The sequence below is a fragment of the Prosthecobacter sp. GW821-HT29F12 genome (assembly GCF_058803405.1).
Genome location: NZ_CM179517.1, coordinates 3955923 through 4417295, shown reverse-complemented (window position 1 = coordinate 4417295; position 461373 = coordinate 3955923). Strand labels below are relative to the sequence as shown.

At 59.6% G+C, this 461373-nt stretch carries 358 protein-coding genes, 4 tRNA genes and 2 pseudogenes (2 of these 364 running past the window's edge); 189 read left to right on the top strand and 175 right to left on the bottom strand.

All coding sequences use genetic code 11. The features are described from left to right. On the bottom strand, positions 1-2372 hold the 5' portion of the coding sequence (locus tag AC3RLQ_RS18095; protein WP_493030058.1) for a hypothetical protein. 238 nt of this gene lie to the left of the window's left edge; only the first 2372 of its 2610 coding nucleotides appear in the window; the start codon lies at positions 2370-2372; the stop codon falls past the left edge of the window. Between the two features lie 263 nt (positions 2373-2635). Here AC3RLQ_RS18095 and AC3RLQ_RS18090 point away from each other — a divergent pair, with 263 nt between their 5' ends. Continuing rightward, on the top strand, positions 2636-2995 hold the full coding sequence (locus AC3RLQ_RS18090) for a cupin domain-containing protein (RefSeq protein WP_493030057.1): 360 nt from the start codon (positions 2636-2638) through the stop codon (positions 2993-2995). 227 nt (positions 2996-3222) lie between these two features. Here the strand turns inward: AC3RLQ_RS18090 and AC3RLQ_RS18085 are convergent, their stop codons facing one another. From AC3RLQ_RS18085 to AC3RLQ_RS18065, 5 genes are all read right to left on the bottom strand, one after another. Further along, on the bottom strand, positions 3223-4080 hold the full coding sequence (locus AC3RLQ_RS18085) for an IS3 family transposase (RefSeq protein WP_493038741.1): 858 nt from the start codon (positions 4078-4080) through the stop codon (positions 3223-3225). 8 nt (positions 4081-4088) lie between these two features. After that, complete coding sequence (locus AC3RLQ_RS18080) at positions 4089-4457, bottom strand: transposase (RefSeq protein WP_493030056.1); 369 nt, start codon at positions 4455-4457, stop codon at positions 4089-4091. A 167-nt stretch (positions 4458-4624) separates the two neighbouring features. After that, a complete protein-coding gene (locus tag AC3RLQ_RS18075) occupies positions 4625-4813 on the bottom strand; it encodes a DUF5397 family protein (RefSeq protein WP_493030055.1) in 189 nt (62 codons plus the stop codon). A gap of 23 nt (positions 4814-4836) precedes the next feature. Continuing rightward, positions 4837-7908, bottom strand: a complete 3072-nt coding sequence (locus tag AC3RLQ_RS18070; protein WP_493030054.1) for a PSD1 and planctomycete cytochrome C domain-containing protein — start codon at positions 7906-7908, stop codon at positions 4837-4839. 41 nt (positions 7909-7949) lie between these two features. Further along, positions 7950-8900 carry a phosphatidate cytidylyltransferase gene (locus AC3RLQ_RS18065; protein WP_493030053.1) on the bottom strand — a complete coding sequence of 317 codons (951 nt, stop codon included), beginning with the start codon at positions 8898-8900 and terminating at the stop codon, positions 7950-7952. Between the two features lie 73 nt (positions 8901-8973). On the opposite strand from AC3RLQ_RS18065, the gene AC3RLQ_RS18060 reads away from it, so the two are divergent. The 4 genes from AC3RLQ_RS18060 to AC3RLQ_RS18045 all read left to right on the top strand — a co-directional run bounded on the left by AC3RLQ_RS18060 (position 8974) and on the right by AC3RLQ_RS18045 (position 12345). After that, complete coding sequence (locus tag AC3RLQ_RS18060) at positions 8974-10236, top strand: YggN family protein (RefSeq protein WP_493030052.1); 1263 nt, start codon at positions 8974-8976, stop codon at positions 10234-10236. 36 nt (positions 10237-10272) lie between these two features. Continuing rightward, the gene (locus tag AC3RLQ_RS18055; protein ID WP_493030051.1) at positions 10273-11133 is read left to right on the top strand and encodes an alpha/beta hydrolase; all 861 of its coding nucleotides are present in this window, start codon (positions 10273-10275) and stop codon (positions 11131-11133) included. 128 nt (positions 11134-11261) lie between these two features. Beyond that, on the top strand, positions 11262-11861 hold the full coding sequence (pgsA, locus tag AC3RLQ_RS18050) for a CDP-diacylglycerol--glycerol-3-phosphate 3-phosphatidyltransferase (RefSeq protein ID WP_493030050.1): 600 nt from the start codon (positions 11262-11264) through the stop codon (positions 11859-11861). A 22-nt stretch (positions 11862-11883) separates the two neighbouring features. Next, positions 11884-12345, top strand: a complete 462-nt coding sequence (locus tag AC3RLQ_RS18045) for a RidA family protein (protein ID WP_461527517.1) — start codon at positions 11884-11886, stop codon at positions 12343-12345. Between the two features lie 67 nt (positions 12346-12412). On the opposite strand, the gene AC3RLQ_RS18040 is transcribed toward AC3RLQ_RS18045, so the two are convergent. Beyond that, complete coding sequence (locus AC3RLQ_RS18040) at positions 12413-12874, bottom strand: hypothetical protein (RefSeq protein WP_493030049.1); 462 nt, start codon at positions 12872-12874, stop codon at positions 12413-12415. 144 nt (positions 12875-13018) lie between these two features. Beyond that, positions 13019-13792: a DUF3313 family protein gene (locus AC3RLQ_RS18035; RefSeq protein WP_493030048.1), complete on the bottom strand. Its 774-nt coding sequence runs from the start codon at positions 13790-13792 to the stop codon at positions 13019-13021. A 177-nt stretch (positions 13793-13969) separates the two neighbouring features. Between AC3RLQ_RS18035 and rseP the strand changes: the two genes are divergently transcribed. The 4 genes from rseP (at position 13970) to AC3RLQ_RS18015 (ending at position 19798) form a co-directional block, all read left to right on the top strand. Then, on the top strand, positions 13970-15484 hold the full coding sequence (rseP, locus tag AC3RLQ_RS18030) for an RIP metalloprotease RseP (RefSeq protein WP_493030047.1): 1515 nt from the start codon (positions 13970-13972) through the stop codon (positions 15482-15484). 12 nt (positions 15485-15496) lie between these two features. Next, positions 15497-16666, top strand: a complete 1170-nt coding sequence (locus AC3RLQ_RS18025; RefSeq protein WP_493030046.1) for a glycosyltransferase family 4 protein — start codon at positions 15497-15499, stop codon at positions 16664-16666. Between the two features lie 77 nt (positions 16667-16743). Then, positions 16744-18342, top strand: a complete 1599-nt coding sequence (locus AC3RLQ_RS18020; protein WP_493030045.1) for a serine/threonine-protein kinase — start codon at positions 16744-16746, stop codon at positions 18340-18342. Between the two features lie 19 nt (positions 18343-18361). Beyond that, positions 18362-19798, top strand: a complete 1437-nt coding sequence (locus tag AC3RLQ_RS18015) for a glycosyltransferase family 4 protein (protein WP_493030044.1) — start codon at positions 18362-18364, stop codon at positions 19796-19798. Here AC3RLQ_RS18015 and AC3RLQ_RS18010 read toward each other — a convergent pair. From AC3RLQ_RS18010 to AC3RLQ_RS18000, 3 genes are read right to left on the bottom strand one after another with little or no spacing between them, the layout of a single operon-like run. Further along, entirely contained in the window at positions 19782-20264 is a 483-nt protein-coding gene (locus AC3RLQ_RS18010) for an SRPBCC family protein (protein ID WP_493030043.1), read from the bottom strand. The genes AC3RLQ_RS18015 and AC3RLQ_RS18010 overlap by 17 nt on opposite strands. Next, positions 20261-20635 (bottom strand): ArsR/SmtB family transcription factor, encoded by a 375-nt coding sequence (locus AC3RLQ_RS18005; protein ID WP_493030042.1) that lies wholly within the window; start codon positions 20633-20635, stop codon positions 20261-20263. Before AC3RLQ_RS18005 ends, AC3RLQ_RS18010 begins: the two co-directional genes overlap by 4 nt. A gap of 42 nt (positions 20636-20677) precedes the next feature. After that, the gene (locus AC3RLQ_RS18000; RefSeq protein WP_493030041.1) at positions 20678-21196 is read right to left on the bottom strand and encodes a hypothetical protein; all 519 of its coding nucleotides are present in this window, start codon (positions 21194-21196) and stop codon (positions 20678-20680) included. Between the two features lie 144 nt (positions 21197-21340). Here AC3RLQ_RS18000 and AC3RLQ_RS17995 point away from each other — a divergent pair, with 144 nt between their 5' ends. Next, positions 21341-22234, top strand: coding sequence for a polysaccharide pyruvyl transferase family protein (locus AC3RLQ_RS17995; RefSeq protein WP_493030040.1), 894 nt, complete (start codon positions 21341-21343; stop codon positions 22232-22234). Here the strand turns inward: AC3RLQ_RS17995 and AC3RLQ_RS17990 are convergent, their stop codons facing one another. Beyond that, positions 22235-23038 (bottom strand): hypothetical protein, encoded by an 804-nt coding sequence (locus AC3RLQ_RS17990; RefSeq protein ID WP_493030039.1) that lies wholly within the window; start codon positions 23036-23038, stop codon positions 22235-22237. Between the two features lie 58 nt (positions 23039-23096). Between AC3RLQ_RS17990 and AC3RLQ_RS17985 the strand changes: the two genes are divergently transcribed. Next, the gene (locus tag AC3RLQ_RS17985; RefSeq protein WP_493030038.1) at positions 23097-24575 is read left to right on the top strand and encodes a sialate O-acetylesterase; all 1479 of its coding nucleotides are present in this window, start codon (positions 23097-23099) and stop codon (positions 24573-24575) included. Positions 24576-24654: 79 nt separating this feature from the next. Here AC3RLQ_RS17985 and AC3RLQ_RS17980 read toward each other — a convergent pair whose 3' ends face one another. The 6 genes from AC3RLQ_RS17980 to AC3RLQ_RS17955 form a co-directional block, all read right to left on the bottom strand. Then, positions 24655-26703, bottom strand: a complete 2049-nt coding sequence (locus tag AC3RLQ_RS17980) for a TonB-dependent receptor family protein (RefSeq protein WP_493030037.1) — start codon at positions 26701-26703, stop codon at positions 24655-24657. Positions 26704-27010: 307 nt separating this feature from the next. Next, complete coding sequence (locus AC3RLQ_RS17975; RefSeq protein ID WP_493030036.1) at positions 27011-28186, bottom strand: PepSY-associated TM helix domain-containing protein; 1176 nt, start codon at positions 28184-28186, stop codon at positions 27011-27013. Positions 28187-28188: 2 nt separating this feature from the next. Then, the gene (locus AC3RLQ_RS17970) at positions 28189-28881 is read right to left on the bottom strand and encodes a Fe2+-dependent dioxygenase (protein WP_493030035.1); all 693 of its coding nucleotides are present in this window, start codon (positions 28879-28881) and stop codon (positions 28189-28191) included. A 20-nt stretch (positions 28882-28901) separates the two neighbouring features. Further along, the gene (locus tag AC3RLQ_RS17965) at positions 28902-31169 is read right to left on the bottom strand and encodes a TonB-dependent receptor (protein ID WP_493030034.1); all 2268 of its coding nucleotides are present in this window, start codon (positions 31167-31169) and stop codon (positions 28902-28904) included. Between the two features lie 218 nt (positions 31170-31387). Then, positions 31388-33718 carry a TonB-dependent receptor gene (locus AC3RLQ_RS17960; protein WP_493030033.1) on the bottom strand — a complete coding sequence of 777 codons (2331 nt, stop codon included), beginning with the start codon at positions 33716-33718 and terminating at the stop codon, positions 31388-31390. A gap of 120 nt (positions 33719-33838) precedes the next feature. After that, positions 33839-34936: a hypothetical protein gene (locus tag AC3RLQ_RS17955; RefSeq protein ID WP_493030032.1), complete on the bottom strand. Its 1098-nt coding sequence runs from the start codon at positions 34934-34936 to the stop codon at positions 33839-33841. Between the two features lie 163 nt (positions 34937-35099). Here AC3RLQ_RS17955 and AC3RLQ_RS17950 point away from each other — a divergent pair, with 163 nt between their 5' ends. The 5 genes from AC3RLQ_RS17950 to AC3RLQ_RS17930 are packed head-to-tail and all read left to right on the top strand — an operon-like array spanning position 35100 to position 38903. Continuing rightward, a complete protein-coding gene (locus tag AC3RLQ_RS17950; RefSeq protein ID WP_493030031.1) occupies positions 35100-35900 on the top strand; it encodes a TonB family protein in 801 nt (266 codons plus the stop codon). A 50-nt stretch (positions 35901-35950) separates the two neighbouring features. Then, the gene (locus AC3RLQ_RS17945; protein ID WP_493030030.1) at positions 35951-36592 is read left to right on the top strand and encodes a MotA/TolQ/ExbB proton channel family protein; all 642 of its coding nucleotides are present in this window, start codon (positions 35951-35953) and stop codon (positions 36590-36592) included. A 7-nt stretch (positions 36593-36599) separates the two neighbouring features. Continuing rightward, positions 36600-37028, top strand: coding sequence for an ExbD/TolR family protein (locus AC3RLQ_RS17940; protein WP_493030029.1), 429 nt, complete (start codon positions 36600-36602; stop codon positions 37026-37028). A gap of 3 nt (positions 37029-37031) precedes the next feature. Next, the gene (locus tag AC3RLQ_RS17935) at positions 37032-37577 is read left to right on the top strand and encodes a hypothetical protein (protein WP_493030028.1); all 546 of its coding nucleotides are present in this window, start codon (positions 37032-37034) and stop codon (positions 37575-37577) included. 45 nt (positions 37578-37622) lie between these two features. Beyond that, positions 37623-38903: an MFS transporter gene (locus AC3RLQ_RS17930; protein WP_493030027.1), complete on the top strand. Its 1281-nt coding sequence runs from the start codon at positions 37623-37625 to the stop codon at positions 38901-38903. A 22-nt stretch (positions 38904-38925) separates the two neighbouring features. Here AC3RLQ_RS17930 and AC3RLQ_RS17925 read toward each other — a convergent pair whose 3' ends face one another. Continuing rightward, a complete protein-coding gene (locus tag AC3RLQ_RS17925; RefSeq protein WP_493030026.1) occupies positions 38926-39795 on the bottom strand; it encodes an FHA domain-containing protein in 870 nt (289 codons plus the stop codon). Between the two features lie 114 nt (positions 39796-39909). Here AC3RLQ_RS17925 and AC3RLQ_RS17920 point away from each other — a divergent pair, with 114 nt between their 5' ends. Genes AC3RLQ_RS17920 through AC3RLQ_RS17905 form a run of 4 tightly spaced genes read left to right on the top strand, consistent with a single transcriptional unit; the run spans position 39910 to position 41236 of the window. Further along, complete coding sequence (locus tag AC3RLQ_RS17920) at positions 39910-40194, top strand: hypothetical protein (RefSeq protein ID WP_397382292.1); 285 nt, start codon at positions 39910-39912, stop codon at positions 40192-40194. Next, positions 40187-40720 carry an NUDIX hydrolase gene (locus AC3RLQ_RS17915; protein ID WP_493030025.1) on the top strand — a complete coding sequence of 178 codons (534 nt, stop codon included), beginning with the start codon at positions 40187-40189 and terminating at the stop codon, positions 40718-40720. The genes AC3RLQ_RS17920 and AC3RLQ_RS17915 overlap by 8 nt, the downstream gene beginning before the upstream one ends. Before the next feature lie 37 nt (positions 40721-40757). Next, positions 40758-40970, top strand: coding sequence for a hypothetical protein (locus AC3RLQ_RS17910; RefSeq protein ID WP_493030024.1), 213 nt, complete (start codon positions 40758-40760; stop codon positions 40968-40970). After that, the gene (locus tag AC3RLQ_RS17905; protein ID WP_493030023.1) at positions 40967-41236 is read left to right on the top strand and encodes a ParE family toxin-like protein; all 270 of its coding nucleotides are present in this window, start codon (positions 40967-40969) and stop codon (positions 41234-41236) included. The genes AC3RLQ_RS17910 and AC3RLQ_RS17905 overlap by 4 nt, the downstream gene beginning before the upstream one ends. A gap of 32 nt (positions 41237-41268) precedes the next feature. Here the strand turns inward: AC3RLQ_RS17905 and ispG are convergent, their stop codons facing one another. Further along, on the bottom strand, positions 41269-43047 hold the full coding sequence (gene ispG, locus AC3RLQ_RS17900) for a (E)-4-hydroxy-3-methylbut-2-enyl-diphosphate synthase (protein WP_493030022.1): 1779 nt from the start codon (positions 43045-43047) through the stop codon (positions 41269-41271). Positions 43048-43174: 127 nt separating this feature from the next. On the opposite strand from ispG, the gene AC3RLQ_RS17895 reads away from it, so the two are divergent. Then, a complete protein-coding gene (locus tag AC3RLQ_RS17895) occupies positions 43175-43597 on the top strand; it encodes a response regulator (protein ID WP_493030021.1) in 423 nt (140 codons plus the stop codon). A gap of 70 nt (positions 43598-43667) precedes the next feature. After that, entirely contained in the window at positions 43668-44876 is a 1209-nt protein-coding gene (locus tag AC3RLQ_RS17890; RefSeq protein ID WP_493030020.1) for a S1C family serine protease, read from the top strand. Between the two features lie 22 nt (positions 44877-44898). Here the strand turns inward: AC3RLQ_RS17890 and AC3RLQ_RS17885 are convergent, their stop codons facing one another. From AC3RLQ_RS17885 to AC3RLQ_RS17860, 6 genes are all read right to left on the bottom strand, one after another. Continuing rightward, positions 44899-47247 (bottom strand): ComEC/Rec2 family competence protein, encoded by a 2349-nt coding sequence (locus tag AC3RLQ_RS17885; RefSeq protein ID WP_493030019.1) that lies wholly within the window; start codon positions 47245-47247, stop codon positions 44899-44901. A gap of 16 nt (positions 47248-47263) precedes the next feature. Then, entirely contained in the window at positions 47264-47914 is a 651-nt protein-coding gene (locus tag AC3RLQ_RS17880; protein ID WP_493030018.1) for a tetratricopeptide repeat protein, read from the bottom strand. 70 nt (positions 47915-47984) lie between these two features. Next, positions 47985-49385, bottom strand: coding sequence for an efflux transporter outer membrane subunit (locus AC3RLQ_RS17875; RefSeq protein ID WP_493030017.1), 1401 nt, complete (start codon positions 49383-49385; stop codon positions 47985-47987). A gap of 10 nt (positions 49386-49395) precedes the next feature. Beyond that, entirely contained in the window at positions 49396-52533 is a 3138-nt protein-coding gene (locus AC3RLQ_RS17870) for an efflux RND transporter permease subunit (RefSeq protein WP_493030016.1), read from the bottom strand. Between the two features lie 106 nt (positions 52534-52639). Further along, positions 52640-53719, bottom strand: a complete 1080-nt coding sequence (locus AC3RLQ_RS17865; protein ID WP_493030015.1) for an efflux RND transporter periplasmic adaptor subunit — start codon at positions 53717-53719, stop codon at positions 52640-52642. A gap of 385 nt (positions 53720-54104) precedes the next feature. Beyond that, entirely contained in the window at positions 54105-55586 is a 1482-nt protein-coding gene (locus AC3RLQ_RS17860) for an outer membrane protein assembly factor BamB family protein (RefSeq protein WP_493030014.1), read from the bottom strand. Positions 55587-55636: 50 nt separating this feature from the next. Between AC3RLQ_RS17860 and AC3RLQ_RS17855 the strand changes: the two genes are divergently transcribed. The 6 genes from AC3RLQ_RS17855 (at position 55637) to AC3RLQ_RS17830 (ending at position 60069) form a co-directional block, all read left to right on the top strand. Then, the gene (locus tag AC3RLQ_RS17855; RefSeq protein ID WP_493030013.1) at positions 55637-56098 is read left to right on the top strand and encodes a hypothetical protein; all 462 of its coding nucleotides are present in this window, start codon (positions 55637-55639) and stop codon (positions 56096-56098) included. Between the two features lie 99 nt (positions 56099-56197). Continuing rightward, positions 56198-57055 (top strand): chlorite dismutase family protein, encoded by an 858-nt coding sequence (locus AC3RLQ_RS17850; RefSeq protein WP_493030012.1) that lies wholly within the window; start codon positions 56198-56200, stop codon positions 57053-57055. Positions 57056-57084: 29 nt separating this feature from the next. Next, positions 57085-57867 carry a thiazole synthase gene (locus tag AC3RLQ_RS17845; RefSeq protein WP_493030011.1) on the top strand — a complete coding sequence of 261 codons (783 nt, stop codon included), beginning with the start codon at positions 57085-57087 and terminating at the stop codon, positions 57865-57867. Between the two features lie 195 nt (positions 57868-58062). After that, entirely contained in the window at positions 58063-58332 is a 270-nt protein-coding gene (gene rpsN, locus AC3RLQ_RS17840) for a 30S ribosomal protein S14 (protein ID WP_395730845.1), read from the top strand. A 67-nt stretch (positions 58333-58399) separates the two neighbouring features. Beyond that, a complete protein-coding gene (locus AC3RLQ_RS17835) occupies positions 58400-58651 on the top strand; it encodes a zinc ribbon domain-containing protein (RefSeq protein WP_461527556.1) in 252 nt (83 codons plus the stop codon). Between the two features lie 20 nt (positions 58652-58671). Then, a complete protein-coding gene (locus AC3RLQ_RS17830; RefSeq protein ID WP_422322180.1) occupies positions 58672-60069 on the top strand; it encodes a hemolysin family protein in 1398 nt (465 codons plus the stop codon). Positions 60070-60075: 6 nt separating this feature from the next. Here the strand turns inward: AC3RLQ_RS17830 and AC3RLQ_RS17825 are convergent, their stop codons facing one another. The 4 genes from AC3RLQ_RS17825 to AC3RLQ_RS17810 are packed head-to-tail and all read right to left on the bottom strand — an operon-like array spanning position 60076 to position 63269. After that, positions 60076-61110 carry a threonine aldolase family protein gene (locus tag AC3RLQ_RS17825; protein ID WP_493030010.1) on the bottom strand — a complete coding sequence of 345 codons (1035 nt, stop codon included), beginning with the start codon at positions 61108-61110 and terminating at the stop codon, positions 60076-60078. Further along, positions 61107-61517, bottom strand: coding sequence for a MauE/DoxX family redox-associated membrane protein (locus tag AC3RLQ_RS17820; protein WP_493030009.1), 411 nt, complete (start codon positions 61515-61517; stop codon positions 61107-61109). The genes AC3RLQ_RS17825 and AC3RLQ_RS17820 overlap by 4 nt, the downstream gene beginning before the upstream one ends. A 13-nt stretch (positions 61518-61530) precedes the next feature. Continuing rightward, a complete protein-coding gene (locus AC3RLQ_RS17815; protein ID WP_493030008.1) occupies positions 61531-62559 on the bottom strand; it encodes an alginate O-acetyltransferase AlgX-related protein in 1029 nt (342 codons plus the stop codon). Beyond that, on the bottom strand, positions 62556-63269 hold the full coding sequence (locus tag AC3RLQ_RS17810; protein ID WP_493030007.1) for a hypothetical protein: 714 nt from the start codon (positions 63267-63269) through the stop codon (positions 62556-62558). The genes AC3RLQ_RS17815 and AC3RLQ_RS17810 overlap by 4 nt, the downstream gene beginning before the upstream one ends. 103 nt (positions 63270-63372) lie before the next feature. On the opposite strand from AC3RLQ_RS17810, the gene AC3RLQ_RS17805 reads away from it, so the two are divergent. The 4 genes from AC3RLQ_RS17805 to AC3RLQ_RS17790 all read left to right on the top strand — a co-directional run bounded on the left by AC3RLQ_RS17805 (position 63373) and on the right by AC3RLQ_RS17790 (position 68822). Beyond that, the gene (locus tag AC3RLQ_RS17805; protein WP_493030006.1) at positions 63373-64827 is read left to right on the top strand and encodes a DUF1501 domain-containing protein; all 1455 of its coding nucleotides are present in this window, start codon (positions 63373-63375) and stop codon (positions 64825-64827) included. Positions 64828-64873: 46 nt separating this feature from the next. Next, positions 64874-65821, top strand: coding sequence for a TlpA family protein disulfide reductase (locus tag AC3RLQ_RS17800; protein WP_493030005.1), 948 nt, complete (start codon positions 64874-64876; stop codon positions 65819-65821). Between the two features lie 195 nt (positions 65822-66016). Further along, positions 66017-66976 carry a TlpA family protein disulfide reductase gene (locus AC3RLQ_RS17795; protein WP_493030004.1) on the top strand — a complete coding sequence of 320 codons (960 nt, stop codon included), beginning with the start codon at positions 66017-66019 and terminating at the stop codon, positions 66974-66976. A gap of 4 nt (positions 66977-66980) precedes the next feature. After that, positions 66981-68822, top strand: a complete 1842-nt coding sequence (locus AC3RLQ_RS17790; protein ID WP_493030003.1) for a CocE/NonD family hydrolase — start codon at positions 66981-66983, stop codon at positions 68820-68822. A 122-nt stretch (positions 68823-68944) separates the two neighbouring features. On the opposite strand, the gene AC3RLQ_RS17785 is transcribed toward AC3RLQ_RS17790, so the two are convergent. After that, complete coding sequence (locus tag AC3RLQ_RS17785; RefSeq protein ID WP_493038739.1) at positions 68945-69898, bottom strand: threonine dehydratase; 954 nt, start codon at positions 69896-69898, stop codon at positions 68945-68947. 71 nt (positions 69899-69969) lie between these two features. Between AC3RLQ_RS17785 and AC3RLQ_RS17780 the strand changes: the two genes are divergently transcribed. Beyond that, positions 69970-71421 (top strand): Gfo/Idh/MocA family protein, encoded by a 1452-nt coding sequence (locus AC3RLQ_RS17780; protein WP_493030002.1) that lies wholly within the window; start codon positions 69970-69972, stop codon positions 71419-71421. Between the two features lie 3 nt (positions 71422-71424). On the opposite strand, the gene AC3RLQ_RS17775 is transcribed toward AC3RLQ_RS17780, so the two are convergent. Next, the gene (locus AC3RLQ_RS17775; RefSeq protein ID WP_493030001.1) at positions 71425-72330 is read right to left on the bottom strand and encodes a helix-turn-helix domain-containing protein; all 906 of its coding nucleotides are present in this window, start codon (positions 72328-72330) and stop codon (positions 71425-71427) included. 102 nt (positions 72331-72432) lie between these two features. Between AC3RLQ_RS17775 and AC3RLQ_RS17770 the strand changes: the two genes are divergently transcribed. The 5 genes from AC3RLQ_RS17770 (at position 72433) to AC3RLQ_RS17750 (ending at position 78949) form a co-directional block, all read left to right on the top strand. Further along, positions 72433-74445, top strand: a complete 2013-nt coding sequence (locus tag AC3RLQ_RS17770; RefSeq protein ID WP_493030000.1) for a DUF1553 domain-containing protein — start codon at positions 72433-72435, stop codon at positions 74443-74445. A 4-nt stretch (positions 74446-74449) separates the two neighbouring features. Then, entirely contained in the window at positions 74450-75844 is a 1395-nt protein-coding gene (locus tag AC3RLQ_RS17765; protein WP_493029999.1) for a DUF1501 domain-containing protein, read from the top strand. A 132-nt stretch (positions 75845-75976) separates the two neighbouring features. Next, entirely contained in the window at positions 75977-76927 is a 951-nt protein-coding gene (locus AC3RLQ_RS17760; RefSeq protein WP_493029998.1) for an alpha/beta hydrolase family protein, read from the top strand. 281 nt (positions 76928-77208) lie between these two features. Beyond that, a complete protein-coding gene (locus tag AC3RLQ_RS17755; RefSeq protein WP_493029997.1) occupies positions 77209-78186 on the top strand; it encodes a carboxylesterase family protein in 978 nt (325 codons plus the stop codon). A 28-nt stretch (positions 78187-78214) separates the two neighbouring features. Continuing rightward, positions 78215-78949 (top strand): 3-keto-disaccharide hydrolase, encoded by a 735-nt coding sequence (locus AC3RLQ_RS17750; protein ID WP_493029996.1) that lies wholly within the window; start codon positions 78215-78217, stop codon positions 78947-78949. A 70-nt stretch (positions 78950-79019) separates the two neighbouring features. Here AC3RLQ_RS17750 and AC3RLQ_RS17745 read toward each other — a convergent pair whose 3' ends face one another. Continuing rightward, positions 79020-79703, bottom strand: coding sequence for a hypothetical protein (locus AC3RLQ_RS17745; protein ID WP_493029995.1), 684 nt, complete (start codon positions 79701-79703; stop codon positions 79020-79022). Between the two features lie 88 nt (positions 79704-79791). On the opposite strand from AC3RLQ_RS17745, the gene glpK reads away from it, so the two are divergent. The 6 genes from glpK to AC3RLQ_RS17715 all read left to right on the top strand — a co-directional run bounded on the left by glpK (position 79792) and on the right by AC3RLQ_RS17715 (position 87070). Next, positions 79792-81285: a glycerol kinase GlpK gene (gene glpK, locus AC3RLQ_RS17740; RefSeq protein ID WP_493029994.1), complete on the top strand. Its 1494-nt coding sequence runs from the start codon at positions 79792-79794 to the stop codon at positions 81283-81285. A 25-nt stretch (positions 81286-81310) separates the two neighbouring features. Next, positions 81311-81853, top strand: a complete 543-nt coding sequence (locus AC3RLQ_RS17735; RefSeq protein ID WP_493029993.1) for a Uma2 family endonuclease — start codon at positions 81311-81313, stop codon at positions 81851-81853. A 2-nt stretch (positions 81854-81855) separates the two neighbouring features. Then, entirely contained in the window at positions 81856-82929 is a 1074-nt protein-coding gene (locus tag AC3RLQ_RS17730; RefSeq protein ID WP_493029992.1) for a GNAT family N-acetyltransferase, read from the top strand. A gap of 48 nt (positions 82930-82977) precedes the next feature. Beyond that, on the top strand, positions 82978-85065 hold the full coding sequence (recG, locus tag AC3RLQ_RS17725; protein WP_493029991.1) for an ATP-dependent DNA helicase RecG: 2088 nt from the start codon (positions 82978-82980) through the stop codon (positions 85063-85065). Positions 85066-85189: 124 nt separating this feature from the next. Continuing rightward, entirely contained in the window at positions 85190-85984 is a 795-nt protein-coding gene (locus AC3RLQ_RS17720; RefSeq protein WP_493029990.1) for a hypothetical protein, read from the top strand. A gap of 63 nt (positions 85985-86047) precedes the next feature. Then, positions 86048-87070 (top strand): PIN/TRAM domain-containing protein, encoded by a 1023-nt coding sequence (locus AC3RLQ_RS17715; RefSeq protein WP_493029989.1) that lies wholly within the window; start codon positions 86048-86050, stop codon positions 87068-87070. On the opposite strand, the gene AC3RLQ_RS17710 is transcribed toward AC3RLQ_RS17715, so the two are convergent. After that, on the bottom strand, positions 87054-88076 hold the full coding sequence (locus AC3RLQ_RS17710) for a hypothetical protein (RefSeq protein WP_493029988.1): 1023 nt from the start codon (positions 88074-88076) through the stop codon (positions 87054-87056). The genes AC3RLQ_RS17715 and AC3RLQ_RS17710 overlap by 17 nt on opposite strands. Before the next feature lie 157 nt (positions 88077-88233). On the opposite strand from AC3RLQ_RS17710, the gene AC3RLQ_RS17705 reads away from it, so the two are divergent. Further along, complete coding sequence (locus AC3RLQ_RS17705; protein ID WP_493029987.1) at positions 88234-89586, top strand: L,D-transpeptidase family protein; 1353 nt, start codon at positions 88234-88236, stop codon at positions 89584-89586. A 71-nt stretch (positions 89587-89657) separates the two neighbouring features. Here the strand turns inward: AC3RLQ_RS17705 and mpl are convergent, their stop codons facing one another. Further along, positions 89658-91055, bottom strand: a complete 1398-nt coding sequence (gene mpl, locus AC3RLQ_RS17700; protein ID WP_493029986.1) for a UDP-N-acetylmuramate:L-alanyl-gamma-D-glutamyl-meso-diaminopimelate ligase — start codon at positions 91053-91055, stop codon at positions 89658-89660. A gap of 171 nt (positions 91056-91226) precedes the next feature. Between mpl and AC3RLQ_RS17695 the strand changes: the two genes are divergently transcribed. The 6 genes from AC3RLQ_RS17695 (at position 91227) to AC3RLQ_RS17670 (ending at position 95099) form a co-directional block, all read left to right on the top strand. Further along, the gene (locus AC3RLQ_RS17695; RefSeq protein WP_395730868.1) at positions 91227-91484 is read left to right on the top strand and encodes a hypothetical protein; all 258 of its coding nucleotides are present in this window, start codon (positions 91227-91229) and stop codon (positions 91482-91484) included. 81 nt (positions 91485-91565) lie between these two features. Further along, complete coding sequence (gene bufB / locus AC3RLQ_RS17690) at positions 91566-92408, top strand: MNIO family bufferin maturase (protein WP_493029985.1); 843 nt, start codon at positions 91566-91568, stop codon at positions 92406-92408. Then, on the top strand, positions 92395-93261 hold the full coding sequence (locus AC3RLQ_RS17685) for an HvfC/BufC family peptide modification chaperone (protein ID WP_493029984.1): 867 nt from the start codon (positions 92395-92397) through the stop codon (positions 93259-93261). The genes bufB and AC3RLQ_RS17685 overlap by 14 nt, the downstream gene beginning before the upstream one ends. Next, complete coding sequence (locus AC3RLQ_RS17680) at positions 93258-93716, top strand: DoxX family protein (RefSeq protein ID WP_493029983.1); 459 nt, start codon at positions 93258-93260, stop codon at positions 93714-93716. Before AC3RLQ_RS17685 ends, AC3RLQ_RS17680 begins: the two co-directional genes overlap by 4 nt. A gap of 58 nt (positions 93717-93774) precedes the next feature. Further along, the gene (locus AC3RLQ_RS17675) at positions 93775-94374 is read left to right on the top strand and encodes an RNA polymerase sigma factor (RefSeq protein WP_487679660.1); all 600 of its coding nucleotides are present in this window, start codon (positions 93775-93777) and stop codon (positions 94372-94374) included. Next, on the top strand, positions 94371-95099 hold the full coding sequence (locus AC3RLQ_RS17670; RefSeq protein WP_493029982.1) for a hypothetical protein: 729 nt from the start codon (positions 94371-94373) through the stop codon (positions 95097-95099). The genes AC3RLQ_RS17675 and AC3RLQ_RS17670 overlap by 4 nt, the downstream gene beginning before the upstream one ends. Before the next feature lie 2 nt (positions 95100-95101). Here the strand turns inward: AC3RLQ_RS17670 and AC3RLQ_RS17665 are convergent, their stop codons facing one another. From AC3RLQ_RS17665 to pgsA (AC3RLQ_RS17650), 4 genes are all read right to left on the bottom strand, one after another. Then, a complete protein-coding gene (locus AC3RLQ_RS17665) occupies positions 95102-95506 on the bottom strand; it encodes a hypothetical protein (protein ID WP_493029981.1) in 405 nt (134 codons plus the stop codon). A 13-nt stretch (positions 95507-95519) separates the two neighbouring features. Then, positions 95520-96518 (bottom strand): cobalamin-independent methionine synthase II family protein, encoded by a 999-nt coding sequence (locus AC3RLQ_RS17660; RefSeq protein WP_493029980.1) that lies wholly within the window; start codon positions 96516-96518, stop codon positions 95520-95522. A gap of 78 nt (positions 96519-96596) precedes the next feature. Beyond that, a complete protein-coding gene (der, locus tag AC3RLQ_RS17655) occupies positions 96597-97973 on the bottom strand; it encodes a ribosome biogenesis GTPase Der (protein ID WP_422322213.1) in 1377 nt (458 codons plus the stop codon). Between the two features lie 29 nt (positions 97974-98002). Beyond that, positions 98003-98596, bottom strand: coding sequence for a CDP-diacylglycerol--glycerol-3-phosphate 3-phosphatidyltransferase (pgsA, locus tag AC3RLQ_RS17650; protein WP_422322214.1), 594 nt, complete (start codon positions 98594-98596; stop codon positions 98003-98005). Between the two features lie 52 nt (positions 98597-98648). On the opposite strand from pgsA (AC3RLQ_RS17650), the gene aat reads away from it, so the two are divergent. Then, the gene (gene aat / locus AC3RLQ_RS17645) at positions 98649-99224 is read left to right on the top strand and encodes a leucyl/phenylalanyl-tRNA--protein transferase (RefSeq protein ID WP_493029979.1); all 576 of its coding nucleotides are present in this window, start codon (positions 98649-98651) and stop codon (positions 99222-99224) included. 6 nt (positions 99225-99230) lie between these two features. Here the strand turns inward: aat and speA are convergent, their stop codons facing one another. Further along, positions 99231-101168: a biosynthetic arginine decarboxylase gene (gene speA / locus AC3RLQ_RS17640; RefSeq protein WP_422322216.1), complete on the bottom strand. Its 1938-nt coding sequence runs from the start codon at positions 101166-101168 to the stop codon at positions 99231-99233. Between the two features lie 120 nt (positions 101169-101288). Then, positions 101289-101966: a YwaF family protein gene (locus tag AC3RLQ_RS17635; RefSeq protein ID WP_493029978.1), complete on the bottom strand. Its 678-nt coding sequence runs from the start codon at positions 101964-101966 to the stop codon at positions 101289-101291. A gap of 57 nt (positions 101967-102023) precedes the next feature. Here AC3RLQ_RS17635 and AC3RLQ_RS17630 point away from each other — a divergent pair, with 57 nt between their 5' ends. Continuing rightward, on the top strand, positions 102024-103838 hold the full coding sequence (locus AC3RLQ_RS17630; RefSeq protein ID WP_493029977.1) for a DUF3592 domain-containing protein: 1815 nt from the start codon (positions 102024-102026) through the stop codon (positions 103836-103838). Here the strand turns inward: AC3RLQ_RS17630 and AC3RLQ_RS17625 are convergent. The 4 genes from AC3RLQ_RS17625 to AC3RLQ_RS17610 are packed head-to-tail and all read right to left on the bottom strand — an operon-like array spanning position 103835 to position 108065. Continuing rightward, positions 103835-105229 carry an FtsX-like permease family protein gene (locus AC3RLQ_RS17625; protein WP_493029976.1) on the bottom strand — a complete coding sequence of 465 codons (1395 nt, stop codon included), beginning with the start codon at positions 105227-105229 and terminating at the stop codon, positions 103835-103837. The two genes, AC3RLQ_RS17630 and AC3RLQ_RS17625, sit on opposite strands and share 4 nt — an antisense overlap. A gap of 40 nt (positions 105230-105269) precedes the next feature. Further along, a complete protein-coding gene (locus tag AC3RLQ_RS17620; protein ID WP_493029975.1) occupies positions 105270-106568 on the bottom strand; it encodes an FtsX-like permease family protein in 1299 nt (432 codons plus the stop codon). 27 nt (positions 106569-106595) lie between these two features. After that, complete coding sequence (locus AC3RLQ_RS17615) at positions 106596-106715, bottom strand: MFS transporter small subunit (RefSeq protein WP_482812993.1); 120 nt, start codon at positions 106713-106715, stop codon at positions 106596-106598. 6 nt (positions 106716-106721) lie between these two features. Next, positions 106722-108065: an L-lactate MFS transporter gene (locus AC3RLQ_RS17610; protein ID WP_493029974.1), complete on the bottom strand. Its 1344-nt coding sequence runs from the start codon at positions 108063-108065 to the stop codon at positions 106722-106724. A 143-nt stretch (positions 108066-108208) separates the two neighbouring features. On the opposite strand from AC3RLQ_RS17610, the gene AC3RLQ_RS17605 reads away from it, so the two are divergent. Next, on the top strand, positions 108209-108388 hold the full coding sequence (locus AC3RLQ_RS17605; protein ID WP_395730891.1) for a hypothetical protein: 180 nt from the start codon (positions 108209-108211) through the stop codon (positions 108386-108388). A 68-nt stretch (positions 108389-108456) separates the two neighbouring features. On the opposite strand, the gene AC3RLQ_RS17600 is transcribed toward AC3RLQ_RS17605, so the two are convergent. The 5 genes and pseudogenes from AC3RLQ_RS17600 to AC3RLQ_RS17580 form a co-directional block, all read right to left on the bottom strand. Beyond that, positions 108457-109551, bottom strand: a complete 1095-nt coding sequence (locus tag AC3RLQ_RS17600; protein WP_493029973.1) for a type IV pilus twitching motility protein PilT — start codon at positions 109549-109551, stop codon at positions 108457-108459. 16 nt (positions 109552-109567) lie between these two features. Then, complete coding sequence (locus AC3RLQ_RS17595; protein ID WP_493029972.1) at positions 109568-110620, bottom strand: type IV pilus twitching motility protein PilT; 1053 nt, start codon at positions 110618-110620, stop codon at positions 109568-109570. Between the two features lie 58 nt (positions 110621-110678). Next, the gene (locus AC3RLQ_RS17590; RefSeq protein ID WP_493029971.1) at positions 110679-111899 is read right to left on the bottom strand and encodes an AGE family epimerase/isomerase; all 1221 of its coding nucleotides are present in this window, start codon (positions 111897-111899) and stop codon (positions 110679-110681) included. Next, positions 111896-112723 (bottom strand): annotated as a pseudogene (locus tag AC3RLQ_RS17585) (RluA family pseudouridine synthase); the annotation flags it as partial. The pseudogene AC3RLQ_RS17585 and the gene AC3RLQ_RS17590, both read right to left, overlap by 4 nt. A 132-nt stretch (positions 112724-112855) precedes the next feature. Further along, positions 112856-113689, bottom strand: a pseudogene (locus tag AC3RLQ_RS17580) (sulfurtransferase); the annotation flags it as partial. A gap of 131 nt (positions 113690-113820) precedes the next feature. On the opposite strand from AC3RLQ_RS17580, the gene AC3RLQ_RS17575 reads away from it, so the two are divergent. From AC3RLQ_RS17575 to AC3RLQ_RS17520, 12 genes are all read left to right on the top strand, one after another. Then, a complete protein-coding gene (locus AC3RLQ_RS17575) occupies positions 113821-114996 on the top strand; it encodes an outer membrane protein assembly factor BamB family protein (protein ID WP_493029970.1) in 1176 nt (391 codons plus the stop codon). Between the two features lie 89 nt (positions 114997-115085). Then, entirely contained in the window at positions 115086-115754 is a 669-nt protein-coding gene (locus AC3RLQ_RS17570) for a hypothetical protein (protein ID WP_493029969.1), read from the top strand. Beyond that, on the top strand, positions 115751-117019 hold the full coding sequence (locus AC3RLQ_RS17565; RefSeq protein ID WP_493029968.1) for an MFS transporter: 1269 nt from the start codon (positions 115751-115753) through the stop codon (positions 117017-117019). The genes AC3RLQ_RS17570 and AC3RLQ_RS17565 overlap by 4 nt, the downstream gene beginning before the upstream one ends. Then, the gene (locus tag AC3RLQ_RS17560; RefSeq protein ID WP_493029967.1) at positions 117012-118256 is read left to right on the top strand and encodes a glycosyltransferase; all 1245 of its coding nucleotides are present in this window, start codon (positions 117012-117014) and stop codon (positions 118254-118256) included. Before AC3RLQ_RS17565 ends, AC3RLQ_RS17560 begins: the two co-directional genes overlap by 8 nt. A gap of 7 nt (positions 118257-118263) precedes the next feature. Next, complete coding sequence (locus AC3RLQ_RS17555) at positions 118264-119514, top strand: glycosyltransferase (RefSeq protein ID WP_493029966.1); 1251 nt, start codon at positions 118264-118266, stop codon at positions 119512-119514. Next, positions 119511-120785, top strand: coding sequence for a glycosyltransferase (locus AC3RLQ_RS17550; RefSeq protein ID WP_493029965.1), 1275 nt, complete (start codon positions 119511-119513; stop codon positions 120783-120785). The genes AC3RLQ_RS17555 and AC3RLQ_RS17550 overlap by 4 nt, the downstream gene beginning before the upstream one ends. Then, on the top strand, positions 120782-122029 hold the full coding sequence (locus AC3RLQ_RS17545; RefSeq protein WP_493029964.1) for a glycosyltransferase: 1248 nt from the start codon (positions 120782-120784) through the stop codon (positions 122027-122029). Before AC3RLQ_RS17550 ends, AC3RLQ_RS17545 begins: the two co-directional genes overlap by 4 nt. Beyond that, complete coding sequence (locus AC3RLQ_RS17540) at positions 122026-123306, top strand: glycosyltransferase (RefSeq protein ID WP_493029963.1); 1281 nt, start codon at positions 122026-122028, stop codon at positions 123304-123306. Before AC3RLQ_RS17545 ends, AC3RLQ_RS17540 begins: the two co-directional genes overlap by 4 nt. A gap of 6 nt (positions 123307-123312) precedes the next feature. Beyond that, complete coding sequence (locus AC3RLQ_RS17535) at positions 123313-124077, top strand: glycosyltransferase family 32 protein (RefSeq protein ID WP_493029962.1); 765 nt, start codon at positions 123313-123315, stop codon at positions 124075-124077. A 39-nt stretch (positions 124078-124116) separates the two neighbouring features. Continuing rightward, entirely contained in the window at positions 124117-124704 is a 588-nt protein-coding gene (locus tag AC3RLQ_RS17530) for a hypothetical protein (RefSeq protein ID WP_493029961.1), read from the top strand. A gap of 351 nt (positions 124705-125055) precedes the next feature. Then, entirely contained in the window at positions 125056-125817 is a 762-nt protein-coding gene (locus AC3RLQ_RS17525; protein WP_493029960.1) for a glycosyltransferase family 32 protein, read from the top strand. Positions 125818-125834: 17 nt separating this feature from the next. Continuing rightward, the gene (locus tag AC3RLQ_RS17520) at positions 125835-126005 is read left to right on the top strand and encodes a hypothetical protein (protein WP_422322237.1); all 171 of its coding nucleotides are present in this window, start codon (positions 125835-125837) and stop codon (positions 126003-126005) included. On the opposite strand, the gene AC3RLQ_RS17515 is transcribed toward AC3RLQ_RS17520, so the two are convergent. Continuing rightward, complete coding sequence (locus tag AC3RLQ_RS17515; RefSeq protein WP_493029959.1) at positions 125995-126732, bottom strand: YqjF family protein; 738 nt, start codon at positions 126730-126732, stop codon at positions 125995-125997. The two genes, AC3RLQ_RS17520 and AC3RLQ_RS17515, sit on opposite strands and share 11 nt — an antisense overlap. A 57-nt stretch (positions 126733-126789) precedes the next feature. On the opposite strand from AC3RLQ_RS17515, the gene AC3RLQ_RS17510 reads away from it, so the two are divergent. After that, positions 126790-127329 (top strand): lipocalin family protein, encoded by a 540-nt coding sequence (locus tag AC3RLQ_RS17510; protein ID WP_493029958.1) that lies wholly within the window; start codon positions 126790-126792, stop codon positions 127327-127329. Positions 127330-127377: 48 nt separating this feature from the next. Here the strand turns inward: AC3RLQ_RS17510 and AC3RLQ_RS17505 are convergent, their stop codons facing one another. Further along, complete coding sequence (locus AC3RLQ_RS17505) at positions 127378-128847, bottom strand: DUF1501 domain-containing protein (RefSeq protein WP_493029957.1); 1470 nt, start codon at positions 128845-128847, stop codon at positions 127378-127380. A gap of 169 nt (positions 128848-129016) precedes the next feature. Then, positions 129017-130147: a hypothetical protein gene (locus AC3RLQ_RS17500; RefSeq protein ID WP_493029956.1), complete on the bottom strand. Its 1131-nt coding sequence runs from the start codon at positions 130145-130147 to the stop codon at positions 129017-129019. Positions 130148-130233: 86 nt separating this feature from the next. Between AC3RLQ_RS17500 and AC3RLQ_RS17495 the strand changes: the two genes are divergently transcribed. From AC3RLQ_RS17495 to AC3RLQ_RS17485, 3 genes are read left to right on the top strand one after another with little or no spacing between them, the layout of a single operon-like run. After that, entirely contained in the window at positions 130234-130914 is a 681-nt protein-coding gene (locus AC3RLQ_RS17495; protein ID WP_493029955.1) for a hypothetical protein, read from the top strand. Next, positions 130911-132836, top strand: a complete 1926-nt coding sequence (locus AC3RLQ_RS17490) for an alkaline phosphatase (protein ID WP_493029954.1) — start codon at positions 130911-130913, stop codon at positions 132834-132836. The genes AC3RLQ_RS17495 and AC3RLQ_RS17490 overlap by 4 nt, the downstream gene beginning before the upstream one ends. A 23-nt stretch (positions 132837-132859) precedes the next feature. Beyond that, positions 132860-133492, top strand: coding sequence for a PEP-CTERM sorting domain-containing protein (locus tag AC3RLQ_RS17485; RefSeq protein ID WP_493029953.1), 633 nt, complete (start codon positions 132860-132862; stop codon positions 133490-133492). Positions 133493-133785: 293 nt separating this feature from the next. Here AC3RLQ_RS17485 and AC3RLQ_RS17480 read toward each other — a convergent pair whose 3' ends face one another. The 16 genes from AC3RLQ_RS17480 to hisS form a co-directional block, all read right to left on the bottom strand. After that, a complete protein-coding gene (locus AC3RLQ_RS17480; RefSeq protein ID WP_493029952.1) occupies positions 133786-134568 on the bottom strand; it encodes a sterol desaturase family protein in 783 nt (260 codons plus the stop codon). Continuing rightward, positions 134565-134798, bottom strand: coding sequence for a hypothetical protein (locus AC3RLQ_RS17475; RefSeq protein ID WP_493029951.1), 234 nt, complete (start codon positions 134796-134798; stop codon positions 134565-134567). The genes AC3RLQ_RS17480 and AC3RLQ_RS17475 overlap by 4 nt, the downstream gene beginning before the upstream one ends. Further along, positions 134782-135393, bottom strand: a complete 612-nt coding sequence (locus tag AC3RLQ_RS17470) for a hypothetical protein (RefSeq protein WP_493029950.1) — start codon at positions 135391-135393, stop codon at positions 134782-134784. The genes AC3RLQ_RS17475 and AC3RLQ_RS17470 overlap by 17 nt, the downstream gene beginning before the upstream one ends. After that, positions 135390-135623, bottom strand: a complete 234-nt coding sequence (locus tag AC3RLQ_RS17465; protein ID WP_493029949.1) for a hypothetical protein — start codon at positions 135621-135623, stop codon at positions 135390-135392. Before AC3RLQ_RS17465 ends, AC3RLQ_RS17470 begins: the two co-directional genes overlap by 4 nt. Before the next feature lie 62 nt (positions 135624-135685). Further along, the gene (locus tag AC3RLQ_RS17460) at positions 135686-138946 is read right to left on the bottom strand and encodes a PSD1 and planctomycete cytochrome C domain-containing protein (protein WP_493029948.1); all 3261 of its coding nucleotides are present in this window, start codon (positions 138944-138946) and stop codon (positions 135686-135688) included. 102 nt (positions 138947-139048) lie between these two features. Beyond that, complete coding sequence (locus AC3RLQ_RS17455; RefSeq protein WP_493029947.1) at positions 139049-140368, bottom strand: dipeptidase; 1320 nt, start codon at positions 140366-140368, stop codon at positions 139049-139051. A 53-nt stretch (positions 140369-140421) separates the two neighbouring features. Further along, a complete protein-coding gene (locus tag AC3RLQ_RS17450; protein ID WP_493029946.1) occupies positions 140422-142140 on the bottom strand; it encodes a cell division protein FtsZ in 1719 nt (572 codons plus the stop codon). Positions 142141-142177: 37 nt separating this feature from the next. After that, positions 142178-143395 carry a cell division protein FtsA gene (gene ftsA / locus AC3RLQ_RS17445; RefSeq protein WP_422322256.1) on the bottom strand — a complete coding sequence of 406 codons (1218 nt, stop codon included), beginning with the start codon at positions 143393-143395 and terminating at the stop codon, positions 142178-142180. A 5-nt stretch (positions 143396-143400) separates the two neighbouring features. Beyond that, positions 143401-144357 (bottom strand): cell division protein FtsQ/DivIB, encoded by a 957-nt coding sequence (locus tag AC3RLQ_RS17440; protein WP_493029945.1) that lies wholly within the window; start codon positions 144355-144357, stop codon positions 143401-143403. Between the two features lie 194 nt (positions 144358-144551). After that, positions 144552-145538 (bottom strand): 3-keto-disaccharide hydrolase, encoded by a 987-nt coding sequence (locus AC3RLQ_RS17435; RefSeq protein WP_493029944.1) that lies wholly within the window; start codon positions 145536-145538, stop codon positions 144552-144554. Between the two features lie 406 nt (positions 145539-145944). Beyond that, on the bottom strand, positions 145945-147336 hold the full coding sequence (locus tag AC3RLQ_RS17430) for an NAD(P)(+) transhydrogenase (Re/Si-specific) subunit beta (RefSeq protein WP_493029943.1): 1392 nt from the start codon (positions 147334-147336) through the stop codon (positions 145945-145947). A gap of 43 nt (positions 147337-147379) precedes the next feature. Beyond that, complete coding sequence (locus AC3RLQ_RS17425; protein ID WP_397381651.1) at positions 147380-147661, bottom strand: NAD(P) transhydrogenase subunit alpha part 2; 282 nt, start codon at positions 147659-147661, stop codon at positions 147380-147382. A gap of 6 nt (positions 147662-147667) precedes the next feature. After that, positions 147668-148798: a Re/Si-specific NAD(P)(+) transhydrogenase subunit alpha gene (locus AC3RLQ_RS17420; protein WP_493029942.1), complete on the bottom strand. Its 1131-nt coding sequence runs from the start codon at positions 148796-148798 to the stop codon at positions 147668-147670. Between the two features lie 118 nt (positions 148799-148916). Further along, positions 148917-150317 (bottom strand): DUF1501 domain-containing protein, encoded by a 1401-nt coding sequence (locus AC3RLQ_RS17415; RefSeq protein ID WP_493029941.1) that lies wholly within the window; start codon positions 150315-150317, stop codon positions 148917-148919. Between the two features lie 61 nt (positions 150318-150378). After that, positions 150379-155751, bottom strand: a complete 5373-nt coding sequence (locus AC3RLQ_RS17410) for a PVC-type heme-binding CxxCH protein (protein ID WP_493029940.1) — start codon at positions 155749-155751, stop codon at positions 150379-150381. 49 nt (positions 155752-155800) lie between these two features. After that, positions 155801-157090: a histidine--tRNA ligase gene (gene hisS, locus AC3RLQ_RS17405; protein ID WP_493029939.1), complete on the bottom strand. Its 1290-nt coding sequence runs from the start codon at positions 157088-157090 to the stop codon at positions 155801-155803. Between the two features lie 77 nt (positions 157091-157167). Between hisS and recF the strand changes: the two genes are divergently transcribed. The 6 genes from recF (at position 157168) to AC3RLQ_RS17375 (ending at position 164932) form a co-directional block, all read left to right on the top strand. Beyond that, positions 157168-158238: a DNA replication/repair protein RecF gene (gene recF / locus AC3RLQ_RS17400; protein WP_493029938.1), complete on the top strand. Its 1071-nt coding sequence runs from the start codon at positions 157168-157170 to the stop codon at positions 158236-158238. A 214-nt stretch (positions 158239-158452) separates the two neighbouring features. Then, positions 158453-159484, top strand: coding sequence for a rod shape-determining protein (locus AC3RLQ_RS17395; RefSeq protein WP_377169129.1), 1032 nt, complete (start codon positions 158453-158455; stop codon positions 159482-159484). 80 nt (positions 159485-159564) lie between these two features. Continuing rightward, positions 159565-160416 (top strand): rod shape-determining protein MreC, encoded by an 852-nt coding sequence (mreC, locus tag AC3RLQ_RS17390; RefSeq protein WP_397382761.1) that lies wholly within the window; start codon positions 159565-159567, stop codon positions 160414-160416. Positions 160417-160422: 6 nt separating this feature from the next. After that, positions 160423-161037: a hypothetical protein gene (locus AC3RLQ_RS17385; protein ID WP_422322277.1), complete on the top strand. Its 615-nt coding sequence runs from the start codon at positions 160423-160425 to the stop codon at positions 161035-161037. Continuing rightward, positions 161027-163312, top strand: coding sequence for a penicillin-binding protein 2 (gene mrdA, locus AC3RLQ_RS17380; RefSeq protein ID WP_493029937.1), 2286 nt, complete (start codon positions 161027-161029; stop codon positions 163310-163312). The genes AC3RLQ_RS17385 and mrdA overlap by 11 nt, the downstream gene beginning before the upstream one ends. Positions 163313-163345: 33 nt before the next feature. Continuing rightward, the gene (locus AC3RLQ_RS17375) at positions 163346-164932 is read left to right on the top strand and encodes an Rne/Rng family ribonuclease (protein ID WP_422322281.1); all 1587 of its coding nucleotides are present in this window, start codon (positions 163346-163348) and stop codon (positions 164930-164932) included. Positions 164933-164934: 2 nt separating this feature from the next. On the opposite strand, the gene AC3RLQ_RS17370 is transcribed toward AC3RLQ_RS17375, so the two are convergent. From AC3RLQ_RS17370 to bamA, 7 genes are all read right to left on the bottom strand, one after another. Beyond that, positions 164935-167433, bottom strand: a complete 2499-nt coding sequence (locus tag AC3RLQ_RS17370; RefSeq protein WP_493029936.1) for a M15 family metallopeptidase — start codon at positions 167431-167433, stop codon at positions 164935-164937. Between the two features lie 38 nt (positions 167434-167471). Next, positions 167472-169643, bottom strand: coding sequence for a tetratricopeptide repeat protein (locus tag AC3RLQ_RS17365; RefSeq protein ID WP_493029935.1), 2172 nt, complete (start codon positions 169641-169643; stop codon positions 167472-167474). A gap of 69 nt (positions 169644-169712) precedes the next feature. Then, on the bottom strand, positions 169713-170273 hold the full coding sequence (locus tag AC3RLQ_RS17360) for a class I SAM-dependent methyltransferase (protein WP_493029934.1): 561 nt from the start codon (positions 170271-170273) through the stop codon (positions 169713-169715). 30 nt (positions 170274-170303) lie between these two features. Beyond that, positions 170304-171530 carry a tryptophan synthase subunit beta gene (gene trpB, locus AC3RLQ_RS17355; RefSeq protein WP_461526529.1) on the bottom strand — a complete coding sequence of 409 codons (1227 nt, stop codon included), beginning with the start codon at positions 171528-171530 and terminating at the stop codon, positions 170304-170306. A gap of 75 nt (positions 171531-171605) precedes the next feature. Then, positions 171606-172667, bottom strand: a complete 1062-nt coding sequence (gene lpxD, locus AC3RLQ_RS17350; RefSeq protein WP_493029933.1) for a UDP-3-O-(3-hydroxymyristoyl)glucosamine N-acyltransferase — start codon at positions 172665-172667, stop codon at positions 171606-171608. Positions 172668-172754: 87 nt separating this feature from the next. Further along, positions 172755-173390: an OmpH/Skp family outer membrane protein gene (locus AC3RLQ_RS17345; protein WP_395730931.1), complete on the bottom strand. Its 636-nt coding sequence runs from the start codon at positions 173388-173390 to the stop codon at positions 172755-172757. A 62-nt stretch (positions 173391-173452) separates the two neighbouring features. Then, positions 173453-175741, bottom strand: coding sequence for an outer membrane protein assembly factor BamA (bamA, locus tag AC3RLQ_RS17340; RefSeq protein ID WP_493029932.1), 2289 nt, complete (start codon positions 175739-175741; stop codon positions 173453-173455). Positions 175742-176047: 306 nt separating this feature from the next. Between bamA and AC3RLQ_RS17335 the strand changes: the two genes are divergently transcribed. From AC3RLQ_RS17335 to AC3RLQ_RS17320, 4 genes are all read left to right on the top strand, one after another. Continuing rightward, positions 176048-176929, top strand: a complete 882-nt coding sequence (locus AC3RLQ_RS17335) for a DMT family transporter (protein ID WP_493029931.1) — start codon at positions 176048-176050, stop codon at positions 176927-176929. 45 nt (positions 176930-176974) lie between these two features. After that, positions 176975-180148, top strand: coding sequence for a UvrD-helicase domain-containing protein (locus AC3RLQ_RS17330; protein WP_493029930.1), 3174 nt, complete (start codon positions 176975-176977; stop codon positions 180146-180148). 100 nt (positions 180149-180248) lie between these two features. Continuing rightward, entirely contained in the window at positions 180249-180830 is a 582-nt protein-coding gene (locus AC3RLQ_RS17325) for an RNA polymerase sigma factor (protein ID WP_493029929.1), read from the top strand. Further along, positions 180827-181747, top strand: a complete 921-nt coding sequence (locus AC3RLQ_RS17320; RefSeq protein WP_493029928.1) for an anti-sigma factor domain-containing protein — start codon at positions 180827-180829, stop codon at positions 181745-181747. Before AC3RLQ_RS17325 ends, AC3RLQ_RS17320 begins: the two co-directional genes overlap by 4 nt. 76 nt (positions 181748-181823) lie before the next feature. Here AC3RLQ_RS17320 and AC3RLQ_RS17315 read toward each other — a convergent pair whose 3' ends face one another. Genes AC3RLQ_RS17315 through AC3RLQ_RS17305 form a run of 3 tightly spaced genes read right to left on the bottom strand, consistent with a single transcriptional unit; the run spans position 181824 to position 187530 of the window. Then, positions 181824-183215: an efflux transporter outer membrane subunit gene (locus AC3RLQ_RS17315; protein WP_493029927.1), complete on the bottom strand. Its 1392-nt coding sequence runs from the start codon at positions 183213-183215 to the stop codon at positions 181824-181826. Then, positions 183202-186381, bottom strand: coding sequence for an efflux RND transporter permease subunit (locus tag AC3RLQ_RS17310; RefSeq protein WP_493029926.1), 3180 nt, complete (start codon positions 186379-186381; stop codon positions 183202-183204). Before AC3RLQ_RS17310 ends, AC3RLQ_RS17315 begins: the two co-directional genes overlap by 14 nt. 6 nt (positions 186382-186387) lie before the next feature. Next, on the bottom strand, positions 186388-187530 hold the full coding sequence (locus AC3RLQ_RS17305) for an efflux RND transporter periplasmic adaptor subunit (RefSeq protein ID WP_493029925.1): 1143 nt from the start codon (positions 187528-187530) through the stop codon (positions 186388-186390). Positions 187531-187653: 123 nt separating this feature from the next. Here AC3RLQ_RS17305 and AC3RLQ_RS17300 point away from each other — a divergent pair, with 123 nt between their 5' ends. From AC3RLQ_RS17300 to AC3RLQ_RS17285, 4 genes are all read left to right on the top strand, one after another. Beyond that, the gene (locus AC3RLQ_RS17300; RefSeq protein WP_493029924.1) at positions 187654-188583 is read left to right on the top strand and encodes a LysR family transcriptional regulator; all 930 of its coding nucleotides are present in this window, start codon (positions 187654-187656) and stop codon (positions 188581-188583) included. Positions 188584-188710: 127 nt separating this feature from the next. Further along, positions 188711-189925, top strand: coding sequence for a phosphoglycerate kinase (locus AC3RLQ_RS17295; RefSeq protein WP_493029923.1), 1215 nt, complete (start codon positions 188711-188713; stop codon positions 189923-189925). A 38-nt stretch (positions 189926-189963) separates the two neighbouring features. Continuing rightward, positions 189964-190764, top strand: a complete 801-nt coding sequence (tpiA, locus tag AC3RLQ_RS17290) for a triose-phosphate isomerase (protein ID WP_493029922.1) — start codon at positions 189964-189966, stop codon at positions 190762-190764. Between the two features lie 64 nt (positions 190765-190828). After that, complete coding sequence (locus AC3RLQ_RS17285; protein ID WP_493029921.1) at positions 190829-192244, top strand: neutral/alkaline non-lysosomal ceramidase N-terminal domain-containing protein; 1416 nt, start codon at positions 190829-190831, stop codon at positions 192242-192244. Here the strand turns inward: AC3RLQ_RS17285 and AC3RLQ_RS17280 are convergent. Genes AC3RLQ_RS17280 through AC3RLQ_RS17270 form a run of 3 tightly spaced genes read right to left on the bottom strand, consistent with a single transcriptional unit; the run spans position 192231 to position 194721 of the window. Beyond that, positions 192231-192812: a methyltransferase domain-containing protein gene (locus AC3RLQ_RS17280; protein ID WP_493029920.1), complete on the bottom strand. Its 582-nt coding sequence runs from the start codon at positions 192810-192812 to the stop codon at positions 192231-192233. The two genes, AC3RLQ_RS17285 and AC3RLQ_RS17280, sit on opposite strands and share 14 nt — an antisense overlap. After that, on the bottom strand, positions 192812-193327 hold the full coding sequence (locus AC3RLQ_RS17275; protein ID WP_493029919.1) for a hypothetical protein: 516 nt from the start codon (positions 193325-193327) through the stop codon (positions 192812-192814). Before AC3RLQ_RS17275 ends, AC3RLQ_RS17280 begins: the two co-directional genes overlap by 1 nt. Further along, entirely contained in the window at positions 193324-194721 is a 1398-nt protein-coding gene (locus tag AC3RLQ_RS17270) for a DUF1501 domain-containing protein (RefSeq protein ID WP_493029918.1), read from the bottom strand. Before AC3RLQ_RS17270 ends, AC3RLQ_RS17275 begins: the two co-directional genes overlap by 4 nt. Positions 194722-194916: 195 nt before the next feature. Here AC3RLQ_RS17270 and AC3RLQ_RS17265 point away from each other — a divergent pair, with 195 nt between their 5' ends. The 6 genes from AC3RLQ_RS17265 (at position 194917) to AC3RLQ_RS17240 (ending at position 201052) form a co-directional block, all read left to right on the top strand. Continuing rightward, a complete protein-coding gene (locus AC3RLQ_RS17265) occupies positions 194917-195507 on the top strand; it encodes a CDP-alcohol phosphatidyltransferase family protein (RefSeq protein ID WP_493029917.1) in 591 nt (196 codons plus the stop codon). 7 nt (positions 195508-195514) lie between these two features. Continuing rightward, positions 195515-197260 (top strand): bifunctional alpha/beta hydrolase/class I SAM-dependent methyltransferase, encoded by a 1746-nt coding sequence (locus tag AC3RLQ_RS17260; RefSeq protein ID WP_493029916.1) that lies wholly within the window; start codon positions 195515-195517, stop codon positions 197258-197260. 49 nt (positions 197261-197309) lie between these two features. Then, positions 197310-198605 (top strand): phosphatase PAP2 family protein, encoded by a 1296-nt coding sequence (locus tag AC3RLQ_RS17255; protein ID WP_493029915.1) that lies wholly within the window; start codon positions 197310-197312, stop codon positions 198603-198605. 92 nt (positions 198606-198697) lie between these two features. Beyond that, positions 198698-199273: a DUF1802 family protein gene (locus AC3RLQ_RS17250; protein ID WP_493029914.1), complete on the top strand. Its 576-nt coding sequence runs from the start codon at positions 198698-198700 to the stop codon at positions 199271-199273. 15 nt (positions 199274-199288) lie between these two features. Further along, complete coding sequence (gene alr, locus AC3RLQ_RS17245) at positions 199289-200398, top strand: alanine racemase (RefSeq protein ID WP_493029913.1); 1110 nt, start codon at positions 199289-199291, stop codon at positions 200396-200398. Positions 200399-200467: 69 nt separating this feature from the next. Further along, complete coding sequence (locus AC3RLQ_RS17240; RefSeq protein ID WP_493029912.1) at positions 200468-201052, top strand: 3'-5' exonuclease; 585 nt, start codon at positions 200468-200470, stop codon at positions 201050-201052. A gap of 19 nt (positions 201053-201071) precedes the next feature. On the opposite strand, the gene sufD is transcribed toward AC3RLQ_RS17240, so the two are convergent. The 4 genes from sufD to AC3RLQ_RS17220 all read right to left on the bottom strand — a co-directional run bounded on the left by sufD (position 201072) and on the right by AC3RLQ_RS17220 (position 205386). Then, a complete protein-coding gene (gene sufD, locus AC3RLQ_RS17235; protein ID WP_493029911.1) occupies positions 201072-202427 on the bottom strand; it encodes a Fe-S cluster assembly protein SufD in 1356 nt (451 codons plus the stop codon). 262 nt (positions 202428-202689) lie between these two features. Beyond that, entirely contained in the window at positions 202690-204108 is a 1419-nt protein-coding gene (gene sufB, locus AC3RLQ_RS17230; RefSeq protein ID WP_395733896.1) for a Fe-S cluster assembly protein SufB, read from the bottom strand. Positions 204109-204138: 30 nt separating this feature from the next. Continuing rightward, the gene (gene sufC, locus AC3RLQ_RS17225; protein ID WP_493029910.1) at positions 204139-204897 is read right to left on the bottom strand and encodes a Fe-S cluster assembly ATPase SufC; all 759 of its coding nucleotides are present in this window, start codon (positions 204895-204897) and stop codon (positions 204139-204141) included. A gap of 30 nt (positions 204898-204927) precedes the next feature. Then, positions 204928-205386 (bottom strand): Fur family transcriptional regulator, encoded by a 459-nt coding sequence (locus tag AC3RLQ_RS17220; RefSeq protein ID WP_461526555.1) that lies wholly within the window; start codon positions 205384-205386, stop codon positions 204928-204930. A 132-nt stretch (positions 205387-205518) separates the two neighbouring features. Here AC3RLQ_RS17220 and AC3RLQ_RS17215 point away from each other — a divergent pair, with 132 nt between their 5' ends. Beyond that, positions 205519-205995 carry a cupin domain-containing protein gene (locus tag AC3RLQ_RS17215; RefSeq protein ID WP_493029909.1) on the top strand — a complete coding sequence of 159 codons (477 nt, stop codon included), beginning with the start codon at positions 205519-205521 and terminating at the stop codon, positions 205993-205995. A 59-nt stretch (positions 205996-206054) separates the two neighbouring features. Next, positions 206055-206483 carry a hypothetical protein gene (locus AC3RLQ_RS17210; protein WP_493029908.1) on the top strand — a complete coding sequence of 143 codons (429 nt, stop codon included), beginning with the start codon at positions 206055-206057 and terminating at the stop codon, positions 206481-206483. 1 nt (position 206484) lies between these two features. Here the strand turns inward: AC3RLQ_RS17210 and AC3RLQ_RS17205 are convergent, their stop codons facing one another. Further along, a complete protein-coding gene (locus tag AC3RLQ_RS17205; RefSeq protein WP_493029907.1) occupies positions 206485-207219 on the bottom strand; it encodes a DUF1003 domain-containing protein in 735 nt (244 codons plus the stop codon). On the opposite strand from AC3RLQ_RS17205, the gene hrpA reads away from it, so the two are divergent. Then, positions 207201-211010, top strand: coding sequence for an ATP-dependent RNA helicase HrpA (hrpA, locus tag AC3RLQ_RS17200; RefSeq protein WP_493029906.1), 3810 nt, complete (start codon positions 207201-207203; stop codon positions 211008-211010). The genes AC3RLQ_RS17205 and hrpA overlap by 19 nt on opposite strands. Positions 211011-211013: 3 nt before the next feature. Here hrpA and AC3RLQ_RS17195 read toward each other — a convergent pair whose 3' ends face one another. Then, positions 211014-211316 (bottom strand): hypothetical protein, encoded by a 303-nt coding sequence (locus tag AC3RLQ_RS17195; RefSeq protein ID WP_493029905.1) that lies wholly within the window; start codon positions 211314-211316, stop codon positions 211014-211016. Positions 211317-211390: 74 nt separating this feature from the next. Here AC3RLQ_RS17195 and AC3RLQ_RS17190 point away from each other — a divergent pair, with 74 nt between their 5' ends. Continuing rightward, complete coding sequence (locus tag AC3RLQ_RS17190) at positions 211391-213106, top strand: amidohydrolase (protein ID WP_493029904.1); 1716 nt, start codon at positions 211391-211393, stop codon at positions 213104-213106. Between the two features lie 209 nt (positions 213107-213315). Here the strand turns inward: AC3RLQ_RS17190 and AC3RLQ_RS17185 are convergent, their stop codons facing one another. The 7 genes from AC3RLQ_RS17185 to trmB form a co-directional block, all read right to left on the bottom strand. After that, entirely contained in the window at positions 213316-216138 is a 2823-nt protein-coding gene (locus AC3RLQ_RS17185) for an AAA family ATPase (protein WP_493029903.1), read from the bottom strand. A gap of 38 nt (positions 216139-216176) precedes the next feature. Beyond that, the gene (locus AC3RLQ_RS17180) at positions 216177-216680 is read right to left on the bottom strand and encodes a hypothetical protein (RefSeq protein WP_493029902.1); all 504 of its coding nucleotides are present in this window, start codon (positions 216678-216680) and stop codon (positions 216177-216179) included. Between the two features lie 15 nt (positions 216681-216695). Beyond that, a complete protein-coding gene (locus AC3RLQ_RS17175) occupies positions 216696-217841 on the bottom strand; it encodes an exonuclease SbcCD subunit D C-terminal domain-containing protein (protein ID WP_493029901.1) in 1146 nt (381 codons plus the stop codon). Between the two features lie 93 nt (positions 217842-217934). Beyond that, entirely contained in the window at positions 217935-218528 is a 594-nt protein-coding gene (locus AC3RLQ_RS17170) for a hypothetical protein (protein WP_493029900.1), read from the bottom strand. Then, positions 218525-224653 (bottom strand): tetratricopeptide repeat protein, encoded by a 6129-nt coding sequence (locus AC3RLQ_RS17165; RefSeq protein ID WP_493029899.1) that lies wholly within the window; start codon positions 224651-224653, stop codon positions 218525-218527. The genes AC3RLQ_RS17170 and AC3RLQ_RS17165 overlap by 4 nt, the downstream gene beginning before the upstream one ends. Before the next feature lie 126 nt (positions 224654-224779). After that, positions 224780-225484, bottom strand: coding sequence for a rhamnogalacturonan acetylesterase (locus AC3RLQ_RS17160; RefSeq protein WP_493029898.1), 705 nt, complete (start codon positions 225482-225484; stop codon positions 224780-224782). Positions 225485-225493: 9 nt separating this feature from the next. Continuing rightward, complete coding sequence (gene trmB / locus AC3RLQ_RS17155; protein ID WP_493029897.1) at positions 225494-226129, bottom strand: tRNA (guanine(46)-N(7))-methyltransferase TrmB; 636 nt, start codon at positions 226127-226129, stop codon at positions 225494-225496. Positions 226130-226238: 109 nt separating this feature from the next. Between trmB and AC3RLQ_RS17150 the strand changes: the two genes are divergently transcribed. After that, positions 226239-226763 carry an FmdB family zinc ribbon protein gene (locus tag AC3RLQ_RS17150; protein ID WP_493029896.1) on the top strand — a complete coding sequence of 175 codons (525 nt, stop codon included), beginning with the start codon at positions 226239-226241 and terminating at the stop codon, positions 226761-226763. A gap of 47 nt (positions 226764-226810) precedes the next feature. On the opposite strand, the gene AC3RLQ_RS17145 is transcribed toward AC3RLQ_RS17150, so the two are convergent. The 4 genes from AC3RLQ_RS17145 to AC3RLQ_RS17130 are packed head-to-tail and all read right to left on the bottom strand — an operon-like array spanning position 226811 to position 234004. Further along, entirely contained in the window at positions 226811-229963 is a 3153-nt protein-coding gene (locus AC3RLQ_RS17145; RefSeq protein ID WP_493029895.1) for a type I restriction endonuclease subunit R, read from the bottom strand. Next, entirely contained in the window at positions 229960-231027 is a 1068-nt protein-coding gene (locus AC3RLQ_RS17140; protein WP_493029894.1) for a virulence RhuM family protein, read from the bottom strand. Before AC3RLQ_RS17140 ends, AC3RLQ_RS17145 begins: the two co-directional genes overlap by 4 nt. A 24-nt stretch (positions 231028-231051) precedes the next feature. Next, the gene (locus AC3RLQ_RS17135; RefSeq protein WP_493029893.1) at positions 231052-232362 is read right to left on the bottom strand and encodes a restriction endonuclease subunit S; all 1311 of its coding nucleotides are present in this window, start codon (positions 232360-232362) and stop codon (positions 231052-231054) included. Further along, positions 232352-234004: a class I SAM-dependent DNA methyltransferase gene (locus AC3RLQ_RS17130; RefSeq protein ID WP_493029892.1), complete on the bottom strand. Its 1653-nt coding sequence runs from the start codon at positions 234002-234004 to the stop codon at positions 232352-232354. Before AC3RLQ_RS17130 ends, AC3RLQ_RS17135 begins: the two co-directional genes overlap by 11 nt. Positions 234005-234627: 623 nt before the next feature. Between AC3RLQ_RS17130 and AC3RLQ_RS17125 the strand changes: the two genes are divergently transcribed. Then, a complete protein-coding gene (locus tag AC3RLQ_RS17125) occupies positions 234628-235848 on the top strand; it encodes an IS4 family transposase (RefSeq protein WP_493029891.1) in 1221 nt (406 codons plus the stop codon). 175 nt (positions 235849-236023) lie between these two features. On the opposite strand, the gene AC3RLQ_RS17120 is transcribed toward AC3RLQ_RS17125, so the two are convergent. Next, positions 236024-237427: a LysM peptidoglycan-binding domain-containing protein gene (locus tag AC3RLQ_RS17120; protein WP_493029890.1), complete on the bottom strand. Its 1404-nt coding sequence runs from the start codon at positions 237425-237427 to the stop codon at positions 236024-236026. A gap of 64 nt (positions 237428-237491) precedes the next feature. Here AC3RLQ_RS17120 and AC3RLQ_RS17115 point away from each other — a divergent pair, with 64 nt between their 5' ends. From AC3RLQ_RS17115 to AC3RLQ_RS17100, 4 genes are all read left to right on the top strand, one after another. Then, positions 237492-238259, top strand: a complete 768-nt coding sequence (locus AC3RLQ_RS17115; RefSeq protein ID WP_493029889.1) for an N-acetylmuramoyl-L-alanine amidase — start codon at positions 237492-237494, stop codon at positions 238257-238259. A 45-nt stretch (positions 238260-238304) separates the two neighbouring features. Beyond that, positions 238305-239072, top strand: a complete 768-nt coding sequence (locus AC3RLQ_RS17110; protein WP_493029888.1) for an amino acid ABC transporter permease — start codon at positions 238305-238307, stop codon at positions 239070-239072. Then, positions 239062-239799, top strand: a complete 738-nt coding sequence (locus tag AC3RLQ_RS17105) for an amino acid ABC transporter ATP-binding protein (RefSeq protein WP_422318592.1) — start codon at positions 239062-239064, stop codon at positions 239797-239799. Before AC3RLQ_RS17110 ends, AC3RLQ_RS17105 begins: the two co-directional genes overlap by 11 nt. A gap of 92 nt (positions 239800-239891) precedes the next feature. Beyond that, the gene (locus AC3RLQ_RS17100; RefSeq protein WP_493029887.1) at positions 239892-240017 is read left to right on the top strand and encodes a hypothetical protein; all 126 of its coding nucleotides are present in this window, start codon (positions 239892-239894) and stop codon (positions 240015-240017) included. 167 nt (positions 240018-240184) lie between these two features. Here AC3RLQ_RS17100 and AC3RLQ_RS17095 read toward each other — a convergent pair whose 3' ends face one another. Both AC3RLQ_RS17095 and AC3RLQ_RS17090 read right to left on the bottom strand, forming a co-directional pair. Further along, positions 240185-242149 carry a hypothetical protein gene (locus AC3RLQ_RS17095; protein ID WP_493029886.1) on the bottom strand — a complete coding sequence of 655 codons (1965 nt, stop codon included), beginning with the start codon at positions 242147-242149 and terminating at the stop codon, positions 240185-240187. Between the two features lie 12 nt (positions 242150-242161). Further along, entirely contained in the window at positions 242162-242569 is a 408-nt protein-coding gene (locus tag AC3RLQ_RS17090) for a hypothetical protein (RefSeq protein ID WP_422318586.1), read from the bottom strand. 177 nt (positions 242570-242746) lie between these two features. On the opposite strand from AC3RLQ_RS17090, the gene AC3RLQ_RS17085 reads away from it, so the two are divergent. After that, the gene (locus AC3RLQ_RS17085; RefSeq protein ID WP_493029885.1) at positions 242747-242890 is read left to right on the top strand and encodes a hypothetical protein; all 144 of its coding nucleotides are present in this window, start codon (positions 242747-242749) and stop codon (positions 242888-242890) included. 28 nt (positions 242891-242918) lie between these two features. Here the strand turns inward: AC3RLQ_RS17085 and AC3RLQ_RS17080 are convergent, their stop codons facing one another. The 4 genes from AC3RLQ_RS17080 to AC3RLQ_RS17065 are packed head-to-tail and all read right to left on the bottom strand — an operon-like array spanning position 242919 to position 247443. Then, positions 242919-243536, bottom strand: coding sequence for a L,D-transpeptidase (locus tag AC3RLQ_RS17080; protein ID WP_493029884.1), 618 nt, complete (start codon positions 243534-243536; stop codon positions 242919-242921). 4 nt (positions 243537-243540) lie between these two features. Further along, positions 243541-243831: a hypothetical protein gene (locus AC3RLQ_RS17075; protein ID WP_493029883.1), complete on the bottom strand. Its 291-nt coding sequence runs from the start codon at positions 243829-243831 to the stop codon at positions 243541-243543. Next, positions 243828-244403 (bottom strand): DUF1318 domain-containing protein, encoded by a 576-nt coding sequence (locus AC3RLQ_RS17070; protein ID WP_493029882.1) that lies wholly within the window; start codon positions 244401-244403, stop codon positions 243828-243830. The genes AC3RLQ_RS17075 and AC3RLQ_RS17070 overlap by 4 nt, the downstream gene beginning before the upstream one ends. Then, complete coding sequence (locus tag AC3RLQ_RS17065) at positions 244387-247443, bottom strand: hypothetical protein (protein ID WP_493029881.1); 3057 nt, start codon at positions 247441-247443, stop codon at positions 244387-244389. The genes AC3RLQ_RS17070 and AC3RLQ_RS17065 overlap by 17 nt, the downstream gene beginning before the upstream one ends. Positions 247444-247574: 131 nt before the next feature. Between AC3RLQ_RS17065 and AC3RLQ_RS17060 the strand changes: the two genes are divergently transcribed. After that, on the top strand, positions 247575-248087 hold the full coding sequence (locus tag AC3RLQ_RS17060; protein WP_493029880.1) for a DUF6702 family protein: 513 nt from the start codon (positions 247575-247577) through the stop codon (positions 248085-248087). Between the two features lie 401 nt (positions 248088-248488). On the opposite strand, the gene AC3RLQ_RS17055 is transcribed toward AC3RLQ_RS17060, so the two are convergent. From AC3RLQ_RS17055 to AC3RLQ_RS17035, 5 genes are all read right to left on the bottom strand, one after another. Continuing rightward, positions 248489-248800: a hypothetical protein gene (locus AC3RLQ_RS17055; protein ID WP_493029879.1), complete on the bottom strand. Its 312-nt coding sequence runs from the start codon at positions 248798-248800 to the stop codon at positions 248489-248491. 23 nt (positions 248801-248823) lie between these two features. Further along, complete coding sequence (locus tag AC3RLQ_RS17050) at positions 248824-249738, bottom strand: sugar phosphate isomerase/epimerase family protein (RefSeq protein ID WP_493029878.1); 915 nt, start codon at positions 249736-249738, stop codon at positions 248824-248826. Positions 249739-250071: 333 nt separating this feature from the next. Next, on the bottom strand, positions 250072-250740 hold the full coding sequence (locus AC3RLQ_RS17045; protein WP_422318568.1) for an ATP-dependent Clp protease proteolytic subunit: 669 nt from the start codon (positions 250738-250740) through the stop codon (positions 250072-250074). An 83-nt stretch (positions 250741-250823) separates the two neighbouring features. After that, positions 250824-251150, bottom strand: a complete 327-nt coding sequence (gene sugE, locus AC3RLQ_RS17040; protein WP_493029877.1) for a quaternary ammonium compound efflux SMR transporter SugE — start codon at positions 251148-251150, stop codon at positions 250824-250826. Between the two features lie 47 nt (positions 251151-251197). Next, the gene (locus AC3RLQ_RS17035) at positions 251198-253153 is read right to left on the bottom strand and encodes a serine/threonine-protein kinase (protein WP_493029876.1); all 1956 of its coding nucleotides are present in this window, start codon (positions 253151-253153) and stop codon (positions 251198-251200) included. A gap of 142 nt (positions 253154-253295) precedes the next feature. Between AC3RLQ_RS17035 and AC3RLQ_RS17030 the strand changes: the two genes are divergently transcribed. The 4 genes from AC3RLQ_RS17030 to AC3RLQ_RS17015 are packed head-to-tail and all read left to right on the top strand — an operon-like array spanning position 253296 to position 255943. Further along, a complete protein-coding gene (locus AC3RLQ_RS17030; RefSeq protein WP_395732660.1) occupies positions 253296-254234 on the top strand; it encodes a ribose-phosphate diphosphokinase in 939 nt (312 codons plus the stop codon). Positions 254235-254294: 60 nt separating this feature from the next. Next, entirely contained in the window at positions 254295-254996 is a 702-nt protein-coding gene (locus AC3RLQ_RS17025; protein ID WP_493029875.1) for a 50S ribosomal protein L25, read from the top strand. A 54-nt stretch (positions 254997-255050) separates the two neighbouring features. Beyond that, a complete protein-coding gene (pth, locus tag AC3RLQ_RS17020) occupies positions 255051-255632 on the top strand; it encodes an aminoacyl-tRNA hydrolase (RefSeq protein ID WP_493029874.1) in 582 nt (193 codons plus the stop codon). Between the two features lie 20 nt (positions 255633-255652). After that, positions 255653-255943: a 30S ribosomal protein S6 gene (locus tag AC3RLQ_RS17015; protein WP_300932826.1), complete on the top strand. Its 291-nt coding sequence runs from the start codon at positions 255653-255655 to the stop codon at positions 255941-255943. 600 nt (positions 255944-256543) lie between these two features. Here the strand turns inward: AC3RLQ_RS17015 and AC3RLQ_RS17010 are convergent. The 12 genes from AC3RLQ_RS17010 to AC3RLQ_RS16955 form a co-directional block, all read right to left on the bottom strand. Beyond that, on the bottom strand, positions 256544-257767 hold the full coding sequence (locus AC3RLQ_RS17010) for an aspartate kinase (protein ID WP_395732656.1): 1224 nt from the start codon (positions 257765-257767) through the stop codon (positions 256544-256546). 221 nt (positions 257768-257988) lie between these two features. Beyond that, positions 257989-258558: a pseudouridine synthase gene (locus AC3RLQ_RS17005; RefSeq protein ID WP_493029873.1), complete on the bottom strand. Its 570-nt coding sequence runs from the start codon at positions 258556-258558 to the stop codon at positions 257989-257991. Next, entirely contained in the window at positions 258559-259101 is a 543-nt protein-coding gene (locus tag AC3RLQ_RS17000) for a hypothetical protein (protein WP_493029872.1), read from the bottom strand. It lies immediately after the preceding gene. Positions 259102-259110: 9 nt separating this feature from the next. Next, positions 259111-259770 carry a lysophospholipid acyltransferase family protein gene (locus AC3RLQ_RS16995; protein ID WP_493029871.1) on the bottom strand — a complete coding sequence of 220 codons (660 nt, stop codon included), beginning with the start codon at positions 259768-259770 and terminating at the stop codon, positions 259111-259113. Positions 259771-259896: 126 nt separating this feature from the next. Then, positions 259897-260337: a DUF3592 domain-containing protein gene (locus AC3RLQ_RS16990; RefSeq protein WP_493029870.1), complete on the bottom strand. Its 441-nt coding sequence runs from the start codon at positions 260335-260337 to the stop codon at positions 259897-259899. A gap of 79 nt (positions 260338-260416) precedes the next feature. After that, positions 260417-262084, bottom strand: coding sequence for a SpoIIE family protein phosphatase (locus AC3RLQ_RS16985; protein ID WP_493029869.1), 1668 nt, complete (start codon positions 262082-262084; stop codon positions 260417-260419). Continuing rightward, positions 262077-263285, bottom strand: a complete 1209-nt coding sequence (locus tag AC3RLQ_RS16980) for an MlaD family protein (protein WP_493029868.1) — start codon at positions 263283-263285, stop codon at positions 262077-262079. Before AC3RLQ_RS16980 ends, AC3RLQ_RS16985 begins: the two co-directional genes overlap by 8 nt. Continuing rightward, on the bottom strand, positions 263282-264166 hold the full coding sequence (locus tag AC3RLQ_RS16975; protein ID WP_493029867.1) for an ABC transporter ATP-binding protein: 885 nt from the start codon (positions 264164-264166) through the stop codon (positions 263282-263284). The genes AC3RLQ_RS16980 and AC3RLQ_RS16975 overlap by 4 nt, the downstream gene beginning before the upstream one ends. A gap of 395 nt (positions 264167-264561) precedes the next feature. Then, positions 264562-265308: an MlaE family ABC transporter permease gene (locus tag AC3RLQ_RS16970; RefSeq protein WP_422323323.1), complete on the bottom strand. Its 747-nt coding sequence runs from the start codon at positions 265306-265308 to the stop codon at positions 264562-264564. A 17-nt stretch (positions 265309-265325) separates the two neighbouring features. Further along, complete coding sequence (locus AC3RLQ_RS16965) at positions 265326-265676, bottom strand: STAS domain-containing protein (protein WP_422323325.1); 351 nt, start codon at positions 265674-265676, stop codon at positions 265326-265328. A gap of 6 nt (positions 265677-265682) precedes the next feature. Further along, the gene (gene xylB, locus AC3RLQ_RS16960) at positions 265683-267185 is read right to left on the bottom strand and encodes a xylulokinase (protein ID WP_493029866.1); all 1503 of its coding nucleotides are present in this window, start codon (positions 267183-267185) and stop codon (positions 265683-265685) included. Between the two features lie 117 nt (positions 267186-267302). Beyond that, positions 267303-268970: an ABC1 kinase family protein gene (locus AC3RLQ_RS16955; RefSeq protein WP_493029865.1), complete on the bottom strand. Its 1668-nt coding sequence runs from the start codon at positions 268968-268970 to the stop codon at positions 267303-267305. 91 nt (positions 268971-269061) lie between these two features. Here AC3RLQ_RS16955 and AC3RLQ_RS16950 point away from each other — a divergent pair, with 91 nt between their 5' ends. Continuing rightward, entirely contained in the window at positions 269062-269643 is a 582-nt protein-coding gene (locus tag AC3RLQ_RS16950; protein ID WP_493029864.1) for an NADPH-dependent FMN reductase, read from the top strand. A gap of 321 nt (positions 269644-269964) precedes the next feature. Here AC3RLQ_RS16950 and AC3RLQ_RS16945 read toward each other — a convergent pair whose 3' ends face one another. The 4 genes from AC3RLQ_RS16945 to AC3RLQ_RS16930 form a co-directional block, all read right to left on the bottom strand. Beyond that, positions 269965-270918: a hypothetical protein gene (locus AC3RLQ_RS16945; protein ID WP_493029863.1), complete on the bottom strand. Its 954-nt coding sequence runs from the start codon at positions 270916-270918 to the stop codon at positions 269965-269967. 50 nt (positions 270919-270968) lie between these two features. Continuing rightward, on the bottom strand, positions 270969-271100 hold the full coding sequence (locus tag AC3RLQ_RS16940) for a hypothetical protein (protein ID WP_493029862.1): 132 nt from the start codon (positions 271098-271100) through the stop codon (positions 270969-270971). A 31-nt stretch (positions 271101-271131) separates the two neighbouring features. Continuing rightward, the gene (locus AC3RLQ_RS16935; protein ID WP_493029861.1) at positions 271132-272811 is read right to left on the bottom strand and encodes an FHA domain-containing protein; all 1680 of its coding nucleotides are present in this window, start codon (positions 272809-272811) and stop codon (positions 271132-271134) included. A gap of 98 nt (positions 272812-272909) precedes the next feature. After that, complete coding sequence (locus AC3RLQ_RS16930; protein WP_493029860.1) at positions 272910-275357, bottom strand: FHA domain-containing protein; 2448 nt, start codon at positions 275355-275357, stop codon at positions 272910-272912. A gap of 101 nt (positions 275358-275458) precedes the next feature. Here AC3RLQ_RS16930 and AC3RLQ_RS16925 point away from each other — a divergent pair, with 101 nt between their 5' ends. Further along, positions 275459-276073, top strand: coding sequence for a DNA-3-methyladenine glycosylase family protein (locus AC3RLQ_RS16925; protein WP_493029859.1), 615 nt, complete (start codon positions 275459-275461; stop codon positions 276071-276073). 67 nt (positions 276074-276140) lie between these two features. After that, entirely contained in the window at positions 276141-277592 is a 1452-nt protein-coding gene (locus AC3RLQ_RS16920) for a DEAD/DEAH box helicase (protein ID WP_493029858.1), read from the top strand. A gap of 133 nt (positions 277593-277725) precedes the next feature. Here the strand turns inward: AC3RLQ_RS16920 and AC3RLQ_RS16915 are convergent, their stop codons facing one another. After that, entirely contained in the window at positions 277726-279165 is a 1440-nt protein-coding gene (locus AC3RLQ_RS16915) for a hypothetical protein (RefSeq protein WP_493029857.1), read from the bottom strand. A 205-nt stretch (positions 279166-279370) separates the two neighbouring features. Here AC3RLQ_RS16915 and AC3RLQ_RS16910 point away from each other — a divergent pair, with 205 nt between their 5' ends. The 3 genes from AC3RLQ_RS16910 (at position 279371) to AC3RLQ_RS16900 (ending at position 283612) form a co-directional block, all read left to right on the top strand. After that, positions 279371-280642, top strand: coding sequence for an MFS transporter (locus AC3RLQ_RS16910; RefSeq protein WP_493029856.1), 1272 nt, complete (start codon positions 279371-279373; stop codon positions 280640-280642). 97 nt (positions 280643-280739) lie between these two features. Continuing rightward, complete coding sequence (gene xylA / locus AC3RLQ_RS16905; RefSeq protein ID WP_493029855.1) at positions 280740-282050, top strand: xylose isomerase; 1311 nt, start codon at positions 280740-280742, stop codon at positions 282048-282050. Positions 282051-282163: 113 nt separating this feature from the next. Continuing rightward, the gene (locus AC3RLQ_RS16900) at positions 282164-283612 is read left to right on the top strand and encodes a maltokinase N-terminal cap-like domain-containing protein (RefSeq protein WP_493029854.1); all 1449 of its coding nucleotides are present in this window, start codon (positions 282164-282166) and stop codon (positions 283610-283612) included. 1 nt (position 283613) lies between these two features. Here the strand turns inward: AC3RLQ_RS16900 and AC3RLQ_RS16895 are convergent, their stop codons facing one another. Continuing rightward, complete coding sequence (locus AC3RLQ_RS16895; RefSeq protein WP_493029853.1) at positions 283614-285962, bottom strand: M1 family metallopeptidase; 2349 nt, start codon at positions 285960-285962, stop codon at positions 283614-283616. Positions 285963-286083: 121 nt separating this feature from the next. Here AC3RLQ_RS16895 and AC3RLQ_RS16890 point away from each other — a divergent pair, with 121 nt between their 5' ends. The 6 genes from AC3RLQ_RS16890 to AC3RLQ_RS16865 all read left to right on the top strand — a co-directional run bounded on the left by AC3RLQ_RS16890 (position 286084) and on the right by AC3RLQ_RS16865 (position 291836). Beyond that, complete coding sequence (locus AC3RLQ_RS16890) at positions 286084-287094, top strand: sugar phosphate isomerase/epimerase family protein (RefSeq protein WP_493029852.1); 1011 nt, start codon at positions 286084-286086, stop codon at positions 287092-287094. Further along, positions 287091-287843, top strand: a complete 753-nt coding sequence (locus AC3RLQ_RS16885; RefSeq protein WP_493029851.1) for a TSUP family transporter — start codon at positions 287091-287093, stop codon at positions 287841-287843. Before AC3RLQ_RS16890 ends, AC3RLQ_RS16885 begins: the two co-directional genes overlap by 4 nt. 81 nt (positions 287844-287924) lie before the next feature. Then, the gene (locus AC3RLQ_RS16880; RefSeq protein ID WP_493029850.1) at positions 287925-289094 is read left to right on the top strand and encodes a M29 family metallopeptidase; all 1170 of its coding nucleotides are present in this window, start codon (positions 287925-287927) and stop codon (positions 289092-289094) included. Positions 289095-289176: 82 nt separating this feature from the next. Then, a complete protein-coding gene (locus AC3RLQ_RS16875; RefSeq protein WP_493029849.1) occupies positions 289177-289920 on the top strand; it encodes a putative 4-mercaptohistidine N1-methyltransferase in 744 nt (247 codons plus the stop codon). Between the two features lie 48 nt (positions 289921-289968). Then, the gene (locus tag AC3RLQ_RS16870) at positions 289969-291153 is read left to right on the top strand and encodes an FG-GAP repeat domain-containing protein (protein WP_493029848.1); all 1185 of its coding nucleotides are present in this window, start codon (positions 289969-289971) and stop codon (positions 291151-291153) included. Between the two features lie 134 nt (positions 291154-291287). After that, on the top strand, positions 291288-291836 hold the full coding sequence (locus tag AC3RLQ_RS16865) for a L,D-transpeptidase (protein WP_493029847.1): 549 nt from the start codon (positions 291288-291290) through the stop codon (positions 291834-291836). 38 nt (positions 291837-291874) lie between these two features. On the opposite strand, the gene AC3RLQ_RS16860 is transcribed toward AC3RLQ_RS16865, so the two are convergent. Beyond that, positions 291875-293068 carry a glycosyltransferase family 4 protein gene (locus tag AC3RLQ_RS16860; protein WP_493029846.1) on the bottom strand — a complete coding sequence of 398 codons (1194 nt, stop codon included), beginning with the start codon at positions 293066-293068 and terminating at the stop codon, positions 291875-291877. Continuing rightward, positions 293065-294969, bottom strand: coding sequence for an asparagine synthase (glutamine-hydrolyzing) (gene asnB / locus AC3RLQ_RS16855; RefSeq protein ID WP_493029845.1), 1905 nt, complete (start codon positions 294967-294969; stop codon positions 293065-293067). Before asnB ends, AC3RLQ_RS16860 begins: the two co-directional genes overlap by 4 nt. Before the next feature lie 124 nt (positions 294970-295093). Here asnB and AC3RLQ_RS16850 point away from each other — a divergent pair, with 124 nt between their 5' ends. The 5 genes from AC3RLQ_RS16850 to AC3RLQ_RS16830 all read left to right on the top strand — a co-directional run bounded on the left by AC3RLQ_RS16850 (position 295094) and on the right by AC3RLQ_RS16830 (position 304966). Beyond that, positions 295094-296419, top strand: a complete 1326-nt coding sequence (locus tag AC3RLQ_RS16850) for a hypothetical protein (RefSeq protein ID WP_493029844.1) — start codon at positions 295094-295096, stop codon at positions 296417-296419. Positions 296420-296667: 248 nt separating this feature from the next. Further along, positions 296668-299946: a carbamoyl-phosphate synthase large subunit gene (carB, locus tag AC3RLQ_RS16845; protein ID WP_493029843.1), complete on the top strand. Its 3279-nt coding sequence runs from the start codon at positions 296668-296670 to the stop codon at positions 299944-299946. A 293-nt stretch (positions 299947-300239) separates the two neighbouring features. Beyond that, entirely contained in the window at positions 300240-301724 is a 1485-nt protein-coding gene (locus AC3RLQ_RS16840; protein ID WP_493029842.1) for a hypothetical protein, read from the top strand. Positions 301725-301825: 101 nt separating this feature from the next. Next, a complete protein-coding gene (locus tag AC3RLQ_RS16835; protein WP_493029841.1) occupies positions 301826-302203 on the top strand; it encodes a hypothetical protein in 378 nt (125 codons plus the stop codon). 246 nt (positions 302204-302449) lie between these two features. Further along, positions 302450-304966, top strand: a complete 2517-nt coding sequence (locus AC3RLQ_RS16830; protein WP_493029840.1) for a DUF7133 domain-containing protein — start codon at positions 302450-302452, stop codon at positions 304964-304966. Positions 304967-305089: 123 nt separating this feature from the next. Here AC3RLQ_RS16830 and AC3RLQ_RS16825 read toward each other — a convergent pair whose 3' ends face one another. After that, positions 305090-306469, bottom strand: a complete 1380-nt coding sequence (locus AC3RLQ_RS16825) for an IS4 family transposase (RefSeq protein ID WP_493029839.1) — start codon at positions 306467-306469, stop codon at positions 305090-305092. Positions 306470-306529: 60 nt separating this feature from the next. After that, entirely contained in the window at positions 306530-307408 is an 879-nt protein-coding gene (locus AC3RLQ_RS16820) for a sugar phosphate isomerase/epimerase family protein (RefSeq protein ID WP_493029838.1), read from the bottom strand. Positions 307409-307751: 343 nt separating this feature from the next. Here AC3RLQ_RS16820 and AC3RLQ_RS16815 point away from each other — a divergent pair, with 343 nt between their 5' ends. The 3 genes from AC3RLQ_RS16815 (at position 307752) to AC3RLQ_RS16805 (ending at position 314132) form a co-directional block, all read left to right on the top strand. Next, positions 307752-311012, top strand: a complete 3261-nt coding sequence (locus tag AC3RLQ_RS16815; RefSeq protein WP_493029837.1) for a beta strand repeat-containing protein — start codon at positions 307752-307754, stop codon at positions 311010-311012. 94 nt (positions 311013-311106) lie between these two features. Further along, positions 311107-312201, top strand: a complete 1095-nt coding sequence (locus tag AC3RLQ_RS16810) for an amidohydrolase family protein (protein ID WP_493029836.1) — start codon at positions 311107-311109, stop codon at positions 312199-312201. A gap of 83 nt (positions 312202-312284) precedes the next feature. Beyond that, the gene (locus AC3RLQ_RS16805) at positions 312285-314132 is read left to right on the top strand and encodes a CocE/NonD family hydrolase (protein WP_493029835.1); all 1848 of its coding nucleotides are present in this window, start codon (positions 312285-312287) and stop codon (positions 314130-314132) included. A gap of 12 nt (positions 314133-314144) precedes the next feature. Here the strand turns inward: AC3RLQ_RS16805 and AC3RLQ_RS16800 are convergent, their stop codons facing one another. The 4 genes from AC3RLQ_RS16800 to AC3RLQ_RS16785 all read right to left on the bottom strand — a co-directional run bounded on the left by AC3RLQ_RS16800 (position 314145) and on the right by AC3RLQ_RS16785 (position 319044). Then, a complete protein-coding gene (locus tag AC3RLQ_RS16800; RefSeq protein WP_493029834.1) occupies positions 314145-315119 on the bottom strand; it encodes a hypothetical protein in 975 nt (324 codons plus the stop codon). A 194-nt stretch (positions 315120-315313) separates the two neighbouring features. Next, a complete protein-coding gene (locus tag AC3RLQ_RS16795; RefSeq protein WP_493029833.1) occupies positions 315314-317089 on the bottom strand; it encodes a DUF1549 and DUF1553 domain-containing protein in 1776 nt (591 codons plus the stop codon). Continuing rightward, entirely contained in the window at positions 317090-318463 is a 1374-nt protein-coding gene (locus AC3RLQ_RS16790) for a DUF1501 domain-containing protein (RefSeq protein ID WP_493029832.1), read from the bottom strand. An 89-nt stretch (positions 318464-318552) separates the two neighbouring features. Further along, a complete protein-coding gene (locus AC3RLQ_RS16785; protein ID WP_493029831.1) occupies positions 318553-319044 on the bottom strand; it encodes a GNAT family N-acetyltransferase in 492 nt (163 codons plus the stop codon). 187 nt (positions 319045-319231) lie between these two features. Here AC3RLQ_RS16785 and AC3RLQ_RS16780 point away from each other — a divergent pair, with 187 nt between their 5' ends. From AC3RLQ_RS16780 to AC3RLQ_RS16770, 3 genes are all read left to right on the top strand, one after another. Next, positions 319232-320314 (top strand): Gfo/Idh/MocA family protein, encoded by a 1083-nt coding sequence (locus AC3RLQ_RS16780; protein ID WP_487679953.1) that lies wholly within the window; start codon positions 319232-319234, stop codon positions 320312-320314. Between the two features lie 79 nt (positions 320315-320393). Then, complete coding sequence (locus AC3RLQ_RS16775) at positions 320394-320786, top strand: KOW domain-containing RNA-binding protein (RefSeq protein WP_493029830.1); 393 nt, start codon at positions 320394-320396, stop codon at positions 320784-320786. An 84-nt stretch (positions 320787-320870) separates the two neighbouring features. Continuing rightward, positions 320871-322163, top strand: a complete 1293-nt coding sequence (locus AC3RLQ_RS16770; protein WP_493029829.1) for an RNA polymerase sigma factor — start codon at positions 320871-320873, stop codon at positions 322161-322163. 64 nt (positions 322164-322227) lie between these two features. Here the strand turns inward: AC3RLQ_RS16770 and AC3RLQ_RS16765 are convergent, their stop codons facing one another. The 4 genes from AC3RLQ_RS16765 to AC3RLQ_RS16750 all read right to left on the bottom strand — a co-directional run bounded on the left by AC3RLQ_RS16765 (position 322228) and on the right by AC3RLQ_RS16750 (position 327297). Continuing rightward, positions 322228-323454 (bottom strand): Gfo/Idh/MocA family protein, encoded by a 1227-nt coding sequence (locus tag AC3RLQ_RS16765; RefSeq protein WP_493029828.1) that lies wholly within the window; start codon positions 323452-323454, stop codon positions 322228-322230. Between the two features lie 326 nt (positions 323455-323780). After that, positions 323781-324404, bottom strand: a complete 624-nt coding sequence (locus AC3RLQ_RS16760; RefSeq protein ID WP_493029827.1) for a class I SAM-dependent methyltransferase — start codon at positions 324402-324404, stop codon at positions 323781-323783. Between the two features lie 285 nt (positions 324405-324689). Then, a complete protein-coding gene (locus AC3RLQ_RS16755) occupies positions 324690-325511 on the bottom strand; it encodes a helix-turn-helix domain-containing protein (protein ID WP_493029826.1) in 822 nt (273 codons plus the stop codon). Positions 325512-325818: 307 nt separating this feature from the next. After that, the gene (locus AC3RLQ_RS16750) at positions 325819-327297 is read right to left on the bottom strand and encodes an AlkA N-terminal domain-containing protein (RefSeq protein ID WP_493038737.1); all 1479 of its coding nucleotides are present in this window, start codon (positions 327295-327297) and stop codon (positions 325819-325821) included. A 145-nt stretch (positions 327298-327442) separates the two neighbouring features. On the opposite strand from AC3RLQ_RS16750, the gene AC3RLQ_RS16745 reads away from it, so the two are divergent. Beyond that, positions 327443-327946 carry a methylated-DNA--[protein]-cysteine S-methyltransferase gene (locus tag AC3RLQ_RS16745; protein WP_493029825.1) on the top strand — a complete coding sequence of 168 codons (504 nt, stop codon included), beginning with the start codon at positions 327443-327445 and terminating at the stop codon, positions 327944-327946. A 9-nt stretch (positions 327947-327955) separates the two neighbouring features. On the opposite strand, the gene pbpC is transcribed toward AC3RLQ_RS16745, so the two are convergent. Then, positions 327956-330274, bottom strand: coding sequence for a penicillin-binding protein 1C (gene pbpC / locus AC3RLQ_RS16740; RefSeq protein ID WP_493029824.1), 2319 nt, complete (start codon positions 330272-330274; stop codon positions 327956-327958). A 5-nt stretch (positions 330275-330279) separates the two neighbouring features. After that, positions 330280-336138: an alpha-2-macroglobulin gene (locus AC3RLQ_RS16735; protein ID WP_493029823.1), complete on the bottom strand. Its 5859-nt coding sequence runs from the start codon at positions 336136-336138 to the stop codon at positions 330280-330282. 287 nt (positions 336139-336425) lie between these two features. Here AC3RLQ_RS16735 and AC3RLQ_RS16730 point away from each other — a divergent pair, with 287 nt between their 5' ends. From AC3RLQ_RS16730 to AC3RLQ_RS16685, 10 genes are all read left to right on the top strand, one after another. Beyond that, positions 336426-337142, top strand: coding sequence for an RNA polymerase sigma factor (locus tag AC3RLQ_RS16730; RefSeq protein WP_493029822.1), 717 nt, complete (start codon positions 336426-336428; stop codon positions 337140-337142). 187 nt (positions 337143-337329) lie between these two features. Next, positions 337330-339498 carry a protein kinase domain-containing protein gene (locus AC3RLQ_RS16725; protein ID WP_493029821.1) on the top strand — a complete coding sequence of 723 codons (2169 nt, stop codon included), beginning with the start codon at positions 337330-337332 and terminating at the stop codon, positions 339496-339498. A gap of 105 nt (positions 339499-339603) precedes the next feature. Then, positions 339604-340386 (top strand): hypothetical protein, encoded by a 783-nt coding sequence (locus AC3RLQ_RS16720; RefSeq protein WP_493029820.1) that lies wholly within the window; start codon positions 339604-339606, stop codon positions 340384-340386. A gap of 78 nt (positions 340387-340464) precedes the next feature. Next, entirely contained in the window at positions 340465-341061 is a 597-nt protein-coding gene (locus AC3RLQ_RS16715) for an RNA polymerase sigma factor (RefSeq protein WP_493029819.1), read from the top strand. Then, on the top strand, positions 341058-341408 hold the full coding sequence (locus AC3RLQ_RS16710; RefSeq protein WP_461523973.1) for a hypothetical protein: 351 nt from the start codon (positions 341058-341060) through the stop codon (positions 341406-341408). Before AC3RLQ_RS16715 ends, AC3RLQ_RS16710 begins: the two co-directional genes overlap by 4 nt. Before the next feature lie 23 nt (positions 341409-341431). Next, positions 341432-341617, top strand: coding sequence for a hypothetical protein (locus tag AC3RLQ_RS16705; RefSeq protein ID WP_493029818.1), 186 nt, complete (start codon positions 341432-341434; stop codon positions 341615-341617). Positions 341618-342039: 422 nt separating this feature from the next. Beyond that, positions 342040-344733: a DUF1592 domain-containing protein gene (locus AC3RLQ_RS16700; RefSeq protein ID WP_493029817.1), complete on the top strand. Its 2694-nt coding sequence runs from the start codon at positions 342040-342042 to the stop codon at positions 344731-344733. Positions 344734-344753: 20 nt separating this feature from the next. Further along, complete coding sequence (locus tag AC3RLQ_RS16695) at positions 344754-346052, top strand: DUF1552 domain-containing protein (protein ID WP_493029816.1); 1299 nt, start codon at positions 344754-344756, stop codon at positions 346050-346052. Positions 346053-346069: 17 nt separating this feature from the next. Next, positions 346070-347173, top strand: a complete 1104-nt coding sequence (locus tag AC3RLQ_RS16690) for a dienelactone hydrolase family protein (RefSeq protein ID WP_493029815.1) — start codon at positions 346070-346072, stop codon at positions 347171-347173. A gap of 59 nt (positions 347174-347232) precedes the next feature. Further along, positions 347233-348123, top strand: coding sequence for a ThuA domain-containing protein (locus tag AC3RLQ_RS16685; RefSeq protein ID WP_493029814.1), 891 nt, complete (start codon positions 347233-347235; stop codon positions 348121-348123). 259 nt (positions 348124-348382) lie between these two features. Here AC3RLQ_RS16685 and AC3RLQ_RS16680 read toward each other — a convergent pair whose 3' ends face one another. From AC3RLQ_RS16680 to AC3RLQ_RS16670, 3 genes are all read right to left on the bottom strand, one after another. Further along, the gene (locus AC3RLQ_RS16680) at positions 348383-350869 is read right to left on the bottom strand and encodes a DUF1592 domain-containing protein (protein WP_493029813.1); all 2487 of its coding nucleotides are present in this window, start codon (positions 350867-350869) and stop codon (positions 348383-348385) included. 5 nt (positions 350870-350874) lie between these two features. After that, positions 350875-352146, bottom strand: a complete 1272-nt coding sequence (locus AC3RLQ_RS16675; protein WP_493029812.1) for a DUF1552 domain-containing protein — start codon at positions 352144-352146, stop codon at positions 350875-350877. Positions 352147-352209: 63 nt separating this feature from the next. Next, positions 352210-353532, bottom strand: a complete 1323-nt coding sequence (locus AC3RLQ_RS16670; protein ID WP_493029811.1) for an alpha/beta hydrolase family protein — start codon at positions 353530-353532, stop codon at positions 352210-352212. Positions 353533-353642: 110 nt separating this feature from the next. Between AC3RLQ_RS16670 and AC3RLQ_RS16665 the strand changes: the two genes are divergently transcribed. From AC3RLQ_RS16665 to AC3RLQ_RS16650, 4 genes are all read left to right on the top strand, one after another. Beyond that, positions 353643-354431: a 3-keto-disaccharide hydrolase gene (locus AC3RLQ_RS16665; protein WP_493029810.1), complete on the top strand. Its 789-nt coding sequence runs from the start codon at positions 353643-353645 to the stop codon at positions 354429-354431. Between the two features lie 12 nt (positions 354432-354443). After that, positions 354444-355943: a sulfatase family protein gene (locus AC3RLQ_RS16660; RefSeq protein ID WP_493029809.1), complete on the top strand. Its 1500-nt coding sequence runs from the start codon at positions 354444-354446 to the stop codon at positions 355941-355943. 89 nt (positions 355944-356032) lie between these two features. Next, positions 356033-360508, top strand: coding sequence for a PVC-type heme-binding CxxCH protein (locus tag AC3RLQ_RS16655; RefSeq protein ID WP_493029808.1), 4476 nt, complete (start codon positions 356033-356035; stop codon positions 360506-360508). Between the two features lie 122 nt (positions 360509-360630). Continuing rightward, a complete protein-coding gene (locus AC3RLQ_RS16650) occupies positions 360631-363819 on the top strand; it encodes a PVC-type heme-binding CxxCH protein (RefSeq protein ID WP_493029807.1) in 3189 nt (1062 codons plus the stop codon). 20 nt (positions 363820-363839) lie between these two features. Here the strand turns inward: AC3RLQ_RS16650 and AC3RLQ_RS16645 are convergent, their stop codons facing one another. Together AC3RLQ_RS16645 and AC3RLQ_RS16640 are read right to left on the bottom strand one after the other, a co-directional pair. Then, complete coding sequence (locus tag AC3RLQ_RS16645; protein ID WP_493029806.1) at positions 363840-364631, bottom strand: SWIM zinc finger family protein; 792 nt, start codon at positions 364629-364631, stop codon at positions 363840-363842. Positions 364632-364639: 8 nt separating this feature from the next. Further along, positions 364640-367282, bottom strand: a complete 2643-nt coding sequence (locus tag AC3RLQ_RS16640; RefSeq protein ID WP_493029805.1) for a DEAD/DEAH box helicase — start codon at positions 367280-367282, stop codon at positions 364640-364642. A 141-nt stretch (positions 367283-367423) separates the two neighbouring features. On the opposite strand from AC3RLQ_RS16640, the gene AC3RLQ_RS16635 reads away from it, so the two are divergent. Beyond that, a complete protein-coding gene (locus tag AC3RLQ_RS16635) occupies positions 367424-370945 on the top strand; it encodes a DEAD/DEAH box helicase (protein WP_493029804.1) in 3522 nt (1173 codons plus the stop codon). 421 nt (positions 370946-371366) lie between these two features. After that, a complete protein-coding gene (locus tag AC3RLQ_RS16630; RefSeq protein ID WP_493029803.1) occupies positions 371367-372620 on the top strand; it encodes a formylglycine-generating enzyme family protein in 1254 nt (417 codons plus the stop codon). An 891-nt stretch (positions 372621-373511) separates the two neighbouring features. On the opposite strand, the gene AC3RLQ_RS16625 is transcribed toward AC3RLQ_RS16630, so the two are convergent. Further along, positions 373512-375863, bottom strand: a complete 2352-nt coding sequence (locus AC3RLQ_RS16625) for a DUF1549 domain-containing protein (protein ID WP_493029802.1) — start codon at positions 375861-375863, stop codon at positions 373512-373514. A 371-nt stretch (positions 375864-376234) separates the two neighbouring features. Here AC3RLQ_RS16625 and AC3RLQ_RS16620 point away from each other — a divergent pair. The 4 genes from AC3RLQ_RS16620 (at position 376235) to AC3RLQ_RS16605 (ending at position 379967) form a co-directional block, all read left to right on the top strand. Then, positions 376235-376307 (top strand) — tRNA-Ile (locus tag AC3RLQ_RS16620). Positions 376308-376446: 139 nt separating this feature from the next. Then, positions 376447-377499 carry an ABC transporter substrate-binding protein gene (locus tag AC3RLQ_RS16615; protein WP_493029801.1) on the top strand — a complete coding sequence of 351 codons (1053 nt, stop codon included), beginning with the start codon at positions 376447-376449 and terminating at the stop codon, positions 377497-377499. Then, complete coding sequence (locus tag AC3RLQ_RS16610; protein WP_493029800.1) at positions 377496-379244, top strand: sensor histidine kinase; 1749 nt, start codon at positions 377496-377498, stop codon at positions 379242-379244. The genes AC3RLQ_RS16615 and AC3RLQ_RS16610 overlap by 4 nt, the downstream gene beginning before the upstream one ends. 21 nt (positions 379245-379265) lie before the next feature. After that, positions 379266-379967, top strand: coding sequence for a response regulator (locus AC3RLQ_RS16605; RefSeq protein WP_493029799.1), 702 nt, complete (start codon positions 379266-379268; stop codon positions 379965-379967). Between the two features lie 7 nt (positions 379968-379974). On the opposite strand, the gene AC3RLQ_RS16600 is transcribed toward AC3RLQ_RS16605, so the two are convergent. Continuing rightward, positions 379975-381231, bottom strand: a complete 1257-nt coding sequence (locus tag AC3RLQ_RS16600; protein WP_493029798.1) for a hypothetical protein — start codon at positions 381229-381231, stop codon at positions 379975-379977. A 429-nt stretch (positions 381232-381660) separates the two neighbouring features. Between AC3RLQ_RS16600 and AC3RLQ_RS16595 the strand changes: the two genes are divergently transcribed. From AC3RLQ_RS16595 to AC3RLQ_RS16570, 6 genes are all read left to right on the top strand, one after another. Next, on the top strand, positions 381661-399294 hold the full coding sequence (locus tag AC3RLQ_RS16595; protein WP_493029797.1) for an autotransporter-associated beta strand repeat-containing protein: 17634 nt from the start codon (positions 381661-381663) through the stop codon (positions 399292-399294). Between the two features lie 478 nt (positions 399295-399772). Then, positions 399773-404338, top strand: a complete 4566-nt coding sequence (vccA, locus tag AC3RLQ_RS16590) for a Verru_Chthon cassette protein A (RefSeq protein ID WP_493029796.1) — start codon at positions 399773-399775, stop codon at positions 404336-404338. Positions 404339-404359: 21 nt separating this feature from the next. Further along, the gene (gene vccB, locus AC3RLQ_RS16585; RefSeq protein WP_493029795.1) at positions 404360-404905 is read left to right on the top strand and encodes a Verru_Chthon cassette protein B; all 546 of its coding nucleotides are present in this window, start codon (positions 404360-404362) and stop codon (positions 404903-404905) included. Positions 404906-404938: 33 nt separating this feature from the next. After that, positions 404939-406006 (top strand): Verru_Chthon cassette protein C, encoded by a 1068-nt coding sequence (gene vccC, locus AC3RLQ_RS16580; protein WP_493029794.1) that lies wholly within the window; start codon positions 404939-404941, stop codon positions 406004-406006. Further along, on the top strand, positions 405988-406656 hold the full coding sequence (gene vccD, locus AC3RLQ_RS16575; RefSeq protein WP_493029793.1) for a Verru_Chthon cassette protein D: 669 nt from the start codon (positions 405988-405990) through the stop codon (positions 406654-406656). The genes vccC and vccD overlap by 19 nt, the downstream gene beginning before the upstream one ends. A 432-nt stretch (positions 406657-407088) precedes the next feature. Then, positions 407089-409620: a serine/threonine-protein kinase gene (locus AC3RLQ_RS16570; protein WP_493029792.1), complete on the top strand. Its 2532-nt coding sequence runs from the start codon at positions 407089-407091 to the stop codon at positions 409618-409620. A gap of 29 nt (positions 409621-409649) precedes the next feature. Here the strand turns inward: AC3RLQ_RS16570 and AC3RLQ_RS16565 are convergent, their stop codons facing one another. From AC3RLQ_RS16565 to AC3RLQ_RS16555, 3 genes are all read right to left on the bottom strand, one after another. Continuing rightward, on the bottom strand, positions 409650-411401 hold the full coding sequence (locus tag AC3RLQ_RS16565) for a serine/threonine-protein kinase (protein WP_493029791.1): 1752 nt from the start codon (positions 411399-411401) through the stop codon (positions 409650-409652). Between the two features lie 121 nt (positions 411402-411522). After that, the gene (locus tag AC3RLQ_RS16560; RefSeq protein ID WP_493029790.1) at positions 411523-412116 is read right to left on the bottom strand and encodes a hypothetical protein; all 594 of its coding nucleotides are present in this window, start codon (positions 412114-412116) and stop codon (positions 411523-411525) included. 157 nt (positions 412117-412273) lie between these two features. After that, entirely contained in the window at positions 412274-414595 is a 2322-nt protein-coding gene (locus AC3RLQ_RS16555) for a hypothetical protein (RefSeq protein ID WP_493029789.1), read from the bottom strand. A gap of 120 nt (positions 414596-414715) precedes the next feature. Here AC3RLQ_RS16555 and AC3RLQ_RS16550 point away from each other — a divergent pair, with 120 nt between their 5' ends. Both AC3RLQ_RS16550 and AC3RLQ_RS16545 read left to right on the top strand, forming a co-directional pair. Then, complete coding sequence (locus tag AC3RLQ_RS16550) at positions 414716-416209, top strand: type IV secretory system conjugative DNA transfer family protein (protein ID WP_493029788.1); 1494 nt, start codon at positions 414716-414718, stop codon at positions 416207-416209. Between the two features lie 60 nt (positions 416210-416269). Beyond that, positions 416270-416704, top strand: a complete 435-nt coding sequence (locus tag AC3RLQ_RS16545; RefSeq protein ID WP_493029787.1) for a cyclic nucleotide-binding domain-containing protein — start codon at positions 416270-416272, stop codon at positions 416702-416704. Between the two features lie 62 nt (positions 416705-416766). Here the strand turns inward: AC3RLQ_RS16545 and AC3RLQ_RS16540 are convergent, their stop codons facing one another. After that, the gene (locus tag AC3RLQ_RS16540) at positions 416767-418728 is read right to left on the bottom strand and encodes a protein kinase domain-containing protein (protein WP_493029786.1); all 1962 of its coding nucleotides are present in this window, start codon (positions 418726-418728) and stop codon (positions 416767-416769) included. Positions 418729-418902: 174 nt separating this feature from the next. Here AC3RLQ_RS16540 and AC3RLQ_RS16535 point away from each other — a divergent pair, with 174 nt between their 5' ends. The 18 genes from AC3RLQ_RS16535 to AC3RLQ_RS16450 all read left to right on the top strand — a co-directional run bounded on the left by AC3RLQ_RS16535 (position 418903) and on the right by AC3RLQ_RS16450 (position 433676). Continuing rightward, a complete protein-coding gene (locus tag AC3RLQ_RS16535) occupies positions 418903-419655 on the top strand; it encodes an RNA polymerase sigma factor (RefSeq protein ID WP_493029785.1) in 753 nt (250 codons plus the stop codon). A 131-nt stretch (positions 419656-419786) separates the two neighbouring features. Further along, the gene (locus AC3RLQ_RS16530; RefSeq protein ID WP_397381395.1) at positions 419787-420095 is read left to right on the top strand and encodes a hypothetical protein; all 309 of its coding nucleotides are present in this window, start codon (positions 419787-419789) and stop codon (positions 420093-420095) included. Between the two features lie 88 nt (positions 420096-420183). Next, positions 420184-420555, top strand: a complete 372-nt coding sequence (locus tag AC3RLQ_RS16525) for a hypothetical protein (protein ID WP_493029784.1) — start codon at positions 420184-420186, stop codon at positions 420553-420555. Between the two features lie 9 nt (positions 420556-420564). Further along, positions 420565-423264: a TraG/VirB4 family ATPase gene (locus tag AC3RLQ_RS16520; protein ID WP_493029783.1), complete on the top strand. Its 2700-nt coding sequence runs from the start codon at positions 420565-420567 to the stop codon at positions 423262-423264. Further along, the gene (locus AC3RLQ_RS16515; RefSeq protein ID WP_493029782.1) at positions 423261-423785 is read left to right on the top strand and encodes a hypothetical protein; all 525 of its coding nucleotides are present in this window, start codon (positions 423261-423263) and stop codon (positions 423783-423785) included. The genes AC3RLQ_RS16520 and AC3RLQ_RS16515 overlap by 4 nt, the downstream gene beginning before the upstream one ends. Positions 423786-423822: 37 nt before the next feature. Beyond that, a complete protein-coding gene (locus AC3RLQ_RS16510) occupies positions 423823-424665 on the top strand; it encodes a hypothetical protein (RefSeq protein ID WP_493029781.1) in 843 nt (280 codons plus the stop codon). A 54-nt stretch (positions 424666-424719) separates the two neighbouring features. Then, positions 424720-425754 carry a hypothetical protein gene (locus AC3RLQ_RS16505; protein ID WP_493029780.1) on the top strand — a complete coding sequence of 345 codons (1035 nt, stop codon included), beginning with the start codon at positions 424720-424722 and terminating at the stop codon, positions 425752-425754. Between the two features lie 10 nt (positions 425755-425764). Next, the gene (locus AC3RLQ_RS16500; protein ID WP_493029779.1) at positions 425765-426370 is read left to right on the top strand and encodes a hypothetical protein; all 606 of its coding nucleotides are present in this window, start codon (positions 425765-425767) and stop codon (positions 426368-426370) included. Between the two features lie 11 nt (positions 426371-426381). Next, complete coding sequence (locus AC3RLQ_RS16495; protein ID WP_493029778.1) at positions 426382-427032, top strand: hypothetical protein; 651 nt, start codon at positions 426382-426384, stop codon at positions 427030-427032. Next, on the top strand, positions 427029-427994 hold the full coding sequence (locus AC3RLQ_RS16490) for a hypothetical protein (RefSeq protein WP_493029777.1): 966 nt from the start codon (positions 427029-427031) through the stop codon (positions 427992-427994). Before AC3RLQ_RS16495 ends, AC3RLQ_RS16490 begins: the two co-directional genes overlap by 4 nt. Before the next feature lie 21 nt (positions 427995-428015). Continuing rightward, positions 428016-429269 carry a TrbI/VirB10 family protein gene (locus AC3RLQ_RS16485; protein ID WP_493029776.1) on the top strand — a complete coding sequence of 418 codons (1254 nt, stop codon included), beginning with the start codon at positions 428016-428018 and terminating at the stop codon, positions 429267-429269. Continuing rightward, on the top strand, positions 429266-429970 hold the full coding sequence (locus AC3RLQ_RS16480) for a hypothetical protein (protein ID WP_493029775.1): 705 nt from the start codon (positions 429266-429268) through the stop codon (positions 429968-429970). Before AC3RLQ_RS16485 ends, AC3RLQ_RS16480 begins: the two co-directional genes overlap by 4 nt. Positions 429971-429974: 4 nt before the next feature. After that, positions 429975-430880, top strand: a complete 906-nt coding sequence (locus AC3RLQ_RS16475; RefSeq protein WP_422323588.1) for an AAA family ATPase — start codon at positions 429975-429977, stop codon at positions 430878-430880. After that, positions 430855-431079: a hypothetical protein gene (locus AC3RLQ_RS16470; RefSeq protein WP_493029774.1), complete on the top strand. Its 225-nt coding sequence runs from the start codon at positions 430855-430857 to the stop codon at positions 431077-431079. The genes AC3RLQ_RS16475 and AC3RLQ_RS16470 overlap by 26 nt, the downstream gene beginning before the upstream one ends. After that, positions 431076-431429 (top strand): hypothetical protein, encoded by a 354-nt coding sequence (locus AC3RLQ_RS16465; protein WP_493029773.1) that lies wholly within the window; start codon positions 431076-431078, stop codon positions 431427-431429. Before AC3RLQ_RS16470 ends, AC3RLQ_RS16465 begins: the two co-directional genes overlap by 4 nt. Before the next feature lie 20 nt (positions 431430-431449). Beyond that, positions 431450-432436, top strand: a complete 987-nt coding sequence (locus AC3RLQ_RS16460; protein ID WP_493029772.1) for a hypothetical protein — start codon at positions 431450-431452, stop codon at positions 432434-432436. Between the two features lie 88 nt (positions 432437-432524). After that, the gene (locus tag AC3RLQ_RS16455) at positions 432525-433391 is read left to right on the top strand and encodes a hypothetical protein (protein ID WP_493029771.1); all 867 of its coding nucleotides are present in this window, start codon (positions 432525-432527) and stop codon (positions 433389-433391) included. A 3-nt stretch (positions 433392-433394) separates the two neighbouring features. Continuing rightward, positions 433395-433676, top strand: coding sequence for a hypothetical protein (locus AC3RLQ_RS16450; RefSeq protein WP_493029770.1), 282 nt, complete (start codon positions 433395-433397; stop codon positions 433674-433676). A 33-nt stretch (positions 433677-433709) separates the two neighbouring features. Here AC3RLQ_RS16450 and AC3RLQ_RS16445 read toward each other — a convergent pair whose 3' ends face one another. The 6 genes from AC3RLQ_RS16445 to AC3RLQ_RS16420 form a co-directional block, all read right to left on the bottom strand. Further along, positions 433710-435176, bottom strand: coding sequence for a glycoside hydrolase family 130 protein (locus AC3RLQ_RS16445; protein WP_493029769.1), 1467 nt, complete (start codon positions 435174-435176; stop codon positions 433710-433712). Beyond that, positions 435173-437452, bottom strand: a complete 2280-nt coding sequence (locus tag AC3RLQ_RS16440; protein WP_493038735.1) for a glycosyltransferase family 4 protein — start codon at positions 437450-437452, stop codon at positions 435173-435175. The genes AC3RLQ_RS16445 and AC3RLQ_RS16440 overlap by 4 nt, the downstream gene beginning before the upstream one ends. 88 nt (positions 437453-437540) lie before the next feature. Then, positions 437541-437696, bottom strand: a complete 156-nt coding sequence (locus AC3RLQ_RS16435) for a hypothetical protein (RefSeq protein WP_493029768.1) — start codon at positions 437694-437696, stop codon at positions 437541-437543. Between the two features lie 13 nt (positions 437697-437709). Continuing rightward, complete coding sequence (locus AC3RLQ_RS16430; protein ID WP_422323231.1) at positions 437710-437928, bottom strand: YidH family protein; 219 nt, start codon at positions 437926-437928, stop codon at positions 437710-437712. Between the two features lie 15 nt (positions 437929-437943). After that, positions 437944-438093 (bottom strand): lmo0937 family membrane protein, encoded by a 150-nt coding sequence (locus tag AC3RLQ_RS16425; RefSeq protein WP_422323229.1) that lies wholly within the window; start codon positions 438091-438093, stop codon positions 437944-437946. Between the two features lie 81 nt (positions 438094-438174). Then, positions 438175-438936, bottom strand: coding sequence for a BON domain-containing protein (locus AC3RLQ_RS16420; protein ID WP_493029767.1), 762 nt, complete (start codon positions 438934-438936; stop codon positions 438175-438177). Positions 438937-439038: 102 nt separating this feature from the next. Between AC3RLQ_RS16420 and AC3RLQ_RS16415 the strand changes: the two genes are divergently transcribed. Beyond that, positions 439039-439836, top strand: coding sequence for a transglutaminase-like domain-containing protein (locus AC3RLQ_RS16415; protein WP_493029766.1), 798 nt, complete (start codon positions 439039-439041; stop codon positions 439834-439836). 65 nt (positions 439837-439901) lie between these two features. Here AC3RLQ_RS16415 and AC3RLQ_RS16410 read toward each other — a convergent pair whose 3' ends face one another. From AC3RLQ_RS16410 to AC3RLQ_RS16395, 4 genes are all read right to left on the bottom strand, one after another. Continuing rightward, entirely contained in the window at positions 439902-440105 is a 204-nt protein-coding gene (locus tag AC3RLQ_RS16410) for a CsbD family protein (RefSeq protein ID WP_422323223.1), read from the bottom strand. 142 nt (positions 440106-440247) lie between these two features. After that, the gene (locus tag AC3RLQ_RS16405) at positions 440248-440817 is read right to left on the bottom strand and encodes a peptidoglycan-binding protein (protein WP_493029765.1); all 570 of its coding nucleotides are present in this window, start codon (positions 440815-440817) and stop codon (positions 440248-440250) included. A 19-nt stretch (positions 440818-440836) separates the two neighbouring features. After that, a complete protein-coding gene (locus tag AC3RLQ_RS16400; protein WP_493029764.1) occupies positions 440837-441178 on the bottom strand; it encodes a hypothetical protein in 342 nt (113 codons plus the stop codon). Further along, positions 441175-441444: a hypothetical protein gene (locus tag AC3RLQ_RS16395; protein WP_493029763.1), complete on the bottom strand. Its 270-nt coding sequence runs from the start codon at positions 441442-441444 to the stop codon at positions 441175-441177. The genes AC3RLQ_RS16400 and AC3RLQ_RS16395 overlap by 4 nt, the downstream gene beginning before the upstream one ends. 171 nt (positions 441445-441615) lie before the next feature. On the opposite strand from AC3RLQ_RS16395, the gene AC3RLQ_RS16390 reads away from it, so the two are divergent. The 4 genes from AC3RLQ_RS16390 (at position 441616) to AC3RLQ_RS16375 (ending at position 443891) form a co-directional block, all read left to right on the top strand. Next, positions 441616-442278, top strand: coding sequence for an OmpA family protein (locus AC3RLQ_RS16390; protein WP_493029762.1), 663 nt, complete (start codon positions 441616-441618; stop codon positions 442276-442278). 129 nt (positions 442279-442407) lie between these two features. Next, positions 442408-442626: a YMGG-like glycine zipper-containing protein gene (locus AC3RLQ_RS16385; protein ID WP_493029761.1), complete on the top strand. Its 219-nt coding sequence runs from the start codon at positions 442408-442410 to the stop codon at positions 442624-442626. A 27-nt stretch (positions 442627-442653) separates the two neighbouring features. After that, a complete protein-coding gene (locus AC3RLQ_RS16380) occupies positions 442654-442878 on the top strand; it encodes a hypothetical protein (protein WP_493029760.1) in 225 nt (74 codons plus the stop codon). 113 nt (positions 442879-442991) lie between these two features. Continuing rightward, on the top strand, positions 442992-443891 hold the full coding sequence (locus AC3RLQ_RS16375) for an alpha/beta hydrolase fold domain-containing protein (protein ID WP_493029759.1): 900 nt from the start codon (positions 442992-442994) through the stop codon (positions 443889-443891). A gap of 71 nt (positions 443892-443962) precedes the next feature. On the opposite strand, the gene AC3RLQ_RS16370 is transcribed toward AC3RLQ_RS16375, so the two are convergent. The 5 genes from AC3RLQ_RS16370 to AC3RLQ_RS16350 all read right to left on the bottom strand — a co-directional run bounded on the left by AC3RLQ_RS16370 (position 443963) and on the right by AC3RLQ_RS16350 (position 448286). Then, positions 443963-445009: a BON domain-containing protein gene (locus AC3RLQ_RS16370; RefSeq protein ID WP_493029758.1), complete on the bottom strand. Its 1047-nt coding sequence runs from the start codon at positions 445007-445009 to the stop codon at positions 443963-443965. 204 nt (positions 445010-445213) lie between these two features. Then, positions 445214-446077 carry a YihY/virulence factor BrkB family protein gene (locus tag AC3RLQ_RS16365; RefSeq protein ID WP_493029757.1) on the bottom strand — a complete coding sequence of 288 codons (864 nt, stop codon included), beginning with the start codon at positions 446075-446077 and terminating at the stop codon, positions 445214-445216. A 7-nt stretch (positions 446078-446084) separates the two neighbouring features. Beyond that, positions 446085-447230, bottom strand: a complete 1146-nt coding sequence (locus AC3RLQ_RS16360; RefSeq protein ID WP_493029756.1) for an AI-2E family transporter — start codon at positions 447228-447230, stop codon at positions 446085-446087. 182 nt (positions 447231-447412) lie between these two features. Next, positions 447413-447488 (bottom strand) — tRNA-Arg (locus tag AC3RLQ_RS16355). Positions 447489-447542: 54 nt separating this feature from the next. Continuing rightward, a complete protein-coding gene (locus AC3RLQ_RS16350; RefSeq protein ID WP_493029755.1) occupies positions 447543-448286 on the bottom strand; it encodes an HAD family hydrolase in 744 nt (247 codons plus the stop codon). A gap of 121 nt (positions 448287-448407) precedes the next feature. Here AC3RLQ_RS16350 and ndk point away from each other — a divergent pair, with 121 nt between their 5' ends. Both ndk and AC3RLQ_RS16340 read left to right on the top strand, forming a co-directional pair. Further along, the gene (gene ndk / locus AC3RLQ_RS16345) at positions 448408-448833 is read left to right on the top strand and encodes a nucleoside-diphosphate kinase (protein WP_397380930.1); all 426 of its coding nucleotides are present in this window, start codon (positions 448408-448410) and stop codon (positions 448831-448833) included. Between the two features lie 47 nt (positions 448834-448880). After that, positions 448881-448965, top strand: a tRNA-Leu gene (locus tag AC3RLQ_RS16340). Between the two features lie 150 nt (positions 448966-449115). Here the strand turns inward: AC3RLQ_RS16340 and AC3RLQ_RS16335 are convergent. After that, positions 449116-449202 (bottom strand) — tRNA-Ser (locus tag AC3RLQ_RS16335). Positions 449203-449321: 119 nt separating this feature from the next. On the opposite strand from AC3RLQ_RS16335, the gene lpxA reads away from it, so the two are divergent. Then, complete coding sequence (lpxA, locus tag AC3RLQ_RS16330; protein ID WP_493029754.1) at positions 449322-450113, top strand: acyl-ACP--UDP-N-acetylglucosamine O-acyltransferase; 792 nt, start codon at positions 449322-449324, stop codon at positions 450111-450113. 119 nt (positions 450114-450232) lie between these two features. Beyond that, positions 450233-452731, top strand: a complete 2499-nt coding sequence (gene lptD, locus AC3RLQ_RS16325; protein WP_493029753.1) for an LPS assembly protein LptD — start codon at positions 450233-450235, stop codon at positions 452729-452731. Positions 452732-453290: 559 nt separating this feature from the next. Here lptD and AC3RLQ_RS16320 read toward each other — a convergent pair. Then, positions 453291-453602, bottom strand: coding sequence for a hypothetical protein (locus AC3RLQ_RS16320; RefSeq protein WP_422323168.1), 312 nt, complete (start codon positions 453600-453602; stop codon positions 453291-453293). Positions 453603-453822: 220 nt separating this feature from the next. Between AC3RLQ_RS16320 and AC3RLQ_RS16315 the strand changes: the two genes are divergently transcribed. From AC3RLQ_RS16315 to AC3RLQ_RS16305, 3 genes are all read left to right on the top strand, one after another. After that, positions 453823-454083 (top strand): hypothetical protein, encoded by a 261-nt coding sequence (locus AC3RLQ_RS16315; RefSeq protein ID WP_487680076.1) that lies wholly within the window; start codon positions 453823-453825, stop codon positions 454081-454083. 9 nt (positions 454084-454092) lie between these two features. Further along, a complete protein-coding gene (locus tag AC3RLQ_RS16310; protein WP_493029752.1) occupies positions 454093-454365 on the top strand; it encodes a hypothetical protein in 273 nt (90 codons plus the stop codon). Positions 454366-454481: 116 nt separating this feature from the next. Continuing rightward, positions 454482-455453, top strand: coding sequence for an SDR family NAD(P)-dependent oxidoreductase (locus tag AC3RLQ_RS16305; RefSeq protein WP_493029751.1), 972 nt, complete (start codon positions 454482-454484; stop codon positions 455451-455453). On the opposite strand, the gene AC3RLQ_RS16300 is transcribed toward AC3RLQ_RS16305, so the two are convergent. From AC3RLQ_RS16300 to AC3RLQ_RS16285, 4 genes are all read right to left on the bottom strand, one after another. Further along, complete coding sequence (locus AC3RLQ_RS16300; RefSeq protein ID WP_487680080.1) at positions 455450-456328, bottom strand: HAD family hydrolase; 879 nt, start codon at positions 456326-456328, stop codon at positions 455450-455452. The two genes, AC3RLQ_RS16305 and AC3RLQ_RS16300, sit on opposite strands and share 4 nt — an antisense overlap. Positions 456329-456422: 94 nt before the next feature. Then, positions 456423-457301 (bottom strand): TIGR01777 family oxidoreductase, encoded by an 879-nt coding sequence (locus tag AC3RLQ_RS16295; RefSeq protein ID WP_493029750.1) that lies wholly within the window; start codon positions 457299-457301, stop codon positions 456423-456425. Between the two features lie 5 nt (positions 457302-457306). Next, positions 457307-457867, bottom strand: coding sequence for an SOUL family heme-binding protein (locus AC3RLQ_RS16290; protein ID WP_493029749.1), 561 nt, complete (start codon positions 457865-457867; stop codon positions 457307-457309). Between the two features lie 23 nt (positions 457868-457890). Further along, positions 457891-458952, bottom strand: coding sequence for a class I SAM-dependent methyltransferase (locus AC3RLQ_RS16285; protein ID WP_493029748.1), 1062 nt, complete (start codon positions 458950-458952; stop codon positions 457891-457893). Positions 458953-459025: 73 nt separating this feature from the next. Between AC3RLQ_RS16285 and AC3RLQ_RS16280 the strand changes: the two genes are divergently transcribed. Next, positions 459026-461373, top strand: the 5' portion of a protein-coding gene (locus AC3RLQ_RS16280; protein ID WP_493029747.1) for a transglycosylase domain-containing protein. Its footprint extends 169 nt past the window's final position; 2348 of the gene's 2517 nt are visible here — the first part of the coding sequence; the start codon lies at positions 459026-459028; the stop codon falls past the right edge of the window.

The window sequence follows — 461373 nt, the reverse complement described above, 5'->3', positions numbered from 1 at the left end:
GTGCTGCATTCCACGAGATGGAGGTGCTGCGCCGGTTTGTTTTTGGTGAGCACCAGTTCGGTGCGCGCGCAGCCCATGGTGTGGATGTAGAGCTGGCCCTGATCCACATTGTAGCCTGAAACTCCCTGGCAGCGGGCCATGTCAGGCAGGTCGGCGGTCACGGGCAGGCGCAGGGTGCGGCAGTCACCGGCATTCAGGATGATCCAGTGATCCGCAGCGGCACGCAGGATGCGGGTGTGCCGGGCATCGCGCACGCTGGCAGCGTAGGCGGCGGTGGTCATGGCATGCAGAGGTTGTTCCGAGCAGGCAGCTAAGGTTTTTTCGAGCGAAGCAAGGCCTGCTGCGGTGCGCACATCTGCGAAGCTGCAGCGGAGGGCGAGGGGCTCCATGCGAAGGGGCGCGCGGGAGCCTGAGGGGCTGGAAATGGGGTCAAAACTGGACGTTGAAGGAAGGCTCTCAACACCCATGGCTTGGCAGTAGCGCACAGCCTCAGCGGAAGGGGCGGCATTGGCAGGCCAGAGCATGAGGCTGACCTCCTTGCCCAGCGGGAGCAGGCGGCGATGGATGTAGCTCATGGAGCCGGCGATCTCGCGCTCCATGTCATGGCGGGTGGTTTTGGCGCGGTCGTTGAGCCTGCTGGTGATGTCGATGCCAGCGGTCCATTGGGATGGACGTGAAAAGGAGTTCGAAGCGGCCTGAACCTGCAGCAATTCAAAAATGCTGCGGGCCACGTGTTCGAGCCGCTCAGCCTGGCCGGACTTTTGGCCGGGCAGCCAGGCACGCATTTCGGCCTCACAAACGGAAACCGTGACGGGCAGAAGATTGCGGCCGAGAATGCGGTCGCGCATGACCTCGGAGCAGAGAGGGAAACCAGGAAGGGTGGAAGGGGTGGAGAAGCCGGTGCTGTCGATGTGGCTGTAAAAGATCCGGCGACCGGTGCGTGTAGTGGTGTCTGGCACGGGGAGGTTGCGGTCGGCGCCGAGCCATTGTGCGAGGAAGGCCGGAAGATCGAGCTGTGAGGAGGCGGCCTGAGCAGCCGGATCAATCCATGCAGCGCCCCAGCTGGTGAGGAAGGCCTGATCAAAACGATGCCCGGTGCCCATAGCATCCTGGCCATAGAGGCCCAGCACGATGCGGGAGTCTGCGGGGGCTGTGAGATCGAGAAAGCCGAGCGAGCGGGAGGTGATCTTCGTGTTCACTCGCAGCAGGGAGGAATCCATGGCGACGACGTTCGTTTTGACGAGGCGTGCTGCAGGCTGGGCGCTGCCTCCGAGGCCGAGATGCTGGAGGGCGAGACGACGTGCGGCGGCGTCCGTCCATGGCATGCCGGTGAGAAGCAGGGGAATTTTCCGGGCACGCAGAGATGGCAGCCAGGCGGCCAGGGTCGTCTGCTGTTCAGCGCTGAGGACCAGAGTGGAGTCGAGGATGACGGCGGCGAAATCGTGGTCTGCTGGCAGGAAGCTGGTGCCAGTGGCAGAACGGAAATCGAGTTCGCAGCCCAGCCATTCCAAGGACTGACGCAGGAGGCGTGAGGTGAGGGTGGCTGCTGCATCGGAGGATTTTTCGCCGACATGCTTTTCATCCCAGCCGTGAAGCACCAGCACGCGGCGGGAGACTTCTTCCAGCGGGCCCAGATTGACGCCGTTCAGCGCCGGAGTGGTGATGAAGGGAACAGCGCCGAGGGAGGTGAGACGCTGCGCGGCTTCGCGGCAGGCGGTGCGGTCATCGGCCGAGGCATACTCCACGGCAAAAACGCGCAGGCCCTGCATCTGAACGGTGCGAATGAGGCGCGTGAGACGCTGGGTTTCCACGATGGGCGTCCAGTCCGCGACGCCGTTTCTGCCTTCGCGGGTGTAAACGCCGAGGGCGAGGAAGCCATTGGCAACGTGCACGGCTTCCACGCCAAGCCCCAGACGAAGATCGAGCAGGAGATGCTTGTCCGGATAACGCTGGCGCAGGGTGGCGGCGAGCGAAAGAACGGCGGTGCGTGCTGCTGGAGTGGTTGCTTCTGCTCCGAAGCTGAGGACGAAGCCGTCGAATCCTTTTTTCGCGGCCGGGTCTGCGAGGGCTTCGATCACCCATGGTACCCATTGAGGATCTGTGGGATCGATGATGCGGGTCTGCTGGTCTGAGGCGGAAGGTTTGGAGGACAACTGGCGGGCTGCGCTCTGCATGGCGGCACGAGTGCCGGTGCGGAAGTGAGCGACGTCGAGCAGCGCGAAGTAGTTGTTTCCCAGGGCATGGCCGGGCTCCATGTCGAGCTGCGCCTGAGGATTCAAAATGGCGAGGTCGAAGGCGGCGAGAGAGCGTGAATCAGGGCGCAGCGATTGATCGACAAACAGGCTGCGATAGGAGGGCAGATCCGACGCCATTACCGGGATTCCCATCAGCCCCAAGAGGGCCACAATGCGGAGTTTCGACAGCAGGCCGGATGAAGAGCGCGTGGACCGGGAGGGGAGTGATGCGGGGTGCATGACAGGGTGCGTTGGGCTTTCAAAACTGCGAACGCTGTCACGGTAGAGTTTCAATAACTGTAAGCAATGCTCTAAACATTGGTTTACAAACAACTTACCTCGCTGACAGAACTCAAAAATCTGTCGCCAAACTCGTCGTCATGGGAATCATGACAGGCATCATGAATGGATCTCCTATTCGCACGTTTGCCGAAGGTATTTTGATCGATCAGCCGTGGGGAAAACTCACCTGGCTGGCCTCGCGGGAGATGGGGAATTCCACCACGATGACCCTGGGGCATGTGATCATCCCGGCGGGACAGACGAACCCGCGTCACAGGCACCCGAATTGCGATGAGATTTTGCACCTTCTTAAGGGCCGATTGGAGCACAGTCTGGGGGTGCAGAAATTCCTACTCAATCCCGGTGACACGATCTCCATTCCTGCCGGTCAGTGGCACAATGCGCGTGCGCTGGATGGCCAGGATGCGGAGATGGTGATCTGCTTTTCTTCGGCGGATCGGGAGACGGAGTTTGAGTGAGGGAGTTCACTTTCATTTCTCGATGCGTAGCGCCTTTGATAATCGGAGTGAATGGCGCAGTGTGCTGATCGTAAGTTTTGAAGATTTTGGGAATGCTGTCTGCTAGCGGCGGATGAGCGGCGGAGCGTTTTGCAGGCGCTGCTGGTGGGCATGGGGTGCGGCGGAATGCTGGATTTGCTTCCCGGTCTGATGATCTTTCTTCGATAATGCAGACACTCAAAATAGGGTTAGTTGAGTTGGATGATTTTTTCGAAGTTGGCAGGTGATTGGAAGCCGAGGGAACTGTGGAGGCGAGTGGTGTTGTAGAAGGTTTCGATGTAGTCGAAAACCATGAGATGGGCCTGGGCACGGGTGGCGGGTATCATTGAACCAAAGCACTCGGCTTTGAGGGTGGCCCAGAACGATTCCATGGCGGCGTTGTCGTAGCAGTTGCCTTTGCGGCTCATGCTCTGGGTGATCTGGCAGAGGTCGAGACGCTGGCGAAAGGCGGCGCTGGTGTACTGGCAGCCGCGGTCGCTGTGGTGGAGCAGATCTGGCAGCGCGGCGGCGGGCCGTGCTTGAAGGGCACGGTCAAGGGCCTGGGTGGTCAGTTCGGTGGCGAGGCTGTCGTGGGTGCTCCAGCCGATGATGCGGCGGCTGCAGAGGTCGAGCTCGGCAGCCAGGTAGAGGAAGCCTTCGCCAGTGGGCAGATAGGTGATGTCAGTGAGCCAGACTTCATTGAGGCGGGTGACTGCGGGGTGCTTGAGCAGATGATTGGGCGACACCGGAGAGGCTTTGTCGGCCACGGTGGTGCGAGGCACGAAGCGGCGTTTTTGCTGCACATAAAGGCCCTGCTGGCGCATGAGCCGGGCGATGCGGTTTTTGCCGTGGCGTGCCCCTGCATGGCGCAGGGCGTGCATGATGCGCGGGCTGCCGTAGGTGCGGCGGCTCGCGTCGAAGGCGGCGCTGATCTGGCCGCCGAGCGTGGCGTCCTGACGGCGACGCTGACGCTGGTTCTTGTGCTGGTGGGCATAGTAACCGGCGGGGCTGATGGCCAGGGTGTGGCAGGCTTCACGAATGTTCATGGCAGGTCGGTGCAGGCGCAGCTGGTCGATCAGTGCGTAGCGTTCGGCGGATCCTGGGCAACGATGGCCAAGGCTTTTTTTAAAATGTCACGCTGACGAATGACGGCGTCGAGTTCACGGCGCATGTCGGCGAGTTGCACGGCGAGCTCCACGGTGCTGGCTGCGCCTGCGCTCGTCCCTGCGGCGCTGCGCGCCTGGGGGCTCGCTACGGCGCAGCCAGCACCGTAAATCTCCTTCCAGTCGCGCAGGTTCCATTGCGAGACGCCCAGCTCGCGGGCGAGCTGGGTGGCAGAGCGCCCCTGCTGCAGCAGCGCGACAGCATCGCGTTTGAACTGCTCTTCATACTGACGTCGCTTCGCTTTGACCTGGGGCGTTTGATGTGTTGCGGATCTGTTCATGCTTTGTGGGAGTTTACCCCTCTTTTCGTGTCTGCATAAACGAAGGAAGGTCACTGATGCATGGCTACCCAGGGTCGCCTCGCCCAGGCTCGGCTGACCCTGGGCTATAATCCGCAGCTCCGTTGGAGCTGGAGTGTGGCGGAATTAAATGCCATCCTTGCCGGTCATCATGACACAGGATCTTGGGCGGCTTGTTCGATGGGGTAATCGAGTTCTTCGCCTGTCTCCATGACGACGACATGCACTTTGTGATCGCTGACCTTGCCGGTGACCTGATAAACCGGGCCATATTCGCCAAAGCTGCGATAGCTGCCCATTAGATCGACGGGCGCTGATGGTGGGGGCCGTGTTCGCATGGGGGACGTCTATTGAATCAAACTCAGCCCTTGGTCACCACTTCGTCGAGGTTCAGGACGAGGTTTGCCACCATGGTCCAGGCGGCGAGTTCGGCGGGATTGAGTTTTTCGTCGGGCTTGGATTCGCCGTAGGTGATGGCTTTTTTGGCTTCCTCGGGCTTGGCGGTGTAGGCGGCGAGCTGCTTCGTGAAGTCCTGGCGGATGATCTCGGCTTCCTGGGCGCTGGGGTAGCGGCCGGTGGCGCTGCGGAAGAGGGCGGTGATGCGCGCGTCGGTGCTGGTATTGGCCTGCATGACGTGCTGGGCGAAATTGCGCGAGGCTTCGAAGAACTGGATGTCGTTCATGAGTGTGAGCGCCTGCAGCGGGGTGTTGCTGCGTTCGCGGCGCAGGCAGTAGCTCTCGCGATTGGGCGCGTCGAACGAGGTCATGTTCGGCGGCGGGGCGGTGCGCTTCCAGAAGGTGTAGAGGCTGCGACGGTAGAGCGATTCGCCGTGGTCCTGGATGTAGTTGCGGGTGTTGCTGCCGCCGAAGCCGACGGGCTCCCAAATGTTTTCGGGCTGATAGGGCTTCACTCCTTTGCCGCCGATCTTGGGGCTGAGCAGGCCGGAGACGAACAGGGCTTGATCACGCACGGCTTCGGCATCCAGACGGAAGCGCGGACCACGTGCGAGCAGGCGGTTTTCGGGGTCTTTTTGCATCGCGAGGTCGGAGCATTGCGCGCTTTGCTGGTAGGTGTGGGAGGTGACGATCATGCGTACAAAGGCCTTCATGTCCCAGCCGCTTTCGCGGAAAGTCACGGCCAGCCAGTCGAGCAGTTCAGGGTGGCTTGGAGGTTCGCCCTGAGAGCCGAAATCGTTGCTGGTTTTCACCAAGCCGGTGCCGAAGAACTGCTGCCACAGGCGGTTCACCTGCACGCGGGCGGTGAGCGGGTGCTGCGGGCTGACGAGCCATTTGGCGAGATCGAGGCGCGTGTAGTCTGGTTGTGCGGGGAGGGGAGGAAAGACAGCGGGGGTGCCACGGGTGACCTTGTCCTTCGGTTTGTCATACTGGCCGCGTTCCATCACAAAGCTGTCACGTTTTTCCGGGAGGTCGGCCATGATGAAGGTGGCGGGGATGATGTCATCCAGCGTCTTTCTTTGGGATTCCAGCGCGAGCTTTTCACCACGGGCACCTTCCACCAGGCTGCGTGCGCCCTGATACTCGTTTTCAAACCACCACTCCTTGAGCCGCGTGGCGTCTTTCTCGGGCCATTCGGCGGGCTTTTTGCCACGCACGAGCGTTTGCAGATCGTTGGGGAGTTCGGCGACACGCTTGCCCTGGTTTTTTTCAATCCACTTGCTCCATGACCACTGCGGATCTTTGGCCGGATCGACACGGGAGGTCATGGCCAGACGGTCCCAGTAAACGGTGCCGCCGAACTGGGTGAAGGCATAGCCGCTGACCTTGAGACCGGGCTTGAGGCCCAGACGTTCTGCGGGCACTTCGAGCTTCACCCATTCACCTGCTTTGGGCAGTTCGCCCATCTGCACTTTCTCAGGTGTACGCACCTGGCCGAAAGGGATCGCGCCTTCCTGACCCCAGACAGCGCGGTGGTTCCAGCCGGCGGTGTGGAACTGGAGCATGATGGCCTTGGGTGGATTGGCGGGGTCGATGTAGCACTGGACGCTGAGCTTGCCGTTTGGCGGGATTTCATACTTGGCGCCGTTGGCAAAAAAGTCCTGCGCCACACCTGTGGCGGTGCGCTTGAGTGCTGCATTACCGCTGAAGACAGGGCCTTTGTCCTTGGTGATGATTTGCGTAGGTTCTCCTGAGAAGTCGGCCTTCACGGGAAATGCATCCTCAAACCACACGAGCTCGCTGTTCTGTATCGGCGGTGGCGGGGTTTGTGTGGCGGGATCGGTGTAGTTCAGTGATTGGATCGTCGTGCGGATCTTCGTCTGTGCGGCGGCAATTTTTTGGTCCAGCTCGGTGATCTGCTTTTTCTGCTCGGCGGTGCTCAGCCGGAGGATGGGCGGGGTGAGGAGGATGTTGCCATCCATGGCGGGATCTGCGGTGCTGTTGAAGAAGGCGTAGAGCGAGTAAAACTCCTTCTGGGAGATGGGGTCGAACTTGTGATCATGGCACACGGCGCAGCCTGCGGTGAGGCCCATCCACACCGCCACCGTGGAGTCTGCGCGATCCACGGCGTAGCGGAAGATGAACTCCTCATTGATGCTGCCGCCTTCACTGGTGGTGACGTTGCAGCGATTGAAGCCGGACGCGATCTGCTGATCGACCGTGGCATTTGGCAGGAGATCGCCCGCAAGCTGCCAGATGGTGAACTGATCGTAGGGCAGGTTGGCATTGAAGGCGCGCACGACCCAGTCGCGGTAAGGCCACATGCTGCGCTCGTTGTCGAGGTGCAGGCCGTGGGTGTCTGCGTAGCGCGCCGCATCGAGCCAGAAGCGGCCCATGTGCTCGCCATAGCGTTCGGATTTCAGCAGGCGGGCGACGACTTTTTCATAGGCATCCGGTGCTGTGTCGGCGATGAAGGCATCGATTTCAGCCAGCGTCGGCGGCAGGCCGGTGAGATCGAGCGTGACGCGGCGGATGAGGGTTTCCTTCGAGGCTGTGGGCGACGGGGACAGGCCTTCTTTGGCCAAGCGGTCTTGAATGAAGGCATCGATGCCGTTTTGAACTTGTCCTTTGACTGCTGGCGGTGGTGCTTTGACGGGGGCTTCGAAGGCCCAGTGCTTTTTGAACTCCGCGCCTTCCTTGATCCAGCGCTGCAGGATCTCCACCTGAGCGGGGGTGATGTGCTTGTTCGACTCAGGGGGTGGCATCACCTCATCCTCGTCTTTGGTCAGGATACGCTGGATGACGGAGCTTGCCTCGGGGCTGCCGGGCTTGATGGGGAACACGCCTTCGATGGCCTTGTAGGCGACTTCCGGGACATCGAGACGCAAATCGGCCTTCCGCTTCTTGGCGTCCAAGCCGTGGCAGGCAAAGCAGTTGTCACTGAGAATGGGCCGGATGTCGCGGTTGAAGTCGAGCTTCGTCGCCGCGGATGCGGTGGCGGTCAGAGCGGCAGAAACGATGAAGGCACGGAAAAGCATGGGGATGGTGTACGAAGCTCGTGCACCCCGGCTTTCCGGCTTCAGCGGCCAAAGAAATAGCCCGTCGCATGGAAAAACACCGGTGCGGCGAAGGCCAGCGAGTCGAGCCGATCCATGAAACCGCCATGGCCCGCGATGGCCCCGCCCCAGTCTTTGACACCGCGATCACGCTTGATCGCTGACATCACGAGTCCGCCGACAAAGCCCATGAGTACGACCAGGGCCGCCATGGCTGCCGCCTGCAAGGGTGAAAACGGCGTGGCCCACCACAGGGCGGCGCCGAGTCCCACAGTCGTCAGTCCGCCGCCGAGAAAACCTTCCCACGTTTTGCTGGGGCTGACGGTGGGGGCGATCTTGTGTTTGCCGCAAATTTTGCCCCACACGTATTGCATCACATCGCTCATTTCGACGACGGTGATGAACCAGAAAAGCAGCTTGGCCCGTTGATGCGGCCAGTCAGGAAGATCCAGCCAGAGGATCGCTGGGGCGTAGCTGATGCAATACACGCAGATCATGAGCCCCCACTGAATTTTGGCGGTGCGTTCGAGGAAGTTCTCGCAGTCGCCCGCCAGTGCGGAGCGCATCGGGACAAACAGGAAGGCATAGACCGGGATCAGGATGAGAAACATGATGTACCACTGGGTCGCCAGAAAGTAGTAGTGCAGCGGGGTGATGATGAAGAAGACCCAGAAGAGCGTCCGGTGATCTGCCGGCTTCGTTGGCGTGAGAGTGATGAACTCGCGCAGCGCCATGAAGGAGCTGAAGAAAAACATCACGGCCGTGCCCACCGGCCCCACGGCCAGTGCTCCGGCAAACACGGCCACCATGCTCCACCAGGCTTTGGTGCGTGCGTTCAGGTTTGCCACCGTCGTCTTGGCAGAGTCCGATACAGCCCGTTTTGCCAGCACCCAGCCGATGACCGAAGCGAGGACGAGTACTCCCAGCGTACCGCCGAGAAGCCAGATGAGAGCCGGATCGGAAAGGAATTTCATACCAAGTGAGAGAGATGGACAGCTGTTTCGTTTGATTTGCAAATCGCTTTAGGCAAGGCACCTCCCAACCCTCATGAAATTGACCCATCCCACCTCCGTTCTAAGCGCAGCCTTCATGCTCAACCTGTGCATGTCCTCCCTGCTTGGCGCGGCCGATCTGGGGCTCAAGAACGGTGACTTCACCACGGGCAAACAGTTCTGGCGTGGGGACGGCACGGTGGTCACGCTGCCGGACGGCAACAAGGTCCTGGAAATGAACTCCACCACGCGGCAGCAGAGCGAGGCGTATCAGGATCTTAAAATTGGCGCGCTGGTCGAAGTGGAGGTGAAATTTCGTGCACGATTCATCGGGGAAAAAGGGCAGATGCGGGCGAGGCTGGTGCGGAAAAGCGGCGGCAGCACCTTGTTCGCTTTTGAACTGCCGTCCGATGGCACTTGGCGCGACATCACCTTCAAACATCAGCGCGACAGCGTGGAAGATGGGCAGACTCTGCTGATCGAAACACTGCCCTACAAAGGGAAGCTGCAGATCGATGATATGTGGGCTGGAGAGCCTGGGACCCATACCTCGGTGCGACCGATTGTCGCCACTCCGACACCAGCACCGAAGCCAGCGCTGATGCCGGTACCTGTCCCGGCAGCCGCTCCGAAACCGGCGGCATCAACGCCGGTCGTGGTGGGCAAGGAGATGAATCCTGAGGTGCCGCTGACGGCCTTGCAGAATTCCATCCCCAAGAATGTGGCGGAAACCGCAGGAGCGCCGGGTTCATTCCAAGAGCAGCATGAGCGGATCGCCAAGGAACTGGTGAAGAACGACTGGATCTGGGCGCCCACGGGGAATTATTCGTCCCTGATCGGTTTCCGGGACAACGGTGAGGTGTTTGACAAAGCCAACAACAACATCAACGGCGACTGGCAGATCGCGAAAGACGGAACGGTTGTATATCGCCGTGGCGGCGGAACGGACCGCTCGCTCATCTGGCTGCTGCGGGTGGCGGCTCCGGGGCGACTGGAGGGCATTGGCGCAGGTGGTGCTGCTGTCGGCAGGTCTGTGACACTGTCACGTGCCATCGATGCCGCTCCCATCATCGCGAAGTTTGCAGGCACGCAATGGACCTGGGGGTCAGGAGGTGTTTTCAAGCTTGAGCCCGACGGCGTGGCCACGCATTCGGCCTGGAACAAAGAGGGGACCTGGGTGGCGATGAATGAGACCACGATTTTCGTGAAGCGTCCCGCCAACGATCCTCCCATGATTGTGGAATTCGATGAGGAGCGCACGCTGGGCAAAGTGACATCCCACATTCCCACCAGCACGACGATTACGCGCATGAAGTAGCCGTCGTTCTGGAGGAACCACTCACACCCATTCATCATGTTTCGTTCTATCCTCTGCCTGCTTGGCCTGTGTGTTTCACTGGGTGCCGCTGAACCGACCACCCACATCTATAAGAAGGCGGGTGAGCGCGAGTTGAAGCTCAGCATCGTCAATCCGCCGGACTGGAAAAGCGGCGATCAACGTCCGGCGATGGTGTTTTTCCATGGCGGCGGCTGGGTGGGTGGCGGGCCGACTCAGTTCACCCAGCACAGCGAGTATCTGGCCACGCGTGGCATGGTGTGCATCCAGGTGGAGTACCGGTTGATTGCGAAGGGCGACAACGGGCCGCCCATCGATTGTGTGCATGATGCGAAGTCAGCGATGCGCTGGGTGCGTGGCCATGCGGGAGAGCTGGGGATTGATCCGAATCGCATCGGTGCCGGAGGTGGCAGCGCGGGCGGGCATCTGGCGGCGTTTGTGGGCATGGTAGCAGGGTTGGATGATCCACAGGACGATGTGAAAATTTCGCCGAGGGCCAATGCGCTGGTGCTGTTCAATCCTGTCTTCGACAACGGCCCGGAGCAGGGCTGGGGCTACGCCCGAGTGAGTGAACGCTTCAAAGAGTTTTCTCCCGCGCACAACATCAGTGCTGATGATCCGCCGACGATCATCTTCCTCGGCACGCAGGACAAGCTGATCCCCGTGGCGGTCGTGGAGCGTTTCAAGGCGAACATGGAAAAGGCGGGGGTGCGCTGTGAAGCGATCTTTTATGAGGGGCAGGGGCACGGCTTCTTCAATCCCGGCAAGGGTGGCAAGATGCAGTTTTACTACGAGACACTGCTGGCCACCGATAAGTTCCTTGCCTCGCTGGGGTGGTTGAAAGGCGAACCCACGCTGAAAAAGCCTGCGGGAACGTGAGTTCGGGCCGCTGTATCAGGCCCCTTGCTCTGGACAGCGCCCAGTGGCATTGAGCAATGTTCTTTCGTTGCAGGACCGCCATTGACAGCGGGGGGATTCCATCGCTAGACAGAGAGACCAACCACCGCATGAACCTGCCGAACAAACTCACTCTCTCACGCCTGATCCTGACGGGTGTGTTTGTGGTGTGTTTTTACATCCCCTGGGCGAACACCATTTCGCTGGCGCTGATCATCTTCGGGATTGCCTCGGCCACTGACTACTTTGACGGGAAGATCGCGCGTGCGCGCGGGATTGTGACGAATTTTGGCAAGCTGTTTGACCCGCTGGCGGACAAGATCCTCATCGCCGCAGCCTTTATCCTGCTGAGCTCAGACAAGAACTTTCCTGAAGCGACGCGGATGCCGGCGTGGATCACCATCGTGATCCTGGCGCGGGAGTTTTTCGTGACCGGAATCCGGCTGGTGGCGGCGGGGCAGGGGGCGGTGCTGTCTGCGGAAAAACTGGGGAAACACAAGATGCTGTGGCAGATCCTGACGGTGATTTATTTCATGATGAGGCAGGCATCGCTCGAACCCATCTTTGGCTTCACGCACCCGGCTTTCACGGCAAGTCCGGATATCGAGCGAATGGTGGCTTTGGCCCTCATCTCTTGGACGAGCCTGCTGACGCTGGTGTCTGGTTTCAGCTACTTTTGGAAGAATCGTCATCTGTTTGACGATGCTTGATGCTTCTTTTGAACTCACAGCCATGAACGCAGAACAACAACTCACCACCCTCGGTCTCACTCTTCCTACCGCACCACCTCGCGGGGGTGTTTACAAACCGGTCGTGATCGTCGGAAACATCGCCTACGTCTCCGGTCACGGGCCGTATCTTGGGGATGGGAAGTATCTCACCGGCCGGGTCGGCGGGGATCTGGATCTTGAAGCGGGCAAGGCTGCGGCGAAGCAGACCGGCCTCGCCTTGCTGGCCACCTTGAAAAGTGAACTGGGCAGCCTGGACCGCGTGAAGCGCGTGGTGAAATTGCTCGGCATGGTGAACTGCACGTCAGACTTCGGAGATCATCCGAAGGTCATCAACGGCTGCAGCGAATTGTTTGGCCAGGTTTGGGGCGAGGAATGCGGCATCGGCGCACGGAGCGCGGTGGGCATGGGTTCGCTGCCGGGGAACATTGCCGTTGAGATCGAGGGCATCTTTGAGCTGCAATAAAAAAACCTGCGCTGGCCAACAGCGCTGGCCAACAGCGCAGGCTGATCAGAGCGGACTGCAGCGGGGCTCAGAACCAGCGTGAGCCGAGGCCCAGTCCGCTGCCCCAGTTGAAGGGCTGGCCAAAGCCATAACCACCACCCCATGGGCGGTTGGTGAAACTGCTGCTGTACGCTGGGCTGCGGTTGTAATACGGGCTGCTGTAGATGCCGTTCGAGTAGTAGGGGTGCAGCTGATATGAGACTGGGTAGGCCGCTGGGCGGCTGTAGATGCCCGTATAGTAGGGACGGGCGGAGTAGCAGCGTGTCCCGGCGTTTGCGCCGCGAATCACATAATAATAGTGGTCCCGGTTGGAGCCAAGGGTGCTGGCTGCGAGATCGCCCAGGGGGCCACATCCTGTGGTTTGGTAGGGCGTGAAGGTGCCGCGATACGGGCCTGAGCCGTTGTAGGCGTAGGGATACTGGCAGGCAGTGAGGGTCAGTGAAAGACCGACGAGCAGAATCACGAGAGAATGAAGGAGCGGCTTTTTCATGGCGAAGTGAGTGCGGGCTTGAATAGCGCACCAATTCCGCCCCGCTGGCAACGAGTAAACGGCCACCCGACGGGGAGTATAATTTCGCCCGTTTTGAGTGGCTCTGAGTTTTATGAATGAACCGCCTGGAAAACTTCAGTGACCTTAGAAGCCAATGATCTGGAAGGGCATGCTGTCGCGGATCTGCTTGTCGGGCGGGGAGCTCATGATCTTTTCAAATTGCTGAGCCCATTCCCGAATGGCGAACTTGGCCTGACCGGTCGGAAACAGCTCCTGAGGAAAGAAGAAGAACAAGGTCTTGGCTTCTTCTTTGTCGGCAAACTCGAAGACGGACTTGCCGGTTTTGGGCTCGGTCAGGACACCTTGAATGGCGATGGTGCCGCGTGAAGGTTTGCCAAGCAAACTGCCGCCGACCATGGGCAGAGTGACGAGATCCACGGCTTCCCGCACCAGCAGTCCTGAGTAGGTGTTGGGTTCCCACTCGATGATGGACAGTTTCAGGGTCATGGCATCCTTGGAAGGGGCATCCACGACGGTGAATCGTGATTTTTTGTTAGCCTTGAAAGCTCTGACAAATTTATCGTGAGCGTAGGTCAGCAGGCCCTTCATTTTTTTGTCGCGCCGTTTCTTGCTGAACTCCACCTGGGTGAACTTTTGCAGCATGGGCCGCAATTCATCGGAGACCACGGGGGCGATGTAGATCGACTTTACCTTTTCCGCAGCGGCCAGAACTTTTTTGTCGGTGGTCCACCAGTTGCCGATGAAAGGCGACCGTTTACGGTTTTCCTTTAGCTCGCTTCCATGTGGGAGCATTTTAGTGGGCTTGACATCGACGGCGGCCACCACGCTTTTGGCGGTACGGCAGGAGATCATCATCCAAGGGATGAGCAGGAAGAGGGAGGCACGGATCAGCATCATGGAACGATACGGGGATACGTTTGAGAAAGGCGGATGGCAAATATTTCATGCTTTAGGCTCAACACAAACTTCCCGCAACATTTGCACCAGTCGTAGGGGGGTGGTAGCTTTCCCGCCCAGTCATGCAGTGCTCCGGCAATTCCGCCGCGCTCTGCCTGATCTCTTCCTTCCAACTTTATGGCATGGCTTTCCTCTCTCGGTTCCTTCGGTGAAATCCTCCGATTCATCATCCTCATTTTGGAGGTGATCCTCGTGTTCAATCTCATGATCGTGGTTCACGAGTGGGGCCATTTCCTGGCGGCACGCTGGCGCGGGCTGAAGGTTGAAAAGTTCTACATCTGGTTTGGCAAGCCGCTCTGGAAAAAGACCATCAATGGCGTGGAGTACGGCCTTGGCAGCATTCCTGCCGGCGGTTTTGTGGCGCTGCCGCAAATGGCCCCGATGGGCGGGCTCGAAGGCGAGGTGAACCAGGAAGGGCTGCCGGCGATCACGCCGCTGGACAAGGCCATCGTGGCTTTTGCCGGTCCGCTGTTCAGTTTCATGCTGGCCTGCTTGTTTGCCGTGGCCGTCTGGGTTGTGGGCAAGCCGGAGAGCGAATCCCACACCACCTCGATCGTCGGGTATGTGGCCAAAGACAGTCCAGCTCAGAAAGCGGGCATTCTTCCCGGGGACAAGATCCTTCAGGTGGATGGTCAGCCGGTGAAGCGCTTTGAAGGACTGGTGGACAGTGTGCGCTGGGGCGTGGTGGCCAGTGAAGGTGACACGATCGCCTTCGAGGTGGAGCGTCCTGGTCAGGGAGTGATGAAGTTCAATGTGGATCCCAAGGCCTGGCCCAGCAGCGAAAAAAAGGCGGAGCCGGCTTCTTGGTGGCGCTCGATCTTCAAACGGCCCGAACTGCGTTCCATCGGCCTGGAAGGCCAGATGACGCCCATGGTCGGGGGTGTTGCTAAAAACAGTCCGGCGGAAGAAGCGGGCATCAAGGCAGATGACCTGGTGCTGCGTGCGGATGGCAGGCAACTGCGCAGCATGGGGGATCTGGGCGATTACATCAAAGCCACGGCGGGCAAGACCATCATGCTGGACATCGAACGTGCGGGCAAGGTCATCCAAATCCCCATCCTGCCGCGCATCCCGGACAAGAACAATCTCAAGGAGGTCACGGATGATCATCAGGAATACCCCATGATCGGCGTGGCCTGGGATGTGGAAGGCAAGCGTACGCCCAGCGTCATCACACCGTGGGAGCAGATCAGCGATGCCGTGCGGCACATGGGCAATCTGGTGTCCAAACTGGTTTCACCGAAGTCCGATCTCAGCCCTGCGCACATGAGCGGCCCGGTGGGAGTGGGCCGTCTGTATTACAAGCTGTTCCAGCATCCGGACGGCTGGCGCCTGGTTCTTTGGTTCAGCGTCGTGTTCAACATCAACCTGGCGATCCTCAACATGATGCCCTTCCCGGTGCTGGATGGCGGGCACATCACCATGGCCGCGGCTGAGGCGATCCGCCGCAAGCCACCGCAGGGCAGGATTCTGGAGTACGTGCAAACCGCGTGTGCGCTGATGCTGTTTGGCTTCATCATTTTTGTCACCCTCAAGGACACAGGGGATTTCTTTGGCGGTGGAGCCAAAGAGGGCAAGGTCTTGAAAATCGAGTGGCTCTCCAAAGAGCAGCGTGGCGCTGCAGGCGCGTAATTTCCGCCGCTTATGCGCGTCCTCATCCTCGTTGAGAACCTTCCCGTTCCCTTCGACAGGCGCGTGTGGCAGGAGGCCTGCGCCCTGCGGGATGCGGGGCACGAGGTCACGGTCATCTGCCCGCAGATGCGCGGCTACACTCAGCCGGAGGAAGTGCTGGAAGGCATCCAAATCTACCGCCATTGGATCAGTGGCGAGGCTGGATCGCTGGGTGGGTTCATCACGGAATACGCCTCCGCTTTGTGGGGGGAGTTTTGGTGTGCCGTCAAAGCCTGGCGGCGCGGTGGTTTTGATGTCATTCACCTGTGCAATCCGCCCGATCTGCTGTTTCTCGTGGCGCTGCCGTTCAAACTGTTTGGTGGCGTGAAAGTCATCTTTGATGTGCATGATCTGTGGCCGGAGATGTTTGAGGCAAAGTTCGGCAGGCGTGGGCTGATGTATTGGGCGGTGCGCATTGCCGAGCGGTGCACGCTTGCGCTGGCGGATGTGGTGATCGCCACGAATCAGAGCGTGCTGAGAGCGGTGAAACAGCGTGGGAAGCTGCGTGAGGATCGCGCCTTCGTGGTGCGTACAGCGCCGAGCCGCATGCACACCGCTGCGCTGCCGGATGAGACATTGCGTGCCGGCAAGCGGCATTTGGTGGGATACATAGGCGTCATGGGCAATGCGGATGGGGTGGACTACCTCGTGCGCGCTGCGGATCACATCGTCAAAACTCGTCGGCGCAGCGATGTGCAATTTCTGCTGATGGGCTCCGGTGCGGAGCATGCGGATCTGGTGGCATTGCGCGACCGGCTTGGCCTGCAGGATTGCCTCAGCATGCCGGGACGGGTCAGTGACGAGTTTTTGTGCCGTGCTTTGCGGACCATGGACCTCGGCGTCGCCTGCGACCCGATCAATGCCTACAACGACCACTGCACCATGAACAAGGTGCTGGAATACATGGCCTTCGCCAAACCGATGGTGATGTTTGGCACCGTGGAAGGCCGCTTCTCAGCGGGTGAGAGCGCGGTGTATGTCATGGAAAACTCGGCTGAAAAGCTGGGCGATGCCATCCTTGCGCTCCTCGACGACGAGCCCCGTCGTCAAATGCTGGGAGCTGCCGGTCATGCACGGCTGACCCAGGAGCTGAACTGGGAGCGGAGCGTGGGGCAGCTGCTGGCGGCCTACCTGGCGGCGTGAGGTGGCTTCTAGTGATTATTTTGCCCTGCGGTGTCTAGGGTCTTGCTAAAACGCCTCTTTGTTCTTAAATCATCGGCATGCACCAGGTGAATGAACATGGGGGGGATGCCGTTCATTTCGAGCCCTTTACTCCGCCATCGACGGAGGAGCTGGATGCATTGATTCCGAGTTACAAGTTTCTTCAGTTCATCGAGCGGGGCGGCATGGGCGCGGTTTACAAGGCGGTGCAGAAGAGCCTCAACCGCACGGTGGCTGTGAAACTGCTGCCGCAGGTGCATCGGAACAAGGAGAGCTTTGCCGAACGCTTCAAACGCGAGGCTCATGCCCTCGCTCAGCTGAATCATCCGCACATCATCGGGGTGCATGACTTTGGTGAAACGCCCGACGGCCAGATGTATTACGTCATGGAGTTCGTTTCCGGCATGGATTTGCAGCATCTGCTCAAGCGCGCGCCACCCGAGCCGAGACAGATACTCACCATCATCACCCAGGTTTGTGAGGCGCTGCAGTTTGCTCACGAGCGCGGCATTGTGCATCGTGACATCAAGCCGGCGAACATTCTCGTCGATGAGCGTGGCAATGTGAAAGTCGCGGATTTTGGCCTGGCCAAGGTCATGGGCCAGCAGGCGGTGGATTATACCGCCACTGGAATGACGATCGGCACGCCGGACTACATCGCGCCTGAGGCCCTTGATCAAAGCAAAAACATCGACCACCGGGCGGACATTTACTCGCTGGGGGTGATGATCTATGAACTCTTCACCGGGCATGTGCCCAAGGGGGTATGGGAGCCGCCCTCGATCCGTTCCGGTGCGGACAAGGGCATCGATGCTGTCGTCAGCAAGGCGATGCAAAACAATCCTGAGAAACGCTACCAGCATGTGCGTGACATGACGCAGGTGCTGGAAAAGCTCTTCAAGAACAGCGACAACTGGAAAAACTTCCGGCGCCCATCCCGGAGCGAACTGGTGAAAGCCATGGGGGAGCCGGTGAGAATCCCCACCGGTGCGGAGACGATCCAGATGCAACCCCGGGTGGCTCCAAGCCGGAGGAGTGCCTGGATGGCAGGGGTGCTGGTGCTGCTGGCCGGAATGGCGGTGGCGTGGCAGGGAGGCTGGCTGACAGCCGGGCAGAGCGGCAGTGCAGCCTCTCCTCAAGCCGCAGAGCCTGCCAAGGCGGGCATTCCGCCGGCTGCACCCGAACAGATGAAACTGGCGGAATGGGTGGTGGCGCATGAGGGTTTCGTGAATGTTAAAACCGACTCAAGTCCTGAAGAGAGGATGGGAGAAGGCTTTGACATTTTGCGCACGACCGACCTGCCTCAGGGGCCGTTCACGATCTGGAGGGTGTCGTTGAGCACGGTTCCCCTCAAGACGGAGGAGGGTTTGAAGGAGCTCGCCCTGCTCGCTCAGGAGGCAGGAACGGTCTCCAACCTCTGCTTGCGAGGGATGGAGGTGCCAGTGGCGGCGCTGGTGCATCTCACGTCCATTCCGAAGCTCAAAAACCTCGATCTATCCTCAACCTCTCTGGTGACGGATGACGCGATGGAACACCTGGTCGCGTGCAAATCTCTTCGTGCCCTGCGGGTCAGCAAAAATCGCATGTCAGATGCGGACGCTATGATGGAAAAACTGGGCCTTATGCTGCCCCAATGCAAAATTTTAAGCACCGATTAACCCACTCCTTCAAACTGACATGAGCAACCATTCCCACATCCGCAATGAAGCTGGTGATGCAAAAACTGGGAACCGGCAGGCCGGGTCCGCGCCAGTGAGCTTGCGGAAAAAAAACATGGCGAAGGTGAAATCCAAGCCTGCGGCGGGCACAGGGATGCCGAGCTGCCTGGCCGTGATGGCAAGTGGTGTGACCGCTGGTGCAGCCCAGCCTCGCGTGAAGGGGCCGGTGGTTCAAGCCGGGGGCAGGATGAAGCTGGCCCGTTCGTCCAAGCCGCTCTTGTTATGGATCGGTGATGTATTGGTTCCCACCGGGTTCGCCACGGTCACGCATGCGGTCTTGAATCATCTGCGTCATGACTGGGAGGTCATCGTGTCAGGGGTCAATTACGATGGTTCACCCCATGAGCTGCCGTATGAAGTCATGCCTGCATGGCAGGGGGGAGACATGTGGGGAATGAACCGCTTCAAGCATCTGTGCACCGAGTTTGATCCCGCCGCGGTCGTCATCAACAACGACTGGTGGAACGTGGCGGAGTTTGCCAAAGCTGCTCCTGAAGGTGTACGAATCATCGGCTATATGCCGGTGGATGGCGGCAACCTCGACACTGCGGCGATGATGGAACTGAACGGGCTCCATGCGGCTGTGTGGTACACGGACTTTGGTCATCGTGCGGCTGTGGCAGGAGGTTTCAAGGGGCGGCGGCATGTGATTCCGCACGGCATCGACACTGACGTGTTCCAACCCTCGGACATGCGTGAAGCACGGCGGCAACTGGGGCTCACGGTTCCGCCAGATGCTTTCATCATTGGCAACGTCAACCGCAACCAGCCGCGCAAACGGCTCGATCTCACGATTCAGATTTTTGCGGCCTGGATCAAGCAGCACAACATCACCGATGCTTTTCTGCTCCTGCACTGCGCTCAGAAAGACACGGGCTGGGATCTTCGCCGCGTGGCCGGTTACTATGGGGTCGCCGACCGACTGATTCTCACGGGGGCGGACGAAATCCGTGATATGCAGGATGTGAGCCGACTGAAGTACATTTACGGCAGTCTGGACGTGCAGATGACCACGACACTGGGCGAAGGCTGGGGGCTCACCACGATGGAAGGCATGGCCTGCGGCGTTCCGCAGATTGTGCCCGACTCTTCCGCTTTGGGCGAATGGGCCACGCCTGCGGTCAAGATTCCGTGTTCGCGCACGCTCTTTCACCCCGAGATCAACACCACGGGAAGCCTCGTGGATGAAACGCCGTTCGTGACTGCTTTGCAGGCGTTGTATCAAAGCAAGGCCGAACGATGCCGTCTTGCCGCTGAAGGACTGGCGCATGTGCGCGGTGAGGCTTTTCGCTGGGAAACCGTGGCAGGACAGTTTCAGGAGCTGCTGCCAGCCGCTCCGCGTCAGGCGAAGCGGCGGCAGACAGCACAGTCCAGGCTGATTAGCAGCAGGACTTGAAAGTCGGAACGGATGCTCCGGCGAGCACCGCATCCAGCTTGTTGAGGCAGCCCGTCCAGCCGTAGGTGTGCTTCTGGCAGCTGTCGTCACTGGGGAATCCGGTCTGGGTGAGATGTAGTTCGGTTTCATCGCCGACGGCCTTGAACTCAAAGGTGACGAGTGACTCGCAGTCTGCCCAATCCTCGTCGTTCTCCCATTTCCAGGTGTAGACGATCTTCGAGGGCGGTGTGATCTCACGGTAAACACCCACGGCAACAACGGCTTTGGAAGTTTCCGGATTGTACGAGCTGGTGCGGTAGCTGCCACCCACGCGGAAGTCGGCGCTGCATTCGATGATGTGGGGAGGACCGCAGCCAAACCATTGCTGGATGGCTTCGGCGCTGGAGAAGGCGGCAAAGACGCGCTCGCGCGGTGCTTTGAAGCGACGGGTGAGATTGAGGGTTTGTTCGGCGACGAGAGTGTTCATGATTTTTTAGGTTTGGTCTGTTCTTTGGCGGGCGGTTCTGGCGGGGCCTGCTCCACGAGGGCGGCGAGTCTGTCGAAGCTGCCTTCCCATATCTGGCGGTGGCGTTCGATCCAGTTCACCGCTTCGCGGAGGGGCTTGGGATTGGCGGAGATGTAATGGGTGCGTCCTTCGATCCGGCGCTTGAGCAGTCCTGCATCCTCCAGCACGCGCAGATGCTTGGAGACGGCCGGGAGGGACATCTTCAAGGGCTCTGCCAGAGTCCCGACCGTGGCCTCGCCCTCGATCAACCGTGACAGCAGTCCGCGCCGGGTGGCGTCAGAGAGTGCGGCGAAAACAAGATCAAGGAGCAGAGGCTGGGGGGCGCGTCTCATGGAGAAACGAGTGGATGCTGCGTGCCGGGCTGGCAAGCGGGCTTACTTCACGCGCTCAAATTGGAAGGGATGATCCTGCTGGGCCCTGCCGTTGTCGAACAGCGTCCAGTTCTGCGTCACATGATCCGCATCCACGAAGGTGATGACGGCGGAGTGCATGTGCTTCTCCGTGTCCACTTTGATCTCGCTGTCCTTGGACAGGTCGAAGGTGAGGGATTTGTCATCGGACTTCACCAGCGTCATGCTGGGCCGGTTGCAGAGCATGCAGTAATGCGTCAGGACCAGTTTGCCGTCCTTCTCATGATAGAGGGTGACCATTTCCTTGGGCGTGTTGGCGAACATGCGTTCCTCGATCGCGCTGCCGCCGGCGATGACACGGTATTGCGTGGTCACCGTCATCGGTCCCTGGCCCATGTCAGCCCTGGCCTGCCAGTCACCGGCGAGCGTTTTCATTTTTTCAAACTCGGGAGAACCTGTGTAAGGTTTGGGAGGTTCGCCGGCGGTGGTGGTGAGTGCGCAGGAGAGCAGGGACAGTGTGATGATAAGCAGATTTGTTTTCATAAGGGTGAGTGGTTTGTAACCGGAATGGTAGTTAACCAAAGGGTTAAATAATGCGAGGGCAATTTTGCGCCGCATCGATTTTTTTTGTGCAGGTCCCGCATGGAAGTGACAATCGGGGCCGGTCCTGTGGTAGGGTGGTGGTGCATGAAAATCGCCTTCGTCGGAGCATCGGGTTATGGAAATGTCGGGGATGACACCTATCCGCTGGTCTTTACGCAGCAGCTGCCCGAGCATGAGCTGGTCATTTACAATTCGGATCTTCCCAAGTCTCTGCCTGAGGATCTTGACATGCTTGTCATGGGAGGCGGCGGGATTGTTTACAACCACGGGAACGAAGGTGGTGCGGCAATGGAGTCCCCGCATTTCCGCTGCATGAAATTCTACATGGATGAGGCGATCCAGCGTCGCATCCCCTGGGGTTTTCTCTCCTGCGGCTTTCAGTTTCAGTTCAACGGCGAAGAGAACGATGTCTCCCGGCTGCGACCTTGGGCCCCTTATCTGCGGCAGGCGCATTTCGTCACTCTCCGTTCACCGCGCTGCGTGTGCATCGCGCAGGAGCTCAGCGGACGTGAGGATGTGGTTTTTGCCCCGGACGCCGCCTGCCTCTACCGGCCTGAAACCGCAGCTTCATGGGATGACATGCGATCCATCACTCTGGTTCCAGCGGGCGCGGTCAATGCGCGCAATGAACTGATCAACCACTACCTGCGACAGTTCGCCGCCAGCGGCGTGTCGGTGACATGGCTGGGGATGGGGGCACCGGCAGATGATCACGAGTTGCTGACGGAGGCGGCGAAGCGTTTTCCGCAGGCGAAGATTATCGCCTCTCCCGGATCACAGTTGGCGTTTGAAACCATTGCACGGTCACGGTTTGTCATCACCGGCCGCTATCATGGCATGGTCTTCGCGCGCACGAGCCGTGTGCCGTTTATCACGCCGGTGGATGCGCCGTACAAAATTCGCATGGAAAACTTGGATGAAAGCATCAGCGCCGCAGCGACTCACTTCGAGGTGCTGCGTCGTTACCTCCCCCGCTGATCACCAGCGTCGCAGAAACTCCGCGAGTTCGGATGCGTCCACTTTTGAGTACTCACGCCCCAGGGTGTTGTCTCGGTTCATGCCAAAGGCGTAATCGGTGGACTGAGTCACATCGTGGTGGTTCTCAGGGTATAGGACTGCCACAGGCTTGTTCTCAAACCAGGCCGCCTGCTGCAGGCTGGACCAGCTGCCCACATAGGCACGGCAGGTTTTGATGAGATTGAGCGTGGCAGGCACGGTGAGGCTGTCGAGCACCGTGATATTGCCCCCCTCGACTGACCGTGCGTCCTCCACGGAATGAATCGTTTTTCCCTTCATGCCAGGGCGGACATAGCTGCGAGTGACCACAAAGACCCTGCAAGGAAGGCGGCGCAGCACCTGCACCGTCTTTTCAATCAACTCCGGCGGCAGGGACCGGTAGGAGGCATTGCCCGCGAAGGGTTGAAAAACAATGTGCCCTTCTGACGCGACATTATCCGGTGCGTCGAATACCGGGACATGGCCGTTGGCAGGACCGCGGATGAGCTGGGCATAATCCACACCGGCAAAGTCGCACAACGCACGGTTGATGTCCGCACCGCGCAGGCCGGCGTTGAAGAACTCCTCATATTTATGCGCGAGATCGTAGAGAATGAAATTCTTCGCATTGCGATGATGGCGGAAAATCTCGATCGAAAACGGATTGTGAGAGGCCATGATCACGGGCACCGGCTGCGTGGTCTCGCTTAGCACGCGGTAGCCAGCGTTCTGATAGCAAACACGAATCACATCGCCGAGACCGGCGGCAAAAAGGGCGGCAGACATTTGTGAAGCAATGGTGCGGGTCCTGACGTTGACAAGGCTCTTCTCATCCCAACCCGTCATGAAGATACTTACGTCACTCCTGCTTTTCTCTTTGTCCGCCAAGGCGGCCGTCACGCTGCCCGCGATTTTCTCCGATCACATGGTGCTGCAAAGCGGCAAGCCGGTGCCTGTCTGGGGCACGGCGGATGCGAACTCGGAAGTCAGCGTGGCCATCTCGGGGCAAAAGAAAACCGCCAAGGCGGACGCGAGCGGCCAGTGGTCGGTCAAGCTCGATGCCTTGACTGCCTCTGCGAAGCCGCAGACGCTGACGATTGGTGACAAGACAATCAATGACGTGCTGGTCGGGGAAGTCTGGCTGGGTTCGGGGCAGTCCAACATGGCGATGACTGTGCAGAGCGCCAAAGAATACCCGGCCAGCCAAGAGGCCGCGAATGTGCCGCTGGTCCGGATGTTTACCGAAGGCAGCGCGGCTGCCGCCACGGCGCAGTCACAGGGCAAAGGCACCTGGGTGATTTGCTCTCCTGAGACGGTGGGGCGTTTTTCCGCCACGGCGTACTTCTTTGGCCGCAATGTCTATGACGTGCTCAAGCAGCCGGTGGGGCTCATCAATTCCTCCGTGGGTGGTACGCCGATCGAGTCCTGGATCAGCCCTGAGGCCCAGCAGGCGAGCGCGGAACTGAAGCCCTTCTTTGAGTCGCTGAAGCAGGACGATGCAGCATTTGATGAAGCCAAGGTGAAGGCTGTTTACGAGCGTCAGGTGACCAAATGGGCCGAAGAGGTGAAGCAGGCGAAGGCGGAGGGAAAACCAGCCCCGCGCAAGCCGCGTGATCCGATCGAAACCCGCAAGCGCAAAGGGAATGTGGGCGGCCTGTTCAACGGCAAGATTTCGCCGCTCATCCCTTATGCGATTCGTGGTGCCATCTGGTATCAGGGGGAGGCCAATACGAACGGGCCCAAGCCGCCGTTTTACCAGGCCCAGCTCACGCTGCTGGCCAAGGACTGGCGCACACGCTGGAACGACGAGTTTCCTTTTGCCTGGGTGCAACTGCCGAATTTCACCCGTGCGGGCGAAGGCTGGCCGATTGTGCGCGAGCAGATGCTCAACGCGCTGAGTACGATTCCGAACAGCGGCATGGCCATCACGCTCGACATTGGTGATCCGAAAAACATTCATCCGGCCAATAAACAGGAGGTGGGCCGCCGTCTCGCGCAGTGGGCGCTGGGTGCGGTGTATCACAAGGATGTGGCTGACACTTCCGGGCCGCTGATTGACCAAGCCACGGTCAAGGGCGGCGCATTTGTGATCACTTTCACGCATGCCAAGGGGTTGAACGCGAAAGGTGACCTGACGGAGTTTGAAATCGCCGGTGCTGACGGCCAGTGGCAGGCAGCTGAGGCGAAGATCGACGGTGAAACGGTGGTCGTCTCATGCAAAGCCGTCGCTGAGCCGAAGCAGGTGCGTTACGCGTGGAAGGACAATCCCGTGGCCACCCTGTTCAACGGCGCGGGCATTCCGGCTTCGCCGTTTCGGAAGTGAGGCTAGGATGAAGGGTCCCTGCCGGGACGCGGAACACCACTTCCGCGCCCCGCAGGGACTTGATCCAACCTAATTCAGATCAAAATTTCAAGGTGCCGCCGATGTAGAAGTTGCGGCCATAGGCGGGGATGATGCCGCTGCTGTTGACGAGGGAGTAGTAGTGCTTGTCGAAGACGTTGTTGAGGCCGGCCATGACGGAGAAGTTTTTACCCACGGGGACTTCGGCGGTGAGATCCCAGGTGGTGTAGGCGGGGATGTCGAAACGGCCGTCGGCGTTGTCGGTGCCATTGTGGCGGGCCATCAAGGTGCCGAGGAAGGCGATCTTCAGGCCGCTCTTGCGTTTGTAGATGGCACCGGTGCGGATGATGTAGGGCGGTGCGTACTGCGGGGTGCCGCCGTTGTTGACGCCGCCGGAGAGACGGGCTTCGAGCACGGAGATGTTGCCGTAGAGATTGAGGGCACCGAGATATTCGCCACGATGAGTGCCGTTGAGGGCATCGAGCCCGCCGATGACATCGAACTGTGCGGCGCCTTCCCAGCCGTAGTTGATGCTGCGGCCGACGCTCTGGATGTTCACGCCGGCGGTGCCGATCTTGTCATCGAGATCAACGAGGAAGAAGGAGGTGTCATAGGTGAACCAGGGTTTGGGATTGCCACGGAGGCCGAGTTCATAGCTCCAGCCCTGGGACGGGGCGACATCACTGGCCGTGCCACCTGCGGCGGGGATGAGCGACTGGCCGAAGGTGGTGGCACGGTAGCTCTGGGAGATGTTGGCATAGACGGCGGTCTGGTTGCCGAGATCATAGGAGAGGCCGAGGCCGAAGAGAGGCTGCTTGTCGAACTTGCTGGCATCGCGCTGGGTGTTCACGGCACCGATGTTTTTGACCGTGATGTTTTGATTGATCATCTCCATGCGGAAGCCGGGGGTGACGGTGAGGCGGCCGAAGGTGAACTTGTTTTCGAGGAAGACGGAGCCGTAGATCACATCACGGGAGGCGACGGTGTTGACGGTGCCGATGTTGTCTGTCGGATAGGCTCCGGTGGCGTCCTTGCGAGGAGAGTGGCACATGTAGAACTGCATGCCTGCGGCGAGTGTGTGGTTTCCGCCCCAGAGTTCGTAGTCGTGGCGGATGCGGGGCTCGACACCCCAGTTGTAGAACTGCTGGTGCTGGATGGCCGTCGTCGGGGCGGTGACGGTGCCAAAGCCGCCCGTCTGACGGTTGCTCCAGCGGTCATAGGCACCGGCCCAGGTTTTCACGCTGAGCTCGGTCTTGCTGGAAAACTTGTGCTGGAGTTCTGCGCTGGCGACGACGCGGCTGAGGTGGAAGCGGTCGGTGGTGCGCACGGTTTGATTGCGGTCGGCGTTGTAGGCTGCGGCCGTCAGGCCACCGGGTTCGCCATGGCGGTCAGAGCCGGCATCGAGGGAAAAAATCCAGCGTGTGTCGGTGGCCTGCTGGTAGATGAGCTTCAGGCGGCCGCCATCGACGTTGAAGTCGCTGTTGGCTTTGCGGAAACCGGTGCCGGAGCGGTGGTTGAACCAGCCGTACCAGCTCCATTTGCCAGCGCTGCCGTCGATGGAGGTGAAGGTGGAGTAGAGGTCGTTGCTGCCAAAAATGTGCTTGGTCTGCATGCCAAACAGGCGGTCCGTGCGTGGCATGGATGAGACGTAGTTGATGGCACCGGCCGGCTGCGGGCCGTAGAGCAGTGAGGCGCCGCCACGTACGAAGTCGATGCGCTGGGTGGATTCCAGCGGCGGGGTCCAGTAGGACTCGGGGTAGCCTTGAGGGTCTGCGGCGATAGGGATGCCATCCTGCAGCATCATGAAATACTGGGCGCGATCTGGCGAGCCTATCCCACGAAAGCCCAGACTTACCAGCGGGGTGCTTTCTTCCGCAGTGATCAGGCCGGGGGTCATCGCAAAAGCCTGGCTATAGTTGTTGGCCTGCACTTCTGGCAGTGCCTGCAAGTTCAAGGAACTCGCTTTCTTGCCCGCATAGATCTTGGTGCCTTCAACCGGGGGCAGGTAGGGTATTTTGACCTGAGGTTCTTCCGGCGCGTCTGCGGTGATAACCATGTTTGGCAGTTCGGTGACGACATCTGAACTCGGTTTGCTTGCTGGATTGCGCACGCTTTGGGATCGAGCATGAGAAGCTATGGCAAGGAAAAGGAGGGCAACGGCAGCTAGCGCGGTTCCAGGGGTGCGGGGGAAATGGGAAGGGGCAATGGGCTTCATCAAAGGTCGGTCTTGAGATTCTGTCGCAGCAGTCTGCGATAGTGAGTTGGATGACTATACGCGCAAGTTTTTTGTGCGACTGAGTCGCAATTGCAAAGTAACAACCATTTCTTGCGCTTCGTGCGAGGGGGGATGTCCCTACAGGGGCGGAACACCACTTCCGCACCCCGCAGGGACTTGATCCAACCTAACAAGGACCAAACTATGAAGCTGTCTCCGATGCGGCGACGTGGCCGCGTTTGGGGAAGAAGCGACGAAAGGCGAGGGCGAAGCCGGTCCAGATGAGGATCATGGTGGCCAAGGTGCACAAGGCGGCGACGGTCTGACCGATGAGGCCGAAGAGCTCGCCGGTGTGGAGGAAACGGGCGTACATGCGCAGGCGGCGCCCGAGGTTTTGCTGCTGCAAATCGTCGGGGCTGGGCAGCACTTTGGCCTGAGCCACATCGAGGTTCAGCATGGTGCGAAGATGCACCTGGCCGCGACCGCCGCGGTCCACCATGAGGGGGAAGGGTGCGCCGGGTTTCAGCGGCATGCGCAGGCTCATGCTTGCCCAGTTTGGGATCTGCTGACGTGCCTGAGCGAGGAGCAGTGCAAGTCCGACGAGGGAAGGGGACGTGGCTGAGGGTCCGCTGCCTTCGCGTTTGCCGCCAGGCCCGCCTGCGGGGCGTTCGCGGGGTGGTGGGGACTCGCTGCCGGTGAGGGTGAAGAGCAGGTTGTTCGCCCAGCCGTAGGACATGATGAGGCCGGTGAGGATGATGCAGAGCTGAGGGAGAGCGCTCCAAAAACCGAAGACGTTGTGCCAGTTCCAGTTGCGCGCGCGGTCTCTGAGCTTGGGATTGAAGAGGATGACAGCGCGTACGCTGGCCCAGCGCCAGTGGCGCGGCCACCAGAGGTAGATGCCGGAGAGAAGCAGCAGGCTGAAGATCAGACAGCCTGCGCCGGTGATGGCCTTGCCCACTTCTTTGGGAAGGCCGGAGCCGGTGAGGAAGCGGTGCCACTCGGTGGCGGCGTGGAAGAAGTCATGCCAGGCGCGGTGGCCCTCGCCGAGAAATTCGCCGGTGTAGGGATTGGCGAAGTAGACGCCCTCTTTTCCGAGGGAAAGTGTGACGGGCATGGCCGGGTCTGCTTTCCAAGTGATGCCGCTGGGATTCAAATCGGGCTTGGTTTCGCGAACCTTGGCCAGCAGCGTTTCGATATCGAGATGTGAGGCACCTGTGGCAGGCGGGGCGACGCGCAGATCACGATTGGCCCAGTCGATGAGCTGCGCCTCGTAGGAAATCATGAGGCCGGTGACGGCCATGGAGAGAATGACCACACCGGTGACGAGGCCTGCGATGAGATGACCCCAGAAAATGAGGCAATGAAAGGTGGGCTTCACGGTTACATTTCCGCCCACTGGCGCAGGAGATTATGATAGACGCCGGTGAGCTGCACGCCGGTCTGTTCAGCCACGGGGTTGTTTTTGAGATCGCGGCCCAGGCGCTGGATGGCGAGATCGAGATCAAAGAGGAGTGATCGCTGGCCGTTGTCACGGACCATGCTTTGCAGCCAGAAGAAGGAGCAGATGCGGGCGCCGCGTGTCACCGGGGTGACGTGGTGCAGGCTGGTGGAAGGGTAGAGGACCATGTGGCCGGGGGGGAGCTTCACACGTTGTACACCGTAGGTGTCCTCGATGCAAAGCTCCCCGCCGTCATACTCCTCCGGACCGGCGAAGAACAGCGTGGCGCTGAGGTCTGTGCGGATGCGGATGGGCATGGTGGGATGCTGGCGGATGGCGTTGTCCACATGTGTGCCGAAGGACTGGCCTCCGGAGTAGCGGTTGAACAACGGCGGGAAAATCCGCTGCGGCAGTGCGGCGGCGTGGAAGAGCGGATTTTTAGCCAGAGCGGTGAGGATCATCTCTCCGAGCTCACGCGCAGCGGGGCTGTCCTCCGGGAGCTGCATGTTGTCCTTGGCCTTGGCAGACTGATAACCAGCGGTGCCTTTGCCATCCACCCAATCAGTGGAGTCCAAGAGCTGGCGCGCATGAGCTACCTGCTCAGCGGTGAGAACATCGGGAATTGCGATGAGCATAATAGGAAGGGGGGAATAGATTAGAACTTGATGCTTGCGGTGAGTGCGGCGGAGCGTCCCGGGCCGGGGACGAACTGACCACCGCCGACGCTGCCGACATAGCGCTCATCCGCGAGATTGTAGATGTTCAGGCGCAGGCTGATCTTCTCGGAGAACTTGTAGCTGACCATGGCATCCAGCGTCCAATAGCTTGGGGCGGTGCGGGCGTTCGCGGAGGAGTCGTTGCTCGTACGCGGTCCCATATACTGGGCGCCGAAGCCGAACTGCGTTTTTTCCAGGAGGGTGTAGGTCGTCCACAGGTTGAAGGTTTGGGGCGGAGCATTCGACAAGGACTGACCGATTGCACCCGCGGCGGTGGAGGCTTTCGTCTCGCTTTCCATGATGGCGTAACCTGCGAAGACCTGCCAATTTTTGGTGATGCTGCCGGTCATGCTGAACTCGATGCCTTGGACCAGCTGATTCCCGCCCAGAGTGGTAATGCCGGACGGGTCCGTGGTGCGGGCATTCGTTTTTTCAGAGCGGAAGAGTGCGGCCGTCAGCGAGAGACGCTCCTTGAGAACGTCCCACTTGGTACCGAGTTCGAAGGTGGAGGTTTGTTCAGGGTCCAGCGAGGAGGTGGCGGCGGTGAGGCCAAGACCCGCGCCGGAAGCACCGTCGATGGTGGGATTGAACGAAGTGCCGTAGCCGAAGTAAATGCTGCCCTGCTTCACAGGCTTGTAGATCAGGGCGGCCTTGTAGCTGAACAGGTCGTCCGCGTTGGCGTATCCGCCGGCAGAGGTGTTGCCGGGTCCGCTTACGGTCGCATACATGTGGTCATAGCGAAGGCCGGCACTGATTTCCCAATGTTTGCCGATCTTCATGGTGTCGAACACATAAGCGGAGACGGTGTAGAGGTATGCTTCGGTCGGAGCCGGGAGGCCGGGGTACATGGTGGTGATGTCCTGGGCGTTTGTGCCGGGAGCGGCGCTGGGAGGAATGTTGATGCCGGTGTTGTACAAGTCGGTGACGGAGGCAATGCCGGCGACGTTGGCATTCTGCTGATGCTCCAGGAAAAACTCCATGCCGGTCACCAGCGCGTGCTTGATCGGGCCGGTGGAGAAGTCGGCCACGAGATTGGTCTGGTTGCCAAACATCTCGGTGAACTGCTGACGACGCTGCAACTGGCGGTTCAGGATCGTGGTGTATTGATTGCCCGGGGCCACGCCAACGTCACGGAGCCGTGGTGCGGTGCTCACGGAGTCGCGGTGAGAGCGCGAGTAGCGTGTGATATTGCGGACGCGCGCGTGGTCGGAGAAATCGTGTTCAAAAATCGCCGTGAAGTGGTCGGTCTGAATCTTTTCATAGTCCACGCCGGGGATGCCGTAGAAGGTGTTGTAGCTGACCCCCGGAGGTGGCTGGTTCTGGTAGCCTGCGAGTGCGGCGCCGGAACCGCTGAAGGTGCCGTTGTTGGGGATCCATGGCAGGCCGTAATCCGGGACGTTGCTTTCCTCCAGCCGCTGGTAATTTAGCATGAAGCGGGTGTCCGTGCCCAGACCAGTGCCCAAGGATGCGGCGATGCCGTAGCGCTCCATCGAGACGTGGTCGCGTCCTGGTGTATCGGCGCTGTGGTACATGGTGTTGAGGCGGAAAGCCGTGTGCTCAGAGAGCTTCTGATTCACATCCACTGTGCCACGGTAGAGATTGCTGGTGCCGCCGCTGACCGTGGTGAGCACGGAGTCTGTCAGATTGGCCATCTTGCTGACGGTGTTGATGGAGCCACCCGTGGAGCCACGACCGACGGTGGAGGAGGACGGGCCTTTGGTGATCTCGACCTGTTCCGTGTTGAAGGGATCGCGGTTGTAGTTGGCGTAGTCGCGCACGCCGTCGAGGTAGATGTCACTGCGGGCGCTGAAGCCGCGGATGGAGAGGTTGTCTCCAGACACTGCGCCGCCTTCACCTGCCTGCATGGAGATGCCGGGGGTGTTTTTCAGCACATCGCGCAGGCTGAAAGCGCCACGGTCTTCAATGACCGCCTTGGGAATGACCGTGATCGTCTGTGGGATGTCGCGCAGCGGCTCCGTGTACTTGGCCGATTGCAGGCGAGTGGGGTTGTAGACCGATCCCGTCGCTTCAATGAGGACTTCGGGCAGCTCGGCGGGAATCTCTTCAATCTGCGGCTTGAGCTTGCTGGGAGCTGCGGTTTGGGCGCTCAGGCTGCCTGCAGCACACAGCAACGAGGTGACGGAGAGAGTTTGGGGGCCTGTCTTGCGAGCAGCGCGGCGGATGCGGGAAGCGAATTTTTTTGGCATGAGAAGGATGATCGGAAAGGGCTAACTAATGCTAATGAGATTCGATTTCATTAGTGAGTTGCGATTAAGTCTCATTTTCAATCCCAGTCAACTATGGAAACTAGCAACTTTTTGCTCAAAACATGCGGTCGTTTGCGATCTGCCAGAGACTGAAAATGGGCCTTGGGATGCTTTGGTGCATCGCCAAGGCCCATTGACCTCCCAGCCCAACCTTTGGCTCAGAATCTGACGGTGGCTGTCAACGCGGCGGAGCGTCCTGCGCCGGGAATGACGTGTCCGGTGCTGCTGCTGGTTTCGATGTAGCGGTTGTCGGCGACGTTGTAGATGTTCAGGCGCAGGCTGAAGCTGTTGCTGAACCGGTAGCTGACCATCAGATCCGTCGTCCAGTAGTCCGGAACGATGCGGGAGGCATTGGCAGCATTGCCGATGACCTTGCCCATGTATTGAGTGCCACCACCTATCTGGAGGTCATCCGTCACATTGTAAGCGGCCCAGAGATTGAAGGTGTAATCCGGCGCATTGGGGAGCGACTGACCGATCTCAGCGGCGATGGAGGAGTTGTTGACCTTGCTGGCCATGTGAGAGGCCCCGGCAAAGACCTGCCATTTTCTGGTCAACTGACCGGCAAGGCCTACTTCCACCCCGTCCACGGTCTGGTTACCCACAGGGGTGGTGATGTTTGCATTGGTGGTGCGGACGTTGCGCTTTTCCGTGCGGAAGAGTGCTGCCGTCAGGGAGAGCCGCTCCTTAAACAGGTCCCACTTGGTGCCCAGTTCATAGGTGGTCGCCTGCTCAGGGTTCAAGCCGGCGAAGGTGTTGTTGCCTGTGCCGCCAGCGGCGCCGTTGGTGGTCAGTCCGAGACCACCGGGGTTGCCGCCGTCGGCCGTGGCATTGAAGGAGGTGCCATAGCCGAAGTAGAAGCTGCCGTAGTCCACCGGCTTGTACACGAGAGCACCCTTCCAGCTGAAGAGATCGTCGTTGTTGGTGGGGCCGGGGTTGCTGCCGCCAAAGATGTCATTGGCACCGGTGTACCAGATGCCATGCTGCACTGCATGCAGATGGTCATAACGAATGCCGCCGCTGACCTGCCAGTGTCTGCCGATCTTGACGGTGTCCATGGCATAAACTGAAATGGTGGACAGGTGGGCTTCCGCCGAGGCTGGAAGATCGGTTGGGCTGATGCCGAACACGGTGGTGTCACGATTCACGTTTGTCGGTCCTACAAGCGGCCCAGTGGCACTGGGATCGAACAAGTCGGTGGTGGTTGTGTTGCCTGCGCGCGAGGCAGTCAACTGCTGTTCATAGGAGAACTCCAGTCCCATCACGAGCCCATGCCTGAGCCGTCCCGTGTCAAATTCAGCATTGAGCAGAGACTGGTTGGTGAGAACGGTGTTGGTCGATCTACGCCGCTGCTCTTCGAGGACCAGGGTGCTGGTGTATTGGTTGCCTGCTGCAGCGCTGGTGTCCCTGAAACGAGGGGCTGTCTGGCGTGCGTCGTAGTGATTGCGTGCCCAGCGCGTTGTATTGCGGAAGCGCAGGGTCTTCGAGAAGTCATGCTCGAAGATGGCCGTGATCATGTCATTCTGAATCTTCTGGAAGTCGTAGTTTCGACGACCGTAAAAAGTGTCGTAGCTGACGGGAACGGGTTGGTTGACATAGGCCCCTAATCCTGCGGCGCTGCCGCCAAAACTACCGCCCGCGCCGGGATTCGGAGTCCAAGGGATGCCGAAATCAGGCATGTTGTTTTCCTCCTGCCGCATGTAGTTCAGCGTGAAGCGGGTGTCGGTGCCAAGGCCAAAGGCGATCGAGGCTCCGATCCCGTAGCGGCCCATGAACACGTTGTCACGTCCGGCGACGTCATTGGAATTGTACATGCCGTTGAGGCGGAGGGCGGTGTGCTCAGAGAGTTTCTGATTCGTATCCACCGTGCCACGGTAAAGGTTGTTGGTGCCGATGGAGGCCGTGGTGATGGTGGTGTCTTGCAGGCCCGCCATTTTGGAGACCATGTTGATGTAACCCCCGGTCGATCCGCGGCCCATGGTGGTGGACGCCGGTCCTTTGGCGATTTCCACCTGCTCCGTGTTCCACGGGTCGCGGTTGTAGGTGCCAAGATCGCGCAGGCCATCCACAAACCAGTCGCTGCGGGAGCTGAAGCCGCGGATGGCGAGGTTGTCGCCACCGCCAGTTCCGCTCACCCCTTCGCCTGCCTGCATGGAGATGCCGGGTGTGTTTTTCAACACATCGCGCAGGGTGAAGGCACCGCGGTCTTCGATGACCTGTTTGGGGATGATCGTGAGGGTCTGGGGAATGTTGCGCGCTGGTTCCGTGTACTTCGGGGATTGCAGGCGCTTGGGGTTGTACAGGCGTCCTTCGATGATCATTTCCTCCAGATCGGTTGGGGTGGCGCCGCTTTGGAGAGAGGGCGGGGCGGGGGATGCGGCGGTTTGTGCGGACAGGCTGCCAGCGGCGCAGAGCATGGTGGTCACAGAAAGCGCTTCTGTACCCGGTTTGCGGGCGCGGCGAATGGATCGGGAGGACGGCTTGGGCATTGGCTGCGAGTGTAATGAATTTCAGATTTTTCTTCGGCGGAGGCCGAGTAAGGCCAGGCCGAAAAAAATCGTCAATCACTGCGGCGGGCGAAGCCTTGCCGTGGACAGAAACCATCCTGCTTAAGCCTGAGAGGAACGTTTTTTGATCCGCTCTGCCGCATGGCTCATCGATTCCAGCACCTCGATCAGCCGGTCCATTTTCTGCAGACCCAGATCCAAGGGCCCGCGCCGCCGCATTTCTGCAGCCGCCAGATCCAAGGCTTCAAGACCCGTTTGGTAGAGGTCATCAGCTTTTGCCAGCAGCGGGGAGCCCTGCTCTGGATCCAGCACATCGAGCAGAAATTCCGCCATGAAATGGGGCTGGTATGCGAGGAGAAGGTTGCAGCCATAGCGAAACAATTCGTGACGCAGGGCATGAAACGGTCCCGCCTCTCCCTGGCTCTCCCATCTGGCGGTGAGTTGCATCGCTTCGTCCACTTTGTCCGTGGCCTGCATGATCCAGTCATCCGCACGAGTGGTGTCCACCGGGGGTGTCTCCAGAAGCAGGGCCACGGCGCGGCAGAAGATGTGGCGTGCTTTCAAGCCGATTTCGGCGGCTTGCAGATTCAGATGTTCCGTGGGCTGGCACAAAGTCAGGGCCTCCTCCGCCACCCGCATGGCCTCCAGCATCCTTGGAGGGGAGATTTCCAGCAGCAGTGCGGCGCGGTTGATCAGCAAGATCGGCAGAAGGGCCATATTCACCGGAAGTCCCTTCGCCACGCTTTCCTCGATCACGGTTTTGCCATGATCCAGCGACAGTAGCGCAGCGTGCAGGCTTTCAGGCGTTGCCTGCGCACGCAGCGCCAGGGATCGGTTCATCCAGGCCAGGGCCAGCCGACCGCGATACTGCGAGTCCTCCTCAAGCGGCAGCTTTTGGAGGTGAAAGATGGCCTCATCAAAGCTCTGCACCGCTGCGGTTAGGTCTGTCGGTTTCCCCAGTCGTGTCAGCACATCTCCGCGGTTCATCCAGCAGGCTGTCAGCAGCCAGCGATACCAGGCGCTTTCCTCAAACGGCAGCTCGCGGCGAATGGCCAGCGCCTGCTCAAAGCAGTTCAGGGCCTCCGGCAGCGCAGCGGCGTCATTGGCCGAAAGCAGTGCAATGCCGCGCTTCATCCAGACTTTGGCGACTGCATTGCGATCGTCAGGAGAGGATTCGTGGGTATCCGGGGGAGGGGGCATTCGGAAGGGCTTCTGGGACAACTTTGGCAGTATCGAAAGCAAGAAAAACATAATGATGCGACTGAGTCGCAATTGCAAGTTGACATGCCATTCTTACGTTTCATCGTCCATTCCTGCCCCGCCTTGTGCAATGACCTCCTCAGTGATAAATCCTCTGCCCGCCATGGGCTTCAACCTTCCAAAGCCAAGAACCGCTGCTGCTGGCTCTGCCGCAAGGGTGGTGCAACGTGGTGGTAACTTGGTGCGTGTGCTCATCACGCTTTCATGGCTTGTGGGCATCACTGGGAGCTTTCTGACCGTGGGCATCATCGGTATGTTTGCCGATGATCTTCCGCCGATTCACCTCAAGACGCTTGAGGATCCCGAAGACACGGAGATGTCCACGGAGGAACTCACCATGACGGAGATGATGGCGATGGGGGAAAAGACCGACGAGACCACTGAAGTCGAACCCGTGGTGCCGGTTGAGATTCCCGAAACCATCGAGACTCCGCCGCAAACCCAGGACCTGCCAGAGATCGCCGAGGCGATGACTATGGAGGACATCTTTGCCGTGCCCACGGCGCCAAAGATCGAGGATGCTCTGCGTCCTGTTGATCCCGTGGTGCGTCAGACTCCCCCCACGCCAGCGCGACCACGCCCGGGTCCGGTGGCCAAAAGCAAAGGCACAGGTGCAAGTTCCACACAGGAAGGGACGGCTGGTGCCACCGGCATGGGCAACAGCAAAGGCACATTGCCGAAGCCGCCCTATCCGGACTTTGCGCAGAGAGCTGGCATGCAGGGCACCGTGCGCTTGGTCGTCGGCTTCGGTCCTTCGGGCTCGGTTGAAAGCGTCAGTGTTGTCAGCACCACCGGTTTTAGCGCACTGGATGAGGCCACCGTGGCCTTCATTCGCCGGAACTGGCGCTGGCAGACGGGCAAATCGCATCGTCACACCGTGCCGCTGACCTTTCGCCTGAACTGAAGGCTCCCCTTCGATTTTGCCCATTTAGATTTCCCATCTCCAATTTTTTCATGCCCATCCTCGCCAACGTCGTCGTCGATCTCTTCCACAAAGGTGGTCCCATCATGTATCCCATTGCGGTCGTCACGGTTGTGGCGGTCTGCATCTTTGTGGAGCGTGTGTTCTGGTGGGTGCGGTTTGCCACCAAGCGCTCCGTCAAGCAGCTGGACGAAGTCTACGAAAAACTGGAGGCGGGAGACCTTGCCCAGGCCATCGCCCTTTCGGCGAAATCCAGCGATCCGGTGGTGCGCATGATTCACCACGGGCTCAATCATCGCCACACCAGCATGCAGGGTGCGCTTGAAGTGGCCGCCGGGCAGGAACTGCGCGATGCGGGCCGCTACCTGAGCGCCATGGACACCATCGTCACCCTGGCACCGCTGCTTGGTCTGCTGGGTACCGTGACGGGTATCATGGGCAGCTTCACCAGCATTGGGGGCAGCGAACTTGCCGTCGAAAAAGTCACCGGTGGCATCGGCGAGGCGCTCATCGCCACCGCAGCTGGTCTCGGCATTGCCATTGGCACGCTGGTGCCGATGAACTACTTCCACTCGCGTCTGGCCGGCTTGAAGTTTGATCTTGAAGCCGCCGCGAACAACGTGCTGATCCTCGCTGTGCAGCACGGTTTTGACAAAGCCACTCCGAAGGCCTGATCCTGCCGTGAAACTTCATTCGCCATTGCCTGAACGAAAGACGCGGCTGGAAATCATTCCGCTCATTGACGTGATGTTCTTCCTGCTGGCCTCCTTCATGATGGTCAGCCTCACGATGTCCAAGCAGCAGACCATCAAGGTCAACCTGCCCGTCGCCTCCTCGGCGCAGTCCGACTTCAAGCCGGACATGATCAATCTCGCGGTGAACGCCACAGGGGATGTGTTTTTCGACAAGGCTGGCATCACGCTGCCTGAGCTGGATCGCAAGCTGGCCGAACGTTTCGGCAAGGACCCCGCCACGCCCGTTTACATCAGCGCCGATGTGAACACACGCTACTCAGACCTCGTGAAAGTGCTCGATGCCGCCAAGCGGGTCGGCTTCACCAAGGTGGCCTTCAACGTCAAACCCGTGAATGCGGCCAAGCCGTCACTCTGAACCATGAAGCGTCTGCTCACCACGCTGCTGGTCGTCATCTCCCTGGGACTCTGCGCCGTTTGCATCGTGCAGTGGCAGCGTGAGGATCGCCTGCGCGGTCACATCCAGGATCTCGTCAAACGGCTCGAAGCCGAAAACGCCCTGCGCATCGAAGCGGAGCGCAAGGTGCGCGAGTATGAAAAAGAAATCGCCCGCCTGACGGAACTACGCGCCGAAGTGGAGGCCCGGCTGGTCGAGGTGTCCCGCGAGTACAAGGATCTTTCCGCCGACTCTGTGGCGCGTGGCATCACCATCGCCATCTATATGCGCGAGCTGAGGCAGCTGCAGCATGGTCTGGAGGCGACGCAGCTCGCGTTTGGCAAGGGTGCGGATGCGATCAAAAGCCACAACAGCGTCGTCACCACGCAGAACAGCGCGATGGAAAAGCAGAACGAGCTGCTCAAGCAGCTGGTGGAAGAGCGCAATGATGCGATTTCCAAGCTCAATGCCCGCACAAGGGAGTTCAACGAGCTGGTGGAGAAGTACAACAAGCTGGCGAAGAGCCGGTGATCCGTGCTTGCCATTCCGGCCCGGCTGCGAAAGACTCGCGCCCGCATGAGCCAACCAGCCACTCCTGACATCACCCGTCTTCGCGATCTGTCGCCGCAGCAACGCCGTTCCGGACTCGCCGCATGGCTGGGCTGGATGTTTGACGGCCTCGACATGCACCTCTACACGCTGGTCGCGACGGCCTTCGTGGCGCAGCTGATGCTGGTGCCGGAGAGCGATCCCACGGTTGGCATGCATGGTTCCATCATCCAGGCCGCGTTCCTGGTCGGCTGGGCGGTTGGCGGCGCGTTCTTTGGCCGCATTGGCGATGTGCTGGGCCGCAGCCGGGCGCTGACACTCACGATCCTGACCTACGCCTGCTTCACGGGTCTGTCGTTCTTTGCGCAGACCTGGTGGCATCTCATGATCTTCCGTTTCCTCGCAGCGCTGGGCATCGGCGGTGAGTGGGCCGTGGGCGCTTCGTTGCTGTCTGAAACGTGGCCTAAAAAATGGCGTCCATGGATTGCCGCCACGCTGCAAAGCGCGGTGAACTGCGGCGTGCTGCTGGCCTGCTTTGCCGGCTACCTGCTGGCGGGCCGGGAGCCGCGCTATATTTTCCTCATTGGCATTCTGCCGGCCTTGATCACGCTATGGATTCGCAAGGCGGTGCCGGAGACCGAGGAGTGGACGCAGGCGCGTGAGGGCCAGGCAGTGCCCAAAATCGGTGATCTGTTCAGCCCTGCCGTGCGCAGTGTGACGTGGCGTGTGATGCTCATCTGCGCCGTGTCATTGACTGCACACTGGACCTTCCTCTTCTGGCAGCAGAAGCACGTGCTGAGCCTCGCTGAAGTCGCTTCGCTCGACAAATCCGGCAAGGATGCCGCTGTCGTCACGGCGCTGATGTGGATCATGTTTGGCTCGTTGATCGGCAACTTCCTCAACGGCGGTCTGGCAAAGATCTTCGGCTACCGCAACACCATCGTCGGCATGATGCTGGCCTACTTCGCCATCATGTATTTCTCCTTCTCTCAGGTATGGAGCTGGGAGGCCACGAAATGGCAGTTTGCCATCATTGGCGCCTGCCAGGGAGTGTTTGGCCTCTTCACCATGTGCCTGCCGCCGCTCTTCCCTGTGCTGCTGCGCACCACCGGCTCCGGCTTCTGCTACAACATTGGGCGAATCGTCGCTGCAGGGGGCACGGTGTTCTTCGGCATTTTCGTGAAGGTCGGCGATTTCCGCACGGCGCTGTTGTATGCCGGCTTCCTTTTCATCCCTTCCGCTGCTGTGGCGATGCTGCTGCCGTCTGAGCCGGAACAGGCTGATGGCACGGCGAGTGCGGTGGATTGATCCGGCAAGCGTGCTGGTCGCTTCACGCGACCAGCGTGTAAAAGGGATAGGTCTTCGAAAAGCCTTCCACGGCGCATTCGCACACAAGTCTGACTTCCTTCTCCGCCTCCATGCGTTTCACGGCGGCGTCGGTGAAGAGGATGTTTTGCTTTTGCGCGGCGGCCACTTTTTCGACGCGGAAGACGAAGTTTACCTCGGGGCCATGGAGATTGAGCTCGTTCATCGTCGGCACGGTGCCGAGCATGGCGGCCCCGAAATGCAGCACGAGACGGAAGGGTGGATTTGCGGCCAGCTGTGCTTCATACAGCTTGGACACGGCCTGGCGCACCTGGATGGCGCTGTCTTCGGTGTCGTCCCAGTAGCAGAAAAATCCGTCACCCAGATACTTCGACATGTGGCCGCCACATTCGTCGATGATCTGGCGGCAGTTCTTGAACCAGCTGCCCGTCATGCGCGGGAACTGCGCACCTTGCAGCGTTTGTGAGAGCTGGGTGGAGCCGATGATGTCTGCCACCATGAGCCAGCACTGTGCCTGGCGGATGTGGATCATCGTCGAAGCCATGACCTGCTGGCTTGCCGGATGCATGGCGCTGAGGATCTCGGTGGAAAATTCCAGTTCGTTGCTGGCGACACGGATGATGTCCCCGTTGTGAAGGCGCACCGACTGCGAGATGCGGCGGCCGTTGACATAGGTGCCGTTCGCACTGCCGAGATCGACCAGCCAGTATTCGTGCTCCCCCTGTGCCTGGATGATGGCGTGGCGACGGGAGACTTCGCTGTCGGCCACCGGGATGGAATTGTCCGGTGCGCGGCCGATGGAGCAGGTGCCATTCAGATCATGGCGCTCCCCATTGGGAAGGCGCAGCCAGGACTGAAGCAGGTTGTTACTCATGGTCAGAATTAACGTGAATTCTGACAAATCATGTCATCCAAGCCAAGAAGCGTTATCAAGAATTATCATCTGGCCAGACCTTGCCCGGGAGAGTTTGGCGGGGAATGTTTATGCATGAACGAAGAGGTCCCGCTTTCACTGCATGCCGTGTTTAACTACGCTGAAGCCGGGCTGTGGTTCACCATCGCTCTCGTGCTGGCCGTTCGGCTGCGGATGAAACGACCCTGGCGCTGGCTGCTGCCTGTGGCCTTTGCGTGCTTTGGCGTCTCCGATCTCATTGAGGTGCAAACCGGTGCGTGGTGGGAGCCCTGGTGGCTGTTTGTACTGAAAGCCGCCTGCGCGCTGGTGTTTCTGCTGGCATGGCGCGCGCATCGGCGGCAGGGAAAGCCCCATGGCTGAATCCCCCTTCAAATTTTGCAGCGACTGCGGCAAGGATGACTGGATCCCAAAGAGTGACCGCGAGTTTGTTTGTGTTGCCTGCGGCTTTCGTCATTTCATCACGCCGATTCCTGCCGCTGTGGCACTGCTTCTCGATGCGCAGGATCGCATTCTCATCATCCGCCGCGCGCATGAGCCTGGCTTCGGCCTGCTCGGTCTGCCCGGCGGTGTCATCGAGCCGGAAGAAAGCGGCGAGATGGCTGCCGCACGTGAAACGCATGAAGAGGTGGGCATTGAACTGCCGGCGAGTGCCTTTACCTATCTTTGCACGCTCAACAATCGCTACCTGTTTCAAGGCTTCACATGGCCCACGCTGGATCTCTGCTACATCGCCCGCGTGCCGGACTTCGACAACGTGGTGATGCAGGCCTCGGAGGTGTCGGAATTCCTGATCTGCCCGCTGGATGAAGTGCCGCTGGATCAGTTCGCGTTTGAGTCAAATGCGGAGGCGGTCAGGCGATGGCGGGCCGGGCGGCCTGCTGCTTGAACTTGCCAGTTCCATCATGGTTGATTATGTTACTGACATGAGTTCCGTGATCGAAATCGAATCCGCAATCAGCAGTCTGCCGAAGAAAGATTTCTGGAAGCTGGCTGAATGGTTTGATCAGGAGAAAGCAAAAAGCTGGGATGAACAGATGCAGGCGGATGCGGAAGCGGGCCGCCTTGATTTTCTCTTCGAAGAAGCCAGCGCTTCAAGGACTGCAGGCCATAACCAACCATGGCCAGCGGATGTATGAAATCGACTGCGTCGCCACGGTTTTGGAAACTTCTCGGGGCGCTTCCAAAGGATGTTCAAGAACTGGCTGAGAAGAATTATCAGCTATGGCGCTCCAATCCGCAGCACCCCTCGCTCAATTTCAAGCGACTGGCAGGAGCAGGTCACCGCTTTTCCGTTCGCGTAGGCGAGCACTATCGGGCCATTGGCTGGAAGCTTGATGATGGTGGCGTTGAGTGGGTGTGGATAGGCACGCATGCGGATTATGACCAGATGCTAAGTCGGTGAGACCTGCCGGGCGGATCAAGTCCCCCAGCTCGTTATAACGCAACAGGCGCATCAAACCAGCGGCCGTGTTCCTTAATGAGGTCGATGAGGCGCTCGACGGCTTCGCCTTCGGGGATGTTGAACTTCACGGCGGTCTTGCCGACGTAGAGATTGATCTTCTCTGGGGCGCCGCCGACGTAGCCGAAGTCGGCGTCGGCCATTTCACCGGGGCCGTTGACGATGCAGCCCATGACTGCGATGCGCACGCCTTTGAGATGACCCGTGGCGGCGCGGATTTTCTGCGTGGTGGTTTGCAGGTTGAAAAGCGTGCGACCGCAGCTGGGGCAGGCGACGTAGTCGGTCTTGAAAATGCGGACGCCGGCGGCCTGCAGGATGTTGTAGCTGATGCGCAGAGCCTGGCCGGGTGCCTCTTCGCCATTCACAATCACCGCGTCGCCAATGCCATCGCACAGCAGCGAGCCGATGTTCGTGGCGGCAACGAGCAGGTTCTCGGTGAAATCATCGCCGCCGGCAGACTGCAGTGTGTCTTTGAGCAGGATCGAATGACGTGGCTGCAATTTGGCGGCGAGCAGGCGATACGCGGCGATGACGGGCAGCTTGAGTCCGTCCTTGATGGTCACGAGCTTTGCCTCGGCACTTTCAAAGAGACTGGCGATGGCGGCATCGTCACGCGGATCGATCTCGACCACGCCGCTGTCTTCGATGACGACCTCGGGTTTGTAATCTCCCAGCTTGTCGATCTTGTGAGCGACGGCGTCCCATTTTTTGCGCGTGGTGAAGACGGGCACGGTTTCGTGGCCACCGGCTTTGACGCCATTGATCGTGAGCACTTCAGTCTCGCGGCGCACGTAGTCGAAGGGATCGTAGCTGACCTGCGGTGCATTGGAGATGTGCTCGAACTGCGCGGGAAGTCCCTCGTTGTAAGGCTTCACCAGCTGCTTCGCCACGGGGATCTCGAAGATGGCGTCTTCGGTCAATGAGACACGCACGGTATCGCCGATGCCGTCAGCCAGCAAAGATCCGATGCCGATGGCGCTCTTGATGCGGCCGTCTTCACCATCGCCTGCTTCGGTGACGCCGAGGTGGATGGGGTAGTTCCAGTCGGAGCCGAGCTGATTGAGGTGCGCGACGAGCAGGCGATAGGCCTCGATCATGACCTTCGGATTGCTGGCCTTCATCGAGAAGAGGAAGTTGTGGTAGCCTTGGGCACGGGCGATGCGTGCGAATTCGAGGGCGCTCTCGACCATGCCGAGCGGCGTGTCCCCATGGCGGTTCATGATGCGGTCGCTCAAGGAGCCGTGATTGGTGCCGATGCGCATGGCGCGTCCGAGGCGGATGCACTCCTTCACCAGCGGCACGAACTGCTCCTCCATGTAGGCTACTTCAGCGACGTACTCGTCATCAGTGTATTCTTTGACGGCGAACTTTTTCTTGTCGGCGTAGTTGCCGGGATTCACGCGGACTTTTTCCACCCACTTCACTGCTTCCATGGCGGCGTCAGGCTTGAAGTGGATGTCGGCCACCAGCGGGACATCACAACCGGCGGCACGGATGCCATCCCGGATGTGCTGCAGGTTTTCGGCGATGATACGCGTCTGTGCCGTGACGCGGACAATCTGGCAGCCGGCTTCGGCAAGGCCGAGTGCCTCTTTCACGCAGGCTGCGGCGTCACGCGTATCACTGGTGAGCATGCTCTGCACCACCACGGGCGCACCGCCACCAATCTGGACATTTCCAACCAAAACAGGGCGTGTTTCGCGGCGTTGGTAATTGTAGAGGTCAGGGCAGTAGCGGAGCAGGGGGGAAGACATGGCGGGTGGTTAGAATGCCGGATTGCAGCCCCGACGCAAACGGGAAGCCGCAGAGGGTGGCATGGCATTACAAGTTTCTTACATGGTTCTTGCCGAGCCAAGGCTGAATGCTACAATTTGATTCAATATGGCAAATATTGTTGTTATCGAAGACCATCCGCCTGTTTTGAAGCTTCTTGCCACCCTTTGTCGGGCTGAAGGACATGAGGTGATGGCTTTCGACAATGGTCGTGCTGGGTTGGAGGCGATCCGAGAGATGGCTCCAGATTTGGCGCTGGTGGACCGCCGGCTTGGCGAGATCGATGGACTCGACATGATCCGTGATGCGCGTGAGGCTTCGCCCAAGACGCGCTATGTCATGGTTTCCGCCTGCTCTGAGACACGCGACATCGTGACTGCCGTGCGGCGCGGCGTCTGTGACTACGTGACCAAACCTTTTGAGCCAGAAGAAATCAAGAGTGCTGTGATTCGTGCACTCAATGAACCTGAAGAGCCCCAGCCGATCTCCCGCCAGAAGCTCGTGATCCTCTGTCCCAAGCAGGCGGCCTGATGGCCCAAGCGGGAAAGAGGCGCATAACATTGAACTTTGAAGTTGGCAGCCGTTGGCGCATTGGTGCCGCATGGAAAACCTCCGTCGTCTGCTTTTTGCCCTTTCCGTGTTCGTGCTGGCCGCGCTGCTGTTTGCGTGGTGGCGTCACGGGAGGGAGGGCTATGGAGTGCTCAATTTGTTGAAGGGGGAAAAGCCGGGACCCACGGCGCTCACGCCACCGAAAAAACCCAAAATCGCGCCAGAGGAGGTGCCGATGCTCAGCCGGTTGAATGACGAGTTTTCCAAAATTTCCGCCACTGTTCTGCCCTCTGTGGTCAGCGTCACCACCAAGACGGTGCGGCCCGGAAAGAGCAGCTGGCATTCCTACTATGGCTTCGTCGGCCCCCGTGATCAGGTGGTGCCCAGCCTCGGCTCCGGGGTGATCATCAGCAAAGAGGGGCATGTGGTCACCAACTACCACGTCATCGAAGGCGTGCAGGCCGCGGACATCCAGATCACCACAAATGCCAATAAAAGTTATCCGACGCTCATTCTGGGGTTCAACAAAGAGCGTGATATCGCCCTGCTAAAAATCGACAGTCCGCGTCTCGATTTTCCTGCGTTGAGTTTTGCCAATTCAGACGACGCCCGGGTGGGGCAGATCGTGCTCGCGGTGGGCAATCCCTTCGGACTCAGCGGCACGGTGACTCAGGGCATCATCAGCGCGCGTGATCGCCATCTCAGCGACAGCCAGTTTGACTACCTGCAAACCGACACGGTGATCAACCCGGGCAACTCAGGTGGTCCGCTGGTGAACATTCGCGGCGAGATCCTTGGCATCAACGTCGCCATTTATCGTGGGGATGCGAGCGTGAGCGCCTGGCAGGGCGTGGGACTCGCCGTTCCATCCAATGAAGCCAAAATGGTGGTGGACGACATTCAGGCCAAGCTCAAGGAAAGTGCGAAGCAGACGAATGGTGTGACCAGTTCCACTGGCAAGGGCTACCTGGGACTCGAGGTCAGCAGCGAACCTGTGGAGATCGATCCCGTGTGGGGTACCTCACGCCGCGGTGCGCTGGTGACAGACATTGGAAACAAATCACCCGCAGCTGAAGCAGGGCTGCGTCAGGGAGATGTGGTGACGAAGTTTCAGGGCATGGCCTTCCGCTCTCCGGCAGATTTGCTGCAGATCATCCGCACCCAGCCCCCTGGCAGCGAGGTGAAGCTCGAAGTCATCCGCAACAACAAGATGGGCGATATCATTGCCCGCCTTGGAGCCAGGCCGGAGGCAGAGCCGTAGCTTCGGAAGACGTACTTTCACCTCATCGCGGTTTCAGCACAAACCGCTGCTTGCTGCGGTTGGTGACGATGCGAAGTTCATTTCGGTGAAACTGCAGGTCGATGCTGCCAGCGCTCCAGGTGTCGAGCAGTGGAATGTTCTGTGCTTTGGCTCGTTGAACCAGTGATTCGGGCAGAGCTGTTTCGACGGCGCGCGCATCACTCCCGCAGAGAATGATCTGCGGCCTCGCCTTGAGCAGGAATTCCGCGCTCGTGGAGAGATCCACCTCATGCTGGCTGCGGATCAGCACATCGCAGTGCAAATCCTCAGAGCTGGAGCAGAGAGCTTTTTCAGCGTGCCAGCCGGTGTCGCTCAGCCAGAGCACGCGCCAGCGGCCGAGCTGTACCATCAGCACCATGGTGCGATCATCAGCGCGGTCGTTTTGCACCTGCTGGGTCGGGTACAACACCCTGGCTTCAATCTGGAAATCCTTGGCATCGGAGACAGTGACACGTTCATCTACATGCAGTTTGCGCAGCGATGGCGGGTGGGGTTCATCAAGCAGGCGTCGCAGTGCGGAGCGTGTGGAGTCACGGCGCCCCGGCTCCTGGGTGCTGCAAAACAGCATCGGCGCGTCAAACGTCGTGATGACCTGCCCTGCGGCACCGATGTGGTCGGCGTCGTTATGACTCAGGAACACGCCCGCGAGAGCATCCACGCCGTTGGAATGCAGATAGGGACGCAGCACGCGGCGGAAGCTGGCTTCACTACCCGTGTCAAACAGCCAGTGGGTCTTGCCGATGCGCAGATGATTCGCCGCGCCGCCATGCGGAACTTCCAGTACGTGCCAGACGGCGGGGGCAGGGGTGAGAGACATGATGGGTTGAAAATGAAAATTCGCGCCAGGCAGGCCGGCGAACCACATGGCACTGGCGATCATTGCCTTCGCCAGCGCCCAATTGACGTTGTTGAAAATGATTTGAGCACCCGTCAAATGCAGCGCGGCTGCGCCGAGGCTCAGACAGGTGGCACCCAGACACAGGGACGACAGCGGAACGAGAACGCAATTGGCAATCACCGCCACCGGAGTGATCGATTGAAAATGCCCGAGGATGAACGGCAGACTGCCGATCCAAGCGGCCAAGGACACGCTCAAAGTGGTCGCGAACCACAGCCGGCATTGGCTCCAGGTGCGCTGCCGCCAACTGGCGAGCGGCGGTGGCAAAAAGGGATCGATCCGGGTAAATGGCAGCAGTCGTTTCAGCAGGGGCGCAGAGCCAATGGTGCTCAGCCACAGCACGCCAAAGGACAGTTGAAACCCCGGCATGAAAAGCTGATGCGAGTCCGTGGCCAGCAGCAGCAGGGCTGCGGCACCGAGGCTGTTTTGCAGGGACGATTCACGATCCATCAGCGTGGCACTCATATAAATGGCCACCATGAACGCCGCCCGTGCCGCCGAAGGCCGCCAGCCGGTGACGAACGCATAGGCAAACACGACGAAAATAACCATCCAAAGCGAGATGCCGCGCGGTGTTCCGATCTGCCGCAACAGCGCCAGCACGATGACTCCGAGGAGGCCCACATGAAGGCCGCTGACTGCAAACACATGCAGCGTGCCGCTGTTGCGAAAAGCATCTTCGATTTCATCATCCGCCTCGGCAGAGACTCCCAGCGCCATGGCCCGGAGCACGGCGACCGTTTGTGGATCTTCTTCGAGGTCCTGGATGAGCTGCCTGCTGATCCAGCGCCTGGAATCTTCCGCACGTTCCAAAAAGGCGCACCACCATTCCTCACCACTGCCGCCGATGCGCTGCATGTGGTCGATGTCAAAACGGGCCACGCGCCCCATGCGCAGGGAGTATACCTGCGCATCGAAGGTGCCTGGATTGGATGCGGTGCGGGGCAGGTAGATGCTGCCGCGGAGTTCATACACGCCAGCACCGGGAAACCGTACGACTTTGGGCAGCCGCACCAGCAGTGTGGCGGTTTGTTCGATCACGATACCTGCGGCTGGAATCTCGATCTTCTGTGTGGTGCACAGCGCATGAGTGCGCTCGTCTGGCGAGGTGTCGAATTCCGGCAGCAGGCTGCAGCGAATCGTTGCTGGCACGGGCTTGTCCTGCTGCAGGAGTGCCAGGCGCAGCGGATGGCGGAATGTTTCGTCTGTGCGTGCTGCATGGATGAAGGCGAAGACCAGCGCTGCACCCGGGATCAGCAGCCATGCGCGACCGCTGAAGAGCGCCACACCTAGTAGCGCCGTGGTGACCGGGAGAAACCACCCGCCATGCGCGGGCAGCCATTCCATTTCAGCGGCGAGGATGCCGCTGACGGCCGCAAGCGCCAGTGTCAGCAGCGGATTGGCCCGGGTCCAAAGCTGGAGCTTCTCGAGCATCGGCAGCTTGAAACGATCAGGCCTTCTCTGCGCCGGCGGTTCCCGCCTTGGCCCGCTGCTCCATCAGCAGCTTGAACTGCATCTGTTCGAGTTCGCTGATGCGGTGGTGCGCATTGGCGCTGTGGCGCGTGTTCGGGAAGTTTCCAATGATTTGCTCCAGCATGTCGCGCGCTGCTTCAAAATCATGCCGGTGCGTCAGATGCACGTCGGCGATGCGAAACATGATGAAGGCGGCATCATCCACCGGCCAGTCCTTGCTCTGCAAATGCTCTTCCAGCACTTTCAGTGCCGTCTGGGGATCACGCAGACGCTCGGCATGGATCTTGGCGATTTCAGCCACAGGGAAGGGATCGTCCGGCTTCTCTTCGAGCATTTTTTCATAGTGCTCGATGGCTCCTTGGTAGTCACCTTGGGCGATGCGGGCCGCAGCTTTGGTCATGTGATCCTGCTCCACCTTCTCGCCGGAAGAGAACACCGCCTCCCCCATCAGATCTCCCAGCCAGGGGATTAAATACTTCACGGCCAGGAGCCCGCCGGACAGCCCCAGCAAAATCACAAACACAAGCTTCATGCCGTCTCCGGCTTCTCTCACGAAACTCCAGATCAAAGCGATGACCAGAAGTACGAGCGTGATGACACAGATGCGGATGACAATGGCAGTGTTCATTTTCGGGATGTAAGACGAGGCTATCAAAACGCCTGTCTGCCGCCAAGCACGAAATTGGCGGCCATCCCGCTCAGCCTCCTCCCAGGGCGCGATACAGATTGGCCTGCACCTGAAACTGCCGCTTGGTCACACCGATCAGCTGCAGCCGCGCCTTCAGGGCGTTCTGCTGCGCATTGAGCACCTCGATGTAGGTGGCCCGGCGCGTACGAAACAGGTCAGCCGCCGTGCCAACGGACTCGATCAGCAGGTGCACCTCCTTGGTCTTCAGCGCCTGGAGATCCTTTAAAATACGGATGAAGGCCAGCTGGTTGTGCACCTCCACATAGCCGTTCACGATGGACTGCTGGTAGGTGTTGAGCGCTTCCAATTGAGCCGCATTGGCATGGTCAAACTCGGCTTGGATCGCCTTGCGGTTGATCAACGGAGCCACCAGCCCGCCCAGCGCCGAATAGGTGGCGGAATGAACGTTGAGCAGGAGGTTGCTCTGGAAAGCCTGAAGTCCCAGCACGCCATTGATGGAGACCGAGGGCAGAAATGCGGCCTTGGCCGCCTTCACGTCCGCTTTTGAAGCCGCCAGTTCAAATTCAGCCCGGCGGATGTCAGGCCGGTTTTTGAGCATGTCAGCCGGCACGCTGGATGACAATTGTGGAAGCGTTGAGCTCATCAGAGATGAACGGTTGCGTGCGATGGGCCGCTGCGGGTCACCCAGCAGGGTGCAGATGATGCCTTCTTGCTCCACGATCCGCTGCTGGGTATCCAGACGCATGCCCTGAAGGTTGAACAACAGCGCCTCAAACTGCTGCACAGCCAGTTCATTGGCGGCTCCGGCCTGTTTTTGGGTCTGCACCGTCTCAAGCGCATCACGCTGAATTTTGATGGTCTCATCGATGTTGATGATCTCAGCATCCAGCGCCAGCAGCTCGTAGTAGGCGGTGGCCAGGTCGGCAATCAAATGCGTCTGAACCAGATTTCTTCCCTCCACGCTGGCGAGCAGGCGTGCGGTGGCGGAGGCTTTTTTGCTCCGCAGTTTTCCCCACAGATCCATTTCCCAACTCGTCTGCAAACCCACCGTGTAGTCCTGGATATCCCGCGGAACGATGCGCCCGTCATAGATGGGTGTGGTACTGTTCCCAGCACCGTCCATGGTGTAGAGGCCAAAACGTTGGATGCCCGCACCTGCCACTCCAGAAACCTTGGGGGCCAGCGCACTGCGTGCGGCGGTGATTTGAGCCTTCGCCATCTCGATGCGCTGGACCGCAATCTTGAGATCGCGGTTGTTGTTCAGCGCCTGCTCAGTGAGGGCCTGCAACCGGGGATCGGTGAAGTGTTTCCGCCACTGGCTGACTCCGGTGAACGAAGCGGTTTTATCCGGTGCCTGCTCCGCTTTTTTACCATGGCGGCGCAGATCTTCGCAGCTGGTGAACATCAGCGTCATGAACGAAACGCAGGTGCTCAGGAATGGCCAGTTCATTTGCAGGGTCTCACGCATGTTCCGGTTCCTTGGATGGTTTTGGGGTTGAAGTGAAGGAGGCAAAAATGACGTAGAGCCCCGGAATGATCAGCATGCCAAACACGGTGCCGAAGATCATGCCGCCGACGGCAGAGGCGCCGATGGTCCGGTTGCCAGCCGCGCCCACACCGGAGGCTGCCATGAGCGGGCTCAAGCCGGCGACAAAGGCGAGAGACGTCATCAAGATGGGCCGCAGGCGCGAGGTCGCGCTCTCCACCGCTGCCTGCAGCGGAGTGAGTCCCTCGCGCTGCCGCTGGATGGCAAACTCGACCACCAGGATCGCATTCTTCCCGAGCAGGCCGATCAGCATGATCATGGACACCTGCGCATAGATGTTGTTTTCAAGACCCATCCACAGCAGAAACACAAACGCTCCGAGCAGACCCGTGGGCAGTGAAAGAATGACCGGCATCGGCAGCAGAAAGCTTTCGTACTGGGCGGCGAGCAGCAGATAAACAAATGCCAGACAGATGATGAAGATGACCACTGCCTGGTTCCCCGCCAGAATCTGATCCCGGGTGATGCCCGCCCAGTCGATGCCGAAGCCTTTCGGCAGTTTTTCCTTCGCCGTTTCCTGGATGGCCTTGATGGCTGCGCCGCTGCTAAATCCGGCGGCTGGTTCGCCATTGATTTCAGCCGAGGTGAACATGTTGTATCGGGTGACCTGATCCACGCCGTAGATTTTTTCCAGCTGCACAAACGTGGAGAGCTGCACCATCTCCCCGAGCTCGTTTTTGACGTGCAGTTTCAGGATGTCTTCCGGTCGTGCGCGGTATTCTGGCAGTGCTTGTACCATGACCCTGTAAAGCTGCCCAAAGCGGATGAAATTGGTGGCGTATTTGCCGCCCAGCATGGTCTGCAGGGCACTCATCACATTGTTGGTGGTCACCCCTTTCTGGGCCGCCATGTCGTTGTCCACATGCAGCATGTACTGGGGAAAGCTGGCGTCGAAACTCGTGAAGGCATTCGCGATCTCCGGCCTGGCGCGCAAGTCGGCGATAAATTTTCCGGCCACGCTTTCCATGTTCTTGAAATCGCCCGTTCCAGTCCGGTCCAGCAGGCGGAGTTCAAAACCGCTCGCATTGCCATAGCCTGGAACGGCAGGGGGCGAGAACAGTTCAATCTTGGCATCTTTGATGTGCCGTGTCCGACGGACAAGTTCGTCCATCACCGCATTGACGGACTCGGTGCGGTCATGCCACCCGGTCAGATTGACCAGACAGGATCCGTAGGTGGAGCCGCTGGCATCGGTGATGATGTTGACGCCTGCCAGTGTGGAGACGGAGGAGATGGCTTTGATCCCCTCGCAGCATTCCTGAATCTCATCCACCACCGCCTTGGTTCGTTCCAGAGTGGAACCCGCCGGTGTGGTGATGCCCACGTAAAACGCTCCCTGATCCTCATTGGGGATGAATCCAGATGGCAGCCTGCCACCTGCGAGGACCATGATGACACAGAAGCCAAGAAGGATACCCCAGCTCAGCAGGCGCCTGCCGGCGATGGCCGAGATCCATCCTGAGTAGGTGCCCGAGACTTTGTCATAGCTCCGGTTGAAGAGACCGAAAAAGCGATTGAGCAGGCTGTTGCTCTTGGGCGCATGATGCATGTTTTTGAGCATCAATGCACACAGCGCTGGGGTCAGCGTCAATGCGACACATCCTGACAGCACGATGGCAATCGCCATGGTGAGGGCGAACTGCTGGTAGAAGATGCCAGAGGGGCCTGACATGAAGGAGGCGGGCACAAAAACTGCAGCCATCACAAGCGTGATGGCAATGATGGCACCGCCGATCTCTCCCATGGCTTCCTCAGTGGCCTGGCGCGGCCCGGCCCCCGTGCTTTCCATCTTCGCATGCACCGCCTCCACCACCACGATGGCACCATCCACCACGATGCCGATCGCCAGCACCAGGGCCAGCAGCGTGATCAAATTCAGCGAGAAGCCCAGCAGTTGCATGAAGAAGAAAGTGCCGACCAAGGACACCGGGACGGCGATGACGGGGATCAAGGTGGAACGCCAGTCCTGCAGGAAAACAAACGTCACCAACGAAACCAGCAGGAATGCTTCAGCCAGCGTCCGCACCACCTCGTGCAACGAAGCATCAAGAAAGCGTGACACATCGTAGCTGATCTCATAGTTCATGCCCTTGAGGAAGGTGGACTCCTTGATCTCGGCCATGCGTTGCTTGATGCTGGCGATGACTTCGTTGGCATTGGAGCCGGGCAGCTGTTTCAGCAGGATGGCCGCCGTGGGCCGGCCGTTGAGCTTGGCCTCCACATCGAAATAGTTGGTGCTGAATTCCACATCAGCGACATCCTTGATGCGCAGCACCTGGCCTTCGTCATTGGAGCGGATGGGGATCTTTTCGTAGTCCTCCTTCGTCTTGTACTTTCCGGAGTAGCGGATCACATACTGAAGATGAGGTTCCGACTTGTCCGAGCTCTCTCCCACCTTACCAGGCGCAGCTTCCACATTCTGCTCCTTCAATGCGGTGAGGACGTCTTCCGCCGAGATGTTATAAGCCAGCATGTTGTCCGGCTTGAGCCACACTCGCATGGCGTATTCCCGGGTTCCCAGAATGTCCACAAACCCCACGCCCTTGATCCGCTTCAGCTCGGTGAAGATGTTGATGTCAGCGAAATTGTACAAGAACATTTCATCGATGTCAGGATTGGTGCTGGTGATGTCGAGATACATCAGCATGGCCTTCTCTTCCTTCGCGATCCTGACGCCCGCCTTGATGATTTCCTCCGGCAGTTCACCCATCACCGTGGCCACGCGGTTTTGCACGTTCACCGCTGCCACATCCGGATCGGTCCCTGCCTCAAAAATGACGGAAATAACGCCGACGCCATCATTGGCGGCCCGCGAAGACATGTACTTCATTTTTGGCACACCATTGATCGATCTCTCCAGCGGAACGATGGCCGCCTTGGTCAGTGTTTCGGCATTGGCCCCGGTGTACTCCACGGTCACATTGACCTCGGGTGGTGCGATGCTCGGAAACTGGGTGATGGGCAGTTGGAACAATGCCAGCAGACCCAGGAAAGTGATGATGATGGATATGACCATCGACAGCACTGGTCTGCGGATAAACTCTTTGATCATTCAGTCGTTCTTTTCCTTGGTTTGGGTGCATGATTTGAGGAAGCGCTGGCCTCAAGGCTTGGCCGCACTGTTCCCTCAACCGTTGATTCACCAGCTCCTGCAAGCATCACCTCGCCGCATAGAACGGCGCTACTTCCTCAAGTGCTTTGAAGTCAGGAGCTATCACCTCGCCTTCTTTCACTACCTGAATGCCTTCAAAGATGATGCGATCCGTGGGCAGCAGACCCGAGTTGATGACATAGTGGTTTGGCAGGCGAAGTTTTGTGTCGATGCTGCGCAACTGGATGCTGTTGTCCGCATTGAGGACGAACACGCAGGTTTTGTGTTGAACTTCAAAGGTGCATTTCTGCGGGATCACCAGCGCATTTTTCAGCTCTGACTGGACCATCACCTTGCCGCTGGAACCATGCTTGAGAAGACGCTCGGGGTTGGGAAAGCTGGCCCGGAAGGCAATGTTGCCGGTGCTTTTGGAAATCACACTCTCCCAAGTTTCGATTCTGCCTTTGTGCGGATGGGTTTCCCCATTGGCCAGTTCCAGCACCACGCTGCCCTGCACGCCCAGATCCTTGCGTCTGGCCAGTTCCAGATACTCACGCTCAGACACATTGAAATAGGCGTAAACGTCGCCGTCATTGGAGATGGAGGTCAGCAGATCGCCCTCAGAAACAAGGCTGCCAGCCTTGGTGCGGATGCGGTTGATGATGCCATCAAACGGCGCTCGCACTTCGGCATAGCTGAGCTTGCGCTCGGCATCGGCCACCGTGGTGCGTGTCTCATCCACTTTGGCCATGGCGGAGTCCAGTCTCGCCTGGGCCATCTCCCATTCCGAGGTGGAGATGATCTTTTTCTCCAGCAGGAGCTGATTGTTTTGCAGGTCGATTTCCGCCATCTTGGCCTCTGCCATGGCGGATTTGAGTCTGGCATTGGACCGCTTAAGTTCCTCTTGATACTCATGGCTGCTGATGGTGAAGAGCAGCTGACCCGCAGTGACCCGCTGGCCCTCATCGACTGGAATTTTTTCCAGATGTCCGTTCACTCGTGCGCGCAGTTCAATGAAGTTGGAGTTCTGAATGCTCGCGACGTACTCTTGGCCATGCGGCACATCCATCACCACGGCAGAGGTGACCGGGTAAGTTTTGCTGGTTTCGTGATTGTCGGCAATGGGTGTCTTGCTGCAGCAAGTCATGAACGAAAGGAGCGACAGGCAGATGACGGCTTTCGATCCGGCACATTTTTCAATAACGTATTCACATGGGATCATGAAATCTATGCATGAGCATTAGCTGTGCCATTTCTCAAAATAGGCCGCTTGCCTATCGAGTGCAGCACGCTTTTTCAGTCCCCTGTGCGGGTTATTTTACACTCCCTCATACCGTACATCGATGCCCGTTGGAATTGTCTAAATTACAGATTTCCAATGAGCTAAATGGAGTGGGCGAAAGCGGGTCCAATTCCTGCAATCAAGAAGGCAGGAAGTATGTAGCGCTCTGCGCCACGGATGGTTGCAACAGCCCGCTACAGTGCAACGTCACGCTCTTCAGCAGACCGGGCATTCGCGCTCGCTCGAAGGGTCACTCGCCTCGCAGGTCCAGGCAAATCACCCGGGGGCCTGACTTCCGCAGCAGATCCTGTGACTGCTGGCGCACATAGAGCAGGCCGTGACTGAGCGCGGGCAGACTCCAGGTGTTGAGCGCATAAAACGGCTGGGCTTGAGCCAGCACTTTGGCCCCGGCCGGACTCAGATCGAGCCAGTGCAGCGAACCGGTTTCTCCGAGGCAAAGGAAGGCGCCATCGGCTTTCAATAAGCTCGAGCGCAGGATGCTGAGACGGGCGGGGGAGCTGCGTCCGGTCAGCTTGCTAAACTCCGCGTCCTCCCACTCGATGTGCTGTTCCCACACCTCCGCGCCGGTCTCCGCATTCACGCAGACAAGGCGCGACTTGGGCTCCGTCTCACCGTCAATCGCATACAGATGACCATCGTGATACACCGGGTTCATCCAGTGGACGCCGAGCTTTTTCGACTGCCAGACTTCCTTCACCTGAAACTCCGCGTCATACTCAACCATCACACCACCGAGCGGCCGGCCCTTCGGGTACGCGGTGGTGATGAAGGCGCGGTTTTTCTCCGGAATGACGACGGGTGAAGTGCCGATGGCCTGGATGTAGTCCTCGCTGCGCCATGGAAACTTGGAATGCAGTTTTCCACTCGCTGGATCAATGCACATGAGGCCGCCCGTGGCCGGGTCGCTCTCGCCGCCTGCATAGATCAGCACCTTCGTCTGTCCATGCAGCTTGGCGGGAATGGGAGACGCATAGCTCGCGCCCCAGGCATCTTCGACGGTCCACACGACCTTGCCGCTTTGCAAATCGAAGGCCGCCACGCTCACGCCTGCTTCCGCAAGCTTCGTTTTACGGTCGCGCATTCCTTCGTTGTCTTCGATCAGGGCTTTTTTGCCGCCGACATTCACGATCACGCGCCCGTCGAGAATCAGCGGCGTGCCGCCCGCGCCGAAGAAATCCTGCGGCACGTTGTATTCTTTGCGCAGATCATGCTGCCACAATGCCTTGCCGGTTTTTAAATCAAACGCGCGCAACTCGGCAGTCACGCCAAACGTCACGACGATGCCATCGGCAATCACCGGGCTGCCACGCGGTCCATTGCCGAAGCCATAGCGATCCTGATACGAGATCGGGTAATCCTGCGACCAGAACCGCTTTCCCGTTTCGCGCTGCAGGCACTCGATGGTTTCCTTGCCTTCCAGAGCATGGAAGATCACACAGTAGTCGCCACTGATGGCGGGAGAGTTGTAGGCCTCGCCCATCTGGACTTCCCACACCATCTTCGGCTCGCCCTGGCCCCAGGTCTTGAGCAAATGAGTTTCAGGCGAGTGAGCATCATTCGTGGGGCCGAGCACCCGCGGCCAGTCGCTCGTCTTTGCCTCTGCCGCCAGCGGCTTCGGTGCCGCATGAAAGGTCAGCCGGTCAAACACCTCCTGCGCAGAGCAGACGTTCAGGGCGAAAAGAAGCAGAAACAGTCTCGACGAATTTTTCATGTCATGCCAAGCTAGCCACAGCTGCGAAGAACGCCACTCTCATGAATCCCATGCGTGAACTTGCCTGGCATGAGCGCCAATTTGTGGCGCTCGTGGTGGGAGGTATTCCCGCCTGCTTCATTGGGTTTATCCTTGGACTCTGGGGAAATGGGATGGGAGGCCGGGAGCTCGATCTCGGCACGGTTTTACTGAGGGGCGGCTATTGCTCTGTGTTTCCGGTCATTTTAGCCTGCCTCATGCCGAGGGTCTGGCTTCCTCCAGTATTGACTTATTTGATTGGGTTCAGCATGGGATTTGGCAGCTCGGATGGGTTTGCGATGTTTTCAAAAATCATCGTGGCACCTGTTCATTGGTTTGAGGGCAGTCACACGATTATTCCACCCCCTGCTTCACATCCCGATCTGCCTTGGATTCTTGGACTGGCGCTCTGGCTGGCTGGACTGGTGTCCATCCTGCGCGGAAGCCCCCGGTTCGCGGCCATGCTCCGAAGGCTGGAGGTTCATCCTGATTAAAGCGGTGGAAGAGCCGATAAAGCACAGCAAAAGCCAATGATCGTCCGTTGAGCCGCCTGAATTCCGGCGTATGTGACGGGTGTAACCCCACCCAACCCCATGCTCATTCCGACCTCTTTCCCCACGTCCAACGGCCCTGCTGAATCCAAACCGCTGATTTCCGAAGAGGGCTGGGTCGTGCAGCACCTGTTTTTTACCATTGATCATGGCTACTGGGCGGCGCTGATGCCGGAAGAGCGCCAGGAGCGGCGTGAGAACTTCACACGTACGATCGAGGCCATCCGCAAGCATCCCGGCACGCAGTTGCTCGCGTTTGCCATGGTGTCGCCCAAGTCGGAGCTGGGCTTCATGCTCATCACACCGGATCTGCACGACTCACAGCGCTTTGAAAAGCAGATCACCCTGGCGCTTGGCCCGGATGTGCTGACGCCTGCCTACAGCTATCTTTCCATGACGGAGTGGACCGAGTACTCGCAGAGCGAAGAAGAGTTCAAGGCGCAGATCGAGAAGGCGGAAAACCTGACTCCCGGCACGGAGGCGTTCGACAAACGTGTGGCGGAATGGAAGGGCCACATGACGAAGTATTTCAACGACCGCCTCTACCCGAACATGCCCGACTGGCAGGTCTTCTGTTTCTACCCGATGAGCAAGCGCCGCAACGTGGGTGCAAACTGGTATGCCAACGACTTTGCGAAGCGCCGTGAACTCATGGGCGGCCACGCCAAAACGGGCCGCAAATACGCCGGCAAGGTGCGCCAGCTCATCTCCGGCTCCACCGGCCTCGACAGCCACGAGTGGGGCGTGACGCTCTTCGCGCACGACATGTTCCAGATCAAAAGCATCGTCTATGAGATGCGCTTTGATGAAGTCACCACCCAGTATGGCGAATTTGGCGACTTCTACATCGGCATCCAGCCACCGACGGGTGAACTGCTGCAGCGGGTGATGCTTGCGTGAGGCGAGATTGGGTGCATCTCTCACTTCCTGTGCCAAATCTGCCCCTCACCATCGCCAATCGTCAGTTTAACTCCCGCCTCATGATGGGTACGGGCAAATTCGCCAGCGGTGAGCTGATGCGGGATGCCATCGTGGCCTCGGAGACGGAAATCGTCACCGTGGCGCTGCGCCGGGCCGATTTGACCGGCAAGGGAGATCCCTTTGCCAACATCCTCGATTTCATCCCCAAGAACGTCCTGCTGCTGCCAAACACCAGCGGGGCGATGAATGCGGAGGAGGCGGTGCGCCTGGCACGCCTGGCCGTGGCGGCGGGGCTGCCCAACTGGGTGAAGCTGGAGATCCATCCCGATCCCCGCTACCTGCTGCCAGACCCGATTGAGACGCTCAAGGCGGCTGAAATTCTCGTGAAGGAAGGGTTCATTGTCCTCCCCTACATCAATGCCGACCCCGTTTTGGCCCGCCGCCTGCAGGATGTGGGCACGGCCACGGTGATGCCGCTGGGCTCGCCCATCGGCTCGCATCAGGGCATCACGACGCGTCGTCAGATCGAAATCATCATCACCCAGGCCACGGTGCCGGTGGTGGTGGATGCCGGAATTGGGGCACCCAGCCATGCCTCCGAGGCCTTTGAGATGGGTGCGGATGCCGTTCTGGTAAATACGGCCATCGCCGTGGCTGCCGACCCCGTCCGGATGGCACAAGCCTTCAAAATGGCGGTGGAAGCCGGGCGCAGCGCCTATGAAATCGGCCTGAGCGAGGGCGCAGCAGAGGCTTCAGCCACCAGCCCGCTGACGACTTTTCTCTACCAGTAAGCAGCTTTGAAAAGGGCTAATTCAGCCTTTCACCAGGTAGGTGAAAGCGATGACGCCGCAGAAAAGCAGACCGGCTGCAAGACACATTCCAGTAAAGATGACCATAATGGTTGGGGATTTAGCGTGAAATAGAGCGTTCGCTAGTAGAAATTTTTTCTTGCGAATGGAGCGCTTTGGGGCAGACTCCGCGCCCCTATGGCAAAAACATGCTGGCTCGAGCGCGACAAGCGCAAACGTAAAACCGTCGAAAAGTACGCTAAACTCCGTGCAGAACTCAAGGAGAAAGGCGACTTCGTCGGTCTCTCCATGCTTCCACGTGATGCAAGCCCGACACGTCTCATCAACCGCTGCCGCGTTTCCGGCCGTCGTCGCGCGTTCATTCGCCGCTTCCAGATGTCCCGTATGACCTTCCGCGAACTCGCCTCCCAAGGGATGATTCCCGGGGTGACGAAGTCCAGCTGGTAGAATTCCGTCCGAACTTGCAGCCGGAAATTTTTCTGGCTGCATGGGGGAGGCGGTGCGTTCTTCTCTGATGCCTACCTACTCCTACATCGCTGACGACCCTGAAAAGGGATGCCCTGCTTGCCGCAGAGGCTTTGACCTGCGCCGTCCGCTCAGCAGGCCTGCGCTAGAGGCATGCCCTCTTTGCAGGCAGCCGGTCAAAAAACTCATTTCCGGTTTTAACACGCCGAAGATCACCAAAACCCTCTCCGTTTCCGACGCTAAGGCCGCCGGCTTCACCATCCTCGAAAAACGATGCGATGGAAATTACGAGAAGCTGTGAACGCCTGATCGCGCCGCTCCATGACTCCTTTGCTCGCCAATGCCTCTGCCGAACTCGTTCGCGAGTGGAGTTTCACCGCTGGTGAAGTCTTCTGGCAGGCTGTGATTGTGCTGATCATCGTACTGCTCAACGCCTTCTTTGTGGCGGCTGAGTTTGCCATCGTCAAAGTCAGGGACAGCCAGCTGACTGCCGCCATCGAAGACGGTATGCGCGGTGCCAAATTTGCGCAGACCGTGACGCGGAACCTGGACGCCTACCTCTCCGCCGGGCAGCTGGGCATCACACTGACCAGCATCGCGCTGGGGATTTTTGGCGAGCCGTTTGTCGCTGTCGTCGTGCAGCCGATGCTGTTTAAAATGGGCATCGTCAACGAGACGGTGATCCGCTGGACGTCCATCGGCATCGCCTATGCCATCGTCACCTTCCTGCACGTCGTGCTTGGCGAACAGACGCCGAAGGTGGTAGCCATCCGCAAATCCATGCAGACCGCGCTGCTGATCGCGCGCCCGCTGCACCTGTTTTACATCCTGCTGAAGCCGGCCATCTGGATTCTCAGCGCCAGCACCAACCTCGTCCTTCGCTTTCTGGGCATCACGGCTGTCTCGGAGCATGAGATCGCCCACTCTGAAGAAGAGCTGCGTCATATCGTGGCTGAAAGCCAGAAGTCCAAGGAAGTGACGGAAACCGAGAAGGACATCCTTCTCAACGCCCTCGCCCTCAATGACCGCTGCGTGCGTGATGTGATGACGCCGCGCAACCAGGTCGTCTCACTCGATGCGGATGAAACCTTTGAGGCCAATCTCAAGATCGCCATCGATTCCAAGCACACGCGCTATCCGCTCGTGGAGGGCCATCTGGACCATGCCATCGGCACCATTCATATCAAAGATCTGCTCAGCCTCATCGGCAAACCGCAGCCGGATCTGCGCAAGATCAAACGCGAGCTGCAGATGGTGCCTGAGATGATGCCCATCGACAAGCTGCTGCGCTTCTTCCTCGACAAACACGTTCACGTGGCCCTTGCCGTTGATGAATTTGGTGGCGCCGTCGGCATTGTGACGCTCGACAACGTGCTCGAGGAAATCGTGGGTGACATTCAGGACGAATTCGACCACGAAGTCAGCGAGTTCCGCCGCATCAACGACAACGAGTTCACCGTCGAAGGCACCTACAACCTCTACGAACTGGCGGATCAGACCGGCATTGATCTCGACAGCGACGAAGTCACCACCATCGGCGGATACGTTACGCATCTCCTGGGCCATCTGCCCAAGGTGGGTGAAAAAGTGGTCATTGAAGAGTATGAGGTGACCACCACCAAGGCGGACCTCAGGCGTGTTTTGCAGCTGCACTTCAAGCGCCTTTCCACCGTGGCGGAAGAAGCTGCGGCGGCTGACGCTGCACCGGAAGGCGTGTAAGACGGCTCACACGAAAGCCGCCGCATGCGCGACGAAGGCATCTACATCCGCCTCCGTGGTACGCCATGAGCACATCAGGCGTGATCCTCCGCCGATGAAGCTGTAGAAAACCCAGCCCCGCTCCTTGAGGCCATCCTTCATCCGGTCCGGCAGCTTGGCAAACACGGCATTGGCATCCACCGGGTAGAGAATCTGCACACCCGGCAGATGGCCGAGTGAATCAGAGAGGCGTCTGGCCAGGGTGTTGCCGTTTTGCGCATGCCTGCGCCAGGTTTCATCACTCAAAATACGCAGCCACTGCGCCGAGATGAAGCGCATCTTGGAGCACAGCTGCCCCGCCTGCTTGCAGCGGTACGCAAACTCCTGGGACAGCTCCTTGTTGAAAAACACCACGGCCTCCGTCACCGCCATGCCGAGCTTCGTGCCGCCGCAGCACAGCACGTCTACTCCTGCACGCCAGGTGATGTCGGCGGGCGCACAGTTCAATCCGGTCAGCGCATTGAAAAACCGCGCACCATCCATGTGAATCGACAGACCATGCTGTTTCGCGACAGCGCCAAGTCCCTTGACTTCGCCCGGGCGGTACACCGTGCCCAGTTCCGTGCTCTGGCTGATGCTTAGTGCCCGTGGCTTCGGAAAATGCACATCGCTGCGGCTTGTCGCCAGACGAATGACATCAGCGGGGTCGAGTTTTCCCAGCGGGCTGCGGGCCAGCAGGATCTTTGAGCCGTGGCTGAAAAACTCTGGCGCACCGCATTCGTCCGTCTCCACATGCGCTTCCTGCGCGGTGATGATGCTGTGGTAGCTCTGGCACAGCGTGGCGAGCGAGAGTGAGTTCGCTGCCGTGCCGTTGAAGACAAAGTACACATCGCAGTCCGTCTCAAAAAAGCGCCGGAACATTTCGCAGGCTTCCGCGGTGGTGGAGTCGGCCCCATAGCTGGGCTGATAGCCTGCGTTGGCCTCTTCCAGCCCCTGCCAGGCTTCCGGACAAATGCCGGACGTGTTGTCCGAGGCGAAATGGTATTTCAGTTCAGCGCTCATGCTTTTGCTTTCGGCTTCCCGTGCCATGCGAGTACGATCCCTGCGAGCAGCAGCAGCACATCGCGCAGGATGAGATCGCGGTAATTGGAGGTGGCGTCCGCATGGCCAAAGCAGCCACAGCGGATGTCGATGCCGCGCCACCATGAGATGCTGATGGCCGCCAGAAAAATCACCAGCGATCCATTCAAGATCAGCAGCCCGCCGGAACGCAGCAGCCCGCTCATGACCGCCAGCCCGGCGAAAATTTCCAGCCACGGCAGCCCCATGGCCAGCCATGCGGCCCAGGGATCTCCCAACAGATCGAAGCTGCGGATGTCATCGAGAAATGAGATCGGATCCGCCACCTTCAGAATCCCCGCGTACACAAAGACGCCGCCGAAAAAGAAATGAAGGAGAAGTCGCAGCATGAGTTCGCCAAACTTACGGCACCAGTTCCGCCATCGGCAACAAAATGATGACCAGCTTCTTGTCTTCGTAGCTTTCTCCCGGCACCGGCATGCCCCGGACGTCCAGTGGGCGCCCCAGCAAGGTGGCAAGCTGAGTGGCAAAACCAGCCTCCGGCGTCTGACCGCCCCCGCCAAAGCTCAGCTGCGCATCATCGTACACACGCATCAGCTCACCGCCGTGCAGCACGATGGGGGATTTGTCGCTCGGTGGGAAGCCTTGGATGGAAACCAGGTTCGCCTCTTCTTCACCCAGCAGCTTGGCGGCATGCAGCGGATCAAGCCGGCGCGCCAGATCACCGGGGTCCATGCGATCAAGAAGTTTGGCATTGATCACGGGCGTCTCCGGGCTGCTCAGACGTGGCAGCTTTTCATGCACATGCTTGTACACCGCCAGGGCCACCGCCTTCATGGCCTCAGGGGTCCAGTGACTGTCATGCGAAAAGTACACCGGCTGCCTGTCACGGAATTCCCAAAGGGCCTCGGTCATGTCCAGCACATTGACGCCCGCCCCTTTCAAATCAGCCAGTCGGCCCGCCTCACCTTTCAAACGCACCACGTCCAGATAGCGGCCGGGGCGGATTTGTTCCGGGTACATCGTGGCACGGTCTGGAATCGTGACCACCAGCAGTGTCGTATCCTGAGCCTTCAGCTGTGCCGCCAGCTTGATCAAGCTGGGCTGCAAGTCGTTGGCTGGGCGTCTGGCATGTGCCAGGCGGTCGAGTTCACTCTGGTCAAAGAGCCAGCCTTCGCGTCCGAGATACACGTTTTTGTTGCCTTCATTCAGGCCATGCATCAGCAGCCATTGCAGTCCGCTGCGCACCGTGGCCGCCGCCAGATTGGTCTTGGAAGCCGTGAACCACGACGCAGCCTCAAACAGCAGCGGCACCGCCAGCAGCAGGGCAAACACACGGATGATGTTCCGCGCCGCCTTGGCGCTCAGTTCCGGCTCGGGCGGCACCACGGTCCGCTTCGCAGGGTCGATTCGGGGCAGCGTCGGTTTCATGACATGGGGGAGGCATGCGTCCAAAGCATTGCCACGGCAAAAGTGAAAATGAGAAGACAGATCGTCGCCTTCCATGGCGCTGGCTCCCGCAGAAAATCGCGCGAATGCGGCAGGCCGATGAGGCAGACCAGCGCGGCAAAAATCGTGAGGACGTGGAAATCCGTCCGCACCCGCGCTTGCTGAATCAGCGTGGGGATTGTCCGCGTCGGAGGTGCGAACAGAGCCTTCAAGTGCAGCCAGGTGTCACCAAATGAAGCCGTTTGCACCAGCGCCCCGATCACGGTGATGACCAGCAGGAGCACAATCAGCCGAATCCAGTTTCCCCGCGTGAAGCGCCGCAGTGTCAGCACCTCCTGCACCGGTTCCGCCACCTTGAAACCAAACATGCCGCCCAGTCCGGCGATCACATCGCCCGCAGAGGTGAAAGCAAAATGCAGGCTGAGCAGCAGCCCCAGAAATCCCATCCACGCCACGCTGGTGCCCAGGCTTTCCGGTCCGCCCCGGAAAGTCATCGTCGCGAGATGCCACAGCGGATCGACCAGCAGCACCCACTTGCCGATTCCGAGGCAAAAGCGCGCAATTCCATTCGCCACGTCATGCGCGGCTGGTCGTGGTTTGACGTACAGTCGCACCGTCAGAGCGACGGGCAGCAGCACAAACAGCAGATGGTGGAGACTGATCAGCACAAGCATGGAGATGGCGGAGGGCAAGACGCCCGTCAATCATGGAATCTTGGGGGGCATTGATCGAAGATGGCAGAGGAAGTGGAAAATTACGTCAGTGAAGCGCTTGTTGCTGCGTTTGAGTACTGTCATGCACGACATCGATCCCACCCTCCCCGAGCACCTCATCCGTCGCGATTTCCTAAAGAAGCTCGCGGCTGCAGGCACGGCTGCGTGGATGACCGGCGCACCGCAGGCCATCTGGGCGAAAACGGGAGAGAAGGTCACTCACCCCCCCGCGAAAGCCGACGCCTGCATCCTGCTCTGGATGGCCGGCGGAATGGCCGCACCCGACACGTTTGATCCCAAAGGCTACCTGCCATTTGAGAAGGGTCTGGAGGTCAAGCGCATGCTCAGCACCTTTCCCGCGATCAACACCAATGTGGATGGCATCAGAATCTGCCAGGGCTTGGAAAACATCGCTCAGGTGATGGACCGCGCCACGCTGATCCGCAGCGCAGTGCAGCCCGACCTCGGCAGCATTCTGCACTCGCGGCACCAGTATCACTGGCACACCGGCTACGTGCCGCCGCAGACAGTGGCATGCCCGCACATCGGCTCCTGGATGGCGAAGGTGCTCGGTCCGCGTAATGCCGTGATGCCTGCTTTCATCAACATCGGGCAGCGGCTCGAAGGGGTGGGCGAAAGCGAAGAACTGAAGGCCTTCACCACCGCCGGATTTTTCGGCAGCGAATTCGGCCCCATGAACCTGCCGTTTCCTGAAGAAGCCGCGCAGTCCGTAAAACCACCGAAGGGCATGGATGCGAATCGTTTCGCCAACCGCGACCGCCTCTTTCGCAAGCTCGTCGATCAAAGCCCGCAGCGTGAGTTTATGAGCGACTACCAGCAGGAGTCCATGCTGCGTAGCATGGACAACGCCTACCGCCTGCTCAGTGTCAAGGAGCGCGAGGCCTTCGACATCACCTTAGAGCCGAAGGAGAGCTACGCCAAGTATGACACCGGCCGCTTTGGCCGTGGCTGCCTGCTTGCCCGCCGTTTGGTCGAGGCAGGAACACGCTTCGTCGAAGTGACCACCGAGTACGTGCCCTTCTTCCAATGGGACACGCACAAAGACGGCCACACCACCGTGGACGCCATGCACAAGGAGATTGACCTGCCAATCTCGCAGCTCGTGCGTGATCTGGAGGCAAAGGGCCTGCTGGACCGCACGCTCATCGTCATTGCCAGCGAGTTCAGCCGCGATGCGCTCATGGAAGGCAAGCCCGGCTCCACCGCGAACGACCAGACCACCTTCAAAGTCGATACGCTCAGCGAGATGAAGCACTACGGCCTGCACCGCCATTTCACCGGCGGCACCAGCGTGGTGATGTTTGGCGGCGGCGTGAAGAAAGGCCACCTCTATGGCGAAACCGCCGATGAACGCCCTCTCATTGCCACCAAAAATCCGGTCAGTGTCATGGACCTGCATGCAACTATCATGACGGCCATGGGCATCAGCCCGAAGACGGAATTCGAAATCGAAGGCCGGCCATTCTACGTGACGGAAGATGGTAAAGGAAAAGCCGTGACGGAAATCTTCGCTTAAAAAGATTGGTGGCGCGGATTTCGTCCGTTTAGGCTCTCCCTTCTTCATGAACGCTCTCCGCCTTTTCTGCCTCGGTGTCACGACTCTCGTCCTGGCCGTTTCCTCATCCATTCGTGCTGCTGATGGCGATGCCGAGTGGAAGAAGGTCAACGACATCATCGAAGGCATTCGCAACCCCAAGGAGAATCCCCAGACGAGTGAAACGGCGCGCATGATGCTGAAGCACAGCCTGACGGATTTTGATGCCACTTATGCAGCCGCCATGAAGTCGGCGCCCACCAATCCTGCCCGCTGGGATGTGGCTCTCTTTGCTGCCATGCTCGGGCATGTGCGCGAGCTCGCCGGTGTCCCGGCGCCTGAGAAGGAAGGCATCAGCCTGGACGACATCGTCAAAGCAGCGGATGCAAAGCCCGAGACGAGATCGCAGGCCAGCCTGACCCAGGTCATGCTCGCGTCTGACTCTGCTGTTGCTCCCGGGGGCGATGCTACTGCCTGGGTCGCCATGGCGGAGAAGCACCTGAAGGCTTTCCCGGAGGAAAAGCTCAACAAGATGGTGGAGGTCAAGCTGCAGGAGGTGAATCTCAAGACCCAGCCGCTGGGGCTGAAGTTCACAGCCGTGGACGGTCGTGCGGTGGATGTGAGCAAGCTGCAGGGCAAGGTTGTCCTCATCGACTTCTGGGCCACCTGGTGCGGGCCCTGCGTCGAGGAACTGCCGACGGTCCTCAAAATTTACAAAGAGCAGCATGCGAAGGGATTTGAGGTCATTGGTGTTTCGCTCGATGCCGACAAAGCAGAACTCGAGGCCTTCCTGAAAGACAAAGGCGTCGAATGGCCGCAGTACTTCGATGGCAAAGGCCCGGAGAACGAGCTGTTCCTCAAGTTCAATCTCGAATCCATCCCCACGATGTGGCTGCTGAACAAGAAGGGCGTGGTCGTGAGCATGACCGCCTTTGAGGGGCTGGAGGAGAAGGTGAAGAAACTGCTGGCTGAATAACATGATGATGGCACGTGCCGCATTCATCGGAGTCATTCGCCTTGCCACCTTCTGAATCTTGCCTTGGAGGCAGTCGTTCAGATTGAGAGAAGTGTTATCCTGGCGATGCGTGACAGGAGTTGAGAGGGGAAGCCGTGATGGAAATCTTCGCGTGAAAAGATTGGTGAGGCGGCGGTCTCCCGTTTAGGTTTAGATATGAACGCGCATCGCCTTCTCTGCATCGGGGTCACGACTTTGGTCCTGGCCGTTTCTTCATTCCTTCATGCTGCCAATGGCGATGCTGAATGGCAAAAGGTGGATGATATTGTCGAAAATCTCAAAAATCCGAAGGACAAACCGCAATCGCGGGATGAAGCGATCGCACTGTTGAAAAAGGGACTGACAGAGTTCGATTCCGCTCATGCGGCGGCCATGAAGGTCGCGCCGGAAAATCCCTCCCGCTGGGATGCCGCCTTGTTTGAGATGATGGTCGGTCGCGCACGTGAAGTCGCAGGGGTTCCGGCTCCTGAAAAGAAAGCCATCAGTCTTGAAGACATTCTCAACGCCGCAGACGCCAAACCTGCAACCAAATCGCAGGCCAGCTTGATGAGCGTCATGGAGGCAGCCGACGCCGCCGAAAGCTCTGAAGGGGACGCCGCCGCATGGCTGGCGAAAGCGGAGAAGCATCTGAAAGATTATCCCGCTGAAAAGATGAACAAGGTGGTGGAAGGCAAGATCAAGAGTGTCAAGGCGGCCGCCGACCTGAAGACCAAGCCGCTTGAATTGAAATTCACCGCCGTGGACGGCCGTGAAGTGGATGTGTCCAAACTGCAGGGCAAGGTGGTGCTCATCGACTTCTGGGCCACCTGGTGCGGACCTTGCGTGGCCGAACTGCCGAACGTGCTCAAGGCCTACAAGGAACTGCACCCGAAGGGCTTTGAAATTGTGGGCATCTCGCTCGACAGCGATAAGGCCGAACTGGAGGCCTTTGTGAAGGAGAAAGGCATGGGATGGCCGCAGTACTTTGACGGCAAAGGCTGGCAGAACGAGATCTCCTCCAAATACGGCATCAATTCGATCCCTGCCATGTGGCTGCTCAATAAGAAGGGCATGGTTGTGAGCACCAATGCACGCGGCGGTCTGGAAGCACAGGTGATCAAACTTCTCGCGGAGTAAGATTATGATTCATCGCGCAGCCGTCATTGCGGTCCTGCTGGCTGCTTCGTTGCTTCATGCCCAGGAATCGGGCGTTAAGGTCGAAAAGAACGTCATGGTGGCGATGCGCGATGGCGTGAAGCTCGCCACGGATGTTTACCTGCCTGCGAGCAGCGCCGAAAAGCTGCCTGTTATCCTCACGCGTCTGCCTTACAACAAGGACGGCGCGAAAAGTTTCGGTGAGTACTTTGCGGCGCACGGCTATGCGTTTGTGGCGCAGGACACCCGTGGGCGCTATGCCAGCGAAGGCGTCTGGCACTGGATGACCGATGATGGCGTGGATGGCACGGATTGCGCCGCATGGATCGCCGCGCAGCCCTGGTCAAACGGCAAGATCGGCATGGTGGGCACCTCGTATGTGGGTGGCACGCAGCATGCGATGGCTTTGGAAAAAGTGCCGCAGCTCACCACCGTCATCCCGGTGGATGCCGTGTCCAACATGGGACGGCAGAGCATGCGCAATGCGGGTGCGTTTGAGATGCGCTTCTGGAACTGGATCATGCTCAATGCCGGCAAAGGCAGCAATGCGGCGCTTGATCCCGCGACTCAGAACGAGCTCAAGGAAATGGCCGATCATCGCTGGGATTATCTCTCGCTGCTTCCATTGCGTCCCGGCTCCACTCCGCTGAAACTCGCTCCAGAATACGAGGACTGGCTCATCCAGGCCATGCGCCACGGCAAGGACGATGCCTTCTGGCGGCAGAACAACATTCTGGCCGATCCCTCACGCTACAAAGACATGCCGGTCTATCTCGTCGGCGGCTGGTATGACTCTTGGGCTGGCAACACCTCTGCCAATTTCCAGGCACTGTCGAAGACGCTCAAGAGCGACGTCTATCTCATCATGGGGCCATGGATTCACGGAGCGCAGAACAAATCGGCGCATGGGCAGGTGGAGTTCGGTGGCGATGCGGCCATTGCGGACCAGCTTGCCTGGCGCAAGGAGTGGTTTGATCACTGGATGAAGGGCATCGACAACAGCGTCGGCAAGGCCGCTCCCTTCGCCAAAAAGGTGCGCATCTTCGTCATGGGCACCGGCGATGGCAGCAAGACCAAGGACGGCCTGCTCAACCATGGCGGGCAATGGCGTGATGAAAACGAATGGCCGCTGGCGCGCATGAAACCCACTCCTTTCTATCTGCATGCCGAAGGCTTGCTGAGCGACGCAAAGCCCAAGGATGAGCGCGCATCAGTGACCTATTCGTTTGACCCCAAGAACCCGGTGCCCACGCTCGGCGGCAACATTTCTTCCGGAGACGGCATCATGCAGCAGGGCGCATGGGATCAGCGTGGCAGTGACAAATTCTGGAACTGGACCAAGCCCATTCCACTCTCAGCCCGCAGTGATGTTCTCGTGTTCCAAACAGCACCGCTGGCCGAAGACACCGAAATCACTGGCGAGATCGAGGTGAAGCTTTGGGCCTCATCCGACGCCCTGGACACGGACTTCACCGCCAAGTTGATCGATGTGTATCCATTCAGCGCTGACTGGCCGCATGGCTTTGATCTCAATCTCGCCGACGGCATCGTGCGTGCGCGTTTTCGTGATTCACTGCGGGAGGAAAAGCTCATGCAGCCCGGCAAGGTCTATCCCTTCACCATCAAGCTCTATCCCACCAGCAACGTCTTCAAAAAAGGCCACCGCATCCGCGTGGACATCAGCAGCAGCAACTTTCCGCGCTTCGATGTGAACCCCAACACGGGCGAATCTCTGCAGCAGCACCGCCGCACGGTCATCGCCACGAACACCATTCACTTCGACCGCGAGCACCCCTCCCACATCGTGCTGCCATTGGTGAAGCCGTAGGTCTGGGTAATCGAGTGCGCGCCAGCCTCCTGGAGTGTTCCAGTCCTCTGGAGCTTTTCGCTGGCCATGGAACGTTCGAAAGCGCCGGAGGACCGGCGCACTCCAAGACGCTCCGCGCTGCATCACACTCCCAGCGCCTCGCGCAGGATGCTCATGCTCGCATTCCCGCCCGTGAGCACACACGCCACACGTTTGCCCTGCCATGTGTCGCGTTGCTTCTTCAGCGCAGCATACGCCAGAGCGCCCGCGCCTTCGGCGATGTTATGCGTTCCCTGAATGATCTCACGCATCGCAGTGACGGTCTCATCATCACTTACTGTGACGATATCATGGGCATAACGCATCACATGCTCCAGCGCATCCCGGTTCGGCGTTTTGCAGGCCACTCCCTCCGCCACTCGCGTCATGCTCGTTTGTTCGACAAACTGCCGCTGCTGAAACGACAAGGCATACGCCGGGGCATGTTCGGATACGACGCCGATGATCTTCGTCTTCAATCCCAGCGCTTCACGCGCTGCGGTCACGCCGCAGAATCCGGAACCCAGACCGATGGGCACAAACACCACATCCAGATCCTTCACCGCGCGAAACAGCTCCAGCCCATACGTTGCCACCCCACGCACCAGCCAGGGGTGGAATGACGGCACCGCATGCAGCCCTTCTTTGGCAGAGAGTTCACGCGAAAACACCAGCGCCTCCTGAAACTCGCGGCCATGCTCGACCAGTTCCGCACCCAGCGAGCGCATGGCGGCGTTCTTCTCCGGGTTGTTGCCATGCGGCACCACAATCACGGCGCGCAGGCCATTCCGTCTGGCTGCAAAAGCAATGGACTGCCCGTGATTGCCGGTCGAGGCAGCGATGACCCCGCGCACCTCCGGCTGCTGACGTTTCAACTCGTCCATATAGACGAGTCCTCCGCGGATTTTGAAGGCCCCAACCGGCGTGTGGTTTTCATGCTTCAACCACAGATCGCAGCCCTGGCCCGCTTCGAGCAGAGGCCAGCGGTACGCCGGTGTTTCGTGGATGTGGGGGCGAATGAGCGCCTTGGCGGCTTCGATTTCGCTGAGGGTCGGCAGTGGCTCCATCTTTCATGGCTAGGCACGAACTCCGAAAAGGCAAGCCCGCAGCCGACGTTATGAGCGGCACCATGAACACGTCCGCCACCTCTCGTCGTCGTTTCCTTCAGACCTCCCTCGCCGGAGCCATTTCCATGCCTGCCTGGGGCGCGCCGCTCGGGGCCAATGGAGATGTGCGTGTCGCGGTGATAGGCTTTCGTGGTCGTGGCGGCGGTCATATCAAGGAACTGCTCAAAGTTCCCGGCGTGCGCTTGGTGGCGCTGTGTGATGTCGATTCCGCCGTCGTGGACAAGAAAGTGGCCGAGCTAGCCAAGCAGAACATCACCGTCAAAACCTACCGTGACTTCCGCGAGTGCTGCGCGGACAAGGACATCGATGCCGTGACCATCGCCACACCGAATCACAGCCACGTGCTCATCGCGCTCACGGCCTTGCAGCATGGCAAGCACGTTTATGTGGAAAAACCCGTCTGCCACAACCTCATTGAGGGCCGCAAGCTCATGGCTGCTGCCACCAAGGCAGCGGCAAAGGGCATCATCGTGCAGCACGGCATGCAGCGGCGCTCCGACCTCGGCTGGGCTGCAGCGATGGCATGGGTGAATGAAGGGCACATTGGCAAGAAGAAGCTCTCCCATGCGCTCGTCCACGGCATGCGCCTCAGCATTGACAAGGTGGACGCCGCCCAGCCACCGCCCGCCACGGTGGATTACAAACTTTGGTCTTCTCCGCGCCCGGAGATGCCCATCATGCGCAAGCAGTTCCACTACGACTGGCACTGGCAGTGGCCCTATGGCAACGGCGACATCGGCAATCAGGGGCCGCATCAGTATGACGTGGCGCGCTGGGCGCTCAACGATCCCGCCACGCTGCCGCAGCGTGTGATGAGCCTCGGCCATCGCTGGGGCTATGTGGATGACGGCCAGACGGCGAACTGCCAGCTCGCCTTCCACCCTTATGAGCCTGTGCCTCTGCTCATGGACATGTTTGGCCTGCCTACAAAGAACATGGACAAAAAAACCGGCGAGCCGCCTTACAAGGGCATCCGCACCGGCAACATCATCCACTGCGAAGGCGGCTACGTGGCCGAGTCCAAGGCCTACGACAACGAGGGCAAGACCATCACGAAGTTTGAGAACTTCCTCACCGGCCCGGATCACATGAAAAACTTCATCGACTCCGTGCGAGCGGGCAAATACACCAAGGACGTGCTGCACATCCGCCACGGTCAGCAGGCCGCTGCTCTCGCGCATCTGGCCAATACATCCTACCGGCTTGGCAAAGCCATGAAGAACGAGGAGATCAAAGAGCGCCTGCAGGGGGATAAGTTTGGTCAGGCTATTTTTTCAGACATGCTCGCCACGCTTGCCGCGAATCAAATCAACACGGAAGTCGAGCAGGTGGTCGTCGGTCCGTGGCTCGATTTCGATCCGGTCAAAGAGGTTTTCACCGGTGAGTTTGCCGCCGAGGCCAACAAACTGGCGCAGGAGGAATACGCCGCCGGATTTGAACTGCCGGAAGTGTGATCCTCACCTCAGCGTGTGCTGCCGCCGGAAATCCTTCGGCGACATCCCCACCACCTGCTTGAAGCGCCGGGAGAAATGGAAAGCGTCATGAAAGCCGAGATCGTCCGCGATCCTGGCCAGGGTGTGGCGGCTCTCCAGCAGCCTGGAACACGCACGCAGCACGATCGCGTCGGCGCGGAATTCGCCAGGACTCTTGCCTGTCATCTGAACAAAGCGTTTTCGAAAGGCGCTGTAGGACATGCCGAGGGATGTCGCGATTTCTTCCAGCGAGGGCGCTCCCAGTTTGCCATCAGCAAGCATGCGCTCCGCAGCCTCCCGCCACTGCAGGGTCTCCGTCGTCTGGTGCTGTGAGGCATCAAATTGGAGAGCATCGGCCAGCCACTGCTGGAAGTGGCAGAGGCGTGACAGAGCCGTCTCATACGGCGCATCCGGTGGCGGTTCGAGGATGCGGCGCAGCCGGTTCGTCCAGTAGGGCAGGGGGCTGAGCTCCAGCACACGGCTGCGATCTCCGGGATATCCGGCAGACTGCCAAGCATCAAAGAGGCTGCCATTGAACCACAGGAAAAGCTCGCTCCAGCACACGCCTTCTTGAGGGCCATAGCTTTGGTCGATGCCGGGTTTTGACCACACCACAGTTCCGGGCTGCATCACGCAGCGCACGCCGGTGTTGTCCGCGTAATCCGCCGTGCCTTCGAGTGTCAAAACCAGCAGGTAGTGCGGTGTGGGTCGCAGGTAGTGCGGCGGTGGTGCATGCGCATAGGTGGCCTGGCTGTTCCACTTCGTGCCGACGAAAACGATCTGCCCGAGATCGCAGTGCATGGGCCGCGTGGCGTTCATGTTCCATGGTCCTGGAATGCTGAAATAGAGATTGGGGTCACGCTCGACGGCCATGACAAAATCTACATGCATGAGGTCAAACATTCAATTTAGAGAAGGTTGGAATGCCCGTATGGGTATGTCAGACAGTCTATGCCCAGCATGCGTCAGCCTGAATTTCATCGCTTCAACCCCTTGCCATCTGCGCTCTTCGCAGTGCTGGGCGCGTATGCATTCGCGCTGCCGGTCATGGCGGTGGATTATGTGAAGGACATCAAGCCCTTGCTCAAGGAGCGCTGCATTTCCTGCCATGGCACCGTGAAGCAAAAAGGCGATCTGCGGCTCGATGCCGGCGCTTTGATTCAAAAAGAGGTTCACCATGATTTGATCGAACGCATCGCTTCCACGGATGAAGACGAACGCATGCCGCCGGAAGGCAAACGTTTGAGCGCGGAGCAGATCGAACTGCTGCGGCAGTGGATCGCGGACGGTGCGCCCTTTCCAAAGGATGAAGTGATTCCCAAGAAGCCTTCCGAGCACTGGTCATTCCAACCCGTGCAGAGCCCACCGCTGCCTGCCTCTGCTTTTGATCATCCGATTGACGCCTTCGTATTCAGCAAACGCGAGGCTGCACCTCAGGCAAATCCGCTGGCGCTGCTGCGTCGTGTACATCTCGACCTCACGGGTCTGCCTCCGACGATTCAAGAGCAGGGGCGTTTCGCAAAATCCGGTGACTTGAATGCCGTGATCGATGACTTGCTCACACGCCCCGAATACGGCGAACGCTGGGCGCGTCATTGGCTGGATGTGGTGCGTTACGCTGACAGCAACGGCTACGAGCGCGATGCGGAGAAGCCTTTCGTCTGGCGCTATCGTGACTACGTCATTGAATCACTCAATCAGAACAAGCCTTTTGACCGCTTCGTTTTGGAGCAGCTCGCGGGTGATGAACTGCCGGATCGCTCCCTCGCATCCGTCATTGCCACCGGCTTCCTGCGCCTCGGGCATTGGGACGACGAGCCGGCGGATCCTGCGGCGGATCGCTATGATCAGCTCGACGACATCGTAAGCACTACCGGACAGGCCTTCCTCGGCCTCACCATTGGCTGCGCCCGCTGCCATGATCACAAGTTCGAGCCTCTGGCCACGCGCGACTACTACAGCCTCGTGGCTGTGTTTAATCCTCTCAAGCGTCCAGCCAAAGGCCGCACGGAACTGACCGTGCCTGTCGATGGCTCCGAGGTCTATGCCTGGAGCGAGAGCACCGCGAAAGCACCGGAGACTCATGTGCTCGTGCGTGGTTCACCCACACGCTTTGGCGACCTCGTTGAGCCTGCTGTCCCTGCCATTCTCGTCAAACAGCAGCCGCAATTTCCATCGGGTGAAAAGACCACGCAGCGCCGCCTCGGCCTAGCGCAATGGATCGCCAGTGAGGAGAATCCGCTTACTGCCCGAGTGATCGTGAACCGCGTGTGGCAGCAGCATTTCGGGCAGGGACTGGTGATGACGGCGAACGACTTCGGGCTCATGGGTGCCGCTCCTTCGCGGCCTGAACTGCTCGACTGGCTCTCGCACTGGTTCATGCACGATGCCGGGTGGTCGTTGAAAAAGCTGCATCGCCTCATCCTCACCAGCCGCGCATGGCAGATGAGCAAATCGTCGGACTCGCTCATGCGCTACCGCCGCCTCGAAGTTGAAGCCATCCGCGACTCCATGCTCGCCGTCAGTGGTCAGCTCAATCCAAAGCGTTTCGGTCCCGCCATGAAACCCGGCATCCCCAAGGCCGCGCTCGAAGCCAACACCGACAAGGAAAAGGTCTGGCAGCCCTCGGACGAGCGCGAAGCTTCGCGCCGCAGCATCTACGCCTTCATCAAGCGCGGCCTCGTCATCCCCATGCTCGAAACCCTTGACCTCGCCGACACCGTTAGCAGTTGTCCACAACGCCAGGTCACCACCGTCGCGCCGCAGGCGCTGAGCCTCTTCAACGGGGAGTTCGTCAACCAGCAGGCACAGCACTTCGCCAAACGACTGAAGCGCGAGGCTGGGAATGATCCCGAAAAGCAGATCACCCTCGCCTGGAAGCTCGCACTCTGTCGCAATCCCTCACCTGATGAACTGGCGAAGATGCGCACCTTTCTGCAAGACCAGCCGCTGGAGCAGGCCTGCCGCGTGATTTTGAATCTGAACGAGTTTGTTTATCCCGAGTAAGACGATGAACCGCCCTCTCACACGACGCGAATACTTGATGCGTGCCACTGGCGGCTTCGCCGGGCTGGCGCTGGCTGATTTGGTGGCGGAGTCCCCCCTCTCAGAAAAGCGCCCGCATTTTCCAGTCAAAGCGAAGCACTGCGTCTTCCTTTTCATGAACGGCGGCCCCAGCCAGGTGGACACGTTTGATCCAAAACCGGCGCTCAAGAAATACCACGGCATGCCTTACCACGGCGATGCCAAGGTCGGCTCCAACGGCCGCGCCGTGGGCCACCTGATGCAGTCGCCGTTTGAGTTCAAGAAACACGGGCAGAGTGGTCTGGAGATCAGCAGCCTCTTTCCACATACCGCCATGCATGCAGATGATCTCTGCGTGATCCGCTCCATGCATGCGGACACGGCGGCGCATGCGTCGGGATGTTTGCAGATGAACACGGGCAGCATCTTCATCGGCAAGCCATGTCTCGGCGCATGGCTTAACTATGGCCTAGGTTCGGCGAATCAAGACCTGCCCGGCTTCGTGGTGATGACCGACCCACGCGGAGGCCCCATCGGCAGCGCCTCCAACTGGACCGCAGGCTACATGCCCGCAGCCTATCAAGGCACCCTCTTTCGCAGCGGCGGCTCCCCCCTCCTCGATCTCGCGACACCGGAAGGCACAAGCGACCGCACCCAGCGCCGCAGTCTCGATCTGCTCAAGTCCTTGAACGAGGAACATCTCAAGCGGCATCCCGAAGAGACGGAACTGATGGCTCGCATTGAATCCTACGAGCTGGCCTATCGCATGCAGACGGAAGCGATGAGCGTGGTCGATCTCGACAGCGAAGACGCTGCCACCCGCGAGATGTACGGCCTCAATGACAAGCGCACCGCAGACTTTGGCCGCAAGTGCCTCATCACGCGCAAGCTCATCGAAAAAGGCGTACGCTTCATCCAGCTCTACTCCGGCGGCGGCCATATCGAGGACACTTGGGACGGTCACAACGACTGCATCACCAACCATACATTGCACGCCGGCGAAACCGACCAGCCCATCGCCGCCTTGATCGCCGATCTCAAACGCTCCGGCTTGTGGGACGAAACACTGCTCGTCTGGGGCGGCGAATTCGGCCGCACCCCGACCAGTGAAGGCGTGGGCAAACCGGGCCGCGATCACGACTGGCATGGCTTCTCCATGTGGCTGGCTGGAGCTGGCGTCAAAGGTGGCCAGGCCATCGGTGCCACCGACGAACTCGGTTTCAAGGCCGTAGAAGACCGCTGTCACGTGAGCGACCTGCACGCGACGATCCTGCACCTCATGGGCATCGACCACTCACGCCTCAGCTACCTGCATCAGGGACTCAATCAACGCCTCACCGGCGTCGAGGACCGCCGGGTGATCACCCGGGCACTGGCGTAAGCAGCCAACTGCGTCGCGATTGCTTTTGTTTGATCAAACGGCCTGCTCGGCACGTTTGGATTGGTCTTGCCGACCTTTCAAAAAGCCGCCGATGCCCGCTTGATGAAACTCCAATTCTTTACCTCTCCATCCATGAAATCGTCCATCATCCTCACCCTGCTTCTTGCTGCGTCTCTGCACGCGCAGACGCCTGCTCCCGCCGTCAAACCTGCTCCGGCTCCAAAGCGTGCGCCCACGGTCGCGAATGTGCCTTATGGTTCGCATGAGCGGCAGGTTCTCGATTTTTACAAAGCGGACTCGCCGAAGCCCACGCCGCTGCTGTTTTTCATCCATGGAGGTGGTTGGGTCGCGGGAGATAAGTCCGGTGTCGGCGAACTCGAAGCCTGCCTGAAGGCTGGCATCTCCGTCGTCTCCATCAACTACCGCTACTCCTGGCAGGCGCAGCTTGCAGGCGTGATGCCGCCGGTGCAGTGGCCGCTGGAGGATGCTGCGCGCGCTTTGCAGTTCGTGCGCAGCCGTGCGCAGGAATGGAACATCGACAAGCAGCGCATCGGCGCCAGTGGCGGCTCTGCGGGCGCCTGCAGCAGCCTTTACCTTGCCTTCCATGATGACATGGCCGATCCCAAGAGCAGAGACCCCATTGCCCGTGAATCCACGCGTCTCTGGTGCGCGGCGGTCAGCGGTGCGCAGACCTCTTTGGATCCCAAGCAGCTCAAGGAATGGACGCCGAACAGCCGCTATGGCGGTCATGCCTTCGGTTTCATGGACCCGAACGAGCGCAAGACGCGCGACACGCGCTTTGCCGAGTTTTTGGAAAAGCGAGAGTCCGTGCTGAAGTGGATCAAGATGTACTCGCCGTATGAGCTCGTCAGCAAGGACGATCCGCCCGTCTATCTCTACTACAGCAGCGCCCCGGCCATCGGGCAGGAGCAGAAAGACCCCACGCACACTTCGAACTACGGCGTCAAACTTCAAGAGCACTGCCGTGAGATCGGTGACGAGTGCGAGCTGGTTTATCCCGGTGCGCCGGATGTGAAGCACAAGAGCATCGCGGAGTTTTTGATTGAGACGCTGAAGAAGTGAAGCCGTATCTTCGAGCAATATCATGGATGATTGTACCAGTCTGCGTGGCTGGTTGCTTGAGTGCGCGGATCGATCCCGAAAGGGTACGGAAAGAAAACCCGATGTTTTATAAACACTGGGTCGAACAGCTGCGGAAAAATGGATTGTCTGATGACGAATTGAAGAAGTTTGGTTTCAAAGAACCAATCCTGCCGACGACTTTGCCCAAGTGAACTATTGGTCTGACTGATTGGTGAATTCAAAAGCGAGAGGATACAATTAGAGCACGTTCTATTTGCTCCATGAAACTCACTCTCTCCCTCCTTTTACTCACCTCCATTGCCTTTGCCGCCGACACACCGGCGAAGAAGACCGAGGCTCCCGCAAAAAAAGCTGCGGCCCCTGTGGCCAAGGCTCCCGCCAAGAAAGTCTATCCGAAGAATCCGCCGCCGACAGTGGCGAATCTGAAGTATGGGCCGGCTGAGCGGAATGTGCTCGATTTCTGGCAGGCGAAGTCGGACAAGCCGACCCCTCTGCTGTTTTTCATCCATGGCGGCGGCTGGATGGGCGGAGACAAGGCGGGCATCGCCGTAGAGCCGTTCTTGAAGGAAGGCATTTCTGTGGTGTCGATCAACTACCGCTACATTTCGCAGGCGCAGGACGTGGTGCCACCAGTGAAGGCACCGCTGACTGATGCGGCGCTGGCTCTTCAAACCGTGCGCAGCAAGGCGGCGGAGTGGAACATCGACAAGACCCGCATCGGCGCCAGTGGCGGCTCGGCAGGAGCGTGCAGCAGCCTGTGGCTGGCTTTCCATGACGACATGGCCGACCCAAAGAGCAGCGATCCCATCGCGCGTGAATCTACCCGGCTTTACACGGCTGCCGTGAACGGACCGCAGACCACGCTGGATCCCAAGCAGATGCGCGAGTGGACGCCGAACAGCAAGTACGGCGGTCACGCTTTCAGCAAGGCGGGAGAGTTCAAGAATTTCGATGACTTCGTTGCGGCACGTGAGCGCATCCTGCCTTGGATCAATGAATACTCGCCCTACGCGCTCGTGACATCGGATGATCCGCCTGTGTATTGCTTGTTCGGCGCTCCTCCGGCCATCGGCCAGGAGCAGAAGGACCCGACGCACACTGCGAACTTCGGCGTGAAACTGCAGGAGCATTGCAAAGAAAAAGGCGTGGCCTGCGAGGTCGTTTATCCGGGTGCCACCGATGTGAAGTATAAGACGATCAACGAATTCCTCATCGCCAAGCTCAAGGAAGCAAAGTGATAGCACCTGACATTCACCACTCACGACTATGAAATTTAATTCACTCACTCTTGGCAGCCTCTTGCTGGCTGTTTGCCTGGTCTCCCGTGCTGAAGATTCCGCCTTCCGGCCGATCTTCAATGGAAAGGATCTCACCGGTTGGTATGGCCTGAACCCTCACTCCGTCGTCAAACTCGAAGGCGAGAAGAAAGCTGAAGCGCTCAAGAAGATGCGCGACGAGTTCGCCAAAGACTGGAAGGTGGAGAACGGCGAGCTGGTCAATGATGGCCATGGCCCCTACGCCACCACTGAAGAGGAGTTTGGCGACATCGAATTCCTCATCGAATACAAAACCGTGGCAGGAGCTGACAGCGGCATCTACCTGCGTGGCGCACCTCAGGTGCAGATCTGGGACAAGTCCCAGGTCTTCGATCCGGCCAAACCGACACGCAGGCCGCACCTCGGCTCCGGCGGTCTGTTCAACAACACCCCGGACACCCCCGGTCGCGATCCGCTGGTAGTGGCGGACAAGCCCATGGGTGAGTGGAATAGCTTCCGCATCCGCCAGATCGGCGCGCGCACCTGGGTGTGGCTGAACGACAAGCTCGTCGTGGACGGCAACGTGATGGAAAACTACTACGACCGCACCAAGCCGCTGCCTGCCAAAGGACCGATCATGCTGCAGACCCACGGCGGCGAGATCCGCTGGCGCAATCTGAAGGTGCGCGAAATTGGCGCGGAGGAGGCCAAGAAGATCCTCGCCGAAGCCGACGCGAAGAAGTGATCTGATCAGTCTAAAATGAAAAAAGCCGCAGAAAAGTCACCTCTGCGGCTTTTTGATTTTTTCGGCTGCGTTACTTGTTCAGCACGAGGCGCAGCGTGCCGTTGTGGACCTCCAGCGACTGGATGCCAGCGAGGAATTTTTGCAGCGCAGGATCAGTCTCCACGTTTTCAGCCACGAGATCCACGCCCTTGAGGTCACCGATCCAGCTGTTTGGCAGCGAGATGCCGCCGAGGCTGAGGTCGTCGAGTTTCAGCGACAGCTTGTGCTCAGCCGAGAGGCTGGTGCCGAAGGTGAAGCGGAGGCGAATCTTTTGGTTTGGCACGATCGGAAAATCTTCCGGGGCGGTGAAAATAACCGCAGCGGAGACCTGGCCTTCGCCAAACTTTACCTGAACAGTCTCGCCGAGCTGCTGCTGGGCGAGATAGGCGTTCACCTCACGCTCGTTGACGACGATGGTGCGGTTTGCCTCATCGGGCGGAATGGCGGCAGGATTGTTCAGGGCCTGCAGCTTGTTGTCGAACTCCGCTTTCTCTGTGGCGGTCAGGCTCACGGGAGTCATGGCGGAGGGGTAGAAGGTTTGCTTGACCCAGTAAGCGCCAGTGGCGGCGGCGATGCCCGCGCAGCCGAGAACGACGGCGAGGGTGATGAGCACGACTTTCTTGGTGGAACGCGCACGCGGTGCGGCGGGCGCAGCGGTTTCAGGGACGGTTTGCATGGTGGTGAGTTTGGATGCTTTCCAGGCAAGAGTATTCATTCTGACTGAAAAATGCCATCTACATGTTCCCCGGCAGTTTGTAAGGCATTGACTCGGCACGTCGGCCTTGGGAACATCTGAAATAACCATGAAATACATACTCGCACTCGACCAGGGCACCACCAGCTCACGCGCGATTCTCTTCAACCACGACGGCGGCATCGTGGCGACGGCCCAGAAAGAATTCCGGCAGATCTTCCCAAAACCGGGCTGGGTGGAGCATGATGCGCAGGAAATCTGGGCCACGCAGGCCGGGGTGGCCTCTGAGGTGCTGCACAAAGCGCGAGCGAAGGCTGCGGACGTGGCCGCCATCGGCATCACGAACCAGCGGGAGACGACCGTGGTGTGGGATCGCAAGACAGGAAAGCCAATCTGCAACGCCATCGTCTGGCAGGACCGCCGCACGGCCTCGATTTGCGACAAGCTGCGCGCGCAGAAGCTCGACAAGCTCATCCAGCGCAAAACCGGCCTCATCGTGGATGCCTATTTCTCTGCTACGAAAGTGCAGTGGATCCTGCAAAACGTCAAAGGGGCCAAAGCCCGCGCCGCCAAAGGTGAGCTCGCCTTTGGCACCATCGACTCCTGGCTGCTGTGGAATCTCACCGGCGGCAAGGTGCATGCCACGGATGTAAGCAATGCCTCGCGCACGATGCTCTATGACATTCGCAAAGGCACCTGGGACGACGAGTTATTGAAGATCTTCGGCGTGCCACGCTCCATGCTGCCGGAGGTGCGGGATTCGAGCGGTGAGTTTGGCACGACATCGCTGCTTGGCGGTTCGATTCCCATTGCGGGCATTGCGGGAGATCAGCAGTCGGCGCTGTTTGGCCAGATTTGCACGAAGCCGGGCATGGTGAAGAACACCTATGGAACGGGCTGTTTCATGCTGATGAACACGGGGGCGAAACCGATCAATTCAAAAAACAAACTGCTCACCACCGTGGCCTGGCGTATCAACGGACGCACCGAATATGCGCTGGAAGGCAGCGTGTTCATCGCCGGCGCGGCGATCCAGTGGCTGCGCGATGGGCTGGGAATCATCCGCCACTCGGCGGATGTTGAAGCGCTGGCCGCGAGTGTGCCTGACACCGGGGGCGTTTACCTTGTGCCTGCGTTTGCCGGTCTCGGTGCACCGCATTGGGATGCCTATGCGCGTGGTACCCTGGTGGGCATGACGCGCGGTACCACGGCGGCGCACATCGCACGTGCCGCTCTTGAAGGCATCGCATTGCAGGTCATGGACATCTTGAAAGCCATGGAGGCCGATGCGGGGATCAAGCTGAAGGAGCTGCGCGTCGATGGCGGTGCCAGCGTGAACAATCTGCTCATGCAATTGCAGTGCGATCTGCTGGGAGTTCCTGTCGTTCGTCCCAAGGTGAATGAAACCACCGCGCTCGGTGCGGCCTGCCTCGCGGGACTTGCCGTGGGCTATTGGAAAAATCTGGCCGACATCGCGAAGCACTGGCAGGTGGATCGTAAATTCAAGCCGGGCATGAAAGCTGCCGCCCGCACCCAGATAACGCAGGGATGGAACCGGGCGCTGGGCCGCGCCAAGGGATGGGAGTTGAAGCAGCCGAATTAATGTGGCAAACTCAAAACCAGAAGCCATGAGCGCCCTGCTTTCCATCCCCACGATCAAAAACCAGACGGTCTTCAACATCGACCGCTGGGAGAAGATCGGGCGTGATCCGCTGGTGCGCAGCTGGCCAGGGAGGGTGGAAACCGACCGGTACGGGAATCCGATTATGATGTGCTACGCCGAATTTTCCCATGGAGGCAAACAAGCTGATATTGCCTTGCTGCTTCAAAAGCACGCGCCTGCTGGCAAAATCACTGTCGAATGTCCCATCTCGACAAGTGAAGGCATCAAGGTCGCGGATGTGGCCTGGATGTCGAAAAAAAGGCTGGTTCAAGTCGGCGGCCGTGTGGCGCTTAAGGGTGCTCCTGAAATTTGCGTGGAAGTTGTGTCTCCTGGCAACAAACGCGGCGAGATCGAGGAGAAACGCCGTTTATATTTTGAAGCAGGCGCGAAGGAGGTGTGGGTGTGCGACCGGCGTGGTCGCTTGATGTTCTTCCTCAAAGATGACCCGGAAACGGCTGCCGCTTCATTGCTCTGCCCGAAAATGCCCCGGTCCGTTAGCGTTGACTGATCATGCGACACACCGCATGGATCAATCCGCCCTGCCCGCTGCTGCCGGAGGAGAACCGGCACTACGATCACACGGACATCGAGGCGCTGAATCATGAGCGTGGGCCGCTGTTTTATGAGACGGCGCTGCACTATGCCCAGAGTCTGTGGCGTGAAGGTTTTCCGGCCAAAAGCATCCTCATCATCAACCGGTCGCTGTCGCTGCCGCTGAGTGCCGATGAGCCCATTCTCGCGAAATGGCCGCTGCCGTATCTGGCGCTGGTGTGGATCATGCAGCACCGGGTTGAGGGCCAGTTCATGGGCAATCCTCGCCGTCACTGGCAGCACCTGGCCACGCGCATGGTAGAGCCGAACAAGGAGCTGCGCACCTGGCGTGCCTGGGCCTGCTGGTATCTTGCGCAGTTGATCCTGCCGGAGGCTGAATTCCCATCGGATCAGAAGCAAATCCGCGAGGAGCAGATCGTGGAGCCCACGCAGGGGCAGATCGCCGAGCATTTGCACCGGCTTTCACCGGCGCGGGATGAGGATGTCTGGCGGCATGCTTTGAGCACGATTCAAACCCACCGCGAGCCGCTCAGCGCCCGCATCCGCCGGATTGGTGCCCACGAGCTGCCCACAGTGCAGCGTCTGGGGCATGAAATCTGGCATGCGTATTATCCCGGCATCATCAGCGTGGAGCAGATCCGCTACATGCTTTCCATCTGGTATCAGCCCGGCTCCATGGCGCATGAGATGCAGGCACGGGACGTGTGGTATGCACTCGTGGAGATCGCCGGGCCGAAGCCGGTCGGTTACATCTCGTTTGAGAAGCTGCTTTTTGAACCGGTGCTCTTCATCAACAAGCTCTACCTGCTGCCTGAAGTGCACGGCCATGGGCTTGGGAGAATCACTCTTCAATGGGCCGAGGACCGCGCCCGCGAGATGCGCTGCAAGGTTGTGCGACTCCGCGTGAACAAACGCAACGCCCCGGCCATCCGCTCTTATCTGCGTGCGGGCTTTCGGTTCACCGAAGACATCGTCAGTGACATCGGCAGCGGGTTTGTGATGGATGATTATGTGATGGAGAAGGCGGTGTGAATGGGAGATCGTCTTTGACACTCATCAACACGCATTCCATCTCACCAAGTGATCCCACTCGACCTCTCTCTCGCTGAAGTTCCCCGCATGCCCGCGAATGCCGCGCGGCTGCTGGGCAAGGAGGGGGTGACGACCGTGGCGGATGTGGTGGCTCTGATGCCATCCCGGCATGAGGACCGGCGGCAGATGCAGGCGCTGGCGTTTCAGGCGGGATTGGTGCCGACGTGTCATCACGTGTTGATCACCAAGACGGGCAACAAGTTCTTTGGCAGGGCGGGCGTGTTTGAGGCGGTGGTGCGGCATGCGACGGGGCTGCTGGGGCAGCAGCTCACGCTGAAGTGGTGGAACATGCCGTTCATGAGCCGGGTGCTGGCGGAGGGACAGGAGCTGATTGTCTACGGCATTATCAAGGACACGAAAGGCCGGCTCAGCATGGCGCATCCGGAGTATGAGATCGTCAAAGGCGGCGCGGATGACGATGCTGGACAGATTCACACCGGGCGCATCACACCGATCTACCGGCTGAAAGGGGCCATGACGCAGAAGGCGCTGCGGGTGGCGGCGTGGCATGTGATGCAGGCGCTGCCAGAGTCGTTTATTGAAGACATGCTGCCAGCGCCGAGCGGGGAAGGGGAGTTCGCGGGCATGTCGCGTTCGAAGGCGCTGCGTGAGGTGCATTTCCCATCCAGCATGGAGAAACTGGAGCAGGCGCGGCGCTACCTGGCGCTGCAGGAGTTCTATGGCTACCAGTTGCGAGTGGCACGAAGGAAGCGGCGGGTGATAGAATCTGGCGGACGCAGGCAGGTGGGCACAGGCGAGCTGCTGCGGGACTTTTTCAACGAACTGCCGTTTCAGCTCACCCCGGCGCAGCAGCGCTGTCTGGACGAGATTCATGCAGACATGGCCTCGGGCAATCCGATGAACCGCCTGCTGCACGGCGATGTGGGAAGCGGCAAAACGGTGGTGGCCTTTGCTGCGATGCTGCGTGCGGTTGAGTCAGGCCGGCAGGCGGTGCTGATGGCACCGACGCAGATTTTGGCTGAGCAGCATGCGCGCAATGCGCGGAAATGGCTGGAGCCACTGGGACTGCGCGTGGCGCTGCGGACGGGATCGAAGCGCGAGGATGGGGATGGTATGGAGCTGATGCGCGGAAAGAGCTCTGCGGGGAAAATGGAGATCGTCATTGGTACGCATGCGCTGCTGCATGACGCGGAGCTGATGCACAACACGGGGATCGTCGTCATTGATGAACAGCACAAGTTTGGCGTGGCGCAGCGGGCGAAGCTGATCCGCAAAGGGGATACGCCGGATGTGCTGGTGATGACCGCCACGCCGATCCCGCGCACACTGACGCTGACGATCTACGGTGATTTGGAGGTGTCCACGATCGACCAGAAGCTACGCGATGGGGTGCAGATCATCACCAAGGTGCGGCCGAAGACCAAGCTGAAGGACGCGGCAAAATTTCTGCGTGAGCAGATCGAGGAGGGTCGGCAGGGCTACATTGTTTACGCGCTGATCGATGAATCGGAAAAGCTCGATGCGGGTGCGGCGACGAAAGGACACGAGGAGTGGTCCAAGCTGCTGGCCCCATGCGAGGTGGGTCTGCTGCATGGCCGGATGAGCGCGGAGGAGAAGGAGGAGGTGATGAAACGTTTTCGCGCGGGCAAGCTGGATGCCCTGGTATCGACAACAGTGATCGAAGTGGGCATCGATGTGCCCAACGCGACGGTGATGTTCATCCACGACGCGGGCCGCTTTGGGCTGGCTCAGCTGCATCAGCTGCGTGGCCGTATCGGCCGCGGGGCGCACACGAGCTACTGCGTGCTGTTTGTGGATGACAAGGACGAGGAAAACCGGCAGCGGCTGGCGATCATGGAGGAGACGAGCGACGGCTTCCAGATCGCCGAGGAAGACCTGCGGCGGCGTGGGCCTGGGGATGTGCTGGGCCATGCGCAGAGCGGGCAGGCACCGCTGCTGTTTGGGGAACTACTGGCAGATACGCGGCTGGTGCGCCTGGCGCGGCAGCTTGCCGAGCGGACACTGGACGAAGATCCGCAATTGCTGCGTCCGGCGCTGGCGGTGTTTCGGGATGAGCCGGTGGTGGCTGAAAAGGCTCAGGCAATGATGCAGTGATTCGGGTTAATTAAATTTGTTTAAAGGAAGGTTTAGTCAAGGTGGCTTGACGATTGATGCTTTTACCCGGTCAGTACCAATAGTCATGCATCCTCTTGCTCCCAGCTGCGCGCCTATGACGCAGATGAACCAAACCGAAACCGTTCGCAAACGGCATCGGCGTGGGAAGCCGAGCATGATCACGATGCTGCGTTTGGCTGTTGTTTCTGCAGCCGCCTTGGGTGTCACGGCGTTTGTGCTGTGGTTAAAAAAGGAGACGCCGCACCCCAGTGCTGCAATTGCTGTTCGTGAATCTCCGTTCGTCCAGGCGCGGAGTTTGAAGTCACCATTGCAGACAGTGCAGTCCTCCGGGCTGGCGGCCTATGGAGTGAAGAAAAATCCCGTGCCGGCACCCGCGCCCGCAGTGGTGCAAGCTCCGTCCCAAGTCCAAGAGCCGGTCGTGAAAAAAGCCCCCCCGGTGTGGCTGCTGGCGGACATCCCCGAGTTTGCGGATGCCAAGAATGCCGGGTTGTCTGCTGCGCAGACGATTGATCAGCTGCGGCAAAGCCTGCGTGAGTCGGGTGCCCGGCAGATGGGCCAGTCGGTGCGTTTTGGGATGCTAAATCTTTCCGAGTTGATGGCCATGGATTCCAGAGCGTGGACGGCGAGCCTGAATACGCCCGTCGCGACTGAGAACCGTGCCTCGGCCATGCTGCTGACCTTCTACCTTACCTACCTTGATCGTGCCGGAAACGGCGCAGGTGTGAAAGCACTGCTGCGAGCCATGGAGCAGGGCATGTCTGAGGAGAGCGCCGTGCGGGAGTTTATCCTGGCGGGGCGCAGTGTGGTAGACCTGGAACGTGAGATGGGGCGGGTGTTTGCGGATGCCGGCGTGGAGCTTCAGTTTACGCGGCGTGGTGGGCTGGCCATGAGGCCGTGACGAATTCCGGGGGAGAATCCTTTTGCCCCGTCTGGTTTTTGCCTTTAATCCGTGGGCATCTCCATGAAAACTTCCTGGCCCATCCGCCTTGTGCGTGCGCTGTTCTTTGCGTTCTCCGTTTTCATTGGCATCGCGATCGCCCTGGGCTTGGACCAGGACGCCTGGGTGGGGGCGCTTAGCGGCGCTGTGTTCATGGGCATGCTGGTGGTGCTGGATGTGCTGCTGGCGCACTTCACCCTGCGGGATTTTTCCCACGCCACGCTGGGGCTTGCGGTGGGGCTTTTCTGTGCGTGGCTGATCACGCGCATCGGCGTGTTCCAGCTCGCCTATTTTCAAAATCACGAGGAGGGCGTGGCGCTGCAAAACGTCGCGGAGATCTGCATCTATGGGACTTTGGCGTTTTTCGGAGTCACGTTTGCGCTGCGCAGTGACCGGGACCAGTTTGCCTTCCTGATCCCCTACATCCGTTTCCGCCGAGACGGCTCTGAAGGTGAACCGCTGCTGCTGGACACAAACGTTGTCATGGATGCCCGGCTGCCAGGTGTGTTTGCCACCGGATTTCTCAGCGGTGCCGTCGTGGTGCCGCGTTGCGTTTTAGACGGGCTCCAGCATCTGGCAGACTCCCCTGACGCTGCGCAGTCTCTGCGGGGCAAGCGAGGGCTGGAGATGATGGAAAAGCTGCGGGCAAGGCCGGAGATGAAGGTTTCCATTCATGAAGACGGCTCTTCAGATGCCTCCGTGGAAGTGCGGCTGGTGACGCTGGCACGTGAGCTGAATGCCCGCCTGCTGACCAATGATGACAACCTCGCCAAAGTGGCTCGACTGCGTGGCATCACAGTGCTCAGCCTGCGCGAACTGGTCGCAGCCTTGAATCCAGAACTCAGCGTGGGCGATGAACTGAGGCTGCCGCTGACCAAACCTGGCAAGGACAAGAACCAGGCGGTGGGCTATCTGCCAGACGGTGCCATGATCGTCGTGAACAACGCCGCTGCGCAGATCGGGCAGACGGTGGATGTGGTGGTTTCGGGCACCCTTCCGACCAGTGCCGGAAGGCTGATTTTTGCTGAGATCAAACCGGCCGCGTGACGCGCCTGCGCTGCAGCAAACCTGCCGAGAGGGCTAGCATCACCAGCAATGCCGACTGCGGCTCTGGAACCATGGTGATGGACATGATGGAGGTCGCGCTGGTGGAGATGCGCGAGGCGTACATGCTGGAGGGATTATCCAAAGGAAGATCGGGAATGTAGGTCCAGCCAAAGGAGTCAGAGCCCTGATATAGGCCGCCTCGATCAAACAGCGCTGCATTGAAATCGCTGCCATCTCCGGTGACGTTGTTGGTGTCGAACATGCCATCAATGCTGTAGTTCACGCCAGCCAGTTTCCAGATGCCGCCGTCATTGACGAACACGCCGCCGCCGGAATCACCGTTGGAAAGGGTGGCCTCTTCGGCGGTGCCACTGGCACTGAATGAGGCGGTGAGCAGATCGCCAATGGCGCTCGAATAAATGCCGCTGACGGTGTTGGTGCCCCAGCGCGCTTTGCCGTCAGGATTGGTGTCCTGCCACCCATGCAGAATCCCACCGACCATCACATCCGTCCCGCGCGGACCGCCTCTGCCGTTGACCTGCATGGTCAGACCTGTTTCAGAGGAACCCGTGTAGAGCGGCGCGTAGGTGGCAAAAGTTTCCTGGATTTTGAAGATGCGCAGGTCGGTGCCAGCGATGTCCCAGTAGCCGACGCCACCATTGGCCGCAGTGTCGATGTTGTAGGTCACATCTGCTCCGCCGCTGAATATGCCGTTTTGTGTGAAGGTGAAGCCCTGAGTGCCGAAATGTTGCGCGGTGATGAAGTACTGGGGTGCAATCATGGTGCCAAGATAGGCGCCGTAAGTGCCTTCATACTGCCAGCCTGAATTGGCAAATGTGCCGGTTGGGGCTGTGGTGTTGTGATTCGGATCGGCGGTGGCTTCAAACACAATCGCACGACATGGTGCTATGCCCAGGCATAACAAGGCAACCACTGCGCACATGATGCGCGAACACATGGAGGCTGAAGCTTTGGAGGCCACGAACATCAAGTAATGTCCCATCATGTTTCTGAATTACCATAAAACTCTGCTGAATTGCCTTAAATTTGTCCCCACAAGCAGCCTCAAAACCTGATTTGTAAATGGTATGACCTTCACTGGGTGAAAACCCGCTCGACACACTGGTCATTTTTGTTATGGATGGCAGGCTTGTGACGCAAAAATGAAAAAAGGTTCATTCATCAACATGCTAGGTGCCTGCATTTTTCCGCCGATCGTCGGCGTGGGAATTTGCTGGGGTATCATCCAGCTTTTGAAGAACCATGAAATGTTTCGTGTGGATGCGGTCACTCCTCCTGTGGCCACGGTCAGCAAGGTGCGCCAAGGCAAGCTGAGTGAGAACAGTGCGGAGATTCGTGCCGCGCTGCCTGTTGATGCGACATTTGACCCGGTACGTCCGCTGCCAGTGCAGCCGAATGCTGAAAAAGCCGCTCTGAGACGTGCGGCTGAGGACGCCAAGGTTAAACCGGCCGTTCCAACGAAGCCGTCGAACGGTGACTCCATGGTAGCCGCTGCCAGAAAATCTGACAAACCCGCTCCTGCCATCGCCTTCAAAATGCCTGTCTGGCGTCCGATCCTTGATCCCATCGAAGATCACTGGACTCGTCTGATGCCGCGCACCGAGGCGCTGCCCCAGGCGTATCAGGCCGTGCTCAACGATGACGCCGCCCACCTTGCCAAAATCATCGCCATGGGCATTTCCCCCAACGAAATGACCTTGGGCGGAGATACGCCGCTGTGTGCCGCCGTGCGCATGGGCCGTGCGGATTGTGTGTATGTGCTGGCGCTAGCGGGGGTGAACCTGAACCAGCCGGCGCATGAAAAGCAGCCACCGATAGCAATAGCCTCCCTGCGCCGGAATGTTCCCGTGTTGCAGGCGCTGCTGGATTTTGGCGTCGATCCCAACACGCGTTTCAATACTCCCATTCAGAAGCAGGTCATTGATCGTTGCACCATCAAGGATCTGCGGAACGCTATGGAAAGCGACCGTGGGATCACCCCCATGATTTGCTGTGCTGCGCGTGGCGATGTGGAAGGCGCGGTCACTCTGATGCGCGCGGGAGGCAAGCCTGGAATGGGCACCACTCGCTATCATCGCTACCCGATCAATTTTGCCGCCACGCAGGGCTATCTGTTCCTCATGCGTGTCCTGCTGGGCCGCGATCCTGAGTCGGAACCGGACACGCTCGTGACCGTCGATCTCTCAAGTCAACGTGCCTGGGTGACCAAGCAGGGGCGCATCATCAACCACACCATGGTTTCCACCGGGCGTGAAGGCTACGGCACACCGGCAGGTCGCTATGTCATCACCGACAAGCACACCTCCCATGTCTCCACCCTCTACCATGTGGCCATGCCCTGGTTCATGCGCTTGAACTGCGGGGCGATCGGCCTGCACAGCGGTTATGTTACAGGTCAGCCAGCGTCTCACGGCTGCATCCGTCTTCCCTACGAGAAGGCGAAGCAATTCTTCAGCCAGGTGCGTGTGGGCGACGAGGTGGAGATTGTTTATTAAGCGGGTCAGTTGTTCCCAAGCCGATGAGCGGCTCCGATATTGCGCTGAAAGCAGCCGTAAACGGCCCGGTCCTACAGTGTTTTCAGCAGCTTGTCGTGGATGCCGTCGAAGCCGCCGTTGCTGAAAACCACGATCACATCGCCTGTGTGGGTTTCCTGTTTCAGGCGATTCACGATGGCGTCGGTGTCTGCTTCAAACCAGCAGGGCTTGCCGCGTGCGGTGACTGACTGCGCCACCTTGGCGGTGTCCAGGCGTTGATCTGCGGCGACCTTTTCGGGATTGGCCACGGCGGCGATCACGGATCCGTCGGCCTCGGTCAGCGCTTCGATCAGTTCATTCTGCAGCACGTTGCGGCGGCTGGTATTTGAGCGTGGTTCGAACAGCGCCCAAAGGCGGCGACCGTCATAGCGCTGGCGCAGGCCGCGCAGTGTCTCGCGAATGGCGGTCGGGTGATGACCAAAGTCGTCAATGATCGTGATGCCGTGGGCGGTGCCACGCTCCTGCTGGCGGCGGCGGATGCCACGGAAACTGCTCAGGCCGGCGCGGATTTCATCATCACTCAATCCGGCAAAACGGGCCGCGCATACGCACATGGCCGCATTGCGCGCATTGAATTCGCCGACCATTGGCACTTCGAACGCGACGCCATTGATTTCAAACTGCGTGGCCTCGGGCGTCACGCCGGTGATCCTGATGCGGAAATCACATTCTGCTCCCAGTCCCACCGTCTTGAGCGGTGCAGGGCACTTGGCGCGCAGGGTGAGGCAGTTGGCGTCGTCACCGTTGATGAGGACGAGGCCGTTGCGAGGCACCGTGTTGAGGAAGCGCTGAAACGAGAGCAGGATCTCGTCGAGGTCGCGGAAGATGTCCGCGTGATCGAACTCGATGTTGTTCACGATCGCGCACTCCGGCAGGTAGTGGAGGAATTTGCTGCGCTTGTCGAAGTAGGCGGTGTCGTATTCGTCGCCTTCGATCACAAACAGGTCCGAGTGCGTGAAGCGTGCGCCTGATTCGAAATTCTCCGGCACGCCGCCGATCATGAAGCCGGGGTTTTTGCCTGCGTGCTCGTAGATCCAAGCCAGCATCGTTGTTGTCGTTGTCTTGCCGTGCGTGCCGCTCACCACAAAGCTGCGTTTGCCCTGGATGACCTCGCGCTTCAGCATCTCCGCCATGGAGACGTAGGGCAGCTTTTTCTCCAGCAGTGCCTCGAGTTCGGGATTGCCGCGTGAGATCGCGTTGCCCACCACATACACATCCGCCTGCAGCGGCAGGTTGTCCGGATTGTAGCCTTCGGTCACAGTGATGCCGGCATCCCGCAGCACATCGCTCATGGGCGGATAAACTTGATTGTCGGATCCGCTGATGGTGTGACCGAGGGCGCGCAGCGCAACTGCGGTGGAGCCCATTGCGGTGCCGCAGATGCCGATGAAATGAATGTGCTTGGGAGATGCCATGGAAAAGAAGCGCACGGTTCAAATCCAGGCGCAGGCTTGAACTAAAGCAGGGCTTTTTGCCCCCTGCTAAAAGAAAGTTCAGTTCGGTGGGAATAATCGCACAGGCGGAGGCTCCAATGTTGCGATGGCTCGAATCCCCGCAGCCAGCCAGAACTAACAAACAAACCAAAATACATCACACCCACCATGAGCACCAAGCACATCATCGCCGCCGCCGCCTTCACCGGTCTCCTTTCCGGCGCCTACGCCGCCCAGACCACCAGCACCCAAAAGGCCGCCAGCCTCGGCGTCTCCATCGAAAAGATGGCGGACAAAGGCCAGCACGCCTGCAAGGGACACAATGCCTGCAAAGGGCAGGGTGGCTGCAAGTCCGGTGACAACGGCTGCAAAGGCAAGAACTCCTGCAAGGGCAAAGGCGGCTGCAACACCATGCCGAAGAAGTAAGCCAAATCGATTCCCGCAGCCATACGCCCACCGCGTGTGGCTGCGGCCAATCTTTAAACATTACACTTGGAATTCCAGAGCATGCCCGCCAACCCTCACAACGGTCACACCGATCTCGGCATCGGTCTCGGCCTCCGTGTGCCGCACTACCGGCATATTCTGGAGAAGAAGCCGGTCTGTGACTGGTTTGAGATCATCTCCGAAAACTTCATGGTCGATGGCGGCCGCCCGCTGGAGGTGCTGGACAGCATTTTGGAGCAATACCGCGTCGTGCAGCACGGGGTGTCGATGTACTTCGGCAATGCCGATCCGCTGAATCGCGACCACCTTAAAAAACTCAAGCGTCTGGTGAAGCGCACCAATACACCCTGGCTATCCGATCACCTCTGCTGGGGCAGTGTGGATGGCCGCTGCTCCCACGACCTCCTGCCCATGCCCTACACCATGAGCGTGGCGAGGCACACCGCAGAGAAAATCAGGCAGGCCCGCGATTTCCTAGAAGTGCCCATCTGCGTGGAAAATGTGAGCAGCTACGCCGAATTCACGCAGAACGAGATGACCGAGTGGGAATTCCTCAACGAAGTCGTTGAGCGCGCTGACTGCGGCATCCTTCTGGATGTTAACAACATCTACGTCTCCTCGCAGAACCACGGCTTCGATCCCTTCGAATACCTCCGTGCAGTGCCGCATCAACGGGTCGGCCAGATTCACATCGCCGGACACACCCGGCTCGATCACGTCATCCTTGATACCCACGATCATCCGGTGCCAGATCCCGTGTGGGAACTCTACGCTGAGGCCATCAAAAATTCAGGCCGCACCGCCACACTCCTCGAATGGGACGACAAAATCCCCAGCTTCGATGATGTGCATGCCGAGGCGCTCAAAGCCAACCGCTACCTTCATGAGCATGCCCACGCCTAGCCGTCTCCGCACCAATGCCGACCTGCGCCAACTGCAACGCACCATGGCTGCGGCGCTGATGCAGCCGCTCACGCGCCAGGATGGCATGCCCGCCTGCACGCGGGTCGATTTCATCACGCCGAACGACCGCATGAGCGGTTTCGAACGCCTTGAAATCTACGCCCGCCAGTACTGGTTCCGCCTGCTCGACTGCCTCTACGACGACTATCCCGCACTGCGCGTTTTCCTGGGCGAGCGCCGCTTTCACCAGCTCTGCCGCGACTACCTCGCGCAGCATCCCAGTGCTTCCTGGACGCTACGTAATCTAGGCTCCGCCCTTCCCACTTTTATTACAGATCTCAACGCGCGTGATGTTGCCCGCGTTGAATGGGCGCAGACGCTTGCCTTTGACGAGGTATGGAAAAAGCCGTTGCGGATCGATGATCTCCTTGGCGCAGACCCCTCCACGCTTCATCTGGGACTTCAGCCCTGCGTCGTGCTTCTGCAGATCGATTACGCGGTCGATCACTTCATCACCGCGATGAAAAAAGCCGACGCCGATGTGCGCGGTTCAGCCAGCCAGGCCATGTCCGAGGCGCCCACACGTGCCAAAGTCGCCAAGGCACCGAAGTTAAAACGCGAGTGTGTGCATCTGGCCGTTCACCGACATGACAACCAGCTGTACTTCAAGCGCCTTGCCCCGGAGTCCTTCGCCATGCTCACGGCATTAAGGGATGGCCTCACGCTCGCGGATGCCATCGAATTCGCTCTCTCCCAAGCCAGTCCCGATACCGACTGGCCTGCGCAGATTCGTGACTGGTTCACCGAATTTTCCCAGCTCGGCTGGTTCACCCAATTTCCCCGCAAATCATGAAGCTCTGGACCCTCGCCAACACACTCCTTGACCGCACCGCCAGTTGCCTGGCAGATCCCTTTTTGTTCGGCATCCGCCTCTATTGGGGCTGGCAGTTTTTTCAGACCGGAAAAGGCAAGCTCAGCGACATCAGCATGCCCACAGCTTTCTTCACCGAACTCGGCATTCCATTTCCAGCGCTGAATGCGTACATGGCGGGCTGCACGGAGTGCTTCGGAGGCTTGCTGCTTCTGGCGGGCCTCTTCTCCCGAGTCACCTGCCTGCCACTGATCTTCACCATGCTCGTCGCCTACGGCACGGCGCATCTGGATGTGGTCAAAACGATCTGGTCAGATGCCGACTCCTTCGTCAGCGCCCCGCCGTTTCTCTTTCTGCTGGCCAGCGTGACCGTCTTCATTTTTGGTCCTGGCAGGTTGTCGGCCGATGAACTTCTGCGTCGGCGAAAAAAAGCGTGAATTGTGGGAATAAACGCTGCGGTCACGTCTCCCACCTGCATACCCGACCCATGAACTCATGGAATCTGCCTTCCAATTCGGCATTGAACTGCCTGCAACCCGCACGATACCTCGACGCGTGACCGACACCGTGCCCAGCTTTGAGCAGATCGTGGACTCCCACTACCAGGGGCTTTACCGCTTTGCCATGAGCATGTGCCGGCGTGAGGCCACTGCGCAGGATCTTGTGCAGCAAACCTTTCTGCAATGGGCAAAGAAAGGGCACACGCTGCGGGATGCCTCGAAGGTGAAGACCTGGCTGTTCACCACGATCTACCGCGAATGGCTCGGCATCGCCCGCCGCGAGAAAAAATATGAAGAGGTCGAATTTGAACCCGAGCAGCATGGCGCCACGCAGCACCATGATGACGGCGAAAATCCGCGCGTGGACAGCGCCACACTGCAAACGGCGCTTGAAGAACTGGAACCCAATTACCGCGCACCGCTGGTGCTTTTTTACCTCAAGGAGCTATCCTACCGGGACATCGCCGAGACGCTGGGCGTTCCCATCGGCACGGTGATGTCACGCCTTTCCCGCGCCAAAGACAGCCTGCGCACCATTTTGCGCCGCCTCGAAGACTCCGCACCCTCCAACATCATCCCCCTATCCGCCTCGTGAACCGCGAAGAAGCCAGACTTGAACTCGATGCCACGACGCTCCGCCCTCAGGATGCATCGCCCGAGGCGCGTGCGACGGCTGAGAGCGATCCCGAACTGGGCGCATGGCTCAAAAAGCGCACTGAGTTTGATGAACAAGTCGCCGGGGCCTTTGCTGCCACCATTCCAACAGGGTTGCGGGCAAGCATTCTGCAAAACGCCAGACGGCCTGCCAAACGCCCCACCCGCTGGGTGCTGCCCACGCTGGTGGCCGCTGCTGCCGCAGTAGTGATCGGCTGGACGATGCTCTGGCCGGTGAGCAACAGCATGCCCGGCTGGCAGGCTGATTCGCTCGCCGCCGTGACGAAAGTCGAGTACGGCCTTTCCAAGGTCGATCACATGTCGCGCGACTTCGAAGCCATCAAAAAAATGCTTGTGGCTGATGAGTCCCCGACGCCGGATCGTCTGCCAGGCAAGGTGGGGACCATGTCTGTGCTGGCCTGCAAGCGCATCCAGATCGGCGGTCGTGCAGCATCCATCATCTGCTTTGAAATTCAGCCTGGCAAAGAGGCGCATCTCGTCGTGATGGACAACACCGGACTCACCGACCTGCCGCCACAGCTTCGGCCCCAGTTTAAGAGCAGCAAGAAATGGAACATGGCCAGTTGGAGCGATGGCAGCCAGACCTTCCTTCTCGCCACCACGGCGGATGAAGCGGTGTTGAAGAAATTGTTTGGGCTGGCGTGAGGTTACGGAACCTCGCTGACCTGCACCTTGGTATTGCCGAGCACCGTGTGGCAGTTCACACACTGCTGGCGCAGCGCGGCAAAGGCAGCCGGGGAGCGCTTTGAATCGTGCTTCTGGAGTGTGGTTTTGAGTTCGGCGAAGGGCCCGTTTTCCCATCCGGCGAGCAGCGGCAGCAGATCGACCATGGTTCCACTGGAAGACTTCTGCCGAGGTGCGCTGGTGATCGACTTGGCAACGCTCGAATGCATGCGCTCTGCCATGGCCAGCGCGGCGTCCCATTCACCGGCCTGCTGCAGCCTGCGCGTTTCCAGCATCTTGCGCTGGGCCGCTTTCATGCGGTGGCTGTTCATGGTGCTGGCACAGGAGGTCAGGGAGAACAGCGTGGCAAAGACAAAGATCCTTTTCATGGGGGCGAGTGAATCACCGTCCTTCGAACCTGTCACGTCCTTTTGCCAGCGCCTCGATCTTGCGGTCGGCGATGCTGCGTTTGAGCATCCAGAAGCCGCAGTCGGGATGGATGAACTTGACCCGGCCTGCGCCGAGCTTTTGCTCTGCAGCTTCGATGCGGCGGGCGATTTCGTCGGCGGTTTCGACGTGGTTCACCTTGATGTCCACAACCCCGAGGCCGACGCCGATTTTGGGATCGAGCTCCTTGAGCGCATCAAGATCAGCGGCGGGCCGATGAGCGAGTTCGAGCACGAGGTGGTCTGCGCGCAGAGAGTTTAAGAAGGTGATGAGCGCGGCCCACTCGCCTTTTTGGATGGTCTGGCCGCCGTAATTACCGAAGCAGAAGTGCACGGCTTTCGTGCCTTTCACCGCATCCAGCACTCGATTGATGCCAGCGGCCGCGATGGGTGCGTCTGCCGGGTTGCCGGGAATGTTGGCTTCATCGACTTGTACGCAATCGCATTGCAAATCGGCTGCCTGTGCAGCCAGGGCGTCGGCGATGGCCATGTGGAGCGCGGCGAAGTCGTTGTAGTGCGTGTCCAGCAGCGTGCGGGCCAGCATATAGGGGCTGGTCAGTGTGAACTTGAACGGGCCACCGGCTACTTTGCCTGCGCGAGTGCAGTCCTCGGCCAGATTGAGGACACCTTCGGTGATGGGCCCGCGCACGACGGCGGCGGGTTTGCTGCGGAAGGCCATCTCATGTTTCGCATGAAATGCGGCGGCATCCGCACGACCCACGCGGCTGTCGATGCCGCCCAGTTTGTGGACGAAGTATTCGATCATGCCGTTGGTGTCGGGATGATTCACATCGAAGCGATACAGCTCTCCATCTGTAGGCAGATCGATGCCTGCCTGGCGCTGCGTGTCGAACACCACGCGTGTGGCATCAATGACGGCGGCTTCGCTGGGCAGCGCGCTGAGCCATTCGGGGACAGGGTAGGAGCCGACGGTGGTGGTCTGGATGGTGGCCATGAGGCAGACTAGTCAGCATCCTCCGGCCTTGGAAGGCGGGAGTGCCAAAATCCAAAGGCAGGCAGGCATCCAACAAGCTTACCGCGCGGACTTCGGACCTTTGCCGCGCACGCTCATTTTGAAGGGCACGCCGGGCGCGGCCCATTCGTCGCGAATGACTTTCTCCAGATAGCGCATGTAGCTGTCGGTGAGTTTTGAGGCACGATTGGCGAAGAGCACGAAGTGCGGCACGGGAATGGCGAAACCTTCAGCTTCATTGACCTGGGTGGCATAGAGCAGCTTGAAGCTGTGCGTGCTGCGGCCCAGGGCGCCGGGGGTGTTCTCGATGGCGTTGGCGAGCAGGCGGTTCAAAGCGCCGGTGCCAATGCGGTTCTGCGAGCCACTGCGCACTTTTTCAATCTGCACGAAGAGCTTGCCGATGTGGTCCTTGTTCTTTGCCGAGATGGCGACGAGCGGGGCGTAGTTCAGGAAGAAGAACTCGCGGCGCATCAGTTCGTCCAGATGTTCGATGCGGTCCTTCTGGTTGCCATCCGGATGAAAGAGATCCCACTTGTTCATGACGAGGATGCAGGGCTTGCGCTCCTCCAAAATGAACTGGGCGATCTTGCGGTCCTGCATCTTCGCTCCGGCGGCACAGTCGATGACGAGCAGGCAAAGGTCAGCACGCTTGATGCTCTGCAGGCTGCGATCCACGCTGGAGATTTCGACGACCGTGTCCAGATTTGCCCGGCGGCGGATGCCGGCGGTGTCGATGAGCTGGTACTGCTTGCCGTTCCAGGTGGCCTTGATGTCGAGGGCATCACGCGTGGTCCCTGGGACATCGCTGACGATGGCACGGTCCGAGCCCAGAATGGCATTCACGAGCGAGGATTTGCCCGCGTTCGGGCGGCCCACGATGGCGAGCTTCAAAGGACGCGTGTTTTGATGCGAGATGGCATCCTCCGTTTCGCTGGATTCCTTTAGGTCGAGGCGCTCGGAGATGAGTGCGACGAGTTCGTCGATGCCAAGGCCATGGGCGGCGCTGACTTCCAGGGTGTCGGGGAAGCCGAATTTGCTGAACTCGCTGGCGTTGAGTTTGCGTTTCGGGGAATCGGCTTTGTTGCAGACGAGAATGACGGGCTTGTTGGTGCGGCGCAGTTCGCGGGCGAGGCTTTGATCGATCGTGGTGATGCCATCGACGACATCGACAACGAACAGCAGCAGATCCGCCACATCCAGGGCGATGGAGGCCTCGATTTGCACCTGATCGGTCAAAACGTCGTCGGTGCTGGCACCGATGCCGCCCGTGTCCATGATCTCAAACCATGCCGGACCCCGGCGGCACTGCGCCGTGATGCGGTCCCGTGTCACACCGGCCTGATCGTGGACGATGGAGATGGTTTTCCCGGCAAGGCGGTTAAAGAGTGCGGATTTCCCCACATTGGGGCGTCCGACGATGGCAACGGTTTTGAGCATTGTTCAGAGAGCACGGTGAGCCCCCCGAGTCAATCATGTCCAGCGGCCTGCAACTGCTTGACACCGTCCGCCAGATTGAGAAAACCCGACAAGGCGGTGAAAGTGGCGGCAAAAATCGTGGGCCAGATGAGCCACTCGGGCTTGAGATCCAGCAGGATCCACAAAATGGCCGCCATCTGGGCAAAAGTGGCGGTTTTGCCAGTCCAGTGGGTGTGGATCTGGAATTTGCCGGCAAAGTGATCAATCAGGAAGGCCCCGCCGATGGAAAGCAGGTCGCGGCCGATGACGAGAATCGGGAACCACAGGGGAAAATGCTGCCGCCAGGAGGTGAAACTCAGCAGGATGATGGCGGCGAGCATGAGTAACTTGTCTGCGAGGGGATCCATGATGGCCCCGAATCGCGTGCGCTGATTGAACCGGCGGGCGATCCAGCCGTCAATCGCGTCGCTGATCGAGGCGATGCCGAAGACTGCAGCCGCCCATTGGCGCAGGGCTTCATTGGGGTGCTCCCCGCGGGCGCTGTCGCCATAGTAGATCACCAGCCCGATGAAAACGGGAATCAGCAGGATGCGGAAAATGGTGATCTGATTGGCGAGGTTCACGCTGCTACGTTCGCGTTTCACGGTTCACGGTTCAAGAGTTGAATCATGAAGTTTGATCGCTTTAGAGTGGGGCATGCCACAAATCGAGCCAGTGGATCTGCTGAATGCCTACTGTGAGGGAGCCTTTCCCATGGGGGAGGATGATGGTTCCATCTCGTGGTACCGGCCCAAGATGCGGGGCATTCTGCCGGTGGCGGAGTTTCATGTGCCGCGCCGGTTTGAGCGCTACCTGAAGCAGCACCCGTTTGAAGTGCGCTGGAACACCTCCTTTGGAGATGTGATCCGGGGCTGCGCCGACCGTGAAAGCACCTGGATCACGGATGCCATCATGGACACCTACGAGGAGCTTCACCGCATTGGTTTTGCGCATTGCGTGGAGGTCTGGCGGGACGGCAAGCTGCGTGGCGGCGTCTATGGCGTGAGCATCGGCGGAGCATTTTTCGGGGAATCGATGTTCAGCCGCGAGCCGCAGGCTTCCAAGGTGGCGCTGACGCACCTGCAATGGCGCCTGCATGAGCGCGGCTACCTGCTGCACGACACGCAGTGGACCACCCCACATCTTGCGATGTTTGGCGGGCACGAAATCCCCTGCGCGCAGTATTTGGAACTGCTGCAGCGGGCGATTTCGCGGAAGGCGACGTTTATGTGAGCTGAATCAGCTCTCGAAATACGTGTAGCCGCGCAGACCTGCCTCGAAGCTTTCCATGATCTCGCGGCGCTCGGTGGCAGTGATGCGCTTGGACACAACGGCGCTTTCAGCGAGGTTACGGAAACGGGTGAGCATGTCCTTGGGATCGTATTCCACATAGGTGAGCACTTCCGCGACGCTGTCGCCTTCGAGTTCGCGGCTGTATTTCACCTTGCCGTTTTCCACGCGGACGCTGACGACATTGGTGTCGCCGAGGAGATTGTGGAGGTCACCGAGGGTTTCCTGATACGCGCCGACGAGGAAGATGCCAAGCATGTACTCGTGGCCCTTCTCGATCTGCGGATCGTGCAGCGGGAGGGTGGAGTTGATGCCGTGAGAGTGGGCAAATTTGTCGATCTTGCCGTCGCTGTCGCAGGTGATGTCGGAGAGCACGGCATTGCGTGTGGGTTTCTCCTTGAGGCGGTGGATTGGCATGACCGGGAAGATCTGGTCGATGGCCCAAAGGTCAGGCAGGCTCTGGAAGACGCTGAAATTGCCGTAGTAGAAATCGGTCATGATCGTGTCGAGACGATCCATCTGGCTGCCATCGTGGTCGCAGCTTTCCTTCATGCTGGCCACCCAGGTGAGGATGTCCCAGTAGAGTTCCTCGCCGTGAGCACGCTCACGCAGGTTGACCTTGCCGTAATTGAACTCGCTGCGCAGCTTGTCGCGGTAGTAGATGGCGTCGTTGTAGATCTCCTGCAGGCGATCACGGGAGGTCTTGGAGGCATGCTTTTCGGCATCCAGGCGCAGCTCATAAAGATTGCGCAGGAGGGGAGGGGCATCCTTGTCGAGATCGAAATCGGCGACGCCCTTGCGCGGCTCAAAACGGTTGATGTCGAGGATGTTGATGATCAACACGGAGTAGTAGGCCACGATGGCACGGCCGGACTCGGTGATGAGATCCGGATGCGGCACGCCGGCTTCGGCGGTGACTTCCGTGATCGCCTCGATGATGTCGGCGCAGTATTCCTTGGTGCCGTAGTTGCTGCTGGCTTCGCTGGCACCCTTGAGGCCGTCGTAGCTGATGGCGAGACCGCCGCCGAGATCGAGAATGCCCATGCGCGCACCTTCTTGAACCAGACCCACGTAAACACGCGCTGCTTCGGTGACCGCCTGGCGGATGGCACGGATGTTTGGAATCTGCGAACCCTGGTGGTAATGCAGCATGCGCAGGCAGTCGAGCATGCCCTTTTCACGGAGGCTGTCCACGACGTGCATGAGCTGGGAGATGTTCAGGCCAAACATGCTGGCATCCCCGCCTGAGCCGCTCCAGTGGCCGGCGCTTTCGGCGCTGAGGCGGAAGCGCACGCCGAGAGTCGGGCGCACGCCCATTTTCTCACAACGATCCAGGATCAAGTCCAGCTCCGTGGGCATTTCCAGCACCAGGATGACCTGCAGGCCCATCTTCTGCGCGTAGAGCGCGAGGTCGATGAACTCCTCGTCCTTGTAGCCGTTGCACACAATGTAGGCTTCAGGGTCGTGCATGTAGCTCAGCGCGGCGATGAGCTCCGGCTTGCTGCCGGCTTCGAGGCCGTAGTGATACTTGCGGCCGTAGCGGGTGATTTCCTCGATGACTTCCTGCTGCTGGTTCACCTTGATGGGGTAAACGCCGCGATAGACGCCCTGGTATTTGCCTTCCTTGATCGCAGAGGCGAAGCCTTCGTTCAGCTCGTCGATGCGCCAGCGCAGCAGATCGCCGAAACGGATCAGCAGTGGCAGCTGGGTGCCGCGCTCGCGCAGACCTCTGACGATGGATGCGAGGGAGACGGACTTGGTTTTCTTGCCGTCCTTGAGTTTGACCACGACCTCGCCGGTTTTCGCGATGTCGAAATACTCATGCCCCCATTCGCGGATGCCATAAAGCTCGGCGCTGTCGTCGGTGGTCCATGTGGGGTTTTTCATTTTCGTGGGCTGGGTTGGAGGGGCTTTCAAGGGCCGCGATTATGGGGGCAAATTTGGAAATGCAAAGCGACATCTCGGAGAGGTGCGGCGCGGCCAAAACGCCCGGGGAGGGCCGGGGCGTCAGTCTCTGGCCCTGCGGAAGGCAAAAGGGATGTAAAGCAGAGAGTAAAAGACGAGGCCAAGACCGATGCTGGTGAGATTGTACCACGGCCACGGTCCGAGTTGGTCAAACAGGCTGGCCTGCACGGGTTTGGAGCACTGGAAAGCGTAGTTGGCGCCGATGGCGTAGTTCACGGCGGCGATCACGGCATACCAGGCCACGGAGAAGGTCATGATGCGCAGCACGGCCCCGGGGCGCGGGCGAACCTTCATGGCGGTGACGACGTAGATCGCTGTGATCGGCACTCCGGCGTGCATGATGAAAAACAAAAAGAAACGCGGGTCTGGAAACTCATAGATCAGGGCGGGGGTCAGCAGTCCCTGAAGGGTGCCTGCGATGCCAAAGAAATACACCACCTCACAAAAAAACGGACGGCGCGTCCATAGGGCGATGCCACCTGCCAGAGTGGCGACATCGCAGTACTGCAGGGGCAGCGCCGTGTACACACTGAGCGAGCCGTAAGTGGCGTGCACTGCCAGTCCCACAGGATACAAGGCCAGCAGCATGGTGCCAAGCACGCGCTGTGAAAGCAAGGACCAGCGGGTGCGGGAAAGCAGCAGCATCACGATGAACAGTACCAGCGTGATGGCGAGCACCGCCTTGTGGGATGGGCCGTAAGGATGAAAGGCGGGAGGCATGGGCTCCATCATACGCGGAAGTTGCGGAAGTCAGTCGGTTTGTGGCATGTTGCGGGCATGTTACGCTCCAATCGTTCTGCGGCCCGCTCTACGAAACAGCTCAGCGGAGGTTGTGCTGTGCTGTTTGGTCTGCCTTTCATCCTGGCTGGTCTGGCCGTCGGTTTGTTTCTCTATTTTCCGGCGATCAGTTCGTGGTGGTCCTCGCGCAGCTGGGTGGAAGTGCCGTGCTGGATTGAGACTGCGGAACTCAAGACCTCGTCTGGTAACAAAGGTGGTACGACTTATCGTGTTGAGGCCAGTTATCGCTATGAGTTCGACCGGCGCAGCTACCATGGCGATGAGGTGAGCTTCTTCGGTGGCTCCGACAACATGGGGGATTTTCAAAAGCAGGCGTTCCAGCAGCTTCAGTCGGCGAAGGGCAAAAAGCGGCCGTTCCGCTGCTTTGTGAATCCATCCAACCCGGAGCAGACCGTGCTGTTTCGGGATCTCCGCTGGGGCTTGCTGCTCTTGATGTCGATTTTTCCGACGCTCTTCCCACTGGCAGGCTGTCTGGTTTCCATCGGTGGCTGGCGGCAGTCGCGCAGGACGACGCAGATTGCGCGGCTCAGAGAACAGCATCCGGGTGCTCCGTGGAGCTGGCGTCCCGAGTGGGTGGGGGAGAACATTTTTCCAGAGCCGAACCCCCTGCCGTTTATTTTGGGAGTCGCCGGCTGGATTCTCCTGGTGCAGCTGCCGCTGGCCCTTGCGGTGATTCTGGGAGGGGAAATCGTCAAATCGGCGCTGGCGCTGCTGACGCTGATTCCCGTCGCGCTTGCTTTGATTCCGCTTCTCTTTGCCTGGAGACGGATCAAGTCACAGATGGCTTTTGGCTGCCCTGTGTTGCTGCTCAAGCAGGTTCCAGTTTCTCCAGGACGTCCGCTGGTGGGCGAGCTGCGGTTTTCCAAGGTGCTTTCTCCTCTCAGCACCCTTTCCGTGCGTGTGCTCTGCCAGAGGCACATCACCCGCAACAGTGGTGACTCCCACGCCACCGCAAAGGAAACCATCTGGGAACATGCCACAACGCTGTCTGCTGCGGAGGCGCGGCGGGATGTGGATGGCGTGGCGCTGCCGCTGCGCATCGACATTCCGCGTGGACTGCCCTGTGCTGCTGTGAACGAGGCTTCCATCGTTTCGACAGAGGGAGAGCAACATGTATGGACGCTGGAAATCAGCTCCAGCCATGGGGGCAGGCCGGTGGTGCTGCCGCTGCCGGTGTTTATTTCGGCGGCTGCGGCCGCTGACGCTGAAAGTGAGGAGGATGCCGCCTCCTCGCAGCCGGAGCCGGCACCTCTGCTTAGCACGGATGATCTTCTCCTGCGCCTGAAGGCCAGAGGCATTGAGATGGAGATGGATGCCGGCGGTGTGCCCTCCTTCATTGACTGTCCTGCTGGGAGGAACCGGTATGTGGGCCTATTTTTGCTGCTTTTTGGCCTGATTTGGTCTGCGGGCTTTCTGTTCATGCAGGCGAAGGGGGCGCCGCTGATCTTCCGGCTGTTCTGGGGCATCACCTCGCCGCTCATTCTCGGCGGCAGCGTATGGACGCTGCTGCACAGCCTCCGCCTGGAGATCAATACACGCGAGCTGCGTATCTTGAACCGTGTGGGGCCCTTTTATTCCTGGCAGGAGATTTTCGAGCCCCGCCACATCACGGGCTTCATCCACGACTCCAACACGCAGGCAGGCAACAAGTTCTACTACCGCGTGCGTGCGGAGACGATCTTCGGCAAAACCAAAACCCTTGTCGATGGCATCACCGAATCCGTTACTGCGGAGACGCTGGCGCGGCGGCTTGATGAATGGCGAAAGCAGAATGATCTTCCGCGCCGAGCCTAGCCCCCATCCCGCAATGCCACGGCAGGATCCACACGTGCAGCAAACCACGACGGCACCAGCGCGGCCATCAGGCAGAGGGCGATGGCGGTGGCACAGATGGCAAAAATCTTCTCTGGATCGATGTGAGCGGGGATGCTGGAGAGGAAATAAATGTCCTGCGGAAAGATGTCGCGGCCGGTGATGTTGGAGATCTGATCGCGCAGCCAGTTGCGAATGCTGAGGAAGAAAAAGCCTCCTGCGAGCCCGGCCACCGCACCGACGAGTGCCACGATGCCCGCCTGGGCGACAAAGATGGCGATGATCTGCCATGCGCGCGTGCCCAGCGCAGTGAGGATGCCGATCTCGCGGCGCTTTTTCACGGTGACGGTGATGGTGGTGTTCATCACGCAAATGGCGGCCACGAGCATGATGAACAGCAGCAAAAACCACATCATCGTCTCCTGGTTTTTCACGGATTCCAGCATCATGCCGTGCTCCTGCTCCCAGGTGTGGTAATCCCAGTTTTCCGGCAGTGCGCCGGACTGGTACATCTTGATCATGACACGATCGGCGTTGTCCGGATCCTTCAGCTCCAGCTCGATGCCGCTAATGTCACTGTCGAGGTTGAAAAACTCCTGCGCGACATGCAGCGGCACGTAGCCACGCTTTCCGGCGGTGTCTTCACGCAGCGTGGCGATGAGTTTGAGGTCCTTTGACAGGATGGTGACGTCGTCGAGAGCTTTGGCGCGCTTTTTCTTGTCTTCATTTTCAGGGATCTCACGGTACTTTTGGATGAACTGGTTCACGCTTTCTGCGGCATGCACGACGAGCGTATCCCCCACCTTCGCACCGATCTCTTTCGCGAATTTGTCACTGAGGACAATGGTGTCGTCCCTGAGATCAAAGTTGCCTTGTCGGTACACGGCCTCACCTTTTTCGTTGATAGTTTTGGTGTCACCCAACGCATCTGTCTTGATGTGCTTCTTGAGCTTCTGCAGCAGCGCATTGTCTTGATCATCGGTCATGCCGATGACGCTGACTCCCTGAAGATTGGCGTCATTTTCAACGACGAGTATGCCGAGGCGGCCCTCTCTTGTTCTATCTGCCACGGGCACGGCGGAAACGACTTCAGGTCGCAGAGCGAGGCTTTTCTGAAGCTCGCGCCAATCAACCGGTTTCGGGCCGCCAGGTTCACCTTCCAGCGCCCCCAAAGGTTCCACCATGGCATGCGGCTCAAAGCCGATAAGCATCTGCCGGTACTCACGCTGCCAGCCACTGAACACGGACATCACAAAGACCAGCACGCCGACGCCGAGCATGACACCGAGCATCGAGATCACGGTGATGACCGAGATGAACGAGCGCGTGGGCCGCAGGTAGCGCAGGGCGAGGAAGAGGGGGGCGCTGGTCATGGAAGGGCTTTTAAATCGTTAGGATAGAGGACGATTCTGATCAGTCCCGCAGCGCCACGGCAGGGTCCACACGTGAAGCCAGCCAGGCAGGGGGCAGAGCGGCCAGCAGGCAAAATGTGATGGAGCCCAGGCAGGTGACCACAATGAACCAGGGTTCGATCTGGGCCGGGATGGTGGCTAGGAACATGCCGGAGTCGGCGTTGGAACTGCCACCACTCAGGACCGCGATGCCCATGCGGATTTCATCTCGGTACTTCAGCACAAGTCCGCTGAGGATGAGGCCCGCCAGCGTGCCGAGGATGCCGACGAAGGCGGCCTGCGAGACAAAAATGCCAATGATCTGGCTCTGCCGCGAACCAAGCGCGGTCAGCACGCCGATCTCGCGCCGCTTCTGGGTCGTGACGGTGATGGTCGTGTTCATGACCGAGAATGCCGCGACGACGGCGATGATCAGGAGGACGATCCACATCATCACACGTTCGTTGCTCATGGCGGCTAGGCGTGCATCGCCCGCATCGGTCCAAAGTGAGGCGCTCCATGTGGCGGGAACGACTCCCGCAGCGGTGAAGCGTTTCATCACCTCCTTGACCTCGCCCGGTTGTTTCAGTTCGATGAGCACCCCGCTGACCTTGTCACCAAAGCCAAAGATCTTCTGCGCCGTTTCCAGAGTGACGTAGCCGTAGGTGCCGGCGGATTCCATCCGCGTGGTGCCCAGCAGCTTGATCTCCATGGGATTCAGCTTGATCTCCTCATAAGCAGCGTGGCGTTTCGTCTCGTCCTGCTCGTCCGAGGCGATGCGGAAACGTTTCACTGCGTTGGTGACATTCTTGGAGGCATAGACGCTGATGGCGTCTCCCGGATGGGCATTGAGTCCGCCCGCCACATAATCGGCACAGACCACACCGCCCGGAGTGAGTTCCAGCACGCCTTCGGCCTTGTGCTTGGCGACCTTGGCCATGTAAAACTTCGCGCCATCCTCCGGCAGGCCGAGAACATCCATTCCTGACTGCTGGCCATCGTGCTCCGCAAACATCGCGCTCCCGATGTAGCTGCTGGCGGCGAGCACGTCTGGCTGCAGACGCACCTTGGCGAGCACGTCGGCTGCTGATTTGGCATCCGTGGGCTTTTTGTCCTGCGGTTGCAGCAGGATGTGCGGCTCTGAACCGATGAGTGTTTTGCGGAACTCACCTTCGAACCCCTTCATGACCGAACTGACCACGATCATCATCAGCACACCGACCGCGACACCGAGGATCGAGATGACCGTGATGACCGAGACAAACGAACGCTTCGCACGCAGATAGCGGCGGGCGAGGAAGAAGGTGACGTTCGAAAGCATGTGGAGCGCAACAAAGCGATGCCCGCGCTACTTCGCAACTGCCGTGATGCCAAACAGAGGCAACGATTTCTGCACGGACTGATACACTCCCCAGCCGAGTGGCACGGTGATCCAGGTCCAGGCAAGGAGGAGGGTGAGAGCTTTCATGGCGAATCAGGTTTGGGCGTTTTCAGCGAGGTGGTGCTTGGGATCGACGGGGCGGACGAGGAGGTTGGAGATCAAACCGACGACGAGCAGGCCGACCATGAGGTGAAAGATCGAGTTGTAGGCCTGTTCTGGCGGCATGATTTTTTTGTTCGCCACTGAAAGGCGGTCCATGAGCTGGGGGCCAAGAATCGCCGCTACTGACCAGGCGGTGATGAGACGGCCATGGATCGCGCCGACCTGATAGCTGCCAAAAAGATCGCGCAGGTAGGCCGGTATCGTGGCAAAACCACCGCCATACATCGTGAGGATCAGCCCGGTGGCCACCACGAAGAGCGTCACGCTGCCCCGGCCCTGAATCCACGGCACGCTGGCATACAAGGCGGCGCCGAGAATGAAGTAGATGCAGTAGATGCCCTTGCGCCCGATCAGATCGGATATGGAGGACCAGAAAAACCGGCCGCCGAGATTGCAGAGCGAGAGCAGGCCAACGTATCCGGCCGCAGCCGCAGGCGTGACCTTGAACATGTCCTGAATCATGGGCGAGGCCTGGCCGAGGATGCCAATGCCAGCGCTCACGTTCATGCAGAGCACCACCCAGAGCATCCAGAACTGCGGTGTCTTCCAGGCAGTGTCCACGGCGACGTTTGCCGTCGTGACCAGTTTTGAAACATGCTCCGTCGGCACCCAGCCAGCAGGCTTCCAGCCTTCAGGCGGCACGCGGACGATCAAAGCTCCGAACAGCATCGAGATGGCATATAGACCCGCCATCACCAGCAGCGCCTCACCGGCGCCGACGGAACTGGCCGTGGCAAAGCTCTTCATCAGTTCCTCCGCCAGCGGCCCCCCGATGAGCGCGCCGCCGCCAAAACCCATGATCGCCATGCCTGTGGCCATGCCCGGGCGGTCAGGGAACCATTTCATCAAGGTGGAAACCGGTGCAATGTAACCCAGCCCCAGCCCGATGCCGCCGACCAAACCATAACCCGCATACAGCAGCCAGAGCTGATGCCAGTGCACAGCGAGCGCCGTGAGCACCAGCCCGCTGCAAAAACAAAGCATGCTGGCGAGCATGGTTTTACGCGGGCCGCTGCGCTCGACCCACTTGCCAAAGAACGCCGCAGACAGGCCGAGCAGGGCGAGGGCGATCGAATAAGCCACGCCGACATCGGCTTCGCTCCAATCACCAGCGCCAGGAGCGGTGATGCCCAGTGCCCTGGCGAGCGGCTTCTTGAACACACTGAATCCGTACACCTGTCCGATGCACATGTGAACAGCGATGGCGGCAGGCGGAACGAGCCAGCGGCTGAAGCCGGGGCTGGCGACGGTGGCTTCACGGGAGAGGAAAGACATGGTTGTAGGTAGTAGGAGGCCGCCGGTGGTTTCCTGGCGGATCGGACAAGGAAAGCTCAAAGATCGACAAGAAACGCCCGGTTTCATACGTTTCGAGCACTGGCCGGTCATTTCACCGGCCACACCCATACCAACATACCTCGATGAAAACACTGCTCACCATCTGCGCCCTCTCCTTCACTTCGGTCGCCATGGCCGCCGACAAATGCCCTATCAGCGGCAAGCCTGCTGACTCCAGCATCACCAGCACCGGCAAAGACGGCAAAACCGTCGCCTTCTGCTGCGAAAAGTGCAAAGCCAAGTTCGACGCCAAGAACAAGTAGTCACTACGGCGCTGAGACGATCAGCGTTTGAAAGCGGAACCGGGAAACTGGTTCCGCTTTTTCATGCTTCAGCGGCGCCGCCCGTCTCGCTCACGCATCTTGCGTTCATAGCCGGCGAGAACGAAATCTTTGTCACGTGCGCGCAGAAGGGCATCATCGAGGGAAATGAAGCCGTGGATGGCAAGATGGGTCACGCTGTCATCAATGGTGTGCATGCCGTCGTTGGCGCCGATTTGAATCAGGCTGGGCAGCTGCTGGAGCCGGCGGGAGCGGATGCAGGAGGCGATGCCCGGATTATTGACCATGATTTCAGAGGCCATCACACGGCCATCTTGATCAAGCCGTGGCATCAGGTTCTGACAGATCACGCCTTGCAGGCAGTTGGCCAGCTGAGATGCCACGAAATCCTGCTGGTCTTCCGGGAAGGCATCCATCACACGCATGACGGTCGAAGGAGCATCCTGGGTGTGCAGGGTGCTGATGACGAGGTGACCGGTCTCGGCGGCGGTCAGCGCTGTGCGGATGGTCTCCAGATCACGCAATTCGCTGACGACGATGACATTTGCGTCCTGCCGCAACGCGCTGCGCAGGGCCTGTGCAAAGGAGTGTGTGTCGCTGCCCAGCTGGCGCTGGCGTATGAGACTGTGCGAGTGTTTGAAAACGTACTCAATGGGGTCTTCGATGCTGACAATGTTGACCCGCCGTGATCTTGAGATGTGCTGCGTCATTGAACTCAGGGTCGTTGTCTTGCCGGCATTGCTGGTGCCGGTGACAAGGATCATGCCGCTGCTCAGGGTGCAGAAGCTCTCCACCGTTGGGCCATGACCCAGATCGCGCAGCTCAGGGATCACCTCGGGAATAAAGCGAAAGGATGCTTCGATACGCCCAAGCACGTAGCAGGCATTGCCACGGAAGCGTCCCAGATTCGCCACCTGAATGGCGAAATCCAGTTCCCAGTCCTGCTCCAGTTTGACACGCTGAGTTTCTTTCAAGACGCCAAAAACCAGGTCGCGAATGTCGCCGACGTCGAGGATTTCATCCGTCAGTGGCTGGAGCTGGCCGCCGATGCGTCCTGTGGGCGCTGCACCCACGCTAAGATGCAAATCCGAGCCGCCTTGGTCCGTGACCATGACAAGATATTCAATGAGATCGTGGGCGCGCATGATGAGAGAAGAGTGCTCAGGAGATGCCGCGCGCGGCGCGGCGGAATTCAGCCTCGTTGCCTATGGAGGCGATGGCTTCAGATTCTGAGATGATGCCCCCTTGGTAGGCTGCAATGATGGACTGGAGGAAGGTACGCGTATTGGGATCGGTGCCGCGGCTCATGTAGTCTGTGATGTCCGCGACGCTTCGTTTCGCGATCCAGTCACGAACGGCTCCACCGTTTTCCAGGTGTTCTGACAGCATGGAGAGCTTGCCTTGGACGTTCGGGACGAGTTTCTGGCACAAGACTCCGATCAGCTGATGTGAAAGCAGGTGCAAACCGATGCCGACTTGATCCGGTGGGAACATGTTTACAAAACGCTCCATCGTGTCAGAGACGGTGGCGGAATGCATAGACGCGAGTACGAGATGACCGGTTTCACAGGCTTGGAGCGCGGTGAAAGCTGTTTCGTGGTCGCGAATTTCTCCCACAAAAATCACATCCGGCGCCTGACGCATGGCGCTGCGCAGGCCACGGGCAAAGGAGGGGGTGTCGCGGCCCACCTCACGCTGGGTGAACAGGCAGCGGTTATTGGCAAAGATGTACTCCACCGGATCCTCGATCGTCACCACGTGACGGGCGATGTTTTCATTCATCCACTGCAGCAGCGCCGCCAGTGTGGTTGATTTGCCCTGACCCGTGGCTCCGGTAACGAGAATCATGCCGTTTTTTTTCTGCGCCCAGCGCTGCAACAGCCATTCCGGCGCGCCCAGGGTTTGCATGGCAGGAATATCTGTGCGGATGCGGCGCAGTACGGCAGCCATGCGGCCCAGCACCTTGTGCAGGTTGACACGGAAGCGTGTGTGCGTGCGGGAGAGCAGTCCAGAGTCACGGTCTGTGTCATTCAGCGTGTCACCGCCACAGGCCTGCCAGAGCCCGGCCATCTGCGGCAGCAGCAGCGGGTCATCGCCAAAAATCATGAGCTGTTCGGCGATCTTCATCCGCGGCACTTCGCCTTCCTGCAGGAAAATATCGCTCGCCTGATGCTCTTCGGCGGCTTGGAGAATGTCGTCGATGGTAATTGCCATGGTTGTAATCAAGCTAGCGGGCACCGCTCAGGTGCTCAACCTCGGTCTCAGGGTTTTGTTACAAGGAATCTGATGGGATGTCCTGTTCTTCGAGCAACTGCCCGCAGTACCAAAGCATGCGCGGCAGATGGAACGGCCCCTTCCACATGCTGCCCTTCAGCTGGGAGGATGGGGAGCCATCCCGGTGCAGGTAGCCAAACCACTCACCGTAGGCCGCGTCGGGAAAGTGAGCAAAACTCCAGTCATGCACCTGCTGGTGCCACTGTGCGTATTTGGCATCCCCGGTGATGTGCCAGGCCAGATGCGTGGCGATAATGGCTTCATTGTGAGGCCACCAGAATTTCATGTCGTGCCAGTATTCCTGCACCGGTTTGCCTTTCACGTCACGGAAATGGAAAATGCCGCCATGCTCCTCGTCCCAGCCGCGCTGCCACATGCAGTCGAGGATCTCCAGACCGAGCTTGATGTAGCTGTTCTCACCACGCTGACGGCCTTCATGCAGAATGAACCACGCACACTCCAGCGCATGGCCCGGGTTCAGCGTGCGCCCGTCGAAATGGTCGATGAGCGATCCATCCGGTGAAACGATCTCCATCAATGCCCCGATGGCCGGTTTGAAGAAGAACTGCTGGATCTCCAAAATGAAGCGGTCCGCCCACTCGGAGCAGCTATGTCCTGAAATTTTCACATCACCCAGGTTGGCGCGAAGTTCCTGAGCTGTGGCAATGCCGATCATCAAGGCACCGATGCTCATCATGGGCCGCGTGTTCGGCTCGATCTTCGGGTGCATCAGCCCCTTCTCGAAGGAGAATTTCAAATAGGTGGCGAAGTCCCTCTTGGCGCGCTCGGCATAGCTTTCATCCCCCGTGGCCTTTGCATAGGCGGCATGGGCGATGGACGCAAACGCTTCACTGAACACATAGCGCCGCATGCGCAGCGGTTTGCCCTCGCGGGTGACGGTGAAGAACAGTTTTCCATCCGTGGAGTAGCCATGCTTCTCCAGAAACGCCAGGCACGATCCCGCCGCCTCGATCCAGTCACTGCGCTTCTCCACATGATTGTAAAGCGTTGAGAGCATCCATGCTGCCCGCCCTTGGAACCAGATGCTCTTGTCCGTGTCCAAGATTGATCCATCGCGGTCCAGGGAAGTGATGATCCCGTCAAATTCACGGTCCATGCCGTGCTTCATCCAGAAGGGCATCACGTCTTTGAGCAACGTGTCGTGGTAGAGCGCCTTCAGGTTCTGGCGATAAAGAGGGTCGGCAACAGTAAGGTTCATTTCGCCCACTCTGGCGGCTCTGCCTCAAACGTCACGCGTTCCTTCGTCAAAGGATGCGTGAAGGTGATGCGCAGGGCATGCAGGCAGAGCGGGGGATCTTCCACCGCCAGGGTCTGGGTCTCCCCGACTTCGCCATCGGCCAGGTAGGCGGCGTCGCCTACGATCGGGAAGCCGAGATGCCACAGATGGATGCGGATTTGATTCGTGCGTCCGGTGAGCGGCCGGGCCTCCAGGAGTGCTGTGCCATCGGCATCGCGCCGCAGCACGCGGAACTCTGTCCTTGCCTCTTGTCCTTCGGCATCGACGGAGCGTCCTCCCAGCTTGCCGGCTTCGCCACTGATGGGCGCATCGCAGGTAAAGGCATCCTGCGGCGGGTGCCCTTTCACGCGGGCGAGATAAAGCTTCTCGACCTCTCCACGCTCAAACTGCGGCTGTACGAAGCTGGCGAAGTGGCGTGTCTTGCACAGCACGGTCACACCGGTCGTGTTGGCATCAAGGCGGTGGACGCTGCGCGGTTTCAACGGATGCCAGACAGTGTTGAGGATGAACTGCAGCGTGTTGCGATTGAACCTGCCGCCCACATGCACCGGCAGCGGCGCGGGTTTATTGAGAATGATAATCGCTTCGTCTTCAAACAGCACACGGATGTCTGCATTCACATCCGGTTCACGCTGGGCAGGCTTCAGGTGCAGGTAGCGCTCTCCGGCACGCACGATTTGATGTGCCGGCACGATCACCTGATCATCCGTCACGATGCGTCCTTCTTCACAGACCGCGAGCCATTGCTCACGCGGGATGTGCGGCATCACATGGCAGAGGCAGTCCAGAATGGTGGCGTGATCACAGGCCTCCGGCACATTCAGCGGCCGTGTTTGGTCATAGGGAACACTGCCCGGCAGCGGCGTCACTGCCTGGCGGATCGCCGCATGGCGCTGCGCCAGATTCTCGCGCTGCTGTTCCTCGGAAGTCTTGAAGCAATACGGGCAGGACACATGCTCCACATAGCGAGGATCTGCCTGCTCTTCGGCGGTGAGCGGAGTCTGGCAGGCGAAGCACTGCGAGGAGGCGGTCTCATGCAGGCCGGGATCGACGCCCACGCGTTGGTCGAAGACAAAGCACTCGCCGTCGTAATGTGCGCTGCCGCATTCTTCGAAGTACTTCAAAATCCCGCCCTCAAGCTGCCACACATGCTCAAAGCCCTCGCGCTCCATGAAAGGGGCAGCTTTCTCACAGCGGATGCCGCCGGTGCAGAAAGACACGATCTCCGCCTTCTTCATTTCTTGCGGCAGGCGGCGCACCGCCTCGGGGAATTCGCGGAAGGAATCGACTCCCGCCACGACAGCGCCTTTGAAAGTGCCAAGCTTCACTTCGTAATCGTTGCGTGTGTCATACAGAATGACCGGGCGGCCTTCATCCAGCCACTGCTTCAGGACCTTGGGCTCCAGGCGTGGTGATGTGTATTTCGCCGGTTCGATGCCCTCGACTCCGAAGGCGATGATCTCCTGCTTGATGCGCACCAGCATGCGGCGGAACGGCTGCCCCGCGCTCTCGCTGTATTTCGGCTTCAAGCCTGCCAGCCCCGGAATGGCGCGCAGCTCATCCACGAGTGCGTCCACATTCTCCCGCAGCCCGGCCACGAACATGTTGATGCCTTCCGTGCTCAGCAAAATCGTGCCCTTCAGCCCCCAGCCTTTGCAGCGTTCCAGCAACTGAGCGCGCAGCTCCTTCAATCCGGAGAGTTCGGCGAATTGATAGCAGGAGATGTTGGTGATCGTGGCGGTGGCTAGCATGGGCAGTTGAAAAAGCACAAGAACAGGCGGACGGCGAGTGCAAACCGCACTTGCCGCGCAGGAATGGAACAGTGGTGCGCAATCGAGATCAAGCTTGCCATTTCAGGCCGTTCCCGCTCCATTCCGGGGGTATGAAATCCACGCTCCTTTTCCTTCTTTCCGCCGCCACCCTGCAAGCCGCCGACTGGCCGATCTGGCGCGGCCCCAATCATGACGGTGTTTCGAGTGAAAAACTGGCTGGCACGGCGGTCAAAAAGGCTTGGGAAGCACAGATCGGCATCGGCTTTGCTTCTTTCACCGTGGCTGCCGGTCGTGTTTACACCACAGGGCATGCGGACGGCAAGGACACGGTCTTCTGCTTCGACGCCACGAGTGGCAAGGAAGTATGGAAGCACTCCTATGCCGCTGATCTTGGCGACAAATATTACGAGGGGGGGACCTCGGCCACGCCGACGATTGAAGACGGCAAGGCGTACCATTTGAGCCGCTGGGGCGATCTGTTTTGTTTCGAGTCCGCCACGGGCAAGGTCGTGTGGCAGAAAAACATCCAAAAGGAAACCGAGGCCGACATCCCGGACTGGGGTTTCGCAGGTTCGCCGTTGGTTGCTGGCAAGCTCCTCATTGTGAACGTTGGCAAAGCCGGTACTGCGGTTGAGAAAGCCACGGGGAAAACCGTATGGACCAGTGACAAGGCCAACTCCGGCTACTGCACGCCGTATCCAATCACAGTGAATGGCAAGGCGCAGGTCGTGCTGAGTTCCGGTCGTGCTTACAAAGGGGTCGATCCCAGCAACGGCAGCGTGTTGTGGGAGCACACCTGGTCCACCAGCTACGGTGTGAACGCGGCGGATCCGATTCTCAGCGGCACGCAGCTCTTCATATCCACCGGCTACAACAAAGGCTGCGCCTTGCTTAATCTCAGCTCCGCCGAACCCAAGGAGATCTGGCGCAGCCGGGTGATGAAAAACCAATTCAACTCCAGCGTGCTGATCGACGGCCATCTGTATGGCAGCGATGGCGATGCAGACAAATCCGCCAGCCTGAAGTGCATCGACTTCGCCACCGGCACGGAGAAATGGAGTGCGGCAGATGTCGGTTTCTGCTCTCTCGTGGCTGCCGATGGCAAGCTCATCGTCCTGACGGCCAAGGGCGAGCTGATCATCGCCAATGCCAGCGCCGCCAAATTTGAGCCCATCTCCCGCACCCCGGTGCTCACCGGCCGCTGCTGGAGCGCGCCAGTGCTTGCCAATGGACATGTCTACGTGCGCAACGCCGCCGGTGACATGGTCTGCCTGAGCGTCCAGTAGGCCGGGTGCCAGGGGCATGCATTTTCTCAATACAAGCTCACAGACGGTCGATTGGTCAGACTGAGCCGATGGTTGGATGCTCCCCTTGCATGAACATCAGCTCTCACCCCACCCAGGCCATCCCGCTCTGGCTCAAGCTCGCCTACACCGCCTTCATGGTGGTTTTGATTCCCGTTTACTGGTACCACTACGGCCCGACGAACTTTCTCTATTTCTGCGACATCGCCCTTCTGTTCGCGCTGGTCGGGATATGGCGGGAAAGTCCGCTGCTCCTGTCACTGCCAGCGGTGGGAATCCTGATGCCACAGGCATTGTGGTGCGTGGATTTTGCCGTGCAGCTCTGCGGCTTCAAGATGACAGGCATGACGGCCTACATGTTTGATGGCACCAAGCCGCTGTTTCTGCGCGGTTTGTCGTTGTTCCATGGCTGGCTGCCCTTCCTGCTGGCCTTTCTCGTGTTCAGGCTGGGCTATGACAGGCGTGCGCTCAAAGGCTGGACGGTATTGGCCTCGGTCTCCTGCCTCGTGGCCTATTTTTGGCTGCCGAAGGCCGGCGCCATGCTTTCGGATCCCAATCTGCCGCGCAATGTGAACTACGTTTTCGGCATGGACGACGCGCACCCTCAGACTTGGATGAGCCCCGAACTTTATCTCGTCACATGGCTTGCGCTGCTCATCTTCGTGGTCTTTGTGCCGACGCATTTTGTGCTGAAGAAAATCTGCCCCACGCCCGAACAAGCCGCCGCCCAACGCGCATGAACGTTTCTTCCCCTCCAACTTCTGAATCCAACTGGCAGCGTGGCTTTTGGAGCCTGATGGGCACGCAGTTTCAGGGAGCGTTTTCTGACAACGTGCTCAAGTGGCTGGTCATCTATCTGGTGATCGCGCAGAAGCTGCCCAAGGAGCAGCTCGACGCGCTGGTGTCGGATTCGGGAATGTATTTCGCCATTCCGTTTCTGCTGCTCTCCATGTTTGGCGGCTGGATGGCCGACCGCTTCAGCAAACGGCATGTGATGATCGGCGTGAAGACGATGGAGATCGGCATCATGATCTTCGCCACCTATGCGCTGGCCTCCGGCAGGATGGGACTGCAGCTCATGAGCATCTGTCTCATGGGGGTGCACAGCGCGTTCTTTGCGGCATCCAAGTATGGCTCGCTGCCGGAAGTGGTGCCTCCTGCCAAGCTCTCATGGGCCAATGGCGTGATCGAGATGCTCACCTTCCTGGCTGCGATCTTCGGCACGTTGGCCGCCGCATGGCTGGCGGAGAGCTTTGCGGGCAAACCGGCGTGGTCGGGCGGCATCCTGCTGGCGCTGGCCATGATTGGCTGGTTCATGAGCCTGGGCATCACGCGCGTGCCTGCCGCGAGCCCTGACAAACCGCTGCGCCTCAACTTCCTCGGCGACCTCTGGCGCGAATTTAAATGGATGCGCACGGACCGTGACCTGTGGCGGGCGAATCTCGGCAACACAGGCTTCTTTTTCATCGCCGTGCTCATCCAGATGAATCTGGTGCTCTATGCGGAACAGGTACTGCACATCAAACCGATGGAAAACAGCGCCTTGCAGGTTGCCCTCGCCGTCGGCATGGCGGCGGGCAGTTTGCTCGCCGGAAAATTGAGCGGGGATCATGTGGAGTATGGCCTCATTCCGCTTGGGGCCTTCCTCATGGCCACCATGGGTTTCGCGCTCGGGCTGGCGGACATCTCCAGATCGGCATTCACGGTCTGCCTCACCCTGCTGGGCATCGGCGGCGGCATGTTCATCGTGCCGCTGGCCGCAGTGCTGCAGCATCGGCCGCCAGCAGATCGCAAGGGCTCGGTGCAGGGCGCGGCCTCGTGGCTGTCGTGGGTGGGCATCAGTGCCGCCGCTTTGCTGCAAAAGGAGCTGAACACCCGTCTGGGCTGGACTCCGGGAGACATCTTCTGGTTCTGCGGAGCCAGTGCGGTGGTCGGCGGCATTTATGTGACGATGTCACGCCCGCAGGCCCTGCCTGCATTGCTCAAACGCTGGACGCATGGCTGAAATCCTTCTGCTTCCATTCGGTAGTGCCGGCGATGTGTTCCCCTTCATCTGGCTGGGGCGGCAGCTCATGGCGCGCGGGCATCGCGTGAGAATGATCACGGCATGCCTGTTTGAAGAGCAGGCGCGCAAAGCAGGTATTGAATTCATTTCGCTGGGGGAAAGGGACGAGTTCGAGGCCATGATCCGTGATCCCCGCATCTGGAAGTCCGGCATCGGCACGAAGGTGGTGTTTGAGTTTGCCGCCAAATCCGTCGAGCCCTATCTCGCCGCCATCGAAAGCTGTGGGAAGGTCGATCTGATGCTGGCTCCCGTCACCGCATTCGCCGGGCGTCTGGCTCGTGAAAAGCATGGCATCCCGCTGATCACCGTGCATCTGCAGCCCGCTGTGTTTTTGAGCGTGCATGAGACACCTCTGCTGCATCCCATGATGCGCCTCTTCAACAAGCTGCCGGTGTGGTGCAAAAAGGTGATTTTTTCACTGCCGAATCCTGTCGATCTCTTCGCGCTGCCCAAGGTGCGCCGCATTTGTGAAGCGAATGGCGTCAAACCACCGCGCAGTCTGTGGCGTGAGTGGTGGGACTCACCGGATGGCGTGCTCGCCTTGTTTCCCGCATGGTTTGCACCGCCACAGCCGGACTGGCCCGCCAATCTGCTGCAGTGGACCTTTCCACTCGAAGATCTGGCGACTGAGCAGACGCTGCAACCGGAGTTGCAGGCGTTTCTGGCGAATGGCGAGCAACCAGTCATCTTCACCCCTGGCAGTGCGAATGTGCAGGCATCACGCTTTTTTGCGGTCGCTGTGGAAGCCGTGAAGCGCCTCGGCTGCCGTGCAGTCTTTGTCACACGTGAGCCTAAGCAGGTGCCGCCGAACTTGCCTGCGAGCATTCTCACGGTCGAATACGCCCCTTTCAGTACGCTGCTGAAGCATGCAGAAGTGTTTGTGCATCACGGCGGCATCGGCACCATGTCACAGGGCTTCGCCGCCGGTGTGCCACAGCTCATCATGGCGATGGCCCATGATCAGCCCGACAACGCCGACCGCCTGGAGCGCCTCGGTGCCGGCATCGGTCTCAGCGTACGTCAGTTCGCAGTGGAGCGCGTGGTCGGCTGTTTGAAACGGTTGCGTGAGGATGTGGCGTTTCGACAGACTTCGCTGGCGTGTGCGACAAAGCTGCGGCAGGACAATGATTCGGCAGCACTGCTGTCCTGGATTGAAACCCGAATTGCCCCCCTCTGATTCCTGCATGAGCCACGTCCTGCTGCTACCCTATGGCACCTCGGGCAGTACCTATCCTTTCATCTGGCTGGGCCGCCAGTTGATGGCGAGGGGACATCGCGTGACGCTGGTCACCGCGCCGAGGTATGAATCAATTGCCAGACAGGCAGGATTGAACTTTGTGGCCACAGGCGGCGATGAACTGGAGCAAATGCTCAAAGCCCCCAGTCTCTGGAAGCTGGGAATCGGACTGGCCACCGCCTACTTGCATGGTGGTCGTGCAGCCAGGGATTACGTGGCCGCTGCGGAGGCGGCCATCGCGCAACACGGTCCCGCCGATCTGTTGATGGCGCCAATGATCTGCTTTGGAGCAAGAGTGCTGCGTGAGAAGCTGAGGATCCCTCTGGTGACGGTGCACCTCTACCCAATGATGATCATCAAGGCGCATCTGCCTCCCATCGTCATTCCGCCGTTCCTTTGGCTGCGCCGGCTTCCTCTTTTCTTGCGCCGGTTCATTCTGTGGTTTCCCAATCCGCTGGACCTTTTTGCCTATCCGGCGGTGAGACGCTGCTGCGCTGAGAATGGCGTCAGGCCACGCAGCTTGTGGAAGGAGTGGTGGGACTCGCCCGATGGCGTGCTGACCTTGTTTCCTGACTGGTTCGCGCCGCCGCAACCAGACTGGCCGAAGAATTTGCTGCAGTGGGATTTCCCACTGGAGGACATGGCGGCCGAACGCCCTCTGGACGATGCGCTGGCCAAGTTTCTGGCCGAAGGTGAGAAGCCGGTGCTCTTCACCGCAGGGACGGGGCACTTTCATGCCAAGGCCTTTTTCGCGACCGCAGCAAAGCTCGTTCGTGAGCTGAGATGTCGCGCCGTTTTCCTCACGCCGAAGACAGACCAAGTGCCCGGAGATCTGCCCGCAGGAGTGTTCGTCTCAGCTTATGCGCCCTTCAGCCAGCTCCTGCCACGAGCACGTGCGTTTGTTCATCACGGAGGCATCGGCACGACTTCGCAGTGCCTCGCGGCCGGACTGCCGCAGCTCGTGGTGCCCATGTCGCTGGACCAGCCGGACAACGCAGATCGCGTGAAGCGTTTCGGCGTGGGTTTGAGCATCAGCCAGGGCCGTTTCACCGTCGAACGTGCACTGCCGCTGCTGCGGCGCTGCCTGGAGGATGAAACCCTGCGTGAAAAAGCCTCTGCCTATGCCATGCGAATGCGCGAGCGGCGTGCCCCGGATGTGCTCATGGAGTGGCTGGAAAAACGCATGCAAGCCCTATGAGCCGCATCGTTCTTATGCCGCACGGCACGACCGGTGATGTGCTGCCTCTGATACGGATCGGGCGGCAAATGCGGGCGCGGGGGCATAGCGTGCTCCTGGTCTGGCTGGAAACGTATCGCGAAGCTGCGTTGCAGGCGGGATTGGAGTTCGTGGCGCTGAAGAATGACGGCTACGAGGAGCTGGTGCGCAATCCTGCCTTCTGGCGGCCGCATCAGAGCCTGAAGCTGACTTATGCCTATGCCGGGCGCTGTGTTCCCAAATATGTGGAGGCCGTCATGGAGGACATCAGCCGCAACGGCAGGCCGGATCTGATGCTGGCGCCGATCATGAACTTCGCCGCGCCACTGCTGCGGGCCAAACTGGGCACGCCGCTGATATCCACGCATCTGAGCACGCTGCAGTTTGTCAGCGCGCATGCCGTGCCGCTGAGCGTGCCGTTCGCGCGACTGCTGCGGCTGCTGCCAGTGCCACTGCGTCGATTCTTCCTCACGAATGTCGCGCCTTACGATCATCACGCCTTTCCTCACGTGCGTCAGTGCTGCGCTGATCAAGGCGTCAAACCGCCACGACGATTGCGCGACTGGTGGCACTCGCCGGATGGTTCCCTGGCCTTGTTTCCCGAATGGTTTGCCCCGCCCCAGCCAGACTGGCCGCCGAACACCTTTCAATGGGACTTCCCACTGGAAGATCTGGCTGATGCCAGGCCGCTGGAGCCGGATCTGTCCACGTTTCTTGCTGCGGGTGCCAAACCCGTCGTCTTCACGCTGGGCAGCCATCATCTGCATTCCCGCCGCTATTTTGAAATGGCGGCTGAAATCACGGCCCGTCTCGGCTGCCGGGCGGTGTTTGCCACGCGGGATGTCCATCAGGCCCCCACCGGCCTGCCCCAGTCTGTCTTCGTGACAAGCTACGCGCCATTCAGCGCCCTGCTGCCCCACGCTGCAGCGTTCGTGCATCACGGCGGGATGGGAACGCTCTCGCAGTGCTTCAAGGCGGGAATCCCACAACTCGTCACGCCGATGGCGTATGATCAGCCAGACAACGCCGCTATCGTGCAGCGGCTCGGCGCCGGGCTGGCGCTGAATCTTGATCAGTTCACCGTCGAACGTGCGCTGCCTTTGCTGCGGCGCTGCCTGGAACAAGACTCCCTGCGCCATCAAGCCGGAGAATGTGCCCGCCGGATGCGTCAAGGGCCGCCTGCCACCACGCTCACTTCCTGGCTGGAGGCCCGATGCGCTGAAGGCTGTCTTCATTCTCCATCCCCGCCATGAAAAAAATTCTAATCATGACTTACGGCAGTTGTGGCGACATCCTGCCTCTAAACTGGCTGGGCAAGCTGCTCCGCGCACGCGGCCACGATGTGACGTTGATCACCACGCCAGACTACGCCTCCTATGCCGCACAAAGCGGACTGAAGTTCGTGGCGACGAAAAATCTTTTGGGAAGGGAGATGGTCGAAAACCCGGACATGTCCAAAAAGCTCGAAGGCACACGGCTGGCTTACCACTACTCCGGACTGGCCGCTGGTGAGTTTGTCGAAGCCGTCGAGACCTGGATGTCCACGCATGGCAGGCCCGATCTCATGCTCGGCCTAAAGTCCTGCTATGGCGCACGATTGCTGCGTGAAAAACTCGGTTTGCCCTTGGTGACGGTGCATCATTATCCTCTGATGATGCAAAGCGCCTATGAGCCCTCCTTGCTCACGCCTGCATTTCGCTGGCTGCGCATGCTTCCTTTGTGGATGAGGAAGTTGATTTTTGCCGCGCCCAACCCTTTTGATCGCCACGCGCTGGCCGCTTTGAGACCCCTGTGCGCCACGCACGGTGTTGCAGTGCCGCGTGACTTGGAGCGCGAGTGGGGGCACTCTCAGGATGGCGTGCTGGCCCTGTTCCCGGACTGGTTTGCCAAACGCCAGCCCGACTGGCCGCAGAACCTGCTGCAATGGCACTTTTCCTTGGAAGACTTGGGCGATGTGCCTCTGGCGCCGGATCTCGTCTCGTTTTTGAAGTCGGGCGAAAAGCCGGTGCTGTTCACTCCCGGGAGCGGGCCGATGCATGCCCATCGCTTTTTCGAGGTCGCGGTCAAGCTGGTTGAGAAGCTGCAGTGCCGCGCGGTCTTCGTCACCCGTCATCTTCAGCAGCTGCCTTCGGTACTGCCTCCCTCCATTCACGCCGTCGAATACGCGCCTTTCAGCACGCTGCTGCCTCATGCCAAGGCCTTTGTGCATCACGGCGGCCAGGGCACGGTGGCCCAGTGCTTCGCCGCAGCCATTCCCCAGCTCATCATGCCGATGGCCCATGATCAGTTCGACAATGCTGACCGGGTGGAGCGTCTGGGCGCGGGGCTGACCATCAGTGTGGACCGTTTTGATGTGCCCCACGCCATGCCCCTGCTGAAGCGCTGTCTCACCGATGAGACCATCCGCCGCCGTGCCGCCCTCTGCGCTGAACGCATGCGCCAGCAGCCGCCTGCCGACCAACTCATCGCATGGCTGGAGGCGCGAATGAGCTCATGAAGAAGATTCTCCTGCTGCCCCACGGCACCTCGGGAGATGTCTTCCCCTTCATCTGGCTGGGCAGGCTCCTCAAGCAGCACAACCACAGAGTGACGCTCATCGCAGCGCGTGCCTTTGAGCGCGCCAGCTTGCGGGCTGGGGTCGATTTCATGCCGCTGGCCCGGGATGACTTTGATGAAATGCTCGCTCATCCAGGCCTGTTCAAAATCATCGAAGGCACCCAAGTAGCACACGGTTATGCAGGACGCGCCACGGGTGACTACGCCGCAGCGATCGAGGCTTGGATGGCCCGCAATGGTAAGCCCGACCTCATGCTCGCGCCCATGACTTGCTTTGGAGCTCGCTTGATCCGCGAAAAACACGGCATTCCACTGGTGACCGTACACGCTTACCCTCTCCTGGTGAACAGCGCGCACGCACCGCCGCTGTTCATCCCCGCGTTTCGCTGGCTGCGCTGGCTGCCTCTGGCCCTGCGCAGGCTGGTGCTTTCAGGACCCAATCCGTTCGACCACTATGCGCATCAGCACGTCCGGAAAGCCTGCGATGATCACGGTGTTCCTGCCCCCCAAAGTTTGCGCTGGGAGTGGTGGGACTCCCCGGATGGCGTGCTGGCGCTTTTCCCCGACTGGTATGGTCCGCCGCAACCGGACTGGCCGCGCAACCTGCTGCAATGGGATTTCCCCCTCGAAGATTTATCTCAGGAAGAGAAGCTGTCTCCAGTATTGAAAACCTTCATGGAGGCCGGTGGCAAGCCCGTGCTCTTCACCGCAGGCACCGGGCACAGACATGCGCGAGACTTCTTCGAAACAGCACTGCAACTCGTCACGCAGATTCAATGCCGCGCCGTTTTTGTGACGCACGATCTCAATCAGCTTCCGGCCTCGCTGCCAGCATCGGTCCACGCCGTGACGTACGCTCCTTTCAGTCTGCTGCTGCCTCACGTGGCTGCGTTTGTGCATCATGGCGGTATGGGAACCGTCGCGCAGTGCCTCGCTGCAGGCGTGCCACAGCTCATCATGCCCATGGCGCATGATCAGTTCGACAATGCTGACCGTGTGAACCGCCTTGGGGTCGGGCTGGCCCTTGGCACACGCGGATTCAAACTTAAGCGCGCCCTGCCGCTGTTAAGGAGATGCCTGGAGGACTCCGGAATACGTCAGCGTGCCGCAGCCTGTGCTGAGCGCATGCGCCAGCGTCCTGATACGGAAAAGCTCGAGCGCTGGCTGGCGCAAAAATGCGAACGCACACAGACTCAAAGCACTTTCACAAGAGGTTAAATTCAGATGATTCCACGCATCATTCACCAAACCTGGGGCAAGCTGGAGATGCCACGCGACCTACGCGAATTTCAGCACTCATGGCGTGCGCATCATCCCGGCTGGGAATACCGGCTGTGGAGTGATGCTGACAACCTTGGCCTGATCCAGCAGCACTACCCGGAGTTCATCGAGTACTTTACCACGCTGACCCCAAACATCCTGAAAGTGGACTTTATCCGGCTGGCTTACATGCACCACCACGGCGGCATCTATTCAGACCTGGATGTTGAGGTGCTCAAGCCTTTTGACCCGCTGTTGGAAGGCTCAAACATCCTGTCTGGTCGGGAGTTTAACGGCATTGGCCAGCGGATGCGTGGCAGCGACTTTATCTGCAATGCGCTGATCGCCTCGCCCGCAGGTCATCCGGTTTGGCTGGAAATCATGCATCTGATGGCATCCCGCTACCGCTTTAAGAGAAGACTGGAGCCTTATTCTGACTATGTGATCGAAATGGCAATGAGGGTGCTCAGTGAAAAACTGGAGGAACGCAGCCAGTCCGTCGGGGACGTCACCATTCATTCTCACGAGTTGTTTTTTCCGGCCCCGCCGACAGAGCGTCTTGTGGAGAACCGCCGCAGGCAGGCTGCGAAGCTGGGTTCCTATGCCATCCATCATTACGAGGGCAGCTGGATTTCTCCCTGGGCCAGGCTGATCTATGCGGTGATCCGTCTGCGTCAGCATTGGGAATCTCGCCGCGCGCTTGGACGTGATCCAACAACGATCAAATAACGGCTTGATTTGAGACCCAGTTGTCGACGTATTCCCAGCATGAGCCGAATCCTCGCCTGCCTGCTGCTGTTCACCGCCTTCCTTCATGCCGATGAGTTTGATCCTAAGGACAACACGATTGTCCTCGGTAAGCGCGTGGGCTTGATCAAGCCCGGCATGTCCGCTACCGACATCGAGCGTGCCTATGGGAAGGACAACCTCAAGCTGCAGAAGATACCCGGTGCAGAGGGTGAGGAAATCGATGGCGCGAAGTTGTTTGCGGACACGGATCGCGAGTTGGAGATCGTCTGGGATCCCGACAACGAGAAGAAGAAGGTCGTGTTCGACATCCGCGTCATGGGCAAGGCCTGGAAATTTGAAAACGGTCTCAAGTCGGGAATGACCGTGGAAGAGGTTGAAAAGATCAACGGCAAGCCTTTCAAGATCGCCGGGTTTGAATGGGACTACGGTGGTTACGCCAACTTTGAAGGCGGCAAGCTGGAGGGGAAGGTGAGCATTCGCTTCAGCCCCACCACAGAAAACATTCCGGAGTATCTCAGCGGCGACAAGCAGCTCTCCTCCGCCGACAAAAAGCTCCGCGCCGCCAAGCCTCTCGTTGACGAAGGCATCTCGGTGTTCATGCGGTGAGCGTGCATATCTCATGCCTCCAGCCTGGCTTCAGCAAGTGAGTAGGGCGTGTGATGCCCTTGACCGCAATAAATTCCGCGTGGTTCTTGGGTGAAAAGCAAGCAACGTTCGGCGGGAAAGAATGCGAGCGAACCGGGCTCTTCGAGCTGGGATTCTGCGGAGATTCGATGACTTAAATGTGACTCGTTCAGTCTCAAGCAGGGCCTGCCGTTGTTAAAACGATGCTGGGATGCGGCAGCGTCCGCTGAGCAAACGCGCCAGCTTTCTAATACAGGAAAACTCGAGATCTGGCTGGCACAAAAATGCAAAAACCCGCAATCTCACGCCGCATCAGCAATATAGTAGATCCTAATGATCCCGCGCATCATTCACCAAACTTGGAACACACCGGAGATACCGCTCCACCTGCTCGATTTTCAGCACTCATGGCGCACGCATCACCCTGGCTGGCAATACCAGTTGTGGACACATGAAGACAATCACCGGCTGGTTCGTGAACAGTATCCCGAATTTGCTGAATTCTACGAACGTCTGCCCGCGCCGCTCAAGATGGACTTCATCCGCGTGGTTTACATGCACAACCAGGGCGGCATTTATGCGGACATGGACTTTGAGGTGCTGCGCCCGCTTGATCCGCTGCTGCAAGGATCATCCATCATGGCCGGAAGGGAAATCAACGGCATCGGCCAGCGGATGCGTGGAGTGGATTTTATTTGCAGCGCTTTGCTGGCCTCGCCCGCCGGACACCCGGTTTGGTTGCAGATCATGCGGCTGATGGCCTCTGAATTTCGCCCCAGGCGGTGGGCTGAAGACTATTCCGCTTATGTGATCAAAAATGGCATGGCGCTGTGTGATCAAGCCCTCGTGGCCCTGCAAATGAGCGGTGGGGACATCACCATTCATTCGCACGAGCTGTTTTTTCCGGCCGCGCCGACGGAGCGTCTCATTGAGAACCGTCGCAGGCTGGCTGCTGAACTCGGCTCCTACGCCATTCATCATTACGATGCCTCCTGGATTTCTCCATGGGCCAAGCTGATCTATGCAGTGATTCGTCTGCATCAGAGCTGGGAACCACGCCGTGCGCTTGGCGGCCCTCCCATGACAATCAAATAACGGCTTGATTTGAGACCATGTTGTCGAAAGGCGGCAAACTGGAGGGGAAGGTGAGCATTCGCTTCAGCCCCACCACGGAAAACATTCCGGAGTATCTCAGCGGCGACAAGCAGCTCTCCTCCGCCGACAAGAAACTGCGCGCCGCCAAGCCTCTCGTTGACGAAGGCATCTCGGTGTTCATGCGGTGAGCGGATAAACTGTGACATCGACGCCCGATGAGCCAATGATGTGATCCGGCGGGCGTTGTGGGTCAGTGAATCCTGCCTGCATAAACGGATTCACATCCCATGCTTCCAGACTTGCTGCTGCAAGCGGGTAAGGCGTGTGATGCACCTGCCCACAGCGGATACCACGTGGTGTTTGGGAAAACAGCAGGTAGCGTTCGGCGAGGAAAAAGGCGAGTGAGCTGGGTTCTGCGAACTGCGATTCTGCTGCGATTCGATAGCGAAAATGTGACTCGGCCAGCGCACCACTTCGCTGACAGTGGTAGTCGATGCAGCCATCGCTCAACTGCGCACTCATGCGGGCGTTTTGATAGGGCAGATGAAAGAAGGTGCCCGCCGTCCAGACTGCGAGCCGCTGGTTGCAATCCAGCGAGTAAAACCACACTCCGGGCCGGCCCTCCTCATCGTGCACGTAGGTGCGCACGTTGAGTTCGAGGAAATCGCTGATGCCGGGCACCGGCGGGCAGAAGCGCGGACGTATGCCCCGCATGTAAAACGGCACAATGGCGAGCCATGTATCGCCTTGAAACGTGTCCACGTACAAACCGGGCGGCAGAGTGCGCTGAATCTCCGCGGCATCCCAGCGCCAGTGTAGGAAAAGCAGGCTCTCCCAGCGCTGATGCATCACATGCGCGCGTGTCGGGCGATCACGGAGGGCGAGACGGGATTCGAGCGTGGGTGTGGCTGGCATGCCGGGATGATACGCTTGAATTCGCACCCAGGCGCCGCTCGGATTCGTTCATCATGCATGCGCTATTGTTCATCGACCCTCGGCTTCCTGCTGCTTTCGCTGCTCGGCCTCATCTCCTGCTCCTCCATGAAACCCGCTCCTCTGCAAACAGTTCCCCACGTCGATCTCAAACGCTATGTGGGTGACTGGTACGTTTTTGCGAACATCCCGTACTCCTTGGAAAAGGGCAAGGTGGGCACGCTGGATCGCTACGCGCTGCGTCCCGATGGCAAAATGGACAACATCTTCCTGTTCCGCTGCGGCAGCCTCGATGCGCCGCTGGAGCAGTGGAAGGGAGTGGCCTGGGTTCACAACAAGACCACGAACGCCGAGTGGCGCGTGCAGTTCATCTGGCCGCTGCGGGTGCCTTATCTCATCATCGACCTCGACCCAGACTACCAGTGGAGCGTGATCGGCTATCCCAACCGCAAACTGGCCTGGGTGCTCAGCCGGAAGCCGGTGCTCGATGAAGCCACTTATCGCGGTATTCTGGAGCGCATGGCGAAGCAGGTCTACAACACACGCTTGCTGGCCAAGGTGCCGCAGAAGTCAGAGTAAACAAAAAAGAGGCAGGACTTTCGCCCTGCGTCTTTGATTGCGATTAGATCAAGCAAACAGCTTCGTCACCGGCTTGGCCTTCACCAGTTCACGCGGCTGGTTGAGATGATTGTAAACAATCGTCTCAGGGTCGATGCCGACGGCGTGGTAAATAGTGGCAAGGAGCTCGGTCGGATGCACGGCGTCTTCGACGGGGGCGGAACCCGTGGCGTCTGATTTGCCGTGAACGTAACCGCGCTTGATGCCGGCACCACCGACGATGGCGGTGTAGCAGTAAGGCCAGTGGTCACGACCGTCGGCGCTGTTGCTGTTGCCGCTGGTCGACACTCCTTTTTCCGGGCTGCGTCCGAATTCGCCGAGGGCGACGACGATGGTTTCATCGAGCAGGCCGCTGGCGTCCAGATCATCAAACAAGGCGCTGAGGCCCTGATCCAGCATGGGGCCGGATTTGTTCTTCATGCGTTCCGTGAGACCTGCGTGATGATCCCAGGAGTGGTTGTCGGAATTCGCAACTTTGGGCCAGATGACTTCGACGACACGCGTGCCAGCTTCGAGCAGACGACGGGCGAGCAGGCAGCTCTGACCGAAGGTATTGCGGCCGTAGCGGTCACGCAGTTTCTCAGGCTCACGGTCAAGCGCGAAGGCATCACGTGCACGGCCGCTGGAGATGAGGTTCAAAGCCTGGCTGTAGTAGCTGTCCAGGCTCATGTCCTTCACCGCTGCTTCGATCTGCGGCATCTGGTCATTGATGGCGTCACGCAGCTTGGCACGGCGCTCAAGGCGCACGCTGAAGAGGTCAGGGCGCAGCTGGAGATCGTCGATCTTGATGCGGTCCATCTTGCCCATGTCGAGGTCATCGCCATCGGGGAAGAGCGTGTAGGGCTCGTAGGCTTTGCCGAGGAAGCCTGCGCCGCCGCCTTTGCCGACGACGTTGGATTCCTGCAACGGACGTGGCAGCTGCACGAAGGGGAGCATCGGCTCCTGCAGCGGCTTGAGGCGCACGATGTTGCTGCCGAAGTTCGGGAAGTCTTTTGCGTTTGGCGGCTCAAGCTGGCCGGAGGGGCTGACCTTGTCCGTCGTGTAGCCGGTCATGATCTGGTAGATCGCCGCCGTGTGATTGAAGAGACCATTCGGCGTGTAGCTCATCGAATTGATCATCGTGAACTTGTCGTTCACCTTCGCGAGGCCCGGAAGGATCTCGGTGAAGTGCTTGCCGGGAACCTTCGTCGGGATCGTTTTGAAGGCGCTGCGCACGTTGTCCGGCACGTTTTCCTTCGGGTCCCACAAGTCGAGGTGTGAAGGGCCGCCTTGCAGGTAGATCATGAGCACGTGCTTGGCCTTGCCCCAGCCCGCACGGCCTGCGTTCGGAGAATTGGCCGCCATGGCCTGGCCACGGAGCACGTTGTTGAGCGTGAGGCCCATCATGGATCCGCCGCCCACGCGCAGGATGTCACGCCGCGAGAAGCCGAGGTTTTTGTCGCAAAGGTCTTTACCGGGAACGCCTGGGATGCGGAACATGGTGAGCTAGGGGTTGAGATGGAAGGTCAATATCGGGGGCATGTACGACAAAGAAGGGTTGATCTTGCCATTTTGGGGGCAGATCGTCGAGGTAGGGCAGGAAAGTCCATGCCGGGGGCGGGGATCATGCTGAACGATGACCGGCGGCTCTCATGGCTTTAAATTCACCTCACTGGGGGTCTGGGTGAGGAATGCTGGGCTCATTTCCTGTCCTGAACGTATATCGCCTTGGCGGGAGAATCCCCGTGCCAAGAATTTGATCTACCAATGAAGATGCGCCTGTGTCACTGCGGCTGCTCGTCGGCAACGGGCGATCGCCGACTGCTTCAGGCTTGCCACCGGATGAGGCATTCGCTAAGCCTGAGTAATGCTGGGCGATTGAACCGGCGGCATAAGCAGGCTGGCTGTTCGGCAAGGACGATGGAGCAAATCCCGCCGCTCCAGGGATTGGGCTGCGGCCAGGAGCAAGCGACTGTTGCTGTGGTGTTGTAGGTGAAGGTGTGGTTGGCTGTCCCGGTTGCTGCTGCATGATTTGCTGCCTGAGTTGCAGGGTGGCACGGTCTGTTCGGGCACCTGCGGAGGCGGCAAGCTGCATCAAGTAACCGTTGTCATAGCGCACCTCGCAAAGTTCTGCACCCATCGCGATACGAATGACCGTATCTTTGCGACCAAGTCCGACGCTTGCTTCTTTGAGCTCGATTCCATGGGCGTTTGGCCGTCCAGCTTTGAGAAGGAACCGCTCATGAGTCTTGACGTTGACGACGGAGACCGTCGGATCACGCCTGTCTCCGTAGATGGAGGCAATAGCCAGATCCTTGGCAAAAGAAGCCTGCGGTACCAAAACAGGAGCTGTCTTGAGGGTGAATGGATTTTTGTTCCACCCTGTCTCATAGCGCTCGACTGCGTAGCCTTTCGGGGGCCGGAATGCTGCGGGCTCCTGTGCCCAGGCCAGGCTGCCTGCAAGAGTAAAAACAAGCGGGAGAAACTTGAAAAAGCAATGAACACCCATGGCACCGGCACGCATGCCGAAGCAATGCGGTTCACGGCTTGATGTCATGACCTGTGGAATCATCCGAGTGATCAGATGCCGCGAAGTTGCTGCTGCTTTGTTGCGCGGATAACTTGTACTCACTGTCAGTAGGTCAATTGAACTGGACCGATTGGCAAGTGACACAAAGTTAACAATAATATATAATGCCTTATAAGAGATGAATCGCCTTAACTTGGAGTGATCTAAGTCGAATAGCATCCGAGTTACACCGGTGTCGAAGACTACATTGAAAAGATTTTGTATCTTCAACGAAAGCGTTGAATTAGCTCGTTTGAGACGACAGCAGATGGATGCTCGATTCGTGACTCATGAACTTGAAGTCACTATCGTTTGTTATGCCAGTGATCCTCCTGACCGGATTGGGGTTGCTCATGCTGGCTGGCAAAGACACTGCGGCGGTGGCGCACAACCGTGATTCGGACACCGCTGCTTCAGCGGATGCGTCTCCTGTCGTGCCGTATGAAGACTCTTCGAGTGCCGCCTTGAAGTTTGAAGAGATTTTTGTGATGCCCGCAGGACCGAAAGGGCTGGAATACACCGCCAAAGCCAGGGCGCTTGCTGGCAAACGAGTGGCTCTCACGGGGTTCATGCTGCGAAACGACAACATCGACCCTGCTATTTTTTTCTTCTGTGAAACACAGCACGCTTATGATGAACGCGAAGAAGGACTCGCGGACAGCCTGCCGCCCAGCTTGGTTCAGGTTATCCTGCCGGTTAAAAAGAACAGCGCACCTGCATGGCGGCAGGAGAAACTGACTCTTTACGGCACGCTGGAACTCGGACCAAGGCAGGAGCAGAGCGGACGCGTCTCCCACGTGCGCCTTCAATGCGATGTGGTCACGGATGCCGCCACTGGGGTCCCGCTAGAGCTTCGAAAACCAGTCGCGCTGCAGCTCGGCAGGGCCATTCCGATCCCGAGCGATCTCGGCGCACTGCCACCCTCGACCACCCCACCCCCTTTCTTCAACCCACGAAGAAACAGAAACAGCACCACCCACCATCCCGACAAACTATGAAGTTACAAAACTCAGGCAAATTAATTGCCGCCATCACCGGGCTTTTCGCCCTTGGCAACGCCTTCGCTGCCCCCACCGTGACACGCCTCAATCCCCCCAGCGCGCTGTTCACCTACGCCGATGCCACCCCTCCCTACATCTCGCGTTTTCTTCCCGCGCAGCGTTTTGACCTCCAGGCCACCATCCAGGCGGATGCAGGCAAGACGATCACCAGTGTCGTTTTCAAGGTCAACGGCACCCCTGTCACAGCGGCCAGCGGTGCGTCCGCCATCACCTCCATCGGTGGTGACAGGTTTAGCGCCACGATTCGTGGATACTCCAACTCAACAGCTGGTGTGAAAACACTCGTAGTCGAGGCTACTCAGAGCGATAGCTTGGTCGCAACCGGCACGGGCAACTTCGAAATCGCCAGCATCACGCTCAATGCCGGTCGCAAGGCGAAGAACATCATCTGGCTCATCGGTGACGGCACCGGCATCGCCCACCGCACGGCAGCCCGCATCGTCTCCAAGGGGGCCTCTCTTGGCAAGTCGAACGACCCTCTCGCCATCGACACGCTGCCGGTCACCGGCATTGTGACCACCCACTCCCTGAACTCCATTGTGACGGACTCCGCACCTGGCGCTCATTGCTATTCCACGGGCAACAAGGCCAACAATGGCCAGGAAGGCGTGTTTCCTGATGACACCACTGACAAGTGGGACAATCCTCGCATCGAGCACATGGGCAGCTATCTTGCCCGCACTCAGGGCAAATGGCTCGGCATCGTGACCACGGCTGACGTGGAAGACGCCACACCAGCCGCCTTCGCAGTGTCCACTCAGGACCGCGGCGCTGGCACCGGCATCTGTGACATGTATCTCGACGAAGCCGCGCTCAATCACAACCTCCACGTCCTGATGGGCGGTGGCCGCAAGTGGTTCCTGCCTCTCAATGGCAGCGCTGGTGCCGGCAGCGGACGTGTCAACAGCTCCACAGCAAGTGGTGGCGACTACGTCGTTCCTTCGGACGTGCAGGCAGGCTGGAGCGTCCCCGCAGGTTCCGTGGATCCTAATCGCAACCTGATCGCCGACTTCCAGACCGCAGGCTTCTATTACGCCCCTGACCTTGCAGGCCTCAACGCCATGACCGGCAGCGAAACCAAGCTCCTCGGCCTCTTCAATTCCGGCCACATGGACGTCAGTTACGACAAAATCGCGCATCGCCGCAATGCCGCCACCATCGCTCCCGGTAGCCTCATCGCCACCTATCCTGATCAGCCCTTGTTGGAAGAAATGACCGACAAGGCCCTCACGGTGCTCAGCAAAAACGCCAACGGTTTCGTCATGATGATCGAAGGTGCCTCCATCGACAAGCAGGCCCACAATATGGACACTGAGCGCTGGGTGCATGACGCCATCGAGTTCGACAAGGCCGTTGCTAAGTGCATCGCCTTCCAGGCGGCCAATCCTGACACGCTCATCATCGTCACCGCTGACCATGAGTGCGCTGGTATTGCCATCAGTGGCGGCAGCACTGTCACCGACGCCGCTCTGCAGAGCACGGCTGTGGGCAGCCTCCAGGGCATCGTCGGCACCTATGACAACGCCAAGTTCCCCGCCTACACGATCGCTGGTGACGGCTACCCGACCACCATGGACGTGGACTATCGCATGATCATCGCTTACGCTGGCAACTCTGACCGCTACGAAACCTGGCGCTCCAGCCCCAGCTACAACGTGTCTCCCCAGGCACGCAACACCACCACCGGCTACTTCGTTACCGGTCAGCAGCCCGGCACCGGCGTGCAAAGCGCCGTCCACACCGCTTCTGACATCCCGCTTTCCGCAGGTGGTCGCGGCGCGGCAGCCTTCACCGGCGTGTTCGACAACACGGAAGCCTTCTTCAAGGCCATGCAGGCCGCGATCGGCGGTTCGAAGTAGTCCATGGATAACCAGTCATTCCCATGAAAAAACTATTTTCTATCGTTGCCCTGGCCGCCATGTGCGCCAGTTCGCAGGCGGCGACCGTGTTGAGCTATTCCTTCACCAGTGACGCCACCCCTTCGGTTTCCGGTGGCTCCTTGGTCGGGACAGTCTCGGCGGCCTACGCCTACATTGAAACGGTCGATGCGAACGGCGACCCGTTGTCGCTGCCCAGCTTCCGTCCAGACTTGACGGCTCCAGCGATCGCAGTTGGAGATCCCTCCACCCGCGGCTACGGCGCTCCAATCTCTGGCAATGCGCTGGACGCGGTGGATCAGGCCGTGCTCTTCAGTTTCACGACTCCGCAGGACATCTCGGCTTTCGCCTTGACTCTGGACAACAGCACCCTTGGCACGCCTTTCGGCACCAATGTGGAGTTCTACGACTCCCAGGACGCGCTATTGTACAGCATTTTGGTGGATCAGACCGTGTCCGGCTTCTCCGTGAACCAGGCGCTTTCACTCACGGGTGTCAGCAAGGTGGTGCTGCCATCGGGCGCGTTCTATGACAACGCCAGCCTGACCGTCGCGGCGTCCGCCGTGCCGGAGCCTTCACGAGTTCTGCTCATGGGGCTGTTCGCTGGCGTGGCGGTGTTCCGCCGCCGCCGGGCTTGATTGATCTGTCACTACGGAATGACCCGGCGGAGCTCGCTCTGCCGGGTCATTTCATGTCCAGGCGGGACTGATGTGACAATAATTTCGCACCTTTCCGCAGGCCGCCCGCCGATCTCATTGCGGCAAGGGTCATGGAGAAGCCGCGTGGAGCCTGGCTCGGAGGGCGAGGAGCGCCTCCGCTGCTTCGGGCCTTGTGCTCCTGCGTCAGTCGCAGCCGCCGCACACGGTGTTGCGGGGTAGGACACTGTCGATGGAGATTTTTCATGTCGGATGGCACATGCTTGGGGCGGGGATCATGCTGCATCCCTCTTCTGGCGGCGAAACGGATGCCAGAGCTGCCCCAAGTAATGTTTCGAAATCGGCTCGTGAATGCCGAAGGCCTCAGGTTCGTGGTCAGGGCAGCGGTAAGTGCCAAAGAGGATGTCCATCAGCGGCGAAATGTTGGCGTAGTTCCCCGCATCGCGTGCCTTGTCGTGGTGCCAGTGGTGCAACGCCGGCGCTCCAAGAATCATGCCCAGCGGACCAATGGGCAGGCGCACGTTCGAATGAATGAAGATGGCCCATAGGCCACGAAAAGCCAGGAACCCGGCCAGCGTCTCCAATGGGAAGCCCAGGACAAACGCAGGCAGATTGATGATGCCCACGGTATAGATTGTATCCAGCGGATGCTCACGATGCGCCGCCAGCCAGTCCAAATGCTCCGCACTGTGATGGATGGAATGAAAGCGCCACAAGAACGGAACGGTGTGCTGCAGCCGATGAGCCCAGTAGATGAGGAAGTCACTCAGCACGATCATCTCAAGGGCCTGCAGCCACCACGACTGTGCCGCGACACCGGCCCGAAAGTGAGCCGGCACGATGCCATCCAGCCATCCACGAAAATGGTTCAGCGCCCAGAATACCAGACCAGTCCAGAGCAGGTATTGCCCGAGCAGGAAACACAGATCTGTCCAGAACGCCGGGCGGAAGAACTTCTGCCCCTCCCGCGCAGGAAACAACTTCTCCAGCGGGCGGAACAGCACCACGAGAAAGAGCAGGCTCAGGCCGGTGGAAAGGATGACGGCGGGAAGGTTCATGGCTTTTGCGCTGGAGGTGCAAAAGGATCGGCTGCCATGGTGTTTGATTCCACCTTGCGAGTTGAAAACACGGGCTGGGTAAGCGCCTTGGAGCTTGGAAGCATGAATTTCTCCTCCGTTTGAGGAAACGCAATTCGACCTTTGGATTGCGAATGGATCACATAGGCCGTCAGCAGCGTGAGAGATGACGCCACCATCATGATGCGGACAAGTTTAGATGGCGTTGTCATGATTGATGGAAAGACTGTCCCAGTAAGAACTGCAGAATCTCCTGGTGGCACTCCAGGACAGTTTGTCATCTTCTTGCAATAACTCTCGTGTGAATGCCATGGAACGTAACGAGCTAGGCACAGGCAGGCTGTTTTCCCAGAAGGCTTCCCACCGTGGTTTGTCATTGAAGCGGTGGCTGTAAATTATGTGGCAACCCGGTATGGGGTCTTTAGGTCGTGCCGTGATATCAATAATCAAACCGTCCGTTGATACCAGTTCCCAGAAAGTCGGATCAAGGACTTCCACTTGATTGGTGAGGTCCATGAGTCGAGCATCAGGATTCACACATTCTTGAAAAGGGTGAAGTTCTGTGCCGGACAGCCATGAGAAATGCAACGAACTCGTTCGGACTATTGAAGGAGGCAGTGAAAAGAGCAACTGCGGAAATGGGGAGGCCAGAGCAACGATCTTATCCGTTCCTGCATCTATCCAGCTCACAATATCGCCGTAGTCCTTGGTGGATGCTGCCATAGCCTGCTCTGGCAAATCACTTGCGAGTAGTGTAAACGCGCATGCCAGCAAGGCGGTGCGAGAGCGTGTGGATGCCCTGATCATGGCTTTACGGGTGGCAGCAGCGGCTTGTCGGCCTGCAAAGCACCTGAGGTGATCGTGGTGCCTCCCGTGAACGATTTGCTGCCAGACATGATCAGAGGACCGCTTTTGGAGCCTGGCATCATGGCCGGATTGGCCTGCTTATGGGCAAACCACGCGCAGCCGATCAATAGCCCCAACGAAGAGCAAACGGCGGCACAACGCAGGCAGAAACGAGCACGCGGCGATTTCATGCCCTGAATGCTACCCGGATGAGTAGATCAGTGTCGAGATCGAATTTCGGGAGCAGCCGCTCTCAATCCTCAAACATGAACTCGTTGCTCATGATGAGCACTTGCGCGAGCTGGCTGAGGGCGCTCTGGGGCCGGGCGCGGCCGATGGGCCAGCGGCTGGCGTCGCAGAAGTCGGCTTTGGAATGGGTGAGCATTTCGCCGGTGTCGGTGCGGCTGATGGTGGGCTGCCAGTCGAAGCTGTCGCTGTCAGTGCCGCCTTCGTTGTGGACGATGAAGCAGAGGGTGTCGCCACGCTTCACATCGGTGGTGAGCTGCACGGGAACTTTTTTGTTCTGCGGGGTGCAAAGCTGCTCGGCCAGGACGCCGGTGCGCGCATTGTAAATCCAAGCGCGGACGCCATCGCCACGGTCGCTGCTGCGGGTCAAAACGCTGTCGATGGAGATCTTCATGTCAGCCGGCACATGCCAGCGGGCGGTGACGATGTATTCGCTGGGGGCGGAGTGGGCGCCGTAGTTGGCCCAGAAGGCATGTCCCCATTTAGGATCTGGGATTTTAGGGCCGGGGCTCCAGACTTTCTGGCCGCCACCGCCACGATCCGTCAGCTGCGTGAAGGCCTGGAACTCGGTGAAGGACGGCTTGCCTTCGGGAGTGCGTGCAAACTTCATCGTGCCGTAGCTCCAGCGGAAGGGCTTCTCGGCATTGAGCGCGGTGGCATCAGCGGCGAAGCGCTGGGCCAGTTCGACTTCATCCGGCTTCGGATCGCGGGCGAGCACGCGGCGGTACATCGCGCGGATGGCTTCAGAGTCGAGCGTGGTTCCTGCCAGTGGCGTGGCTTTGGCGATGGCATCGGCCCGGGCGCGCATGAAGGGGCTGTTCATGAGGAACAGAGCCTGTTGCGGCACGGTGGTGTTGAAACGCTGCGGGCTGTGGCCGTCCGGATTGGCGAAGTCAAACATCGCCGGCACGCTGGCCTGATCATAGCGGTCCACTTTGAGATAAACGGTGCGCAGGGTGTCGGCATCCTTCGCGTTCAGTTCTGTGGCTCGTCCGCCATGCCTGCTGGTGTTGAGTTCGCCAGTGGCGAACAGGATCGCATCACGCATGGTTTCATAGTCCAGGCGCTGGCGGTTGAAGCGGCTGAGCAGGTCATTCTCAGCATCCTTGGTGGTTTTTTCCGGCGTGGCATGGCTGCTTTGCTGGAAGGTGCGGGAGGTGAGGATCAGCGTGTGCAGCTTTTTCAAGCTCCACCCGTTTTCCATGAAGGTGGCGGCAAGGTAGTCCAGCAGATCTGCCTGTACGGGCTTCGCGGTCTGCACGCCGAAGTCACTGGTCTGGGAGACGAGGGGCTTGCCGAAATGCTGCAGCCACACGCGGTTCACAATGACGCGCGCGGTGAGCGGATTGTCCTTGCTGGCGATGTGTTTCGCCAGATCCAGACGTCCGCTGCCGTCGGTGAATTTTTCACCGCCGAACATCGTGAGCCACGCACGCGGTGCTGGATCTCCCTGACGTGCAGGATTGCCGCGGATATAGACGCGCACGTCCTGCGGCTTCGGTTTGTCCACCATCACCATGGCGCGTGGCGGTGCACCGGGATGGGTGCTGTCGAGTTTGGTGCGCTCGTTGTTGAGGCGCACCACGGTCTCGCTGTCCTTGCGGGTGAAGAACGTGTTGGCTCCTTCAACTGGCACTGACATGGGCGAAAGTTTATCCTGCATGAGCTGACGCATCGGCTCCACCTTGCTGTCGAGAATGATGCGGGCGTAGGCCAGTGCGACATCCTTCATGGACTTCGGCGGCGTCTGCGTGAAGGCGGCGGCGATCTCCGGCGTGCAGCCGCTTTCCGGCTTGGCCAGCTCTTGCGCAATGGCGGCTGATTTTGTGGCAAACTCCGCCTCTGGAAGTTTGGCGTAGCGATTCCAGGCAATCATCGTCGCGTGCGGCTTTGCGCTCAGAGCGTAGCGATTCAGGAAGTCGCGCCATTGGCTGGCCACGCGGTCACGCAGCTTGACCTGGCCGGCCTTGCCTTTGAATACGGTGGTGTCTTTGATGTCTACCGAGTCCTGGGCGAATGCGAGGTATTCAGCCAGACGCTCCGGTTTCCTGAACTCGTCATAGACGGTGCGTTTGAAGTCGAGCTCCTTCTTCGCGATCTCAGCCACCTTGGCATCGTAGTCCTGCTGATCTTTTTCATTGGCCGCCTTGCCAATGATGGGCATGGCAGTGTCATCCGGCTCGTCGCTGCTGTTCAGGATGCTGTACATCGCATAGTAGTCGCGGCTCGGGATCGGATCGAATTTGTGATCATGGCAGCGTGCGCAGGCAACTGTGAGTCCGAGGAGGCCACGACCGATGACATCAATGCGGTCATCGGCGATGAGCAGACGGTCATTGATGAAACGCTCACCCACATTGTAGAAGCCCAGCGCCGCGAGATTCGGCGAATTCGGCGTGGCTGCGGTCATGCGATCCGCCGCGAGTTGGTAACTCACGAACTGGTCGTAGGGCATGTCATCGTTCAGGGCATTCACGATCCAGTCGCGATACGTGTAGGCGAAAGGGTAGTAATTGCTGCGGCCAGCCACCTGATAGCCGTTCGTGTCCGCATAGCGCACCACATCGAGCCAGAAGCGCGCCCAGCGCTCGCCATAGGCAGGCTGGCTGAGGAGTTGAGGGATCAGCGTCTGAGGTGAAGGATTCTTCTGCAGCTCCTCAAAAGTCGGCGGCAATCCGGTGAGCGTGAGGTGGATGCGGCGCGTCAGCGTGGCCGGATCGGCAGGCGCGGCGAAATCGAGTCCGGCTGCCTTGAGTTTGGCACCGACGAAAGCATCGATCGGGTTGCCGGTAAAGCCAGCGGGCAGGGCGGGCTTTTGCACCGGCTTGTAGGCCCAGTGCTGCATCGGGTCGGCTTTGGCATGCTCCGCCACAGCAGCCTCTGCAGGCCACGGCAGTCCCATGCTGATCCATTTTTCGATCGCCGCGATCTGTGGCGCAGGCAGCTTGTCGCCCTTCTTGGGCATGGCCTCGACACCTGCCACATGGTTGATAGCCTTGATCAGCTTGCTGGCGCTCGGATTCCCGGGTTCCACAACCTTGCCGTAATCGCTGCCGTGAATGACCGCTGCCCGCGAGTCGAGACGCAGGCCGTTTTGATGCTTGTGCGCGCCGTGGCATTCGTAGCAGCGCTCCGCGAGCACGGGGCGGATGGTTTTCTCGAAAAACTCGATCTGGTCAGGCGGAAAGGACTCGGCAGCCGAGGCAAGGGAACTTGCGACGGCAAGGCCGCCCAAAACGAGAGAGGGAAACTGGAAACGCAGGGTCATGTGGGGGTTCGACTGGGGGATTCTACATCACTTCCCGTCAAAAACCAAACGCGCAGCGAACGTGCCACCTTGCAGGCGGTAAAACGCGGTTTTTGTCACTTGTCAGACCTGATTTGCCTTGAGCACCCGCAGCATGTTGCCGCCGATGACCTGCCGGATGGTTTCATCACTGTGGCCGCGCATGATCATGCCGAGGGTGAAAAGCGGCCAGTTGGACCAGGCGACGCTCTGCTCTGCCTCGATGCTCGTCACGTAGTCGTCCTTCGGCCAGAGATGCTCCCATTTGTCCGCGCTGCCGCCGGGGGCTTTGAGCAGCTTGGCCCGCTCCTCCTTGTCAAAGCGGGAGGTGTAGGCCACGTCGCAGCCGATGGCGGCGTGCTTGGCCCCGAATTTCTTGATGAGATGATCGAGGTGATCGAGCAGGGTGGTGATGTCTCCCTTGCCACCGAGGAAGCGTGGGATGCAGCAGATGCCGACGAGACCGTCGGTGTCGCAGATGGCCTTGATGGTGTCGTCCGGCTTGCCGCGGAAGTGTTCGTAGACGCCGCAGCAGGTCGTGTGGCTGGCCACCATGGGTTTGGTGCTGGCTTTGGCCGCGTCGTAGGCGGTCTTCCAGCCGCTGTGCGCTACATCGGCAATGACGCCGATTTTGTTCATCTCTGCGATGGCTGCGTGGCCGAAATCACTCAGGCCGCCGTCGTGGGGTTCTCCGGCGCCATCGCCCAGCGGATTGCGCCGGTTGTAGGTCACGTGCATCATGCGGGTGCCCAGTTCGTGGAAAATGCGCACAAAGCGCAGCTCATCCCTCACGCTCTCCCAGTCCTGCATCAGCGGCACACCGTTCGTTGTGAAGCAGAGGCCGACGTTTCCGGACTTTTTCAGCGCCACGATTTCATCGGACGTGACCACTTTGGAAAGCGTGGGTTTCAGCAGATCCGTCGCTTTGGTGAAATGCGCGAGGCGTTTGATCAGCCGCAGCGGGTCGCTGCCTTCTTCGCCGGTATTTTGGAAAATGCAGGTCACGCCGGCGGCGTGGAAGGCATCGAGGAATTCCTTGCGCTCGCGTTCATTCGTCGCGTTGCGGTTCATGGACATGGACTCGCGCAGGTCGTTGATCTCGGCGGCGCTCATGCCGGATTTGATTGCCTCGTTCATCGCCTCTGCGTCGATGGCGCAGCGGGGTGCGAAGCCGTAGCTTTCAAAGACGACGGAGCCGAAATGAAGCTCCCATGCGTGGTCAATCTGCGCCTGCGTGGGCTTCAGCAGGCCGAGGGCGATTTCGCGCGGCTTGTCGATGGCCGGATTGCCGGTGATCCACGACTTTTTCGCCTCCTGCGAACGGGCAAGGATGTTGAAACTGCCCGCGCAGGCAGCAAGGGGCAGCGATTGAAGCAGGCGACGGCGTGTGAAAGGAGCGTTCATGCGGGTGAACAAACGCGCCTGGGCTGCTGTTTTAGAGCGGCAAATGCAACGGCTTAGCGACGAAGCTTCTTCTTCAGGCGCATCCAGGTCGGGACGTCGAGGTCCTCACCTTGCACGATCGAAGGTTCGGTGTCCTTGAAGCGTCCGCGGTCTTCTTCACCGAGGCTGAAGGTCTGCTGGCTTTCAGCCGTGGCAGTGGCCTTGCGGGTGAGGACGGCGGTGGCGCTGATGGTCGATTCGGGCTCGGGTTCGTCGAACGAAATGAGGTCGTCCTGCGCAGCAGAGACTTCAGTCTGCAAGGTGACGCTGCGGGCCACGACGGCGGCGAGAGTGGATTCCTTGGTGCTGCGGGCGGCATCGGCGAGTTCCTTCGCGGCAGGGGTGCGCACTGGAATGCGTGCCGTTTCGGGAGTGGAAGCGATCATGGGTGGAGGAGCGAGCTCCTCAAAGGTCTCGAAACCGTCAAAGGCAGGCGGCTCTTCCACATGGGCCCCTGGCAGCTCCACGGGCTGCACTTTGGCGGCTTCAGCCTGGAGGCTGCTCAAAGGAAAGGCTTCACCGACGGCGGGGACGGAGGCGAATTCCTCAGACTTGAAGAGCAAGTCTGGAGGAGACTCCACGGGCGGCGCATACGGGGATGGGGCCTTCTTGGCATGGATCTCGCGTTTGGGAGCCGGGGCAGGGGTTACGACAGGAGCAGGGGCCGGAGCCGGGGCTGCGACAGGGGCGGGCAGCTCAGCACGGGGCTGGAGCATTTCCGAAGGCGGTGCTGCGGTGGCGTGAGCGTTGAGCTGGTTGAGTCCCAGCGAACTGATGAGAGTGACGGCGACGGCGTCTCCCAGCTTCGCATCGACCCCGAGGCCAAAGAGAATGTGGGTTTGGTCCGGCACGTGACGTCCCAGCTGCTTCATGACACCCTCGACTTCGACCAAGGTGAGCGATTCGCCGCCGGCCACGTGGACGAGCAGGTTCTTCGTCTGGTGCAGGAGGCGGCCGGAGTCGATGAGCGGGCTCTTGAGCGCCTTCTTGAGCGCCTCGGCACCGCGGTTCTGGCCGCGGGCTTCGCCGAAGCCAAAGAGGCAGCGACCGTTGGCATTGGCCAGCGCGGAGGTGAGGTCGTCGAGACCGAGTTTCACCAGACCTGGCGTGGTGGTGATGGTGGAGATGGCGCGCAGGCTCTGGGCAATGAGCTGGTCCGCCTGATTGAAGGCTTTCTGAATGCCATCCTTCGGCAAGATGAGCTCTCCCATGCGGTTGTTTTCAAACAGCACGAGGGCATCCGCACGCTTTTGCAGCAGTTCCAGCGCCTCCTCGGCCTGGGCCAGACGACGGCGGCCTTCGAAGCTGAACGGCATGGTGGCGACAACGAGCACCAGAGCGCCGGTGTTCTTAGCGATCTCAGCAATGACAGGGGCCGCGCCGCTGCCGGTGCCGCCGCCAAGTCCAGCGCTGATGAAGATGATGTCGTGATTCTCAATGGCCTGACGAATCTGCTCGCGGGAGAACAGCGCGGCCTCACGTCCGAGATCGGGATCGCCGCCTGCGCCGATGCCCTTCATGAGCTCGGCCCCGAGTTGGATCTTCACCGGCGCCATGGAATGACCGAGCACCCGCACATCCGTGTGCGCGCAGACCAGCGTGGCATCCACGATGCGGTCCAGGGTGATGCGATCGACAACGTTGGAACCCGCGCCGCCGACACCGACGATGCAGATGCGCGGTGCCGCCGTACTGGCACCTTCAGGTGATTGGGAGCGGTCGTATTCTACCATAATCGTGGGTGGTTAAGGTTGGGCTGCTGTTTTTAAATTAAAGTGTGACGGATGAGAGTAGCTCCTGCATTCGTCGGCCAAGGCGCTTCAAGGGGGAGAGAAAAGGCTTCTCGCTGTCAAGAATCTGCGCATAACGAATGAGGCCGATCGGAGCGGAGTATTGGGGATTCTCGAAAGTGGCGGTGATGCCGCTGACGGGAGCCGAACCTGCGCGCGTGACTTTGATCCCAAACACTTCGCGGGCCACCACGTCAACGCCTTTCATCATGCTGACACCGCCCGTGAGGTAAATGCCTGCGCCGAGACGACCGAGGTGATCCTCCACACGCACCTTCACCTGAATAAGTATTTCTTTAGTACGGAGGTTCATGACCTCATTCAAAAACGCACGTTCGATCTCGCCGAGGATCAAGCCAGTGTCGTCCTCGATGCTGAGCATTTCGCCTTCCGGCACCTCGTCATAGAGCACGCTGCCTTCCTCCACCTTGAGGCGTTCGGCGCGTCCGTTCGGGATCTGCAGCGCCATCGAGACATCATTGGTGATGTGGTCACCGCCGAGAGGGACGCAGCCGGAGGCGGTGATCATGCCGTCTTCATACAAGACGTAGTCACAAGTGCCGGCACCGAAGTCGATCATGAGCGCCCCCTGCATTTTCGCCTCACGTGTGAGCACGACCTGTGCCGCAGCGACGGGATTGAAGACGACGTCCTCCACTTCGAGCGGAATTTCACGCACGCAGCGGATGGCATTCTGCACCCGGCCACGGACGCCGTGGATGATGTGGTAATCAGCCTCAAGCACGCGGCCCTCGCGGCCGATGGGCTGGCGCACGGCCTCCTGCCCGTCCACGATGTACTGCCGTGTGACGCTGTGCAGAAAGACATTCGACTGGGGAATGGACACGCTGCGGGCGATTTCCTTCGCTTCCTCCACATCGTCCTCGCTGATTTCCGTCTGATCGTCCGGCAGGCGGTGGCGGCCGCGGTTGTTCAAGCTTTCTATGTGTGCGCCAGTGACGCCGAGGAAGACATTGCGGATCATCACATCGCTGCGGTCTTCCGCACGCACGAGGGCATCGTTCACACAGGTCTGGACCTTTTCGAAATCCACGATCTCGCCTTTGCGCACGCCACGGGAAGGAGCCTGGCCGACGCCGAGAATCTTGATGGCTCCGTCACGCTTGGCTTCACCCACGACGACGCAGATCTTGTGCGTTCCGATTTCAAGACCTGCGTAAATAGTGCTTTTGGCCATGAGTTTCAGCGTGCGGGTGGAGTGGAGGCGGTGTCCGCCAGATTCAGCCCGGTGACATCCGGCGTTTCATGAAAAGTGGCGGGGGTGTTGGTGGTGGCGATCAAATTCAGCGTGGCGAGGCGCCATTTGCGCGCGCGCGCCTCATGCATGACGCGGTCAAAGCGCGCCAGCTGCGGGTCCATGTCATCCACTCCGAAAGTGATTTTGGTGTCACCGTTAAAATGAGCGACGAGTGACCATGGGTTCGGAATTTCGATCATTTCCAGCGTGGGATGGTCATCCTGCTGGCGTTTTTGGAGCTTTTCCATCAGACGAAGCGCCGCGTGAACCTGCATGTCTGGAGATGGCTTGCCGGGGGTGGCTTCGCTGAGGTTCGGGAACTGGATGCGGGGCATCGCGAGATAGTCCCGGGTGATGACGTTGCAGGGCACCAGCGCACCTTCTGCGTCAATCAGGCAGCCTTTGCCGGTCAGAGGGCCCATGAGCTTGTGCTTGGGGCATTCCATCCAGGCCACTGGCAGGCGTTGCACGACATCGAGCGTGAGTTTGCCGTGGTAGTCACGATGGATCACCGCCGACTTCACCTGGGGCAGGCGTTCAATCTTCGCGCGCACTTCGCGCAGGTTCATGGTGAGCAGGTTGGTGGCTTCGGTGAGGCCGGTGGCGGCCACAAGCTGCTGCCGCGTGAGGGTGCCCTCCGTGTTCACCTCCACGGTCTTCAGCATGAACTGTGAATTCTTTTCCAGTGCCTCATGCCACGTCACCCAGCCGATGCCGACCACGATCATCGCAGTGATCAGCCACATGGCCGTGCGGAAGCCGCGGCGGCGGCGCTCCACGGCCTCATGCTCGCGAATGACCGGAGATTCCGGCTGATAGTCGATTACGTGGGTGCCCGTTCCCTTGCGCTTGCGGGAAGGGCGCTTGGCTGATTTTTTCGAGCCATTCTTGGCAGAAGACATGAGCAGGCGTACAAAAAGGCCAGTTCCGAATACATGCGGAATTGGTAGTTAATGGGCCTTAAATAATAGATTCCCAGTCCGATTGCCATAATTATTCGCGAAAAAATGCGACCCCCGTATTCCTAGGGGCTTGGGTTATTCACATTTTTGCGGCGCAATTCGTCCGTTATCCTGCGGCAGATGCGATGTCAGCGTTACTTTCTCACCACCCAGATATTGCGGTAGCGGACCGGATTGCCATGGTTCTGAAGGTAAACCGGACCCGGGCTGGTGGCCTCTTTGTTGGGGGCTGAAGTCGTCGCGCCGGGCAGTTCCTGATTCTCGTGAATCACCACGCCGTTGTGTCTGACGGTGATCTTTGCATTCGCGGACTTCTGGCCGCCGGCATCGTATTTGGCAGCGGTGAAATCAACATCATAGGTCTGCCAGGTCAGCGGCGGCAGGCACATGTTCACCTTCGGAGCGGCGATCTTGTACAACCCGCCGCACTCGTTGTCCTTTCCTTCGAGGGCAAAGCTGTCGAGCATCTGCACCTCGTAGCGGCCTTGCAGGTAGAGCCCGCTGTTTCCCCGGCCCTGACCCCGCGCGTCGGGCATGTAGGGCAGGAGGAACTCCACATGCAGACTGCAGTCGCCAAAGGTGTCCTCGCTGGTGATCCCCTCCATCAAAGCGCCGGTTTTCTCATCCACACGCGAATTGGGGAAACGGTTCACCCCCTTGCCATCAAACAGCACCGTCGCATTCTCCGGCGGCGGGGCACCCAGGGTGGGGGATTCGCGGTTCGTGCGGTTGAGCTCCATGATTTTCAGCCCGTCAGCATTGTTCACCAGGATGCTCGCGCCGTTCACCTCGGCTTTGATGGTGCCGTCTGGCGAAGTAAACGAGGCGGTCTTTTCGTCTGCCGCCCGAGTGCCGCCGACCCGAGTGATCGTGCTCCGGTCTCCATCCCAACCCGCCCCCGGCAGGCCGCCGAGATGGCTCACGGCTTCAAATTTTCCACCGCCCTGCGCCCAGATCTGTACGCCGTAGCTCTTGCCATCGATTTCTCCCACATACTCGCCCTGAATCGCGAAATCCTCGTCCGTCTGTGCCGGATCGGTGAAGGCCTTCGGCTTCGGCGCGGCAGGCTGCTGGGCATGAACGACTGTGGCAAACAGAAGGGCAGTGAGGAGGAGGCGCATGGTCAGGGAATGTGACGAGCGTAACAACTTACGCCAGTTCAAGGAGAGATGCTCCGCAGGTGCTCTGCGAACGCGTCAGCGCTCTGGAGGATAGGGATCGTACCGATCCCCCTCCGGGGCCAAGGGCCACGAGGGCCAAACTGGTGCCATTTGGCTCTCATGGCCCTTCGTGGGTTTGGTGCCAAGGTGCCAATACCTATATATAGGTATTGGCACCTTGGCACCAAACCCTACCAATTCAATGGGATTTTAAACTCACCGTTGGTGTCTTTTCCCTCTGCCCTCAACCGCCGGGCGGAAACTCTTGGAAGGTGCAGGCGAGAAGGAGGGCGGCTGCATGCAAGTGCATTTGGAGGTTTCGCCGTGCTGCTGCGCGGGCATCCATGGTGACTGAGCCATGGGTCGGCTACCCCGCCTTCACCAGCGTCACGAGTTCCTGCAAGGACGCTTTGGCATCACCGAAGAGCATGCGGCAGTTGTCGCGCAGGAAGAGGGCGTTTTCGATGCCGGCGAAGCCCTTGCCCATGCTGCGCTTCATGACGATCACGGTGCCGGCTTTTTCGGCTTCGATGATGGGCATGCCGTAGATGGGGCTGGATTTGTCTTCGTGCGCGGCGGGGTTCACCACGTCGTTGGCGCCGATGACGAGGCACACGTCCACGCGCTCCATCTCGGGGTTGATCGTTTCCATTTCAATCAACTGGTCGTAGGGTACATCGGCCTCGGCCAGCAGGACGTTCATGTGGCCGGGCATGCGTCCGGCCACGGGATGGATGGCAAAGCTGACTTCGACGCCTTTTTTGGCGAGTTCATCCGCCAGCTGCCGCACCTGATGCTGCGCCTGTGCCACGGCGAGTCCGTAGCCGGGCACGATGACCACTCGTCCTGCCATGCCGAGCAGCAGGGCGGCCTCATCCGCCTGCACGGATTTCACACTGCCCGTGGCAGCGGCTGCTGCGCTGGCGGCGGCATCCACTTTGCCAAAGGCGCTGAAGAGCACATTCGTCACGGGGCGGTTCATGGCCTGGCACATCGCCAGGGTCAGGAGAGTGCCGGAGGAGCCGACGAGCGTGCCGGCGATGATCATGGCGACGTTGTCGATGGCAAAACCGTCTGCCGCGACGGCGAGTCCGGTGAAGGAATTCAGCAGGGAAATGACCACTGGCATGTCCGCGCCGCCGATGGGCATGACCATCAGCACGCCGAGTGCGAGCGCGATCACCAGGAACAAGCTCATGAGCACCATGCTGTGCGAGCCTGCTGCCATCATGATCGCGAGCAAGAGGCTGGCCACGAAGAGCAGGCCGTTTAGCAACTGCTGCGCGGGATAGGTCACCGGTTTGTCGAAATGGCCTTCGAGCTTGAAGAAGGCGATGATGCTGCCGGACAGCGATACCGCGCCGATCATCGCTGCGCACAGCATCGACACCACAAACTTCAGGCTCGAATCTGAAGTGAGATGCGCGAACTCGATGGCTGCCACCAAAGCCGCTGCACCACCTCCGGCACCATTGAAGAGCGCCACCATCTGCGGCATGGCGGTCATTTTCACCTTGTAGGCGCCGGCGGCACCCACAGCCAGACCCAGCAGGATGCCGACGAAAATGAGCAGCCACTTCCACAGTGATACGCCTCCACCGTGAGGGCCATGCATCTGCGGCAGCACCGCCAGCAGAGCGAGCACCATGCCCACACCTGCGATGAGATTTCCCCGCCGCGCGGTCTTGGGCGAGGCCAGCAGTTTGATGCCGAGGATGAAAAGAACAGAAGCGAGCAGAAAGGCAAAAGAGGTGATCATGGGGGCGGTTGACTTCGTCTATCTCCACTTTGTTCCGGTTGTCTCACTTCTTGCGTTTAAACATTTGCAGCATGCGGTCGGTGACCATGAAGCCGCCGAACACATTGGCGGAGCCCAGCACGACGGCGGCGAATCCGGCGGCGGATTGCAGGAAGCCGTCGGCCTCGGCAAGCGCCAGCATGCCGCCGAGCAGGATGATGCCGTGGATCGCGTTCGTGCCGGACATCAGCGGCGTGTGCAGCATGGAGGGCACCTTGGAGATGAGCTCGAAGCCGAGAAAGACCGACAGCACGAAGATAACAAAGATGAGCATTTCCACGGTCATGGCAGGTCAGGTGGCGGTGGCGAGTTTGTCGTTCACGATGCGTCCGCCGTGGGTGACGACGCAGCTTTTGAGAATGTCATCGTCCAGGTTCAGCTTCAGCGCCTGCGTCTCCTTGTCCCAGAACTCCGTGAGCAGTGCGGTGACATTGGACGAGTACATCTGGCTGGCATGCACCGGCACGCGGCCCGGCAGGCTGGCGATGCCGACGATCTTCACGCCCTTGCGCTCGATGATCTGGTCCGCCACCACGCCTTCGACGTTACCGCCGCTTTCGACCGCGAGATCCACCACGACGCTGCCTGGTTTCATCGCATCCAGCATCTCGCTGGTGAGCAGTACTGGAGCACGCCTGCCAAACACCTGCGCTGCCGTGATGACGATGTCCGACTCTGCGCACACGCGTGCCATGCCTTCACGCTGGAGCTTGAGCTGGTCATCGGTCAGCGCCTTCGCGTAACCGCCTTCGGTCTGCCCGGTCTCACCCACGTCGATTTTCACAAATTTAGCGCCGAGTGATTTCACCTGCTCCTCAACGACGGGGCGCGTATCAAAGGCCTCCACCTTGGCGCCGAGACGTTTGGCCGTGGCGATTGCCTGCAGCCCTGCGACGCCTGCACCGATGATGAAAACCTTCACCGGCTTGATCGTGCCTGCAGGCGTCATCATCATGGGGAAAATTTTGCCGGACTGCCCTGCGGCCACGATCACGGCGGCATAGCCCGCGAGACTCGCCTGCGAGGAGAGCACGTCCATTTTCTGCGCCCGCGTACTGCGGGGCACAAGCTCCATGCTGATGGCGCTCACTCCGCGCGTCGCCAATGCACGAATCAAGTCTGGTGATTGAAAAGGATCGAGCAACGCGATGAACATTGATCCCTCACGCATGGCGCTCACTTCATCCAGCGTTGGCTTGCGCACCTGAAGGACGACATCTGCTGCGGCCAGCATCGCAGTGCGATCTGTCCGCACTGCGGCGCCTGCTCTCGTATAATCCATATCACTGTGGCCGCAGGAAAGCCCGAGTCCTGCTTCCACTTCGATCTTTGCGCCCAGGGCCACAAGCTTGGCCACGTGCTCAGGCACTAAGGCGGTGCGCGTTTCTCCCGCATGGGTTTCTTTGGGAACAGCGACAGTCATCTGGATGGGAGGACACGAACGATGACAAAGCCTGACACCTGGCCCGCATCATGTAAAGAATGAAAGGAGAGTACGTGGATAGGCTGTGGCCCTAGTGGGCAGAGCTGATCGCTCAGGTTCAGATAAGCTCTCGCAATGGCGCACCCTGATCCACGATGAAGTTGGGCCGGCCCTGATGATCCGTGTAAATCGTATCCAGCGGGACGCCCATGTGGTGGTAGATGGTGGCGGCGAGATCGCCGGGGGTGACGGGGCGTTCATCAATCTGCCCGCCGTCTTTGTCAGAGGCACCGATGACCTGGCCATGACGGAAGCCGCCACCCGCGAGGGACATGGACATGACGTAGGGCCAGTGGTTGCGGCCATCGGTGCTGCCCTGCGTGCCGAGTGTGGGTGTGCGGCCAAACTCGCCCATGGTGATGACCAAGGTGTCTTGAAGCATGCCGCGCTCTGCGAGGTCGCTGACGAGTGTGGTGATGACGTGATCAAACACTGGCAGCAGCGGGCGCAGGCCATTCCAGATGCCGCCGTAGGGCGGGATGTTGTCGCCGTGATTGTCCCAGGTGCCGGAGGCGCCGTGATTGCTGAGATCAATGGTGACGAAGGATGAGCCGCGCTCCACGAGACGGCGTGCGAGCAGCGCCTGCTTGGCCCAATCATGCTCGCCGTAGCGGTCGCGCACTTTTTGCGGTTCCTTGCTCAGATCAAAAGCCTCCTGCGCCCGGCCACCGGCGACGATGTCGAAGGCGGTCTGCGAAAAGCTGTCCATGGCGCTCATCATGCCGCTGGCGTCGATGTCGGCACGCAGGCCGTCCATTTGTTTGCTCAGCGTCTGGCGCGCTTGCAGGCGGTCCATGCTGAGGCCGGAGGGAAGCTGGAAGAGCTTGGTGGCGCTGCTGCCATCGAAGGGATCATACTGCGTGCCGAGATAACCGCCCCACGCGACGTGGGAGCGCGATTTCATGTTTAGCACGACATAAGGCGGCATGGACGGATGATTGGCCCCGCGATGCTTTGCCACGATGCTGCCGAAGGATGGATAATACTTCGCCTTCGGATTCGTGCGCGGCTCGTTGGCGAGGTTCGCGGTCTGCATGACCATGTTGGGCTCGTGATTGCTGAAGCGGCAGTCCACCGAGCGAATGAGCGTGAACTTGTCCAGCATGGCGGCCTGCTTGGGCAGATACTCGCAGATGTGCGTGCCGGGCAGCTTGGTGGGGATCGTTTTGAACGGGCCGCGAATCTCACGCGGGCGGTCAGGCTTCGGGTCCCAGGTGTCGATCTGCGAGGGGCCGCCGGTCATCCAGAGCAGGATCACCGCTTTGCCGCTCTTGGTGGTCTTTCCCTCCGCGCGCAGCTTCGTCAGCGCAGGCAGGGTGAGGCCGCCCAGGCCTGCGAGGCTCGTCTTCAACACCGAGCGCCGGCTGTGGACGACCACGCCATCCCGCACACGCGGGTTCATGAATGTGAATGCATGCGGGGCGCTGTGGCCGGAGCAGGGATGATCGGGGGATGACATCGGAGTTCAATACGCAGGGCCGGGACCAACTCTAACCGCGCACTTCAATTCCTACCCGCATTCACTTAGGCACCTTCAAATACGCGATCAAATCCGCCAGCGACTGCGGCGTGAGAGCGGCTTCGAGGCCTTCCGGCATCAGGGATGTGCCTGTGCTCTGCAAACTTGCGATCTCGCTGCGCAGCACGGACTTCGTCAGATTGCCCGCCATCTTCAGCGTGAGGCTCGCGCTGGTTTCCGTGGCGATCACGCCATAGAGCTGCTCGCCATTTTTGAGCGTGCAATGGTAGGCCATGAATCCCGGCTCTATGATCGCGCTCGGGTCGAGGATGGAGTTCATGAGCTTCTCCGCGTCATGCTGAACCACGCTGCGCAGATCCGGCCCCAGCTCGATGCCCACGCCGTCCAGCTTGTGACAGCTGATGCACACCTGGGCGAACATCGCCTTTCCCTTCGCCGCGTCGCCTGTCAGTTTCAGTGCGGGTTTGAACTTCTCCACCACCGCTGCACGCGTGGCGCTCGTGGCATCCGCAAACACCGCCGCTGCCTGCTTCGCGATTTCCTTTTTCGGGTGTTTCGTCAGCCGCGCGCGAAGTGCTGCATCACATGATTTTGCCTCCGGCCGCTGCAGCAGGGCCAGGGTCCAGGCATCGCTGGAGAGCAACGTCTCGATGATCTGCACCCGCACCGTCGGCGTGCGTTCATTCCAGCCTGCCAGCAGGAATTCGGGTCCGTCCTTCGGCTGAAGCTTTGCCACCAAACGAAGCACTTCGGTGTTTGCTGATTTCTTCCAGAGTTCCGGCAGCAGGGCTTTCACCATCTCGCGATGTTCACGGTCTGATGCCAGCAGCGCCACTGCCGCCATGGGGGGAGCCTCCTTGGCCGCTTTGACATCCTCTGCAGCCGTGTGAAGCAGGTCTGCCATTTTCTTCAATGCCTGCTGAGCTTCCGCCGAAGTCACCTGCTGTGTGAAGGCGGATAGCGAGAGCCCCTTTTCATCAAGGACGGCAAGCAGCTCGGTGGCATGTTTTTGAGCTCCCTGGTGGGACAGCAGCGTGGCGATGGCCCTCTCATTTTTCACTGCCAAAGCGCAGCGAAACAGCATGCCGATGACCTGGTTGTTTTCCGGTGCCGCACTTTCAGGAAAGCGTGTGCAAACACCTTCCAAATGCGGCATCACCGAACTCAGTGCTGCGCCCTGAAGGGACGAACCTGCTGGGACCTCACGCAGCTGTTGCGCCAGCAGATCCGCCGCCCAGTCGCCTTTCAGTTCACCGAGGCTGCAGGCCAGTTGCAGCTGCACTTTCTCGTCCTTGTCGTTCACGAGTTTCGTCAGCGCTTTTTGGAGTGACGATGCTCCCGCACCTTCCCACTCCAACTTCTCTGCCATCTGCAATGCCTGTTCACGCACATGTGGCGATTCATCTGCCAGCAGGTCCAAGCATGCGGTGGTGCTGAGTTTCTTCATGGTCAGCAGTGTCCACGCGGCCTGTGCCCGCGTTTGGGGCTGTTTGGATTTGAGTAGCCCTTCGATGGCTGCCTTCTCATCGCTCCATGCCAGCTGCATCTGCGCCTTGTCACGCTGCCAGCCGTTCGAGGAAGCCAAGTCTTGTTTTGTAGTCCCCCCTTGAGGCGGTTCTGGAGTGCGCGTGATTTTCCAAATCCTGCCCTTGTCATCTCCTTCGCGGTAATGCGGCAGCAGTTCATCCTTGCCGTTTTGCGGCAGCCATTGCGGGTGCTCGATCATGTAGCGGTACATGTCCGCCACCCACAGTGCGCCATCGGGTCCGGTGCGCACCATCACGGGGCGGCACCAGCGGTCTTCGCTGGCGAGGAAGTCCATCTTTGACTCGGCGGGATCGCGAACGGCTTTGAAGGTGACGCCGTCGTCTTCGAGGATGTGATGTTGCACGACGTTGTGGAAGGGCTCGCAGGTGAAGGCGTGGGTTTTGCCATCCTTGAACAGCAAGCGGTCGCGATAGACCTCGATACCGCAGGCGCTGGTGAAGCGGCCCGCCTGGTCGAAGCTGTGAAAGCGCTTCTCCATACTGCTGGCGGGATACACCGATGGATTGCGCGGGAAGAGCTGGTGAATGGGGTCCGGCGGAATGACGTGCGGATTCCGGCGCAGGTAGTGGTCCTGCAGCACGTAGTGCCACAGCGGAAAGCTGTTCTGCACGCCGAACCAGTGGCCCCAGTCATCGCGGGCGCGGCCAAACTGCGAGGGGCCGCTCTGCGGATCAAACTCGCCCGTGTCCGGCTTGAAGCGGAAGTCGCGGCTGCCGAGGTCGATCTTCTCGCCGGTGAGCTTGGATTCAATCTGCGTGCCTTTGTTGTAGCCACCGTGGTGCGCGCCTGCCGCACAGTACACCCAGCCATCCATGCCCCAGCGCAGGCCGTTCACACGGAGTTGCTGATTTCCCGTGCTGAAGCCGGTGAAGAGCACCTGCTTTTCTCCGCTCGGTTTGATGAAGAAAATGTCCGGCGCGGCGGTCACGATGACGCCATCGCGCCAGGTCAGGATGCCGGTGGGATAGCTCAGATCATTCACGATCACCGTGCGCTTGTCGTAACGGTCATCAGCGTTGGTATCTTCGAGCATGACCACGCGTCCGCCTGCCTTGCCGTTGCCATCCATGCCCAGCGGGTAGTCCGCCATCTCGATGACCCACAGCCGCCCTTTGTCATCCCAGTCAAACGCCACCGGATCGAGCACCACAGGCTCTGCCGCGACGAGGTCGATGTGGTATCCTTCACGCACATGCCATTTTTTGGCCGATTCCTCGGGAGAGAGCGGCTGTGAGGCAAGTTCCACCTTCGGCGCAGGCATCGCAGCGGCGGGTTTTTCCAAACCGGTGACTGATATATTTGAGAATTCACCTTCGAGCGGCGCGAGGTCATCACAGCGCTTGCCAAAGAACAACTCGGTCGCGCCGGGTGCGGTGACGGGAAGCTCGGCATCGATCTCCACTTTGCCGTTCAGCATGACCTTCACATGCGTGCCGTGGCGTTCCAGCTTCACCTCATTCCATGAACCCGGGGCGATGAGCGTATGCCCGCGCACGATTTGATTCGCTGCGTTGCCGTTATAGACAAACAGCCTGCCGGGCAGCGAGTCCTTGTAGCTTCCGCCGATGCCCAGATGATCTCCCGGCGCCTGATTGTCGCCCTTGGGTCCGCGGGAAATGAGGTAGGCCGTCACTGCACTGACATCGTTTGCCTTCGAATTGCGGAAACGTAGTGAGGCCGACCAGTCTGCCTGCCCCTGCAACAAGGCCGAGTTCTGCACCTGCGCTTGTTTCGTCCGCTCCTTCCGCGTGACTGCATGCCGCGCGTTGTCCTCAGCCACCTTCGAAATATCCCATAGCTTTGCGATTAGCGAAGTTTCGACCGACCTGTTCCAAATCGTGATTTCATCGAGTCTGCCCTGAAGCCCTCTGCCAAAGAGCAGGGTGTCGTTCACTTTGCCGGCCTTGCCTTCCAGCGAAGGCTTTTCCGCGCCGTCGATGTGCACGCGGACGCGGTCGCCATCACGCGCGAGCACCACCCAATGCCAGTCGTCGGCAAAGAGCTCCTCCTTTGATTCCTCGCCGCCCAGCGTGAGCCGTACGCGGTGACTTGCATCCTGATGCGCTTTCAGGCTGACGCCGAGAGCGTTGATGAGTTCGCCGGTGCGATCAGTCGCGCCGCTTTCATGTCCGAGCCAAAACCAGAGGGCGGCGCTGGCCTGCTTTCCAAGTTTGAGGTTGGAAGTTTCAAGATGCCCGCCCGCGAGGTGTATGGAGCGGTTGATCTTGTCGCGTGGCACCTGGACTTGTTGCGGCCTGAGGGCCGACTCATCACCATATCCCCGCCCTGCGTTAAAGCCTGGAAGCCATAGTGCATGGCCGCCTTTCACGACCGTCCTGGCACCCGTTCGAACTGCACAAAGATCACGAATGCCCGATTGAAAATCGATGAACAAATCGACATGAGAGTCGATGATTGCCGAGGTGTAAGGAGTGATGTCTTCGCTCATGCCCCTGCCGGGAGCCAGATCAAGTTCGCCCACCATCTCGCGCAAGGCGGTGCGAATCTCTTCCTCCGCCCCCACCTCAAGTCCTGCAGTGCGGGCCGGCCATGTGGTATAGCCACCCAGCGCATGCTGCTCACGCGGCGGGATGTAGCCTTCCGCGCCATTCGCCAGCTCGATGTTGAAGTGGTTCTGGAAAGGGGATGTCCATTTGAGCAGCAGACCAGTGAGCGCATAGACTTCATTGGGCAGAGTGGTGATGCCCAGTTCACCCATGCCAGGATTCCCGATGCGGATGGCCTGCAGCTTCACGCTCGTCTTCTGCCTCTCATGCAGGATCAGCGCTTCACGGGCATAGACCTCCTCCTTGTTCTTCGGCACATCGTTTACAATCTTCGCGGCGACGGGGCGTGCCCAGGCGAGGCGCTTTTCGTCGGGGACGCGGTAGTTTAGCTCCAGTGTTTTCTCCACCATGCCGAGGGGAGCGTGATCGAGATACTGGACTGTCTTCAGCGCCTTCATGGCGCTGTCTGCGACAGCGCCGGCGTAGGCGTCGAGGGTGATGTTCTTTTTCTCCGCGCCGTAGTCCATCCACATCTGGTCACCGCTGGTGCCCTGGCTCATCGCACAAACGAAGGCGCCGTTGCCTTCGCCCGGCTGGCCCAGCTTATCGGCCAGGTGTTTGCAGAACAGGCCGTAATAATCCGATGAAATCGGACCACTGCCGAAGTAGTGCTGCGAGTAGTTCGCCAGCACGCCCAGTGGTTTGCCGTCAATCGTTTGCAATGAGATGACGGAGAGCTGCGGATCGACCGGACCGCTGGGGCCGACGACGTCTTTGCTGAGGTAACCGGGGTGCATGTTCGCACGGCCAGTGGGTTCACCAAAGGGATCAACGACCTCCTTGCCGGGCAGTCGAATCCAGCGGCGGTTGTGCGTGTGCTCCCAGTCATCAAAGCTGCCCCAGCCGATGCGTGCGGGCTGCAGCGCCTTGTCCGCCGCCACAATGGCTTCGGCAATTTTTGGCATGAGGAATTTGCCATACTCCGTGTCCTTGCGCGTGCCGAGGCAGCCCATCGCCGCCGGTGCGGAGTGCGTGTGCGTGGCGCTGACCATCATGCGATCCACCGGAATGCCGCACTGCCTGGATGCGAGCGCCTTGGCCTCATCAATGAGCGACTGCTCCATCATGCAGGTGTCCACGATGGTGAAGGCGATCTTCATCTTCCCGTCATCCAGCACAAAGCTGCGCACATGCAGCCGGTCCACGATCTTGTCACCACGTCCTTCGATGAAGCCGCCCGCGATGATCCGTGGGAAAGTCGTGGGCGTGATGTCGATGGCGGAGACGCCTGCGCGGAAGGCCGATTGTGCCTGTGCGGAGATTGCAGCGAGGCCGAGAAGAAACAGGAGGGACTTCATGAGATTGGCTCAAACCAACGCTCATGAAGACCACTTGCTTGCCCGCCTATTAAGCGATCAACGGGCCAATCGCGGGTTCAGCGAGCAGCTTCTGCACTTCTTCGACCAAACCTGCCACCGGCACAGCGCTCTGCGAGCGGGCCAGCAGGTTCTTGATCACAACCTCAGGGTATTCAGCACCGAAGACGATGGCAAATCGGGCCTTGCGATCCTCGGCGGCCTGAAACTGCTTGCCGACTTTTTGAGCGCCAAAGCTGTAATCGATGCGGATTCCTGCGGCACGCAGGGCCTGCACGGCGGCGAGCGCGTGCGGGCGCTGGGCCTCATCAGCGACAACCACGAAGGCATCGATGCTGCTGGCTGCAAGATAGGCGCTGGTGAGCTTCATCTGTGCACCGGGTGTGCGCTTCAGCAGGATGCCGAGCACGACATCTCCCATGGCAAAGCCTGCGGCCGGCATGTCCACGCCGCCGTCGCTCATGAGGGCGCAAAGCTTGTCATAGGTGCCACCGCCTGCGAGAGCGCGGAGGCCGTGCTTGAGATCAAAGACTTCAAACACAACGCCGGTGTAGTAGGCGAGGCCACGGACGATGGTGGCATCAATCTTGATGAACTGCCACAGGCCACGGGCGGTGAGGTTCTCACGCAGCGCAGCAAAGGCCGGGTGGTTCTCATCCGTGGAGGCCATGAAGGCGCGGACTTCGGCGGTCGTGAGGCCGATGAGAGCGAGCTTCTTCTCCGTCTCTTCCGGACGTGCACGTTCGATTTTGTCGATGATGCTCAGGAAGGTTGTGGTGTGCTCCTCGGCGATGTTCTTGTCCGCGAGGAAGGTACTCCAGATTTCGCGGTTGCTCAGGCGGATGATGAAATCATCTGCGCTGACGCCGAACTCACGCACGACATCGATCGCCAGTGCTATCAGCTCAGCGGAAGTCGCGGGCGAAGAGTCGCCGAGGATGTCGGCATTGAACTGGATGAACTCGCGGCCGCGTCCTTCCTGCGGTTCTTCATAGCGGAAGCAGGGGCCGATTTGGAACCACTTGATGGGCTTTTTGAAATCACGCTGACGAGCGGTGGCCATGCGTGCGAGCGAAGGTGTGACCTCCGGGCGCAGGGAGATTTCGCGTTCGGCTTTGTCGAGAAAGCAGTAGAGCTGGTTGGTGATCTCATCGCCGCTTTTCTTGCGATAGAGGTCGGTGCTTTCGACGAGCGGGGCCTCGTACTCCACGAAGCCATAGCGACGTGCGACAGAGCGCCAGGTTTCGGTGATGTAGTTTCGCAGTGCGCATTCTTCAGGGAAGAAGTCGCGAAAGCCTTTGACTGTGCGGAAGGAGGCCATAGAGGGGGCGGGATTCATCTTCATGTGCAACGTGAACGCAACCGGAAATGCGGCGTGGTGCAGAAGTGTCTGATTGCATGCTCTCCGACCTGTTTGTGCGCGATTTCCGCTGCTTCGCCGAGGCGAGGCTGGAATTGCATCCCGATGTGACGCTGCTGGTGGGCAGGAATGCCCAGGGAAAAACATCCCTCATCGAAGCCGCGTGCGTCCTGCTGCGTCTGCAATCACCCAGAACATCCAACCGTGCCGAGATGGTGCGCTTTGGTGCTGCCACGTGCCTGGTGGAAGCGCACTGGCGCGGCAAACGGCTGCGTTATGCACAGTCAGCCACGACACGGCGGTTGGCAGTCGATGGCGCCACCTGTGGCAGATCCGCGGATTATCTGGCTGCCTCGGGTGTGGTGGTGTGGATGGATCACCGCGACATGAATTTGCTGCGTGGTGGTGCGGAGCACCGGCGCCGGTTTCTCGACTTCGCGGCGAGTCAGATGTTTCCCGATTATCTGCACGCGCTGCGTGGTTATGAGCGCGCCTTGCGTGGCCGCAATCATGTGTTGAAGCGGGATGCCAGCATCGCGTGGAAGCAGGCGGACGCCTTTGCACGCGTCATGGACGGCTTTGCCCAAACACTCTGGCAGCGGCGTGCAGAACTGTGCGCCGCCCTGGGCCCTGAGGTGTCACTGGCGCATGCGAAGCTGAGTGATGGTATGGAGAATGTGTACATCACCTATCAGCGCACGAGTGATGCCGCCTTGGGCTTGTTTGAGGCGCTTTTGACGATGCGGGATGAAGAAGCTCGCACGCGTTCGACCGCATTCGGGCCGCACCGTGATGACATTGGGATGCGCTTGAATGATCTGGACGCGACCACCTTTGCCTCGGAAGGTCAGCAGCGGTCGTTTGCGCTGGCGATGAAACTCGCCCAGGCGCAGGTGCTGGAGCACGCCTGCGGTTCGCCCCCCCTGATGCTGATGGATGACGTTTTCGGTGAACTGGATGCCCACCGCCGTCGGGCCCTGCTGTCCTGCCTGCCACCGGGAACGCAGAAGATCATCACGACCACGAATTTGGACTGGGCGGACGCCGACCACCTGGCGGGACGGGTTTTTGGAGTCGAACAGGCCAAATTCAGCCGAATCCGGGGATGAAAAGGGTGGCGTTTGGCCGGAAATGGCCTGAATTTACCAATCCTAAGCTTCTCAGAAACATCCCTTGACGCATTTTCAGGCAGTTTTAGCTTTAAGGTGGGTTAGATTGCCTTGCGCGCGTGGCTTTTCGTGATTCTCAAAACAGTTGGAATTCTCCGTCGCGCATCTGGATTCTGACGCCTGCTCGCTTCAACACTTTTCCCATTTATTCTCAATGTTCGGCAAACTTTTCGGCTTCGTCGCCCAAGACATCGGCATCGATCTCGGCACGGCAAACACTCTCGTCTATGTAAAAGATCACGGCATCGTCCTCAGAGAACCCTCCGTTGTGGCGGTTAAAACCGGCACCAACGAAGTCGTCGCTGTGGGTGACGATGCCAAGCGCATGCTCGGACGAACTCCGGGCGGCATCACGGCCATCCGCCCGTTGAAGGACGGCGTGATCGCCGACTTTCGTGTGACTGAGGCCATGCTGCGCCATTTCATCAAGAAGGTGCAGGGCGGGGGCCGCAAGATGCGCGGACCGCGCGTGGTCATCGCCGTGCCCTCCGGCATCACGGAAGTTGAGAAGCGTGCGGTCAAGGAAAGCGCGGAGCAGGCCGGCGCGCGTGAAGTTTACCTGATCGAAGAACCCATGGCTGCGGCCATCGGTGTGGGTCTGCCGGTGCAGGAAGCCGCGGGCAACATGATCGTCGATATCGGCGGCGGCACCACGGAGGTGGCGATCATCTCGCTCTCCGGCATCGTTTACAGCCGCAGCGTGCGCGTGGCCGGCGATGAACTCGACGAAGCGATCATCAACTACATGAAGCGTGCCTACAATCTCATGATTGGCGAGCGCACTGCGGAAGAAATCAAGCTGCGCATCGGCTCCGCCTTCCCGCTGGGCAAGGAAACGACCATGGAAGTCAAAGGACGCGACATGGTGGCCGGCCTGCCAAAGACCATCACCATCACGAGCCAGGAAGTCCGCGAAGCCATGCTGGAGCCGCTCAATGCGATCATCGACGCTGTGCGCACCACTTTGGAACGCTGCCCGCCGGAACTCTCCGCCGACCTGGTGGACCGTGGCATCATGCTTGCCGGTGGCGGCGCTCTGCTGCGCGGCCTCGACAAATTGCTTCAGGAAGAAACAGCGCTCCCGGTGCATGTGGCGGAAGATCCGCTCAGCGCCGTCGGCGAAGGCACCGGACGGGTGCTCAGTGAGCTGGAATTCCTGCGCAAAGTGAGCACGACCGAAGTCTGATGACCATTTCGTGCTGCACTGTGTCCGCTTGAAAGCATCCGCCGAAAAGCACCGCACCCAGCCCGGAGGAAAGGCCAATCATGAAAAAGCTCAACATCCTCGCGCTTCTGATCTTCGTGGCAGGGCTGGTTGCCGTGTTCACCTTTGACACTGCGACCACCCGGCAGATCCAGTCTCGTGTCATGAGTCTGCTGTCTCCTTTCATCCACAGCAGTGCGGCGATGGAGCAGGCGGCGGAGTCTGCCGTGGCTCCGCAGATCAATCCGGTCGAAATGAAACGGGAAAACGATGAGCAGCGCGTCCAGTTGGAGCGGCTGCGTATCATCCAGCAGAAGTACAACCAGATCATCGAGGAGAACGCCAAGCTGCGTCAGCTCATCGAGTTCAAGCAGTCGGCGCCTTTTAAAATGACGGCTGCCAAGGTGATCCGCCGCAGCTCCAGCACCTGGTGGAACAGCCTGATCATCGACAAAGGTTCACTCGATGGCATCGGCACGGACAGTCCGGTGATCACATCCGTCGGACTTGTGGGTAAGACCTCCACGCTGGCCCCTCACATGGCCAAGGTGATTTTGCTCACGGATGAAATGTGCCGTGTGTCGGCCAAAATCGAAGGAACGCTGGAGCAGGGCATTCTGGGTGGCGAACGTGCCGCGCTGGAGGTTCGCCCTGAGCTGCATCTGCGTTTCCTCCATCGCAACTCGAACATCAACGCTGGTGCGGGGGTTTACTCCTCGGGTGAAGGCGGAGTGTTTCCTGCGGATCTGCTGCTGGGCCGTGTGAAGCGTTTTGAAAACCGTGAAATTTCCGGAGAGGCCGTCATCGAACCCGCCGTTGATTTCTCCACCTTGGATTATGTCTTTGTGATTGAAATGCAGGTTGCCGAGCCCACACCGGAACCTGCAGCGACACCGGCACGCGCCAAGCCCTGAGCCGCCATGTTGTTCCACCCGATCTCCATCATTCTGCTTCTGCTCACCTTCATGGTGCAGGAGTTCATTCCCGGGCTGGAGATCGCCCAGTTTGCCACGCTGTTTCTGCCGGCTGTATTCTTCTTCAGTGCTTCCGTGGCCGCACCGTTTTCGATGATGCTGCTGCTTGCCTTCATCACCGGGTTTGTCTGGGATGCCCGCCATCTGCCCGGAGTCTTGGAGAGCCTCTCAGGTGCGGAGGATGTGTTTGGCACCGGTGCAGACGTTGAACTGGGCGCGGGCAGTCATCCGCTGCCATTTGGCCTCTCCATCGTCCTGTTTGGGATGCTCGGCACCCTCCTGCAGGGCATCCGTCCGTTGTTCAAACGGGGCCGCCTTGAGCTCCCGGTGCTGATGGTTGGCCTGGCGGTCTTTGTGTGGCTGCTGGCGCAGTTTCTCATCATCACTTTCCTGCGGGGTTCCCTGCAGTTTCCGGCAGGCGTATGGACGAAGATGATCACCGACTCCCTGCTTGCCATGCTCGCGGCACCGCTCATCTTTTTGCTGCTTTATTCGCTCGCCCGCCTGTCGAGCTATGAAATCAAATACGAAGGCCTGAGGTACCGTTTCGATGGTCGTTAAATATCGCTTCCGCCTCTATCTGTTCTCGCTCGCCATGATGTGCGGGTTTGGACTGCTTGTGTTCAGGCTGTGGTCGCTGCAGATTGACCGCCGGGAGGAGTTTTCCAAGATGATTCCCGGGGCGAAAAAGGAACGCGCGCGCATTCCCGGTCCGCGCGGAGAGATCAAGGACCGCAACGGCGTCGTCCTTGCCACCAACAAGGCCAGCTTTGAGGTTCGCATCAATCTCGCAGAGGTCGTCACCGAGTACAAGCGCCTCGCCAAGATCAAGAAGGCTGCCGTGCCGGAGATCACCTTTGAAATCTCCGAAAGAGGCATCAAGCGGATGAAGCCCGAACTCGATATTTACAAAATTTTCGAGGACACAATCACCGCCCGCATGATCGAGATGGGGGTCCACAAGGACTACTCGGTGGAATCCCTGCGCGTGCACTACCGCAGCTTTGGTGGCGCGGTGCCGTGGGTGTATCGCGATGATCTGTCCTTCGCTGAATTCAGCCGCATCGCCGAGCACAATCTGGGGCTGCCGGGGGTCACCGTCGCCGAGCGTGCCTCGCGCGTATATCCGCTGAAATCAGTCGCCTGCCACATCCTCGGCTACGTGCGTCTGCCGGATGATCAGCGCGCCTCGGCCGAAGACCGCAAGGGCTGGGACTATTACGTGCCGGATGACTTTGGCGGTGCTGGCGTGGAGAAAAGCTTCGACAACTACCTGCGGGGCAAGCCCGGCGTCCGTGTCATGCAGCGTGACCAGCGCGGCAGACCCGTGGGTGAAGTGGATGAAGAATATGTGGAGCCTCGCAAAGGCAACGATGTCTATCTGACGCTCGATGCACGCATGCAGATCATCGCCGACAAGGCGCTGCGTGATGCCAAGATCGGCCGTGGTGCGGTGGCCGTGATTGATCCAAACTCCGGCGAGGTGCTGGCGATGGTTTCCGTTCCCTCATTCGATCCCAACCAGTTCATCCCCAGCATCCAGCAGTCCGACTGGGATGCGCTGCTGGACAACAAAACCGTGCCGCTGCTCAACCGCGCGGTGAAAGGCCACGTGCCAGGCTCGACCTTCAAAATTCCGATCTCGTTTGCCGGCTGCCTTGCGGGCATCAATTTGAACCACTTCAACTGCAGCGGCAGCGTCACCTATGGCACCAAGGCCATGCAGTGCTGGATTCAGCGCCAGAGCGGCGGCTCTCACGGCACGCTGGGCCTCAGTGACGCCATCAAGTATTCTTGCAACTGCTTCTTCTACCGCTATGGCAATGCGGCGGGGATCGGCAACATCACCAAGGTGGGCAAAATTCTCGGCCTCGGTACACGGACTGGCATTGAACTCGAAGACGAAAGCCCCGGCATTCTTCCCAACCCGGACTGGCTTCGCGCGAACCATCCTGCTGAGCGCTGGAGTGACGGCTTCACCGCCAACACCTCCATCGGGCAGGGCTTTGTGCTCGCCTCCCCCCTGCAAATGGCCTCGGTCAGCGCCACAGTGGCCAATGGTGGCAAGGCCTGGAGTCCGCATCTGCTGAAACGGGTGATGGATCATGACCAGGCGGTGCTGGAAAATCCACCCAGTCTCCGCGGCGATCTTTCTGCCAGCGTGAAGCCAGAGGAGATCGAAGTCATTCGCAGAGGCATGTGGAAGGTCGTCAATGATCCCTCAGGCACGGGCAAAGGAGCCCGCATCACGGGAGTGGAGGTCGCTGGCAAGACCGGCACGGCCCAGAACTGGCGCCTCGACGAGAAGCGCGTGAAGCATGACGACAATCACACCTGGTTCATCTGTTTCGCGCCCTACAAGGATCCCAAATTCGCTGTGGCCGTGCTCGTGCAAAACGGCAAATCCGGCGGTGGTTGTGCCGCGCCCGTGGCGCGCCGGGTGCTCGAACAATGCATGGCTTTGGACAATCCCAACTTTAATGTCCCCATTACGGCGATGGAGCCTGCGGAAGGTCATTTCAATCATATAGCATCCGTCCAATACGCTGACGCTGCGGTGCCAGAGGGCCTCGGCGCGGATGAGGACGGTGACGTGGGCACGGGTGTGTCCGCGCCAGAACCGGCTGATGCTGACGCACCGCGTGGAAATGCGCGGCCCAACATCAAACCGAAGGCTGATTCAGCGGGATCAGCCGGAGCCAGCTCCGGACAGAATGTGCCAAAGGCCGTGCCAGTGCGCAGGGTCGGTATTTTCAACCGGGGAGGTTCCCAGGAAACCAAACCATCCGATTCCGCTCCCAGCGGCGGCGGATTTTTTCGCAAGCTCTTCCGCTGAAGAACTGCACCAATTTCAGGGAGACTTTATATTATGGCATTGACCTTCGTTCAAAGAATCAAAGAACTGCTTACTGGTAAACGCGACATCAAAAGCGGTGTGCGCCTCGTCATCAACTGCGAGAAATTGGAGAACCGCGTGGCCTTGCTCGACAAGGGCGTCGTGGAGGAATACAATATCGAGCGCGTCGGCACCCAGAGCCTCATTGGCAGCGTCTTCAAGGGGCGTATCCGCAACATCGAGCAGGGTCTCAAGGCCATGTTCATCGACATCGGTTTCGACAAAAACGCCTTCTTGCATTTCTGGGACGCCATTCCGGCTGCGCTGGATGCCGGTCTGGAGGAGATCAATCGTGGCGGCAGCAAAAAGAAAAAGCGCATTGAGGCCAAGGACATCCCTACTTTGTACCCGATCGGTTCGGAGATCATGGTGCAGGTCACCAAAGGTCCCGTGGGAAACAAAGGCCCGCGCGTCACCACCAACATTTCTCTAGCCGGACGTTTGCTCGTCTTGATGCCGCTGAACGACACCTGCGGTATCTCGCGCAAGATCGAAGACCCGAAGGAGCGCTCCCGTCTGCGCAAGATCATCGAAAAAATCAGCCTGCCTGAGGGCATGGGCATCATCCTGCGCACCGAAGCCTCCGGTAAGCGTGCGCGTCACATCGTGCGCGATCTGAACATTCTTCTCGACGAGTGGGACCAGATCGTCGCCAAGCGTGACGGACAAAACGCGCCCGTCTGCTGCTTCCAGGAGCCTGATCTCGTCGAGCGTACCGTGCGTGATTTTCTCACCGAGGACATCGATGAAGTCGCCTGTGATGACGCGGCCACCGTCGAGCGCATGCAGCGCATGGCGGCTCACATTTCCGGCCGTGCGAAGCGCCGTATCAACCATTACCAAGGTCAGAGCGCCATCTTTGAGCACTACGGCATTCAGAAGCAGATCGACAACGCCTTCTACCGCCAGGTTTGGATGCCCTGCGGTGGCTACATCGTGATCGATCAAACGGAAGCTCTCGTCTCCATTGACGTCAACACGGGCCGCAACAAAGGGCACAAGGACGTCGACAAGCTCCTGCTTGAAACCAACCTCGAAGCCGCCGCCGAAGTCGCGCGCCAGCTCCGCCTGCGTAACATGGGCGGCCTCATCGTGGTGGACTTCATCGACATGAAACATCGCCGCGATCAGCAGGCTGTGTACAAGCTGATGCTGGACCATCTCAAGCGTGACAAGGCCAAGACCCAGGTCCTGCCCATCTCGCAGTTCGGCCTCATGGAGATGACCCGCCAGCGCCTCAATGAGAGCCTGGGCACCACGCTTTATGAACCCTGCCCGTACTGCAAAGGCCACGGCCAGGTCAAGACGCCGCTCACCATGAGCGTCGAGCTGCAGCGTCGTCTTGTCTCGGTGCTGGGCCGTGCCAAGGAGGACCAAAAGAGCCTCATCGTCATCGTGCATCCCGAGGTGATGACCCGCCTCAAGACCGAGGATGGTGAGCTGCTGGTCGATCTTGAACGCAAGTATCAGGCGCGTCTCACCTTCCGCAGTGATCCTGCACTCCACCGCGAGCAGATCACGCTGACGAATGCAACCACCGGCGAAGAAGTTCGCCCCTGATCTCAGCGGGCAGATCCGCTGACGCTCAACTCATCCAGGTCGAAACTCTCCTGCGCTCCAGCAGCGCCGGGGACGATCACGACCTTGCCGATGTGTTCAATCGTGTCCGTCCAAGAGAAGCTGTTAGCCGCACGTTTCCAGCCTGCGGCCAGCGCTTCGGCATCATCCCAGTCATAGCGCAAGGTGGCTGACGCCTGGCTCCACTCAGGTGAAAACGTGGTCTGCGTCTCGATTTGCCACTGCGCGATGTCATTCGCAAACAGCTCGATCATCACCCGCCCGCCCGCTTTTGATGAACGCACCTGGCAGGTGATCTCGGCTCCTTTGCCGCCGATGATCTGGGTCCAGTCACCCGCCAGGGTTGATTCTTTGGCCGTCACCGGAGAGAGGGCAATGGGCAGCGCCCTGCCGCTGCGCGAAACATGAATGTAACCGCCTTTCACGCCTCCTGTGGCATGATGTTCGAGTTGATCGACGCCCTTCCAGCCTTGGGCACTGGCATCGAAGGAAATCGTCTGTGTCGCGGTGGGATGGATCACCCGCGTGGCAGCCTTCAAGGGGTTTTCTGATCGCGGCAGTTCCTCGTGCACCAAATTGCCCGCGCTGATGGCATACAGCACTGCATGGTCGAGTTCGACTTTGAAGCGCGCAGTCGGGGCCTGCAATGCACCCTTGTTCCATTTCAGCGCCGCATCGGTCACTGACATTGAAACAGGTTCTGCTTCATCCAAGACTTTACCCTGTTCATCTACGGCGAGGACACGCAGGCTGCCACCAGGAGCCACATCGGCAGTGATGCACACCGGTTCCGACGTGAGTCGCAGAGTCCGAGTCAGGACATGAGAGGGCTTATCGGTCTCGACGGGCGTGTAGCCTGCGAATCCATCGGGTCGCAGCGTCGCCAGGCATGGCAGGCAATGACGCTTCCAGCCGGTGTGGGGAAAGTCGTCTCCGCCGTAGAAGATCATGAGTTTTCCTTCTTTCAAAATGGGTGGGCCAGCCATCGCGTAGATGCATTCGCTGTCATAGCTGCCCTTTGATCCGCGTGGAATGAACGGCGTACCTGGGGCCACGCGCTGCCATTGCAGGCCGTCGTGGCTCCAGGCCAGTTCACAATCGACGGAGCGGCCGCTGCCGACGTGGTACATCATGACGTAGCTCAGATAGATGCTGCCGTAACGGAACACCGGCATGCAGTAGGTCTGGCTGGCACGGCCTTCTGCCATGCTGGAGCGCAGGACGAGGCCATCATTTTTCCAATGGATGAAATCATCACTCTCGAAGCGGGAGACGAGCCGTTCTCCGAGATAGAGTTTGGTGAACCACAGGTATTTGCCGCTGCGGTCATCCCAGAACGCATTGTTGTGGGTGTCGCCGTTCTGTGCGCCGAAGCCGTGGGCGGCCAGAGCTTCAGCCCAATGAATGCCATCGGCTGAGAAGCGCACCTGCGGTTTGCCGAGGCCGACATCGCTCACCATTTTGTAGCGTCGTGCGGGATCAGCATCGTGAAGGTCTTTGAACACGCCGACATTGGGGCAGTCACGTGCCACGATGTTGTTGGCGCTGCTGCCGGCAAACTTGTGCAGGCCCAGTTCGGGCTTGTCCCAGTGAACGCCATCTTTGGAGGTGGCGTAGAGCAGATACCAGCCGACATCGTGCACCGTGCTGGGCTGATCCATCTGCGCGATCACTTCCTTGTCGGCCAGAACGCACTTGTACCAGAGTTTGAAGATCTGCTCGTCCTCGTCCCAAATCACATTGGGATAGAGGTTGTTCATTGAATTCTCCCACGGTTTGTCCGCCTGAAACAGCGGATTGGCCGGATGCTTCTGCGGAGTGCCGAGGACAAGTCTGGCATTCACCGCCGCCTCGACCACACGTGAGTCCAGCAGCAGGTGCTTCTGCGCCTGGGGCGCACTCATCGGAACGTCCAGCGCTTCATACCGCTCCCAGTCAGCGTCGTCAAAATGCCACCACTCGCTCTCGAACACCGTGAAGCCGTGCTTCGTCATCACTTGCTGCAGCTTTTCGCGGTTCTTGAAAATTTCGGGCGGCACTAGTTTGAAATGAGCCCCGGCTTTCTCGGAAAAGTCATCGTGCGCTGTCGGCATCGGCAGTTCCACGCCATGGGCATCCACAAGCGTTGCATCCACGGCGGCGCCCCGGTTGTGACGACCGCCCTTGGCGGGATCGGCCACAAAGCGTGCATCGGGCAGCGTTTTCCACATCGCGCGTTGGACGGCGAGCGGACGATAGGCATCCCAGATTTTCAGATTCAGGCCCTGGGATTTTAATTCAGCCTGTACTTTGGCCAGCTTGGCTGCCGTGGCCGGGCGCAGCAAGGCGCGCGCATGCTTGGGATAGAATGCCGTTTTGAAATAATTGTCCGCCGTGGTGTAGCGCAGATCGAGCACCAAGCCATCCGCCTTGGTGCCGATGTCGACCAAGGTTTGCGCTGCAAGGCCGGAGGCCGCGAGTAAGAAAGCGAACAGGGGTTTCATGGCAAAAGAGCGACGGAAACCTTGCGTCCGTCGTCTTCTTAACGCTGGGACACCTTGCCGCCTTCGAGCAGTTTTTCGAGGTTGGGGTCGGGCCGGACGCCCTTTTTGATCGCTTCACCGTATTCAGCACGCGCCTTGTCCCACTGCGGGGGATCCCAAGTGATGTAGAGCACGGCCAGATTGAAATGGGCCTCGCCGTAGGCAGGATCAATGGCCAGAGCCGTCTTGAATTCGCGTTCGGCACGTTCGATCAGATTGAGCTTGGTGGCGATGATGCCGAGGTAATGCCTGCCGCTGGCGTTGTCAGGGCGTTTGGCGAGGCTTTTCTCGAAGTAAGTCATCGCGTCCTTCCAGCGCTCCTGTTTGAAATAGGTGACGCCGAGCGCAAATGAGGCGGGTTCGTTGGTCGGATCGTAGGCCAGCGCCTTCTGCAGGGACACTTCAGCATCGGCATGTTTGTTTTCACGCTGGCGCGTGATGCCCAGACCGATGAGTGCGGTGACGTTTTTGGGTTCAGCCCGCAGCGCGTCCTGGTATTGCTTGGCAGCGCTTTCGAAATCCTTGTTCATGTAGCTTTCGTTGGCCTGGCTGATGAGCTTTTCGACGGAGGTCGGCGCAGGAGGGGCGGCCTTTTTATCACTGTCCGGCGATGCGTTGGCGATGAGGGTGGCCTGCATACCCTTGGGGCCCAGCAGTTCCCGCACGACAGGATCGGAGAAAAGTTTTTCCTCCTCCGGTGTCAGAATCATGCGCGCGTTCTTCATTTCCTCGACCTGCTTGACGAGTTCGTTGGAGGCGCTCTCCATTTTCTGCAGTTCAGCGATCATGAGATCTTTGGCGGCCTGCTGACGATGCTGGGTGCGCAGCTGGCGCATGATGATGCCACGCAGCATTTCATTTTCCTGGGTGAGCTCAGGCGTGGTGGCGATCTTGCCTTCCATGCCGCCCTGCACTTCTTTGAGCTGCTTCGTCAGCTCGGCCACCTGGGTTTGGTAGGTGGCGCTTTCTTTGCGCAGTTCGGCCATCTGACCCTGCAAGCCGGTGAGCTGGCCGCGCAGGGCCACGATTTCCTGGTCCTTGCGGCCGACATCCGCCTTCAGGGTTTCCACCTGCTTCTGAGCGTCGGCGATCTCCTTTTTCAAGCGTTCGTTCTCTGCGATGAGGCGCTTCATTTCAGCGCTGCCGGTTTTCTTTTTCAAACCTTCCATCTCAGTCTTCAATCCCAGGCTGACGGCGCTGGCGGCATCACGTTCCTTGACGGCTGACTCACGCTGTTTCACTGCATCATCTCGCTGAGCGATCGCGTCCTCGCGCTCCTTCACAATCTGGTCGCGTTCCTTGAGCAGCTTGTCACGCTCCTGTTGCGCGGCAGCCATTTGGGTGGTGGCATCGGTCAGTTTTTGTGAGGCCTCCTTGGCAGCAGTTTCCGCGGCTGTCAGTCGCTGGGCATTTTTGCGCATCTCCAGATCCACTGCCATTTTTTCTTCCATCACCTTGGCCAGCTGACCCTGCGCGGCCTGGCCTGCTGCCAGCTCCCTGCCCATGGCGAGGATGCTCTGCTCCAAAGCGCTGGCCTTTTTGCCGAGGGCGTCATTTTGCTGGCGTGCGGTGGTGATCTCGCCGGAGGCCCATTGGTACCAGTTCTGCCATTTGCCGAGATCGATCTGCTGCTGGTTGTTCTGCGCTTCCAGTTCCAGAACGCGCTTCTTGTGCATCTGCTCCCATTGGCTCAGCAGGTCGTTGAGGCTTGGCAGGGAACCAGGGGTGGTAGGAATGGTGACGGCGGGTTGCGCCAGCACGCCGGGAGAGGGAATGGTGGCCGCACTCATGGCGGGGGCCGGAGCCACCGCAGCCGCGGGGGCCGGTGCAGCTGCGGCCGTCTGCGCCTGCGCTTGTGCCTGCAGCGAACGTGACTGCAGGCGCTGGAGAGCATCTTGAATCTTGTGCTGACGTGCAGCTCGCATTTCCGGCTGCCACGTCGGGTAATTCCGGGCGATGCTGTCCATGATCTCGCCAGCCTGTTTGAATTTTGTCTGCGCGAGCGTCAAGTCACCGGAGTTTTCGAGAGCAGCGGCCTCATTGTTGAGGACAAAGCCGCGGAAGTACTGGTCGGCCACTTCGCTGCTGACATCAACGGACTGAGCATGCGACACCGGTGCGGCAAGTACAAGCGCCGCAAAAAGGGTGAGGACGTAAAAAAGGCGATTCATGGAATATTGGGGGAAGGAAAGGAGTTTACCGCTTTGCGGGGTCCTTGTAAATGGTCTTGGCAGCCTGTCTCAGGCCTGCCGCTGGCGCAAAACGGCCACCCAGCGGTCCACGGACTTGCCCGGAGCGTCCTGCAGGGCCCGGCTGTTCTTGTTGCGCTTGTTGCTGACGACTTCCATTCCCAGCGACTCCAGCGCGCGCAGCGCAAGCCGGTGCTCGACATCGAAATAGCTGGTGATGACCAGCATGCCGTCGGGCCGCAGCTTGGCGATGCCCTGGTCGAAAATCTTCTTCCACAGCTCCTGACCGTGCCAGAAATTCTGGTGGCGCATAAAGACCATGTTGAAGTCATCGCTCAACTCCTTGTGCTGATCGATCTTGGTGGCGTCCTCGATCAGAAACTGCGCGGGCAGGTGTCCATGCGTTTCACGAGCCTGCCGGATTTCGCGAATGCGAATGTCCGCACCGATCATTTCGACCTCACCGCCCTGGGTAAGTTCGGAACCGACTTTGATCAAGGTCTCCGCTTCATCGCAGCGCCCGCAGGCCAGATTGAGGATGCGCATGTCCTTCTGCGCCGCAGGCAGATGCGGCGAGAGCGAGTCATGCAGCAGCGATTTCAGCTGCGACATGTCTTCGGCTATCGGAGCGGGCAGCATATCTCAAAACTTCAATTCCTCACCGAAGATCATGCGTGCCGCCTGGGCTACGTCCTTGTCTCCGCGACCGGAAAGATTCACAAGGATGATCTGATCTTTGCGCATGGTCGGGGCCACTTTATGGACTTCGGCGATGGCATGGCTGCTTTCGAGGGCGGGGATGATGCCTTCGACCTGGCTGAGCTCCTGGAACGCGGCGAGCGCCTCGTCATCCGTGGCGTAATTGTAGGTCACGCGGCCCTGCTCATGCAGCCAGGCGTGTTCGGGGCCGATGGCGGCGTAGTCGAGACCCGCGCTGACGCTGTGGGTGAGCTCGATCTGCCCGTCGGCATTGGCCAGCAGCCAGGTCTTGGTGCCTTGAAGAACGCCGAGACGACCGCCTTGGAAACGTGCGGCATGGCGCTCTGGAATGATGCCATCACCGCCGGCTTCGACGCCCGTCATGCGCACATCCTTGTCATTCAGGAAGGGATGGAAGAGGCCGATGCTGTTGCTGCCGCCGCCGACACACGCGACGAGAAGATCCGGCAGGCGCTCCTCGCGCTCCAAAATCTGGCGGCGTGCTTCGACGCCGATGATGCGGTGGAAATCACGCACCATCATGGGGAAGGGGTGTGAACCGAGGGCGGAACCGAGGATGTAATGCGTGGTGCGCACGTTGGTCACCCAGTCGCGCATGGCCTCATTCACCGCTTCCTTGAGGGTGGCCTGACCCGCCGTCACAGCGACGACTTTGGCCCCGAGGAAACGCATGCGTGCGACATTCAGCGCCTGGCGCTCCATGTCCACCTTGCCCATGTAGATGACGCATTCGCAGCCAAAACGTGCGCACACCGTGGCGGTGGCGACACCGTGCTGGCCGGCACCGGTTTCAGCGATGATGCGCTTTTTGCCCAGGCGCTGCGCGAGCAGGATCTGCCCGAGGGCGTTGTTGATCTTGTGGGCGCCGGTGTGCAGCAGGTCTTCGCGTTTGAGGTAAATTTTGGCGCCGCCGAGTTTTTCGGTCCAGCGTTCGGCAAAGTACAGCGGCGTCGGGCGGCCGACGTATTCGTGGAGCAGCCGGTCCAGTTCCTTCTGGAAAGCAGGGTCGGCCTTGGCCTTCTCGTAATGATCCGAAAGTTCAGTCAGCGCCGCCATGAGCGTCTCTGGCACGAACATGCCGCCGTACTGGCCAAAGTGGCCGTGGCTGTCGGGCATCACGGGGAGGGGAAGAATGGAGGCGGCGGTCATGGGGGGATGAAAGTAGATCGAAGACCTGCCCTTGGCAACGTCTGCGCTGGCTTCAGGCAAAGTTACGCTCCCTGCTCAGGAATGGACCGCTCCGCCTTCGAGGGCGGCGAGTTTTTTTTCCAAGGCGCGCACGCGGTCCAGCAAATCAGGGATCTTGGCCGGAAGGCTGAGCATCTTACGGCCTTCCATGAGCGGACGGGCGGGGTAGCCGGTGTAGGCCCCTGCTTCAAGAATGCTTTTGGTGACCCCGGATTTGGCAAAGAACATGACCTTGTCGCCAATCTCAAGGTGACCTGCCACGCCGACCTGCCCGCCCATGGTGACGTAATTGCCCAGGCGGGTGCTGCCTGAGATGCCGGTTTGAGAGACGATGATGCAGTGCTTCCCAAGCGTGCAGTTGTGGCCGATCTGCACCAGATTGTCGATCTTGCAGCCCTCGCCAATCCAGGTGCGGCCGAAGCGGGCGCGGTCAATGGTGGTGCAGGAGCCGATTTCGACATCATCATCGATCTGTACGATGCCGACCTGATCGATCTTCTGATGGCGTCCTTGAACCTGTTCGTAGCCGAAGCCGTCGCTGCCGATCACCGAGCCGCTGTGCAGAATGACGCGCTGCCCCAAGACGCAGTATTCCTTGATGACGGCGTTGGCGTGAATGACGCAGCCAGCGCCGAGTTTGACTCCACGACCAAGATAGACTCCTGCGTGAATGGTGCAGCCATCGCCAAGGCGCACGCCGGTCTCAATGACGGCATTCGGACCGATGCTGACCTTTTGCGGGTCGTAGACCACGTCACTGGCCACCGTGGCGGTGGGATGCACGCCGGGCACAAATTCAATGGCGGGAGGGCCAAAGAAACGAATGACATGAGAGAAGGCGAAAGTGGGGTTTTTCAGGCGAATGAGCGCAAGCCCCTCCCGCGCATCTTCAGCGTCAAGGTCCTCCGGAACGAGAGCGGCGGAGGCACGGGTGGTCTTGAGCGCAGGCAGGTAGCGTGCATTGCCAAGGAAAGTCACTTCACCCGGGTTGGCTTCCAAAATGGAGTTCAGACCGGAGATGATGGATTCCGGGCTGCCCGCAGAGAGTGTTCCTCCGACGAGTTCAGTGAGTTTCTGAAGGGTGATGGAATGGCTCATGGTGCAGACGAATACAGCTACGCTGGAACAAAAAAAGGCACGTCGCAAATGTTTGCGGCGTGCCTTGGAATAACTGACAGCCGCAGGCTATTTTTTGGGTTCCTCAGCCTTGGGTGCCGGAGCGGCGGCGCCTTCTTTCTTGGGCTCGGCGCCTGGAGGTGGCGCATCCTTGTTGAGTTCGACGATGAGCTGATCGGTGAGATCCGTGGCTGCACCTTCCCTGACGTGCAGAATGATCGGCACCGTGGAAAGGCTGACGCCGGTCTTGTCGAAAACGATGTCATAGGCATCCGCCTTGGAGCGGTCACGGACGACAACAAGAATCTCCTCATACAGGCCTTTGCGGATCTGCATGTCTTCCTGCTTGAGTTGCTGCTGACGGCGGTCTGCGAACTCCTGCATTTCCATTTCCAGGGCGCGGATTTCTTTCACTTTTTCGCCCAGTTCAGCGCCGTATTTTGCACGCTGCTCGGGAGTGATGATCGGATCACTGGCGATTTTCTGAAGCTTTTGGGCTTCGGCAGCCAGGTTTTTATACGTGTTCTGACGCTCAGTCATTTCCTGGGCGGCTTTTTCGTAATTGGCCTTGTACTTGTCCGCAGCGGTTTTGGTTTTGTGGAACTCCTGGAAGACTTTGGACATGTCGATCACACCGATTTTGAGGTCGGCGGCCTGAAGAGTGACGGTGGCGAGGATGAGGGCGATGAACGCGCTGCGAATCATAAGTGTGGGATTTTGAATGAGATTGAAGGGGCAGACAAACAAATTTGGCCGAACACGGGCTGTTAGAATTTGTAGCCCATGTTGAACTGGAAGCGGCCCCCGCTGCCTGAGGAAGCGTCTTTGCCGATTGGAACCGCATAGTCAACACGGATAGGACCGACAGGAAGGAAGAGGCGCAGGCCGATACCTGCATCCGAGTAAATCGCACCATTGCCATAGGCGGCCCCGGTGGCCCCCCCAATGGAGCCGACGTCACCGAAGAACACCACGCGCGGTGACTTCTCCGTGTTGGCGGTGATGTGCACCGGAACGGAAAATTCGCTGGAGGCATAGATGGATGTCAGACCGCCGATAGGCTCACCCGTGTTGTCCTTGGGTCCGGCATGACGATAAGTGAAGCCACGCAGATTGTTGGCACCGCCGAGGAACTGGCGCTCAAAAATGGGCACCCGGCTGCTGTTCCAGCTGTTGACGACACGGAACATGCCTTCAAAGCTCAAGATGGTGTCTCCGGGCAGATTGAAATACTGCTGGCCGCCGATGTTTCCGCCATAAACCGGGACGTCTCCACCAAGGCCAGAAATCAGGATCCCAGCTTCGATCTTGTGACCGCTGCGGGTGATAAAGACGCTGTCACGTGTGTCGTGCACAAAGTTCGTGTCGATCTTGCTTTGAATATAGGTGCCGGCCTCCTGGGCGATGAGAGCAGAGGCTCCGCTGGCAATGCTGCCGATTTGGACCTGCTGCAGGGTGTAAGTGCTCTCAATGTAGGAGTGCTCGCCCAGCCGTTTACGCAAACCGGACGAGACTCCGACGTTGGTCTGGTTGAAGAAGTTGGAGAGGTAATAGAGGTTGTGATAGAACGCTTCAACGGTGAGAGCCAGTTCACGCCCAAGGAACCACGGTTCGGTCCAGCTGATGGTGACGTCACGACGGAGGGCACCCGCACGGATGTTGGTGTTGAAACGCTGGCCACCACCGCGGAAATCCTTCCAGTCGCGGATGTCAAAGTTGGTCTGGGTCACCTGGATGAATCCCGTGATGCTGTCGATGGAGCTGAAACCTGCGCCGAAGTTCACCGTGCCGGTGGACTGCTCCTGCACGTTGATGTCCACATCCTTGTAACCGGGGGCGGTGGTGGGCGTGTTGCGCATGTCCACCGAACTGAAGTAGTTCAGGTTTTGCAGGCGGCTCTTGCCGGCCTCGATTTTAACGGTGTTCAGTTCCTCACCCGGGGCGAAGGGAAGTTCACGGCGGATCACTTCATCCTTGGTGACGGAGTTGCCGGAAATGTTGACCTTGCTGATGTAGGACTTGGTGCCTTCGGTGATGTTGTAGGCCACGGCGACTTTGCCGGCACCGGTTTCCAAAATGCTGGTCTCCACACGTGCATCGGCGTAGCCACGGGAGCCGTAGTAATCCTGCACCATCTTTTCATCAGCCTTGATGAAGCTGCCGACGTAAGGGAAACCTGGCTCAGTTTTGATGCCTTGCATCAACACTTCGGTGGTGAAAATGGTGTTGCCGGTGATTTTGACCGCCGAGACGTCATACTTGGCGCCTTCATTGATCACATAAACGAGGTCCATCTGCTTGGATGAAACTGGCTCGCGCCGCACCTCGGTCACCTTGGCATAGACATATCCCTTGTCCTGAAAGGCCTGCTCGATCTTCTTGATGTCTTCCTGCAGGTCCTGATTGCTCAGCTTGCCTTTTTTGCCCCACAAGTTCCAGATGTGGTGCTCCTGAGATTTGATGCTGCCGCGGAGCACTCGGGACTTGATGGCTGTGTTGCCTTCAAAACGGATGTCATGAATGATGCCGCGTGCGCCTTCATCAATCTTGAAAGTCACCGTGGAGAACCCTTCACGGGCGGACGGGGTGATGTCATAGCTTGCGATGACATCGGAGAATCCCTTCTTTTCATACATTTCCACAATCTTCTGCTGTGCAGCGGAAAGCTTGATGTCATCCACCGGGTCGCCCACCTTGACCGCGATGTCCTTGCGCAGCTTGCTGTTGTCGATGGCGGTGTTGCCAATGAAATTGATCTCTGCAATGCCGCCGCGACCGATGATTTCGACGATGACTTTGACGCCGCCGGCCACGTCCACCGCGTGGATGTCGAGGTTTTCCACCGCCCCTGTGCTGTAGAGAGCACGGATGTCACGTTCCACCGATTCATTGCTGAACGGCTGGCCCACACGGGTGGACAGCTGGGTGCGGATACGGTTTTCATCCAGCTTGACCGCGCCTTTGATGACGACTTGCACGTCCTGCACGATTTTTTTTGCCGTAGGTGCCGCCGGGAGGCCCGCTTGTGCTCGTGCCTGCTGCGTTGTGGTGATCAAGAGTGTGACAGCCACTACAGATAAAAGTGTCAGACGAGACAGATGGGAAGTTCCGTGGTTCATAGGCAGGGCAGAGTGAGCAAACGAGATAAAGACTGGGCGGCAAGGCACGCCCAAACTGGAGCATGACAAGCCTGCATTACTGCTTCCGCACCGCTCCACGTCAAGGCGTAAGTTCTAAGGGGCTTCTTGCCATTATTTGAGACCAAAGGATGTATAGGTGGCGGATTGAGGGTTTTCGTCCTTGTATGAGGCCAAAAAATGAAGCTTCCAGCAGCAACTGGAGCAACAGATTCGTCACCAAGCATGTCCCGTTCCAATCTAGGTAATTACATCCAGCTGCATCTGGTCGTGCTGGCATGGGGGCTCACGGCGATTTTGGGCAAGCTCATCCTGCTGCCGCCTGTGGATGTGGTGCTGTGGCGCACAGCGCTGTCGGTGCTCTGCTTTGGGGCGCTGGCCCGCTGCATGGGGTACTCACTTTTGGTGTCCCGACGTAGAATTTTGGCAATGTTGGCTGTGGGAATTATTCTAGGGCTGCACTGGATTTTATTCTTTTGGTCCGCCCGGCTGGCCACCGCTTCTGTCTGTTTGGCAGTGATGCCTACGGCCATGCTGTGGTCCTCGTTGATTGAGCCGGTCATTGATGGCTCGCGGCGCTGGCGGTTTTCAGAACTCCTCGTAGGCGCGGTCATGGTTGGGGCTGTGTGGCTTATCTATCAGGTGGAGTTCCGTTACTGGCTCGGCTTTTCCGTGGCCATCGCCGCCGCCGTGCTGGCCGCTTTCTTTGCCACCATGAGCAAACAGCAGGTCGCCCGGGACACGCACTGGAGCGTCATTGGCTTTTATCAGATGGGCGGTGCGTGCATCGCGGCGTGGATTTCACGGCCTTTCCTGGAAAACGGGCTCCTGCCGGAGCTGCCAGACGCCGCTTCGGCACTTTGGCTCGGTGTTCTTGCCCTGGTGTGCACCGTGGCAGCCTATGCGGGTTTCATGGATGTGCTGCGCCGAGTCAGCGTTTTCACGGTGAATGTCGTCTATAATATGGAGCCGGTGTATGGCATCGTGCTCGCCGCCTGGGTGTTTGGGAAGGCCGAGTACATGAGCGCGGGCTTTTATCTTGGCGCATCCATCATCATCGCTGTCGTACTGGCTTTGCCATGGATTCGGCGCTGGGTGGAAAGGTGAGAGTGCTGGACAGGGTGTGCAGCGTGGGCTTGCATCGGCACACCTGTGAACCGCCTCCGACACATCCTCGTCTCCGCCTCCGCAGGTTCCGGCAAAACCTACCAGCTGGTGCGGAGGCATCTGCATCTGCTCGCGCTCGGGCAGCCGCCGGAGCGCATCGCGGCGATGACCTTCACGCGGAAGGCGGCAGGGGAGTTTTTCCAGCGCATCCTGCAGCGGCTGTCCGTGCTTTCCCAGCACGGGGAGCAGCCGGAGCATTATTTCACGGGCATGGCACCTTTGCCGGAGCATTGGCCGGAGTTTGTGGACCTCCTGCGCAGGGTCACCCAGCAGCTCCATCGCCTGCGCTTGGGGACGATGGACAGTTTTTTCGCCAACATCACCGCCTGCTTTCCACTCGAGCTCGGCCTGCCACTGGGTGCCAGTGTGATGGCCGAAAATGAGGCGGCACAGGCGCGGCGGGAGGCGCTGGACGCCTTGCTGGAACGCATTCATTCCTCGCGTGATGAGCACGCAGGCCGTGCGTTGCTCGAAGGCTTCAAGCAGGCCACCTTTGGCATCGAGGAACGCAGCGCCGCAGGCAGCCTGGAGTCCTGGATCAATGATCACCATGCCACCTGGCTCGACAGCGGAGATGGCTCCCCATGGGGCAGGCTGCCCGGATTGAAGGTGGCAGAGGCCGGAAACCTTACGGCGGCGCTCAATGACCTGCGGGATCGTTTTGTACCGCGCACCGATGAGGGCGCCCGGTTCTTCGACGAATTCCTGGTGGAAGCCTCCGCCTTGGAACCGGGGGCGACACTGCCGCCGAGGGTGAAGTATTTTTTGGATAAAACGACCGCGGTCTGGAAGGATCTCAAGGCTGGCAGGGCGGAAATCGGCTGGGGGCGCGGCAAAAAATCCGAACTCACCGGGGAAACCGCGCGCGCCTGGGGGCGGGTGGCCGGTGCCATTCTTGACAAGGAGCTGGTCTGCCGGGCGCAGCGCACCCAGGGCATGGCGGCTCTCATGGCCTTGTATGAGGCCGAGTATGCCCGGCGAGTGCGTTCACGCGGACGGCTGTCCTTTGCGGATGTCCAGCGCCTGCTGGCAGCGGCGACCACGGACGGCGCGGAATGGGCGGACGGTGAAAGTGGTGACCTGTGGTTCCGGCTCGACGGGCGTTATGACCACTGGTTGTTTGATGAGTTTCAAGACACCAGCCGCGTGCAGTGGAATGTCGTGCGCGGACTCGTGGATGAAGTGATGCAGGATGACACCGGCAGGCGCAGCTTTTACGCCGTGGGGGATCCGAAACAGTCCATCTACCTCTGGCGGCAGGCGGAGCCGGGCCTGTTTGACGATGTTCTACGTGAATGGCCGCATCAGGACCAGGACGGCTTGGAACCGCAGACGCTCAGTCAGTCCTTCCGCAGCGCTCCGGCGGTGCTGGATGCGGTGAATGCGGTGTTTGCAAACCCGGCAGGCATTGAAGCGGTGCTGCCAGGATGTACTGCCGGCTTTGCTTTCAAAGAGCATGTGGCTGCGGAGCGGAATCGGCAGCTCAGCGGTTACGCGGCGCTGCTCAGCGTGTCGAATGAAGAGGGGTTGCGAAATCCCTCCACCACGCCCACGGTGACGGCGCTGCTGAACGAGATCCGCCCTTTGGAGCGCGGGCTGACCTGCGCGGTGCTGGTGCGCGGCAATAAGAACGCCAATGAAGTTGCGGAAGGACTGCGGGCGACAACGGGCATGGAGGTTGTGTGCGAATCGCAGATCCATCCGGCCACGGACAATGCGGTGACGCTTGCCCTGCTCTCGCTGCTGCAGCTGGCGGCGCACCCGGGTGATACCCTGGCTCTGGAGCATCTCAAAATGACGCCGCTCTGGCCCCAGATCGAGCTTCCAGAGCGTGGCTGGCGGCTGACCTGCCATCAGGTGCGTGAATCCGTGTTTGAGCGCGGTTTTGTCGGCTTCACGGAAATCTGGACCCGGCAAGTGCGCGCCCTGCTGCCGGAGATGGATGCCTTTCACGAGCTGCGGCTGCGTCAGTTCGGTGAAATGGCCGCCGAATTTGACGCCGGTGGTTCACGCGACATCGATGCCTTCCTCCAGCATGCGAGGGACATGCCGATGCAGGTGCGCGGCGCGGCGAACGCGGTGCAGGTGATGACCGTGCACAAGGCCAAGGGGCTGGAGTTTGATGTGGTCATCTTGCCGGACCTCAATGGCGATGCGATGGATCACGTGCGGCGGAGATCATTGATTGTGAATCGCGATGCGCAGGGCATTTCCTGGGTTTTGCAGGAGCCGCCGCGCATTTATGCGCCGTTGCATGAGGCTTTGGATGAGGAACTGGAGGTCTCGAAACAGCGCTCGGGTTTTGAGTCGCTCTGCCGTCTGTATGTGGCCATGACCCGGGCCAAACGTGGCCTGTATCTCATTGCTGAACCACCACCGAAGGCAAAAGAGCCATCCATGCGAGAGGCGCAGTTTTTGCGCCGGATGCTGGGTGTTTCGGGTGATTCCGAGGCTGGCGACTCTTATTTGATCGAGTGGCAGACGGGGGACGCGCAGTGGTTTGCCACATCCTCTGTCGTAAAGTCCCGGGCACCGGAAACGGTGGTGGTGTCGCGTCCGCTGGGAGAGCTGCTGCGGGAGTTCCAGCCGTTGGCCAAGCGCGTGACGCCTTCGGGAGAGGAAGATTTCCAGGTGAAGGGCAGCATGCTCTTCAGCGCGGGGCGTGAGCCGGGTCGGAGACTGGGCAATCTGGTGCATGAATTGATGGCTCATGTGGAGTGGTGGGACGCCACTTCGGACATGGCCGAACTCGAATCACGCTGGCAGTCGTCCGGACTGCTGCGAGGAGAGGCGGTTGAAACGACGGCGCTGGCGATGGTGCGCGGTGTGCTGCAATCAGCCGCTGCCCAGTTTGCCTTCGCCAGACCGGCGGCGGACGCACAGGCTTGGCGGGAGCGCCCCTTTGACCTGATCCACCAAGGAAGCTGGATCAGCGGCGTGTTTGACCGGGTTGTGGTCCAGCGTGATTCGGTGCGACTGATTGATTTTAAGACAGATGAGGTGGCGACCGAGGAGTCATTGGCCGAAAAAGTGGCGGGCTATCGCCCGCAAATTCTGCTATACCGCCAGGCTTTGGTGCGGCTGACGGGCTTGAAGTTGGAACAGATCGAATCGGCCCTGCTGTTCACCCGCAATGGCCGTCTGGTGGACATAAAGTAACTTTTTTTGAATCCAGGCCGCGTTTGATAACGCAAAAACTTGTGTGACCGCATTAGCTCTGGCATGGAATCCGCGCATCGTAGCCTTTTCGGAACGATCCGTGCCCAAACCCCTCATGAGCCAGCCAGAACTCAGCGAAGAAGACCTGCTCCAGCGTGCTGGACGTGGGGACTCGCGTGCTTTTGACCAGCTTTATGACCGTATGGCACCGCGCCTCTTTGGTCTTCTACGCCACATGCTGCATGATGAGCGCGAGGCCGAAGACATCCTGCAGGATGGTTTTGTGCTGCTGTGGGAGCGTGCCTCGACTTTTGATCCTGAGCGCAGCAAGGCTTTCACCTGGGCGGTGATGCTCTTCCGTCACAAGGCGATCGACCGCATGCGCATGCTGGGCCGGCGCAACCGTCTGGTGGACAGCGCGGCTTTGGAACACTCCACCTTGGGGGCCTCCTCCACTGACGGCGTCAATGAAGAGGTGGATGCCAATGAGCGCAGCCTGGTAGTGGGCGAAGCGCTGAAGGAACTGCCGAAAGAACAGCGACAGTTGATCGAATTTGCATTTTTGAAGGGCCTTACACACCATGTGATCGCCGAGTCTCTGGGCATGCCGCTCGGTACTGTTAAAACCAACATCCGCCGCGGGCTGCTGCGCCTGCGCGATCTTTTGAAAGGAGGCGCATGATGGACCAGGAACGTTTTGAAGAACTGGCCGCCATGAATGCGCTTGGCATGCTGGAGAACGACGAAAAGCGTGCTCTGGATGGTGCCGTCGCCCGCGACAAAGAGGTGCGCTTGCTCACCTCCGAACTGGAGCAGGTGACCGCGGAGCTGGCTTATCTTGTCCAGCCGGTGGAACCGCCTGCGAACATGAAAAAACGCATCCGTGCCAAGATGCGTGCCAAAGGTCTCAAGGGGGCCGGTGTTTCACGTGGCGTCATCATTGGCGGTACTGGCTGGGCGCTTGCCGCCAGCTTTGCCTTGGCGTCGGTCTGGCTCTGGAAGGAACGTGCCGGCATGACTCAGCAGATCGCCGCCGCCTCACGCGCCATCGCACCCGTGAACAATCCCGCCACTCCAGTGGTGGATGATGGCAAGACGCGCACGCTGGAGGAAGAACTTAAAAAGCGGCGGGATGAATTCGAGGCGCAGAAGCAGGCGCTGGCGAAGGAGATAGAAACGCTGAACAAGCGCGAGACGGAAGCCAAGGCACAAAACGCCAGGCTCACCGCCGAAGTGGCTGCGCTGAAAGAGCAGGAGCAGCAGTCCCAGCTTCAGATCGCCACCCTGCAAAGCAAGGTTTGGGAATACCGCCGGAGCGAGATGCTCGTGGTCTGGGACCAGAAACGCAGCCAGGGCGTGGTGATGCTTGATAAGATGCCGAAGGTGGATCCTGACAAAGATTATCAGCTCTGGGTCGTGGATCCCAGCAAGCCCAACCCGGTGAGTGCCGGAGTGGTGACCGTTGATGCCAAAGGTTCTGTGAAGGCCACCTTTAAACCTGTCGAAGCTGTCTCAGGTGAAGCCAAGTTCGCGCTGAGCATCGAGAAAAAAGGTGGCGTGCCGAAGAGTGAAGGGCAGCTCCTGATGGTTGGGCCGTGAGGCAAGGCGGGTCTTCTGACCAAGCCCAAGCTCCACGACCTGCACCGCCGTCTGCTGTTGCCAGCCGGCGCAAACCTCAGCTCTTCCAGCCACCGCCCATGGCCTTGTAAATGCGCACCCAGGCGGTTGCGACACGGGTGCGGCTCAGAGCGATGTCGTTTTGCGCATTGAGGGCGACGCGTTCTGCATCGAGCACGGTGAGGAAATCAGCGATGCCGTCCTGATAACGTTTGCGCGCCAAAGTGGCGGCTTCGCGGGCAGATGCGGCGGAAGCTTCGAGGTGGTGCAGGCGAATGCGTTCGCGGTCATAAGACGTAAGTGCGTTTTCAGCCTCTTCGAGGGCTAAAAGCACCGTCTGCTCATAGCGAGCGAGCGCGGTATCAGCACGGCGCCCGGCGGCGGCGATCTGCTGACGCACGCGGCCGAGATTGAAGGCGGCCCAGGTAATGCGCGGACCCAGAGTAAAGCCATCCGAATTGCGGCCAGTCAGGGAGCTCAGCGTGGATGCCTCCAGGTCGATGCGGCCGCTGAAGGTGACCCGTGGAAACAAATCCGCGACGGCCACGCCAATCCGGGCGGTTTCAGCCGCCAGAATGTCTTCAGCGACACGAATGTCCGGGCGTCGACGCAGCAGCTCTTCAGGTTTGACGATGCCGATCCGTGCCGGCGCGGAGGGCTGCTTTTTGATGCTTTGCAGCCGGGGGCGGAGCTCAGAGGGGTTTTGTCCGCACAAGACGGCGATGCGATGGATGGACTTGGCGATGTTTTCCTGATGCGTGGGGATTTGCGCCAGCGTGGCGTTCCAGAGAGCGTTGGCCCGGGCGACATCCAGCTGCGTGCCACGGCCCCCTTTGAGGGATGCCTCGGCGATGTTCAGGGCGTCGGACTGATTGCCTGCGTTCTCATTCGCCACCGTGAGCTGGGCCTGGGCCCCGCGCAGTTCCAGGTAGTTGATGGCAATCTCGGACTGCAGAGAAATCAGCAGGTCATGCAGGTTGGCATCCATGGCGCTTGAGTTGGCCTTGGCGGCTTTGACGGAGTTGCGGATGCGCCCAAAAAAATCAAGCTCCCAGTCAGCGTCAAAGCCGGTTCGGTACAACTCGTAATCACGCGTGCGCAGACCCGAGAAGGAGGTGGCTCCATTCCGCACGCTGTCGTAGGTGGAGCCGAAAGTGACAGTGGGGGCGTAGTTGAAGCGCGACTCACGCCACAGGGCACGGGCTTCGAGCAGGCGTGAGCGTGCGGCTGCGATGTCCTTGTTCTGGGCGTCAGCCTGGGCCACCAGCTCATTCAGCGTGCTGTCATTGAGCTTGCGCCACCAGGTGGCATCCACCTCGGCAGCATGCGCCGCATTCGCCCGTGAGGCGAAGTCGGCTGGCATCTTGGGCTGCGGCTTGACGAAACTCGGACCCACATTGCAGCTGGAAACCACGCAAGTGATGAGCAGCAGGGAATTAATGGGCTTCATGAAGCGTAGGGGAGGTTGCGGCTGAGCGGCGTTGTTCACGGCGTTCGACGAAGGCGCGGAGGATGACATAAAACACAGGCGTGAAGAGCAGGCCGAAGATGGTGACACCGATCATGCCAAAGAACACCGCCGTGCCAAGCGCCTGACGCATTTCCGCACCTGCACCCGTGGCGAGCACGAGCGGCAGCACGCCGAGAATGAAGGCAAAGCTGGTCATCAAGATGGGGCGCAGGCGCAGGCGGCAGGCCTCGATTGCGGCATGCACCCGGTCCATGCCCTGGTCCTGCAGCTGCTTGGCGAATTCGACGATGAGGATGGCGTTCTTGGCCGCGAGGCCGACGAGCACCACCAGGCCGATCTGCGTGAAGATGTTGTTGTCCTGCGCCCGCAGCCACACGCCGCCGATGGCGGAGAGCAGACACATGGGCACGATCAGGATGATGGCCATCGGCATGCTCCAGCTCTCATACTGCGCGGAGAGCACCAGGAAGACAAAGATCACGCAGAGCGGGAAGATGTAGATGAGCGTGTCTCCGGCGAGGATCTGCTGATAGGTGAGATCCGTCCACTCGATGGCAAAACCCACCGGCAGATTGTCTTTGGCCAGACGCTCGATCTTTTCGATCATCTGGCCGGAGCTGACGCCCGGCAGCGTGTTGCCGTTGATGTCGGCGGAGTAGTAGAGGTTGTAGCGCTGCACGCGGTCCGCACCACCGGTCTTGATGACTTTGACGAGAGCGGCGAGCGGCACCATTTCACCAGCCTGGTTGCGAATCTTGATGCGGCCAACGTCCGTCGGGTCTTTGCGGTAGGCCGGTTCAGCCTGTGCGGTGACCTGATAGGTGCGGCCAAAAAGATTGAAATCATTTACATAGACTGAGCCAAGGTACACCTGCAGCGCTTCGTTCAGATCAGCCAGGGAGACTCCCATGGTTTTCGCCTGCGCACGGTTGATTTCGAGTTTGAACTGCGGGCTCTTCGCGCGGAAGCCGGTGATGAGAGAAATCAATCCAGGCTCCTGCTGGGCTGCGGCCAGTAGTTTCTGGGTGGCGGCTTCAAGCGCCGGCAGACCGGCGTTATTGAGATCCTGCACCTGGATTTTGAAGCCGCCGGCATTGCCCAGACCCCGCAAAGGTGGCGGGGGCAGCACCAGCACCCGGCCCTCTTGAATGGTGGAGAATTTTTTGCGGATGACGGCCAGCAACCCGTCACCCTTGACTTCGGGATCGTGACGTTTGTCGAATGAATCGAAGACCAGGAAGGCGGCGCCGACGTTGGGCTGGTTGGCCTGCAGCACGGAGGAATAACCGGAGATCGCAAAGGTGTGCGCGATCCCGGGGATCTCACGTGCCATGGCGTCCATGCGGCGCACCACGGCGTCGGTACGCTCGAAGGCTGCGCCGTCCGGCAGCTGCACCAGCACGATGGCATAGCCCATGTCCTGGGAGGGAATGAAGCCGGCCGGCACATCCTGGAACAGCTTGCCAGCGAGTCCGATCAAGGCGGCATAACCGATGAGCACCAGCACGGCCAGACGAATGAGTTTGCCGACCAGCCCGGCATAAAGATCGGAGCCGAATTGGAACACACGGTTGAAACCCCGGAAGAACCAGCCAAACAGGAAGTTCAAGACACGGCTGAACCAATCCGGCGGTGCACCGTGCGGCTGCAGCAGGATGGCGCAGAGCGCGGGACTGAGGGTGAGCGAATTAAAGGCCGAGATGACGGTGGAAACCGCGATGGTAAGCGCAAACTGCCGGTAAAACTGGCCGGTGATGCCGCTGATGAATCCTGTCGGCACAAACACGGCGCAGAGCACCAGTGCCACGGCGATGACGGCACCGCTCACTTCGTTCATCGCACGCACGGCCGCCTCATGAGGGGCGAGTCCCTTGGCAATGTTGCGCTCGACGTTTTCAACCACGACGATGGCGTCATCGACGACAATGCCGATGGCGAGCACCAAGCCGAAGAGGGAGAGATTGTTGAGCGAGAACCCCAGCCACTGCATCACCGCCAGCGTGCCGATGAGTGAAACGGGAACCGCCAGCAGCGGGATCAAGGAGGCGCGCCAGTTTTGCAGGAAGATGATGACGACGAGCACAACGAGAAGGACGGCCTCCATCAGCGTGTGCAGCACCGAGGAGATCGAGGCGCGGACGAACTTCGTGGTGTCGTAGTTGATTTTGTAATCCACGCCCGGAGGAAAGCGCTCCTTGAGCTGTGCGAGCCGTTTGTAAACAGCATCGGCGGTTTCAATGGCGTTGCTGCCAGGAAGCTGGAACACGCGGAGTGAGACGGCATTGTAGCCATCCATGTAGGTGCGGCTGGAATAGTCGCGTGAGCCGAGTTCGATGCGGGCCACATTGGCCAGCCGCACCACATCTCCCTGCTTGCCAGTTTTGAGCACGATGTCACCAAACTCCGCCGCCTTCTTCAGTCGTCCGGGCGCAGTCAGGGTGTATTGAAATTCCGAACCTGTGGCAGCAGGCGGCTGGCCGAGTGATCCGGCGGCGACCTGCACGTTTTGCTCACGAATCGCGCGCACAATGTCACCTGCAGTCAGACCCAGGCCGGCGATCTTTTCAGGATCAAGCCAGACCCGCATCGAGTAATCAAGCCCACCGAGAGAGGACGCCTCCGCCACCCCGGGAATTCGGGCGATTTCGTTTTGAATCTGCAGCGTGACGTAGTTGCTGAGATACGCGACTTCACGTGAGCCGTCCGGACTGAAGAACTGCACGGCCAGTGTGAGGTCAGGCGAGCGCTTGTTGACCATGACTCCCAGACGGCGCACCTCCTCGGGCAGGCGTGAGATGGTGGCGTTCACGCGGTTCTGCACCAGCACCTGCGCCTGGTCGAGATCGGTGCCGAGTCGGAAGGTGACGGTGATCTGCACCTTGCCGTCACTCGTGGAGGAGGATGACAAGTACAGCATGTTTTCGACGCCGTTGATTTCCTGCTCCAGCGGCGTGGAAACGGTCTCGGCCAGCGTGCGGGCATCCGCGCCGGGATAAGCCGCCGAAACCACCACCGTGGGCGGAATGACCTCGGGATATTGAGCGATGGGCAGCGACACGTAGGCGAGGCCACCCAGCATTGTGATGACAATGCTCAAGACGGCCGCGAAGATGGGCCGATCCACGAAAAAGCGGGCGAAATTCATGAGGTGTTACTTGGTGGCCGCCACTGGCAGCATGTCCGTCGGTGTCGCCTTCACTTTGCCGCCATTGCGCACGCTCATGAGGCCGAGCACGACCACGCGATCGTCCGCCTTCAGGCCGCTGCGCACCACACGCAGTCCATCGAGCAGGGGGCCAAGAGTGATGGGGCGATAGACGGCTTTGTCTTCTGCATCGAGCACCCAGACGAAGCTGCTGCCCTGATCATCGCCCACGGCGGAATCACGAATGAGCACGCCGTCATATTCACCGCTGCCGGGAATGCGCACCTTGGCGAAGAAGCCGGGCGCCATCAGACGGTCGGTGTTCGGAAACACGGCACGGGCACGAATGGTGCCGGTGGCGGGATTGAGCTGATTGTCCACGAAATCGACCTGGCCTTTGTGGGGCCAGCCTTCTTCGTTGATGAGTGACATCTCGGCGGGGATCCGTTCGAACATCGCGCTCACACGCTCGCCCTGCTTGTGCATCTGTCGGTATTTCAGCACCGAACGCTCGTCGGCTTCGATCTCACAGTAAATGGGATCAAGCTCTACAATGGTGGTCAGCAGCGTGGTGTTTTGGGTGCCGCCGCTCACAAGATTCCCTTCGGTCACACGCGCATCACTGATGCGTCCGCTGATAGGGGCGCGGATCTGGGTGAACTCGAGATCAAGCTTGGCGGCGCGTAGGGCCGCCTCCGCCGCACGGACACCGGCCAGCTCCCCCGTGGCGCTTTTCAGGCGGCGTTCCGATTCCTCCACGGAGATCGCCTGCCCTTGACGCAATGCCGTGGCGTTTTTGGCTTCGACTCCGGCGAGTTCAGCCGTCGTTTTGGCTTGGGCGAGCATGGCCTCGGCACGTTCGACGATGGCCTCATAAGGGCGTGGATCGATGGTAAACAGCAGGTCTCCCGCCTTGACCTCCGTACCTTCTTTGAAGCTGACCTGGGTGATGTAGCCTGAGACGCGCGAGTGGATCTCCACGCGCTCACGCGCAGTCAGCCTCCCGGTGAATTCGTCCCAGTCCATGAGCCGTTTGGCGATGGGTTTGGCTACGGTGACTTCGGGGGTGGGAGTCTGCTGAGCTCCGCCAGGGCCCTGGGCACCGCGTTTGCAGGAGGTCAGGCAGCTCATCACGAGCAGGCCAGCCATGGCATTCCGCCAGGTGAGAATATGGGGAATCAGGTAAAACGAAGCGCATTGCATGGTCAGACTTACGTACGATGAGGCCTCTAAAATAGTGCATAAGTGACATATCGCTTATACACTAAATGAATGACCAACCTCAATGATCTCCAGCATGTCCGTGAATTTGTGCAGATAGCCGACACGGGAAGCATCTCCCGGGCCGCCAAAGTTCTCGGCATGGCCCAGCCCACGCTCAGCAGGCACCTGGCGGCTTTGGAGGCCCAGATGGGTGCACCGCTCATCCGCCGTGACACCCACACGATGAGCCTCACCACGGCCGGAATGATCGTGCTGTCGGACGCGCGTGAGCTGCTCACTCTGGCGGATCGCATGGGCAGCCGCCTGCGTTCTGAACGTCTTTCCCTGCGCGGCCATCTGCGCATGGTTTCCGTGGTCGATGTGGGCCAGTGGATCGTCTCCCGCGTTCTGTCACGGTTTAAAAAGCTGCATCCTGACGTCACCACGGAACTTCATCTGATCAATCGTCCGACCAAGTTCATCAAAGAGGGCTTTGATTGTGGCATCATGGTCGGTGCGCCCACCGACCGCCGTGTGGCCATCCGAAAGATCGCCCAGCTCAACCGGCGTCTCATTGCGGCACCGTCGTTGTTGAAAAACCACCCTCTGCCCGCCCGTCCGGATGATCTGAACCATCTGCCTTGGCTGGGGATTTTGCAGCCGCACTTTTATTCACGGGACCGGGTCGATCTGGAGCGGGCCAAGCAGGTCAAAAAGCTCAAGCTCGCTCCCGCCATGCTGCTGGACACCGTCACCGCTTTGCGTGAGGCCGCCATTGAAGGGGCCGGATTTACGATTCTGCCGGAGTGGATGGCGGCGCGTGACATCAATGCCGGAAGGCTGGTGCAGCTGCTGCCCGACTGGCATCTGGCCCCCCTCGATCTGCAAATCGCCCATGCCGCGCACGAACACCTGCCGCAGCGGGTGAAAAGCCTCATCGAATTCCTTGAGCAGGAGCTTCCGCTCGAAATCCACCGGCTGGATTTGAATGAGCGGTAGGTTCTGACCCTATTTTTGGAAAACGCCCCCGGCCCTCCAAAAAAATCCATGCGCAACGAGCACGCTCTGTGCTAGGAATCCGGCCCCATGCCGCCTTGCGGCCCGTTTACCCCCATCAAAAAACACCATGCCCAAGCAGACCATTCGTGACCTCGACCTCGCCGGAAAACGCGTTTTTGTGCGCGTCGATTTCAACGTGCCCCTCGATGAGAAAGACGGCCAGATGGTCATTACCGACGCCACCCGCATTCAGGAGACACTTCCAACCATCAAGTTCCTGATCGAAAAAGGCGCCAAAATCATCCTCGCCAGCCACCTGGGCCGTCCGAAAGGCCAGCGTGATCCCAAGCAGAGCCTCGCCCCCGTGGCTCCAGCGCTGAGCGCCCTGATCGGCAAGCCGGTTGCTTTCGCCAGTGACTGCGTCGGTGAAGAGGCGAAGGCCAAGGCGCTCGCCCTCGGCAACGGTGACGTGCTCCTGCTCGAAAACACCCGCTTCCATGCCGGTGAAGAAAAGAATGACGCCACACTGGCCAAAGGCATGGCGGACCTCGCCGAAATCTTCGTGAATGACGCCTTCGGCTCCGCTCACCGTGCGCACAGCTCCACCGCAGGCATCGCTGATTACCTGCCTGCCGTTTCCGGTCTCCTGATGGAGAAGGAACTGACCTGGCTGCACGACGAACTCGAAAACCCTGAGCGCCCCTTCGTGGTGATCCTCGGCGGCGCCAAGGTGAACGACAAGATTGGCGTCATCAACCGCCTGCTTGAAAAGGCTGACACCATCATCATCGGCGGCGGCATGGCCTACACCTTCCGCAAAATCGTCCAGGGCATCACCATTGGCAAAAGCCTCTACAAGCCCGAGTGGGAGCCGATCGCACAGGCCGCCCTCGACAAGGCCAAGGAGCGCGGTGTGAAAATCCTCATCCCTGTGGATGCGATGATCACCGATTCCTTTGACTTCGACACGAAGAAGCTCGGCAACATCAAATTCACAGCTGCAGGTGAAAGCATCCCTGACGGCTGGGAAGGCGTCGATATCGGACCTGAGTCCGTGAAACTCTTCTCCGACGAGATCGCCAAGGCCAAAACCGTCATCTGGAACGGCCCGATGGGCGTGTTTGAGATCAAGGAAAGCTCCAAGGGCACCTTTGACGTCGCTGAGGCAGTCGCGGCCAATTCCAGCGCCAAGACCATCATCGGCGGTGGCGACAGCGTGAAAGCCGTCAAGAAAGCCAAGCTCGGCGACAAAATGACCTTCATTTCCACCGGCGGCGGTGCCTCCCTCGAGCTCCTCGAAGGCAAAGTCCTTCCCGGCGTTGCCTGCTTGAAAGACAAATAATCGCCCCTCAGCTACCAACCCCTTTATTAAACATCCCCATGGCTTTCGTTCCCTTCCGCAAACCCATCATCGCCGCCAACTGGAAAATGCACATGACACCGCAGGAGACGGATGACTTCCTCCGTGCCTTCGCCCGTCTTGTGCCGGACAAAATTCCAGTGCAAATCGTCGTGGCTCCGCCTTTCGTCAGCCTGGCCAAAGCGCAGGACGTGCTCATTAACGCACGTGAGCAGAGCGTTGAACTGGCCGCTCAAAACATGAGCGCCCAGCCAGCAGGTGCTTTCACCGGGGAGATCAGCGCACGCATGATCAAGGAATGCGGCTGCAAGCACGTCATCCTCGGACACAGCGAGCGTCGCAGCCTCTACGGGGAAACCAACGCCATCGTGAACGCCAAGGTGCTTGCGGCCCTCGAAGCCCGCATCCATCCCATTCTTTGCATCGGCGAAACACTCGCTGAGCGTGACAATGGGCAGATCGAACAGGTGCTTGGCAGCCAGCTGCGTGAATCCCTTGCGGACGTGGGACCGCGTCGCATCACCGACTGCGTCATCGCTTACGAACCCGTCTGGGCCATCGGCACCGGTCGCACCGCCAGCCCCGAGCAGGCGCAGGAAGCCCACGCTTACACGCGTCAGGTGCTCGGCGAACTGTTTGGGGACGACGTGGCCGCCAAAATCCGCATTCAATACGGTGGCAGTGTGAAGCCTAGCAACATGGCCGAGCTGATCAGCCAGAAGGATGTGGACGGTGCCCTCGTCGGCGGAGCCAGCATGGAGCCCGGCAGCTTCTGGGAAATCTGTCGTGCTGCTATCGATTATGCGAATGCCAACGCGTAGCATTTTTTGCTATATTTAGGTTTAGTCTTGTAAGCATTCGTCGCATTTGTTCATAATCGAACAAATGCGACGAATCATCCTCCCGATATTCTTGCTCCTCCAGGTGCCGTTGCTGGCACAAACCGCACCGCCTTGGAAGGCGGGTGCCGTGGATGTCGACATCACGCCTGACTATCCGGTTCGTTTGAGTGGTTATGGCAGCCGCACGGCAGAGACTGCCAAGGTGGCGCAGCGGCTCCATGCCAATGCTCTCGCACTGCAGTGGAAGGATGATGCACCTGCGGTCATTGTCAGTGTCGATAACTGCGGTGTGCCCGCGTCTGTCCGTGGCGAGGTGCTCAAACGGCTTGCCACCGGTGGCAGGATCATTGCTGACGAGCGCTTCGCCCTGCATTCAACGCACACTCATTGTGCGCCGATGCTCAAGGGGGTGCTGCCTTTTCTCTTCGGCGAAGATCTGGCTGCAGATCAGGCAAAGCACATTGATCGCTATACCGAGGATCTGACCTCTCACATCGTCAGCATCATAAGTCAGGCCTTGGACAAAATGGTGCCCGCCAAGCTCGAATGGAGTGTGGGCAGGGCCTATTTCGCCTTCAACCGCAGGTTGAAAACAGACGCCGGGTTCCAGAATGCCCAAAATTTCAGCGGGCCGAGCGATCGTGCCCTGCCAGTCCTATGCGTCAGATCTGCCGATGGGAAAAAGCTCATCGCCACACATGCCAGCTACGCCTGTCACTGCACGACGCTCGGTATTGACGAAATTCATGGCGATTGGGCGGGGCTGGCGCATGAAGAGCTTGAATTGCGCTTCCCTGGCTCTGTCTGCCTGATCGCCATTGGCTGTGGTGCAGACCAGAACCCTTACCCACGCAAGGAAAGCCGTTTCGCCATGAATCACGGTGTCAGCATTGCCAAAGAAATCGTGCGTCTTATCAACGGCCCCATGCAGTCTTTGAACGGCCCGCTCAACTGTGCCCAGCGGGAGGTGATGCTGCCGTTCGACAAGCTGCCTACGGTGGAAGAGTGGCGGGCCAAAGCCGCTGACCCCAACAAATGGACGGCCTATCATGCCCGGCAGCATCTCGCCATGCTCGAACGCGGTGAGAAAATTTCCCCTGCTCTCCCTTATACCGTCCAGGTCTGGAATTACGGCAACGACCTGCTCACCATCAATCTGCCCGGCGAGGTGGTTGTGGATTACAGCCTGCGCTTCAAGAACGAATTCGATCCCGCCCGCACCTGGGTCAACAGCTACACCAATGACGTGCCCTGCTACATTCCCTCTCAGCGGGTCTGGGAGGAAGGCGGCTACGAAGGTGCCGGAGCAATGATCTACTATGGCCGTCCGACTCGTTTTGGCTCTGGCATTGAGAACATCATTGCGGGCACTGTGAAACAGCTCGTTCCGCAGGATTTCATCACCCGGCGCCTGCAGCATCCTGCGGCACCCTTGTCTGGCGAGATCAAGCCGAAGTAAGCCGCAGCACGCTTAGATTTTCGCGGCCTTCGCGTCCCGGATAGGCCACCGCAGGCACATGACTTTCCACGACATGAAAGCGCTCAGCAAACAAGGTGGTGAGTTCATCCGGCGAAATGCCGAAGGGAGGCCCAGTTTCCCCAGGATCCATTTCAGGATTGATGAAGAACACCCCCACCAGCAGTCCGCTCGGTTTTAACAAGGAAACCACCGCATCCCGATACTTCGTGCGCCATTCCGGCGGCAGGGCACACAGGCAGGTGTGCTCCACGATGGCGTCATACTGGCCACGGAACTCAAACAGATCCGCGCACACAAAGCGCTCCGCCAGATCAGGGTAGCGCTCCTTGGCGCGTGCTACGGCAGCAGGCGCGATGTCGAGTCCATAGGCGTCGATGCCGCATGACACCAGATGCGCCACATCGTGGCCTACACCGCAGCCAGGCACGAGCACCCTACCTGAGATCTGGTTTTTGGCCACCCATTCCACCAGCGGTGGTGATGGCAGACCTTTGTCCCATGGCGTGAAGTTATCTTGATAGGCCTGATTCCAGTCGGTGATGTTCACTACGGTAGTTTTTCTTTCTGGTGCTTGATCACGCCTTGCAGGGTGGTCTGTCCGGTGTCTCCCGTAAAGGTGACTTTGCTTTCGATGACATCTTTGGCATCGCCTGCGAATGCTTCGTTGATGGTGATGCTGCTTTCGCCGCTGCCTGTGACGGCCTTGAGTTCAAACGTGAGATTGACCTCCGACACATGGCCTTCAAACCGGATAGTCTGCGAACCTTCCGCTCCGAACAGAATGGCCTCGTAGCTGTCCGCACCTTCGTTGTAAGTGATCGTCCATTGGAATGGCTGCGTGTCGCCATTGATCGTGCGCGTCCCTTTGACCACAAAGGAATTGTCGCCTTCCGCAGCGCCGGTCCATTCCTCCTTGATGTCGAGGACATTGTTCTCGCCCTTCAGTTCGCCCGCAGCCTTCCAGGTGCCGATGTAGTTTTTGAAGACTGGATTCGTGCCAAGATCCTTGGCAGACAGGCTGGTGGCAACCAGCAGGCAGAGTGTGGCGAGCAGTGTCTTCATGCGATGATTTCCTGGATGACTTTGCCGTAGCTGATGGGCACGGGGCGGTTGACCACGTCACGAACCTCCGTGTCCGGCTGAATGCCCAGCAGGTGATACATCGTGGCGGCCAGATCATCCGGCTTCACGGGTTTGTCCGCAGGATGCTCTCCATTTTTGTCAGACGCGCCATGCACATAGCCGCGCTTCACGCCACCGCCTGCCAGGAGGGCGGTGTAGCATTGCGGCCAGTGATCGCGGGAGACGTTCTTGTTGATCTTCGGCGTGCGGCCAAACTCACCCACCCATACCACCAGCGTCTCATCCAGCAGGCCGCGCTCATCGAGATCGGTCAAAAACGTCGGAAGTGTCTGCTCCGTGATGGGCATATGGTATTTCTCGATGATTGGGAACATGCGCGTGTCATTGAAGCCATGCGTGTCCCACCCGCCCTCGGTGGTGCTCTGCCCGCCGATACCCTGGGAAAAATTCACCGTCACAAATTTCACCCCTGCCTCCACCAAACGCCGCGCCAGCAGCAAACTCTGGCCATAAGGCGACCGCCCGTAGCCATCGCGCACTTTGTCCGGCTCCTTGGTGAGATCAAAAGCGGCACGCAGCTTCTCGCTGTGCAGCATCGACAAGGCCTTGTCATAGTAGCTTTCGATGCCCCGTGCCTCGGCGGAGTAATCCAGCAGCCGCGTCTGGGAATCGACCAGCTTTTGCAGCTCACGCCGTGCGTTCAATCGCTCAAAGCTCACCCCGCTGGGCAGGCTCAGTTCGGGCAGCGCAAAGCCCGGCGCACTCGGATCACGCAGCACGATGAACGGATCATGCTCCTTGCCTAGAAAGCTCGCCCGTTGCCCAGGCGTCAGGGAGCCATCGCTCACGATGTAAGGGAAAGTGGCCGCGGTCGGGATTTCGCCCTTGAGCGGAGCGATCTTGTCCACCACGGACGAATAGGCCGGAAATAGATCCGGCGAATCTTTCAGACGCTGGTCATCACTCGGCGGCGCATGGCCGCTCAGCGCGTAATAGCCCGCGCTGTTGTGATTCTTCATCGTGTGATGCACGGACCGCACCAGCGTCACCTTGTCCATCACCTTCGCCGTCTTCGGCAGCTTCTCAGAGACCCAGATGCCATCGGCGCTCGATTTGATCGGCTTATGGAAACCCCGGATGCCCTCAGGCGCATCGGGCTTCATGTCAAAAGTCTCCAGATGGCTCGGCCCGCCCCACTGAAAGCAAAAAATCACCGACTTGGCGCGTGCCACGAGTTTCTCGATCCCCTGGTTCTCCGCACCTTGCAGGAATCGCGGCATCGTCAGCCCAAACATCCCCAACCCACCAGCAGAAAGCAGCTGGCGGCGGCTGATGCGGGTGCAGGCACCGGTGGGATTGGTAAGGAAGGACATGTCTGGAGAACTGGCTTGCTACGACTATACGTGCGGGAGTGGTGGGTTTATGCGGCAGACAGTAGGACAACATCAATCGGGCACTTGCGGGGGCTCGTGGCGTGCTGTTGCATGAGTACCATGATCGATGACTCTGCCGCTCGGCGTCCGCTTAAGTCACGCACGACGGCGTGGGCGGGGTTTTTCTCGCGATGGATGCTGAAGGCGGGGCTGACGCCCAATGGGGTCTCGCTGCTGGGCATCGTGTGTGCAGCGGTGGCCGGTGGAGCGGCGTTGATGGTGCCGCAGAGCGCGCATGCGTGGGCATGGTGGCTCGTGGCAGCGGCGGGGATTCAGCTGCGGCTTTTCTGCAACATGATGGACGGGCTGCTGGCGGTGGAGGGCGGCCTGAAGTCCGTGACGGGGGATCTGTTCAATGAGATTCCCGACCGGATTGATGATGCGTTTATCTTGGTGCCACTCGGATATGCGGTGGGCACAGACTGGGGCATCGCGCTGGGCTGGGCGGCGATGGGCGGTGCTATCCTAACAGCTTACATCCGCGCGCTGGGTGCGAGCTTGAGGGGCGGGAGGCATGATTTCTGCGGGCCGATGGCGAAGCCACACCGCATGTTTGCCGTGACGGTAGGCTGCCTATCGATGATGACTATCGATATTATGAATGTGAAAGCACCGCCGCTTATGCTGTGGTGTCTTGTGATTGTGAACGCTGGCATCGTGATCACTTGCTGGCGGCGCACGGCGCATCTCGCAAAGGCCTTGAACCAAAAAAACCCGAAAGGATGAGCGACGCATGAACTCTGAACGACTGCAATTCACGACGGATGACGGGCTGGTGCTGCACTATAAGACGTGGAACGTGGCGGGGGCTTCAAAGGCGCTGGTGCTGCTGCACCGCGGGCATGAGCATGCTGACCGGTGGGACACGGTGGTGCCGCATCTGGTGATGCCGGACACAGCGATCTATGCGTGGGAGGCGCGTGGGCATGGACAGTCACCTGGAAGGCGCGGGCATGCTGCGGGATTCATGGAGTATGTGCGGGATCTGGACTCGTTTTTTCATCACCTGCAGAAGACGCATGGGCTGGTGCTGGAGCGGACGGTGGTGGTGGCGCACAGCGTGGGCGGTGTGGTGGGGGCGGCATGGGTGCATGATTTCGCGCCACGGATTGCTGGCCTGGTTTTGGCGACGCCCGCGCTGGAGGTGAATCTGATTGTGGCCGGTGCATTGACCGGCATCCGGCTGCTGCAGAAGTTGAAGGCGGATGCGACGATCAAAAGCTACGTGCGTGGATCATGGCTGACTCGAGACGCAGGAGCGGCGGCGGTGTATGATGCGGACACTCTCATTTCGAAGGACATCTCGGCAAAGATTCTGGTGGACCTCTTCGACACCGCGAAGCGTGTGATCAGTGATGCGGAGGTGATGGACCGGCCGCTGCTGATGTTCTCCGCCGGAGCTGACAAGGTGGTGAAACGTGAGGCGGCAGACCAGTTGTACGAGAACTATGGCAGCGACCAGAAGACCCACCTGACGTTAAAGGGCGCGCGACATGCGATCTTCCACGATGTGTGCCGGGATGAGGTGTGTGGGGCTATCAAGCGTTTTGCAGAGCGCTGCATTGCGAACTTCACGCCACCCCGGCTGGAGGCCGACTTGTCCCATCCGGTGACGAACGCGGAATTTGCGATGCTGAAGAAACCGCTGCCCTCTCCCTCCCTGCGCGGGCTGTCGTTTTTGATTCAGCGCATCGGCCTGGGCACGCTGGGCAAGCTGAGCGAGGGGATCCGCATCGGCCATGCGACGGGGTTCGATTCAGGGGAATCCCTCGACTATGTGTACAAGAACAAGGCGAACGGTGGACTGGGCATTGGCAAGCTCATTGACCGTGGTTATCTGGATGCGATCGGCTGGCGTGGCATCCGCCAGCGGCGGGCGTGCATGAACCAGGCACTGAAGCATGCGCTCAAACAAGTGCGTGAGTCCGGCATGCCGCTGCAGCTCATGGACATCGCAGGGGGCGCTGGGCGTTATCTGCTGGATGCGCTGGAGGACCAGGAATTTGGCTTTGATCTAAAGGTGCTGTGCCGGGACTGGAGCGAGTCAGCGCTGGATGCAGGCCGTGCGACGGCGCGCGAGAAGGGACTGCAGGAGCGGATCACGCATCTGAAGGGCGATGCCTTTGATGAGAACTCGCTGGCGAGTGTGGAACCGAAGCCATCGGTGGCGGTGGTGTCAGGTCTTTACGAGCTGTTTCCAGAGAACGAAAAGCTGCAGCGCTCTTTGCGCGGCCTCTTCAAGGCGGTGAATGATGGTGGCTGGCTGATCTACACGGGGCAGCCATGGCATCCGCAGGTGGAGATGATCGCGCGGACGCTGACGAATCGGGATGGGCAGTTCTGGGTCATGCGCCGACGTCCGCAGGGGGAGATGGATGCGCTGGTGGAGGCTGCAGGCTTCAAGAAAGAGAAGCAGTGGGTGAATGACTTCGGTATCTTCACGGTGAGTTTGGCGAGGAAACCGAAGAGCGGTGCGTGATGGAGAAGCCAGGACCGGGAAAAAATCTGCGCGCTATGAAATCATATCAATGGCTGCAATCATGCTGATGCAAAACCTGCCGAACCGAACCCCGCGTGAAGCTGGACTTGCATGGCCGGCGATGTGGCGGCTCGCGCTGGCGGGGGCGACGTTTGTGATTGTGTACAGCGGCTGCAACCTGTTCACGCACACGCGGGGGGATGTGCCGACGATGATGTTTGAATGGGAGCGGAGCATCCCGTTCGTCAAGGAACTGGTGGTGCCCTACTGGTCGTTGGACTTCTTTTTCTGCGGGGCGTTTTTTCTATGCGGAAGCAAGACGGAGCTGAATCTGCTGACGAAGCGCCTGATGGCGGTGACGATTCTCAGCGGGGTGTTTTTCCTGCTGTTTCCGCTGAAGCTGGGGCTGCCGAGGCCGGAGCCGAGCGGATGGACGGCGCCGTTTTTCCACGCGCTGTATTTCAATGACCTGCCCTACAATCTGGCTCCATCGCTGCACATCAGTCTGCGGTCGATTGTGTGGGTGTTTTATGGGGCTCGTCTCACAGGACACCTGCGCACGGCGGTGAAGGTGTGGTTCATCCTGATCGGTCTTTCCACGCTGCTGGTGTGGCAGCATCACCTCATTGATGTGGCGGGCGGATTTATCATGGGCTGGGTGGTGGCGGCCCTGATCCCTGACCCGAGGCAGATGGGGACGCGGAATCCCTCGAAGAAATATGCGGTGCGTTATGGAGCGGGCGCGATGGTGTTCGGGGCGCTGGGGTTCGCGTGGATCGGCTTTGTGTGGCCAGCGGTGGCGTGCGGAATCGTGGCGCTGGCGTATGCCACCGGGCTGTCGCGTCTTTTGGGCAAGGAGAACGGCACCCTGTCTCCCTCCGCCGAATGGTGTCTGCTGCCGATCCTGCTGGTGCGGGGCTGGGTGCAGAAGAGGTGGCTGAAGCGGAAGCCGGGCTGGTGTGAGGTGACGCCGGGGGTGTGCTTTGGACGGCGGGTGACGGGCAAGGAGGCGGAGGCGATGGTAAGGGCGGAAGGGCGGGGTGATCTAGCGGTGCTGGATCTGACGGCGGAAACGAATGCACCGACGGCATTTCGAGAGCGGGCGTTTTATGTGAACCTTCCGCTGCTGGATCTGGTTCCACTGAAGCTCGAGCAGATTGAGGCCGCCCTGGGTTTTATCCGTGAGCAGCGGGCGCTGGGGAGGCGCGTGTTTGTGCATTGCCAGCTGGGCTTGCAAAGATCGGCGCTGATCGCTGCCCACTGGGTGGTGGAGAGCGGGGAAGCAGTGGACCTGGCAGTGGCGGTGCAGCGCGTGCGGGAACTGGAGCCAGATGTGGTTATCTGATGACCGAAGTATGACCTCGTCATTTGTCATTCAGACTTCGTTTTTTGCTCCTGCTTGCTCTCGCCGCTGCTCCGCTTACGTAACCCTCTATCATGCCTGATTTCACCACCCCCACCGGATTTAAAGAATGGTCCTTCGTCTGTGATGCCCTCGCGCAGGGCCGGCTCAGCATCATTTTGCGCAAAGGCGGCATCCACGAAGGCCGCGGCGGCTTTGAGTGGAAGCACCGGCAGTTCTTCCTCTTCCCAACCTGGTTCCACAATCAGGCCGAAAAACTCAGCTGGGTGCCCGAAAACACCCAGCGCGACTTCCCGCCCGAAGAGGAACGCACCACCGTCGACATCGACGGCTGCGCCACGCTGGAGCAGGTCTGGAAAGTCACGGACTGGGACAAAGTGGCCGCGCTGGCGCCTCTGCACATCTGGAACGAGGATGTGGTAAAGGATCGCTTCATCTATGACGATGAGACCTGCCTGCATGTCGCTCTCGTCCGTGCCTACAAGCTTCCGCAAAACTGGCACTTCCCCTATGCGAAGAGCTACGGCGGCTGCCGCTCCTGGATCACCCTGCCTGAAGAGGGCCTGCCTCTGGCCGCAGCCGCCACCCCGGCGCTGAGCGACGAAGCCTTTGCCGAAGTGTCAGCGAAGTTGAAAGCGATCATGGGCTAGTCGAGTGTGCCCCACTTGAATCCAACCGACGCCATCCGCCCAGCCCACGTCGAGGTCAGCCTCGGTGCCATTGCGCAGAACTACGACGCCATCCGTGCGCATGTGGGCACGGCGTCCGTCATGCCCGTGGTGAAGGCGAATGCCTACGGCCATGGCATCGTCGAGGTGGCGCGGCACTTGATGAATCATGGCGCGCCCTGCCTGGGCGTGGCGCTGCTGGAAGAAGCCATCGTGCTGCGTCAGGCCGGCATCACGCTGCCCATTCTCGTCTTTGGCGGTGTAGCCACGCGGCAGATCCCCCATTTCATCGCGCATGATTTGATGATGGCAGCGTCCTCCATCGACAAACTGCGCCAGATTGATGAAGCCGCCGCAGCAGTGAAAACGAAGGCGCGCGTGCATCTGAAGATCGACACCGGCATGGAGCGCATCGGCGTGCATTGGTACAACGCGGAGAAGCTTCTGGAGGCCAGTTTAAGCTTCACGAATGTGGAGGTCGCCGGCATTTACTCGCATTTTGCCAATTCAGACGCCGCTGACCTCGCCTCAGCCAAGGAGCAGCTCGCACGCTTTCTTGAAGTGCTGGAGTTTTATCCAAAGCGCGGACTGCAGCCCCCCCAGCGCCACATCGCCAATTCCGGCGGCATCCTGCAGCTTCCAGAGAGCCACCTCGACCTCGTCCGTCCGGGCATCATGCTCTATGGCGTCTATCCTTCAAAGGAGGTGCCGCATACCGTCACGTTGCAGCCGGCGCTGAGCTGGAAGTCTCAGGTGGTGTATTTCAAAGTCGTGCAGCCCGGCAGTTCCGTCAGTTACGGTGGTACCTGGCAGAGCGATCACCCGGTGCGCGTCGTCACCGTGCCCGTCGGCTATGGCGATGGTTATTTTCGGGCGCTGTCCAATCGCGGACAAGTGGTCATTCGCGGTCAGCGCCACCCGATTGCCGGCCGTGTGTGCATGGATCAGTTCATGGTCAATCTGGAGTGGGGCACCGCCTACAATGGCGACGCCGTGACTCTCATTGGTGATGGCATATCCGCTCAGGACGTGGCGGATTGGGCGGGCACCATTCCCTATGAAGTGCTGACCAATATCAACTCCCGCGTGCCTCGGGTGTACGTTTAATGCCTTGCAATCAGCCTGCTATGGCCGCAACGAAGGGCTGGGATGCGACAGCGTGTTCCGCCCGCATTCATGAACCTCATCATCTTCGACCTCGAAACCACCGGCCTGTTACCTTCCCAGCACGAGATCATCCAGATCGCAGCCATGAAGGTGAAGAACGGCAAATGGAACGAGGGGGAATACTTCGATAGCTATGTGCGGCCGGAAAATCGCATTCCGTCCTTCATCACGAAGTTGACCGGAATCACCCAGGCGCAGGTCGCGGACGCTCCCCATCCCGTGGATGTGCTGATGGAGTTCTCCCGCTTCGTCGGTCATGATGCGACGCTCATCGCCCACAATGGCATTCGTTTTGACATGCGTTTCATCGCGGAGAACTGCAAACGCCACGGCATTCCGGTGCGCGAAACGAGCGCCCTCGATTCACGTGATTTCTCCCGCAAAATCTGGGGCGGCAAAGGTGGCCATGGTTTGGACGCGGTTCTGGGCCGCGTAGGCGTGTCCAGCAAAGGCGTGAAGCGCCATGATGCTCGCGTGGACGTGCAACTGCTGGCCCAGGCCGTGCAGTACATGTGGGAGCGTCTCACGACGAGCGTGACCAACTGCCCGGTGGATCTTTCAGTCGGGGTGATCCCTGCGCTGGATCGCGTTTGAGGCAGCGCAGGAACGTGAATCAGACCGCGCGCTCCAGCTTCTCGTCGATGCGGGCCACCAGGGTGTCGAGCAGTTCGCCATTGCCAAAGCGTTCGATGACACCGGCCAGGAAGCCTTCGATGATGAGCTTGCGGCTTTCGCTGTCGCTGATGCCGCGGGCTTTGAGATAAAAGAGCTCCTCGTCGCTGATGGGGCCGCTGGTGGCACCATGGCTGCACTTGACCTGGTCGGCGCTGATTTCGAGTCCGGGCAGGCTCGTCGCCTCGGCTTCGTTGCTGTTCAGCAGGTTGCGGCAGGTCTGGTAGGCGTCGGTGTAATGCGCGCCTTCATCCACGGTGATGAGACCGCTGAAAATGCTGCGCGATTTGCCGTAGAGGGCGTTCTTGTACAGCAGGTCGCTGCTCGCGTGCGGAGCCTTGTGATTCTGCAGTGTGCGCTGATCCACGACCTGCTCGCCGATGGGCAGGGAGACGCTGAGCATGTCGCTGCGGGAGCCTTCGCCGATGAGATCGCTCACGCTTTCGCTGCGGCTGAAACTCGCGCCCAGCTGCACCTGGAAGCTCTTGATGGCGGAATCACGTCCGGCCACGATGCTGGAAAGATGCAGCGCCTGCGCATCATCCGCCAGCTCCTGGCAGGCGGCATAGGTGATCTTGCTGCCACGACCACCGACGAGATCGGCGATGGCGATGCTGAGTCCGCCTTCACCTTCGAGGCTGCGGTAATGATCGACCACGCTGACCTCGGCATTGTCACCGGTGACGATAAGCGTGTGCGGGAAGATGGCGGCATGATCGCCGACCACCCAATGGAAAATTTCGACCGGCTTCTCAATCGCTACATTTTTCGGCACAATGATGACTGCACCTGCTTTCACGTGCGCGAGGTGCAGGGCCGCAAACTTCGCCGACCCCAGCGTCATCTCACGCTGCATGAAGTGCTCCTTCAGCACCTCGCTGTGATCCCGCAGCGCATCCGCAAAGGTCACGCAAACCACACCGGTAGGCAGATTGGCCGTATCAGACTCGACGAGCACGTCGTTCACGAACACAAAGCGTGCGGCACGTTCCTTCAGTCCTTCCGTGGCCGCGAGAGCAGCAGCGGTGTTCGCCGCCGTGGGTGCGTTGGCTGGCGTGTGATCGGCGAGCTCAATTTTCTTCGAGCTGGAGTAGCGCCAGTTCTCGTCCTTGATGCCGGGCATCGGCAGCGTCTGGAATTCAGCCCAGGCTGCTTCGGAGCGTGCAAGGAACCAGCCGGGGGCGGATTTTTCATCGCGCACAGGCACGGTGATTTCGAGGCCGGAAGGAGCGGGCTGATCAGGAGTGGCTTCGGCGGGCATGGAGGGGGATGTGGGAGCGAGGAGCGTGGCAGACATCGAAGGGAAGTGAGAGGTGAAAAGTCAGTGGTTAATGGCGGGCGGCATCTTTGGAACACAACGAAGCCAACCGCGCGGGTGTGATAAAAGCCGCGACAGCGTTTCGGAGTGCGCCGGCCCTCCGGCGCTTTCGGGCGATCACAGGCATGCGGAAAGGTCCGGCAGGATGGAATACTCCAGAGTACCGTGACAAAGTCGGGCATCCCGCAGCTGGGATTCGTTGATGTTCGTTGTTCGTCATTTTTATTTCGTCATGCTGGCGCTAGCCCACGCTGCCTTCCATTTCGAGGTCGATGAGGCGCTTCAATTCCACGCTGTATTCCATCGGGAATTCCTTCACGAGGTCATTGATGAAGCCGTTCACAGACAAGCTCATGGCTTCAGCCTCGGTGAGGCCGCGCTGCATGAGGTAGAAAATCTGATCCGCGCTCACCTGGCTGACGCTCGCCTCATGCTGCGTTGAGTGCTGGTTGCCCCGCACGCTGATGGCGGGGTAGGTGTCCGTGTGGCTGTTGCTGTTGATCAGCAGCGCATCGCACTCCGTGTTGTTCTTGCAGCCCTTGAGGTGCTTTGGGATGTGAACCAGACCGCGATACGTGCTGCGGCCCTGACCGATGGAGATGGACTTGGAGATGACGTTGCTCGTCGTGTCATCGGCGGCGTGGACCATCTTGGCTCCGGTGTCTTGATGCTGGCCGCTGTTTGCCAGAGCGATGCTGATGACTTCGCCACGGGCGCGCTTGCCCTTCATGATGACGCCAGGGTACTTCATGGTGAGGCGACTGCCAATGTTGCAATCGATCCAGCGCACTTCCGCGTCTTCATGCGCGATGCCGCGCTTCGTCACGAGGTTGAAGACATTGCTGCTCCAGTTCTGCACGGTCACGTACTGGATCTTGGCGCCCTTCATGGCGACAAGCTCCACCACCGCGCTGTGCAGTGTGGCGGTTTCAAACTTCGGCGCAGTGCAGCCTTCCATGTACATCACTTCAGCGCCTTCGTCGGCGATGATGAGCGTGCGCTCAAACTGGCCAAACTGCTCGCTGTTGATGCGGAAGTACGCCTGTAGCGGGTGCTTCACCTTCACGCCGGGCGGCACGTAGATGAACGAACCGCCGGAGAACACGGCGCTGTTGAGCGCGGAGAATTTGTTGTCGCCCGTCGGGATCACCTTGCCAAACCACTTCCGGAAGATCTCGGGGTGTTTGTGCAGCCCTTCGGTGCTGTTCACAAAGATGACGCCCTGCTCTTCGACGGCAGCCTTGATGTTCGAATAAGCGGCTTCGGAGTCGTACTGCGCTTCCACACCCGCGAGGAACTTGCGTTCCTGCTCGGGAATGCCCAGGCGATCAAAGGTCTTTTTCACGTCCTCAGGCACATCGTCCCAGGAGCGTTTCGGCTTCTGGCCGTCGCTGAGGTAGTAGCGGAATTCGTCGAACTTGATGTTTTCCAGATCCTTGGTGGCCCAATGCGTCGGCATCGGCTTGTCTTGGAAGACCTTGAGCGCCTTGTGCCGAAACTCCCGAATCCAGTCGGGATCATTCTTCACATCGGCGATGAAATCGACGGTCTTCTCGGTGATGCCGAAGCCGGAGTCGTACTTGTTGCGCTCGGGGAAAGTGAAATCGCCGACGCTGTCGACCTTGATGTCGGAGATGTCGTTGTCTGGGGCGGTGACCATAATGTTAAAGTTTGGCGGGTTTCAGTGCGCTTAAGCTGCAGTAGCCAGTGACTCATCAGTCACCCAGTCATAGCCACGCTCTTCGAGCTCAAGGGAGAGCTCCTTGCCGCCGGTCTTCACGATGCGGCCGTCTTTGAGGACGTGGACGATGTCGGGTTGGATGTAGTTCAGCAGGCGCTGGTAATGAGTGATGACGAGGAAGCCGCGGTTCTCGCTGCGCATGGCGTTCACGCCACGGGAAACGATCTTGAGCGCGTCGATGTCCAGGCCGGAGTCGGTTTCGTCGAGAATGGCGTACTTGGGCTCCAGCATCATGAGCTGGAGGATCTCGTTGCGCTTCTTTTCACCGCCGGAGAAGCCTTCATTGACGCTGCGGCTGGTGAAGCTGCGGTCCATTTCCAGCTGGTCCATGCGGGCGTAGAGCTGCTTGTAGAACCTCACCGCATCGATGTCCTCACCCTTTGGCAGGCGGGCCTTCAGCGCGGCACGGAGGAAATTGGCGTTGCTGACGCCGGGGATTTCGTGCGGATATTGGAATGCAAGGAAAAGACCGGCGCGGCTGCGGGCATCAACGGCCATGTCGAGAATGTTCTCGCCATCCAAAAGGACTTCGCCGCTGGTGACTTCGTAGTCGTCGTGGCCGCAGAGGACCTTGCTCAGGGTGCTCTTTCCAGAGCCGTTCGGGCCCATGATGGCATGGACTTCACCGGGTTTGATCGTGAGGTTCAGGCCTTTGAGGATTTCGCGGCCGGGGATCTGGGCGTGGAGGGCTTTTATTTCGAGGGACATGGAAAGGGTGTTGGGGGCAGGGGTTGGAGTTCAGGACTTCGCCTCAGCGCACTTGGAGCAGGTGCCGTGGATGGCCAGATCCGTGCGGGCGATCTTGGTGCCGGCAGGGAGGTTCCAGAACTTGGCGGGGTCGAAGTCGGTGGTGGGATGCGCGTCAATGACCTTGCCGCAGGTCTCGCAATGGAAATGGATGTGCTCGTGCAGGTTCGCACAGTAGCGGGACTGACCGCGCTCCAGATGGACGAGCTTGATGAGCCCTGCGGTGGTCAGGTGCTCCAGACAGTTGTAAACCGTGGCCAAGGACATGCCGGGGCTGCGGCTTTTCACCCGGTCGAGGATGTCGTAGGCCGTGGGATGGTCCGTGGAGGAGGCCAGGACTTCGAACACCTCACGCCGGTGTGGCGTCAGGCGGACATCCGAACCCAGCACGGCAAGGCGGCAGTCCAGACCGGTAGGTTTGGCAGGAGTGCGTGAGGGGGAGGGGGGCATGACGAATTTAGAATTAGAATGATTCTAACTGTATTGGAAACGCCCGTTTGGCAAGTGGGGATGCCGGTTTTGCTGAAAATTCTTTGCTCCAAAGCACGCCAAAACGCCCGTTGCGTGCTACAACCTGCCCATATGACCCGCACCAATGCCGAAGACCTCCCCTGGACCCAGCAAAACTCCCCTCAAGGCAAGTACGGCCTCGCCCGCAAGTCGCTCTCCATCGCCGCAGGCGGGCAGAAGGACATCGGCACCTGGGCTGGCGGTCATCCTTTCGATCTCGAAATCCAGCGAATTCCAGCGGGAAAGATCAATTTTCCCTTCCATGAGCACACTGCCCAGTGGGAGGCCTACTACATCCTCAGCGGCATCGGTGCGGTGCGCACCCCCAAGGGGCAGGAAGACATCAAGGCAGGCGACTACCTCGTCTTTCCTCCCGGAGAGGCCCATCAGCTCATCAATTACGGCTCCGAAGACCTCACCTTTTTCGTCATTGCCGACCAACCGCAGGCAGATGTAATCCACTACCCCGACTCCGGCAAATGGATGACCAAACCGCACCGGAAAGCCTTCGAAATGCAGGAAGTGGAGTATTTCAAAGGCGAGGAGTAGGCCAATTCCCGCACAAGCATTTGCGGTGTGAAGATCCGGAAATGCTGGCATGCTGAATCATGAAACGACTTCTGCTCTCAGCCTGCCTCGTTCTGATTGCCTCCTGCACACAGCCTGTCTGGGAAGAAAAATCTGCGACCGCGAGCGCCGGGTCTGGAAACTGGGGGCCCGCTCTCACCGTCCTCGAACATCAATGCGTGCACTGCCACGGCGACAACCGCCTCTCCACGATGCCGCCGATCAACGACACGCATGCTTTGTCGAAGCTCATCGGTTCACATTGGATTGTCCCCGGCAAACCGCAGTCCAGCCGCTTCTTCCAGGTTGTCATCTTTCCTGATGAAATCCCCGGGGCCATGCCGCCCAGCGGCCATGCCATTGCCAAGAAGGACGTGCAGATCCTCCGCGACTGGATCAAAGCGGGTGCCAAACTGCCTGCGCAAAACGTGAAACTCATTCCTGTGGGGCCGCTGCCACGCTCGATCTGAATCACACGTGCGGCTTGCCGCGCCCGTGCGCCAGCTCGCGCAGCAGGTCGAGCTGGATCTGCTGCACCTCCATCAGCTTGGTCGCGTGCTGATGCAGCAGGTAGTCCATCTTTTCGTGCAGATGGCGGATTTCGAGCTCGGCCTTCAGATTGATTTTGTAGTCGCCCTCCGCGTGCTGGCGGTCGCGCGCCTCCTGCCGGTTCTGGCTCATCATGATCACCGGTGCCTGCAGCGAGGCCAGAAACGACAGCATGAGGTTCAGCAGGATGAATGGATACGGGTCAAAGGGCTGCTTCAGCAGCACCCCGGCATTGATGACAATCCACAGGGCCAGAAAAAGGCAAAACGAGATGATGAACGTCCAGCTCCCGCCGAAGTCGGCGATCTTGTCCGCCAGCCGCTGGCCAAAGGTGAGTTGCTGCACCTCCTCCGTCTCGGAAAGCGGGCGTTCGCTCAGCACCTCATGTTTGTGCAGGCTTTCCACCACCTCCTCATCCAGTTTCGTCAGATCACCCACCTGGGTTTCCAGCAAATCGCGCATGTATTCCAGCCGCGCCGCGTTCACGGTATCCAGGCTCACCCGGGAGTCGTCGGCCAGTTCTGGGTGACGGACGCGCAGGGTATGCGCAATGTTGGGGCGCAGCTCCCGCAGGACGAAAAGCTTGGTGATTGGCTGTGACTTGCCGGTGACGGCACACACGCCTTGCTGGGCGGTTTTTGGACGGGTGGACTCCATGTCTGACAATACATCTGCGCAGCATTCGTCATTCGGAATTCGTCATCTGCCATTTTCCGCCTACTCTCCTCGCCCGTTTTCGCTCCATGCCGCACATCAGTTATCCTCCAGACCTGCCCATCACGGCCCGCCGTGACGAGATCGTCGCGGCCATTCGCCAAAATCAGGTGGTGATCCTCGCGGGCGAAACAGGCTCAGGCAAAACAACGCAGCTTCCCAAGATGTGCCTCGAAGCCCTGCACGATGTGCGCGGCCAGATCGGCTGTACTCAGCCGCGGCGTGTCGCTGCCATGAGCGTGTCCAAACGCGTCGCCGAAGAACTCAATGTTCCCTGGGGCCGCGAAGTCGGCTGCAAGATGCGCTTCAGCGACGACACCAGCCGCGACACCCGCATCAAGTTCATGACGGACGGCATCCTGCTGGCCGAGATCCAGAGCGATCCCATGCTGCGAAACTACTCCGTGCTCATTCTCGACGAAGCGCACGAACGTTCCCTGAACATCGACTTCCTTCTCGGCTACCTCGTGGGCCTGCTCAAAAAGCGCCCCGACCTCAAGCTGCTCGTCACCTCCGCCACCATCGACACGGAGGCCTTCTCCGCCGCCTTTGGTGGCGCGCCCATCATCGAAGTCTCAGGGCGCATGTTCCCCGTGGATATTCGCTACGCGCCGCTCTCGGGAGGTGAAGACGACTTCGGCTTTATCGACGGTGCCGCCGCTGCCGTCGAAAACGCCCTCATCGAAACCGACGACGGTGACGTCCTCGTCTTCATGCCCACCGAGCGTGACATCCGCGAAACACGCGATCTTCTCGATGGCCGCCTGGGTTCCGGCTTTGAAGTGCTCGCCCTCTTTGGCCGCATGGCCTCGGCCGAGCAGCAGCGCATCTTCCAGCCCGGCCGAAAACGTCGCGTTGTCATCGCCACCAACGTCGCCGAAACATCCATCACCATTCCGCGCATCCGCTACGTGGTGGATACCGGCCTCGCACGCATCAGCCACTACAATCCACGCACACGCACCAAGCGCCTGCCCGTCGAAGCCGTGTCGCAAAGCAGCGCTAATCAGCGTGCGGGCCGTGCGGGCCGTGTGCAGGACGGCATCTGCATCCGCCTCTACTCACAGGAGGATTTCGAGAAGCGTGATCGCTTCACCATGCCGGAGATTCAGCGTGCGAACCTCGCCGAGGTCATCCTGCGCATGAAGGCCTACAAGCTCGGCGAGATCGAAGACTTCCCCTTCATCAATCCGCCCGTCAGCGCTTCCATCCGCGCAGGTTACGATTTGCTGCACGAACTCGGTTCACTCAGTGAAACGCACGAGCTCACGCCCCTCGGCCGTGAACTCGCCCGCCTGCCGCTGGATCCCACCCTGGGCCGCATGCTGTTGCAGGCCCGCACTGAAAAAGCCCTGCCTGAACTTCTCATCATCGCCGCCGGCCTCAGCATTCCCGACCCCCGCGAACGCCCCGAAGAAAAACGCGAACTCGCCAATGCAGCGCACAAAGCCTTCGCCGCACCTGAGTCCGATTTCATCACGCTGCTCAAGATCTGGAACGCCACCCCCGAAGCTTCGGGCGGTTCGCGCAATGCGCTGAGAAAGTTCTGCAAAACAAACTTCCTCTCCTTCACCCGCATGCAGGAATGGCGCGATGTCTGGAAGCAGCTCTGCGATTCCTTCAGCGACGATCTGCGTCAGCAAACGCCACCCGCGACCGACGACGCCATCCATCGCAGCATCCTCGCCGCGCAGCTTGGCCACGTTGCGATGAAGGAGGAGCGCAATCTCTATAAGGCTGCGGGCAATCGCGAAGTCTCCGTCTTCCCCGGCTCCAATCTCTACGAACGCCGTGAGAAAAACGGCAAGGGCAAGCCCGGTCAGGACAAAGGCCGCCAGCCGCCGTGGATCGTCGCCGGTGAGATCGTCCAGACCTCGCAGCTCTTTGCGCGAACCCTCGCCAAGGTAGATCCCAACTGGATCGCCGAACTCGGTGCGCATCTCTGCCAGTTCAAATACAGCGAGCCGCATTGGAATCTCAAAGCCGGGCGCGTGCTCGTCACGCAGCGCGTCCTCATTCACGGACTGGAGGTGAAGCGCCAGCACATCGACTTCCTCAAGGTGGATGCCGTCGCCGCCACGCAGATGTTCATCCGCGCCGCACTCATCGACAGCCAGGAGGTGCCCATCACCCTGCGCTTCTACGCGCACAACAACAAGCTGCGCCAGAAGATCGAAACGATGCTCACCCGCGTGCGCAGCAATCGCGTCTACGCCATCGAGGAGCGCCTATTCAATTTCTATGACGCGCGCATCAAAAACGTCTCGTCCATTCACGACCTCAACCGCTTCGTCAAAGAGCGCATCGACGAGCAGCCAAACTTCCTCTGCGCCACCGAGCAGGAACTCACCGCCGGTGAAGAGTTCGAGGCCGACCTGCAGATGTTCCCGGATCAGGTAGCCCTCGGCAACACCGCGCTCCCTCTCACCTACAACTACCAGCCCGGCGAAGAAAACGACGGCGTCACCGTGCGCGTACCCGCTCAGCTAGCCGGTCATCTCACCAGCGGCCAGATCCAATGGATGGTCCCCGGCATTCGCGAAGAACTCGCCAACGTCATGCTGCGCGCTTTGCCCAAGGTGATTCGCCGCCAGTTGATGCCCATCGATCCCAAGGCCCGCGAAATCGCCGCCGAATTTGATCCCGGCCGCGAAGCCTTCCTGGACGCTCTTGCCGATTTCATCACACGCCGCTATCGCATCCAGGTGCGTGCCGAAGACTGGCCGCCGCAAAGCCTGCCCGCGCATTTGCAGCCGCGCGTCGAAGTGCTCGATCCCAAGAAGAACACCGTCATCGCCGCCAGCCGCGATCTCGACACCATCCGCGGCAGCATGCAGAAGCAGGACCTGCGCTCTGATGCCTGGGACAAGCTGCTGCCACGTGTCGAACGCTTCGCGCTCAAATCCTGGTCCTTCGGCGATCTCCCTGAAACCATCGTCGTCGAAGAACTCAACGGCACTCCCATCCTCGGTTACCTCGGCCTCGTCTTGCGCGAGGGAGAGATCGACGTCCGCCTCTTCCGCACCTCCGCCGAAGCCGCACGCACCACCCCCGCCGCCGTTCGCCAGCTCGCCGAGAACACTTTGAGCAAAGATCTCGCCTGGCTCCCCAAAGAACTCCGCAGCATCGGCGGCGCCACTGCCAAACCGCAGCAGCCCGCCAGCTTTCAGGCCGCCCTCACCCAGCTCAACGCTCCCGCTTCCGCACCCGCATCAAATCTCTCCCAGCAGGCCCACGAGCACATTCTCGCCTACATGCTGCGCTTGCAGCCAACCTTCCCGCTCACCGAAGAGCGCTTCTTCAAACTTTGCGAAACCGTCCGCCGCGATCTCCCCACCGTCACCCATCGCGTCAAAACTCTCTTCACCCAGATCCACGACCTGCGCGCCAAACTCCTCGCACAGCCCAAGCGCTACCCCGGCCTCGAACAGGATCTCGCCCGCCTCATTCCTGCCGATCTCCTCGCCACCACACCGCACGAGCAGCTTCAGCATCTCCCGCGTTATTTAAAAGCCATCCAGATCCGCAACGAGCGCTGCCTCGCCAATCCCGCCAAGGACATCGAGAAATACAACCTCATCGCCGACTTCGACGGCTGGGAGTCCCATGTTCCCAAATCCCAGCACGAAACCTTCCGCTGGATGATGGAAGAATACCGCGTCCAAGTCTTCGCCCAGGAGCTCGGCACCGCCCAGCCTGTAAGCGTAAAGCGTCTGCAGGCCATGTGGGTGTAGCGTTTACGCGCTGCGTTTCTTCACCTCTTTGCAGCGGCGGTCATAAGTCTTCACATCGCCCGCATCAGTAACAGTAAAGTTGCCACCCGATACACTGCGAACCGTGACACCAATGGCGCTCAGGCTGCCCAGTCGTTCACAGTCCTGGTCATAAGTGCGGATCCACCCGCCCTCCACTGTGACAAAGAAGTCGGAGGTATATCCAGCCAGCTCCACCCGGTTGTTGGGCATGCGCCCGACACATTCGCTGTTTTCATCATAAACCCAGATCTGGGATTCTTTGTTCTCGATATTTGAAATGGCCATGGGGTGCCACCAACCAAGCACGGGCCCCCCGTTCAGTGAAGAACAAACTGGCTTTTCATGACGTTGGTATGCCGATGAAATTCGCTGTTCTGTTTACCGCCCTGGCATCCGTCTCCCTCCAAGCCGCCCCCGCCCTGATCCTCCACCACGGCAAGGTCATCACCGTCGATAAAAATTTCCGCATCGCCGAAGCCATCGCCATCGATGCAGATGGGCGCATCACAGCTGTGGGAACGAACGATGAAGTTCTCGCCACAAAAGGAGCAGACAGTCAGGTGATGGATCTCAGCGGCAAAACGATTCTGCCCGGCCTCATGGATTCCCACGTCCACCCAGGCGCGGCGATGACGGAGTTTGATCACGAGATTCCCACCATGGAAACCATCGCCGACGTGCTCGCCTACCTGAGTGATCGCGTCAAAGTCTCCAAACCAGGGGATCTCATCAGCGTCCGTCAGATCTTCATCACACGCCTCGAAGAGAAACGCTACCCCACTCGCGCAGAGCTCGACCGCATCGCTCCCAACAACCCCGTTGTTTTTTCCACCGGCCCGGATTCCATGCTCAACAGCCTCGCTCTCAAGCTCGGCGGTTACAGCCGTGACTACAAAGTGCCGGCAGGCAGCGCCGGCAAAATGGAGGTGGATGCCACCGGTGAACCCACCGGCCTTCTTCGAAGTCTCAGTCACAACGTCAAAGCGCCCACATCGGCCAAATCCGCCACAGCAGAGGACACCTATCGCCGCACCGTCGAATTGTTCCATGACTACAACTCCGTCGGCCTCACCACCGTGGCAGACCGCGATTCCAGCCTCAAGCAGTGTGAGCTGTATCAAAAGATGCTCACCAAGGGCGATCTCACCGTGCGCATGCGCCCCTCTCCCGGCATTCCCAGCATGAGCCTCTGGCCCGCCTGCGAAAAAGCCATCGATGAAGTCATTCAGCATCCGCTGACCAAAGAAGACCCCATGCTGCAAATCATCGGTACCAAAGTCTATCTCGATGGCGGCATGCTCACCGGCAGCGCATGGATGATCGAGCCCTGGGGCATCAGCGAAGCCTACGGCATCAACGATCCTCAATATCGTGGCGTGCAAAAAATCACGCCAGAACGTCTCAAACAGCTCGTCGAAAAAGTCACCGCCTCCGGACTCCAATTCACCGCGCACAGCGTCGGCGATGCCGCCGTGCAGCTCCTCATCGACACCTGCGAAACCGTCGATGCTCAAAGCCCCGGCAGCGTCCGCGCCGCGCGCAGCAGCGTCACCCACTGCAACTTCATGCACCCCGACTCCATCGCCAAGGCCGCCAAACTCGGCGTGTGCATCGACCTCCAGCCCATCTGGCTCCACATGGACGGTCGCACCCTAACCGGCCACTTTGGCGAGTCACGCATGGCGCGCTTCCAACCCCTGCGCGCCTGCTTCGATCAAAAGGTGATTGTCGGCGGCGGCAGCGACCACATGCAGAAGATCGGCTCCTTCCGCAGCATCAATCCCTACAACCCATGGCTCGGCATGTGGACCTCCATCACCCGCAAAGCCCGCAAACTCGACAAGCCTGTGCACATCGAAAACGCACTCACTCGCGAAGAAGCCCTGCGTCTCTACACCAGCAACAACGCCTTCCTCCTCAAGTCCGAGAAAAACACCGGCAGCCTCGAACCCGGCAAGCTCGCCGACATCATCCTCGTAGACCGCGACCCACTGACCTGTCCCATCGACGATCTCGTTCAAACGCAGGTCCTCAAAACCTGGCTCGGCGGCAAAGTCGTCTTCGAGAAAAAGTGAGCGGCCTCTAGAGCCCATCATGCGCTGTAAACGTTCCCAATGTAGAACGAACATCCATGTTCGTTCTCCTTCCGGATCCCGAAGGGATCAAAGAAGTTAGCCAGGGGTAAACTCGCGAAGCGAGTGCCACCCCTGGACCCCATGCAAGCTTAGGCCCTTTTCAAGGTCGCATGCCGAAGGTATGCCAGAAATGTACTTTCTCGCATCATCTATGCCACTACCTCTATCCGGCTCGTCCCACCCGCACCGCGCACCACGCGCACTTGTGTGGTGAGCCGGTCTTTGAGCAGTTCCACATGCGAGATCAAACCGATCGTCTTCCCTCGTGAGCGCAGATTTTCCAGCGCACTCAGCGCTATCTCCAGCGTCTCAGAATCGAGCGTGCCAAAACCTTCATCAATGAAAAGCGAATCAATCGGGTGATGCCGGCTCGCCAGTTCGCTCAACCCAAGAGCCAGGGCGAGACTCGCCAGGAAACTCTCTCCACCCGACAAACTCTCCATCGGCCGGTCCACATTCGCCTGATATAAATCGACGATGCGCAAATCGAGTTCATCACCCTCCGCAGCCATCAGCCGATAGCGCTCCGCCAGCGTTTTCAAATGCTCGTTCGCCAGACCGATCAGCTGCCGCAGCGTGAGAGACTGCGCGAAGCGCGAGAACTTCGCACCATCTGCCGAGCCGATCAGTTCCTTCAGTCGCCCCCACCGCAGCGCCTCGGCCTCCGCCGCCTGCAATTCAGCTCCACCAGCTTCGCGCCGCTTCCGTCCTTCATCATCATTGCGGATCTGTTGCTCCAGCGAGCCGAGTTCCGTGCGCTTGGTCGCAAAGGCATCGTTCAATCGCTGCGCGTTGTTCTCCAACTCGCTCAGGGACTCCACGTCCAGCACGTTCTGCCCTGCAAACGGCTGCCGGCGTATTTCGAGCTGTTCCAGTTTCGCCATCGCCGCTGCGATCTGGGTTTGCAGCGCATTCAGTTTTGTCTCCACCTCACGCCAGATTTTTTCTGCTGTCGCAACGCGCCCTTCATGGTGCTGACGATCTTCACTGAGCGTCTTGCCTCCGAGCAACTCATTCAATTGCGCCTTCAACGCATCCGCCTTGGCACGCAATGTCACACCTTCCGCCTTCAACTCTTCCAGGCGCTTCGTCTTCGCCGCCTGTTCCTGATGGGCAAGCTGGATGTCGCTTTCGATCTTCTGCCGCTCTCCGCGCTTTTGGGTGGCTTCCTGCTGTTTTTTTGAGAAGGCCATTGCGCGTTTCTCAAGCACATCAAGCTCCAGCTCTGCGGCATCTGGCGCAGCAAAGTTGCCCAGCTGCTGTGCAACCGGGCTGCTTTGAATCACGCCGCGCCTCTGCTTCTCTTCATCACTCCACTGCTCCAATATTCCATCCGTTGGCGCCTCCAGCTCACTCACGCGCTTCTGGATCTCCGCGACTCGCTTCCGCTCCGCCACCACCTCCGCTTCGTTCTTCGTCAGCTCACGCTCCAGCGCCACGAGGTTCTGATTTGCCTGCTCATGCTGCTTCTCCAACGTCGTGAGCAGTCTCCGTGCAGCTTGAAGCTGCGATTCAAAATTCGTTTCACCCTGCGCAAATGGATGTTCCAGTGCTCCGCAAAGCGGGCAGGCCTCGCCCGCTTTCAAATCTTGCCGATGCTCATCAAAGCCCGCCACTTGCTCGGCATGTCGCGTCAGCTCCCGCTGGGCTTCCAGAGCTTTGGCGAGTCGTTCCACCTCCGCGCGATCCTTCTTCGCCTTTGCGGTCCTTTCGGCACCTTGTTTGACCAAAGCCACCGCAGCCGACTCCGCTTTGGCTAAGTTCTGCTGGAGCGCCAGCGCCTCCGCATGGCGCTTCCGGCCTTCGGCGAGTTTTTCAAACACACCACGCCATTCGCGCACAGCCACACGCAGTTTTGGTAAAGTTACTCCGAGTTCTGCATCCCCCGCGTTTTTCTTGAGCCACGCTTCAAGAGCCTGCGTCTCATCAGCATGTGCCGCGAGCGCCTTCTCGGCGGCCTCGCGTCGCGCCGCTGCCTCCTTTTGTTCCTTCGCCCACGTTTGATACATCGCACGGCTCTCGCCGAGTTGCCTTTCAAACTGCTCGCTCTGCGCAGCCATGCCTGCCGCCTGCTCCCACACCGGTTCGCGTTTCGCGCGTTGCTGCTTCGCCTCTTCAGCAGCAGCCTTCGTTTTGGAAACTTCAGCACTCAGTCCAGTCTGCGATTGCTGCAGCGCTTGATGCGATGCGGTGATCTTCGCCATTTCTGCCGCGATGCCTGCATGCTCGCGCTGGTCCCGCAGTTGCTGTGCTGCCGCTTGGCTCTCGGTTTGGAGTCGTGCGGCATTGGTTTGGGCCTCAGCAAGACTGCCTTCCAGATGTACGCGGCTTGCATCGTCCAGCACTGTCACCGCGCCGAGGCGCTCCTTCAGCGTGCGTGCGGCTTCATCCTTCGCCTTGTGGGTTTCAAAGGCCAGCATCGACAGATCGCTGTAAATCTCTGTGCCTGTGATCTTCTCCAGCAGTTCCGCACGCTCGTTCGGCTTTGCTTTCAGAAACGCCGCAAACTGCCCTTGAGCCAGCAGCACCGAGCGCAAAAAGCGATGCACATCCAGGCCGGTCTTATCCTCGATGATTCGATCCATCTCCGCTGCCTTCTCGGCCAGAATTTCTCCGGTTGTCGCATTGGCCAGACGTCGCTCCACGGGTTGCAATCTTCCATCCGCCTTGCCACGTGCACGCCGCAGCCGCCAGATTGCCCGCAGCGTTTCACCGCCCGTCTCAAAATCCACTTCGGCCAGGCATTCCGCCGTGTGCCGGCTCATCATCTCATCCGCCCGGTCATTGCCATAGCGCGCCGCACGGCCATACAGCGCCAGCGTCATCGCATCCAGCAGGGTCGATTTCCCCGCACCCGTCGGCCCCGTGATCAAAAACACCCCCGCCGCGCTCAGTGGCACCGCATCAAATCGCACCTCATGCATTCCGCTGAGTGAGTTGAGATTCTGAAGTCGAACGGCTAGGAGGCGCATGAGTGCAAAATATTTTAGCTGGAGAATGGAGCTCAGCTTTATCTCGATAGCAGTTTTTCAAAAAGCCTGCTCCAAATGCTCTTGGGAGGTGCAGGATATGTTTCAGCGGGTATTCCAATCAGCGCTGGGCCGCTGAGCACCGCCCCATTGAGATTTGCTCCAGCATTCAAAGCATTGCTGACAGTGTTGGTCATGGAGCCCCTCGCAGCAATATTCAGGAATAACTCCTGGGGGCCTGCATGATGAATGCGCTGGGCTATCTTTATTGCTTCAACAAAAATGGGTTCTTCGGCAAACTTGAACTCGAACCACTTCCCTTTGGCATTCTTGGCTGAGAAGGTGGTTGGAAGTATGATTTCGGAGGAAATATGCCCAACAAGTACCATTCCGAATGCTTCCGCGATCCAGTCTATCAAGCGGCGGGCCAGCATTTTATCCTGGGCAAGCGACAACACTTCAGATTCAATCTCATCGTTGGTGATGCCCGTTCTTCCGAGAATAGAAACGGCCTGCTCGACTAGTTCGACTGGGATGGCATTCATGACTTTCTGGCTTGTTTAAGCCGATGTGATTGCCTCCCGCATCGCCAGCAGCTCATCAAACACCGCACTCAGCTCCTCACCATCAATCTGCTTTTCCTTCAGCAGTTCGCGGAAAACCTCGCGGGGCTGGAGTTCGCTGAGAGCAGGGCCGGTATGCTCCCAAGTGGAGGCCACACTCTGGGGCAGGTCCGCGAGAACTTTCAAAACTTCAAAGCGCCCGCCCGCAGCTTCGCGGATCTGACGGTCAAGATCGGCCTCCGGGGAATCGAGTTTCACCGTGACCTCTGCCCAGCTTGCCGCAGCAACCTTGTCCAAGTCAGCAGCCAGTGTGGCACGACTGACACTGACACGGGTCAGCAGCCGGGTGGCTGGGATCGAAAGCGTCTCGATTTTCATCCCCTCGGTATCGAGCACAACGACCGATTTTCTGTCCGCAGCTTCAGAGAAGCTAAGCGCCACGGGGGAGCCGCTGTACCTCACATGTTCAAGCCCCGCGACCCGCTGCGGTTTATGCAAGTGACCCAGCGCGGTATAACCAAAGCCCTCAAACACATCCGCGCCCACAGCGCCTAGATTGCCGATGTGGATGTCACGCTCGCTGTCGCTGGTACTCGCGCCGAGCACCGTGAGATGCCCCATCGCGATGATGGGGCGTTTGCCCGCCAGCGCACGGCATGAGCCAAGCTGCGCGGCATAGTGATCACGAATGGCGGCACGCACCTGGCTTTGTACATCCGTCATCGCCTCACCCACGGCGGCCTGCCTCAGATCGCGTTCTCGCAGGAAAGGCACGGCAGCGACGACGGCCTCGCCGAGATCCACGATGTTCTCACCCGCATGGCCAAAGACATGCACCTCGAAGCGCTTCAGCAGTTCACGCGGCGCATTGAGATGCGAGGCGGAGTCATGATTGCCGCCGGTGATGACGGCTTTCACCGTGCGCAAATCGGCAAGGCGTTTGAGGAAGTCGAAATACAAGGCCACAGCATCCTGCGGCGGATTGGCTGCATCAAAGACATCCCCGCTTAGCAGCAGCGTGTCGATCTTCTCGGTGCGCAGTGTCTCGATGAGCCAGTCAAGAAAGGCGGCATGCTCCGGCAGGCGGTCACGCTCGACGAGTCGGGCGCCGAGATGCCAGTCAGCGGTGTGGAGGATGCGCATGCTGTTGAATAGAAAGGGGGCTTGCTCCTGCAAGCACCGTCATCAACAAGAGTCCGTTGGGCGTTCAGCTCACTGATGTGCCCGCAGCAGGGCTCAGTTCCGATTCAGAAGTTTCCGCACTTCATCTTCAGAGTACGCGCTTTTTTTACCTTCGCCCCGGTCGTTGTAGTTTTCGATGATCTTCGGCGCCTTGCCGAGGCTTTTGGAGCGCGTCAGGGCGGACCCGGTTTTGAATTGATTGTCTGCCCCGCTGAACAGGCTGTCGCCTTCGCGGGCCTTCTGGTTGCCAAAGCGGGACTCGCCGGCTTTAAAGCTGTTGTTCTTGCCGAGGGCCTGTTTGTCTCCCAGCGCGTAGGTCATGTCGAACTTTGCCTTTGATTTGCCGTACACGCTCTGGCTTGTCTTGAACACCTTCTGCCCGGAAAACGAATTGTTTCCGGCGAAGTTTTTGGAGTGATGCATCTGCTTTTGAAAATACGAACCTGCGCTCCCTTTGGAAAGCTTCGGGTCAGTCATGTATTTTTCGTACTGGCTGCGCTTGGTCATATCCACTCCCGAAGTGGTGCGCTGCAGCAGCTTTTGTTCGGATGGATCCACCTTTTTCTTTTTCGTAGTGGTCTTGGTGGAGCACTGGCACAGGACAACGCCTGCGCTGAGGCAGATCAGAAGTCGCAGGGTTGAATTCATGGCTGAGTCGTGGTTTTGGCAGTCGTCTGCCGGGTGAGGAACAGGATCTCCTGCTTCACACCTCCCGGCAGGCGGAACTTTGGCAGCTCCGTTTCGATGTTCGTTAGTCTGCCCCAGCTTTGGTAGAGTTCAAAGATCAGTTTTGCCGACTCTACCGGCATCGTCCAGTTCATGCGCATGAGAAAAATCTCCGCCGTTTCAAATTCCTTCCGTCGAATCAGAAAGCGTGCCTGCGCGGCAAACAGTTCAGGCTGCAGCGCGGCGGTGTCTTCCAGTCGCTGCAGAGCCGCCCCCAGCAGCTCATGGGCGAGTTCTGCATGGCCGGTGTCCTCAAAAGCCTGCGCCCACTGGATGGTCTGCGCTCCGCCGGGGAAGGTCAGCCGCAGCGTCTCGCTAAAAAGTTCCTTCACCGCCGTTTCATCATGCAGGGCATGCGCCACGCGCACGGCCAGCGGCAGCTTGCGTCCCTGCTCGCGGAATGTCGGAATGCCGGCCACGATCTCACAGGCGTCCCAGGCCCAGGCCGCACGGCCCGCCTTGAGCATTTCTTCAGCAGCCATCTCGATGCAGGTCCGGTCTTTCTCCTCCACCTTCTGCCAGGCACTGATGAAATCCTCATGCGCTTCCTGCGGCAGTCCCTCCGTGAAGGCGCTCAGCGCCAGCGCGGCCAGCGGTCGGTCCGTGCCCGCCCGCGCCTCGGTGCGCAGCATCGCGGCCCAGCCTGCGGCCTGTTTGCCTTTGGCCAGTCCTTTGAGCCAGCCGTGCATGTCCTTGAGCGTATCTTGATCCCTGGTCGTCGTGCGGAACAGCGCGGCGATCTGCGCCCGCCCGCGTTCGGGCGCCCAGTCAGCCGCTGCCGCCAGCACCTTGAGCTGTTCCAGCCGCAGTGTGAAACGTTCATGGTCACCCTTGATGGTGCGGTCCGCCTGCGTGAGCAGGTTCAGCGCCTCGGCTGCACGGTCATGAGTGCGCAGCCCCGTGGCCAGCGCCACCACGCAGGGCAGGGATTTGCGTTCGACACACAGCGTCATCAGATCCCGCACATCATCCCAGGCACCCGCAGCGGTGGCGATCTGGCAGCGCAGTTTCAGCAGGTCCTGAGCTACAGGGTCCAGTGGCTCGGCGAGAGGCACCTCACGCAGAAGCTTCAGCGCGGCCTGGGGTTGTGCGAGTCGCTGCAGAATCTGACCCCGATGCAAACTGGCCTCGATGTCGAGATCCGTGCCTGCCTGATCATTCGCCACATAGCATGCGTGCAGACGATCCCAGGCGGAGAGCGCCGCCTGATCGTTCTGCATGCGCTCCTGCAGCAGGCCGAGTTCACGCAGGTAGGAAACCTCATGCGGGCGGCGGCGTTCGAGCACCTGGGTAAACTGTTCGCGGAAGCCCTGACGGCGCAGCTCATCCACATTGAAATTACGCGCGAGGAACAGCGCATGCTTCTCGCGCAGCGTGTCATCACCCGGTTGCGGCGGCTTGAGCGGAGGTTCGGCCAGCAGCAGCTTCAATGAAAAGCTCAGCCCCGGCTCGATCTCCATCGACGTTTCACACACGCGCAGCAGCCACAGCGCATAGTCGGGATTCGACGGCGCACGGTCTGGCAGCATGCTGTAAATGTCGATGGCCTCGCGCACAAAGCCCGCGCTCTCCAAACGGCTGCCGAGGTTGCCGAGTGTGTCCACTGAGTGCTCTGTGCGAAGATCGACCGCGGCCAGATGCTCGCGGATCAGCCTCCGTCTTGTGGGATAGTCCACGGCACGCAGCCTGCCCAGCAGGTCATTGATGCGCCATTCGCCAAATTCCGAATCCGAGCGTGGGCCCAGCATCGTGGCCCCGTAGTGCTTGGCCAGGGTGGCGTTCGCGTCTTTAACCACACCGCCGATGCCCTGCTGCACCAGCAGCGCCTCGATCTCCCGCGTTTCCTCCCACAGGCTGCGCAGATGCGGGGGTTCTTCATAGCGTGACGATCCTTGGGGTAGCAGGCTGCCTTTGGCATCCGTCATTTCACGCTGGGAGATGAATGGCCCGGAAAGAAACCGGCCCAGTGATTCGCCACCGGTTTGATCCGCACCCGACAAGCCCGCCACCGCCGCCTTGCGAATGGCCGTCAGCGCTGAAGGCTGGGTGCGTTGCAGCCTGCGCCAGGCATCCTGCAGCGCCTCTCCGCGTTGCTGCTCAGAGCTGGTCATGCGGCTCAGTGAAGACAGGCTCAGCAAAAAGGGATCGTAGGTGGTCCGGTAGTTTTCTGCGGACACCGGGCCGCGCACCGCCACATCGAGGTACTGCCGTGCCAGATCCCAGCGCTCCGCGCTTTCCGCGATGCGTGCGAGAAACAGCGAGTAATCCATTTCCATCTCCGGTGAATTGATCGGCAGGCTCGCTCCGAGTGCCAGTGCCTCCTCATACCGCTGCTTGTCCTGCAGCTTGCGGGTCAGTTCCACGATGGCGGCGTTGCGCAGCACCCGGCAGTTGCCTAACTGAGCGAGGCTGCTGGGTCGGAAGCGGAAACTGTTCACATCCACCAGCATCGAGACACAGGCCTGCAGCAGGCTGGCCCGTGCCTTCAGCACTTCAGGCGACCAGCCTTTTTCACTGGCCCAGCGCACGGCCTCATCCATCCCATGGCTGTGAAGCATCAGCCAGAGCGCCGCAAACTGCGCCTCCAGCGTGGTGGTGTCTGGCAGCACCTTCTTCAGCACCACGCGAAATTCCACGCCTGCGCCCGCATAAAACAGTGCCCAGAGTTTCTCCACTTCATTCGCCTGTTCACTGGTGCTCCATTGATGGATCCACTCGTTAAGTTTCTCCCCACCATGGGAGTTTCGCAGTTTTGCCAGCTCTTCAATCGCCCGCAGTCGAACCAAAGCAGCGTCTTCCGGCAGTTCAGCAAACTCTGCTCTTGGCTGGCCAAGGAACGCTCGCAGTGTGTCCAGTTCCTTGCGCTCCAGACCAGGGGCGAGATCTAGCAGCGAGACAATGTCCCCCGTTGTCACGCCTCCGCCCGTGCGCCGCGTGTCCGTCAGCGGCAGTGGGGCACGCACGCCAGTGGTAGGATAATTGGAGGCCTTCACCGGCGTGGCCAGCACCGCCTGCAGCTGCTTCTCAGCCTCTGTTTCATCGGCAAATCGCAGGCACTTCAGCGCCAGACGCAACCGCGCACGGCCATCCCACGAGCGCACCTGGGTCATCTGCTCATACACTCTGCGTTCCGCCTCATCTTGTCCGGAGCTTTGATAGTACTTCGCCAGTTCCTCCAGCGCTGTCGCATCCTGGGCAAACCGGCTCTCAAGGCGCCGCCTGACGCGGTCTGCCTCAGTGATTTGAAATGTCTGTTCCAGCAGTTCCACCAGCCGTCGCGACTCGGCCGCGATCTCTTTAGGCGGAGCCACTGCTGCGATCTGTTTCTGGAAATAAATGGCCGACTTCAGGTCCGCCACCTTCAGCGCAGCATCACGCAGTTGATCCAGCGAAAACGGCGTATCCGGCGCGGTGTAATACGCCTGCTTCATGCTAGCAAAGGCTTTCACATGATCGCCACCGCGCTCATACACCTGAGCCAGCGCCTCATGATAAAATCCGTCAAATGGATGCCGCTGCACACGCTCCAGAAGTGCGTGCTCCAGCAGCTTCAGGCGGTCGCGCATCACACTCGGTGCCAGTTCGCCGCCGCTTGCGTCAGAAAACGTCAGCCGGTCGATGCAGCGTCTCAGCACTTCACGCCGGCGTTTCACATCGGTCTCACGTTCCAAAATCTGCGCCTGCACCTCCACGTGGTCCGTGATGCGATGCTGCCGCAGCAGAATGTCCGCATAATTTTCCAAAAGCGGTATCGCTGCCGGACCTTCGATCCGCTTCACCGCCTGCTTCCACAGTGCTAGCGCATCATCCGCACGGCGTTGCAGGAAATAAATCTGAGACAGCGCGGAGAGCAACTGCCCTGAGTCTGGAAACTCACGATACGTGCTTTCCAGCAGCTTCGCCGCAGCCATTCCAGGTGGCGGCAGGGGATTGTCGCTCTTCCATCCGGGGCTGCTCGTCTCCGAGTCCACTCGCCGCTCCGACTCCATCAGCAGTTCCGCCAGTCGCAGAGTGTACCGAACGCGTCCCGCAGCATCCAGCTCAGAGAGCCGCCGCAACTGCCGCTCCATCAGCGCATAGTTTTCATCCTCCTGCGCCAGATCCAGTTTTAGCTGCTCCACAACCAGCGAAGCGGGCTGTTTTTTCTCCGTCACAGGATCAAATTCCAAAGCATTCAACAATTGATAAGCATCTTCGAACTGGCTGGTCCGCACCGCCCACCAACAACCGCGAAACCTCGTGGCTTGGGCGTCTTTGGATTTGGGATCAATCTTCCGTGCGCTGGAAATGACTTTTTGTGCGAATTCCAGCACCCGCTCCGGCAGCTTTTCACGCTTCGTGCCTTCGGTGTCATCGCTCGCGAAGCCCGTGCCGGTAAATGCATCGGGCAGCTTGAACTCACCGTTCGTCACCGGCTTGACCGCCGTCTTCGTGTCGCCCATCAGGATCGAGAGCATGCGCTCATCCACATCCACGCGCTCCTCGTCCGTCGTGCTGGCATGCCAGGCCTTTTCGATCCATTCCGCAGCCTCGTCATTCTCGCCCTGTTCGGCGAGCAGTTCCGCCAGATGCAGCCAGGCGCCACGGCTTGCACCAGGTTTCGAAACTGCTTCACGTGCCAGGATGATCGCGCTGTCGAGGTTGTTGCTTGCCGCCAGGAAGGTCGAGGCGTCACTCAGCCGCTTCTGCCGTTCCTCCGGAGTGGGCGCGCTTTCGGTAAATCCGTGCAGCAGCTTGTCTTCCGACACCACATCACGGCGTGCGCGGAAAAATGCCGCCAGATCAAAGACTGCTTCTGCTTTTTGTGGATCGCGCTCCACGCGTGAGCGGAGGATTTTTTCAATGACGGCGTCGAGCGCCCGGGTTTGAGCAAAACTCAAAACCTGCTTTTCCACGTCGGTGGAGCTTTGCATTTCGAGCAGCTTCAACAGGCGCTCTTTTGCACTGTTTGCATCTCCGTTGCGCAAATCGGCCTCGCAACGCAGCAGCACAATGGTAGGAACATCGCTGCCGTCGTTTTTAATGCGCTCATCGAGCAGCTTGGCGGCCTCTGCGGCACCTTCGTGATCCAGCAGGGTTCGAACCAGCTGCCAGCGGTAATCTTCCACCTGGGGCACTGCCTGGACCAGGGCGCGAAGCCAGCGCACCTGCTCATCGGGTTCGACGGTCAGTTCAAAGAAACGGGAGGCATCCAGCAGGGTCTGTTCTGAGGGAGGGGAGGCCTTGGCGGCTTCCACCAAGGTCTTGCGGAGATCCTCCAAGGTTCCAAAGCGTTCATGCAGCCGCACTCGCCTGCGGAAAAAATCAAAATAACGACCGTCTCGGAAGTGCAGGAGGGCCAGCCCGTCGGTGAGCGCTTTGTCAGCTTTGGCGAACTGATCGGCGTGTTCGTAGATGCGGGCCAGGTCGTAGAGCGCATCGAGTTTGCGCTGGGGGTCTTTTTGATCGGCGAGCTTGGAGAAGAAATTCGCTGCACGTTCTGGAAAACCGGCCTGCAAAAGGAGCTGCGCCACCTGGCGGGCGAGGTCGATGTCCTGCGGCTTTTGCAGCGCGGCGCGCTCATATGCGTCGGCTGCCTCTGCATTTCTTCCACTTGCCATGGCCATGCCGCCCAGTTCAATCCACATCTGGGGGGCCTGGGGATCATCGGCTGGGGTGAGTTCAGCGGCTTTTTTGATGAGGGTAAAAGCCGTGGCGGGGTCGGAGAGTTCGCGGGCGACTTCGGCGCGTGATTTGAGAAGGATGAGGTTGTTGGGTGCGGCCTTGAGCAGATTGTCGTAAAGCTGTGCAGCGCGTTTCAGGTCGCCGCTGCGGCGGATGAGGTGGGCTTCGACGATTTTGACGGCTTCAAACTTGGACTTCTCGGCCTGCAGGGAGACGTTTTCGACGAGGAGCTTGGTTGCGTCATGTTTCTCATAAAGGGCCCAAAGGAGGTCCAGGACGCGTCCATATTCCGGTTGTTGCACCAGAAGGGAGAGATATTCATTGGCGAGCTTTGTTTCGCGCTCGGCCCAGGGTTTTGAGGTGGTTTGTGCGTTGATTTTCAACGCCAAAGCGAGGGCCAGCGCCCCTGCAAGGCACCGGAATCTTCGGAACTGACGCGGCATCAACTTCACGGCTTGGACCATAGACGTCTTTGCGGGCTGCGCCAAGCTGCAAGACGTTGCACGGAGTTACTTCAGGAGCTTGGCGAGATCGGGGGCCACTTTGTGGAGTTCTTCGGCGATGATGGCGGCGATGACTTGGGCACCGTGGTCGTTGAGGTGGGTGCGATCGGTGGTTTTGGCTTCGGTGGGGGGGCGGACAACTGGGGGGTTGAATGTGTCGGATTCCGCAATTCCGAGCTTGTTGTGCAGGTTTACGCTGCGCGTGAAGAGGTCGACGAGGGGGACCTGCTGTTCGGTGGCGACTTTGGTGGCGGCGTCGGCCCAGGGTTTGAGTTCGCCGCGGATTTTGTCCTTGTCGAAAACGCGGCGGGTGAGGGAGGTGACGAGGATGGGTTTGGCGCCGATGGCGCGGGCTTCTTCGATGAAGCGGGTGAGGTTCTGAGGGAAGGTGGTGGCGGGGTCGGTTTCGCGTTTGGGGCCTTTGCCGGGCATGTCGTTGTGGCCGAACTGGATGAGGATGTAGGCGGGTTTGGAGTCGAGGACTTTCTTCCAGTTGCCGGTGTCGCGGAAGCTTTTGGAGCTCTGGCCGCCGGCGGCGAAGTTGAGGCACTCGGCGTTGGGGCCGAGGAGTTTGGCGAAGGCGGCTCCCCAGCCGGCTTTGTCGGTGACGGTGGAGTCTCCGGCGAGGGCGATGCGGGTGCGGGTTTCTTCAGCGTGGCTGATGCTCAGGCTGAGGCTGAGGGCGAAGAGGAGGAGTCTGCGGCGGAGCATGGGGGGACTTTAACGTCCGATTTTCTGCCATCTCGCACGGTGAATGGTGCGGCCCATGTGGAGCCAGTCGGTTTCGAAGTCGGTGGTGGGATAGAAGAAGGCGTCGGCGGGCCAGTCGATGCGGGTGAACTGGTGCTCGCGGGTGGCGAAGCTGGCGAGGGCGTCTTCGAAGTAGGGCTGGTCGTCGGTCTTGAGGAGGAATTCGCCGCCGTCGGTGAGGATGCGGTGGAGGCCGTCGAGGAATTCGCTTTGGTTGACGAGGCGGCGGGCGGTGTGGCCTTTCTTGGGCCAGGGATCGGGGCAGAGGAGGTGGAGGCGGGAGACGCCGGAGGTGGGGAGGAGCCAGCCGACGGTGTAGGCGCTTTCGAGGCGCATGATGCGGGCGTTGGGTAGCTGCTGGTTGTCGATCTTGCGCCCGGTTTTGATGACGCGGCCGAGCATGCGCTCGACGCCGAGGAAGTCGCGCTCGGGGTGGTGGGCGGCCATGCCGGTGAGGAAGGTGCCGTCGCCGCAGCCGAGATCGACTTCGAGGGGGCGGGCGGGGTCGGGGAAGATTTCGACGCGCGAGAGTTCGCGGAAGTGATCGGGGGGCGTGAAGAGGGCGGGCACGGTGGATGGTGTGCCGATGAATGCTGGGGCTGGCAAGTGAGGAATTGGGGAGATGGGAGATGGGAGATGGGAGATGTTTGGCGGGGCTTGAGCGGTGGAGTGGGCTGGCTATATTTTGGGGAACCCATTTCCAACCTTTCCTCTCATGCCGATTTACGAGTTCTACTGCCCTGACAACAACAAGCTGTATTCCTTCCTGGCGCGTTCGCTGGCGTATCGGGACAAGCTGCCGGTGTGCCCGGATGGGGAGGGTTTGAGGATGGAGAAGCGGGTGTCGGCGTTTGCGGTGATCGGGAAGGCGAAGGAGGAGTCGGGGGATGATCCGTTTGCGGGGGTGGATGATGCGAAGATGGAGAGCTTCATGGCGGACATGGAGCGGGAGATGGGGAGCATGAACGAGGAGAATCCTGATCCTCGCCAGCTGGGGCACTTCATGCGCAAGATGACGGAGATGATGGGCGACAAGACGCCGCCGGAACTGCGGGAGATGGTGCGCCGGCTTGAGGCGGGGGAGGACCCGGAGAAACTTGAGGAGCAGTTTGGGGGGATGGACGAAGGGGACGCGGGGGATGCGCTGTTTTCACAGATGCTGACGCGTGCGAAGGCTGCGCGGAAACAGCCGATCAAGGACCCGAAGCTGTATGAGATGCGGGATTTTGTGAAGGAGTAGAGGCTGGATGCTGGATGCGCGCTGGCCTCGGACGCCGCATCCAAATCTTAGACCCACTCAGCGCATAGCAGCTCGGCTTGGGCGAGGACGGTTTTGACGGCTTCCTCTTGGAGGTCGGGCGGGTAGCCGTGTTTGTTGAGGATGCGCTTGACCATGACTTTGATTTTGGCGCGGGCGCTTTCGCGGAGGGTCCAGTCGATGGTGACGCTTTTCTTGACCTGAGTGATGAGCTCGGCGGCGATGAGCTTGAGCTTGTCGTCGCCCATGGCCTGTACGGCGCTGTTGTTGGCGGCGAGGGCATCGTAGAAGGCGACTTCGTCGTCGGTCAGGCCGAGGTCTTCGCCGCGCTTGGTGGCGGCATCGAGATCCTTGGCGAGCTTGATCAGCTCTTCGATGATCTGCATCGTTGAGATGGCGCGGTTGTGGTAGGCGTTGAGGGTCTTCTTGAGTTTCTCGCTGAAGATCTGGCTTTGCACGAGGTTGTGCTTGGAGCGGACTTTGAGTTCGTCCTTGAGTAGTTTTTCGAGAAGCTCGGCGGCGACGTTCTTGTGCTTGAGGCCGCGCACTTCGGCGAGGAATTGATCGCTGAGGATGCTGATGTCGGGCTTGGGCAATCCGGCGGCGGTGAAGACGTCGATCACCTGACCTTCGGTGGTGATGGCTTTGCTGACGAGCTGGCGGATGGCGGCGTCGATCTGTTCGGGCGTCTTGCGGTTGGTGCCGCTCTGTTTGTTCAGCGCGGCTTGCAGGGCCTGGAAGAAAGACACGTCATCGCGGATGGCGGTGGCTTCATCGCTGGCGGCGCAGAGGGCAAAGGCGCGGGAGAGTTCTGTGACCACCTGCACCCAGCGCTTCTTGCCGTCGTCCTGCTCCAGAATGTGCTCCTGGCCTGAGGGAATGAGCGCGAGGCGTTCGGTGGGTTTGCCGCTGGTCCATTTGTCCCAGTTGAAGCCGTGCAGCATGTCGCAGGCGATGTTGTGCTTCTCCAGCATCACCGCGATGGCCTGCGCGGTGTCAAAGGTGGGGTTCCCCTGCCCGCCGCTCTCGGTGTAGGTGATGAGAGCCTTCTTGAGCTGATCGGCGAGGCCGAGGTAATCGACCACCAGACCGCCGGGCTTGTCGCGAAAGACGCGATTTACGCGGGCGATGGCCTGCATGAGGCCGTGGCCCTGCATGGGCTTGTCGGCATACATGGTGTGCAGGCAGGGAGCATCAAAGCCGGTGAGCCACATGTCGCGCACGATCACGATCTTAAAGGGGCTCTTCGCGTCCTTGAACTGGTTCGCCAAGTCGCGTCGCTGCTTCTTGTTGCCGATGTGCTTCTGCCATTCGGGGCCGTCTTCGGCACTGCCGGTCATCACCACCTTGAGCGTCTCGGCCTCCCATTCGGGCCGCAGTATGATAAGCGCATCGTAAAGGTCCACGCAGATGCGGCGGCTCATGCAGACGATCATGGCCTTCCCGTCCATGGCCTCCACACGCTTCTCGTAGTGAGCCACCAGATCGGCCGCCACGAGCGCGATGCGTTTGGGGTCTCCCACCAGCGCCTCGAGTGCGGCCCACTTGGTTTTGAGCTTCTCCTTCTTCGTCAGCTCCTCGCCTTCGGTGATCTCCTCAAACTCTTCGTCGATCTTCGGCAACTCAGCGGCGTTCAGACTCAGCTTGGAAATGCGGCTCTCGTAGTAGATGGGCACGGTGGCCTTGTCTGCCACGGCACGCTGGATGTCGTAGATGCTGATGTAGTCGCCAAAGACCGCCCGCGTGTTCGCATCGGTCTTTTCAATCGGCGTGCCGGTGAAGCCGATGAAGGAGGCATTGGGCAGGGCATCGCGCAGATTGCTGGCGAAGCCGTAGGACATCTCGCCGGTCTTTTCATTCACCTTGCCGCCAAAGCCATACTGGCTGCGGTGCGCTTCATCCGCGATGACGATGATATTCTGCCGTGCGCTGAGTTCGGGCATGGGCTCTCCCTTTTCAGCGGCAAACTTATGGATTGTGGTGAACACCACGCCGCCGCTCGCGCGGTTCAGCAGCTCGCGCAGATCCTCGCGGCTGGCGGCCTGCACGGGTGCCTGGCCCAGAATGTCCGCGCAGCGCTGGAACTGGCCGAAGAGCTGGTCGTCGAGATCGTTGCGATCCGTGAGCACCACCAGCGTCGGATTCTGCATGGCCGGATGCCGCACCACGCGGGCGGCATAGAAGAGCATGGAGAAGGACTTGCCGCTGCCCTGCGTGTGCCAGACCACGCCTGCGCGGCGGTCGCCGGGCTTGCCGCCGTGCATGCGGCCGGTCCAATACGCGCCCCCGCTGTCTTTCACACGAGTCTCCTTCAGCATGCCGCTGGCGCGCACGGTTTCCTCCACGGCTGCATTCACCGCGTGGAACTGATGGTAGCCCGCGATGATCTTGTGCAGCGCGCCGTTGTCCGGGTCTTCTTCAAAGACGATGAAATGCTGCAGCAGGTCCAGGAAGCGCTGCCGCTCAAACACGCCGCGCACCAGCACCTCCAGTTCCAGCGCCGTCTTCGGGGCATCGCCCTCGCCATCAATGGTGCGCCATACCTTGAACCATTCTTGATTGGCCGTCAGCGAGCCCATGCGGGCCTGCAGACCATCGCTCACCACCAGCGCTGCATTGTAGTGCAGCAGGCTGGAAATCTCCGACTTGTAGGTTTGCAGTTGCGCGTAGGCGCTCCAGATCGTCGCGTCTTCATCCGCCGCGTTCTTCAGCTCGATCAATCCCAGCGGCAGCCCGTTGACGAAGACCACAATGTCCGGCCTGCGGTTGTGCTGCCCTTCGATCACCGTGAACTGGTTCACCGCCAGCCAGTCGTTCGCCCGCACATCGGAAAAGTCCACCAGCCAGGCCTGGTCGTTCTTCGTGCTGCCATCGGCCCGCTTGTACACCACGTCCACGCCATCACGCAGCATCTTGTGAAAGGCGCGGTTCGTCTGTGTGAGGGAGGACGTCCCCACCCGCAGCACCTTTCTCAGCGCATCCTCACGGGCGTCTTCGGGGATGGCCGGGTTCAGTCGCCGCAGCGTCTCGCGCAGGCGTGCCACCAGCACGACCTCCGCAAACGAATCACGTTCTGCCGAAGTCTCACCGGGCGCAATGTGTGGCCCGTGACCGATGTCATAGCCCAGCTCCCCGAACCATTCGAGTGCCGCGTCTTCGACGATGGATTCGTTGAGGCTCATGGTTCTTCGCCTTTCTCGGGCAAGTTCTTGATCAATTTGTCGAAGTCCGATTCGAACAGCCGGTCCTGCACGATGCGGTATTTCTCAAACTCACTTTCGGCGTGGGCTTGGGCGATTTCGGCGGTCACTTTGCCGGCATCCTGCAAAATTTCCCGGTCGGTCGCGGCGATGAAGCGATTGAGGCGGGTTTCCCAGTCCTGCATGGTCATGGGAATCTGCCGCAGGGCCATGCCTTCGGCCACATCGAGGTAGGCGGAGACGAGGCGTTGCAACTGCGCCATCTCGTTTTCCGTGAGGTAGTTTTTCGCCACGCTGACATCGAACTTCTGAATTTTACCCTGGGGCGCGTCTTTCCAGGAGGTCAGGCCCATGTGGGTTTTGGCCGCATCGGCACGGGAGACAATGACCTCTGCAGCGGTCTGGCCGTGGATGGCCCAGTGCAGCTTGTTCTGCACGGTGGCAAAAAAGCGTTTGGTGGCAGCGGCGGTGACATCGTAGTCGATGGCGGTGGCGTAGATGTCGGTGATTTTCTGGTAGAACTTGCGCTCGCTCAGGCGGATTTCCCGGATGCGCTCAAGCTGTTCCTCGAAGTATTTTTTGCCGAGGATGGAGCCGTCGTTCTTCAGACGCTCGTCATCCATGGCAAAGCCCTTGATGGTGAAGGACTCAATGATGCCGGAGGCCCATTTGCGGAACTGGACGGCGCGCTCCGAGTTCACCTTGTACCCGACGGCGATGATGGCGGCCAGGTTGTAGTGCTGGGTGTCGTAGGTTTTGCCGTCGGCGGCAGTTATCCGAAAATATTGGATAACTGAATCTGCCTCCAGCTCATGGTCAGAAAACACCTTTTTCAGGTGGTAGTTGATCGTCCTGACGTCCACGTCATAGAGCAGTCCCATCATCTTCTGGGTGAGCCAGACATTCTCATCCGCATACACGGCCTCCACTCCGCCCTGGCCGCTTGCAGCCACAAAGGTGAGGTACTCCGCCGCCGAGGAGCGCAGCAGCGAGACTGCGGTGTTCTTTTTGGAAGGACCGCCGGGAGTGGGTTTGCGTTTGCTCATGGTTTCATCTCGGGCCGTTTGGGACTATCCGGCGGCTTCGGAGGGTTGCTTTCCGCCCACCTTCAACTCCCCGCTCAGCAGCTTCGGCAGCAGGGTGTCGCGCAGGGAGGCGAGGGTGCGGGATTGGTGGTGGTTTTGTTGGATGCGCTGAATGAGCGGCTTAGACGTGTGTTCATACGCATCCAATATCTCTTTGCTAGGTTTGAGCACGGAGAAGCCTTTGATGTCCGGTGAACTGAGGCTGGGAAATACCGAACCTGTGGTCTTTTCAAGCAAGCGATTAAGACCAACGTTGATGGTTTGGTAAAGGAAGCTGTGAAACCCGCCCTTGGCTCTAATGGCACAGACACCGCGTCCGATACCGTAATCACCATCGGAAACGACACGCCTGCCAGTCGTTGAGCCGCGCACACAAAAAATCAAGTCACCCTCAGCAGCAAACCTTGTTGCGGCCTCGGTCCATTTTGTTTTCACTGGAAAGTAATCGCCGAACTCTACCGGACCGTTGATTAACGGTATCCCAACGCCATTCGCGTTATAGCTCTCTCCATCAGGAGAAAGCCCCATCATGACAGAGGCGATCTCGTCGAGACGTGCCACTTCCCAGCCAGTCGGAATACGCCCGAGTGGTGAGTCTTGGAAGGAGTCGGGAAAGAGGTGGAGATAAGGGGATTCGAACCCCTTGGCTGCATTCTCTCGGCGAGGGGAGTTGAACCCCTCGCCGTCTAGCTTGGCGCGGACGGGGTCGAAATCCACGAACCAGCTCTGGAACAGCGCCCTCGCCATCGCCTCCAGCGTCGCGTTCATTCGCTGGTTCAACTCGATCTTTTTCTCCATCTCTTCAAGCAGCTCGACGACCTGCTTTCGTGTCTTTGTGATAGGAGGTACAGGGAAGGACAAAAAATCTTCGCGACTTAGCGCGACAACAGCACTGCCGGTTGCTCGTCCCTCACAATAGTCTCGGTATTGAGGCGACCGCAGTATCCAATATAGAAAATCTGATGCCTCGCGACCTGAGTCCTGAAACTCCAATTTGACTGTGTCTTGCGTTAGCCTGCCAGAGGGAACAGAAGAAGGAACTCTTGCTACCGAACCAATCATTTTACCGTCTTTGGTGGCTCCTTTCAGTGAAACAAAGAGGTCGCCGGGAGAGAGCATCAGCTTGGGAGGGCATTCCCCGCCATAGGTTTTGTAGTCTCCTTCACGAAAGCCACCACCCGGATGGATGGAACCGAGCCCAAGCAGTGCCGGACCGGGCTTTCCGACAAGATTTCCTTTGTATGTGGTGCCTCGTTGAAGAGTGACAAAATCTGCAACTGTTGATTTAGCTGCCATAACCCAGCCTCCTCAGGTTTGTTCGGATGGCTTTTTCGAGTTTTGCAGACTCTTTGAACTGCTTCTCTAATTCGACGACAAGTTTGCCCATCTTCTCCTCAAAAGGCTCGCCGTCGTCTTCGACTTCCTCCGCGCCGACATAGCGGCCCGGGGTGAGGACGTAGCCGTGCGCGGCGATCTCGGCGGTGGTGGCGGATTTGCAGAAGCCGGGGATGTCGGCATAAGGCAGTGCAAGTTCGAGGCATATGCCGCGCTTTTCTGCGTCCTTGAGCTGGGCATCGACATCCCTTTTCCAATCGTGGTACGTGCTGACGATCTTCTCGATGTCGTCATCGGTCAGTTCGCGGTGCACGCGGTCGATGAGGGTGCCCATTTTGCGGGCGTCGATGAAGAGGGTTTCGCGTTTGCGGGCGCGGATGAAGTCCCGTTCTTCCTCTGAAGAGGGCATGACGGTCCGCGCTGCCTTTGACCGAGTGAGGAACCAGAGGCACACCGGAATCTGGGTGCTGTAGAAGAGCTGGCCGGGGAGGGCGATCATGCAGTCCACGAGATCGGCCTCGATGATGGCTTTGCGGATGTCGCCTTCGCCGGACTGGTTGGAGGACATGCTGCCATTGGCCAGGACGAAACCGGCCATGCCCTGCGGGGCGAGGTGGTGGATGAAGTGCTGAACCCAGGCGAAGTTGGCATTTCCCTTCGGCGGGGTGCCGAACTGCCAGCGGACGTCGTCGTCTTTGCGGTGCCAGTCGCTGTCGTTGAAGGGGGGATTGGCCATCACAAAATCGGCACGGAGGTCGGGGTGCTGATCGACGCGGAAGGTGTCGGCGTGCTCCTTGCCAAAGTCCGCCTCGATGCCGCGCAGGGCGAGGTTCATGATGGCGAGGCGGCGGGTGGTGGGATTGCTCTCCTGGCCGTAGATGGAGATGTCTCCGAGCTTGCCGCCGTGGGACTCGACGAACTTCTCTGACTGCACGAACATGCCGCCGGAACCGCAGGCGGGATCGTAGATGCGGCCTTTGTAGGGGGCTAGCATCTCAACGAGCAACCGCACGATGCAGGAGGGGGTGTAGAACTGGCCGCCGTTTTTCCCCTCTGCACTGGCGAACTGGGTGAGGAAGTATTCGAAGACGCGGCCGAGGACGTCCTTCGATTTGCTGGCGACATCGGCGAGCTGGATGGAGCCGATGAGGTCGATCAGCTCGCCGAGGCGGTGCTTGTCGAGATCCGGGCGGCCGTAGTTTTTATTGAGCGCGCCTTTGAGCCGGGGATTGTCGCGCTCGAGGGCGTCCATGGCGTCGTCGATGATCTTGCCGATGGTGGGGAGCTTGGCGCTGCCCTGGAGGTAGGCCCAGCGTGCGGCGGGGGGAACCCAGAAGACGTTTTCGGCCTTGTATTCGTCCTGGTCTTCGGGATTGGCCCCGGCGTAGTCGCCTTTGCCATCGACGAGCTTGGCGTGGTGCTCGTCAAAGGTGTCTGAGATGTATTTGAGGAAGATGAGGCCGAGGACGACGTGCTTGTACTCGGCGGCGTCCATGTTGTTGCGCAGCTTGTCGGCGGCGAGCCAGAGCTTGGCCTCGAAGCCGATGGTGGCGGATGATTGGGAGGTGCCGGAGCCGGGCTTGCTGGTTGCTTTTCGTGCCATGTGGGGATTTTCCTATCCAAGCGGGGAATGATTCGGATGGCAAGGGATGAACGGGGGAAAGGGCTTCGCGGGCGATCTCCCGCACCCCTTCAGGTGCGACCTTCGGTGAAAGGGGGCGTGTGATGGGGTGACCCAGGGCTTGCTGCGCGGCGCCCTGGGCTGAGTCCGGCGGCCCTTCAGGCCGCGGGGGAGGGGGGGAGAATTTATGATTTACGATTTATGATTTTTGATTTCGGAGCGGGGCGCGCGGTGTCGGGCGCGAGGCGGAGGATTGAGGCGGCGGTTTCCTTCTTCGCTAATCCATCCTTCGCTAATCCATTCTTCGCTGAAGCTTCGAAGGACTGACGAGCTTCGGAGGACACGAGCTACGAAGGACTAGCCGCCCTAACTGCGATGGGGTGGCAGGGACGTTCGACCGGAGCCGATGTGGACATCGGCGCTCCCAGCCATGAGCTGCGCCGACGCGGCGGTTCCCTACCCGTATGGCGGGAGGGGACTTGTTCCGCAGGAACAAGGCAACTTTGGGGCAATCCTGCCAATAGTGTTCGGCACAGGGTTTGAGGTGGAGTGATGTGACAAAAACGTTGCTGTACGTTTGGGCGAAGGGTGGCATGAAGTTGCTGATGGCTGCAGCCCGAGTCCCAGCCCCCAAGATTGAAGTCGCCCAGCTGCGGCACTGGAAGCTCATCGAGCAGTTCCAGCGTGTGCTCGACGAGGTCAGCCCGCTGCATCAGCCCCACCGCAGCGAGCACGACCCGCGGCGCACCCTCCACCAGCGCGATTACTTCTCGCTGTTTTTGCTCGGCCTGTTCAACCCGGTCATCACCTCCATGCGCGGGCTCTGCCAGGCCAGCAGGCTGCAGCGCACGCAACGCTCCCTGGGCACCCTGCCCGCAAGCCTGGGCAGCTTCTCGGAGGCGCAGAGCCTCTTTGATGCGCGGCTGCTCCAGGCCGTGCTGGAGCGCCTGGTGGCGGACCTTCCCCCGCAGCCCGGTCCCGGCGGCGTGGACCTCGCCGCGCTGCGCGTGGTCGACAGCACCTTGTGGTATGTGCTCCCGCGCATGGACTGGGCCACCTGGCGCAGCCAGTACAAGGACCAGCGCGCCGTGCGCCTGCACATCAAATACCGCCTGGCCGACGGCCTGCCTGCCGGCGGCCTGCCCTCCAACGGGGTTTTGTGCGAGCGCAAAGCCCTGCGCCAGCAGCTCAAGGCCGGGGAGTTCTACATCGGCGACCGCAACTACGGCATGAACTACCGCTACCTCGAGGAGCTCGAGAGCGCCGGGTGCGGCTTTCTCATGCGCCTGCGCCAGAACCATGTCAAGGTGGAGACGCTCCAGGAGCTGCCGCTAAGCCAGCGCGACATTGAGGCCGGCGTCTGCCGGGATGAGCGCGTCATGCTCGGGGAGAGGGCCCTGTGCAGGCGCGGCCCGTTCCGCCTGGTGGTCGTCGACCGGCCGGACATGGAGGAGCCCGTATGGCTGGTGAGCAATCAAACGGCAGAACAGCTCAGCGCCGGGGAGCTCGCCGGACTCTACCGGCAGCGCTGGGAGGTGGAGGGATTTTTCCGCTGGCTCAAATGCCTGCTGCCCTGCCGGCACTGGTTTGCGGAGAGCGAAAACGGCGTGGCCATCCAGATCTATGCCGCGCTGATCTGCGCGGTGCTGCTGACGCGCAGGCTGGGACGGCGGCCGAGCAAACGCATGCTGGAGATGCTGGCCTTTCATCAGATGCAGACGGCCAGCGAGGAGGAGCTTGCCGAGGCGCTGCGGCTTGAGGTGCAGCGCGCCACCCGGGTGCGCAAGCCGCGGCATGGCACGCTGAGCAACTGGAAACCCGCATAGCAAAGGGCAGTGCAGGCGCGCGCGCGCGCCAGGGCTGCGCGTGCCCGGATGCCACGATGTCGCCCACCTCCCACTCCCTGGCCCTTTCACCGCCGCCTCAATTCAAAAATGCTTGGCTCCATTCACCCCTCTATAGCAGACCGCGTGCCGAACAGTACTGGCAGGAATGCCCCTGTTACCGGCTGCTGACGGAGACGGCGCCCATGGCGGGGACCATGATTTCGTCTCCGGGTTTGAGGGTGGAGCCGGAGGGGAGGCGGTTCATTTCGCGGATGTGATCCGGGGTGGTGGTGAACTGGGTGGCGATGGTTTCGATGGTATCGGAGCGATCGACGCGGTAGGCGAGGATGCCGCGGTGGGAGTCGGAGGTGTCGGGGGCTTTTGGAGCGGCTGGGGGTGCGGCGGCGATGGGGGCGGGGGGCGGCGCGGATGGGGGGGCTGAGACTGGGGCGAAGCCGCTGGCGGCTGGGGGCGGGGTGCCGCCGGGGACGCCGAAGCCGGGGAGGGGGACGGTGTCGGGGGATTCGGCGCGTGGGGGGGCGGACCGGGTCTTGGTGGCGACGAGGGTGGTGGTGGTGCGGCCGGGGATTTTGAGGCGCTGGCCGACGATGATTTTATTGACGTCTTTGACTTTGTTGGCGGTGGCGAGGGCGACGGGGGTGATTTTGTGCTTGAGGGCGATGGCTTTGAGGCTGTCGCCTTTTTTGACGGTGTAGTAGAGGGGGGAGCTGACCTTCACCATGGTGGTGGTGACGGGGGCGGAGCCGGTGGCGGGGCTGCCGGTGAGGGTGGGCGGGGTGTAGCTGGCCTGGGTGGTGGAGGAGCTGCCGCTGAGGCGGTGGGGGGAGGGGATGAGGAGGGTCTGGCCGACGTGGACTTCGTCTTCGGTCATGCGATTGAGCTGCTGGATCTCGCCAACGCTGACGCGGTGGGTGGAGGCGATGCGCCAGAGGGTGTCTCCGGGGCGGGAGATGTAGGTGGTGTGGGCGGCGAGATCGGTGCCGCCATCGTAACGGGTGGTGCTGCCTTTGCCGCCGCGCTTGATGCTGCTGACATCGCGCTCGAGGTCGCCGATGCGCATGTTTTGGACGCGGTCGCTGTCGCGGAGGCGGGAGACCTGATTGGTGAGATCGCCGGTGGGGCCGTAGACTTTGGGGGGTGGCGGGGGGCCTGCGGCGGGCTTTTTGGTGGTGGTGGCAGCGGGTTTGGCGGGCGCTTTGCCGGTGGCGGTGGTTTTGCCGTGGGTGGGTGCCTTGGAGAATTTGGTGGAGGTGGGCTTGGGGGGCGGGCCGTAGCCGGGAGGGGCCGTGGGATAGGTGTAGCCGGCGGATGCGGGCGGGTAGGTGTAGCCGGGGGGCTGGGTGTACTGGGGGCGGCCGGCGGGGGCCTGGATGGCGGCGGCGGACTGCCGGGTGGCTCTGGCGGAGGGCTGCTGGAGTCCTGCGCCGGGGGCGGGGTAGCCGGGTGGGGGCGGCTGGGTGAAGGTATTGGTGACTGCCTGGAGCGGGTGAGTGAAAATGACTCCCCCGAAAAGCACGAGAGATCTCAGCACCGAGGATGAAAGGCAGGGTGTCTTCATATGGCTATTGTAGAAAATTCGATTGTTAATTCAATCAAATATTTTATAACTGTGAATATATTTTTTGAAATTTCGCCCGTTCATCGCCCTGAGCCTGCAAACGGTGGTCGCTTTTTTGGCCCTCGGGGGGAGTGTGTATTCGCTGGTGTGGCTGGAGGGGCGGCAGGCGGCGGAGCCTCTGCCGAGGGAGCGATTTTGGAATGAGAGGGCGCCGATTGTGGTGGTGGATGCGGGCCATGGGGGACATGACGGCGGGGCGGTGGCGAACGGGGTGATCGAAAAAAATATGAGCTTGGACATCGCGAACCGGCTGAAGAAGGAGCTGGAGGCGGCGGGGGTGCGGGTGGTGATGACGCGGAGCGGGGACCGGTTTCTGACGCTGGATGAGCGTGCGGCGATGGCGGGGACGCATGAGGCGGCGGCCTTTGTGAGCGTGCACCTGAACACGGACGGTGAGGGGAGCGATGCGGAGGGGATTGAGACGTATTTTGCGGAAGGGAAGGGGCTGATGGCGCGGCTGGTGGTGGCGACTGGCGAGGGGCGAACGGAGGGGGACGGGGCGGAATTTGCGAGCACGGTGCAGCGGCTGGTGTGCGGTGCGACGAAGGCGGAGAACCGGGGGACGAAGGCGCGGGACTACGCGGTGGTGGCGCGGGCGGCGTGCCCGGCGGTGCTGGTGGAGTGCGGATTCATCACGAGCGCGAGTGAGTCGGTGCGGCTGAAGCAGGCGGGGTACAGGGACAAGGTGGCGGATGGGATCGCGCGGGGGGTGGTGCTGTTTTTGCAGAGCCGGGCGGCGAGGGCGGGTGTGATTGCTGCGGTGGCGAAGTAAAATCAGCGGGACAAACGGTGTCTTCCCGGCGTAAATCATGGGGTCTTGCCTGCCTCCCACGACATCGCTGTTTCGAGTACGCGCCGTGCGCTTTATGCGCTGGGGCTGTTTGCGATCGCGTCGGCGGTGTTTTACGGGGTGTTTTCGGCGGTGAAGTATCCGTGGAACTGGAGCGGGGTGTGGCAGTACCGGGAGCAGTTTTTCCAGGGGTGGCTAAGCACGATGGGGCTGTCTCTGGTGGCGATGGTGGTGAGCATTGCGTTTGGGTTTGTGCTGATGCTGGGGCGGCGTGCGCGGTGGCTGCCGGTGCGGATGGGATGCGGGAGCGTGGTGGAGGTGGTGCGGGGATCTCCGCTGCTGGTGCAGCTGCTGATCGGGCATTACATCATCGCGCAGGCGCTGCACATTGATCAGCCGCTGTTTACGGGGATCATTCTGCTGGGGTGCTTTGAGGGGGCGTATCTGGCGGAGATTTTTCGGGGGGCGGTGGAGAGCATCAGTGCTTCGCAGCTTGAGGCGGCGCGTGCGGTGGGCTTTAGCAAGGCGCAGACGTACCGGTTTGTGATCATCCCGCAGGCACTGAGGCGGGCGCTGCCGGGGACGACGGGGCAGCTGGTGTCGCTGATCAAGGATTCGTCGCTGCTCTCGGTGATCGGGATCGAGGAGCTGGTGCAGAAGGTCAAGATCATGAATGCGGCGAACTTTGCGCCGCTGGAGGGCTACCTGCCGCTGGCGCTGGCTTATTTGATCGTGACGCTGCCGCTTTCACATCTGGCGCGTCGATTGGAAGGGAGGTTTGCGTATGAAACTTGAAACGCATGCGGTGACGAAGCGGTATGGCGCGCACGCGGCGCTGGACGGGGCTTCGTTTGCCACGGGGGACGAGGCGCGTGTGATCGCGCTGCTGGGGCCTTCGGGCGGGGGGAAGTCCACGCTGCTGCGTGTGCTGGGGAGTCTGCTGGTGCCGGATGACGGGCATGTGAGCATCGATGCGCGTGCGCTGCCGCATGATGAGGAGGGTGCTTTGAATGAGCGGCGTGGGAATGGTTTTGTGTTTCAGGGGTACAATCTTTTTCCGCATCTCACGGCGCTGCAGAACATCGCGCTGCCGCTGCGAGAGGTGCATGGGATGAGCGAAACGCAGGCCACGCAGCGGGCGCTGGAACTGCTGCACCGACTGGGGCTGGCAGGGCATGAGCATAAAAGGCCGAGCCAGCTTTCCGGAGGGCAGCAGCAGCGTGCGGCCATCGCGCGGGCGCTGGCGCCGAAGCCGCGACTGCTGCTGCTGGATGAACCGACTTCGGCACTCGACCCGGTGATGACGGGGGAGGTGCTGGATGTGATCCGCGAATTGGCGGAGGCGGGTCAGAGCATCATCCTGGCGACGCATGAGATCAGCTTTGCGCGGAAGGTGGCGGACTGGGTGGTCTTCCTCGTGGGTGGGAAGGTGCAGGAGTCATCCACTGCTGCGGAGTTTTTCACGCGGCCGCAGACGGAGCTGGCGCGGCAGTATTTGGAAGGGTTGTCGAAGTACCGGTGATCAATGGCGATGGATACGCGCAGGGTCGGAGGCAGATGCGATGTGATGGTATGAAATCATTCTGCTGCCTCCTTGCCTTGTTCCTTGTATCCGTGAGCGCTCTTCCTAGCTGCAAAAAAGGCCCGGCGGAGAAGATTGGTGACAAGATTGATGATGCCACGGATTCACGCCCTGCTGAAGGAGTGCGTGATGCTGTTGAGAAGGCCACGGGCAAGTAATTGCTAGCTGGCGCGCGTTTCAGCGGATGCGATGGGGATAGCGGAGTTTTGTGTCACCGCTACGCGGTTCCCCGGATTTCGCACAAGCATGAGCGTTGCGATTCCGTGGGTTGGCACCCACGGCTACCTTTGTGCCAGCCCTACGGGCTTTCGGAGACGAAAGTGCTCTAGTTGTTGAGCGCTGCGGCCGAAGTGGGATCGGGGGTGGTGGCGGGGGGCTGGTCGCCGTTTTTGACGACTTCGACGAGGCGCTTGATGCCATCGCGGGCCATCTCGCTGAGGGGGTGCATGCTCTTGGCTTTCAAATACCAGGCGAGCGCGGAGCCGACCTGCTGCTTCTCCTCCTGCTGACGGGCGTTTTCGATGGCGGTGACGAATTCGCTGGCCTTCACACCGAGGTCTGCGCGCAGTTTGCTGAGCACGGGATCGTCAGGGTAGAGCTTGGATTCCTTCTCCACTTTTTCCCATGCGGCGGGAGCGCTGCTGGCGGCCATTTCTTTGGCGCCACCGAGGATGAGTTCGAGGCGGCCCATGTCCTTGAGGACTTTTTCGAGCTGCTGCTTGCGGGTGAGGTCATCGGCGACGGCGGCGATGAAGGGGGCCTGGTTTTCGAAGATCTGGCGGTAGTTGCGCTGGCTGAGGAGGCGGTCGAACTCCATGAGGGCCTGGGACTTCATGTCGGTGGACTGCATCATGTGCTCGCTGAGCTGGGTGACGCGGGGATTGGTGGGCCAGATTTCGGCGGCGGCCTTCATCTCGGCCTCGACGGTCTTGGCGTCCTTGTTGCCCATGGCTGCATTGGCGTTGTTCACGTGCAGATTACTCATGGTCTTGGCGGTTTGAATCGCGGCGAGGGGCTTGGCGTATTCAAAGTCGTCGGAGGAACTGCGGAGTTCCATGACGACGGTTTCGGCGCTGGAATAGTCCTTCATTTCCAGGAAGGAGAGGAGCTTGTTTTTCTTGCGCACGAAGTCGAGCACCTTGGTCTTTTCGGACATGGGGAGGCGGCGGACGCGTGGGAGGTATTCGCCGATGCCGTAGGCTTCGAGGAGGCGGTTGCTGGCGCTGTCGACATCCCGGCGGGCGACGAGGTTTTCGAAGGAGACGAGGGATTCATCGACGCTGCGGATGGCTTCGAGGGAGAGGCCGTCGATCATGCTGACGGTGGGAGGCACGCCGAAGCTGCTGGAGAGGAGCTTTTGGACATCGCTGTTCTTGTCGAGCTGAAGGATGCTTTCGCCGTCGCGGAAGAGATTGGGGTAGAAGCGGCAGGCGATGACGGCGTGCTCAAAACGACGCTGCATGAACATCTGAATGATGAGGGCCTGGAACTGGATCTTGCTGGTGACTTCGGAGAGGCCCATGGCGGTCTCGTTCAGTTTGGTGCGGGCTTCGATTTCAGCGATGCCTTTGATGTAACCGGAGGTGCGGCCGACGGTGGCGCTGTTATTTTGCTGCGTCTGCGCATTGGTTTGCTGCGAGCCGTTTTTGGAGGCGGGGCCGCTTTTGGTGAGCGGGGTGCTGCTCAAGCCCATTTCCGCGTTCCATTCGAGCTGCTTGCGGCGCTCCATCATGGCGGTGTTGGCGAGCTTGCGTTCGTTGACACGTTTCTGGGAGGTCCAGACATCCCAGATGGCATTGGCGACGGCGTTGCAGAGGCCGCCGTCGATTCTGGCGGCACCGGCCTCTGGCAGCATGGCAAAAGCTTTCATGACTTCAGGGCCGCGGATCTGAGCCTTGGTGACGGGGTCGGTGGCCTTGTGCGTGGGGGCGAGGAGTTCCATGATCTGGGCCATGAGATCACGATAAGCCTGGTCTTCAGGGCCGTTGGCCTCAGGCGTGGTGAGATAGGTCTCAAACCGGGAGCGCATGAGGCGGTTGTTGGTCACATTCCAAAGCTTGCCGTTGAAGGAGACGTTCTCCGAGCCGGGATCGGCCATGGGCATGTTGCCGAGAGCGGTCTGCGTATCGGTCTGGCGATCGGCAGCGCTGCCGGGCACCATGTTGTAATTGTTATTGGATGTGGAGGTGGTGTTGGCCGGGGGCGCACCCGCACCGGGGCTGCCTGGGAGAACCTGGGCGGTGGCGGAGAGAAGTCCGGCCAGGGATAGGGCAAAAATAAGGCGCTTCATGACGGTGTGGGATTACGCTTTGATGAGTTCGAGCACTTCGAGCACGCCGGTTTCCATGACGCGCACTTTAAAGATGTAACGCTGGCGGCGCTGAATGTTGGCCCCTTTGTAATCCGGCGGCACCCAGACAGGAAGGTAAGTATTGCCTGCGCCATCGCTGATCTGCAAGCTGAAGAGGCGGCCGTCTGCGCTGCGCCAGTTGTCGAGCCGGTCGTCCACGACGCCCTCGACCTTGTATTCATTGCCACTGAGGGCGGTGGCGTTTTCCATGAACTCACTGGCACTGAGCTCGGTGACGCCTGTCATCGCATCCGTTGAGCGATGCATCAAAGCAAAGCCACCTCCGCCGACGAAAGCGAGAATGGCGATCAATCCCATCCAGTGGGTGGGGCGGACTCCAGATTGGGCACGGCGTGACATGGGTGGATCAGGAAGTTTTGGGTGGAGGGATCAGTAAAAGGCAGGCTAAAAATCGACGACAAACGCTGGCTGTCCAATCCAAGATGAGGCAGGTTGTCATGAATGGGGGGCTCTGGCAGAACTAATATCCGCACTTATCGCGATTCGTTTCAAGGAATCGGATGCGGTACCGGCTGCATGGTGCATTTGGTTTTAATCGGCCTCCTCGGTCTGGCGGTGCTGGTGTGGTGCATCAAAAATCGTGCCTGGGAACTGAGTGTGACGGTGGAAATGCCGACGGCGAAGAAAGCCGAGCCGGAACCGGGCGAAGCGGCCCCCTAACTTTTGTATGCGGGTGACAGGTCTGGGGTCATGGCGCGTCAGGGTGAGCGGCGCTGCTGCCACGGATGTGCACTGGAGTGCCCACCTGGGCATGCTCCCAGATCACTTGCTGGGGCTCGGCAGGAGTGCGGATGCAGCCTTTGCTGGAGAGCTCTCCCGGCTTGAACTCGCCCTGATGAATGCCCACGCCGGGCCAGGTGAGCCGCAACCAGTGTGGCATTTCGTAGCCTTCGTAGCGGGTGCCCGGCGGCTGGGGGCCATGATGCTCCCAGACGCGCCACACGACCACCTCACGCGTGTCCTGCTTGACGAACTTGCCGTAGCGGTTGGAGAACTTCGTCGGCAGCTTTTCGAGCACCTTGAAGTGACCGGTGGGTGTGGGCGAGTTGTTCCGCCCCGAGGAGATTTGGGTGACCACTACGGCCTCCTTGGCTGCATTGAACAAACGCATTTCCTGCCGGGAGAGGTCGATTTCGATGCTGGCCGCCGCCGGTTTCAAGGCTGAGGCCAAGGCCGCGTCGATATGATAAACGGGTTTGGGCAGTGATGGCGTCGATGGTTTGCGCTGCAGCAGTGTGCAAGCGGACAGGAGACTCAGGATCAGCAGAGATAGCAGCCGCATGTAAGAGGGCAGCAGATGAAGCATGGGCTCATTTCCCGCCGCCTTCGTCGATGTCAAAAAATTTTCCGGCCACTGCCCAGGCCAGATCTGTGCGTGGCAGGATGCCGTCTCCGCCGATGTAGTAGCGGCTGCAGATGATATAGTTGTCACGATACACCCCGGTGCTGGTGCCGGCAGAGAAGATGGCGGCGACCTTCAAGCTGAGTGAGCCGGCAATGCCATGCTTCTGCTGCATGTAGGAACGGAACTCGTTCTCGGTGGGATTGGTGAGGGCAAGTACGACGGTCAACGAGATGAGGAGGAAGACGACAAGTCTCATGGCTTGGGCGTGGTGGTTGGGATGGGTGGAGTGGTGGTTGGCTGGCTAGCTGGGGGAGTTGTTTTGGCGTCCACTCGTTTTAGCTCAAACGAGCCGGGGGTGGAGCCTGGAATTTCAATCCATTCGCCGGGTTCGGCCTGCTCGCTGCGCAGGCGCCACTGCTCGCTCTCGATCTCATAGAGAGGGCGGTTGGCCTCCTTCGCTTTCTGTCGCATGAGGAGCATGCGGTCTTCATTTTCGGCGGCCACGGCTTTTTTCACCTGGGTGCCCCAGTCGCCAGCGGGCACTTCACGGATTTGGAGCAGGCCGCGATGATTCTCGCTGACGAGCTGGTTGTTTTTCAAGGTCTGGATTTCCTGCATGCGGTTGCGCATGCGCTCGGTGGCCTCGCTGGCATTTTTGAGAGCCTCCTTGTCCTGGGGTTCGTCACCCCGGTACTGGTAAACATCCAGGCGCATGTTGAGGTTCACTTCGAGAGGCTTTGGTGTGGTGATCGGCACCTCGGGCAGCTTGCAGGCGGCCAGGATGAAAGCAGCAGAGCAAAGGATGAGTCGTTCAGTTGGCCAAAGCATCAGCGGTCTCGGGTTTGCGTGGTTCCTCTTTCCAGCGGTGATCATAGACATTCACATCGAACTTGCGCGAGCCTTTCGGGCCGAAAAATCGCAGGTGACCGCGGCCCTCACGTCCGTAGAAGCGTGCTTTGCCATCGATGTTTTCATACTCGAAATCGCGCAGCGTTTCCAGCCCGATGCGGGTTATTTGATCTCCGATGGTGCCGGTCAGCGCCGTGGGGAGAGATTTGATCAAGTCATTCAGCGCGGCGATGCTGAAGCGGCCATGCGAGCGGTTTTGGAATTCAGCATCGCCCTGATAGAGTTCGTTCTTGTTTCCTGTGGCGACGATCTTGGCCTGAACCTTGCCATCGATCAGGAAGTACTCTGGAAACAGGGTGGTCGTCACGGGCTTGAGATCCACATCGGTGCCGGCCACCCAGCCATCCCAGGTGAAGGTCTCATCCAGGTAGATGTCGAACGCGCCATTGACATAGCCGCCGTAGGCCGAGCTGCCGAAGAGGCCGTAGATGCCGTGCACGTCGTAGGTCACGCTCAGGTGGGCATTTTCAAAGTGGAGCTGCTTCCAGCGCAGCTGGTCGACGGTGAAGGTCTCGGTCAGATTGTTGTTCCGGTCTTTCATGGGCAGATTGAAATGCACCTGCCCTTTCATGCCGCGGAACTCGAGCTTGAGATCCTTGAGTGTGTAATTGTCGGTGGGAATGTTGAATTGGGCATCGAGCTGGCCGCTTTCGAGTTTCGAGGTGAAGCTGAAGGGGAACGGGCGGCTGATGCCTGCGAGCGGTACGCCTTTTGGCGCGATGATGAGCTTGCCATCGCTCACCGCGAGGGTGTCCACCTGCCAGCCCGGGGAGGTGGGTTTTGGCGGTGCGGGCGGGCCAAAGGTGGCATCCGAAATGGGAGCTTCGCCCTTCATTGATTTGCGGTAGTTTTCCACATACCAAAACAGATCTTCGCCCACATAGAGAACGGGGGAGACGATTTCGACGCGGTCAATGCGGCGGTGCAGGAGGCCGTCGAGAGTGTAGTTCACATGGATGACATCCATTTCCGCCACGGTGCGCAATGCTTCGTGAGGGGAGGGGATGCGCAGGCGTGTGAGCTGGATGCTTTGTGGCTCCACGTTTTCCGCGAGGCCGTCCAGATCCAGTGGGGTCTCGTTTGCGGCGAGGTTCACATCAAAACGCACCGGGGGCAGACCGGGGGCGATGCTCATGAGCGTGACGCCGAGTTTCTCCACTTCGATTTTACCTGCTGTCCAGCGCGCTGCGGCGGCATCTGCTTTGGTTTGAACCACTGCTGCATCACCGGTGAACAAAGTCATCAGTGCGTCTCCCGCCGCCACATGACCTTCCGTGATCTTCAATGATTCCAGGCGCTGTGTGCGCCACATGTCCGGCAGCGCCGCCAGCACCTCCACCTCCGCGAAATTCAACACCGGCAAGCTCGAACGTTTGGGGATGCTCATCTGAGCGGATTGAATGCGCAGATGCTGCTTGGATTGCTCTGTCGTGATCGAGAAGTGAATCGAAGATTCCAGGCGTTCCGCCAGCTGCATGGCGATGTCGAGCTCGGCATCCGTCACCGTGAGGGAGCCAAACTGCAGCTGCTTCCACCAGGGCAGGGCGGGTTTTAGAGGTGACTTCACCGGTGGTGTTTCGATCTTGTCAAACCATGGGCCGTTCTCAGGGGTGAAGGCAAAATGGGGGGCGGTGAGCACCAGTGATTCCACCTGCCACAACTCGCGAAAGCTGTCGGGCACGAGTTCCAGTGTGGCGGACTTTGTCTGTGCGAAGGGGTTTGGCTGGATGCCGGCGGCTTTTGGATTCCAACGCAGGGACACTTCTGCCAGTGCCAGTTTTTGCTTCACTGCCGAGCGCAGTCCCTCTGAGGAAACATCCAGCGCTTCCAGGCTGGTGCTCCAGGCCAGATCACCTGTCAGGGGACACAATTCCGTGGGTGTCAGTTTGAGCGTGCCGCCCTGCACTTCCAGTGCATCGATCTTTGCCTGCCAGGCGGTGGACTGTGTGGATTCGCTTTTGGGCAGCAGGGCTGTTTCGAGTTCACGGGTCCATTCGATGGCTGGCTTGTGCAAGAGTCCGCGCTCCACATGCCAGAGGCCGTTTAAATCTTGGGAAGCTTTCAGGTCCATGGCTGCGACATTGATCCCACCGGCTCCGGTCAGGGGCTGAAGGTGCAGATTTTTCAGATGCAGCTCCTGAGTGCCGCCTGAGAGCAAGCCCGCGCTGGAGAGTCTCACATCACGCCCGTCCCAATCAAACTGCAGGCCGCCGCGCAAGGGGGGCAGTTTGGCCCTGAGTGTGGGAGTGAGCTCCTGCAGCCAGGCGAGATCAAAGCTGCCGCCGTGCAGCGAGGCTCTTTTGAGTTCGATCTCTTTTCCGCGCATTTCGGTTTCGAAATGCAGGCTGCTGAACACAGGCTGGCCGCGCCACTGCGCCTGCTGCAGGTCTGTGATCACGGTTTTGAACGAAGGGGATTGGCTGCCGCCGACTTCCAAGGCCTGCACCTTCTGCGTGATGATCACACTGCCAAGGGGCAGCCAGTTATCATCGCGCACGATGAACTTCGTAGGGGCGAGATCCACCAGGTCCAGACGCCAGCGGAAGGAGGAGGAATCCGTGGCTGCCGGGCTGGCGGGTTGAGTTGTTGACGGCAGCAGCCATGCCAGGGGCACGTCCACCACGGCATCCTCCACTTTGAGGCCGCCGAGGTTTCCCTGGTAGAGCTGGCCCCAGCGAGGCCGCCATTCCAAATGGCCCACGCTTGAGATGTGTTTTGAACTGGGCAGGTGAAGGGTGCTCACTTCACGCACGTGCAGGGCTCCGTCCTGCCAGTCCAAGGAGACGACTTCCACCTGCATGTCGCCGAGAAAACGGCGCAGCAATGCATTCGTGAGGGGCACGCGCTGGTGCCATGCCCAGCCGACCAAGATGCACAGAAGGATGATGCCCGTGAGTCCGAGACGCCAAGTCCAGCGCCATAAGCGGCGGAGTTTGGAGAAGGAGGCTGCGGAATTCACTCAGCCAGAGTATCAGGAAGTCGTGGGTTTGCCACGATCTGATTTGCGGTATCGTGCTCGAAATGAGGTGGTTGGCCTGCTGGCGAGGAGGGCTTGCCTGCGAGGATGCCGGGGGCTAAAGTGAAAATTTCATGCGCGTCTTGTGGGTCATTCTTTATTTGCTGGTGGCAACGTGTCTGCTTGCGCATTCGGTGCATACCTCGAATGCGGAGGCGGAGTACAATGCGAAGACGAAGAAGCTGGAGGTGAGTCTCACGGTTTTCGTGAGCGATCTTGAGCTGGCGCTTGTGCGGCAGAGCGAGAAGGAGATGCGAATTGATAAAACGCCTGCGGCGGAGTTTGATGCGCAGATTCAGGCGTATCTGGCCAAGACTTTTGTGGTGACGGATGCGGCGGGGAAGGTGGCAAAGATGGAGTGGGTGGGGAGAGAGATGGAGAAGGAGAGTGAGAAGAGCGGGGATCCGGCGGTGGTGCTGTTTTTTGAGGTGGAGATGCCGGAGGGGGTGCTGGGGGCGATGGTGAGGGATGGGGTGTTTTTGGAGGTGTTTAGGGATCAGGTGAATTTGATGCAACTGATCCATGGCGAGCGGAAAACAGAGATGCGCTTTTGGGGTGACGAGGTGGTGAAGAGGCTTTCGTTTTAATACCATGATCGGTTGAAAACAGGTCTGTCGCTCAGCCGGAGGAGGTCAGTGCAGTCCTGGAGTGTATGCCGCTCTGGCTAGGCGGCGCGCAGTCTGACGCGGAGCCAATGCGCGGCGGAACTGATGGCAGACGCTGCTGGTAATCGTGAGATGTGGCGGAGTGCCCGGTTTGCTTCCCAGCCCTCTACGCCCATACCCAGGGTCGCCTCGCTGAGGCTCGGCTGACCCTGGGCTGAATTCCGCAGCACCTTTGGTGCTGATGGGGAGAGGAACGGGATGGAGAAATGAAGAGCAGCGCGCCGACTGGATCAAACCGGGCTTCAGACTTCATGAAAGTAACCCAAAGATACATTCGATAAGACCCGTTTTAATTGCTCGTGGTATAAAGAGACGGTCTGAAATTAACGAGTGTCTGATTCTTTCTTCCTGGCTTCTGCTTCCGAACGATACATCAATTCATCCCGGGCAAAATCAGCCACAAAACAGGTGTCTTTGATCTCATATCGAATGGTCGCCTTAACTTCGAGGCTGTCAGGTGTGCCGTCTTCTGCTTCGCCATCGGGCTGATAGAGAATTACTTCCATTCCTTCTTCGAGAATCAGTCCGAGAGTATCAAGATCATCCTTTGTTCCCCGGCAAACAAGCGGTGCCGTCCACAGCCCGCCATTTGCTCCGGGGCAGAGCTTGTTAAAATCATGATATATTCTATGCATGGACGGGACAGCCGAAGAAGTGTTTACCCAAAGTACGGCGCGAGGATGTTGCGGGCGACTTTGATGGCTTGCATGCGGCCTTCGAGGGTTTTGCCGAAGGTGTCGTCTTCGACTTCGATGCAGAGGGGGCCGGTGTAGCCGATGCGCATGAGCTCGGCCATGAAGGCGGACCAGTTGATGTCGCCGTAGCCGGGGATGCGGGGTTGGTGCCACTGAAGGGGGAAGTCGAAGCGGCCGACTTCGTTGAGGGCGGCGCGGTTGATTTTGACGTCCTTGGCGTGGACGTGGAAGAGCTTGGATTTGAACTCAGCGAGGGGGCTGAGGGGATCCATGTCCTGGAGGATGAAGTGGGAGGGGTCGTAGTTGAGACCGAAGCTGGGGGAGTCGATGTCGTTGAAGGCGCGGCGCCAGATGGCGGGGGTGGTCATGAGGTTTTTGCCGGCGGGCCATTCGTCGCGGGTGAAGGACATGGGGCAGTTTTCGATGCCGATTTTGATGCCGTGGTCTTCGGCGTACTGGATGATGGGCTGCCAGATTTTGAGGAAGCGGGGCCAGTTTTCATCGACGGTCTTGGTCCAGTCACGACCGACGAAGCCGGTGACGAGGTTCACGCCGAGCTTGGGGGCGGCGGCGATGACTTTTTTGAAATGGGCGACGGCTGCGCGTGAGACGGCGGCATCGGGGTCTAGCATGTTGGGGTAGTAGCCGAGGGCGCTGATGCCGACGCCCTGATCCTGGCAGTGGCCGAGGATTTCCTGGGCCTGGCTTTTGGCCAGGGAGGTGACGTCGATGTGGGTGACGCCGGCGTATTTGCGCTCGGCTTTGCCGACGGGCCAGCACATGACCTCAACGGTGGAGAAGCCTTCGTGGCGGGCGAAGTTGAGGACGTTGTCGAACGAGAGTTCGGGGAGGATGGCGGTGACGAAGCCGAATTTCATGGGGGGAGGATCGAGGATGGGTGGCGAGAAAACGTCCCAGACGGCACTTAATCCAGTGCTATTTCGAGGCGCGGTGCGTTTGCCGCACGCTCAGAGACGGGCGGGCTGACGCCACCCCCATCCCGCGAATGACTTGTGGCCCCTCACCCGACCTCTCTCCGAACGCGCCTTGGGTGTTGCGATATCATCGGCGGGGAGAGGGGATTCGCTTTGGGGCGCGCGACGTTATGAGCCAAGGAGGGGCTGTCGGAAATTTAAAATGCTTCTATTGGGCCTAGTTTTTGGGCACAAAAAAGGGCGGGATGTGAGTCCCGCCCTTTTGGAGTGAATGTGTTACTTGGCTTCGGCAGAGATGTCTTTTTTGCCTTCGAGGACTTTGTCCACGAGGCCGTATTCAGCGGCCTGGGCGGCGGACATGTAGTTGTCGCGGTCGGCGTCGCGCTCGATCTGTTCGACGGACTTGCCGGTGTGGTGGGCGAGGATGCGGTTGAGACGTTTTTTGAGGCCGAACATGTATTCGACGGTGCGCTCGACATCGCTGGCGGTGCCGCGTGCGCCGCCGGAGACCTGGTGGATCATGATGTCGGAGTTTGGCAGGGCGTAGCGCTTGCCCTTGGTGCCTGCGGCGAGGAGGACGGCGCCCATGGAGGCGACGAGGCCGATGCTGTAGGTGCAGACATCGCAGGTGAGGAACTGCATGGTGTCATAGATGGCGAGGCCGGCGGTGACGCTGCCGCCGGGGCTGTTGACGTAGATGTTGATGTCCTTCTTCGGATCCTGCATCTGGAGGAAGAGGAGCTGGGCGATGATGATGGAGGCCATCGTGTCATTGACCTCGCCACCGAGGAAGATGATGCGGTCCTTCAAGAGGCGGGAGTAGATGTCATAGGCGCGCTCGCCACGGCCTTCGGACTCGATGACGGTGGGGACCATGTAACTGGACTTCGGCGCGATGGAGGTGGGGAAATCGGAGGGAAAGTCGGAATATTGGCTGGGGGTCATGGCGGGAATGAAGAGGTGGGGGGGATGATTGTCAACGCGGGACGGAAAAACTGGATGCTGGATGCTGGATGCTGGATGCTGGATCAGGCTTGGGAGGAGGATGCGAGTTTGAGGCCGACGATGCCGGCGACGATGAGCAGAATGCATACGAGGCGCGCGGCGGTGCGGGGTTCATCAAAGATGAAGATGCCGATCAGAGCGGTGCCGACGGCGCCGATACCGGTCCAGATGGCATAGGAGGTGCCGAGGGGCAGGGTGCGCAGGGCGAGGGAGAGAAAGAAGAAGCTGGCGATCATGAGCGCCACTGTGATGAGGCTGGGCCCCAGGCGCGTCCAGCCGGCGGTCTGTTTTAAACCGACGGCCCAGGCAACTTCGAGAAGACCGGCGATGATGAGGTGGAGCCAAGGCATGATGAAAACGAGACTACGCTTCGATGCTTATGTCGAGCGTGCTTTTTTCAGAGCAGCTCCAGGGTGATGTCTTTGAAGGCAATGTTGTGCCAGTCGTGGAGAGGGTCACCGTCGAAGAGAGCGAGTTTGGCTGAACCTGGGGCTGTTTGCGGGGAGATGGAGGCTTTGGAGGACACCTTGGCCGCACGCTGCTTGCGGCGGGTGACGACGTCGTCGCGCTTGGTGCGGACGGCGGCGGCGTCTGAGGTGCGGCCTTGAGCGAGGACTTCCTTTTCCAAAGCATTGAGGACTGCTATGTAGCGATCATAGAGCGGGAGGGAGGAGGCGTCTTTCTGCTGAGCGTAATTCTTTTCCGCGGTGCGGTAGGCGTTGCGCAGAGTGACCACGGACTTGTGCAGACTCGCGGGGTCGATGGAGGGCATGAACTTATGCGTGGTGAAGCGCTGCTTTTCTTCACGCAGGGCGATGGTTTCATCGAGCCGCCCGGCTTTGCTGGCGTCCTGCATCGCGCGATCAAGCGCCGTGACATAACCTGTGCCCAGGGTGTCGAGTTGATCGACATAAGCGGTGTTCACTTCCCGCTCAAAGGCAGTCTGAAACTGGGACTCCAACTGAGCAAGGCGGTAAACGATCGATTCGTTGGCTGTGGCAGGAGGGGGCTGAGTTGGCGTGACTGTGGCAGGGGGAGTGACGGGTGCCATCGCGGGTGGAGTGCTGCTTGTGGGAGCAGGTTTGACCGGCGGCGGAGTGTAGGTGGGTGTGATGGGCTGCGGTTTTGGCGTTGGCTGTGGAGGAGAAGGTGTGGTGGCGATCTTCGGCGTGGGGGCCGGGGGAGGGGGGAGGATGGGCGTCGTTTCGGCAGCCTCGAACGGATTGGGAGGTGTGGCCGGGTGCTGGCGATTGGCGATGAACCAGCCGCCGACGCCGAGCATGAGCAGCGCGGCGAAGACGTAGGGCATCGTCGAGGACGAGGCGGCTTTGGGTGGTGGTGGTTCCTGATAGGGGGCGGGTTTCGGTGCGCTGCGCTGCTGGGTGGAGCCGGGATTGCGTGAGGAGGGGACGATGGTGCGGCCGGGTGTTTGCGGGGGCTGTTTGGGCAGCACTGCGCTGGATTCCTGGCCTGAGATTGCACGAGGCGTGGTCAGAATGATGTCCAGTGCCTGACGGAGTTCGTGGCTGCTTTGATAGCGCTCCTCGCGGTCGTGCTCCAAGGCGCGGCGGATGATGGCGTCGAAGCGGGGATCGATGCTGCGAAATTTCTGCGACGGCATTTTGAACATGCCGCGCGGGATATCTCCGGTGAGCATCTGATACAGCATGACGCCGACGGCGTAGATGTCCGCACGGCCGTCCACATCCGTGCCTAGCATGAGGGCTTCAGGCGCCACGTAGTCGGGCGTGCCCATGGTCATGCCGGTTTGAGTGAGGCCGGAGTTCTGTGCTTTGTCAGAAAGCTTGGCGAGGCCGAAGTCGGCGACTTTGACGCGGCCTTCGATGTCGATGAGGACATTGGAGGGCTTGATGTCACGATGCACGATGCCCTGCTTGTGAGCGTAGCCGAGGGCATCGCACAAATGCGCAGTGATGGCGAGGGCGTGCTCCTGGGGCAGCTTGCCTTCGCGGGCGATCATGCGCTGGACGTCGGTGCCATCGACGTATTCCATGACAAAATAGAGCTGGCCGTCCGAAGTGCGGCCGAAATCATACACGCTGACGATGGCGGGATGATTCATGCGGCCCATGAGGCGGGCTTCGTTTTTGAAGCGCTCGGCAAAGGCAAGATCCTGCCGTTCGATGGCTGGTGGGAGCAGTTTGATGGCGACGGCGCGATCCAGGCTGAGCTGCAGGCCTTTGTAGACGGCACCCATGCCGCCACGGCCGACAAGCATGTGCACCTCATACTGGGGCAGAATTTCCTGCAATTCCGCCGGTGTGGGCGGTTCCCAGCGCCAGCCGCCGCCGGTGGTCTTCGGCGGAGGGATGGGATTGGAGGAATCACTCATGGCAGGGCTAGGGAAGGAGAGGCCGATTTAGCAGCAGATTTACCACCAGAGGTATGAGAAGTTGTCATGAAGCACAAGCATTGAGACGCGGAATGACGCGATGGGTTGATTTCTGTGACAGGCTCGCCTAACTCCGCGCCCCATGAATGAAAGTCTGAAGATCTTAAGCGGCTCCGCCCATCCGACGCTGGCGAAGTCGATTGCCCATAACCTGAACATTGATCTCTGTGCCGCAGAGCTGACGACGTTTCCGGACGGCGAGACTTTCGTGCAAATTCATGAGAACATCCGCGGCGGTGATGTCTTCATTGTGCAGCCCACCTGCCCGCCAACGAACCAGAACCTGATGGAACTGCTCATCATGGTGGATGCCGTGCGTCGTGCGAGCGCCAACCGAATCACCGCTGTGCTGCCGTTTTTTGGCTATGCGCGCCAGGATCGAAAAGACCGCCCGCGGGTGCCGATCACGGCGAAGCTGGTGGCGAACCTGCTGGTGGCCGCCGGGGTGAACCGGGTGCTCACGGTGGATCTGCACGCCGGGCAGATTCAGGGTTTCTTCGATATTCCCGTGGATCATCTGTATGCGGCTCCCGTCTTGATGAAGACCATTCGCGAGCGTGAAATCAGCGATCTCGTGGTGGTCTCCCCTGACGTGGGAGGCATCAAAATGACGCATGCTTTTGCCAAGGCGCTGGGTGCTCCGATGGCGATTGTGGCCAAAAATCGTGTGAGTGCCGAAGAGGTGGAAGCGCATAGCGTCATCGGTGACGTGGCAGGGAAAAATGTTCTTCTGGTGGATGATCTGACTGAAACCGCCGGGACGCTCACTGCGGCCGCCGACCTCCTGCTGAAGCACGGGGCGAAAAAGATTTATGCCGGTGTGTCGCACGCCGTGCTGGGAGAGAAAGGGCGGAATCGCATCGCCAAATCGCCGATTGTCGAGCTGCTGGCCACGAATTCGACCCCGCAGGCGACTGGTGAAAAAGTGACCGCTTTGGACATCGCCCCCCTGCTGGCGCAGGCCATTGCACGCATCCACGGGAACGAGTCTGTCACATCCCTGTTTGACACGCGGGGGTAGGCGTGTATTCTCCGCGCCCTTTTTCCAAAACTTAATCTCCTCCAGTGAGGAACCCCGACCATGGCTAAAATTCTCGATCTCCAGGCAGAAGTCCGCACCCAATCCGGCACCGGCGCCGTCAAACGCATGCGCAAGGCAGGCACCATTCCAGCCGCCCTTTATGGTCGCAAGGTGAAGCCCTCCAGCATCCAGGTGCACGGCAAAACTTTCTCGAAGCTTCTTGAAGGCAGCGCCTCGGACAACATTCTTGTCTCGCTGAAGATCGCCGGAGCCGCCGAAGAGCAGCTCGCGCTGGTGCAGGAAGTGCAGCACGACTACCTCCGCGGTGGCATTCTCCACATTGATTTCCATGCCGTTGCTGCTGATGAAGAAATTCACGCCAACGTGCCTGTGGTCACTGTCGGCGAAGCCAAGGGCGCGAAGCAGGGTGGACTGGTGGAAGCCATCCATCACGAAATCGAAGTCCGCTGCCTGCCGAAGGATCTGCCAGAAAGCATCGAGATCGACGTCACCGGCCTCGAAGTTGGCCAGGGCATTCACGTCCGCGAAATCGCCTTCCCTGCAGGTGTCACCTGCCACCTGGGTGGTGATGTGGTCATCGTCATGTGCGAAGAGCCGAAGGTCGAAGTGGAGCCTGAGCCCACCGCCGCCGCCGCTCCTGCTGCTGGTGCCAAGCCAGCCGCTGGCGCTGCCGCCGCTCCTGCTGCCGGCGCCAAGCCTGCCGCTGGTGCTGCCGCCGCCAAGCCAGCTGCCAAGAAGTAATCTCCGCACCTTTTCCAAGATGTGGCTTCCCGAGCGGAAACAACGAGCAGCGGCGTGAACGCGCCGCGTCTCATTGTGGGTCTCGGCAATCCCGGCGAAACCTACCGAGACACACGCCACAACATCGGATTTATGGTGCTGGACGAAATCGCAAGACGCATGGGAGCCGCTTTCCGCGAGGAAAAGCGGTGGTCAGGTCTTGTGGCGAAATTCACGGGCGGATATCTGCTCAAGCCGCTCACGTTCATGAACGACAGCGGTCGTTCCGTGCAATCGGTGGGGCACTTCTACAAGGCTTCACCCGCGCAAACGCTGGTGGTTTACGACGATGTGGATCTGCCGCTGGGCCGTCTGCGTTTTCGCACCAGCGGCTCTGCTGCAGGCCACAATGGCATCCGTTCCCTCATTTCCTCACTCGGCTCGGACGAATTTCCACGACTGAAAGTCGGCATCGCTCCGGCGGATGGCCGTCCTGCCGGAGAACGCATGGTGGGCCATGTGCTGGGCAAATTCAGCGCCGAAGAGAGGCCTGTGCTGCAAGCTGTCATTCAGCGCGCGGCTGATGCCGTGCTTTCTGCTGTTGATCGCGGCCTGGAAACCGCCATGAATGTCTTCAACCGACAAACCGAATCTTAACCCCCGAAACCACACCACCTATGAACCGCAAATACGAGGCACTCATCGTGCTCGACACCAAAGGCAAAGAAGAAACCGTTGACTCCCTCGTCAGCACCATCAGCAAAGACATGGAAAAGTCCGGTCTGAAGCTTGAGCAGATCGACAACATGGGCAAACGCAAGTTCCCCTTCAACCCACGTCACGTCGAAGGCGGCCACTTCATCAACATCCAGTTCTCCGGTGCTCCTGCCGCTCTGGACAGCCTCCGCGCCAAGCTGAAGCTGAACGAAAACGTGTATCAGCAGTATTACCTGAAGCGCAGCGCGTAGTCCGCCGCGTCGGTGTTTTTTCATCACCCCGGTTTCGCGTTCAGGCGCGAGCCGGGGTTTTGTTTTTTTGGGGGGGGAGCGCAGTGGCGGAGGGCCCCTTTCGCTAGCATGGGATGGCCCCTCACCCTAGCCTTCTCCCCAAAGGACCTCATGGGCCCTGCCATATCTGGAGTGGGGAGAGGGGATCAGCCTTGCGTCCGCGCGATGTTGTTAGGCGGAAGGATGCCAAATCACCTAGAGGCCTTTTGCGAGGGTGGATCCTTGTACGGCTTTTTATATGGAGCGCAGGCGGTGCCGAGAATGGCGCCCGCGAGTGTGCCAAAAATTACAAGGAGCGGCCAGATAAGCGGTCCTCCCGTGTCGCCAGACAACGCAGCCATCACAAACAGCGCCAAGGGAACCAGACATCCGCAACCGAGTGAGCCACGCACGCAGCCAGCGCGACGATTGCGGGGAAGCAGCGAGGGATCAGAGGCTGACTGCGGCGGATGATAAGGATTGAGTTCCTCGCTCATCGCTGGGTGGGACTGCTTCTAAAGCGCCTGCATGGTGGATACCATGGGGCGCTCTGTGGTCGGCAGGTGTGCCTGCGTCATTTCATTACGCGTCCAAGCCAAAGGCGGTGTGGACGACGCGGGCGGCGTTTTCGACTTCGGCTTCGTCAACGATGACGGCGGTCTTGATTTCGCTGGTGGAGATCATCTGGATGTTGATCTTCGCGTCTGCGAGGGCCTTGAACATCTTGGCGGCGACGCCGCTGTGGCTGCGCATGCCGATGCCGACGACGCTGACCTTGGCGATGCTGCTCTGGGTGCGAAGCTGGGCTTTTTCACCGAGGCCGGGGAGTTCGGCCTTGAGCACGGCTTCGGCCTTGGCGAGGTCTGCGCCGCTGAGGGTGAAGGAGATGTCGGTGATGCCGTCGAAGCTGACATTTTGCACGATCATGTCGATCGTGATGTTGGCGGAGGCGATGGCGCCAAAGATGGCGGCGCTGATGCCGGGGCGGTCGGCGACGTCGTCGATGGTGACTTTGGCCTGGTTGCGCTCGAGGCTGACGCCGCGGACGACGACGGACTCCATGCCGGGGGATTCTTCTTTCACGATGGTACCGGGGTTGTTGTTCATGCTGTTGCGCACTTCAAAGCGCACACCAAATTTGTTGGCAAACTCGACGCTGCGGCTCTGCATCACCTTGGAGCCGGAGGAGGCCATTTCGAGCATCTCTTCGTAGCTGATCTCGTTGATCTTCTGGGCGGTCTTCACCACTCGGGGGTCGCAGGTGTAAACGCCGTCCACATCGGTGTAGATCTGGCAGAGGTCGGCCTTGATGGCGGCGGCCATGGCGATGGCGGTCAAGTCGCTGCCGCCACGGCCCAGGGTGGTGATTTCACCGCTGGCGGTTTCGCCCTGGAAACCGGCGAGCATGACGATGTTGCCTTCGTCGAGCATCTTCTTCACGGCATCCGGGGTGATGTTGACGATGCGGGCCTTGGTGTGCACGCCGTCGGTGGAGATGCCTGCCTGCGCGCCGGTGAGGGAGACGGCCTTGCCGCCGAGGGCATTGATGGCCATGGCGGTGAGGGCGATGGTGGTCTGCTCGCCGGTGGCGAGGAGGACGTCCATTTCACGCTCGATGGGTTCGCGCTCTGGGGAGACTTCTTTGGCCAACCGGATCAGGTTGTCTGTGACGCCGGACATGGCGGAGACAACGGCGACGACTTGATTGCCGGCACGCTGGGTTTCCAGAATGCGACGTGCGCAGTTGCGGATACGCTCTGGAGTGCCGACGGAGGTGCCGCCGTATTTCTGGACGATGAGTGCCATGCTTGGGGGTTGGGAAAGGGCGCGGAAAATGGCATGGTGGGGCGGGTGCGCAAGGACGGAGTTTGGGGGAGGGAGGGGAGTTTGCCGTAGTTGGCGGTTGTTTGCGATGGTTGGCGGTTGTTTCCAAAGGGGAGGGGTTTGCGAAGGAGGTGGGTGATGTGGGGGCGCTGATCGACAGACAAGAGTGTCTATCGTACTGCCGGAATGCGCTGCCGAGGGGGCTAGGCGAGGACTTGTTGCTGCTCGCTGGCGCTGAGGGCGCGCCATTTGCCGGGTTCGAGGGCCAGGCGCTCAAGGCTGAGGCTGCCGATGCTGACGCGGATGAGGCGGAGGGTGGGGAAGCCGACGGCGGCGGTCATGCGACGGACCTGGCGATTTTTGCCCTCGGTGAGGGTGAGTTCGAGCCAGGAGGTCGGAATGTTTTTGCGGAAACGGATGGGGGGAGTGCGTGGCGGATGAGCGGGCTCGGTGTCGAGGCGCTGGGCTTTGCAGGGGAGGGAATGGAAGTCTTTGAGGTCGATGCCGGAACGGAGTTTTCTCAACGCTTCGTCGGTGACGGTGCCATCCATCTGGGCGTGGTAGGTGCGGGGATGGGCGTGGCGGGGATTGAGGAGGCGATCATTCCAGCGGGCTTCGTCGCTTAGCAGGAGGAGGCCTTCGGAATCGCGATCCAGCCGGCCGATTGCGTAAACGTCTGGCGGGAAACCGAACTCGGCGAGGGTGCGGTGGGAGGGATGCTCCTGGGTGAACTGGGAGAGGACGTCGAAGGGTTTATAAAAGGCGAGGAGCATTTACTTCGATCTCAGCGTTGCGAGCTGATGCTCAAGTTCGGTGCGGCGCTGTTGGTAGCTGGTCTGTGCCGATTTGTGAGCCTCCCCCTTGAACACGCCCGAGATGCCTGCGAAGAGAGCGAACAGGCCCATGCCAACTGGCACGAAGATGAATATACCCGGCACATCAGGCACTCGCTCCGAACTGGCGAGCGAAGCCATGCTGAAGCACACGGCCGCGAAGAAGATCGTGAACGCGAGGCCAAACCAAGGATTGCCTGGGGGACGTAGTCCCCTGCGGCTGTGTACCATTGAATTCATCTGCTCAATGCCCCATTCACGATCCAATTTCTCGATCTCATTTTGAAGAGCGATGACTTCCAGGCTCTCGGCCATCTTGCCGGTGGTTTCTGCGATCTTGGCGACTTCCTCGGTAAAGATGGAGCTTTCGGTGCGCTTCACCTCCAGGCTGCTCTGGCAGAACTGGCAGGTGACGAAACGGGTGGCGTCGGAGACTTGAAGCGGAGCGCCGCAGTGGTTGCAACGGACGGAGAGCGTTTCCATGCCGCGAGGCTAGCGGGAGGCCTGAAGATTTTCAAGGGTGGTTCCAAAACGCATCACATCTTCTAATGCGAGGCGCTTTTGCTCGAACTCATCCTCTGTCATGCGGCGAGGGATGTGATGGGGTTTGTCGAAGACGAGGGTGACTTTGGAAAAGGGCAGGGGCAGGAGGAATTCATCCCAGGTCTTGAACTGGATGGCGTGGCTGTAGTGCATGTGCACGGGAATGATGGGCACGCCGGTGAGCTGGGCGAGCTTGACGATGCCAGGCTGCACACGGTGCAGGGGGCCGCGCGGGCCATCGGGGGTGATGCCGATCTCGTAGCCTTCACGCGCCTTGGCGGCGAGGGCGATGAGGGCGCTCATGCCTTTCTCGGGCTTGGAGCTGGAGCCGCGCTCGGCCTCGATGCCGAAGCTGGCGCAGACATCGGCGATGATCTGGCCGTCGCCACTTGGGCTGGTGAGAATGGTGCCGGGAACATTGGCGAACCACTCATGGTGCAGCCAGGGGATGAGAAACATGCGGTTGTGCCAGAAGGACCAGATCCAACCTTTGCGGGTGGCATCAAAGACTCCCGCGTCATCCCGCACCTCCCAGCGCAAAGTCGAGCCGATGCAGCGCATGATTCCTGCGATGATCTTGCCTGCGGATTTGATGCGGATTTTAGCCATGAGTGTGAGCGCACTGCATGGCGGTGTTATGATGGATGGTCAAGGTGAGGGATGCCGGATCAGGGCATGAAAAAGGCGGGAGACTTCTCCCGCCGTGGTTGAGTGGCTCAGTCTGGCAGGGCCAGGCTACCACTTGCCCACAAACATGATGCCCATGGTGAGCAAGCCGCCAACGAAGGCACCAATGCCCAGGTTAAAACCCGCCGTGAAGTCCGTGGAACCGCCGACAAGAATGGCGCTGTCCTGAATCGAGGAAGGGAGGTAACGCACCTTGGCCATCGGATCCGTGACAGCGGTATCACTGGCATGGGCGGAGAAATAGTTGGAGGTGACTTTGAAGGTCTGTTTTACAGGGGCGCCGTTTTGCGGGGTGTAGGAAACATCAAACTGGTAGTTGCTGTGCTTTCCTTTGCGCCACTCTCCTCCTTCAATGATGCCGTCCACCGTGACGCCTTCCTTTTCCAGTTTGGCAAGGCGCTCTTTCTCCTGATGGCCATTGTAAGTGAGGAAGGGGCCGGCGATGATTGCAATGGCTGCGAACAGCTTGATTTTGGTGGGCGTTTCCATGTGATTTGGTGGAATTAAGCCGCCGTTTTATCCAAATCACCCGGAAGGTGTCAATACGAATACTCCTAGATTTAAATCCTTAAATGGACTTGACCAACTCAATCACCGACCGGCCTTCTTCGCGGCGGAAATCGACGCGATCGAAAATCTCGCTGATGACATGAAGGCCAAGGCCGCCGATGCGGCATTCGATCGAGGGAGGAGCGACGAGCTTCTGAAAGTCCTCGTTGGTGATGCCTGCGCCGTAATGCTCAATGAGGATGCGAACGGAGTCCGGGCCTGATTCCATGCGGCAGGTGGCGGCACGCTCGGTGCTGGTGGAGCAGTAGGCGTATTTGCAGATGTTGCTCATCACTTCGTCACAGCCGAGAACGAGGAGGCCGGTGAATTCATCATTCAGGCCATGGTAGGCGGACCATGTCTCGATGAACTCACGCACGAGGCGCAGCGTGTCGGGATGGCAGGTGAGAGCGATTTCTTGCGGTGCTGGTGGCGTGTGATCTGTAATCGTCAGGACGGTGGCGTCATCCTGATAGCTGGAGTCGTCGGCGAAAGTGTGCCATTGCTCGACGAGGTGATTTAAGAAGCCCTCGCCGCCATGGGTGTGCTGCATGGCGGCGGCGAAGGCTTTGTCTTCGAAGTATTCGCCGGCGCTGTTCTGTACTTCGAGAATGCCGTCGGTGTAGAGCATCCACTGGCGGCCGGTGCTGAAGGGGAGCGACATCTCCGCATAGCGCGCGGCGCATGAAATGCCGAGCGGCGCATTGCCGGGGGCGGGGACTTCCTTCCAAGCCTTGCCGTCAAACACCTGCGCACCGGGCAGGCCTGCGCAGCAGAGCCAGACACGCCGTGTCTTTGGACAAACGAGCAGGGCATTGATGGCGATGAAGCGGCCTGCTTTCATCACGCCACAAAGGCGTTTGTTCAATGTCGTCATCCATTCGGCGAGATTCATGGAGACGCAGAGATGCGCGGTGGAAGCGATGAGCGTGGTGCCGCGTGCCATGTCGAGAGCTGCGGGCAAGCCCTTGCCGCAGACATCACCGACGCCGAGGAGGATTTTACCATCGTCGATCTGGTGCCAGAAGTAGAAGTCGCCGCCAACTTCGCTGGCGGGCTCGTAGAAGGTCTCGACCGCCACGTCGCCCAGGCGCACCTGGGGCGCGGGAAGGAAGGAGTTTTGGATTTCCGTGGCGAGAGAAAGCTGCTGACGATTTTCGGCTTCCTGAATGGCTTTCTTTTGCGATTCGAGGCGGATGAGTGTGACAGCGATGAGGCTGCCAAAGGTTTCGAATATCTCCACATCCTGCGGGGTGAAGGATGCACCATTGTTTGGATTGATCGCCTGCATCACGCCGAGGGAACGATCCCCATCGAGAAGGGGAATCGTGACCATCGCACGGGTGACGAGGTCGGACTGATCGGAGACTGGGCGAAAGTGACGCGGATCGTTGAGCGCGTCCTCAATGTTGACGACTTTTTGGGTCAAAAAGACATCGCCCGCAATGCCTTTACCTTTGGGGACGCGCACATGCATCGCGTTGATGGGATCAAGCGTGGAGTAGATGCGGAGGTCCTCGCTGGGGCCATCAGGCAGGAGGACGGAACATACCTCGCAGTCCATGACCTCACGCGAGCGCTGCAGGATGTGTCTGGCGAGTTCGACGAGATTTTGAGTGCTGCTCAGGCGGCGTGCGACGTCGAGCAGGACGTTTTGGCGGGAAGTGATGGGCTGTGGATTACTCACGGCGTTTGAAGAGTTCGAGGAGGCCCTTTTTCTTTTCTTCGGGAGTGGCGCTTTCAGGGGGCATGGGAGTGCTGGCGGCAGGTTTGGCTCCAGATTCGAGTTCTTTGATACGCACGGGGTAGGGATCATGGGTGCGGCGCATGTGCTCGATGAGCTGCTCCTTGGTGGGGACGTCATTGGCTTTGCTGCCAAAGATCAGGCGACTGGGTTTTCCGGCGAGGGTGCCGGTGATGTACTCACCCCAGATGACGAGGGCGTTCATCTCTTCCATCAGCGTGTTGATTTTGCGCATGGTGGTGTCGAGGTGCTTTTCCAAGCCGGGGTTTGAGGCCGTGCCACTCCCCGCGAGCAGGCGGTGGAGATCGGTGGTAATTTCTTCGACGCGTGCTTTCAGGCCGGGCTTGCCGTCCGTGCCTGCAAAGGTCTGATTGAGCTCTTTGGAAAAACTTTCGAGATTGGCGAGGATGGCGTCTGCACGAGGGGCGAGGCCTTTGTCTGCAGCGCCCTTGGGCCCTTTGACGAGTTCCTGAATGCCCGTGGCGGTGTCTTCGAGCTTGTCGGCCACGGCATTGATCTTTTGACCGAAGCCGGGTGTTTTGCCGTCGCCGGTGAAGGTGATTTTCAGCTCTTGGGTGAAGGCCTCGATGTTGGCCAGGGAGTCAGTGATTTTTTTGGAGGCATCGCCTTTGCCGAGAGGATCGGTGATCTTTTTGAGATCGGCGGTGATGTCACGGATGTTGGCGAAGATGGCATCCCCGCCGGGGATCATCATTTCCAGCAGGCTGCCGAGGCTGGTGGAGGTGAGCCGCGCGCCATCAGCCAGGAGGCCGTCTTCGTCATCGAGGCGGATGAGCGCGATGTGTTTTTCGCCGAGCACCGACTCCGCACTGATGATGACCTTCAGCCTGGAGGGGATGGGGGCGGGAGAGAAGACCTCGATGTGGACGCGGACGGTGTTGCTCTCAAGGATGCGATCTGCGGGCGCGAGGTGCTCGATGCGATCAACCACACCGATGTGGTCTCCGGCGAAGAGCACGCTGGTATTGCGGTGGATGCCGGTGATGTCGGCAAAATCCACGGAGAAGCGCAGATACGGTTTGCGCCAGGGATCGCCTGAGATGGCGAAGATGAGCGCGCCGAGCAGCATCAGGGAGCAGAGAATGACCAGGGTCGCCACGGTGGCATCTTGCTTGTTTTTCATGGCTTGGAGGAATGAATGGCTGAGCGTGAATACGTGCCGGTTTCGTTGAGGCCCAGAAGTGTTTCGCGGTAAAGCACTTCGCCGGAGTCGTCGCTGCCATCGCCCTGCGGATCACCGTTGATGAACTGCTGGACGGCGGGGTGGGGATGCGCGCGGATTTCTGCGGGCGTGCCGGCGGCGATGATCCTGCCCTGATTCGGGCCGGTGCCGAGCATGATGATGCGTGTGCCGATGCGGAAGACGCTGTTCATGTCATGCGTGACGACCACAACGGTGGCGCCGATCTTTTGGGTGAGGCGCTGCGTGAGTTCATCGACCACGGCGGTCATGATGGGATCGAGTCCGGCGGTGGGTTCGTCGCTGAAGACGAGAGGCGGATCCAAGGCGAGAGCGCGGGCAAGTGCTGCGCGCTTCTTCATGCCGCCGCTGATCTCGGAAGGTTTTTTGTGGCCGTGGCCGGTGAGGCCGACCTGCTCGAGTTTCATTTTGACAACGGTGTCGATCAGGCCGGTGTCGAGCTGAGTGTGCTCATTCAAGGGGAGGGCCACGTTTTCCGCGACGGTGAGGGATTGCAGCAAGGCGCCGGATTGAAAGAGCATGCCGTAGCGGCCGCGCAGCTTGCGCATGGCATCCTCATTCATGGTGGTGATCTCCTGGCCGAAAATCTTGATGCTGCCGGAGCTGGGTTTTTCGGTGCCGATGAGGTGGCGGAGCAGGGTGCTTTTGCCGCAGCCGCTGCCGCCCATGATGACGAAGGTGTCGCCTTCATAGACCTTGAAGCTCACGCCGTTCAGGACTTTCTGGGATCCAAAATGGCGCACGAGCGAATCGACCTCGATGATCGGTTCGCGGGTGGGCTGGTCTGGTGAGGAGTCTGTCATGAATGACGTTTAGTTAACGGCGATTAGCGGAGGGGTTGGGAGAATATTGGAGCGCTGTGTGATTGCGGAGCGAATGCGCGGCGGGGCTCCATGCAGACGCTGCTGGTGGGCGAGAGATGTGGCGGAGTGCTGGGTTTGCTTTCCGGATGGGACGGCCATACCCAGGGTCGCCTCGCTGAGGCTCGGCTGACCCTGGGCTATGTTCCGCAGCCCCTTTGGGGCTGGTGGAGTGAGGTGAGCGGAGGGCCAATAGAGGCGATGGTCTTGCTCAGTGGTGAGCCGTGGGTGGAAGGCCAACGGAGTCCGTGAGAGGGTCGGCGGCTTGACGCGACTCAGCGACAAGTTCCAAAAATGAATGGAACACCGCTTTAACTGAGAGGTGTGCGAGTCAGGCATCAGAAGAAGAACAGGGCGGTGAGCAGGGCGTTGGCGATGAAGACGCTGAGCAAGGAGACAACGACGGAGCGGGTGGTGGCGAGGCCGACGCCTTCGGCACCGCCGGAGACATTCAAGCCGATGCTGCAGGCGATAGTGACGATGAGCACGCCGAAGACACCGCTTTTGAGGAGGCCGATGCCGATGTCACTCAACGCGACATGCTGCAGCGCGTGAGTGACGAAGAAGGCGGTGGACATGTGCAGGGAGAAATGGCCGATGAGCCAGCCACCGGCGAGGCCGACGTAGATGCTGAACACGGTGAGAAGTGGCAGCATGATGACCATGGCGAGAAAGCGCGGGACGATGAGCCATGACATGGGGGGAATCGCCATGACTTCGAGGGCTTCGATTTCTTCCGAGACTTTCATGGTGCCGAGCTCTGCCGTGACGGAGGAACCGCTGCGGCCGATGACGATGACTGCGGTGACCAGCGGTGCGAGTTCACGAATGAGGCTGGAGGAGACGAGGCCGGGGACAAAGGCGGTGGCACCGAGCTTCGCGAGCTGGGCTGCGGACTGCATGGCGAGCACGACGCCGATGGTCAGAGCGGTGAGTGCCGACATGGGCACGGCATGAACTCCGATGCGCACGATTTGAGCAAAGGTGTGGCCGATGCGCCAGCCTCTGCCGCGAAAGGGAGCGACGAAGAGCCAGTAGAGCAGGCTTCCGCACAGTTCGAAGTATTGGCGGAATGCTTCGGTCATGGGCGGAGCTGAAAGGACTAACGTTTGCTGGTCAGGTCGGGGGCATTCAAAGCTGCTTCAACCGTGGGCAGATGGGTGATGAAGTCGCCGAGACGCACGATTTTGAACGAGGCATCCACGCGGCCCTGAATACCCGCGAGCGCAAATTCCGTGCCCGCGCCGCTGGCGTGTTGAAAGTATTCAACCACGACAGCCCAGACGGGGGTGTTGACGAAGGTCACCTTGGTGAAGTCGATGATGAGGCGTTTGACGCCGGCCTTCATCTGCTCGCGCACGACTTTTTGGAATTCGGGCACGGTCGCCAGATCGGCATCGCCTTCGAGTTCGATGACGACGGCGTTGGGGTGGGTGCGAACGGTTGGTTTCATGAGGGTTCAGAGCCAGCCGGTTTGATTGAGACGGCCGGTGAGTTCCATCTGCCGTTCCAATTGAGCGGCATAGAGCGCGGCATTTTCGGCATTGGGTTTGCAGCGGGTGGATTCGTCGAGCGTGACAAGCCGGGCGCAGAGCTGCTCGTAGCTCACGCGTTCAGTGCCGCCCTGATTGGCGTGGGCATAGGCGGCCTGGATGGCTCCGCCGAGTGCGGCACCTTCGCTGGTGCTGAGCGTGACGACTTCGGCATTGAAGCAGTCGGCGGCGATCTGACGCCAGACGCTGCTCTTGCTGCCGCCGCCGGTGAGGCGAATTTCGGTCGGGTTCATGCCGAGATCACGGAAGCGTTTCAAACCGTAGGCAAGACCGAGCGTGGCACCTTCCACGGCAGCGCGCGCGAGATTGGCCGGGGCCATGTTGGTGGGGCGGAGGCCGTGGATAACACCTGTGCCGTTTGGCAGGTTCGGGGTGCGTTCGCCATTGAGGTAGGGCAGGAACATCACGCCGTCCGCACCGACGGGAGCGGTTTTCACGGCGGCTTCGAGCTGGCGCAAATCCCAGCGGAACATCTCGCGCACCTGTTCGGTGACGACGGTGACGTTCATGGTGCAGACAAGCGGCAGCCATTGATCGGTGCTGTCACAGAACGCGGCGACTTCACCCTGGCCATCGACCACGGGAGAGCCGGCCACGCCGTAGAGTGTGCCGCTGGTGCCAAAGCTTGCAGTGACGACGCCGGGCTTGATGTTGCCGGTGCCGATGGCTCCCATCATGTTGTCACCGCCGCCGGCGCTGATGATTACATCGAAGTTCAGGCCCCATTTGACGGCGAGGTCTTTGCGGATGGTGCCGTGCACGGATTTGGAAGAACCGAGCGGAGGCAGCATGGCACGCACGCTGGGATCAATGTAATCGCAGATTTCGTAGGCCCACTCGCGGGTGTTCACATTGAGGATGCCCATGCCGGAGGCGTCGCCGTATTCCATGCGCTTCACGCCGCTGAGCCAGAAGTTGATGTAATCGTGAGGGAGCAGAATGGTTTTCGTCTTGGCGAAGTTCTCGGGCTCGTTTTGCTTCAGCCAGAGCAGCTTGGGAATGGTGTAGCCGGGCAGCATGGCATTGCCCGCGACGGCGATGACGCCGGGCTGGCCGCCGAAATGATGGGCGATCTCCGCACACTGGGCCTGGGTGGAGGTATCGCACCAGAGCTTGGCATGGCGGACGGGTTTGTCGTCTGCGCCGAGAGCCACGAGGCCGTGCTGCTGGCCGCTGACGCCGATGCCGGCGATTTTGGCCTTGTCCTTGCCGAGTTGTTCGAGGCACTGCTGCACGGAGGCATCCATTGCATCCAGCCATGACTGCGGGTCCTGCTCAAGATGGCCTGGCGGCAGGCCCTCAATCAATTCATAGGAGCTGTGGCCGGTGGCCAGGATTTTGCCCGAGTCGAGGTCGAGTACGATGGCCTTAGTGCTCTGCGTGCCGCTGTCGATGCCGAGGAAATACATGAATGGAAGGATGGTTGGGGTCGGCGAAAGGTTTACGGTGGGAAGGGAGGGCTGGTCAAGAGGTCAAGCGTTTAAGAATCGGTCATAATTCGTGCAGATTCAGTCATGCAAGGGAAGTCAATCCTTCGACTGAATGTTCCCTGATTTCTTGATGGCGCGCATGAGCCGCCAGCCGAAGAAGAGAGAGACCGCATAACCCAGAGCGCCGAAGATGGAAACATCGTAGACCAACGGGGCGGCCTGGCGGCTCCAGAGCTCACTGGAGCCGAGAAAGATCGCGGCGGTGAGGATGCCGAGGACGAGGCGATTGACGATTGGGTCGAGGTGGCGGTGATCGATGTGCACCGTGAATGAGCCGTCGCGGAAACGGGCGAGCATGTCGGTGATGTCGCGAGGCAGTGCGGTGAGGAGACGATTCCACACGCGGAAGGAGCGCCGGGCGCGTTTGGCGATGCGGCCGGGCGAGAACCGGCGCAACATGAGGCGCGTGCAGTAGGGCTGCATCAGCTCGGCCAGGCTCACGTCCGGACTGAAGCGGCGCGAGGTGCCTTCCAGCACGATGAGGGTCTTCAGCAGCATGGCGAGTGACGGAGGCAGCACGATGTGGTGACTGCGGATGATTTCGACGAGGCTGCTCAAGGCCGCGCCGACGTGGATCTCATTGAGCGGATGGCCGGTGTAATCGGCCATGAACTCCTGCAAATCAGCACGCAGCTTTTCGCGTGAACAATCGGCCGGCACTGCGCCCAGGCGCAATACTTGCTCGGCCACGAGTTCGGAATCGTTTTCGACGATGCCGAGGAGCAGGGCCTCGACTTCATCGCGCAGATCTTCATCGATGCGGCCGACCATGCCGCAGTCGATGACACCGACGATGTTGCCGGGGAGCAGGATGAGATTTCCGGGATGAGGATCGGCGTGGTAGAAGCCGTCGCGGAAGACCATTTCGAGATACATGTTTGCGCCGCGTTTGGCGAACTCGCCGAGATCGACGCCGGACTGTTGCAGCGCTTCGATGTCGGTGCCGATGATGCCCTCCAGGCGCTGCATGGTGACAACTTGATGAGAGCAGAGTTCGTTGAAGAGCTCGGGGATGCAGACGGTCGGGTCGTCGGCGAAGTTGCGGGCAAATTCCTCCTGATTCTGCCGCTCATAGGTGAGATCGAGCTCGCGCAGAAGGGTGCGGCGGAACTGGCGCACGACAGCCAGCGGCTGGTAGGAGCGCAGGGCGGGCGAATGCTGTTCCAGGAGTTCGGCGAGCGCCTGCACGATCTCGACATCCGTGGCGGCCTGTTCGGCCACGCCTGCACGGCGCACTTTGACGACGACGCTATGACCGGTGTGAAGCCGGGCGGCGTGGACCTGGGCGACGGAGGCGGCGGCGAGAGGGGTGTCTTCAAAGCTGGCAAAGAGCTGCTCGATCGGCAGGCCGAGTTCGGCTTCAATCGTCGCACGGGCCACGGAGGAGGGGTCCGGTGGCACGTTGGCTTGCAGCTGGGAGAGCTCCTCGGTGAGTTCAGGGCCGAGCAGGTCGGCGCGAGTGCTGAGCATCTGGCCGAGCTTGATGAAGGTGGTGCCCAGCTCCGTGAGGGCCATGCGCACACGCGCTGCCTGCGTCACGCCGATGGTAATCGACTGGCCATCAGCGCTTTTGAGGCGATCCTGCAGCCAGGCGTATTTGAAGCCGCCAAACAAATCCGCCAGACCATACTTGCCGAGCACGGCGGCGATTTCCGCGATGCGCTTGGCATAGCGTTCGAGACGGGCGAGGGCATCAATCTTCATTCTAATACAACCTCCACACGAATAAGGGGTCTGACAATGCGGAATGCTCACTCTTGGCTGGCGGTTTTGGCAGGCTTAGGTATCCATGGGCATGAGCACTCCCAAAATTCTCGCCTTTGCGGGCAGCACCCGCAGCGCGTCGTATAACAAGCAGCTTGTGCGTTTTGCGGCGGAGGCTGCACGTGCCGCCGGGGCCGAAGTGACGCTGGTGGATCTGCGCGACTACCCGCTGCCATTGTTTGACGGAGATCTGGAAGAGCAGCAGGGGCTGCCTGAGAACGCGAAAAAGTTGAAGGCTATCTTTCTTGCACACGATGCCCTGCTGATTTCTTCACCGGAGTACAACAGTTCCATCACCGCCGTGCTGAAGAACACCCTGGACTGGGTTTCCCGTGGTGAGACGGATGACGAGCCCGCGCTTGCGGCCTATCGTGGCAAAACGGCTGCTTTGATCAGTGCCTCGCCAGGTGCGCTAGGCGGATTGAGGGGGCTGGTGCATCTGCGTGCGATTCTGGGCAACATCGGCGTCATTGTTCTGCCAGATCAGGTGGCTGTGTCCAAGGCCTATGAAGCCTTTGATGAAAAGGGCGGGCTCAAGGATGAACGCACGGCCAAGCAGGTGACAAAGGTGGCGCAGGGGCTGGTTGAGTTTTTGAAGAAGCACGTGGCTTGAAGGGCGCGCAGGCAAAGGCGTTGATCGTGAGTTTTGGAGCTGGCGGCACGCTGACCGCGCGGCGGAGCTCTTTGCAGACGCTGCTGGTGGGCGTTGTATGTGGCGAAGGCGTTGGGTTTGCTTCCCGGTCGGTGCGTGCTGACCCAGGGAAGCACTCGCCAAGGCTCGGCATCCCTGGGCTATATTACGCAGCCCTTTCAGGGCTGGTGTGGGCGCGGGTGGAGTGGGGGAAGAGACAGGTGTTCTTGCATTAAAGCGCCGAGTGACTGGAGGCACGGACCGACGGCAACTTGTCTTAACTGAGTGCCATTCATGCCTGGGCTACCAGTCAAAAAACAGCCGCGCATAGACGGTGCCGGAGCAGACCCTATAACTGGAATCCTCCTGGGTGGAGGAGGACTTGGTGTAACTGCCGATCACGTCCAAGGCGAGGTGTTTCAGCGGCTGCCAGGTCACGGTCATGGTGGGGGGCCAAAGGGTGTCGGTGCGGACGACATGGATGAACTGTTCGATGGAGTACTGCACCGAGGGTGTGAGGTAAAGCCTGTGTCCTTTGAAAGGCACAAAGGTTACGCCCAGGTTGAAATTGTGCTTGTGCCTGTTGGGCACGAAATCGGTGGGGCTGCCGTTGTTCTGATAGAAGTACTCATAGCTCCAGGAGGGAGTGAACCATGGCCGGCAGAGCCAGGAAAACTCCGCTGCTGCCCTATAGGTGTAAGAGTCCAGCGTGCGTGCTCCGGTTGCGCGGTTGAACAGGCGTGAAAACTCCCAGCTCAGGGGCAGATTCATGTCCAGCTTCTTATCGAAGAAGGTGCGGTCATAGCTGAGCATCTGCTGAAAGGTGCTGGAGGTGAAATCCTCCACGGCATTGTCTGCCCTGCCGTAGTAGAACCACGATTCATCAAAGCTGTTGGACAGCGTCCAGTGTTCACCGAAGTCCGCTTCGATGGAGATGCCGGCAAACTGGGCGTACTGCGTGTCCGACTGCGCATCCTCCTGGGTGTTGAAGACGTTGTTTGTCACTGAGAACATGGAACTCGTGCGGAGCTGCATGGAGAGAATCTGGCTGAGTTTTTCATACCATCCCATGCCAGCGGAGGCGGCCATCGACTGAACATCCTCCTGATCTCCGGCCATACCAGACCGATGGAAATTGAGCCGGGGCAGCAGGCGGAGACGTGACTGGATGATGTTGGAGCGGTGCGGACGAGTGGCCGCTTCCAGGAGGTTTGTCAGGGCGGCCAGCGACAGAAGAATGATGACCTGGGTGCGCATTCTTAAAATCAGCTGACCTGAGGTTCGGATGTAGGGTGCTATGCTCCGGTTTATTTCTTTTTGGAACCGGATGCCAGCGCTTGTTTTTCAATCAAGCGCTTGGTTCTTTGCTGCTGAGACAGCATGCCGATCCGTTGGAAGCTGCCACCTGCGGTCAGATCTATGCGCCGCTGGAATGCCATGATTTTGGCCTGAGGCGGAGATTGGCGACGATTACCGACTTTTGCCGGCCCCGGCAGTTGCTTTCGTGCCGGGGCCACGGGTGCGTTCGGACTTGATGGGAATGGGGGCGAGCTTGATGGTCTCGACTTGAACAATGACGGGAGGAGAGATGCTGGATGTGTCCTGTGCGGATTCGGCTTCCGCTCCCGCTGGCGGATGACGCAGGGATGCTACCTTGGCCTGCAGTTCGGCAAGTTCGCGGCGGGCGGCTTCAATCTGGCCGGGAAGCTCCGCGTGCTGGCCGTTCGTGGGCGCGGCGGATTTGGGGTCTTCCTCGTGGGAGGAGTTGCGTCTGGGAGGGGCCATTTGCGATCCGCCCTGAGAACTGTTGGACTGTGCGTCGCGGTAGCGCTGCTCGACAGCAGCGAGGCGTTGTCTGGCATCGACAAGCTGTTGTTTCGTGGCTGCGAGATCCTGATTGAGCTGTTCCAATTCGGCGCGCTGTGCCCGGGCATCTGCAATGCGTTTGGTTTCGGCGGCAAGTTCGGCAGCGCTTGCTGCGATGCTTTTTTCACAGGCGGCGAGTTCGGCCGTTCGGATGGCCAGCTTCTTTTCACATGAGGCCAGGTCCTCCTGCAGGCGTTCCAGTGAGCCTTCGGCGGCTGCGCCTTTCTGCTCCAAGGACATGAGAAGTGCTTCGAGATCTTTGACGGCGGCCTCTTCACGCTGATGTTTGACAATGAGCGCTGTGCTGGCGGCGTTGAGCGAGGCGTGTTTGGCCTCCTCTTCCACGATGCGCTTTTCATGTTCAATGATCTGCTGACGGAGGGAGTTTAACAATGACTCGTCCTGTTCGCACTCATCACGCACCTGTTTGAGGCGGGCCTCGGCCTCGTCTTTTTGAGCCGCGAGATCTTCAATCTGCTGCTGAGCTTCGGCTGCTGTGGCGGTTAGCCGCTGGACCTCGGTGGACTTCTCGTAATGCTGGGCATTGAGACGCTCGAGGGCGGCAGTTTTGTCTGCGTGCTGGCTGGTGAGGGCGCTAATGGTCTCAAGCCACTCGCGATGGGCGGCTTCAGCCTGCTGAACGGCGGCTTTCGCGGGCGCGAGTTTTTCTTCCTCCGCCTGCAATGATTCCACGCGGGCGAGATGCAGGGCGCGTTCCTTTTCAGCGCGCTGCTGCCAGTCGCGCAGCTCTTTTTCAGCGGCGGCAACCTCGGATTTGAGCCGTGATTTCTCCGCTTCCAAATGGGCCACGGCTTCCACAAGGGCGTTGTCGGGAAGCACCGGGGCGGGTGGAGGCGAGGGAGGGGCAGGTTCGGGAGCTTCTGGAACTGGCGTTTCTGAAGCGGGTGCATCAGGTTCAGGAACGGGAGCCGGAGGGGCAGGCTTGGAAACAGCAGGAGCGACGGGTGTTTCTACGATGGACGGGCTTGTGGCCGGATGTTCAAGATCGAGCGTGCCAACGAGCGGGCCAAAGGCGATGGTGTCACCATGGAGCAGGGTGCAGCTGAGCTGGCGCTCCCCATTGACGAAAGTGCCTGTGGAGGATTTCAGATCGAAAACCTGCAGGCTGCCGTCAGCGTTTTGCACGATTTCAGCGTGGCGAGGTGAGATGCCCTCGTCATCGACCACAATGTCATTGTCCTCGTCACGTCCGAGGGTGATGTGTTCCTTGAGGGGAACCACCACTTCTTGTCCGTCTTCGAGAACGAAAGTGAGTTTGGCCATGTGGGATTCTACGTTTAAGCGGCGCAGCAAAGTCGATGAATTGCGCGGAATCAATCGGGCATTTGTATCCAAGGCAAAATGAATGCAGGATTAGTGCCTCAATCCGCCGTTTTTTTGGTCATGCGATCGATGGCCGCCTCAAAATTTTTGAGCTCGGTGTGGGCGAGATCAGCCTGCTGGCGGAGTTCGCTGCGCTGGCGTTCTGCCTCGGCGATGTCGGCACGCAATTCGGCGAGCCTGCGTTCCAGTTCGCCCAGACGTTCACGCCGCTTTTCCTCTTCGGCCTGGGAGATTTCGATGTTGTGCAGCAGGGCGTGATGACGCTCCTGCTCCTGCCGGATTTTAGCCTCCAGGTGGCGGCTCTGCTCACGCATCATGGCTTCAGCCGAGAGATTGCCGCGCTGCGGTGATTCGTGGCGTGTGCGCTCAACGCGAAGTTGTTCGAGGCGGGACTCTTCGCGCTGAACGCTTTCACGCAGATGGCTGAGGCGCGAGCGCAGGGTGGTTTCCTGTGTGGTGCCGGGCGCCACCGTGCTGCTGGTGCGGGCTCTGATGGGGACTTCGGCTGTCACAGGTTTGATGATGGCATTCGTACCACGAGGCGGTTCAGGTGTGCATGCATGCGCCTGGGTGCGTGCGGTGGTGATGAGTTCGTGGAGCCCAGCCTTCTCCCTTTCGATTTCATGCCAGAGGTCCCGTGCTTCGGCGGAATCCTGCGGCAGCGTGGCAAGACGGGCATAGAGTTGATCCATGGCCTCCTGCCAGTCACGCAAAGGCTGGAGGCGGGACAGGAGATCCGCGAGTTCGCCACGGGCGGCTTCGAGGCTGGAAGTGAGTTGCTGCTGCTGCGCGGCGTGTTCTTTTTCCGCCTCGGCGGCCAGCTGGCGGACTTCCTCGAAACGAGTGCGGTGGCTGCGCTCGGCAGAGCCAAGCTGTGTGAGCTCGGCCCGCAGATCATTCTCGCGGGCGTGCAGGACTTCGATGCGGCCCTTTGCGGCACTTTCATCCCCTGAGAGTGCCTTGATGACGGATTTTTGCTCTGTGATCTTTGCTTCAAAGGCTGCGGAGGTGACTTTAACCTCTGCAAGGCGGGCTTGCTCGGCGGCGAGTTGAGCCTGGGTGCCTGTGAGTTTTTGCGTGGTTTCTGCGAGTGTCAGGCACTGCTGTTCGAGTTCGGCGCGGCGGGCTTGAGCTTGCTCCAGCCTCTGCGTTTCGGCGGCCAGTTCGGTGCTGCGGGCGGTGAGGTCTCTCTCACGTGCAGCGATTTCATTATGAATGCTTTGAAGGGACTCCTCGGCTTGCTTGCGTGAGGCGAGAGCTTCGCCAGCCGCCGTGGTGGCCTGCTGGTGGGATTCCCGCAGCGTGACAATGCGGGATTCGAGATCGCTGACTGCAGCTGTGGAGCGCTGATGATCCAGTTTAAGGGCTGCAATGGCCGTAGTGAGAGTGGCATGCTGTGTCTCAGCTTCATGGCACTGGGTGCGGGCCTGCAGGAGTTTTTCCTCGGTGCCGATGAGCTCATGGATGTGTGCCTCGATTTGGGCGCGCTGATGGGCAAGCTCCTCGAGCTTCTTTTCGGCAGCTTTCAACTGGTCGGCACGGACCTCGGCGATTTCCCGGGTCTCTCTGCCGCGAGCTTCGAGCTCGGCGATCTGGCGGCGCAGAGTGTGGAGAACGGTTTCGTCACGTACGCTTTCAGCGCGGATTTGCTGGAGGTGGGCCAGCGCTTGATCCCGGTGGGTGGCGAGTGCCTCGAGTTCATGCTTGAGCGCAGCTTCGTCCTGATTGAGACGCTGCAGATCGGCGGCTTTCTGCTCATGCTGGGCGGTTAGGCGCTGCAAGGCGGTGGTTTGCTCCTCGTGCCGGGTGGTCAGGGTTTGGATGGACTGGAGCCACTCTGCATGCGCTGCCTCGGCAACATGAACCGCTGTCTTGATGGGGGCCAGGCGTTCCTCTTCCGCGCGTAGAGATGCCATGCGGGCAAGGTGAGCGGCATGCTCTGCTGCTGAGCGGGCCTGCCATTCACGCAGTTCTTTCTGCACAGTACTTAATTCGGATTCGAGACGTGCTTTTTCGGGTTCAAGCCGAGCGGTTGTCGCTTGAAGTTCGGTCCGCTTGAGCGCGGTAGAGTCCTGTTTGCCGCCTCGGTTGCGTTTGCGGGTCGCGATTTTGCCGGCTTTGACCGGCTGGTCGATGGTTACCGCCTGGGTTTCATCTCCTGCTGGAGCAGGGGCGGTGGCGCTGCCGTTGACTGAATGACCGGAGAGATCGAGCACGGCAGTGAGCGGACCGAAGGCCAGCTGGTCGCCATGCAGGATGGTGCGGCTGCGGATGCGCTCGCCATTGACGAAGGTGCCTGCGGTGGAATTGGAATCAAACAACTGGATGGTGCCGTCCGCGTTGTGAACCAGTTCGGCATGGTGTTTTGAGATGCGCTCGTCATCGACGACTACGTCGTTGTCTTCCCAGCGCCCGACGGTCATATGATCCGCCAGGGGGACCACGATTTCCTGGCCGTCATCGAGTACAAAAGTGAGTTTTGCCATGGCGTCTGAGGATGTCGAGACTGCGGGAGATACGAATGAAACCCGATTTCGTGTCTTGAATCAATGTTGCAATTGTTTCGATATCGCAATCGTGTCCGGCCATGCATTCTGAAGCCGAAGCCCACCTGTCCAAGCGCTGCCCGGTGATGCGCCGTCTGATCAAGGCCCATGGCCCATGCCTGCTGGTGCCGCAAAAACGTTCGCCGTATGAGGCGCTGGTCAGCGCGGTGGCGCATCAGCAACTGCATGCAAACGCGGCGGAGGCGATCCTGCGACGGTTCAAGGCTTTGTTTCTACAGGTGCGCTTCCCAAAGCCTGAACAGGTGATGGATGCCTCGGATGAGGCGCTGCGCGGCTGTGGGTTTTCCACGGGGAAGATGCTCGCCATTCGTGACATCGCCGCGAAGACGATCAGCGGACAGATTCCCAAACGTGCGGCGGCGCTGAAACTCGATGACGAGGAATTGATCGAAAGGCTTGTCGCGGTGCGCGGGGTGGGGCGCTGGACGGTAGAGATGCTGCTCATTTTCACCCTCGGCAGGCCGGATGTGTTTCCCAGCGATGACTTCGGGGTGCGCAATGGCTGGAGGGTGGCGAAGAAGCTCGATGAAATGCCGAAGCCGAAGGAATTCCGTGCTCTGGCGGAACGCTGGCAGCCACATCGGACCCTGGCGGCGTGGTATCTGTGGCGGGCGGCGGATGCGGCGAAGCTCTGAGGGCCTGGGATGGCGCGCAGAAACGTGTCATTGCTAATAGGCCTATCGGCGGCTAAGGAAGGGGCACATGTCTTTCAAAGCTCTCGGCCTCGACCCGAACATCCTCACTGCCATCGAAGAAGCCGGTTACACGGAACCCACCCCCATCCAGGCTGCGGCCATTCCGGTGGTCATCCAAGGTGGAGATGTGATCGGCATCGCGCAGACCGGCACCGGCAAGACGGCGGCTTTCACCCTGCCGATCCTGACTCGTCTGACTTCGAATCCCGTTCCCCAGGGACAGCGCCGCCGCACGCGTGTGCTGGTGCTGGCACCCACGCGTGAACTCGTGGCGCAGATCGAGGAGAACGTGCTGGCCTACGCCCGACATCTGCCGCTGAAGATCGCCAAAATTTATGGTGGTGTCGGCGAAAAGCCGCAGAAGGACGCGCTCCGTGCCGGAAGTGACATCGTCATCGCCTGCCCAGGCCGGTTGCTTGATTTGATGGAGCAGCGCTGCGCGGATTTTTCGCAGCTCGAATACCTTGTGCTGGATGAGGCCGACCGCATGCTGGACATGGGCTTCCTGCCGGACATCCGCCGTGTGATCAATCAACTGCCGAAGAAGCGGCAGACGCTGATGTTTTCCGCGACGCTGTCGAAGGAGATCGAAACGCTGACGCATGAGTTTCAGCGTGCACCGAAGATCGTGCAGATCGGCAAGCGTGCGAATCCGGCGGAGACGGTGACCCAGCTGGTTTATGAGGTGCACAAGCATCTCAAAATGCCGCTGCTCTCGCACCTGCTGAAGGATGAAAAAATGCAGATGGTGCTGGTCTTCAGCCGCACGAAGCATGGCGCGGACAAGATCGCCAAAAAGCTGGAATCAACCGGCGTGAAGTGCGCCACGCTGCATGCCAACCGCTCTCAGAACCAGCGCCTGCGTGCGCTGGATGATTTCAAGACCGGCACGGTGCGCGTGCTCGTGGCCACCGACATCGCCGCGCGTGGCATTGATGTGGATGGCATCTCGCACGTGGTGAATTTCGACTTCCCGCACATCGTGGAAGATTATGTACACCGAATCGGCCGCACGGGCCGTGCGCAGGCCATTGGCGATGCGATCAGCTTCGTCTCCCCGGATGAACTGCCCGATGTGCGCAAATTGGAGCGATTTATCAATCGTGGCCTCGTCCGCAAAAAAGCGGAAGGTTTCGATTACAATGCTGCACCCCAGCCCTTTATCGATGAACGGCCGGAGCGCCGGGAACAGCGCTCATCGCAACAACGCCGCCCGCAGGGTGGTGGTGGTCGCCCGGGTGGCGGCGGTGGTGGACAAGGCGGAGGCCGTCCTAGTGGATTTGGTGGTGGTCGCCCAAGCGGCTCAGGTGGTCAGGGAGGCCAGGGTGGTGGTGGACGTCAGGGGGGCGAGCGTCGCTCTTCGGCGGGCCCAGCGCCTCGGCAGCCAGCCCAGATGCCGCAACAAAACACGACTCCTGATGGCGCACGGGGTCTGTGGAAGCGGCTGACGGGGAGGTAGAGTTTAGAGCGGGTGTGGCGACAGCCCGCCCGTTTACAAGCGCATGGTCCTCAGAGGCGGGCGGTTTGGCGAAGTGCCGTGCATGCGATTGAGAGATCACACGTGCCAAAGACGCCCAACCTACGTTCACGGATCACTTCGCAAACCAGCTCTTCGCGAGCGGGTTCGTGGCGAAGAACTCCAGCAGTTGCTTCGCGACTTTTTCGCGGCCGCTGTTGCTGGGGTGGGTGCCGTCGGAGCCGAAGTCGTCTTTGGTGTATTTGAGGTCGTCGAGTTTGCGGCCTTTTTCGCCGTCGGACCAAAGGTAAGGGCCCCAGAGGAGGAGAGGGGATTTGGAGAGGGCGAGGGATTCATCACCGTTCATCTGCTGCTGAATGAGGTGACGCACTGCAAAGGCACCTTCATAGGCGTAGGGCTCGGGATTGAGGCCGGTGGTGGCGTAGCCGGCGTAGATGCGGCTGCCGAGATAGGCGATGCGGAGATTGGGGAAGCGCTCTTTGAGGAGGTGCAGGACTTTGATGGTGTCGGCCTCCAGCGTGGCCAGATGTTCGGTCTTGGAGCCGGAGGGGCCGGCGTTGGCGAGCTTGACCCAGGCGACCTGAACCTGCTGCGGGCTGACATCGGCGATTTTCAGGCGGTTCATGGCTTCAGGCCACGGGCGGCCTTCCGGCTGTGACCACGCGGCCATGGTCTGGCCACCCTGTGCGCAGTCGACGATGGTGAGTTTGTCGGACTTGCGTGAGTCTTTGTCAGCGATGCCTTTGAAGAAGGAGAACTCCTGAGTGGCGTTCGACATGCTGATGGAAACCAGCGCGATCTTGCCAGAGTCGGAGGGTTTGCCCTCGGCATCGAGCGGTTGGATCTGGGAGAGGGCGGCATCGGCTGACTTTTTCAGCGACTCAGGCGGTGTATTGCTGCCTTTGCCGTAGAGACCGCCGTCTTCGCCTTCGTACGTTTCTTCGGCGGTCATGTCGGTGAGGGGCTTGAGTGAATCAGGTGCTTTGCGTTGATTTGCCGGGCGCCAGCCGCCACCGCCGCGATTGCCGCCACGGCTGCGGACTTCTTTGGCATGATCGAGATACTTCTGATCGGCTTCGCTGAGCTTTTCGCCGCTTTGCTCGCGCCGGAAAAGATCTTGGGCTTTCTGCCAGTCGATGCCGTCTGTGCCTGCACCGGGGCTGGGATTGGAGCTGGAACTGGAGGAGGGTGGTTGGCCGCCATTGCGCTTGGCAAAGGCTTCGCGTGCCTTGGCGAGGTAGCCTAGTTCATCGCCATTGAGCTTTTCACCAGCATTTTCACGCTGGTGCAGCTTCTGCGCTTTCTCCCAATCGATGCCGTCCTGCCCCTGTGGCGGCAGATCACCGTTTCCACCCTTTTTCTGTGCCTGTGCATCGTGGGCTGCGCGAGCCTTTTCAAGGAAGGCGTTTTCTTCCGCGGTGAGCGTGGCGCCGCCCTGACGTTTTTCGAACAGCTGGTGGGCTTTGTCGAAATCGACGGGCGCGTCGGCAGACTGGCTGCGCAAGTGCGCGGTGCCGAGGAGGGAGGCCAGGGCGAGGAGGATGGTTGTCTTCATGGTGAGCGTGGAACCCCGCAGCGCTCGTTTGGATGCACTTCCAATCCGATTTAGCGACAGGGTGGAGGGAGCAAAGGGGCAAACGGCGTGCAGATCATATGAAAAAGCTTTCATCGGATGCCTCAGCGAAGAGGCTGCGTGGGGGCCTTGCGTTTTTAGTCTTGTCTTGAACGCGGCCAGCCTTCAGCCTGACCGGCTTTACGCCATGTCCGATCCCAACAGCACCCGTCGAGTCGTCATTGCCAGCTTCATCGGCACCACCATCGAGTGGTATGATTTTTTCCTTTATGGCACGGCGTCGGCGCTGGTGTTTAACAAGCTGTTCTTCCCGAACTTTGACCCGCTGGCGGGGACGATGGCGGCCTTTGCGACGTATGCGGTGGGCTTCTTTGCGCGACCCGTGGGAGGCATTGTCTTTGGTCACTTTGGCGACAAGATCGGTCGCAAATCGATGCTGGTGACGACGCTCATGCTCATGGGGGTGGCGACGGTGCTGATAGGCCTGCTGCCGACGTATGCGCAGGTCGGTGTCTGGGCGCCCATCCTGCTGGTGCTGCTGCGCTTTATTCAGGGATTCGGTGTCGGCGGGGAGTGGGGTGGTGCGGTGCTCATGGCCGTGGAGCATGGGGCCACGGGCAAGCGCGGGTATTATGCGAGCTGGGTGCAGGCCGGGGTGCCGGTGGGATTGCTGCTGGCGAACGCTGTCTTTATGATCGTGTCTTCCATGAATGAGGCCGCCTTTCTTTCCTGGGGCTGGCGGGTGCCCTTTTTGCTGGGCGTGCTCCTGCTGGGGGTCGGGATGTTTATCCGGCTGAAGATCATCGAGAGTCCGGTCTTCACCCAGGCCAAGGCGCAGGACGCAGGGCCGAAGGTGCCGATTTTTGCCGTGCTGCGCGATCACCCGCGCAACGTGCTGCTGGCCATGGGGGCGCGCTTTGCGGAGAACGCCTTTTTCTACATCTTCACCGTGCTCGTGCTCAGCTACGGCTCGCAGCAGCTTGGGATGCCGCAGGCCACATTGCTCAATGCGGTGCTCATTGGTTCCGCGGTGCAGTTGGTGGCCATTCCGTGCTTTGGGGCGCTGTCGGATCGTATCGGTCGGCGGCCGGTTTATCTCGGTGGGGCGTTCTTTCTGCTGCTCTTTGCGTTTCCGTTCTTCTGGTTGATCGAGACGCGGCAGATGGGGCTGGTGATTTTGGCCGTGGTTATTGGGCTCATCGGCCACGCGGCGATGTATGGCCCGCAGGCGGCGTTCTTTTCCGAGCTCTTTGGCACCCGGGTGCGCTACAGTGGGGCATCGCTGGGCTATCAGCTGGCCTCGCCGCTGGCAGGGGGGATGGCGCCCCTCATCGCCACGGCGCTGCTGGATCAAACCGGTGGCAAGCCATGGCTGGTGGCGGTGTATCTGATTGTCATGGCAGTCATCACTTTGGTCGCGGTTTGGCTGGCTGAGGAGACGAACAAGAAGGCGCTCTGAGGCGGCAGGGGCGTCCAATTTGGCCCAAAAAGTGTCCGCCAGAGTCTTACGAACCAGTTGCGCTGCGTCCTGTTTCGTCTCCCTTGCGAGTCCTACCATGAACGACGCTTTCCCTGACATCCCCAAAATTCAGTACGAAGGACCCAAGAGCCGCAACCCGCTCTCCTTCAAGCACTACAACCCTGACGAAATCGTCGGTGGCAAAACGATGCGCTCGCAGATGCGCTTTGCGGTCGCCTACTGGCACGCGATGCGCAACACGCTGTCCGATCCCTTCGGTGGCGGCACCGCCCAGCGCCCGTGGGATGACGGCAGCAACTCCGTGGCCAATGCGCAGCGCCGCGTGTGGGCCTGCTTTGAGTTCATGGACAAGCTTGGCGTGGACTACTACTGCTGGCATGACCGTGACGTGGCACCTGAGCTCGACACGCTGGCCGAGAGCAACGCCGCCTTTGACGCTGTGGCCGATGAGTTGGAAAAAGCGCAGAAGCAGACCGGCAAGAAGCTCCTCTGGGGCACGGCCTGCCTTTTCTCCCATGCGCGCTACTGCCAGGGGGCATCCACGAGCCCGAACGCCGGTGTCTTTGCCTATGCCGCCGCTCAGGTGAAGAAGGCGATGGACGTGACGCATCGCCTCGGCGGTGAAGGCTACACCTTCTGGGGTGGTCGCGAAGGCTATGCCACGCTTTGGAACACGGACATGAAGCGTGAGGTCAGCCACCTTGCCCGCCTGCTGCACATGGCCGTGGATTATAAAAAGAAGATCGGTTTCACCGGCCAGTTCTACATCGAGCCGAAGCCACGTGAGCCTTCGACTCACCAGTACGATTCGGATGCAGCGGCCTGCTTGAACTTCCTGCGCGAGCACAATCTGCTGGAGCACTTCAAGCTGAACCTCGAAACCAATCACGCCACACTCGCGGGTCACTCCATGCGTCATGAGATGCAGGTGGCCATCGCTGCCAATGCGCTGGGTTCTATCGATGCAAACACCGGTGACACCCTCATCGGCTGGGATACCGACCAGTTCCCGACCAACATCTACCTCACCACCGAGATCATGCTGGAAGTGCTCAAGATGGGTGGCCTCACCACCGGTGGCCTGAACTTCGACGCCAAGTGCCGTCGCGAATCCTTTGAACCTGTGGATCTCTTCCACGCCCACATCGGTGGCATGGACGCCTTTGCCCGTGGTCTGAAGATCGCGCACGCAATGATCGAAGACGGTCGTATCGACGCCTTCATCAAGCAGCGCTACAGCAGCTACGACAGCGGCATCGGTGCGAAGATCGAGAAGGGCGAAGTCGGCTTCGCTGAACTCGAAGCGCATGTGCTTGCCAATGGTGAGCCGCTCCTCGGCAGCGGCCGTCAGGAGATGATGGAAAACCTGGTGAACGACTATCTGTAATCCGGGGACAATGCGTTGATTCCATTCGTGAGGCGGTCGGCAACGACCGCCTCATTTGTTTTGGAGATGGAGCCGTGTGTTGCGTCTGGACGTGATTTGCAGCAAGCATCGGCATGGCCAATGCGGCACAGAATCACGATGAACAGGCAACGAAGTGGGCGGAGGCGCTCGCGGCGTTGAACGGCGCTGAATTCATTGAGCATCTGCGTGGCTGCCGCTGGTTTGGTGGGAAGGCGCAAACGCTAAGCGGGGTGCAGGTGGTGGAGGCTCTTTCTTTGGGGGATGCGGGGCGGATGATTCTGCTCCAAGCCGATTACGACGGAGCGCCTTCCGAGACTTATCTTTTGCCGATGCGGCTGGCTGAGGAAGACGCTGTGTTGGTTGATGCGCTGGAGGATGAATGTTTTCGTGCGGCATTGCTGGAGATCATCGTCGGTGAGCAGCTTGTCTGTTGTGGCTCGGGGGAGTTGGTGGGAATTTGCGGTGAAGCTTTCAAAGCGCAGTCGAAGGAAATGACGCAGCTACTGCCTTCGCGAGTGCTGAAGGTGGAGCAGAGCAACTCGTCCATCCTTTACGACGAGCGGTTTTTTCTGAAGCTCTACCGCAGGCCGGAGCTGGGTGTGAATCCTGATGTGGAACTGCTGCGTTACCTCAGTGAAGAGGGGCGATTTGGGAATGTGCCCGGCTATTGTGGAGTCATTGAATACAGGGTGCCGGGTGCCGAGCCGCGGGTGCTGGCGCTGCTGGTGACGAATGTTCCGAATGAGTGCACGGCATGGACTTCGACGTTGCATGCACTGGCTCGTAAGCATGAGGTGGATGAAATCATGGGCGGCAGTGATCTTGAACGAGTGCGGTTGCTTGGAGTGCGCACGGCGCAGATGCATCTGGCGCTGGCTGCGGAGACTGAGGATGCGGACTTTGTGCCAGAGGCGTTTACTGCGGCGTATCGAGAGGCGCTTTGCCAGTCCATGACCGAAACCACGCGGAGCATGATGGCGCTTCTTGAGCAGAAAGTGAATGCATTGCCTGGGGGCATTCGTGACGAGGCGGTTGATCTGCTTCAGCGTGAGCAGGAAATCCTGCAACGTCATTCAAGACTGATGGAAGGGCAGGTGAATGCCATGCGCACTCGGATTCATGGGGACTACCATTTGGGGCAGGTGCTCGACACTGGGGATGATTTCATCATCATCGATTTTGAGGGAGAACCTGCACGACCGTTGAATGAGCGGCGCACCAAGCACTCGGCTTTGCGTGATGTGGCGGGCATGCTGCGCTCCTTTGATTATGCGGCGCATACGGCGATGGCGCAGGGAACCGCCGGACTGGAAGATTGGACGGAAGGTGTCAGACGGGAGTTTTTGAGCGCCTATCTGGCGACGGCAAGGGGGGCGTCCTTCCTGCCTAGCAACGAGAAGGAACAGCGCATGCTGCTGGAGGTCTGCCTGCTGGAGAAAGCGGTGTATGAAGTGTGTTATGAACTGAACAATCGTCCCGACTGGGTTGGCATTCCTTTGCGTGGCATCACGCGCATTCTGGACCGGAAGGCAGAGCGATAGTTTAGTTCTTTTTAGGCTCGTCCTTTTTATCTTCCTTCTCGTCTTTCTCCGGCTTGGTGAGTTCGCGCATCGGATTGGCGGGCTTGTCGTCCTTGTAGAGCTGGAATTTGCTTTTCACGGGGCGGCGAGGCCAGAAGTTGTTTTCGATGTCGGTGTCCACGAGTTCCTGGCGGGGATCGAAGGTGACGGATTTCAGTTCCTTCTTGGTGAAGAGGAGCTTGGCGGATTTCTCGGTGTTGAAGCGCCAGATTTCGGCGGGGAGCTTGAGTTCTTCGCTGCTGCCGTCGGTGTAGTCGACTTTCAAAATCACCGGGGTGACGAGGCCGCCGACGTTGCTGAATTCAATGAGGTAGAAGTTGTGCTTGGTTTGCAGCAGTGCGGGATCGATCTTCTCCTCCTTGAGTTCCTTGATGAGGGATTCGAACTTCTTCTTTTCGCTCGGGAGTACGGTGGCCTTGTCATAGCTGTCGTAGAAGTCCTTGAGTTCGGGGTAGCGGTCGATGCGCTTGGAGAGCGAGTAGTTGCGTTCGCGGGTGAGGGTTTTGGGCAGTTCGTCCTCCTCCTTTTTCTTCTTGGGCTTTTCAATGGCGGGATCCCGTGAGTCGAGCTGCAGCCACTTCACTTCATCGATGGAGACATCGACATGATCGGTGCTGTAAAACCAGCCGCGCCAGAACCAGTCGAGATCGACGCCGCTGGCTTCCTCCATGGTGCGGAAGAAGTCGGCGGGAGTGGGGCGTTTGAACATCCAGCGCTTGGCATAGGTCTTGAAGGCGTGATCGAAGGCTTCGCGGCCGAGGATGTGCTCGCGCAGGATGTTCAGTGCCACGGTGGGCTGGCCGTAGGCATTGGGGCCGAGATCGGCGATGGATTCCGAGTTGGTCATCACCGGCGCGCGATCCTTGAGGCGCATGTAATCCGTCATGCCGCGTTCGTTGCGGCGGTGCTTCCAGTCGTTCTCCCATTCTTCTTCGGTGAGGAATTCGACGAAGGAGTTCAGGCCCTCGTCCATCCAGGTCCACTGGCGTTCGTCGCTGTTGACGATCATGGGGAAGTAGTTGTGACCGACTTCATGGATCACCACTCCGATGAGGGCGTACTTGGTCTTTTCGGGATAGGTGCCGTCCTTTTCAGGGCGCGGGCCGTTGAAGCAGATCATTGGGTATTCCATGCCGCCGATGGGACCATTGACCGACCACGCGACGGGATAAGGGTATTCGAAGGTGTAGCGTGAATAGACCTGGATGGTGTGTGCGATGGCGTGCGTGGAATACTTGTCCCACAGGGGCATGCCTTCCTTGGGGTAGAGCGACATGGCCATCACGGGCTTGCCGTTCACCTTGGCGCCTTCGACGGCCATCGCATCCCAGATGAATTTGCGTGACGAGGCGAAGGCGAAATCACGGACATTGTCCGCCTGGAAGATCCAGGTCTTCTTGCCTTTGGGCTTGGATTTTTCCGCAGCTTTGGCCTCGTCCGGTGTGACGATGAAAAGGGGCTTTGTCTTTTCGCTTTCGGCCTGCTTCAGGCGGTCGCGCTGGGCTTTCGTCAAGACGGCGTCTGGATTTTGCAGTGTGCCTGTGGCGGCCACTAGGTGGTCATCCGGGACGGTGAGGCGCACGGTGTAGTTGCCGAACTCGAGGGTGAACTCGCCGGTGCCGAGGAACTGTTTGTTGATCCAGCCCGCATAGTCTGTGTAGGCCGCCATGCGTGGGAACCACTGCGCGATGGTGTAGATGGTGTTGCCGTCTTCTTTGAAGAATTCGTAACCGGTGCGGGCATTGATGCGTTCGCAGTCATTGATCGGGTAGCTCCAGGCGATCTTGAAGACGAAGTCGGCTCCGCCAGCCAGAGGTTCGTTCAAGTCGAGGCGCAGCATGGTTTTCACCACGGCATGGGGCAGGGGATTGCCCTTGGCATCGGTGAGCTTGCTGATCTTCATCTCGCCATCGTAGTCTTCGTAGGCCAGAAGGCGGTCAAGTGCGGAGTAAGTGATTTTGGACGGATCAATGCCGCGCTTGGTATTCGGCACGGCACGCGAGTCTGCGGTGTGCGAAAGGAAATTCTGATCGAGCTGCACCCAAAGATAGGTCAGGGGATCCGGGGAGGCATTGTGATAGGTCACGGTGGCCTCTCCGGTGATGGTGCGTTTCACATCGTCCAGTTCGACGCTGATGTCATAGTCGGCGCGGTTTTGCCAGTAGGCTGTGCCGGGAGCGCCGGAAGCATTGCGCTGCGCTGAAGGCGTGGGGATCGTGGGATCAAGCTGCTGAAACTTGCCGACCGGTGCGCCGGACTCGGCAGCGGAAAGGGTGAGGGCGGCGAAAAAGACAAGAATGAGCAGTTTCATGAGAAGGGCGATTCTCCAAATGGCGGAGCCAAAGGCAAGCGCATCCTGCCCACTAGATCTTGCGAGGCGTGGCGAGTTTCTTCCACTTGCCTTCGTTTCCTGCTTCTGATTGCATCAGCCTATGAATTCATCCGCAGACACTCTTTCCCGTCGTGACGCACTCAAAGCCACCATCGCCTCCGTGGGACTCAGCGCCCTGGCCTTTGAGCCTGTTCGCGCAGCCCCTGCCGCAGCACCGGACGCGCGGCGTGGAGCGGTGAAAAAGTACAAGATGCTGAAGTCCATCAACCAGTGGGCCTTTCCGTATCCGGAGCGCATGACGCTGCGCGAGTGCATGCAACTGGCCAAAGACGCGGGATTCGATGGCATCGAGCTGAACTATGACCTCGACAATGATCTCTCGCCCAAGCATGGCACGGCGGATTATGTGAAGATCCGCAAGATGGCGGACGAGATCGGCATTCAGATCAGCGGGCTGTGCTCATTCCTGTTCTGGCCGTATCCGCTGACGAGCAATGATCCTGCGAAGCGGTCGCAGGGCATGGAGCTTGCCGGGAAGATCGCCCAATGTGCGCATGATCTGGGCGTGGAGAATGTTCTCGTCGTTCCGGGTGCGGTGCACATTCCATGGCGCACGGATCATGAACCGGTGGCGAATGATGTGTGCGACCAACGTGCGCGTGAGGCCGTGGGGCAGCTTGCGAAGCAGGCGGAGAAGCTGAAGGTCTGTCTCAACATCGAGAACATCTTCTTCAACGGCTACCTCATGACGCCGATGGAGATGAACGCCTTTGTGGACAGCTTTGGCAGCGAGCACGTGCGCGTGCATTTTGACACGGGAAACATCAGCATGTTTCAGTTTCCCGAGCACTGGGCCAAGGTGCTGGGCAAGCGCACGAAGAACGTGCACCTGAAGGAGTTCACCAAAAAGGGCACCGACTTCAGCCTCGAAACTTTCCGTCCGCTGCTCGATGGCACCACTAACTGGCCTGCGGTGACGGATGCGCTCGCAGACACCGGATATGAAGGATTTCTGACCTTCGAATACTTCCATCCGTATGCCCACTATCCGGAGGCGCTGATCTACCAGACCTCGGATTCGCTGGACCGCATCCTAGGCCGCAAAGCATGAGCTGGGAAACGATCGCGCTGCTTTTTTTTGCCGGGCTCAGTGCCGGATTTATTGATGCCATTGCCGGCGGCGGCGGTTTGATTTCCGTGCCGGCATTGCTGTGGGCGGGACTGCCACCGCAGGTGGCGCTGGGGACGAACAAGATGCAGTCCACCTGGGGTACGCTGATGGCAGTGCGGAAGTATGCGAAGGCGGGGTTCATTTCCTGGCAGCAGGTGCGGCTGACGGTGCTCATCACCTTTGTCTCCGCCATGACTGGAGCATGGGTCGTGATGCTGATCCGCAACGCAGTGCTGAAAATGATCGTGCCATGGATGCTGCTGTGCATCGCGGTGTATGTCCTGCTCAGTCCGGGGCTGGGGCGCACCGCCGCGAAGGCGCGGCTGAGTCTTGGTGCTTTTGCATGTCTTGCAGGAAGTGTTCTCGGATTTTATGACGGCTTCTTCGGTCCTGGCACCGGCACCTTCTGGACGATGGCCTGCATCTCCTTGCTGGGGCTGGAACTGACGCGTGCCACCGCCTTCACAAAAGTGGTGAACCTGGCCAGCAACATGGCCTCGTTGATCATCTTCGTCGTTGGTGGGCGAGTGAATTACGAAATTGCGGGCGTGATGATCGCCGGGCAGCTCATTGGCGGGCGGCTGGGGGCTGGTATGGCGATCCGTCATGGGGCGCCGTTTATCCGCATCATCTTCATCACCGTGGTGCTGGCGATGGTGGCGAAGTTGCTGTGGGATCAGTTTGGCTGATGGCGCGCAATTCAATGAATCCACCTAAAAGTGCAGGGCGTATTTGCCTGACACTCTCCCATGCCTATGATCGCTGCTCCCATGTCAACCGTTCAAACCACTGCCCAAGGACGTCAGTTTCCCAAATTCGATCTCTCACGCCTGCTCGGCACCGTGTTCAAGCCCACTTTCGGGCGCAAGATCTGCATCCTCATCGATCTGCCAGATCTTGCTGAAGCCAAGGATTATGCGTTTTTGAATAATCCTGAACGCCCCATTCAAAAACGGGCGCATGATCACTTTTATCTGGGGCTGAAAAACGGTGTGGCCGAAGAGCTGGCGCTGAAGGGCGGCGAAATGTTTGCCTACAAGCAGACCACCGGCAGCAATCTCGATCTGCCTGATCTCTGCGTGGATATGAGCGGCAATGAACTGAGTCTGGAGAAGGACGTTTATCCGAACTACGACATCATTCTCTGCATCTCGACTTTCTCCGCCACTGCGCCGCTGACGGCGTTTGCGAAGCAGTATGGCTTCCGTGGTGCGACGCTTCATGGCGTGAACGATGTCATCCTCAATTCCGGCCTCGCTGTCGATTATGAAATGGTGAGCATCGATGCCGAAAAGCTGCGCAAGGCGATGACTCGTGCGGATGCCGTGGAAATCGATTTCACCGTGGAGAACGGACCCGACATGACGGTGCGTCTTGAACTGAACCGTCAGGAAGCGCAGAAGAGCCACGGGCTCTGCCAGGGCGATACGCCAGACATCGCGAATCTGCCGGCCGGTGAAGTTTACTTCGTGCCGACAGGGGCGGAAGGAACCTTCCCGCTGAAGTATGAGGACGGCACGCTAGGCAAGCTGACCGTCACGGGCGGTTGCATCATCAAGGCGGAGCTCATCGCGGGCAACCAGAGCACGATTGATGCGCACAATGCCAAGCTGGCCGATGATCCCATGACGGGTGTGCTTGGAGAACTTGGTTTTGGCACGCAGGTGCTGCCGGTTTCGGGCGCAGACATCCAGGATGAAAAGGTGCTGGGTACCTGCCATCTGGCCACGGGTCGTGACGATCATCTGGGCGGACACATCACCCCTGCGCAGTTCAAGCGCCATCAGAACGCCACGCATGATGACATCCTCTTCGCGCCACACAAGACGCCGAACTTTGACATCAAGCAGACTCGCATGTTCCGCGATGGCGTGGTCACGGTTTTGAATGAGCACTTCCAGCCTTCGAAATATTTGCTGGAAGCCCTGGCTGCCGAGTAATTTAGGCGTCCAGCCCTGATCAATCCAAGGCTGGAAGCCTCTGTCCGTTGTCAGGCTGGAAGCCTGACCTCCATCCATATTCATGAACATTTACGAAACCCGTCGCCTGCTCGACGAATACCTGCTCTTTCATTATGGCCAGCCTGCGGAGGTGCTGCCATGGGAGAGCGGGCCGCGTGAGGCGCTGGGATTTCCGGTGCGCACGGTGATGGAGCTGATCGATCTGCCGCGCACGCCTTGTGAAGCTGTGGCGCTGGATCTCGGCTGTGCGGTTGGGCGGTCGAGTTTTGAGCTGGCGAATTTCGGTGTCAGCGTGCTCGGTATTGATTATTCGCAGAGTTTTGTGGATGCAGCGGCGGCGCTGGCCCGCGATGGCAGCATGAGCTATGAGCGAGTGGATGAAGGCAGTGCCAAAACGCCGCTGGTGGCACGCGTGCCAGAGAATCTGCGGCGTGATCGCGTGCGCTTTGAGCAAGGGGATGCGATGAATCTGCGTAGCGACCTTGGCGACTACGACATTGTGCATGCGGCAAATTTGCTGTGCCGCCTGACCGATCCGCTGAAGTTGATCGAGCGTCTGCCAGAGCTTGTGCGCCCGGGAGGGCAGCTGCTGCTGACAACGCCCTGCACCTGGCTGGAAGACTTCACACCACGTGGGAACTGGCCGCAGGGCTCGACGCGGGAGTGGCTCACATCCCTGCTGGAGCCGCACTTTGATCTCGCCAAGACCTGCGACATGCCGTTTCTGATCCGCGAGCATGCGCGGAAGTATCAGTGGAGCGTGGCGCTGGGGATGAGGTGGCGGCGGAAAGTCGAGGATGCGTGAGTTTGTGAGATTGATTCCCGCCTGCGTTTACGTCTAGGCTGGGTGATCATGAAAAACGCGTTGTTATTTGCCTCCCTCCTTGCCGCCTCTGTGCAGGCGCAGACTCCGAATTTTAAAGAACAGCAGATCGATGATGCTGTGGGCATCGGCTACGGACTCGCAGTGGCGGATGTGAATGGCGACGGGCGCACCGACATCCTGCTGGCGGACAGCAATGTGATCGTCTGGTATGAGAACCCGACGTGGAAGAAGCATATCATCGCTGAAAAACTGACGGAGAAGGATCACGTGTGCATCGCGGCACGTGACATCAATGGCGATGGCAAGTGCGAGATCGCCGTGGGGGCCGGGTGGAATCCGGGCGACACGGTGGGAAGCGGAGCCGTGTTTTATTTGATCCCGCCGACGGATCGCACGCAGAAATGGGAGCCGGTGAAACTGGCGCATGAGCCGACCACGCACCGCATGAAGTGGGTGCGCAATCGTGCCGGACGCTTTGACCTCGTGGTGGTGCCGCTGCATGGCCGCGGCAACGACAAGAATGGTGAAGGAGCCGGCGTGCGCGTGCTGGCCTACCACATGCCGGATGATCCGCACAAGGAGTGGAACACCACGCTGGTGCAGGGGACGATGCACAAGACGCACAATCTCGACATCATTCCCGCACCGGGCGCGGAGGCTGAAAGTCTGCTGCTGTGTGGACGCGAAGGCGTGGTGCGGCTGGATCAATCTGACAACGGGTGGAAGGAGCACTGGATCTCAAAGCATCCGAAAGACTCCACTGATCTCCTTGGGGCGGGTGAAGTGCGCTATGGAGCATTTGCGGGCGGGCAGCCGTATGTCACGACGATCGAGCCGATGCATGGGGACAAGCTGGTGATTTACACACCGAAGCCGGAAGGACCCAAAAACGGGGAGTGGCAGCGCCATGTGATCAGCGATCAACTCGTCGATGGTCATGCCATCGCCACGTATGACCTGCTTGGCCTGAACAATCGTCAGATCGTCGTCGGCTGGCGTGCGCAGCAGAAGGTTGGCAAGGTGGCGGTGAAGTTGTTCTGGACGACGAAAGAGGATGGCAACGGCTGGCAGGAGGCTTTCATCGATGATGGAGGCATGGCCTGTGAAGATGCCGTTTGCGCTGACTTGGATGGCGATCGCGATTTGGAGATCATCGCTGCAGGCCGTCGCAGCAAGAATATCAAGATTTACTGGAATCAGCGAAACCAGTGAAAATTTAAACTGGCTTCTAGCTCAAGCTCATGGGTTGCATATGCATGCTATGTGCTCCTAGAATTGTGATCGCTATGAGAGTCACTCGTCTTTTCATTTCTGCCGCCTGCGCACTGCTCCTGAGCCAGTGTGCCATGCCGGAGTTTTCCTTGTTCTCTTCGCGCATTGAAATGGTTCGTCGGCCCATGACGATCATGCCGCCGCTGGCATCCCAACCGGTCATGTATGTGTGGCATGGCAGCAGCAAGCCTGGCCCGCTGAGTGTGAACATCGATCTCAGCGAACAGAAGGCTTATCTTTTTAAAGGCGGTGAAAACGTCGGGTGGACCTACGTCGCCACCGGGCGCAGCGGATTTGCTTCGCCCACCGGTACGTTTCGCATCATGGAAAAGATCGTGGACAAGCGTTCGAACCGTTACGGCGTCATTGTGGACAGCAACGGCGATGTGGTGAACAGCAACGCCACCGCGGGTGTTTCGCGCATTCCACCGGGCGGACGTTTCGTGGGTGCCAGGATGCCCTACTGGATGCGGATCACGGGTTATGGTGTTGGGCTGCATGCAGGCGCGATTCCCAATCCTGGGTCCCCGGCTTCGCACGGGTGCATCCGCCTGCCGCGCGACATGGCCGAGACGATCTACCAGCACGCGCCTGTCGGCGCGCGGGTGACGATCATGCAGTGAGGATTGGCCAGGCCGTTTACGATTATTGGCCGGCGCAGTTAGCTTTTCACTGCTTCGGCCAGGATCTCTTCAAAGCGCTGCAACCAAGTCTGCGGACTGGCTTCCCGAAGCAGCCACTGACGCCCTGCGCTGCCAATGACGAGACGCTCTGTAGCAGGTGTGGCCTCCATGGCCAGCACATCCTGAACGATGCCATGAACACTACCCGGCTCATGGTGCAAGCCAGTGACGCCATGCTGTACGATCTCGCTCAAACCGCCTGATTTAGCGGCGAGCACCGGTTTGCGATAATCATACGCTTCATAGACCACGAGGCCGAGAGGCTCCCACCATGTGGAAGGCACGATCACCGCGCGGCAGCGCCGCAGCGCCTCGCGTTTGGTTTCCCCGCCCGTGTGGCCGAGCTGGCCGATGTAGGGATTGGTGCGGACGCGCTGCTGCACGGCATCGCTGAGCGGACCTTCACCGGCGATGTGCAGCAAGGGGGTCTTTTTGCCAAGCTGCGCACGCAATTCGTCCCAGGCATCCAGCAGTGGAATGACGCCTTTGGTTTCGACCAGACGTCCAAGGAAGAGGTAGTAGCCCGCATCTTCCGCCACAGGGGGCTGAGGCATTGCATCCCAGGCATGACGCAGGGTGTGAACCCGCGCCTCAGGCAGTGAACCTGAACTGACCAGTTTCTGCCGCATGAAATCTGAAATGGCGATCCACGCCTTCACACTCTTCAACCAGCCGCTGCGGTGAAGGGCCTTCAGCATGACCGCGAAGAGGGCGCTCTTCACCACCGACCCCTGCCACGCACCCGAGAAAACCTCTTTCCAGTAGCTGCCGTAGAGTGCGTCCTGCACAATCTTGCCGTCCGCCTGCAGAGTCCCGCCGACTGAAAACGGGCGGTAATTATGCAGATACTGCACCACGGGAAGACGACGCTCCAGAGCGGCATGGTACAACGATGGAGAGCCGACCGGAAAGATGTTGTGAAACAAGGCAACACCCGCGCCACTGGCATCCAAGGCCGCCTCAAACTGCGCGCGCGAATCCTTGTTGTAAAAGAGCCGCTTTGCCTGCGCGGCAGCTCCTGGAGCGCCTTCGCCTCTCCAGTCCGCGCTGTCGAAGAAGCACCGCGACATGGCATGCTGAGCGCTCAGGTGCTGGAAGATGCGGTCCACGCTCATCTCTTCGCCGCCAGGGGAAAGGTAGCGGTTGAACACCTGTAAAATACCCGGTGTCATTGGTGATCCCTCATTTCGTCGTAGTGTCGTCGCGCCCATTCCTCCAGCACGTATAGCATCCAAACGCGCTGACTCAACGGCCATGCTGCGGTGGAGTTCAGGCTGCCGCTGAAATATTTTTCACAAATCTCCCTCTTCTGCTCCTCATCCACCCAGCCGCGGTCACGGCAGCGCTGGGAGTCCAGCGTATCGCGGATGCGCTCCTGCCATTTGGGCAGCCGCATCCATTTCATCAGCGGGAGAGTGAAGGTTTTCTTCTGGCGGTCATCATAAATCTGCGGTGGCAGGAGGCTGCGGAAGGCCTCGCGCAGCACGCGCTTGCCGCCCCGTGTGTCCAGTTTGCACTCCGGCGGCAGCCTGCCCGCCAGCGCAAAGATCTCCTTGTCCACCAGTGGCACACGCAATTCCAGCGAGTGAGCCATGCTCATCGCGTCATTGTCACGCAGCAGGGTGTTGGCCAGATAGGTCTCCGTTTCACGCAGCAGCAGTTCGTGCAGCCACGAGTCTTGGGACTGCGGTTCGGATACCGGGGGAGATGGCATTTTGAACTCTCCATGCAGAAGTCGTGCCACTTGTTCAGGCGGCATGATGGTGCGGCCAAAGGACTGCCATTCGCGCACGTTGCGTCCGGCACCGCCCATGGCGTAAAAAAGCATCTTCCATGCCTTATGTCCTCGCGCGGCCTGCGGCAGCATTGCATCCAATCCACGCACCCAACTGCCTGCGGCAAGCAGCGGCGACTTCGCCGCCACGGCGATGAGGCGGTGGTAATTGTAGCCTGCCCACCATTCGTCGGCACCCAGTCCGCTGAGCGTCACCTTGACCTCTTTGGAAGCCAGCCGCGACACCAGCCAGGTGTTCAGCGCATCGCCCGTCGGCTGGTCCATTTGATCAAAATAGCCATCCAGACTCGACTCCAGCGAAGCAGCCGTGAGTCGTTCACGGACGAAATCGCAGCCGAAATACTCCGCCGTGCGCCGTGCGGCATCACTCTCGTCCGGCACCCCCGCGTTTTCTTCGTAGCCGATGGAAAACGTTTTGATGTGCTTTTGGCCCGCCTCGCGCATGCAGGCCACCAGAAGGGTTGAATCCAGCCCACCGCTCAAGAAGACGCCCACCGGCACATCGGCAATCAGGTGGGCCTTCACGCTTTCCAGCACGCCCTCACGCACCATGCGGCGCTGCTCTACCGGGTCATGCACCCAAGACTCGCGCCCGGGCCAGGCAGGCTGAAACCAGCGTCTCACCTCGGCCTTGCCACCACGCCATGTGAGCAGGTGACCCGGGGGCAGGCAGCGCAGGTCATCAAACATGGTTTCCGGACTTTGCACCGCGCCCCGCTGAAAATACTGCGCCAGGGCAACACGAGAAACCTGGCCGCCACCGCCGAGTTTGCGCACGGCACGCAGTTCAGAGCCGTAAATCAGCTCTCCATCAGCACTTATGCGATAATACAGCGGTTTGATGCCAAAGTGATCCCGCGCTAGCACCACCGATCCCGCTTCCGCATCCCGCCAGGCGATGGCAAACATGCCGCGCAAGCCCGCCAGCACCTTCTCAACTGGCGCACGTTCCAGCAGGGCCCCGAGCACTGCCGTGTCTCCTGAGGATGGCAGTTTTACTTCGCCGAGGCCGGCGCGCAGTTCGCGGAAATTGTAAATTTCGCCGTTGAAGGTGAGCGTGAATCTTCCGCCCCCAAACGACATGGGCTGCCGGCCGTGATCGCTCAAATCCAAAATCGAAAGCCGCTGGAAGCCCATCCACCAGTCTGCACCTTCCGCCTCTGCGCTGTCATCCGGACCACGATGCACGATCATCTGCAGAGCCAGCCTGCGCAGGGCGCGCTCGTCTTCACGCCAAGGCGTGTTTGGCGAACGAAACCAACCGAGAAAACCGCACATGATAAGTCGAAATTAAAAAAGTGGCCAAATCCTATGATCGAGTCACGCTCACCATGACACCATTTTACTGGTTTCAAACAGGAAGCATTTGCACCATCAACATCCGGCATTGTATAAATCTAACATGAACTTCCGTCCTTCCCGGATCATTCTGGCCATGTGCTGCACGATCGCGCACACTCAACTGGCAGTGGCCGAGGACGCAGCTCCCCGGCCGTGGAAAGACACGCAGGGTCGGATCATCCAAGCCACTCTGGTCAGCAGCAACGCCGACAGCGTCACCTTGAAATTGGCGGACGGCAAAGAGCACCAGTTGCCTCTCACCCGCCTGTGTGCCGAAGATCAGGCCTTTGTGAAGAGTTTGGCTGCGCCAGCTCCATCCACCGCGCAGGGGACAACGCCTGCCGTGACTGCTCTCTCTTTGAACCGGGTTCCCATCGAGAAACGCACGTGGCCTGAAAACGTCGTGGTTCCGACGAAGTCCATTGAAATTCAGGTAATTGAGGAGAATGTGGCGGCGCGAAAGTGCGTGTACCGGTCTGAGGGATTTGAATTCACCGCGCAGGCCAAACTCATGCCCAGCGTGATGAAAGAAGTGGCGCGGACTTTTGAGGCCACGAAGACACTCGTCTCGTCAATGCCCTGGGGTGTGGTCTGCCGTCCACCTGAGGGTTTCGAACGCTATCAGGCCGAGCTGTTTGAGACACGGAAGGATTACATCGCCGCCGGTGGGCCTGAAAACTCCGGTGGTGTTTACATGAGCGGGGACAAGATCTTTCGTGTGCCGTTTCCCAGCATCGGCCTCAAGCTGCTGGGCAAGACCTACGCCAAGGACGAGAACTACGACGGGGGCACCCTGATCCATGAGATCACCCATCAGGTGATGGACGCCTACCTGACCTTCCTGCCCGTGTGGGTGATCGAGGGCACGGCTGAATACACGGAAATGCTGCCCTACAACGCCGGCAAATTCCGCGCTGACGCCCACCAGAAAGGACTGAAAGACCACATTCAGGAGATGCAGAAGCGTGGGTATGCCATCGAGATTGGCAATCTGGAAGAACATCTGAAGATGAACCGTGGCACCTGGTCTGGCATTGCCAACACCACCAATCGCAAGATGGGGGAGCTCTACTTCCGCTCCGTGCTGGCGGTGTACTTCTTCTGCCATCTGGATGGCGACAAGAAAGGCACGCGGTTCATCAAGTTCATGGACGCCGTCTATGGCGAGACCGAAGCTCTGCGCACCTTTTTCAAAGACCCCCGCGTCAAGCATCTTGAAGGCGGCCGCTTCAGCTACCCGACGAACTTTCCGCCGCCAGACATGAAGTCCGAGACCGCGCCGTTCAAGCATCTGGACCTGCTCATTGATGGGAGAAGTTATTCACAGATCGCGAAGGAGATGACCGAGGCTTACAAGGATATCGGGGTCAAAATCTCAGTGAATTGAGCTGAGGAGCCGAAAACCGGCAAAACAGCCCCTTCTTGGGCGCGATTTCACGTCTTTTCCACCCCCTGCGTTTGACGCACCGCATCGACTGTGCAAGATGCCGCGCTTTCCGGCCCCGCGATGCCGTTGCACTGGCCTGCCAGCCAGTGGTTCCTTCGCCCTGAAAGCGCCCAAATCATACGCTTTCTCCCTCCCAACCTGCCGCACTCGTCGTCCGCACCCGGATTTCGTCATTTCTTCCCTCCCCCATGCCCAAAGACACCACCATCCATCGCATCCTCGTCATCGGTTCCGGCCCCATCGTCATCGGCCAGGGCTGTGAATTTGACTATTCCGGCGTCCAGGCCTGCAAGGCCCTGCGCGAAGAAGGATATGAAGTGGTGCTCATCAACTCGAATCCGGCCACGATCATGACGGATCCGGAGTTCGCCTTCCGCACCTACATCGAGCCCATCACGCCCGAGATGGTGGAGAAGATCATCATCAAGGAAAAGCCGGATGTGCTGCTGCCCACGCTGGGCGGCCAGACCGCGCTGAACTGCGCCATGTCCCTGCACCGTGCAGGCACGCTGGACAAGCATGGAGTGCGCATGATCGGTGCGAAGCCGGACGCCATCGAGAAGGGCGAGGACCGTCTGCTGTTCAAGAACGCCATGCTCAAGATCGGGCTCGACCTGCCGCAGTCCGGCGTGGCACACACGATTGAAGAGGCCCGCGCCATCGCTGAGCAGATCGGCACCATGCCGCTCATCATCCGCCCTGCCTACACGCTGGGCGGCACCGGCGGCGGCATCGCCTACAACAAGGAAGAATTTGAAACCATCACGGCCAGCGGTTTGGATCTCTCGCCTGTGACGGAAGTGCTGATCGAGGAATCGCTTCTCGGCTGGAAGGAGTTCGAAATGGAGGTCATGCGCGACAAGGCGGACAACTGCGTGATCATTTGCTCCATCGAAAACTTGGACCCCATGGGCGTGCACACGGGTGACTCGATCACCGTGGCTCCCATCCAGACGCTGACGGATCGCGAGTATCAGATCATGCGCGATTTCTCGTTTGCTTGCATCCGCGAGATCGGCGTGGAGACAGGGGGCTCGAACATCCAGTTCGCTGTGCACCCGGACACGGGCCGCATGATCGTCATTGAGATGAATCCGCGCGTCAGCCGCAGCTCCGCGCTCGCCTCGAAGGCCACCGGTTTCCCCATCGCGAAGATCGCTGCGAAGCTCGCAGTTGGCTACACGCTGGATGAACTGAAGAACGACATCACCCGCGAGACACCGGCTTCGTTTGAGCCGTCCATCGACTACGTGGTGACCAAGTTGCCGCGCTTCACCTTCGAAAAATTCCCCGGTGCCAACGAAACGCTGACCACGCAGATGAAGTCCGTGGGCGAGGCCATGGCCATCGGCCGCACGTTCAAGGAGTCTCTGCAGAAGGCGCTGCGCAGTCTGGAGATCAAGCGTTTCGGCTTGATCGGCGACGGTGCGGACAAGGAAGTGGATGACGAGACGCTGACCTCAAAGCTTACGGTGCCGAATGCGGAACGCATCTTCTTCCTGGGCCAGGCCTTCGCGAAGGGCTGGAGCGTGGATCGTGTGTTTGAGCTGACGAAGATTGACCGGTGGTTCTTGAGGCAGATTGAGGACATCGTGAAGGAAGACTTGCTCATCCCCAGCCAGTCTGGCGAAGCATTGATCGCCCAGATTCCTGAAGCTGAACGCACGGAGGGAAAGAAGGCGGAAGTGCTCGCCGCAGCGATGCGCAAATGGAAGCGCATGGGTTTCTCTGACAAGCAGATCGCCCACTCCTTTGGTGTGGATGAGAAGTACATTCGTGCCGGTCGCATCAAGTATGGAGTCGTTCCCACCTACCGCCTTGTGGACACCTGCGCGGCGGAGTTCGAAGCTTACACGCCCTACTACTACAGCACCTACGGCATCGAGGACGAAGTGCGGGACAACGACCGCAAGAAGGTCATGATTCTGGGTGGCGGGCCAAACCGCATCGGGCAGGGGATTGAGTTCGACTACTGCTGCGTGCATGCGTCCTTCGCCCTGCGCGAGCTTGGCTTTGAGACGATCATGGTGAACTCGAATCCCGAGACCGTCTCGACCGACTACGACACCAGCGACAAGCTCTACTTTGAGCCGCTGACGCTGGAGGATGTGCTGAACATCTACGAGCGCGAAAACCGCCACGATCAGGTGCTCGGTGTCATCGTGCAGTTCGGTGGCCAGACGCCGCTGAATCTTGCCAAGGGACTCGAAGAAAATGGTGTCCGCATCATCGGCACCTCGCCGAAGAACATTGAGCTCGCGGAAGACCGCAAGATGTTCGCCAAGCTGCTCGACGATCTCGGTTTGCACCAGGCCCCGAGCGGCACTGCCACCTCGCTGGAGGAGGCCCTGGCCATCACTGCGAAGATTGGTTACCCCAGCCTTGTGCGCCCCAGCTTCGTGCTCGGCGGTCGTGCCATGCAGATCGTTTACAGCGATGCCGAACTGACTCACTACATGAAGAACGCCGTCGAGGCCACGCCGGACCGCCCCGTGCTGGTGGATCGCTTCCTCGAAGACGCCACCGAAGTCGATGTCGATTGCATCAGCGACGGTGAGACCACCGTCATCGGTGCCATCATGGAGCACATCGAAGAGGCGGGCATTCACTCCGGAGACAGCGCCTGCGTCATCCCGCCCTTCAGCCTCAGCAAGGAGATGCAGGACCGCATTCGCGATGCCGCGAAGAAGCTGGCCAAGGCCCTTGGCGTGCGCGGTTTGATGAACATGCAGCTCGCCGTGAAGGGCGATGATTTGTATGTCATCGAAGTGAACCCGCGTGCCTCCCGCACCGCGCCTTTCGTCAGCAAGGCCATCGGCGTGCCGCTGCCAAAACTTGCCGCCAAGATCATGGCGGGTATGACGCTCAAAGAACTCGGCTTCACCGAGGAAGTGATTCCGAAGCATCACAGCGTCAAGGAAGCCGTCTTCCCCTTCAGCAAGTTCGCCGGCGTGGACATCATCCTCGGCCCGGAAATGAAGAGCACCGGCGAAGTCATGGGCATCGACTACGATCTCGGCATGGCCTTCGCCAAGAGCCAGATGGCCGCGGGAGGCACCCTGCCCACGAAGGGCAATGTCTTCATCAGCGTCAAGGAAACCGACCGCCCCAACGTTGTGAAAATTGCCAAGGGCTACGCCGACCTCGGCTTCACCCTTTATGCCACCAGCGGCACCGGCGGCGTCATCAAGGAAGCTGGCATTGCGGTGAACATCCTCCCCAAACTCGCCAGCGGCCAGCGCCCGAACGTCATCGACCTGATGAAGAACAAGGACATGGCCCTCGTCATCAATACCCCGAGCGGCAAAAATCCCCGCGAGGATGAGATCAAAATCCGCACTGCTTCCATGCAGAACCGCATTCCGATCATGACCACGCTGCGCGGTGCTGATGCCGCGCTGCGGGCGATCAAGTCGCTGCAGGGCACCGAGGTGCAGGTGCGGGCGCTGCAGGAGTATCATCAATAATCCTGCCGGGTCTCATTTGATGGCTCTCTAAAGCGCGGACGAAAGTCCGCGCTTTTTTCGTTTCTGGCCGGCACCGCCATTTGGAGTTCTGAAACTTCGATGCTCATCCTCTGGCCGGGAGCCAAATGCCTGAGGTGACGCATTCATCGTGTTGGAGTCAAAAGCGCCACAAAATGATAAAGAAAAGGCTCGCGCCTTAGATTGACATCGTGCGGCTAAATTTCTTATAAACATCAATCGCGAATTCCATCAATCACAACGCTGCCCAAGATCATCTTAACGAACGACCAAGGATGGCTGACATCCAATCTCTGCATGGTCTCGTTCATTGGCAATGGTGGCCCCTGCTTTTGATCGCGTTGATGGGGCTATTGTCTTATTTCCCCATGGTGCAGGCTTATGTATGGGCCATCGATGACTATCCTTTGTCGCAGATGGCCCGGGTGGGAGGCGTGGAATATTTGGGCAATGCCTTTCAAGAAAGAGGCATCTGGCGCCTTCTCCAGCATGGCCTGGTCGGATGGATCCTGAATTGGGGGCCGTGGCTGCCAGGGCTTCTCGCCATCTGCTTGCATATATTGACGTGCCAGTTTTTCTATCTGGCTTTCCGCCGTGTGTGCGGGCATCAAGATGGCGTGCTGGTGCTGGCAGTCATCGCGGCTTGTTCGCCTTTTGGATTCCAGGCGATCATCTGGACGTCTGCCTTGCCCTATGTTCTGAGTTCACTGATTTTTTGGGTGTCCCTCTGGATGTTTTTGCGAATCCATTTCATTCCAAACTGGGCCTGGTTGATCTGGGGACCGATTTTTGCAGCCTCTTTGCCGGTTCATGAACACCTGCTCTTTGTTCTGGCCTTTGTGGCGGTCGCTGCATGGCTGATGAATCCACAGCCAAACTCGTGGCGGACTTGGTTGAAACCGTCCATGCGCTGGGTGCCGCCGCTAACGGCATGCGTGTATCTTGCTGGCTACGTCCTGTTCAAACCGCAGGACCATCTCCTATATATGGAGCCTCATTTTCACTGGCCGGCTTTGCTCAGTCCGCTGGGCAATCTCTGGCAGTGGCTGGACATTTGGGCTCCTGTCTTCAGCCCGTCTCTCTGGCAGATAGCCGCCAGTGAATGGCCTTTGGGATGGCTGGGTTTGGGCCTTTGCCTCTTGGGAGGAGTTGCCGCCTTGTGGATGAGTCCTGCGGCTCCGCAACGGTTCAAGGAGATCGACAAAAGGCATGGCAAAAGGGTGATGATGACCATGGTGATCTTGTTCTTGCTGGCCAGTTTGATCTATGTGCCAGCCGGAGGATTTTCTCTGGACTCACGGAAGCGGTACCCCTTGTTTTTGTTTCTGCTCGGCGGCGGGGGTATGGCCGTTTTGACATTAGGGAGGGGAGTCATACTGGGTTGGCCACATTGGCAGAAAAGGGCTGTTATGAGCTTGTTGGTGACGGCTCTGATGCTGGGGTGCTGGCTGCATGCCGGCTTGTGGAGAGCAGAGGCACGGGCGACGCGTCTGTTGTCGGATTTTCTGGCTGCAAATCCAAGTTATCACCAAGTGTATGCCAGCAAATTGGTGGACCCCGCAAAGCTTTCTCCTGCGACATTGCGTCTTCATGGCCAGCCTTGGATTTTAACCCTGTATGTCAGCCAGCCCTTTGCGATGGACCATCCCGGACAGGCACAACCTGTCATCAAAGATGTTCCCAGCCCTGGCATTCCTTCAATAAGCTATGACTACAGGCGTCGGGAGTGGACAGCCTTGCCTTCTTCCGTTGTTCCCTGAGGCGGGCTCAATTTTTTGCAGCTCATGGGCCTGGAATTTTTTGGAGCAGCTCAGTTTAACAATGGATAGATGACGGAGTGAACCTGCATTATGGAACGGACATGAACGACCATCCTCTTCAAGCCCTTCGCAACCAGCTCCTCAGTCTGCACAAGCTGCTCATGAACTCAGAACGGTCTGCGTATGAGAAAGAAGGGAATGTCATCGAGTCACCGATGCAGTTTCTGCAACTGCTCATGGAGCATGAGCGCTTTGCGTGGCTGAGACAGCTCTCGCAATTGGTGGTGATGATGGATGAGGCGATGGAGGAAAAGCCGCCAATCACGAAGGAGCGGAAGGATGTGCTGGTGGCTGAGGCGCGGCATTTGCTCATGGGCTCGGAGGAGCCGGGGAGTTTTGCGGTGCGTTATGCCAAGGCCCGCGAGCATGCTCCCGCAGCCGCCGTCGCACATGCGGAGATCTGCAAGAGTTTGGGATAGTCAGGCTGGTGCCATGCGGCGGATGAAGGGAACGCGGATTGGCTTCGCCTGTCTCGCAAGCTCGGCTCTTTGTCCGCACTCCCCTCGATCAGCTCTGCCACGCTTCTTTCATCTGCTGAAACATGCAGTTCTTCAATCCAGGCAAAGACATCGTTAACCCTCCAGATGCACTGCGATTGGCTTACGGTGCTGAAGATCACAGGGTGCATGGCCGTATGGCAATGGAAGCCCCGTTCGCAGCCACCCATGAATTTCACACGCATCCCTCTCTCCCGGTTCCTCGCTCTGTCTGTCTTGTTTTTTGTCTCAACGGTCTACGCCCAAAATGAGGACGTAATGGCGAAGGTGCCGCCCTCGCTGGTGCCGGCGGAGCTTGTTCCGGACACGCGGGCTTTGTCTGCGGATGAGGAATTGAAAACCTTCCAGGTGGCACCGGGCTACCGGGTGGAACTGGCAGCCAGTGAGCCGCTGGTGGGGGATCCGATCTTTGCGCAGTTTGGTCCGGATGGGCGGCTCTGGGTGGTGGAGATGCTCGGGTACATGCCGGACATCCAGGGCAATCATGAGGATGAGCCGGTGGGCCGGATCGTGATTCTCAAGGACACCGATGGCGACGGGCGCTTCGATCAAAGCAAGGTCTTCCTCGATCAACTCATCATGCCCCGCACGGTCCTGCCGATTGGCGAAGGCGCGCTGGTGGGCGCACCGCCGATGCTGTGGTATTGCCCGGACAAGAATGGCGATGACAAGGCGGATGAGAAGATCGAGGTGGCGAAGGATGCTGGGGCACAAACCATCCCTGGCCGCCCCGAACTGGCGAACCCGGAACATGGCGCGAACTCGCCGCTTTGGGCGCTGGACAACTGGATCTACTTTGCGGAATACGCGGCGCGTTTTCGCTGGCGTGGCGCGGGCGCTTTCGAACGCAGCCTTTCATCCATGCGCGGACAGTATGGGCTCAGTCAGGATGACTTTGGCCGTCTCTTTTACAACTTCAACTCCGGCCACTTGCAGGGCGACATGTGGCCCTCTCATTACCGTCTGCGCAATCCGCACTATGAGAGGTCAGGAGGCCGTATCAGCCCGCCGGTGAACCAGGCCGTGTGGCCTATCCGTGTGACCCCCGGCACGAACCGCGCCTACATTCCTGAGAACATGGCGGGTCACAAACTGAAGAACTTTACCGCCGCGTGCTCGCCCTGGATTTACCGGGGCGATCTATTCCCGGCGGATGCTCTTGGCAATGCCTTCGCCTGCGAGCCGGCTCTGCATCTCGTGAAGCGAGACATTGTCACCCTTGAAAAAGGCAGGCTCGTGGCGCGTGAAGCCTACCATCAGCGTGAGTTTCTTGCGTCCACGGATGAGCGCTTTCGTCCTGTCAGCATGACCACGGGACCCGATGGAGCGCTTTACGTGGTCGATTTTTACCGGGGCATCATCCAGCACCGCATCTCCCTCAGTCCCTATCTGGAAAAGTATATCCAGGAGCACGATCTGGTGAATCCACGCGGCCTGGGAAGGATCTGGCGCATCGTTCCTGAAAATGCCAGGACACGTCCTGCGCCCAATCTGGCGAAGCTTGGCAATGCAGAGCTTGTCCCCATCCTCGCTCACACCAATTCCTGGCACCGGGAAACCGCCCAGCGCCTGCTTGTCGAGCGTGCGGATGCAGGGGTTGTCCCCGCACTGGAAGCTCTCACGCACAGCGATGCCGCTCTCGGCCGCATGCATGCCTTGTGGACGCTCGATGGCATGGGCAAGACCACCTGGCCGGTGATCGAGGCAGCGCTCGCTGACGTCGATGCCCGCGTGCGCAACAGTGCCGTGCGCATCGCTGAAGTTTTTCTGGCCGGGGAAGGGCGCGCCGCTGTGGTGACCAGGCTCATCGCCCTCTCCGCCACCGAACCGGATTCGCAGGTGCAGACTCAAATTGCCCTGACGCTTGGCGATTGCCAGGACTCAGCGGCCGATCTGGCCATGGCTGCGATGGCCAGCCGCGTGCCCGACCACCCCTATCTGACCGACGCCATCCTCAGCGGGGTCAAAGGCCGCGAGCTGGAACTGCTGGAGCATTGCCTTGCCACTGGAAGCGGCAAGACTCTGGTCCCAAGCCTGGCGGGCTGTGTGGCCAGCGAACGCAATCCAGCCCGTGTCTCACGGCTCCTGGCGCTCGCGGAAAAGGCTGATGCCACGCCTCGCAAAACGCTGCTGGCTGGCTTCACCGCCAATGCGGCGGACTTCACACGCCGGAAGGTGAAGCTCGAAGCCAGACCTGCTTTTCTCGACACTCCAGGCACCGAAAAGGTGGCGGACATGCTGACCTGGCCGGGCAAGCCTGCGCCCGCAGGGTTCAAGCCGCCGCGCCCGCTGACGGCTGATGAGCAGAGCCGTTTTGAGATGGGCAAGGCGCTTTACTCCGGCATCTGCGCGGGCTGCCATCAGCCAAGTGGTTCAGGCCTTGATGGCATCGCCCCACCGCTGATTGATTCCGAATGGGTCAATGGCTCGCCCGACCGGCTCAGCCGCATCGTCCTCCACGGCGTGCGCGGCTACATCACGGTCAAAAAGAGGCGTTACCAGCTCGACATGCCTCCGCTGGGCGCTTTGGGCGATGAACCTCTGGCGGCCATTCTCACTTATCTCCGGCGTGAGTGGGAGCATGGTGAGGAGCCCATCTCACCGGACTTTCTCAAAGCGGTCCGCGAAAAGGAAGCGCGACGCACCGATTCCTGGACGGAACAGGAGCTGCTCAAGATTCCGTGACCGAGAGTCTCGCCGCTTTGCACCTTTCGGCGTTCTCCAAAACAATAGGCCCCGGAGCCGCATCAAGCAGCTCCGGGGCCGTGACTTGCTGAAAGGAGCAAGGCTCGCTTAAGCCCAATGCCGTTAAGCAATGTTGACGACTTGATATAGAGGGGCAGCGGTGATGGAAGTAGGTGAGGTCATGCGCGGCCAGTCCTTCACGGACTGGCGCACCTTGCGCTGACAACTTCTGGCACGTCTTGGAGGCAGCGCATATGCGGCGATTTGAGCCCGCACCCGCCGCACTAGCTCGGCTTGCGAGGACTGGTCCATCAACCCCTGCGCCGAGCTGAGCACCAGCCACAACGCCTGGGTGTGCTCAAGACAGATGCTCAGGCTGATGCGCATCACTCCGGCGGCCTGCACCTCGCCCCCGGCTTGTGCGGCCGCCGCCAGGCGTTCTTCTGCAACCAGTGTGCAGGCCATGAGCAACGCAGCGATCTCCTGCTGTGCCGTCTCCGGCGTATGGCTTTGCAGCAGTCCGTTGCGCGCCACCTGCAGCTTGAGCTCACGGTAGAACACCTCCTGCTCCCAGCGCCGTGCATAAAGTTCGAGAACCTTCTGCGCCCCGGCCTGCTCCACGCTCAGGCTGGTCCACAGCCGCACCTCCACCCACTTGTTTTGCATGCGGCTCCACACGCGTCCGCGCACTTCGCGCACCACCAGCGTTTTGAGCACCCGGCGCCACTTGACCTTGTCACACAGGCGCACCTCCACCATGGCAGAGCCGTCGTCCAGCGGCATGCGCACCGCGGCGGCGAGCTTGTCTTTGACCCGCACCAGATAGTGTTGCGCCCTGGCCGTGTCGCATTGCTGCTGCAGCGTGTCGAGCACCGATGCATACCCGTAGAGGCGGTCAAGGATCAGCAGGCAGTGCTGCGGCAGAGCCTGCAGCAGCGGCAGGCTCAGTGCCTGCTCGCTCTCCCCATCAAGCCCCAGCGTGGCGTGCAGCGGCGCATGGGTGCCCAGCTCCACGAGCGCGGACATGCGGATGTGGGCGAAGGCGGCGCTGCCGCTGCGCGTCTGCATCTTGGTGATGCGTTCAAGCTGCTGTGCAGTGTTGGTCACGTTCCAGCGTGTGCCGTCGATGCCGAGGAGCCGCAGCCCCGCAAAAAAGCAGCTCTCATGCAGCTGCGCATCAGCCAGCGGCCGCAAGGTCTCGCGCATGATGAGCAGGAAGATGTCCCCGCCAAGCTGCTGGCGGCGCTGGCTGAGGGCGGAGTCACTGAGAGTCATGCCGAAAAAATGGCGCAGACATTGGGAGAAGCGACCGGCAAAAGGCAGCGTGTGCGCGATGAGGCCAACGATGATCTGCCAGGTGAAAATCTTGCGGCGGGGCCCCTGGTGGCGTTCCAGGTCGGCAGTCTCAAGTTCATCCCTGCTCCATTGCAGCAGCCTGAGAATGCGGCTGACGAGATCAACGGGCTGGTCGTGGGCAACAATAGCATGGCATGGCGGGGGCATCCCATGTCAGTTAACCATGAAACAACAATGTACAGTAATTATAGCTTAACGGCATTGCGCTTAAGCCAGTGCCTCTTTGCAATACTGCACGCACTTCTTCACCTCAGCGATGGCGTCAGACCCTTCGGGGATCTTGTATTCCAGCTCGATCTCGGCGGGGAAGGTCCACTTTTCCTTTTTCATCAGCTGCAGCACTTCCTTGATCGGGGTCTGGCCCTGGCCCCATGGCACGTTACCGCCGTCGGCAGTGCGGTCCTTGAGGTGGAGGTTCGTGATACGGTCGTGATACTTCTCCAGAACAGGGATGGGTGACTTGCCCTTCGTGCCGGCGACGTAGTGGCCGATGTCCACGTTCAGCCCGATGTACTGGCCGAGTTCCAGGATGGAGTCGAACTTGTCCATCTCTGGCAGGTTGTTGGTGTGGTTGTGAAAACCGACCCAGATCTTGTGCTTGTCCGCAAACGGGGCCACGCGCGCGGCGAGGATGGCATTGCGCTCAGTGGTCACGGCGGTGCAGCCCAGGGCCTTTGCCACAAGGAAATTGAACTCGATCTCCTCATCCGACTGGCCAAAGCCCATCTTGTGGATGTGGATGTTCACGCCGGCGTCGTTGTACATTTTCCGCATTTCGGCGCACTTGGCCAGCTGTTGCTCACGCTCGGTGTCGGTGATCTTGCCGCCTTTGAGGCCAGCGAAAAGCTGGGTCGGTCCGCCCATGAGCTCGGTCTCGCTGAGGCCGTCATCGAGCAGCGCCTTGAGCGTCTCCTCGGCGGTCTTCGCCATGCTGCGGTAGCTGTAAGTGATGCAGCCGATGCGCACGCCGTTGAAGACAGAGTTCGGCTTCTCAGCGGCAGAGGCGAAGCGAGGAAGCGTGAAACCGGTGGCGGCGGCGACTGCGGTGCCAAGGAAGGAGCGGCGGGAAAGCGGGTTTGATTTCATGGGAAGGTTGGATGGAGGCGGGGAGTGGAGAGTGGCAGAGCGGGGGGCTGGCCGACTGCCGAGTCCAGTGACGCATCCTTGCTGCCCGTTGAGAGATCGGCAAGAGCTTTGAATAAAGACGAGGCGATTCGGTGGTGCGCCATATCTTTAATTTCACTGCGGTTTTCGATCTGGATGTGACAGTCTCGTGGGAAGCGAGGGGCATCGTTGCATTGGCTCGACATGAAGGCGTTGCAGAAGGTCGAGTTTGGGTCAACGTCCTGTCCCCCCCCAAAAAAAAATCAGAATGTTATGCCATCGTCAGGGCCACCTTCAGGCCCTCGCAGCTCTTGCTTGTGCCCTCATGTTTGGAGCGCCTGCTCCTCTTCGCGCCGCCACCCTGTTATGGGTGGGGGATGTGGATGCTGCTTGGAACACGAGCAGCGCTGGAAATACCAATTGGTCAACAGATGCGCTGCCGGCCGCCAGTGGTGACACGCTTACTTTCGGCAGTGCCGGAACGAGCGGGACGAACTTGAACAACGACATCACCGGCTTGTCGATCGCAGGCCTGACGTTCAATGCAGGTGCTGCTGCGTTTACGCTGGCTGGCAATGCCCTCACCTTGAATGGCAGCCTCACGAACAATTCATCCAACCTGGAGACACTGGGCATGGCGGTTTCTCTGGGGGCGTCCAGCTCCATCAACGCCACCGGCGGTGCCATCACCTTCAATGCTGCCCTGAGCAGCGCAGCGAGTGATCTGTCCATCACGGGTTCAGGCGCGATCACTTTCAGCGGGCTGAGCTTTGCCTCCACGGCAAACAAGATCACGTCCACGGGGGCGGATGTGCGTTTCATCGGGGACAGCAGCATCGCCGCTGATGTGCTGATCAGCAGCGGCACGATGAAGCTGCAGTCGGGCACCCAGATCTTCAACAATGGTATGAAGGTGGACGGCGCGAGCAGCGTGCTCAATTTCACTGGGGCAACCGTCACAGTGAACGGTATTGGCGGCGGAGGTTCGGGCGAGCAGGACAGCCTGGAGATTCTCAATGGCGGCACGCTCAATGTGAGTGCCGGAACGGTGGATCTGACGCCAAGCCGGTTCTGGATGCAGGCGGGTACGCTCAACATTACCGGCGGCACGATCAACATGAACAACACGCTCATTGCCCAGAGCAGCAGTGTCATTGCGCGCATCAATGTTTCCGGTGGGACTCTGAGCCTGGGGGGCGGTAATCGTTTCGCCAACAACGGCACGGCCATTTTAACGGTCAGTGGCAGCGGGGCTGTCACCTGGGCGGTCAATGGCACAGGGTTGTCTGAGAACGGAACCGGAAGCATCATCATGGATGGTGGCACGCTGAACATGACCAGCTCTGGCACCACTTACCTGTTTCTGAACGGCGGCAATGGTGCGGGCTTCAACACGGCGGTGACCAGCAGCATCGCCTTCAATGCCGGCGTCTTTTCCACGCGCGGCTTCGCCATGAACACCGGGGCGAATTCGACCAACCGGCTGGCCGAACTGCGCTTCAATGGCGGCACGTTGAAGGCCACGGACAACAACAGCGCGACGAATTTCATTCCCAATTCCGCCAACCTCACCTCCAAAGTGCAGGCCGGGGGTGCGGTCATCGACACCAACGGATTCAGCATCAACATCGCCGACAACTTGGAGCACGACAGCGCGCTGGGTGCCACGGCCGACGGCGGCCTGACCAAGAACGGCCTCGGCACCCTGACGCTCAGCGGAGCGAACACCTACACCGGCACCACCACGGTGAATGCAGGTGCTCTGGCCATCGCCAACAACACGGGTGGCACGGTCACCTACAGCGGACTGATCAGCGGTCTGGGTGGCACCCTGACGCTTAGCGGAGCCAACACGCTGAATTTCACCGGCGGCATCTCGATGACCAATGCGGCCAGCCCCCTCACGGTGACGGGCAGTGATGTGAGGATCAACAGTGATGGGGTCTTCAATGCAGCCTCAGTCACGGTGAACGGCGGCGGCGTGCTGCGGTTTCAATCGGGCACGCAATCGTTTGTGAAGGGGCTGGTCGTCAGCGGTGCCGGGAGCATCCTGAGTTTTGAAGGTGCCAACGCCACCCACAGCGGCACGGGGGATGGGAATGGAAACAACGGTCTTCAGCTTGATAGCGGAGCCACCATGAATGTCTCCGCCGGCACCGTTGTCTTCAACAACAGCAACCGCGCTTTCATCCAGACCAGCACCATCAATGTGTCTGGCGGGGCACTGACCCTTAACAACGCGCTCTTTGCGCAGGGCACGGGCACCGTTTCGAATGTGAATGTCTCAGGCGGCACCCTGACGCTGGGAAGCAATGTGCGCTTTGCCAACAATGGAACCGCGACCCTGACCGTGAGCGGCACAGGGGCGGTGACGTGGGCCAATGGCAGCTATGGACTCTCTGAAAACGGTGCGGGCAACGTGATCATGAACGGCGGCACGCTCAACATGACGAGCTCAGGTTCCAGTTATTTCTATCTCAACGGCGGCAACCAGCCAGGGGTCAATTTGTCCAGCATCGTGAGCACCATCTCGCTGAATGCAGGCATTCTCTTCACGCGTGGCTTCGCGATGAACACCGGGGCGAATTCGACCAACCGGCTGGCCGAACTGCGATTCAATGGCGGCACGCTGAAGGCGACTGACAACAACGGTGCCGGCAATTTCATCCCTGACTCGGCCAATCTCACCTCCAAAGTGCAGGCCGGGGGTGCGGTCATCGACACCAATGGATTCAACATCACCATCGCCGACAATTTGGAGCACGCCACCGCATTGGGTGTTGCGGCCGATGGGGGCCTGACCAAGAACGGCCTCGGCACCCTGACTCTGACTGCGGCCAACACTTTCACGGGCAAAACGACAGTGGCTGCTGGAACCCTGGCGCTCAGCGGTGCGGGTGCCGTGGCCTCAAGCCCATGGATCGAGGTCAAGAGCGGCGCCACGCTCAATGTCACCGCTGTCACGGGTGGCACCCAGACCCTGAGCAATCAGGTGCTCAGCGGCACCGGCAGCGTGACTGGCACGGTGGTCATTGGTGCGGGGTCGATTTTGAAACCGGGCGGCTCCACGGATGGTTCACTCAGCGCGGTTGCCAGTGCAGGGGACGGCCTCGGGACCCTGACTTTTACCAATCTCGCGCTGGCCACGGGCGCAAGCAGTGGCAGTCCGCGTGTCCTCCTCACCCTGGGTGGGACGAGCAGTCATGCCGCTGATCCCACCGTGGCCGCCCAAGTCACCGCCTTCAAAGACACGGCCACTGGAGGATTGTATGACTCCATCAAGGTCACAGGCGCGCTCGGGCTGAATGCTGGCAGCACGATCAAAGTGGAACTGGCTGGCGGGTACACTCCTGGTTGGGGCGATGTCTTTAACATTGTCGATTGGGCCACCCTGAATCTCAACGCTGACGGCACCAGCGGAGCCTTCACCACAGCTGATCTGGTACTTCCCACCCTGGGCAACGGATGGTTCTTCGCCACGGATCAGTTCCTTTCCAACGGCATCATTTACGTCGTGCCAGAGCCTTCGCGCATGCTGCTGCTGGCAGCGGGTCTCCTGCTTCTGGCACGGCGCAGAAAGCGCTGATGCTCGCGGGATGCATCTGTCAGTTGGATGGATTCATGGCCAAGACTTTGCATCTCGCGATTGATCCAACGACGCCCCGAGCTAACGGAAGAGCATGACCCTCACGCTTCCCAAGTGGTTCGATCTTCACACGCATTTCCGCCAAGGCCCCGCGATGGGCTCGTATGTCCAGGCGCATCTGGACATGGGTTGTGCAGGGGCTCTAGCGATGCCGAACACGCAGCCGCCCGTATCGCGAATTTCAGGGGCGGCGCAGAGCGATGGCTGGTCCATTGAGAGCTACTCGGCGGAGTTGCGGGCAGCGGGAGCGGATGCCTTTGAGCAGCTCATCGTGCCGCTGTACCTGACGCGGCAGACCACGGCAGCAATGATTGCGGAAGGTGCGTCGTCGGGGCTGCTGCGGGCCTGCAAATACTACCCGCCGCACGGGACGACGAATGCGGAGCACGGCATGCCGATGGATGACCTGATCGGCGGCGAGGTGCTGCGGGCGATGGAGGAACACGGCATTGTGCTGTGCATCCATGGGGAGCAGCATGCGCTAAGCGGGCCCGACTACATCGACGCGCAGCAGAATGCGGAGACGCGGTTTTACACGGAGCGGATGCCGCGCTTGATCGCGGCGCATCCCAAGCTGCGGATTGTGTGCGAGCACATCACCACACGCACCGCAGCGGAGTTTGTGGCGCGCGCGCCGGAGCATGTGGGCGCGACGATCACCCCACAGCATCTGCTGTACACGTTGGGGCACCTGATCCAGGGGCTGAAGTACCATCTCTACTGTCTGCCCATTGTGAAGTTTCGGGATGACCGCGCAGCCTTGCGGCAGGCGGTTACGACTGCGGGGCAGACGAAGTATTTCGCGGGCACGGACAGCGCGCCGCACACGACGAAGGCGACGGCCTGCGGCTGCGCGGCGGGCTGCTTCACAGGAGGCTGTGCGCCGCAGCTCTACGCGATGGCGTTTGAAGAGGCGGGCGTGGATCTCGGCACGGCTGAGGGGCGGGCGCTGCTGGAGCGTTTTCTGTGTCTCAATGGGCCGGCGTTTTATGGCTTTTCGTCATCGGAGAAAAACTTCCAGATGGAGAAGGGTGCGCAATCAATGGCACTGCTGGAGACACCTGCGGGGCCGGTGACGCCGCTGCCGGTGGGGATGGGCATGGAGCTGACGTGGCGGATGGTGGGGTGATGCAATGCCTGCGCTACTGAGAATGCGCCCAGCTTGTCATATGAACGCGTGTGTGGGATCACTCAGCAGTCTCCACGTGATCTATGAAAAATTCGTTCCTGCTGCTAGCTGCCTCGGTGTCTTTTCTTTCGTGCGATGCTTCGGCGGATGAGGCGCTGGCGGGGAAGATGCGGGCCTTGTTTACAATGGCGGATGTGGATCACAACCGTGCGCTATCCACCGAGGAGCAGGCGCGGGCGGTTGAGTTTGTGAAGAAGACCTATGGCGAGCAGTGGGCGCTGCAGATCGAAGGGATGCTGAAACGTGCTGCGGTAGACAAAGTGGTGACGTCTGAGAGCTGGCTGAAGCAGGTTGGGGAACACACGCGGCCGGTGGAGAAGAAGACCGAGAAGCTTGCGATGAGAGATGGAGTCAAGCTGGCGACGGACATTTTCCTGCCGCGTGGGGAGGGGCCCTTTCCGGTCATCCTCGCACGCACGCCTTACAGCCGGGTGAAGGGCAGCGGGAGCGGAGCTGGCTTCACTGCTGCCGGTTATGTTTTCATCATTCAGGACATGCGCGGACGCTTTGATTCCGAAGGGGAAAACATCCCCTTCATCGGCTGCGGCTGGGGTGAGCATCAGGATGGCATGGAGACGGTGGAGTGGATCAAAAAGCAACCGTGGTGCAATGGCAGCATCGCCACCATCGGTGGTTCGGCAGGAGGCATCACGCAAAACCTGCTGGCAGGCGCGGCACCCGGTGCCTTGAAGGCGCAGTACATCAGCGTGGCGCCGGCGGACATGTACACGGACGTGAGCTACATCGGCAGCGCGTTTCGCAAGGCTGACGTGGAGAACTGGACGCAAGGGAACAAGTTTGATCCGAGGGCGCTCTCGATCATGCACGAGCACCCGAGCTACGATGCCTACTGGCGCGGGAACGACACGAACACGAAGTTTGAGGTGATGAATGTGCCCGCAGTGAACATCGGCGGTTGGTTTGACATGTTTGCGCAGGGGACACTTGATCAATTTGTGGGACGGCAGCAACGCGGTGCGCCGGGCTCCAAAGGCACGCAGAAGCTCATCATGGGACCCTGGCATCATGGCATTGGGCAGATGCCTGCCGGGCAGCTTACCTTTCCGAATGCGAAGCCGCCGCAGCAGTACAACTCGGGCCGCTGGTTTGACCATTACCTGAAGGGCATCCAGAACGGCATCGAGAAAGAACCTGCCGTGGCCTATTACGTGATGGGAGACACCAGCACGCCCGGCGCTCCGGGCAATGAATGGCGCTATGCCAATGACTGGCCCATCCCGGCGAAGGAGACGCCTGTGTATTTCATGGCGGACAAAAAGCTGGCACTGGAAGCACCCGCCTCAGGAGCCGCCCACCACGAGTACACCTTTGATCCCGCCCGCCCATGCCCCACCATCGGCGGCAACAACCTCACCATCGAGCGTGGGCCGATGGATCAACGCAAGGTCGAGAGCCGCGAGGACGCTTTGGTGTTCACTAGTGAGGCGCTCGACAAGCCGGTGGAAATCACTGGCCGGCTATGGGCGAAGATCTTCGTCTCCTCCAGCGCGGCGGACACGGATCTCTCCGTGCGCATTTGTGATGTGTATCCCGACGGCCGCAGCATGCTCATGGCCGAAGGCATCCAGCGGTTGCGCTACCGCAAATCCCGCGAGAAGCCCGAGGCGCTGACGCCCGGGCAGATCGAGGAAGTCACCGTCGACTGCTGGTCCACCAGCCTCATCGTCAACACCGGCCACCGTGTCCGTGTGATGATCACCTCCAGCAACTTCCCCCGCTTCGATGTGAACCCCGGCACAGGGAAGCCCTGGCGCGATGACGGTGAGAATGTGAAGCAGACGAACCGAATCTACTGCGATGCCGAGCATCCGTCACGGTTGCTGGTGCCTGTGGTGAAGGAGGGAGAGTGATTTAAAGAGCGCTCACAAGCCCAGATCACCCTCTGCCATGATGGTGTGTTTGGGGGCTTGACGGAGGGCCTCGGGGAAAAGGAAGAAATGGCAGACGTGCTGGTTGCGGCAGAGGATGGCGGGTGGCGGATCCCAGGTGAGATCGGCCGGGAAGGCGGCTGCGGTGACGATGAGGGCACCTCCGGGGAGAAGGCCGGGTTCTTTGACGAGGATGCCTGTCAGGGCGTACAGCTCAGATCTGTCTTCTTGGGTGGTGAAAGCTTCCAGCACATCCCAACTGCGCAGGCCGCGCACGAGGCGCGGGCTGACGAGGAGGTAGGAACTGAGCAGGCCTGCGGCATCGACGAGGCCGAGGAAATGATACTTGCGCGTGGGGGCGCTGCAAAACCACCGCAGGTACTCGGGGGTGATCCATTTCTCAATGCGATCTGCGCGCTGGTAGGGGCGTGCGATGGCAGTGACTAGGGCGGGATCTGTCACCACGCGTTTGTCCGAAGGCAGGGAGGGCCACCAAGAGTGGCCATACACACACGAAGCGAGTCCGGCGGGGAAGAAGCGACGAGTGACAGTCTGCTCCGCGCGTGCGCCCATCTTGAACAGGGCCTCCTGAACTCGAGGGCTGGGCGTGGAGTGGATGATCATGCGCTGCGCTGCAATCTCACGCTGCTGCAGAAAGACCATGGCCGCCGCCTTGGGGAACTGCCCGTCCATGCAGAAGGTGGTGGCATACACGGTCTGACAGATCTGTCCCTGCCAGGCATGCAGGGCGGGGATGGAACCGCCGTAGGCGACCAAGCGCCCTTCCGCATGTGCCCAGCGCCCGCGTTCAGGGTTGATTGCTGCGGCGGGGTTTTCATCCCACCAGTGGCGCAGGCGCTGCTCCCAGCTGTGGCCGTTTTGCGGGGGTAGCTGCCGGTTCAGAAACTCGACCAACTCCGACCGTGCCGCAGGGGTGTCGGGGTAGGGGCTGATGTCGAGTTTTGGCATGAGGTTCGCTGGGAATTGCTAAGATCCACCAGCAGACCCGTCATTCAAGTGGCTTGATTCAATATGAAATTTATTAAACGTGCCATGTTACCCGCGTCACAAATTCCGGGGCAACCGCCCTTGTTGCGGGGTCCGCCGACAGAAACTCCTGATAATGAACGCGCCGCTTTGCCGTCCGGTGGTTCCTGCATTGATTAGTCCACGTACACAAACTCGTTCGAGTTCAGCAGGGCAAGGCAGTAGTCTGACAAAGCCTCACGAAAGCCGGGAGTGAGGGAGGTTTGTTGGTGCAGAAATTTCTGGCCGATCTCCAGCTCCTGCGCCGTGGGCCGGCGTGAGAGGCAGCGCAGTGTGGCGGCGCTGATGAGGGCGGTGGTATCGGAGCCGTGCTGTTCATTCAACTGTGCGGTGATCTTTGCAGCGATGCTGTGGGCGAAGTCTGAATTGAGCAGCATGAGGGCCTGCGTGGCGGTGGTGGAGGCATTGCGGCGGGCGCAGGAGATCTGGGCATCCGGGCGGTCAAAGAGCTCGAAGAGCGGGTGGCGCAGATTGCGCCGGGCGAAGCTGTAGATGCTGCGGCGGGAGTGCTCGGTCACGTCCTTGGTGGCCTCGGCCTGGCTCTTGATTAGCGTGCTGCTGATCTCCTTGGGCAGAGGCAGTTTCACGCCGGGGCCGCCAGTTTTGAGATTGAGCTGACCGCTGACGCTGAGCATGGCATCGCGCAGCATTTCACCGGTGAGGCGTGTCGGGGCGGGCCTTTTTTGCTGATAGGTCTGTGACATTACGATGACCTTGTGCAGGCGCTTGAGGCTCCAATTTTGGCGTGGCAGTTCGGCGGCCAGCCAGTCTAGCAAGGCGGGATTCGTGGGGGCTTCACCCTGATGACCGAGATCGCCAGGAATAGCGGCCAGCGGTTTGCCACAGTGCTGCTGCCAGAGGCGGTTGGCCATGGTGCGGAGAAAAAGGGGATTGTCTTTGCTGGCGAGCCATTGCGCGAGTGCGACGCGGTCGGCCTGTGGTGGAGTAGGGCCGAAGACGCGGGGGATGGCGGGCAGAATCTCGGGGCCGGGGCGTTTGAAATCACCACGCACGAAGACGGTGCTGGCGGGAATTCCTTCCGTGAAGACGCGAACGGCGGGGCCGAGAGGCTTGCTGTTTTTGGTCAGCACCGTGTTGTCGAAGAAGGCGCGCAGGCGGTAAAAGTCGGCCTGGCTGATGGGATCGTAAGGATGATCGTGACACTGGGCGCAGCCGACGGTGAGGCCGAGACCGACCGCGCCAACGGTGGTGGCGATGTCATTGAGCAGGACGTGGCGGCGCTCGCTTTGATTGTTGAGGTCGGGCATGTCCGGGCAGGAGAAGAGGAAGCCGGTGGCGGTTTCGTCCCCCATCAAGTCTCCGGCGATCTGATGCTGCACGAAGGCATCGAAGGGCATGTCGCGATTGAGCGCGTCGATGACCCAGTCGCGGTACTGCCAGGCGCGGTTGCGCTCAGCATCGTATTCGAAGCCATCGGTGTCTGCGTAGCGTGCGAGGTCCAGCCACCACTGCGCCCAGTGCTCGCCGTAGCGGGGGGAGGCCAGCAGGCGGTCGGCTAGTTGCTCGATGCTTGATTCTGGATGCTGGATGCAGGCTTTCGAAAAGGCTGCGACTTCCTCGGGAGTGGGCGGCAGGCCGGTAAGATCAAACGTGATACGGCGGATGAGCGTGGCGGGATCTGCGGGCGGCGATGCAGGCTTGGCGAGATCGTCGATGCCTGTTTTGCCGGGTGTGGTTTGCAGGGGTTTGAAAGCCCAGTGCTCTTGATCCTTCGCGGTGATCTTTGGCTCATCCTTCACGGGATCGGCGGAGGCGTGAATGGAGACAGCGCGTGCCTCATGAACTCCAAGAACCATGCTGACGAGCACACCAAAGACCGCGCCAGCACGCGCCAGCGAAGCCTTCGTTATTCTGCCTTCGTTATTCGTCATTTAAGCGAGGATTCCCTTCACGACACCGCTGCCTTCCACGCCGGTGAGGCGTTGATCGAGACCATTGAGGCGGAAGGTGAGGCGCTCATGATCGATGCCGAGAAGGTGCAGGATTGTGGCGTGGAGATCGTGGATGTGGACTTTGTCCTGCGCGGCGCGCAGGCCGAATTCATCCGTGGCACCGTGGATGTGGCCGTGCTTCACGCCCGCCCCCATGAGCACGGTGGTGAAGCCCCAGGGGTTGTGATCGCGGCCCACGCCTTTTTCGCTCATGGGCATGCGGCCGAACTCGCCGCCCCAGATGACGAGGGTGTCCTCCAGCAGGCCGCGCTGTTTGAGATCGCGCAGCAGACCGGCCACGGGCTTGTCAGTGCGGGCGCAGTAGTCGGTGTGATTCTTGAGCACGTTCTCGTGCGCGTCCCAGCCGTTCGTATCGCCGGAGTAGAGCTGCACGAAGCGCACGCCGCGCTCGATCATGCGCCGTGCCAGCAGGCAGCGGGTGCCGAACTCGCGCGTGGTGGCGTCGTCGATGCCGTAGAGTTTTTTGGTGGCCTCGGTCTCGCGTGAGATGTGCACCGCTTCCGGTGCGGCGCTCTGCATGCGGAAGGCGAGCTCGTAGCTGCGGATGCGCGCATCCAGCTCGCTGTCCGCCGCGTGCTGCGCGAGATGCTGCGCATTCATTTGCTGGATGAGATCCAGCGTGGCGCGCTGGCGTGCGTTGCTGTGCGGGCCTTGCAGATCGAGAATGGGGCTGCCGCCTGCTCGCATCGTGGTGCCTTGATAGGTGGCGGGCAGGAAGCCGCTGCCCCAGGCGGGTGGTCCGCCCTTCAAGCCACCGCCGGGATCTGGCATGACGACGAAGGCGGGCATGTCGGCGTTTTCAGTGCCGAGGCCGTAGGACACCCAACTGCCCATGCTGGGCCTGCCCATCTGAATGGAGCCGGTGTTCATCTGATAGACGGACTGCGGATGATTCACGCTGTCGCCATGGCAGCTGCGGATGACGCACATCTCGTCTGCCAGCTCCGCCATGTGCGGCAGGAAGTCGCTGACCTCGATGCCGCTCTGGCCGTACTTGCGGAAAGGTTTGACCGGCGCGAGCAGCGGATTCTGCGCGACCTTGCGCCGCGTCTCGACGGCGCCGTAGCTGTCTGGCAAAGGCTTGCCGGCGTGGCGGATGAGTTCGGGCTTTGGATCAAAGAGGTCCACATGGCTCGGCCCGCCGTGCATGAAGAGCCAGATCACGCGCCTGGCCTTCGCTGGGAAGTGCGGCTGCGAATCCGCCATGAGATCCGACAGCGCCACGCTGGACAAGCCCATGGCCGTGCTGCCGAGGAAGCGGCGGCGGGACAGGGCTGCGAGGGCGCTGGACATGGCGTGAAGACGTTGGCAGTGGGCCCGTTCTAGCGGGTTGCGTGGAAAACGTCAAGACTGCCGGGAGGTCATCCTCGCTGCTTGAGCACCTACAGCATTCTCTGCATCCACAGCACATCCAGCCAGCGGCCGTGCTTGTGGCCGACTTCCTTGAGGTGGGAGACTTTGACGAAACCGAATTTGGCATGCAGGGCGATGCTGCCCGTCTGATCCGCATCGATGCCGCCGAGGACGGTATGATGACCGATCTTTTTGGCGAGCTCAATGAGCTCTCCGAGGAGCAGGGAGCCGAGTCCTTTGCCTTGATGCTCGTGGTGCAGATAGACGGAGTCCTCTACGCTGTGGCAGTAGGCCTGGCGCGGATGAAAACGGCTGAGAGAACCCCAGCCGATGACGATTCCATCTTCCTCGGCCACGATCACGGGATGCTCCGGGCCGTGCGCGTCAAACCAGTCCTGCCGTTCCTGGGTGGTACTGGGCACCGTTTGATAGGTGCAGGTGCTGTGCTCCACGTAGTGGTTGTAAATGGCGTTGATGGCCGGGAGGTCTTCAACGGTGGCAGGGCGGAGGGTGGCGGACATGAGGCAGGAAGCTGTAGGTGCAGGACGAATGGCAGGTGCGGCGGCGTAGCGCAAGCCTCCGGCTTGCTGGGTTGGTGCGGTGGCGATCAGCCCGCTCTGTTTTCAAATCTTGACTCGGTGGCGGGGAATCTCCATTCTCGCGACCCTCAGTCAGAATTCACCAATCACTTAACGAACACATTTATTTATGGCCATCAAAGTCGGAGTCATCGGAGCAGGCGGCATGTTGCAGTATCACGCGGCGGGGTTCCGCCAGGCAGGCGCGGAAATCGTGGCCGTGGCCGATGCGGCCCCCGGAGCAGCAGCCAGGGCGGCCGAGAAGTATGGCATCCCCACATCGTATGAATCTGTGGAAGCCATGCTGAAGGGCAGCCCGGAGATCAAGGCGGTGAGCGTCATCGTCCCGAACAAATTTCACAAGCCGCTCGCCATCCAATGCCTCAAGGCCGGCAAGCATGTCTTTTCTGAGAAGCCGCCGGCGCTGAACGCGAAAGAAGTGAAGGAAATCATCGCTGCTGCGGAGAAGGCCGGCAAGAAGGTGCTCTTCAACTTCAACAACCGCGCGCGTCCTGAGTCCCAGGCGATGATGAAGTACATCAAGGACGGTGTGGTGGGCAAGATCAACTCCGCGCAGGCCAAGTGGATACGCCGCACGGGCATCCCTGGCTTTGGCGGCTGGTTCACCACCAAGGAACTGGCTGGTGGTGGAGCGCTCATCGACCTGCTGCACATGGTGGATCTGGCCATGTACTTCATGGGCTACCCTGAGCCTGCCCACGTGATGGGACAGGTCTTTACGGACTTCATCCAGGACAAGCAGTTTAAAGGCCCCTGGGGCATCCCTGACCGCGTGGGCGGCACCACCGATGTGGAAAACGCCGCACACGGTTTCGTGACCTTCAAGACCGGGCAGGTGCTCAGCCTTCAGGTCTCCTGGGCAGAAATGATCAAGCGTGAGGAAGTCTCCGTGGTCTTCCAGGGCACCAAGGCCGGAGGCAAGGTGGAGCGTCTCTTCGGCATCGATGGTCTGGACAACACCGCCATCGACACCTGCGAGCTCTACGTGCAGGAAAACGGCAACAGCGTGAACCGCAGCATCACCGTGCCAGCCTGTGAAGACATGGGCCGCATCGGTTCCGCCGCAAACTTCATCGAGGCCATCGAAGGCAAGGCACCCGCCCTGAACACCCCCGAGCAGGCCCTGCGCCTGATGCAGGTGATCGACGCGATCTACGCCTCCGCCAAGAACGGCAAGCCCGTGGCGATCTGAGTGATTGAGTGATTTGTCAAAGCGGGGAGAACGAGCGCAGGCTTGTTCTCCCCGTTTTGTTTTGAGATGATCCTGAGTCATGAAAAAGCTGACGCCTCTTCTACCACGTCATCGAAAGGCGGCGGGCTTTGCCCCGTCGGGGCTTATTGAGATGCTGCTCCTGGCCTACATCGTGGCGGCTGTCTTAAATTTGGCCTTGGGAAACTGGATCTTTGCGACGGCAATGCTGGCACCGTTGGCCGGGCTTTTCTTCTGGATACAGTACACAGACCAACGGGACCGCTGCAGAGTTAACGATCAGGTTCGCGTGAGCATGGGACCTCATGCAGGGATGGAAGGCGTCATCGTAGGAGCGAATCAAACTGGAACGAGATTCACGGTGCAGATCTCTTCTTCGGATCATCCTGATCCCCTGGACTTTTCCGGCTATCAGCTCACGAAGATGAAACCGGTGGTTCCATCATCCTCGTGATCGTTTAGACACGCAATCTTCCAGAAAAAATCCAATTGGCTGCATAAGTCGCACATCGGAGGTGTCTTCTCTTCAAACAGCATCATGGACTCGCATCTGCATCTGCTCTCACGCTACCATCGCCATGGCGATGCGGCTGCGTTCGGAGTGCTGGTGCGGGAGCATGCGGGCATGGTCTTTGCCACGGCGAAGCGGGTGACCGGAGACGCGGCGCTGGCTGAGGACGTGGCGCAGGAAACGTTTCTCGAACTGGCGCGCAGCGGCCAGGGCACGGTGCAGTCTGTGGCGGCGTGGCTGCACCGCGTGGCCTGGCGCAAGGCGTGCAACATGACCAGGGGGGAATCGCGCCGCAGGCGGAATGAGCAGCTGGCGGCCGCGGAACGGCAGTCGGACAATTTCGAACCGGCGTGGGAAGATCTGGAACCGCAGATCGATGCCGCGCTGAATGATCTCCCCGCTGCGCTGCGGGAGCTGCTGATGGCGCATTTCCTTGAAGGCCGCGCACAGCAGGAGCTGGCCCTGAACATGGGAGTGAGCCAGTCCACGGTGTCGCGTCAGCTTGAAGCGGGAGTAAGCGAGCTGCGTGTGCGCCTGCGCAGCCAAGGCGTGATCTGCGGCGCGGGCCTGGCTGTGCTGCTAGGCGCTCAAAGCGCGCAGGCATCGCCCGCATCGCTTCTTCATTCCCTCGGCAAACTTGCCCTCAGTGGTGCCGGTGCTGGCAGCACGGCTTCGACCTCGGCCATCACTTCCACCGCCCTCATCACCATGAGCACCACCACCAAAATCCTGCTTGCCGCCACGGCTGCCGCAGTCCTCACCGTGCCCCTGGCACTGCAGCAATGGCCTGTGAAAAATCCGCGCCAGCAGATGGCTCCGGCAAAACCGCCGGTGCAGGTCCAGCAGGCTGCGGCGGGCCCGCCGCAGCCTGCTGCAGGCCCACGCCATTACCGGCCCGCACCGGTGTCCGCAAAGACAAGGCAAAGGGTGGACGCCATCTTGAAACGCCACGCCGGCATGTCAGCAGAGCAGTTGAAGAAGAGCAAGGAACTCAATCAGCTCATGGATCTCTTCATCGCTATGATGAATGCGCCGGAGTTTCAGTCGCGCTTTGAGGAGCGCATCGCGGCTCTGCCCGCCAGGGGAGAGCGCGGCATGGTGACCATGAATTTCAACCTGCTTGATGATGCCAAAAGCCGCGCCTGGCTGGAGGCTGCGGTTTCGGAGGATGAAGAGCTCATGCAGGAATGGGTGCTCAACACTCTAGACGATGCCATCTTTGAGTTCGCCTTCGATCCCGACCTCGAACGCACCAGCAACGGGGTGAGCGTGCTGCCCAAGCCCGCACCAGTCGCGAAGCCTGTGGAAACGGATGAGTGAGGCATGTGCGAAAAAAAGCGATGCCAGCTCACACCGGCATCGCCTCATGATTTCAGATCTGCCCTTACGCCAGTCCGCCGCGATCGCTGCTGAGTGTGGCATCGCCATACTTCGCGCGGGTCGTGGGCGTGTAGTCCAGCGGGGTCCAGGCGGCGTTGTTGGCGGAGGAGGCGACGACAGCTTCGATGAAGGCCATGCCGGCCACGCCTTCTTCGATGGTCGGGTAGTCCATGTCCAGCGGGTTGGGGGTGGTGCCAGAGTTCACAGCACGGACATGGTTGGCAAAGTTGCGGTAGATGTTCGCGAAGCCTTCCAAGTAGCCTTCGGGGTGGCCGGAGGGGGTGCGGGTGGCGGCGGCGGCGGCGCTGCCGAGGTAGCCCAGGCCGGTACGGTAGATCTGCTTCGGCTTGTCCAACGAGGTGACGATCATCGTGTTGGGATCCAGCTGGGACCACTCGATGCCGCCGAGGGAGCCATAGACGCGAAGGCTGAGATTGTTCTCACAGCCGATGCTGATCTGGCTGGAGTGCAGCACACCTTTGGCACCGTTGGTGAAGCGTAGCAGCACGTTGCCATCGTCTTCCAGACGGCGACCTTCCTTGGCCAGGAAGATGGTGAGGTCGGCGGCAAGTTCCTTGATGTGCAAACCGGTGACGTATTCGGCGAGATTGATCGCATGCGTGCCGATGTCTCCCATGCAGCCAGCGGCGCCACAGATGGCGGGGTCCACGCGCCAGGAGGCCTGCTTCTGCCCGGTGTTTTCCAGCATGGTGGCCAGCCAGCCCTGCGGGTATTCCACCACCACTTTGCGGATCTCGCCGAGCTTGCCTTCTTCGATCATCTGCCGGGCCTGGCGCATGAGCGGGTAGCCGGTGTAGTTGTAGGTCACGCCGTAGAGCTTGCCGGTGGCCTTCACGATCTCCGCCAGTTCCTTGGCTTGGGCGAGGTTGAAGGTGGCGGGCTTGTCTGAGAGCACGTGGAAGCCGGCCTCCAGCGCGGCTTTGGCGGCAGGGAAGTGCAGGTGGTTCGGCGTGACGATGGAGACGAAGTCCATGCGCTTGTCCGCAGGGAGGGCGGCCTCGGTGCGGATCATCTCTTCGTAGTTGGCGTAGCAGCGCTCGGCGGGCAGGAAGAAATCGGCACCGCTGTCCTTGGAACGCTGGGGGTCTGAGGAAAAAGCGCCGCAAACGAGCTCAATCTGCTGATCAATCGATGCTGCGATGCGATGAACGCCGCCAATGAAGGCGCCGCGTCCGCCGCCGATCATGCCATAACGAATTTTCCGGCTCATGGGAGAACAAAAAGAGGGTTGGGTGTCTAGGGTGAGAGTGAGAGGCGAGTGTGCGCAGGGGGCGGGGGTGGGTCAAGTGCATCCGCTTCTGGTGAGGAGTGTGTCTGAATACCTAAAGAACACTCCTCTGTCTGTGGACACATGCGACTGCCTTTGGTTGAGCTATTGATGCTTGATTGCGCCTCAATGAGAAAATTGGCGTTTATTTTTTCCAGTTTGCAGTTCAGATGTATTATTATCGATGGTGCGAAAAATGTATGTTAAATCAGCTCAAAATGTAGCAGGATAAAAATATCGTGCATTGTCATAGTCAAAGCAGGTGGTGACTATTCGAAGTCCTTGTAGGCCACATATGTCTCAGCGAATGCTGGATGCAAGGAGGGCAGAATGCCTGCAAATCGAGAATTTCGGAGTCCAAACTTGTTCAGTATCCTAATGACTAAGTTTTTAGGATTGCCACTCCCTGCTCCCACGACAGTGTATCCGCGGGCTAGGAAGTATGAGCGTGGAATGGATGAGAGGTGAGCTTCCAGCTCGTTATATCCCTCCAAGGTTTCACCGCCGAGTCTGAGATACTCCCAATTTGGAGTTGAAAAGATGATGCGTTGCCGGGCAACAGATTCGAGCGCCTTTACAGTCTCGAAAGCAACTTCGCTTGGCAAATGTTCGACGATTTCACAGGCCAACACTGTGGACCAAGCTCCCGCCAAAGGAGCTGGCAGGATGTGATGCATGACATTACGGTACACCCCTGTTTTTTGACATCTTATGACATTTGGCAAAAAGCCATCGATGCCATCAACCAGCGGCGGTTTCTGCATTCCGGCTTCCCAAAAATTGGTCTGGATCAGTTGCCCCCACCTTCCGTAGCCACAGGCTACATCTAATACGGAGTCACCCTTGAGAAGGGGTATAATAACAGGGTCTAGATAAGTTGGTGAAGAACTCACAAAGTATTATGATCGACACAAAGGTCCGCTGCAAGAAGTCCCTAAAGTGGAAGCGCGAGAAAAATATTTTCCAGCACAAAAGCCCGAATGGCCATGGAACCCCACGTTTGGTTCGGTGAGTCTTGTAACTTGCCACGCTGAAGCAGAATAATTCACTGGTTTTAATTCATTAGAGCATATCCGGGCACAAAAAACCCCGGAGAGGGTAGCCCAACGCGCTCAGGCGGCCTCTCCGGGGCAATTGTCGTCGAAACACCGCAGAGCGGTGCGCATGGCGACAAAGGGTTATGCGGCCATCAGGGCCGGACCGCTGTGCTTCATGCGGCTGCGAAACTCCGTGGGGGATTCATCAGCGATGCGGCGGAAGCTGCGGTTGAAGTGGGACAGGCTCTGGAAGCCGACGTCATAGGCCACTTCGGTGATGCGGGCGGCGGGCTTCATGAGCATGCGCTTGGCCTTTTCCACGCGGGCGCGGTTCACGAAGTCCGTGAAGGTCAGGCCGGTGGCGCGCTTGAAGAGCTTGCAGAAGTGGAAGGGGCTCACGTTCACCGCGCTGGCCACGGCTTCGAGGGACATCGGCTCGGCCAGGTGGGCATGGATGAAGGTCTTGGCATTGCGCACGGCTTCGGGCTCATGCGTGGCGGTGGCAAACAGCATGCGGTGCGCGCTGTCTCCCAGCTGAAGGGCAAAGGACTGCAGAATGGCCACGGCGGCCTCATAGCGTGCGGGCTCCATGACGGGGGCGTGTTCAAAATGCACCTTGGCACCGCGGATTTCTGCGGCGGTGCGGTTGTCATCCAAGAGCGCCTTGGCCACAGGGGCGAAGTTTTCGGCATTGGCAGGCTGGAGGCGTACGGCACCAGTGAGCATGATGGCGATGGTGTTTTTTCCTACGCGCACAGGGACCTGCGTTTCCACCACACCGGCCACGCCCTTGCGGGTGATGATGCTGTCGATGGGAGAGTCATCCTTGGTGGCTTCCAGACTCAGCGGCAGGCTGGTCAGCGTATGGAAGGCCTTCTGGTAGTGCTGAAACAGTTCGCTCTCCGCGAGGTTCTGGATGAAACGTTGGCGGGGGGAGGTGTGGGCAGTTGAGGTGGTGTTCATAGCGCGTTCGTGGTTTGTGTTCACGGCTGCTATGATGCCCTCCCGCAGAATTTGCGATATTGTCGTCCGATACGGTACGTGCCGTCGTGTACGACCGCAATTTTGGCATAGTGGTTTCCAGTAGTGCTGACTGTCCCTTGCGCCGGGTGCGTGGATATTGCTGTGTGGTTCAGTCCGTTATGACCTTAGGCCACCGAAATCCTGAGGCCAGGTTTTGCTGGCCGAGGGAATTCCATTCACGCCCGGCATCAGGCAGACATGCCCGGTGGTCTTCCTCGCTGCTCAGGAGCCCTGGCACACATCACCGTCAGGTGCCGACGTCTACCTTACATTTTGCGGCGGGGTTGTTCCACACATGCATCACGGCATAGCTCCGCCACGGACGCCAGGGCTGTGACAGTTCTTCAGCCTGCTTTGCGGTGACGCCGCCCAGATTGTTGCGCACGGCGATGTCTTCTTTGGGAAAGGCGTCCGGCCAGCGCAGGGCGCGCATGGCGACGTAGTGGGCGGTCCAGGGGCCGATGCCGGGGAGGGCAACCAGTTGCGCGATGGCGGCCTCGGGATGCGCGCCGGGGTCGAGCTGGAGGGCGCCGGAGTGGAAACCTTTGGCCAGTGCGAGGATGCAGGCGGCGCGGGTGCGGATGATGCCGAGGCGAGCGATGTCATCGACGGTGGCGCGGGTGACTTTCTGCGCCAGGGGTGTCAGCCGTGTCAGCTCAGGAAATGGGGTCTCGATTTTTTCACCGTAGGCTTCGGCATAGCGGCAGGCGATCTTGGTTGCGGCCTGCACGGTGATTTGCTGGCCCAGGATGGCGCGCACGGCCAGTTCAAAGCCGTCGAACGCACCCGGCACGCGCAGGCCTGGATTTTGGGTGACGCTTTTTTTCAGCGTGGCGTCTTGTACCAGATGGGCCGCGATGATGTCGGGACGCGCGGTGAGATCAAACATGTGGCGCAGGCGGCCCAGCAGCGCGGGAAGGACGGGCGTCAGTGAGTGGGTAAACTCCACCTGCAGGGCATTCTTCTCCGGCGTGTTCGACACTTTGATCCAGCCGGTGTGGTCGCCTAGACGCACGGTGCGCGAATAGGTGCCATCGGCGACGTACTCCACTTCGCGGATCGTGCGTGCGGCGAGAAATTTGAGCATGCTCTGCCAGTCATAGGGCGGGCGGTAGCCGAGTTGCAGCGTGGAGGTGTTGGCAGCATGCATCCTACCTGGATGTTCGACGGCTTCTTTGCGCAAGCGGGTGGGCGGCATGCGGTAATGGCGGCTGAAGGCGTCATTGAACCGGCGCAGGCTGGAGAATCCGCTGGCGAAAGCGATCTCGATCACTGGCAGCTGGGTGTCAGTCAGAAGTTGCTTGGCCAAAAGCAGACGTCGGGTTTGGATCAGCCCGATGGGCGAGACGCCGAGCTCCTGCTGCACGATGCGGCGCAACTGGCGGGAACTGAGGCCAAACTGCATGGCGATTTCTTCGAGACCCGCGCCTTCATCCGCCAGGCCCTCGTCTATGCGATGCATGATCAAATCCGCCAGCCGATGCGCATGATCCACCGGCGCATGCCCCGGAGCCAGCTCCGGCCGACAGCGCAGGCAAGGGCGAAAGGCGGCCTTCTCCGCAGCCCCGGCATTTTCAAAGAAGCGGCAATTCTCGCGCTTTGGCACCTTCACCGGGCAGATTGGGCGGCAGTAGATGCCCGTGGAGGTGACGCCCACGTAGAACACACCGTCAAAGCGTGAGTCACGGGATTTCAGCGCGGTGTAGGCGGCATTGTCATCGATCAGGTTCATGGAGTTCAGCAGGCTAGTCCATGCAGCTCGTCCGGACTGGCCGTTTTCGGACATAAGGTTATTTTATCTTCATGTCCGAAAATGGCCAGCAACCGTTGCCAGAGCGCGCCATGATCTGGCCGAAGAAAACCGCACTGACATGACATCTTCCATCTATTCCTACAAAACCATGCCTTCTCCGGTGGGGCAGCTCACGCTCGTGGCGAATGATCACGCACTGGCGGCGGTGCTATGGGAAAACGATGATCCGAAACGTGTGCGCCTTGGTCCGCTGCATGAGGACAGCCTGCATCCAGTGCTGCTGGAGGCGGAGCGGCAGTTGCAGGGCTACTTTGCGGGGAAGCGAGAGAGGTTTGAACTGCAGCTCGACTTCAAAGGCACGGAGTTTCAGAGGCAGGTCTGGCAGGCGCTGCTGACCATTCCTTTTGGAGAGACGCGGAGCTACGCACAGATCGCGGAGCAGATCGGCAACCCCAGTGCTGTGCGCGCCGTGGGTGCGGCCAATGGCAAGAACCCCATCTCGATCATTGCGCCCTGCCACCGTGTGATTGGCTCCAATGGCAAGCTGACGGGGTTTGCGGGTGGAATGGAAGCGAAGGCCTTTTTGCTGAAGCTGGAGTCGAAAGATTTTGTCCTGCAATAGCTGCGAACATCACGGCACCATTTCCACGCGCACCTCCACCGCCGCGCTGCGGCCTTGATCGTCCAGCACATGTACGCGCCATTTCCCGGCGGCTGCGGCCCACATGACGGGTGTGGAAGGATCGCTGGCTCCGAGAAAGCGGGGGCCGGCAAACCAGAAGACGCGGTTCACGCCGGGGGCGGTGTCTGCACGCAGCGGGATCTTCTGCCGTGACGCATCGGAGGCTTGCAGGGTGTAAACCAGAGCGGCGCGTGGTGAGACGATCTTCGGCACCGCGCCTGCATCAGCCGCAGCAAGTGATTCGGCGTTTGCTTCCAGTGGTGGCGGTGTTTTGCGCGGCACACCGGCCAGCTTGAACATCTCCAGCAGGTCCGGCGGCCAGAACTCGAAGATCTCGTGTTTGAGGGGGCGTTTGCCATCATCACGTGCGACGCGCAGGCCGCTGGCGGCATCGATCAGGACTTCGCGATGGATATCGCAAGGCGTGATGGGTGATACGCCGGGAATGAATCCACCCTGTACACGATGCTGGCAGTGGGGTGTTGGCAGTTGCCCGGAGACCGCGCACAGCTCAACGTGCGAGATACCTGCGGGCGGCTTTTCGCGTTTCATGGGGAGGCGAAGATGCCGGAATGTTTCAAACAGCAGCGGCGCGGCGCACTCGCGGGCGATGAAGGCCGGGTTGGCCTTGCCATTGAAATTACCGATCCAGACTACGAGCACATACTCGCCGCGCATGCCTGCGGCCCAGGCGTCACGAAAGCCGTGCGAGGTGCCCGTCTTCCATGTGACCGAGGGATCGTCCATGATCATTTCGCCTTCGCGAGTTCGCAGCATCTCGCGTGTCAGGTAACGCGCCTCCTCGGTGAGGAGGGGTTTTGTTTCTGCAGTCTGTTGTGATTTGAAATAATTCAGCCGTTGTGCAGTGCCATCGCTTGCCATCAGCGCATAGAGTTCGGCCAGTTCTTCCATCGAAACCTCGCCACCGCCGAGCGGCAGTGACAGCCCGTAATATTCCGCTGGCTGAGGCAGTGCCACGCCCGCCTCTTTGAGAAAGCCGTACAGGCCGGGTGCATCCAGCTGTTGTGCCAGAGCGACAGCGGGAATGTTGCGGCTGTGATACAGCGCATCTCCGGCGGAAATGGGGCCGGCAAAGTTGCGGTCAAAATTCTCCGGGTTGTAGCTGCCAAAGGACATGCGGCCGTCGCGCAGCAGCGTGTGCGGATGGATCAGCCCCTGCTGCATGGCCAGTGCATAGATGAAGGGCTTCAACGCCGATCCGGGCGAGCGCCTCGCCAGCACCCCATCCACCTGGCCTTGAATCTTGCTGTCGAGAAAGCGGCTGGAACCCACATAGGCCAGTACCTCGCGTGAAGGCGCATGCACCAGTAGCGCGCATGCATTGGTGATGCCCACCTCACGTTTGCGCTGCACGTAATCATTCACCGCATGCTCCACACCCTGCTGTCGGTTGGCATCCAGCGTGCAGCGCAGCGTTACCCCGGAGCTGGCGCGATCTTCCACCGGCTTTCCGGCAAACAACCGCCGTGCCAGATGCGGGGCCTCGCGTGGCACGGGCTGAAGCTGCCGCAGCGTGAACGCCGCATCCAAAGGGTCGGCCGGCTGGCCGCGTTCTTCGCGCAAACGATCCCACAGCCGGTGCTGTGCGGCGGCCAGGCTCGCATTGTCACCCCTCGTGCGTGGCCGCCGAGTCGTCGGACTTTGGGGAAGCACAGAGATCGCCACGGCCTCGCGCAGTGTCAGCTCCTTCGCCGGTTTGCCGCACCACAGCAGGCCCGCCGCGCCCACGCCTTCCACATTCCCTCCATAAGGTGCCTGATTGAAATAAGCCTCCAGAATGTCGTCCTTCGAGTGGTGTTTTTCGATCTGTACTGCACGCAGCATCTGCCATGCCTTGCCCCAGGGGGTGCGTGTGTGCAGATCGTAACGCAGACGTGCGAGCTGCATGGTGATGGTGGAACCACCGCCGCGTGCCGAGCCTGACACCACACCCCAAGCCGCACGCAGCATCGAGAGCGGATTCACTCCCGGATGATCGTAAAAATGCCGGTCTTCCAGCGTCAGCGTCGCTTCAATCAAGGCAGGGCTGATCTCCTCCAGCGGTGTGTAGCGGCGATACTTGCCATCTGGCGTTAGCGCGAGATGCAGCAGTCTCCCATGGCGATCTTCCAGCGTGCGCGAGAAACGAAACTCGGGCGGGTACAGCTCCGGCTGCGGAAGCAGCAGCCAGACCACCGCCAGCAGCAGCAGCGCCGCGCCCGACCAGCGCAGGAAACGCATTCGCAGCAGAGGGTGGAGCGTGTGCATGGCCGTTACTCCACATTCACTTTCCCGCCGCCGTCGCGGCCTTTGGTGCCGCGATCGTACATGCTCTCAGCAAACACCGGCGGGATCACGTAACTGCCTGCGGCGATGGGTTTGATGCGATAGCTGAAGGTCTTCACTTCGCCCTTGCCCAGGCGGCAGAAGAACACGTTGCGGTCTTCGCGCACATCCACGTAGTCCGCGCCGGGCATCGTGCCGCGTCCGGGTTTGAGGCCGTTGGGCTCCAGTTCAAAGCTGCCGGGCATCAGATCCAGCACGGCGATGTTGCTCAGGGCATTGGGAGAAATGTTGCGCACGGTAAGGCGCACCAGCGCACCTTCACCGACCTTGAGCTTGGCCACCGCCTTGCCATCCGCTCCGAGAATTTCGCGGAAGACTTCCAAGCCATCCGCGATGCGCTGAGTCGGCAGGCCCGTGTCGAACCCGGCCTCCGTCACCTGATAAAACGCACCCAGATCGCGGCCGCCACCTTGCGCGAGTCCGAAGCGCAGTGCACCAGCCTGCGCGCTGAAGCTGCTCTGGATCAGTCCGGTGGTTTCCGGCACCAGCGGGATGGGGGTGCCGCCTGCGCGAGACACTTCCGTCAGCGAGACACGCACGCCCGACTGCTTCGCGAGATCCGAGTAGGCCTTGAGCGCGAGGATCGTGGAGGCGGCGCTGATGGTGTTGAAGCGATTGCGTGCCAGCGGCTCGGTGACGATGGCGAGGTCATCATAGCCAAAATTTCCTGCCAGTTCCGGGAAGTGCTTGCAGGCCACGGCGAAGCCCTCCGCCTGGCTCACCTGCGGATCGAGATAGTACCAGCCGTTCCATGCGCCCAATGCCTTCCCTTTGCGCACTGCGACCCAGTAGTCCTGCATCAGTGTCACCGCTTCCGGGCGCTTTTGCAGCAGGGCATACGTGCCTGCGAGATACGCGGCGGTGAGATGACTGCGCCATGCCTCTTGATGTTTCTGGCGCAGGTTGTCGCGCAGGTTTAGCACAAAGGTGGAGGTGTTCTCCCCCTGCCGTGTGAGCAGATAAATCGCCGCCGCCTGGATGGCCGCGTCATCGAGGCTGTCCACCTGGCTGCGTGCCATCTGCCTCATGCGATTGCGCGCACCTTCGAGCAGTGCGGAGGGCACCGCATGCCCTGCATCCCGCGCTTCCGTGAGGAAGCGTGTCACATAGACCGAAAGGTAGTCCATGCCGGAATCGGCATCTGAATCCCAGTAGCCAAAGCCGCCGCTGGAATTCTGGCGGCTGCGCAGCAGGGCAAACGCGTCATCCAGCTGCCGTGCGGACTCTGCTGCATCAAAACCAAAGTCCACCTCCTTCGCCAGCAGCAGGCGTGAGACGGCACGGCTGGTGATCTGCTCGGAGCAGCCATAGGGATACTCGTGCAGGTACGACTCCAAACCACGCGCAAGGCCCAGCGGCAGGGCGGACACGTTCGCGTTCAGTTTGCGATACTGCGGGAACATCTCGCGCGTGATCTTCACCTCATGCGTCTTCTCACGGAAGTAACCGCTCTGCACGTTGGTGATGAAGGGCGCTGCAGGCCGCACGCTCAGCGTGGCACGCCGCAGCACCACCTGACCGGCGGCTTCGGCTTTGAAGGTGATCTCCGCCCCGCCGAGTTCCTCTTTCACCCGAATGCGGAAGCGCACCGTGTCTTCCTTGCCTGCGGCCACATTGACCGCGCCCTGCGGTGAGGCGATGACTTCAAGATGCGGCGTGACCTGTGCCACGATGCTGATCGGCGCATTCGCTTCTGCACCTTCGAGATTGTTCGCCACGGTGAGCGAGGCCGTGAATTCATCTCCGGGCGCGGCAAAAAACGGTACATTGGGCGTCAGCACCAGCGGGCCGCGCACGATGCTGCTCGTTTCAGCGCGGCCCACCGCATCCTCAGCTACGGCGATGGCCATGACGTTGAGTTTGCCGGCGAAGTAATCCGGCACCGTGTAGCTGACCTCCTGGCGTTCGGGGCCTGCAGCGATCAAGCCCGACCAGAACACCACCGGCGGCTCCTTGCGGCGCTTGAACGGATTCAGATTCAAACGCAGCGGCTTGTCGGCGTCACCCCCAAAGGCCTTGTTCTGCGCAATGAGAGAGAACTCCGGCAGGATCAGGTCCATGAGCTGCTCCGTCTCAACTTCGAGCGCGCGTTTGCGGTTCAGGTAGGCAAGCGGGTCCGGCAGCTTGTAATCCGTGATCTGGTGGATGCCCGCATCCACGGCATAGATGACGATGCGGCATGGCTTCGCAGTCTGGTAGCCGATCTTCATGACATCCCCCGGCTTCACTTTTTCCGGTGCATCGATCTTCACCTCGATGCGTCGCTTGTCGGGATTTGCCACGAAATGCTCCACCGCATAGCTCAGCGGTGAGGTGAAAATTTCCTTCGAATCGAGCGCCCGCACAAAGGACGCATTCACATACGCGGAGCCCTCGATGTCATTCGGCACCGTGATGTGCTGCACGCTGGATGTTGTGCCCGCCTTGAACCATTGCCAGTCGAGCACACGCTCGCGCTCGATGGTGATGAGGCCCGCGCCGGTGTAGGTGGCACTCAGGCTTGCTTCCAAAGCTTCACCGCTGTTCCACGTGCCCCGCGCCAGTTTGATGCCCAGCTCCGCGTCACGCTCCATGCTGCGGTCAAGGTCTCCCTTGCCCACCACGGTGAACGCTGTGGCGCATACGACATTGTTTTCCGGGTCGCGCAATTCGAGGCGGAACTCGCCCGCCGCATTCGTGGGCAGCGCGTAACTGGCACCTTCCGCCGGCAGAGCAAAACGCGCCTCCGAAACCATGGATTCACGCTGCGTCGAGACGTAGGCGTAGCTGCCGCTTTCCTGCTTGGTGAGCACGGAGACGTGTTTGATCTGCATCAGACGCGCCATGAGATCCTTTGGCACATAGGGTTTCAAATCCGGTCCCACCGCCATGAAGCGTACATTGGCCGCCGTGTCCTTGCCGAGGTAGTCGAGCTTGGCATCCGGCTTGTAGCCAATGACGTACGGCAGCGCGGCCACGAGGAAGTTTTTCCCACTGCGCACACTGCGTCCGCCATCAGCTTCAAAGCCTTCGATCAGCAGGCTCACCTGAAAGCAGCTCTTGTCGAAACGCTCCAGTGCCAGGTCAAACTGCGCCGCGCCGGTGTCATCCGTCGTTTGCTCGCCCAGATTGATCTTCTGCCCGGCCTCCGTCTCCTCGGTGTCTTCCGCTTCCGGCAACCGGTTGTGGAAGATGAAATCGGGGAATTGCGCAAAGGCGAAAGCCCCCGGGCTCAATTCCATGCGCGCCTTGAGCAGACGCTTGGCCGCTGGAAAGCCAAACAGGGTTTGCAGAGACACGTCCGCCTTGATGTCACTCGGCCGCAGCCATCCGGCGAGTTCGTTGCCGGTGAGCGTCACATCGATCTTCATGCGGTCCGGCTGGAAATCCTCCACCTTGAACAAGCTCTGCCCTAGGCGGATGCGTTCATGCAGGCCTTTGACCAGATACAGCCGCGCAATGTAGCGGCCCGTGGGGTCAGACTCATCAGTCTTCATCTTCACATCCATGAAACCGTCTGCGGACAGCACGATCTTCTGGGTGTCGATCACCTCGTCCTTCGCATTGACCAGATCCATCTCCAGCAGCAGCCCCGCGAGGCCCGCTGCCCAGTCACGGCGCTTGAGCACCGCACTCACGTGGATGTCATCTCCGGGACGATACACACCGCGTTCCGTGAATACAAAAGCCTCCAGCGCCTCCTGTTCCGAAGCCTGCACGCCGCCGATCTCGAAACGTGAGAAATCCAGCAGGCGGTCGGGACGATCGAACGGCAGGAATGACAAATCATTGCCCAGCGTGGCGACGATGGCCACAGGGCGCTTCTCCCGCTGAAAATTGCTGACATCCGGCAGCAGCACATGGCCGTCGGCGGTGGTTTGCTGCAGCAGATACTCACCGTTTTTTGCCATCACCGTGATCACGGCACCGTTCACCGGCTCGCCACTCTGGATGCTCTGTACAAACACATCGCGCGAACCATTCGCGTTCGTTTTGACCATCAGGCCCAGATCGGTGACGAGCACAAAGCGGTTTGTCGTTGCTTGTCCCATGACCCGCCAGTCGTCCTCCACGGCATCGCCCTCCATGCTCTTCTTGCTTTCTGGCGTAGGTTGCACGCCTTCCGCGGTGAGGAAAAACAAACCGCGTGAAGCATCCGCATCGGCGGGATCCGGCGCCTGCAAGGCGCTGGCGAAATCGATCACCGAGTAGCAGGCCTGAAACTCGTTCTTCATGGCCACCGGCTGCACGCGGCGCAGGAAGTGGGCGATGTTGGATTCATCAAAGCTGTCGTTCATCGTGAAGAAGGGATTGGCGAAATCGCCTTCCGTCATCACCACGAGGTGGTTCACCTGCCGCGCAGGCACCCGCGCCATTTTCACCCGCAGAAACGGCACGCCGCGTGACTGCAGCGACAGCTTGCGTTCGCCATTGAGGGCCAGGATGCCGCCCTTGCCCAGCAACTGCACTTCCTTCGGAAAACGTGGTGCGGATTTAAAGGTGCGATACTCCCGGCTGAGCCGGAAGCCGCCCAGCGCCTCCACTCCCTGCGTGATGCGTACAAACAGCCGCCCCTGCTTCTCCGTGAGAAATTTGAAGGCATGCCGCGTCGTCGCCGGGTGATCATCGCTCAGTTCCAGTTCGACCGGTTTCAATGACACGGGCGCATACTGACGCAGCACATCCTCCGTCACATCATATTCCCTGGGAGGGACGCGCCTGCCATTCACATCCGTGATCCGAAAATTCGGCGGCTCCTGCCAGACACCGAGATGCTTGAGCAGATTCTCCGTTGAGACATAGCCCTCAGTGTTGATGAACAGAAACTGCTCCGGCTCGCCATCATCGGCTTTTAAAATCTCCGTGTTCGCATCGGCGATCTTGAAGCCGCTGTCCACATCCGGCACGCGCACCTTGGAGATGATGTCCGCTGTCAGTGAACTGCCGCCGACCGTGCTGGTGAGTTCCTTGTGAAGCGTGATCTTCACGAAGTCCTCCTTCACCGGCACCTGGATCCGCGCGGTGCGGATCCAGAACTCGCGCTGCAGCTTTCCTTCCGTGACCGAGAACAGCGCATCGGGCTTCTGCCCTTTCCAATCGAAGATTTTCGCGCCACCCACGACCTCCAGCGAGACCAGTTGCTCGATCTGCGCCCTGTCGAGCGGATGCGTTGAGCTGAGACCGACCACGACGTTTTGCATCGAAGGATCACGTGGATCGATCTCAAATTCCGAACTGGTTACTGCGAGCACCAGCGGCTGCGTCTTCCCCTTCCAGACGGGTTCCTTCACCATCACTTCCTTGGGCAGCTGAGCCGGGTCAAGCCGCACAGTGTACTCCTGACCAGCCGGCCAGTCCTTGGCAGGTGTGAAGACCAGCAGCTTGTCCGTGCTCCAAGTCCACACGCCTGAATGCGCAGGGGTGAGGCTGACGCCAGGCGCTGCTTTACCCACAGCATCAAGTTTGGCCACCGAGACATTGAACTGGACCGTCATCGGCTGTGGCTGCGGTTTATTTTTGATGATCGGCGTGAGCGCCGGCATCAGGAGCAGCCCCTTTGCCTCACGCACATCAACCCGCACCTGAGGGCGAGGCCGATGCGCGTCCCTATAGTGGCGTATCTGTGGCACGACGAGAAACATCAGACCGGTGATAACGATGGCTAGGGCGTAGCAGCCGGGATGTTTCCGCACCTGGTCATCCGCCGCATAGGCAAGACGCGGCACCCAGCTAGGCGGCTGGTAGTGAAATTGCCCAAACAAAGCACGCATCAAGCGCGCAACCCATGAACCGGAGGAGTCGGACATATATGTATAAATTGGTGACTGAGAGTAATCGACCGGCCTTTCGGCGCTCGGGGAATCTTGAGGCAAAAATTGAAAATTATTCCCTTGATTCTGTCCCGGGAGTCGGTCGTCCAGTCCCGGTAGTCCGGTGGTGATAGGGGCGAAAAATCAAGACCGCCGGCTCCGCCCGACTGTGGGTGGCGGACAGGCAGAACTGCAGCGATTCGGTTGATCAGAAGCTTTCCATGCGATTCCTTCAAGACGTGTAACTTCGATTCCCATTTCATCAAGGTACTCACAGAGCCCTCATGCAATTCACGCACGCCACCGGCAGTTTCATGTCCACACGCTGGACGTTGGTGCTGCGTGCAAATGCCGAATCGCCTGAAGGCAGGGCGGCGTTGAGCGATCTATGCGCCGCGTATTATCAGCCGGTGTTTGTTTTTCTGCGACGGCTGGGATTTGATGCGGATGCGGCGCGTGATCATGCGCATTCATTCTTCGCTCATCTGCTGCAGCGCGGGTTTCCGGGCCCGGACCCGGAGCGCGGCCGGTTTCGCAGCTATCTGCTGGGTGCGGTGAAATACTTCGTCAGCGGATTGCAGACTCATGCGCGCCGGGCAAAGAGGGGCGGCGGCATGGTGCATGAATCCCTGGATGCCGAGGTGGACGGTTCACCTGCGCTCATGATCGGAGACCCCAACATCATTCCCATGGCGGAGGCATTTGATCGTGAATGGGCCGTCGCTGTGATGAACCGTGCGGTGGCCGCGCTTGCTGCGGAGCATCTGGACGGACGGGAAGGGCAGTTTGAAGCGCTGCGGCCCTGGCTGATGGGAGACGAGGTCGCATCCCACGCAGAAACGGCGCGCGCTTTGGACATGAGTGAAGGGGCGGTGAAAGTGGCCGTGCATCGCCTGCGCAAACGATTCCGCGAACTGCTGCGGCATGAAATCGCCCAGACGCTGGATGAGCACGAAAATGTCGAGGACGAACTGCGCTACCTTTGTTCCGTGCATGGCTAAATCTGTGTAACATTTCACGGCGCATCTTCAAGGAACAGGCATGACACCCAATGCATCACATCCCTGCTCTCAATGCGGTCAGCCCATTCCGGAGGGCTCTGCCAATGGGCTCTGCCCGCGCTGTGTTTATGCCAAGGCCCTGGCACCCACGGTGGACGGAATATCAGGGCCTCATGAGCCACCGAGTTTGGAAGCCGTCCGTGCGGCCTTCCCCCATCTGGAAGTCTCCTGCCTGATCGGCAGCGGCGGGATGGGCGCGGTGTTCAAAGCACGCCAGCCGCAGCTCGATCGTTTTGTCGCTTTGAAGATCCTGCCCGAGGAACTCGCGGGGCAGCCTGGCTTCTCCGCACGCTTCCAGCGCGAGGCGCAGGCGCTCGCAAAGCTCAGCCATCCGCACATTGTGACCGTCCATGACTTCGGACAGTCGGGCGGATTCTTCTACCTCCTCATGGAATTTGTGGATGGGGTGAATCTGCGCCAGTTGATGCAGACCAAACGGCTCACGCCCAGGGAGGCGCTCAGCATCGTGCCACCTGTGTGCGAGGCGCTGCAATGCGCGCACGATCACGGCATCGTGCATCGCGACATCAAGCCCGAGAACCTGCTCATCGACAAAGCAGGGGTGGTCAAGATTGCTGATTTTGGCATCGCGAAGATGATCGGCGGTGAGGAGGGAACATCCGCATATGACAATGAGTCGCGAACCAGTGTGCCCGGTTCACTCCCCTTCGGAACCCCGGATTACGCCGCGCCGGAGCAAGCGAATGGCACCGCCGATCATCGGGCGGACATTTACTCTCTCGGTGTCGTGCTCTACGAGATGCTCACCGGCGGGCGGCCGAAGGAAAAAATCGAGATGCCCTCAAAGCGTGTGCAGGTGGACGTGCGCATCGACGAGATCGTGCTCCGGGCGCTGGAGCGGGTACCGGAGCTGCGCTATCAGACGGCGGCAGAATTCCGCACGCAGGTGGAGGCTGCGGTGCATCCACTTGCCGGTTCCCAGCCCGCTAACAAAAGAAAGAATGGCTGTCTCCGTCTGCTGCTCATAGCGGGTGTGATTCTGCTGGCGTTGTTTGGCCTCATGTTTGTCATCTATCTGGCATCGCGTGTCGAGGCTCCGCCTGCCCATGCAGGGCACAAAGCTGCGGCCTTTGGCCCCGTCATTGAACGCATCATTCACTTGCCTGAGGGGGCTCCGCATGAATCCTTTCTCGATCTCGACACCGGGAAGTTCGTGGCGGCGCCCGAGGATGTTCTCAAGGCCATGAAAATTCGTTTCACCCAGGTGCAAACGTCACCTGAAGTGGAAGCTCCGATCCGGCAATGGGCGGAAGAAACGGGTGCTGACCTCATGGTGGTCAGCACGGAGCCTCGCATCACGCTGGTATGTTTCGGTGGATCACTGGCATTTCCAGATCTCTCCTTTGCGAAAGCGGAGGCAGGGCAGGTGATGCTCATGGCTGATCGCTCAGCAGACTCCAAGGAACCCACGCCTTCATTTGTGCGTTTCGACCAGCCTGAACTCGATCCGGACGGTGCCGTGAAAGCCGTTCTATTTCAAACTCAAGACAGGAAGGCCGGCCTGTTGCAGGTGGTTGGATTTGCGGACAGCTCCAATCGCATCAAACTGCGCTACAAGCTGCTCGCTGATTCATCCGAGCCTGCAGCGGGACTTGCCGAGAGCAGGACGCGCACATTTCCCCTGCATCATACCTTTGCCTCCGATATCATTGCCAGCGGGCTGGGTGCCATCCTTCGGGATGGACCCGGACATGAGGCCAGGCCGACACCCGATAATCAACAAATCATGGTGACTGCGCCGGGGGACATCATGAAACGTGTGCAAACTTTCATCACCGTGATGGATTGGACGGACGCGATGCAGCGCGGCCCTGATTACCAATATCCACGCGACACCGTGATGCATACGGCTCGCGCATTCTTTTATGCATGCTCCATTGAAGATGAGGTGGCGGTGTTTGACAATCTGCTCTCGCCCAGTGTGCTGGCCGAGCTGAAACACGACACCAAGAGCAAGGAGTTTGAAAACTACCAGATGGGCGGGATTCCTGACTCTGCGTGGGAGAAATCATTGCGTGCAGACTGGCCCGGAAAGAAGGAAGTGATCCGGCGGTTCATACGTGCATGGAATCGCTACCCGGTGAAGCGCATCACCGAGAGTTCAGGCATTGCCCTCGGATTCGGCATGAAACATTTCTGCGATGTCACGTTTGAGGGCGCCCCCAGAAGCTCTTACAAGGTCATGATTGAACCCGTGCGAACACCGGAAGGCGCAAAGCAGGATTCCTTTTTCTTCAGCAGCCTGCCTCCATGGTGGAGTGAAGAACCGCGCTGAGACCACGGCTTGTTTTCTCATGAAAAGGCGAAAATTTTCGTGGGTTCCAGGCCCCGCTGTCGTGATACCCGATGAAGTTCTGTCCAACCTTTCATCCACACTCACATGAAGACTTATTGTTTCGCACTTCTGCTGCTCGCCTGCGCCGGCCATCTGCCCGCCCAGTCCAATTCCGAGAAATCGTCCGGCCTCAAACCTGACGTTGGATGGACCAAGAATCCAGACCCCGATGGGAATGTCAGGCTTCCACCGGGGACTTTGAAAGACATCGTGGAATTTATCGAGCACGATCTCATGCCCACATGGACCGGCCACGTGGGAAACATGCCAAACATTCTGATGTCACAGGAGGTGGGGAATCTGGAAATTCCCGGAGGACTGACGCTGCACCGCGTTTCACCTTTGCAGGCAGTCGTCCTCGCTGCAGCAGCGGCGAATTGCAGTTTGGAACCCATTCTGGACCCGACTCCTGCGGCTGACGGCACCAGGAGTTCACCCATCCTGGGTTACCGAATCACTCAGACTAAAACGCCCACGCCCGAATCTGCGAATATCACCCTTCCAACCCCCTCCACGGCATCTGCTTCGGGACCACCGACAAAGGACTCTGAGCCGGTCATCCGTATCTATGCCGTCGGAGCTGTCCTGCATGCGGGATCTGAGGATGAACTCAAACGCGATGAGGCCATGTTTCAAGTAGTCCTGCATGACGCTTTGGATAAATCGGATCCGGACTCGCCTCCTCCCGATCTTACGCTTCACTCACAATCCAAGACACTGATTGTCAAAGCCACCGCCGCTCAGCAGGAGATCGTGGATCAGGTGATCAAGGCTCTGAAGGAAAACAACGAACTCACGACCCGCCCCGCAGCCATAGTCAAGCCCTGAACAAGCAATCCCGTTGTGTCCCTCCCGCTGACAAATTCATGTCCAGCAGCAACGAGCGCGCACCTCGTGGACGAGGCAGTGAAAACCTCCGAAACAACAGTGCCGCATGCGGAGGCGTGGACGTTTGCCGATGTGCCTCGGCTGACCGCCGCGCTGAAACGAGGCGATGAAAAGGCCTTCGAATGGCTCCACCACGCGTGGGCTTTGCGCATCAACCGTTACTGCTTCGCTCTTGCTGCGGGCGATGAAACCCTGGCCCATGAAATCTCGCAATCCGTCTGGCTGCGAATCGTCCGGCACGTTCGTGTCCTGCCAGATGAAGCGGCGCTATGGAGCTGGATCGCATGTTCCGCACGGCATGCCGCATCCGACTTGCGCCGCAAAGGCGGGCGCTATTTGCGGGCCTTGGTTCGCTTTGCCACCTGGTGGAGTTCGGATGCCTTCGCTGACACTTCCGCGACTGACAGCCTGATGAACGCGCTTGAGGTGGCAATGGGCAAGCTAAGCGCCATTGAGCGGGACATGGTCGAGGCCCGCTACTTCTCCCGTGAGCCGCTGGAGGTGGTCGCCACCCGGCACGGCATTACCACTCGTGCCGTCGAAGGCAGGCTGGCACGCATCCGCGACCGGCTGCGGCTGCTCATCGCCGAAGAACTTCAACACTCCAACTCATGAAATCAAATTATGAAAAGCTCAACACTCTGCTGGATGAGGTTCTGCCTTCGTCCCTCGGAAATTGCGGGCCGTCCTGCGCCGAATTATTGGATCTCCTTCGCCGCGAAGGCCGGCGTCGGCGCAGTCGCACAGCGTGGGTGGCAGTCATGGCGCTGATCCTCACAATCGTGCTTTGGAAACATGCGATGCCCACAAAGACTTCCCTTGCTCAGACACCGTCAAAGCCTGCTCCGCTCGCGATCCGGCAGGTGAATGACGAGCAGCTTTTCGCTCTGCTCGAAGATACTCCTGCAGCCCTCGTCAGCCTTCCCGATGGCACCACCAAGCTCCTTATTCTCAATCCATAGATCACTCCTCACGAGTTTAAAAAATGAGAAATCCGAATGCCAAAGTCTTCACCCGGAACCGTGTCGTCATGGGCATCCTGGTCTGCATCCTCATTCTGCCGCTGGGATTGAGCACGGGCCGGATGGAAGCCTCCATCGGTTTTCTGATCTGCCTCCTCATCATCATTGGCGCAGTCCATCTCATGAAACGTTCCACCGAACGTCCGTGACAAAGCGGGATCAGCACAAACGCTTATGAAACTGCAGGCCAATACCAGCTCTTTTCACACGGTGCTCATGCTGTTCCTTGTCACACTCGCCGTCAGGTCCATGGAGCCATCCACGTCCGTAAATGGCTGTGGGCCTCTTCTTAAGCTCGAGCAGGTATCCAAAGTACACGCTCGCGCCGCAGACAAGAATATCACGCAGCGTGGCATGATCCATGAAGCAGACTTGGATTTCGTCATGTGCGCGCTCATTCTATGGGGTTGCTAGGCGCTTTTTCCTCTTGAGTTTGGGGTGAAGAAAATCAGCGCCACCGAGCAGGTGTGGCGCAAAAAGACCTGGTCGCAGAAATATGTTTTTGTTCGTCCGGTTTTGACGCTGATGGCGAGATACATTGATCGTCCCCCTGCGTTTGTTTCTTCTCCTGATGAATCGTCCGTTTCTGCTTCTCGCCGCCCTGTTGTCTGCCTATTCACCTTCTCTCGCCGCAGAGGCCCAGAGCCGCGCCGTGATGGATCAACGTCACAAAGCTTTATTTCAGGAGACTTGTGTTTCATGCCACGGCCCGGACAAGCAGAAGGGGAAGTTCCGTGTGGACGATCTGCCGTTTGAGATCAAGGACATCGAAACCGCGGAGAAGTGGCAGAAGGTGCTGAATCAGATGAACTCGGGCGACATGCCGCCGGAGGATGAGAAACAACCGGCCAACGCTGCGAAGGCCGATTTTCTCGATGACCTGGCTAATGTGATGGTCGCGGCACGGCGCACTTTGGGAGATCAGAATGGTGTCATCACCATGCGGCGGCTGAACCGCCGTGAATACAAGAACACGCTGCGGGAACTGCTCGGCGTGGACGTCAATGTGTCCGATCTGCCCGCAGACAGCGGTGCGGGTGGCTTTGATACGGTGGGGGCAAACCTCTTCATGTCGGCAAACCAGTTTGAGCAGTATCAGCTTTTGGGACGCGAGGCGGTGGAGGAGGCCTTTGCATGGCAGGCGGCAGCGGGCGTGGAGAAAAAGCTGCACTACGAAGCCGAGACGACGACCCCCATTGTGAAGAAGTTCGTGGAGTATCAAATCGATGCCAAAGTCCGAGCCGAACGCTGGGTCAAAGCCGTGGAGGAAGCGGCGGCCAAACCTGAGAACAAGGACATCGTCGCGAAGATCCGCAAGGAATCGAAGAACGACAGCATCTTCCGCCGCGAATGGGCCCGGATTCCCGGCGCACCCAATCCACGTGCCTTTGGCTTCGACAAGAAAGGCGAGAACGACGCCGATCTCGCCAACGATTCATTGGGTGCAGGCTGGCTGAAGTATCACCAGTATTACATGGCGCAGCCTGCTGTGGACAAGGGGGCCTACCTCGGCACGCAGACACGACATCCGGCGGAGCTGAACGTGAACTACATCGAGCTGCTGGTGCCCTTTGACTGGCCGGTGGGTGATTACATCGTGCGTGTGAAGGCCGCAGCAACGAAGGACGCACCACCAGAGCGTCGCTTTCTCGACTTCGGCATCTATGCGCGGACGGGGCGAGTGATGGCAACGCATGAGATCACCGGCACGATCGAAAAGCCGCAGGTGATCGAAATTCCGCTGACTCTGACGCGCAGCAACATGACGCGTGAGAATCGCCTGCTGTTTGTCCGTGAAAAGGGCAGCTGGGACACCAATGAAGAAGGCGGTCGCAAACGTGCCGAGGCGGTAAAGCGCAATGGCATCGGGCCGGAACTCACACTGTGGGTGGACTGGATCGAAGTCGAACGCGTGCCGAAAGTCGACAAACCCAAGCCTCCCGGCATTGCGGCGCTGAGCATTCCACTGGATGACAAATCGCCTGCGCCTGCCGCGCCCGAACTGCGCACGGCGTTGGAGCGATTTGCCACGGAGGCCTTCCGAGGAACAACGCCGCCGAAGGCCTACATCGACCGCCTGCTCAGCCTGTATGACGTGCGCCGCAAGGCGGGAGACAAACATAGCGCAGCGCTGAAGGAGACGCTGGCCGTGGTGCTGTCATCGCCCATGTATCTCTATCTCGCAGAGCCTTCACCCGACGAGAAACGCCGGCCTCTGACAGGAATGGAACTCGCCACCCGCATGTCCTATTTCCTTTGGAGCGCGCCGCCGGATAAGCAGCTGCTGGATCTGGGGCGGAACGGAGAATTGCAGAAGCCGGAGGTGCTCGCCGCGCAGACGGAGCGGCTGCTCAATGATCCGCGTTCGGCAGATTTTCTCGAAGCCTTCACGCATCAGTGGCTTGGCCTGGACCGCATCGACTTTTTTGAGGTCAATCGTTCACTGTATCCGCGCTTTGACACCGGCACAAAGGTCGCGGCCAAAGGGGAGATCCACGAAACCATGGCGCACATCATGCGAAACAACGCAAGCCTGCGCGACCTCCTAAAGTCTGATTACGTGATGATCAATCGCGTGCTCGCCCACTACTACGGCATCTCCGGAGTGAAGGGGGATGGCTATGAAAAAGTGTCTCTGCCCAAGGACTCTCCACGTGGTGGCTTGCTCGGCATGGCGGCCATCCACTTCATGGGTGGCAATGGCGAGCGCACCAGCCCCGTCGAACGCGGTGCCTGGGTGCTGCGCAAGCTGCTGCATGACCCGCCACCACCCGCACCAGCCAACGTCCCCGCGATCACGCGCCTCGCGGGCAAGGTGCTCACCACACATGAGCGATTGCTCGCGCATCAGGAAGACCCGCAGTGCGCGAGCTGCCACCGCAAAATCGACCCCGTCGGCTTTGGCTTGGAGAACTTCGACGCCGCCGGACAATGGCGCACCGAAGATAGTTACATGGCCATTGACGCAAACGGCAAGCCTGACCCAAAGAGCAAAAAGACCTGGACCATCGAAGCTGCCGCCGCGCTATACAAAGGCCCGGCGTTCAAAGACTTCTTTGGGCTGCGCGACATCATCGCCTCCAAATCAGACGCCTTTGCCCGCAGCTTCAGCGAGGCCCTCATCGAATTCGCGCTCGGCCGCCCGCCGGGCTTCCGCGATCAACCACTCATTGCCGGCATGATTCAGCAAGCCGGTAAAAAAGACCTCGCCATTCGCGAGTTCATTCACGCATTGGTCGCAAGTCAGGAGTTCCATACGAAGTAATCTCTCAACGAAAAAGCATCATGAGCACCTCACCCATCCGGCGCCGCCACTTCCTTCAATCCAGCACCGCGCTCATTGCCCTGCCGGCACTGGAGTCTCTCGGCTTCCGTCGCTTTGCCTCGGCGGCTGCTCCAGCAGCTCCACCAAAGCGGCTGGTCTTTCTCGGCTTCGGCTGGGGGATCACGACAGAGAGCTGGTTTCCGGACATCAAACAACCCGGTGCGGATTACACCCTGCCTGAAGGATTGAAGCCGCTGGCACGGCACAAGGCGGACTTCAGCGTCGTGCAGGGGCTTTGGAACAAGTACAGCAATGACGGCCACTGGGGCAGCACCATGTGGCTCACGGGGGCGAATCGCTTTGGCGAGCCGGGACAAAACTTTCACAACAGCATCTCCGCAGATCAGGTGGCGGCGGCAAAGCTCGGACTCGACACGCGTTTTGCCTCATTGCAGCTTAATGGTAGCGAGAACGCTGAAGCTTCAGGGCATGGCCCCGGGCTTTCGATGGCATGGGATGTCAGCGGCAAACCCATTGGCGGGCACAAGGGCCCCGTGGAAGCCTACCACCGGCTCTTTTCCAAAGACACCACGCCCATCGAGCAGCAGAAAGCCATGCTGGCGCAGAAGCGCAGCGTGCTCGACACGGTGATGGAGAATGCCCGCGTCATGCAGCGCGGCCTTGGCAAAACGGACAAGGGCAAGCTCGATGAATACTTCCAGGGCATCCGCGACATCGAAACACGTCTGAGCAAGGACGAGCAGTGGATCGGCGTGCCGCAGCCCAAGGCACCCATTCCTGAGCCAGCCCCCGGCCTCGCTGGAAAAGAAGAGATCAAGATCATGTATGACATCATGCTCGCGGCGATGCAGACAGACAGCACCCGTGTGCTCACCTACCGCCAGCCGGTCAGCACGCTGCTCACAAGCATCGGCATCAAGGTGGCCCCGCATGACATGAGCCATTACCACTCGACCATGGGTGAAAAGTTGGAAGCTTCCAAGCAGCGCGACCTCACGCAGAGCGATCTGCTCGCGGGATTCATCGACAAACTCAAAGCCACCAAGGAAGCCGACGGCAGCCGTCTCTTTGACAATATTGCCCTGGCCTACGGCAGCAATATCCGCACCGAGCACAGCCTGGACAACTGCCCCACGCTGCTCACGGGTGGTGGCGCAGGCATCAAGCTGGGCCACAACATCGTCGCGCCGAAAGACACGCCGCTGTGCAATGCGTGGCTGACGCTCCTCCATGGTCTGGGCGTGAACGTCGAGCGCCATGGAGACAGCTCCGGCGTGCTGAAAGAGCTCATCGCCTAGACTCACTCACCCATTTCATGAAGCCGTTTTTTCTCGTCGCCGCATTGCTGCTGGCAAATCTCCACGCCGCTGACATTGAGCTCACTGAGACGCTTCAACTGCCCGAATGCCACAGTCTCGGCTGGGTGCGGGCAAATGCGCAGGTGAAAGGCCAGAAGAACTGGAATGGTGTGCTCGATGAAGCCAAATGGGGTGCGCCTTCACCACAGCAGGCTGTTGAAAGAAGCTGGGACTGGAAACTCACCGATGAGCAATGGCAGCAGGCCGTGAAGGAAAAAGGCGAAGGCAAAAAGGAGGATGTGAAGTTTGACCTGTGGGTGCCAGAGCAGACCACCGTGGCAAAAGGCATCGTCGTCATCTCCGGCCACGGCAGCGGCGAGGCGCTTTATAAACACCCCGAACTCCGCAAGATAGCCCGCGAGCTGCACCTCGCGATTTTCAAATTCGTGGGCAATCCCATGCAGCGCGGCTTCTGGCCACGCAGCCTTCTGTATGAGAGGCTGAGGACCTTCGGGCAAAGAGCCAAGCACCCTGAGCTCGAAAATGCGCCGCTCTTTCTCTACGGCCACTCGAACGGCACCGGCTTCTCGGCCATCTTTCCCGCCGAAAGCACCCGAGTTTGGGGCTGGGTTTCCATGCGTCCCGGCACTACGTATCAAGTCTATCAACCCGGTGCGGCACAAATCCCCGGCCTGGTGATCTTTGGCGAGGATGATGCCTTCTTTGCCCGGCCCTCAAAAGAAGAAAACATGGGAGTGGTCGAAGCTATGCGGAAGAAGCACAACGCGCTGTGGAATTATGCCGTCGAACCGAAGACTGGGCATGGACCTGGCGACAAAACCTGGCCGCTGGTCTTCTCCTTCCTGCGCCATACCTTCGTCGCCCGCGTGACTGCAGATGCTGATCCGCTCAAAGGTCCGGTGAAGCTCACTGCGCTGACGGTTGAGAGCGGATCTCTCGGGAAAAACTGGGATGCAAAACAAGGGGGATATCAAACCCTGACCACGGGACCTTTTGCCTCATTTGCCGGAGACAAAGCCACCGCCTCCTGGCTCATCAATGCCGACTATGCGACCGACTGGCAGATGTTTCAGCGCGACGGCAAGATCACCCGGCCGTGAAGATTGGGAGACATTTCCCGGTGAGTGCGTTCGTTTAGACTGCCTTCCACTTACCCACCATGATTTCCCGCTCACGTTTTCTTCTCTCTCTCGCTGCTGCAGGCCTGTGCACTTCTTCCTCTTGGGCTGCTGACAGCGTCAAAATTGTCCTCGTCGCCGGCAAGGTGAAGGAGGTGGACAAGGTCGGGCATCATGATTACCTCGGCGGCTGCCGCCTGATGCAGGCGCTGCTGAAGCAGACACCGGGAGTGGATGCGGTGCTGGTGAACGAAGAATGGCCTGCCGATGAGAAGGTGTTTGAGGGCGCGGCTGCCGTGGTCTTTTACACCGATGGCGGCGGCAAGCAGGCCTACCTCGCCTCACCGGAGCATGTGGCCACCGTGCAAAAAATGGCCGATGGCAAGACGGGACTGGTGAACATTCATCAGGCGGTGGAGTTCACACCGGCTTTTGCGCAGCAGTCGATGAGCTGGATCGGTGGTGTTTACAATGCGCTCTCAAGCCGCGGCCACTGGGACAGTGTGCATGACACCTTTCCAAAGCATGCCATCACGAGCGGTGTCACGCCGTGGAAGATCAATGACGGCTGGCTGAACCACTTCCAGTTCCCAGCAGAGATGAAAGGCATCACACCGCTGGTGTGGTCGGGCAAAGAAAAACTGGGTTCACCTGAAGGTGGCGACAAGGACGTCGTGGCTTGGACCTATGACCGCCCAAGCGGCGGACGCTCATTTAGCTTCAGTGGGCTGGATGCTCACTCAGCCTGGGAGCAGGCAGGCATGCGCCAGTTGGTGATTAATGGCGTGCTGTGGTCAGCGGGTGTGCAGATTCCAGCTGCAGGTGCCAAGTGTGAAGCAGACAAAGCGCTGATTGATTCTTTTCTGACGCCTCGTATTGCGCCGCCGAAGAAGGTGAAGGCTGAGGCGGCTGCGACGCCAGCGGTGAAGTAGGAAGCCAAGATCCGGCTACTCCAGCGCTCACGCGAGCGCGAAGCGTCTTGGAGTGCGTGCGGCAAGCCTGGGCGCGACGCCGCTTTTCGCAGGCCGGACGGCGGGATGGGAACTGTGAATGTTCAATACCCCGCGAAAGCGGTGTCGATGATGCAGGCTTGCGCCGTGCATCTCTGCCACCGCACTCCAAGACGCTGACGCGTTGATTGAATGCCCGCAGGCGGGAGAACAAACACGGACGTTCGTTTTACTATCAAGGTTACCGCGAGCGAAACACCTCGCTCATCAGGCACTCGGTGAGAAGAGTGTTCAGGCCGAGGCCCTGCTTTTTCACTTTGTCGTGGAGCTTGTCGATGATGAAGTCATCGTTGAGCTCCATGGTTCGGCCGGTGGTGTAGGTGAGGATCTGGCGGATGAGGTGCCGGCTGAAAAGATCGGCACGGGTGCCTTGGATGAGTTTCTTGAAGCTGGCGAAGTCGGTGTAGGTCTCGCCTGAAGGGAATTCACCAGTCGTGTCTATCTTGGGAGCAGGGGCCTTTTTATTGGTCTTCGGGTATGTGCTGCGCCAGCGGCCGACGGGATCGAAGGATTCGAGACTGAAACCGAGCGGATCAATCTTGCGATGGCATTCGGCGCAGGCGGCATCGGCGCGGTGTTTGGCAAGGCGGTCGCGAATGGTGGTGGCTCCGCTGACATCCGGATCAATGGCGGGTACGACATCCGGTGGTGGTGGCGGCGGCACGCCCAGAATGTTTTCTGTGACCCACACACCGCGTGTCACAGGCGAGGTCTCAACACCGTTCGCGCTCACAGTAAGCACGGCGGCCATGCCCATGAGGCCGCCACGATGGGCATTGCCTTTGAGGCTGACCTTTTGGAAACCATCGGCGAGGCGCAGGGTCTTCTGCTCGGGCAGTTCGTAGAGTTTGGCCAGCTTCTTGTCCACGAAGCTGTGGTCGCAGTCGATGAACTGAATGACGGAGCCGTTGGTCTTCAGCAGATCGCGGAAGAAGAGGTTGGCCTCGGCTTTCATCGAGGTGGGGAGATCCTCCGCATAGTAGGAGCGCACCACCTCGCGCGGCGGCGGCATGCCGCCGAGTTCACGGAGGTTCAGCCAGCTGTCCAGAAAGCCGTTCACAAAGCCGCTGATGCGTTCATCGGCGAGCATTCGCTGGATCTGCTTTTTCAGCTCGGCATCCTGGGTGAGTTTGCCGGACTTGGCTGACGCGAGCAGCGCTTCATCTGGCGGGGCGGCCCAAAGGGCAAAGGAGAGGCGGGAGGCGAGATCGTAGGGGCTCAGCGCTTTCGCGGACTCTTCGGTGATTTCGCTCAGGTAGAGAAAGGAGGGCGAGCAAAGAATCAGTTTCAGCGCATCCAGCGCGGCCTGGCGCGGTGTGGCTTTTTCGGCCAGCCGTTTGTCGTAAAGAGCGCGGATGGGCTTGCTGTCTGCATCGGTGAGCGGACGGCGATACGCTTTTTCCGCAAAAGCCTGGAGTTGCTCCATCGCATGCTCTGCCTGGAAACCGTCTTTGCCAAAGACTGCGATTTCTTCAGCCCCGCCTTTTTCTTCAGGCACCGGGCCGTTGATCTTGATTTCGCTGATGCGGATGTGCGGGAGCTTGCCTTCCAGCAGAATGTGGGCGCGACCGACGCCCGAGGATCCCGTGTCCGCCTTGAATTCGTCCTTGTAGCGTTTGTTGATCGTCACCACGGATGCCCGCGATTCATACGGACCATTCGGGAAGATGAAGCGCGGTGTCTGCCCGGCCTCCAGCCACACGCGGAATTTGAACCAGGTGGGCGTATTGTCCGGCACCACGGCGCTGGCGAGAAGCGGCTCAATGGCCTGCGGGTAATGGATGTGGCCTTTGGTCACATCTCCCGGAACGACCCCGAGGATGAAGGGTTCAGAAAAATCGATGCCAAAGATGGTGGGATCGTAGTGCGTGTCCCGGTGCATCGCAGCAGCCTCCACCTCGATGTCATAAAGACCGGAGACGGGCACGCCCTGCTTGAAGTCTTCGATATGGCCGTAGCCGCCCTGGCGGGTGTCGGTGTTCGGCTGCTCGTAAAGACAGAGGTAGCGGAAGTTGAAGGCTGACTTGTGCGAGCCGGTCAGCTCTTCGTATTGCACAAAGTGGCTGTTGAAGCGCCAGCTCTTCGGCTCGGTCGCCGACTTGCCGAGTCGCGTCTCGACGAGGCGGTTAGCAGACTGAAAGTATTGATCCACGAGAAAGCCCGACGTCACCAGCGACTTGCCGATGTTGTCCATGTGCTGGCTAGTCTTTTCCTTCGGGAAATCGGCCGTGAGGCCCAGTGTGTCCACCCGGCGGCCAAACAACACGGCAAGAGTGTTCTCATACTCCCGGCTGGAAAGGCGGCGCATGACCGTGCGGCTGCCAGTGCTCTGGAATTTGCCATAGGCGGCCACCGTGCCCTCGCGCAGCGCGCGGATCATGGCGAGGCGCTCGTCATCAGTGGGCTGATCCGCCTTTTTCGGCGGCATCTCTTTCAGGGTGAGCTGGTCGATGATGTCACGCGCATCGATGAGATCCGGAACGGACTTCAGAGGCAGCGCGAACTTCTCAAAGGCGCGATCGCCCTTTTGCACATCCGCGTCATGGCACTCCAGGCAGTATTTGCCGAGGAACTGCTGCGCGAGCTTTGGGGCATCGTCAGCCGAATGAGCCGTAGTAAGGAACGCGAGACAAAGCAGCGCGCTGAGACGCGTGGTCGGAGCTATCATGCTCATCACGCGAAACGCCCGGTGCTGTTGCCAAAGGAATCCGTTTCCACGCCCATCTTCTGCGCGATGTCCACGAAGAGATTGCAAAGCGGCACCTTGTTGATGCCCTCACGCGGCACTTCGCGGAATTCGCCGTGCTTGTAGCCGCCGCCCGCGAGGATGATTGGCAGGTCGGAGTTCTTGTGTGAATTGCCATCGCCCATGCCGCTGCCGAAGAGCACCGTGGTGGAGTCCAGCAGGGTGCGTTCGCCATCATTCATCTTCGAGAGCCGCGTGATGAATTTGCCCAAGTGCTCGATCTGATACTTCTCCAGCGTGATGAGGCTCGCGATGGCTTCCGGGTCATTGCCGTGGTGAGAGAGGCCGTGCCAGTCTTTCTTGATGCCGAGATGCTGCGGCATGAAGTCACCGCCGATTTCCAGCGTGGCGATGCGAGTGCTGTCCGTCTGCAGGGCCAGCGCGATCAGCTCATACAGAATCGGCAGGTCTTCCACGGCGTTGTGATTCGCGGGCTTGTCAAAAGGGGCCTTGGGCTTCGGCTGGCTGACCCAGCGCTGACGCAATTCCAAGCGCTTCTCCACGTCGCGCACGGAAGTGAGATACTCATCCAGCTTGTCCTTGTCCTCCTTGTTCACGCGTTTGGAGAGGCGGTTGGCCTCGTCCATCACGGAGTCGAGAATGGATGACTGCACCCGGTTTTCCTGCACCCGGCGCGCCTGACGTTCCTTGGAGTCACTGACGAAAAGCTTCTCAAACAACTGCGACGGATTCGTGACGGGAGGGACACGCACGCCCGACTTCGTCCATGCGATCTGGCAGCCGCCGTGAATGCCGCCTTCCGAGCCGACGGTCAGCGAAGGAAACCGCGTCTCGAAGCCGATCTCGTCCGCGAGATACTGATCGATGGTCACATTGCCATCCGGGCGGTTTTGCGCCTCGGAGTTCAGCACGCCGGAAAGAAACGAGTGCACCGCGAAGTGCCCGCCTTTCACGCCATGGTCCAGGCCACGAAAGACCGTCATCTGGCTGCGATTTTCCCACAGCGGCTCCAGCAGCGCGGTTTTCTCATAGTCGCGGCCCTTGGTGGTCGGAAAGAGCTGCTTCGTCTGATAGCCCAGCAGATTGCCTATGGCCACAAATCGACGCGCTCCAGCACCTGCTCCCTTGGCGGTCTGGATGGCGGAATTTCCACCCACAGTGCCAGCCATGAGTGAAGGGAGACCTGGCAGGGCGAGGGAGGTGCCCAGAGATTGGAGAATGAAACGGCGTCTGTTCATGATTTGGGGGTCTGACTACTACGTAGCCAGAACACCCCGAGTTGCAGCAGGAAACACGCCCTTTTACTCGGATTTCAGCCCCACCGTGTTGACCGCGATCACGCGATATTGGTGCTTTTTACCTGCCTCAGGCTGTTTGTCGGTGAAACGCATCTCGACCAAGGGGTTTGTGGGGGTGTCGCTGTATTGCAGGCCTTGGAATACCGGACGGCCAAAGGGATTCTTCGGCTGCTCCGGCACGGTGCCGATCTCTTTGCCATCGCGCTCGATGATGAAATGGGCCAGACCGCTTTCGAGATCGGCTTTTGCCTTCCAGGTAAGCACGTTGTCTTTCACCTGCAGCCCAGTTGGCGCAGGCGGCGGGGTGGTGTCGGGGACGGTGGTGTCTTTGACATAGACCTCCCAGTCCTTGGCGACCGCCTCATTCGGCAGCCAGACGGCCTTGTCTTTTTCGCCCGTAAACTTGGCAGCAGGCACGGCTTCAGTGCCCAGCAGCGCAGCAAGCCAGGCGTTTTTCGTCGGCATCGGTTTCAGCGCGCCGCCGTTCTTTTCAGGCAGTCTTGCGGTGAGGCAGGCATCCAGCCAGCGGATGGTGAAATAGCGCTGATTGCCGCACTCATGCGTGGTCAGTGGGTCCACTGACACGCCGATGAGACCACCCTTCGCACGCACGGCGGTGAAGAACGTTTCGTTCGAAGCCCAGGCTCCGGCAAAGCGCCCTTCCTTGACCGTCACACCTTCCTTGGTGCCCAGATTGCACATGATCGGCACCCCAGCGACTGCTTCAGACAGAGTGTAGATCTTGATCGTGGGCCGGGCCGGATTGGCCTCCAGCATCGGCACGCCTGAGCGCAAGCACGCCGCCGCCACACGCTCAGGGTGCAGCAAAGTCATGCCTCCCGCCCAATGACCGCCACCACTGTGCCCCCACAGCGCCCAAGGCACCTTGGCAAGTTCGGGATGCCCGGACTTCGCGCCGAGATCAGAAAGCGCCTTCTGAAACGCCGCATCCGATCCATTGCGCGGATCACACCACATCTGGCAGTCTGCCTTCTCCGGCTGCTCATAGGAGGGGGCCAGCAGGGCGCATTCATGCTTTCTGGCCAGCGCCTGCCAGTGCAGGTCATAGGCACCGGTGAGACCAGATTTGCATGAACCTTCACCACAACCGTGCTGATGCACGATCACCCCGCGCAGGGATTTCACACCTGGCGGCACCCACACAGTGTAATTGACCGGAAAGATCAATTCCCCCGGCTGGGTGGAGGCCTCATAACGCACGCGGTAGTAGGGCGGATCAGCCGCAGGAAAAACATCATAGGGTGGCTGCTGCGCAGACAACGAAGCTGTCAGCACGAAAAAAGAGAGAAGGGCAAGGGATCGCATGGAAGCAAACCAACAGGGAATGAAGTGAAAAAGTTGCAAGCGAGACGAGAAATCACTGTGCAGCGCCCGTTCTTCCTGCCCCGCCCGATCCAATTTCCCACCCACGACTCATGAGACCTGCAGCACTTCTATCCCTGTTCATTTTCGCCGCCGCTGCTTCCGCTGAGGACGGCTTCACCTCCTTGTTCAATGGCAAAGACCTCACCGGCTGGGATGGCGATCCCAAACTCTGGAAGGTGGAAAACGGCGAGGTCATCGGCACCTGCACCGGGCCAGATGCCATGCCAAACAACTCCTTCCTCATCTGGCGCGGCGGCCAGGTGAAAGACTTCGAACTGCACGCCATCGTGCGCGTCGAGGGCGACAACAACTCCGGCATTCAATACCGCAGCCGCGAGCTGCCGGAGGTCGCCCCTTGGGTCATCACCGGCTATCAGATCGACATCCATCCCGCCACCGAACACACCGGCATGACTTATGAAGAAAAGGGACGTGGCATCTTCGGCCTCAATGGCACCAACGTCACGCTCGATCCCGCCGGCGCGCTGTGGAAGCTCTCCACGCACGAACCGGTGAAGGTCGATGTCTCGCAGTGGAACGAGTACACCATCATCGCACGCGGAAACCACTTGGTGCACAAGATCAACGGCAAGACCACCTCTGAGCTCACCGACTACGATGAGAAGAAGCGCGCCCTTTCAGGTCTGCTGGCCATTCAGCTGCATCGTGGCAATCCGAACAGCGTGCACATCAAAGACCTGCGACTCAAAGTGCTCGAAGTCACAGAACCTTCGACCTTTGATCCCGCAAAACTTCCTGCCGGTGCTGTGAAGATCGAGAAGCCGCGCACGAAGAGCCCGCAAGGCACCGGGCCTGTCGTGCCGCCGACGAAGAAGTGAACCGCACGCTTTATGAAACGCCTGCTCGCTCTCATCCTTCTTTCGTCACTCTCCATGAGTGCTCCGTTATTTGCCGCGGAGCCTCCCAACATCATCCTGATGATGGGTGATGACCACGGCTGGGAGGAGACAGGATACAACGGCCATCCCCATGTGAAAACGCCGGTGCTCGATGACATGGCCGCGACATGTTTTCGCTTCGAAAACTTCTACGCCGCACATCCGAGCTGTTCGCCCACACGCGCCAGTTTCATGACGGGCCGTCACCCGAACCGCATGGGCACCTTCAATCCCGGCTTCTCGATCCGGCCGGAGGAGATCACCATCGCTCAGATCCTCGCCAAAGCCGGCTACCACTGCGGCCACTTCGGCAAATGGCATCTCGGTCCGGTCAAAGCTTCTTCACCAACGAGCCCTGGTGCCATGGGATTTCATGAGTGGGTCTCGCACGATAATTTCTTCGAGTTGAATCCGTCCCTCTCACGCAATGGTGGGCCGCCGGAGGTCATCAAGGGCGAGAGTTCCGACATCGTCATCGACGAGGCCATCAAGTTCATCGACCGCGCCAGCAAGAACCAGAAGCCCTTTTTCACCGTGGTGTGGTTTGGGTCACCGCATGAGCCTTACAGCGGGCTGCCGGAGGATCTGGCGCTGTATGATGATCTGCCGGCCAAGTACAAAGACAAAAAGGTCAAGCTCACCTCGAATGAAACCGGCGGCCCGACCACACGCCCGCAGGGTGAAGTGTTGCGCGAACGATATGCCGAAATCACGGCGATGGACCGCTCCATCGGCACGCTGAGAAAGCATCTCGCCGCCAGCGGCCTGCGCGACAACACACTGCTCTTTTACTGCGGCGACAACGGCACTTCTCCAGATGCCTCGCTCGTTCTGCCGCATCGCGGTGTGAAAGGTCAGGTCTATGAAGGCGGCGTACTCGTCCCCGGCCTCATCGAATGGCCCGCGCGCATTCCGCAGCCGCGCAGCACGAAAGTCCGCGCCACCACCAGCGATCTCCTGCCCACGCTCTGCGCCCTTACCGGCCAGCCGCTGCCGGACCGCCCAATCGATGGCACCGACCTTCTGCCTGCGATTGATGGAAAAATGACTGAGCGCCCCAAACCGCTGTGGGTCTGGCAATTCGATGCCGCCCATCTTAAAAAGAGCGAGCCCTACATCGCGCCCGCACTTCAAGAAGGCACCACGCCCCTTGCCAAGAAGGCAGGCGGCAAAGCCACACGCGACTTCAGCAATTTTCGCCATACCACCATCACCGACGCCGATTACCTCGGCCCACGTGCGATCATCGACGGCCATTACAAACTGGTAGTGCATGAGCAGAAGAAGGGCGGGGCAGTGAAACAAGAGCTTTTCGATCTCGCCACAGATCCTGCTGAAAAGACCAGCGTTTTTGATCAACAGCCCGACATCGCCAAAAAGCTGCAATCCGAACTTCACGACTGGCAGCAGTCCGTGCTGCACAGCCTCACCGGTGCGGACTATCGCCAGTAGGGATATTGCCCGTCTCCAAAATTTATTGTCCGGTTTCGCTCCCCGCCGCGAGATACCACACCGCAATCCCACGTTTGCTCCCACCTGTTATGACCAACCCAGCCGCTTTTCTCTTCACCCTCTTCTCGCTCGCGACCTTCGCGAGCGCCGCACCACTCGTCTATGAAGGCACCGAAGGGCCAGGCAAAGGGAAACACATTGTCTTCCTCGCAGGGGATCATGAATACCGCTCTGAAGAGTCGCTGCCGGCCATCGCGCGTCTGCTGGCGAAGCATCAGGGGTTCAAGTGCACGGTGCTTTTCGACATCGACAAGGAAGGGGACATTGTAGCGGGCGAAGTTGCCAACATGCCGGGCATGGAGGCGCTGGACACGGCCGATCTCGCGGTGGTCTTCCTGCGCTTTCAGCAGTTCCCGGCGGAGCAGATGAAACACTTTGACGCCTACCTCGCCCGAGGCTGTCCGGTGGTCGGGCTGCGCACGGCCACGCATGGCTTCAAGACGACGAAGGATGATCCTTACGCGAAGTATTCCTTTGATAGCAAGGTCAGCGGCTATGAGCTGGGCTTTGGCCATCAGGTACTCGGGCAGACCTGGGTGGGCCACTACGGCACCAATCACAAGCAGAGCACGCGCATCGCCATCGTGCCGGACAAGGCCGCGCACCCGATTCTGCGTGGTGTGAAGGACATCTGGGTGCAGGCAGGCGGCTATGTGGGCAAACCGACGGATGGCGAGATTTTGACGATGGCCCAGCCGCTGAACGGCATGACGCAAGATTCTCCTGCGGATGCCACCAAGCCGCCAATGCCCAGCGAATGGACGCGCACCTACAAGTCTGCCTCCGGCAAAACAGGCCGCGTTTTCACCACGCTGTACGGCACATCGGAAGACATCACGAATGAAGGCTATCGCCGTATGATCGTGAACGGCATCTTCTGGGCGCTGGGCATGGAGGATGCGATCAAGCCGGACCTCGATGTTTCTTTCGTCGGCCCTTTCAAGCCGAACACCTTTGGCGGCGGTGCCTATGCCCATGGCGTCAAACCCGAAATGTATGCGGGCTTCACATCGCAGATTCCAGCGAACAACGACACGAAGCGCACCGTCAATAAATCAAAGCCAGAAGAAAAGCCGGCGACGAAAGCCGATGCCGCCGCCGCTAAAGTCTCACTCACCACGGGCAAGCCTGCACGCTACGTCCGCGTCGAACTTCCCGGAGACAAACGCACGTTGACGCTGGCTGAAGTTGAAGTCATGAGCGGTGGCAAGAATGTCGCCAAAGGCGGAAAGGCCACCCAGTCCACCACGGCAGGCGGCCCGGCGGAACGTGCGCTGGATGGCAACAAAGACCGCGACTGGGGCAAGGGCGGACAGACACACACCAAGGAGAACCTGCCAAACACCTGGTGGGAAGTGGATCTGGGCGCAGATTTTGCAGTGGATTCGGTGGGCATCTGGAACCGCACGGGTTTTGAATTCCGCCTCGATGGCTTCACGCTGAAACTGCTAGATGCAGGGCGGAAGGAAGTCTTCGTGATCAGCAATGTGTCCGCGCCAGAGTCAATGGTGATCGATGTGAAGAGCGGCGGCAAGACGAACTACCTGACCTATGACGGCAAGCCGGGCAAGCCTGCGCAGAAGAGGTCCGGCGGTGGCGGCGCTGCTCCTGTGAAAGAACCTGAACTGGCCGATGTGCCTGCAGATTACAAAGACCCTGCGCCTTTCGCCTTTGGCAAAGGTGATGTCGTCGCAATCCTCGGCAATGGCCTGCCTGACCGCATGCAGCACGATGGCTGGGTCGAAACGCTGCTGCAAAGCCAGCTTCCTGATCTGCAGGTGCACTTCCGCAACATGAGCACCAGCGGCGACCGCCCGAACAACTACCCGCGCAGCAGCGGTGCCACGCACATGACGGACTACCTGCGCCATGTGAAGGCAGATGTCGTGTTCGGCTTCTTCGGCTACAACGAATCCTACGACAACAAGCCGGAGGAGTTTCAGAAGCAGCTCGTCGAGTTCGTGAAGAAGACCCGCGGTAGCAAGGCGAACGGCAAGTCCTTCCCGCGCATCGTGCTCTTCAGTCCCATCGCGCATGAAGACACGCACAACGTGAACGTGCCGGACGGCAAGGCGCACAATGCCCAGCTCGAAGCCTATACGAAGGCCACTGAGGCAGCGGCAAAGGAAGCAGGCGTTGCGTTTGTGGACCTGTATCATCCTTCACTGGAGCTGTTCAAGGCCGCCAAGGAGCCTCTCACCATCAACGGCGTGCATCTCTCCATCGAGGGAGATCGACAGCTCGCGGAATTCATCGCCAAGGCGCTGCTCGGCAAGCAGGTGAGTGCCTCACCTTCCATGGAACCGCTGCGCGAGGCCGTGATGGACAAGGAACTGCACTGGTACAACCGCTACCATGCCTCCGACGGCAACGACGTCTGGGGCAGCCGCTCCACGCTGAGCTTTACCAATGGACAGACCAACGCCGTCGTGCTGCAGCATGAGCTTTCCATGCTCGACGTCATGACCGCGAACCGCGACGAGCGCGTGTGGGCCCGCATCACCGGTGGCGACAAAAAAATCGACGACAGCAACGTGCCGAAACCCGTGCCCGTCATCTCCAACGTGGGAGGCGGCAGCAAGAGCAGCAGCGCGCAGAAGGAAGGCATCCTGAAATACATCAGCGGTGAAGAGGCCATCAAACACATGGCGGTGAAAAAAGGCTTCGAGGTTCATCTGTTCGCTGATGAATCGCGCTTCCCGCAGATCGCCAACCCGGTGCAGATGCAGTTTGATTCAAAAGGCCGTCTCTGGGTTGCCGCATGGCCGACCTATCCGAAGTGGGAACCGCTGAAGGAAATGAACGATGCTCTCGTCATTCTTCACGACGACAACAACGACGGCAGCGCTGATCGTGCCACGGAATTTGCCCGTGTGCAAAATCCGCTCGGCTTCGAGTTCTGGAACGGCGGTGTGCTCGTCACCCGCCAGTCGGAGATCCTCTTCCTCAAGGACACCGATGGGGACGACAAAGCGGACGTGCAGACGATCATGCTCATGGGACTCGACAGCTCAGACTCACACCACGGCGCAAACAATCTCATCTACGGTCCCGACGGTGGTCTCTACTGGCAGAGCGGTGTGTTCATGCAGCACAACCACGAACATCCCTGGGGCCCTTCGCTGAACACCGGAGCCTCCGCCATGTATCGCTTCGATCCGCGCCGCTTCACCATCGCCAAGCATGCGGACAATTCGCCGAACCCGCACGGCACCTCGTTTGATTCCTGGGGCTACCAGTACGCCACCGACGGCACCGGCGGCCGCGCCTATCAGGTGCGCCCCGAAGGCAACGGTTTCAAAATGTATGAACTGCTGAAGAAAGAAGTGCGCCCCGTCACTGCCTGTGAGGTCGTCAGCAGCACGCACTTCCCTGAGGCCATGCAGGGAGACTTCCTCATCTGCAACGTCATCGGCTTCCTCGGCGTGAAGCACTACCATCTCGAGCGTGATGCCGACAAGGGCACCGTTTGGGGAGAACCCGCAGGCGACGAACTCACCGTAAAAGTCACACAGGCCGATGGCACCGTCACCGAAGAGACCTCACGCGGCTTCCTCATGAGCGGAGACAAAAACTTCCGCCCCAGCGATGCCGTCTTTGCACCCGATGGCTCGCTCTACCTGAGCGACTGGCACAACGTCATCATCGGCCACATGCAGCACAACGTGCGCGATCCCAACCGCGACCACAAGCATGGCCGCATCTACCGCATCACCGCCACGGGCCGCCCGCTGCAAAAGATCGTTCCAATCGACGGCCAGCCGATTCCCGCGCTGCTGGAAAACCTCAAACATCCCACCGATGGTGTGCGCCACCGCGCCCACATCGAGCTTAGTGAGCGTGACACCAAGGAGGTCATCGCCGCCACGCAGGCCTGGATGAAGCAGTTTGATCCGAACAAGAAGGAAGACGCGCATCATCTCCTCGAAGCACTGTGGATTCATCAGCAGCACAATGTTCGCAATATCGAGCTTCTCGGCCAGTTGCAGAAGTCGCCTGAGTTGCACGCACGCAATGCCGCCAACGTCGTGCAGCATCTCTGGTTCAACGTCGAAGCCTCCATGCATGGCGGTGTCATCGCCGCTGAAGTGGAAGAGAAGGCGAAAAAATCAGGCGTCCTCAGCGACACGCCGGAACTCACCACCATCCGCGTGGCCACACTGCCCGAGCGCATGATGTATGACGTGAAGGAGCTCAACGTGAAAGCCGGCAAGAAGGTGAAGCTCACCTTTGCCAATCCCGACTTCATGCCGCACAACATCCTCCTGGTGAATCCCGGCAAGGTGGATGAAATCGCCATCAAAGCCATGGCACTTGGTGCCAAAGGCTTCGACACCGGCTTCATCCCCGAAAGCCCCGACATCCTCTGGCACAGCAAGCTGCTCGACCACGGCAAAGAAGAAGTCATCGAGTTCACCGCGCCCGCCAAGCCCGGCGACTACCCCTACATGTGCTCCTTCCCCGGCCATTACCTCATCATGCGCGGTGTGATGCACGTGAAGTAAACCATTCGTGAATTTACACATCAGGCTCTCTTCTTGAGAGCCTTGCAGCCAGCATCCTTCGTTGTCCGGTTTTGCTCCGAAATGTGAGGTGAATCCGTGCGTTCATTCAAGCCTTCCACCCTATGATCAAGCCCGCCGCTCTCCTTCTTACACTGGCGACTCTCGCTTACGCTGCTGATGCGCCGAAAACGCCGGCTCGCAAACCAGCCATGGCGATCAACCCGCTGGATGCAAAGAACACAGACACGGGCAAGCCTGCACCACCTGAAGACCCGGCGCTGGCGAAGTATTACATGGAGGAAAAAACCGCACCGCTGCCACCGGTGACAGCGGCCGTGGATACAGCGCTACCGCTTGCTCTGGCGAAGGGCGATCACGTCGTGTTCATCGGCAACACCCTGTTTGATCGCGGCGCTCAGTTTCCGCATTTCGAGGCAATGCTGCTGAAGGAGCACTCAGACAAGCAGCTCGTGGTGCGTACGCTGGCGTGGTCGGCTGATGAGGTGGATCTGATGCCGCGTCCGACAAACTTCGGCACGCTGAACCAGCACCTGTTTGCGCAGAAGGCGGATGTGATCTTCGCGGCGTTTGGATTTAATGAATCGTTCGGCGGGCTGGAGAAGCTGCCGGATTTCAAACTGCGGCTCACGGCGTTGGTGCAGGAGCTGAAGACGCATGCCTACAACGGCAAGACGGCGCCGCATGTGGTGCTGGTGTCGCCCATTGCCAATGAGAACGTGACCGGCGTCCCGGCGGCGGACATGAACAACGCACGGCTTGCCGCCTACACCAAGGCGATGGGTGAAGTGGCTGCAGCGGAGAAAGTGGGGTTCGCCAACGTGTTTGACCCTATGCTGCCAGCGATGAAGGGCCTCACCTTCAACGGCGTTCATCTGGAGGATAAGGGTTACGCGGTGTTTGGCGACGCGCTTTACCGCGCCACCTTCGATGTCAGCGCCCCAGAAACCACGCCCGAACTGCGTGCGGCCATCGCGGACAAGAACCGCCAGTTTTTCCAGCGCTACCGTCCGTTAAACGGCTTCTACTACACCGGCGACCGCAACAAGGACTATGGCTACCTTGATTTCCTCCCGGCGATGCGGAGCTTTGATGTCATGGTGGCGAATCGCGACCAACGCATCTGGGCCATCGCACAGGGAAAGAGCTTCGCCGGTAAAAAAGTCGATGACTCCAATGTCCCTGCCATGCCCGAGACAAAGGAGAGCAAAGGCGCAAACGAATGGATGACGCCGACGAATGAACTCGCCGCTTTCAAAGTTGATCCCCGCTTTGAAGTAAACCTGTTCGCCAGCGAAGAGCAGTTCCCCGAAATTGCGAACCCCATTCAAATTCGCTGGGACACACAGGGCCGCATGTGGGTGAGCACTTCGCAGGCCTACCCGCATCTCTACCCCGGTCAGGAACCCAAGGACCGCCTCATCATTCTCGAAGACACGAACAACGATGGCCGGGCCGACAAATCAACCGTGTGGGCAAACAACCTGCACATCCCGCTGGCCTTCGAATTTGGCGACGGCGGTGTCTATGTTTCCGATGAACCACATCTCACCTTCCTCAAAGACACGGATGGCGATGGCAAGGCGGACTTCAGCCGCCAGGTGTTCACCGGTTTCGGCACGGAGGACTCCCACCACGCACTGCATGATTTTGTGTGGAGCCCGGATGGCGATCTCATCATCCGCGATTCGATTTTCCTCCACTCCCAAATTGAAACTGCCTACGGCCCCGTGCGCCTCGACAACTCCGGCTGGTTCCGTCTGCGCACCGACACGCAAAAGCTCAGCACCTTTGGCAGCTACCCGAGCACCAATCCCTGGGGCGTGACCTTCGACGACTGGGGCCATCACATGGCCAGCCATCCCATCTTCGCCAGCGCCTTCCACGCCACGAATCCGCCCTACCCCGAGCAGCATCCCGGCGCCGGAAAAATGCCCGCCTACTCCGGCACCTGCGGCCAGGAGTTTGTCGATTTCGATTTCTGGCCCGAGGAACTTCACGGCGGCTTCATCAAGGCGCGCTACAAACCCACGAACAACATTGAGATGCATCAATGGATCGAGATGGACGACCACTATGAGGAAAAGAAACTCGGCGATCTCATCTTCTCCACCAACCTCAGCTTCATCCCCACCGATGTGAAAGCCGGCCCGCGTGGCGACTTCTACATCTGCGACTGGTACAACCCCATCAAAGGCCATGCACAGTACTCGCTGCGTGACCCACGCCGCCTGCGCACCAGCGGCCGCATCTGGCGCATCGTGCCGAAGGGAGTAAAGCTCGCCGAACCACCCACAGTGGCCGGTGCACCGATTCCCGCACTGCTGGATCTTCTAAAGAGCCCGCACTACCGCTGGCGCTATCAGGCCAAGCGCGAGTTGCATGAACGCTACGCCGCTGAGGTCAAAACCGCGTTGGATGCCTGGGTGGCAAAGCTAGTCCCCAAGGACGCACGCTTCCGTCATCATCAGCTCGAAGCCCTGTGGACCTACCGCACCCTCAGCACAGAAAACACAGCCTTGCTCAAAGAACTGCTCAACTGCGACGAACATCACGCACGCGCTGCCGCGACAACTCAACTGCGTTACGTCGATCTGCCGGATCGCATCGCGCAACTGCAGGCCCGCGCCAATGACGACAATGGGCTCGTGCGCATGGAAGCCGTCATCGCCGCAAGCTACATCGGTACGCAGGACGCGCTGGATGCCGTGCTCGGTGTTCTCGACAAACCCATGGGCGAACACCTGACCTACGCCGTCCGCACAGCGCTCGGCAGCGAGGCGCTCTCGCGGCACTGGAAAGACAAGGAGAACGAGAAGATTGCCGCATTTATGGAAGCCTTCGCCGCCGCCTACAAACGCGGTCCTTTCGAGAAGAAAAAGACCGTCGAAGAAACAGCTTTCGACAAACAACCCGGTGTCGCCAAAATCACCATCAACTGCGTGCGCGAACGCATGCTCTTCGACAAAACCGAATTCAACGTGAAGCCCGGCCAGCCGGTGAGCCTCGTCTTCAACAATCCCGACGCCACAGCCCACAACCTCGCCATCTGCCAGCCCGGCAGCGTGGAAGAAATCGGACTCGCTGGCAACGAGATGGCCAAAGACCCGGAAGGCATCAAAAAGGATTTCATCCCACTGACGGACAAAATTCTGCACCACACCAAGCTGCTCAATCCCAACACCACTGAAACCCTGCGCTTCACCGCACCAAAATCACCCGGAGACTACCCTTACCTCTGCACCTTCCCCGGCCACTGGGTGATCATGCGCGGAGTCATGCATGTGAAGTGAAGGAGGGTCCTCTTCTATCGTCAGCTTTTCTTCGCCTTTTTTGCTGCTTTCTTAACTGCCTTTTTCTTCGTGGATTGCTTTTGGGCAGGTGGAGGCGCTTCAATCGCGATATCTGCGCTCAGATCGATTCCAAAGATCGCAGAGAGATCGACACCAGCTAGATCACCTTCAGAGGCGGATAGATCGGTGATAGCGGCGCTACTCGCATTGGAGAGCAACTCGGCTTGATCCACGCCACGCAGGGTGAAGAGCAGCTCCGGTCTCGTGTCGAGCAGCACTCCGACTCCGTAGAGCACGGCGGAGACATGCTTGCACATGTCCGCATGGTCGGGACAGGAGCAGATGAAGCGAATCTCTTTTGGCTTCGGAAACAAGCCTTCGTCGGGATCGGTGAGCACCTTCATCAAGCCATCTCCGAGTTTTCCCGCGAGCAAATCCAGCATGGAGCCGATCTGCCCAGCGCTCGATTTCACGATCTGCTGCCACTGCTTCTTTGGCAGCGGTTGGATGGTGATGCTCGTGTCATAAAGTTCTGATCCCGCCACCACCGCGCTGAGCTTGCCTGATTCGATCTGCAGGTCGTACACCTTACCCTGTCGCAGGTAGCTGCGTCCACGCGGAAGCCGCGACTCATAGTCCTGATACGACTCCAGATTGCGGCACCAGGACTGCCCCCAGAATGTCGTGCTCAGTTTTTTCTGTCCCGCTGGAGCCGGCAGTACTTCAAATTTTTCCCCACGCTTCTTTCGCTTCGCGATCTCGCGCTGCACCTGTTTTTTTTGTTCTTCGACATCTTGGTAGGACCACCACATGGAGTTTTTTACACGACAGCTGAGTTCACATCAAGAGCGACCAAGCTCAGCAATTCCTCCGCACCCATGTCGGTGAGCAGTTTTTCGGCGCCGCCGTCGCCGGTGATCAGGTCGTGGGCGAGGCTCATCTTTTCTTCGATCAGCGCGTCGATTCGTTCTTCAATAGTCCCCTGGCAGACAAATTTGTGAACCATGACGTTCTTTTTCTGCCCGATGCGGAAAGCGCGGTCGGTGGCCTGGTTTTCGACGGCGGGGTTCCACCAGCGGTCGAAGTGGATGACGTGGCTTGCGGCGGTGAGATTGAGGCCGGTGCCGCCGGCTTTGACGCTGATAACCATGAAGGGCGGACCATCGGGCTGCTGGAAGGACTCCACTAACTGCGGGCGCTTCTTCACGGCAGTGCCGCCATGGAGGATGAGGCCCTCACGGCCAAAGACGGTGGCGAGGAAGCGGGCGAGTGGATCGCAGGTTTCCTGGAACTGCGTGAAGATGAGCGCGCGTTCGCGGCGTTCGGCGAGTTCACTGCAAATTTCCGCCAGGCGCGTGAATTTGCCACTGTCTGCGGGGTTCCATGCACCGTCGCCGTTCCAATGGCTGGGATGATTGCAGATCTGTTTGAACTTCAGCAGGAAGCCAAGCACGAGGCCCTGGCGCTTGATGGGTTCCATCTCCTTGTCAGCGAGCATTTTGGCGAGTTGATCGACGAGTTTGGCATAGATGGTGGCCTGGCGTTTGGTGAGGCCGCAGAAGGCCTTGGTTTCGATCTTGTCGGGCAGGTCGGTGATGATGCTGCGGTCCGTTTTCATGCGGCGCAGGATGTAGGGCTGCACCAGTTTGCGCAGCGGTGCAAAACCGGCGCTGCTTTTGGCGCAGCGTTTCACCGCATCCGCAAAGGCAGCGGAGCCGCCAAGCAGGCCAGGATTAAGAAAGTCGAAGAGGCTCCAGAGATCGCCGGGACGGTTCTCCACGGGTGTGCCAGTCAACGCAATGCGTGTAGGTGCAACCAAGCGCTTCACGGCCTTCGTGCTGGCGCTGCCGGGATTCTTGATGGCCTGGGCTTCATCGAGGATGACGACGCTCCAGGGGTGCTGCTGCCAGGATTCGGTGCGTTGGAGGAACTGGTAGGTGGTGAGCATTGCATCGCAACCGCGTAGGGCATCGGCAGGGTGCTGCACCGCATGATCGATTGCCTCACGCGAGGTCTGCGAAGGATGTGCGATGAAGAGCCTTAAATCAGGCGCAAACTTGGCGACTTCGGCCTTCCAGTTGCCCACGAGTGAGGCAGGGACAATCAGCAGGCCGGGCGCTCTCGTCTCCTTTTGTCGTGCCAGCAGCAGCGCGATTACTTGGAGTGTTTTGCCGAGACCCATGTCATCGGCGAGGCAAGCGCCGAGGCCGAGGCGGGACATAAACTGGAGCCAGGCGAAGCCTTTGAGCTGGTAGGGGCGGAGGGTGGCGCAGAGATTTGACGGCGGTGGCGATGTGGCGGGATCGCGCATTTGCTGAAGCACTGCTGCGAGGTTCTTGCCTGCCACGATGGTACTCCAATCGTGCACAGCTTCGGTGCTATCTTCCTCCACGCTTGCTAGACGCGGATCAAAGCCAGCCAGCAGCCGCATGCCGTCGAGGAAACCGATGCCGCCTTCGCCGGTGGCATGCTGAACTCTTTCCCAATGCGACATCACCTGCTGGAGTTGGGCACCATCGACTTCGATCCAGCGGCCGCGGAGTGAGACGAGGCCGGTGTCGGCGCTGAGGAGTTTTTCCCATTCGGCGTCGGTGAGGGGTTCGCCTTCAAAGCTGGCGGCGATTTTGAAGTTCAGCAGGGCTCCGGCATGGAGGGAGGATTGCTTGGGGGCATCAATCGTCACGGAGACGGCGGGGCGCGGGCCTTTGCCGCTGCGCCACCAGTCGGGGAGCTTCATGACGATGCCGCTCTCTTGAAAGACTGCGGTTTCGCGCAGAACGCGGAAGGCTTCCTGGGGAGACATGGCCATGGGTTGAAAGAGGCGCTTTGTTTCCAGCCACTCGCGGAGGAGTTTGGATTTTTCGGCGGCGGTGCGCACCGGAGCCAGGAGGGCATTGAGAGCGGTTTGATCTTTCTGGCCGGAGTAAAGCTGCAGTGCACGTGCGAGCGGCAGGTGCTGGGGCTGGCCGGTGGCGCTGAGTTTTTCGGTGAAGGTGGCCAGGAAGGCGAAGGGGCGCTGGGTGTCGGTCTTGTTTTCGGCGAGGTGGAAGGTCACGCGGCCGACGACATGCCAGGCGGGGCATTCTTCGCGAAGCCAGGCCTCCACGCCCTGCGTGGCAAGCTGGGCGATATGCTGCGCGAGATCGAGCCACCAGCGTTCGAGAACCTCGGCGGTGAGGTATTCTGCGCCAGCGAAGGGTGGTGCTGCGGCCATGAAGTCGGTCAGGGAGGGGGCGGGAATACTCAGGGCATCCTTGGTCTGGCAGAGGCGGGTGAAGAACTGCTGGGCAAACTCCCGGAGCCATTTCCAGGGGGGCTCCAGTTCGGCGGTGAGCAAATCGGTGCTCAAAACGCGGAAAATGGCGCTGGGAGAGCCGGCGGCGGCGATTTTCCTGTCCGTCGCCGATTCCGCCACGCCTTCGTGGGAGAGAAAACCTGCGGGGGTGAGGACGGGGGCGAGCATGGGCTGTGTTTGGACGAGGAAGGGTTGTCAAACAAGGAGTGGGAATGTGGAAATTCAGCAATCCTCGTTTCCCAAAGGCCACTGTCCATGCTATCGCTCCGGTTCCCCCGCCGCTGACCGGCGTGGGCCTCAATTCCTCGCATGTCCAGCCTCATCACCGACCTTCCCATTCTGCTCCGACCGTTCGACGCACGCACCCGTCAGGAGGCGGAACGCCTTGCGGACGATGATGCCGTGAGGGGACTGGAACTGCTGGAAGATGAAATGATGGCCGAAGTGCGGCTGGATGACCGCCCGGCGCAGGTGAGATGGCTGCGTGGCGAGCATGGCTGGCACGGCGAGACCGACGTGGATGATGATCAGGAATTGGAGAATCTGGCCCTGTGCACCACGCTGGTGGCCGTGCAGCGGCGTGAGGCCCGTGGCACACTGCCGATGATTCCGGTGGAGGAAGAGGACTTTGAGCACCTGCTGACTGCCAAGCTTGAGCGTCCGCTCACACCTGATGAGGAGAATTATCTGAGCAAGATGGAGAAGCGCTACGAACGTGTGCGCCTCACCGGCAAGATTTTTGACCAGGACATGGTGCGTCTGCATCCGAAGTGGGCGATCCAGAGCCTGGAACCCGTGGCGCTGTGGCCTGAGCCGCCCAAAACCCTGCGTGAGTTCTGGAACTACATCGCGCTCGCGCTCGCTGACAAAGGACTCGCGGTGCCGGCCTTCCTGCGCGGCATGTCCGACATCGACGGCACCCGTGAAGCCCTGCGTGAATGGCGGCACGCCAGCACGGTGCCCACCTGGCAGAAGCGCATCCGCGAATTCATTGATTCACGTCAGGATGACCGGCAGACCCACCGCCAGCCGCCGCGTGTGTGTGATTTCCGCCTGCTCATCACGGTGAATGATGCGCGTCTGCAGATGCGTCTTGAAGGTGAAACGCCATCCCCGTACACCACGGTCGATGCCGCGCTGCTCGACAACCTGCGCCGGGAACATCGTGATGGACGCATCGTGACTTCGGGCACCTCGGAGCTGCTGCTGGTCTCTTGCCTGTCACAGAGCGATGAGAACTGGAATGACTCCTTCCGACTGGAATCCAAACATCATGCGCTATGGCTCGCGACGCTGTTCCAACAGCCTGCGCTGCAGGAGCGCATGATCACCCTGGATGAACTGCCTTTCCAGCGTGTGGCCGAGCCTCTGAGCTGGGTGGCGCGCCTGAGCGAGAACGGCCTGAATCTGACCCTTCAGCTCGAAACAGCGGACGGAACTCCCGCTCCGCTGCCGCTGCGCATTCTGCGCGGGGTGCAGACCTTGTTCCTGAGCTCGGATACTTTGTTCACAGGACCGGTCTGGTTGCATGATGAGTCGCGCATCGACGCGGGTGTCACCATGCCGCTGGAGGCACTGGCCACCGCCGAGGGCATTTCCTTCATGCGTGAGATCGACATCCCGGTGCCTGACGCGATCAAGAGCCGTGTGCGCCATGAGGACCTGCATGTGAACATCACCGCCGCCTGCCTGGCCAAGACCTCGCACTCCGGCGGCGCTGAGTTTGTCACCCTCAAGGCCGAGGCGGTCGATGGAGAAGGACGTGTGCGTGAGATGCTGCGCTTTTCCGGCTGGCAGCCGGTGGATGAAAAAAAAACGACTGAATCTGACGACACCATCGTCTGCCGCGACCGTCGTGCCCTGCGCGACGCCGAAGAGCTGATGAACCAGCTGCGCCGCACCTGGGACATGGAAAATGACGCCTGGCGCGTGCGCATGGCGAAAGATTTCCCGGATGTGTTTCATGCCTGGGCCGGGAAGCTCCCCGAGAACGTCAATCTAAAGACGGATGAAAGCCTGCAGACCATTCTTGCAGATCCGCTGATTGCGCGCGTGCGGATCGAGGCCACCCAGGCCGGCAGCATTGACTGGCTGGACCTGCGCCTGGTTTTTGACATCGAAGGGATGGACCTCAAACCCGCCGACATCCGGCGCCTCATCGCCGCGAAGGGCGAGTTCGTGCGTCTGGCTGATGGCAGCTGGCGCCGTGTGAAGCTGGAGCTCAGCGATGAGCAGCAGGAGATGCTCGACCGTCTCGGCATCGACCTCAATGAGAACAGCGACGAGGCCCATCGCCTGCACTGGCGGCAGCTCGCGCAGGAGAATGCAGCGGAGATCGTCAATCCGAAAGCCTGGAGCAAGATCGTCGAACGCATGGAAGAGGCGAAGCTCGATGCGCGCCCTGACGTGCCCGAGGGGTTGAACGTCACGCTGCGCCCTTATCAGGTCGATGGTTTCCATTTCCTGACCTACCTCACCTCGAATCGATTCGGCGGCATCCTGGCGGATGACATGGGTCTGGGTAAAACCCTGCAGGCCATTACGTGGGTGCTGTGGCTGCGCTCACGCAAAAAAGCGGACGGACCGCACCTGCCCGTGCTGGTGGTCTGCCCGAAATCCGTGCTCGATGTGTGGGCGCTGGAGTTCAAGAAGGGCTCGCCGGATCTGCGGGTGCTCGTGCTGCATGACCGCGATCTGTTTGATCTGAACCTGGTGATGACGCAGATCGACGTGGTGGTGATGAACTACGCGCAGATGCGTGGTTTTGATGGCGAGCTCGCCGCCGTCCGCTGGCTTGCAGCGATTCTCGACGAAGGCCAGCACATCAAGAACCCGGACTCGAAGGCCGCCAAGGCAGCGCGCCAGATTCGCGCCGACAACCGTCTGGTGCTGACGGGGACACCGCTGGAAAACCGCCTGCTCGATCTTTGGAGTCTGATGACCTTTGCGACACCCGGAGCCCTGGGTGAGCGCGCCTACTTCCACCGCCACTTTGACCGCCGCAAAGATCCGCGTGCCTCAGAGCGCCTCGCCGCGCGTCTGCGTCCGTTCCTGCTGCGCCGCACGAAATCCCAGGTGGCCCGCGACCTGCCTTCCCGCAGTGAAGAAAACCTGCTCAGCGAGATGAGCGGCCGTCAGGCAGAGCTCTACAAAGAGGAGCTGGCCCGTGCGCAGCACATGGTGCTGAACAGCTCCGGCTTTGACATGGTGAACCGCCGCCGCTTTGCCATTCTGCAAGCCCTGACGCGCCTGCGGCAGATCTGCTGCCATCCGGGCCTTGTGGACAAAACTGCGGAGAATGAAGAGAGCGCCAAGCTCACTTCCACTCTGGAAGTGATCCAGGGGCTGCATGATGAAGGCCACAAGGTGCTGCTCTTCAGCCAGTTTGTCTCCATGCTGAAAATCATCCGCACCAAGCTGGAAGAAATGAAGCTGCCTTACCACTGGCTCACCGGGGCCAGCACGGACCGTGCGGGAATCGTCAAAGCCTTCCAGGAAGATGAAAACGCCAGTGTGTTCCTGCTGTCCCTCAAAGCTGGTGGCAGCGGTCTGAACCTGACCGCCGCTTCCTACGTCATCCTCTATGATCCATGGTGGAACCCCGCCGTGGAGAATCAGGCGATTGACCGAGCGCATCGTATCGGCCAGACGCAGCCTGTCATGGCCTACCGCATGCTGACGAAGAGCACGATCGAAGAGAAGATCATGACCCTGCAGCACAAGAAGAACCTCATGGTCAACAATGTGCTGGGCGAAGGCGGCTTCACCAACCTGCTGGAGAAGGAAGACTTCGACTTCCTGTTTGATATTGAGGCGGAGCGGACTGTGTAGAGGCGGCTAGATCAGCGCCTGACGGTTTTCCTTTGAGCGAACTGACACGATAACAGTCTTTGAAAAGCAGAGGTGACGGACCGCGCCCATTGGGCGGTTTAAGCCGATGCGAGAGCGGAAGGACCATGCATGGAGAGCCTCAATGGAAAAAATGCATGGCCTGTGGTGCTCCACTGATGTGTGGTGGCAGGAGGGCAAGCCGGCCTGATAAGTCGTAAGCTTGGCGAGAGATGGGGGGCGGAAAAAGCCCTGTTTCCTCATGCTTGGTGCGGGCTGGCGTCCTCATTGGCGATGAGAAAAACCAACCTGAACGACCGGAGGTTTTTCTTGTCGGGTTTCTATTGTCCGATTAAAAAAGCTTATGATGACGCCATTCGCTTCAACGATCAATGTCTGCCCACGCCAACAAGCGAAGCTTTGCATGCGAGGATCAAGACTCCTCCCTGCGGTTCTGTTCGTTGTCTTCCTCACCGCCCTATGCGCTGCTCCGCCTCCGGAGCTGGCGGCGTTGCAGCAGCAATATGCATTTGTCGTCGCGGAACGAGTGACCAGCCCTTATAACACGGGCATTGAAGCGCTGAACACCAAGTTCCTCATTGCACTCACCAATGCCGGTGATGAGGCAAAAAAGGCAGGGAAGTTGCCTGAGGCACTGGCGATTGAGGAGGACAAGAAGCTCATCGCGAGCAAGCAGCCGCTGCCTGAAAAAGATGATGAGAAGACACCGGCTTCCCTGATAAAACTGCATGCCGTTTACCGCCTGGAGTCGGCGAAGCTCGCTCGGCAGCGCACGGCCGCCCATGCCGCCCTGCTGCCAGCCTACACAGCGAAGCTGAAAGAGCTGGAGAGCATCCTGCTCAAAGGGGACCGCCTGGAAGATGCGAAGGAAGTGATGCAGTATCGTGAGGGATTGGGGGCAGCGCCAACGCCATCCGAGACGGGAAAAGAGTTCGTCAACAGTCTTGGCATGAAATTTGTGCCGGTGAAGGGCACGAAGGTGATGTTCTGCATTCATGAGACGCGCTTCAAAGACTACGATGCCTATGCGGCGGAGGTTCCGGGCGTCAACGACGCCTGGAAAGATCAGAGCGTCAACGGTTACACCCCCGCAGAAAACAAAGAAGAGCATCCCGTCGTCCGAGTGAACTGGGCAGACGCCCAGGCGTTTTGTTCATGGTTGAGCAAGAAAGAAGGCAAGACCTACCGCCTGCCCACGGATCAGGAATGGAGCTATGCAGTTGGTATCGGACGTGAAGAGAAGTGGAAGCAGGGGACGACTCCTGCCACGGTCGTCAAAAACCAGACGGATCTCCCCTGGGGCAGCAAGTGGCCGCCACCGAAAGGGGAGGGAAATTTTTCGGACCAGAGCCGGAAGACTAAAGCACCCAACAGCGAGGCGACTTATCTCGATGGTTATGACGACGGTTTCCCAACCACGGCACCTGTCATGAGTTTCAAGCCAAACAAGCCAGGCCTCTACGATTTGAGCGGCAATGTGTGGGAATGGTGTCAGGACTGGTATGACAATACACAAAAGGACCGCGTACTTCGGGGAGGTTCGTGGAGCAGTCCTAACCAAGGTGATCTGTTATCTTCAAATCGTCTTCACAACACCTCTGATCTGCGCTTTGCTGACCGTGGCTTCCGTGTGGTGCTGGAACAACAGGCTCCGTGACGGGCAGGCTCAGGCAGGAGGATTCGAGAGGCTTTCCGCGCATGGTGCCTCACGCGATCAATCGTGGGCGCTGCCCATCTGTGGCGCGGCAGCGTTTTGTGCCGCTGCTGCGCGGTTTAACAGCGACTCCGTGGGTTTGCACCCACGGCTACGATTATGCCAGTCCTCCGGGCATTAGGAGGGGGGGAATCAAGCGTTATAGAATTGGCTGGTATGATTTTACCAAAGCTCAAGCGATGCTTTGCGAGCATGGCCTGGTCCAGACTAGGCGGTGTTTGAATGACTTGGCTAGGCAGGCGCTTTGCGTTTTGGAACCGAAGCGTAGCGAAGATAGACAGCCGAAGGGTAAGCGAAGCGAATCAATGCGCGGCCCTCCGACGCTTTCGAGTGCCTCATGGACTGCGTAAAGCTCCACAGGGCTGGAGCACTCCAGGACGCTGTCGCGATCTCCAGAATGCCGCGGCCTGACTCAACGCCGAGGTTTTTCAAACACGACCAAGTTCGGACACGTTATTGCAGGGCATGCGAATCTTGGACAGCCGGTGATGTTGATTCAAGGGATTCGCATGGATACATGGGCATCTGCTTTGTTCTGCACCCTGTTGTCATAAACAAGCCCTTCGTTTCCTGCTTTTAATGGCTCTCCGATTTTCATCTCGACAAGTTTTGCTGAGTCGTGGCATACAGAGCAATCAGTCCACATTCCGTGTCAGGCGCTTCATTGTGAAAATCCCACCGGGAGCACTTTTTGCTTTTGGGAGGACTTCGGCCCGAGAGCGAATTCAGTGCCCCGAACGATCAAGTCGCCCAGGGTTACAACCGAACGTCGGCGATCTTGCCTGCTGAGTCTTGGCAGGGTTGGCTCGATGGGGGAACGTCGAAGGCAGTTGCTTACTGATTGAAGATGAACTGCCGGGTGTTGATCAGTGCGTAGATCAGGTCCTCCACAGTGCTGAGGCCCTTCTCCTGGGCCTGAAGGCAGAGGTCCTTTTCCCTGGCAGTGGGCATGCGGGAAAGCACGGCCATATAAACGGCATCAATTCTTTCGTCGGCAGACCGGGCCCTGCCCACGGTGAGCATGAGCTGGCTGTAGCGGTCAACGATTTGCGGCAGGAGCTCTCCATTCATCAATGCCAGAGCCTGGGGAACGGAGGCTTCACTGTTGCTGTTCTCAATGAATTCCCGGTCGCTCTGGCCAAATTCGCGCAGGAAATGACCGCGCGGAGCGGGGCTTTCGATTTCCGCAGCGCGCAGCCACTGCTGGGACTTCCTGGCCCGCGAACGGAAGTAGTCCCGCCACTGCTTCCGGGGGATGGCATAGTACGTGGCCTCTTCGCTCCAGGCCTTTATCTCAGCTTCGGCGGCCTCCGCCTTGGTCGTCTTGATCTTGCCATCTTCAGGGGACATCGTGTGCTCGTCGTTGGCAGCGCCGGCCGCCTGCATGCCGGCACTGGGGGTGGATTGAATGGGAACCTTCCGATTGGGTTCATAAGCAATGGTCTCGAAGGGCTTGCCGGTGACTTTCTCGAAAAGCTTTTTTTGGCCGGGAATGATCACGTCCGTCATGACAGTACGGCGGGCATTGTTATAAAGGGCCGTGATCTCACGGTTGATGGATTTCACTTTCGCATTGCACTCAGCAGCGCGGGTGATGGCAGTCGTTTTTTCAGGTCCGGTGAGTTTGGCGGCGATGGATTGGTATTTTTTGGCCTCATCGCGGGCCTCCGCCATCAGCTTCTTCATGGCTTCCAGACCTTCCGGTTGCTCCTGGTACTTCTTGGCTGCCGCTTGAATGCTCTTGAGCGTCTCAGCCGGATCGGCGATTTTTCCCACCGCCAGCCTGCGCTGCTCCAAGTATTCGCGGGCGGTCATGTTTAGCATGTCGGGATTCGGGTTGATCAGCGTCACAAAGCTGTCCCACAATTGCTCGGCGGTCATGCGGCGCAGCAGCGGGCCCGTGAAGTGGCAGGCAGTCCCAGGCGCCAACTCCTCGTGGGAGGCCTGGCGCTGGTAGGTGCTCGTGTTGAAAAGGATGCGCAGATACGCCTTCATGTCGTAATTCAGGCTGACCATCAGCTTTTCAAGATGGCTCAACAATTCGGGATTCACCGCCACGGTAGTGTCCGTGAGATCGTCGAGCGGCTCGATGAGGGCGAGGCCGAAGGCCTTTTTCCACAGGCGATTGACCACGACCTTGTTGAAGCGGTCGTTGGCGGGATTCGCCAGCCAGCGTGCGTAGGCCTGGACCCGTGTTTCACCTGGCAGAGGAGTACATGCATGGCCCGTCATGGCTGCCGCTTCGACGACGGATTGGGGCTTCGCATCATCATACCTGTAATCCTTTGGCAGAGTGAGCTTGCGCCTCTCGTCAAAGGTCACCTTGGGATAGTGCGGGTTGCCACGATACAGGGCCTGATTGAATAAACGCTCAGCCTGGTGCAAGGCCTCCTCAGCCTCCTGGCGTGCCCGCCTCACTTTCTCCACCTCCGCCCAGTAAGCGAGGCGTTCGGCCTCAGCAGCCGTGTTTTTGGGCCATTTAGGCTCTTTGAACATGGTATGAATGGCCATGTCTTGATCACGCACAAGGTCGCTGATGCCGCCCGCGACACCGCCGCCGTAGTCTCTGATCTCCGCGCCATAGGTGAAGGCGGCCATCTCGTAGAACTGCTTCTGTGTCCATTTGTCAAAGGGGTGGTTGTGGCACTGGGCGCATTCGATGCGGGTGCCCAGGAAGACGCGCACCGTGCTTGCCGTGTTGTCCAAGGGCATGCCACGATCACGTTTGTAGTAGCCAATCGCACCATCGGACCAGGCCTTGCCCTCTCCGGCGATCATCTCCCGCACGAACATGTCGTACGGCTTGTTGCTGCGCAGCGCATCCTTGACGAAATGAACATACGCTGGGCCTGTGCGCTGGGCCTTGGATTGTACCCGCAGCACATCCGCCCAGTAATGGAAGTAGTTCTGCACATAGCCCTCGGAATCGAGGAGCTTGTCGATCAGTGCCGCCCGCCTTCCCTCTTCGCTGGAAGCCAGAAAATCCTCAGCTTCACGCGTGGTGGGAATGCGGCCCACCACATCCAGATAGATGCGGCGCACGAAAACATTGTCATCCGCCGGGGCGTTGGGCGTCAAGTTGTTAGCCGCCCAGTCCCGCGCCAGAAGCGCGTCAATTTCAGCGGCGGCGGCGGAAACTGCGGTGTCGGCCCGGGCGAGCGTCCCAAGCCAAAATGTGGCGATCATTGAACATGCCAGAAGGCTTCTCATGCGAGGTGAAACGCAGGATCACGCCCTGCTGTTGCAGACGGTTGCGTCGTCCCAGAACTATGAGTTGGGAAAAGCATCAACTTCAGCGCGGTCCCACTTTTGGAAAACATGGGGTTCTGCTATTGCAATCGCCGTCATTGAGGCAATGAGGTGCGGTGGTTTAGGGGACTCAAGGCTTGTCGCTCCGCTCCTGCGTCCTTGGCTGAGTCCATGGGTCTTTCAGACCCAGTGAGGCGAGGCGTTTTGACGAAGGGCGGCAGGGGGGCATGGCGGCCTACAATGAAGGCAGCGAGATCATTAGTTGCCGCGTGTTCTGTACGATGCATAATCAGACGCTCCGTGCGCACGCTCCTGTAGCTCAACGGTTAGAGCAGGGGACTCATAATCCCTTGGTTGCGGGTTCGAATCCCACCGGGAGCACTTCATTTTCGTCCTGCCTTGCCCGCCTTGGTGATTGTGTTATTGTGATGCACCCGCTCCTGTCTCAAGGCAGGTATGGCAGAGGGGGGGATTCTCTGATGCTACCAGGCCTTGGACCGCCATTAGCGGGGTTGCTGGGGTGGGGGCAAAGGAAATTCATCGGTTCTTGTGTGCCTTCCAAATTCGTAAGATCATGGGGACAATGAAAAAAGCCACGATCTATCAACTGCTTCCGACTTTCATTGTGGGGGGGGTGTTGTGCGCTGCTGGCATGTTCTGGTCATCTTTCGAAGACAAAAAGTCCTTCACGGTGGCGGTCAATATCTGGCCGGGCATGGAGGCGATGCTGATGAGGACGCAGTCGAGAAAACTGCAGAACGAGAGGATTAATTTTGTGGAAATGTCCTGGTCTTCCGCAGCCACCGGGGCCTTTCGCCTGCGCGTGGCGGATGCGGCGATCGTGACGTTGGATGAACTGCTTCGGCTGGAGGATGACGGTGCCAGGCCGCGTGCGGTTTTAGTGCTGGGGATTTCCGCCGGCTCTGACACCATTCTGGGGCACCCAGGCCAGAAAAGCATTTCTGACCTTCGGGGAAAAAGAGTGGGCGTGGAGCTGAAATCTTCAGGCGAACACCTGCTGCTGCATGCATTGAAAAAGAACGGCATGTCGATGAAGGACATTCAGGTGGTGCCACTGAACCAGGCGGAAACTGAAACGGCGTATGATGACACAGATCTGGATGCGGTGGTGACAGCGGACCCATGGAGCCTCCGGCTGAGAGACAAGGGGGCCGTGGTGCTGTATGATTCACAGGAGGTGGGACTGGAACTCAGCCGGGTGCTGGTGGTCAGTGAAGATGCTCTTAAAACCTATTCAAAGGAGGTTCAAACCTTGGTGTCATCTCATCTCAAACATGTCTTAAAATCAGGGGAAATAGATGCGGGTGCAGAAGGACTGGATGTCATACTGCGTCGTGAGAACCTGACGCCGGAGCAGTGGGACAGGGCTGTGAAATTGATCCATGCGCCGGATGTGGAGGAAAACCTGCGGCTGATGAATCCAGACGGCGGAGGGCTTGTGAAGTGCTTGAAAAAAATGGCGGCAGACATGCGGCGGGAGAACTTGCTGGCGCATGATTTTAAAATGGAACCGCTGCTCAACTCCACCTTTGTCCAAAAAAGCAGGCCATGATATTCCACTCCTTGCAGTTCAGACTCTCGGCGCTGGTCTTCGCTTTTGGCCTGCTGCTGATCGGCATGTCCATTCTCAGGCAATATGACCGGGATGTGAAGTCTCATGTGCAGCAGGTGCGTCTGGACGCCTATCAGGAGGGCACGCGGCTGGCCGGCTTGTCACAGCATTTCTTCAGACGACGGCTGCCTCAGTCGGCGGACTTGGCGATCAGCTATGCCTCGGTCCAGCCGGACCTGAAACTGGGCGTGGTGGTGGACGGGAAAGACATCATTCGCAATGCCACGCGGAAACAATGGCGCGGAGTCTCCCTGTGGTCCTGCCCACTGGGTGTTTCGCCGGGGGTGATCAAACAGTCCAAAGAAACGCCGGAAGGGGTGCTCGATGAAGATTTGGAAAACGGAAGACTGACCGCGATTTTCCCCTTTCGGGATGTCATTGGGGAAATGAGCCAGGGGCTCGTGATTCTGGAGTATGATTTGAGCGCGGTCTTTGCGGCGGCGGTGAATCACGCGATGCACGAGTCATTGGTCCAGGCGTGCCTGCTTGCCGGGGGATGCCTGCTGCTGTGGTCGCTGCTGCGTCTGCTGGTCACAGAGCGCGTCAAACTGATCGTGGAACAGACGAAGCACATCGGTCCCGATGAGATGATTCTCAAGCCCATTGATGGAGGCGATGAGCTGGAGACGATTTCGAGGAGCATTGCCGATGCCGCGAGAAAGTTGCAGGACTCGGAATGGCGCTTCAGTCAGATCGCCTCAAACATGCAGGATGTGTTTTGGGTTGCACCTCCGGATCCCCAAACACCGGTCTATGTGAACAAAGCCTATGCGGAGCTTTTCGCCCGGCCGGTGTCTGCTTTGCTGACCCATCACTGGGACTGGCTGAGAACGGTGGCGCGCAGAGACCGCAGCGTGGCCTTGAGAATGCTGCGCCGATTGCGCAGTGCCCCCGGCGAGGCTGAAATCGAAATACGTGTGAATGTCAGCGGCAGAACCGAATGGCTGAGGTGCCGTGGCTTTTCCACCATGAGGCATGGCACGGAATCTGAAAAGCTGCAGGTGGCCGGGATCGTCAGCATCATCACGGAGCAGAAGGAAATGGAAAAGTATCTGATCGAGACGGCGGAAAATGAACGCCGGCGCATTGGCCAGGATTTGCATGATGATGTCTGCCAGCGTCTGGCTGCTGCTCAGTTGAAAAGCGGAGTGCTGGGCGGCATTCTGAAACGTGAAGGTCATGCGCAGTCCACTCTGGCGGCTGACGTGGCGCGGGAGCTGGCAGAGGCTTCTGAACTCACACGCGGCTATGCGCGCGGGCTGGCTCCGGTGGCGGTAAGACCGCAGGAACTTCCGGACGCGCTGGACGACCTGCGCAAATTTCTGGAACGTGCTTTTAACATCCGGTGTCACATAGCATGCGAAGAGGTTTCGCATGTCCTGAAGACCGAAGAGGCGGCGCTCATCTATCGCATCGCGCAGGAACTGGCCACGAATGCGGCCAAGCATGGGCGATCAACCTGGGTGGACATCAGGCTGGCGATAGCTTTGGGCTGCCTGCGCCTTGAAGTCTCCAACGACGGTGTGAGCTTCAATCCGGTGGAAGGCGCGCGCAGCAAGGGCATGGGACTGTACATGCTGCGTCAGCGAGTGGATGCACTGGGTGCCGTTTTGACTTTTCAACCGCGCGAAGTAGCGGAAGGTGGGACGCTGGCAATTTGTGAAATGCCACTTGCAAGCCGCTGACATATCAAGTTTCAAACCAACATGAGCACTTCCCAACCCAAAACTCCTGAAACCCAGGGCGCAGCGCGGAAACGTGTGGCGCTTCTGGACGACCACACGATGATGAGAAATGGCATGAAGGTGTTCATCGACAGCCTGCCGGATTTCGAATGCTGCTGGGAGGCGGCGGACTGCAAGACGGCGCTGGAAAAGGTGGAGTCTGACATGCCGGACATCCTGCTGGTGGACATCACCCTGCCGGACCGCAACGGGCTGGAGTTCATCAAGGACGTGCATTCAGTGCATCCAGACTTGATCATGCTGGTCGTTTCGATGCATGACGAGGCCTACTATGCCCACCGAGCCCTCAAGGCAGGTGCCAAAGGGTACATGATGAAAAACATGGGCTATGATCTCTATGAAGCGGCCCTGCGGAAAGTGGCCTCCGGTGGAAGCTGGCTGAGTGACGTGGTCTCAGAGCAGATCCTCAAGGCTTACACCAGCGGCACCAAGCCCCGTATGGAGGGCGGGCTGGATGCACTGACTGATCGTGAGTTTGAAATTTTCCAAATGATGGGAGATGGACGCGGCACGCATGAAATTGCCGAGTCTTTGCGGATCAGCCCCAAAACCGTGGACGTGCACCGCATGAACATCCGCACTAAAATGAAGCTGGAGGATGGAGCTGCGGTGACGCGTTTTGCCATCCGCTGGGTGGAGTCGCGAAAGCTCGGGCAAGGCTGAGCTGCGGCTACTTTTTGTGCCGAAAACCGACGATGCGCGCCTTGCCGGGCTCAACGTCGTAGAGCTTGGAAAGATCCTGCAGCCGCATCAGCAGCCACGGGGTGAGAAGGTTGGAGCCGTTTTTGGTGAAGAGGATGTCGTCTGCCAGATAGGTGGCTGAATGCACGGCGCGGCCGTCCGGGGTGATGAACATGAGCACGTCACCATAGCGGTAGGGGGGCTCCACCTTGTCGAAATCCTGTTTCACCAGACTGGTGGCGAGGCGTGTGTCCAGCAGGAAGTGCTGGGGATTGAGGTTGAAAAAATTCAAGCTCGTCCAATGACAGTCAGGCAGGCGCCCTTCGGCGGTGTAGCTGATGTCCGGATAGGTGTAGAGGAGTTTGCGTGGCAGCGGCGGCAGCAGATGAAGGATGTCGAGATGTGAGAGACCCTTGGTTTGAAGGATGGCGCGCATCAGCGGCTCCAGCTCTTTTTGACGCAGGCCAAGACCCGTGGACCAGTAGTTCAGAAGGTCGGGGATGGAGTCATCCTGCGAGAGCTCCAGCTGGGCCATCAGCGTGCGCACCCGTGTGAGCTTGCGCATGATGAAGCGAGCTTCAGCCACGTTTTCAGCCTGACTGAGCAGGAGTGGTATGTCTGCGAAGACCAGCGCATTGCCTGCCTTGTAGGAGAGGCTTGAAATCTTGCTGACGATGGAGGCGGAGAGTCCGGATTCGCGGGCCCATTCCTCCACCGAATCTGTCAAAAAGAACACCGGTGAATACTGGAATGCATTGGCCGGACTGCGTGCAAGGTGGGTGTAAATGATCGCTCTATTTTCCGGGGTCAGATTTTCCAAGTCGGTGGCGGAGGGAAAGACATAGGCATGTTGTGAGTCTTTGACCACGCGCTTTGGTGACAGAATCTGATCAAGCCTTTCCTGAGGCATGCCGGCGCTTCTGAGCAGAGTCTCGATTTGATCGAGCTCAGTGATGTCAAAAACCCACTTCGTGGTCGTGCTGGGAAGTGGAAACTTCTCCACCACATAGTCGGGTGCTTCGAGATAGAAGTAATAGTAGCTGACACGCCCCCACGGTCCGCTGGCACAGGCGTAAAGCTCATTCTGAGGGAGAGCAGAGCGGTCTTCAGCGCCAGCGTGCGCACTGGCAAAGATCACCAGCAGCAGAATGACGGATGATAGCCTGGCAATGGCATGAGCGAGATGCGGGAACTGATTGTTTCGGCAGGGAGAAACGACAAATGCAGGCGATGAAAATGAATGCATGCGGGGCGCAGATATGGAGCAGTGGGTTTGGATGACAGGTGCCTCAATTTCATGAGGCTGACCCAATGAAACGCGCATGAACCCAACGTTGGATCATGTGCAATTCAACCGGGTTTAGAGTTCAAAATCATCCGTTTTTAGAACCATAAGCAAATCCTTCAGATGCAACTCTGCCAATAGTGTATTTCCGGACACGGGCAAACTGCACTGATGCGCAAGCCACGACCCCAATAGGCAGAAAGAATCATTCAGTCAGAATGAGCGGGTAATAACGGAGCTGTGCCCGGCAGCCCTTCCCAACCCACCCCATTCATGAAAGCAATGATACCCCATGATAACCGTTTTCACGGCATTAATTTCCACTCCGGCGCCGGAGTGCAGGCACCCCGGGTCGGGCGCTCGCTCCTGGCGTTGCTGATTGGGATTTTGGTGTTGTCGCTGCTCGGGAGCGTCAACGCACAGACTCACAGCGCCATCGGCAACTGGACCTTGAACAACAATGGCAACTGGAGCCTGACCACCAACTGGGGCAACCTCGATCCTGGCACCGACTACCCCAGCGGCCAGGACGCTTTTGCAAACTTCAGCACCATCAACATTTCCGCCAATCGCACAATCACGCTGGATGTGCCGGTGACACTGGGGGATCTGAGCATTGGTGACAGTTCAGGCGAAAACAGCTACACCATTCAGAGCGGTACGCTGACATTTGATTCCTCCGGCGGCATCTCGACGATCACCAAAACCGACGGCGGCGGCACTGACACCATCTCCTCCGCCATCGTGCTCCACAATGAGCTCGACATTACGAACTACGACACCTCCAACGCTCAGGGACTGAACCTCACCGGCGTCATCTCCGGTGGCACCGCCGGGCAGGTAACCATCAAATATAGTGATCTGTCGCCGTCTGGTGCGAATGGATCTTTGAACTATTTGTATCTCAACAATGGGAGCAATTCCTTTCAAGGGCAGTTGGTGATCGATTCGGGCCTGTTGCGATATGAGGCGAACCCGCGCGCAGCCGGTGCCCGGGGCGTGGGCAATGAGACCATTGCCATGGGCGAGGGCGGCATTGATTTGCGCGACCAGGATTTCAACTATCAGTCCGATGACACGGAAATATTCATGATCGCCGGACGCGGGCCCAACGGTCTTGGCGCTTTGCGCAACACCTCGGGAACAGCATTCCTTTCCCACCTTGTGGTCACGGATGATGCAGTGCTGAATTCGCAGGGAACGATCGTTCTGGAGAGGCGGCTCAATTCGGCAGGCAATGCAGGGATCGCGCCCATCCTGGATTTCGGCGGCAAGAATCTGACCAAGATCGGCAACGGTGAGTTCATCATTCGCGGCGTGGATGTGCTGAATGCAAACGGTGCCTCACTGACGGTGAATGAAGGTGAGGTGCGCTTCGAATCCCGCGGGCTGCTCAGCGGCACTGGCGCCTCCACGGGCATCAATCTGGACGGGCTCACGGTGAACCTGGCCTACAACCGGAATCCTTATGACAACTTTGATCTGGCCAACGGCAGCCGCACGACCTCGGATCTCTTTGGAGTCAATCTCTTCCAGACGGCCATTCAGGGCAATGCGGTCATTGATGCGCGTTTCTCCGTGGGTTCCTACTGGGGCGTCAGCGTCGCCAATACAGGCACCCTGGCGGAGCAGACCAAGGAAACGCTGACTTTTGACAGCATGACCTTCAACTTCAACAACGGCGTGTTTCAGCGTGAGGGGAACGGGGAGGTAGGGCGCACGTTTGACCACATCTTCACGAACGTCACGATCAATCTCGTTGGCGGCGGCATCGGTCGTGATGCGGCCGGCAATGGCAACCTTTTTGACCTCAGTGGCGGCTCCGGCAGTTACAACAGCACCACCGGCACCTTCGACCACCCGGGTGTGACGGAGTTTGCCGGTGTCTTTGACAACACGACCGGAGGCAACGCCGGGACGGGGTTCACCGTTCGTGGTTCCCGCGAGCTGCGTGTCACGGGCAACAGCACGAATTTCAACGGGGACATTCTCATCAAGCAGCCAACCTTTCGCTGGATCAGCAATTCCTTTGACCGCGGCAATGGCGGTCAGGCGGCATCCGTTTATTTCAACATGTCTCTGGCGGGCGCGGATGGCAGTCTCAATCAGGCAAACTCCATCACCCTCACGCGCTGGGGATCGCTGGCCTTGCTGAACAACTCAACCAACGCGGTCTATGCCAGTGCGAACAACGACGATCGCCTCAATGACGCGGGCTTCATCAATCTGCGCGATGGCTACCTGCTGCTGGAAACTGACAGCACAGTCACCAATCATGAAAACTTTGGCCATGTGGTGGCGGACTACGGCACCAGCGTCCTCTACATCGACACCCGCGCCGGTGGTCGCTTTGACGGTTCGTTCCAAACCTTCACGCGCAACAACGGAGGAGTGCTCAAAATCTACGACACCAACCCGTCCCACACCTGGGGCACCGGAGGGGGCGATGATCGTATTGCCATCAATGACACCACCGGCCTCGTCACTGTCGGCGCCAATGCGCCGGGCACCACCTCCCAGAACATTGTGGTCGGATTGTTTGGCGGCGTGGTTCCCACCCTGCAGACGCCCACCATCGGCAGCTACACCCGGCCGCTGGAATCCGTGCAGGGCAGCTACATGTACAGCACTGGCGGCACGGGGCTCATGACCCTCGACGGCGGTTTTCTGCGTCCGCTCACCGCTGCGGAATATGACACCGGACTGAATCCGACCGCCGGCACCAACTGGCTCGTCAATCGTTACATCGCTCCTGTCACCGGGGTGGAAAACTACGGCGACGTGAACAATTACTCAGGACGCAATGTGACCACGGACACCGCCATCAACTCGCTGACCGTGAGCTTTGATGCCGTGGCATCCTCACAGGTGGTGGGGACGTCCACCAAGGACTACATCATCATCGAGCAGGGAAAAACACTCAAGATCAACTCGGGTGTCATCAACTTTACCAGCTTCGTCGAGGCCAACAATGCGAACATGGAAGGCGTGATTCGTGGCGGGTTCCTCGACATGAACGGCGGTGTGGCGTTGATCAATTCCAATGCCCTCTGGCATGACCTCGACCGTGATACGGTGAACTGGTATGAATTCATGACGGGCAACAGCTCCTACATTCGGTCTCACATGGTGAATGTGACGGATTTTGTGCGCACCGGGCGCAACACGCTTTATCTGGACACCTGGAACACCTTCACCGGCAACATCTACAGCAGCGACCAGGGGGCGCTGGATGTGCGGCACACGGGGGCATTGGGTGCGGGGGGCATCGGCCGCGAAGTGCAGATCGGCGGAAACTCGGCATTGATTCTTGAGTACGGCACCAACATCAGCGGCATCAATCTGCGTGCGACCAACACGTTTCAAGGTTCTCCCACCGTTCTGCGGGCTGAAGGGTCCACCCACAGCACCTGGGGTGGCGATGTGATTCTGGATGTGGCGGACGCTGCAGGCAGTTCAGAATTTCAATCCTACACCATCACCGCCCGCAACAACGGGACACTGTCGGTTTATGGAAACATCTACACCGACAACAATGCGAGCCTGACAGACAGTGATCCCTACGCCGATCCTCCCACTGTCACCACCAACTTTGGCGAGGCCTACACGTTCAATCTGCGCGGCCAGTTCCGTGACGTTGCCACCGGGAATCTGGGCACAGATCCGGCGAATGCCGCCATCACCTCCATCTTTCGCACCGGGGACTCTGCCACCCGGCTGGATGCAAATCACTCGCTGCGCTTTCAAATGACGGGCCACGATGAGGGCAATGTGAATGTCTTTCAGCAGTGGGATGCCACGGGGCGCCTGGATCTCAACCGAGGCTACTTCCGCATTCTGTATGATCCGAATGCCGCCGGCAATGACGGCACCGGATTTCTTACCGACGGGGCGGATGCGCTCATTCAGGGCAATGACTATTGGACTCGTCTGGCGCTTGGGGCCGATGGTGCCGGAACCAACACCTACCACACGCATCTGCTTCTCACGAAGGACGGTCAGGTGCTGAACTGGTCGAACCAGATTTATGTGTACAACAACAACCGCGACGGTACGATCAGCATCGGCGGTGAAAACACCAGCGGTACGGTTTACATCGGTTCCCAGGACGGGGCGGCCAGCTACACCCTCTATTATGAAAACCAGGGTGGAGACCGTGACCTGCGCTTCCTGCAGACACGCGGTGGCAGCACGGTGGTCAACGCGCGTCTTTTTGACAATGGCACGAGCGTGAACTCCAGCGCCACAGTCATCGGTCCAGGCGCGGTCATTTTCAATGCAAACGCCGTCGGCGCCTCCAACGTGGAGCGCTGGAACTTCATGGGCGGTGAGGCCGTCTGGCAGGCGAATCCAAGCAGCGGCAGCCTGCTGGGGGACAACCGCTTCGCCGTCTCCACAGCACAGGCTTTGTTTGGCGGTGGGGCGCTCACGTACATCGGAGATACAGTGGCCAATCGCACCGAGAATCTCACGGGCAACTTCCGACTTCTCAATGGTGAATCGGGCATCAGCGTCATCGCTGGTGCGGGCCGCACCAACACGCTCAATTTTGGTGCGGCGGCTGCGGTCTTTACCAAAAATCAGGGCGCCACGCTGCGCTTCACGGAGAGCGGTCCGGGCACCGCAGCCATCACCCTGCAGGCCACGGGACTCACCAACACCGGCATCATGTCTTATGCCACTTATGGCACCACTCCTGGTGTGGTGACCGATTTCGCGAGCAACGGGGCCTCAGGTGCCATCGGGGCCTTCAGCGGCTATGTGACCGGAGCTGCCGCTGGTGATTTCGTCAGCGGCAACACGGTGGACGTCACCAACGACGTCAGCTTCAGCACAGCATCCGCTCCGGACAATCTCCGCTTCAACGCACCCGTGAATCTGACGCTGGACGGCCAGACGATGACGCTTGGCGGCGGGGCAGTTTTGATCACCTCCAACAACAGCGGAGCCACCAGCATCAGCGGTGGCGTGCTCACCAGCACCTTCGATGCCAATCTTGGCGGTGCAAGCACCGTCAGCGATCTGATGATCCACAATTATGGAACAGGTTCACTCACCATTGGCGCGACCATCGCCGACAGTGGTGCAGGCAAGGTAAACCTTGTCCTCGGCGGCACGGGCACCACCATTCTCACTGCGGCCAATACGAACACCGGTGAGATCTATCTCAACAACGGTGTGCTGAGCATCTCCAGTGAGAGCAATTTGGGCGCCATCAATGGCAGCATTGTCGATCTCACCCGCGTGAGCAACGGTGGCAATGGCAATTCAGGCAGCACGGCCGCCTATTCCGCCAACACGAATGCATCCATCGTTTTCACCACGGCCAATGCGCCCACCACCGCTGGCGTGGGCACCTTCAATTCCAGCACGACCGTTGTCACCGCCACGTCATTGACCAGCGGTGGCTCCGGCTACACCACCGGAGTTTGGGCAAACTTGAATGACCCGAACAGAACGACCGAAAATCCAGCGGGAGTCTGGGCCATCCTCGACAGCGGAAACCTTCACTTCAACGGCGGAACTCTTGCGGTGACGCAGGATGTCACGCTGAATGGTGCGCGCACTTTGTTCCTGGGTGCGAATGGAGCCTCTCTCGATGTGGCAGCGGGCAAGACCCTCACCATCAACGGCTACATCACCAGCGAGATCAGCCAGATCAATGCGGCGAATGGTTACACGGCCAATCAGCTTGGGGGCGTGGATGATCCCGCGAGCAATGGCAATCCCGACATCGGCGATCTGATCATCCAGGGCGGGGGCACCGTGGTGCTCACCGGCGCGCCTGACAACACCATCCGTGCCAACATGCTCAACAGCTACGGCGGCATCACCTGGATCAACAATGGCACGCTAAAGATTGCCGGTGATGGAAGCTCCGCCTTTGGGGCGCTGGGCACCAATCGTTCGTTTATCGACGGCACTATCATTGGGGGGGACGGCACGCTGGAATTCTCCACCACTTCTGATCCCTCCCTCTATGAATGGCTTACCTTTGGTGGCACCGGCTATGAGGGCCGCGGCGCTGTACTGACCACCGGCACCGGGCGTGTGGTGAGGCTCAATGGCCAGATGCAGGTGGACAGCCCGACTCTCTTCAACCTCGTCAGCACCACCTATGGCTACATCCGGCTGGGTGAATTTGGCGGCGCACTCTACGGCAGCGGGGACATCCTCCGCACCGGGGCCAATGAATTCGGCTTTTATCTCAATGCCCCGGACTGGACTGGCCGCTTCCTCAGCGGCAGCGGCACCAGCCGTGTATCCGGCGCGGGGAACCTCCAAGGCATGACGGGCATGGAGCTGGACAGGAATTCGTTCTTCTTGTACAGCGGCGGCAGCACCAGCATCGACGAATTCCGTGATCGTTTGAATGACAATCTGGTGATCACCAGCAACGGCTACACACGCATGCGCATCGAAAACGCTGCAGGCGTGTTCTCCGGTGAGGAAAAGGTCGGCGTCGTCAATGTCACCGGCGGTGTCTTTGGCATTGAATTCGCCCTGGGCGGTGACGTCATCAATGGGGCTGTGCGTCTGCAAGGTGACTATGCAGCCTGGCACTTCACCGACATCGTACGCAATCCGGGCACCATCGTCATGGTGCGCAACTTCGATCCCGGCATGGACATCTCCTCAGGTGTCACGGATCTGGCAAACCGTGCTCTCGTGCTGGTGGACAATGCACCCACACTCAGCGGCACTGGTGATGGCACCAACGGGAACACGGCCATCCTCGCGGGCTTTTTTGGCGGCACCCGGCCGACGCTGCTCAACACGACCACGGGCATCGCGTGGGATGAGGACCGCACCTCACGCTTCCTGATGACTTCGGTGCTCAGCACGAATCCGATCACGGGTGCGCCGGTGTATTACCTGCGTCCGCTTTCGGATGCCCCCGGCTCCACTGACTACAAGATCGTCAACGATGCCGGCACCACCGCTGCCACCGCCGGGCCGCTGGATCTCACCACGGCAGGCATCAATGCGGATCAGAACGTGCGGTTTGTCGGCATCACCGATGACGCCATCGGCCATGGCTTCACCTCCCGCATCAACTCCATCCTCACGCTGGATACGCTGCTGGAGACCAATTCAGTGACCTTTGCCACCGATGCGACGGCAACCAACGTCAACGGGGCCGGCAATCAGGTGAATCTGTTCATGACTCAGGGCGGCACCTTGAAGATCAACTCCGGGGTTCTGATGTTCGCCAACATGGGAACGATGGACAGGCTGGGCAACAGTTCAAACACGGGAATCAATCTCGACATCAACAACTACATCATCGGCGGGAACCTCGACTTCAATGGCAAGGAGGCGATCATCTATGCCGGCAGCGAGTGGGCGCAGTACAACGTCTCCGGCAACACCGCCTACAACAACACGGATACTGACAACACCACCGCCATCATCCGCACCAGCATCTACAACACGGGTGGCAACGGCTTGACGAAGACGGGCGCCTCAAGCGTGACTCTTGAAGCCGCCAACTACTACACCGGCGACACCACCGTGAACTATGGCAACCTCTACGCCCGTCATGATCTGGCACTGGGCCAGAGCACCCGGATGAACGTCACCGGCGGCGGCAACTTCATCCTTGGCTACAATGCGCGCATCATGGGCGTGGACCTCTACGTCGGACAGCTCTACGGCAACAATCTTGCCCTCTATGCGGAAGGTGATGGCGCCGAGTGGGGTGGGAACGTGATCATCGACAATGTGGACTCGACGGGCAGCGCCGGCGGCATCACTCGTAATTTTGTGCCGCGAATTGAGGCCGCCTCCTCGAACACGGTCTTCCACATCAATGGCAATCTTTATGGCGGAGACACGGTGGTGATGCCAGGCGCGCAGGCCACCTCCCGTGTGTTCACCACCTACACCGGTGCCTCCTACACCACATTGGACTTCATGGGGCAGATCCGGGACAAATCCACCGGGGCGGTGAACCTCAGCGGCGGGGACACGCTCAATGATGCGCTGCGCATGGAAGTGGCGGCGACCACCGACACTGCCAACGTGCATCTCTACCAGCAGTATGACGCCGCGGGGCGGATCAGCATCGTGCGCGGGGTGCTGCGCTACATGGGCGCCGGCAATTTCTACACCGACGCGGCTGCGCTGGCGCTGGACCCGAACAGCGAACTCTCAGGCTTCCAGATGGGCGGACGTTCCCTGATCGACAGCAACGTGGGCATTGGTGCTGCGGACGTTTCGTTCTTCCTGCACAATGACGGCACCACGTTCAACCTTTCCAGCTGGAATGTGGGCGTGGACACCACGGATCCTGACAACAGCCTGGGCAACAGCAACTACGGCTTTGGCAACACCACCGGCAACACCAGCCTCGGCGGTGAAAACATCAGCGGCACCATCACTTTCGGCACCGGCACCGGCAGCATCCGCTTCACTCAGGCGGATACTCTCTACAACCGCAATCTGAACCTCTATGCGGCCCGCGGCGGCACGGTGGACATGAAGGTCAACTTCCTCGACGGCGGCAGCTTCGTAAACTCCTCCATCACCAAGGTGGGAGCGGGCACGGTGCGTCTTCTCGGCTCCAGCGCCGGGGACAGCACGGTGGAGGCGCTCAAGATGCTCGGTGGTACTCTGGTGCTGACCGGCTATGATGTGAATGCCAGCCGTCGTGTCGGCAATGGTGCTGCGCTCACGCTCAGTGGCGGCTATCTCATTGTGGATGCCACGGCAGGAACGGCCCAGGAGGATTTCAGCGATCTTACACTGAATTCCGGCGGCTCGCGCCTTGCTGTGCGCGGCAATGCCACGGTGAACATCAACTCCTCCATCACGCTGAATCCTGCTTCAGGCGTCACCATGGCACTCGTGGAAAACAGCGGCGGCGTCATCAACATCTCCGCCCCCGGACTCACCACCACGGACGGTGAACGCTTCGGCTACTGGGCGGTCTACGGCAATGTGCTCGGCCAGATCACCGACTGGGCCGCACGCGAAGGCACCACAGGCGTGAAGGCCTTCACCGCCTATGACGTCAACGCGTTTGCCAGCGGCAACAACACCGAGGTGACAACCTCGGCGAACTTCGTCGCCGACACCGCCACCAATTCGATCAAGTTTGGTGCTGCCGCGAATTTGAATCTCGGCGGGAACACCCTGACCGTGGAAAACGGTGGCATGCTCGTGAGCTACGCAGTGGCAGGGGCGGTGAACATCTCCAACGGCACGCTCACCCGGAACGGGGCGGGTGACATTCTGCTGCACAACTATGGTGCCGACATCACCACCATCTCGGCAAACATCACCAACAGCGGGGCTGGTGTGGTGAATCTTGTGACAGGCGGAGTCGGCACGACTGTGCTCAGCGGCAACAACAGCTACACCGGAGACACTTACATCAATGGAGGCACGTTGCAGATTTCCAGTGAGTCGGCTCTGGGAAGCATCAGCGGCTCCATCGCCCGGCTGGTGCGTGAGAACAACGGCTCCAACAATGGTGCCAGCAAGACGAATTCGGCGCTCTTCTTCCTCGGCGGTGGCAGCGGTTCAGGGGCAGCCGGTGTATATACCACCAACAGCAGTCAGAACGTGACAACGACGACGCTCAATTCGGGGGGCAGCGGCTACACCAGCGGCGTGTACGTCAACACGCTCTCGGGGGGAACCGGGAATGCAGGCATCTGGGCCATACTCGACAGCGGCAATCTCCACATCGATGGCGGCACGCTGGCTGTGACTGACGACATCACCCTGAATGGCGCGCGCACCATCTTCCTTGGCGCGAGTGCGGGAACCTTTGACATCACTGCCGGCAAATCGCTGACCATCAACGGCTACATCACGAGTGATGTGACCGATCTGATCCCCGGAGATGACAATCCGATCGAAGTGACCCGTCCTCTCGTTGGTGGCCTGGCTGTCGAAGGTGGCGGCACTCTGGTGCTCACGGGGGCGCCGGACAACACGGCGCGTGAAAACATGTACAATGGCTACAACGCTCTGACCTCGATCAACAACGGCACCATCAAAATCGCCGGTCTGGCCTCCTCGGCGTCCAATGCGCTGGGCACCTTCAGCGGCTGGGTGGACAGCACCTACATCGGGCCGAACGGCACGCTGTTGATGAATGTGACCAACGCGGATGTGGGCCTCTATGAATGGCTCACCCTGGACGGCCAGGGCTACCAGGGCGGCGGCACTTTCCAAAGCGTCACCGGCAACACCGGCACCACGCGTGCCTACTATCTGCGCGGTCAGATCAATGTGCTCAGCGATGCGGTCTTCAACCTGCGCAACGGCAGCAACATCTACCTCAACAACGGCGGCGGCGAAACCTACGGATCCGCCAACATCATCAAGATCGGCCAGGGTGAATTCCGCTTCTATTCGAACGAATCGAATTTCACCGGCAGCTACATCAACGCCTCCGGGACCGTCCGCGTGTATGACGCCGGGCGCATCATGAGCATGGCCAGCATGACCCTGGAGCGAAACAGCTTCCTTGGCTTGAACGATGACAACACCAGCTCGGATGAAACCCGCAGCCGTCTCGGAGACGACATGCCCATTTACACCAACGGCTACGTCCGCATGCGCATTGAAGGATCCGCAGGCGTGTTCTCCGGCATCGAAAAGCTGGGCGCCGCCAATGTGATGGCCGGCCAACTGGGCATCGAGTTCGACATGGGCGCGACGCTCGCTGGCGGTGTGCCGGTGCTGAAAGGAGAATACGTGGGCTTCCACTACACGGAGATCGTGCGAAATCCCGGCACCAGCGTGCAGTTGCGTCTGCTTGATCCCGGCACCTCCTTTGCCGACAAGAATTTCAACGCCGCCGTGCCGTCTAATGCCAATGGGAACATCGCCGTGGTTCAGGTGGATGTGCTGCCCACTCTTAGCGGCACGGGGGATGGCAGCAATGGCAACGCCGCCGTCGCCGTCGGCTTCTTTGGCGGTGTGCGCCCTAACTGGTTCAATCTGGCGGGGACGGGCAGCATCTTCAATGAAGACTACATTGCCAATCGTCTGGTGACTGTGGACACCAACAGCGCGGGCGACCACTTTCTGCGTCCGTTGCTTGATTCAGAATACAAGGTCGTGGGAAATCCGGACACCGCGCAGACGACCTCCATCAAGCTGGAGGACCAGGGCATCAGCGCTGATCAGAACCTCAAGATCGTCGGTGTGACCAGTGACGGCCTCGGGGTCAATGAATTTACCAGCCGCCAAAACTCCCTCCTCACGCTGGGCTCGGTGGCTGCGGATTGTGCGCTGCCCAGCGGCATCACCATGGTCGTCAACTCCCTGACCTTTGCGTCTGAATCTTTCGGCAGCGGGGTTAATGGCAACGGCAACTGGACTTCCTTGATCATCGCAGACGGCGGAACGCTCAGGATCAATTCCGGCATGATTCAGATGTACAACACCGGCGTGCAGAACATGCAGGGCACCGCCTACAACGCGAACAACAACATGGACATCCGCAGTTCCCTCAACGGTGGTTCCACGGACTTCAACGGCATGGAGGCTCAGTTCAACATCGGCAGCATCTGGGCGCACTACAACACCACGGACGCCATCAACGCCTACAGGGCGACAGACTTCGACAACAACTACTTCTACATGAACTCCAGCATCGTGAATGCCACCGGCCTGGTAAAGTCCGGCGGTGCTTCGCTGTTCCTGGACGCACCCAACTATTACACGGGACTCACCACCGTGAGTTATGGCAATCTCTATGTCCGCCATGACAAGGCGCTTGGATCCAGCCCTCAGCTGCAGGTTACCGGCTACGGCAATCTTGTGCTCGGACTCGGCTCACGCATCACCGGGGTTGATCTCTACATTGGCGCCATCGGCGGCGTTAACAACGCGCTCCAGATTGAGAATAATTCTGTCTGGGCCGGCAATATCATCATCGACAATGTGGACTCCGGCGGTGCCACCGCCTATGCCCGCAGCTTCCTCCCGCGCATTTTCAGCAACACCACCGGTCTTGCCAGTATTGATGGGAACATCTACGGCGGCTCCACCGCCATCGGCTACGGCGCACGCACCGACTCCCGCATCTTCAGCACCTACACCGGCGCCTTCGGCCTGCTCTATCTCAACGGCGTGGTGCAGGACAATGCGGCAGGTGCGCTCACAGGCCCGATCGACATCTACAACCAGTCACAGGTTCTGCGCATGGAAGTCACCGCCAACAATGATGAATCAGCGGTGCAGATCGGCCAGCAGTACAACGCCGCAGGCCGGATCAACATTGATCGTGGAGCGCTTTATTTCTCCGGCAACGGCGATTTCTACACCGCCGCCGCCGCCGCCACAGTGAACTCCGCCCCCTTGAATCCGATGATCGGCCTGCAGATGGGCGGCAGATCGCTCACGTCAGACAACGGCCGCGGTGCGGCGAACCTGTCTTTCTTCCTGCTCAGTTCTGGCGCGAATTTCAACCTGAAGTCCTGGCAGGTCGGGGTGGATACCAGTGATCCGAACAACATTGCCGGCAATTATGTTTACGGCGAAGGCAACACCACCGGCAACACCACCCTCGGTGGTGTGAACACCACCGGCACAGTGAGCTTCGGAACTGGAGACGGCAGCATCCTGTTCACGCAGGCGACCACGGCTTACACCCGTGACCTCGGCTTGTTTGCCGCCACGCATGGCACAGTGAACCTCAATGTGAATCTGGTGGACGGTGGCAGCCTTGTGAGCTCCTCCATCACCAAGCAGGGCGGCGGGCAGGTCAATCTTCTCGGCTCCAGTGCAGGAGACAGCACGGTGGAAGGCGTGAACGTGATGGGCGGTATTCTTGCCCTGGCCGGTTATGACACCAATCTGAACCGTCGTGTGGGCAATGGTGCCTACCTCACTCTCGCGGGCGGCACCCTTGCCATGGATGGCAGCGGTGCCTCGTTCGCGGAAAACTTCGGCAGCCTCAAGATCAACCAGGGCGGCAACGCGATCGCCGTCATCGGCAATGGCGTCAGCAGCTTTGGCACGCTCAGCATTGCGGGCTCGTCCATCACCCGTGCGGCGGCCGGCACCATCCACTTCCAGTCCATCGGCGGTGGCATCATTAATTTCTCCAATGCCGCCATGAAGAGCAAAGCACGCATCGGTTCCTACGCGACTTATGGTGCCAATGCATCCAACACCGCCTTCGCCACCGACTGGGCGGCGACGGATGCCGCGGGCAACGTCGTCGCCTACACCGGCTACTCCGCGAACAGCTTCGGCGCCGGTTTGCAGACGGACGTCCAGAGCGCCGGGCTCACCGCTGCGGCCACGAATTCGATCCGCTTCAACACGGCGGCGGGCACGATCACCAGCGGCACGCTCGTTCTGAATGAAGGCGGCCTTCTCATCACCAGCAACTACACCACGGGCACCCCCATCGCCGCAGGCGTGGGGCTGACCACCGCCGGCAGCGGGATCGACTTGCTGATCCACAACTACGCCACCGGCGAGGTCAACTTTGACGGCAGCATCACGGGCGCGCAGAACGTCGTGTTCACCGGCACCGGCGAGCTGGTCTTCACTTCACCGAGCAGCATCAGCAGTTCTGTGGTCAGCAGCACCACGGTGAACAATTCCTACACCGTCACTGTGGGCAGCACGGCCGGACTGACGGCGGGAATGGATGTGAGCGGGGCGAACATCGCCGCAGGCACCAAGATTCTGAGCATCACCAATGGAACGACTCTTGTGCTCACCAAACTGGTGACCGGTGTCGGCACCAACAATCTGACCTATTCCACCACTTCCTACACCCCCGCAAACACCTACACCGGAGCCACCCATATCACTGGATCGGCTGTTGTTTCGATCAACAATGTCGGGGCGTTTGGTTCCACCTCCGGCTTCCTGCTCAACGGTGGCACGCTGAATTATTCGGAGATCGGCTCCACCAGCGCGGCGCTCACGCAGCACATCACGCTCGGCGGCAACAACGGCATCATCAGTGTCTCGGATGCTGGCAGCACCCTGGTCATCCGTGGGGCGGCGAATCAGATCTCTTCTGAGACCAACAACATCATCGCCGCCTACGGCACGAACAATCCCAACGCCGGCGGCTTGCAGATCGTGGGCTCAGGCACCGTTCAGTTCGGCGACCGCAGTGGATTCTTCAACAGCACCACGGAAGATTTGCTGGGGTTGGTGAATAATTACACCGGCCTGACGATTCTCGGAGACGGGGTCAACGCCCTGCGCGTGGACATCCAGGGCAAGGGCAACAGCAATGCCCAGTATGTTCCATTCGGCACCACCCAGTCCTGGGCGGATGGCACCATCATCAAGAACAACGTGACGGTTGAGTTCTCCATGGTTCGCGATGCTTCGCGCACCGGGCAGCTGCGCTTCCGCGAGTGGTTCCAGATCGGGGAGCAGGCGGGTGATCAGATTCTGTTCGACGGCAGCACCCAGCGTCAGCCCACGTTTGACGGCATTCTCAACATCATCGGTGATCTGACCTTCCAGACCCAGGGCAACCGCTATGGCGATGCCGGCAGCACCGGCAACTCCGAATTTCTCATCAATCCCAATGAGGGCGGCATCATGGGCACCGGCAACATCATCAAGCTGGGCGACGGCAACCTCCGCTTCTACACCCCCATGCATGAGTGGACAGGGGATCTCGACATCCAGGATGGCTTTGTTGGCCTGCAGATGAACTCCGGCGCGATTTTCAACCCGACCGGCAAGATTTACTTTGGTGATTCGACGGGGGTCCAGACTTCCTCGATTCAGATGCGCATCGAAAACCGTTACTATGGAAACAACACGGTTGGCATTGATGCGCCGAACATGGACTTGACCGTTAACCGTGACATCATTGTGCGGGATAACATCAAGCAGCTGGTCAGCATCGCTGCAGGCTATCTGCCCACCGGCGGCATGATTCATTTTACCAATGAAATCAACGTGGGCAGCGGCTCATCAAGCTATGTCCGCTTCTATTATGAGGACACCAGCAACCTGGATGCCAGCCTCACAGGCCATGTGCAGCAGACGGTCTTTGACATAACAGGGAGTATCATCGGATCCAACGCCCTCTACCTTGATGGTAACAATGCTGGAGCCCTGGCCAACAACGCGACTTTCACCGTCTGGATGCGCGGAAACAACTCGGGATACAGCGGGGTGATCACCATCGGCAATGACAACGGCATCACGTTCAATCCGGGGCGTAATGCCACTCTGCGTGTCGGCGACCAGGCCGGACTGAGCGAAGTGACGGTATTTGGAACCGGTGCCTCGATCGGCTTCCGTAACTATGGCACCCTGCAGCTCGCTGGAAACAGCATGACCTTCACCAAAAATTTCCTGTTCACTGGAGGGACTGGTCTGGCGACTTCTGCGGGCATCGAAAACGCCTCTGACACTGCGGCGACGATCACTTTTGATTCGGGCACACAAACGGGGCCGTCTTATCAGGACGTCGGAGTCGGCTTGCGTGACGGTATGGCTTCAGGGATCTTCGGCTCAGGCTCTGCGGCGCTTACCGTGGTGAAAACCGGTGCAGGAGACACCGTTTTTGGAGCATCCACGGGGGGTGGCGCTGTTGCTGACGCGTTCAGCAACTACACCGGCAACACGCTGGTGCAGGAAGGCACCTTGTATGCCGGATCAAACAACTCCTTCTCGCCGAATTCTCGTTTCATCGTCAGCAGCGGTGCGACTCTCAGTCCTTACTGGGCGGAGGCTGGCAGTGGCTTCGAAGTCACCATCGGTTCTCTCGCAGGTGGAGCAGGCTCTGCGGTGAACATTGATCAGTCCACGCTGAGCATCGGTAAAGACAACACGTTTGATGCGGACTTTGCCGGGGTCATCAGCGGTTTTGGAAGCCTCAACAAGGTCGGCGGCGGCGCGCAAACCCTCTCGGGGGTGAACACCTTCTCTGGCAATCTGGCGGTGGTTCAGGGGGCCCTCATTGGCAGCAATAACAGCGCCTTTGGGGATGTCAGCAATACCATCAGTCTGGGAGGCGTCACTTTTGTCGGCACTCATCCGCTGGATGCCAAAGTGGAGCTGCTGCTTGCGGGCACCGCCACCGACGTGGTGAACCCCGTCAACATGAATTCTTTTGATGGCAACGACGAAGGCATCGTGGTGATCGGCACCCGCGAGACCAGTGGAACCTACGGTTTTGGCACGGGCGGTACGGTGTCCCTTTATCAGGATATTTCGACCAATGTGTTTTTTGAGGCAGATGGAACCTCCATCTTCAAGTTTGGGGATGGTGTGTACAATGCAGGGAGCAATGCTGTGACGAATGTGGTCAAGATTGGAGCTGGTACGGTGGAGCTCCATGCGTCAAACAGCTACGGCATTGCTGGCACCGCCGGCAGCGCGATCGACGGAGGCACCGTGATCCGTCATGGCACCATCAGCATCTTCGACAACTACGCTCTTTCCTCCACCGTGGTGGAGCTGGGAGACACGCGGTATGACCTGAACAGCGCCTATCTGGCAACGACGAGCTCGCTCATCACCAAGACCACCGGCAGTTTTGATCCCGTGGGCAATGGCGCCAGCGGAGCGGGCAGCGGAGCCTTCCTCAATGTCAATGCCGTGGTGGATGGGGTGACGATCACGGCTGCGGACGTGGGCAAGCGCATTCTGGTGAAGAACGAGAGCGACCACCCCGAGTACAATGGAGTCTATCAGGTCGTGAGCGTGGATGGCAGCTGCGGCCAGATGAACCTGGTGCGCGTGGCTGACTTTGATACCACGAGTGAAATGCGCTATGGCTCCAGCATCGCCATCACCGGTGGTCTGACGCAGGCGGGGCTACAGTTCTTCCAGGCCTCTTCGGATGTGGCCAGCGTGAACACCGCCACGACAGATCCGGTGCACTGGCTGCAGGACATTGCGGACGCCAACCTGGCCCTGCTGGCCGCCAATGGTGGCATGGACATTCTCAATGACATCGACATCAACGACACCAACGGCAGCGGCAGCACGACCCTTGGCGGCACCTTCACCAGCGGCACCACTTACTTCGCTGGCAATGTGACGTTGCAGCATTCCACCCTTCCGGGCGTGGACAACATCCGCGAGCTGACACTCGTTTCCTCCTCGAATGATGATGCAGGGGGCGGTGAAAAGGGTGTGGTGATCTCCGGCGTCATCTCTGAAGCTTCTCCTGGGGATGTGCTGAGCGTGAACAAGCAGGGCTCCGGCACGGTGACCTTCACCCGTGACAACACCTACACCGGCAAGACCACCGTCACCGAAGGCACACTGGCGCTTGCGGGAGACGGGGCGGTGTCTGGCACCAGCTGGATCGAAGTCAACAATGGAGCCACGTTTGACTTCTCCAACACCAATGCGGTGGACATGACCTTCGACGGGCCCGTCAGCGGGTCCGGCACCGTGGTGACAGGAGCTGGCAGTCTCATCGTCGGCACCAATGGCGGGGCCGGAGTCCTGCGGCCCGGCATGTCTTCGGCCCCATCCAGCATCGGCACTGCGGGAGACCGCATCGGCGTGCTGACCGTGGATGGCAACGTTGTGCTCACGGGCAGCACCAGCGGTGTGAATCGTCTGACCCTGCAGATGGGTGCCGCCAACGGGGCTGACTATAATGACGCCGCCAACATCTCGATGCACATGGGGGCGGGGGATTTAAGCACCTATCTCAATTCGCAGGGCAGCTTCTATGACACGCAGACCGGCGGCAATCATGACCGCCTCGTGGTCACCGGTTTCGTCACCCTGAATGCAGGAGGTCATGTCGCATTTACCAGCAGTGGCACGGATTACCAGCCGGTGATGGGGGATGTGTTCAATCTGATCGACTGGTCCAGCCTGACGAACAACGGCTTTAATTTAGGGAGTGATGGTTTCAATCATCGCGGTGGCGGTCTGCTGGGAGATCTGGAGCTGCCTGATCTAAGTCTCTCCGGGCTGTTTTACGACACGAGCCTCTTCTCCAGCTATGGCATTATCGTGGTGGTTCCCGAGCCCGGGCGGATGATGCTGCTGCTCTTCGGCCTGACCGCCCTGTTCTGCGGCCATCGCCGCCGTCGTTGATCTTAATCTTGGGGTTGCAGCTGGTTGTTGAGGCAGCGTTGGACAAGCCTGCGGGCACATGAGTGATCATGCGCCCGCAGGCTTTTTTCTTGTGCATTCAGGGGTGGGCGCGCTGGTATAAAGTCGCAGGGGATGATGATACATGGTAAAGCCAGGGGGGTATCGCTGCAGGCTGCGGATATTTTATTTTCCGAGTGAGCATCCTGCTAAGAGAGTTCTGAAAGAGGAAGGCGCTGAGATGCAGGCATCTGCATCACAATGAGTCCGTACGAAGGCGGAAACATCGGCCGGGGCGGTCAAAAACGTGAAGGTAAGCAAAAGCTGTATCCAAAATTAAAATGAAGCTTGGCAGGTTTGCACGCTCAGGACGCACACATGCCTCAACCACGGCCCCATAGGCAAAAATAATCCAATCGGACAAAATGCAGTCAAACAAAAGAACTGCTGTGAAATCGCTCGCAGCCAATCCGTCCAGATCATGAATACATCATCCATACAAAGTATATCATCGCAAGGAAGTGTTGCGGCCTCTGGCAGCAAGCTGCGCCGCCGTCGTGCGGTGGCTCTCATCACAGTGCTCAGCGTGCTGGCATTGGCCATGGTGCTTCTCACCGCACTGCTCAGCGCCACGCGCGTTGATTACAACTCCACCGTGGCGCAGGTGGAGATCGCCAAAGGGCAGTTGCATGCCGACTCCGTCATCAATCTGGCCATCAGTCAGATCCAGCAGGGGGTGCACCAGGACACTGCCGCTTCGGGGGTCGAAATCTGGTCTTCCCAGCCGGGAATGATCCGTCAATACAAGCAGGACGGCACTCTCCTGCGCGGGCTCAAGCTCTATTCGGACAGCAAAATGGTGGCGACGACCGAGACGGAGATCGCGGCAGACACACCGCCGGCAGACTGGGACAAGAAGCCTGCGCAATATGTGGACCTCAACGAGCCTGTCGCCCGCCTGAACCCGAGCTCCCCCACCGGGCCACCCCGGATGTTTTTCCCGATCATCGATCCACGCGCCTATTCACAGACCGCGAGCCGTTCCGTCGAGGGCTTCAGCTACTCCACCTTTGCGAATGGCACCTCAGGCCCGACTCTGGATGGAGTGGTGGCGCCGACCAGCGGGGGTGATGAATCCCAGCAGCGTGTGCCCATGCCGGTGGAGTGGCTCTACATGCTCAAAGATGGCACGTTGGGCTATCTTGATAATACTGGAAAATTTGTGAGCAGCGGCGGCGGTGGGCAGACTGCCACCCGGGACAATCCCATGATCGCCCGCGTGGCCTTCTGGACGGATGATGAATCCACGAAGATCAACATCAACACCGCAGGTGAAGGCACCCCCTGGGACACCCCCCGGCTGTTTCATGAGCGCGATGGCGAGTGGGCGAAGTATCAACCCATGGCCTATGAGTATCAGCGCTACCCCGGCCACCCGGCCACGGTTTGCATGAGCACGGTGCTGTTTCCCGGCCAGAACATGAATCCGCTGGTCACAGACACGACGGCCTTCGCCAAGGCGCTCGCCTACAAGGAGGCGATCTATGACCTCATGCCCAAAATCCTCCCCGGCGGCTCCAAGGCGGGTTCCGTGCTCGTGCCGGTCAATCACACCTTCTCCCCAACCAACTTTCAGGCGGTGCAGGACGCCCTTGGCGAGCGCTTGTTTCCCAGCGTGGATGAATTTTTGCTGCGGTCCACCCCGCAAGGAAACGGCCAGCGCAATGAGATCAATCTCGGCACGAACCAGATCTGGGCGGGATTGCAAAACTATGAGGTGGTGGAGCGTCTGCGCCCGTTTTTGACCACGCGCAGCCGTGCGTCCGAGGCCAATCCGTTTGGTTATCCCAAGATCAGCATGTGGCCGGTGAACCGCACCAATTCCACACGCACCCGCACGGTGTTTGACAACTCCATCGTGAACTGCGCCCAAATCGCCGGGAAAGATTATTTCTTCACCCGGCAGGATCCCCGCAGCCAGACAGAGCTCTCCAGCATTCCCCGCAACACCCAGCTCTTCACCTATCTCATGAATCTGACGGGCCAGCCCATTCCGGGCTTTGGCGCTTCCAATGCCTCCTTCCTCACCAAATACGGCGACAACCGCCAGCAGATCCTGGTGGAAATCTTCGACTACATCCGCTGCACCAATTTGTACGATGACAACATCGCGGAGCGGAATGTCGGGGCCAATCCATCGATCACCGGATTGCCGGATGCGCGGACGACATCCAGTTCCGCCGGCATGGCGGCCGGGACGTTCACGCCGATGCGTGATTCGAACGGCAACAGCTTCCCTGGTCATGGCCAGGTGATGCCGACCGTGATGCCGAAAGGCAAGGACCAGGTGTACCGCGGCATGGGCCGCTTTCTCACCATCAGCGAAGCTGGCCTGCACTTCATTGCCTGTGCGCAGGGCACCAACCAGGCGGGCGGAGTCAGTGCTCCCAAAATCACGCCCAAATCAGCGCCCGGCTACACGCCGCCGACCTGGCGTGGAAGTGGCAGCGACACCGTGCTGGGATGGGACAACTCGGCTAACTGGTATTCCAACTTCCCGCCCCTGAGCGCCAACAATCAGAAGCCCTCCAATGGATTCTACAAAACCAGATATCCTACCACTCATCAACTCGAAGGCCACAATGGAGACCAGACAGGGCACCCCGGTTACAACCCCATGAACTGGAACTGGACGCTGGACACTGACACCCCGCTGGCGAACGGCGTGAAGCGCGTGCAGGCCACCTTCCTGCTGGAATGGTTCTCCCCTTCGGCCGGATGGGCGCTGATCAATCCTGACATCGCCATCGAGATCGACGCGAGTTCGCTGATGGCCGGGGGCAAACGCATGTTCCCCGTGAACAATGGCATCACGGTGGTCCGCCCGTTCAAGCACATGAGCAACGCCTGGGGCGTTTACCAGCGCGGCGGCACGATTTCGTATCGTGCCTTCCTGCAGGAGCGCAAGCTACCCGCCGTGGGAAGAGGAGTAAATGGCTACACCGCCGGCAGCATATTTTTCGATGACACCAACATACCAGCGAATGACAGCCAGGCGCCCTACAGCGGCGGTGTGCACTATTCCTATTATTCCAACCGCTCAGGGGCGCTGCAGAACTGCAACCAGTACAATCTTGTCAGCGACTTCATCGACGTTGCGGGCGGCGATAACGGACGGATTCCATTCTCCGGTGGCACCGTGGTCGTGAAAATCCTCAGCAACGATGCCAACCCCCAGGTGCTGCAGACTTTCAACTTTTCTTTCCCGGCTGCGCAGTTTCCGTCCCCTTTCCTGGCGACCAAAAGTGAGGACACGACCTATGGCACCAATTCGGATGGCTCCATCTGGGTGCACCAGCCTGTGCCTGCCCCTTACTGGTGGGCCTTTCATTCCGACGGTGCCCTTGGGCGCGACAAAACGGGTCATATCAGCAAGATCGCCGCTGTTCCCTCCTCCCGCATGGGCGGCAGGTTCCGCTACATAGGCAATGAGATCGGAAACTATGGCGATGTCCCCTTTGGGGGCACCTATTACCGAGGCAATTTGGTGGTTCCTGATGACACCCTGCAATCTCTGGTGCTGCGCCACGGAGATCCGCGCCTGACCATGGGCCAGTATGTAGTGCCCGCCACCGAGTTCGAACAGCACCGGCTGTACGGCAAGCAGCGTCTCGCTCACAACATCGTCCTCGCCAACTGGAGCCAGGGCCCCGGTCTTGACCGCGGTGAGGATAAAAAAGGCTGGCGACTGGTCAAAGATGCCCCCTACAATGCGGGCTTCCTGCCTGATCATCCTTACACTGCATCCACTGGAGCCGGATTGCAGAAGTATGGCGACTTTGACCGTGGCATCGCGAACCAGACCGACGGGGCCTACATCAACAAACCGGATGAGGGCAACACCTACAGCGTGACTGCCACCAATGGCCAGCAACTGGTGCCCTACTTCTCCAATTCCTGGGTGTCCTGGCTCGGGGGCTCAACGTACTTTTCACCCAACCGGCAGGTGTCTTCGCCGGGGATGTTTGGTTCTTTGCCCACGGGCGTGCAGGACTCTGGTGGTTCAGGGGGCATGCGCCGTGAGCCATGGCGCACCCTGCTGTTCCGTCCACAAACGTGGAGTAGCAAGCAGGGGCAGCAGTTTCACATCGGCGCCCCCAAGCTGCTCAAAGGCTACGGCAAAACCGGCTTGCCCATCCAGGGCATCGATCCGCCCGACTATCTCTTCATGGACTTCTTCTGGATGCCCATGGTCGAGCCCTATGTCATCAGCCAGCCGGGATCTTCGGCCGGCAAGATCAATCTCAACTATCAGATGGCCCCCTTCCGCCATATCCGCCGGGCCACAGGCTTGGCGGCCATCATGAAAAGCGAGCTCATCACAGCCGTGCCGGTCAAAGATGCCAACATCTATCTCACTCGTCCTGGCGGTGCACCGGCAAATCAGACGGAGTCCTGGTTCTGGAAAGAGGACACCAGTGCGCAGGGCAACAAATACTGGCACCGGCAGATCGACATTGATGCGACTTTGAAGCTGTTCGACGAGCGCTTCAGCTCCGGGTTCGCCTTCATTTCTCCTGCGCAGATCTGCGAGATGTATCTCCTGCCAAAACCCATCAATAGCTCCGACAGCCTCGTGCCAACCAGCTGGCCGACGACTCTCAGCGCACTGCTGAAGCCCACTGGCAACAGCATTCTGGCGTTCTGGGAGAACCACGCTCTGACCGCCGACAATCTCAAGGAGCGCCCCTACACCAACATGTATCCGCGTCTCACCACGCGCTCCAACACCTACCAGATCCACATGCGCATTCAGACCATCCGAAAAGCGCGCTCGGCGGATCCCGCGCAGTTTGTCACCGGCGTTGACACCATCGGCTCCGAGTACCGTGGTTCGGCGGTGATTGAGCGCTATCTCGACTTCAATGACCCGGCTTTGGACAAGTCCAAAAACCTTGATTACGCCACCGGCAATCCGCTTTCCAAACCGTCCCTGGATGATCTGCACCGCTTCCGCGTCCTTTCGCAAAAACGTTTTGATCCTTGAACCCTACACCACATCGAACTCATGAAAACAATGGCCAAAAGCAAGCGCTGTATCCGGCGCGTCAGCCGCCTGTCAGCCGCCTTTTCGCTGGTGGAGGTGACCATCGCGGTCGCCATCGCCGCGCTGGGCTTCCTCACCTTGCTGGGGTTGCTGCCGCAGGGAATCAACATGGCCCGCAATTCAGCAGAGATGTCTGTGGGATCCAAAATCATGCTGAAGCTCAGTGGCGAGATGCAGTCCATGGCCTGGAACAGGATCACGTGGACGGGCTACGGGCCGCTGCGCTACTTCACGAATGAGGGACGGGAATTGACTGTGGCCAACACGAGTCAGGAAGACCTTGCCTCCTCGCTCGCTTTTGTGGCCTCGATTTATGTGCCGCAAAAGCCGCTGGATGTTTATCTTCCCGCAGGCGCAAGCGGCAGCGGAAACAGCGCGGCAGAATCCTACTTGCGACGGGTGAAAATCTGCATCGCCACATCGGCCGACCCTTCCTTCGATTTCAATTCAGCGTCCCCTCTGCGCATCACTTCCGCCAACACGCTCATCGCCAAGATGGGGGACTGAGGCCGCAGCCAGTTGCAATCCACATTCTGACTTATGAAACCTCTCCATCTCAAACAACGGCGGCATGGATTCACCCTGATCGAAGTGTCTCTCTCCATGGTGATTCTTTCGATCATCCTGCTGGTCTCGGTTCAGGTGCTTGGCCTGACTCAGCGTGCGTGGAAGCGTGGTGTGGCACGCGTCGAGCAGTTTCGCGAGGCTCGCATGGCCTTTGACAGCATCACGGAAAATCTCCGCCAGGCCATCTTAAACACCTACCAGGCCTATCAATACAACACCGGGGACAAGCCCACTATTCCTACATCGCAGAGTCAGTCTCCCACAAAATACATCCGCCAGTCGGAACTCCAGTTTGTGACCGGCCAGGCTCAGACCTTGCTTCCCGGAGCGCAGGCATCGCAGCTCGTGACTCAGGCGATGTTTTTTCAGGCGCGTCTGGGTCTGAGTGACCGGGTGGGATACGAGGGACTCAACCGGCTTCTGTGTGGACGGGGTTACTTCATCATGTACACCGGCAATGATGCCTTTCGTCCCCAGCATGTGACCACCCAAAGCATGCGCTTCAGGCTCTGGGAATACCGTCCGACGGCGGAGGAGAACACGGTTTATTCGGTCAAACCGGGCCAGTGGTTCCTCAAGGCGCCCGCCAGCGTCATCACCGCCGCTGAGACTCTCACCACGCCTGCGGACACCCGGCCCATCGCGGAAAACATTCTCGCCCTGATCATTTCCCCTCAGGTGACCGCCGATGACGCGGCTTTAAAAAAGACCACCCCGTGGTGGATCGCGCCGAATTATGCCTATGACTCCACGCAGCTTCTCAATGTGACCACCGACAGTCCGCAGGGGACGCAGCATATGCTGCCTCCGAGAGTGGCGGTCACCTTGGTGGCCATTGATGAAGCCTCCGCCCGAAAACTGGCGCTGAAGTATCCTGACACCATGCCTCAGCTGATTCCCCCCGGGGCCTTCACTTTGGCGGACAACAAGCAGCAGGATCTCAAGAACCTGGCGACAAAGCTCCGCGCCGAGCAGCTCAACTATCAGGTTTTTTCCACAACCATCAGCATGCGTAATTCGAAATGGGGCCTTCTCCGATGAAAACAATCTTTCCAGCTCAACATTCGTCCTCCCGCTTGGGCAGGCATTCTCATCCTGCCGGCTTCAGCATGGTGGAATTGGTCATCGTTGTTGCCATCATGGTCATGCTGATTGCCGTGGCCACGCCTTACACTCTGGGTGCCTTGCAGTCCGCCAATCTCACGTCTGCAGGAGACACCCTGATGCAAAAGCTCGCCATGGCCCAGCAGCGATCTCTGACAGAGAACCGCCCAGTCGGCCTGGATTTCTACTACTACAGCGAGGACAACGTTCAAGGCTGCCATGCCATCCAGATGATATCCTACAATCCTGCGACCAATCAGGTCACGCAGCTGGAGCCTCCCGTTTACTGGAACAAGCTGAGCGTGGTGATTGTTGAAGGAGCTCTCTCTCCCATGTTCAGCACCAATCAGACGCCGCTCAGCACGGGGCAGGCCACGCAGAATCCCTTTAAGTCGCTTAACGCGACGTATTATCGGGTCATTTTTTATCCGAATGGTTCCACGAGTCTGCGGGTGCCGCTGCGCACCGCTTATCTCACTCTGATTTCCACCAAGAGCTACAAAGCAGATCTTTCCAAGGCGCCTCCTGATTACTATACGGTGCAGATTGACCCTGTCACCGGGCGCGGACATTCGTACCGCCCGTGATTTGCTGGAGAGCGGATACTTGATCTCAAGACAAGGCGCCACAATGCTGATGCATAAGTGTGGTTGCGATCTGAGCTCGACGACATGCCATCGAGGCGAAAGCGTGCAAAGATGTGGAAGCCAGGCTTCTCTTTTGTGCCCGGTGGCGATCATGTGTTTGCCCCATCAGGGGGCTGCCTTGGACTTCGGCAGGAATGGTCGGTGGCGTGCACCTCGATAAAGCGCCGCCCGTGGAATTGCTGTTGAACCAAGCATTTTGGAGAAATTAAGTGCGGTGTGGTCAAGTCTCGTTAATGCAAGAAGTGTCAACTCAGAAACCCTTGGGGCGGACTCGAATCCCACCTAGAGCACAACTGGTGAACATCGGCATTCATTGCGTATGATGTCGATGACATTTGAGCTACCGCAACGCACTCTTTGAACCGGAACCGCATGGCCACCACGAGCGAAACACCTCCCAACCGCAAGTCTGAAGCCGGGTTGTTTGATCTGGCCATGGCCGACGTGACGACCATGGACTCCATGGACCCGAAGTGTCTGCAGAGTCCTGAGCAGGCCGGGGAGATCATCGGGGGGCGCTACATTCTGCGCTCTGTTCTTGGTGAAGGTGGAACGGGACAGGTGTGGCGTGCCGAGCAGACGGAGCCGGTGAAGCGGGATGTGGCGATCAAGATCGTCCGCCCTGGACTGCTGACGCAGCCGGTGGCGGCACGGTTTGAGCGGGAGCATCAGGTGCTGGCGCGGATGGAGCATCCGAACATCGCCGCCATATTTGATGCGGGAGAACTGCCGGATGGGAGAACGTATTTTGTGATGGAGGTGGTGTCAGGCGCCGCCGTCACGCTGTGGTGCCAGAAGCGGAAGCTGCCGGTGAGGGAACGGCTGGAAATCTTTGTGCAGGCGTGCATGGCAGTGCAGCATGCGCATCAGCGCGGCATTCTGCACCGGGATCTGAAGCCCTCGAATGTGATGGTGGTGGAAGTGGATGGCCGGCCGCTGGTGAAAGTGATTGATTTTGGGATCGCCAAGGCGCTGGAAGGTGATCTGGCAGGAAGAGAGGATGCGACCCTGTGCGGCATGGTGCTGGGGACTCCGCGCTACATGAGTCCTGAGCAGGCCAAACTGAACGGCGAGGATGTGGACATCCGTACGGACGTGTATGCACTGGGGGTGCTGTTGTATGAACTGCTGACGGGTACAACGCCGATTCCCGCTGAAGAGGGCCATGAACCGCCGCTGCCCGAACTGCTGGAGCAGGTGCGCCACAACGAAACCGAAATGCCCAGCCAGCGTGTGCTGCGGCTGCCGAAGCCGGTTTGTTCCAATGCCAGAGCACTCTCACGGGAACTGCGCGGTGAACTGGACTGGATCGCGCTGCGGGCTTTGCAGAAGAACCGTGAGTTGCGGTACCCCACGGTGCTGAATCTGGCGGAGGATGTGCAGCACTACCTGCGCGATGAGCCCGTGTCCGCCGGGCCGCCTGGAATCACGTATCAACTTAAAAAATGGCTGGTGAGAAATCGCGGTGCGGTGAGCACAGCGGCGGCGGTGGCGGTGTCACTGGCTGGAGGCATGGTGGCCACCTGGTGGGCGCTGGAGCGGGAGGAAGTACAGCGGCAGGAGGTGCAGCGCCAGATGCTGGAGGCGCGGAGCAAGGCTGACCTAGCGCTGCAGGTCGGCGCACAGCTGAAAGACCTGATCAACAACGCGCGCAAGCATGTGAGCGCAGGCATGAACACGCAGCTGCTGCGCAAGCTGGCAGACGAATATGCCGAGGGCATGGCGCGGTTTGCGCAACAGCCCCGAGCTGAAGCGCAGCTCGCGGAGCAACTGGCCCATCTCTATATGGCGCTGGAAGAGTCCGCGCGTGCTCAGCCCTGGCTGCAGCGCCAGTGGGAACTGCTGAAACAGACCGAGGGAGAGAATTCTGAGGCCGCACTGCATGCCCTGTACACCTTGGGATGGAGGTATTTAGGAGAGGGTGAGCCGGAAAAGGCGGTGAAGGCCCTGCGTGAGGCGCTGGCAGGTTACCAGACGCTGCCGATAAACCAGGGGCAGGTGCGCGATCAAATCCTGCGGGTGCGCAAGGAACTGGCGCGGGCGCTTTCGCGCTGCGGCCAGCGGCAGGATGCGGCGGCGCTGATGGCCGAAGTGGTGGCTGCAAAGGATGACTCCGACCCTGCGGAGAAAGCCGTGTGGATGCGGGATCATGCGGAAATTCTGAAGTTCGCAGGCCGCAAGACTGAGGCCGTGACCGTCCTGCAGCGTGCTCTCGATATCCTGCCTGCTGACGACAGCACGGCGGACCCGCGGGTTTATCTCATGTCCATGATGGCGGACCTGACGGGCAGGCCGGAGCATTACAAGCAGACGCTGGTGGCATCTGCCGAACGTATTCGAGTTTGTGAAGAGCAAGCCGGCGGTGATTACTCGCGACTGCTTAACGCCCTGATTTTACATGCCACGCTGGCCTGCAAGGTTTCCGGGTGCCCCGGTGGTGAGGAAGCTGCGCGGCGAGTGCTGGCCATGGCACAGTCTGCAGGGCATGAATCGCGGCTGGCGGACGCCTGGATCGCGCTGAGCGAAACGCTGAGGATCAAGCGCCAGTTTCGTGAGTCGGAGGCGGTCTTGCGCGATGCGATTGCTGAAGTCAGCAAGACCAAAGCCGAGAACTGGCGTTTGCTGGAACTGCACAGGCGTCTGGGAGATCTGCTCACGGCCCGCAGTGATTTTGCCGCAGCGCTGGCCGAGTATGAAACGGCCGCCGATGGGTGGTTCGACAAACCTTCCTCGGGACGGCCACCGGAGAAGGAACGGCTCATTTTTGTGAGCTTCATCAGCTTTTGGAAACTGGCTGCGGAGGCGAATTCGCCCGTGGCTGACGAACACGAACTGGCGGAGTGGGAGCGCAGGCTGGAGGAGTGGAAGGCTGCACGGCCAACCACCGCCTCTGCGCGGGGGTGACGAAGTGCTGCCGCGGCGAGCGGCGCACTTTAGTCCCGGTTGAAGAAGCGGCCGATGGATTTGCCGGCACGCTGAAACAAATTGGGCTCTTCCTTGGGGGCGGACTTTCTGCGGGAGGAGGAACCGGCCACGGATGACGAAGGCGACTTCCATTGCGGCTCATCAGGCTTGTCCATCAAAGCCAGGGAGGCAAGGGTGGGGCCATCGAGCAGGCCATTGGGAAGGAGTCCGTTTTTGGCCTGGTAGAGAATGATGGCGTTGTGCGTGCCTTTGCCCTCCTTGCCATCTTGGGTGGAGCTGTAGAGGGACTTCTCTTTCAGAATGCGCTGCACTTCATAGAGCAGGTGACGGCGACCAGCCTCAGAGTAGGTGGTTTGCGGTGGGGTAGGGAAAATGCGGTCGATGGACCAGAATCCTTCCGGGGGCTCCGAGACGGGAGGCTGGATCATCGTAGCAGGAGGCTGTGCAGCGGCGATCGCAGGTTGTGCGGGTGCAGGCATGTCCTGCGTCACCGGTGGCACCGGAGGAGCGGGTGGTGTTGCCGCCGTCATAGGAGTTGCAGGAGGTGGTGCCACCGGAATTGCCGGAGGTGTGACTGGAGTGACGACCGCCGGCGCCGGAGCAGCAGGTGCAGCCGCCAGCATTGGCGCAGCAGGATCGGAGGGGGGCGGGGCAGCGTCCGGCGTTGGAGCCGCAGGTGCTGCCGTCACGGCAGGAGCAGGCTGGGGAGTGGTGGATTTAAAATAAAACGCGGCACCGGCTGCGAGCACCGCCACGGCAGCGGCGGCATAGACCGGGGTGCGGCTTTTGTGCTGGACCTTCGGCTGGATGAAGGGCTGGGTGGTGACGTTGGTATTGGATTTTAAGCCGAGCAGCTCGAGGAGCTTGCCAGCGCTGGGCGGGCGCAGATTTGGATCTTTGTGAAGACAGGCGGCGATGACGGCCTCCCACTCCTTGGGGATGCGGTCGCTGGCCTTGATCTCCAGCTCTTCACGCCTTTCACCCATGGTGGAGGGGATTTTGGAGGTGAGCTGGGAAGGGATGTCTCCGCGATAAAAGGGCGGCTTGCCGGAGAGCAGTTCATAGATCGTGGCACCGAGGGAGTACACGTCATCGGTGGGGGCGGGGCGCTCTCCCATGGCCTGCTGCGGGCTCATGTAGGGCAGGGTGCCGCTGACTCCGAGCTGGGAAATGGAGAGCCTCTGCATGGTGTCCGAGATGCTGCGGGCGATGCCGAAGTCGGCGATCTTGGCCGTGTCATCCAGGCTCATGGCCATGATGTTGGAGGGCTTGAGGTCGCGGTGGACGACCTTGCGCTGAAAGTGCGCGTAATCGAGCGCCTCGCAGACGCCGGGGAGCCATTTGGCCACCTGCTCAGTGGTGAAGACTCCATGGTCGGTGGTGGCACGCAGTTCGGAAAGCGTTTTGCCATCCACAAACTCCATCGAGATGGCGGCCTCATCCTCATCGTCCACAAAGTCGTAGATGCGGACGATGTTTGGATGGGAAAGCTCGAGGCCACGACGGGTCTCGGTTTTGAGTTCTTTGACCGCTGAGGGATCGAGACCAATGAGGCTGGGGAGAAACTTCAGAGCCACGGGCCTCTCAAGTTTTAGGTCGTCAGCCAGCCACACGACGCCCATGCCGCCACGGCCCAGAACGCGGGACAGGCGGTAGCGATTGAAATAGACAGCGCCTGCCGCCGGAGTGCGGACCTTGATCGTTTGATCAAAATCTTCTGCCGCGCCTGCTGCCGGACTGCTGGAGGGGGGGATGTCCATGAAACGAGAATTGAGCGAGGCGCTAATTTATGCCGGTGAACAGGAGTGTCATTTAACTTTTACTGTAGCGGGAGGTGGTTTGACCGCTTGGTGGGCGGTTTTATTAGAGGATTTATGCGAGCTACTCGGCGAGCCAGGCGAAAACGTTGTCCTCCCAGGTGGAGGGATTGCCGTCTTTGCCGGCATGCCAGACGAGGACATCCTGCTGGATGTTCTTGTCAGGTGCTGCAGGGTTGGGAATGCGACCGTCGCCATTGAAGTCAAAGCTGACGAAGAAGTGAGCGGCTTTGAGTTCTTTCAGGGTCTTGGCGGAGAGATCCCAAGGTTTGAAGTAATTGACCTGTGAGGGGTTCAATCCCTCATCAACACCGGCAATGGCGGCGACCATGGCCTGATTGATGGGATAGACAGTCTTCTCATCGAACGCAGTTCCGACTGGCAAAGGGTAGCCGTGCTGGTGCGAGTGGAAGTCACGCAGGGCGCTGATGATTTTGCGGCATTGGTCGCGCATCACCGAGGTTTCCGAATAGTCTGAACGCGAGTGTTCTGGCGGTGTGGGTGCGTTGTTCGTAACCTCCTTGCTGCGGTTCATTTTCAGGGGTGGTGTCCACCACAGGTAGAGCAGGAAGAGGCAGCCTGCGCCGAAGAGGAGGAGCATGAAGGCAAGCAAGAGACGCTTGGGTGAAGGGGTGCTGGGTTGGGTAGTGTGTTCCATGGACCGAAGTAGCCGACTTCTCCATGCCATGTGACAAGGAGCAGAAGAAATGGAGCCCTTTGGAAAGGCCGTGCCATACCCCATGACGCCCCCCTGCCACCGCATGCATGCGGTGGCCGCGGCGTGACATGACGGGCCCCAAAGAGCCGGAGCGGAATCAAAGATGGGAGCTGGTGAGGGAATTTCCTCCGGGCTTTGGCCCGGAAGGCTTGGCTGCCTGCCAGCTGCCGCTGGCACGGAGGCTGTTGCCTGCGGGTTTGGGCTCTTCTCCGCCAACTCCTTGGGCCGCTTTGTGACCGCCCAGCTGGGGAGCGCTGTTGGTGCGTTTGAGCATCTCGGCCACGCTGGGAGCTTTGGCCAGACCTTCCTTTTGCACTTCGACTTCCACCTCCACATCGGCGTCGAGCTCCTCCAGATCAGAGACTACCAACTCGTCGTCGGCAGCCTTGACGGTGAGATCTCCTTCCTTGCTCTTGGCGGCGATCCTGGCCTTGGCCGCCTTGGGCTGGTCGTTGCCCTGGGCCAGATTGTCCTGATTGGGGACTGCGGGCGCCATGTCTGAGGGCGGAGGATGATTGAACTGGCCGGGGGGAGGTGGAGCGGGGTGGTTCGGGACCATGCCTGCGAGGGCAGGATTTGGCTGGACCGCGACGGGCTGATTCTGCACGGCGTTGTTCTGCGCCGCGACAGGCTGATTCTTCGCAGCATGACTGGCCACCGCCTCACGAGCGTAGGCGCGTGCGTCCGTCTTGAGCTCGTTGCTCAAGGCATTTTCGGCGATGGTGTCCAGCTGCTTTTGCAACTGGCCGATGCGCTGCATGGCCTCGAATTTCTTTTCGCCATAAAATTCCTGGCGCTTGGCCGTTCCTCCGCTGGCGAGACTGCGGACGAGAGAGCCTAGCTTGTTCTTCTGCAGGCCGGCCTGCTCTTTTTCGTAATGGGCCACCTTGTCCTTCAGTTCCTTGAGCTCCCGGGTGATGGCCTGCGCCTGCTGTGCATCCGCGCCGAGATGAGAGATGAAGGCGGGATTGCTTGTCATGGCCTGCTTGGCGACCTCAAGCTGCTTGGCATAGATGGCCGCCTCGGCATTACGCGGGGCTTGGGGCGCGGTGTTCTGGTCACGCACGAGGAAGTTCCCCGGGACCTGCTGGGCGTTGAGTTCGTAGCGTTTGGTCTGGATCGCCACGGCACCGAGATAGGAGGTTTTCGGCACATCTGAGAGATTGGCGGCGTTATCGACGTCCGTGTCCTCAATGTTGCCGCCCAATTTTGCCTGCACCTGGGCCTGCTGGGCAGCCATGGCCGCGTTGTAGGTGTCATCGTTGAACTCAGCCACCACCTTGATGGCTCCCCCTGGCTGCTTGAGTTCGTTTTGCATCTGCACCAGACGGCCGCATGCGCTCTCGATGGCGGCATCGCTGAGCTTGCTGATCTTGTCCGGCGCGGGCATGTTTTTGAGCGTTTCGCGCAGGGTGTCCGGGTCCAGGGCCAGGATTTTTTGAGCGGTCTCCTGATGCATCTGCTGCGGCATCTTTCCCACTACTTTCGCGCGCATGCCCTTGGGCATGCCCTGGGTGGTTTCTTCGAGGCTGCGCTCTGGGAAGGCCAGGTCGTTGTCGATGCCGGTGACCTTGTTGTTCTGGTCCACAAACATGTTGCCGCAATGGCGGTCAATCTGGCCGGTGAGATAGTCCACGGCCTCCAAGTCCGCGAGGCCACGTTGGAGTGTGGGATTTTTCAAATCCACCTTGAGGCTGTAATCCTTTTTCTCCCCGCCTTCGTTGAAGCGGTAGGTGCCGGTGATGCCTGCTCCGTCGCCTTGAATGCTCACGCCGACGACATCGCCCTCCCTGGTCACTCCGAACGTTTCTTCAGCCAGAATGTTCGTGCCAAGAAGCTGGTCCACCTGACTGGAGGCCACGCTGCGAGCCAGCAGGCCACGGTCTGCGGGAGTCGGAAGTCCAGGATCGAACAAATCGACGGCGGCTCCTTCCACCTTGCCGAGGGCTGCGGAGGCTGCCGCGGCTTCCTGGCTGCGCTGTTCCAGACCAGGCAGCGCAGCCTGCATGGCTGCGAGCACCTGCTGGGGATTCATGGCGTCCACGCCATCGCGATCTGCTGCAGGGAGGCCGCTTTTGAGTGCTGTCACGGCAGCCGACATCTTGGTCTGCAGTTCCTCAGCGTTGTCATTTCCCTCTGCCGCCTGGGCGAGGGCGGCCGTCAGTTCACCGCTGGCCTGGTTGATGCCGGCGATGACTCCGGGCAACCGCAGGCTTTCGGCGGTGGATGTCACAAGTTTCTGCCCATCAAACTGGTACTTGGCAAACCCCACGGTTTCCCCGCCTTTGCCCAGCGCCGCTCCATCGAGACCGGTGAGCATGAATGTTTCGTTGGCCTGTACTCCTGCGATGGCGTCGGGATTCGAAGCCATGTGAAAAGTGTCGAAGTTAAGAGGGGTGGGCGGCTTCGGAATGGGCATGGCGTAGATGGGGGTAATCAGCCTGAAATTAGCCGCCGCATTTCAAACTGTGACACACGGGCGAAAATGGCGTCACAAATCAGCGCTGACGGGCTAGCACCACGCAGCGCCTCTCCAAGCATGTTTTCATTTCTCAAATTCCTCGTCGCCGTCGGCATCGCCACCTTTGGCATCTGGTATGTGTTTCAGTATGACAGCATCAATGAAGTCACGGGAGGGGTGGCCTTCTTATGTGTGCTGGGGGCGCTGGTGCTGCTGAAGTGGCAGCCGGATTTTTCGAAGAAGGACTACATTGTGAAGTACAAGAATCTCAAGTGGCTGCCGGGGGAGTTCACGCGGCATTGGCTGATCACGGGAGACACGGGAGTGGGCAAGACGACCTCGGGCTTCAATCCGCTGCTGCACCAGATCAGCGTGAGCCGGCCTAACTGGGGTGGACTCATCCTCGGGGCCAAGGGGGACGAGCATTTCTTTGCGCTGGAACACTTCACCGGCCATGGGAGGCCGGAGGCGGTGTGCGTGCTGATGGTGCGTCCGGACCGACTGGACCGCAAATGGCAGCCCAAGGAGCGCTACAATCTCGTCTCAGATCCGCGGCTGCCTTACACCACGCATGCGAAGAACCTCGTCGATACGGGGGCCTCGTTAACGGAAGGGGAGCAATCTTCCTTCTTCAAACCGGCGGCACAGCAGGCGCTGACCTGCGCGTTTGAGCTGCTGGAAACTCTGGGCAAGCCGGTGAACGTGCTGCGTGCCTACGAGTTCCTCACGGACAAGTCGAACATGGAGGCGCTCTTCAACGAACTGCTGGATGCGGAGAGCACGCCGGAGCGCATCAAGCTGGCGAAGTATTTTGATCAGACCTTCCTGAATGCGCAGGCGGCAGAACAGAAAGAAGGACTCGTGGGCACGCTGAAGGTAATGCTGGGCTTCTTCACGCATCCGGACATCGCGGAGATCTTCTGCTCCGACCTGCCCAACACCATCGATATCACCGATGTGGACAAAGGCCGCGTGTTCTGCACGGCCATGCCGCAGACCTTCCAGACCGAGCGCCGTTACATCAACACCTACATCAAGCTGCTGTTCTACACGCATGCGATGATGCGTTTCGACAAGCCGAAGAAGGAACGCAAGACGGAGAACCTGCTCATCGCGCTGATGGATGAGTTTCAGGCGCTGGCCACGGCGAGTGAGGATGGTATTTCCGACCACAACGTGATCGACCGACTGCGTGCGGCAAACTGCTGCCTCATCCTGGGCATGCAGAGTGATGCCTCGCTGTTCCCCGTGCTCGGCAAGGAAACCGCGCAGGTGCTCACACTGAACTGCCGCTCGCGAATCGCGTTCCGTCAGCCGGACCCAGAAGGGGCGCAGGCGGTAGCGGAATTCATTGCGAAGGTGGAGACGAAGAAAGTTTCCAAATCCTCCGGCTTCCTGGGCAAAGACAGCAGCAAGACCGTGAACAAAGAATGGGACTACGAAGTGCAGCCCGGCGAGCTCATGAAGATGCCGGACGCCACCGCCTGGATCATCCACCCGTCCAAAAAGAAAGTCCGCATGCGCATTCCCGCCATGGATGGCGCCGGGAAGATTCCTGACTGGTGGAAGTGATCCAGTCCGATAACCACTCGTCTCCAAGAACTCTCTGACCGTAGTAAAAATCAACCAACCATGCCGTCCCTCACTCCGCTTCTAGCCAACTTTAATGCCAACGAACTCACGCTGCTCTCCAGCTTTGGAGACTCGCGCTCCTACCAGCCGGGCGATGTCGTCATCCGTCAGGGGGATGAAAATGACCATCTCTATCTGGTGCTGAAAGGGAAGCTGGAAGTGCTGCAGGAGGTGGATGGCGCTGATCAGGTGGTGGCAGTGCTGGAAGCTGGTGATTCGCTGGGCGAGGTGAGCATCTTCGACCCCGGTCCGGCCAGCGCGACGGTACGTGCGGGATCCGAGGCTGAAGTCTGGCTCATCACACGTGACAGCTTGGAGCGTCTGCACGCGGCCAATCCGAAGGTGGCCTACCGACTTCTGACCCGCATCACCACCTGCCTTTCCAAGCGCATGCGTGACATGAATGACAAGCTGGTGGATCTGGCTAACCGCTGAATTTAAAGCTGTGCAACCACACGGCAAACCCTCCCCCGCCAGAATAGTGGGGGCTGAGGGGCCTACTTTTTCTTGTGGCGGATGAGCGGCAGCGCCAGGCGATCCAGAGGGCTGGTGGTCCAGCGGCCACCGAACTGGGGGAGTAGCATGACGGCCTGCCGTTCGGGTTTTGGAGTTGCGCCGAGTTTGAGCTGGCGTGCAGGCGGGGGGTTGGGCTGGCCGGGGCTGGGCTTGGAGCTTATTCCCCAAGTCTGCCCGCCGGGGTCGGAGGTGATGGAAGAGTCGGTTGGGAAGTTGTTCCAGGAGGCGCTGAACATCTGGATCACGCGACCTCGGGGATCGGCCCAGCCGATGCGGCCGTGCTCGGCCTCCAACCGAAAGTGGAACTGAGGGCGGCCTGCTTCGTCTTCTGAAATGGCGCTGCAAAAGATGACGCGGTATTCGCCGGGGGCCAGCACCAGACCCGCAGCTCCGGGCTTCATGTTGGCACCGAGACGGTCCTCAAAAAGCTGACGGTCTTTGTAGTGGATGAGTTTCCAGCCCGTCAGATCGACAGGCTGAGAGCCCGGGTTGTGAACTTCGATCCAGTCCGGGGTGTCGCCAAGGGCGGTGCGCAGGGTGCCGCTGTTTTTCGGCTGGACTTCGGTGACGACCGCGGGTGGTTCAGCGGCGGCAGGCATCCAGGCTTCGAAGTCCCAGGGGCTGCCGTCCGACCACGAAAAGGGAGCGCCCGTTTCCGCCTGCATGCCGCCGGTCCAGACGTCGGAGTGGATGCCATGCTCATCGAACAACTGGCTCAGCTCTGCCAGTTCTGATGCGGAGTGTACGCTGGCCAGTTCGACATCGGGCATGTTCTTCACCTTGGCCTGCGCCTGAAGCCATGTCATGCGGCCATTGAGGAGGGAGAAGGTGCTGTTCAGAGGGACCACAGCGACGTTTTGGAGCAGCGGTGCTTCTGCCGGGCGCATTTTTTGCAGCACCTGCTTGTTCACTTCGTCGAACAAATAGATGAACCCGGTGGTGACGATGACGGTGGTCATCATGGAAATGATCGGCCGCTTGACGATGGTGCGCTGGATAGCAGGCTGGGTGATGCGGTCGGAGGCCTGTTTGATGGCTTTCTTGAGCTCTGCAGCGTTTTGGTAGCGGTCAGCCGGACTTTCGCGCAGCGCTTTGGTGATGATCTTATCCAGTGCAGGAGGGCTGCCGGCTTTTTTGGAGGGGGGCTCAAAGACGCCGACCGGAAAGTGGCCGGTGATCATTTCATAGAGCGTGACGCCCACGCTGAAAATGTCCACGCGGTGATCGACCGAAGCATTCGGCCGGCGCTGTTCTGGCGCGGCATAGACGGGGGTGCCCATGATGAGGGAACTGCGGGTCTGTGCCGTGGTGGTGGATTCCGCCTTCACCAGCTTGGCCAGGCCGAAGTCCGCCACGCGCACGCTGTTGCGTCCGTCGATGAGGATGTTTGTGGGCTTGATGTCGCGGTGAATGACGCCGTGGTCATGGGCGAACTGCAGTCCTTCACACACCTGGGCGATGATTTCCAGAACGCGGGGAAGGGGCAGCTGCTCCTGCTTCAGGATTTCAAAGAGCGAGGTGCCATGCACGTACTCCATCACGATGAACAGGTGCCCGAGGGCATTGCGGCCAAAATCATACACCGCGACGATGTTTGGATGCTGCAGCCGGGCCAGCAGGCGTGCCTCACGATGAAATCCGTCCACGAAGAGCGCATCCTTGCCGAGGTCCGGTGGCAGGATCTTCACCGCCACACGGCGCTCGAGAGAATTTTGCATGGCGGAGTAAACGGCACCCATGCCACCGCGATCAATGAAGCGGAAATCAGTGTAACCGGGGAAGCAGGACTCGAGTTCTTCCGCGAGCGGCGGCTCCCAGTCTGTGGCCTGACCGCCAAGCACGCCTTCCATGAGGCCGACGGGATTGAGACCCTGCAATACGGAAGATCTTGCCTGAGTGTGGGAGTTGTCACCGGCATCCGGTCCGGGTGAAGTGGCACTCATCAGTCAGGGATTTCGCAGGAGAATATTTGCAGAGTTTGAGACCGCGCTCGGGCGTGCAAGAGAAGTTGAGGCAGTGACATGCCTGAGTTATCCGAACAGCCGTCTTTGTGTGACTGATTTTTTTCGACTTCCAGAGTTTCAAGAGCGTAAAAAAGTGCTCTCAGATAACAGTGCATGGCCAAGACTCCTCCAACTCATCATGGTGCTTTCCCAGTCACTCGCTGGAGCATGGTGCTGGCCCTGCGCGAAGGGGGGGACGTGGGCAAAGGTCGGCTGGCGCTGGACGAATTGTGCAAGATCTATTGGCGTCCAATTTACTCGTATGCGCGCTTTCAAGGGCTGTCTCCGGCGGATGCAGAAGATCTGACGCAGAGTTTCTTTAGTTTCGTATTAGAAAAAGCTTTATTTACCACGGCAGACGCGGCGCTGGGCAAGATGCGGAACTATCTTCTCACGGCTTTCAGCCGGCATATCAAGCACTGGCAGCGGCAGGCCTCGGCGCTGAAACGCGGCGGGGGCAAAGAGATCTTGTCCATTGAAGCTTCGCAGGCGGAGGATGAACTTTCCATTCAGCCACCGGACCATCGTACTCCTGAGATGATCTACCAGCGCATGTGTGCTTTGCGCATCATTGAGGCAACGGTGGAGCAACTGGCTCAGGAGCAGGAAGCGGCGGGCAAGAAGGATCAGTTTCAACTTCTGCGCCCCAGGCTGGATCCGACCCTGGCGGGGTCGGGGAACGATGCCGAGCTCGCTGCGCGGCTGGGCATGAGCCATGACGCCGTGCGCCAGTCCATCTCACGTTTGAGAAAACGTTTTCGGGAAATCATGCGGGATCTGGTGGCTGGCACGCTGGCCGCACCGACCGATGAGATGGTGCAGGAGGAGCTGACGGCTCTGCGCAATGCTTTGGTGAGCCGGGAATAGGCCGCGGGAACATGGGGGGCGAATAAATCCTGTCACAGCAGACGGCGGTTTGGTTACTACACGGCCAGCAGACGGTGTTCACGCGCCGCGAGCTGAACTCCAAAACATCAAACTATTCATCACCCACAGAAATGAACTCCATTGCCATCACCACTCTTGGCACCAACATCCTGCGCTTCACGATGCCACTCGCCGCCTCCTCCAGCGACCTGACCAGCAAGTTCAGCGGCATCATCAACATCCTCAACCTCGTCGGCCTGGTGCTGGCCTTCGGCGGCCTGCTTTTCTCGGCGGTCATGTTCATGATGGGCAACACTGAGCGCGTGCTTTACGGGCTGGTGGGCGCCGGCATCGGTGGTCTCGCCTTCATCATCACCAAGGTCATGTTCTCCACCGCAGGCGGTTCCAGCGACGTGGATTCCATCGACATGGGCAACTAGTTCCCTGGCAATGGAGCTCTCTCCCTGATGTGCCCGGCATGGGCATATCAGGGCTGGGAGGCCGTTGTCACTTTTCGGCGATCAGACCATGGAACAGCAAGGCGTCAAACTGCACGAAACCAACGAAGGCCGCGATTCCCAGCAGGGCATCGCCGGTTTCGAAGGGGCCAACGCGCTGTGGTTTATCCTCGCCTTCGGCATGGCGCTGATGATCTTCCAAAAGATGGCCAATGCGCCGGACGCCAACATATCGGTGGCCATCCTGGCGGCCTCAGTGCCGCTGATGCTGGTCTCGCTCTATTGCTTCGGATTGAAGCAGGGGAAGCCGCCCTCCTACGATGTGGAACTGTTTGAGTGGCTCATTATCAAGGCCGCCAAAGCACCCTACTTCGCCCCAAACAAGGTGGAGCCCATCGCCCTGCCATGGGTCGATGATCCCACCAAAGACCCTCCTATTTAATCCTCCCGGATGGCGAAGTTCATCAATTCCTACCTCGACGAGGATCTCATCATCTATCGGGGGCTCCAGCGTGGCGGTGCCATCGGCAAGGGGTATAACATCGAAATGCCTGACACGGAGAACACGGACGCCAGCTGGCTCATGTCTCTGGAGGACAACCTGCGCGTGCTGCTGCGTATGGTGCGACCGGAACTGAGGCTGCAAGTGTCATGGAGCGTGGACAGCGACTACCGCAAGGAGCTGGAACGATACCGCCAGAAGACAGAGGAGCTGCCGCAGGACCGCTGGTCCACCCGGCAGCGTGAGGAGCGCTACCAACGCTACGATAAAAAAATCCGCGAGCACAAGCTGCGCCGCGAGCATCTGCAGTTTTATTTTACCTCACGCATCCAGGGCAAGACCATGGGCGGAGGGCGGCAGTATTATGAAGAACTTCTGCAGGCCGCCAAGCGCGAGCAGGGTGAGCTGGAGGAGGCCCTGCGCCAGCAGTTTGGCAGCCTCGGCGGTCGCGTGATGCCCATGAATGACATGGAGCACTTCGAGGCATTCTACCGCTACTTCAATCCGAGCGCGTTTGAAAACGAGGCGCTCAAGCTCGAAGACCTCTACGATCCGAGCAAGACCGTCTGCGACATGTGCTTCAACAGCGAGGCGGCCCCGGTGCGCATGGGTTCCTCCACCTTCAAGATGGACGGTTTCTACCAGGGCATCTGCGTGGTGAAGAGCATGCCGAAGTTCACCTACATCGGGATGATGCGCACGCTCACGCAGCTGGACATCCTGGACTACCAGATCATCACCAACATTGAGGCCGGGGATGTGGAGAAGGACCGCATCGCCACGGAAGGCAAGGTCGCGCGACTGGAGCGCGGCAAGATCACGCCCTCCCTCGAAGCGACGCTGCTGAAACTGCGCACCCGTATCCGGCGCCTGAGCACGAATGAAGTGGTGCCCTACCGCATGCACCTCATCGTGCGCGTGTGGGACAAGGACGCGGATGTGTGCTCCAGCAAGCTCTCGGCGATTCGGAATTCCATTTTGAAACTGGGCGGCGCGCAGTCCTATGAGCCCACGCTGCCGACGAGTGTGCGCAACTACTGGCAACTGTGCATGCCCGGCTGGAGCTGGGCCAACTACAACGACTTTAAGCTGTATGTCGAGGACGTGAATCTCGCGGACATGCTGCCCATTTCAAGCACGCCGACCGGTGACCTCGATGAAGCTGAGGCGATCTACGACGGCCCGCGCGGCGCGCTGGTGGGAACGACGACTTTCGTTGGCAAGGAAGGTGCGATGCGTCCGGAGCACGGCATCATGTTCGGAGCGTCAGGTGCTGGGAAATCGGTCTTCACCATCGACCTTCTCACGCAGACGGCGCCGTATTACGATTTCACGGCGATCGTGGAAGAAGGGCTTTCCTACAACCTCTTCACGCGGCTCTATGGCTGCGAGCCGATCATCGTACAACCGAACGGGAATCTGACGTTCAATTACTTCGACACGCGTGGTCTGCCGCTGAGCTCCGACCAGCTCGGTGGTGCCACAGCGGTGGCGCATCTCATGGCCGGCCCTCCGCCGGACATCGACAAGGACCGAATCCGCCAGGCGCTGCTGGCCAAGCAGATCGAACGCCTCTACATCGACCAGTTTGAAACCTGGGCGAGCCACAATGCCGAAGGCCGTGCCGAGGCCGCACGCCGTGTGGCGGTGGCCGACGAATGGCGCAAAAAACGCATGCCCAGCGGCACAGTGCTGGCGGATGCGTGGATGGATTTCCGCTCCAGCCTCATGGAGGGGGACACCATGGCCACTGAATTCGACCGTATGGCGGTGGACCCCGGGCTGCTGGAAGATTTCCTGAACAATCCGGGCAACCAATGGGACCTGATGAGCATGGCCTACACGCTGATGAAGGCGGAGGACATGCCGACGCACAGCCAGTTTGTGGAGCTGCTGAATCTGGAAAGCCGGCAGCGGCGTGCGCACCCGGACATCGGCCTGCTGCGCATGCTGCTGGAGCCGTGGAGTCGAACCGGCCGCTACGGGGCCATTTTGGATGGTGTGAACAATGTCAGTCTGAGCGGCAAAGTGGTCCACTTCGAGCTGTCGTACATTCCCGAGTCTGCCAAGGAGCTGCGCACGGTTGCCGCGTTCCTCATCACGAATGACCTGCGCAAAGAAATCATGAGCCGCCCGCGTTCCACCCGCAAGCGCGTCATCCTGGAGGAGCTTTCCGCCTTCCTCGCGATGCCGGACGGGGACCGCATCACGCGTGAGTACTATGAGCGTATGCGCAAGTATTCCTGCTGGGTGTTCTCGATCATTCAGCAGTTCCAGCGCATCAAGGACCACCCGGTGCGCTCCTCCGTCGTGGGCAACTCGCGCATCATGTTCATGCTCAAGCAGCCCGACCAGCGCGATGTGGAAAGCATGAGCGAAGGCTTCCGCATTCCCTCCATCACCAAGAAGCAGGTGACGAGTTTCCCAGATCCCTCGGAGATGAAGTCCGACCCTTATGGCTCCTTTGTGTACTACCACGAGGCCACCGGCCGGCCGCGCATCGCCATCGGCCGGCATCAGGCGTCCAAGGAGATGATCCTGGCCTCCGCCACCTCCGGGGAGGCCTTTGAACGCCAGAACGCCGAGCTCAAAAATTACGGCGGCGACGCCTACAAGATGATTCTCAGCCAAGCCAAATCGAAGAAATGAAAACGACCATCCTCATCTTTCTTGTGAGCATGTCCTCGCTGCTCACCGCGTGCTCCAATGCGGGCGGCGGCGTGAACAAGGGGCTCGTCGGTGCCGCCACCGGTGGCATCCTCGGATCCATCGTGGGCGACCGCCTTCTCAAGAGCAACAACAACGGCAGCAGCAGTTCGTCCTCCACGACAGGAGGCACCACGACGACGACGAGCAGTTCCAGCGGCGGGAGCGGTGGCGGTCTCAGTAGTCATGCTGGTCTTATCTCCGGGGCCGTCGCGGGCTATGCCGCCGGTGCCATCTCCGACTCCATGGCGCAGAACGAGGTGAGGCAGAAGTATCTCGACGGGTACAACAAGGGCCGCAGCGATGCCATCAAGGACCTCTACTGGCTCAAGCGCGATGCCGAGCGCCCGAGCAGCGGTGACGGTGTGCAGCGCCGCTATTACGAAGTGCCCGTGCCAGAGCATGTGACCACGGACGGCGTGCTCGTCGAGCCGCGCAAGGTCGTCATCGAAGTCGTTGAGTAAGCCTTTTGTCCATCCACCCACCCACCACAGCAACATCATGAAAACATCCGCATGTTTCGCCCTCGGGCTGTTTCTGTTCAGCCACAGCGCCGGTGCCCAGTCGCCGGTGCAGGAAGTCATCGACAACGCGCTCATCCAGCAGACGAACACGAACACGCAGAGCATCATGAGCATGCTGCAACAGCAGCTGGATGAGGCGCAGAAGCAGTCGCAGTCGCTGACTGATCAGCTGACTCGCATGGGAGATCCGGCCACGGTCAGTCTGCCATTGCTGGATCTCATCAAACAGGACATCACCAAATCTGCGCAGGCGGCCGCCAATGGTGCGGCACGGGAAGACCGCATCCGTGCCACGACGGGAGCGGAAGCCTTTGGCGACAAAGCCTACGGACTCGTCGCCGCCGTCAATCCGACGGTTACCTTCAAAGATGGCGAGACTGCCAACCGTGATCCCTCGCTATACAAACTCCAAGGTGCGCTCAGTGGTGACCTGGAGGCGCTGGCGCAAAAATCCCGCGAGGCGGATGAGCGCATCACTGCGCTCGAAGAGCAGCGCCCCGCGCTGTTTGATCAGCTGAACTCCGCCTCCGATCTGGCCAGCATCTTGAAGCTGCAGACCGCGATCAGCACCACCGATGCCCTGATTGCCAGCGCCAAGGCCGATGTGGCGAAGAGCAAGCTGGACTACGACGTGCTGATGGAAAAACTGAAGCTGCAGGCGCAGGTGGAAGCCAAGGCGAAAGCCGAAGAGCGCAATCTGGAGCGCAAGCACACCGCCGAAACGGCCAAGAACAGCTCCAGTTCCGGCAGCGGTTCATCTTCCGCCTCCGGTTCGACGACGACGAGCCCCTTCAGCAATCTGGGCTGGGGTAAAAAGTAACAAGGGGCCTTCGGATTTTTCACCTTACACGCCGCCATGAACCCACTGAACAACATGCCCATCCTTGCCGCCGGCCAGGGATTTGCCGGGGCGTTCGGTCTCATGGACACGTTTTACACCGATCTGCAGAACACCTGTGCGGACATCTTTGATGCTCTGCAGATCTTCGCTTTCACGCTCGCCTTTCTGGGACTGCTGATGATTGCCTACAAAGGGATCATGGGAGGCAGCTTCGAGGGGGCCTTCGGGCAGATACTGACCATGGGACTGGTGTGTTCCATCATGCCTTTTTTTCCGGAATTTCTTGTGGTGGATGTGCGCACGGCGCTTTCGGACGACCTGCTGTCCTCACTGGGAGTGGACCCCATCGGGTTGTTTGAAAACTTTGGGGACAGTTTTAGCGACATGGACATCGACACCGATCCCAGTTCTCTCATGGGGCTGATTATCGATCCGCTCGCGATCATCGACTACATCGCCAACATCATTGCCGCGTTCTGCATGATCATCATCGGCCTGATCTGCTATGTGGTTTTCTTCTTTGCCTATCAAGTGCAGATCATGGCCTTGTACATCGGTGCGGCGGCGTCGCCGATCTTTTTCGGCATGCTGTTGTATGAAGACACCAAGGGGACGGCCCAAAACTATTTCATGGGACTGCTAGGGATTTGTTTCTGGCCGCTGGGCTGGGGGATCGGCCTCATGCTTTCGGACGCACTGCTGACCATCGGCATTGATATCATCACGATGATCTGTGCCACGCTGAACCTCGCTGGCTTTGGCGTTGGGGTGGAGGTCATCGGCATCTTTGTGCTCGTGATTGCGGTGGCCATCTGGATCATGTTTGTGATCTTCAAGGCGCCGGGATTGATTCAGAAGGCCATCCTCTCCGGAGCGCAGATTGGCACGGCCTTTGCGGGTCAGGCGGTCAGTGCTGCGATGGGTGGTGTGAGCGCGGGCGGAGCGGTGGCGAGTTCGGTGGTCGGGATGGTGCCTGGCGGCAGCACCGCATCTTCGGCGATCAGCGGTGCCACGGGCGCGGTCACCGGAGTGGGCAATCAAATAGGAGGCCTGGCAGGAGGGGAATGACATGAAAGGCGTGGCTGACATTTTTATCTCCAAGGAAAAGCTGGCGCTTTTCTGGTTCATGGTGGCCTGCGGCTGCCTGGCAATCACCGGCTGGTATGTGTATGACGTGGCGGTGTCCAGCCGTGGCAGCATGCTTTACGTGCCGATCGAAAAATCCTTCGTCTATCTGGATCGTTCCTTGCAGCAGCAGGATCTGGACGAGCTAGTGGACTACCATGCGCGGCTCGCGCTTGAAACGTTCCTCAACCGAGGACCCAAGGGGGCTCTGACAGGAGAGCGGCTTCGATTGCTTTATGCCGGCGCTGGCATGAACCAGGTGGAAAAAGAACTGCAGGAATCGTATTATGATTTTCACACCCGGCACATTCATCAGGTGATGGAAGTGGGCCAGGTGCGTGTGCAGCACTTTCCCAATGGCGAAGCTGAAACCGTGGCGCAGGGTCAGCTAGTGCGGGTGAGTCTGGATCCCACGACCAATGAGGCGGTCAATCAATCCTTCGCAGTCACGGCACGGCAGACGTGGGAGAGGAATCAAAACCTCCGGGACAGCCGGCGCTTTCCCTTCGTCTGCACGAACATCGAGTACTCCATCACTGCAACCTCCAACATCGAGTAATCCCCAGACCCATGTCAGCACCGCAAGAGAAAAAGCGCAGCGCCATTGACACCCTGATCATCAGGGATCGCACCGCCGTGTTTTGGTTTCTCGTGGCCTGCATGGTGGGAGCGGCCTGTGCGGGCTATGTCATGCTCATGTCCGAGACGCTGAGGAAGCGCCCGCCATTTGTGGTCATGGACACCGCTGGTGCCTACTACGTGCCGCCGGGGAATGTGTACATGGAGATGACGCCCATGCACATCCAGATGAGCAGCATACTGGCGGAGACCCTGCTGGAACGCAATCCGCAGGGGCTGATCCACGAGGAACGCCTGGCCAAACTGTGCTGGGAAAATGAGAAGCAGGAGACCCCGGGACTGACAGAGATCCGCAAGGAGGTGCAGAAAGAGCAAAAGTACTTCCAGAGCCAGAAGGTGGACCAAACCTCCCTTGTGGAAAAAACGGAGATCAAGGCGGCGACCAACACCCGCGTGAAGACCGTCACCACGGGACTCATCCACCGCCGCAGCTTTTTCAGCGGCAAGGAGAAGCAGGAGACCTACCGATTCACGCTCACCGTTCTCTGGCATCAGAACACGAACATCAACGACAACAAAGGCTTCCCCTCGCAGGTGGAGACCTTGGGCAAACTTAGCCTGGAGCCCATCAGCGAATCATGAACTCACGCACTTCCAGCTGGCTTCGCCTTCTTCTCGTTTGCGTCTTCCCGGCGGCCCTCAAGGTGTCCGCGCAGGTGCAGCCCGGTCGGGAACTTGTGCGCCTGGACCCCAAGAACCTCGTTCACGACATCGCCATCAACAGCAATGTCGCCACGACCATCACCTTTCCGGAGAAGATCAGCCTGCTCACGGGCTATGGCCTCGTCACCGATCCTGCGCAGGTCAATCAGATGACCAGCACGAAGGTGGGGATCGTGCATTATGAGAACGTGATCGGGGACACGCTCGTTGTCCGTCTCGTCAAACCCGGTGAGCCCTGCCACGCGACGGTGCGCACCACGCGCAACATCTACCTTCTGCGTTTCACTCCTGCGGATGAGGCCAACCTTGCTGTCATCGTCTCCCCTCCGGTACCTACCAATAGCGCAGTGGAAGTGACGCAGGAAAAAGTGGTGGAGTCCCGCATTCAATACAACGCGGAGGAACTTGTGGGCATGCTCAGCAAGGTGCGCAATCGCAAGGCGCTGGAGCCGCTCAATCCGAGCCTTTTTGCTGGCTGGCAGGAGCGCAATGGACTGATGATGACCTCCACCGCGAAGGATCTTGTCACCACGATTTATGAGATCCAGCGCAGCCCGGCCAAGGACCTCACAGTCTTCCGCTGCTGGCTGACCAATAACGGCGCCAAGGAGTTCGATTTCGATCCTGCAGGCACCAAGGTGCGTGTCGGTAGCCGCAGCTATGACTGCCAGTTGGTTGACTGCGCCAACACTGTCGCCCCAGGTCAGCGCGTCGCCATGGATGTGGTGCTGCAGGGCGGTCCGGGCGGGAGCCGTGAAGGGCTTTCCATCAATCAGGATTTCCGCATCGAACTGCCGGAACCCGGGCGTCAGCCGGTGCTGCTGCCGCCGCTTTCCAGCGCGGACGCCGCCGAACTCGATGCCGCAGCTGACGGCAAATAACCCGGAACTTCTCCCACTGCCATGATGCAACAACTTCAGAAACCGGCCGTGCAGATGATGCTGCTCGTTGTGGTGGTCGCCATCGCCGGGGTGGCCTTTTATTTCAGCAAGCAGCCTGCGGCTTCAGTGAACGCCCCGCCGACGGCCAAACCCACCAAGGATGGCAAGCCACCCGCCGAGGTCACGCTGGTCGCCGAATCAAAGACGGTGAACCTCGGGGAAAAGCGCACGGCCATGATCGGCAGTGACCAGCAGGTGGAGCGCTTCGTCGTTCCTCCGAAGAAGCCCGCGCCGCCAAGCCTGATTTCATCCAGCTCCGGCACGCAGAAGAATAAAGCGGACAAGCCGCCGCCCTTTCCCAAGCTGGTGCACGTGAGCAATGCTGTCTCTGAGCCCTTTGTGCCGACGACGCCGAAGCTTTTCGCTCCGCGAGGCATCCTCATCAAGGCGGCGCTGGTCATCACTGTGGACTCTTCGTCATTGCAGACGCCGGTGCTCGGCCTGGTCACGGAAGACATTTACTGGAACCGTCAGCTCGTTCTTCCTGCCGGCACGCAGGTGCATGCCAAGGCCAGCAAAGGACGCATCCGGGATCGCATCGAGGTCGCAGGCGGTTTCACCTTCATTTGGGAGGATGGCCGAGAGTACAGCATCGGTGGCGTGGCCCTTGATCACGAACGTCTCAGTGATGACACCTATGCCATCACCGACGGCTCCGCCGGCATCAAAGGCGTTATCGTTCAAAACGATCAATACGCGCAGGTGAAAATCCTCATCGCCGAAGCATTGCAGGGCATCATGAACAACAACCGGCAGCAGTTTCAAAGCATCTATGGACTCGTGCCGCAGAACAACACGACCAACGCCGCGCTCGGCGGTGGTGCGCAGGCCGCATCCGCGTACTCGAAGCTCCTGACCACGCAGCTTGCCCAAGATCTTGATTTCGTCCGTGTCGCCGCCGGCACTCAGTTCTACATTTACACCACAGACGTGTTCGAGCCGGAGATGGCCAGCATCGCCGGACTGAAACAAAAGAACCAGCCGATCAACAGCTGGCAGCTCGACGAGGAGCTCTACGCCAAGGCCCAGGCGGAGAATGCCGCCCAGAGCCAGCAGAGCGCCGTGGCGAACGCACAAGCCGAAAAAAACCGCCAGCAGCAGGCGACGGCTGATCAGATCCAGGAGGTGCGCGCACTCATCTCCAAGCCTTCGGACACCGCAGCAAGCCCCACCGCCGTTTCCACAACTCCCACTCCCAGCAGCAGCAAACCATGAACCGCAAGCTTCTCGAAGCCAGCCTGCCCTGTGCCGCCTTGATCCTGTGCGCTCTTCTCACAGCGTGTAAATCGAGCAGCGTCAAACTCTCTGAAGATCCTCTGGTGCGTCCGGCCGATGATCCTGAACTGGCCTACATCCCCACCTACAGCAGAAACGTGCTGTCCGACTGGCCTAAGGGCCGCTCACTGGATCCGCATGATGTTTCCCGCGTCCGTCTCGGAGAGCAGGTGCATGCCTACCACCTTGGCCGACTGCCCAGCAAGGACCGCCGCGAAATGCACGAGGCGCACACCGTGTACCGGTTGGAACAGCCCGCGCGCTGGGACACGCGGCTGCCTGCCACGCCGATGGATTCGCGCGGTGTCGTGCTCGGCATCGTTGATCCAGCCCGCAAGGACATGCCGGACGACACCCTGATCAAACAAGAGCGTGAGGCGCTTGCGGCCAAATCCATCAGCCTGCGCAAATCGATGACGGATCTCGATCAACTGCGCACTCAACTGATGAAGAAGAAGAGCGAGTTTGAGCAGGCGGAAAAGGGCGTGGCCGACATCAAGGACTTCCTCGAAACAACCCTTCAGGAACGCACCGCCCTCAGTGAGCAGCTCAAGCAGGCGCAGACACGCATCGATGAACTGGAGCAGGCCGAGCGGCTGCGCATCCGCAACTCCAGCCAGGGACTGTTCCAAAAAAAATAGTGCCATGACGCCCCCTGTTGACCTAGCCCATATCCAGGCGCTTCCCGGCTTTCTCGAAGAACGCATCATCGGGCAGGGGCACGTCATTCCCAAAGTGGTGCCCATCGTGCAGAACGGTGAGCTGGGGCTGAGCGATCCTGGACGCCCCAAGGGCACCTTTCTTTTCCTTGGTCCCACTGGTGTCGGCAAAACCGAAACCACCCTGCTGCTGTGTGAACATATTTTTGGTGATGTGCAGAAGCACTGCATCCGCCTCGACATGTCCGAGTATCAGAACCAGGAGTCTCTCCAGCTCCTGCTGGGCCAGAATGAAAACAGCCGGGGCAACATTGGCCGCTTTTATGACCGCGCTGAAGGGCGGGGCTTCATCCTCTTTGACGAAATCGAAAAAGCACACCCGCGTGTGCTCGACATCTTCCTTCAGGTGTTGGATGCAGGACGCATCACCGTCGCCAACGGGGAGACGCTGAATCTCTGCAACTTCTACATTGTGGCCACTTCCAACATCGGAGCTGAAGCGCTGATGGAGCTGAAGAACAGCCCCATCGCCACGGTGGAGCGCTTCATTGAGGATCTGGCTGCGGCGGAGCTCCGGCCTGAAGTGCTGGCACGTTTCAATGTGCGCTGCGTGTTTCAAAAGCTCGGCTACGATTCCCAGAAGCGAATCGCCACGATCATGCTGAACAAGGAGCTCAAGCTCCTGAAATCCAAGGGCTACAATCTCACGGCGGGCAAGGGCGTGCTTGAGATCATGGTGGCGAATGGAGTGGAGCCCCGGCTCGGCGTGCGCCGGATGCGCAGCACGGTGGAGACTTTTTGCCGCGAGGCGTTGCGCAACGCGCTGCTCAGCGGCCAGCAAACCAACGGAACCCTTGTCGCCCAGCATGGTCACCTGGTCATCGATACTTGATCACTACCACACTCACCGGAATGAGGTGAGGCGCTATGCCTTCACCCTGCTGTTCATGGCCGGTGCGCTGTACACCGGGCGCAATGCGGCGGCGGTGGCCGGGTTCCTGGCCCTGCCGGTGCTGTATGCCTACAACCGATGGGGCGAGCCCTGGCGCAAGCGCGGCGAAGAAATGATGAAATCCAAATCTAGAAAATGAAGCACCTCCTCACGATTTTTTGCGCCCTGATGCTGGCCGGATGCGCCTCGCAGCAGCCTGCCTACCTGAATGATGACGATGTGCTGCCGGTGGCCACAAGCGTTCACTTCTGGGTCTATCACGACAAGAAAGGCTGGTTCCAGTCCAACATCCACATCAAGCGGCTGCCGCGTGAGATGACCGGCAAAGAGGTGCGTCTCTGGGCTGAAGGCGTGGGCAAGCGCGACGCGGGCAAGCTGTGGACGCACTACTACGTCATGGCGGATCTGCCGGAAGGGCACTCGCTGGGGCCGGTGCTTGTTTCGCACGTGCACTCCTTTGGCAAGCAACCCCTCAACGTGGCTCCTTAAAAAACTCAATCTTTAACCATATGCCTGAAGAACAAGAAGAAGCTGGAATCGGAGAGTCCCTGGGCCAGGGCGTCGGATCACAAGTGGGTGGTGCTGCTGGAAAAGCCGTGGGTACGGCGGGCGGCAAGGCGGCTGGCAGTGCTGTCGGTGGTGCCATTGGTACCGTCGTGCCTGTCATTGGCAATGCCGTCGGCTCTGCCGTGGGACAGCAGGTCGGCGGTCAGATTGGCGGCCAGATCGGCAACCAGGTGGGTTCCGAGGTCGGTGGTCAGGTGGGCGGAGCCGTGGGCGGCGCGGCTGACACGGCGGTGGACGGTGCGGTCAGCAGCATTGGTGGGGCAGGGGGCGACTCCGGTGGTCCCGGCAATATCCTCAGCAGCGTGGGCGGCATGGGCGGTGGTGGTGATCTTCTTGGCAGTGTCACCAGTTTGGCGGGTGGGGGCGGAGGTGCCGGTGGTGGTATCGCCAGTCTGGCAGGTGGCCTGGGTGGAGATCTTCTTGGCAGCGTGACCAGTTTGGCAGGTGGGGGCGGAGGTGCCGGTGGTGGTATCGCCAGTCTTGCAGGCGGTCTCGGTGGCGGCGGCGGTGGTGTCGCCAGTGTCATGGGCGGCCTGGGCGGCGGCATCGGTGGCGAGGGGGAGGAGCCCGGGATGGCCGAAGGTCTGGGTCAAGGAGTTGGCTCCAGCATTGGTGGTGCCGTGGGCAAGGCCGGCGGGCAGGCTGTGGGCAAATCTGCCGGGGGAGCCATCGGCGGCGCTGTGGGCAGCGTCGTGCCCGTGGTGGGAAATGCCTTGGGAGCCAGCATCGGGCAGCAGATTGGTGGGCAAGTGGGCGGCCAGGTGGGCAATCAAATCGGCTCCCAAGTGGGCGGCCAGATCGGCGGGAGCGTGGGCAAAGGTGTGGACGACGGCGTCAAAACGGTGCGCATGAGCCTGGAGGAGGAAGGCTACAAGATCGGCGGCGGCATGGGGCAGGGACTCGGCATGGGCAAAGGCATGAAGATGTGATTTTTTGCGGCGACCACATTATCTGCACGAATTCTCGGCACACCTGATCCCGGTCCGGCTAATCAGCTTAACCTTTTCTCTCTAGCCCATGCCTGAAGACACCGACAAAAAAGGCGGACCTGTGATTGGTGCGCAGCGCCCCACACCGGCCCCCGCACCGCAGCAGGAACCAAAACAGCCTGCTCAGCAGGCATGGGTACCGGCCCAGCCTTCCCAAAAAGCCCAGGCTGCCGATCAACAGCAGCCGCAGGCACCTGCGGAGCAAGCGCAAGGCGCTCCCGCCCCTGCTGTGCAAGGCCCGGGAACGCAGGTCACCTACCTTGGGAGCACGACGCAGGCCATTGGACAAAAGCCCATGACAGCCACCGAGAAATTGCAAGCCGGCATGCAGGGCATCCTTTCCGGTGCGGGTGGCTCCAAGGAAGGGCAGATGATCGGGGAAGCGGTTGGCCAGGGCATCAAAAACCTTTTTGGCCAAGGTAAAAAAGACGGCGCTGTAGGCACGCAGGTGGGGCCGGGACGACTCGGTCCCAACGCCACAGAGGCTGCTCAAGCGGGCGGGCCGATCATCGGTGGTCACCGGGAGCAGGGTGCCAAGCAGGAAGCCGGCGGTCTGGACGTTGGCGGCAGTCTTGGCAAAAAAGTCGGCGGCATGCTTGGTTCAGCCGTGCTTGGTGAAAAAGGCAAGTCCGTGGGACAGATGCTCGGCAAGATCGCAGGCAATGCTGCCGGACAGGCGGCCAATGTGGCCATCGATCACGCGCGCGGCATTGGCGGAAACATTGGCAGTGCCATCGGCGGAGCCATTGCTGGCGAAGAAGGCGCTGCCAAAGGCAAGGAGTTGGGCAAAAAAGCAGGCTCTGGAGTGACAAGCGTTCGTGACACACTGGCCGCGCAGGGGGTGGATCTCGGCCCGAAACAGGCCCCCGGCAAGCATGGGCACGGCATCAAGTAAGCCATGCCTACTCCCAAAAAGACCGATGGTAGACGCGATCTCGATGGAGATGGCGACATCGATCTGGCGGACGACCCTTCACGCGATCTGGACCACGATGGCCGCATCGAGAGTGATGACCGTGAGGAACTGGACATCGATGCGGACAACGACATCGACGCCACCGACCGCACGTTGGGGGCCAAGCAGAGCGTCGGTGCTGCACTGGGCATGGGGAAGGCGGGGCAAAGCAAGCAACAAGGGGAGTCGCAAGGGCAGTCAACCGCAGGCCCCAAGGCGCGCTGAGCAACTGCCGGCCGTCGGAATGGTGTGGCGGGCTCAGCTTCCGCTGGCCAGCAGGGCTGCCAGAAGTTCGTCCACCTGCATGGTGGCAATCGCGGATGCTTTGTCACTCATGGCGTAGGGGAGGATCAACTCGCGGCCATGCAGCATGGAGCCGCAGCTGTAGACGACATTGGGCACGTAGCCTTCACGTTCATGGCCTTCGGGGGAGAGGAGCGGCGCGGACAAACGGCCGATTACTTGTGTCGGATCCAGCAAGTCGAGCAACACTGCGCCGATGCAGTATTTGCGCATAGGGCCGACACCGTGGGTGATGACAATCCAGCCGGCTGGCGTTTCGATGGGTGATCCGCAATTGCCAATCTTCACGGACTCCCACATCTCCGAGGGACGCAGGATGATCTGGGGATCGCTCCAGTGGTGTGGGCTGTCGGAGAACATGATGAAGAGGTTCTCATCATCCTGACGCGAGAGCATGGCATACCGGCCGCCGATGCGCCGGGGGAACAGGGCCATGCCTTTGTTTTGAACTGCCGTGCCGTTGAGCGTGAGCACACGGAAGTGCAGGAAGTCCTGCGTCTCGATGAGCTGCGGCAGGATGGCCCTGCCATTGTAGGCGGTGTAGGTGGCGTAATACATCACCGAGCCGTCGTCCTCGATGAAACGGACAAAGCGGGCATCCTCTATGCCGTTGGTCTCGTTGGGCGAGACAGGAAAGATGATGCGTTCGCTCAGGGCGAGCTTGGAGGAGAAGTTCAGCTCGTAGTTCGAGTCAGCAAGCCAGCGGAAGCACTCCAATGCGCGGCGGAGATCGCGGCTGACGGATTTGGATTCACGACGCACACGCTGCACGCTTTCGTCGAGCTCATGAAGGGTAAACGCTTCAGCCAGCGGATCCATCACGGCGGTGGCATAGCCGTCCACGAAACCCATTTCCTGGAGTTTTGTGATGAAGCGGGATTTTTTATACGTGGGATTGGGCACCACCTCCGGCAGCGCGACAAAATTTGAGACAGGCTCAACACTGAGGGAACCATCCGGGGCGATGATGCCGGCGCGGAACTCGATGGAAGAGATGTGGCCCTCACCCGTGGCGCGCAGGCTCATGATGAAGCGCAGTCCGCCCTCGATCACTCCGCTCTGATCAGGATGCGGCACCATGGAGGGATTGAACAATGCGGCGGACTCCAGCGCGTATTCGCCGGAAAACAAGGCACCGATGAGGAGCTGGCGGACGCGTGAGAGCGTGGGCTGCGGGGCGATCTGCTCGCGCACTTTTTCATAGTGAGCGAGGAGGAGGGATTCGATGTCGAAGTGGCGTGAGGCAAATTCCGCGAGGATGGCCTGCAATTGCAGGTCGGCCTCTGCTTCACTCAGTGCAAGCGCTCGAGCCAGGATGTTGGCCCGGATCTGCGGTTTGCCCGGGATGAAGGGGCGAATGATGACGCGACCGCATTCAGGCTGCAAGGTGATGTCATGGCGGCGAATGGTGACTGAACTCATGAGGCGGGTGGCGATGTGATCAAATGTTCCGCGCAGTTCATCTCCGCGAGAGCGAGGTGGAAGGCGAGGGTGGACTCAGCGCCCTGGTTTTCATTCACGCGGTCGTGGTGGAGTCCATCGCCGCAGCCGCCGGTGGTGGAATCGTAGAGAGGCAGGCCGAGGTCATTGCGACCGAGGAACCATTCGAAGGCGCGTTTGGCCTCACGTGACCAGGAGGCATCCTGGGTGGCGCGGGAGGCTTCATTGCACGCGGCGATCATCGCTTGAGCTTCGAGAGGCTGTTGGTCGAAGTCGGCACGGGCACCATCGCGGTGGTAGAAGCCATTGCTGCCGATGGGGCGGAAGCAGCCGGATTGCGTCTTCTGAATGGACACGAGCCAGCGCAGCGACTTGAGACCGATCTCCAGTGCGACCGGGTCTGGCATCCACTGGCCGCTGAGGATGAGCGCCTGGCAGAAGCGTGCATTTTCATACGTCACGCTGTCTTCAAACCATGGCCAGTGCTCCGTGGCGCAGGCGTTCCAAAGCGACACGAGGCGGCCGGTGAGGGTCACGCGCATGGCGTTGATGGCCGCATTGCTGGGGAAGCGGCGCAGGTATTCGTGAATGCCCAGCAGGGTGAAACTCCAGGCCCGAGGCGAAGTGAAATCCATCACTGCGGTGAGACCGCGCTCAAACAACTGGGCGGAGAGACGGCTGTGGCCCTCATTGCGTGAGCGCCCCGCGCCATTGCCTGCGGCCCAAAGCGCACGCGCGTGGCTGTCTTCACTGCCGGCGGCTTCGAGCCACTGGCGACCATGGCTCATGAAATTGCGAAAACGTCCGCTCTCGTAGTCGAGCGCCGCCGCAAGAAAGGCGAGGTAGCTGGTAGCGAGCCGGCCGAGGTTCTCTGCGGGCGGCTGGCCGCCCAGTTCATCCAGCATGGTGCAGAGGATGAAGGCGCGCGCATTGTCGTCCGTGCAATAGCCTTCATGGAAGTTTGGCACGTTGAAAATGGCGTGCTGAAAGATGCCGGTGCCGTCGCTCATGCGCACGACGTGGTCCAGGCGCAGAGGTGGCAGCTCGTAGGGCCTGTTGCCCAAGGTCCAGCCGGCGAAGGCTGTGCGTGGTGCCGTTTTGCGGTCTGCCCGCGCATGCTGAAAGGATTCCAGATAACGCTGCGCCACGGCAGGCCAGATCATTGCGCGGCCCAAGGCGTGGGCTTCATGGCGGATCTTTTCCATGCGTGCGGGATCATCGAGCAGTCCGCAGACACCTGCGGTGATGGCCGCCGGATTCCGGAACGGCACAAGAACGCCTCGTCCATCCGCCAGCAGTTCCTGTGCGTGCCAGTAGGGCGTGGAGACGACGGCTTTCCCGGCGCCAAACACATAGGCCAGCGTGCCGGAGGTCACCTGCGCTTCATTCAGATAAGGCGTGAGATAGATGTCCGTGGCGCCGATGAACTCCTTGAGATCATCCAGTGAGACGAAGCGATTGTAAAAGATGACGTGCTCCTTCACGCCGCGCTCTTCGGCGAGGCGTTCGAGGCTCAGGCGGTAGCGTTCGCCCTCATGCGCGATGAGCTGCGGATGGGTGGCCCCAAGAATGAGGTACACGACGTTTGGATGCTGCCGCACGATCTCCGGGAGTGCTTCGATCACATGCTCGATGCCTTTGCCTGGCCCGAGCAGGCCAAAGGTGAGCAGCACCTTGCGGCCTTCGACGCCGAACTGCTCCTTGTAGCAGCTTGAGTCCATCAACGGCATGTCCGGGATGCCATGTGCAATGATGTCTATTTTTGAGTCCGGGACGTGATAGGTCTCACGCAGAATTTCCGCGCCTTTGTGCGCCATGACCACCACGCGGTCGCTGTGACGCACGAGTTCATCCATCACCTTGCGCTGTGAGGCGTTCGGCTCGCGCAGCACGGTATGCAGCGTGGTGACCACCGGCATGCGCACTTCCTTGAGCAGCGTGAGGAGATGACTGCCCGCCTGGCCGCCGTAGATGCCGAACTCATGCTGCACGCACAGAACGTCTGCGTTGCTGAAGTTCAAAAAGTCCGCCGCACGACGGTAGGAGTCGAGATCCTTCTCCAGCAGCTCGAAGCGTACGCGCTGCGGGTAATCGTAGCCTTCCACTCGGTCATTGACGGCTCCGACAAAACAATCTGTGGAAGGAGAAGCAGAAGCGACAGCTTCACTCAGATCATGGGTGAAGGTCGCGATGCCGCAGAGCCGCGGGAGGTAATCGCCGAGAAAGGCGATGCGCTGCGGCGAAATGGAAGTGCTCAGGATAAACCTCTCAATGGCTGCGTCATTCTGCAGCAGACAGCCTGGGCTGCTGATAAGCAACCCGGCTTTGTATAAATTAGGCTGGGTATCACCGGCCGATCAGAATCAAGACACCTGCAACGAGTGCCGTGATGGGCACCAGAACGTTGAGCTGTCCGAGGTTGAAGCCGAAGACACCGCTGAGTCCGACAAGGAGGAGATAGATGGCAAGCGCGAGCATGCCGTAGCTTTTGGTGATGGTCATGGTCGTTGGGGGTTCAGCTTTTGCGGCCTTGCATCAGCAGCACGACGCCACCAATGAGGGCGACGGCTCCGACGATGGGAGGCAGAGGAATGGTGTGCTGCTTTTCCGCCGTCACCTGAATGGGGCCGAGGTCGATGGCCTTCTCCGTGGTGGTGTAGGTGAAGCTTTGGTAAGCGAAGGCAGCAACGCCGAGAATGATGAGCAGAATGCCGAAGATGGCGGGTGTTTTCATAAAATGGACAGTGACTTAGAGGACGCGGCGGCCTTGGATGAGGCGCAGGAGGATGAAGATGACGGCGATCACGAGCAGAATGTGAATGAAGCCGCCGATGGTGGTGCTGGTCACGAGACCGAGCAGCCAGAGGACGATGAGAATGATGGCGAGGGTTGTAAGCATGAGATGGGTGTCTTTCCTTGTGGATGGAGAATCTGCCGGGCAGAGCGTTTGCGTGCTGTCCGACCGCGATTCAGCGTGGGTTTAGTTTTTTGCGGCACCAGTTTCGACGACCATGTTGTTGACGACGCTTTTCACGCCGTGGATGTCGGTGACGAGCTTGGTAACGAGATCTATTTCAGCGGTGTTTTTGGCGAATCCGCCCACCATGACAACGCCATCTGTGGTGGCGACGAGGGTTCTGAAGGCGCTGGTGGAACGGTGCGTGAGCAGGGCCATGCGCACCTGGGCGTTGATGGAGGCGTCATCAATAATCTCGGCAAGAGTGGGGCCCGCAGGCTTGCCAGTTACAGTCATCTCATTTTTCACTTCTTTGACGCCTTCCACATCCTGGGCGTATTCGGTGGTCAGGTCTTTCTGCGCCTGGCTGGCGGCGTCGCCAGTGAGTGTCACCACCCCCTCTTTCAACTCCACCTTCGTGTTGTAGGAGCTGACGCTGCGATGAAAGGCGAGCGCGCTTTTCACTTTCAAGTAGAGCCAGGTGTCGGAACTGGCCGGCGGGCTTTCTTTGATTTCAATCTGGTTGGCCACGCTCTTGACGCCCGGCAGACCTGTCACGGTTTCCTGGGCGAGCTGCTTGTGCGAATCGTCATGGACGATGCCGGTCAAGGTCACCACACCCTCTTTGGACTCAGTCTTGATCGCGTCATCCTTGAGAAAGTTTTTGAAGACGTAGGAGTTTTTGGCGGCGGCTTCAATCTGGGAGTCCATCTCGGAAGCGGTCAGCGGTGCACAAGCAAACAGCGCAAAGCAAAGTGCCAACGCACGAGGAACGAAAGGTTTCATAGAATGAGTGTTAAGGCATATGCTGCATGAGTGCGATGGGGTATAACCCTGCCCAGGCTGTGATTCAGGTTGCTCATTGGCCATGCCGAACGAAGTGGCAGCATGATTCTCGATGCCACCTGCAAGCTAGACTACCAGCTCATGGCAGAGGTGCCGGCCATTTTCATGCTGCGTCCGCGCAGCGGCTGGGCGCAGTGGATCATGCGCGAGGAGTTTCAAATCTCCCCACAAGTGCCGGTGGTCGAGTTCACGGATGTGTATGGCAATCTCTGCCAGAGAACCGTCATGCCTCCGGGGGATTTCCATGTCTCCGTGCAGTATCGCGTCCAGGTCGCGGACCGGGTGGATGAAGATATTTATGCGCCGCTGATGCTGGTGCAAAACCTCCCGCCGGACATTCTGCACTACCTGCTGCCCAGCCGTTATTGCCAGTCTGATGAGCTGCCGGCGCAGGCCACGTCCATCATTGGCAATCTGCCGCCGAATTACCAATGCGTTGCCGCGATCCGCACCTGGGTGCACCAGAACATCCACTATGAATACGGGTCCAGCAACAGCTTCACCACGGCGCTGGAAACCTTGAACACACGGCGGGGCGTCTGCCGTGACTTCGCGCATCTGGGCATCGCTTTGTGCCGTGCCATCAATGTGCCTGCGCGCATGGTGGTGGGTTTTTTGCACCAGCTTTCTCCGATGGATCTGCATGCCTGGTTCGAGGCCTACATCGGTGGCCGCTGGTTTACGTTTGACGCCACGGAAAGCATGACGCGTGGCAACCGCATCGTCGTCGCCTACGGCCGCGATGCCGCCGATGTGGCCCTGGCCACGATGTTTGGCAATTTCACGATGCAGAACATGCAGGTCACCGTCACCGAGCACCGTTCGTCATTTCAGTCATAAAAAAGCGTTGCTGCCGACCGGTCTGGTCTGGCAGCAACGCCACTGGTTCAGGCTGATGGGGAAAATTAAGCGGAAAGAGCGGCGCGGTATTCCTTGATGGCTGCTTCCACTGCCTCACGGCTCTGGCCGGTGCGTTTCTGAATGCGGCCCAGCAGTTCATCCTGCTTACCTTCAACGAACTGGAGGTCGTCATCGGTGAGCGTCGCCCATTTCTGTTTGAGGCTGCCTTTGATGATGTTCCAGTCGCCTTTGATTTCGAGTGTTGTCATAGGAGTGAACCTACGGCGCCGGGGTTGCGGCAGCCATGGGGTGTAACCCTACTGCAAGGCATCGAGGCAAAAACAAAGCGGCCTGACTTGCGTCAGGCCGCCTGCGTGAATGCATGTGCAGTGCGCGGTTCAGCGCGGCGTGTTATTGCAGACCCAGCGCGCGCAGCAGAACGGCGTTGATGAGTCCGGTGGTTTGCTGGCCTTGCGACTGCTGGTAGTTGCTGATGGCGCGCATCGACTGCGGCCCCATGCGACCATCAAGGGAGCCTTGATAATAACCCAAGCGGGAGAGCGCCTGCTGAACCCGATAGTCATCGGAGTTCATGCGGTAGGCGTCCTGATTGCGGAACTGCTGTGGAATGGCGCCCTGACTGGGGTAGTAGCTGACGCCTGGACGCTCATAGTAATAAGGCATGTTTGGCGGGCCGTAGTAATAGCCTGGGCCTGCATGACCGTTGCCTTTGTTCAGTTTGAACTTCGTGCTTGGATGCGCGTGATACGCCTGCTGGTCATGATCGTTGTGGGGATTGCCGTGGGGCTGCTCACGACCGTGCTCACCATGGCCGCCATTGCCATGTTGCTGGCCTTTGCCGTTGTTTCCTTTGCCGCCCTTGTCTTTGGCCTGGGTGGCGGGGGCAAGTGAAAGCAGGCCGAAGGCAGTGAGTGCGGCGGCTCCGAGCATGGGTTTGAAATTCATGGAAGTTGTTTTCATGGGGTGTGTGCGAAAGGATTTAATGGAACAGATTTTTGAACTTGCTGCTGAGCTTGCCGAATGAGCGGTCGAGATGGAGGTCATCAATGCTGTCCACTCCTCTGCCTACAGCCTGTGTGCCTTGCTGAGCCAGGCTGGAAAGGCGCTGCTGGATGTCCTCCAGCAAGTGCACCGCACGACTTCTCGGCGGAGGAGGGGGAGTCAGCGCGCGTGCGATGAGGACGGCGGCAATGCCGAGGCCCGCTGCCAGCAGAATGGTGCTGCCCGGGTGCTGGCGCGCGCAGTTTTCAAGCTGGGTGGCGGACTTGGTCATTGCAGAAGGGATGTGAATGTCGGCAGGAATATCAGTGGGGGTGTTCATGAGTGGTCTTTAGGGGAAGTGTTCTTGCAGCAGAGTTCCATGGCTTTGGTGACACCCAGTGACAGCAACACGGGCCGCACGAGCATGGCCCCGACGACGGCTGCTGTGCCAGCGACCCAGCGGGTGGGGAGCATGTTGATAAGTAGCCCCGCACCGACGGCGGCTGCCACGGCCTGGCCGGGTTCTCGCTGTGCAAAGTTCTTGAGGTCAGCCAGTGAGCGCCGGAGGCAGGACTCAGCGGGCTGGAAGGGTTGTTCGTGGTTCATGGACGCAGAGTAGATTGTCCTCTCTTCTGCCACCATGGGGTGTAACCCCACCTTGCGGCAGCGAGTCGGGTTTCACCCCATGGTGAAAGAGCGTGCGTCCGCCGAGACATGAGGTTGTTAATCGAAACCAAGTCCACGTCTAAAAATCCTATGAAAAATTCATTGTTCCTAATGTCCGCCCTTTGCCTCGTGCAGTTTCCCCTGCATGCCCAGGTCACCGTTGTCTCTCCTCCTGCCATACCGGCAGGTGTCGTGGTGGTTGCCCCGTCCACTGTTCTGGTGCGTCCGCTGGACGCCACCGTCATCAGCCGCCAGCTTTCCACGGCACCGAAGGTGGTGATCGTTACGCAGACACCGCAGCCCAGTGTGCAGACCACCAAGACGACCACCGTCGTTGAAACACCAGGCCAGCCACGCCGGGTGTACAATTCAGAACGCAATGTGGTGATCGTGGAAGAGCAGGGACAAAGCCGCGAAATGCCCTTTGTCACGCTCCCTGTGCTCTTTGAGAAGGGCACGGCCAAGCTGCTGGATGAAGAATCGAAAGTCGCGCTCCAGCAGGTCGCGGATGTGATTCTTGCCGTCAGCAAGACGGAGCCCGGCTCCGTCTATGACATCGAAGGTCACACGAGCACCGATGGCACGAACGAAGACAACATGGCGCTTTCAGCCGCCCGTGCCAAGAGCGTGTATGATGTGCTCACCCAAGCCTACGGCATTCCTGCCAGCTCTCTCAGCGCCCATGGTTATGGCGAAATGTTCCCCATGTTTCCCCAGGGCAATGAAGAGCAAATGCAGCAGGACCGCCGCGTGTTGGTGGTGCGTACGAAATAAAGCTCGTCGAGCAAATTCGCACTGACACCCTTGATCCCGCGCCGTGCTTGGCGCGGGATTTTTTTGGTCTATTTCGGAGTCGGGTTTCACCCCATGGCGAAGTGAGGCGTGCACGGTTAACTTTTATCCATGAAAACAATCTACTTCGCCATTCTACTCTCGTCCGCATCCCTGGTCTCCTGCACCAACGGACCCAACGCCCGCAACGGCACTGCCATCGGCGCCCTGGGTGGTGCTGCGGTCGGTGGTATTGCCACACGTAGCATTGGCGGAGCCGCTGTAGGTGCCGGTGTCGGCGCACTGGCAGGGAACTACATCGGTGGCCGCCGTGATCGTCGCTACTACTAAGCTGTCCACCTTCGCCGCCTCACCCTCATGAGCTACCACGCCAGCATTCATCATCTCACCACCGGACGATTCCTCATGGAATGTCTGGTGGAAGGCCACGATTTGCGCGAAGCGGAAAACGAGGCCATTGCCAAAGCGGCGCTCAAATCGCGGGCGCTGCCGCGTGAGATGGACGTGCGGCATCTGCACCAGTGCATGGAGCGGCGGAATCCTGCCGCAGCTGGCGGCGAGCAGCATGCCCTTCATGCTTGAGTCGTTCTTGTGAAAGGTACTGTCATCGTGCTGCAGTCTAATTTCAGGATGATCTGGCAGACACCGCAATACAGACATGGCTGACAAGTTGCAGCATGCGTATATGTCATGCCATGCTCACACGCGCTCCTGATCCTCAGCAGGTTTCAGCCATCGGAAAAAACGCCGCAGGTATTGGCTGGCTGTACTGTCTCACCGCCGTCCTTCTTTTGGCGGGCTGCTCCACCTACAGGCCGACGCGTCCGGGTGAAAAAATTTACCGCGATGTTCTGTTTGCGACGCCCGGCGGGAACAAGCTGCGCATGGATCTGTATGTGCCCCAAACGGCCAAGTCCGCGCCGGTGGTCCTGTGGATGTTTGGCGGATGCTGGAGGTTTGGCAGCAAGGGCTATCACGTTATCATGCGGGATCTTACCAGTGCAGGCATCGCGGTGGCTTCCATTCAATACCGCATGAGCAACCGCGCAGTGTATCCAGCACAGCTGGAGGACTGCCGCGCCGCTGCGCAATGGCTGCGGGATAACGGCGCACGTTATGGAATCGACGCCAAGCGCATGGGAGCGAGCGGGGAGTCATCGGGCGGGCAGCTGGCAGCCCTGCTCGCCGCCACCGAGGGGAAGTCGCGAATTCAGGGAGTGTGCACGCTGTATCCAGTGACCGATCTGATTGAATTGGGGAGCCTGTATGAGAAACACAGCGTTGGGCGAAAACTGATTGAGAAACTGCTCGGAGGGTCGATTGAGAAAAAAATCGATCTGGCTGCTGATGCGAGTCCAGTTTACCACATCAGCCGCTCACTGCCGCCGTTCCTCATCATCCATGGACAACGTGACAGGATCATTCCAGTGGAGCATAGCGAGTGGTTCTTCCGTACCCTTGAAGGAGCCGGGGTCGAAGCCCAGCTCATCGTGGTGCCTGACAAAGGGCATTGGTTTCGGCTGAACAATGAGCAGTTCGCTGAAGTCTCGAGATTTTTCCAAGTGCACCTGGTCAAGGTGGACACCGAGCACTGAGCCTAAAAACGAAGCCGGTGTTCCCATAGAGAACACCGGCAAAATATGAGAGATGAGATGTCTGAGACTGCTTATCGCGCAGCGCGGACTGGCCTGACTTCGAGCTGATTGCTCACATTTTCAGGCCTGCCTGCCTTCATGGCGATCTCGCCGATTCTACGTCGGTCTGCGTCAGAGTTCACATGGCCCCGCAGCGTGGTCTGTGCATTGAGCGTGATGACCTCCACGTTTTTGGCATTGGTTGAGAGGCGTGGGTCAGCCTGGATGCGCTGGTTGATCAGGCTGGTTTTTTGCACGTCACGGAAACTGGCCCCCTGCTTCATCGCGGTGGCTTTGCTGTCAATGCTCGCCTGGGCATTCTGCCTGGAGTTGGGCGCGTGATCAGCCTGCGCCTTGCGATTGACGAATGATTCCTCCCGGAAAGACTGGCGGCTGCTGCCGACCCACTGCAAATGGGGTTCGCCTTTGAGCGTCTTGAGGTTCTCACTCAAAACAAGACCGTTGTGCCTGGTATTGTACCGCAGTGCTCTGGCCTGCAGGATGTAGGTGCCATTGTCACCCATGGCCTGCGTGTCATCCACCACGTGGAGGATCTGCCCTTTAGGCAGGTCCAGCTGCAGACCACTCACCTGACCCAGATACTGCCCTTGGGGGCTTTTGATCGGCATGCCGAGGATGCGGTCAGTCCTTTCGACATGGCCTAGATGAAGGATCTCGGAGTTTTTGCTGCCCGCCTGCCCGTCTAGATAAAACCAGGGTTGCATGCCATGGTGGCGGATGACGGCTGCCACACGTGCCTTGTCGGAGTAGGCGGCCGTGTTGGAAGTTTTGAACGGGGGTGTAGCATCAAAGCGTTCCTTGCTCATATCCAGCCGCATCACCTGCTGGGTTTCATCCAGCTTGAACGCGCGGGGCGGTGCGGAGGTGAGTTTTCCACCGAGACCGAAGAAGCCGCCTGAAGCGATGACCACCTCAACGAGGCGGGCATTTTCCAAATCGGCGGTGATGAACTTGATCCGACCCAGCATTTCATTCTGGTAGTTCCAGACCTGGCGGCCTGCGAGTTCGGTGAAGCTTTGCTGAGGGTGAAGGTTTTGTGGGCGAGGGGTTGATGGCATGTCCAGCGCTCGCAGGCTTCCGCACGAGAACGCCAGGGCGATGATGATAAAAGTGAATGTGAATTTCATAAGTGTCTGTTTCTAACCCGGCTGGCTCTTGATGCAGATGAGCCGGTTCGTTTCCTCGTTGGTCGAGAAGGCACACTAGTCCGCGCCGGCCTGTGCCTGCCATGGGGTATAACCCGTAGGGGTCCAAATGGAGAATCAGAGGGCGGCGGTCAGTTTGTCATCATCTCGATGCGAGCCATGGGTCAGTGCATAGACACGTGTGAATGCCGCCCCAAAGAACAGGATCTGCGCAGAGTAGTACACCCAGACCAGGATGATGATGAGAGAGCCGGCCGCTCCGTATCTGGAGGCAAACGCGCTGCGCCCAAAGTAGAAGCCGAGGAGGAATCTGCCCAGCTCAAACAGCACCGCGGCAATCAAGGCTCCGATCCAGACATCCTTCCACGTGATGGACACATCGGGCACCAGACGAAAAATCAGCGCAAAGAGCAGGGCGACGACCAGCAACGAGATCACATCATTGCCCCAGGCCCAAGGGCCGTCCAAAGCCGGAAACCGCGCATGCAGGCGGCCGCCTGCCACCGCGACGGCTGCGGAAGAGAGCAGGGACACCAGCATGAGAAAGCCCATGACAAACACCATGCCGAAGGAAAAGACGCGCTCCTTTACCAGCGTGAAAACGGGGTGGCGTTTTGAGGACACGCCCCAGATCTGATTCAACGAATCCTGCAGTTCTCCAAACACACCCGAGGCACCGACGAGCAGAATCACAAAGCCTGTCAGAGTTTCAAAGAGACCGGTGCTGGTCGCGGCTGTCTCGCGCAGAATTAGCTCCATCATCTCCGCGCCTTGATTGCCGACGAAGTTTCTGAACTGGCTGACAATTTCAGCGCGCGCTGAATTGCGCTCCACCACGAGACTGAGCAAAGACAGCACGATGATGGAGAGAGGCGCCAGTGAGAAGACGGTGTAGAAAGAAAGGGCTGCGCCCATTTTGGGCACGCGGTGGGCGTCCCACTGACGGAACGTCTCACGCAGCATGACAAGAGCCGTTTTCATGGGCTGTTTACGCTTTGTCACCAAACGCCTGGTCTTTCTGCAGTTCATGTTTTTCTGAAACGCCGTCCCGCAGGAAGGGTTTCAGCCAGATGCGTTCGATGGCCGCGTAGGAGGCCAGGATCGGCAGTGCGGCCAGAGCGCCCGGAATGCCTGCCAGAAGAACACCTGCAAGGAGCCCCAGCAGCACGGTAAGGGTGGACACTCGAAGGTGCTTTCCATAAACTTTGGGCACGATGTAATAAGTCTCGAGCGCATGAAACAGCAGATACAAGCCCACGACGATCAATGACGTTCTGGGAGACACGCTCAGAGCCAGCAGAAATGCAGGCACCGTGGCGATGATGAAGCCCAGGATAGGCAGGACATCCAGCAAGCCGGCCAGCAGCGCCAGCATCAGGGCGCCCGGCACCTTGAGCACGGCCAGCACGATAAAGGCATACACCGTGACGAGCAAGGAGGTGATGAACTGCCCGGTGACATAACCAAAGATAACCTCGGAGATTTCTCCCGATGTGAGGCGCAGCTTGGCACGCTTCAGAGGAGAGAAGAAGGCCAGCAGCCATTCATAGGTCTTGCTGCCATCAACCACCAGATACAGCGCGATCACCAGGATCAGCACCACTTCTGAAATACCGCTGAGCGCGATGCCTCCTGCGGACCAGAAACTGCCCAGCCAGTCGGAGGCCTCGGACCAGTTCGCGCTGCCCACGAGGTGAGTGATGTTGAGACGCATGGCAGTGCTGAGGGGCAGCTGTTTGAAGGCATCATCGTACAACTGCGGAAGAGTGTGGCTGAAGGTGGTCGCCCTGTCGAGCAGCGTGGGAACAATGAGCGCCAGGCTGAAAATCATTAACGTCAACAAGCCGCCGATGACCAGCAACAGGCTGGCCCAGTGCTGCATGCCTTTGCCGTCCAGCCAATCCACGAACGCATGCAATGTCACGGCGAGAAACAGCGCGAGGAACACCAGCAGCAGCAGAGGCCACAGCACGTAGATGGCATAGGCGGTCAGTGCTGCAGCAAACACCTTGATGAAGGTGACCCAGGGAATGTGCAGCTCCACGCGCTGAGTCACATCCTCGAAGGGGACGGGCGGCATGGCGACCTGCTCTGGGAATGCCGCAGGGGTTTGAGTGACGTCGTCTGCGGGCATAGTGGGGGAGTTTTAAAAGAGCGATGACGGGCAGGGGATGAAGGTGCCTGGACTGCCGCATCAGCTGGTTGCGGGTGGATTGCAGGATGGATGACATTGCTCGCAGCCTCAAACTCGACTACCAGCCCTGCATCCGCCATGGGGTGTAAACCCACCCTCTTTTCATGCGGCCTCTTCCAGCATGGTGCACCCGGCAGGGATCGAACCTGCGACCAGCCGATTAGAAATCGGCTGCTCTATCCACTGAGCTACGGGTGCCTCGCCAAACCGGCGCGATCATAAGTCTATCTGCGGCTTGAGCAAGGGCGCGCTTCATTCGGGATGCAAACCGAACATCTGCAGCACCACGCGGAGCATGTCTCCGAGCTTGTTGTCGTAGGGGCGCTCGGGGTGCAGGATGGCCCAGCCGCGCTGCCTGCCGATGGCGGCGAGTTTGCGGGAGGGGTGGACGAGCACGCCGTAGCCGGCGTATTCGAGCAGGGGGAGATCGGCGGCGCTGTCAGAGTAGCTCCAGCTGTGAGCGCGCTCTTGGTCGGTGAGTTCGGTCAGGCCGGGCACGACCTCCTCCATGGCGGCGATCTTGGCCGCGTGCTTGTTGTTCCCGGTCACGAGCCGGGGCATGCCGGGAAATTTGGCACCGACCTCAAAACGCGTGGCGATGCAGTGATCAAACCCGAGGGCGCGGGCGATTTCGTGCGCGTAGAAGTCGGGGCTGGCGGTGTTCAGCACCAGCACGCGGTGCTGGTGCTTGTGGCGGAGGATTTCGGCGCGAAGAGATGGGTAGGCCCACTTGGGCACGCAGATTTCGGCAAACTCCCGTGCGTACCTCGCCAGACGCTCGCGAGGCATGCCGCGCAGGTAGCTCAAAAAGGCGCGCTTGGCGGTGGCGGTGCTGGCCAGGCCACAGGCGCGAGCCAGTGCGACTGGCACGAACAATCCATGCAGCAGCACACGCCAGGGTTCGCGGTGCAGCACGAAGTTGCAGAAGAGCGCCTGCGTGTCGAACGGCAGCAGCGTGTGATCAAGATCAAAGAAAGCGTAGGAGCGTGCAGGCATGACGCAGAGAGTGAGGCGGCGCAGAGCCTAGCGCCGCGTTTCGATCTGGCAAAACATTCCCAGCCTTGACGGATGCAGCGGCGGACGGCAGTGTACGCACCCTTTTTCCCCCAAGACCCTCATGGCCCAAGAAACCACCCTCATCCTGCTCAAACCCGACTGCGTCGCACGCGGCATCAATGGCGAAGTCCTCAAGCGTCTCGAAGACGAGGGTTTCCGCGTCCGTGGCTGCAAGATGATCCAGCTCACCGATGAACTGCTCAAGGAGCACTACTCGCACATCGCGGACAAGCCTTTCTTCCCGGACGTGGCCAGCTTCATGAAGAGCAAGCCCGTGATTGCCGTGGCCATCAGCGGTGAGAACATCATCTCCCATGTGCGCGACCTCCTGGGCCCGACGGATTCCAAGATCGCCCCCAAAGGCACCATCCGTGGTGACTTCGGCACGGACAAGATGACCAACGTCGTCCACGCCTCCGACTCCCCAGAAGCCGCCGCAGTCGAACTGAAGCGCTTTTTCAAGGACGGCGAGATTTTCAGCTATTGAGACGGCGCACATTGCCGCTACACTGCGCGGCGCAGGCATTCCCCCACGCCGCTGTGGTGAAATGGTAAACACAGCAGACTTAAAATCTGCTGGGAGGTAACTCCCTTGCCGGTTCGAGTCCGGCCAGCGGCACTCTGCCTCATGGCGGAGTGAGTCGGGCGCAGGGAGTCCGAAAGTGGAATAAGGTGTGGGCTGGCTGACAACAGTGGCCCGTCCTTCGCTTTTGAGCTGCGGGGGCATTTGTTGCTTTGTGCGATGTACCCAGTCGCTCAGATTTTCGCGCGGAGAGGGTGGGATTCGAACCCACGGTGGGGATAAACCCACGCCAGTTTTCAAGACTGGAGCCATAAACCACTCGACCACCTCTCCTGGTGCTGCGTTGCGGAACGCGAACAGTAGGCAATGTGAGGCAATCTGCCAAGAGGAAGTTTGCATGAGCTGCAAGTCAGGATTGATCCCCGACGAGGGGGCATCCATGGTCATGGCGCATGATCCACAAGACCGCATTGATTGATTCGAGCGCCCAAATCGACCCCGCTGCCGAGATCGGCCCCTATGTGGTGATCGAAGGGCCGAGTGTGGTGGCAGCCGGATGCCGGATTGAGGCGCATGCCCAGCTGGTGGGACACGTGATCGTGGGGGAGGGGACGCGGATCGGACGCGGGGCGGTGATCGGCGGGGAGCCGCAGGATCTGGGCTTTGATCCCGCCACCCAAAGCAGCGTGATTTTGGGCAAAAAGAATGTGATTCGCGAGCACGTGACGATTCACCGCGGCAGCAAGGCGGGAACGGCGACGCGGATCGGTGATGGCAACTATCTCATGGTGGGCAGCCATCTGGCGCATGATGTGGAGCTGGGGGACCGGAACATCCTGGCCAACGCAGTCCTGCTGGGCGGGCATATTCACGTGGGGAACAACACCTTCATAGGCGGCGGGGCGGTGTTTCACCAGTTCCTGAGAATCGGAGATTTTTGCGTGATCCAGGGAAACGGCAGCTTCAGCAAAGACATCCCCCACTACTGTGCCGCACAGCGCATCAACCGTATCACCGGGCTGAATGTGATTGGTTTGCGGCGGCAGGGGTTCACTGCGGAGGAGCGCGGAGCGATTAAAGACCTGTTTCAGCAGCTTTTTTGCGGGGGATTGAACCTGACGCAGGCTGTGGAGCAGGCGCTGACCCAAGAGTGGCCGGAAAAAGCGCGGCGGCTGCTGGAGTTTGTCCAAGCCCCGAGCAAAAAAGGGGTATGCCCCGTGCGTCCCGGACGCGAGGACGACTGAAGCGAAAAAAGTCCGGCTTTTTCTTGTCACCGTGATCCCGGTAGCCTATTTAGGTCGCTCTCATTGCCTGTTTGTGTAGGGCGATGTCCTCTCGTGTTATGATTTTTTCAAAATTTTGCGTGACGGTCCTCGTTTGCGCCTTGGCCATGGCCGGGGCGGCGAACGGGCAATCCCTTCTCGACAGTCTCACGAGCGATCTAAACATTCGTGGTCTAACCACTACGATGGATCCTGAAACGGGTGTCGCGACAGTGACGGGTGATGTGCATATTCATTACGGTGATGTCGAAATGCGCTGCGGCAGTGCGCAGTATAATCAATCTACGGGCGAGGTCGTTGCCAAGGATGGAGTGACGATTTGGCGGGATGGAATGCTTTACCACGGGGATTCGATCACCTACAACTCGATCACGGGTGAGATGTCAGGCCGCAATGTGATCACTGGCATTGGTGCAGGCAACCAACAGAGCATTGCTGGAACAGGCATCACAGCCGGTGGTGGCCCTACTGGCGGCGGGTTCAGAAGGACATCGGGCATGTTTTTCTTCAAGGCGGAGGATTTCCACTCGGGGAGCAAGCTTGAAAACCGGATCGATGCCAAAGGGGTGACGTTTACGTCGCATGATGTGCAGGACCCGAATTACCATCTTCGAGTCAAAGAATTGACGGTTTATCCAGAGGATAAGGCCATCCTCAAGGATGTGAAAATGTACGCTGGGAAAACGCCGTTTCTGTGGCTGCCTCAAATCACCAAATCACTGGATGAAGACAGCAGCATGCGCTTTGGCCCCGGCTTTCAAAGCCGCTGGGGTGCGTTCTTGTTGACCCAGATGGCGGTTGTACATGGAGATCATACCTTCGCGAAATACAAATTTGATCTGCGCAGCAAGCGTGGTGTGGGTGCCGGCGTGGATTTCTTTTCAGCACGTCACAGTGCCAACCGGCAGAATTTTGGCACTCTGAAGCTGTATGGTGTCCGTGACACCGACCCCACAACGAATGCCACCAGTGCCATTCGTTACCCTGTGCCGCAGAACAGATACCGGGTCAATTTTCAGCACCGCATTTACCTTCCGGGCCCGGATGTGAGCACCTGGTATCTTGATTTCGACATCAACAAGATCAGCGACATCCACTTCTACGAAGATTTCTTCTTCAATGATTACCGCACCAATCGCGAGCCTGACAATCAGATCTCACTCATTCACACGAATGAGGCCTACGTCGCCACCTTGATGGCGAAGTTCAAGCTGAACAATTTTTATCGGACGACGACACGTCTTCCCGAGCTTTCCATCGACTTCACCCGCAGGCCTCTGTGGAATTCCGGGGTGTTTCATCAAGGCACCATCACCGCAGGCATCATTGGTGAAATGGTTGGACAGCAGGAAAGGGCGGAGTTGATCCGCCTGCAGGCGCTAGGAGCTTTGGGGCTGCCGAGCGTGATGGGGGATCCACTGGGGACCGCCCCTGCATCCTTCCTCGGCCTCGTGGGAGCGCCACGAACTGCCGCACTGACGCCCGTCGATATCACCCAGGGATTGGGGGTTATTTCCAGCAGACTTGCGCAACCTGGATATGCCCGTTTTCACACGTATCACGAGCTGCTTTACCCGAAGACCTACATGGGCTGGCTGAATGTGACGCCCAGAATTGGTGCCGGCATAACGAGCTACAATGGCATTGTGGGCAGCACCACGGGCCTGAAAAATTACGCACGGGGCATCTTCAGCGCTGGGCTGGATGTCTCTTTCAAACTTTCCAAAAACTGGAGTGATGTGCAGGTTCCATCCTTGGGGATCAATGGAATACGTCATGTGTTCCAGCCCTACCTGAACTATTCGTATCTGGATGCCAGTCAGAATGCGGGGGTTCCTGCCATTGACCGGCTTTCCACGACCACCCGGCCGCGCTCCATTGATGTTCCGCTGTTTACGGCCGTGGACAGTCTCCGCTCATGGAATGTGGCGCGTGTCGGATTCCGCAATCTTTTCCAAACGAAGCGTGACTACATGTCAAGCAACGGGTACGGCAGTTTCTGGGAGACGCCCGATGGTGGCGACAGTCAGACTTACACTTGGGCGGGAATGAACACCTATGTGAACATTTTTGGACAAGACCCTGAATATGGCCGCAGCCTGTCCAATGTGTACAATGAGCTTTTCTGGTCTCCGGTGCCTTGGGCGACGGTGAAGTCAGATCTGCAGTTGCCAATCACCAGCGGTGTCGGTGCCTTTACTGAGGCCAACAACAGCGTGACCTGGATGCTGAGCAAAAACACCTCCATCGAGCTGGGGCATCAATATATTTACGACCATCCTTTCTTCCGTAACAGCAGCTTGGTTTACACACGCTTTTACGCCCGGTTGAACGAGAACTACGGCTTCAACACCTACCACATCTACGAAGCGACCAACGGCATTCTCCAATTCCAAAGCTACAGCTTTTCAAAGGACCTGAGCAGCTGGATTGCGTCCTTTGGGTTGATGTCGCGCAACAATGGCAATGGCATCTCTGATTTCGGCCTTCTGCTTTCCTTCACGCTCAAGGACTTCCCCAAATTCAATTTCGACTTGGACATGGACCCCAATCCTGGTGGTCGCGGTGGCAAGCAATAGGGCTTGCCTGTTGTTTGAGATTATTGGAACCTGGAAAACGAACCCGGGCGGGCATCAAGGCACTCTTTCAGTGGAGCGTTGGAAGCAGTCCTTTCATACGGCGGCAGATTGTCCTACGCAGGTTGAATTGGATGCCTAAAGCCCCATGCTCCGTTGAGAACAAGTCTGTCTGCCGACTGATGGGGCATGTTTGAACATGTGCGGGAGTGCTGGGCGGTGCGTGAGCGTGAGGGATCGGGACGATCCCACTCCGTCAGAACGCTGACGCGTTCGCTGGGCACCTATGGAATGTCCCTCTCGATGGCTTCACACGCGGCTTGGGCTCTTTTCTACTTTGCGTGGCACTGACTGAAGTTTCGGTCAGTTGTAAGAAAGCAAAATCCATCTTCCCTTCGAGGAGGGAAGATGGATGGAGAGTGGCACAAACTGTCAGAGACTCACATCCCGCCGCCGCTACGGGCGAGGAAATTGAGAGCCAAGGTGGCAACAGCGAGAATGAAAACTAACCAGGCAAGAGGCATGAGATGAGAGAGTGAGATTGAGGATATCCGTCAATTTTTCAAGGAATCGGCAACAGTTCGGCTTTGAACTTCTCGTTGGACCAAGTGCCGGTTGCCAAGGAGTGAGTTTCCCAAGCCTGCTTGTTGTCAGCAGGGACCATGATCGGGGATTCGCCAAGGGGATCAGATTTGACAGCATCAGCTCCAAACATCTGAACCACCATCAAAACGGCGGACAGAACAAAACAGATCACCGAAAGCGGGACCAAGCCTGCTTCTGGATCCTTTTCTTCATAGAATTGCTCCGCATCAGCGGCAGCACTGCGCTTGACGGGGGCGCTGGGAGGAGCGGAGATGGACGGGCGCTGCATGGCCTGTGTGGGCTGCAGCTTGACGGTTGCTTTTGGGAGAGGGCTGGCTGCGCCGACTCCGCCACCCACAATGGGGCCGGTGCCGGCTCCAGGTGCTGAAGGAGGACGCGGACCTGCGGTTGGCTTTTGAAGAGGAACGGTAGGGGCGCCGGTTTCAGTGCGCGGAGGTGGCGCGGCTGGATTTTGGGCGAGCGGGCGGGTGGCCGCTGGAAGACCTGCCATGGGCGGAGCGGAAGGACGAGGGGCCGCCGGTGCCACAGGTGCTCCTGGGGGCTTAGGTGCCGTAGGCGGAGCCAGCGGGCGAGCCATCGGAGGGGGCATCGCGCCAGAAGGGGCGGGTGCGGCCGGTGGCGGCGACGAGGCCACGGGAATGGCGGAAGTGGTCTTGCGGGACGGCGGCGACATCGGCGGCGCAGGCAGTTTCACCGGGGCGGTGCTGGACTTGGGCGCAGGCGGAGGCAGCGGCGCGGAAGGCAGCTGAATCGGAGCCGTGGATTTTTTCGACATCATGGGAACCACGGATGTCGTGTTGAAAGAGGCTGGAATTCCGCCTGTGGCAGGGGAAACAGGCGCGGTGGACTCACGCGGCTGGGTGACACCTGCACCTGGGCGACCACGCAGTGTGATGCGCACCGTTTCTTTTTTCAGAGGGACGGCGGCCGTTTTGGGCGTCGAGCCTGACGGTGGTGTTGGGGGCGTGTTTTCGGATTCGCTCATGGTTCAGGACGGAAAATGGATGATTCGGAGAATTCTATATATTTAGCGAATTTCGCCCCCTTGCGTCAATCCCTTTCTCCTGATGCCTTGCAATTGTCGGACCCTTGATCGTTAGTTAATCATCTGGTGATCGGCAACCACGTCCTCCCAGGCCTTTCTAGCATGAAAATTCTTGTCACAGGAGGAGCTGGTTTCATTGGCTCCCACACCGTTGAGCGCCTTATTAATGAGGGGGCTGGGGAAGTCACAATCATTGACAGCTTCAATGACTACTACAATCCCACGATCAAGCGTGAGAATTTGAGGTCCTTCGGTTCGAAAGTGAGGGTTTGTGAGGGGGACATTTCTGATCCGAAGTTTGTCCATGAGACCTTTGATCTGGGCCGTTTTGACGCAGTTATTCATCTGGCGGCCCGTGCGGGCGTGCGCCCCTCCATTGAGCAGCCCGAGCTCTATATTGATACCAACATCAAAGGCACCTTTCACCTCCTTGAGGCCGCTCGCCGCACCGGGGTGAAGCACTTTGTCTTCGCCAGCAGTTCTTCGGTCTATGGGGTGAACAAAAAGGTGCCCTTTGCCGAGGTTGACCCCATTTTGCAAACCATCAGCCCCTATGCCATGACCAAGATGGCGGGCGAGCAAATGTGCTCCAATTACAGCCACCTTTATGGCATTAAGACCGTCGCCCTGCGCTTTTTCACGGTCTATGGTCCGCGCCAGCGCCCTGACCTGGCCATTTCAAAATTCTCCCGACTCATCGAAGACGGCAGACCGATCGATAAATTTGGGGATGGCAGCACCGCCCGAGACTACACCTTCGTCCACGACATCGTCGATGGCATCATTGGGGCGCTCAACTACACCAGCGGTCCCATCTGCGACATCATCAACCTGGGTGGTTCCCAGACCGTCACTCTCAATGATCTAATTGCTACCATTGAGCAGGCGATTGGCAAAAAGGCCGTCATCAATCAACTGCCCGAGCAGCCGGGAGATGTGCCGCTGACTTCTGCCGATGTGAGCAAGGCCAAGGCCCTGATTGGCTTCAAACCCACCACGACCATTGCGCAGGGGGTTCCGGCCTACGTGGAATGGTTCCGAGACATGCGGGCACGCGGCATTGCCGTGTGCTAAAAATGCGGTGCTGAGACCGTGCCCTCTTCGATTTCCTGACGCTTTTTGCGCACGATGCCGTCGGCGATGTCCGTCACCATCTCCTCAAGCAGCAGCCGCAGATGGCTGCCGGGGCGATAATCGGCGGGGGCGATGTGTTTGACGCGGTCGGCAAGGCCGGTGAGCTGGTAGCATTTGCGGAAGCTGCTGCGGCTGGCCTCGTCCGGATTATAAACCGCCACGGCATGGCCGCCATAACGCTTCATCAAGGTGAAGCAGGGGACGTCCGTCGGGCCGTCTCCCACATAGATCATATGCTGGAAAGGGATGGGACGCAGTTCCGGGGCCATGTGATCGTTCACGTCTTCGTGAGGCTCCAGCATACCCTTGTTGATGCGGAAGATGTACTGCGTCTTGGTGGTGTGGCTGATCACTCGTTTGGGGAAGGTGATGCGGCCGTTTTTATCCTCGCCGAACTCACAGCCGAAGATGCGCTTCACAAACGGTGCCAGAGCCGAGCCGTCCAGCAGGGCCTTCAGGCCGCTGGAGATGATGTAATGCTCGATTTTCACACCGAGCAGACGATGCTGGTCGTTCAGCACTTTGTTCAGTTCGTCGAAAAGCTCCGGCACGCCTTTGAAAAAATTCAACTTTGCGCCGAGTTTCTGCAAGTCATCGTTCGTTGGCCGGTCCATGTCGAGGTAGTCCAGCATGCATTTCAGGTAGGCCAGTTCACCGTCGTAGCCCTCCTGATTCACGAGTTCACGGCTGCGCTTCCAGAACTGCTCCGGGTTGATGCCGAAGTGGGGAAAAAGCGTCTCATCCTGCATATACGTCGGACTGAGCGTCTGATCGTAATCATAAATGATGCCGATGGTGGTCTGCTGGGATGCCATGAGGGACGGGGGAAGTTGACGGTGGTTTACAGTCGCTGACGATGGTTGACAGTGGTTTGGAAAACAACCGCCAACAACTGTAAACCGGCTTCCTTCAGACCAGCGAGGCCAGAGCACCGGAGAGTGACGGGTGGACAAAATCGTAGCCCATCTCCGTGGCAACGCGCGGAATCGCTCGCTGCCCGCCCAGAAGCATTTCGTCCGCCATGCCGCGCAGCAGCAATTTGAGGGCGAAGGTAGGCGCATGAACGAAGGCCGGGCGATGCAGAGCCGCTGCCAGCTTTTGGGTGAACTCCGCATTCGTGACGGCCTCTGGCGCGCATAGATTCAGCGGGCCGCTCACGGTTTCGGTGGTGATCGCCTGGAGGAGAAGCTGAACGGCATCATCGATGTGTATCCATGACATCCATTGCTGACCTGATCCCAGCCTGCCGCCGAGGCCGCAGGCAAAGACCCGCCGCAGCAGTGGAAAAGCCCCGCCATCGCGGCCCAGCACCATGCCCGTGCGCGAGGTGATGACGCGCATGCCGAGTGCTCCGGCCCGGTGCGCCGCCGCTTCCCAGCCTGCGCAGACATCCGCCAGAAAGCCCTGACCCTGCGGCGAAGTTTCATCCACGGCATCTGCGCCGCTGTTGCCGTAAAACCCGGCCCCGGAGGCACACACCAGCACCTTGGGCCGATTCTCAGCTTTCCAGGTGCCCAGATGCGCGACCAGGGACTCGGTGAAATCCACGCGGCTTTTCCAGATGCGATCACGTTTGTCCTGCGTCCAGAGGCCCATCAGTGATTCGCCCGAGAGGTGTACCAGTGCATCCAGCGGCGTCTCAGGAAGCGCATACGGTGCCTGTTTAGGCTGCGTCAGGCCCGACCCCGGCCTGCGTGAATACGCGATCACCTCATGGCCTCGGTTGAAGGCACATTCTTTGAGGTGCCTGCCGATGAAGCCCGTTGCTCCTGTGATGCCGATGCGCATGAGAATTATTGAGCAGGGATGGGGACCAGAACTTCATTGCGGCGCATAAAACCCGGTGTCCACGGCGGGTCGTAGTAGGCGCTGAAGGGTGAGCCAGCCTCCTGAAGCTTGTTCTGCTGCATCCAGTCTTTCAGTTTCGCCAGGGCCTGCAGTTCCCGTTCCTTGGTTTGGGAGCCGCTGAAGCGATGCACGGCCACTCGCCGTGGCTTCAGGATGTCCACACTCACCTGGGCAGAGGCGGGGGCGGGCGTGTTTTTCTTGTGCTTTTCAGGCACCACGAAGGCCATTTTCCCATCCACCATGAACACCGGTGTCGTCATGGAGATCTTCTCTTTGGCTGCATTTCCGCCGTCGATGTAGCGGAACAACCGCATGAAGCTGGAATTGTCCGCGTCACGAGAAGTGGTGGCGATTTTGAGCTCGGGATATTCACGAATCTCAAAGGCGCCGTCCGTGCGGATGACCTTGTACGGAGCCGTTTCATAACCCGCACGCGATGTGGCGCAGGCGGCGATGCCGATGGCGCTGACCACCAGACCGCTGATGAGGGCGAGGAACTTTTTCATGGCCGAAATACGCGTGCCATGGATCAACGGGCTGACTTTTCCAAAATGAGGCACCGAAACGAGCGCCCCATTAACGCTGGATGCGTGAGTGAATTGAACTGACGCATCGTGGCGGTGTCTGGCGGTCTGCCTTCGAGGCTTTGAATCCACTTCGTCGCCATGCGGCCCAGCAGGCGGCCCTGCAGATCATATTCGCGCTGGGAAAGTCCATGGCGCTCGGCTTCCTCAATCAACCGGGTGAAATTGATGTGCGTGGTCAGGTCGCATTCACCGAGGTCTGCCAGCACATGGCCGTCTGTCTGGTGCTGCTTGTAACGGCGGATGGTGCCATCGGCGCGGGAGTCGGCGTGGAATTCCTCCGCATCCAGACCGTAGTCGGCGATGAAAATGGCTCCGTGAAACGCCGCCTGCGCGAGGGCGCGAATCCACGCGAGCATGGCCAGATTGATTTCAAGGGTGTGGCCGGTCTCGAGATCGTGGGACAGGTGTTTCACTTCTGCCTCGAGCTCCTCACCGGAGCAACTGCCGGGAATGAAGCGGAAGGACTCAGTGCCGTCGGTTTCGACGAATAATTCCTCCCAGCGTTCGCCGTTCCAGCGGACGAGATGCACCGGAAAGGCATCTGGCAGCTCGTTGCAGAGGAAAAAACCGTGTTTGGGGCCGGTTGTGAGCGAGGAGAGGCTTTCCACCCATTGAACGCGATCACCGAGACGCTTGAACTGAGCTTCACGATATTTCGGGTTTGGCTCCACGATGAGGTAGCGCAGGGGGCTGCCTTCCAAAGCGCTCAATACATCTTCAGCGAGCTGTCCATCATGCGCGCCCTGTTCGATGAGCGTGAAATCTTCGGGTTCTCCCAGCGCCTGCCATTCCTGCAAAGCGTACATGGCCAGCAGTTTCCCGAACAAGGGGCCGACACTGACACTGGTGTAAAAATCGCCTTGGCGGCCGATTTTGCGCGGGCCGGCTCCATAATAACCATGATCAGGATGATAAAGCGCCAGATCCATGACCTGTGCAAAGGGCAGCCGGCCGGATGGAGAGGAGGCGAGTTTTTCTCGCAGAATCTGGGGAAGAGAAGACATTCGATGCACGGGAAAGAACTGGCGCGGATTGTGAAGGACGGGTAGTTTTACCACCCTACTTTCCTACCAAGCCATGTACCGTGATGATCCCGATCCCCAGCCTGTACGCAACTGGCGTGGCGAAGCCGGCCTAAAACTGCCGTTCTACCGCCGTGGCTGGTTCAGTGCGCTCGTGGCCTTTGCCCTGCTCTGCGTTGTGTCAGCGTTTGGCGTTTACAGCGTGATCGTGGCGCCGCTGCGGCGGGATGCGGAGAAGTTTGACCTGGAGGAACTCAAGAAGCTGGAGTCCGCGAGCATCATTTTTGACCGCGATGGTGACGAAATGGCCCGCCTTTACGTGCTGAACCGCACGCCTGTGCCGATCACGGAAGTGCCGCAGCACTTGATTGATGCCCTAGTGGCGCAGGAAGACTCGCGTTTCTTCAAACATGACGGGGTCGATTACATCGGCCTGCTGCGTGCGGTGAAGGAAAACATCGTGGCTCGCGAGGTCACGCAGGGGGCGAGCACGGTCACGCAGCAGCTTGCCAGACAGACGTTCAAGCTGCTGGAACGCAGCTACAAGCGCAAGATTTTGGAGGCCTTCATCGCCCAGCGCATCGAGAAGCATTTCTCGAAGGCGGAGATTCTGGAGCTCTACCTGAACCGCATCTTCTTCGGGGTGAATTTCTACGGGGTGCAGGCGGCGGCACGCGGCTACTTTGGCAAGGATGTCAAGGAGCTGAGCATCGAGGAGGCGGCGACGATCGTCGGCCTGATCAAGAGCCCGAACAACATCCAGCCGATCAAGCACCCGCAGCGCGCGATGAAGGAGCGCAATTACGTGCTGGAGCGCATGTCCATCGAAGGTACGCTGACGAGAGATGAAGCCGCCAAGCTCAAGAAAAGGCCGCTGGTGACTGCACCGCAGAGCACGGACCCGCGACTGAGCTACGTCTTTGATGCCGTGCGGCGTGAGGTCGTGGATCTGGTGGGTGAGGAGCGGGCCTCCATCGGCGGCTTCCGCATCTACACCAGCATTGACCAGGATCTGCAAAAGGCCACGGAGGAGGCTGTCAGTAAACGCATGGCCGAGGTGGAGAAGCGTCCGGGCTACGAGCACCAAACCTTTGCACAGTTTCGCTCTATTTTGGCTGACTACCGCGCACGCATGAAGCGGGGTGAAATTGATCCCGCCACCCCGAAGCCGCTGCCAGAATATCTGCAGGCTGCGGCCTTGATGATCGACAACAAGGACGGCAGCATTTTGGCGATGGTGGGTGGTCGTGACTTTGGTGACAGCCAGTTCAACCGTGCGACGGACGGTGTGCGTCCGGCAGGCACCGCCTTCACGCCGCTGGTTTATGCCGCCGCGTTCAGCAGTCCCGGACTTTATCCGGGCACCAAGGTGGATGATGCGCCGCTGGACAACCGCCGCGTGATGATCGGCGGCCTGACTGGGATTCTGGGTGAATGGGGTGCGGAAGTGGACAATCCGAAGTGGACACAGGCGCCGATGAGTTCGCGCGAGGCTCTGGTACAGGGACGCAACTCCGCGACCATTCGTCTGGGCGAGCGCGTCGGGGTGCCGATGGTCAAGCAGGTGGCGCAGAAGGCGGGCATCACCTCCGAAATGCGCGACTACCCCTCGACCTTCCTTGGGGCCAGCGAAGTGCGGCTGAGTGACATGTGCCTGGCCTATTCCAATTTCCCCACACTGGGCAGCCGCCCACAGAAGCTGAACCTGATTCAGCGCATCACGGACAACAACGACAAGGTGGTGTTTCAAATCTCCGAGTCGGCGCTGCGCAGCGTGCAGAGCATGGACCCCATCGCCGCGTATCAGACGCACACCTGCCTCGTGGACGCGCTGCATCGCGGCACCGGCAGTCCGGCAGTGAGTGATTACAAGCTGGGCGAGTTTGTGGCGGGTGGGAAAACCGGTACGCATTACGAATTCAAGGATCTCTGGTTCTTGGGCTACACCTCTGGGGTGACCTGCGGGGTGTGGGCGGGTTTTGACAAACAGAAGACCATTTTTCCCGGGGCTTTCTCCAACCACATCGTGCTGCCTGTCTGGGTGGACATGGTCAACGCCAGCGCCACGCGGTACATGCCGAAGGACATTGAGCCGCCACAGACGGCGGAGCGCGTGGAAATGTGCCAGCGCAGCGGCATGCGTGCCACGGACTACTGCTACGAAAAGATCAAAGGGCCGGATGGCCGTGAAAAATCCGTGCGATCCACCTACTTTGAGTATCTGCGCCCCGGCACGCCGCTGGAAGGCTTCTGCAATCTGCACACGGGCGAAGGTCTGCCGGTGGAGATCAAGCAGTTTGGCTATCAAAGCCCCGCCAGCGGTTTTGGTGCGGCCCCTCTCATTGCTTCGTCCAACCGCTGGGTCCATATCGAACCTGTGCGCATGAAGGCTCTCACCGTCAT

Coding starts and splice junctions, on each gene's coding strand:
- AC3RLQ_RS16670 (WP_493029811.1), bottom strand. CDS start 353,532: ATGCGATCCCTTGCCCTTCTCTCTTTTTTCGTGCTGACAGCTTCGTTG.
- AC3RLQ_RS17950 (WP_493030031.1), top strand. CDS start 35,100: ATGGGCTTCAACCTTCCAAAGCCAAGAACCGCTGCTGCTGGCTCTGCC.
- AC3RLQ_RS17505 (WP_493029957.1), bottom strand. CDS start 128,847: ATGTTCCGCATCCCAGGCGTTCCCGGTAAAGACCTTTGCGACAAAAAC.
- AC3RLQ_RS18020 (WP_493030045.1), top strand. CDS start 16,744: ATGCACCAGGTGAATGAACATGGGGGGGATGCCGTTCATTTCGAGCCC.
- lpxD (WP_493029933.1), bottom strand. CDS start 172,667: ATGAGCCATTCCATCACCCTTCAGAAACTCACTGAACTCGTCGGAGGA.
- AC3RLQ_RS17685 (WP_493029984.1), top strand. CDS start 92,395: ATGCCCACGCCTAGCCGTCTCCGCACCAATGCCGACCTGCGCCAACTG.
- AC3RLQ_RS17955 (WP_493030032.1), bottom strand. CDS start 34,936: ATGCCCCCTCCCCCGGATACCCACGAATCCTCTCCTGACGATCGCAAT.
- AC3RLQ_RS16545 (WP_493029787.1), top strand. CDS start 416,270: ATGCCGTCCCTCACTCCGCTTCTAGCCAACTTTAATGCCAACGAACTC.
- AC3RLQ_RS17675 (WP_487679660.1), top strand. CDS start 93,775: ATGGAATCTGCCTTCCAATTCGGCATTGAACTGCCTGCAACCCGCACG.
- vccA (WP_493029796.1), top strand. CDS start 399,773: ATGAATACATCATCCATACAAAGTATATCATCGCAAGGAAGTGTTGCG.
- AC3RLQ_RS16495 (WP_493029778.1), top strand. CDS start 426,382: ATGTCAGCACCGCAAGAGAAAAAGCGCAGCGCCATTGACACCCTGATC.
- AC3RLQ_RS16685 (WP_493029814.1), top strand. CDS start 347,233: ATGATTTCCCGCTCACGTTTTCTTCTCTCTCTCGCTGCTGCAGGCCTG.
- AC3RLQ_RS18045 (WP_461527517.1), top strand. CDS start 11,884: ATGAACGCAGAACAACAACTCACCACCCTCGGTCTCACTCTTCCTACC.
- AC3RLQ_RS17185 (WP_493029903.1), bottom strand. CDS start 216,138: ATGCGCCTCCTAGCCGTTCGACTTCAGAATCTCAACTCACTCAGCGGA.
- AC3RLQ_RS17125 (WP_493029891.1), top strand. CDS start 234,628: ATGGCTGCAGCCCGAGTCCCAGCCCCCAAGATTGAAGTCGCCCAGCTG.
- AC3RLQ_RS17850 (WP_493030012.1), top strand. CDS start 56,198: ATGCTCATTCCGACCTCTTTCCCCACGTCCAACGGCCCTGCTGAATCC.
- AC3RLQ_RS18005 (WP_493030042.1), bottom strand. CDS start 20,635: ATGAGACGCGCCCCCCAGCCTCTGCTCCTTGATCTTGTTTTCGCCGCA.
- AC3RLQ_RS17855 (WP_493030013.1), top strand. CDS start 55,637: ATGCGTGAACTTGCCTGGCATGAGCGCCAATTTGTGGCGCTCGTGGTG.
- AC3RLQ_RS17025 (WP_493029875.1), top strand. CDS start 254,295: ATGGCTAAAATTCTCGATCTCCAGGCAGAAGTCCGCACCCAATCCGGC.
- AC3RLQ_RS17885 (WP_493030019.1), bottom strand. CDS start 47,247: ATGCTCGAGAAGCTCCAGCTTTGGACCCGGGCCAATCCGCTGCTGACA.
- AC3RLQ_RS17425 (WP_397381651.1), bottom strand. CDS start 147,661: ATGACCGTGGAAATGCTCATCTTTGTTATCTTCGTGCTGTCGGTCTTT.
- AC3RLQ_RS16940 (WP_493029862.1), bottom strand. CDS start 271,100: ATGGCATTCCAGCGGCGCATAGATCTGACCGCAGGTGGCAGCTTCCAA.
- AC3RLQ_RS17600 (WP_493029973.1), bottom strand. CDS start 109,551: ATGCGCGCCCACGATCTCATTGAATATCTTGTCATGGTCACGGACCAA.
- AC3RLQ_RS16865 (WP_493029847.1), top strand. CDS start 291,288: ATGCCGGAGTTTTCCTTGTTCTCTTCGCGCATTGAAATGGTTCGTCGG.
- AC3RLQ_RS17195 (WP_493029905.1), bottom strand. CDS start 211,316: ATGGCCATTTCAAATATCGAGAACAAAGAATCCCAGATCTGGGTTTAT.
- ftsA (WP_422322256.1), bottom strand. CDS start 143,395: ATGGCCAAAAGCACTATTTACGCAGGTCTTGAAATCGGAACGCACAAG.
- AC3RLQ_RS18060 (WP_493030052.1), top strand. CDS start 8,974: ATGAAATTGACCCATCCCACCTCCGTTCTAAGCGCAGCCTTCATGCTC.
- AC3RLQ_RS18090 (WP_493030057.1), top strand. CDS start 2,636: ATGAATGGATCTCCTATTCGCACGTTTGCCGAAGGTATTTTGATCGAT.
- AC3RLQ_RS17870 (WP_493030016.1), bottom strand. CDS start 52,533: ATGATCAAAGAGTTTATCCGCAGACCAGTGCTGTCGATGGTCATATCC.
- AC3RLQ_RS17570 (WP_493029969.1), top strand. CDS start 115,086: ATGAACATCAGCTCTCACCCCACCCAGGCCATCCCGCTCTGGCTCAAG.
- pgsA (WP_493030050.1), top strand. CDS start 11,262: ATGAACCTGCCGAACAAACTCACTCTCTCACGCCTGATCCTGACGGGT.
- vccD (WP_493029793.1), top strand. CDS start 405,988: ATGGGGCCTTCTCCGATGAAAACAATCTTTCCAGCTCAACATTCGTCC.
- AC3RLQ_RS16650 (WP_493029807.1), top strand. CDS start 360,631: ATGATCAAGCCCGCCGCTCTCCTTCTTACACTGGCGACTCTCGCTTAC.
- AC3RLQ_RS16525 (WP_493029784.1), top strand. CDS start 420,184: ATGGAACAGCAAGGCGTCAAACTGCACGAAACCAACGAAGGCCGCGAT.
- AC3RLQ_RS17665 (WP_493029981.1), bottom strand. CDS start 95,506: ATGAAAAGGATCTTTGTCTTTGCCACGCTGTTCTCCCTGACCTCCTGT.
- AC3RLQ_RS17015 (WP_300932826.1), top strand. CDS start 255,653: ATGAACCGCAAATACGAGGCACTCATCGTGCTCGACACCAAAGGCAAA.
- AC3RLQ_RS17895 (WP_493030021.1), top strand. CDS start 43,175: ATGGCAAATATTGTTGTTATCGAAGACCATCCGCCTGTTTTGAAGCTT.
- AC3RLQ_RS16570 (WP_493029792.1), top strand. CDS start 407,089: ATGGCCACCACGAGCGAAACACCTCCCAACCGCAAGTCTGAAGCCGGG.
- AC3RLQ_RS17730 (WP_493029992.1), top strand. CDS start 81,856: ATGCGACACACCGCATGGATCAATCCGCCCTGCCCGCTGCTGCCGGAG.
- AC3RLQ_RS16360 (WP_493029756.1), bottom strand. CDS start 447,230: ATGCCCGCAGACGACGTCACTCAAACCCCTGCGGCATTCCCAGAGCAG.
- AC3RLQ_RS17150 (WP_493029896.1), top strand. CDS start 226,239: ATGCCGATTTACGAGTTCTACTGCCCTGACAACAACAAGCTGTATTCC.
- AC3RLQ_RS16735 (WP_493029823.1), bottom strand. CDS start 336,138: ATGTCCGACTCCTCCGGTTCATGGGTTGCGCGCTTGATGCGTGCTTTG.
- AC3RLQ_RS17035 (WP_493029876.1), bottom strand. CDS start 253,153: ATGAGTGATTCCTCCAATCCCATCCCTCCGCCGAAGACCACCGGCGGC.
- AC3RLQ_RS17790 (WP_493030003.1), top strand. CDS start 66,981: ATGATTCATCGCGCAGCCGTCATTGCGGTCCTGCTGGCTGCTTCGTTG.
- rseP (WP_493030047.1), top strand. CDS start 13,970: ATGGCATGGCTTTCCTCTCTCGGTTCCTTCGGTGAAATCCTCCGATTC.
- AC3RLQ_RS16920 (WP_493029858.1), top strand. CDS start 276,141: ATGTCTTTCAAAGCTCTCGGCCTCGACCCGAACATCCTCACTGCCATC.
- AC3RLQ_RS16510 (WP_493029781.1), top strand. CDS start 423,823: ATGAAAACATCCGCATGTTTCGCCCTCGGGCTGTTTCTGTTCAGCCAC.
- AC3RLQ_RS16840 (WP_493029842.1), top strand. CDS start 300,240: ATGGCTGACATCCAATCTCTGCATGGTCTCGTTCATTGGCAATGGTGG.
- AC3RLQ_RS16485 (WP_493029776.1), top strand. CDS start 428,016: ATGATGCAACAACTTCAGAAACCGGCCGTGCAGATGATGCTGCTCGTT.
- AC3RLQ_RS17605 (WP_395730891.1), top strand. CDS start 108,209: ATGAAAACACTGCTCACCATCTGCGCCCTCTCCTTCACTTCGGTCGCC.
- AC3RLQ_RS17880 (WP_493030018.1), bottom strand. CDS start 47,914: ATGAACACTGCCATTGTCATCCGCATCTGTGTCATCACGCTCGTACTT.
- AC3RLQ_RS16480 (WP_493029775.1), top strand. CDS start 429,266: ATGAACCGCAAGCTTCTCGAAGCCAGCCTGCCCTGTGCCGCCTTGATC.
- AC3RLQ_RS17835 (WP_461527556.1), top strand. CDS start 58,400: ATGCCTACCTACTCCTACATCGCTGACGACCCTGAAAAGGGATGCCCT.
- AC3RLQ_RS17450 (WP_493029946.1), bottom strand. CDS start 142,140: ATGGTAGAATACGACCGCTCCCAATCACCTGAAGGTGCCAGTACGGCG.
- AC3RLQ_RS16630 (WP_493029803.1), top strand. CDS start 371,367: ATGCGAGGATCAAGACTCCTCCCTGCGGTTCTGTTCGTTGTCTTCCTC.
- AC3RLQ_RS18000 (WP_493030041.1), bottom strand. CDS start 21,196: ATGAAAACAAATCTGCTTATCATCACACTGTCCCTGCTCTCCTGCGCA.
- AC3RLQ_RS17275 (WP_493029919.1), bottom strand. CDS start 193,327: ATGAAGACACTGCTCGCCACACTCTGCCTGCTGGTTGCCACCAGCCTG.
- AC3RLQ_RS17985 (WP_493030038.1), top strand. CDS start 23,097: ATGAAGATACTTACGTCACTCCTGCTTTTCTCTTTGTCCGCCAAGGCG.
- AC3RLQ_RS17635 (WP_493029978.1), bottom strand. CDS start 101,966: ATGCCTCCCGCCTTTCATCCTTACGGCCCATCCCACAAGGCGGTGCTC.
- AC3RLQ_RS16880 (WP_493029850.1), top strand. CDS start 287,925: ATGTCAACCGTTCAAACCACTGCCCAAGGACGTCAGTTTCCCAAATTC.
- AC3RLQ_RS17735 (WP_493029993.1), top strand. CDS start 81,311: ATGAGCGCCCTGCTTTCCATCCCCACGATCAAAAACCAGACGGTCTTC.
- carB (WP_493029843.1), top strand. CDS start 296,668: ATGCCCAAAGACACCACCATCCATCGCATCCTCGTCATCGGTTCCGGC.
- AC3RLQ_RS17905 (WP_493030023.1), top strand. CDS start 40,967: ATGAAATCGACTGCGTCGCCACGGTTTTGGAAACTTCTCGGGGCGCTT.
- AC3RLQ_RS16560 (WP_493029790.1), bottom strand. CDS start 412,116: ATGGAACACACTACCCAACCCAGCACCCCTTCACCCAAGCGTCTCTTG.
- AC3RLQ_RS17455 (WP_493029947.1), bottom strand. CDS start 140,368: ATGAACGCTCCTTTCACACGCCGTCGCCTGCTTCAATCGCTGCCCCTT.
- AC3RLQ_RS17890 (WP_493030020.1), top strand. CDS start 43,668: ATGGAAAACCTCCGTCGTCTGCTTTTTGCCCTTTCCGTGTTCGTGCTG.
- AC3RLQ_RS17960 (WP_493030033.1), bottom strand. CDS start 33,718: ATGCCCAAGCCGTCCTCCCGATCCATTCGCCGCGCCCGCAAACCGGGT.
- AC3RLQ_RS16810 (WP_493029836.1), top strand. CDS start 311,107: ATGACCCTCACGCTTCCCAAGTGGTTCGATCTTCACACGCATTTCCGC.
- AC3RLQ_RS16765 (WP_493029828.1), bottom strand. CDS start 323,454: ATGAGCCGGAAAATTCGTTATGGCATGATCGGCGGCGGACGCGGCGCC.
- AC3RLQ_RS16455 (WP_493029771.1), top strand. CDS start 432,525: ATGCCTGAAGACACCGACAAAAAAGGCGGACCTGTGATTGGTGCGCAG.
- AC3RLQ_RS17965 (WP_493030034.1), bottom strand. CDS start 31,169: ATGCCAAAAAAATTCGCTTCCCGCATCCGCCGCGCTGCTCGCAAGACA.
- AC3RLQ_RS16965 (WP_422323325.1), bottom strand. CDS start 265,676: ATGAAACCAACCGTTCGCACCCACCCCAACGCCGTCGTCATCGAACTC.
- AC3RLQ_RS17470 (WP_493029950.1), bottom strand. CDS start 135,393: ATGATCAGGGCATCCACACGCTCTCGCACCGCCTTGCTGGCATGCGCG.
- AC3RLQ_RS17930 (WP_493030027.1), top strand. CDS start 37,623: ATGAGCCAACCAGCCACTCCTGACATCACCCGTCTTCGCGATCTGTCG.
- AC3RLQ_RS17550 (WP_493029965.1), top strand. CDS start 119,511: ATGAGCCGCATCGTTCTTATGCCGCACGGCACGACCGGTGATGTGCTG.
- AC3RLQ_RS17990 (WP_493030039.1), bottom strand. CDS start 23,038: ATGTCTGCCGCCCTTTTTGCCGCCGGTCTCGGCGATGTGATTCGTGTT.
- AC3RLQ_RS16295 (WP_493029750.1), bottom strand. CDS start 457,301: ATGCGCATCGGCATCACAGGAGCAACGGGCTTCATCGGCAGGCACCTC.
- AC3RLQ_RS17365 (WP_493029935.1), bottom strand. CDS start 169,643: ATGAATCGCCTTTTTTACGTCCTCACCCTTTTTGCGGCGCTTGTACTT.
- AC3RLQ_RS17820 (WP_493030009.1), bottom strand. CDS start 61,517: ATGCTGCGACTTCTCCTTCATTTCTTTTTCGGCGGCGTCTTTGTGTAC.
- AC3RLQ_RS17095 (WP_493029886.1), bottom strand. CDS start 242,149: ATGAAGCGCCTTATTTTTGCCCTATCCCTGGCCGGACTTCTCTCCGCC.
- AC3RLQ_RS17395 (WP_377169129.1), top strand. CDS start 158,453: ATGTTCGGCAAACTTTTCGGCTTCGTCGCCCAAGACATCGGCATCGAT.
- AC3RLQ_RS17495 (WP_493029955.1), top strand. CDS start 130,234: ATGCCAGTGATCCTCCTGACCGGATTGGGGTTGCTCATGCTGGCTGGC.
- AC3RLQ_RS16700 (WP_493029817.1), top strand. CDS start 342,040: ATGAATCGTCCGTTTCTGCTTCTCGCCGCCCTGTTGTCTGCCTATTCA.
- AC3RLQ_RS16420 (WP_493029767.1), bottom strand. CDS start 438,936: ATGAAACCTTTCGTTCCTCGTGCGTTGGCACTTTGCTTTGCGCTGTTT.
- AC3RLQ_RS16890 (WP_493029852.1), top strand. CDS start 286,084: ATGAATTCATCCGCAGACACTCTTTCCCGTCGTGACGCACTCAAAGCC.
- AC3RLQ_RS17695 (WP_395730868.1), top strand. CDS start 91,227: ATGAGCACCAAGCACATCATCGCCGCCGCCGCCTTCACCGGTCTCCTT.
- AC3RLQ_RS16915 (WP_493029857.1), bottom strand. CDS start 279,165: ATGAAGACAACCATCCTCCTCGCCCTGGCCTCCCTCCTCGGCACCGCG.
- AC3RLQ_RS17530 (WP_493029961.1), top strand. CDS start 124,117: ATGAGCCGAATCCTCGCCTGCCTGCTGCTGTTCACCGCCTTCCTTCAT.
- AC3RLQ_RS17475 (WP_493029951.1), bottom strand. CDS start 134,798: ATGACAACGCCATCTAAACTTGTCCGCATCATGATGGTGGCGTCATCT.
- AC3RLQ_RS17120 (WP_493029890.1), bottom strand. CDS start 237,427: ATGAAGACACCCTGCCTTTCATCCTCGGTGCTGAGATCTCTCGTGCTT.
- AC3RLQ_RS16460 (WP_493029772.1), top strand. CDS start 431,450: ATGCCTGAAGAACAAGAAGAAGCTGGAATCGGAGAGTCCCTGGGCCAG.
- AC3RLQ_RS17510 (WP_493029958.1), top strand. CDS start 126,790: ATGCGCTATTGTTCATCGACCCTCGGCTTCCTGCTGCTTTCGCTGCTC.
- AC3RLQ_RS16305 (WP_493029751.1), top strand. CDS start 454,482: ATGAAAATTCTTGTCACAGGAGGAGCTGGTTTCATTGGCTCCCACACC.
- AC3RLQ_RS16425 (WP_422323229.1), bottom strand. CDS start 438,093: ATGCTTACAACCCTCGCCATCATTCTCATCGTCCTCTGGCTGCTCGGT.
- AC3RLQ_RS16910 (WP_493029856.1), top strand. CDS start 279,371: ATGTCCGATCCCAACAGCACCCGTCGAGTCGTCATTGCCAGCTTCATC.
- AC3RLQ_RS16780 (WP_487679953.1), top strand. CDS start 319,232: ATGGCCATCAAAGTCGGAGTCATCGGAGCAGGCGGCATGTTGCAGTAT.
- AC3RLQ_RS17175 (WP_493029901.1), bottom strand. CDS start 217,841: ATGCGCATCCTCCACACCGCTGACTGGCATCTCGGCGCCCGACTCGTC.
- AC3RLQ_RS16755 (WP_493029826.1), bottom strand. CDS start 325,511: ATGAACACCACCTCAACTGCCCACACCTCCCCCCGCCAACGTTTCATC.
- AC3RLQ_RS17620 (WP_493029975.1), bottom strand. CDS start 106,568: ATGCTTTCGAACGTCACCTTCTTCCTCGCCCGCCGCTATCTGCGTGCG.
- AC3RLQ_RS16825 (WP_493029839.1), bottom strand. CDS start 306,469: ATGCCCCCGCCATGCCATGCTATTGTTGCCCACGACCAGCCCGTTGAT.
- AC3RLQ_RS16600 (WP_493029798.1), bottom strand. CDS start 381,231: ATGCATTCATTTTCATCGCCTGCATTTGTCGTTTCTCCCTGCCGAAAC.
- AC3RLQ_RS16885 (WP_493029851.1), top strand. CDS start 287,091: ATGAGCTGGGAAACGATCGCGCTGCTTTTTTTTGCCGGGCTCAGTGCC.
- AC3RLQ_RS16450 (WP_493029770.1), top strand. CDS start 433,395: ATGCCTACTCCCAAAAAGACCGATGGTAGACGCGATCTCGATGGAGAT.
- sugE (WP_493029877.1), bottom strand. CDS start 251,150: ATGCCTTGGCTCCACCTCATCATCGCCGGTCTTCTCGAAGTTGCCTGG.
- AC3RLQ_RS16815 (WP_493029837.1), top strand. CDS start 307,752: ATGTTTGGAGCGCCTGCTCCTCTTCGCGCCGCCACCCTGTTATGGGTG.
- AC3RLQ_RS17565 (WP_493029968.1), top strand. CDS start 115,751: ATGAACGTTTCTTCCCCTCCAACTTCTGAATCCAACTGGCAGCGTGGC.
- AC3RLQ_RS17750 (WP_493029996.1), top strand. CDS start 78,215: ATGAAATTTAATTCACTCACTCTTGGCAGCCTCTTGCTGGCTGTTTGC.
- AC3RLQ_RS17005 (WP_493029873.1), bottom strand. CDS start 258,558: ATGCTCCTCGCCTTTTATAAACCCTTCGACGTCCTCTCCCAGTTCACC.
- AC3RLQ_RS17030 (WP_395732660.1), top strand. CDS start 253,296: ATGAATGAAAGTCTGAAGATCTTAAGCGGCTCCGCCCATCCGACGCTG.
- vccC (WP_493029794.1), top strand. CDS start 404,939: ATGAAACCTCTCCATCTCAAACAACGGCGGCATGGATTCACCCTGATC.
- AC3RLQ_RS17310 (WP_493029926.1), bottom strand. CDS start 186,381: ATGAATTTCGCCCGCTTTTTCGTGGATCGGCCCATCTTCGCGGCCGTC.
- AC3RLQ_RS17180 (WP_493029902.1), bottom strand. CDS start 216,680: ATGAATGCCATCCCAGTCGAACTAGTCGAGCAGGCCGTTTCTATTCTC.
- AC3RLQ_RS17240 (WP_493029912.1), top strand. CDS start 200,468: ATGAACCTCATCATCTTCGACCTCGAAACCACCGGCCTGTTACCTTCC.
- AC3RLQ_RS16935 (WP_493029861.1), bottom strand. CDS start 272,811: ATGGCCAAACTCACTTTCGTTCTCGAAGACGGACAAGAAGTGGTGGTT.
- AC3RLQ_RS17480 (WP_493029952.1), bottom strand. CDS start 134,568: ATGAACCTTCCCGCCGTCATCCTTTCCACCGGCCTGAGCCTGCTCTTT.
- AC3RLQ_RS17680 (WP_493029983.1), top strand. CDS start 93,258: ATGAAGCTCTGGACCCTCGCCAACACACTCCTTGACCGCACCGCCAGT.
- AC3RLQ_RS17080 (WP_493029884.1), bottom strand. CDS start 243,536: ATGCTTCATCTGCTGCCCTCTTACATGCGGCTGCTATCTCTGCTGATC.
- AC3RLQ_RS16515 (WP_493029782.1), top strand. CDS start 423,261: ATGAAAACGACCATCCTCATCTTTCTTGTGAGCATGTCCTCGCTGCTC.
- AC3RLQ_RS17805 (WP_493030006.1), top strand. CDS start 63,373: ATGCACGACATCGATCCCACCCTCCCCGAGCACCTCATCCGTCGCGAT.
- AC3RLQ_RS17800 (WP_493030005.1), top strand. CDS start 64,874: ATGAACGCTCTCCGCCTTTTCTGCCTCGGTGTCACGACTCTCGTCCTG.
- AC3RLQ_RS16435 (WP_493029768.1), bottom strand. CDS start 437,696: ATGACCATCACCAAAAGCTACGGCATGCTCGCGCTTGCCATCTATCTC.
- AC3RLQ_RS16870 (WP_493029848.1), top strand. CDS start 289,969: ATGAAAAACGCGTTGTTATTTGCCTCCCTCCTTGCCGCCTCTGTGCAG.
- AC3RLQ_RS17780 (WP_493030002.1), top strand. CDS start 69,970: ATGAACACGTCCGCCACCTCTCGTCGTCGTTTCCTTCAGACCTCCCTC.
- AC3RLQ_RS16830 (WP_493029840.1), top strand. CDS start 302,450: ATGAATTTCACACGCATCCCTCTCTCCCGGTTCCTCGCTCTGTCTGTC.
- AC3RLQ_RS16835 (WP_493029841.1), top strand. CDS start 301,826: ATGAACGACCATCCTCTTCAAGCCCTTCGCAACCAGCTCCTCAGTCTG.
- AC3RLQ_RS17070 (WP_493029882.1), bottom strand. CDS start 244,403: ATGCTTTGGCCAACTGAACGACTCATCCTTTGCTCTGCTGCTTTCATC.
- AC3RLQ_RS17140 (WP_493029894.1), bottom strand. CDS start 231,027: ATGAGCAAACGCAAACCCACTCCCGGCGGTCCTTCCAAAAAGAACACC.
- tpiA (WP_493029922.1), top strand. CDS start 189,964: ATGGCTTTCGTTCCCTTCCGCAAACCCATCATCGCCGCCAACTGGAAA.
- AC3RLQ_RS17745 (WP_493029995.1), bottom strand. CDS start 79,703: ATGAATACTCTTGCCTGGAAAGCATCCAAACTCACCACCATGCAAACC.
- AC3RLQ_RS16770 (WP_493029829.1), top strand. CDS start 320,871: ATGGACTCGCATCTGCATCTGCTCTCACGCTACCATCGCCATGGCGAT.
- AC3RLQ_RS17710 (WP_493029988.1), bottom strand. CDS start 88,076: ATGATGGGACATTACTTGATGTTCGTGGCCTCCAAAGCTTCAGCCTCC.
- AC3RLQ_RS16385 (WP_493029761.1), top strand. CDS start 442,408: ATGAAAACAATCTACTTCGCCATTCTACTCTCGTCCGCATCCCTGGTC.
- AC3RLQ_RS17335 (WP_493029931.1), top strand. CDS start 176,048: ATGTCCCGTTCCAATCTAGGTAATTACATCCAGCTGCATCTGGTCGTG.
- AC3RLQ_RS17705 (WP_493029987.1), top strand. CDS start 88,234: ATGAAAAAAGGTTCATTCATCAACATGCTAGGTGCCTGCATTTTTCCG.
- AC3RLQ_RS17715 (WP_493029989.1), top strand. CDS start 86,048: ATGAAAACTTCCTGGCCCATCCGCCTTGTGCGTGCGCTGTTCTTTGCG.
- AC3RLQ_RS17265 (WP_493029917.1), top strand. CDS start 194,917: ATGCTGAAGGCGGGGCTGACGCCCAATGGGGTCTCGCTGCTGGGCATC.
- AC3RLQ_RS16800 (WP_493029834.1), bottom strand. CDS start 315,119: ATGCCAAAACTCGACATCAGCCCCTACCCCGACACCCCTGCGGCACGG.
- AC3RLQ_RS17345 (WP_395730931.1), bottom strand. CDS start 173,390: ATGATTCGCAGCGCGTTCATCGCCCTCATCCTCGCCACCGTCACTCTT.
- AC3RLQ_RS16380 (WP_493029760.1), top strand. CDS start 442,654: ATGAGCTACCACGCCAGCATTCATCATCTCACCACCGGACGATTCCTC.
- AC3RLQ_RS17250 (WP_493029914.1), top strand. CDS start 198,698: ATGCCTGATTTCACCACCCCCACCGGATTTAAAGAATGGTCCTTCGTC.
- AC3RLQ_RS17060 (WP_493029880.1), top strand. CDS start 247,575: ATGCGCGTCTTGTGGGTCATTCTTTATTTGCTGGTGGCAACGTGTCTG.
- AC3RLQ_RS17270 (WP_493029918.1), bottom strand. CDS start 194,721: ATGTCCTTCCTTACCAATCCCACCGGTGCCTGCACCCGCATCAGCCGC.
- AC3RLQ_RS17420 (WP_493029942.1), bottom strand. CDS start 148,798: ATGACTGTCGCTGTTCCCAAAGAAACCCATGCGGGAGAAACGCGCACC.
- AC3RLQ_RS16320 (WP_422323168.1), bottom strand. CDS start 453,602: ATGCAGCGCCCGTCCATCTCCGCTCCTCCCAGCGCCCCCGTCAAGCGC.
- AC3RLQ_RS16530 (WP_397381395.1), top strand. CDS start 419,787: ATGAACTCCATTGCCATCACCACTCTTGGCACCAACATCCTGCGCTTC.
- AC3RLQ_RS17970 (WP_493030035.1), bottom strand. CDS start 28,881: ATGCTCATCGCAATTCCCGATGTTCTCACCGCTGAGCAGGTAGCTCAT.
- AC3RLQ_RS18040 (WP_493030049.1), bottom strand. CDS start 12,874: ATGAAAAAGCCGCTCCTTCATTCTCTCGTGATTCTGCTCGTCGGTCTT.
- AC3RLQ_RS17910 (WP_493030024.1), top strand. CDS start 40,758: ATGAGTTCCGTGATCGAAATCGAATCCGCAATCAGCAGTCTGCCGAAG.
- AC3RLQ_RS16705 (WP_493029818.1), top strand. CDS start 341,432: ATGAGAAATCCGAATGCCAAAGTCTTCACCCGGAACCGTGTCGTCATG.
- AC3RLQ_RS16290 (WP_493029749.1), bottom strand. CDS start 457,867: ATGAAAAAGTTCCTCGCCCTCATCAGCGGTCTGGTGGTCAGCGCCATC.
- AC3RLQ_RS17010 (WP_395732656.1), bottom strand. CDS start 257,767: ATGGCACTCATCGTCCAGAAATACGGCGGCACCTCCGTCGGCACTCCA.
- AC3RLQ_RS16375 (WP_493029759.1), top strand. CDS start 442,992: ATGCTCACACGCGCTCCTGATCCTCAGCAGGTTTCAGCCATCGGAAAA.
- AC3RLQ_RS17575 (WP_493029970.1), top strand. CDS start 113,821: ATGAAATCCACGCTCCTTTTCCTTCTTTCCGCCGCCACCCTGCAAGCC.
- AC3RLQ_RS16655 (WP_493029808.1), top strand. CDS start 356,033: ATGACCAACCCAGCCGCTTTTCTCTTCACCCTCTTCTCGCTCGCGACC.
- glpK (WP_493029994.1), top strand. CDS start 79,792: ATGAAATACATACTCGCACTCGACCAGGGCACCACCAGCTCACGCGCG.
- AC3RLQ_RS16505 (WP_493029780.1), top strand. CDS start 424,720: ATGCCCATCCTTGCCGCCGGCCAGGGATTTGCCGGGGCGTTCGGTCTC.
- AC3RLQ_RS17945 (WP_493030030.1), top strand. CDS start 35,951: ATGCCCATCCTCGCCAACGTCGTCGTCGATCTCTTCCACAAAGGTGGT.
- AC3RLQ_RS16475 (WP_422323588.1), top strand. CDS start 429,975: ATGACGCCCCCTGTTGACCTAGCCCATATCCAGGCGCTTCCCGGCTTT.
- mreC (WP_397382761.1), top strand. CDS start 159,565: ATGAAAAAGCTCAACATCCTCGCGCTTCTGATCTTCGTGGCAGGGCTG.
- AC3RLQ_RS17485 (WP_493029953.1), top strand. CDS start 132,860: ATGAAAAAACTATTTTCTATCGTTGCCCTGGCCGCCATGTGCGCCAGT.
- AC3RLQ_RS16540 (WP_493029786.1), bottom strand. CDS start 418,728: ATGAGTGCCACTTCACCCGGACCGGATGCCGGTGACAACTCCCACACT.
- AC3RLQ_RS17130 (WP_493029892.1), bottom strand. CDS start 234,004: ATGGCACGAAAAGCAACCAGCAAGCCCGGCTCCGGCACCTCCCAATCA.
- AC3RLQ_RS17170 (WP_493029900.1), bottom strand. CDS start 218,528: ATGAATTCAACCCTGCGACTTCTGATCTGCCTCAGCGCAGGCGTTGTC.
- AC3RLQ_RS18070 (WP_493030054.1), bottom strand. CDS start 7,908: ATGCTTTTCCGTGCCTTCATCGTTTCTGCCGCTCTGACCGCCACCGCA.
- AC3RLQ_RS16465 (WP_493029773.1), top strand. CDS start 431,076: ATGAAGCACCTCCTCACGATTTTTTGCGCCCTGATGCTGGCCGGATGC.
- AC3RLQ_RS17630 (WP_493029977.1), top strand. CDS start 102,024: ATGTTACGCTCCAATCGTTCTGCGGCCCGCTCTACGAAACAGCTCAGC.
- AC3RLQ_RS17385 (WP_422322277.1), top strand. CDS start 160,423: ATGTTGTTCCACCCGATCTCCATCATTCTGCTTCTGCTCACCTTCATG.
- AC3RLQ_RS17000 (WP_493029872.1), bottom strand. CDS start 259,101: ATGGAAACGCTCTCCGTCCGTTGCAACCACTGCGGCGCTCCGCTTCAA.
- AC3RLQ_RS16785 (WP_493029831.1), bottom strand. CDS start 319,044: ATGTCCGCCACCCTCCGCCCTGCCACCGTTGAAGACCTCCCGGCCATC.
- AC3RLQ_RS17435 (WP_493029944.1), bottom strand. CDS start 145,538: ATGCGCCTCCTCCTCACTGCCCTTCTGTTTGCCACAGTCGTTCATGCC.
- AC3RLQ_RS16370 (WP_493029758.1), bottom strand. CDS start 445,009: ATGCCATCAACCCCTCGCCCACAAAACCTTCACCCTCAGCAAAGCTTC.
- AC3RLQ_RS16490 (WP_493029777.1), top strand. CDS start 427,029: ATGAACTCACGCACTTCCAGCTGGCTTCGCCTTCTTCTCGTTTGCGTC.
- AC3RLQ_RS17105 (WP_422318592.1), top strand. CDS start 239,062: ATGAAACTTGAAACGCATGCGGTGACGAAGCGGTATGGCGCGCACGCG.
- AC3RLQ_RS17545 (WP_493029964.1), top strand. CDS start 120,782: ATGAAAAAAATTCTAATCATGACTTACGGCAGTTGTGGCGACATCCTG.
- AC3RLQ_RS17815 (WP_493030008.1), bottom strand. CDS start 62,559: ATGAAACCGACGCTGCCCCGAATCGACCCTGCGAAGCGGACCGTGGTG.
- AC3RLQ_RS17720 (WP_493029990.1), top strand. CDS start 85,190: ATGAACCAAACCGAAACCGTTCGCAAACGGCATCGGCGTGGGAAGCCG.
- AC3RLQ_RS16805 (WP_493029835.1), top strand. CDS start 312,285: ATGAAAAATTCGTTCCTGCTGCTAGCTGCCTCGGTGTCTTTTCTTTCG.
- AC3RLQ_RS17300 (WP_493029924.1), top strand. CDS start 187,654: ATGACCAACCTCAATGATCTCCAGCATGTCCGTGAATTTGTGCAGATA.
- AC3RLQ_RS16775 (WP_493029830.1), top strand. CDS start 320,394: ATGAAAAAGCTGACGCCTCTTCTACCACGTCATCGAAAGGCGGCGGGC.
- AC3RLQ_RS16970 (WP_422323323.1), bottom strand. CDS start 265,308: ATGACCGAAGCATTCCGCCAATACTTCGAACTGTGCGGAAGCCTGCTC.
- AC3RLQ_RS16995 (WP_493029871.1), bottom strand. CDS start 259,770: ATGGCTAAAATCCGCATCAAATCCGCAGGCAAGATCATCGCAGGAATC.
- AC3RLQ_RS16925 (WP_493029859.1), top strand. CDS start 275,459: ATGCATTCTGAAGCCGAAGCCCACCTGTCCAAGCGCTGCCCGGTGATG.
- AC3RLQ_RS16555 (WP_493029789.1), bottom strand. CDS start 414,595: ATGCCCATTCCGAAGCCGCCCACCCCTCTTAACTTCGACACTTTTCAC.
- AC3RLQ_RS16410 (WP_422323223.1), bottom strand. CDS start 440,105: ATGACAACACTCGAAATCAAAGGCGACTGGAACATCATCAAAGGCAGC.
- AC3RLQ_RS17535 (WP_493029962.1), top strand. CDS start 123,313: ATGATTCCACGCATCATTCACCAAACCTGGGGCAAGCTGGAGATGCCA.
- AC3RLQ_RS16640 (WP_493029805.1), bottom strand. CDS start 367,282: ATGCTCGCCCCCGTCCTCACCCCCGCAGGTTTTCTCTCCCACGAAGGC.
- AC3RLQ_RS16710 (WP_461523973.1), top strand. CDS start 341,058: ATGAAATCAAATTATGAAAAGCTCAACACTCTGCTGGATGAGGTTCTG.
- ndk (WP_397380930.1), top strand. CDS start 448,408: ATGGCCCAAGAAACCACCCTCATCCTGCTCAAACCCGACTGCGTCGCA.
- sufD (WP_493029911.1), bottom strand. CDS start 202,427: ATGTCTGCCACGCTCCTCGCTCCCACATCCCCCTCCATGCCCGCCGAA.
- AC3RLQ_RS17560 (WP_493029967.1), top strand. CDS start 117,012: ATGGCTGAAATCCTTCTGCTTCCATTCGGTAGTGCCGGCGATGTGTTC.
- AC3RLQ_RS17595 (WP_493029972.1), bottom strand. CDS start 110,620: ATGGCAATTACCATCGACGACATTCTCCAAGCCGCCGAAGAGCATCAG.
- AC3RLQ_RS17205 (WP_493029907.1), bottom strand. CDS start 207,219: ATGGAGTCCACCCGTCCAAAAACCGCCCAGCAAGGCGTGTGTGCCGTC.
- AC3RLQ_RS17830 (WP_422322180.1), top strand. CDS start 58,672: ATGACTCCTTTGCTCGCCAATGCCTCTGCCGAACTCGTTCGCGAGTGG.
- AC3RLQ_RS17795 (WP_493030004.1), top strand. CDS start 66,017: ATGAACGCGCATCGCCTTCTCTGCATCGGGGTCACGACTTTGGTCCTG.
- AC3RLQ_RS17375 (WP_422322281.1), top strand. CDS start 163,346: ATGGCATTGACCTTCGTTCAAAGAATCAAAGAACTGCTTACTGGTAAA.
- AC3RLQ_RS16300 (WP_487680080.1), bottom strand. CDS start 456,328: ATGGCATCCCAGCAGACCACCATCGGCATCATTTATGATTACGATCAG.
- AC3RLQ_RS17440 (WP_493029945.1), bottom strand. CDS start 144,357: ATGTCTTCTGCCAAGAATGGCTCGAAAAAATCAGCCAAGCGCCCTTCC.
- AC3RLQ_RS17935 (WP_493030028.1), top strand. CDS start 37,032: ATGAAGCGTCTGCTCACCACGCTGCTGGTCGTCATCTCCCTGGGACTC.
- AC3RLQ_RS17145 (WP_493029895.1), bottom strand. CDS start 229,963: ATGAGCCTCAACGAATCCATCGTCGAAGACGCGGCACTCGAATGGTTC.
- AC3RLQ_RS16445 (WP_493029769.1), bottom strand. CDS start 435,176: ATGAGTTCAGTCACCATTCGCCGCCATGACATCACCTTGCAGCCTGAA.
- AC3RLQ_RS17515 (WP_493029959.1), bottom strand. CDS start 126,732: ATGCCAGCCACACCCACGCTCGAATCCCGTCTCGCCCTCCGTGATCGC.
- AC3RLQ_RS16535 (WP_493029785.1), top strand. CDS start 418,903: ATGGCCAAGACTCCTCCAACTCATCATGGTGCTTTCCCAGTCACTCGC.
- AC3RLQ_RS16365 (WP_493029757.1), bottom strand. CDS start 446,077: ATGAAAACGGCTCTTGTCATGCTGCGTGAGACGTTCCGTCAGTGGGAC.
- AC3RLQ_RS16690 (WP_493029815.1), top strand. CDS start 346,070: ATGAAGCCGTTTTTTCTCGTCGCCGCATTGCTGCTGGCAAATCTCCAC.
- AC3RLQ_RS17220 (WP_461526555.1), bottom strand. CDS start 205,386: ATGCCCCCCTCCCCCTCACGCACTCCTGCCAAACCTACCGGTCTGGAC.
- AC3RLQ_RS17920 (WP_397382292.1), top strand. CDS start 39,910: ATGAACGAAGAGGTCCCGCTTTCACTGCATGCCGTGTTTAACTACGCT.
- AC3RLQ_RS16350 (WP_493029755.1), bottom strand. CDS start 448,286: ATGCCTGCACGCTCCTACGCTTTCTTTGATCTTGATCACACGCTGCTG.
- AC3RLQ_RS16990 (WP_493029870.1), bottom strand. CDS start 260,337: ATGGAAACGCCCACCAAAATCAAGCTGTTCGCAGCCATTGCAATCATC.
- xylA (WP_493029855.1), top strand. CDS start 280,740: ATGAACGACGCTTTCCCTGACATCCCCAAAATTCAGTACGAAGGACCC.
- AC3RLQ_RS16430 (WP_422323231.1), bottom strand. CDS start 437,928: ATGAAAACACCCGCCATCTTCGGCATTCTGCTCATCATTCTCGGCGTT.
- AC3RLQ_RS17285 (WP_493029921.1), top strand. CDS start 190,829: ATGCGACGAATCATCCTCCCGATATTCTTGCTCCTCCAGGTGCCGTTG.
- der (WP_422322213.1), bottom strand. CDS start 97,973: ATGCTCAAAACCGTTGCCATCGTCGGACGCCCCAATGTGGGGAAATCC.
- sufB (WP_395733896.1), bottom strand. CDS start 204,108: ATGGTCACCGCCCCAGACAACGACATCTCCGACATCAAGGTCGACAGC.
- lpxA (WP_493029754.1), top strand. CDS start 449,322: ATGATCCACAAGACCGCATTGATTGATTCGAGCGCCCAAATCGACCCC.
- bufB (WP_493029985.1), top strand. CDS start 91,566: ATGCCCGCCAACCCTCACAACGGTCACACCGATCTCGGCATCGGTCTC.
- vccB (WP_493029795.1), top strand. CDS start 404,360: ATGAAAACAATGGCCAAAAGCAAGCGCTGTATCCGGCGCGTCAGCCGC.
- AC3RLQ_RS17305 (WP_493029925.1), bottom strand. CDS start 187,530: ATGGCTGGCCTGCTCGTGATGAGCTGCCTGACCTCCTGCAAACGCGGT.
- pbpC (WP_493029824.1), bottom strand. CDS start 330,274: ATGCACACGCTCCACCCTCTGCTGCGAATGCGTTTCCTGCGCTGGTCG.
- AC3RLQ_RS17075 (WP_493029883.1), bottom strand. CDS start 243,831: ATGAGACTTGTCGTCTTCCTCCTCATCTCGTTGACCGTCGTACTTGCC.
- AC3RLQ_RS17555 (WP_493029966.1), top strand. CDS start 118,264: ATGAGCCACGTCCTGCTGCTACCCTATGGCACCTCGGGCAGTACCTAT.
- AC3RLQ_RS16795 (WP_493029833.1), bottom strand. CDS start 317,089: ATGACGAATAACGAAGGCAGAATAACGAAGGCTTCGCTGGCGCGTGCT.
- AC3RLQ_RS18035 (WP_493030048.1), bottom strand. CDS start 13,792: ATGATGCTGATCCGTGCCTCCCTCTTCCTGCTCATCCCTTGGATGATG.
- AC3RLQ_RS16930 (WP_493029860.1), bottom strand. CDS start 275,357: ATGGCAAAACTCACTTTTGTACTCGATGACGGCCAGGAAATCGTGGTC.
- AC3RLQ_RS17460 (WP_493029948.1), bottom strand. CDS start 138,946: ATGACCCTGCGTTTCCAGTTTCCCTCTCTCGTTTTGGGCGGCCTTGCC.
- AC3RLQ_RS16645 (WP_493029806.1), bottom strand. CDS start 364,631: ATGTGGTGGTCCTACCAAGATGTCGAAGAACAAAAAAAACAGGTGCAG.
- AC3RLQ_RS17875 (WP_493030017.1), bottom strand. CDS start 49,385: ATGAACTGGCCATTCCTGAGCACCTGCGTTTCGTTCATGACGCTGATG.
- hisS (WP_493029939.1), bottom strand. CDS start 157,090: ATGGCCTCCTTCCGCACAGTCAAAGGCTTTCGCGACTTCTTCCCTGAA.
- AC3RLQ_RS16415 (WP_493029766.1), top strand. CDS start 439,039: ATGATTCTCGATGCCACCTGCAAGCTAGACTACCAGCTCATGGCAGAG.
- AC3RLQ_RS18055 (WP_493030051.1), top strand. CDS start 10,273: ATGTTTCGTTCTATCCTCTGCCTGCTTGGCCTGTGTGTTTCACTGGGT.
- AC3RLQ_RS16625 (WP_493029802.1), bottom strand. CDS start 375,863: ATGATCGCCACATTTTGGCTTGGGACGCTCGCCCGGGCCGACACCGCA.
- recF (WP_493029938.1), top strand. CDS start 157,168: ATGCTCTCCGACCTGTTTGTGCGCGATTTCCGCTGCTTCGCCGAGGCG.
- AC3RLQ_RS16635 (WP_493029804.1), top strand. CDS start 367,424: ATGTCCAGCCTCATCACCGACCTTCCCATTCTGCTCCGACCGTTCGAC.
- AC3RLQ_RS18080 (WP_493030056.1), bottom strand. CDS start 4,457: ATGAACAGATCCGCAACACATCAAACGCCCCAGGTCAAAGCGAAGCGA.
- AC3RLQ_RS16745 (WP_493029825.1), top strand. CDS start 327,443: ATGACATCTTCCATCTATTCCTACAAAACCATGCCTTCTCCGGTGGGG.
- AC3RLQ_RS17520 (WP_422322237.1), top strand. CDS start 125,835: ATGTTGTCGAAAGGCGGCAAACTGGAGGGGAAGGTGAGCATTCGCTTC.
- AC3RLQ_RS17615 (WP_482812993.1), bottom strand. CDS start 106,715: ATGAAAGCTCTCACCCTCCTCCTTGCCTGGACCTGGATCACCGTGCCA.
- AC3RLQ_RS17540 (WP_493029963.1), top strand. CDS start 122,026: ATGAAGAAGATTCTCCTGCTGCCCCACGGCACCTCGGGAGATGTCTTC.
- AC3RLQ_RS16605 (WP_493029799.1), top strand. CDS start 379,266: ATGAGCACTTCCCAACCCAAAACTCCTGAAACCCAGGGCGCAGCGCGG.
- AC3RLQ_RS17465 (WP_493029949.1), bottom strand. CDS start 135,623: ATGAAATCGCCGCGTGCTCGTTTCTGCCTGCGTTGTGCCGCCGTTTGC.
- AC3RLQ_RS16660 (WP_493029809.1), top strand. CDS start 354,444: ATGAAACGCCTGCTCGCTCTCATCCTTCTTTCGTCACTCTCCATGAGT.
- xylB (WP_493029866.1), bottom strand. CDS start 267,185: ATGTATTTCCTCGGCATCGACAGCGGCACGCAGAGCACTAAGGCCATC.
- AC3RLQ_RS16950 (WP_493029864.1), top strand. CDS start 269,062: ATGAGCACTCCCAAAATTCTCGCCTTTGCGGGCAGCACCCGCAGCGCG.
- asnB (WP_493029845.1), bottom strand. CDS start 294,969: ATGTGCGGTTTTCTCGGTTGGTTTCGTTCGCCAAACACGCCTTGGCGT.
- trpB (WP_461526529.1), bottom strand. CDS start 171,530: ATGACCGCCGCCTCCATTCTTCCCCTCCCCGTGATGCCCGACAGCCAC.
- AC3RLQ_RS18025 (WP_493030046.1), top strand. CDS start 15,497: ATGCGCGTCCTCATCCTCGTTGAGAACCTTCCCGTTCCCTTCGACAGG.
- AC3RLQ_RS17085 (WP_493029885.1), top strand. CDS start 242,747: ATGGTGCATTTGGTTTTAATCGGCCTCCTCGGTCTGGCGGTGCTGGTG.
- AC3RLQ_RS16790 (WP_493029832.1), bottom strand. CDS start 318,463: ATGTCCAGCGCCCTCGCAGCCCTGTCCCGCCGCCGCTTCCTCGGCAGC.
- AC3RLQ_RS17765 (WP_493029999.1), top strand. CDS start 74,450: ATGAACCGCCCTCTCACACGACGCGAATACTTGATGCGTGCCACTGGC.
- AC3RLQ_RS17995 (WP_493030040.1), top strand. CDS start 21,341: ATGAAAATCGCCTTCGTCGGAGCATCGGGTTATGGAAATGTCGGGGAT.
- AC3RLQ_RS17860 (WP_493030014.1), bottom strand. CDS start 55,586: ATGAAAAATTCGTCGAGACTGTTTCTGCTTCTTTTCGCCCTGAACGTC.
- aat (WP_493029979.1), top strand. CDS start 98,649: ATGCCACAAATCGAGCCAGTGGATCTGCTGAATGCCTACTGTGAGGGA.
- AC3RLQ_RS17315 (WP_493029927.1), bottom strand. CDS start 183,215: ATGAAGCCCATTAATTCCCTGCTGCTCATCACTTGCGTGGTTTCCAGC.
- AC3RLQ_RS16315 (WP_487680076.1), top strand. CDS start 453,823: ATGGGCGGAGCGGAAGGACGAGGGGCCGCCGGTGCCACAGGTGCTCCT.
- AC3RLQ_RS16470 (WP_493029774.1), top strand. CDS start 430,855: ATGGTCACCTGGTCATCGATACTTGATCACTACCACACTCACCGGAAT.
- AC3RLQ_RS17255 (WP_493029915.1), top strand. CDS start 197,310: ATGGCTGCAATCATGCTGATGCAAAACCTGCCGAACCGAACCCCGCGT.
- AC3RLQ_RS17135 (WP_493029893.1), bottom strand. CDS start 232,362: ATGGCAGCTAAATCAACAGTTGCAGATTTTGTCACTCTTCAACGAGGC.
- AC3RLQ_RS16520 (WP_493029783.1), top strand. CDS start 420,565: ATGGCGAAGTTCATCAATTCCTACCTCGACGAGGATCTCATCATCTAT.
- AC3RLQ_RS16730 (WP_493029822.1), top strand. CDS start 336,426: ATGCAATTCACGCACGCCACCGGCAGTTTCATGTCCACACGCTGGACG.
- AC3RLQ_RS17825 (WP_493030010.1), bottom strand. CDS start 61,110: ATGAGCGCTGAACTGAAATACCATTTCGCCTCGGACAACACGTCCGGC.
- ispG (WP_493030022.1), bottom strand. CDS start 43,047: ATGTCTTCCCCCCTGCTCCGCTACTGCCCTGACCTCTACAATTACCAA.
- AC3RLQ_RS16955 (WP_493029865.1), bottom strand. CDS start 268,970: ATGAAGATTGATGCCCTCGCCCGTCTCGAACGCTATGCCAAGCGCATC.
- AC3RLQ_RS16695 (WP_493029816.1), top strand. CDS start 344,754: ATGAGCACCTCACCCATCCGGCGCCGCCACTTCCTTCAATCCAGCACC.
- mrdA (WP_493029937.1), top strand. CDS start 161,027: ATGGTCGTTAAATATCGCTTCCGCCTCTATCTGTTCTCGCTCGCCATG.
- AC3RLQ_RS17210 (WP_493029908.1), top strand. CDS start 206,055: ATGAAACGACTTCTGCTCTCAGCCTGCCTCGTTCTGATTGCCTCCTGC.
- AC3RLQ_RS17760 (WP_493029998.1), top strand. CDS start 75,977: ATGAAATCGTCCATCATCCTCACCCTGCTTCTTGCTGCGTCTCTGCAC.
- AC3RLQ_RS17045 (WP_422318568.1), bottom strand. CDS start 250,740: ATGACCCCCAGCCAATATTCCGACTTTCCCTCCGATTTCCCCACCTCC.
- AC3RLQ_RS16680 (WP_493029813.1), bottom strand. CDS start 350,869: ATGATAGCTCCGACCACGCGTCTCAGCGCGCTGCTTTGTCTCGCGTTC.
- AC3RLQ_RS16390 (WP_493029762.1), top strand. CDS start 441,616: ATGTCCGCCCTTTGCCTCGTGCAGTTTCCCCTGCATGCCCAGGTCACC.
- AC3RLQ_RS17490 (WP_493029954.1), top strand. CDS start 130,911: ATGAAGTTACAAAACTCAGGCAAATTAATTGCCGCCATCACCGGGCTT.
- AC3RLQ_RS16875 (WP_493029849.1), top strand. CDS start 289,177: ATGAACATTTACGAAACCCGTCGCCTGCTCGACGAATACCTGCTCTTT.
- AC3RLQ_RS18015 (WP_493030044.1), top strand. CDS start 18,362: ATGAGCAACCATTCCCACATCCGCAATGAAGCTGGTGATGCAAAAACT.
- AC3RLQ_RS16720 (WP_493029820.1), top strand. CDS start 339,604: ATGAAGACTTATTGTTTCGCACTTCTGCTGCTCGCCTGCGCCGGCCAT.
- AC3RLQ_RS16895 (WP_493029853.1), bottom strand. CDS start 285,962: ATGAAACTGCTCATTCTTGTCTTTTTCGCCGCCCTCACCCTTTCCGCT.
- AC3RLQ_RS18065 (WP_493030053.1), bottom strand. CDS start 8,900: ATGAAATTCCTTTCCGATCCGGCTCTCATCTGGCTTCTCGGCGGTACG.
- AC3RLQ_RS16850 (WP_493029844.1), top strand. CDS start 295,094: ATGAACTTCCGTCCTTCCCGGATCATTCTGGCCATGTGCTGCACGATC.
- AC3RLQ_RS17260 (WP_493029916.1), top strand. CDS start 195,515: ATGAACTCTGAACGACTGCAATTCACGACGGATGACGGGCTGGTGCTG.
- AC3RLQ_RS17050 (WP_493029878.1), bottom strand. CDS start 249,738: ATGAAATTCGGCTTCGTCACCGCCATCCTCCCCGAACTCTCGTTCGAC.
- AC3RLQ_RS17090 (WP_422318586.1), bottom strand. CDS start 242,569: ATGTCACGCCGTGCCCAATCTGGAGTCCGCCCCACCCACTGGATGGGA.
- AC3RLQ_RS16405 (WP_493029765.1), bottom strand. CDS start 440,817: ATGAAAACAACTTCCATGAATTTCAAACCCATGCTCGGAGCCGCCGCA.
- AC3RLQ_RS17660 (WP_493029980.1), bottom strand. CDS start 96,518: ATGGCCACCATCCAGACCACCACCGTCGGCTCCTACCCTGTCCCCGAA.
- AC3RLQ_RS16565 (WP_493029791.1), bottom strand. CDS start 411,401: ATGGACATCCCCCCCTCCAGCAGTCCGGCAGCAGGCGCGGCAGAAGAT.
- AC3RLQ_RS17360 (WP_493029934.1), bottom strand. CDS start 170,273: ATGTCGCAGCTGAAATCGCTGCTGCATGACTCGCTCTCGCCGCATCTG.
- AC3RLQ_RS17295 (WP_493029923.1), top strand. CDS start 188,711: ATGCCCAAGCAGACCATTCGTGACCTCGACCTCGCCGGAAAACGCGTT.
- AC3RLQ_RS18075 (WP_493030055.1), bottom strand. CDS start 4,813: ATGCGAACACGGCCCCCACCATCAGCGCCCGTCGATCTAATGGGCAGC.
- AC3RLQ_RS18010 (WP_493030043.1), bottom strand. CDS start 20,264: ATGAACACTCTCGTCGCCGAACAAACCCTCAATCTCACCCGTCGCTTC.
- AC3RLQ_RS17915 (WP_493030025.1), top strand. CDS start 40,187: ATGGCTGAATCCCCCTTCAAATTTTGCAGCGACTGCGGCAAGGATGAC.
- AC3RLQ_RS17370 (WP_493029936.1), bottom strand. CDS start 167,433: ATGAAACCCCTGTTCGCTTTCTTACTCGCGGCCTCCGGCCTTGCAGCG.
- AC3RLQ_RS17525 (WP_493029960.1), top strand. CDS start 125,056: ATGATCCCGCGCATCATTCACCAAACTTGGAACACACCGGAGATACCG.
- AC3RLQ_RS16665 (WP_493029810.1), top strand. CDS start 353,643: ATGAGACCTGCAGCACTTCTATCCCTGTTCATTTTCGCCGCCGCTGCT.
- AC3RLQ_RS16860 (WP_493029846.1), bottom strand. CDS start 293,068: ATGACACCGGGTATTTTACAGGTGTTCAACCGCTACCTTTCCCCTGGC.
- AC3RLQ_RS16395 (WP_493029763.1), bottom strand. CDS start 441,444: ATGAACCACGAACAACCCTTCCAGCCCGCTGAGTCCTGCCTCCGGCGC.
- AC3RLQ_RS16820 (WP_493029838.1), bottom strand. CDS start 307,408: ATGAAATCAAACCCGCTTTCCCGCCGCTCCTTCCTTGGCACCGCAGTC.
- AC3RLQ_RS17925 (WP_493030026.1), bottom strand. CDS start 39,795: ATGAGTAACAACCTGCTTCAGTCCTGGCTGCGCCTTCCCAATGGGGAG.
- AC3RLQ_RS16400 (WP_493029764.1), bottom strand. CDS start 441,178: ATGAACACCCCCACTGATATTCCTGCCGACATTCACATCCCTTCTGCA.
- AC3RLQ_RS17775 (WP_493030001.1), bottom strand. CDS start 72,330: ATGCATGTAGATTTTGTCATGGCCGTCGAGCGTGACCCCAATCTCTAT.
- AC3RLQ_RS17410 (WP_493029940.1), bottom strand. CDS start 155,751: ATGAAGTCCCTCCTGTTTCTTCTCGGCCTCGCTGCAATCTCCGCACAG.
- AC3RLQ_RS16285 (WP_493029748.1), bottom strand. CDS start 458,952: ATGTCTTCTCTTCCCCAGATTCTGCGAGAAAAACTCGCCTCCTCTCCA.
- AC3RLQ_RS16900 (WP_493029854.1), top strand. CDS start 282,164: ATGGCCAATGCGGCACAGAATCACGATGAACAGGCAACGAAGTGGGCG.
- AC3RLQ_RS17320 (WP_493029928.1), top strand. CDS start 180,827: ATGATGGACCAGGAACGTTTTGAAGAACTGGCCGCCATGAATGCGCTT.
- AC3RLQ_RS17430 (WP_493029943.1), bottom strand. CDS start 147,336: ATGATCACCTCTTTTGCCTTTCTGCTCGCTTCTGTTCTTTTCATCCTC.
- AC3RLQ_RS16980 (WP_493029868.1), bottom strand. CDS start 263,285: ATGAAAAACAAGCAAGATGCCACCGTGGCGACCCTGGTCATTCTCTGC.
- AC3RLQ_RS16945 (WP_493029863.1), bottom strand. CDS start 270,918: ATGCGCACCCAGGTCATCATTCTTCTGTCGCTGGCCGCCCTGACAAAC.
- sufC (WP_493029910.1), bottom strand. CDS start 204,897: ATGTCCCTCGAAATAAAAGCCCTCCACGCCCAGATCCCCGGCCGCGAA.
- AC3RLQ_RS17625 (WP_493029976.1), bottom strand. CDS start 105,229: ATGACCAGCGCCCCCCTCTTCCTCGCCCTGCGCTACCTGCGGCCCACG.
- AC3RLQ_RS17755 (WP_493029997.1), top strand. CDS start 77,209: ATGAAACTCACTCTCTCCCTCCTTTTACTCACCTCCATTGCCTTTGCC.
- AC3RLQ_RS17190 (WP_493029904.1), top strand. CDS start 211,391: ATGAAATTCGCTGTTCTGTTTACCGCCCTGGCATCCGTCTCCCTCCAA.
- rpsN (WP_395730845.1), top strand. CDS start 58,063: ATGGCAAAAACATGCTGGCTCGAGCGCGACAAGCGCAAACGTAAAACC.
- AC3RLQ_RS17055 (WP_493029879.1), bottom strand. CDS start 248,800: ATGCATAGAATATATCATGATTTTAACAAGCTCTGCCCCGGAGCAAAT.
- speA (WP_422322216.1), bottom strand. CDS start 101,168: ATGAAAAACCCCACATGGACCACCGACGACAGCGCCGAGCTTTATGGC.
- AC3RLQ_RS17610 (WP_493029974.1), bottom strand. CDS start 108,065: ATGTCTTTCCTCTCCCGTGAAGCCACCGTCGCCAGCCCCGGCTTCAGC.
- AC3RLQ_RS16975 (WP_493029867.1), bottom strand. CDS start 264,166: ATGACAGACTCCTCACCAGACCAGCCCACCCGCGAACCGATCATCGAG.
- AC3RLQ_RS16550 (WP_493029788.1), top strand. CDS start 414,716: ATGTTTTCATTTCTCAAATTCCTCGTCGCCGTCGGCATCGCCACCTTT.
- AC3RLQ_RS17865 (WP_493030015.1), bottom strand. CDS start 53,719: ATGACTTGCTGCAGCAAGACACCCATTGCCGACAATCACGAAACCAGC.
- AC3RLQ_RS16675 (WP_493029812.1), bottom strand. CDS start 352,146: ATGAACAGACGCCGTTTCATTCTCCAATCTCTGGGCACCTCCCTCGCC.
- AC3RLQ_RS17590 (WP_493029971.1), bottom strand. CDS start 111,899: ATGAACCTTACTGTTGCCGACCCTCTTTATCGCCAGAACCTGAAGGCG.
- AC3RLQ_RS17160 (WP_493029898.1), bottom strand. CDS start 225,484: ATGCTCCGCCGCAGACTCCTCCTCTTCGCCCTCAGCCTCAGCCTGAGC.
- AC3RLQ_RS17215 (WP_493029909.1), top strand. CDS start 205,519: ATGACCCGCACCAATGCCGAAGACCTCCCCTGGACCCAGCAAAACTCC.
- AC3RLQ_RS17415 (WP_493029941.1), bottom strand. CDS start 150,317: ATGTCATCCCCCGATCATCCCTGCTCCGGCCACAGCGCCCCGCATGCA.
- AC3RLQ_RS16610 (WP_493029800.1), top strand. CDS start 377,496: ATGATATTCCACTCCTTGCAGTTCAGACTCTCGGCGCTGGTCTTCGCT.